Below are 371418 nucleotides of genomic sequence, written 5' to 3' on the forward strand. Positions count from 1 at the left end.
GGTTGGATTCGGTACCGCCGGTGGTGACCAGGGCGTCGGGTGCGGTGGCCGCGGGGTAGACGAGGCCGGCGAGAGCGCGGGCGGTGAGGACTTCGAGTTCGGAGGCGGCGGGGGCCTGGTCCCAGGAGTCCATCGAGGGGTTGAGGGCGCCGGCGGCGAGGTCGGCGGCGGTGGCCAGGGCCAATGGCGGGCAGTGCAGGTGGGCGGCGCAGTGCGGGTCGGCGGGGTCGGCGGCGCCGGCGGCGAGGGTGTGGACGAGGGTGCGCAGGGCGGTGTGCGGGCCGGCTCCCTGCTCGGGGAGGAGGGGCAGGCAGGCGTCGCGTACGGCGCGGGCGACGGCGTCGGGGCCGCCGGGCGGGAGCGGGCCGGAACGGTCTTGGGCGCCGGTGGTGAGGGCGTCGAGGACGATGTCAAGGAGCGGACGGAGCGCGCGGGGGCCGTCGGTGCCGCCTGCGAGGGCGGTGCCGGCAGGGGCGACTGGCATCAAGAGGCTCTTCTTCAACGGGAGTTGGATGCACAAGGCACCGGGTCTTAGGCCGCCCTAAGTTACTGGCCCGGTACGGCGGGTATCCACCCGTTGCGCCGGGATCACCCGTTCGTGGGATGGATGTCCCGCAGGTGTTCGGTTGCCTGCGGTCTTGCGTCCCGTCGAAGAGCAGGTGCCGGGAAGGTGACGTGGACGCGGCGCGGGTGCCGTCCGGCGGTCTCCCTCCGCCTGACGGCACCCGCGTGCGCTGCGTCCGGCGCGCTACCGCACGGCGGCCGTCCGGACCCGCAACGCCCGGCGCAGATCGTCCAGTTGGTCGTCGAGGGAGCGTCGTAGGGCCGGCGTCGGGTCGCCTTCGGCCAGGCAGTTCTCGCCGCGGCGGAGGGTGTCCTCCTCGACGAGGACGGCGGGGAAGGCGTACCGGCCGGCGGCCTTGGCGAGGGCGGGTCCGCGGCGGGCGGCGAGGGCGGGGACCTCGGCGAAGTAGCGGGCGGCGTAGGGGCGGAGCAGGTCCTGTTGCTCGGGGGCCCAGAAGCCGGTGGCGGTGGCGGTGAAGAGGTAGTTGGAGAGTTCGGACTGCGCGTCGGTGGTGAACAGGGCGTCCCACGCGGCCTGTTTGGCGGCCGGGTCGGGGAGCGCGGCGCGGCAGCGGGCGGCGCCCTCTTGGCCGGTGGCGCTCGGGTCGCGGGCGAGTTCGGCGTCGATGGCGTCGCTCAGTGCGGCGAGGGGTGCGGCGCCGAGTGTGGCGAGCCGGGCGAGGATGCGCCAGCGCAGTTCGTGGTCGAGGGCCGGGCCGCCGGGGACGCTGCCGTCGTCGAGCCAGTCCTGGATGGCCTCGGGGCCGGTGGCGCTGTCGATGACGGCGCGGACGGCGGTCAGTCTGAGTCCGGCTTCGGGGCCGTTGCCGGGGCCCTCGGTGCGGCGCAGGATGTCGCGGCTGAGGGCGGTGAGGGTGGTCAGGGCGGTGTGGCGGGCCTCCGGGGGGAGGTAGCGGTCGGCGATCTGGGTGCGGGCGAAGGCCAGGACGCCCTGGACGATGGCGAGGTCGGTCTCCTGCGGGAGGTGGTCGCGGGCCGCGTCCAGGTAGGCGGTGGGCGGGAGTTCGCCGTCGCGGACCAGGTCGCGGGCGGCGTTCCAGACGACCGCGCGGGTCAGCGGGTCGGGCAGCCCGGACAGTGCGCGGGCGGCGGTCTCCCAGGAGGCGGCGTCGAAGCGGACCTTGGCGTAGGTCAGGTCGCCGTCGTTGAGGACGACGAGGGCGGGGGCGGCCTTGGGGAAGGTGTGCCGGGCGGGGTGGCCGTCCGCCGGGACGTCCACGTCGAAGCGGTCGCGCAGCGTCAGCCGGTCGGGGTGGTCCGGGTCGGGGGCGTAGGCGCCGACGGTGATGCGGTGCGGGCGGCTGCCGGTATGGGCGATGTCGAGGTGCCAGGTGCCGTGGTCCTCGGCGACGGTCGGGGTGAGGGTGTCGACGCCGGTGGTGCGCAGCCAGCGTTCGGCCCAGGCGTGGACGTCGCGGTCGGTGGCGCGGGCCAGGGAGTCGATGAAGTCGGCGAGGGTGGCGTTGCCGAAGCGGTGTCGGGCGAAGTGGTCGTTGATGCCGGCGAGGAAGTCCTTCTCCCCCATCCAGGCGACGAGTTGGCGCAGGGCGGAGGCGCCCTTGGCGTAGGAGATGCCGTCGAAGTTGAGGAGTGCGGAGGCGGTGTCGGGGACGTCCTCGGGGGCGGGGGCGACGGGGTGGGTGGAGGGGCGCTGGTCGGCGTCGTAGCCCCAGCCCTTGCGGGCGATGGCGAAGTCGGTCCAGGTGTCGGTGAAGCGGGTGGCCTCGGACAGGACCTGGTAGCCCATGTATTCGGCGAAGGACTCGTTCAGCCAGATGTCGTCCCACCACTGGAGGGTGACGAGGTCGCCGAACCACATGTGGGCCATCTCGTGGGCGATGACCATGCCGCGGGTCTGCCGCTCGGTGTCGGTGACTGCGGAGCGGAAGACGAATTCGTCGCGGAAGGTGACCAGGCCGGGGTTCTCCATCGCGCCGGCGTTGAATTCGGGGACGAATGCCTGGTCGTAGGAGTCGAAGGGGTACGGCTCCTCGAAGATCTCGTGGTAGCGGTCGTAGCAGCGGCGGGTGAGGTCGAAGAGTTCCTCGGTGTCGGCGTCGAGGTGGGGGGCGAGGGAGCGGCGGCAGTGGAGGCCGAAGGGGAGGCCGGCGTGTTCGGTGCGGACGGAGTGCCAGGGGCCGGCGGCGACGGCGACGAGGTAGGTGCTGATGCGGGGGGTGGCGGCGGCCCGCCAGGTGCCGTCGGGGAGCTGTTCGGTGCGGCCGTTGGCGAGGACGCTCCAGCCTGGTGGGGCGGTGGCGGTCAGCTCGAAGACGGCCTTGAGGTCGGGCTGGTCGAACGCGCCGAAGACGCGCTGGATGTCGTCCATGAACAGCTGCGTGTAGACGTAGTGCTCGCCGTCGGCGGGGTCGGTGAAGCGGTGCATGCCCTCGCCGGTGCGGGAGTAGCGCATGGTGGCGTCGAGGCGCAGTTCGTGGGGGCCGGCGGTCAGGCCGGTGAGGGGGAGGCGGTTGTCGTCGAGGGTGGCGGGGTCCAGGGGGTGGCCGTCGAGGGTGACGGCGTGGAGCGCGGCGGGCCGGATCTCGACGAAGGTGTCGCCCGGTTCGCGGGCGGCGAAGTGGATGACGGTGCGGGAGGTGAACTCCTCGTCGCCGTGCGTGAGATCGAGGGCGATCTCGTACCGGTGGACGTCGAGCAACTGGGCACGGGCCTCGGCTTCGGGGCGCTGCAGTACGGGCATGCGTGGCAGCTTCCCATGTTGTGGTCCCGGTGGTGCGGGGTATTCCGTCGGGGCCGGCCGGGGGTGGTGCGACGCTGCTAGGGCCGGTCTAGTGGATCAGGGTCGGAGAGGTCCTGGTCCACCCTCGGGGGGTCCGCGGGGTCCGGTACCTGTGTCGACCACCCGCCGGGTACGCAGCGGTCCTGGCGGTCGCGGAAGCGGGCCGGGGCGAGGCCGACGCGGCGGGTGAAGAGGCGGCTGAAGTAGGCGGGGTCGTCGTAGCCGACGCGGCGGGCGACGGCGGCGACGGGGAGTTCGGTGGCGACGAGGAGTTCCTTGGCGCGGCCGAGGCGGATGCCGAGGAGGTAGTCCTTGGGGCTACAGCCCGCCCCGCGCCGTACCGCGGTACGGAGTTCGGCGGGGGTCATGCCGTGCCGGGCGGCGTGCTCGGCGACCGAGAGCGGGAGGAACGCGTCGCGGGCGAGGGCCGCCAGGACCGGTTCGCCGTCGGCGTCGGTGTCGGCGCGGGCGCGGCGTAGCGCGACGAGGAGTTCGTGGACGGCGGCGGCGGTCTCGACCTCCAGGAGCGGGTTGCCGCGGCGGGCGGCCCGGGCGATGCGGCCGATCGCGGCGCGGGCCGGCCCGGGGTCGGCGAGCGGGACGAGGGGCTGGTGGGGCTCGATGTAGCCGAGTTCGGTGTAGGTGTCGGCGGCGGGACCGGTGAAGTCGACGAAGCGTTCGTCCCAGCCGGTGTCGGGGTCGGCGCCGTAGTGGTGGGGGACGCCGGGCAGGAGCCAGAGCAGGGCGGGGGCGGTGACGGTGTGGCGGCGGCCGTCGGGGGTGGTGCACCAGCCGCGGCCGGCGCTGATGACGACGGCGACGTGGTGGTCGAGGGTGCGCGGGCCGACGGGCGGCAGGGTGCCGTGTTGGAGGCCGACGCCCAGGCAGACCAGGCCGAGCCGGTGGTGGACCGGGCTGGGGGTGAAGTAGCGCATCCAGGTGTGGTACATGCCGGCCGGCCTCCCGTCCTCGTGCGCCGCCGCTCCGCCGGGCCCGCGAAGCGTCGGACCGTCGAGCGGTCCGAGCCGGACGGTCCGGGTCGAACGGTCCGGGACGCACCGTCCGGGGCGAACCGTCCAAACAGCCTTGATCTTTGTCCATGGACCGGTGGGCCGCCAGAGGGCGAGGGTGTGGGCGATCGGGGAACGAGCGGGGGAACGACCAGTCGGGAGGCGTGACGTGCGGTTTGCCGTTGGGGAGCGGGACTTCGAGGTGGACGGGCGGCCGGTGCGGCTGCTGTCGGGGGCGCTGCATTACTTCCGGGTGCATGAGGCGCAGTGGGGGCACCGGCTGGCGATGCTGCGGGCGATGGGCCTGAACTGCGTGGAGACGTATGTGCCGTGGAACTGGCACGAGCCGCGTCCGGGTGAGCTGCGGGACGTCGGGGCGTTGGGGCGGTTCCTGGACGCGGTGGGGGCGGCGGGGCTGATGGCGATCGTGCGGCCGGGGCCGTACATCTGCGCGGAGTGGGAGAACGGGGGGCTGCCGTCGTGGTTGACGGGGGCGTTGGGGCGGCGGGTGCGGACCCGGGACGGGGCGTTCCTGCGGGCCGTGGACGGCTGGTGGGAGGCGCTGTTGCCGCAGGTGGTGGCGCGGCAGTGCGACCGGGGTGGGCCGGTGGTGCTGGTGCAGGTGGAGAACGAGTACGGGTCGTACGGGTCGGATGCGGAGTATCTGGGCCATCTGGCGCGGCGGTTGCGGGAGCTGGGGGTGACCGTGCCGCTGTGTACGTCGGACGGGGCGGAGGACCACATGCTGACCGGTGGGAGTGTGCCGGGGGTGTTGGCCACGGTGAATTTCGGGGCGGGGGCGCGGGCGGCGTTCGCGGCGCTGCGTCGGCACCGGGGGCGGGGGCCGTTGATGTGCATGGAGTTCTGGTGCGGGTGGTTCGCGCATTGGGGGCAGGCGGTGGAGCCGCGGGGGGCGGCGGATGCGGCGGCGGCGTTGCGGGAGGTGTTGGAGTGCGGTGCGTCGGTGAATGTGTACATGGCGCACGGCGGGACGAGCTTCGGTGGTTGGGCGGGGGCGAACCGGGCGGGTGCGTTGCAGGACGGGGCGTTGCTGCCGACGGTGACGTCGTACGACTACGGGGCGCCGGTGGACGAGCGGGGGCGGCCGACGGAGAAGTTCTGGCGGATGCGGGAGGTGTTGGCGGAGTTCGCGGAGGGGCCGTTGCCGGAGCTGCCGGAGCCGGAGCTGGTGTTGGCGGGGCCGGTGGGGGTGGTGTTGTCGGGGTGGCTGCCGTTGGACGCGGCGCTGGAGGCGTTGGGGGATCCGGAGGTGTGCGCGGGGGTGCCGCCGACGTTCGAGGAGGTGGGGGTGGACCGGGGGCTGGTCCGGTACCGGGTGGCGGTGCCGGGGCCGCGGCAGCCGTACGAGCTGCGGGTCGTGGGGCTGCGGGACCGGGCGGTGACGGTGGTGGACGGGGTGCGGGGGCCGGTGCTGGTGGAGGGGGCCGGGACGGGCCCGGCGGGCGCGGTGCTGGGGCCGGTGCCGGGGCCGGCGGAGGTGGAGTTGTGGGTGGAGTCGCTGGGCCGGGTCAACTACGGCCCGCGGTTGGGGGAGGCGAAGGGGATCACGGGTGGGGTGCTGCACGAGCGGCAGTACCTGCACGGGGTGCGGGCGCGGGGGTTGCGGCTGGATGCGCTGGAGGGGGAGGCGGGGGCCGCGGCGGTGGCCGGGCTGGCGTTCGGTGCGCCGGCGGCGGGGGCACGGGGGCTGCACCGGGGCACGGTGACGGTGCCGGTGGGTGGGGTGGGGGATGCGGTGCTGGAGTTGCCGGGGTGGACGCGCGGGTTCGTGTGGGTGGGGGGTTTTCCGGTGGGGCGGTACTGGTCGGCGGGTCCGCAGCGGGGGTTGTTCGTGCCGGGTCCGGTGTTGCGGGAGGGGGCGAACGAGGTGGTGGTGTTGGAGCTGGAGGGGCCGGAAGGCCCGGAAGGGGCGGCCAGATCGGAGGGGACGGCTGGGGCGGCCGGATCGGAGGGGATGGCTGGGACGGCCGGGGTGCCGCGGCTGGTGCCGTGAGGCGGGCGGGCCGGGCGCGGGGGGGGCGGCGCCCGGCCCGCCGGGTCCTCACACCTCCCTGACCTCGAAGGCGTCGAGGGTGAATTCGGCGGTGTCGTCGGTGCCGGTCTTGCGCAGGCCGACCCAGGCTTCGCCGCGGTCGGGTGCGGTGAACTCGTAGGTGAGGGTGGTGGGTTGGGTGGCGGCGGGCAGCGGTCGGCGGGTGAGTTCGCGGGGTGCGGGGTCGTCGACGGCGGTGATCCAGGCGTACTGGTCGGCCTTCTCGTTCTCGTAGCGGAAGGTGACGCGGTAGCGGCGGCCGGGGGTGAAGCGGGCGGTGTGCGGGACGGTGCGGTAGACCAGGCCGGTGTTCTCGCCGCGGGACTTGAGGGACTGGCTGCCGTCGATGACGTCGTCGATCGCCTTGCCGTTCCAGCCGCGCTGGGTGTAGGGCGCGTGGCGTTGGGCGACGTGGGTGCGGGGGTCGGTGGAGCCGCCGGCGTCGCCCTTGACGAAGGGGCCCCAGCCCTGCGGGACGTGCTCGAAGTCCTCGAAGAGGAGGGTGCCCGGCCGGGTGGTGCGGGGGGCGGGGGCGATGCGGACGTTGTCGAAGCGGATCCGGGCCTGGCCGGGGGCGGCGGTGAGGGTGAGGGTGGCGGGGCCGCCGCCGTCGGGGACGGTGAAGGGGGTGGACATGCGCTGGAAGCGGGTGCCGGTCTTGCGGTCGGCGGCGACGTAATTGCCGGCGGTGGAGGTCTCGGTCCAGTTGGTGGCGGTGACGCCGTCGGCGGTGCGGATCGTCAGGCCGGCGCGGCGCCGCTCCCCCGCGGTGGCGCCGACCTCGACCTGGACGGAGGCGGTGTAGTCGCCGGGGGCGAGGCGGGCCAGGCGCTGGGCGACGGTGGCGGCGCCGGGTCCGATGACGAGTTCGTAGTCGCCGCGGTCGCTCAGCTGGACGGTGGTGGGGCCGGTGGTCTGCCAGGCGGCGAGGTGGCCGGCGTGGAAGCCGGGGTCGGCCAGGGGGGTGCCCTCGCCCCAGTGCGGGTCGGGCTGGGCGGGGGCCTTGGTGCGGTAGACGACGTAGGCGGTGCCGGGGCGGGCGGTGAGGGTGATCCGACCGGCGGTGACGGGGGTCCGGGTTTCGTCGGTGCGGCCCTGGTCGGTGAGCCGGTAGACGTGGACCGCGGACGCGCCCGACCAGCCGCGCGGGAGCTGCCAACTGCTCTTTCCGCCACGGGGGTTGTAGTGGTAGAGCTTGGCGGGATCGGTGGCGCGGCGGGGTTCCCAGGGCAGCAGGTAGCTGCCGCCGTCGTAGACGAGGCGGCCGTCGCTGGTGATCTTCCGGACGCCGTCGGCGTCGGTGACGACGGTGCCGGTGGGGCCTTCGAAGGTGATCTCGTGGTCGGTCCAGGCGCGGATGGGGTACGCCTGGAGGTATTTGGCGGGCAGGGCGTCGTTCCAGACGATGCGGTGGAAGGCGGGCCAGTCGTTCTTGCCGGTCCAGCCCTCGAAGTTGCCCATGCGGGGTGCGCCGAGCAGGGTGGGCCACTTGTCGGCGAAGACGTCCTTCTGGTGGTTGCGGAGGAAGCGGATGAGCCGGGAGTTGAGGCCGCGGGAGGTGTCGGGGCCGTAGTCGGTCTCGTTGGCCCAGTGTGACCAGAGGGCGGAGCGTTCCAGGCCGTGGCCCCATTCGGTGGCGACCTGCCAGCCCTGGTCGCGCAGGTGGCGTTGGAGGCGGTCGGAGTTCCAACCGGACTCGCGGAAGACGTCGAGGTAGACGGTGTTCAGGGCGGGGTCGGTCTCCGAGCGGAGCTGGGCGAAGCGGGCGGCGATGTCGCCCGAGACCAGGTCGCGGCGGGCGTCGATGCGGTAGGACTGGTCGAGCCAGTCCCATTGCTTGTCGTCTCTGTTGACGAGCGTCTCGGAGAAGGCGTGCGCGACGGGGTACGACTCGGTGGCGTTGACGTGGACGGCGAAGTCGCTGTGCCACTTCTTTCCGGCGCGGAGCAGGGTGTTGAGGTCGGCCAGGCCGCCGGCGCGCTGGTTGTAGTTGCCGCCGTAGTCGGGGTGGGCGGAGTCGTGGCCTTCGGACTGGTAGCCCTTGAGGAGGGTGAACTGCCGCAGGCCGTCGGTGGCCAGGGCGATCCGCTTGACGTTGTCGAGGGTGGCGAGGAACGGGTTGGTGGCCTGGCTGGCGAAGTTGAAGGGGATGTGCGGGACGACCCGGAGGTGCTGTTCGTCGGCGCCAAGCGGGCTCACCATGATGTCGCGCAGCGCGATGGCGGCGTCCTGCCAGTCGGTGCGGCCGTCGCCGTTGCGGTCGCGGGTGAGGATGACGGTGGCGTACGGGAGGGGTTCGGTGGCGTCGGTGGGTTGGCCGGCGGCGCGGTGGGTCCACTGGCCGGGGGTGAGTTGGGCCTTGGTGTAGCCGTCGCCGTGCAGGGTTTGGCGCCAGAGGCGGCCGTTCTCCCAAGTGGTGGCGCCGGTGGGGGTGTCGTAGACGGTGTTGGTCTCGATGGCGGCGGCGAGCTGGTCGGTGGCGACGACGGCGTAGGCGCAGCCGGTGGGAGCGGCTTCGGCGGGGGTGCTCCCGGTGACCTCGATCAGGGTGTCGCCGCTGGTGGCCTTGTCGAGTTGGAGGCGGGCGGCGAGGAGGTGGGCGCCGGGTTGGTCGCTGCGGACGCTGAGCAGGGCGAGGTCGGGTATCTGGAGGGTGCCGACGCGCAGCGCGGGGGTGTCGTGGACGGCGGTGAGCCGCCAGGTGACCTGCCATTCCTTGACGGTGATCTCGGCGGTGAGGGTGGTGCCGCCGTCGAAGGTGAGGGTGTAGGTGGCGCGGTCGGCGCGGGCCTGGTGGGTGACGCGGGGGGTGTGCGGGGTGCCGTCGATGAGGACCTGGGTGACGGGGGTTTCCTGGCCGTACAGGACGGCGCCGGTGGTGCGGTCGGTGTAGCTGAGGATGCGGGGGAAGGCGGGGTCGGTGCGGACGTCCAGCGCGGCGGAGCGCAGGACCGTTTCTCCGGTGCGGGGTGCGGCGGCCGCGGTGCGGGTGCCGAGTGGGAGGGCGGTGGCGACGCCGGCGAGTGCGGTGGCGGCGACGAGCTGTCTGCGGCTGGGCCCTGGCTGTGCGGTCACGCGCGTCCTCCTCGATGGCGGTGCGGCCTGTCGGCGGACAGCGTGCGGGGCGGGCGGGGCGCAGGCCCATGGACTAAGCGGCGGGAGCTGTTGGACAGATGTGGGGCGGCGGGGTCGCGGGTCAGTCGCCGTCCGGGCCGGTCGCGGGGAGGACGGCGGTGACTTCCCAGCCGCCTTCGGGTGCGGGGCCGGCGGTGAGGGTGCCGCTCAGTGCCTCGGCGCGTTCGGTGAGGCCGGCCAGGCCGAAGCCTCCGCCGCGGGCCTGTTCGGAGAGCCGGGCGGGGACTCCGCCGTCGTTGGCGATGCGCAGTTCGGTGCCGCGGGGGACGGTGCGCGCGGTGATGCGGACGGCGGTGGCGTCGGCGGCGTGCTTGCGGACGTTGGTGAGGGCCTCGCGGACGATGCGGTGGACGGCGGCGGCCACTTCGGGGGGCAGCGCGTGGTCCAGGCCCGGTTCGAGGTCCAGGGTGACGGGCGGGCCGGTGTGGGCGAACGCCTCGGCCAGGGTGCGGACTTCGGCGAGTCCGGCGACCGGGGTGGTGCGGGCCTCGCCCTCGCGCAGCACCCGCACCAGGCGGCGCATGGCGCCGAGCGCCTCGCCGCCGGCGGTCTCGATCCGGGCGAAGGCGGCGCCGGCCCGGGGCCCGTCGAGGGCGGTGAAGCGGGCGGCGCGGGCCTGGACGACGATGCCGGTGACGTGGTGGGCGACGAGGTCGTGGAGTTCCCTGGCCAGTTCGAGGCGTTCGGCGTCCCGTACGGCGGCCAGGTCGCGCAGCCGCCCGGTGTCCTGCCAGCGCAGGATCAGCGAGTAGGCGGTGACGACGACGGTGAGGACGCCGTAGACGACGGTGAAGACGCCCATCCGGATGTCCCGCATGGGCGCCAGGACGCAGGACAGGCCGAGCAGCGGGCCGAGGACGGCGGCGGTGCGGCCGGGGGCCCGGCGCACCACGGCGGTGAGCAGGACGAGCAGGGCGATGCCCTCGCCCAGGCCCCAGACCCGTAGGGCGTACTGGCCGGCGATCAGGACGGCGGAGGCGGCGAGGGAGACGGTGACGGCGATCCGGGCTCGGGTGGTGAGCGGGATCCGGCGGTACGGGACGGCGCACAGGCAGACCACGACGGCCGCGGCGACGACGATGTCGTGCGGGCGGGTGGGCTGTTGGGTCAGGACGACCGACTCGACGCCGACGAGGAAGAGCAGGACCCCGGCCAGGGCGGTCTTGACGGCGGCGGCCTCGCGGGGGTGGGCGCGGGCCCATCCGGTCATCGGGCTCATCCGCCGGCGGCCAACCCGGTCTCCCAGGCCCAGGCGGCGATCTCGACGCGGTTGCGGGCGGCGAGTTTGGCCTGCACGTTGGCGAGGTGCGTTTTGACCGTGGAGAGCGAGACGAAGAGTTCGTCGGCGATCTCGGCGTTGGTGCGGCCGGTGGCCAGGGCGCGGACGACCTGTTCTTCGCGTTCGGTGAGCGGTTCGGAGGGCGTGCGGGCGGTGGTGGGGGCCAGGGCGCGCAGCAGCCGCAGGGTGATGGCGGGTGAGACCAGGGCGTCGCCGGCGGCCGCGGCGCGGACGCCCTCGACGAGCAGGGCGGGGCTGGCGTCCTTGAGGAGGAAACCGCAGGCGCCGCCGTGCAGCGCGGCGTGCACGTACTCGTCCAGGTCGAAGGTGGTGACGATGACGATCCTGGGGCGGTCGTGGTACTCGGGGTGGGTGGCGGCGCGTTCGGCGAGCCGGCGGGTGACCTCCAGGCCGTCCAGCTCGGGCATCCGGATGTCGAGCAGCAACACGTCGGGCTGGAGCCGCTCGACGGCCTCCAGGGCGGCGGCGCCGTCGGTGACGTCGTCGAGGACCTCGATGTCGGGCTGGCTCTCCAGGATCATCCGGAAGCCCGTCCGGACCATCTCCTGGTCGTCGGCGATGACCACGCTGATCGGCATGGCTCCATCGGACCCGGGGCGGACGGGGCCCGCAAGCGACGGTGGCGGATGGCGGTACCGGCCGGGGCCCGGGGCGGATGCCCCGGCCCCCGGCCGTCGGCGGTGCGCGCGGGTCAGCCGCCGAGCTCGGTGGCGGCCTTCTTGATGTCGGCCGCGAAGGTGCTCACCTCGCTGTAGACACCGGGCTTGCCGGGCCGGGCGCAGCCCTCGCCCCAGGAGACGATGCCGACCTGGATCCACTGGCCGGCGTCGTCCTTGCGGAACATCGGGCCGCCGGAGTCGCCCTGGCAGGTGTCGACACCGCCGGTGTCGAGCTTGCCGGCGCATATCTCGTCGCCGGGCGTGAGGGAGTCGCCGTACGCCTTCTGGCAGGTGGCGTCGTCGACGAACGGGACGCTGGCCTTGAGGAGGTAGCGCTGCTGGTCGCCGCCTTCCTTGTCGGCGCCCCAGCCGGCGATGGTGAAGTCGCCGTTGTTGTAGGTGTCCTTCTCGGCGATCTTCAGGGTGGGTTGGTCGAGGGGCTTGGCGAGCTTGATGAGGGCCCAGTCCTTGCCCTTGCCGTTGTAGCCGGGGGCCTGGAGGACCTGGGTGGAGTTGACCTTGACGGCCGCCGCGTCTTCGAGGTCGACGACGCCGGCGGTGGCGGTGATGGACGTGTTGGGGCCGCTGCCGTCGACGCAGTGCGCGGCGGTGAGCACGATGTCCTTGGCGTAGAGGGCGCCGCCGCAGCCCATCGACAGCCGGACCATGAAGGGGAATTCGCCCTGGTCGGCGCGGGTGCCGCCGACGACGTGGGTGTGCACGGAGCCGCTGGGGGTGGGGGCGGGGGCGGCGTGGGCGGCGGCCGGCTGGAGGCTGGCGGCGGCCAGCAGGATCGCGCCGGCGGCGGTGGTTCTCTTGAGGTGCTTCAGGGAGTTGCGCACGGGGCTTCCTTTCGTGGGGGGTCGAGCGTCATGACAGGCCCATGCCAACCCCAGCGCCGGGCATGGCCGCCGTAAAAACCGCGTGACCGACGGCAGCACACCGCAAAGCATCCGGGCATCTGGGCAATGAACCCGTAAAGCGCCCTGTGATTATGTGGAGTGCGGGATCAGAGTGACAAGGGTCAACATCCGGCCAACTCCCTTACCCCATACGCCCCGTACGCCCCGGTACCGCCGCCGGCCGCGCCGGTCGTACAGTGTCCGGATGACCACCGGCGGCAGCGCGATCGCACACGGCTTCCCCCACCTCGACACGGTCCGCGCGGCCCTCACCGCGCTCTTCCGGCGCCTCTCCCACGACACCGTGAGCACCTTCCCCACCAGCGTCCTTCCGGTGGACGTCGCCTTCGACGACTCCGAGGACCTCCACCTGGGCGCCCAGCGGATCGCCCGCGCCATGGTCCGTCAGCTGCACCTGCCGGACGCCCGGATCGTGATCACCTTCCGCGAGATGGAGCACGCCGCGACCGTCGAACTGACCGCGGGCCCGGAGTACTTCGTCGAGCTCAACGACCGCTTCCGACGCCACCGCAAGGACATCGGCGCCGCCCTCGCCCACGAGGTGACCCACGTCTGGCTGCACCGGCTGGACCTGTCCTTCCCCGGCACCCGTGACAACGAGATCCTCACCGACACCGCCGCCAGCTACCTCGGCGCCGGCTGGCTACTACTGGACGCCTACCGCGAACACGGCCCGTTCTCACAGAAGTTGGGCTACCTCACCCCCGAGGAGTTCGGCTACGTCCTGGCCAAGCGCGCCGACTTCTTCGGCGAGGACCCCGCACCGTGGTTCACCAGCCCGCAGGCGTACGACGCGTACACCGCCGGGCGGGCGCGGGCCCGCCAGGACGCCCACCGGCCGCCGCTGGCCGGCGCGCCCTGGGCCGCCCGACTCCGCTACGCCAAGGACCGCCGGGCGGCCCAGGGCGCGCGCCGCACCGCCCCACCCGGCACCGGCACCGGCTACGCCTTCGAATCCGCCCCCGGGAGCGGGGCGCCGCTGCGGGTGTCCTTCCCCTGCCCGACCTGCTGCCAGCGGATCCGCGTCCCGGTCCGCGGCCACCTCCAGGCCCGCTGCGGCCTGTGCAAGACCCTGCTGGACTGCGACACCTGAGGCACCGTCGACCAGTCGGCCGGTGGGATCAGATCCAACCCTCCAGCCCGGCCAGGAACCCCTCGAAGTCGTCCCGGTGGATGGTGTGGCCGGCGCCCGGCACCGTCCGGACCTCGAAGCCGCGGCGGGCCAGCTCCTTCGCCGCCTCCTTCGTGAAGAGGAACCCCTCCCCCGCGATCTGCACCAGCGACGGCACCGCCGGCTGCTCCGGCGTCCGGTCCTGGAGGTGACCGCCGGACAGGGCCAGCGCCGTCCCGGTGTCCCAGTCCGCGATCGTGGCCAGCTCGACCTCGACGTCGGCGTCGTCCCAGCGCGGGTTGAAGGCCCGCACCCGGGACGCGTTGGCGTTCTTGAACGTCACGAAGACCGCCGGGTCGACGGCCTGCCCCACCCCCGCCAGCGACCACGCCGGGTCGCTGTAGACCGCGCGCCGCGGCCGCAGCCGCTCGACGGCCAGGGACAGCGCCAGCCCGCCCAACGAGTGCCCGAGGATGACCTCGACGCCGACCGGCAGGGTGTCCACGAGGTCCTCGGCGAAGAGTTCGGGGCCGTAGTCGCCGCGCGGACTGCGGCCGTGGCCGCGCAGGTCGACACCGATGACGCGGTAGCCCCGCTCCGCGAGGGCCGGGCCGACCCGGCGCCAGGTGCGGTGGTCGGACATGATCCCGTGGATCAGCACCGCGATCCGGTCGCCGGCGCCCCACTCATGGGTGTGCAGCTGCATCCGTGCTCCTGTCCCGCTCGTCGCTCGTCTCCCGCCCGCGCCCGGGCGCCGAGTGTGCCGCGCCCCGCCCCCAGAGGTCGTCCGGCACGGCCGCACGCTGAAGTTACACGTGTAAGTTGTCAGGGGAGCGTAAGCGGTGCAATCCGCCGCCGGCCAGCACCCCTGTGCGAGGATGCCCACCAATATGACCGACGATCCCACCGGCCCCGGCGGCACCCCAACCCCGCCGACCAGCGCGGCCGTTGCCCGCCGCGCCGGAGTGTCGCGCGCGACCGTCTCGTACGTGCTCAACGGGCAGGCCGCCGGGCGCGTCGGAGTGCGCGCCCAGGCCCGGGTGCGGGCCGCCGCCGAGGAGTTGGGGTACGTCCCGCACGCGGCGGCGCGCAGTCTGCGGGCCGGGCGGGGCCGGATCGTGCTGCTGGCCGCGCCGGCGGACTCCGCGCTGACTTTCGGCCCGCTGTTCACCGGCTTCCTGGCCGGGTTCCAGACCGCGCTGCACCGCCTCGGCTACACCGGCGTGCTGCACGGCGCACCCGCCGACTCCCCCCTGGCCACCGCCCGCGCCTGGGCCGAACTACGCCCCGCCGCCGTACTGGCCCTGCACGGGCCGCCGCTGGACGCCCCCGCCGTCGCCCTGCTCAAGCGCTCCGGCACCGCGGCCGTACTCACCTCCGGCCCGCAGGCACCACCCGGCGCCCAAACCCTCCTGCTGGACCAGTCCGAGGCCGGTCGCCGGGCCGGTGCGCACCTGCTGGCCGCGGGCCGCCGCCGGATCGGGGTGGTGCGCCCCGCCGAGGAGGGGCTGGCCCTCTTCGCCGAGCGGCGGTTGGCCGGCGTGCGGGACGCGGCCGCCGCCCACCCCGACGCCGCGGTCCGCCCCCTGGACCTGGCGCTCACCGAGGAGTCCGCGGCCCGACTCGTCGCGCAGTGGCCGGCGCTCGGTCTCGACGCGGTGTTCGCCTACAACGACGAGTACGCGATGCTGCTGATCCGCGCCCTCCAGGACGCCGGCCACACCGTCGGCGCCGGCCCGGGGCAGATCGCGGTGGTCGGCGCGGACGACCTGCTGCTGGCCCGGCTGCTGCGTCCCCGGCTGACCAGCGTCCGCACCGAGGTCATCGCCCCGGACCGGATCGCCCACCTGGTCGACGCCCTGATCCGGGACCCGTCGGCCGCACCGACCACCCACCGGCTGGGGACCTTTCGCGTCGTGGCCCGCGACTCTGGCTGACGCTCCGTCACATCCGCCCGGACGAAGGCGCGGTGGCCCGACCGCCGCAACCGCCCGGCCCTCACGACCAGTCCGTCTCCGGAGTGGCCGCCGCCAGTACCGCGCGGGCGTCGGAGCGGATCGGCACGCCGTGCGGTACGCAGACCGTGTCGACGTCGTCCAGGGCGGCCAGCCGCCGGAAGGAGGCGAGGGCCCTCGCCCGGTCGACGTTGAACGGGCCGAGGAGAGCCCGGACGCCGGCGGGGTCGGTGGCGATGGCGTCGCCGGGGAAGAGCAGCCGGCTCTCCGGGAGGTGCAGGGCGATGGCGCCCGGGGTGTGGCCGGGAACGTGCAGCACCCGGACGGGCTCCAGCCAGCCGTCGAGGACGTCGCCGTCGTGGAGGGCGAGGTCGACCTCGGTGTGACGCAGCGGCGGGGGCCCGTCGGTGGTGATACCGGCCATCACGCGCTCGTGCAGGGCCCGTTCGGCGGGGGCACTGAGGTCGGGCCGGGGTTCGGGGCGGGTGCCGTCGATGTACGGGACGTCCGGCGCGCCGGCCAGGACCCGGGCGCCGGTGGCGGCCACGAGGTCGGCGGCGGAGCCCATGTGGTCCACGTGGCAGTGGGTGAGCACGATCTGCCGCAGCGCCTCGGGGCGGCCGCCGAGTTGGGCCACCGCGTCGAGGATCGCGGGGGCCGAGCCGGGGAGGCCGGTGTCGACCGCGGCGTAGCCGTCGTCGGGCAGCGCGACGAGGTACACGTGGCCGACGGGGAACGGGAGCTGCCAGACGTGCGGGGTGATCTGGAGGAGTGTGTCCATGAGCGGGACGCTAGCCGTGGGCGATCTTCGGAGCGGTGCGTCGCGCTGTGGGCGGATTCAGCGGACGGCGAAACGGGCGCATCCGGTACGGAACCCGTCGTGCCCCTGACACGTCCCATCCGCGACCGACCCGAGGAGGCACGTCATGCAGCACCCCACCTACCGCACCCGCCCGCGCACCCGTGTGACAGCCCTGGTCGCCTGCCTCGCCGCGGCCGGCGCCGTGGCGCTCTCCGGCTGCGGCAAGAACACCCAGACGGTGGGCGCCGCACCGCCGCCGCGGGCCAAGGACGCCTTCGACCAGCGGGCCGCGCAGATAGTGCGGGACTGGCCGAAGGTCGCCCCCGTCCCCGGCCGGCAGGAGGCGTTGCTGCCGTTGGCCGGCGCCGACCACCCCAGGAGCCAGGACGTCCGGGAGCTCACCGTGACCGTCGGCCACAGCGCCTGCGACGCCGGCTACGGCGCCCGCGTCCTGGAGTCCAAGGAGCTGGTCGTGGTGTCCGGGTGGGGCAAGAAGAAGAACCCCAAGGGGATGTGCACCGAGCAGTTGGCCACCGACAGGACGAAGGTGCGACTGGGCGGGCCGCTGGCGGGCCGGAAGGTGGTGGACGCGGCCACCGGCAAGCAGTTGGTGAAGGGCTGAGCGCGGTGCCGGTGGGCCGCGACCCGGGCGGCGGACGGCCGCGGGTTCCCCTTCGAGTGCGCCGCACGCCCTAGGCTCGCATCCATGAGCCCTTCCATCGCCACCACCACCCGTGTCGACCTGTCCGAGCTGCTGGAGTTCGTCCGTCCCCGACACCACGCGATCCTGCTCACCCGCCGTTCCGACGGCACCCCGCAGGGTTCGCCGCTGACTTGCGGGGTGGACGACTCCGGTCGGCTGGTGATGTCGACGTACCCGGAGCGGGCCAAGGTCCGCAACGTCCGCCGGGTTTCGTCGGTCAGCGTGCTCGTGCTGTCCGACGAGTGGACCGGCCCGTGGGTGCAGGTCGACGGCGAGGCCGAGGTGATCGACGCCCCGGACTCCATCGAGCCGCTGGTCGAGTACTACCGCAGCATCGCCGGTGAGCACCCGGACTGGGACGAGTACCGCGCCGCGATGCGCAAGCAGGGCAAGTCCCTGATCCGGGTGACGCCGCGGCGCTGGGGCCCGATCGCGACCGGCGGCTTCCCGGCCCGCCTGGTGGCGGGCGACGGCGCCTGACGGGCCGGAAGCCGCCCCGGGCCGGGCGTCAACGGGTGGTGTGGGCACCGCCGTTGACGCTCAGCACCTGGCCGGTGATGTGCCGGGCCGCCGGTGACGCCAGGAAGGCGACGGCTCCAGCGATGTCGTCCAGGGTGCCGGGGCGGCCGGTGGCGGTGGCCGCGATCAGGTGCTCCCGGCGCTCGTCGGGGAGCTTGTCGCGGAAGAACTCGGTGCCGGCGATATAGCCGGGCGAGACCACGTTGGCGGTGATCCCGCGGGGGCCGAGGGCCCGGGCCAGTTCGACGTTCCAGGAGGCGAGCCCGGCCTTGGCCGCCCCGTAGGAGCCGGAGCCCTGGTCGGCGGCGATGGACCCGATATGGACGACCGCGGCGCCGGCCGTCAGCCGGTCCTCCAGGGCGCGGGTGGTCAGCGCGGCGCTGAGCAGGTTGGCGTCGAGGTTGGCGCGGAAGTCCCGGGCGTAGGAGGCCAGGTCGGTGGCGCCGTCGGCGTCGAAGTCGGTTTGGCCACCGGCGTTGTTGACCAGGACGTCGAGGCGCGCGGGGAGTTCACCGGCGAGCCGGAGGAGCGCCGCGGGGTCGGCGTGGTCGCAGACCAGGCCGGTCACCCCGGCGAGGGCGTCCGCGGTCTCCTTGAGCGGTCCGGGGCGTCGGCCGGTGATGACGACGTGGTCGCCGTGGCCCGCGAAGTGCTCGGCGAGGGCGCGGCCGATGCCGGTACCGCCGCCGGTGATCAGGATGGTGCGTGCCATATGCTGAGCTCCGTCCGTAATTTTTAGGTCTAAATACACAGCGCGAGCGCCCTTCATTCAGGGCTAAATTTAGACCTGAACATAACACTTCCAGGAGGTCCGGTGACAAGTGGCGCCGAGGCACAGGACGACTACGGCCACCCGACGGCCCGCCCCTCCGCCTACCCCGTGGAGGAGATCGCCGCCGCCTGGCGGCGCGAGCGCCCGGGCACGCCGGTCTCCTCCATCGGGATCGTCACGCCCATCTGGCGACTGGCCAAACTGCTGGGCGACGACCGGCGCCGGGTGCTGAACCGCGCCGGGATGGACCCGGCCACCCTCGACCTGCTGAGCGTGCTGCGCCGCAGCGGCCCGCCGTACACCCTGAGCACCCGCGAGTTGAGCCGGCGCTCCATGATCACCGCCGGGGCGATCTCCCAGCGGGTGGCCCGCGCCGAACGCGACGGACTGGTCACCCGCCGCCCCGGCGAGGGCCGCCCGCGCACCGTCCTGGTCGAACTGACCCCGGCCGGCCACGACCTCGTCGAGTCCACCGTCGACCAAGTGCTGGGCCGGGAGGCCGAGTTGATCGACGCGCTCACCCCCGAACAGCAGGAGCAGCTGGCCGGACTGTTGCGGACCCTCCTCCAGGACGTCCAGCACCGCCTGGGCGACGACCGGATCACCCAGGTCGGCGAGGACTGACCTCCGTCCGGTCGCGCGGCGGCGGCGCCGCCGGAGTGGGCGTCAGCACCTCGTCGGGCAGCCCCAACCGGCTCCGGAAGGCGACCCGGCCGGCCTCGGTGACCGCAAGGATCCGACTGGCCGGGGCCCTGATGACCCAACGGTGCTCCAGTGCGTGCCGGTACAGGGCGGCCCCGACCGCGCCGGAGAGGTGCTGGCGGCGCGAGGTCCAGTCGAGGCAGGTGCGCACGTGCGCCCGATGGGCCGGCGAGTGACCGGCCTCCGGGATGCCCAGGTCGGCCAGCCACCCGACGCCGGCGGCGGTCAGCTCCAGCCCGTACTCCCGTACCAGCAGGCCGCGTTCGGTCATCGCCTCGGCGATGGCCACCCCCAGGGCCCCGGCGATGTGGTCGTAACAGGTGCGGGCGTGGTGCAGGGCCCGGCGGTGGTTGGCCTCGGCCAGCGAACGGATCCGCACCTGGCGGTAGGGGGCGAGTCCGGCGAGGTTCTCCAGGATCTCGGCGGTGTCCGGTCCGGCCAGTCTGATGTAGCGCCGTCGGCCCTGCCGCTCCTCGGCCAGCAGACCGCCGGCGACCAGGAGGTTGAGGTGCTCGGTCGCGGTGGACGGCGCCACCCCGGCGTACTCGGCCAGTTCGCCGGCGGTCCAGGTGCCGCCGTCGAGCAGGGCGATACAGATGGCGGCGCGGGTTCGGTCCGCGAGCAGCGCCGCGAGGGCGGCCAGATCGGGAGTCTCCGCAGTGCTTTCGTGATCGGCGTCCCATCGAATCATGTGCAGAGCGTAATCACATATAACACTTCGGTGAGCACCGAATCATCCGGCTTCTATCCTCAGGAGCATGAAATCCGCGCTGGAGAAGAACAGTTCGGTCGTGCCGGCGCTGCTGTCCACAGAGAACGATGACGGGACGTTCGTGCTGGTCACGCTGCAGATCCGGTGGGACCTCGGCCCAGTGGTGAGCGTCTGGCTGCCCGCCCGGGGGCGCACCGCGCAGAACCTCGCACTGCGTCCCGACGTTGTCTTCAACCTGCCGCCCCAGGGGACAGCGGCAGAGGAAGGGACGGGCGGCGGCCCCGAGGGGGAGGTGCCGTGGACGGAGCCCTCCGAGCTGGTCCGGCCGCCCCGACTGACGCACTGCCCGGTGCAGTTGGAGGCCCGTCGGGTCGGCGAGCGGACGATGACCGACGGCGCCTGGACCCAGATCGAGGCGCAGGTGCTGCGGGTGCACGCGGACCCGCGCTGGGTACTACCGCTGGGCGACGGCACCCTCGACGCGTCGGCCTGGCGCGCGCCGGTGCACGACTTCCGACCGCCGGCCGCTCCCCCGCCACCGGCCGTACCCGCGCCCGCCCGGGAACTCGCCCGGCAGTTGGGACGGCGCTTCCCCGCCCAGCGGGACTGCTAGGAGGGCCGGTCCGCGGGCCCGGAAAGACAGTGCGGCGCCTGCCCTCCGGTCGGGGGAGGGGACAGGCGCCGCTGTACGGGGGCCGGGCTCTCACCCGGTCCCCGTGCCTCCGTACGACGCTGTACGGGACATCAGGGGGCGGACGTTCACACCGTCAGGGCGCGGTCCGTCGGCTTGATCGGGGCCGGCAGGGCGCTGGCTCCGGTGAGGAAGCGGTCCACACCGCGGGCGGCGGACCGGCCCTCGGCGATGGCCCACACGATCAGCGACTGGCCGCGGCCGGCGTCCCCGGCGACGTAGACGCCGGGCACGTTGGTGGCGAAGTCCGCGTCGCGGGCGACGTTGCCGCGCGCGTCCAGCTCCAGCCCGAACTGCTCGACCAGGCCGTTCTGCTGGTCGGTGCCGGTGAACCCCATCGCGAGGGTGACCAGCTGGGCCGGGATCTTCCGCTCGGTGCCCGGCTTCTGCTCCAGCTTGCCGTCCTTGAACTCCACCTCGATCAGGTGCAGCCACTGGACGTTGCCGTCCTCGTCGCCCTCGAAGTGGGTGGTGGAGACGGAGTAGACCCGCTCGCCGCCCTCCTCGTGCGCGGAGGTGACCTTGTAGAGCATCGGGAAGGTCGGCCAGGGCTGGCCCGGGTTCCGCTCCTCGCCCGGCTTGGGCATGATCTCCAGCTGGGTCACCGAGAGGGCGCCCTGGCGGTGGGCGGTGCCGACGCAGTCCGCGCCGGTGTCGCCGCCGCCGATGACGACCACGTGCTTGCCCTCGGCGGTGATCGGGGCGACGGTCAGGTCGCCCTCCTGGACCTTGTTGGCGAGCGGCAGGTACTCCATCGCGAAGTGGACGCCGTTCAGCTCGCGGCCGGGCACCGGCAGATCGCGGGAGGTGGTGGCGCCGGCGGCGATGACCACGGCGTCGTAGCGCTTGCGCAGCTTCTTGGCGTCGATGTCCCGGCCGATCTCCACCTCCGTGCGGAACTTGGTGCCCTCCGCGCGCATCTGCTCGATGCGGCGGTTGATGTGCCGCTTCTCCATCTTGAACTCGGGGATGCCGTAGCGGAGCAGGCCGCCGATGCGGTCCGCGCGCTCGTACACCGCCACCGTGTGGCCGGCGCGGGTCAGCTGCTGGGCGGCGGCCAGACCGGCCGGGCCGGAGCCGATGACGGCGACCGTCTTGCCGGAGAGCCGCTCGGGCGCCTGCGGGGTGACGTCACCGTTGTCCCACGCCTGGTCGATGATCGAGACCTCGACGTTCTTGATGGAGACCGGCTGCTGGTTGATGCCCAGCACACAGGCCGCCTCGCAGGGCGCGGGGCACAGTCGACCGGTGAACTCCGGGAAGTTGTTGGTCGCGTGCAGGCGCTCGCTGGCCGCGGTCCAGTCCTCGCGGTAGGCGTAGTCGTTCCACTCGGGGATGAGGTTTCCGAGCGGACAGCCGTTGTGGCAGAACGGGATGCCGCAGTCCATGCAGCGCGACGCCTGCTTGGTGATGATCGGCAGCAGGGAGCCGGGCTGGTAGACCTCGTTCCAGTCCTTGACGCGCTCCGCGACGGGGCGGGTCTTGGCGTGCTCGCGCTCGTGGGTCAGGAAGCCCTTGGGGTCAGCCATTGGTCGCCGCCTCCATCATCTTCTCGTCGGTCTCGGACTCGGAGAGCCCGGCCTGCTCGGCGGCTTCCTTGGCGGCGAGCACTGCCTGGTACGTGGGCGGGATGACCTTGCTGAAGCGCGCGGCCGCGGCATCCCAATCAGCGAGGAGCTTCTCGGCCACGGTGGAGCCGGTCTCCTCCTGGTGGCGGCGCACCACGTCGTGCAGCCACTGCTTGTCGTTCGCGTCCAACGGGGCGACCGCGTCGGCCAGTTCCTTGTTGACGTTGGCCGGGTCCAGGTCGATGACGTAGGCGTAGCCGCCGGACATGCCGGCCGCGAAGTTACGGCCGGTCCGGCCCAGGACCACCGCGTTGCCGCCGGTCATGTACTCGCAGCCGTGGTCGCCGACGCCCTCGGAGACCACCGTGGCACCGGAGTTGCGGACGCAGAACCGCTCACCGACCCGGCCGCGCAGGAACAACTCGCCGCCGGTGGCGCCGTAGGCGAGGGTGTTGCCGGCGATGGTGGAGTACTCGGCGAGGTGGTCGGCGCCGCGGTCCGGGCGGACGATGATCCGGCCGCCGGACAGGCCCTTGCCGACGTAGTCGTTGGCGTCGCCCTCCAGGCGGAGGGTGATGCCGCGCGGCAGGAACGCGCCGAACGACTGGCCGGCCGAGCCGGTGAAGGTGAGGTCGATGGTGTCGTCGGGCAGACCCGCGCCGCCGAACTTCTTGGTGACCTCGTGGCCGAGCATGGTGCCGACGGTCCGGTTGATGTTGCGGATCGCGACCTGGGCGCGGACCGGCTGGGCGGCCTCGGCGGTGTCCGCGGCCAGCGCGTCGGCGGCAAGCCTGATCAGCTCGTTGTCCAGCGCCTTCGCCAGGCCGTGGTCCTGGACGGTGACCTGGTGACGGACCGCGCCCTCGGCCAGGTCGGGGACGTGCAGCAGCGGGGCGAGGTCCAGGCCCTGGGCCTTCCAGTGGTCCACCGCCCGGGCGACGTTGAGGACCTCGGCGTGACCGATGGCCTCGTCCAGGGTGCGGAAGCCCAGCTCGGCGAGGAGCTCGCGGACCTCCTCGGCGATGAACTCGAAGAAGTTGACGACGAACTCGGCCTTGCCGCTGAACCGCTCGCGCAGCACCGGGTTCTGGGTGGCGATGCCGACCGGGCAGGTGTCCAGGTGGCAGACGCGCATCATCACGCAGCCGGAGACCACCAGCGGGGCGGTGGCGAAGCCGAACTCCTCGGCGCCCAGCAGGGCGGCGATGACCACGTCACGGCCGGTCTTGAGCTGACCGTCGGTCTGCACCACAATCCGGTCCCGCAGGCCGTTGAGCAGCAGGGTCTGCTGGGTCTCGGCCAGACCCAGCTCCCAGGGGCCGCCCGCGTGCTTGAGGGAGGTGAGCGGGGAGGCGCCCGTACCGCCGTCGTGGCCGGAGATCAGGACCACGTCCGCGTGCGCCTTGGAGACGCCCGCGGCGACCGTGCCGACGCCGACCTCGGAGACCAGCTTCACGTGGATGCGGGCGGCCGGGTTGGCGTTCTTCAGGTCGTGGATGAGCTGGGCGAGGTCCTCGATGGAGTAGATGTCGTGGTGCGGCGGCGGCGAGATCAGGCCGACGCCCGGGGTGGAGTGCCGGGTCTTGGCGACCCACGGGTAGACCTTGTGGCCGGGCAGCTGGCCGCCCTCGCCGGGCTTGGCGCCCTGGGCCATCTTGATCTGGATGTCGTCGGCGTTGACCAGGTACTCGGAGGTCACACCGAAGCGGCCGGACGCCACCTGCTTGATGCTGGAGCGGCGCGCCGGGTCGTACAGGCGGTCCGGGTCCTCACCGCCCTCGCCGGTGTTGGACTTGGCCCCGAGCTGGTTCATGGCGATGGCGAGGGTCTCGTGGGCCTCGCGGGAGATCGAGCCGTAGGACATCGCGCCGGTGGAGAACCTCTTGACGATCTCGGAAACCGGCTCGACCTCGTCCAGGGAGATGGCCTGGCGGCCGGAGGCGAAGGAGAACAGACCGCGCAGCGTCATCAGCCGCTCCGCCTGCTCATTCACCCGTTCGGTGTACTGCTTGAAGATGTCGTAGCGGCGCGCACGGGTGGAGTGCTGGAGCCGAAAGACGGTGTCCGGGTCGAAGAGGTGCGGTTCGCCCTCGCGGCGCCACTGGTACTCGCCGCCGATCTCCAGGGCGCGGTGGGTGGCGGCGATGCCGGAGACCGGGTACGCCTTGGCGTGCCGGGCCGCGACCTCCTGGGCGATGACGTCCAGACCGGCGCCGCCGATCTTGGTGGTGGTGCCGTGGAAGTACTTCGCGACGAATTCCTCGTCCAGGCCGATCGCCTCGAAGACCTGCGCGCCGCGGTAGGAGGCGACGGTGGAGATGCCCATCTTGGACATCACCTTCAGGACGCCCTTGCCGAGCGCCTTGATCAGGTTCTTCAGGGCGGTGTCGGTCTCCATGCCGGGCAGGAAGGTGCCGGCCCGGACCAGGTCCTCGACGGACTCCATCGCCAGGTACGGGTTGACCGCGGCGGCGCCGAAGCCGATCAGCAGCGCGACGTGGTGCACCTCGCGGACGTCGCCGGCCTCGACCAGCAGCCCGACCTGGGTGCGGGTCTTGGTGGCGATGAGGTGGTGGTGGACCGCGGCGGTCAGCAGCAGCGACGGGATCGGCGCGTGCTCGGCGTCCGAGTGGCGGTCGGAGAGCACGACCAGCCGGGCACCGTCGGCGATGGCGGCGTCGGCCTCGGCGCAGATCTCCTCGATCCGGGCGGCCAGCGACGCGCCGCCGCCGGAGACCCGGTAGAGACCGGAGAGGGTCACGGCCTTCATGCCGGGCATGTCGCCGTCGGCGTTGATGTGGACGAGCTTGGCCAGTTCGTCGTTGTCGATGACCGGGAACGGCAGGGTCACGCTGCGGCAGGAGCTCGCGGTGGGCGTGAGGAGGTTGCCCTGGGGGCCGAGGGACGAGATCAGGGAGGTGACCAGCTCCTCCCGGATGGCGTCCAGCGGCGGGTTGGTGACCTGCGCGAACAGCTGGGTGAAGTAGTCGAAGAGCAGCCGGGGGCGCTCGGACAGCGCGGCGATCGGCGAGTCGGTGCCCATCGAGCCGATCGGCTCGGCGCCGGCCTTGGCCATCGGGGCGAGGATGACCCGGAGCTCTTCCTCGGTGTAGCCGAAGGTCTGCTGGCGGCGGGTGACCGAGGCGTGGGTGTGCACGATGTGCTCGCGCTCGGGGAGGTCGGCCAGGTCGATCAGGCCGGCGTCCAGCCACTCCTGGTAGGGGTGCTCGGCGGCGAGCTGCGCCTTGACCTCGTCGTCCTCGATGATGCGGTGCTCGGCGGTGTCGACGAGGAACATCCGGCCGGGCTGGAGGCGGCCCTTGCGGACGACCTTGGACGGGTCGATGTCCAGGACGCCGACCTCGGAGGAGAGCACGACCAGGCCGTCGTCGGTGACCCAGTAGCGGCCCGGGCGCAGACCGTTGCGGTCCAGGACCGCGCCGACCTGGACACCATCGGTGAAGGTGACGCAGGCCGGGCCGTCCCAGGGCTCCATCATCGTGGAGTGGTACTGGTAGAAGGCCCGCCGGGCCGGGTCCATGGCGGGGGCGTTCTCCCACGCCTCGGGGACCATCATCAGCACCGCGTGCGGCAGCGAGCGCCCGCCGAGGTGGAGCAGCTCCAGGACCTCGTCGAAGGAGGCGGAGTCGGAGGCGTCCGGGGTGCAGACCGGGAAGAGCCGCGCGAGGTCCTCGAACCCCTCGCCGCCGAGCAGCTGCGAGGCCAGCTGGGACTCGCGGGCGCGCATCCAGTTGCGGTTGCCCTTGACCGTGTTGATCTCGCCGTTGTGCGCGACGAAGCGGTACGGGTGCGCGAGCGGCCAGCTCGGGAAGGTGTTGGTGGAGAACCGCGAGTGGACCAGGGCGATGGCGGTGGCGAACCGGCGGTCGGACAGGTCCGGGAAGAAGGGCTCCAGCTGGCCGGTGGTCAGCATGCCCTTGTAGACGAGGGTGCGGGCGGACAGCGAGGGGAAGTAGACCCCGGCCTCCCGCTCGGCGCGCTTGCGGAGCGCGAACGCCTTGCGGTCCAGCGCCAGCCCGGTGTTCTTCTGGTCAGCGACGAACAGCTGGGAGAAGGCCGGCATGGTGGCGCGGGCGCCGTTGCCCAGGAGCTGCGGGGCGACCGGGACGACCCGCCAGCCGAGGACCGTGAGGCCCTCCTCGCCGGCGATCGTCTCGATCGTCGAGACGGCCTGGGCCGCTTCGTGGGCGTCGGACGGCAGGAAGGCGATGCCGACGGCGTAGGAGCCGGCCTCGGGGAGCTCGAAGGTGACGTTCTCGCGCAGGAACGCGTCCGGGACCTGGAGCAGGATGCCCGCACCGTCGCCCGAGTCGGGCTCGGAGCCGGTGGCACCGCGGTGCTCCAGGTTCGTCAGCACGGTCAGCGCCTGTTCGACCAGGGCGTGACTGGCCTCGCCGGTGAGCGTGGCCACGAAGCCGACGCCGCAGGCGTCGTGCTCGTTGCGCGGGTCGTACATGCCCTGCTGGGCGGGGCGGCCGTCCATAGGCGACCAAGCGGCGGCGGCGCTGCTGGTGGTCGCGGAGTGCGTGGACGCGAAGCGCATCGGCTCTCCCAACGTCGTCGTGGCATAGACATTGCCGAGGGACGACGTTGGCCCTCCGCGAAATTTCGTGCAGGTTACAGGATGGCTCGCTTCTCAAAAAGCGAAAGACGCCTTCCAACATGCGGACACCGCGCCGGCGGTGAGACGGAATTCCTGAGAATTACGGACGGAAACTGGCCGCCCTCTGCGGCGGCGTTCGGCGAGCGACATTGCCCGCGACGCCAGGGCCTTATGCCCGGTCGTCAACAAACCGAAACCGCTGAGTAACGCGGCCATGATGCGGTCGCCCGATTGGGACGTCAACCCATCACCGTCCCGAACAGCGCACCGAGGGCGTACGTCACACCCGCCGCGGCGCCGCCCAGAGCCAGCTGACGCAGTCCGCTGAACCACCACGAACGCGCCGTCACACGCGCCACCACCGCACCGCAACCGAAGAGTCCGAGCAGCGCCAACAGCACCGCCGGCCAGAGCACACTTCCCCCCAACAGGTAAGGAAGAAGAGGCAGAAGCGCGCCCAGCGCAAAGGATCCGAAGGAAGAAACCGCCGCAACCATCGGAGAAGGAAGGTCCGACGGATCAATGCCCAATTCCTCGCGGGCATGGATTTCCAGCGCCTGCTCGGGGTCGCGGGAGAGCTGTTCGGCGACCTGCCGGGCGAGCTCCGGCTCCACCCCGCGGGACTCGTAGAGGGCCGCCAGCTCCGCCTGCTCGTCCTGCGGGTGCTTGCGCAGTTGGGCCCGCTCGACGTCCAGCTCCGCGACCACCAGCTCACGCTGCGAAGCCACCGAGGTGTACTCCCCCGCGGCCATCGAGAACGCCCCGGCCGCCAGCCCCGCCAGACCGGTGATCACGATCGTCTGCTGCGACACCGCACCGCCGGCCACACCCGTCATCAGGGCGAGGTTGGACACCAGGCCGTCCATCGCGCCGAAGACGGCGGGGCGCAGCCAGCCACCGTTCACATCGCGGTGGGTGTGGTTGTCGCGGTGCGCCACGTGCGTCGGTGCGGCCGCGTCCATGATCTCCATGACCGACATATCTGGACCTGCTCCCTGCTCTGCGAGGCGTGGGCCGACGGCGGCACTTCCCCCTCCAACACCTCGAAGCTATGCGCGAATTACCCTCCTCCGCTAGCAAGGAAGGCCGAACTTACCTCGCTGACCTGCGGTTTTATCGAAACGACGCCCTTGTGATCCGGATCACAAGGGATTCTCGTGGCCTCCCGGCGCCGCCCGGGACGGTCGACCGGGTGACCCTGCCGCCCCGGACAGGACAGCCGGCCCGCCGCGGGGGACGGATACCGCGCCGGGACGGCCGCGCGCGGACCCCGCCGCCCACCCCGGCACCACCGGCCCCCGCGAAAGGACGCCCCGCAGATGACGGACGCCACCACCGCCACCACGACGCCCCCGGCCCCGGAACCGCCGGCCCTGGCACGGCCCCTGACCCCGCACGACAACGGCCCGGAACCCGGACCGGCCGCCCCACCGCCCGAGGTCGCCCCCCTGGAGGACCGGGCGACCGGTGCGCTCGTCGGGGCCGCGGTCGGCGACGCCCTCGGCGGTCCGGCCGAGGGCCTGACGCCGGAACAGATCGTGGCCCGGCACGGCGGCCGGATCGAGGGCATCGTCGGGCCGTTCCACACGGACTGGCGCACCGCCAGACCCCTCACGCCGTACCACAAGGGCGACGGCCACATCACCGACGACACCCTGATGACCCACGCACTGGTCCGCGTCTACGAGACGGTCCGCGACCACCTCGACGCCTACGACATCGCCGACCACCTCGTCCCGGACCTGATCGGCACCCCCCGCTGGATCCCCGAACTGGAGGCCGAGGCGCTGCCGTTGCAACGGATCTTCCTCGCCGAGAAGTGGATCGTGGCGCGGCTGCACTACGGTCACGCCGATCCGCGCGAGGCCGGCGTCGGAAACATCGTCAACTCCGGTGCGGCGATGTACATGACGCCGGTAGGCATCGTCAACGCCGGTGATCCGGACCGGGCTTACGCCGAGGCACTGGACATCTCCGCTGCCCACCAGTCGTCTTACGGGCGCGAGGCGGCCGGAGTGTTCGCCGCCGCGGTGGCCGCCGCGTTCCTGCCGGACGCCACCCCGACCTCGGTCGCCGGACATGCACTGCGACTGGCGAAGGACGGCACCCGGGCCGCGATCGAAGCGGTCTGCGACGTCGCCGCGCCGCACACCGACTACGAGTCCGCCCTCGTCCCGCTGCGGGCCGCGGTCGCCCCGTTCGACACCGTCGGCCCGGACCACCGCCAACCGTCACTGGGCGCCCGCCGGCCCTCCCGACTGCACGCCGTCGAGGAACTGCCCATCGCGCTGGGCATGCTGCTGGTCGCCGACGGTGACTACCGGGCCACCGTGCTCGGCGCGGTCAACTACGGGCGCGACTGCGCCGCCACCGCCACGATGGCCGGTGCGCTCGCCGGCGCCCTCACCGGCGCGGCGGCGGTGCCCGCCGCATGGCACACCGAGGTCGCCCGGGCGAGCCGGCTCGACCTGCACGCCCCGGCCGCCGCACTGGCCGCCGTGACCCGCGAGGTGTTCGCCCGCGATCAGGCCCGCCACCTGCGCCACGAGCAGGCGTTCGGCACCATCGCGACGCGGACCACGATGTCCGAGGCCAGCGGGCGGTGACGGCACGGCGGCGCACGTCCGGGGGCGCGGCGGGGGCGGCAGGAACGACGGAGCGCCGGGCGGTCCCGGTGTGAGCGGGTCCGCCCGGCGCTCCGGTCGGGTGGTGGGCCGGCGGTGGCGTCAGGACGTGGCGCCGCCCGGGCCTCCGGCGGCCTGGGCGGAGCCGGACGCGGAGGCGTCGGTACGCTCGGCGCCGTCCGCGTCCCCGCCGTCCTTCTTCCGGCCCTTCTTCCCGTCGGCCCCGTCCGACGCGCCATCGGCGTCCTCGGCCCCCTCGACGGTCTTGGAGCCCTTGGCGCTCTCCGTACCCGTGGCGCTCTCCGCGCCCTTGGTGTCGTCCTGGGAGCCCTCGGCGAGCTGCCACTCCGGCTCGACGATCTCCTCGCGGCCCGGAGCCTTCTTCGCGGAGACGATCATGTAGATGACGGCCAGGACGAAGACGACCAGCGAGGTCCAGTCGTTCAGCCGCAGGCCGAGGATGTGGTGCGCCTCGTCGACGCGCATGTACTCGATCCAGGCACGGCCCGCGCAGTAGGCGGCGACGTAGAGCGCGAAGACCCGGCCGTGGCCGAGGCGGAAGCGCTTGTCCGCCCAGATCACCAGCGCCGCGACGCCCAGGCACCACAGGGACTCGTAGAGGAAGGTCGGGTGGTAGGTGCCGCCGATGCGGCCGATGGCCGGGTCCGGGTCGATCTTCAGCGCCCACGGGAGGTCAGTCGGCTTGCCGTACAGCTCCTGGTTGAACCAGTTGCCCCAGCGGCCGATCGCCTGCCCGATCGCGAGACCCGGCGCCAGCGCGTCGGCGTAGGCCGGCATCGGGATGCCCCGGCGGCGACAGCCGATCCAGGCACCGAGCGCACCCAGCGCGACCGCGCCCCAGATGCCGAGGCCACCCTGCCAGACCTTGAAGGCGTCGAGCGGGTGGCCGTTCTTGCCGAAGTACGGCTCGTACGTCGTGATGACGTGGTAGAGGCGCCCGCCGACCAGGCCGAAGGGCACCGCCCACACGGCGATGTCGGCGACGGTGCCGGAGCGGCCACCGCGCTGCACCCAGCGCCGGTTGCCGAGCCAGACGCCGACGAATACGCCGATGATGATGCAGAACGCGTAGCCACGCAGCGGGATCGGGCCGAGATAGACGACACCGGTCGACGGGCTGGGAATGAATGCGAGGTCCATGGCAGGACCGACGCTACCGCGCCGGGCCGGGTTGACGACAACCCGCCCGGCAACGGCTGCGTAACGACCCCGCCGGCCCGGCGGCCCGTACCGCCGCCGGACGGATCAGCCCTGACTGGGCGACTGCTTGCCCTTGTTGGCGGCGAGGACCAGCTTCTTGAGCTCGGCGGGGGTGACCTGGCCGCCCTTGACCTGGGCGAGGTCCTTGCCGTTCAGCAGGACGGTCGGGGTACCGCGGAACCCGCCGCTGGCGAAGGCCGCGTTGGACTTGCGCACGAAACCGTCGTACCGCCCCTTCTGGACACACTTGGTGAACGCGTCCGACACCAGGCCGTTGACCTTCCCGGCCAACTGGATCAGATACTTCTTGTCGCTGAAGCGGTCCTGCTGCTCGGGCGGCTGGTGGGAGTAGAGGACGTCGTGGTACTCGCGGAACTTCCCGGCGTCCTGGGCGCACAGGGCGGCGTTGGCGGCGGTCAACGAGCCGGTGCCGCCGGCGTTGCCGTCGATGAGGGTGGCGAGGTGGTACTCGGTCTTGAGCTGGCCGGAGTCCTGGAGCTCGTGGATCACCGGGCGGAAGCCGGTCTCGAACTGCTGGCAGGCCGGGCAGCGGAAGTCCTCCCAGACGACGAGGGTGGAGCGGGCACCGGCCGCGCCCACCGGGACGGCGGGTTTGTCGCCGTCGCTGGCCTGCTTGGGGAGGGCGAAGGCGGTGTCGGTGGTGCTGCCGGATCCGCCGCCGGAGGACACCCACACGGCGACCCCGCCGGCTACTGCGAGCGCCGCCACCACCGCGCCGCCGACGACGGCCTGGCGGATCCGCCGGACGCGCGTCTTCTCCTTGGTGCGCTGTGCCTGCAGCCGCTCGCGGGCGCTGCTGATTCCGTCATGGCTCTGGCCGTCATGGTTCTTCTGGTTCACGCCCGGAGACAACGAGGCGGAGGGGTGCGGCCGCACCCCTCCGCTCCGAGGTTCGCTCCATCGGGCGAACAGCCCGGGTCAGTCCCGGGGCGCGCCGCCCCGGCGCACGCCTTCGCCCAGTTGGCCGGCGAGGGTGCGGACCGCGGCCAGTCCGGCGTCAAGGTCGTCGTCCGCCGCCAGCAGGCACTTGACGAACGCCGAGCCGACGATCACACCGTCGGCGAACCGGGCCACCTCGCTGGCCTGCGCGGGGTTGGAGACCCCGAGCCCGACGCAGACCGGCAGTTCGGTCGTGGCGCGGGTGCGGGCCACCAGGTCCTCGGCCTCCCGGCCGACGGACTCGCGGGTGCCGGTGACGCCCATGAGGGAGGCGGCGTAGACGAAGCCGCTGCCGGCGGCGGTGATCTTGGCTAGTCGCTCGTCCCGGCTGCTCGGCGCGACCACGAAGACGGTGGCCAGGCCGTGCTGCTCGGCGGCCTTCCGCCAGACCTCGGACTCCTCGACCGGGAGGTCCGGCAGGATGCAGCCGGCGCCGCCCGCCTCGGCGAGGTCGGCGGCGAACCGCTCGACGCCGTAGCGGTCGACCGGGTTCCAGTACGTCATGCAGAGCACCGGCGCCCCGGTGGCGGCGTGCACCTCGCGGACCGTGCGGAGCACGTCGACGATCTTGATGCCGGCGCGCAGTGCGATGTCGTCGGCGGTCTGGATCACCGGGCCGTCCAGGACCGGGTCGCTGTGCGGCAGCCCGACCTCGACGATGTCGCAGCCGCCGTCCAGCATCTCGGTCATCGCCCGGATGCCGCCCTCGACGGTGGGGAAGCCGGCCGGGAGGTAGCCGACCAGCGCGGCCCGGTCCTCCGCGCGGGCCTGTGCCAGGACGGACGTCAGTAGTTCGATGTTGCCCGCCATCACTTGTCCCCCTCGTCGGTCCGGCTGTCGTTGTCGTAGAGCCCGAAGTAGCGGGCGGCGGTGTCCATGTCCTTGTCGCCGCGCCCGGAGAGGTTCACCAGCAGCAGGCTGTCGGGGCCCAGCTCCCGGCCGACCTCCAGGGCACCGGCCAGCGCGTGGGCGCTCTCGATGGCCGGGATGATGCCCTCGGTCCGCGACAGCAGCCGCAGAGCCTGCATCGCCGCGTCGTCGGTCACCGCGCGGTACTCGGCGCGGCCGACGTCCTTGAGGTAGGCGTGCTCGGGGCCGATGCCCGGGTAGTCCAGACCGGCCGAGATCGAGTACGGCTCGGTGATCTGGCCGTCCTCGTCCTGGAGGACGTAGGAGCGGGAGCCGTGCAGGATGCCGGGGGTGCCCTCGGTGAGGGTGGCGGCGTGCTCGCCGGTCTCGATGCCGTGGCCGCCCGGCTCGCAACCGATCAGGCGGACGTCGGTATCGGGCAGGAAGGCGTGGAAGAGGCCGATGGCGTTGGAGCCGCCGCCGACGCAGGCGAGGGCGGCGTCCGGCAGCCGGCCGGCGCGCTGGAGGATCTGGCGACGGGCCTCGACCCCGATGACCCGGTGGAAGTCGCGGACCAGGGCCGGGAAGGGGTGCGGGCCGGCGACCGTGCCGAAGAGGTAGTGGGTGCGGTCGACGTTGGCGACCCAGTCGCGGAACGCCTCGTTGATGGCGTCCTTGAGGGTGCGGCTGCCGGACTTCACCGCGATGACCTCGGCGCCGAGCATCCGCATCCGGGCCACGTTGAGGGCCTGCCGCTGGGTGTCGATCTCGCCCATGTAGATGGTGCATTCGAGGCCGAAGAGGGCGCAGGCGGTGGCGGTGGCGACGCCGTGCTGGCCGGCGCCGGTCTCGGCGATGACCCGGGTCTTGCCCATACGCTTGGTGAGCAGCGCCTGGCCCAGCACATTGTTGATCTTGTGCGAGCCGGTGTGGTTGAGGTCCTCGCGCTTGAGGAACACCCGGGCCCCGCCGGCGTGTTCGGCGAACCGCGACACCTCGGTGAGGGCGCTGGGCCGCCCGGTGTAGTTGACCATCAGGTCGTCGAGCTCGGCGGCGAAGGCCGGGTCCGTCTTGGCCTTCTCGTACTCGGCGGCGACCTCGTCCACCGCGGCGACCAGCGCCTCGGGGATGAACTTGCCACCGAAGGCGCCGAAGTAGCCCTCGGCGCTGGGCACTTGACCTTCCAGATCGGGAAGGAAGAAACGGGAACTGTCGGAGGACATCTGAGCACTCCTCGACCGGGGCGTACCGCCCCGGAGGTCCGGTATGTCGGGATGACGTGACGACTGCTGCGCGCAGTGGTGCGCCGTCGCTACGGGGACGGACGCGTCAGCGCGCGGTCCCCGAACGCCATCGCATCCCGTTGATCTGACCCGGTTCGGAGCCGATGTGGTACCGGACCCGGCGCCCCCGGACCCGCCGGGCGGGGGCCCGGCAGCCGCGGTGCCACGAGGGCAGCGCGGAGCACTTGGCCTCGGGGCGGCGGGGAACGGCGGTCATGTCGGTGTGCCTACGTCCTTCGGTGGTCCGCGCTCAGTCCCGGCCGTGCCGGATCGCCGGGTGGGAACCCGCCGCGACCAGGTCCGCGACCGCGGTCTTGGGGTCCTTGCCGGTGACCAGCGACTCGCCCACCAGGACGGCGTCGGCACCGTCGTTGGCGTACGCGATCAGGTCGTGCGGGCCGCGCACACCGGACTCGGCGACCTTGACGATGTGGTCGGGGACCTCCGGGGCGACCCGGGTGAAGGTGCCCCGGTCGACCTCCAGGGTCTTGAGGTTGCGGGCGTTGATCCCGATGATCCGGGCGCCGGCGTCCACCGCGCGGGCGACCTCTTCCTCGTCGTGCGCCTCGACCAACGGCGTCAGCCCGATCGACTCGGCCCGCTCGATCAGCGAGACCAGTGCCTCCTGCTCCAGGGCGGCGACGATCAGCAGCGCGAGGTCGGCGCCGTAGGCCCGGGCCTCCCACAGCTGGTAGGCGGTGACGATGAAGTCCTTGCGCAGGACCGGGATGTCGACCTTGGCGCGGACCGCCTCCAGGTCGGCGAGCGAGCCGCCGAACCGGCGCTGCTCGGTGAGCACGGAGATCACCGCGGCGCCGCCCGCCTCGTAGTCGGCGGCCAGGCCCGCGGGGTCGGCGATCGCGGCCAGCGCACCCTTGGAGGGGCTGGAGCGCTTGACCTCGCAGATCACCTGGACGCCCTCGCCCCTCAGGGCGGCGACACCGTCCTTGGCGGGGCGCGCCTTGCGGGCCCGCTCCTTGAGCTCGTCGAGGCTGACGCGCGCCTGCCGCTCGGCGAGGTCGGCGCGGACTCCTTCGATGATCTCATCGAGCACGCTCACGCGAGCGGCCTCCTTCTTGAACGGTGGAGGTGGACAGTGACCCTGTGGGACAGAACACTGTCCCCGTCGGTTCTCCGATGGTATCCGCCAGCGGGGAAAGGTCCCGCATCCGGTTGACTCCGGTCCCACAACCTGGACATCTCCGGGATTCGCGGCGGTTTGCGCCGGGGCTGGTGCCGGGGCCCCGGCGTGGTGCGGATCACGGGCGCAGTCCGGCGCCGAAGGGGAGGTTGCGGACGACCGTGAAGGCCAGCAGCAGCCCGCCCAGCGCCCACCAGTGGGCCGGCCGGGGCCGTGGGCCCGCGGTGGGCAGGCCGCGGGCCGCCCGGGTCAGCCAGACCAGCCAGAACAGCGCGAACGCGGCGTAGCCGGCCACCGCGGGGGCGTTGGCGCCCAGCGCCGTGACGAGGTCGCCGTGCGCGACGGCGTGCGCGCTGCGCAGCCCGCCGCAGGCCGGACAGAGCAGACCGGTGAGGTGCAGCAGGGGGCAGACCGGGTAGTGGCCCGGTTCGCCCGGGTCGACGGCGCCGACCCAGGTGAAGGCGGCGGCCACCGCCGCCAGGGTGCCGACCGGCGCCGCGAGGCGGCGCAGCGGACGACCGGGCCGGGAACCGTCCGGCCGTAGCGGGACCACGGGATCGCTCACGGTGCCGATGGTGCTACCGGAAGCGGGAAGGCGCAGCTTCTCGGCCGCCGTACGGGGCGCGGGCCGTACGGGGCGGGAAGCAGCGCCTTCGGGTTCCTGCCGAGCGGGGCTCAGCCCTCCTGCGGCTGGGCCTGGGCCTGCGGGACGGGCTTGGCGGAGCGCTTGGGCTCCTGGCCGAGGCCGGCCGCGCGCATCACGCCACCCACGACGGCACCGGCGCCGATCAGCACCATGCCCGCCCAGAAGCCGGCCACGTTGGCCATCACCATGAAGACACCGGCCACACAGAAGCCGATGAACGCGATGATGACGCCGGTCCAGGCGGCGGGGGTGTGTCCGTGGCCACTGCTCGACATGGAGTACTCCTCGTTGCTCTGTCGCGCCGGGGTCCGGGCGCGGGAATGTCGTCGTCCATTGTCACCGATGCCGGGCGGAACCCTTTTACCGGGTGGGGTCCTCGCCCCGGTCCAGGGACTTCCAGATCTCCTCGGGACGGTCCAGGTCCGGCGCCGCCGGGGCGCGGCGCGGGCCGCGGGCGCCGCCGGGGGTGCGCTCGTACCGGCCCGACATCGCGGGCCAGGAGCGGCCGAACACCAGGGCCAGCACCCCGGCGAGGAGCAGCAGCAGACCGCCGGCGGCGGCCACCCAGGGCCAGACAGTGTGGGTGACGTGATGCACATCGGCGCCGGCCAGGCCGACCGCATCGGCGGCCTTCTCGCGCAGCGCCGAGGTGTCGGCGTTGCCGAGCGCGGCGGCGGCGGTGACACCCAGCCCGCTGAGGGCCAGCAGCGCGGCGACCACGATCCGGCCGACCCGGCGGACCGCGAAGACGGCGACCAGGGCGGCCAGGCCGACCACCGCCAGCGCACCGGGCACCCCGGTCACGTCGGCGCCGGTCACGGTGCGCGGCAGCTCGCCCTGGGCGAGCACCGCGGTGCCCTGGGCCCAGGTGCGGCCGGAGGCCAGCAGCGCCAGGCTCGCGCCGGCGGCGCCGAGCAACAGCGCCAGGGCGAGGGAGCGCTTGGCGCTGCGCGCGGGCCGGGCCGGGGTCGCGGCCGGCTCGGCGTCGGTACGGGGCTGGGGTACGGCACTCACGCGTACCACTATCGCCCACCGGCCCGGGTGAGCCGGCGGGCGGGGGTGCAACGGATCATTTCCCCAGGTGGTTGGCGGTGTGGACGGCGCGGAGGACGGCCGCGGCCTTGTTGCGGCACTCGGTGTCCTCGGCGACCGGGTCGGAGTCGGCGACGATTCCGGCGCCGGCCTGGACGTACGCGGTGCCGTCCCGCAGCAGGGCGGTGCGGATGGCGATGGCGGTGTCGGAGTCGCCGGCGAAGTCCAGGTAGCCCACGCAGCCGCCGTAGAGGCCGCGCCGGGTCGGCTCCAGCTCCTCGATGATCTGCAGGGCGCGCGGCTTGGGTGCGCCGGAGAGGGTGCCGGCGGGGAAGCAGGCGGTGAGCACGTCGAAGGCGGTGTGGTCGGCGGCGACCGTGCCGGTGACCGTGGAGACGATGTGCATGACGTGGCTGTAGCGCTCGACGGACATGAAGTCGACCACCTCGACGCTGCCCGGCTCGCAGACCCGGCCCAGGTCGTTGCGGCCCAGGTCCACCAGCATCAGGTGCTCGGCGCGCTCCTTGGGGTCGGCCATCAGCTCGTCGGCGAGCGCCTGGTCCTCCTGGACGGTCGCGCCGCGCGGGCGGGTGCCGGCGATCGGGTGCACCGTGGCCCGGCCGCCCTCGACCTTGACCAGCGCCTCGGGGCTGGAGCCGACCACGTCGAAGGTGCGGCCGTCCTCGCCCTCGAAGCGGAAGAGGTACATGTAGGGGCTGGGGTTGGTGGCCCGCAGCACCCGGTAGACGTCCAGGGCGCTGGCCGTGCAGGGGGTTTCGAACCGCTGTGAGGGCACCACCTGGAACGCCTCGCCGGCCCGGATGCGCTCCTTGACGTCCTCGACGGCGGCCATGAACGCCTCGCCGCCCCACTTGCCGGTGTACGGGGGCACGGCGGACGGCGGGAGCGCGGCGGCGCTCGCGGGCGCGGGGCGGGCCAGGTCGTCGGCCATGGCGTCCAGGCGGGCCACCGCGTCCGCGTACGCCTCGTCGACGCCGGTCTCCAGGTCGTTGTGGTTGATCGCGTTGGCGATCAGCAGGACCGTGCCGCTCCAGTGGTCCAGGACCGCGAGGTCGGAGGTGAGCAGCATGGTCAGCTCGGGCAGACCGAGGTCGTCGGTGGTGTGTGCGCCGACCTTCTCCAGGCGGCGCACGATGTCGTAGCCGAGGTAGCCGACCATGCCGCCGGTGAACGGGGGCAGCCCCTCGCCCCGGGGAGTGTGCAGGGTCTCGACGGTGGCGCGCAGCGCGGCGAGGGGGTCGCCGTCGGTGGGGACGCCGACCGGTGGGGTGCCGAGCCAGTGCGCCTGCCCGTCGCGGGTGGTGAGCGTCGCGGCGCTGCGGACGCCGATGAACGAGTACCGCGACCACGTACGGCCGTTCTCGGCGGATTCGAGGAGGAAGGTGCCGGGGCGCTCGGCGGTGAGCTTGCGGTAGAGGCCGACCGGGGTGTCGCCGTCCGCCAGGAGGCGCCGGGTGACGGGGATGACCCGTCGGTCCTTGGCGAGCGTGCGGAAGGTGTCGAGGTCCGGTGCAGCGGTGCCGGTGGTTCCCGTGGTCATGGCAGCGGAGCCTACTGGTCGGCGGCGGGGGCGCTGGCCAGTACGTCGGCGTCGAAGCAGGTGCGGGCTCCGGTGTGGCAGGCGGCGCCGACCTGGTCGACCTTGACCAGGACGGTGTCGGCGTCGCAGTCCAGGGCGACGGACTTGACGTACTGGAAGTGACCGGAGGTGTCGCCCTTGACCCAGTATTCCTGGCGGCTGCGGGACCAGTACGTGCAGCGGCCGGTGGTGAGGGTGCGGTGCAGCGCCTCGTCGTCCATCCAGCCGAGCATCAGCACCTCGCCGGTGTCGTACTGCTGGGCGACGGCCGGGAAGAGGCCGTCGGCGCCGCGCTTGAGGCGGGCGGCGATGGCGGGATCCAGGGTGGGTGTGGCGGGGGAAGCGGGGGGGGGAGTGGTGGGGGAAGCGGGGGCGGGAGTGGTGGGGGAAGCCGGGGCGGGGGTGGTGGAGCGGGGGTCGGTGACGTGGCTGCTGGTCATGGGGCCATTGTGCCGTGCGGCATCCTGCTGGGATGGATCAGCAGCCCCCGGACGCTGGCGCCGGCTCCACCGGAGCGACTGGCGCCGCGCCCTCTGCTGCGCCGCCGCCGGACCCGGACCGGACGGCGAAGGTCGCGGTGCTGGTGCTGGCGGCGGTGTTCGTGGCGGCGCTGGTGGCCGCCGTGGTGGTGGCGGTGGTCGTGCTGCGGTACTGACGGCGCAGCGCACTGATCGGGGTCCGCGCCGTGGCAGGGTACGCGGGGCGGTCGTAGGCTGGCCGTATGTCGACCCATGCGAAGCGTGAACGGCTCCTTCTGGCCGACTTGTTGGAGAGCGCGGGCCCCGAGGCGCCGACGCTGTGCGACGACTGGACGACGCGGGACCTGGCCGCGCACGTGGTGGTGCGCGAGCGGCGTGCCGACGCGTCCGCGGGGATCGTGGTCAAGCCGCTGGCGGCGCGGCTGTCGCGGGTGCAGGCGGAGTTCGCGGCGAAGCCCTACGAGGAGCTGATCGAGCTGATCCGGAGCGGACCGCCGAGGATGTCGCCGTTCGCACTCAAGCAGATCGACGAGGCGTCGAACACCGTCGAGTTCTACGTGCACGCCGAGGACGTACGGCGGGCCCAGCCGGACTGGGCGCGGCGCGAGCTGGACCCGGTCTTCGAGGACGCGCTGTGGGCGCGGCTGGAGCGGGCGGCCCGGGTGCTGGGCCGGAAGGCGCCGGTGGGGGTGGTGCTGCGGCGGCCGGACGGCCAGACCGCGGTGGCCCATCGGGGCACCCCGGTGGTGACGGTCACCGGTGAGCCGGGCGAGCTGACGATGTTCGCCTTCGGCCGGCTGGAGGCCGCGGACGTGCAGCTGGACGGGGACGAGGACGCCGTGGCGAAGCTGCGGGAGGCGCAGCTCGGGGTCTGACCGGGGCGTGCCGGGGGGTGTCCCCCGGCGTGCCGCTCCTCCTCAGGACGCGCCGCCCGCCAGGTGCTCCCGCAGGATGCGGTCCAGTTCGCGGGCGGCGCGCGGCGGTGAGACGTCGCCGCGGTGCGCGACGGAGACCACGCGGTGCATGCCGGGGGTGGCGAACGGGGTGATGCGCAGGCCGGAGCGTTCGGCGACCATGCTGGGGACGACGGCGATGCCGAGCCCGGCCCGGACGAAGCCGAGGACCGCGTCCATTTCGCCGCCCTCGACGGTGAAGGTCGGTTCGAAGCCGGCCGCGCGGCAGGCGGCGGTGGTGAACTCCCGCAGGTCGTAGCCGCGGCGGAACATCGCGAGGGGGCGGCCGCGGAGGTCCTCGACGCGGATCCGGGTGCGCCGGCCGGTCACCGGTGCCGGGCGGCCGGGGGCGGAGACCACCACCAGTTCCTCGCGCAGCAGCTCCGCGGTGGCCAGCGCCGGGGCCTGGCCGGGCAGCGGCGTGATGATCAGCGCCAGGTCGAGTTCGCCGTCGGCCAGGGCCCGGACGAGGTCCTGGGAGCCGTCCTCGGTGACGATCAGGTCGACGCCCGGGTAGGTGGCGTGGAAGGCGCTCAGCACGTCGGGGACGAGGCTGGCGCAGAGGCTGGGCGGGGCGCCGAGGCGGAGCCGGCCGCGGCGCAGCTGGGCGACCTCCTGGACCTCGCGACGGGCGGTCTCGGTGTCGGCGAGGATCCGGCGGGCCAGCGGCAGCAGGGTCTCGCCGGCGTCGGTGAGGGTGATGTGGCCGCGGGCGCGGTGGAAGAGTTCGGCGCCCAACTCCCGTTCCAGGGCGCGGATCTGCTGGGAGAGGGAGGGTTGGGCGACGTGTTCGCGTTCGGCGGCGCGGGTGAAGTGGCGGGTGTCGGCCACGGCCGTGAAGTAGCGGAGCTGTTGCAGCTGCATAAGGGGAATATAAGGCAGCGATAGGGCCAGCCTATGGAGATCAGCTGGACCATGTCTTGGACTGATGACGAACGCGTCCCTACCGTCGGGACGCATGGCACTGGCAACACGGACGGACCCACAGCCTCCGCACAAGAACCGCGCGCGACGGCGCCCCGTGGGGGGTGGCGGTCGGGCGACGGGTGGGCGCACGCTCTGGGACTCCACCGTCGGCAAGAAGGCAGTGATGGCCGTCAGCGGCCTGATCATGCTCGGCTATCTCGTCGTCCACATGTTCGGCAACCTGAAGATCTTCTTCGGGCCCGGCGCCTTCAACGGGTACGCGCACTGGCTGCGCACCCTCGGCGAGCCGTTCATGCACTACGAGTGGACGCTCTGGGTGGTCCGCGTGGTCCTGGTGGCCGCCGTGGTCGCGCACGCCACCGCCGCGTACCAGCTCAGCCGCCGCGACATCAAGGCCCGCCCGACCAAGTACGTGCACAAGAAGCCCCGGGCGAGCTACGCGACCCGCACCATGCGGTGGGGCGGGATCATCCTCGGCCTGTTCATCGTCTGGCACGTCCTGGACCTGACCACCGGCACCGTGCACACCGGCGGCTTCCAGCCGGGCCACCCCTACCAGAACGTCGTGGACACCTTCTCCACCTGGTACGGCAACGTCATCTACCTCGTGGCGATGCTCGCACTGGGCCTGCACGTCCGGCACGGCTTCTGGAGCGCCGCACAGACCCTCGGCGCCGGCAGCCGGAACCGCGACCGCCTCCTTTCGACCCTGGCCAACCTGCTCGCGCTGGTGCTGACCGTGGGCTTCATCGCCGTCCCCGTCGGCGTCATGACCGGATTGGTGCGCTGACCATGAACTACACCGATTTCGCGACCGGGGAACCGGTCGCCGACACCAAGTCCCCGGCCGGCCCGATCGCCGAGCGCTGGGACACCCGCCGCTTCGAGGCCAAGCTGGTCAACCCGGCCAACCGCCGCAAGCACACGGTCATCGTCGTCGGCACCGGCCTGGCCGGCGGCTCGGCCGGCGCCACCCTGGCCGAACAGGGCTACCACGTCGTCCAGTTCTGCTACCAGGACTCGCCGCGCCGGGCCCACTCCATCGCCGCGCAGGGCGGTATCAACGCCGCGAAGAACTACCGCAACGACGGTGACTCCGTCCACCGCCTCTTCTACGACACCGTCAAGGGCGGCGACTTCCGCGCCCGCGAGTCCAACGTCCACCGGCTCGCCCAGATCTCCGTCGAGATCATCGACCAGTGCGTCGCCCAGGGCGTCCCCTTCGCCCGCGAGTACGGCGGTCTCCTCGACACCCGTTCGTTCGGCGGCGTCCAGGTGTCCCGCACCTTCTACGCCCGCGGCCAGACGGGCCAGCAGCTCCTGCTCGGCGCCTACCAGGCGCTGTCCCGGCAGATCGCCGCCGGCAACGTCGAGATGCACCCGCGCACCGAAATGCTCGACCTGATCGTCGTCGACGGCCGGGCCCGCGGCATCGTCGCCCGTGACCTGATCACCGGGAAGATCTCCAGCTACTTCGCGGACGCGGTGGTCCTCGCCTCCGGCGGCTACGGCAACGTCTTCTACCTGTCGACGAACGCCATGAACTCCAACGCCACCGCGGTGTGGCGCGCCCACCGGCGCGGCGCCTACTTCGCCAACCCCTGCTTCACCCAGATCCACCCGACCTGCATCCCGCGCACCGGCGACCACCAGTCCAAGCTCACGCTGATGAGCGAGTCGCTGCGCAACGACGGCCGGATCTGGGTGCCGAAGGCGAAGGGCGACACCCGGCCGCCGAACGAGATCCCCGAGGACGAGCGCGACTACTACCTGGAGCGCATCTACCCGTCCTTCGGCAACCTCGTGCCGCGCGACATCGCCTCCCGGGCCGCGAAGAACGTCTGCGACGAGGGCCGCGGCGTCGGCCCCGGCGGCCAGGGCGTGTTCCTGGACTTCGCGGACGCCATCGCGCGGATGGGCCGCAAGGCCGTCGAGGCCAAGTACGGCAACCTCTTCGACATGTACCAGCGGATCACCGACGAGGATCCGTACCGGGTGCCGATGCGGATCTACCCCGCGGTGCACTACACCATGGGCGGCCTGTGGGTCGACTACGACCTCCAGACCACCGTCCCGGGCCTGTTCGCGATCGGCGAGGCCAACTTCTCCGACCACGGCGCCAACCGGCTGGGCGCCAGCGCGCTGATGCAGGGCCTGGCCGACGGCTACTTCGTCCTCCCCTCGACCATCAACGACTACCTGGCGCGCAACCCGGACCAGGACACCATCACCCCCGACCACCCGGTGGTCCAGGAGGCGCTGGCCGAGACCGAGGACCGGCTGAACCTGCTGCTCGCCGTCGACGGCGACCGCACCCCCGACTCCTTCCACCGCGAGATCGGTGAACTCATGTGGGAGTACTGCGGCATGGCCCGCACCGAGGAGGGCCTGCGCAAGGCCCTGGACCGGCTGCCGCAGATCCGCGAGGAGTTCTGGCGGCGCATCAAGGTGCCTGGCACCGGCGAGGAATTCAATCAGTCGCTGGAGAAGGCCAACCGCGTCGTCGACTACCTGGAGCTCGCCGAGCTGATGTGCCTCGACGCACTGCACCGCAGCGAGTCCTGCGGCGGCCACTTCCGCGCGGAGTCGCAGACCCCCGACGGCGAGGCCGCCCGCCGGGACGACGCGTTCTCCTACGCCGCCGCCTGGGAGTTCGCCGGCACCGGAGCGGCCCCCACCCTGCACAAGGAAGACCTGGTCTTCGAGTACGTCCACCCCACCCAGCGGAGCTACGCATGACTGCCGCCTCCCGGGGGGCGACCCCCGTACCCCCGATGTCCCTCACCCTGCGCGTCTGGCGCCAGAAGAACGCCGACGCACCGGGCACCATGTCCACCTACGAAGTGGACGGCATCTCCTCGGACATGTCGTTCCTGGAGATGCTCGACACCCTCAACGAGGAACTCATCCTCAAGGGCGAGGACCCGGTCGCCTTCGACCACGACTGCCGCGAGGGCATCTGCGGGGCCTGCTCGCTCGTCATCAACGGTGACGCGCACGGCCCGGAGCGGACCACCACGTGCCAGCTCCACATGCGGTCCTTCAAGGACGGCGACACCATCGACATCGAGCCGTGGCGGGCCGCGGCCTTCCCGGTCGTGAAGGACCTCGTCGTCGACCGCTCGGCCTTCGACCGGATCATCCAGGCCGGCGGCTACATCACCGCGCCGACCGGCGCCGCCCCCGAGGCGCATGCCACGCCGGTCCCGAAGCCGGACGCCGACTTCGCCTTCGAGCACGCCGAGTGCATCGGCTGCGGCGCCTGCGTCGCCGCCTGCCCCAACGGCGCGGCGATGCTCTTCACCTCCGCGAAGGTCAACCACCTCAACGTGCTGCCGCAGGGCGCCCCGGAGCGCGAGTCCCGGGTGCTCGACATGGTGGCGCAGATGGACGACGAGGGCTTCGGCGGCTGCACCCTCGCCGGTGAGTGCGCCACCGCCTGCCCCAAGGGCATCCCGCTGTTCAGCATCACGAAGATGAACCGGGAGTTCGTCCGGGCGGTGCGCAAGGGGCGCTGAGCCGGCGACCACCGGAACGCGACGAGGCCCCCTCCGCAGGACGCGGAGGGGGCCTCGTGCCGTACGGGCGCCGGGCCCGCCGGTCACCGCACCGGGTGGCCGGCGTCCCGCAGCGCGTCCTTGACCTGGCCGATGCGCAGGTCACCGAAGTGGAAGACGGAGGCGGCCAGGACGGCGTCGGCGCCGGCCGCCACCGCGGGGGCGAAGTCGGCGAGCTTGCCGGCGCCGCCGGAGGCGATGACCGGGACGCTGACGTGCTGGCGGACCGCCTCGATCATCGCCACGTCGTAGCCGTCCTTGGTGCCGTCGGCGTCCATGGAGTTCAGCAGGATCTCCCCGGCCCCCAGCTCCGCGGCGCGGTGCGCCCACTCCACGGCGTCGATCCCGGCCGACCGGCGACCACCGTGGGTGGTGACCTCGAAGGACCCCGACGCGGTGCGGCGGGCGTCGACGGAGAGCACCAGCACCTGGCTGCCGAAGCGCTCGGCGATCTCCCGGATCAGCTCCGGGCGGGCGATCGCCGCGGTGTTGACCCCGACCTTGTCGGCGCCGGCCCGCAGCAGCTTGTCGACGTCCTGTGCGGTGCGCACCCCGCCGCCGACGGTCAGCGGGATGAAGACCTGCTCGGCGGTGCGGCGGACCACGTCGTAGGTGGTCTCGCGGTTGCCGGAGGACGCGGTGATGTCGAGGAAGGTCAGCTCGTCGGCGCCCTCCTCGCCGTAGACCTTCGCCATCTCGACCGGGTCCCCGGCGTCGCGGAGGTTCTGGAAGTTGACGCCCTTGACGACGCGGCCGTTGTCGACGTCCAGGCAGGGAATGACGCGGACCGCCAGGGTCATGTCGTTCAGCCCTCTCGTTCGGTTTCCGGGGACAGGTCCCGGAACGCTTCTAGTTCTACTTCCACCAGGACGCGGGAGTCGACGAAGCCGGAGACCACGACCAGGGTCGTGGCGGGCGGCGCGGCTTCGAACAGCTCGCGGTGGGCACGGGCGGCGGCGTCCGCGTCGCGCAGGTGGGTCAGGTACATCCGGGTGCGCACCACGTCGGCGGCACCCAGCCCGAAGGGTTTGAGCGCCGTCAACGCGTTCCCGAAGGAGACCTTGGTCTGGACGTAGGGGTCGCCCTCGCCCTGGAGGACACCGCCGACCAGCGGCATGGTGCCGGAGACCAGGACCCGGTCGCCGGCGGCCACCGCACGCGCGAAGCCAATGGTCTCTTCCCAGGGACTGTCGGTCCGTACGCGCTCGATGCTCATCACGCCGCCTCCCTTGTGGCCGGTTGCGGCACCCGCGGCTACGACACCGCCGCCAGTGCCTCTTCGAGGGTGAACGCCTTCGCGTAGAGCGCCTTGCCGACGATGGAGCCCTCTACACCCTCCGGCACCAGCGCGGCGATCGCCCGCAGGTCGTCGAGGGAGGAGACGCCGCCGGAGGCGACGACCGGGCGGTCGGTGGCCGCGCAGACGTTCTTCAGCAGCTCCAGGTTGGGGCCCTGGAGCGTGCCGTCCTTGTTGATGTCGGTGACGACGTAGCGGGCGCAGCCCTCGGAGTCCAGGCGGGCCAGCGTCTCGTAGAGGTCGCCGCCGTCCCGGGTCCAGCCGCGGCCGCGCAGGGTGGTGCCGCGGACGTCCAGGCCGACCGCGATCTGCTCGCCGTGCTCGGCGATGATCTTGGCGACCCACTCCGGGTCCTCCAGCGCCGCGGTGCCGATGTTGACCCGGGTGCAGCCGGTGGCCAGGGCGGCCGCCAGCGAGTCGTCGTCGCGGATCCCGCCGGACAGTTCGACCTTGATGTCCATGGAGCGGGCGACCTCGGCGATCTGCGCGCGGTTGTCGCCGGTGCCGAAGGCGGCGTCCAGGTCGACCAGGTGCAGCCACTCGGCGCCGGCCCGCTGCCAGGCCAGGGCGGCCTGGAGCGGGTCGCCGTAGGAGGTCTCCGAGCCGGACTCGCCGTGCACCAGGCGGACGGCCTGGCCGTCGCGGACGTCGACGGCGGGCAGCAGTTCAAGCTTCTTCACAGCGTTCACCGGGTTCACAGGTTTTTGATCCAGTTGGTCAGGAGCTGGGCACCGGCGTCGCCGGACTTCTCGGGGTGGAACTGGGTGGCCCACAGCGCGCCGTTCTCGACCGCGGCCACGAACGGCTCGCCGTGCGTGGCCCAGGTGACCTTCGGGGCGGCGAGGTGTTCGTTGCCGACCTCCAGCTCCCAGTCGTGGACCGCGTAGGAGTGCACGAAGTAGTAGCGGGCGTCGGCCGGCAGCCCGGCGAAGAGCTGGGAGTCCTCGGCGGCGCGGACAGTGTTCCAGCCCATGTGCGGGACCACCTCGGCCTTGAGCGGCCCGACCGTGCCGGGCCACTCCTCCAGACCGGACGTCTCCACACCGTGCTCGATGCCGCGGCCGAAGAGGATCTGCATGCCGACGCAGATGCCCATCACCGGGCGGCCACCGGACAGCCGACGGCCGATGAGCCAGTCGCCGCGGGCCTCCTTCAGACCGCGCATGCACGCGGCGAACGCGCCGACGCCGGGCACCAGCAGCCCATCGGCGTTCATCGCGGTGTCGTAGTCACGGGTGATCTCCACGTCCGCGCCGACGTGCGCCAGGGCGCGCTCGGCGGACCGGACGTTGCCGAAGCCGTAGTCGAAGACGACGACCTTCTTGGCGGTCTTCCCCGGGGACTGCCGCGCGGCGCTCAATTCCATACCTCCAGTCGCATCACACCCGCCACCAGGCACATCGCCGAGGCGATGGCCATCAGGGTGATCACGGACTTGGGGATCTTCTGCTTCCAGAACGAGTAGACGCCGCCGAGCAGGAAGAGTCCCACCAGGATGAAGACGGTGGACAGACCGTTCATCAGAGGGCGCCCTTCGTGGAAGGCAGGATGCCGGCCGCCCGCGCGTCGCGCTCGCTGGCGTAGCGCAGGGCCCGGGCGAGCGCCTTGAACTGGCACTCCACGATGTGGTGGGCGTTGCGCCCGTACGGCACGTGGACGTGCAGGGCGATCTGGGCCTGGGCGACGAACGACTCCAGGATGTGCCGGGTCATCGTGGTGTCGTAGGTGCCGATCATCGGCGCCATGTTCTCCGGCTCGGTGTGCACCAGGTACGGGCGGCCGGAGAGGTCGACGGTCACCTGGGCCAGCGACTCGTCCAGCGGGACGGTGCAGTTGCCGAAGCGGTAGATGCCGACCTTGTCGCCGAGCGCCTGCTTGAAGGCGGCGCCCAGCGCGAGGGCGGTGTCCTCGATCGTGTGGTGGGTGTCGATGTGCAGATCGCCGTCGGTCTTGACCTTGAGGTCGAAGAGGCCGTGCCGGCCGAGCTGATCGAGCATGTGGTCGTAGAAGCCGACGCCGGTCGAGACGTCGACCTGGCCGGTACCGTCGAGGTCGATCTCGACCAGCACCGTGGTCTCCTTGGTGGTGCGCTCTATGCGCCCCACGCGGGCGGTCGCCCCGCTCATCGCTTGTTCTCCTTCAGGCTGCGTTCTTTGCGCACCGCGCGCACCGCGTCGAGGAACGCGTCGTTCTCGGCCGGGGTGCCGGCGGTGACCCGCAGCCAGCCCGGTACACCGTTGTCGCGGACCAGCACGCCGTGGTCGAGGATCGCCTGCCAGGTGGCGTGCGCGTCGTCGAAGAGGCCGAACTGGACGAAATTGGCGTCCGAGGCGACGACCTGGCAGCCGATCGCGCGCAGTTCGGTCACCAGACGGTCCCGCTCGTCCTTGAGCTGTGCCACGTACTTCAGGAGCGTATCGGTGTGCTCCAGAGCGGCGAGCGCGGTGGCCTGGGTGACGGACGAGAGGTGGTAGGGCAGCCGGACCAGCTGCACGGCGTCGACCACGGCCTGGTCGGCGGCGAGGTAGCCCAGCCGGAGCCCGGCGGCGCCGAACGCCTTGGACATGGTCCGGGACAGCACGAGGTTCGGCCGGCCCTCGATCAGCGGCAGCAGCGAGGGGTGGTGGCTGAACTCGCCGTACGCCTCGTCGACCACGACCAGGGCCCCGGCGGAGTCGGCCTTGGCGGCCTGCGCCGCCTCGTACAGCGCGAGGACGGTGTCGGCCTCGACGGCGGTGCCGGTGGGGTTGTTCGGCGAGCAGACGAAGACCACGTCGGGCCGGTGCTCGGCGATGGCCGCCCGTGCCGCCTCGACGTCAATGGTGAAGTCGTCGTTGCGCGGGCCGGAGATCCAGCCGGTGCCGGTGCCGCGCGAGATCAGCGCGTGCATGGAGTACGACGGCTCGAAGCCGAGGGCGGTGCGGCCGGGGCCGCCGAAGGTCTGGAGCAGCTGCTGGATGACCTCGTTGGAGCCGTTGGCGGCCCAGACCTGGTCGGCGGTGACCGCGTGGCCGGCGGTGCGGGTGAGGTAGGCGGCCAGCGCGGTGCGCAACTCGACCGCGTCCCGGTCGGGGTAGCGGTTGAGCTGGCGGGCGGCCTCGGTGACCCGCTCGGCGATCCGCCGCACCAGCGGTTCGGGGAGCGGGTAGGGGTTCTCGTTGGTGTTGAGGCGCACCGGGACGTCCAACTGCGGCGCGCCGTAGGGGGACTTGCCGCGCAGTTCGTCCCGGATCGGGAGATCGTCGATCTTGGTCATCTGCCTGCTCACTTGCTCTGCGGAACCGTCCAGTCGAACCTCGCCTTGACCGCCGCGCCGTGGGCCGGGAGGTCCTCGGCCTCGGCGAGGGTCACCACATGGTGGGCGACCTCGGCCAGCGCCTCCCGCGAGTAGTCCACGACGTGGATGCCGCGCAGGAACGACTGGACGGACAGGCCGGAGGAGTGGCAGGCGCAACCGCCGGTGGGCAGGACGTGGTTGGAGCCGGCGCAGTAGTCGCCGAGGGAGACCGGGGCGTAGGCACCGACGAAGATCGCGCCGGCGTTGCGCACCCGGGCGGCGACCGCGGTGGCGTCCGCGGTCTGGATCTCCAGGTGCTCGGCGCCGTAGGCGTCCACCACCGCGAGGCCCTCGTCGAGGCCCTCGACCAGGACGATCGCGGACTGCCGGCCGGACAGGGCCGGCACGATGCGGTCCTCGACGTGCTTGGTGGCCTCGATCTGGGGCGCCAGTTCCTTCTCGGTGCGGTCGGCCAACTCCTCGGAGTCGGTGACCAGGACCGCGGCCGCCATCGGGTCGTGCTCGGCCTGGCTGATCAGGTCGGCGGCGACGTGCACCGGGTCGGCGGTGCGGTCGGCGAGGATCGCGATCTCGGTGGGCCCGGCCTCGGAGTCGATGCCGATCCGGCCCTTGAGGAGGCGCTTGGCGGCGGCGACGTAGATGTTGCCGGGGCCGGTGACCAGGTTGGTCGGGGCGCACTCGTCGGTGCCGTACGCGAACATCGCGACGGCCTGGGCGCCGCCCGCGGCGTAGACCTCGTCGACGCCGAGCAGGGCGCAGGCGGCCAGGATCGTGGGGTGCGGCAGCCCTCCGAAGTCGGCCTGCGGCGGGGAGGCGACGGCCAGCGAGCCGACGCCGGCCTCCTGGGCGGGGACCACGTTCATGACGACGGAGGACGGGTAGACCGACCGGCCGCCGGGGACGTAGAGGCCGACCCGCTCGACCGGGACCCAGCGCTCGGTGACCGTGCCGCCGGGCACGACCTTGGTGGTGACGTCGGTGCGGCGCTGCTCGCGGTGGACGATCCGGGCGCGCCGGATGGACTCCTCCAGGGCGGCGCGGACCTTCGGGTCCAGCGCGTCGAGGGCCTCGGTGAGGGCCTCGACGGGGACCCGGACCCGCTCGATCTCGACACCGTCGAACCGCCGCGCGTACTCGATCAGCGCCGCGGTGCCGTGATGGCGTACGTCCTCGCAGATGGGCCGCACCTTCTCCAGGGCGGCTTCCACGTCGAACTCGGCACGGGGCAGCAGGTCACGCAGCGCGGCGCCCTCGGGGAGGGCGGCACCACGCAGATCGATTCGGGAGATCACGTCCCCAGTGTCTCAGACCCGCCGTCGGGCCCGAGCGGCCGTATCACTCAGTGATACGCAGTGACACACGGGCCGTGCGGACGTCGGGACGGTCCGCGAAGTTGACCGGAGTTGGCCCTGACCACGCGTGTTCAACCAGTCACCGGGCGGGCAAGGGGTCGGTGCGGGCACACGGGGACGACCGCGGGGCGGGCGGAAGAGCGCCCGCCGGGATGCATCCGAACAGGTATCGCGACCGGATACCGGCCCGCCGGGGGCACCGCCCAGGCCGGGCGACCACCGGACGACCGCACCGCACGGCGACCACGGGACGACGAGCAACGACCACCGGACACGGCCTGCCGGCCGGCACCGCGAGAGCAAGGGGGAGCCAACAGTGACCGGAGCCAGGGACGGCGACGCACCCGCCGACCTGCGACTGACGTCCGCGGAATGGAGCATGTGGCAGGCGTTCCGCAACGGCAGCGCCTGCAACCTGCACACCGGCGAGCCGTCCCGGGACGACCCGCACGGGCAGCATTTGTGGGGCCCGGAGCGCCGGGTCCGGGCCCGGGTGGTGGCTCTGTTGTTGCTCGACGGGCCGGCACCGCAGCCCGGCCGGGTGTCCGGGCTGAAACTGACCGGGGCGTACATCACGGACACTCTCGACCTTGCGGGCGGCACGATCAAGCCATTCGTGGAGCTCCGGGACTGCCGCTTCGAGGCCGAGGTGCTGCTGCCGGAGAGCCGGTTCACCACCCTGCGGATGGTCAACTGCACCCTGCCGCGGCTGGAGGCGGCCCGGCTGCACACCGAGGGCGATCTCCACCTGCCGCGCTGCGTGGTGCACTCCGGCATACGCCTGACCGACGCGCACATCGGCACCGATCTGATGCTCAATCAGGTGGTGGTGCACAAGGACCGGCAGGGCCGCTCGATCATGGCCGACGGACTGACCGTCGCCCAGGACCTCCAGGCCGAGATGCTGGAGTCCTACGGCGAGCTGTCGCTGCGCGGCGCCACCGTCGGGGTGTCGCTGAGCCTGCGCGGCAGCCACCTGAGCAATCCGTTCGGCCGCCGGGCACTGAACGCCCCCCAGCTGACCGTCGAACGGACCCTCTACCTCACCGCCGCCGGCCTGGCCAACTCCCCGTTCTCCAGCGGCGCCACACCCCCGTACGGGATCACCCACACCCCGGCCCGCGGCACCCGGATGCAGCGCTTCGAGTGCGAGGGCGGGGTGCGGCTGGACGACGGGCGGTTCGGGGACGCGGTGGACCTGGAGCACGCCCGGTTCATCATGGAGTCCGACCAGGAACTGTCGCTGCGCCGCATCCAGACGCCGGAGCTGCGGTTCCTGGGCGAGCGCCCGCAGCGCGGCCGGGTGATCCTCTCCGGCGCCCGGGTCGTCAACCTCGTCGACAAGTCGGCGAGCTGGCCGGGGCTGGGCGGGCTGATGATGGCCGGCTTCTCCTACGAGACGCTGATCCCGCGCGGCCACTTCCCGCTGGCGCTGCGGCTCCAGTGGGTGGCCGCGGCGACCCCGGAGTACGCGCCCGAGCCGTACGAGATGCTGGCCGCCTCGCTGCGCGCCATGGGCGAGGACGCGGACGCCCGGGAGGTGCTGCTGGCCAAGCAGCGGCGGCGGCGCGAGACGCTGCCGCTGGCGGCCAAGACGTGGGGCTTCCTCCAGGACTGGACGGTCGCGTACGGCTACCGCCCGGGGCGGGCCGCGGTGTGGATGGCGATCCTGTGGGCGATCGGCACGGCGTACTTCTCCTCCAACCCGCCACCGCCCCTCAAGCACGACGAGGCGCCGATGTGGAACCCGTACCTCTACTCGCTGGACCTGCTGCTGCCGGTGATAGACCTCTATCAAGGCAACGCCTGGAAACCAGGGGGTGCCGCCCAGTGGGTGGCGGCCGTGATGATCATGACGGGGTGGGTACTGGCGACGACGGTCGCGGCCGGCGCGTCCCGCTTGCTGCGGCGGGCTTAGGGACCGTCCGGTGAGTCAGGACGGACCCGCCCCTAGCCCACCGGACAGACCCTAGCCGGGTGCGGGTGGTGGTCCGCGCGGGCACAGGCTCTAGGCTTACCGACTGTGTCCTCCGTGCGTCTGCCGCTGTTCCCGCTCAACTCGGTGCTGTTCCCGGGTCTGGTGCTGCCGCTGAACGTCTTCGAGGCGCGCTACCGGGCGATGATGGCCGATCTGCTGGACCGGCCCGAGGACGACCGCCGCTTCGCGGTGGTCGCCATCCGGGACGGCCGGGAGGTCGCCCCCACCGCGCCGGGGTTGCCGGACGCCACCGCGCCGGCCGCCACCGGACCGGCCGCGGGCTTCGGCGACGATCCGTTCCGGGCCTTCCACACCGTCGGCTGCGTCGCGGACGCGGCCACCATCCGGGAGAAGTCGGGCGGCGGCTACGAGGTCCTGGCCACCGGCACCACCCGCTTCCGACTGCTGTCGGTGGACGCCTCCGGGCCGTACCTGACCGGGGAGCTGGAGCTCCTGGAAGAGGGCCACGGGGAGGGTGCGGGCGCCCTGGCGTCCGGTGTGGTGCGGGCCTTCCGCACCTACCAGAAGCGGCTGGCGTGGGCGAACGAGCGGACCCTCACCACCGGCCAGGACCTGCCCGCCGACCCGTCGGTGCTGTCGTACCTGGTCGCCGCGGCGGCGGTGCTGGACGTGCCCGCCAAGCAGGAGTTGCTGGCGGCGCCGGACACCGCGGACCGGCTGCGGCAGGAGCTGAAACTGCTTCGCCAGGAGTCGGCGGTGATCGGTAAGCTCCCGTCGCTGCCGGCCGTGGAGCTGACCCGGCAGCCGACCAGTCCCAACTGACGCACGGGCACCACGAGATTCCGGTCCCGGGGCCGGAAGGCTCCGCGTTCGAACGAGGCGAGGCACGGTGGCGAAGAAGCCGAAGCAGGGGAAGAAGGGCGCGGCGCAGTCCGGCGGTACGCCCGCGACGGTGGCGCTGACCGCGGCCGGCGTCCCGTTCACGGTGCACGCCTACGACCACGACCCGGCGGCCGCCTCGTACGGCGAGGAGGCCGCCGAGGCGCTCGGAGTCTCCCCCGACCAGGTGTTCAAGACGCTGCTGGCGGACGTGGACGGCACGCTCACGGTGGCCGTGGTGCCGGTCTCCGGCTCGCTGGACCTGAAGGCGCTGGCCGCCGCGGTGGGCGGCAAGCGGGCCGCGATGGCCGACCCGGCGGCGGCCGAGCGCAGCACCGGCTACGTGCTCGGCGGGATCTCACCGCTGGGGCAGCGCAAGCGGCTGCGGACGGTACTGGACGCCTCGGCGGAGGGCCGGTCGACGGTCTGCGTCTCGGCCGGCCGGCGCGGCCTGGAGGTCGAGCTCTCGCCCGCCGACCTGGCCGCGCTGACCGGCGCACGGTTCGCGCCGATCGCGCGGGGCTGAGCCCGGCCGGCGCCGCCGCGCGCCCCCCGCTGCCGCCGCCCGCACCGCTCCGGGACTTCCCGCGCCCGCCTGCCCTCGGTTACGACCGGGGGAGGAGGTACGCCCATGTCGAAGAGGACCCGTAAGCGGAAATGGCGCATCCGGAAGGGCCGGGCCAACCACGGTCGCCGGCCGTCCTGAGGAACGGCCGGCACAACGGTCAGTCGACCGGCGGCTGGTGGTGTCCGGACCAGTCCGGCACCACCGGCCCGTCCAGCTCCGGGTCGCGCGGCCCGAACAGCCCGGTCAGCGCGATCTGGGTGAGCATCCCAGCGATCGGCCAGGCCAACAGGGCGCCCTTGGCCTGGAGCCGCAGCGGGCCGTCGAAGGCGACGCCGGCGCCGACCTGCCTGGCGTGCGCGACCACGTCCGGGGTGGGTCCCAGCCACATACCGGTCAACCAGCCCAGCGCGGCGCCCAGCAGCCCGCCCAGGGCCAGCGACACCACCAGCGGAATGCCGCCGCGCCGCCGGACGAGGAAGACCACCGCCGCGGTGACCACGCCGAAGCCGAGCGCCAGCAGGACGAAGGTGCCGTCGGCGCCGATCGCCTCCTCGCCCTCGGTGTTCTTGAGGTAGACGTTGTGGGTGTCCGCGATCAGCGGAACGCGCGGCGCCAGCCAGGCCCACAGCACGCCCAGCAACACCCCGCTCACCGCGACCGCCAGGGCGATCAGCACGCCGTCCCGCAGTTCGCGGGCGAATTCGGGGCCGCCGGCGGGTTCGGCGGTGACACCGTGGCCCTCGACGGGGGCGGCCTGCGGCCGGTGCGGTTCTTCGGGCGGTTGGTTCTCGTGGGGCGTCTGCGCTGCGGTCACCTGGTCATCGTGCCAGGCCGGCGCCGCGGCACCGGCAGCAGGACACCCGAAGCGCCTCTTGGGATCGGCGGCCGCGCTCACCGAACCGCCGCCCGGCGGTACGCCCAGGTCGCCACGGCCAGCGAGAGCACCCCGACAGCCGCACAGATGCCCAGATCGGCGGCGACCGCCAGCCAGTCGGGATGCGGGGCGAACGTACGCGCCAGCGCCTCCACCCCGTAGGTCGAGGGCAGCAGATCGCGGGCCCAGCCGATCGGCTCGGGCATCCGATCGGCCGGCAGCACTCCCAGCAGCAGCGCCGCCGACATGCCCAACTGGCCGCCCAGGGTGGCCAGTTCCTGGCGCGGGGCGAGCAGCCCGAGGGCCGCACCGAGCCCGGACAGCGCCGCCCCGGAGAGCGGGACCACGGCCACCAGCACCCACAGGTGGGCCATCGGCAGATGGAAGAGCAGACAGCCGGTGATCGCGGTGACCACCGCGCCGGGCACCGTGAAGGAGGCGTACGCGGCGGCCGCGCCGAGCACCACGGCGGCCGGCGGCACCGGCAGCGTCGCGTAGTGGTCCAGGCCGCCGCCGGCCCGCAGCTGGCCGAAGTACTGGGCCAGCAGGTTCAGCGCGACGAAGGCGACGACCAGCACCGCGGAGCCGGAGACCACCGACTGCGCCGGGTCGCCGCCGCTGACCACCCCGCGCAGCAGGACCATGATCCCGACGGACTGGAAGGTGGCGACGAACAGCAGCGGAATCCGGGCGACTCGGGCCCGGGAGAGCTGGGCGCGGTAGACGGCGGCGAGCGCGGGCAGCAGCCGGGCCCGGGGCGCGAGCGGAGCGGCCCCACCGGCCCCACCGTCCTCCAGTCGCGCTCCGGAACCCGTCGCCACCTGCGCGGACACCGCACTCACGCCGTCACCCAGCTTTCCTCGACACGCCGTCGGTCCGTACTCCCGGCCATGTTTCTCTCCCGGCCGCCGGCCGCGGGCAGTCCCGCGCTCCGCTCGCTCACGCCTTCATCAGCCCTTCCGCGCGCCCGCCCAGGGAGACGTAGACGTCCTCCAGGCTCGGCGTGGCGAGCGTGAAGTCGTCCAGGGCCGCGAAGGCCGGCCCGGCGGTGACCGCGGTGACCGCCGAGCGGGCCCGGTCGGCGGGGAGCCGCAGGGTCCAGCGGCGGCCGGAGGTACGGGCGTCGGCGGCGAGCGCGGCGACCTCGGGGACGTCGAGCGGGGGCCGGTCCCGCCAGACCAGCTCCAGCCGGACCTCCTCCCCCACCAGTTCCTTCAGCCGGCCGGGCGTGTCACAGGCGATCACCCGCCCCTGGTCGATCACCGCGACCCGGTCGAGCACGCTCTCGGCCTCCAGCACGTTGTGGGTGACCAGGACGACGGTGGCGCCCCGCTCGGCGCGGCGGCGGTCCACCGCGGCCCAGACGGCGCGCCGGGCCACCGGGTCCATACCGGTGGTCGGCTCGTCCAGCACCAGCAGCGGGCGTTCGCCGATCAGCGCGGTGGCGAAGCAGGCCAGTCGCCGCTGGCCGCCGGAGAGCTTCTTCAGCGCCCGGCCGGCGATCGGGCCCAGGCCCAGCTCGTCGAGGACCGCATCGCGTTCGGCGCGGGCGGTCCGGGTGTCCAGGCCGCGCAGCCGGCCGGTGGTCTCCACGGCGAGGGAGACGGTCAGCTCGTCCAGCGCGGTCGACTCCTGGCCCAGGTAGCCCAGCAGCCGGGCGGCCCGCTCGGGGTGCCGCACCAGGTCGTGGCCGAGGACGACGATGCGGCCGGAGTCCGGCCGCAGCAGTCCGGTCAGCTGGCGGACCAGGGTGGACTTGCCGGCACCGTTCGGGCCGAGCAGCCCGAAGATCTCGCCGCGCCGGACGTCGAGACTGATGCCGTCGCTGGCGCGTACCGCCGGCGCCCGGTCCGTCCCGCGCCGCCCGCGCAGTGCGGGATAGGTCTTGACCAGGTCCTGCACCACGCACACCGGCGCGCCGCGCTCCACCTGTTTTGCGCCCGTCTTCACGAGCTATGAGGGTACGCGGCCCCGGGCGGCCGCTGGTCCGGGGGGCTCCGCAGGGCCCGGCGCGCACAGCCTGCGCACAGCCTCCTCGCCGGCGGTCAGTCGGCCGACGGGGTGTGTTCGGCGGCGGTACGGAGGTCGACCTCGCGCCAGAAGCCGGCCCGGATGGCGTACCGGTCGTGCTCGTCGATCTGGTCGTCCTTGTGGGCGAGCAGGCCGAAGCGGGCGGCGTAGCGGAGCAGTTCCCCGTCGATGCGGTGCGGGATGCGGGGGTACTCCGTCGAGATCTGCTGGAGGTGGGTGGAGTCGGGGAGCCGCTCGGTCCAGCGGCGGGCGAAAACCTGGCCGACCTCGAAGGGGTCGCCACTGACCGCCGTGATGTCCTCCTCACGGTCGGCCCAGCGCTGCTCGGCACTGGTGAGCAGCGCGAGGGTGGGCAGCGAGGCGGTCTCGGCGGGCTCGCCGAGCGGGCCGCCGCGCTCGATCCACCCCTTGTCGGAGGACCAGCGGAGGGTGGCGGCGGGCTGGCTGCCGTTGGGCGTGGAGCCCTGGGCGGCGAGCGGGCGGCCGAGGCCGGCGAGGTCCTTGGGGGTGGGGACGCCGCGGGAGCCGGCGGAGCCGGTCTCGCCGGACGGTTCGCCGCGGTCGCCGGCGGGGGCGGGGCGGGCGGTGCCGTTGGTGCCGGTGCGCCCGTCGGGGTCCGGTCCGGCCGCGGCGGCCGCGGCGGCGACCGCGGTCTCCGGGAGCGGGGCGGAGAGGATCGCCGCGATCTCGGGGCGGGGGGCCGGCGGCGGGGCGCAGGGGCCGCCCAGTTCCTTGGCGCGGACCGCGCGGGTGATCCAGGCCCGGTCCAGCACCCGCCGCTCGTCGGCCTCGGCGACCAGGTCCTCGGACTGGTTGTAGTCGCCGTCGGCGGCCTGGACGGCCCAGAGGTGGACGGCGACGCCGTGCTCCTTGGCGGACATCAGACCGGGCAGCAGGTCGCCGTCGCCGGTGACCAGCACGATGTCGGAGCAGGCGCGGTTGCGGGCGAGTTCGGTCAGCTCGGCGTGCATGGCGGCGTCCACGCCCTTCTGCGCCCAGCGCCCGTCGCTGCGGGTCAGCGCGCCCAGCCGGACGGTGACCCGGGGCATCACCCGCAGCCGGCGGTGCTCGGGCTGCGGAACGCGGTCGGGGGCGCCGTCGAACCAGTAGATGCGCAGCAGCGACCGTTCGGTGTCGGCCTCGGCGCGCTGGCGCAACCCTTGGATGAGGGCGGCGTGGTCGACGGTGATCCGGGAACGGGCGGGTTCTCCGGCGAGCAGGCTCGCGGCGGCACCGAGCAGATACCCAGCGTCCACCAGGACGACGCAGCGGTCCACGTTCCACCCTCTTCCCTGAGGTGCTGAAGTCCGGTCGCCCCCCGGCTCGGCCCGTGGCACGAGTGCTCTTCGGCTTCCTTCGAGTCTGCCCGACCGAACGGGGGTTAACTGCACGAACTCGATCTTCGGCGTGGCGGATTCGGCCCCTGCCGTCCACACGGCGGGTAACTGGCGTTATCACCCAGGGTAATTGCCCGAAATGCAGTGATGTGCCCGGCGTGTAAGGCTGATTCCGGCCGATCCAAAGATCCCCCTCAGGAGGCACGATCATGGCCAAGAACAAGAAGGACCGGAAGCAGCCCAAGACGAGCGAGACCGAGCGCGGCCAGCAGCAGTCCGAGAAGGCGACCCTCGACGCGATCTCGCACTCGCAGGCCCCGGGCACCCCGGCGGACGTCGCGCGCAAGCACCAGCGCCGCTTCGGCCACAACTAGACGTCCCGGCGAGGCCGCCCGTCAGTGCCCCCAACTGACCCGTGCCGCCGATGACTTGAGGGGCGCGCCCGCATCGTGCGGGCGCGCCCCTCGTGGTATCCGGGGCCGGGGCGGCGACGGCGCCCCGGCCGGCGGTCAGCCGGCCAGGCAGGACGGGCCGAGCAGCACCTTCAGATCGCCGAACAACGACGGGTCGGCGGTGACCCGGTGACGGTCCAGGCGGAGCACCGTGGTCTTCCGTACGCCCTGGAGCCTGATGCGGACCTCGGTGGAGCCGCGGTGGCTGCCGAGCACCTCACCGAGCTTCTCGACCATCGGCGGGGTGACCTTCACGGCCGGAATCGTGATCGTCACCGGGGCGTTGGCGCCGGCCTCCGAGAGGTCGGGGACCATCATCTCCATGGCGACCAGCCGCGGCACGTCCTCCCGCTTGTCGAGCCGGCCCTTGACGAACACCACGGTGTCCTCGACGAGTTGGGTGGACACCAGCTGGTACGTCGCCGGGAAGAACATGCAGTCGATGGAGCCGGCCAGGTCCTCGACGGTGGCGATCGCCCAGGCGTTGCCCTGCTTGGTCATCTTGCGCTGGAGGCCGGAGATGATGCCGCCGATGGTGACGATCGAGCCGTCCGCGTAGTCGCCGCCGGTCAGCTGGGCGATGGCGGCGTCCGCCTTGTCGCTCAGCACGTGCTCCAGCCCGAAGAGCGGGTGGTCGGAGACGTAGAGGCCGAGCATCTCGCGCTCCTGGGCGAGCAGGTAGGTCTTGTCCCACTCGTCCTCGGAGAACTCCACGTCCAGCCCGAAGCCGGGGCCGTCGTCGGAGGTGTCGTCGCCCATCCCGCCGAAGAGGTCGAACTGGCCCTCCGCCTCCTTGCGCTTGACCTGGACGACGTTGTCGATCATCGGCTCGTAGTGCGCGGTCAGGCCCTTGCGGGTGTGGCCCATCTCGTCGAAGGCGCCGGCCTTGATCAGCGATTCGGTGGTGCGCTTGTTGCAGACCACCGCGTCGACCTTGTCGAGGTAGTCGGGGAAGGAGGAGTACTTCCCCTTGGCCTTGCGGCAGCGGATGATCGAATCGACGACGTTCTGGCCGACGTTCCGCACCGCGGTGAGGCCGAAGAGGATGACGTCGTCGCCCTGGGCGGCGAAGTTGGCCTCGGACTCGTTGACGTTCGGCGGGAGCACCTTGATGCCCATCCGTCGGCACTCGTTCAGATAGACCGCGGACTTGTCCTTGTCGTCGCGCACCGACGTCAGCAGCGCGGACATGTACTCGGCCGGGTAGTTGGCCTTGAGGTAGGCGGTCCAGTAGGTGACCAGGCCGTACGCGGAGGAGTGCGCCTTGTTGAAGGCGTAGCCGGCGAACGGGACCAGGACGTCCCACAGGGCCTGGATCGCCGCGTCGCTGAAGCCCTTCTTCTTGGCGCCCTCCTGGAAGATGGTGAAGTTCTTCGCCAGCTCCTCGGGCTTCTTCTTGCCCATCACGCGGCGCAGGATGTCGGCCTCGCCGAGCGAGTACCCGGCGATGATCTGAGCGGCCTTCTGCACCTGCTCCTGGTACACGATGAGGCCGTGGGTCAGGCCGAGCGTCTCCTTCAGGGGCTCTTCGAGCTCCGGGTGGATCGGCGTGATCTCCTGCCGGCCGTTCTTGCGCTCGGCGTAGTTGATATGCGAGTTCATGCCCATCGGGCCCGGCCGGTACAGGGCCGAGACGGCGGAAATGTCCTCGAAGTTGTCGGGCTGCATCTGGCGCAGCAGCGACCGCATCGGTCCGCCGTCGAACTGGAACACACCGAGCGTGTCACCGCGGCAGAGCAGTTCGTACGTCTTGGGGTCGTCGAGCGGGACCGACAGGAGCTCCAACTTGACGCCCTTGTTGGACTCCACCATCTTCACGGCGTCGTCCATGATCGTCAGGTTCCTGAGGCCCAGGAAGTCCATCTTGATCAGGCCGAGGTTCTCGCACTGCGGGTAGTCCCACTGCGTGATGGTCACGCCGTCGGTGTGCCGCACCCAGATCGGGGCGTGGTCGACGATGGGCTCGCTGGACATGATGACGCCGGCGGCGTGCACGCCCATCTGCCGGACCAGGCCCTCGACGCCCTTGGCGGTGTCGATGACCTTCTTCACGTCCGGCTCGTTCTCGTACATCCCGCGGATCTCGCCGGCTTCGTTGTAGCGCGGGTGCGACGGGTTGGTGATGCCGTCGAGGTCGATGCCCTTACCGAGGACGTCCGCGGGCATCGCCTTGGTGAGGCGGTCACCCATCGCGTACGGGTAGCCGAGCACGCGGGCGGAGTCCTTGATCGCGTTCTTGGCCTTGATCTTTCCGTACGTGCCGATCATGGCGACCTTGTCGGCGCCGTACTTCTCGGTCACGTACCTGATCACTTCGACGCGCCTACGCTCGTCGAAGTCGATGTCGACGTCGGGCATCGAGACGCGCTCGGGGTTGAGGAACCGCTCGAAGATCAGCCCGTGCTCGATCGGGTCGAGGTCGGTGATGCCCATGGCGTACGCGACGATCGAACCGGCCGCGGAGCCACGGCCGGGGCCGACCGCGATGCCGTTGTTCTTCGCCCACATGATGAAGTCGGCGACCACGAGGAAGTAGCCGGGGAACCCCATCTGGATGATGACGTCCATCTCGTACTCGGCCTGCTTCTGCCGGTCCTCGGGCACGCCGCCGGGGAAGCGGCGGAGCATGCCGCGGCGCACTTCCTCCTTGAACCACGTGGTGTTGGTGTAGCCCTCTTCCGGGATGTCGAACTTCGGCATGAGGTCGCGCTTCTCGAACATGCCGGTGGTGTCGACCTGCTCGGCCACCAGAAGGGTGTTGCGGCAGCCCTCCTGCCAGGCGTCCGAGGAGTCGATGGCGTACATCTCGTCCGTGGACTTCAGGTAGTAGCCCGTCCCGTCGAACCGGAAGCGGTCCGGGTCCGAGAGGTTCTTGCCGGTCTGGATGCAGAGCAGGGCGTCGTGCGCGGTCGCCTCGTGGGCGTACGTGTAGTGCGAGTCGTTCGTCACCAGCGGCGGGATGCCGAGCTTCTTGCCGATCTCCAGGAGGCCGTCGCGGACCCGGCGCTCGATCTCGATGCCGTGGTCCATCAGCTCCAGGAAGTAGCGGTCCTTGCCGAAGATGTCCTGGTACTCGGAGGCGGCCTTGAGCGCCTCGTCGAACTGGCCGAGGCGCAGCCGTGTCTGCAACTCACCGGAGGGGCAGCCGGTGGAGGCGATGAGGCCCTCGCTCCACTGGGAGATCGTCTCCTTGTCCATCCGCGGCCACTTCTGCAGCCAGCCCTCGGCGTACGCGTCCGAGGAGAGCTTGAAGAGGTTGTGCAGGCCCGTCTTGTTCGCCGCCCAGATCGTCTTGTGGGTGTAACCACCCGAACCGGAGACGTCGTCGCGCTTCTGGTGCGGCTGACCCCACTGGATCTTGCGCTTGTTGCGCCGCGACTCCGGCGCGACGTACGCCTCGATGCCGATGATCGGGGTGACCCCGGCCTTCTGCGCGGAGTGGAAGAAGTCGTAGGCGCCGTGGAGGTTGCCGTGGTCGGACATGGCGATGTGCGTCATCCCCATGTCCTTGCACGCCTTGAACATGTCGGAGAGCCGGGCCGCACCGTCCAGCAGTGAGTACTGGGTGTGAACGTGCAGGTGCGTGAACGGGGGCCTGGACGAGGGGGCCACGGCGCTGAACCTCCGGGAGCGGCAGTTGTCAGGACGGTCGGGCGGGGCGGGCGGGAGATGCCCGTAAGGATGGGCGAAAGCGGTCGGGAGGGATGGGTGTGACGGTCTTGAAGTCTACGACCCGGGACTGACAGTCGAGGCCCCGTCGAGGGGTCCGCAGCGCCCCGACGAAGTGGCGGGGCGTCCGGGCACTCACGGGCCTCCCCACCCGTTGTCCGGCTGATCTCCGATCCGCTTTCCGGCACCCCAGGAGGCAGCCAGCGATGCCGATTCTCCACGCCCCGGCGCGCGACAGCGCGTGGCACGGCAAGGACACCGCCCGGCGCGAGGGGCAGCTCCTCGCCGCCCTCGACACCACCTCCGGCCCGGCCCTGCGTCGGATGGCCGGCTCCCCCGCCGCGTTCTTCCGGGGTGCGGCGGCCCTGTTCCACCACGACCTGGCGGCGGCCGGCGCGGGCGCGCCCGGCGCCCCGTATCTGGACGAGCGCACCGGCCGGGTGTGGATCCACGGCGATCTGCACGCCGGGAGCTTCGGTACGTACCTGGACGCCACGGGCCGGCTGGTGTTCGGCGTCACCGGTTCCGGTGAGGCGTACGTCGGCCCGTTCACCTGGGACCTGAAGCGGTGCGCGACCTCGGTGGCGCTGCTCGGCCACGCCCGAGGGCTGAGCGATGCCCGGCTCACCGAACTGGTGCGGGCCTTCGCCGCGGCCTACCGGGAGCACGTCCACGCCCTGGCCTCCGGCGCGGACGCGGCGCCGCCGGCCACCCTGGACACCGCCGACGGTCCGCTGCTCGCCGTGCTGCGCGCGGCCCGCGCCCGGACCCGAGCCGGGCTGCTGGCGCCCCTGACCGAGGTGTGCGACGGCGAGCGGCGCTTCGCCGGCGGGAGCGGCACCGTCGAGCTGGACGCGGCGGCCCGCTACACGGTCCTGGCGGCGTTCGACGGCTATCTGGAGACGCTGCCGGAGACCGGCCCGGCCCGCCCGGAGGCCTACCGGGTCAAGGACGTGGTGGGCCGACGCGGCACCGCCCCCGCCGACCCGACCTCGTACGACCTGCTGCTGGAGGGCGGCAGCGACGTCCTGGAGAGCGATGTGGTGCTCACCATGCGGCAGGTGCCCGCCCCGGCGCTCGCCCGCCACCGCCCGGTCCCGGAGGTCGCCGAGCACGTCCGGCACGAGGGGCACCGGGCGGTGCTGGCCCGGCGCGCCCTCCAGGCGCACGCCGATCCGTGGCTGGGCTGGGCGGCGCTGAACGGCGTGGGCCTCCTGGTCGGCGAGGTGTCGCCGTACGCGGTCGGGCTGGACTGGTCCGCCCTCGACGCCCCCGACGAGATCGCCGCGGCCGTCGCGGGGCTGGGCCGGGTCACCGCCGCGGCACACGCCGCGGGGGACGGCAAGGGCCGGCACCCGCTGGTGCCGTTCCGGCCCGAGCGGGCCGTCGACGCGGCGATCGCGGCCGACGAGGACGGTTTCGGGCCGCTGCTGGCGGACGTCGCGCTCTGTGCCGCGTCGCGCGCCCGCGCCGACCACCGGATCTTCGTGGAACTCCTCCGGGACGATCGGTTCCCGGGCCGGTAGGACGGTCCGCCTCGCTCTCTTAGTGCCGATTTAGCGGATCCCATGGCACACTCGCTGGCGATGGACATTTCGGCGGCACACCTGCGGGCACTGCGCGCGGCGCTCTTCGCGGCGCTGTGCGTGACGCTGTCCTCGGCGTCCCATGTGCTGCTCTCCCGTATGCCGCTGCCGCCGGTCACCGTCGTGGCGACCGGCGCCGCGGTGTTCGCGCTCGCCTACGCGCTGGCCGGCCGCGAGCGCGGCTACTGGCGGATCGCCGGGCTGCTGCTCCCCCTGGAGCTCGCCGCCGACGCGGCCTTCAGCCTCGGCCAGCACACCTGCTACGGCCCGGACGGGGGCCCGGCCGCGCCCCTGCACTCGCTGGGCACGATGCTGCTCTGCGGCGGCGGTCCGGTCGGTAGCCCGTTGGCCCAGCTGACCCGCGAGGGCGGCGCCCCGGCCCCGGTCTGGCTGCTGCTGCTCGCCGCGCACCTCGCCGTCGGCCTGCTCGCGGCCGGCTGGCTGCGCCGCGGCGAGGCCGCGCTGGTGCGGCTGCTGGGCGCGGTGGCCGGCTTCGCGTTCCGTCCGCTGCTGATCGCGGCCGCGGTCCTGGGCGGCACCGCCGCACCGCGCCGCCCGGTGCCCGCCCCCGTACGGACCGGGTCGGCCGCCCGCTCCGTCCCCCTGCTCGTGCACTCCGTGGTGCGCCGCGGGCCTCCGTGCGCGCTCGCCGCCTGACGGCCCTTCCCGGCCCGGCGGCCGGCGTGCGCCCGCCCGGCGCGCACGCCCCAGGCAGCACACAGCCCGTCCCCATGGACCACGGAACCCACGGAGCAGAACAGTCATGAGCAACCGCAACAGTCAGGCCAACAAGCAGGCGGCCCGCGATCGGCTGCGCGCCGAGCGCGAGCGGCAGGCCAAGAAGGACCGCACCCGGCGGCAGTTGATCGTCGCCGGCTCGGTGGTCGCGGTGCTGGCGGTGGCCGGCGGCATCGGCCTGGCGGTCGCCAACTCCGGCGGCGGCAGCAGCGCCGGCAGCGGCTCGGGCGCCGACGTCTGGGCGAAGGCCGCCAAGGCCAAGCCGGTCCCGCCCGCCAACACCAGCGGCCCCAACGGCACCACCGTCGTCGTCGGCAAGTCCGACGCGAAGAACTCCCTCGAACTCTTCGAGGACCCGCGCTGCCCCGGCTGCGCCGTCTTCGAGGAGACCGTCGGCGCGACGGTCGAGAAGGACATCAGCGACGGCAAGTACAAGGCGACGTACCACATCGGCACCTTCCTGGACGGCAACCTCCAGGGCACCGGCTCCAAGAACGCGCTGAGCGCGCTGGGCGCCGCGCTGAACGTCTCCCCGGACGCCTTCCTGAAGTACAAGTACGCGCTGTACTCCAAGGAGTTCCACCCGGACGAGACCGGCCCGGACAAGTTCGCCGACGACAGCTACCTAATCAAGGTGGCCGACACCATCCCGGCGCTGAAGGGCAACGCCGCCTTCCAGAAGGCCGTCAAGAACGGCACGTACGACGCCTGGGCGATGGCGATGTCCAAGGACTTCGACTCGCACAAGGACGTCCGCAGCACCCCGACCGTGAAGATGAACGGCACGGTCCTGGGCACCCAGACCGCGCAGGGCCCGGTCGCGCCGTCCACGGTCGCGGACTTCAACGCCCAGGTGGACAAGAACCTCAAGAAGTAACCCCCCGGGGACTGACGCCGGGGCCCACCCCCGGCAACGGCATCGGCCGACGTGCCTCCCGCACGTCGGCCGATGCCAAATCTTGACCCGGTTTCCCGTCGTGCTCATGGCAGACTCCCGGCCATGCAGGGGAGGGGAGTCCGCCCGGCGGCCCGGCCCGGGGCCTCGCCCGGAGAGCGGCCAGGGGTGCGGGGGTTACCTCCCCTGCCGTCAGGGCCGCGGGGGAAGGCGGCGCTGTTCACCGCGGTGTGCGTCGCCCTGTCCGCCACCTGCCACGTCCTGCTCTCCCACACCCCGCTGCCGCCCGCGACGCTCGCCGCGGTGTGCGCCGGGATCTTCGCCGCGGCCTACGGGCACGCCGGCCGGGAACACGGCTACGGACGGACCGTCGCGCTGCTGGTCCCCCTGGAACTGGCCGCCGACACCGTCTTCACCACCGGGCAGTACGCCTGCTACGGCCCGGGCGCCGGCCCGCTGCACGCGGTCGGGGCCGACCTGCTGTGCCGGGGCGCCGCGGGCGGCACCGGCCCGGCGGGACCGACCGCCCTCCGCCACGGCCTGCCCGCGGCACAGCCGGCCACCGCCTGGCTGCTGCTCGCCGCGCACCTCGCCGTCGGCCTGCTCGCGGCCGGCTGGCTGCACCGCGGCGAGGCCGCGCTCGGCGCCCTCCTGCGGGCGGCCGGCACGGGAGCCGCCCGGCCACTGCGGTTCGCGGCCGCGGTGGTCCGCGCCGCCGTCGCCTCCCACCACCACCGCCACCCGCAGCGCCCACCGGCGCCGCCGAGGCCGCTCCCCCGCCGCACGCACTACGTACGCCGTCGCGGCCCTCCGTTCCCGGCCGCCGTCTGACACCCGCACCGCCCTCAGCCAGCGCCGCACCGAAGGATCGGACACCCCCCATGAGCAACCGGAACACCCAGGAGAACAAGCAGGCCGCCCGTGAGCGGATCCGCGCCCAGCGCGAGACGGAGAAGAAGAAGGAGCGGCTGCGCCGTCAACTCATCGTGGCGGTCTCGGTCGTCGGTGTCCTGGCGGTCGCCGGCGGCATCGGCTTCGCCGTGCTGAAGGCGAACGAGCCGACCGGCTGGGAGGCCGCCAAGGAGGCCAAGTTGGTCACCCCGGCGCACACCCAGGGCAAGAACGGCACCGAGATCCTGATCGGCGACAAGAGCGCCAAGGACACCCTGGAGGTCTTCGAGGACGTCCGCTGCCCGGCGTGCGCGGCGTTCGAGCAGAGCACCGGCGAGGAACTGCTCAAGGACATCCACGACGGCCGATTCAAGGTCCGCTTCACCATGTACTCGTTCATCGACGACATGCAGGGCGGCGAGGGCTCCAAGAACGCCCTGAGCGCACTGGGCGCGGCGCTGAACATCAGCCCCGAGGCGTTCTTGAAGTACAAGTCGGCGCTGTACTCGACCACCTACCACCCCGACGAGCGCGAGGACCTCTACGCCAAGGACGCCGAGCTGCTGAAGGTGGCCGCCGACGTGCCGGAGCTGAAGGGCAACAAGGCGTTCGAGAAGCAGGTCAAGGGCGGCACCTACGACCGCTGGGCGATGGAGATGACCGCGCTGTTCGGCCGCAAGGGCGTGCGCGGCACCCCGACCTTCATGCACGGCGACAAGAAGCTGGCGATGGCGGAGATCCCGCAGCAGCAGATGACGCAAGAGCAGTACAACCAGCTCGCGCGGGCCAACTTCCGCAAGATGATCGACAAGGAGTTCGGCCCGGCGAAGGGCGGGGACACGGGCAAGGGCGGGGACGCCGGCAAGGGCGGCGGCGAGGGCATCGCCAAGGGCGAGAAGGACCCGACCAAGGGCAACTGACCGCCGCCGCACGCCCGTTGACGGGCCCGGGCGGGCGTTGCCGGATCTCCCGGAATCCGCCCGCCCCGGCCCGCCCGGCCGCGGTTCAGTCCCGCGCGGGCAGCTCCGCCAGGAACCCCAGCGCCACCTTCCAGGCCCGCTCCGCCGCCTCCCCGTCGTAGTCCGGCAGGTCGGGGTCGGTGAAGAGGTGGCCGGCGCCGGCGTAGCGGAACACCTCGACGTCCGCGCCGGCCCGACGCATCCGCAGGTACCAGGCGTTCAGCCAGTCGTGCGGCTCGAACGGGTCGGGGTCGGCGACGTGCAGCTGCACCGGCAGGTCATCGGCGCTGGCACCGTCGGCGATGTCGGAGGTGCCGTGCATCAGCAGCAGCCCGCGGGCCTTCTCGTCGCCGAGGGCGAGGTTCTGCGCAACCGCGCCGCCGAAGGAGAACCCGGCGTAGACCAGTCCGCGGTCGGAGTACGGGGCGACCGCCGCGACGGCGCGCCGGAGCAGTTCCTCCTTGCCGATCTCCTCCTTGATCACGATGCCGTCGGCGACCGAGTCCGCGGTCCGCTCGCCGAACAGGTCCGGGACGATCACCTCGTGTCCCGCGGCCCGCAGCCGGTCCGCGTCGGCATGCACCGCGGGCCGCAGCCCGCACACCGAATGGAACAGCACGATGGTGGAGGAACCGCTGGTCGCGGGCTCGACGGAGGCGGGCACAGACATCACTTCCCTGGGGTTGGATCGCTCTCCCCCCATCGTGCCAGCTACGGTCGTCGGGTCCGGCAGGAGCACACCGCATCGAGGAGGAGTCCCGTGTCCCTGGAGGCCGTGCTGCGCCCGATCGTCGTCATCGGGGGCTCGATCGTGGTCACGATCGTCGTGGTCTGGTTGATCGACCGGACCCTGCTGCGGATCGACACCCGGCACCCGGAGACCCCGCTGTGGGGGCTGCTGCGGCGCTGCCGCATACCGCTCCGACTGATGCTCGCCGCGGCCCTGTTGCTGGGGTCCTACGACCAGACCCGGATCCCGGTCGTGGTGCACCACGCACTGGGCATCGGCCAGACCCTGACGCTGGTGCTGATAGCCGCCACCGCCTGGCTGCTGGTGCGGGCCGCGGCGGCGATCGTGGAGTCGTCGTACACGCGCTACGCGGCGAGCGCCCGGGACGCGGCGCGGGTGCGACGGGTGCGGACCCAGGTGACGCTGATCCAGCGGGTGGTCACCGCGGTGGTGATCGTGGTCGCGGCGGCCTCGATGCTGCTGACGTTCCCGCAGATGCGGGCGGTGGGCACGTCCGTACTGGCCTCGGCCGGCCTGGTGGGCATCGTCGCCGGTATCGCCGCCCAGTCCACCCTGGGCAACCTCTTCGCCGGGCTCCAGATCGCGTTCGGCGACATGGTGCGCATCGGGGACACCGTGGTCGTCGACGGCCAGTGGGGCACGGTCGAGGAGATCACCCTGACGTTCCTGAGCGTGCGGACCTGGGACGAGCGCCGGATCACCATGCCGGTGTCGTACTTCACCAGCAAGCCGTTCGAGAACTGGTCGCGCGGCGGCGCCCAGATGACCGGCGCGGTCTTCTTCCACCTGGACCACTCCGCCCCGATGGAGAAGATGCGGCAGCACCTGCACGAGCTGCTCCAGGAGTCCCCGGAGTGGGACGGCCGGTCCTGGAGCCTGGTGGTCACCGACACCACCCCGTCCACCATCGTGGTCCGCGCCCTGGTCACCGCCCGGGACGCGGACGCCGTGTGGACGGTGCGCTGCCAGGTCCGCGAGCGGATGATCGAGTGGCTGCGGACCGAACACGCCTATGCGCTGCCGCGGATCGCCACCGCGCCCGCCCCGGTCACCGAGGAGACGCTGCGCGCGGACCCGCCCGGCCCGCCCGGCCCGGCGGACACCGCAGGCGGCACCGGGGAGCGCTGACCGACCGTCGGCCCGTACGCCCCGCCCCGGGCCACCGCTCCTACGGAGTGGCCCGCAGACTGCGCACGTCCAGGTGGCGCAGCACCCGGTCGACGATCTCCGGGTCGGCACCCGGCTCGCTGCGTGCCGCCAGCACCTCGTGCCGGGCGGCCGAGAGCATCTCGTTCTGGATCCGCTGGACCTTCTTCAGCCGGGAGATCCGCTTCTCGAACAGCTCGCGCCGCTCGTCGTCGACGATGTCCGGCGCGATCCGGGCCCCGATGTCGTACGCCCGGCGGGCCAGTTGGTCGGCGACCTCGTCGGACACCTCCTCGACCTCCAGGACCTCCTTGAGCCGCCGCTTGGACGCCTTGATCACCCGCAGCGCCAGCTCCCGCTCCAGCGCGTCCGCGGCGTCGGTGTCGGCCCGCACCCGCAGCTTGCGCACCAGCCAGGGCAGCGTCAGCCCTTGGATGATCAGGGTGGAGAGCACCACCGCGAAGGCGATGAAGAGGATCTCGTCGCGGGCCGGGAAGGGCCCCCCGTCCACTCCGAAGGGGATGGCCAGCGCCAGCGCCACCGAGGCCACCCCGCGCATCCCCGACCACCACATGATGACGGTCTCGCGCCAGCTCATCGGGATGTCCTCGTCGACGTCCCGGCGCTTGTGCATCCGCTTGGCGAGCCAGGCGGCGGGCAGCAACCACACCAGGCGCACCGCGACGACCACGCCGACCACGGCGGCGCCGGCGCCGAGCATCTCGCCCCAGCGGCCGGACGCGGCGCCGATGATGTTGTGCAGCTCCAGGCCGATCAGCCCGAAGGCGACGCCGGTGACGAGGGTGTCGACCACTTCCCAGAAGGTGTAGCCGGCCAGCCGGCCCAGCACGTCGTCCGCGTCGACCGCGTACTCGGCCAGGAACAGCCCGCAGGTCAGCACCGCGAGCACGCCCGATCCCTTGAACTCCTCGGCCAGGACGTAGGCCACGAACGGCACCAGCAGCGTCAGCCCGATCTGGAGCGTCGGGTCGCCCAGCCGCCCCATCAGCTGGTTCGCGACCCAGCCGAGCACCAGGCCGACCGCTATGGCGACGACGGCGGAGAGCACCAGCGAGCCCACCGCGCCGGGCACCGAGAAGGTGCCGCTGAGCACCGCGGCCAGCGCGACGTGGTAGAGCACGATCGCGGTGACGTCGTTGAACAACCCCTCGCCCTCCAGGATGGAGACCATGCGGCGGGGCAGTCCGAGCTTGCCGGCCACCGCGGTGGCGGCGACTGGGTCGGGCGGGGCGACCAGTGCGCCCAGTACCACCGCGGCAGCCAGCGGCATCCCGGGCACCACCGCCTGGGCGACCGCCGCGACCGCCGCCGTGGTGGCGAACACCAGCAGCACGGCGAGCAGGAAGATCGGCCGGAGGTTGGCGGTGAACTGCCGCCAGGAGGTGCGCTGGACCGCCGCGTAGAGCAACGGCGGCAGCACGATCGGCAGGATGTACTCCGGCGGTACCTGGACGTTGGGCACGAACGGCACCAGCGCCAACACCGCACCGGCGAGCGTCATCAGCACCGGCGAGGGCAGGCCCAGCCGGTCGCCGAGCGGAACCATCACCACCGCTCCGAGGAGCAGGACGAACAGCAGGGCCAACTGATCCACGGTGATTACGCTCCGGGACGGTCGATTTCGATCACTTTCCGCCCCAAGCCTGCCACGAAGTGATCAGATGCCCGCTTTTGCCGACTGAGTCGTTCGCAGGTGTTCGCAGCCGTTCGCGCCGACGACGTCAGTAGCTCTCTTCCCGGACGGTGTCCAGCGCGTGCTGGAGGTCCGCCGGGTACGTGCTCTCGAACTCGACCCAGCGCCCGTCCGAGGGGTGCTCGAAGCCCAGCCGCACCGCGTGCAGCCACTGCCGGGCGATGCCCAGCCGCTTGGCGAGGGTGGGGTCCGCTCCGTAGGTCAGATCGCCGACGCAGGGATGCCGGTGCGCGGACATGTGCACCCGGATCTGGTGCGTCCGCCCGGTCTCCAGCTTGATGTCCAGCAGGCTGGCGGCCCGGAACGCCTCGATCAGGTCGTAGTGGGTGACCGACGGCTTGCCGTCGGCGGTGACCGCCCACTTGTAGTCGTGGTTGGGATGCCGCCCGATGGGGGCGTCGATGGTGCCGCTCATCGGGTCCGGGTGGCCCTGCACCAGCGCGTGGTAGCGCTTGTCCGGCACCCGCTCCTTGAACTGCCGCTTCAGCGAGGTGTACGCCCGCTCCGACTTGGCGACCGCCATCAGCCCGGAGGTGCCCACGTCGAGGCGGTGCACGATGCCCTGCCGCTCGGCGGCCCCGGACGTGGAGATCCGATAGCCGGCCGCGGCCAGGCCACCGATGACCGTGGTGCCGCTCCAGCCGGGGCTGGGGTGCGCGGCGACCCCCACGGGCTTGCTGATCACCACGACGTCCTCGTCGTCGTGCACGATCTCCATGCCCTCGACGGGCTCGGCGACGATCTCCACCGGCGCGGCGGCCGCCGGCATCTCGACCTCAAGCCAGGCACCCCCGCGCACCCGCTCGGACTTCATCACCTCCGAGCCGTCGACCCGGACCTTGCCGGCCGAGGCGAGCTCGGCCGCCTTCGTCCGGGAGAAGCCGAACATGCGGGCCAGCGCAGCGTCCACGCGCTCGCCTTCCAGGCCGTCCGGTACGGGCAGGGTGCGGATCTCGGGAAGCGTGCTCACCCCACGAGTATGGCAGTCCCGCGGTACTGCCCCGCCCGGCGGTGGGCGCCGACCCCCGGGACCGCTACGAGACCCGGGTCCGGACCGTCAGTCCTTGTGGACCGTGCCGTCCGGGTCCAGCCCCCGGAAGGAGAGCAGCACGATCAGTACGCCACCGCAGACGATCGCGGAGTCGGCGAGGTTGAAGACCGCGAAGTGGGCGGGGGCGATGAAGTCCACCACCGCGCCCTGGAAGACGCCCGGCGAGCGGAAGATCCGGTCCGTGAGGTTGCCGAACGCACCACCCAGCAGCAGGCCCAACGCGATCGCCCAGGGCAGGCTGTAGAGCTTGCGGGCGATCCGGGCGATCACCACGATCACCACCGCGGCGATGATGGTCAGGAAGACCGTCAGCGCCTCACCGAACCCGAAGGCGGCCCCGCGGTTACGGATCACGCTGAACTGCAACAGCGTCCCGATCACCTCGACCGGCGCGTGGTGCTCCAGCTTGGCGACCACCGCGAGCTTGCTGCCCAGATCGAGCAGGTAGACGACCGCGGCCACCAGTAGCAGCGCGGCGATCCGCCGCTTGCCACGCGCGGTGGGCCGCTCGCCCTCCGCCGGCCGTCCCCCTTCGGATCCCGCCGCGGGTTCCGACCCGGAACCCGGCTCGGATTCCGGCGTACCGGTGATGCGTTCCGCCTCTGCCACGTGTGCGTCCCTCAGCCCGTCGATTCATCCGCCAGGCCCAGCCCGGCTGACCACGAGAGTACGGCACCCACCTACGGCAGCGGGCTGGACGGTACCGGCCCGCAACGTGCCGCCACGGGCGCCGATCGGGTCAGCGCCGCTCCTGCTTCTGCTTGCACTCCACACAGAGCGTCGCCCGCGGGAACGCCTGCATCCGCGCCTTGCCGATCGGCCTGCCGCAGTTCTCGCAGAGGCCGTACGTACCGGCGTCCAGCCGGCCGAGGGCGCGCTCGGTCTGGTGCAGCATCTCGCGGGCGTTGGAGGCCAGCGCCAGCTCGTGTTCGCGGGTGATGTTCTTGGTGCCGGTGTCGGCCTCGTCGTCGCCCGCGCCGTCCCCCGAGTCCCGCATCAGCCCGGCGATGGCGTCCTCGGCGGACACGATCTCGGCCCGCAGCCGGCCCACCTCCGCCATCAGGTCGGACCGCGCCTCGGTGACCTCCTCCGGCGTCCAGGGGTCCTCGCCGGGCCGTACCGCGAGTTCACCGGGGATCGCGGCCGTACGGGCCGAGGGAACCGCGGAGTCCGCATCGTGCGGGGCCGACGCGGCCGCCGTCTTCTTCGCCATCACCGACTGTGCTCCCGTCTTCTGCGCCTCCGACGCGGCCGCCCCGACCGCCTTCGTCGCCGGCGCCTTCCCGGTCGTCGTCCTACTGGCCGCCGCCTTCTTGGCAGCCGTCTTCCTCGGGGCCGCCTTCTTGGCCGCGGCCTTGGCGGGGGCCGCCTTCTTGGCAACCGTCTTCTTCGCGGCCGCCCGCTTCGGCGCGGCCTTCTTGGGAGCCGCCGGGTGCCCGGCCGTCTCCTCGTGGGTGGAGTGCTGCGCGACGTCCTGGTCAGCGGGCCCGGTGGACGTCGTGGTCTTCTCCGCGGCGGTCTTCTTCGCCACCATGGCCGCGACCCCTTCACATATGTGATCTTGTTCGCGAATCGTGACGGGAACGATAAATCGCTGCACGGCACGCGGCAACGGGACGCACCGCCCGGCCACCCCCGCCGCCGGGGCCGTACGTCCGGTCTGCCTCGGTTGTGCCCCGCTGTGAGCGCGGTAATCCGCCCGGAATGACCAGGTCTGGGGGTCACGCCATTCGGGTCACCCGCCGGGCGGCGGCCGGCGCCCCCGTTGCCCGGTCCCCTCGCCCCGGCGCCGGCGCCCGAAATCCGGTCGGCCGCCGTCGGCGCGGCCCTTTACACTGGGCGAAGCGAAAGGCATTGATGGGACGAGTAGCGTCATACGCAGCCTGCAGCGACCCGGGGACGGTGCGAGCCCGGGGGCGTGCATGACGTGAAGATCAGCCCGGAGCCGCCGGAAGAAAGCTCTAGACAGTGGGCTCCACCCACGGGCCGCGGGTCCACGGGGCGATTAGAACCGGCAGCGCGATCCCAATGAGGGGACGGTGCGGTCAGCGCCGTCAAGGAGGGTGGTACCGCGGGAGCCAGCGCTCTCGTCCCTCCGGTCGGAGTACGCACCCAGGTGTCCGCCGGAGGAACCGATGAGTCCCACACCCCAGTACCGCCCGGTACCAGCCCAGGTAGACCTGCCCGCCCTTGAGCACGCGGTGCTCGACTTCTGGCAGGAGCGGAAGGTCTTCGCCCGCACCCTCCAGCAGTCCGAGGGCCGCCCCGAGTGGGTCTTCTACGAGGGTCCCCCGACGGCCAACGGCATGCCCGGCGCCCACCACATCGAGGCCCGCGTCTTCAAGGACGTCTTCCCCCGGTTCCGCACGATGCAGGGCTACCACGTCGACCGCAAGGCCGGCTGGGACTGCCACGGCCTCCCGGTCGAGCTGGCCGTGGAGAAGGAGCTGGGCTTCAACGGCAAGAAGGACATCGAGGCGTACGGCATCGCCGAGTTCAACGCCAAGTGCCGCGAGTCGGTGACCCGGCACACCGACGCCTTCGCCGAGCTGACCACGCGGATGGGCTACTGGACCGACCTGGACGCCCCGTACCGCACCATGGACCCCGACTACATCGAGTCGGTGTGGTGGTCGCTGAAGGAGATCTTCACCAAGGGCCTGCTGGTCCAGGACCACCGCGTCGCCCCCTGGTGCCCGCGCTGCGGCACCGGCCTGTCGGACCACGAGCTGGCGCAGGGCTACGAGACGATCGTCGACCCCTCGGTCTTCGTCCGCCTCCCGCTGACCTCCGGCCCGCTGGCCGGCCGGGCCGCCCTCCTGGTCTGGACGACCACCCCCTGGACCCTGGTCTCGAACACCGCCGTCGCCGCCCACCCCGACGTCACCTACGTCGTCGCCACCGACGGCACCGAGCAGCTGATCGTCGCCGAGCCACTGCTGGAGAAGGCGCTGGGCGAAGGCTGGACGGCCACCGGCGAGTCCTTCACCGGCCGCGAGATGGAGCGCTGGGCCTACGAGCGCCCCTTCCAGCTCGTGGACCTCGACGGCGCCAACTTCGTCGTCAACGCCGAGTACGTCACCACCGACGACGGCACCGGCCTGGTCCACCAGGCCCCCGCGTTCGGTGAGGACGACCTCAAGACCTGCCGCGCGTACGGCCTCCCGGTGGTCAATCCGGTCCGCCCGGACGGCACCTTCGAGGAGCACCTGCCGCTCGTCGGCGGCCAGTTCTTCAAGAAGGCCGACGAGGCGCTGGTCGCCGACCTCGACGCCCGCGGCCTGCTCTTCCGCCACCTCGCCTACGAGCACAGCTACCCGCACTGCTGGCGCTGCCACACCGCGCTGCTCTACTACGCCCAGCCGTCCTGGTACATCCGCACCACCGCGGTCAAGGACGCCCTGCTGCGGGAGAACGAGAACACCAACTGGTTCCCGGAGTCGGTCAAGCACGGCCGGTTCGGCGACTGGCTGAGCAACAACATCGACTGGGCGCTGTCCCGCAACCGCTACTGGGGCACCCCGCTGCCCATCTGGCGCTGCGAGGAGGGCCACCTCACCTGCGTCGGCTCGCTCACCGAGCTGTCCGAGCTGACCGGCGCCGACCAGTCCGGCCTGGACCCGCACCGCCCGTTCATCGACGAGATCACCTTCGGCTGCACCCACGAGGGCTGCGCACTCACCGCCACCCGCGTCCCCGAGGTGATCGACGCCTGGTACGACTCGGGCTCGATGCCGTTCGCGCAGTGGGGCTACCCGTACCGCAACAAGGAGCTCTTCGAGAAGCGCTTCCCGGCGCAGTTCATCTCCGAGGCCATCGACCAGACCCGCGGCTGGTTCTACACCCTCATGGCCGTCGGCACCCTGGTCTTCGACAAGTCCGCGTACGAGAACGTGGTCTGCCTCGGCCACATCCTCGCCGAGGACGGCCGGAAGATGTCCAAGCACCTGGGCAATATCCTCCAGCCGATCCCGCTCATGGACCAGCACGGCGCCGACGCGGTCCGCTGGTTCATGGCCGCCGGCGGCTCGCCGTGGTCGGCCCGTCGGGTCGGTCACAGCACCATCCAGGAAGTCGTCCGCAAGACGCTGCTGACGTACTGGAACACCGTCGCCTTCCAGGCGCTGTACGCCCGCACCGCCAACTGGGCGCCGTCCGCGGCCGATCCGGCCCCCGCCGACCGCCCGCTGCTGGACCGCTGGCTGCTCGGCGAGGTCAACACCCTGGTCGAGGAGGTCACCGGCGCCCTGGAGGGCTTCGACACCCAGCGCGCCGGCAAGCTGCTCTCCGCTTTCGTCGACGACCTCTCCAACTGGTACGTCCGCCGCTCCCGCCGCCGCTTCTGGCAGGGCGACCCGGCCGCACTGCGCACCCTCCACGAGGTCATCGAGACGGTGACGCGCCTGATGGCCCCGCTCACCCCGTTCATCACCGAGCGGGTCTGGCAGGACCTGGTCGTCCCGGTCGCCCCGGACGCCCCGGACTCCGTCCACCTCTCCACCTGGCCGGTCGCCGACCGCGAACTGATCGACCCGGCGCTCTCCGCGCAGATGCAGTTGGTGCGCCGACTGGTCGAGCTGGGCCGCGCCACCCGCGCCGAGTCCGGAGTGAAGACCCGCCAGCCGCTGTCCCGCGCGCTGGTCGGCGCCCACGGCTTCGCGGACCTCTCCGAGGACCTGCGCACCCAGATCGCCGAGGAGTTGAACGTCAGCTCGCTGGCCTCGCTCTCCGAGGTGGGCGGCTCCCTGGTCGACACCACCGCCAAGGCCAACTTCCGCGCCCTGGGCAAACGGTTCGGCAAGGGCGTCCAGGCGGTCGCCAAGGCCGTCGCCGCCGCGGACGCCGCCGCCCTCTCGCTCGCACTGCGCAACGGCACGGCCAGCGTCGAGGTGGACGGCGAGACCGTCGCCCTCTCCCCCGAAGAGGTCATCATCACCGAAACCCCGCGCGAGGGCTGGTCGGTGGCCTCCGACGCGGGCGCGACGGTCGCCCTCGACCTGGAGATCACTCCGGAGCTGCGCCGCGCCGGACTGGCCCGCGACGCGATCCGGCTGATCCAGGAGGCCCGCAAGAACAGCGGCTTGGACGTCGCCGACCGGATCGCGCTGCGCTGGACGGCCACCGACGACGAGCTGCGGACGGCACTGACCGACCACGCCGCGCTGATCTCCGACGAGGTGCTGGCCACCGACTTCGCCGCCGGCGAGCCGGACGGTTCCTACGGCCCGGCCTTCACCGACGAGGCACTGTCCCTGACCTTCCACCTCCGCAAGGCGTAACGGAGCACGGAAGCACGGCAAGCATGACCGGGCCCCACGGCCCGCACCGCAGGCCCCGGCGCACTCCGCGCCGGGGCCTGCGCTCTTGTCCGCCCCCACGCACCACCAACCGCGCCCCCACAGGGACGACGGCACGGACGACACCACGAACAGGGCCGGGCCCCGAGGGAATTCCCTCGGGGCCCGGCCCTGATTGCCGACTCTGTACGCCGTACCGGCGTCAGCCGTCCGTCAGTTGTCGTCCTCGTCGATGAGGAAGCCACGCATCGGCGACGGCGTCTGCTGCATCGGCGACGGACCCTGCGGCCGCACCGGTGCCATCGGCTGGGTCATCGCCGGCGACATCTGCTGCTGACCGCCGTAGGACGGACCACCGCTGGACGGGCTGCTCATGGAGTGGTTGCCGCCCATCGACTGGCCGCCACCCATGGTGTGGTTACCGCCCATGGTGCCCGCACCGGCCGACGCCATCGACGGCGACGGCGGCAGCGAGGCGGCCGCCGGGGTCCGCGGCGGGGCCAGCGATTCGTCGGACTGGTTCTCCAGCTGACGCAGCTGGCTCTCCAGGTACGACTTCAGACGGGTGCGGTACTCGCGCTCGAAGCCCCGCAGGTCCTCGACCTTGCGCTCCAGCGTCGCGCGGGCCGACTCCAGCGAGCCCATCGCCACGCGGTGCTTCTCCTGCGCGTCCCGCTCCAGCGCGTCGGCCTTGGCGCGGGCGTCCCGCTCCAGGCCCTCGGCACGGCTGCGCGCCTCGCCGACGATCTTGTTGGCCTCGGAACGGGCCTCCGCGATCGCCTGGTCGGCGGTCTGCTGCGCCAGCGACAGCACGCGCGCCGCGCTGTCACCGCCGGGGCCGCCCTGCTGCTGGGCCGGCTGCGGCAGTTGCTGTGCGGGGCCGCCGAGCGGACCACCCATGGGGCCGCCCTGGCCCATCGGGCCGGGACCGTGCGAGCCGGGTCCGTGCGGACCAGGGCCGTGCGGGCCCTGCGGACCGTGGCCACCGGGACCGGGGGGCAGCTGCGGTGCACCACCGGGCAGTTGGGGCGGGCCACCCATCCCCTGCTGCTGCGGCGGAACCGGCTGCGGACCGGATATGGCGGCGGGCACCGGAGCCCCCGGCCGCTGCTGCTGCTCCTGCTGCTGGTCGGGCCCCTTGCGCAGCCCCTGCTGCTGGTTCTGCGCGGCGGCACGAGTGGCGGCGGCCAGCTTGGCGCGCAGGTCCTCGTTCTCCCGCAGCAGGCGGGTCAGTTCGCCCTCGACCTCGTCGAGGAAGGCATCGACCTCGTCCTCGTCATAGCCTTCTCGGAGACGGACGGTCGTGAACTGCTTGTTCCGCACGTCCTCGGGGGTCAACGGCATCTCTACTTCACCTCAACGTAGTCGTCGGCAATCGGCAAGACCGTATCGTTCACACCAACAACACCGACCTCACGACGGTGATCAGGATGTAGACGATGATCATCAATACGAAGAAGGACAGGTCGAGCGCCACGCCCCCGAGACGCAGCGGCGGGATGACCCGCCGCAGAAGCTTGAGCGGTGGATCGGTGACAGTGTAGGTGGCCTCAAGAATCACCACCATCGCCTTGCCGGGTTGCCATGAACGGGCGAACTGGAAGACATAGTCCATCACCAGCCGGAAGATCAGCACGATCAGGAAGCAGTACAGCGCGATATAGATCACCTGACCAGCGACACTCATCTCGCGCGTCCCTCTCCCCTTGTTCCTGTGCTGACCTTATGGCCTTGGTGTGCCCGGTGTTGCGTCTCAGCTCTGGTTGAAGAATCCGCCCTCTGCGATACGGGCCTTGTCCTCCGCCGTGACATCGACGTTAGCAGGCGACAACAGGAACACCTTCTGCGTCACCCGCTCAATGCTCCCGTGCAGTCCGAAGACCAGACCGGCCGCAAAGTCGACAAGTCGCTTCGCGTCCGTGTCGTCCATCTCCGTGAGATTCATGATCACCGGAGTGCCCTCACGGAAGTGTTCCCCGATGGTACGGGCTTCGTTGTAGGTCCGGGGGTGCAGTGTGGTGATGCGGTAAGGCTCCCGCTCGGACACAACTTTGGGCATGATCACCGGTGCGTTCTTCTCCAGGTTCGGACGTTCGGGTGTGATGGATGCCACGGGGGCGATACGCGCGGGTCGTCCGCTTTCCGCGGCGAGCGGGGCGGGTTCACGCGGAGCGGGAGGCGTCACGGCGCGGACCGGTTCCTCCCGTTCCGGGCGTGTCTCGGGCTGCACTTGATGCTGTTGCCGCCGCCCTCGATCAGGCTCCGGGTCAAGCTCGGGCTCGAACTCGTCGTCGGGGTCGAACCCCCGGCCGTCGTACCCATCGTCCTCCACGAGGCCGAGGTAGACCGCCATCTTGCGCATCGCGCCGGCCATTCTCTGCGTCCTCCGCTCTGTGGTGGATCGGCTCCGTCACCGGGGGCCTTGGATCCACTCGGCCTGTCCCACTTCCTGCGGGAATGACCATATTTTGTGCTGTGGTCCGACTTGCTTGGCGACGTTACCCGAGCCGTGGTCGGACTCCGAGTACCGAGGTGCCGATGCGTACATGTGTCGCCCCGGCCGCCACGGCGTCCTCAAGGTCCGCACTCATACCTGCCGACACCATGGTGGCAGCAGGATGGGTCGTGCGCAGGTCGGATGAGATTTCCACGAGCCGCTCGAAAGCGGCCCGTTGGCGTCCGGCGTACGGTCCGGCCAGCGGCGCAACCGTCATCACACCGTCCAGGCGCAGCCCTTGGGAACCGTTGATCACCTCGGCGAGTTCCGCGACACCCTCCGGCGCCACCCCGCCCCGATCTCCGACGATCCGTCCGTTTTGCCCTGACTCGACGTCAAACGCCACTTGGATCAGGCAACCCAGCTCGCGCCCGGAACGCACCGCTTCCTTGGACAGCGCGGTGGCGAGCCGGGGCCGGTCGACCGACTGGACGACCCCGGCGTAACCGGCCACGGACCGCACCTTGTTGGTCTGCAATTGACCGACGAAGTGCCAAGTCAGCGACAAATCGGCACATTCGGCCGCCTTGGGCGCCGCTTCCTGATCGCGGTTCTCCGCGACCTGACGGACCCCCAGCTCCGCGAGCAGCCGGACGTCGCTCGCGGGGTAGGTCTTGGTGACGACGATCAGCGTGACCTCGTCCCGTGCCCGGCCGGCCTTGGCACAGGCGGTGGAGATACGATCCTCCACCCGCGCCAGGTTGTCGGCCAGTTGCGTTCTGCGGTCGTCGGTCACGGCGCAGCCTCTCCGGGGGCGTCCCCGAGCCATACGTAGCCCGCGAGCCGCCCGGTCGTGCGGTCGCGGCGGTACGAGTAGTGGTCCGCCGACTCCCGGGTGCAGATGGGCGATTGCGTACGCAACTGCACGCCGGCCGCGGCGAGTTGGGCCCGCACCCCGGCGGTGACGTCCACCGACGGGGTGTCCCAGGAGGTGGTCGCCCACGCCTCCGGCACCACCGCCGCGACCTCGGCGCGCATCGCCTCGGGCACCTCGTAGCAGCGCCCGCAGACCGCGGGGCCAACGTGGGCGAGGATCCGGGACGACTCCGCGCCCAGCGCGGTCATGGCGGCGACGGCCGCCGGAACGACCCCGGCGACCAGGCCCGGGCGGCCGGCGTGCGCGACGCCCGCGATCCCGGCGACCGGGTCGGCCAGCAGGACCGGGACGCAGTCGGCGGTCAGCACCGCCAGCGCCAGTCCGCGACGGGCGGTCACCACCGCGTCCACGGACGGAATGTCGTCCTCTCCCCAGGGACCGTCGACCACGGCCACGTCCCGGCCGTGGACCTGGTTCATCCAGACCACCGCGGCCGGGTCGAGGCCCAGTTCCCGGGCCACCAGATCGCGGTTGGCGCGGACGGCCGCGGGGTCGTCGCCCACCGCGCCGCCCAGATTGAGCTGCTCATACGGAGCGGCGCTCACCCCGCCCCACCTGTCGGTGAAGGCGAAGTGCGCGCCGCTCTCGTGGTGCTGTTGCCCTATCACGTCGGTGCTTTACATCACTTCAGGAAGTCGGGAACGTCCAGTTCCTCGGCCGCGGAGTCCGAGTACGGACGGGCCGGGGGAACCGAAGGACCGCCGGTCGGCGAGGTGGACACCTCACCCAGCGACGAGGACTCGGACGACACCGGGGACTCGTCCCGGATCGGCGGGACCGCGCCGAGACCACCGAACGACGGTGCCGTGCGCGGCGGCTCGACCGGCGGCACCGTCGGACGGGTCGGCGCCGGTACGGGCTCCTCGCGCTTCGGGGCCGACATACCGGCCTGCTGCGCGTCGCGGCGGGCCGGCGGCTGACCACCGTCGAAGCCCGCGGCGATGACGGTGACCCGGACCTCGTCGCCCAGGGCGTCGTCGATGACCGCACCGAAGATGATGTTGGCCTCGGGGTGCGCGGCCTCGCTGACCAGCTGCGCGGCCTCGTTGATCTCGAAGAGACCGAGGTCGGAGCCGCCGGAGATGGAGAGCAGCACACCGCGGGCGCCGTCGATGGACGCCTCCAGGAGCGGCGAGGAGATCGCCATCTCCGCGGCGGCCACCGCACGGTCGTCGCCGCGCGCCGAGCCGATGCCCATGAGCGCCGAGCCGGCCTCGGACATCACGGACTTGACGTCGGCGAAGTCGAGGTTGATCAGGCCCGGGGTCGTGATCAGGTCGGTGATGCCCTGGACACCCGACAGCAGCACCTGGTCCGCGGACTTGAACGCGTCGAGCACGCTCACCTGGCGGTCCGAGATGGACAGCAGACGGTCATTGGGGATCACGATGAGGGTGTCGACCTCTTCGCGAAGGCTCGCGATGCCGTCCTCGGCCTGGTTGGCGCGGCGGCGGCCCTCGAAGGTGAACGGCCGGGTGACCACACCGATCGTCAGGGCCCCGAGCGTGCGGGCGATGTTGGCGACGACCGGAGCACCGCCGGTGCCGGTGCCGCCGCCCTCGCCCGCGGTCACGAAGACCATGTCGGCCCCCTTGAGGACCTCCTCGATCTCCTCGCGATGGTCCTCGGCCGCCTTGCGGCCCACGTCCGGGTTGGCGCCGGCGCCGAGTCCGCGCGTCATCTCGCGGCCGACGTCGAGCTTGACGTCGGCGTCGCTCATCAGCAACGCCTGCGCATCGGTGTTGATCGCGATGAACTCGACGCCCTTGAGCCCGACCTCGATCATCCGGTTGATGGCGTTCACGCCACCGCCGCCGATGCCGACGACCTTGATGACTGCGAGGTAGTTCTGCGGTGCTGCCACGTCGAAGGCCTCTCGCCTCGATTTACGTGTCGTCGCCGCACATTGCGTGTGGACGCCGACTGATGCCGAAGGGATGTTCCGCTCTGCCGACCCGAACCCTAACCCTGAAGTTTAGGGTTACTGTGCCTGTGTTCCTGGTTCCACGGTCCCTTTGGAACGAGACACTAAGTCGACAAGGCGCGCGCGTTCAACGAACACGCCGAACCTCCCGTTTTTCTTTTCACCCTATGTGATCACCCATAGTCGTAGCCATCCAGGGTGCTGGCCTGCGACGCGGTACGTCAACTCCCGGACACCGCGGGTGCGCTGGGAACCGAGATGTCGAAGTGTCGCGCGTCACGCGCCGCCTTCAACAGCCCGGCCAGCACCTTCGCCTTTTCGACACCCTGTTCGCGGCTGCCCCACATCACCGTGCGGCCACCTGCGAGTTCGAGGGTAATGGAGTCGTAGGAGCGCACCCGGACGGTGCGGACGTCCTTACGGACGGCGGCCGGGAGGTCCTCGGCGACGGTGACCGCGGCGCGCAGCAAACGTCCGGTTCCGAAACGGTGCAGACTCGGAGAGTCGGAAACGGTCATACGCAGAAGCAGAACGCCTTTGGGCGCGCGGCTCACCATGGCGAACCGGATGCCCTCGTTGTCCACTTCCTCGAACTTCCCGTTCGTTTGCAGCAGCAGTTCCGGCTTCCTTTCGGTCACTTCCAGGCCGAGGGTGTGCGGCCATGACCGAGTGACGTCAACGCTTTTGAGGCGCGGGAGTTTAGCGAGCAGCCGGCGTTGTACCGCATCGGTGTCCACGGAGGCGAGCGGTGTGTTCATGGGGGCGGCCGCCGCGGCGACCACCTCCGCCGGCGTGAGCACCTCGGTGCCGCTGGCTCGGACCCGCTCCAACCGGAGCCAGTCCGAGCCGTAGAGCACCCAGGCGCCGAACCCGCCGAGCAGCACCGCGAGAACCGCGATGATGATCACACCGCGGCGGCCGGGGCGGCGCAGCCGGAGAGCCGGCAACCGGAAGCGCCCGCCGCCGGACCGCGGCGAAGAGGGCGGGCCGGACGGTGACTTCTTCGCTCCGCGCCTGGCGGTGGTCGGTCCGGCCACGCTCTCCGCCTTCTCTCGTCCGCTACTTGCGGCGCTGCTCGATCGCGTCGTAGACCATGCCGACCAGCAACTCGTCGGCGTCCCGACGGCCGAACTCCGAGGCCGCGCGGGACATCTCGTACAGCCGGTGCGGATCGCCCAGGACCGGGAGCACGCTGTTCTGCACCCAGTCCGGGGTCAGCTGGGCGTCGTCGACCAGCAGGCCGCCGCCGGCGTTGACCAGCGGCTGGGCGTTGAGCCGCTGCTCGCCGTTGCCGATGGGCAGCGGGACGAAGGCGGCCGGGAGCCCGACGGCGGACAACTCGGCGACGGTCATCGCGCCCGCGCGGCAGAGCATCATGTCGGCCGCGGCGTACGCGAGATCCATCCGGTCCAAGTACGGTACCGGGACATAGGGGGGCATCCCCGGCATGTTGTCCACGTGCGGCAGTTCGTTCTTCGGTCCCACCGCGTGCAGCACCTGGATGCCGGAGCGCTGGAGCGCCGGAACGGCCGCCTGGACGACCTCGTTCAGCCGGCGGGCGCCCTGGGAACCGCCGGACACCAGCAGGGTCGGCAGGTTGGGGTCGAGACCGAACGCGGCGCGCGCCTCGGGGCGGACCGCGGCGCGGTCCAGGGTGGCGATGGACCGGCGCAGCGGAATGCCCACATAGCGGGCGCCGCGCAGCTTGCTGTCCGGGGTGCTGACGGCGACGTACGTGGCGTACCGCGAGCCGATCTTGTTGGCCAGGCCGGGGCGGGCGTTGGCCTCGTGGACGACGATCGGCACACCGAGCCGCTTGGCTGCGAGGTAGCCGGGCAGCGCCACGTAGCCACCGAAGCCGACGACGCAGTCCGCCTTGGTGCGCTCCAGGATCTGCTCGGCGGCCTTGATCGTGCCGCGCAGCCGCCCGGGGACGGTGATCAGTTCGGGGGTGGGCTTGCGGGGCAGCGGGACGGCCGGGATCAGGCCCAGCTCGTAGCCGCGCTCGGGGACCAGTCGGGTCTCCAGGCCGCGCTCCGTGCCGAGTGCCGTGATCCCCACGGTCGGGTCCTGCCTCCGCAGGGCGTCCGCGAGGGCGAGCGCGGGCTCGATGTGGCCGGCGGTCCCCCCACCGGCGAGTACGACATGCACCGAAATTCACCGCTCTCCGGACGGGCGCCTCTTAACGCGCCGTCTCATCGTCTTCCATCTCACCCCAGCCGGTTTCCTGCCGGACCCCGGCTTCCGCGCCAACCGAGCCGTCAACGCCGCCCGTGCAGCGGGCTCGTCACGCGCGAAGGCGATCAGCAGCCCGACGGCGAACATCGTCGGCAGCAGCGCGGAGCCTCCGTAGGAGAACAGCGGCAACGGGACACCGGCGATCGGCAACAGACCGAGCACCGCACCGATGTTGATCACGGCCTGGGCCATGATCCAGGTGATCACACCTCCCGCTGCGTACCGTACGAAGGGGTCCTCCGTGCGTCCGGCCACGCGGATACCCGCATAGCCTAGAGCCGCGAAGAGGGCGAGCACCGACAGCGTCCCCGCCAGTCCCAGTTCCTCCCCGGTGATGGCGAAAATGAAGTCGGTGTGCGGTTCCGGGAGTTCTCCCCATTTTTCCATACTCGCCCCGAGCCCGGAACCGAAGAGTCCGCCCGAGGCCAGCGCGTAGATGCCGTGCACGGCCTGCCAGCACTGATCGCCGGGGCCTGGATCGGTCGCGCCGATGCAGGCGAGCCGGGACATTCGGTGGGCACTGGTCTTGATCAACAGCGCGCTCAGCACCGTGGCCGCGCCGAGTACCCCCGCGAACAGCCGGGTCGGGGCGCCGGCCAGCCACAGCAGGCCGAAGAGGATCGCGGTGAGGATGATCGTGGTGCCCATGTCGCCGCCGAGCATGATCAGCCCGAGCAGGAGAAATGTCACCGGTGTCAGGGGAACCAGCAGCTGCTTCCACTGCGTCAATAGCTGCTTCTCCTCTTTGCGGGCGAGCAGGTCCGCGGCCCACAGGACGAGCGCGAGCTTGCCGAACTCGCTCGGTTGCACCTGGAAAGGGCCGCCCAGGCTGAGCCAGTTCTGGTTGCCGTTGACCGAAACCCCGATCCCCGGGATCTGCACCATGCCGAGCAGGAACACCGAACCGGCGAGCAACGGATACGCCAGCGCCCGGTGCCGCCGCACCGACAGGCGGGAGGCGAGCAGCAGCAGCCCGCCCCCGATGGCGGCCGCCAGCAACTGTTTGCGGAAGAAGTACGACGGCGCCAGACCGGACTGGAGTGCCTTGATCTGGGACGCCGAGTAGACCATCACCAGGCCCAGAACGATGATCAGCACCGGGGCGCCGAGGATGAGGTAGTAGGCCGTCAACGGGCGGTCCCAGGCCCGCTTGGCCCGGGTGTACAACCCGCGCGGGCCGGTCGGGGTCCGGCCGGCCCGCGGCGGGCGCACCTTCGCGGAGGGCCGACGCGCCGGGCTCGGCCGTGCCGGCTTCGCCGATCGGGCGGTCATCCTCGTCCCCTCCACAGGTACGCTCGCCGCCGGCGACGACGGCAGCGGGGAGAACCGGGCTAATGACCCGCGGCGGCCAGTTCGCCCACCGCGTCGGCGAATGCCTCGCCCCGCTTGTTGTAATTGACGAACATGTCCATCGAGGCGCAGGCCGGGGCCAGCAGGACGGTGTCGCCGGGCTCGGCCAACCGGGCCGCTTCTCGGACCGCCTCGGACATCGCCCCAGTGTCGGTCCGGTCGAGGTCGACAACCGGGACATCGGGGGCGTGTCGCCCGAGTGCTTCGCGGATCAACGCCCGGTCGGCGCCGATGAGGACCACTCCGCGCAGCCGTCCGGCTGCGGTGCGCACCAGCTCGTCGAAGGTGGCGCCCTTCGCCAGGCCGCCGGCGATCCACACGATGGGCTCGTACGCCGCCAACGACGCCTCGGCGGCGTGGGTGTTGGTGGCCTTGGAGTCGTCGACGTAGGAGACCCCGGCGACGTCCACGACGTGCTGGATGCGGTGCGCGTCCGGGTGGAAGGTGCGCAGTCCCTCGCGGACCGCGGCGGCCGGGACGCCGAAGGCGCGGGCCAGCGCCGCGGCGGCCAGCGCGTTGGCGATGTTGTGCGGGGCCGCCTTCCCGGAGGAGGGGGCGATGTCCGCGATCTCGGCGAGCTCCTGGGCCTGCCGCTGCCGGTTCTCCACGAAGGCACGGTCGACGAGGATGCCGTCGACGATGCCCAGCTGGGAGGGGCCGGGGGTGCCGAGGGTGAAGCCGATCGCCCGGCAGCCCTCCTCGACGTCGGCCTGTCGGACCAGGTCCTCGGTGGCCGGGTCGGCGACGTTGTAGACGCAGGCGACGGTGTTGCCCTCGTAGATCCGACCCTTGTCGGCGGCGTACGCCGCCATGGAGCCGTGCCAGTCCAGGTGGTCCGGGGCGAGGTTGAGGACGGTCGCGGAGTGCGCCCGCACCGACGGGGCCCAGTGCAGCTGGTAGCTGGAGAGCTCGACGGCCAGGACGTCGTACGACGCACCGTCCGCGCGGCCCTCGCCGAGCACCACGTCGACCAGCGGGACGCCGATGTTGCCGACCGCGGCGGTGCGCAGACCGGCCGCGGTCAGGATCGAGGCCAGCATCCGGACGGTGGTGGTCTTGCCGTTAGTGCCGGTGACCGCCAGCCAGGGCGCGGCATCTGGACCGCGCAGCCGCCAGGCCAGTTCGACGTCGCCCCAGACCGGGACGCCGGCCTTCTCGGCCGCCAGGAAGAGCGGGCTGGTCGGCTTCCACCCGGGGGTGGTGACGATCAGCTCGGTGCCCTCGGGGAGGGTGTCGCCGTCGCCCAGCCGGACCGTGGCACCGAGCTCTGCCAGCTCGGCCGCCTGGGCCCGTTCCCGTTCGCCGTCGCTGCTGTTGACGACGGTGACCCGGGCGCCGAGGCCGGCCAGGGCGCGGGCGGCGGGGACGCCGCTCACGCCGAGGCCGGCAACGGTGATGTGCCTGCCAGCGAAATCCTGGGGATCCCGCGGGTCGTACCCGGTCACTTCGCCGCCTGCCAGCCGCCGTAGAAGATGCCCAGACCGACGATCACGCACATGCCCTGGATGATCCAGAACCGGACCACCACAAGGACTTCCGACCACCCCTTGAGTTCGAAGTGGTGTTGGAGTGGAGCCATGCGGAAGACCCGCTTACCGGTCATCCGGAACGAGCCGACCTGGATGACCACGGACATGGTGATCAGGACGAACAGACCGCCCAGGACGGCCAGCAGCAGCTCCGTGCGGGAGCAGATCGCGAGGCCGGCGAGGGCGCCGCCCAGCGCCAGCGAGCCGGTGTCGCCCATGAAGATCTTGGCGGGCGAGGTGTTCCACCACAGGAAGCCGAAGCAGGCGCCCATCAGGGCGGAGGCGACCACGGCCAGGTCGAGCGGATCGCGCACCTCGTAGCAACCGGGTCCGGCGGTGATCTGGTTGGCGCAGGACTCCTGGTACTGCCAGATGCCGATGAAGGTGTACGCGCCGAAGACCATCACCGAGGCGCCGGTGGCCAGTCCGTCGAGGCCGTCGGTGAGGTTCACACCGTTGGACATCGCCAGGATCATGAACAGCGCCCAGATGACGAACAGCACCGGGCCGATCTGCCAGCCGAAGTCCTGGGTGAAGGAGAGCCGGTCGGAGGCCGGGGTCGCGCCCCGCAGGTCGGCGAACTGGAGCGAGAGCACCGCAAAGGCGATGCCGACGATCAGCTGGCCGGCCATCTTCGCCTTGGCCCGCAGGCCCAGCGACCGCTGCTTGACGATCTTGATGTAGTCGTCGAGGAAGCCGACCAGACCCATGCCCGCGAAGAGGAAGAGCACCAGGACGCCCGAGAAGGTCGGGTCGCTGGAGGTGATCACCTTCGTCAGGGCGTAGGCGATGATCGTGGCCAGGATGAAGGAGATGCCGCCCATGGTGGGCGTGCCCTTCTTGCTGCCGTGGGAGCGCGGGCCGTCATCGCGGATGAACTGCCCGTAGCCCTTCTTGGCCAGCAGTTTGATCAGCAGCGGGGTGCCGATCAGGGTCAGGAAGAGCCCGATCATCCCGGAGAAGAGGATCTGCTTCATGGAGTTCATCGGGACGCGGCCCCGCCCTCAACGCCGGAACCGCCCTCGCCGTCCAGCAATGCCGCGGCGACCCGCTCCAGGCCCACCGACCTGGACGCCTTCACCAGCACGACGTCTCCCCCTCGCAGCTCCCTGCGCAACAGGTCGATCGCCGCCCGCGCGTCGGACACGTGCACCGACTCCTCACCCCACGAACCCTCGTTCTTGGCGCCCATGTCGAGCCAGGCCGCTTCCCTGCCGCCGACCGCCACGAGCTTGCTGACGTTGAGCCGGACGACCAGCCGTCCGACCGCGTCGTGTTCGGCGAGTGACTCCTCGCCCAGCTCGGCCATCTCACCGAGCACCGCCCACGTCCGGCCCCCCTTCGCCCTGGCGGCGGTGCCCATGGCGACCAGCGCACGCAGCGCCGCTCGCATGGACTCGGGGTTCGCGTTGTAGGCGTCGTTGACGACCGTCACGCCGTCCGCGCGCTCGGTGACCTCCATCCGCCAGCGGGAGAGCGTGCCGGCTTCGGAGAGCGCGGCGGCGATCTCGTCTACGGGCATGCCCAACTCATGGGCGACGGCGGCCGCGGCGAGCGCGTTCGACACGTGGTGCTCACCGTACAGCCGCATCGTCACATCACTGCACCCGGAGGGTGTGTGAAGCGTGAAGGCGGGCTGTCCGAGGCCGTTGAGCCGGACATTCTCGGCACGGACGGCGGCGTCCGCGGCCTCACCGAAGAGGATGGTGCGGGCCTTGGTGCGGGACGCCATGGCGCGGACGAACGGGTCGTCGGCGTTGAGCACCGCCACCCCGCCGTCCGCGGCCGCGGGCAGCGACTCGACGAGCTCGCCCTTGGCCTCGGCGATCTGCTCGCGACCGCCGAACTCGCCGAGGTGCGCGGTGCCGACGTTGAGGACCACCCCGATCCGGGGCGGGGTCAGCCCGGCGAGGTAGCGGATGTGGCCGACGCCGCGGGCACCCATCTCCAGGACGAGGTGACGGGTGGTGGCGTCGGCGCGCAGCGCGGTGAGCGGCAGCCCGATCTCGTTGTTGAGGTTGCCTTCAGGCCACACCGTCGGCCCGTGCCGCTGGAGCAGCTGGGCGATCAGGTCCTTGGTGCTGGTCTTGCCGGCCGAGCCGGTCAGACCGACGACGGTGGTGCCCAGCCGGTCCACGACGGCCCGAGCGAGTGCGCCGAGAGCTGCGACGACGTCATCGACGATGATCGCCGGGACGCCGACCGGGCGGGCCGCGAGGACGGCCGTCGCGCCGGCTTCCACGGCGCCGACGGCGAAGTCGTGACCGTCGACGCGCTCACCGGCGAACGCAACGAACAGGCCACCCGGGCGGACCGCCCGGGAGTCCGAGACGACCGGCCCGGTGACCTCGCGGTCCGGGTCCGGTATGTCGTGCTGCTGCCCGCCGACGATGCTCGCGATCTCGGCGAGGGACAGGGAGATCACAGGTCACCCCCGGGGCCGTGCAGGAGGTGCCAACAAGAGGATTGTGCGCGCATGGCGGTGTGTCATCCCTGGTGGTTCGGCTGCTGTGACTGCTGCGGCTGCCGTGACTTCAGCGAATCCTCGATGGAAGCGCGCAGCACCTGACGGTCGTCGAAGGGGCGTACCACTCCGGCGATGTCCTGACCCTGTTCGTGGCCCTTGCCCGCGACGATCACGGTGTCGCCGGGCTCGGCGCGAGCGACCGCGGCGGCAATGGCGGCGGCCCGGTCCTCCTCTACGAGGACGGTGCCGCGCTCGTGGACGGGCACCTCGGCGGCGCCCGCAAGCATGGTGGCGAGGATCGCGAGCGGGTCCTCGGAGCGCGGATTGTCGGAGGTCAGCACGGCGGTGTCGGCGAGCCGGGCGACCGCGGCGCCCATCGGCATCCGCTTGTGCCGGTCGCGGTCGCCGCCGCAGCCGAGGACGGCGTGCACCTTGCCGGTGGTGACCTTGCGCAGGGCGCGCAGAACCGATTCGACGGCGTCCGTCTTGTGGGCGTAGTCGACGACCGCGAGGTAGGGCTGGCCGACGTCCACCCGCTCCAGGCGGCCGGGGACGCCGGGGATCGCGGCGACACCGTCGGCCGCGGTCTGCGGGTCGATGCCGGCGACGGCCAGCGCCGTGATGGCGGCCAGCGCGTTGGAGACGTTGAACGGGCCGGCGATCGGGGAGGCGGCGCGCAGCGTCACGCCCCCGGGGCCGTGCACGGTGAAAGTCGAGCCGAGCGCGCCGAGCTCGACATCGGCGGCGCGCCAGTCGGCGTCCGGGTGGCCCTCGGCGGAGAACGTGGTGACCGGGACCTCCGACTCGCCGGCAGCCAGTCGGCGGCCGTACTCGTCGTCGATGTTGACCACGCCGGCCTTGCTGCGCGCCGTGGTGAACAGCTGGGCCTTGGCCTGGAAGTAGTCCTCCATGCCGGAGTGGAACTCCATGTGCTCCGGGCTGAGGTTGTTGAAGACCGCGACGTCGAAGACGCAGCCGTCGACCCGGCCGAGCACCAGCGCGTGGCTGGAGACCTCCATGGCGACCGAGCGGACGCCGCGCTCGCGCATCACCGCGAACAGCGCCTGGAGGTCGGTGGCCTCGGGGGTGGTCCGCTCGGACTTCAGGCGCTCGTCGCCGATCCGGGACTCGACCGTGCCGATCAGGCCGGTCAGCCCGCCCACCGGTCGCCCGGCGCCACCCTCGGTCGGCTGCGCTTCGCGCAGGCCGCCCTCGCTCTCCTTGGCGGCCGCGGCCCGCAGCCCGCCCTCGATGAGGTACGCGGTGGTGGTCTTGCCGGAGGTACCGGTGATACCGATCTGCAGGAGGTCCTCGCCGGGTGCCCCGTAGATCGAGACGGCCAGGGCGCCCATCCGCCCGCGCGGGTCGTCGACGGCGAGGACCGGCAGGCCGGTCGCGGCGGCCCGCTCGGCGCCCGACGGGTCGGTCAGGATCGCGGCGGCGCCGAGGTCGGCTGCCTGGGCGACGAAGTCGGCACCGTGCAGACGGGCGCCGGGCAGCGCGGCGTAGACGTCGCCGGGGCGCACCGCACGGGAGTCGTGGGTGATGCCGGTGACCTGGACAGCATCCGCGTGGTCCGGGACCGGGAGGGTCAGCTGCCGGGCGAGGTCGGCCAGGGGGGTGGGGCGGACCTCCTCAGGGCGCGGCGCGCCCGGATATCTGCCGGGGCCGCCCTTCTCCGCGTGCTGGGGTTTCGGGGACTGATCAGCTTGTGACACGGCGGTGAGCGTACCGGGCAGAACGGGCTCGGGGCGAAGTGAGGGCTTCGCCGGGGTTCTGTCACCGGGCAGGTGCGGGCCGTCGGGAGTGATCGTCGTCACGGCGGTGTTGCCTCGATTTCATTCGCCTGGCTTGAACGTGACCGGCAGCCGCGGCGGCTGTGCGCCGGTCGGGGGGACCTGGAGGGTCTTCAGTGCGAACGCCATGACCTGCTGGAAGATCGGGCCGCAGACCTGGCCTCCGAAATAGCTGCCCTGCTTGGGGTTCTGTACGGCGCAGTAGACGGTGATGCGTGGCTTGTCGGCGGGTGCGAACCCGGCGAAGGAAGCGGTGTAGCCGTGGTAGCGGCCGGTCTTCGGGTCCACCCGGTTGGACGTGCCGGTCTTGCCGCCGACCCGGTACCCGTCGATCTTCGCCTTGGCTCCGGTGCCCTCCTGGTCGTCCACCACCGATTCCAGCATGGTGGCGAGGGTGCCGGCGGTCTTCTGGCTCACCACGCGGTCCCGGGCGGGCGCGGGGGCCGGAGCGTACCGGCCGTCCGGCCCGGTGGTGCCGCGGACGAGGGTCGGGGCGATCCGCTCGCCGCCGTTGGCGATGGTGGAGTAGACGGAGGCGGCCTGGACGGCGTTGAGGGACAGGCCCTGGCCGAACGGGATGGTGTATTGCTGGGAGGTGTTCCAATCCTGCGGCTTGGCGAGGATGCCGTCCGTCTCCCCGGGGAAGTTGAGCCCGGTCGGCTGGCCGATGCCGAATTTCCGCAGGTAGGAGTAGAGGACCTGGTTGGCCCGGGGCTGGGTGGTGCCCAGTTGGCCGGCGGCCAGGATGGTGCCGATGTTGCTGGACTTGGCGAGCACGCCGTTGAGCGTGAGGTGCCAGGTGTCGTGGTCGACGTCGTCCGAGAAGAGCCGGTCGCCGCGGTGCAGCCGGTTGGGCACGGTGACCCGGGTGTACGGGGTCGCGGCGCCCTCCTGTAGGACGGCCGCCATCGACATCAGCTTGCTGGTGGAGCCCGGCTCGAAGGCATCGGTGAGCGCGGGGTTGCCGAGCTCGTCCGGACCGGCCTTGGAGAGGTCGTTGGGGTCGAACCCGGGCGCGTTGGCGAGCGCCAGGATCTGGCCGGTGCGGGTGTCCTGGACGACGACGTAGCCGCGGTCGGCCTGGGACTTCTCCACCTGGTCGGAGATGGCCTGCTGGGCCGCCCACTGGATGTCGCGGTCGAGGGTCAGCTGGACGTCGGTGCCGGGTACGGCGGGGTGCTCCTGGGTGTCGGCGGTGGGCACCCGGCGGCCCCCGGACTGGGCGTAGACCAGCTTGCCGTCCTTGCCGGCCAGCTCCTTGTCAAGCTGGGCCTCCAGGCCGCCGGCGCCCTTGCCCGAGCCGTTGACGAAGCCGAGGACGCCGGCCGCGAGGTCGCCGCCCGGATAGACGCGCTTGCTGTGCTTGTCCGCGAAGACCCCTACCAGGACGTCGGGGCGGGGTGCGCTCTTGGGAGCGGCGGCCGCCTTGGCGTCCAGCGCTTTGCGGAGGTCCTTGATCTGCTTCCAGACCAGGGGGGTGCGCTGCCGGGCGAGCAGGACGTAGCGGGACGTCGGGTGGTCGAGCTTGGCGGCGAGGGTCGCCTCGGACTCGTTGAGGATCGGCGCGAGCAGTGCGGCGGCCTGCTGCGGGGCGTCCTTGATCTTGATCTTGTCGGGTGCCAGCAGGCTCGGGTCGGCGGTGATGTCGTACGCGTCCACGGTGGTGGCCAGGTCCACCCCGTTGCGGTCGGTGATGGCGCCGCGCTCGGCGGCCAGCTTGACCGGGACGTAGCGGTTCTCGTTGGCCTTGGCGGCGTACGCCGCGGCGTCCACGCCCTGGACCTGCACGAGCCGGATGACGAAGGCCAGCATCACCAGCGTCAGCGCCACGGCGACCAGTCGCAGCCGCGGGCGCGGGCTGACCGACCGCAGCGGGCCGCCCGCCGGCCGGAGACGCCCTGGCCCGCCGGGGCGGCGGGCGGCGGGCGGGCGAGGCGCACCGGACCGGCCGGCGGGTCGGCCGCCGGGCCGGGCGGGGCGCGGAACGCGACGGGGGTCCCTGGGCTGGGTCATACCGCGGTCTCCGGGGCGGGCACGGGGGTGGCGGGGGGCGGTGCGGCACCGGGCGCCCGGTGCACCGGGGCGGCGAGACCGCAACAGCGGAATGCGGGGGCGGGCGTCACGGGGTCACCTGCGCGCCGGCCGACGGGGACGGCCCGGCCGTGGGACCGGACGCGCGGGCGGCGGAGGCCGGCGGGACGGATGGGGAGGGCGAGTCGGGCGTGAGGACGGAGGCCGGGGCCACCGGGGTCGCCAGCGGGCCCGGGGAGGACGGGACACCAGGGGTGCTGGGGGCGAGCGGTCCGGCCTGGGCCGGTACGGCCGCCGGCGTCACCAGCGGGACCGCGACCGCCGGGGCGGTCTCCTGGACCGCCGGCCGCACACCCCCCGGGCCGAGCGACAGCGGCCCGGCGGAGGCGGAGGCGGACAGCGGGGTGCCCGTGGACGAGACCGGGCCCGGCGCGCCGCGGACCGTGCCGTCCGGCAGCAGGAACGCCGGGTTGCCGCCGGGCACCATGCCCAGCTTGCGGGCCCGGCGCGCCAGCGCGTCCGGTGCGGAGTAGCCGTCCACCTCTTGTTGCAGCGCCTGCTGCTCGTCCGACAGCTCACCGGTCTTCCGCTCCAGCCTGCTCAGCTCGAACGAGCCTTGGTTGAGCGCCGAGTTGAGCAGCAGCAGGGCGATCAGACCGGAGCCCAGGAGCACCACGACCAGCAGGACGAAGGGCGTCCGCGCGGCAGAGCCGCCGCGCGGCGCGGAGGGCAGCAGCGCGGTCAGGCGCTGCCTGCCGCGCGGTCGGCCCCCCCGCGCTGTCACGCGATGTCCTCGCGGATGCGCTCGGCGCCACGCAGCCGGGCGGGGGCCGCGCGCCGGTTCTCCGCGACCTCCTCCTCCGTGGGCAGTTCGGCGCCACGGGTCAGCAGCTTGAGCCGGGGCTGGTAGCGCTCGGGGACCACCGGGAGGCCGGGCGGCGCGGTGTTGCTGGCGCCGGCTGCGAAGACCTGCTTGACCAGCCGGTCCTCCAGCGAGTGGTACGCGAGCACGGCGATCCGGCCGCCCACCGCGAGCGCCTTCACGGCGGCCGGGATGGCACGCTCGACGCAGGCCAGCTCGCCGTTGACCTCGATGCGCAGTGCCTGGAAGGTGCGCTTGGCCGGATTGCCGCCGGTGCGCTTGGCGGCCTGTGGCAGCGCGTCGCGGATCAGCTCGACCAGCCGGGCGCTGTTGCTGAACGGCTCCTTCTCCCGCTCCCGGACCACCGCCGCGACGATCCGCTTGGCCTGCTTCTCCTCCCCGTAGGCGCGCAGGATCCGCACCAGTTCCCCGGGCGGGTAGGTGTTGAGGACCTCGGCGGCGCTGATGCCGGTCGTCTGGTCCATCCGCATGTCGAGCGGGGCGTCCTGGGCGTAGGCGAAGCCGCGGTCGGCCTCGTCGAGCTGCATGGAGGAGACCCCGAGGTCGAACAGGACGGCCTGGACGTGCGGCAGGCCGAGCCGGTCGAGGACTTCGGGGAGCTCGTCGTAGACCGCGTGCACCAGGGTGGCGCGCTCTCCGTAGGGGGCCAGCCGCTCCCCCGCGAGCCGGAGCGCTGACGGGTCACGGTCCAGGGCGACCAGCCGGGCCTCCGGGAACGTGGCGAGCAGCGCCTCGCTGTGCCCACCGAGGCCGAGGGTGCAGTCGACGACGACCGCGCCGGGCTCGGCGAGCGCGGGGGCGAGCATGTCCAGACACCGCTGGAGCATGACGGGTACGTGGCGAGTGTTGCTACTCATGCGCCTTCCGATGGTGGGCGGCAGGTGGGTCCCCGGCCGTTGGCTGGGGGATGCCGCACGTACCGCTTGGTCCCCGCCCGCTCTGAAGGGGAAGTGGCCCTCCGGCGACGGGGAAGTGACGTCGGAAGACCGGTGGAGCGGGAGGAGGCCGAACCGTACGTACGGTCACGCACGCGAGGGATCCGGGATCCAAGGAGAGCGTCACGCCTCCCACTTCGCGCCACTTTAGTCCACCCGCCGCCTCGGTCAATCAACTGGTTCCGCGCGTCCCCCGCACGGTGCGACCGGACGATTCCTGCGTGTTTGCCCCGTGACGTCCGAGCCGGTGGATCACCTCACAAGGTGTGATGTTGCCCCCTACGCCTGCCGCACAGAGGGGCTGAACAGGTCATCAACGATTACCGTGAAGCCATGCCCATACCTGCGTCGCAGCCGCTGCCCCCGCCCGCCAACAGCACCCCTGCCACCACCGACGGCACCGTCACCGACCGTCTGGTCGAGGCCAACCAGCGCTACGCCGCCGCCTTCGCGGACCCCGGGATGGACGCCCGGCCGGTTCTCAAGGTCGCCGTCGTGGCCTGTATGGACGCCCGGCTGGATCTGCATGCCGCGCTGGGCCTGGAGCTCGGCGACTGCCACACCATCCGCAATGCCGGCGGCGTGGTGACCGACGACATCATCCGCTCCCTGACGATCAGCCAGCGCGCGCTCGGCACCCGGTCGGTCGTCCTAATCCACCACACCGGTTGCGGTCTGCTCAGCCTGACCGAGGACTTCCGGCACGAGCTGGCGGCCGAGGTCGGCCAGCGGCCCACGTGGGCGGTCGAGGCGTTCAAGGACCTCGACGAGGACGTCCGCCAGTCCATGCAGCGGGTGCGCACCTCACCCTTCCTGCTGCACACCGACGACGTCCGCGGCTTCGTGTTCGACGTGACGACGGGCCTGCTGCGCGAGATCGATCCGCGGGACTGACCTGCGGCGGCGCACCTGGTCGACCCGCCGTGCACGGCGGCAGGTCCTGTCCGCCACCTCTCCCTTGCGCCCGGTTCGCCGGGCTTGTCCGGTTGGCCGGGACCGAACGGTGTGAGTTATCCACAGGCCATGACGTGAGGCCGCGCGGGCGGCAAGAATGCGTGGGTGACATCCCGCCCGGCCGTGACCGGGCGGGATACGCACACGGGGAGGGCCGAGTCCATCGAGGGGGCGTCGGCCACCCGGGGAGGGGCCTAGGAGGGCCGAGTGACGACGTATGACGAACGAGCGGGCCTTGCCGATCTGACCACCACCGCCGGGCGGGTGCACCGGTCAGTGGAGGGCGTGATCGAGGGCAAGCCGGAGGTCGTACGGCTCGCGCTGACCGTCCTGCTGGCCGAGGGGCACCTGCTCATCGAGGACGTGCCCGGCGTCGGCAAGACGATGCTCGCCAAGGCGCTGGCCCGGTCCATCGACTGCTCGGTGCGCCGCATCCAGTTCACCCCCGACCTGCTGCCGTCCGACATCACCGGCGTCAGCGTCTACGACCAGCAGCGCCAGGACTTCGAGTTCAAACCCGGCGCGATCTTCGCCCAGATCGTGATCGGCGACGAGATCAACCGCGCCTCCCCCAAGACCCAGTCCGCACTCCTGGAGTCCATGGAGGAGCGCCAGGTCACCATGGACGGGCAGACCTACCACCTGCCCAGCCCCTTCATGGTCGTCGCGACGCAGAACCCGGTCGAGATGGAGGGCACCTACCCGCTCCCGGAGGCACAGCGGGACCGCTTCATGGCCCGGGTGTCGATCGGCTATCCCAGCCCGGCGGCCGAGCTGCGGATGCTCGACATGCACGGCGGCGCCTCCCCGTTGGACGACCTGCGCCCGGTGGCGCACGCCCACGAGATCGTGAAGCTGACCGAGGCGGTGCGCGCCGTGCACGTCGCCGAGGCCGTGCGCCGGTACGCCGTCGACCTCGTGGCGGCCACCCGCAGCCACCCCGATCTGCGGCTCGGCGCCTCGCCCCGGGCGACCCTGCACCTGCTGCGCGCCGCCAAGGCCGCGGCGGCCATGTCCGGGCGGGAGTTCGCGCTGCCGGACGATGTGCAGTCGCTGGCGGTGGCGGTGCTCGCGCACCGTCTGCTGCCCACCGCCCAGGCCCAGTTGAACCGCCGCACCGCCGAGCAGGTGGTGCTGGAGATCGTGCGGCGCACCCCGGTCCCCGACCCGTCCGCCCCGCGGCGGCGGCAGCCCGACCGCGGCCAGCAGCCGCCCGGCACACGGGGGTTGTGATGTCCGGCGGGGGGAGCACCGGGACGCCGGAGCCGGGCGGGCTCCGCGCCGCCTTCGGGGGGCTGACGACGCGCGGCCGATCGTTCCTGGCGGCCGGGGTGGCCGCCGCGGCCTGTGCGTACCTCCTGGGGCAGGCGGATCTGCTGCGGGTCGGGCTGCTGCTGGCGGCGCTGCCGCTGGTGTGCGTCCTGGTGCTGCACCGCACCCGCTACCGCGTCGCGGGCAGCCGCACGCTCACGCCGGCCCGGGTGCCGGCGGCGGCCGAAGCCCGGGTCGGACTCCGGGTGGAGAACGTGGCCCGGCTGTCGACCGGCGTGCTGATGCTCCAGGACCGGGTCCCGTACGTGCTCGGGCCCCGGCCGCGCTTCGTCCTGGACCGGATCGAGCCCGGCGGGCACCGCGAGGTGTCCTACCGCGTCCGCTCCGACCTGCGCGGCCGCTATCCGCTGGGGCCGCTCCAGCTGCGCCTGTCCGACCCGTTCGGCATGTGCGAGCTGACGCGTTCCTTCAGCACGTTCGACACCCTGACCGTGGTGCCCCGGGTCGAGCCGCTGCCCCCGGTCCGACTGGCCGGCGAGGCCGCCGGGTACGGCGACGGGCGCCACCGCTCGCTCGCCCTGGCCGGTGAGGACGACATCATTCCGCGCGGCTACCGCCACGGCGACGACCTGCGCCGGGTCCACTGGCGCTCCACCGCGCGCCACGGCGAGCTGATGGTCCGCCGCGAGGAGCAGCCGCAGAAGGCGCGCTGCACGATCCTGCTCGACACCCGGGCCGTCGCCCACCACGGCTCCGGGCCGGACTCGGCCTTCGAATGGGCGGTGGCCGGCGCCGCCTCGGTCGCACTGCACCTGCTGGAGCGGGGCTTCTCGGTGCGGCTGCTGACCGACACCGGCAGCGCGGTGCCCGGCCCGGAGGGCGGCGGCTTCGCGGGCGGCGGCGACTCCGCCGACGCCGGGGGCCTGCTGCTGGACACCCTCGCCGTCGTGGAGCACTCCGCCGAACAGGGCCTCTCCGCGGCGTACGACGTGCTGCGCGGCGGCACGGAGGGGCTGCTGATCGCCTTCTTCGGCGAGCTGGACGAGGAGCAGGCCGCACTGGCCGGCCGGATCAGCCGGCGCAGCACCACCGCGGTCGCCTTCGTCCTGGACGGCGACGCCTGGTCCGGGGGACCCGGTGGGATCCGCTTCTCGCACGGCGGGACGCCGGCCGGCGAACGGTTGCGGATGCTGCGGGAGGCGGGCTGGACGGCGCTGCCGGTGGCGCCGGGTGCCGCGCTCGCCGACCTGTGGCGGGCCGCGGACCGGGCGGGGGCGGCACCGGCCGGGGCGGCACCGGGGTGGGGCGACCTGCACGGCGCTCCCGGACGAAGCGAGGCGGGCGCATGAGCGAGCGCAGTGAGCCGATCACCAGGTGGTGCGTGCCTCGCGCCTGCGGGGGCGAGCGAAGCGGGCGGGCGGCATGAGCGGGCGGGCACGACTGGCGCTGTGTGCGATGGTGGCGACGCTGTGCGCCGGGGGCGCGTTGCTGCCGCTGGTGGACCCGTTCACCTGGCTCTTCCAGGCGGCCCTGCTGCTGGCGCTGGTGACGGGGGTGGGCGCGCTGGGTCGGCGGGTCCCGCTGGCCCGGCCGCTGACCGTCGGCGCGCAGACGCTGGCGGCCGTCCTGCTGCTGACCGTGGTGTTCGCCCGCGGCCAGGCGATAGCCGGGCTGCTGCCGGGCCCGGACGCCGGCACCGCCTTGGTCGACCTGGTGCGGGACGGGGTCCGGGACGTCGGCCGGTACGCCATCCCGGCTCCGGTCACGCCCGGCATCCGGCTGCTACTGGTCGCCGGGGTGCTGCTGATCGGCCTGGTCGTGGACGCGTTGGCGGTCACCTACCGCAGCGCCGCTCCCGCCGGGCTACCGCTGCTCGCGCTGTATTCGGTGGCGGCGGGGCTGTCCCAAAGCAGCGCGGGCTGGCTGTGGTTCGTTGTGGCGGCCGCCGGCTATCTGCTGCTCCTGCTCGCCGAGGGCCGCGACCGACTCTCCCAGTGGGGGCGGGTGTTCGGCGGTCCGGTCGCCGGCCGGCCGGAAGCGGCCCGGGGCGGCGGGCTGCCGATCCGCCGGGGCCGCCGGATCGGCGCACTGGCACTGGGCATCGCGCTGCTGGTGCCCGCCGTGCTGCCGTCCCTGGGCGCCGGGCTGCTCGGCCCGACCACCGACGGCGCCGGCCCCGGCGGTGGGGGCGGCACCATCTCCGCGGTGAACCCCCTGGTCTCGCTCCAGGACAGCCTGAACCAACCAGAGGACCGCGAGGTCCTCAACTACCGCACGACCGCGGCCGACACCCGCGGGATGTATCTGCGGATCGTCGCCCTGGACCAGTTCGACGGCACGGCCTGGAAGCCGTCCGAGCGCACGGTCACCGACGTTCCCGCCGAACTGCCGCGGCCGCCCGGCCTCAGCTCCGACGTGTCCGTCACCCGGATCAACACCTCCCTGTCCACCGCTCAGTGGTACGCCCAGAACTGGCTGCCGCTCCCCTATCCAGTGGCCAAGGTGGACATCCCGGGCCGCTGGCGGTTCGAGCCCGAGGGCCGCACCCTGGTCGGCGACCGCGGGCAGAACACCCACGGCCTCCAGTACCAAGTCGAGAGCCTCCAGGTGCGGCCCACCGCCCATCAGCTGGCCGCGGCTCCGCCGCCGCCCGCCGCCCTACGGCGCGAGTACACCAAGGTCCCGGACTCCCTCCCCGCGATCGTGGGCACCACCGCCCGCCAGGTCACCCGCGGCGCCCGCACCGCGTACGACAAGGCGGTCAAGCTCCAGGACTGGTTCGCGCTCTACGGCGGCTTCAGCTACAACACCGAGGTCCGAGCGGGCAGCGGCACCGAGGCAATCGCCCGCTTCCTGGAGGACAAGGAGGGCTTCTGCGTCCACTTCTCGTTCTCCATGGCGGCGATGGCCCGCACCCTGGGCATCCCGGCCCGGGTCGCGGTCGGTTTCACCCAGGGCACCCAGCAGCCCGACGGCACGACGTCGGTGGGCCTGAAGGACGCGCACGCCTGGCCCGAGCTGTATTTCCAGGGCGTCGGCTGGACCCGCTTCGAGCCGACCCCGAGCCGCGGCAGCGTCCCGGACTACGCCTATCCGGACACCTCGCAGGCGACCGGCCCGGGCGGCCCGGACCATGCGCCGGCGCCGTCCGCGGTGCCCTCGACCGGGCCGTCCGCGGCCCCCTCCTGTGGCCCCGGCGAGCGGCGGGCGGGCTCCGGGCCGGACTGCGCGGCCGCGCCCACGGTGTCGGCTGCCGGCCCGCCGGACGGCGGCCTCTCGCCCGGGACGCTCACGCTCCTGGCCCTCGCCGCGCTATTGGTCGTGGCGCTGCCCGCGGTCCCGCTGCGGTGGCGGGCCCGGGCCCGCACCCGACGGTTGGCGGGCGGTCCGGGCGGTGCCGCCGCGGCGGACCCCCTCGCCGCCTGGCAGGAGCTGTTGGACACCGGCTGGGACTTCGGCATCCTCCCGGACGAATCGCTGACGCCGCGCACGGCGGTGGCCCGGATCATTCGCATCGGGGAACTGCAACCCGACGCCGCGGCGGCCGCCCAGCGGGTCGCCACGGCGGTCGAGCAGGTCCTGTATGCCCCGCAGCCGGTTCCGGCGGCCGGCCTCGCCGCGGACGTCCGGCAGGTGCACGCTGGCCTGCGGGACGGGGCGCCCCGCGCCCTGCGGCTACGGGCCCGGTTCGCCCCACACTCCGCGGCCCGCCTGCGCTGGTCCTGGACGGCCCGCTGGTCGGTCCTGCGGCAGCGCTGCCGGAACAGCCGCCCGGCCACCGCGGCCCGGCGCGCGGCGGCCGCACTGCGGACGGCGGGGTGGCGACGCGGCAAGCGGGTGTAGTCCAGCGCCGCGGATGGCCCGCCCCGGGCCCGGCACCGGGTCCCGTACGCCGTAGGGCACGGACGACCCGCCGTCCGTAGGCGCGGTCCCACACCCAGCGCGCGGAACCGCAGCACCCACCGAGACCGGCGGCGAAATGGCACGTCACAGGCGTGGGCCGGACGCCCTCATGCGGACGCGGGACGAGGGGCAGACGCGGGAAGAAAAGGGTGTGGCCCCCGATCCCTCGGGGGCCACACCACGGAAGTCACACCAACGGTCCGGTGCCCACCCGTGAGCCGCTACCAGGGGGCGGAGGCTGTCACAGGGCGCGGACGGGCGTCAGGAAATTGGCTGGATCCGAGCCGGAACGCGTGGCGGGATCCGGGGCGCAGGGACCGACGGTCAGTGCCCTTGCTGTTCGTCGCGGCGGCGCTGCCAGCGGTCTTCGATGCGGTTCATCATCGAACGGCGCGGCCTGACCTGGCGGCGCGCCTGCGGCGCGCCCGGGGCCGCACCCCGCTCACCGGGCTTGGGGGCCTTGCGCCAGCCGGTGACGGCCAGCACGGCGCAGCCGAGCATGACGAGGAAGCCGACGACACTGACCCACCAGATCTGCTGCGCGACCATTCCGGCCATGAGCAGGCCGATACCCACCAGGAAGCCCGCGACCGCTTGGTAGACCCGTCGCCGGGTGTACGTACGCAGCCCGCTTCCCTCAAGCGCTGTCGCGAACTTGGGATCTTCGGCGTACAGCGCTCGCTCCATTTGCTCGAGCATGCGCTGCTCGTGCTCCGAGAGCGGCACGGAGTCCTCCTACTCGTCGGTCGCGGGGGGCGACCGGGTGCGACCCTTTCAGGATAGGCAGGGAATCGCCCCCGTGAAACCCGCCCCTCTACGCCAATTCACCGTCCGCCCCGCCGCGGCGGGGCGGTGGTGATGCTGGCTGCATTCCCCACCCGCCAGTCCGTCATGCCGGAGCGTCGTACCCCGATCATACGGGGCGAAGCGGCTGTTCGGGTGGCCTGTGGTCGACCGCACGCGGTGCCCGCGGGCGTCGCCGGGGCCGCGTCGGCGGCGCTCCCGGCCGTCGTACCGGTCCCGCCACGTCCGCGGCCGCCCCCGGCACGCCGGTACGGAGGTGCGGCCGCTGCGGTCCCGGGCCGGGTCAGTCGCGCTCGGCCAGGACGTGGAGTTGGGTGGCGACGGAGTGGAACGCGGGCTGCTCGGCCGCGGCGGCCTCCAGCTTCAGCAGGGCGTCCATGGCTCCGGGCTCGGTGTCGACCAGGACGCCGGGGACCAGGTCGGCGAAGACCCGTACGCCGTGCACCGCGCCGACCTGGAGGCCGGTGGCGGTGACCAGGTCGGTGAGCTGTTCGGCGGTGAACCGGCGGGGCACCGGGTCGCCCTCGCCCCAGCGGCCCGCGGGGTCGGTGAGGGCCCGGCGGGCCTCGGTGAAGTGGCCCGCCAGGGCGCGGGCGAGGACCGCCCCGCCCAGGCCGGCGGCGAGCAGGCTGAGGGTGCCGGCGGGGCGCAGCGCGCCGACGGCGTTGCGCAGGCCCTCGGCGGGGTCGTCCACGTACTCCAGCACACCGTGGCAGAGCACCGCGTCGTAGGCATCGCGCTCGACGACCTGGAACAGGCCGTGGGCATCGCCCTGGACCCCGTGGATCCGGTCGGCGACCCCGGCCTCGGCGGCCCGACGCTCCAGGGCGAAGAGGGCGTTGGGGCTGGGGTCGACGACGGTGACGCGGTGGCCGAGGCGGGCCACCGGGACGGCGAAGTTGCCGCTGCCGCCACCGGTGTCGAGGACATCCAGGGCCTCACGCCCGGCGGCCTTGACCCGGCGCTCCAGGGCGTCCTTGAGGACGTCCCAGACCACGGCGGTACGAAGGGAGGCGCGCGGGCGCAGCGGGTCAGACACGGTGGGTGGCTCCTCGGCGGGGCATGAACATCCAGTCGCTCACCACCCTATTGCGTAATCCGCCGGGTGCCGCGTCCAGCCCGCGCGGCGCAGCAGGTCCGGGCGTCAGCCGGCCTTCTCCCAGCTGGCGCCGGGGGCCTCGGCCCGCTGCGGGGGCAGCACCGGCTGGAGCCGGAGCATCCGCTCGACGAGGCGGAGGAACATCCCGGCGTCCCGCAGGAGGTCGTCGGCGGCGCGCGGGCTGGCCGCGCCCGCTATGCCGGCCTCGGCCCTGGCCCGGCGGTCGGCGCCGGCCGCGAACAGGGCGCTCCACTCGGTGAGTTCGGGGGCGACCTCGGGCAGCACCTCCCAGGCGCTCCGGATAGTCTTCCGGCGGCGCGCGGTGGGCTCCGGTCGGCCGCGCACGGCGAGGACCGCGGCCGCGGCGCGCAGTGCGGCCAGGTGGGCGGTGGCGAACCGTTCGTTGGCGGATTCCAGGGTCTGGGCCTCATCGAGGCCGTGCTGAGCCTTGGTGAGCAGATCGAGGGCGGCGGGTGGCGCGGCCGCCCGGCGCAGGACGGGGTGGACATCGTTCGGGGGACCGTACGCAGCCGAGCTGCCCGCGACGGGACGAGCTGCCATGACGAACCTCCTGTCGTCGCCCGCTGGTTGAGGACCGGCGGGCCGATGCGGACCGTATGCACCCATCGTGCGGCACACCACTGACAATCGACCCTGACCTGCGGTTTCAACGGAAAACGGACATCGGATCGGCGGATCCGGAACGGGTTTTCGCGGATTTCGGAGAACCTCTTGCGGAGGGTGGGACGGATCCCTACTTTGTACTGACCAGTCAGTGCAAGGGAGGGGATCGTGGACAGCACCCCGCACGGGGCGGCGGTCACGGCCGCGGGATTCGGGGTCAAGGGCCCCCGCGGATGGGCGTTCCGGGACATCGACCTCACGGCGGAACCCGGCGCGCTGATCGCCGTACAGGGCCCGTCGGGGTCCGGCCGTACGTGTCTGCTGCTGGCGCTCACCGGCCGGATGAAGCCCGCGGCGGGCACCGCCGAGGTCGCCGGGCTGCCGCTGCCCCAGCGCATGGCCGCGGTCCGGTCCCGCACCGCGCTCGCCCACGTGCCGGGCGTCGCCGAGCTCGATCCGGCGCTGACCGTGGGCGAGCACCTGCGCGAACGCGCCCTGTTGCAGGGCCGGTTCGGCGCCTCGCTCCGTACACTGCTGCGCCCCCGGCGGGAACGCAGGGCGCAGGCCCGCGCCCTGGTGGACGACGCGCTGACCGCCGCCGGACTGGACGTGGCAGCGCTGCCCAAGGGGATCCGCACCTCCGTGCGCGACCTGGAGCGGCTGGAGGCACTGCGGCTGTCCGTGGCTCTGGCGCTGATCGGCGGGCCCCAGTTGCTGGCCGTGGACGACACCGACCTGAAGCTGTCCGACGAAGAACGCACCGCGGCCTGGGCGCTGCTGCGCGCGCTGGCGGAAGCCGGCACCACCGTGCTCGCGGTGTGCAGCGAGCCGCCGGCGGACCCCACGGGCGTGGTCCTGGTGCGCACCGGCCGCCCGGAGCCGGACGCTGCCGACGCCCCCGAGGACGGCGGGCACGACGAGGAAGGGGCGGCCGATGCGTTCGCCGAAGCTGGCCGCGCTTGAGCTGAAGCGGTTCGGGAGGGGGAAGCTGCCGCGCGCCGCGCTGGCCGCGCTCCTGCTGCTGCCGCTCCTGTACGGCGCGCTCTACCTGTGGTCCTTCTGGGACCCCTACGGCCGGCTGGACCGGATCCCGGTCGCGCTGGTCAACGACGACCAGGGCGCCGACGTCGGCGGGCAGCACCTCGCGGCCGGCGACGGCATCGTCGCAGGGCTACGCGACAGTCACACCTTCGACTGGCACCAGGTGGACGCCCAGGAGGCCGGACGGGGCGTCGAGGACGGCACGTACTACCTCTCGCTGTCCATTCCGCGGGACTTCAGCCGACGGATCGCCTCCAGCTCCGGGGCCCACCCGGAGACCGGCGCCCTGAAGGTGCGCACCAACGACGCCAACAACTACATCGTCGGGCAGATCTCCCGGACGGTCTTCTCCGAGGTGCGCGCGGCGGCCACGGCCAAGGCGTCGCGGACCTTCCTCGACAAGATCTTCGTCTCGTTCTCGACGCTGCACGGCAAGACCGAGGAAGCCGCCGACGGCGCCGACCGGCTCAAGGACGGCATCGGGCAGGCGAAGGACGGCGCCGGCAAACTGGCCGACGGCCTGGGCACCGCCAAGAACGGCAGCGCCCAACTGGTCGGCGGCCTGGGCGACCTCGACGCCGGCGCGGGTCGGCTCAACCAGGGCAGCGCCGACCTCGCCAAGGGGGCCGGCACCGCCGCCAACGGGGCACGCCAACTGGCGGACGGCTCCGGGCAGGTGGCCCAGGGCACCCAGCAGCTCGCCGACACCGTCAACGGCGTCGTCGACAAGGTGGGGCCGTTCGTCCGGGCGCACGGCAAGGAGATCGGCGAGGCCGCGCAGCTGGTCGCCGACGGCGCCCAGGCGGTGCGCGACCACCTGGACAAGCTTCCCGGCGCGGCCGACACGGGCGCACGGCTCTCCCGGGGCCTCGCCGACCACCTGGACACGTACTACCGGCTGCGCTGCGGCAGCGGCATCACCCTGGAGACCGACTGCGCCGAACTGAAGCGGATCACCGCGCAGGCGGCCACCGCGGCGGACACCGCCGAAGAGGTCAGCGGCTACGTCCACGACCAGAAGAACCTCGACCAGCTCGGCCGGGACCTGGACACCCTGCACTCCCTGGCCTCCGAACTGGCCGCGCACGGGCCGACCCTCGGGGCCGACATGGACGCCGCGGTCCAGAAGATCAACGACCTCAACGACGGCGCCCACAAGGTCTCCGCGGGCGCCCGCAAACTGGCCGCCGGCAACGCCCAGTTGGCCGCCGGCGCGGACCGCCTCAACGACGGGGCGCGGCAGCTGCACGACGGCACCGGCCGCGCCGCCTCCGGGATGACCGACCTGGACGCCGGCGTCGGGCGCCTCAAGGACGGCGCGCAGACCCTGGACGGCGGGATGTTCAAGCTCTCCGATGGCTCGGCACAGCTGGCCGGCGGGCTGCACGACGGGGCGCGGCAGATCCCCGACTACGGCAAGAAGGACCGCGACGCGCGCACCCTGGTCATGTCCGACCCGGTGCAGCTGGCGTCCGGCGCCGCCCACAAGGCACCCAACTACGGCACCGGGTTCGCCCCGTACTTCATCCCGCTGTCCCTGTGGGTCGGCGCGATGGTGGCGTACATGCTGATCCCACCGCTCAACCGGAGGGCGCTGGCGATGGGCGCGTCCTCCTGGCGGGTGGCGCTGTCCGGATGGCTTCCGGTGTTCGGCATCGGGGTGCTCCAGACCGCCGCGCTGATGTCCGTGCTGCACTTCGCGCTCGGCCTTCAGATGGCCCGGGCGGCCGGCACGATCGGCTTCCTGGTCCTGGTCACGGCCTGCTTCTCGGCGATCGTGCAGTGGCTGAACGCGAAGTTCGGACCGGCCGGCAGGATCCTCGTCCTGGCGCTGCTGATGCTTCAGCTGACGTCGGCCGGCGGCACCTATCCGGTGCAGACCAGCCCGGGCTTCTTCGATGCCATCCACCCCTACCTGCCGATGAGTTACATCGTCGAGGGACTGCGCCGGCTCATCACGGGCGGCGACCTGGCCCCCGTATGGCAGGGCAGTGCGGTACTGATGGCGTTCACCCTCGGGGCGCTCGCGCTGACCTCCCTGGCGGCGCGCGGCCGGCAGGTGGTGCGGATGAAGGACCTCCACCCGGAGCTGAGCCTGTGAGCGCGCACACAGCCTCGACCGGCACAATCGCCCCTATGGACAGCTCCCACACACGCCGCGACGCGACCCGGCGCAAGCTCTTCGAAGCCGCGGTCACGCTCATCGCCGAACAGGGCTTCTCCTCCACCACGGTGGACGAGATCGCCGAACGGGCGGGGGTCGCGAAGGGCACCGTGTACTACAACTTCGCGAGCAAGAACGTCCTCTTCGAGGAGCTGCTGCGGCACGGCATCGAGTTGCTGGCGTCCTCCCTCCAGACGGCCGCCGACGAAGTCACCCACCGGGGCGGCAGCCAGGTCGACGCCCTGGACGCGATGATCCGGGCCGGCCTGGACTTCATCGCCCACTACCCGGCCCTCACCCAGCTCTACGTCGCCGAGCTGTGGCGCACCAACCGGGCCTGGCAGTCCACGCTCATGGTGGTGCGGGAGCGGGCCATCACGGTGGTGGAGAACGTGCTGCGGGAGGCCGTGGCCGGCGGGGAGCTGAGCGAGGAGATCGACATCCCGCTGACCGCCTCGGCGCTGTTCGGGATGGTCCTGGTGGCCGCCCTGGACTGGCAGTCGTACCAGCCGGACCGGTCGATCGACGACGTGCACGCGGCACTGTCGCGGCTCCTCCAGGGGCGGGTCACCGGCCGTCCCGCCTGAGGGAGCGGCGGTCCGCCCCTCGTCCCCGGGGCCCGGCCCCCTACGGAAAAAGGCGCTGCCCTGGCACGGATCGTTCCCCCGATCGATCCGACCAGGGCAGCGCCGCCCCCGTCGTTCCCCCGTACTCCCCCGTCATTCCCCCGTTCCGTCCGGGGAGCCGCACCGCTCCGCCGCCCCGTGTCGGCGGTGCGGCGCTGCTTCCCGTCCGTGGCCCCCACTCTTCCGTCCGGGCGGATCCCGGCCCATCCGCGTACCTACTCATCTCGGCGTCTGAGTACGGATACTCAAAGCTGAGCACCCCGCCCCATCAGCCGGGCGGTGGGCCCCGCGGACCGCCTACGATCTGCGACGTGTCCGTACTTCCCTTGGTCTTCACCAGCGGCTGGGCGAGCGGGATCAACGCCTACGCCGTCGTCCTGCTCCTCGGCCTGCTCGGCGCGACCGGCGTCTCCGACGAGGTCCCCGCCGCGCTGGAACGCCCCGATGTGCTGATCGTCGCCGCACTGCTCTTCGTGGCCGAGGTGATCGCCGACAAGATCCCGTACGTGGACTCCGTCTGGGACGCCGTGCACACCGTGATCCGGCCGATCGCCGGCGGTGTGGTGGCGGCGCTGCTGGCCGGGCACGACGGGTCGCTGCCCCAGCTGGCGGCCGGTGCCGTGGGCGGCTCCACGGCGCTGCTGAGCCATCTGGTCAAGGCGGGCACCCGGATCGCGGTCAACACCTCGCCGGAGCCGGCCAGCAACATCGTGCTGAGCCTGGCGGAGGACCTGGGCGTCGCCGGGATCGTCGCGTTCGCGCTGTTCCACCCGTGGATCGCGGCGGGCATCGCGGCGGTGCTGCTGGCCGCCGGTATCGCGGTGGTGATCTTCCTGTGGTCGCGGATCCGCCGGTACCTGCTGCGCCGGCGGGAACGGCGCGCGGAGAAGCGGCTCGCGGCGGCCGCGGGCAGCGCGCCACCCACCGGCTGAGCCCGCCGGTGGTCGGGCCGGAGACCGGCCGTCGGCGGCGTTGTCAGTGCCGCCGGATACAGTCGCAGGCATGGCAGGGATTGCGGTGATCGGCGCCGGGATGGGCGCCATGGCGGCCGCCGCCAGGCTGGCCGTCGCGGGCCACCGGGTGGCGGTCTTCGAGCGCGGTGCGACGTACGGCGGCGCGCTGGGCCACTTCGAGCGGGACGGCTTCGCCTTCGACACGGGCCCCGGGCTGCTGCATCTGCCGGCGGTCTACCGCGACCTGTTCATCAAGACCGGCCGCGAGCCGCTGGAGCGCTGCGTCGAGCTGACCCAGGTCGACCCCGCGAGCCGACACGTCTTCGCCGACGGCACCACCGCGACGCTGCCGAACGCCTCGCGGGCCGGTGTCCTGACCGCCCTGGACGAGGCGCTGGGCACCGGCAGCGGCGAGCGCTGGAGCGCCCTGCTGGGCCGCGCCCGCGAGGCGTGGGACGCCACCCGCCGGCCGCTCCTGGAGGAGCCGCTGTGGGCGGACTGGCGGGTGCTGGGGCGCGACCCGTATCCGGCGGTGCGCCGGCGCGGCCTGTTCGGGCTGGGCAGGGGCAAGGGTCCGACCACCGCCACCCTCGCCGAGGTCGCCCGACGCGAACTGGCCGACCCCCGGCTGATCGCCCTGTTGGAGAGCCACGCCCTGGCGTACGGCTTCGACCCGCGCACCGCCCCGGCCAGCGCGGCCGTGCTGCCCTACATGGAGCAGACCTTCGGCAGCTGGTACGTGGGCGGCGGGATGCGGGCACTGGCCGACGCGCTGTACGAGCGCTGCCGGGCCCGCAGGGTGGAGTTCACCTTCGGGGCCGAGGTGACCGGGATCCTGGAGAAGGACGGCCGGGCCGCGGGCGTGGAGTTGGCCGACGGGCGGGTCGCCGACGCCGAGTTCGTGGTCGCGGGCCTCGACCCGGTCCGGTTGCCGGAGCTCTGCGCGGGCCGCGAGCCCTGGAACGACGGTGACGTCCGCCCCGCCCCGGGGCCGGGCGACCGGGCCCCGGCACGGCTGACGGTCTGTCTGGCGTTGCGCGGCGCCCGCCCGGCGGACGCGGTGCACCGCACGGTGGTGCATGCCGCGGACCGCACCGCGGAGCTGGCCGGCGTCTTCGGCGACGGGCACGACCTGCGGGCCCCGTGTGCCCGGCCGACGGTGACGGTGCTGCGCCCCGACGACCCCGCGACGCGGCCCGACGACAGCCACGAGGCGGTGACCCTCACCGCCACCGTCGCCCCGCACGGTCCGGTCGACTGGCTGGACCCCGAGGCCCTGGAGCAGGACGCGGACCGGCTGGTCGAAAGCGCCGAGGCGGCGGTGCCGGGCCTGCGGGGGCGGGTGCTGTGGCGGGAGGTCGTGCCACCGACCGACGGCGGGCCGGTGCCGGGTCCGGCGCTGGCGGGCCAGGACGGACGATTCCTGCGGCCCGGCAACCGCACCCGGATACCAGGGCTCTACACCGTCGGCGGCTGGTCCCACCCCGGCGGCGGGCTGGCGCACGCCGGCATGTCCGGGGCGATCGTCGCCGGCCTGATCGTGAACGGCGACGACTGGCACGGCTCGGAGTGAGACCGGAGTGAGGGCCGGCTGAGGCCGGCCGGCCCCGCGGCACGGGGACCGGGACCGGTCTCAACTCAGGCCGGGACGGCGGCAGTTCAGCAGCCCCACCGCCGAGTCACCTCACCCTCCGGTAGCCCGCCGCTCAGTAGTGGTACCGCTGCTCGTCGTACCCCGACTGCTGCGGGGGCGGGTAGGTCGGCTGCTGCTGCGGCGGGTAGGTCGGCTGCTCCGCCGGGTGCCCAGTCTCGCGCTGCTGTGGCACCCAGACCCCGTCGGGCGGGGTCTCGGGGTAGTACTCCTGCCCGTAGTGCTGCGCCGGCTGCCCGCCGAGGCCGTCGTAGTACTGCTCGGCCTGGTACGGCGCCCGGCCGAACGGGTCGGGCTCCTCGTAGGGCTCGTAGTGCGCGGCGTACTGCTGGGTGCCGATGTACGGATCGGAATAGGGCACCTGCTCGCCGTGGTAGGCGCCGTCGGCATAGGCGGGGTAGGGGTCGGCGTAGCCGTCCTGACCGGTGGTTGGGGCGTAGCCGTCCTGACCGGCGGTCGGGGCGTAGCCGTCCTGGCCGGCGGTCGGGGCGTAACCCCCGCCGTAGCCATGGCCGTTGCCGTCGCCTTCCGCGGCGGCGTTCCCGAAGAGGTCGTACGCGCCGGGGGCAGTCAACGGGTCGGGGCGGGCGTCGGGGCTGTAGACACCGTAGGCCCCGGTCTCGTCCGGCAGCGGCTGGGGCGCGTAGACGGTGGGGGCGTCCGGGTGGGCGTACCCGAAGAATTCCGGGGCGGCGGGCGGTTCACCGGGGCCGGCCGCGTCCGGCAGCACCTGGTACGGGTCCGGGCTCCCGGCACCGTCCCCGCCGTGGCCGCCCGGCGCGGTCTCCGAAACGGCGTCGGCGGTGGCCGGAGCCGTCTCCTCCGCCAGCCCGGAGACCTGGAGGTTCGGCCCGGCGGCGGGGGCGCGGGACGAGCGGGCGCGGCGCCGGCGGTTCGGCTTGGGCCGCCCGCCGATCGTCCAGCCCTCCGCGAAGCCGCGGCGGACGGAGAGCGTGACAAACGTCTGCCCGGCCGCGAAGGCGATGGCACCCAGCGCGATCACGATGACCGACGGGATGAGCACGCCGGCCACCACGCCGAGGAAGCCGCACAGTGCCAGCAACCGCCAGCGCAGCGGCGCCTTGTGCTGGAACAGGACCTCGCCGAGCAGCCACAGAGCGACCAGGGCAAACGCGATGTAGAGGATCGTCCAGCCCATATGCGCCCCTCTTTCGCCGGATGCCGGCCACCGTGGTCAGGGCCGCTGGTGCAGCCCCAGATTCTCGTAGATTTCCAAGGTCGCCGTGGAGTGGTTCAGGGTGATGAAGTGCAACCCGGGCACGTCCTCGGCCATCAAGCGCGCACACAGGTCCGTCGCGTACTCGATGCCAATGGAGCGTACCGCCGCTGGGTCGTCCTTGACCGCGAGGATGCGCTCCGCGAGCTCAGGCGGGAACGCAGCATTGCTGAGCTGCGCAAACCGCTCGATCTGGCGCACGTTGGTCACCGGCATGATCTCCGGAATGATCGGCGTCGAGCAACCCGCGGCGTGGACCCGGTCCCGCAGCCGGAAGTAGTCCTCCGGGTAGAAGAACATCTGCGTGATCGCGAAGTCGGCGCCCGCGCGGCACTTGTCGACAAAGTGCTGGATGTCGGTGTCCCAGTCCGTCGAGCGCGGATGCATCTCGGGGAAGGCGGCCACGCCGACGCAGAAGTCGCCGGACTCCTTGATCAGCTGGACCAGGTCGGCGGCGTAACCGATGCCGTCGGGGTGCCGGACCCACTCGCCCATGGGGTCGCCCGGCGGGTCGCCGCGCAGCGCGAGCATGTTGCGGATCCCGGCGCCGGCGTACTGGCCGATGATGTTGCGGAGCTCGGCGGTGGAGTGGTTGACCGCGGTCAGGTGGGCGACCGGGGTGAGGGTGGTGTCGGTGGCGATGCGCTCGGTGGCTCGGACCGTGCCGTCGCGGGAGGTACCGCCGGCACCGTAGGTCACCGACACGAAGGTCGGGGCGACGGCTTCGATGCGGCGAATGGCGTTCCACAACGTCCGCTCGCCCTTCTCGGTCTTCGGGGCGGCGAACTCGAATGAATAGGATCGCTTGCCGGAAGCAAGCAGGTCGCGCACGGTTCGTGCGCGATCAGTCCTGGTGGAAGCTGTACCTAGGGCCATACGGGCAGGTTAACCACACCCCGGACGGACACCAACCGGCATCGACGTATTGCCTGGTTGGTGCCGCTCCTGTCCACTACGTGGACATCTCGCAGCCGTCTCGCAGCCGCCGCGCAGCCATCCGGCGGTCTCCCGGCGGGCGCCGGTCGCCCCCGTCAGGCGGACCAGGTCCGGATCCGTTTGGCCAGCTCCGCGGCCGCCGCACCCGGATCGTCGGCCTCGGTGAGCGCGCGGACCACCACCACCCGGCGGGCGCCGGCCGCCAGCACCTCGTCGAGGTTGCCGGCGTCGATCCCGCCGATCGCGAACCAGGGGCGCTCGGGGCTCCGCGCGGCGGCGTACCGGACGAGGTCCAGGCCGGGCGCGTGCCGGCCGGGCTTGGTCGGCGTCGGCCAGCAGGGGCCGGTGCAGAAGTAGTCCACCCCGGGCTCGGTGAGCACGGCGTCCACCTCGGCCTCGGCGTGGGTGGAACGGCCTATCAGCGTCTCCGGGCCGAGGAGGGCGCGGGCGGCCGGGACCGGCAGGTCCCCCTGGCCGAGGTGGAGCACCTCGGCGCCCGCGGCATGGGCGACGTCCGCGCGGTCGTTGACCGCGAGCAGCTTGCCGTGCCGCCGGCAGGCGTCCGCGAAGACCTCCAGGTGGCGCAGCTCCTCGCCGGCTTCCAAGCCCTTGTCGCGCAGCTGGACGATGTCCACGCCCGAGGCCAGCACCGCGTCCAGGAACTGCGGGAGGTCGCCCTGGCGGGTGCGCGCGTCGGTGCACAGGTAGAGCCGGGCGTCGGACAGGGCCTGTCGAACGGTGGTCATCGGGCGGCTTCCCCCTCGTCGGCGGCGTACGGACCGGACGGGGCCGGTCCGTACGCCGCGTGGATGCGGTTGCGGATGCGTGGTGCGGTTGCTGCGGGACGCGGGTGCGTCAGACGGCCAGCGCCTGGGCCCGGCGCTTGACCTCCGTGCCGCGATTCTCGCGCAGCGCCTGCGCCGGGGTGCCGGGCAGGGTGTCGTCAGCGGTGAAAAGCCACTCCAGCATCTCCTCGTCGGCGAAGCCGTCGTCCCGCAGGAGCGTCAGCGTGCCGACGAGTCCCTTGACGACCTTGCCGTCCTTGATGAAATCGGCGGGCACCTGGAGCACGCGGTTCTCGCCGCGGCGCACCGCGATCAGCTGACCCTCCTTCACCAGCTGCCGCACGCGGGTCACCTCGATGTCGAGTTCTTCGGCGATGTCGGGGAGGGTGAGCCAGGCGGGGACGAGTCCATCGATGTTTGCGTCAATCTCGGTCACAGGACAAGCCTGCCACCTCCCACTGACAGCCGGTACCCGGGCATCGCCGTCGGGCGGCGCGTGCACACCGCCGGGTGAGCCGTGCGGCCGCGGACTGCGCTACCGGACCGCCGACTTGAGCGGAACGGTCGCGTCCGCCGCCCGTTCCCGGTCGAGCAGCGCGCCCCGCTCGATGAGCCGGCGCCCCTGGGCCAGGTCCCGCGGACGCCCCACGGCCAGCAGCGCGACCAGCCGTCCCGCCCCGCCGTCGCCGGCGCCGTCACCGCGGAGCCAGAGCACCGACCAGGCGGCGCCGGCCGGATCGCCGCGCCAGACCAGTTCGTCGGCGTCCACGTGGTGACCGGCGTACTGCACGAACCGCCCGAACTGCTCGGACCAGAAGTACGGCACCGGGTCGTAGACCGTGCCCTCCGTCACACCGTGGACGATGTTCTCGGCCACCGTGCGGGGCCCCTGGAGGGCGTTGTCCCAGTGGTGGACCAGCAGCCGGGTGCCGTAACGGGCCGACGGGAAGGAGGCGCAGTCGCCGACCGCGTAGACGTCGGGGACGGAGGTGCGCAGCCGCTCGTCGGCCAGGACCGAGCCGTCCGCGGGCGAGAGGGCCACGCCGGAGCCGGCCAGCCAGGCGGTGGCGGGCCGGGCGCCGACGCCGACCACGACGGCGTCGGCGGGCAGGGTGGTGCCGTCGGCGAGGGTCACCGCGCCGGGGGCGACGGAGTCCACCCGCACGCCGGTGCGCAGGTCGGCTCCGGCGTCCGCGTACCAGCCGGTCATGTACGCCGCGACCTCGGCGGGCAGGGCGCCGGCCAGCGGGTGGGCGGCGGCCTCGACGACGGTGACCTCGCAGCCCGCCTCACGGGCGGCGGTGGCGAACTCCGCGCCGATCCAGCCGGCCCCCACCACCACGATCCGGTGCTGGGCGGCGAGCACCGGCCGCAGCCGCTCGGCGTCGTCCAGGGTGCGCAGCAGGTGGACGTCGGCCAGCCCCTCGCTGCCGGGGAGCCGGATCGGTTCGGCGCCGGTGGCGACGACGGCGTAGTCGTAGGGGATCGGGCCCTGGTCGGTCTCGACGACGTGCGCGTCCGGGCGCAGTGCGGTGACCGGGCTGCCGAGGTGGAGGTCGATGCCGAGGCCGGCGAAGTCGATGTCGAACGCGGAGCCGTCGGCCTTGCCGAGCAGCACCGCCTTGGACAGCGGGGGGCGGTCGTAGGGCTGGTGGGGCTCGTCGCCGAGGAGCGTGATCGCGCCGCGCCAGCCTTGTTCGCGCAGGGCCACGGCGGTCTGCACACCCGCCATCCCCGCGCCGGCGATCACCACGCGCGGCGTGCGGTCAGGGGCCTGGGGAGACTTGCTCTGCTCGCTCACCCGCTCACTTTAGGACGGCGGACGACGCGGCCCGCAGCAGCGCGCAAGGAGATCTCTGACACAGCGTCATGCACCGTGGCGGCGGGGCCCGGACCCCGGGCGCTCCCTTACGGCGCGTCGCGGCCCGTATTAGGGTGGCGGCTGCACGCACTCGCGGGAGCCCGGACGGACCGGGCTGAGAGGGAGGCTGGCCGGCCTCCGACCGTACGAACCTGATCCGGGTCATGCCGGCGAAGGGAGGGGCTGGACGCCCATGCATCCATCTGCCACACCATCGGACCCGCCGCGGCCGGACGGCCGGCACCCCGATGTGCTGGTCATCGGCGGCGGCATCATCGGGCTGGTCACCGCCTGGCGGGCGGCCGGCCGCGGGCTGCGGGTCGCGGTCGCGGACCCCGCGCCCGGCGGCGGCGCGGGGTCCGTCGCGGCCGGCATGCTGGCCGCCGTCACCGAACTGCACTACGGCGAGGAGACCCTGCTGGGGCTCAACCTGGCCTCGGCGCGCCGGTATCCGCGCTTCACGGAGGAGCTGGAGGAGGCGAGCGGGCAGCGGATCGGCTACCGGCGGTGCGGCACCCTGGCCGTCGCGCTGGACGCCGACGACCGTGCCCACCTACGGGAGCTGCACGCCCTCCAGGTCCGCTCGGGCCTGGACTCGCAGTGGCTGACCGGGCGCGAGTGCCGCCGACTGGAGCCGATGCTCGCCCCCGGGGTGCGCGGCGGCCTCCGGGTGGACGGCGACCACCAGGTCGATCCGCGGCGGCTGACGAGCGCCCTGCTGGCCGCCTGCGAGCGGGCCGGGGTGGTCTTCCACCGGGCGTCGGCGGAGCGCCTGACGACCGCCGGCGGGCGCGCCGCGGGCGCCGAACTCGCGGACGGGACGCGGCTGGCGGCCGGCCAGGTCGTACTGGCCGCGGGCAGCCACAGCGGCCGACTGGCCGGCGTCCCGGAGTCGGTGCGGCCGCCGGTACGCCCGGTCAAGGGACAGGTGCTGCGACTGCGGCTGCCGAACCCGCCCCCGGGCGGCCAGGCGTTCCTCTCCCGCACCGTGCGGGCCGTGGTCCGGGGCAATCCCGTCTACCTGGTGCCCCGGGAGAGCGGCGAACTGGTCCTCGGCGCCACCAGCGACGAGCTGGGCTGGGACACCACGGTCACCGCGGGCGGCGTCTACGAGCTGCTGCGGGACGCCCACGAGCTGGTCCCGGGCATCACCGAGCTACCGCTGACCGAGAGCCGTGCCGGGCTGCGTCCCGGCTCCCCCGACAACGCGCCGCTGCTCGGGCCCACCGAGCTGCCCGGGCTCCACCTGGCCACCGGCCACTTCCGCAACGGTGTCCTGTTGACGCCGGTCACCGGTGACGTGATGGCCGAGGTGCTGGCCACCGGAACCGTCCCGGAAGAGGCCCGCCCCTTCTCCCCCGCGCGTTTCTCCCCCCTCACCCAGGGGGCAGCGCGCCTCCGCGCCCTTGAGGAGCAGCCCGTATGAGTGCCCCTGGTATCCCCGGCACCCCCAGCAGCCCCGTTACTCCCGATGCCCTTGACGCCCCCGACGGCCCCACGGTGTCCGTCTCCGTCAACGGGGCGGCCCGCCGGATCCCGGGCGGGCTGACCCTCGACCGGCTGGTCGCCACGCTGTCCCGGGCGTCGGCCGGGGTGGCCGCCGCCGTCAACGAGACCGTGGTGCCGCGCACCCAGTGGTCCACCACCGCGCTCGGCGACGGCGATCGCGTCGAAGTGCTCACCGCCGTACAGGGAGGCTGAATCATGGCCGTGCCCGACACCGCGGTGGAGCGGGGGACCTCCCCCGCGGCACCCACCGCCGACGCCGACCCGCTCACCATCGCCGGCACCGCGTTCCGGTCCCGGCTCATCATGGGCACCGGCGGCGCGCCCAGCCTCGGCGTCCTGGAGCGCGCGCTGCTGGCCTCCGGTACCCAGCTGACGACCGTCGCCATGCGGCGGCTGGACCCGACCGTGCAGGGCTCGGTGCTGTCCGTGCTGCAACGGAACGGGATCCGGGTGCTGCCGAACACCGCCGGCTGCTTCACCGCGGGCGAGGCGGTGCTCACCGCCCGACTCGCCCGGGAGGCGCTCGGCACGGACTGGATCAAGTTGGAGGTCGTCGCCGACGAACGGACCCTGCTGCCCGACCCGGTGGAGCTGTTGGACGCCGCCGAGACCCTCGTGGACGACGGCTTCACCGTCCTCCCGTACACCAACGACGACCCCGTCCTCGCCCGGAAGCTGGAGGACGTGGGCTGCGCGGCGATCATGCCGCTCGGCTCGCCGATCGGCTCCGGCCTCGGGATCCGCAATCCGCACAACTTCCAGCTGATCACCGAGCGCGCGGGCGTCCCGGTCATCCTGGACGCGGGCGCGGGCACCGCCTCGGACGCCGCGCTCGCCATGGAGCTGGGCTGCGCGGCGGTGATGCTGGCGTCGGCGGTGACCCGGGCGCAGGAGCCGGAGCTGATGGCGGCGGCGATGCGGCACGCGGTGGAGGCGGGCCGGCTGGCCCACCGCGCGGGCCGGATCCCCCGCCGCCACTTCGCCCTGGCGTCCTCGCCCACCGACGGCGTCGCGGAGCTGGACCCGGAACGGCCGGCCTTCTAGGGCCGGTCCAGTCGTTCACGATCGGCGGAAGTGGGGGCGGGCGGCGGGCTCAGGCCGGCCCGGCGGCCGCGCCCACCCGGTCCGCCGCCGCCCCGACCCCGTCCGCGAGTTCGGGCGGGGCGGTGAACTCTGACGGCGCGGCGGTGATCACCTCGTCCAGCAGGTCCCGGGAGGCCATCAGGGCCTCGATGGAACCGGTGAGCCGGGCGCGCTCCTGGTGAAGCTCGCCGACCAGCTGCGGGCACGTGGGCACCAGCCGACCGTCGTCGTCGCGCAGACAGGGCAGCACCTGCGCGATGGTGGCGGTGTTCAGCCCGGAGGTCAGCAGGGTGCGGATCCGGCGGACCTGGGCGACGTCGGCCTCCTGGTAGACGCGGTAGCCGGCGGACGTCCGCCGGGGGCTGAGCAGCCCCTGCTCCTCGTAGTAGCGCAGCAGCCGCTCAGTGGTGCCGGTCCGCCGGGCCAGCGCGCCGATCTGGAGCGTCGTCATCGGGTCCCCCCTCGGGTGCGGTGTGGCGTCGCGGCCGCGGGCGCCACCCCTTCGTGCGACCACGGCCCGGGCCGGATTATTCCGCGCCGGGCCCCGGACCGCCGTCCGCCCCGTTGTCACGGTTCCGCTGCGTTCCCCGGCAGGTGCGGCCGGGGCGTCCGGGGTGTCCGTGCGGGCTCGTAGACTCGTCTGCCGTGGATACGACGTTGCAGGACCCTCTCGTGGGCCAGCTGCTCGACGGTCGCTATCGCGTCGAGGGGCGCATCGCCGCCGGGGGCATGGCCACCGTCTACCAGGCCGTGGACACCCGGCTGGACCGCGTGCTCGCCCTGAAGGTGATGCACCCGAGCCTGGCCGTGGACGGGGCGTTCGTCGACCGCTTCATCCGCGAGGCCAAGTCCGTCGCCCGGCTCTCGCACCCGAACGTGGTCGGCGTCTTCGACCAGGGCACCGACGGCACCTACGTCTATCTGGCGATGGAGTACGTCGCCGGCTGCACCCTGCGCGATGTGCTGCGCGAGCGCGGCGCCCTCCAGCCGCGGGCCGCGCTGGACATCCTGGAGCCGATCCTGGCCGCGCTGGGGGCCGCGCACCGCGCCGGCCTGGTGCACCGCGACATGAAGCCGGAGAACGTCCTGATCGGCGACGACGGCCGGGTCAAGGTCGCCGACTTCGGCCTGGTGCGCGCGGTGGACACGCACACCACCGCCTCCACCGGCTCGGTCCTGGGCACCGTCTCGTACCTCGCCCCCGAGCAGATGGAGCACGGCACCGCGGACGCCCGGGTCGACGTCTACGCCTGCGGCGTGGTGCTCTACGAGATGCTCACCGGCGGCAAGCCGCACACCGGCGGCTCCGCGGCGCAGATCCTCTACAGCCATCTGCACGACGACGTCACCCCGCCCTCCGAGCTGGTACCGGGCCTGGCACCCGAGCTGGACGAGCTGGTCGCGGCGGCCACCGCCCGCGCCCCCGAGCAGCGCCCGCAGGACGCGGTGGCGCTGCTCGCCCGGGCCCGCTCGGCCCGCGCTCAGCTGACCGACGCACAACTCGACCTCGTCCCGCCGCAGGCCAAGGAGCCGACCGCGGACGACGAGCGGACCGACGTGATACCGCGCCCGGCGGGCGTACAGCTCGCGCTGCCCGTCGAGGGCCAGGCGGAGCTGAACCACACCAGCCGACTGGAGATGCCGCCGGCGGACGCCGCAGCGGCGGACGGCCGGACCACCCGGCTGCGGCCGCCGCCCACACCGCCCGCGGCACCGGCCGACGGATGGGTCCGGCGACGGCGGACCGCCACGATCGTGGCGGCCGTGCTCCTGGTCCTGGGCCTCGGCACCGGCGTCTGGTACATCAACGTCGGCCAGTTCACCCGCGTCCCGGCGGTGCTGGACATGACGCAGGCCGAGGCGCAGCAGACGCTGCACGACGCGGGGCTGCGGATCAAGGTGGAGCGCGGCTTCAGCGCCAACGTCCAACGCGGCCACGTGATGGCGACGGATCCGGAAACCGGCCTGCGGATCCGCGGCAACGGCACGGTCACCCTGGTCGTCTCGCGCGGCCCGGAGAGGGTCACCATCCCCGACCTGGCCGGCACTCCGCTCGCGGACGCCCGGCGCAAGCTGCGCGACCTGGGCCTGGTGCCGGGCACCGAGACCCGGGCGTTCAGCGACGAGGTCGCCAAGGGGTCGGTGATCCGTACGGACCCGGCGGCGGGCAGCACCCGGCGGCCGGACACCGCGGTGGCGCTCACCGTCAGCCGGGGCGCGCCGGCGGACGTACCGAACGTGGTCGGTTCGGCGCGCGAGGACGCCGCGGCGGCCCTGCGGCAGGCCGGCTTCCGGGTCCAGTTCGCCGACCAGCCGGTCTTCGCACCGCAGGACAAGGACGCGGTGGCCCGCCAGTCGCCCGGCGCGGGTACCACGCTGGGCAAGGGCGACACGGTCACCCTGACGCTCTCCAAGGGCCCGGAGATGGTCACCGTCCCGGACGTCGGCGGCAAGAACACCACGGACGCCACCAAGGCGCTGACCGACCTCGGCTTCAAGGTCACGGTGGACAAGCCGTTCCTGTTCCCGCAGGACAGCGTCGCGTCCCAGTCGGTCGCGGCCGGTGAACAGGCGCCCAAGGGCAGCAAGATCACCATCCGGCTGAAGGGCGCGCTGTAGCTCCGCCCAGGTGCCCCGCCGGCGGCCGCGGGGCACCTGGCACCCTGGGAGGGTGAGTACTCCCCTGTCCCCCGAGGGCGCCGCGCAGCGCGCCCGCGCACGCAATCCGGTCGGCGGCCATGTGCCGGTGGCCGGCGGCCTGGCCAAGGTCGGCCTGCCGTACGCCCGGCAGATCGGCTGCGAGGCCGTCCAGGTCTTCGTCGCCAATCCGCGCGGCTGGGCGACCCTTCCCGGCAATCCCGAGCAGGACGCGGCGTTTCGCGCGGCGTGCGCCGAGGAGGGCATCCCCGCCTACGTGCACGCGCCGTACCTGATCAACTTCGGGTCGCACACCGCGGCGACGGTCGAGAAGTCCGTGGTGTCGCTGCGCCATTCGCTGCGTCGCGGCCGGGACATCGGCGCGCTCGGGGTGGTCGTGCACACGGGCTCGGCGACCGGCGGGCGTCCGCGGGAGGCAGCACTGGCACAGGTCAGGGCGGAGATGCGGCCGCTGCTGGACGAGCTGACGCGGGACGACGACCCCTGGCTGCTGCTGGAGCCCACGGCCGGCCAGGGCGCCTCACTGTGCTCGCTGGCGGAGGATCTGGGGCCGTACTTCGACGCGCTGGACCACCATCCGAAGCTCGGGGTGTGCCTGGACACCTGCCACGCGTTCGCGGCTGGGCACGACATGGCGGCGCCGGGCGGCACGAAGGCGCTGCTGGACGAGCTGGTGGAGGTCACCGGCGAGGGCCGGCTGAAGCTGATCCACGCCAATGACTCCAAGGACGTGGTCGGCGCGCACAAGGACCGGCACGCGAACATCGGCGCCGGCCACATCGGCGCGGAACCGTTCGCCGAGCTGTTCGCCCACCCCGCGACCAGCGGCGTCCCGCTGGTGATCGAGACCCCGGGCGGCGAAGAGGGCCATGCCGCGGACGTGGCGCGGCTGAAGGAGCTGCGGGGGTCCTGAGCCGATACCGGACCGGCGGACGGCCCCGGGCCTGTCCTAGAGTTCCGGGCCCTCGCCCGGCTCCTCCTGGTAGGAGTAGCGCTGCTCCTGCCAGGGGTCGCCGAGGTTGTGGTAGCCGCGCTCCTCCCAGAAGCCGCGGCGGTCGGCGGTCATGTACTCGATGCCGCGGACCCACTTGGGGCCCTTCCAGGCATAGAGGTGCGGCACGATGAGCCGGACCGGGAAGCCGTGTTCGGCGGTGAGCAGTTCGCCGGAGCGGTGGGTGGCGAAGAGGCAGTTCTCCGCGCCGAAGTCGGTGAGCCGGAGGTTCGAGCTGAATCCGTACTCGGCCCACACCATCACGTGGGTGGCCTCCGGCGCGGGCGGCGCCAGCTCCAGGATGGTCCGGGTGAGCACACCGCCCCATTCGGCGCCGAGCATGCTGAACTTGGTGACGCAGTGCATGTCGGCGACGACGGTGGTGTACGGCAGGGCCGTGAACTCCTCGTGCGTCCAGCAGTGCTTGGCGCCGTCAGCGGTGGCGCCGAAGACCCGGAACTCCCAGCGCTCGGGGCGGAACTTCGGGACCGGGCCGTAGTGCGTCACTGGCCAGCCCCGCTGGAGCCGCTGTCCCGGAGGCAGCACAGGCTCCTCTTCGCGACTCTCCGGCTGACCCATGCCCCCATGGTGTCAGACCCCGAAGGGTGCCGATGACCAGGGCGGGACGGAATCGGGCAACTCGTACTAAGTGTGAACTTACTGGACGGCCTGCTTGGCGCGGTGCGAGGATGCGCGGCACTTGCCCAGAACTCGCGTGAAAGGGGCCCGCAGCCATGCAGGGCGACCCCGAGGTCATCGAATTCCTCAACGAGCAGCTGACCGCCGAGCTGACCGCGATCAACCAGTACTTCCTGCACGCCAAGATGCAGGAGAACTTCGGCTGGCCGAAGCTCGCGAAGTACACCCGCGCCGAGTCCTTCGACGAGATGAAGCACGCGGAGGTGCTGACCGACCGCATCCTCTTCCTCGAAGGGCTGCCGAACTACCAGCGGCTGTTCCACGTCCGCATCGGCCAGACCGTCACCGAGATGTTCCAGGCCGACCGGCAGGTCGAGGTGGAGGCCATCGACCGACTCAAGCGCGGCGTCGAGGTCATGCGCGCCAAGGGGGACATCACCTCGGCCAACATCTTCGAGGACATCCTCGCCGACGAGGAGCACCACATCGACTACCTCGATACCCAGCTGGAACTGGTCGAGAAGCTCGGGGAAGCGCTCTACATCGCCCAGCTGATCGAGCAGCCGAGCTGACGGCCCCGTACGGTGCGCACCGGCGGGGCGCCCCAGGGGGCTACGCGGCCGCCCGGAGGTCCGCGGGCCCCGGTGCGGCCACCTCCGCGGCCAGCGGCCCGGATGCCGCGCCCCGTGCGTCGGGCGCCTGGCTCCATGACTCGGACTCCGACCGCAACGCGTCGGGTACACCACTGTCGATCAGCTCGCGACGGGGGCAGGCGCCGCGACCCAGCAGCGCCTGGATGCGGCGGACGCAGCCGCCACAGTCGGTGCCGGCCTTACAGGCGGAGGCGACCTGGCGGGGCGTGCAGGCACCCCGGTCCGCATGCTCGCGTACCTGCTGCTCGGTGATGCCGAAGCAGGAGCAGACGTACACGCGGGTTCACCTCCGTAAGGGCGCCTCGTCCGATCCCGGTGATCATCAGTGAGGTAACCCTTACCTTACCCGCGACTGCCGGCGGGGAACAACGCACGACAACACAGTGGGGCGCGGATCACAGGATCCGCGCCCCACTCGTCTCGCACTGTTGTTACTGGTCGCGGTACATCTCCGCCACCAGGAAGGCCAGGTCCAGCGACTGGCTGCGGTTCAGCCGCGGGTCGCAGGCCGTCTCGTAGCGCTGGTGCAGGTCGTCGACGAAGATCTCGTCGCCGCCGCCCACGCACTCGGTGACGTCGTCACCGGTCAGCTCGACGTGGATGCCGCCCGGGTGCGTCCCGAGGCTCTTGTGGACCTCGAAGAAGCCCTTGACCTCGTCCAGCACGTCGTCGAAGCGACGGGTCTTGTGACCCGAGGCCGCCTCGAAGGTGTTGCCGTGCATCGGGTCGCAGATCCACACGACCTGGGCACCGGAGGCGGTGACCTTCTCCACCAGGTCGGGCAGCTTCTCGCGGATCTTGTCCGCGCCCATCCGGGTGATGAAGGTCAGCCGGCCCGGCTCCCGGTTCGGGTCGAGCCGGTCGATGAGGGTGAGCGCGTCCTCCGGGGTCGTCGTCGGGCCGAGCTTGACGCCGATCGGATTGCGGATCCGGGAGGCGAACTCGATGTGCGCGCCGTCCAGTTGGCGGGTGCGCTCACCGATCCAGACCATGTGGCCCGAGACGTCGTAGAGGTTCCCGGTGCGGGAGTCCACGCGGGTCAGCGCCGACTCGTAGTCCAGGATCAGCGCCTCGTGCGAGGAGTAGAACTCCACGGTCCGGAACTCCTCCGGGTCCACCCCGCAGGCGTTCATGAAGTTCATCGCCCGGTCGATCTCGCGCGCCAGCGCCTCGTACCGCTGGCCGGAGGGCGAGGACTTCACGAAGTCCTGGTTCCAGGCGTGCACCTGGCGCAGGTCGGCGTAGCCGCCGGTGGTGAAGGCGCGCACCAGGTTGAGCGTCGCCGCGGAGGCGTTGTACATCCGCTTGAGCCGCTGCGGGTCCGGGATGCGGGCCTCGGAGGTGAACTCGAAGCCGTTGACGGAGTCGCCGCGGTAGGTCGGCAGGGTCACGCCGTCGCGGGTCTCGGTCGGCTTGGAGCGCGGCTTGCTGTACTGGCCGGCGATCCGGCCGACCTTGACCACCGGGACGGACCCGGCGTAGGTCAGCACGGCGCCCATCTGGAGGAGCGTCTTGAGCTTGTTGCGGATGTGCTCGGCGGAGACGGCGTCGAAGGCCTCCGCGCAGTCGCCGCCCTGAAGCAGGAACGCCTCACCTCGGGCGACCGCGCCCAGGCGCTCGCGCAGCTGGTCGCACTCGCCCGCGAAGACGAGCGGCGGATAGGACTCGAGCTCCGCGATCACATCGCGCAGAGCCTCTTGGTCCGGCCAGTCAGGCTGCTGCGCCGCGGGCAGGTCTCGCCAGGTGTTGCCACCGGCGTGGGTTTCAGCGTTCACGGTCACGCCCCCCACATTACGGGGTCCCGGAGGGGTGTCCGTCCGGCATCCGGACTGTGAGACGCCCCCGCGGCCGGGGTCCGGTAGGGTGCCCGACATGCACACGCGACCGATCATGAGCATGAACTGGTGGTGGACCGCCCAGCCGGCGGCCCACTGATTCGCGTACGCATCCACAGACCGCGAAGGCCGCCCGAGGGGCGGCCTTCGGTGTTTCCGCGGCCGTTCCCTCCACACCGGAAGACTCCCGGAAGGAACCGCCATGCACCCCGAGCCCCAGACCCGGCCCACCGCCGCCGCACTGGTCCAGCGGCTGCTCGACCCCGCCTGCCCGCCGTTCGCCCTGCTCCGCCGCCGGGCCCCCGGCCGGGACGGCAGCGCCGTCGAGGTGCTGATCGGCGCGGTGACCGAGGTCGAGCGGCTGGCCGACATCCCGCTCGGCAAGGGGGTGCCGGCCGCGCCGGTGTCCGACGCGCTGGCCCTGATCCCGTTCCGGCAGATCCGCGAACGCGGCTTCCGGGCGCACGACGACGGCACCCCGTTGGCCGTACTGCGCCCCACCGAACGCCACGAGCTGCCGCTGGACGCGCTGCTGGCGGCGCTGCCGGCGCACGACGTCCGGGTGGAGGGCGGGGCGTTCGACGTCGCCGACGCGGCCTACGCGGAGATCGTCGAACGGGTGGTCCGGGAGGAGATCGGCACCGGCGAGGGCGCCAACTTCGTCATCCGCCGGACCTTCGAGGGCGAGATCCCCGGCTTCTCGGCGGCCGACGCGCTGGCGCTGTTCCGGCGACTGCTGGCCGGTGAGCGCGGGGCGTACTGGACGTTCGTGGTGCACCGGCCGGGGGTGCGCACGCTGGTCGGCGCGAGCCCGGAGGTGCACGTCCGGATGACAGGTGGACCCAGCGAGCGCGAAGCGCTCTCGTCCCGGGGCGGTGGCGGGCGACGGGCGGGAACCGTCGTGATGAACCCCATCAGCGGGACCTACCGCTACCCCGCGGAGGGGCCCAGCGCGCAGAGCCTGCTGGCGTTCCTCGGCGACCGCAAGGAGGTCGAGGAACTGTCGATGGTGGTGGACGAGGAACTGAAGATGATGTGCACCGTCGGCGACCAGGGCGGGGTGGTGGTCGGGCCCCGGCTCAAGGAGATGGCGCACCTCGCGCACACCGAGTACGAGCTGCGCGGCCGCTCCACCCTGGACGTGCGGGAGGTCCTCAAGGAGACGATGTTCGCGGCGACGGTCACCGGGTCGCCGGTGCAGAACGCCTGCCGGGTCATCGAACGGCACGAGCCGGTCGGCCCGGACGGGCGCGGGCGCGGCTACTACGCGGGCGCGCTGGCGCTGATCGGCCGGGACGCGAACGGGGCGCAGACGCTGGACTCCCCGATCCTGATCCGCACCGCGGACATCGACGGCGGGGGCGCCGCCCGCTCGGGCGAAGCCGAGAGTGCGGGAGGGCGGCTGCGGGTGCCGGTCGGGGCCACCCTGGTGCGCGCCTCCGACCCGGCCAGCGAGGTCGCCGAGACGCATGCCAAGGCGGCCGGGGTGCTCACCGCGCTGGGGGTCCGGCCGGCGCCCGCGCGGGCCGCGACCGGGCCGGCGCCGCGGCTGGCCGACGACCCGCGGGTGCGGGCCGCACTGGACGCCCGCCGCGCCGACCTGGCCCCGTTCTGGCTGCGGATGCAGACCACCGCACCGGTCGCCGGACTGCACGGCCACGCCCTGGTCATCGACGCCGAGGACACCTTCACCGCGATGCTGGCGCACCTGCTGCGCACCTCGGGGCTGACGGTGACGGTCCGCCGCTACGACGAGCCGGGGCTTCGCGCGAGCGCCCTGGCGCACCAGGGACCGGTGGTGCTGGGCCCCGGGCCGGGCAACCCGTCCGACCCCGCCGACGCCAAAATGCGCTTCCTGCGCGGGCTCACCGCCGAACTGGTGGCGGGCCACCGCCACGGCCTGCTGGGGGTCTGTCTCGGCCACGAACTCCTCGCCGCGGAGCTGGGGTTGGAGATCGTCCGCAAGGACGTGCCGTTCCAGGGTGCCCAGGAGCGGATCGACTTCTTCGGCCGGACCGAGACGGTGGGCTTCTACAACACCTTCACGGCCCGTTGCGACGACCGGACCGCCGCCGAACTCGCCATGCACCGCGTCGAGTTGAGCCGGAACGAGACCACCGGCGAGGTGCACGCGCTGCGCGGCCCGGGCTTCGCCGGGGTGCAGTTCCACCCCGAGTCGGTGCTGACCCTGGACGGTGCGGCGGTCACCGCGCAGCTGCTGGCAGCTGTCCTCGTGTGACCAGCATGTGCCCATTGGTGCGGCCGGCCAGGTGGTCCTCCACATTGACCACGGTGGTCTCGATGATCTGGCCGACCGCCTCCTGGGTGAAGTACGCCTGGTGCGAGGTGACCAGCACGTTCGCGAAGGTCATCAGCCGGGCCAGGGTGTCGTCGCTGATGACGTCCAGGGACTTGTCGTAGAAGAACAGCCCGGCCTCCTCCTCGTAGACGTCCAGGCCGACGCCGGTGAGCCGGCCGGCCTTGAGCGTCTCGACCAGGGCCGCGGTGTCGATCAGCCCGCCGCGGCTGGAGTTCACCAGGATCGCGTCGTCCTTCATGGCGGCCAGCGCGGCGGCGTCGACCAGGTGCCGGGTGTCGTCGGTCAGCGGGACGTGCAGGGTGACCAGGTCCGCCTCGGCGAACAGCCGCTCCCGGGGGACGTAGCGCATGCCCAGCGCCACGCACTCCGGGTTCTCGGCGAGGTCCCAGCCGAGCAGTTCCATCCCGAAGCCGTGGGCGATCCGGGTGAAGGCGGTGCCGATCTTGCCGGTGCCGAGCACCCCGGCCGTCCGGCCGTGCAGGTCCCGGCCCATCAGGCCGTCCAGCCGGAAGTCGAAGTTCCGGGTGCGGTTGGCGGCCGGGACCAGCCGCCGGTTCACCGCCAGCGCCAGCAGCCAGGCGAACTCCGCGACCGCGTGCGGCGAGTACGCGGAGACCCGGCCGATGGTCAGGCCGAGATCGGCCGCGGCCTCCAGGTCGATGTTGTTGAAGCCGGTGGAGCGCTGGGCGACCATCTTGGTGCCGCCGGCGGCGAGGGTCTGCAGCACCTCGGCGCTCAGGTCGTCGTTGACGCTGGTGGAGACGACCTCGTAGCCGTGCGCGATGGGGGCGGTGTCGCGGTTGAGGAAGACGTCCAGAGCGCGGACCTGGTGGCGGCCGCCGAACGCCTTCTCCAGGATCGGCCGCTCGTCCGCCTGCACGCCGAAGGCGACGATCTCCACGTTCCCTCCCGGTTCTCCCCCGCCGGTGGTCCTCGCGCGGCGGTGCCGCACAGCAGCGATGGGCCGGATATGTCGCGTCATGGCGAATATACGACCCATCGCACGGCGGTGCCGCCCGGAGAGCGGGCGGCCCGGTTCAGCCGAAGAAGACGCCGACCTCGGCGTAGAGCGCCGGATCGACGGTCTTCAGCTTGGCGGTCGCCTCGGAGAGCGGCACCCGGACGATGTCGGTGCCGCGCAGCGCGACCATCGTGCCGTAGTCGGCGTCCCGCACCGCATCGATGGCGTGCAGTCCGAAGCGGGTGGCCAGCCAGCGGTCGAAGGCGCTGGGGGTGCCGCCGCGCTGGGTGTGGCCGAGGACGGTGGTCCGGGCCTCCTTGCCGGTGCGCGCCTCGATCTCCTTGGCCAGCCACTCGCCCACGCCGGAGAGCCGGACGTGCCCGAAGGAGTCGGTGCTGCCGTCCTTCAGCACCATCTCGCCGTCCTTGGGCATGGCGCCCTCGGCGACCACCACGATCGGCGCGTAGCTGGCCTTGAAGCGGGACTCGATCCAGCGGCAGACCTCGCCGACGTCGAAGCGCTGCTCCGGGATGAGGATGACGTTGGCGCCGCCGGCCAGGCCGGAGTGGAGCGCGATCCAGCCGGCGTGCCGGCCCATCACCTCGACGACCAGCACCCGCATATGGGATTCGGCGGTCGTGTGCAACCGGTCGATGGCCTCGGTGGCGACCCCGACCGCGGTGTCGAAACCGAAGGTGTAGTCCGTGGCCGACAGGTCGTTGTCGATGGTCTTGGGCACGCCGACGCAGGGGATGCCGTACTCCGTGAAGAGCCGGGAGGCGACGCCGAGGGTGTCCTCGCCGCCGATCGCGATCAGCGCCTCGATCTCGTGCTTGGCGAGCGTCTCCTTGATCCGGCGGACCCCGTCCTCCTCCTTGAAGGGGTTGGTCCGCGACGAGCCGAGGATGGTGCCGCCGCGGGGCAGGATGCCGCGCACCGCGGGGATGTCCAGCCGTACGCTGCGCCCCTCCAGCGGTCCGCGCCAGCCGTCCCGGAAACCGACGAAGTCGTATCCGTGCTCCTGGGTGCCCTTGCGGACGATGCCCCTGATCACCGCGTTCAGACCCGGGCAGTCGCCGCCGCCGGTCAGTACTCCGACCCGCATCGCTTCACCTTCATCCCGTCCGTGGCCGCGTACGGCCGTCCGTGAGCGTAACGCCGGTCACGCTAATGGTGACCTGGGTCACTCCGGGATGGTGTGCGCGCCGATCCCCGCCAATTGCACGGGAGTTGACCCGAGGTCTTCACCCGTACGAGCGGACGGAGGGGTCCCGGCGGGGAGGGCGAACGGCTCAGACGCCGTCGAGGCCGCGCTCGATCGCGTACCGCACCAGCTCGACGCGGTTGTGCAACTGGAGCTTGCCGAGGGTGTTCTGGACGTGGTTCTGCACCGTGCGGTGCGAGATGACCAGCCGCTCGGCGATCTGCTTGTACGAGAGTCCCTTGGCGACCAGGCGCAGCACCTCGGTCTCCCGCTCCGTCAACCGGGGGGCGCCGGGTTCGTCGGCGGTCGCCGGGGCTGGTTCCGCCGCCAGCCGGCGGTACTCGCCGAGCACCAGACCGGCCAGGCCCGGGGTGAACACCGGGTCGCCGGCGGCGGTGCGACGGACCGCGTCGAGCAACTCCTCGGTACTGGCGGACTTCAGCAGATAGCCGGTGGCCCCGGACTTCACCGCCTCCAGGACGTCGGCGTGCTCACCGCTGGCGGAGAGCATCAGCACCCGCAGCGACGGATTGCCGCCGACCAGCTCCTTGCACACCTGGACGCCGGGCAGCCCCGGCAGATTGAGGTCCAGCACCAGCACGTCGGGCGCCGTCGCCTGGGCCCGGCGCACCGCCTGGAGCCCGTCCCCGGCCGTCGCCACCACGTCGCACCCGGCCTCCGCCAGATCCCGGGCGACCGCGTCCCGCCACATCGGGTGGTCGTCGACCACCATGACCCGCAGGCCCGTCTCCTCCGTCACGCGCGCGCTCTCCCCCGTCGTCCGCCCTCGGGCGCGATGCCCTTGGGAACCTTCAGCTCCACTTCCGTGCCCTGGCCGGGGACCGAGATCCACGCGGCGCTGCCGCCCAACTCCCGCAGCCGGCCGCGGATCGACAGCGCCACCCCGAGGCGGCCCTCGCGCTCGGCCACGGCGAGCCGCCCCTCGGGAATGCCGGGGCCCTCGTCGCGCACCGTCACGATCACCGCGTCCGGTTCGTCCTCCACCAGGATCCACGCGCGGGCGTCGGCCCCCACGTGCACCCGGACATTGTCCAATGCCGCACTGACAGCGGCGGCCAGCTCCGCCGCCGCGGCGGCCGGCAGCTCGACCGGGGAGCACGGCCCGGACAGCGTCGCCCCGGCCCCGGCGTGCGGGGCGAGCAGCGCCATCAGATCGCAGGAGCCGGCGGCCGACGGCGGACCGGGAACCGCCGGGCGGTCCGCGGGGCCGCCGTCGGCCGCGGCGTCCGCCACCGCCCGCTGCCGGGGCACCAGTCCCCCGGCGACCAGGGTGCGCAGCGCCACCTCCTGCTCGCCCGCCATCCGGCCCAACTCGGCCGCCTCGCCGCCGATCGCGGTGCCGCGCCGCTGCACCATGGCGAGCACCTGGAGCACGCTGTCGTGGATGTCGCGGGCCAGCCGCTCCCGTTCGCGGGTGGCGGCGTCGATCTGGAGGGCGCGGGCCAGGGTGCGCTCACTGGCCCGGGCCACCTCGACCACGTAGCCGATGGCGACGCTTGCCACCCACACCAGCACCACGTTGTGGACAGTGTCCCGGGCCAGCTCCTGGCGCTCGACGAGATTGATCACCGCCACGATGGTGGAGGCCACCGCGGCCCACCGCCAGCCGCCCTTGATGGCGAAGCCCAACACGGCGCCCGCCGTCCAGATGGACGGCAGGGTCGCGGCGCCGTCCATGATGCGGGCGTGGGAGTCGATCACCGACGTGAGCAGGATGCCGCCGACCGCGACGCTGAGGTCACCGACCAGGAACTGCCGGGTGCAGCGCTCAGCGGACGTCGTACGGCGCCAGGTCAGCGCCGTCCAGAGGGTGAGCACGGCCATGTAGGCGGCGGCGCCCAGCGGGTGCGCGTAGTGCGGGTAGGAGACCGCGAACAGGCACAGCACGTAGACCAGGGTCAGGATCCGGTAGCCGGTGAGCGCCCGCCACAGCGGCAGCTCGACCGACATCCGCAGCACCGTGCGGCGCCCGCCGGGCGTCGCGTCCCGGTCGCCCTGGGCCCCGCTGCCCGTGCTCCGTGCGTCGTCTATGTCGGCATCCGTCATGCCGGCCCCCACCCCTCACCGGGGCCCCCGCCCCGGTCTCGGCTCGTCCGTCCGTCCCGTTCGGCGGTGGCCCGGCCGGCCTTCGCCGTCTTACGCCTCTGCTGCCTTCTTCTGCGCCTCCGCGGCCTTGGCCGCCTCGGCGATCTGCCGCTTGGCCGCGGTCGCGTAGATGTCGACGTACTCCTGGCCGGAGAGCTTCATGATCTCGTACATCACCTCGTCGGTGATCGAGCGCAGGATGTAGCGGTCGCCCTCCATGCCCTGGTAGCGGCTGAAGTCCAGCGGCTTGCCGATCCGGATGCCGGGCCGGACCATCTTCGGCAGGACCTTGCCGGGCGGCTGCACCTTCTCGGTGTCGATCATCGCCACCGGGATGACCGGCGCCCCGCTGGCCAGCGCCACCCGCGCCAGGCCGCCCGGCTTACCGCGGTAGAGCCGCCCGTCCGGGGACCGGGTGCCCTCCGGGTAGATGCCGAAGAGCTCGCCGCGCTCCAGCACCTCGATGCCGCTCTTGATCGCCGCCTCGCCGGCGCCACGGGCGCCCGAGCGGTCGACCGGGAGCTGCCCGACGCCCTTGAAGAACGCCGCGGTCAACTTGCCCTTCACGCCCGGGGAGGTGAAGTACTCGGCCTTCGCGATGAAGGTGACCTTGCGGTCGAGCACCGCGGGCAGGAAGAAGGAGTCCGAGAAGGACAGGTGGTTGCTCGCGAGGATCGCCGGACCCGCGGCGGGAACGTTCTCGATGCCTTCCACCCAGGGCCGGAACGCGAGCCTCAGCGGACCGCCGATGGAAAACTTCATTGCGCCGTAGATCAACCGACTGCCTCCTGTGTCTGACGCATTGACCTTAACCCCCGCGCGGCACGCCCGGGGCCGAGGCGAGGCACTAGACCGCGTGCGGGCCCGCCGAGGGCCGCGCGGGGGTCCCGTCCGCGACCGTCCGCGCCGGTCTGCGCCGGTCCGCGACCGTCCGCGCCGGTCCCCCGACCTGGCGCTCCGGACGGCCGTGGCCCTACCCCGCCGCGGTCACTCCGCGTACCCTGAGGTAACCCTCCAGCCCCCTCACCGATCGGAGTCCCCCGGTGCCGCTCCTCCCCGGAGCCGAGCCGTTCCGCCGTGACGGCGGAGACGTCGGCGTCCTCGTCTGCCACGGCTTCACCGGCTCCCCGCAGTCCATCCGCCCCTGGGCCGAATACCTCGCCGACCGGGGTCTGAGCGTCTCCGCGCCGCTGCTGCCCGGCCACGGCACCCGCTGGGAGGACATGCAGCTCACCACCTGGCAGGACTGGTACGCCGAGGTCGACCGGGAGCTGCGCGCGCTGGCCGAGCGCTGCACCAAGGTCTTCGTCTGCGGGCTGTCCATGGGCGGCGCACTGGCGCTGCGGCTGGCCGCCCGGCACGGCGACACGATCAGCGGGGTGGCCGTGGTCAACCCCGGCAACAAGGTCCACGACGCGGCGGCTCCGCTGCTGCCGGTGCTGCGGCACGTCGTCCGGTCGACCAAGGGGATCGCCAGCGACATCGCCAAGCCCGGTGCGGTGGAGGTCGGTTACGACCGGGTGCCGCTGCACGCCGCGCACTCGCTGCGGCAGTTCTTCCACCTGGTCGACGCCGAACTCCCGCGCGTCACGCAGCCGTTGCTGGTGCTGACCAGTCCGCAGGACCACGTCGTCCCGCCCGTCGACTCCGAGCGGATCCTGGGCCGGGTCTCGTCCACCGACGTCCGGCACGCGCTGCTGGAGCGCAGCTACCACGTCGCCACGCTCGACCACGACGCCGAGCAGATCTTCCAGGACAGCTACTCCTTCATCACCCGGCTCGCCCCGGAGGCCCGTCCGGACGCGGTCCAGGAGGGGACGGCGGCCAGTGGCGGAGCGTAGCCCCCGCGACCCCCGGGACCCGCTCGACGAAGAGGCCGCATGGGCCGAGATCGTCGCGGGCTACGGCGAGCGGCCGGAGTTCCCGGCCACGGACCAGCGACCGGACCGGGCCCCGGCTCCGGACGGAGCGGCGGCCGACGGCGCGAGGCCGGACGGCGCGAGGGCTGACGGCGCGGCGGCGGACAGTGCGGGGGCGGACGGCGACGCCCCGGACGCCCCCACCCCCCGCCCCGCCGACGGCGCACCCGGCGACGGCACCCCGTCGCGCCCCGGCAGCTTCGTGGTCTACGCCCCCGGCGTGGGACCGCGCGACTGGACCCCGGACGAGCCCTCCGACGACGACTTCGACGAGACCGACGAGGGCCACTTCACACCGCCCGAGCCACCGCCGCTGCCGGCCGCCGACACCACCACCAAGTTCGCCTGGATCGCGGCCCTCGGCGGCCCGCTGCTGCTGATCCTCACGGTCGTCCTCCAGCAGCCGGTCACCTGGTGGATCGCGGTGCTGGGCATCGGCGGTTTCCTGGGCGGCCTGGGCACCCTCTTCGCCCGCATGACGGGCGACCGGGACGACGACGGGGACGTGCCGGGCGGCGGGGCGGTGGTCTGAGCCGCGGACCGGCCGGGGGTCAGCCGCCGGCCGGCACCCGTAGTGCGCTCAGGACCGGCAGATGGTCCGAGGCCGCGCGCAGGTCCGCCGCGCGGACGCCCGGCAGCCCGTGCGGCACCCCGCACCCGAGGAACTCCACGCCGCCGGTGGCGAACACCGCATCGATCCGCTGCCGCGGCGCGTGCGGCGTGGAGGTGAACTCACCGCCCCACGGCTCGGCCGCCCAGCCGTCCCCGAGGACCGCCGCGACCCGCCGGAAGCTCCGCCCGTCGGGCCGGTCGTTGAAGTCACCGCCGACCACCGTGTGCGGCACGCCCAGCCCGGCGACCCGCTCCAGGAGCAGCCCGGCCTGGTCGTAGCGCTCCCGCGGGTCGAGGCTGAGGTGAGCGCTGACCACGCCGAGCCGGGCCCCGGCGAAGCGGACCACGGCGGTGGCCAGACCGCGCTGGTGCAGTCCGGGGGTGCGCGGCAGCAGGACGTCCTCGGTCCGCTCCACGTGGGCGCGGAGGTGAGCGAGGACCATCGGGCCCGCGGTGGTGGCACCACCGGTGACGTAGACCAGGCCGCTGGCCCGGGCAAGGCACTCGGCGGCCTTGCGCCAGCGGAAGAAGCGCGGCGCCTCCTGGACGAGGACGAGATCGGGGGCGCAGGCCCGGATGACCCGGGCCAGCGCCGCCTGATCGTCGCGCATCGAGCGGATGTTGTAGCTGAGCACCCGGACGACCGCGGAACCGTCCGCCTCGGTGGCGGAGGCCGGGAGTCCGGCGGCGAGGGGCGCCGCACCGGTACGGGTACCGGCGGGATTCACCGTGCCGGACGCGGGCCGTCCGGAGCGCTCGGCCGCCATCCGTGTCAGCCCTGGCGCGCCAGGTCGGCCGCGCCGACCAGTCCGGCCTCGCCACCGAGTTGTGCGGCGAGCACCTGGGCGTGCGGGCGCCACTGGCTGCCGACCAGCCAGCGTCGGAACGACTTGCGGATCGGGTCGAGGACCAGCTCGCCCTCGTCCGAGACCCCACCGCCGACGATGAACGCGGACGGGTCGAAGAGCGAGGCCAGGTCGGCGAGGCCGGCACCGGCCCAACGGGCCAGTTCGCGGAACGAGTCGATGGCGACCGGGTCGCCCTGGCGGGCGGCCGCGCTGATGTGCTTGCCCTGGATGCCCTCGGGGGTACCGTCGCCGAGCGCCAGCAGCGCCGCGGCGCTCTCCGGGGTGGCGAAGGCGCGCTGCCGGGCGTACCGCAGCAGAGCGCGGCCGGAGGCGTACTGCTCCCAACAGCCCTGGCTGCCGCAGCCACACAGCAGACCGTCGGGGACGACCCGGATGTGGCCGAACTCGGCGGCGACGCCGAAGCGGCCGCGGCGCAGCTTGTTGCCGATGATGATGCCGCCGCCCAGGCCGGTGCCGAGGGTGATGCAGATGACGTCGCTGTGGCCCTGCCCGGCACCGAAGCGGTACTCGCCCCAGGCCGCGGCGTTGGCGTCGTTCTCGACGACGACGGGGAGGCCCACGCGCTGCTCGACCTTGTCCTTGAGCGGCTCGTGGCGCCAGTCGATGTTCGGGGCGAAGAGGACCGTGGCCCGCTTCTCGTCCACGTAGCCGGCGGCGCCGATGCCGACGGCCTCGACATGATGGCCGGCACCGACCGTACGGACGGCGTCCGCGATGGCCTCGGTCAGCGCATCGGTGGCTCGCGGGGTCGGAACCTTGCACGTCTCAAGGATCGAACCGTCTTCGTCGACCACGCCGGCCGCGATCTTCGTGCCGCCGATGTCGACGCCGATGGTGAGTCCCATGTGTCCCTCAGTTTTCGCTCGAACCCCGCCGGGACCCACCGTACCGGAGGCAGGGAGAGCTCCCCCGCCGCTCACGGCCGCGGAGGTGGGGTGGCTCCCTCGCCGGGCGGGCGAGGGGAGGGATCAGTCGAGGTCGATCCGCTCGGGGCCGGCGGGACCGTCGTCACGCGGGTCGCCGGCCTCGCCTTCGGCGTGGTCGTCGGCGGTGGCGTCGCGGGTCCAGCGGCGCTCGCTGCTCTCGACCACCGAGCGGTAGGCGGCGAGGAGTTCGGAGCCGGCCGCGGCGAGGTGGTCGAAGACGTCGGGGTTGCGCTCGATGACCGGCTCGACGGCGGCCTTGGCCTGCCGCAGCAGCTGGCCCACCGCACTGCTGGCGGCCGTCCCGCCCAGCGCGCCGGGCAGCTGGATGGCCGCGAGCTTGTCGGTCACCGCGTCGGCCAGCCGACGCAGTTCCTCGGCGGCGCTGCCCTGCTGGGGGCCGTACTCGGCCCGGCGGCGGGCCTGCTCCGCTGCGAGGTCCTCGGCACAGGCCGCCTCCCAGGCGTCGGCATCGGGCTCGACGGGGCGATCGGCGGGGCGCTCGGTGGCATCACTCATGGCGGACTCCGTGGACTCCTGCGGGCGGTACGGACCGGACGGGGCCGTGCGGTGCCGGGTGGCACTGCGGGCGGACACCTGCACGGCGTGACGTCTTACGACGTTACCCGAACGGGGGTGCCCACTTCAGTCGCTCGGCGCGGTCCGCGGCCACAGCCCCGGATCCGGGGTGAACCGGATCTCCAGGGAGCCGTCGCGCAGCGCGGCACCGGAGACGGTGCAGCGGCGCAGCGCCGAGGGCAGCGTCCGGATCCGCCGGAAGCGGCCGACGGTCACCACGATCTCGTCGCCGCGGCGCACCAGGCCGAGGCCGTCCCGCTGGGCGCCGGGCAGCGGCACCCGCCAGACGAGGAGGCCCTCGGACGCCAGCCGGTCCTCGACGGTCCAGGGGTCGGCGGGGGCCGCGGCCCGTTCCGGCGGGGTCATGGTGGCGGCGGGGCCGTCGAGCAGCCCGCCCACCTCGTCGATGCCCTGGGGGTCGCGGCCCAGGTGCGGCACCTCGTGGACGGGAACGTCGGGGAACTCCGCGCGCAGTGCCTTGAGGGCGGTCTGCTGGTTGCCGGAGAGCCCGGCCAGGAAGGGGTCGGCGGAGCCGGTGGGCAGCAGCCGGTTGACCAGCACGCCGTCGGTGCGGCGGCCGTGCAGCGCGAGGCCGGCGCGGACGGAGCGCAGGGTGGCGGTGGCGATCGGTCCGGCGTCGGTGACCAGCCGTACGGAGGTGTCGGGGGCGTCCACCACCCGCTGGACGGCGGCGAGTTCGCGCTCCCAGCGCTCGGCGGCCTCGTACAGCTTCTGGGCCGGCATGGGGACGCCGGCGAGTTGGGCGAGCACCGGGCGCAGCGCGCGGGCCGCCTGGCGCTCGGCCGGCAGCAGGCGGCGGAGGTAGCGGCGGACCTGGGCGGGCAGGGCGAGCAGCCGGATCGTTTCGGCGGCCGGCGGCATGTCGACGACCAGCAGCTCCCAGGCGTCCGAGGCGTGCGCGGCGCGCAGCGCGTGCAGCAGCGCGAAGGACTCGGAGCCGGGGAGTTCGGTGAGTTCGTCCTCGTCGAGGGGGGCCGCACCGAGCAGGTCGAGGGCGGCGCCGGCGCGCTCCTGGAAGGCGAGGAACTCCTGGCGGAACCGGTCGGCGGGGTCGATCCGGTGGGCGTACAGGCCGGGGGCCTCGGCTATCGGGGACGGCTCGGCGACGCCGGGGCGGACGCCGAGCACCGCCTCCGGCGCGCTGCTCTGGGTGGTGAGCAGGAGGGTCCGCGCGCCCTGCCGGGCACCGGCCAGGGCGGTCGCGGCGGCGAGCGTGGTGCGGCCCGCGCCGCCGGGGCCGGTGACGAGGACGGTGCGCACGCTCAGTGCTTCTCGGCCTCGTCGGAGGCGGCCGTGGTACCGGACGCCGCGGGGCCGCTCTCGACCCGCTTCTTCAGCCCGGCCAGCGCCCGGTCGATGATGACCTTCTCGGCCTTGCGCTTGATCATCCCGAGCATCGGGATCTTGACGTCGACGGTGAGCTGGTAGGTGACCTCGGTGCGGGTGCCGCCTTCCAGCGCGGCGAGCCGGTAGGAGCCGTCCAGGACGCGCAGCATCTGCGACTTGACCAGCGACCAGCTGACCTCGTTCTCGCCGGTCCAGGTGTAGGCGAGGGTGTGGTCGTCCTTGATGGCGCCGGCGTCCAGCACCAGGCGCACCTTCTTCGCGCGGCCCCGGTCGTCGGTGTCGAGGATCTCGGCTTCCTTGACCTCTCCGGTCCACTCCGGGTAGCGGTCGAAGTCGGCGATCACTCCCATCACTTCGGCCGGTGCCGCCTCGATCGTGATGTTCGAGCTGGTGTGTTCGGCCATCGCCGTGACTCCTCCATGCCGATTCGTACCGGTCCGCCGACCCTTCCCCGAGCTCTCACTTCCGTTCGAGCGGGGGAGACCCCATTACGCGGTGTCTATGCTGCTGAAGGCTACCGCGCGGGGGAACCCGGACCGACACCAGCGGGCCCGCCGCGGCGGCCTCACCGCCCGGCGGTCGCCGGCCTCACCACTCCAGCACGTAGGGCCTGCCCGTGGCGTTGAAGTGCCCGACATTGACGCATTCCGTGCCACCGATCCGGGACCGGCGGGCGAGCGGCTGGTGGACGTGTCCGAAGAGGGCGTAGCGGGGCCGGGTGGTGCGGATGGCGTGCAGCAGGGCGGCGCTGCCCCGTTCGAAGCGGCGGGCGACGGTGTCGTAGCAGAGGTCGGGGACGTCCGGCGGGATGTGGGTGCACAGCACGTCCACCTCGCCGACCGCCTCGATCTTGGCGGCGTACTCCTCGTCGCTGATCTCGTACGGCGTCCTCATCGGGGTGGTCAGGCCGCCGCCGACGAAGCCGAAGGTCCGGCCGCCGATCTCGACCCGCTGGCCGTCCAGGACGGTGGTGCCGGTGCCGGCGTACTCCGGCCACAGCCGCGGTATGTCGACGTTGCCGTAGGTCGCGTACGTGGGGGTGGGGAACGCGGAGAAGAGATCGGCGTACTGGCGGCGGACCGCGGCCTCGATGACCGCCTCCCGGCTGGCGCCGCTGCGGTCCAGCTCGGCCCAGAGTCGGCGGCCCAGCTCGCGGGCCTCGTCGAAGCGGCGGGCGGTGCGCAGCTCGACCAGGGCGTCGGCGTTGGCGACCCCGAAGAGGTCGGGGAAGATGCCGCGCGAATGGTCCGCGTAATCGAGGAAGAGGACCAGGTCGCCGAGGCAGACCAGGGCGTCGGCCCCGTCCCCGGCCGCCGCCAGGTCCCGGCTGTTGCCATGGATGTCACTGACCACATGCACGCGCATGGCGTCACCCTAGTAGGGCCTGTTCCGTGGATCAGGGTCGCGCCGGGGACGGAGGGCGGACCCTTGGTTACTTTCGGGTCACCTCAGGGCTGGTTTAGTCTGCGCGTGCAGTCCCCATGACGTGTCCGCAGCATGTGACGCATCGAACATCTGGCCGTAACCCCCTATCCCAATAGCAATACCGATGGGTAACGTCCGGGCCGTCCAATCTCCCCCCGCATGATCATGGACCGCAGTCGGTGCGCACACAGCGTCGTGGTGCCGGCGCTTTCGAGGAGCAGCAGTCTTGCGCGAGTTCAGCCTTCCGGCCCTGTACGAGGTCCCCGCGGACGGCAATCTGACGGACCTGATCCGCCGCAATGCCGCGCAGTACCCGGATGTCGCGGTCCTGGGACGGAAGGTGAACGGCAGCTGGCAGGACGTCACCGCCGCGACCTTCCTCACCGAGGTCCGGGCAGCCGCCAAGGGCCTGATGGCCGCCGGGATCAAGCCCGGCGACCGGGTCGGCCTGATGTCGCGCACCCGTTACGAGTGGACGCTGCTGGACTTCGCCGTCTGGAGCGCGGGCGCGATCACCGTCCCCGTATACGAGACCAGCTCCGCCGAGCAGATCCAGTGGATCCTCGGCGACTCCGGCGCGGTGGCCATCCTGGTGGAGAGCCCAGCCCACGAGGCGACGGTGGAATCGGTCCGCGACCGGCTGCCGGACCTGGCGAACATCTGGCAGATCGAGCGGGACGCCATCGCCCGGCTGCGGGCGGCCGGTGACGACATCACCGATGCGGAGGTCGACGAGCGCAGCGCGCTGGCCGACGCGGACTCCCCCGCCACCCTCGTCTACACCTCCGGCACCACCGGCCGCCCCAAGGGCTGCGTGCTCAGCCACCGCAGCTTCTTCGCCGAGTGCGGCAACGTCGTCGAGCGGCTGCGCCCGCTCTTCCGCACCGGTGACTCGTCCGTCCTGCTCTTCCTGCCCGTCGCGCACGTCTTCGGCCGGCTGGTGGAGGTCGCCTCGGTCATGGCGCCCATCAAGCTGGGCCACGCCCCGGACATCAAGAACCTCACGGACGACCTGGCCTCGTTCCGGCCGACGATGATCCTGGGCGTCCCCCGGGTCTTCGAGAAGGTCTACAACTCCGCGCGGGCCAAGGCCCAGGCCGACGGCAAGGGCAAGATCTTCGACAAGGCGGCGGAGACCGCGATCGCCTACAGCCGGGCACTGGACACCCCCGGCGGCCCGTCCCTCGGACTGAAGCTGAAGTACAAGGTCTTCGACCGCCTGGTCTACGGCAAGCTGCGGGCGGTGCTCGGCGGCCGGGCCACCCACGCCATCTCCGGCGGCGCCCCGCTCGGCGAGCGGCTGGGCCACTTCTACCGCGGCATCGGCTTCACCGTCCTGGAGGGCTACGGCCTGACCGAGTCCTGTGCGGCCACCGCGTTCAACCCCTGGGACCGGCAGAAGATCGGCACGGTCGGGCAGCCGCTGCCCGGCTCGGTGGTCCGGATCGCCGACGACGGCGAGGTGCTGCTGCACGGCGAGCACCTCTTCACCGAGTACTGGAACAACCCGACGGCCACGGCGGAGGCGCTGTCCGACGGCTGGTTCCACACCGGCGACCTCGGCACCCTCGACGAGGACGGCTACCTCGCCATCACCGGCCGCAAGAAGGAGATACTCGTCACCGCGGGCGGCAAGAACGTCGCCCCCGCCGTCATCGAGGACCGGATCCGCGCCCACTCGCTGATCGCCGAGTGCATGGTGGTCGGCGACGCCCGCCCGTTCATCGGCGCGCTGATCACCCTCGACGAGGAGTTCCTGCCCCGCTGGGCCGAGGAGCACGGCCACCCGGTCGATGTCACGCCCACCCAACTCGCCGAGGACCCCGAGCTGTTGGCCGCCGTCCAGCGCGCGGTCGACGACGGCAACGCGGCGGTCTCCAAGGCCGAGTCGGTCCGCAAGTTCCGCATCCTGCCGACCCAGTTCACCGAGGAGTCGGGGCACGTGACGCCGTCGCTGAAGCTGAAGCGGAACGTGGTCGCGAAGGACTTCGCCGAGGAGATCGAGGCGCTCTACCGGGGCTGAAGATGCCCGCTCCGGGGCCACTTCGGTGGCTGAACGCGCAGTTGCCCGCGCCCTTGGAGGGCGCGGGCAACTGCGCGTTCAGCCACCGGCGAAAGGCGCCACAGGCACCCCGCCGCGCGCTACAGCAACTCCCGCAGCCGCTCCGCCAGCAGGTCCCAGCGCCACTTCTCCTCCACCCAGGCGCGACCGCGCGCGCCCATGGTGCGGCGCAGTTCGGGGTCCTTGAGGAGGGTGATGATGCGGTCCGCGGCGGCTGCCGGGGAACCGCCGGGGACCACCCAACCGGTCTCGCCGTCCAGGACCGCGTCGGGGGCGCCGCCCGAGTCGCCCGCCACCACCGGGAGCCCGGTGGCGGACGCCTCCAGGTAGACGATGCCCAGGCCCTCCACGTCCAGCCCGCCGCGACGGGTGCGGCAGGGCATCGCGAAGACGTCGCCCGCACCGTAGTGGGCGGGCAGCGCCTCCCAGGGGACGGCACCGGTGAAGCGGACCGCGTCGGCGACGCCCTTCTCCAGGGCCAGCGCGTGCAGGTGCTCCTCGTAGGGGCCGCCGCCGACGACCAGCAGCACCGCATCCGGCACCGCGGAGCGGATCGCCGGCATCGCCTCGATCAGGGTGTCCTGCCCCTTGCGCGGGACGAGCCGGGAGACGCAGACCACCACCGGCCGGTCGGCGAGCCCTAGCCGGGCCCGTACCTCGTCACCGCCCGACTGCGGGTGGAAGGTCTTCTCGTCGACGCCGGGCGGCAGTTGGACCATCCGGGCGGCGGCGTCCGGGGTGAGCGCGGCGGCGATCCGCGAGCGGGTGTACTCGCCGAGGTAGGTGAGGGTGTCGGTGCCCTCGCCGATCCGACGCAGCAGCTGCCGGGCGGCGGGCAGCTGCGCCCAGCCGGCCTCGTGGCCGTGGGTGGTCGCCACGATCCGGCGGGCGCCGGCCGCGCGGAGTGCCGGCGCCATCAGCCCGAGCGGCGCGGCGGCCCCGAACCACACCGAGGAACAGCCGTGTTCACGCAGCAGGGAGACCGCCCGCCGGGTCACCCCAGGCGTCGGCAGCAGCATCGTGGTGGCGTCCCGGACCACCGGGAACGGCTGCTCGGCGTCGAAGGCGGCGGTGGCCGCGCGGCCCTCCTCGTTCCGCTTCCAGGTGGAGGCGTAGACGACGACCCGGTCGGGGTCCAGCCGCAGCGCCATGCTGTGCAGGAACGCCTGGATTCCACCGGGCCGGGGCGGGAAGTCGTTGGTGACGATGAGGGTCTTGTGCACGGTGGTCTCTCGGCGGTCGGCGGTCTCTCGATGATCGGCGGTCACGCGGCGAACGGGGCGCGGGGCGGCCCGGCCGGTCCTGGGCCGACAGTACCGGGTGGGTGGCCCGCACCGGGCGGCGCGCCCCGCCACGCCCGCGCCCGGCCTGCCCGGTCGTGCCCTGGCCCGCCCGGCATCATGCAGGCACGACGACCGACGGGGTGACGATGACCAGCACCGACACCAGCGCGGGCGCGTCCGAGGACCCGCCGCGGTGCACCGCGGCGGCCCGGACCGCCCGGGCCACCTGGACCGCCCGGGCCGCCCGGATCTCCCGGTCGGCGGCGGCCTGGGCGGTCTGGGCCGCGACCCGGGCGCTGCTCCTGCTGTGCGTCCTCCGGGTGCTGGTGCTGCCCGGGCCGGACGTCACCACCGACGTCTCGGGGATCTACCAGGGCTGGGCCGAGGTCCTGAGGTCCGGCACCTTCCCCCTGGACGACGTCACCTGGCAGTACCCGCCGGCCGCCGCGCTGCCCGTCCTCGCCCCCGACCTGCTGCCGTTCCTCCCCTACGCCACCGCGTTCTTCGTCCTGGTGCTCGCCGTGGACGCGGCGGCGCTGGCGCTCTTCCTACGGGCCGGCCGCGCACCGGGGCACCGCCGGGCCGGGGCCTGGGCGTGGGTGGCCGGCGTCGCCCTGCTGGGCCCGACCGCCTACGCCCGTTACGACCTGATGGTGGCGGCGGTGGCCGCGGCGGCGCTGTTCGCGGCCGTCCGCCACCCGCGTACCGCGGGCGCACTGCTCGCCTTCGGCGCGCTGCTGAAGGTCTGGCCAGTACTGCTGCTGACCGGGGCGCCGCTCCGCGGCCGTCGGGCCCGCGCCCTGTGGTGGAGCGCCGCGGGCTGGGCCGCGGGACTGACACTGACCGCGGTCGTGGCGGCGCCGGGCGCGCTCTCCTTCGTCACCTTCCAGCGCGACCGCGGCACGGAGGTCGAATCGCTGGGCGCGTTGGTCCTCCACGTCGCCCGGCACACCGGCTGGCCCGGCGAGGTGCAACTCCACTACGGCTCACTGGAGTTCCTCGGCCCGGGCGTCCCCCTGGTCAGCGCCCTCGCGCTGGCGCTGTCCGGTGCCGCGTCGGCCTGGCTGCTCCACTGGCGGCTGCGCGCCGGCAGGTTCGGGGAGCTCGGCCCCGCGACGCGCTGCGACGCCGCCTTCACCGCCGTCCTGCTCTTCACCACCACCAGCCGGGTGATCAGCCCGCAGTACCTGCTGTGGCTGGTCGGACTGGCCGCGGTCTGCCTGACCGTACGGGCGAGCCGGCAGGGCCTGCCGGCCGTGCTGGTGCTGCTGGCCACCGGCGTGACCCTGCTGGAGTTCCCGGTCTACTTCGGGGACGTGGTGGCGAGCGACGCCCGGGGCATCACGCTGCTGGTGCTGCGCAACGGCCTACTGGTGGCCGCGTCCCTCCTCGCCTGCCGCCGGCTGCACCTCGCCACCGGCCGGGGCCGGGCCGCGGACCCGACCGGGGTGCCCGGCGCCCGCCCCTCACTCAGCCCAGTTCGCGACGCAGATACGCGCGCCACATCGCGGTGAACTCGGCCAGCCCGACGCCGAGTTGTTCGCGCATCGCGCGCTCCACCACTCCGCTGCGGCCGGTCGGCCGGGCACTGCCGCTGCCCACCGCCGGGGCGGCCGGGGCCGTGGGGGCGGCGGTCCGGGCCTCCATGGGGGCCGTCGCCGGACCGGCCGCCGCAGTACGGAGCCCGCGCCGCCCGGTGTCCCGGTAGAAGGCGATCAGCCGGGCCTCGCCCCACTTCTCCGCGATCAGCCGGCAGGCCAACCAACCGCCCTCGTACGCCTTGGCCAACCGCTCCGCACCGGCCCGGAAGCCGAAGTCGTCGTCACCCGGCAGCCGCGTGGGCTCCCTCCCCGCCGCGACCGCGCGGGAGAGTTCCGGCGCGGTGGTGGTGGGCCGGCGGTGCACCTCCCGATAGGCGACCCAGTCCGCGAACCCCTCGGAGAGCCACAGCGGGGTGGCGGGCGTGGTGAGCGCCCGGGTGGCGACGTGGGTCGTCTCATGGGTGAGGACGACCGTCCGGCCCAGGTCGTTGAGTTCCTCGTACGCGTCCGGGTTGACGATCACCCGGTCCGCGGGGGCCGCGCCCGCCGTGCCCGCCTCCCCGGTGGTGACCGCCGCGATCCCGGCGTACCCGGACGGATCGTCACTGCCCATCAGCTGCGCCATCCGCTCGACGCTGTCGGGCGCCTCCACCACCACCTTCCCCGCCCAGGTGCCCTTCCAGGCCGCGGAGACCGCGGGCACCGCCGCGTCCACCCGTTTCGCCAGGTCACGCAGGTGCGCCGGGTCCCCGTCCCCACCCAGGACCAGGCTGTACCGGCCGCGGACCAACCGGACCGGGCCCTGGTCCCACAGCTGGCGGGTGTCGCCCTTGCCGTCGGCCGCGCCGTCGGAGTCGGAGGTGACCAGCCAGCGCCCGCCGCGCTCGGTGAGGGTGAGGTACTGGAAGCTGGTGACCGGCGCGGTGTCGAAGCCCTTGAGGCGGTAGCGCAGCCGCACCTGCGCGGCCAGCCGCCGGCCGTCACCCATCGGGAGCGGGAAGGCACCGGTGGAGACCAGGTCGTAGCGCCAGTCGGCGAGCGGGACGGCGGCCAGGTGGTCGAAGACCGCGCGCTGCCGGCTGCGGAAGCCGGCGGCGCGGGGGTCGACGGAGGCCAGGAAGGCCGCGGAGTCGTGCCGCCGGACGGCGTCGGCCCGCGCGTCGAGCATCTGCTGGGCGCCCGGGTACTGGTCGGTGGGCCCGTCCGCCGGGGCGCAGCCGGTGAGCTGGACCAGCAGCGCCAGCAGCGGCACCGCGCAGCCGACCGCCCGCGCGGCCCGCCACGGCCGCCCGCGTCGCGCCCTCTGCTCCGCCATGCGGCCGATCGTAAGGGCCGCCCGGCCGGGGCAACACCGCAGGGGGTGCGGCTCAGGGCCGGGTGATCGCCGAGATCGGCATCATGCCGACCGGGTCGTAACGCACCCGGGCGCCGGGGTAGGGCGCGTGCACGACCTGCCCGTTGCCGACGTACATCCCGACGTGGCTGGCGTCCGAGCGGTAGATGACCAGGTCGCCGGGTCGGGCCTGGGACAGCGGGATCCGGGCTCCGGCGCCGCGCTGGGCCTGGGAGGTGCGCGGCAGCGAGACCCCGGCCTGGCTGTAGGCCCATTGGGTGAGTCCGGAGCAGTCGAACGACGCGGGGCCGGTGCTGCCCCAGGCGTAGGGGGCGCCGACCGCGGCACGCGCCGCGGCGACCGCCGCCGAGGCCCGGTCCGAGCCCGCAACGATCCCGGAGAGGTCGGGGATGATCTCGTCCCGCCCGTCGCTGCGGGAGACCCGGTCGTAGGCCGCCCGGGCCCGCGCGGGCAGGGCGTTGAGCAGCCGCTGCGCGGTGGCCAGCTTCCGTTGGACGTCCTTCTTGTGGAGGGCCACCTCGGTGCGGCCGGCCTCCAGCTCGGCCAGTTTCCGGGCCGCCTCGTGGCGCTGCTGCTCCAGTTGCCGGGTCGCGGCCTGGAGTCGGTGCAGTTCGTGGGCCTGGGTGCCGCTCAGCCGGTCCAGGGCGGCCGCCTTCTCCAGGTAGCTGTCGGGCCGTTCGGAGAGCAGCAGCCGGACGGTGGGGTCGAGCCCGCCAGAACGGTACTGGGCGGCGGCCACCGCGCCGAGCCGGGCCCGCATCCGGTTGACCCGCTCCTGGGTCCGGGCGGTGCGGTCCTGGAGCGCCGACACCTGGTCGCGCAGCTCCTTGGTGTAGGCGCTGGCGCTGTTGTACTTCTCGGTGGCCCGCTCGGCCTCCTCGTAGAGCTTGCCGACCCGGGCGGCGGCGCTCTCCCGGTCGGCCGACCCAGCAGGGGGCGCGGCGACGGCCGCTCCCGTGGAGCCGGTGCGCGCACCGGAAGGGTCGGCGCTGGCCGGTGAGGCCGACAGCGCGGCGGCCGCGGTCGCCAGGGCGGCGGACAGGACGGTGACCGAGGCGAGGGTGGTCTGGCCGCGCTGCGAGGTACGGCGATGGGACACCACGAGGGCCGCAACTCCTTCCGTGTGCAGCCCCTGCCGTCCGGGCGGGACGGTCGGTGATCCGGCAGCTGCGCGGGCAGACAGTAACCGTGTCGCGGTACCCCGACCAAAGCCCGCTTTCCGTACCCAAAAAGCCGCTCCGCCGGTGACTTCGCAGGTCACCGGCGGAGCGGCAGGTCAGCGGCGGAGGCCGCAATTCGCCCGATCGGGCGGCAGGTTGTGGCGGTTGTGAAGCTTTTCAGACCCGCACGCCGAACTGGAACGGCATGTTGTTGATCGACTCGTAGCGCACCGCGGCGCCCGGCTTCGGGGCGTGCAGCACGGTGCCGTTGCCGGCGTAGAGACCGATGTGGTGCAGGTCGCCGTAGAAGAGCACCAGGTCGCCGGGCTTGAGGGCGCTCTGCGAGTAGATCCGGCTGCCGGCGTTGGCCTGCTCCTGCGAGGTGCGCGGCAGCGACTGGCCGGCCTGCGCGTATGCCCAGGAGGTCAGACCCGAGCAGTCGAAGGAGGACGGGCCGGTGGCGCCCCAGACGTAGGGGGAGCCTATCTTCGACTGGGCGGCCGACAGGGCGGCCGCACCGCGCTGCGAGGCGGGCACGTCGTCGCCGAGGTTGACCCGGTCGTTGCTGCGGTTGGCTCGGTCGTCAGCGGCCTGCATGGCCGCCCGCTCCTTGGCGGTCAGCGTGTTGAGCAGCTCCTGCGCCTTGGCGAGCTTGCCCTTGATCTCGTCCTTCTTGTCACCGAGCGACTTGCGGGTCTCGGAGAGGTCCTGGATCTTGCTCGCGGCCTCCGCGCGCTCCTGGGCGAGCTGGCGCTGCTTGTCCGCGATGGTCTTGAGCTGCTCGGCCTGCTTGCCGCTCAACTGGTCGAGGGTGGCGGCCTTTTCGAGGTAGGTGTCCGGGTCGCCGGAGAGGAACAGCTGCACCGAGGGGTCGATGCTGCCGCTGCGGTACTGACCGGAGGCGATGGCGCCCAGGCCCTTGCGGAGCTGGTTCAGCTCGCCCTGGCCGCGGGCGACCTTGTCCTGGAGGTCGTCGACCTCTTTTTGGAGCTTGTCCTGCTGCTCCTTGACGCCGTTGTACTTCTCGGTGGCCTGCTCCGCGTCGTTGTAGAGCTTGTCGACCTCGGACTTGACGTCCTTCTTCGACTGGCTCGGATCGGCGTGCGCCGCCTGGGACGAGAGGACGACGGCCGCGGCGGCGGTCGCGGTGAGCACGGTCACGCGAGTACGGCTCGGCTGCTTGGGTCGACGGTGGGACGCCACGGGGGCGAGCTCCTTCTTCCTCCAGCCGCCTACCGGGAGTGGGGGAGCTAAGGCCCCGGCTCCGCGCGAACGCCACGGACTCGGCGGTACCTTCACTGACCATCCCGGTTGGATAATCACCTGTATGAAGGTTCGAGGCCCGACCTTAGTAACCCAGTTGTGATCGCTTCAAATCCTCCCGGGGAAAAACTGCCCCACGGAGCCCATCTTTTACCAACATCACACTGCCAGTAAGCGGCATCTGACGCTCCGATACGAAGCGCGGGCAAGTGCCGCCGGCGCCATTTCGGTCAACGTGTGAAATGTCAGGTTCGAGCAAGTCGCTTGAGCAGTAGGGCCGATGCGACCGGTCGAGCGCCCGCCTTGGCGACCCCGTCGGCCACCTCCCGGTCCGCGGAGACCACCACCACCGGACGGCCCGGCGGCTCCGCGCGGACCAGCTGACGGATCAACTCGTCGGCCGTCACGCCCGGCTTGCTGAACAGCACCCGCACCCCACGCGGCGGCGCCAACAGCACCGGCGCGGCCAGCTCCGCCCCGTCGAAGACACAGGTCATCTCCGCGCCGGTCTGGGCCGCCAGCACCGCCAGGCCACCCAGCAGCCGCAGCCGCTGCTTCTCCAACGGCATGGTCGGATAGCCGGTCTTGGTGACGTTGTAGCCGTCGACCACCATGTGCGCCTGGGGCAGCGCCAGAAGCTGGTCCAGCAGCGCCGGATCGGTCTCCGACAGCGCCCGGGTCGCAATGTCCTTGGGCGTCATCCGGCCCGGCGTGACCGCGTCGACGGCGTCCGCCGGGCGGCCCGCCGCGGGCGGCAGCGCCAGCTCGCGGCGGAGCCCCTGGGCCGCGTCCAGCACGGTGTCCAACAGCAGCCGCAGCCGCATGTCCTCGACGCTGCGGCCCTCGCGGGCGGAGCGGCGGCTGGTCTCCAGCGCCCCCTCGGCCTCCGCGATCCGGGCCTTGAGCCGGCGCAGTTCGCTGTCGGCCGCGGCCTTCTCGGTCGCCGCCCGCTCCCGGGCCTCGCTCAGCGCCGCCTCGACCTTGCGGACCGCCGCCTCCCCGCGCCGCACGTCACTGAGCGCGCTGCGCAGCTTGCGCTGGAACGACTCGTTCTCCTTGCGGGTCGCCTCCAAGTCCGCCCGGACCCGGTCCACCTCCGTACGGGCCTCGCCACGGGCCTGCGCCAGCTCCTCGCGCAGCCGGGCCAACTCCCGCTCGGCCTCCTCGCCGGCCCGCTCGGCGCGCACCCGCTGCGCCTCCTCGCCGGCCGCCGCGACCAGCTTGACCCAGCCCTCGGGACGCAGCACGTACGCCGCGGCAGCGACGTCCAGCGGATCGGCGGCGGCCGGCGGGGTCCCCTGCTCCAGGGCGTCGGCGAGCTCCGGCTGGGCCTCGCGGAGCTTGCCCGCGATCCGCTGCCGGAAGACCGCGTCGCCCTCCAGCGCCGCGGCCATCGCGTTCCCGGCGAACTTGGCCCGACGGGTCGGGGTGAAACGGGCGTACTGCCGCAATGGGGGCGGGAGTTCGGCGACCGTCAGTGCCCCGAACCACTCCGCGGTGAGCGCCACGACACGGCGCCGTACGCCCTCGGGCAGTGGCTGGTCGAGCACCTCGTCGGCCACCCCTCCGGGCGCGTCCGCACGCTCCGCCCCCGGCTCCCCTTCTGGACGTTCCACCACGGCTGCATCGCTCCGATCTCAGGCGCTCGCGCCCGGACGGTCCACCAGCTCGATCTGGTCGACCGCGTTGCACCAGCGGCAGCGCACGGACTCGATGGTCTCGCTGACGACCTCGCGCTCCTCCACCGTCGGCTCACCGGCCAGATCCAGGTGCATGTACTCCACGACCTTGGACCGGCGGGTCACGTCGAACCGGGTGAGGTTGCCGCAGAGCGTGCAACGCCACCGCGTTTCCGCCGTCGGCAGGGGAACAGCCATCGTGTCGTCCTCTTTCGTGCTCATCGGGCTCGTGCAGCGGTGCGGTTCGCGCGGTACGCCGTCGGACTGCGGAAATACGCAACGTACTGCCTGTAACCCTACGGCCTGACAGCGGGCCGGCGCGGGCCCGCCCGGCAGCCGGGACGCGGCGAGGCGCTCTGTCCCGTGTGCCCGCATTACGCCATGATCACTTCATGACGGCGCCGGCCCACCCCGCCCGCTCGCTCCGCGCGGTGTTCTCACGGATGACGAATGTGCTGATCGGGCTGTGCTGCGCACTCTTCGTGCTCGGCCCGGTCTCCGGCCTGAACCACACGTACGGCACCGGGCACGCGCTGCTCCACGCCCAGACCAGGTACTTCGAGCACTGGGGCGTGATTCCGCTCGATCTGTGGAGCGGCTCACCGAGGGCCCTGCTCACGCCGCTCACCGCGCTGTTCGTCCACGGAAGCTGGCTGCACCTGCTCGGCAACATCCTGTTCCTGTACGTCTTCGGCGGAATGACCGAAACGCGAATGGGCCGGCTCCCGTTCACCGCCTTCTACCTGGCCGTCGGCTATCTGGCGCTGCTGGGCTACGCGGCCGCGCACGCCGGTTCGAACCAGACCCTGGTCGGCGCCTCCGGATCGATCTCCGGCGTGCTGGGCGCCTTCCTCTTCCTCTTCCCGCGGGCCCGGGTCACCAGCCTCTACCCGTTCCTGTTCTTCCTGCCGCTGCGCTTCCCGGCCTGGATCGTGCTGCTGTTCTGGTTCTTCCTCCAGTGGCACGCGGCCCGGCACGACCCGGCCGGCCCCGGCGTCGCCTACCTCGCCCACGTCGTCGGCTTCGCACTGGGCTTCCTCTACGCGTGGGCCCGCTACGGGCGGGATACTGTGGGTGCCACCAGGGGCAATGGAGTATCGGCCGAGGGAGAGAGCCAGCCGTGATCACGTCGATCGTGCTCATCAAGACCAGCGTGGACCAGATCCCGGAGATCGCCGAGCAGATCGCCGCGCTGGAAGGCGTCAGCGAGGTCTACTCCGTCACCGGCGCCCACGACCTGATCGCGATGGTGCGCGTCGCCAACCACGACGACCTCGCCGACGTCATCCCCGGCCGGATCAGCAAGGTCCCGGGCGTCGCCTCCACCGAAACGCACATCGCGTTCCGCACGTACTCCCAGCACGACCTCGAAGCGGCGTTTTCTATCGGCCTCGACGCCTAGCGCTGCGCTGGGCTGGGTTCCCACGTTGTTGGCCGTCCCGCCGTGGGGGTTTCTCGCCGTTGCGCCTGCAGCGGACCACAACCCACCGCACGCAAAACGACGCCGCAGGCAAAACGACGCCGCACCCGGCAACGTACGAGACCCCGCGCCGCCAGGCGCAACGGCGAGAAAGCCAAAAACGTACGAGGCCCCGCGCCGTCAGGCGAAGCGCGCTGGCACGCAACGGCCGTCCTCTACCTGGTAGTTCCAGCGCGCGCCGTTCGCGACGAGTTCCTTGACCGCCCGGACGAACCGTTGAACGTGCTCATCGGGCGTGCCGGCGCCGAAGCTGACCCGGATCGCGTTCAGCGACCGCTCCCCCGGCGTCGCCTCCGGTGCCCCGCACTCGCCGGGCTCCTGCGGCTCGCTGCCCAGGAGGGTCCGTACCAGCGGGTGTGCGCAGAACAGGCCGTCGCGGACGCCGATCCCGTACTCCGCGGAGAGCGCGGCCGCGAAGTGCGAGCTGTTCCAGCCCTCGACGACGAACGAGAGGACGCCGACCCGCGGGGCGTCGTCGCCGAAGAGGGAGAGGATCCGGACCTCGGGGACCTCGGCCAGGCCCGCGCGGACCGCGGCGATCAGCTCCTGTTCGCGGGCGACGAGGCCGTCGAACCCTGCGTCGGTGAGTGCCCGGCAGGCGGAGGCGATGGCGTAGGCGCCGATGACGTTGGGCGAACCGGCCTCATGCCGGGCCGCGGTGGTGTGCCACTCGACGTCCACCCCGCCGTCGGTCCGCCGGGCGACCTTCCGGCTGGCTCCGCCGCCGGCGAGGTACGGCTCGGCCTCCTGGAGCCAGTCGGCGCGGCCGGCCAGCACGCCGGCGCCGAACGGCGCGTAGAGCTTGTGGCCCGAGAACGCGACCCAATCGACGTCGAGTTCCGCGAGGTCCACCGGGTGGTGCGGGGCGAGTTGGGCCGCGTCCAGCACGATCCGGGCGCCGTGGGCGTGCGCGGCGGCCGCCAGTTCCCGCACCGGCCACAGTTCACCGGTCACGTTCGAGGCACCGGTGACGCAGACCAGCGCCGGTCCGTACGGCTCACGGGTGGCCAGTGCCTTCTCCAGGCTGTCCACCGCCTGCTGAGGGGTGCGCGGCGCGTTCAGGTAGGTCACGGCCAGGTCCGCGCGGCGCTCCCAGGGCAGCAGCGAGGCGTGGTGCTCGGTCTCGAAGACGAAGACCCGGGTGCCCTGCGGCAGGGCCGCGGCCAGCAGGTTCAGCGAGTCGGTGGTGGAGCGGGTGAAGACCACCTGGTCGTCGGGGCGGCAGCCGAGGAAGTCGGCGACGGTCTCGCGGGCGTTCTCGAAGAGGTCGGTGGAGAGCTGGGAGAGGTAGCCGGCGCCGCGGTGGACGCTGCCGTAGTACGGGGCGTACGCGGCGACGTCGTCCCAGACCCGCTGGAGCGCCGGCGCGCTGGCGGCGTAGTCCAACGCGGCGTAGACGGCCTCGCCCCCGGTCACCAACGGGACCAGGACGTCCCGCCCCAGAACGGGAAGCGGGGCACAGACGGCACGGTCGGCGGCAGCGGAAACAGACATGGCGAACTCCCGGGAGGCATGAGCGAATGCGCTGCGGCGGGGGGGCGTCGCACGGTACGCGTAAGGCACGGAGGATCTGCCCGGCACGGCACCGCAGCGTGAAGGAAAGGAGAGAAAGGTGGCGCGGAAAAGGGGGCCGACGGCCCTAGCGCATTCGCTTCATCACGGAAGGACTCCCTCGAGGACCAGGATCCCTGGCGAGGGATCCGCGCTTGCCGCAGACCTCGCTGCCTGCGACCTGGTCATCACCCGGGGCACCCCGCCACGGAAGGAGGGTTGCCGGACAGCGGGCCGGGGCCTACGTCGCTGTCACTCGTGACCTGGGCTGAATCATGCCACACGATCTTCGACGCGCAAGCCCCGGTCCGTATTCCGGACCGGGACCTGCGTCACCTCCGCCGTCAGGCGTTGCTGACCATCGCCCAACGCTCCAGGGTCCGCTTGGCGGCGCCCGAGTCGATCGCCTCGGCGGCCTTGGCCAGGCCGTCCCGGATCCGCTCGGTGAGCGGGGCGTCGGACGGCTCCAGTGCGGCCAGCGCGGCCGCGGCGTTCAGCAGCACCGCCTCCCGCACCGGCCCGGTCTCACCGTCCAGCAGCCGGCGGGCCACCTCGGCGTTGTACGACGCGTCCGCGCCGCGCAGCGCCTCCACCGGGACCAGGCCGATCCCGACGTCCCGCGGGTCGAAGGGCTCCTCGCGGACCGTGCCGTTCCGCACGATCCACACCCGGGAGGTGGCGGTGGTGGTCAGCTCGTCCAGCCCGTCGTCGCCGCGGAAGACCAGCGCCGACGAACCGCGTTCGGCCAGCACGCCGGCCAGGATCGGCGCCATCTTGGCGTCCGCGACGCCGGTCGCCTGGGCCTTGACCCGGGCCGGGTTGGTCAGCGGCCCCAGCACGTTGAACGTCGTCCGGATGCCCAGCTGGCCGCGGGCGGCCGCCACGTGGCGCAGCGCGGGGTGGAACTTGGCCGCGAAGCAGAAGGTGATCCCGGCCTCCTCCGCGACCTCGACGACCCGCCGCGGCGACAAGTTCAGATTCACGCCCAGCTTCTCCAGGACGTCCGTGGCACCGCTGGTCGAGGACGCGGCCCGGCTGCCGTGCTTGACGACCTTGGCTCCGGTGCCGGCGACCACGATCGACGCCATGGTGGAGATGTTGACGGTGTTCGCCCCGTCGCCGCCGGTGCCGACGATGTCGACGCTGGGGCCGGGCACCTCGATCAGGCTGGCGTGCGCGTACATCGTCCGGACCAGGCCGGAGATCTCCGCGACCGTCTCGCCCTTGGCGCGCAGCGCGACCGCGAAACCGGCGATCTGCGCGTCGGTGGCCTCGCCGCGCATGATCCGGTCCATGACCCAGGCGGTGTCGTCGGCGGTGAGGTCGCGGCCGTCGAGGAGGGCGTTCAGTACGGCCGGCCAGGAGCGGTCCGCCACGCTGCCGCCGCCTGCCGGGGTCACAACGTTCATGGTCCACGCTCCTGGTTCGTCTCCTGCTTGTGCCGTCACCCTATCGACCTCCGGGAACGCCGGAGGGCCCCGTCCTCTTCGTGGACGGGGCCCTCTGGGTGGCGTACTACCAGCGGTGCGCGGTGTCGCGCCCGCGGGGATCAGTGGTGGCCGTGGCCGCTGGTGATCTCCTTGTACTCCTCGACGGTCGGCTTGGGGATGACGTTGTCCTCGCCGTAGTAGCCCTTGGAGAGCTTGGCGCGCAGCTTCTGCGTGCGCTTGAGCTTGCGCTGGACGCCGTTCTCGTCGACCTCGGGACCGAGCTCGAGCGGCTCGGGCTGCTCGTGCTGCGTCAGGACGTGCAGCTGCTCCTGGTTGAGCGGCTCGTGGACCTCGATGAACTCACCGTGCGGCAGTCGCTTGATGATGCCGGACTCGCGTCCGTGCAGCACCTTGTCCTTGTCGCGGCGCTGGAGACCCAGGCAGATCCGCTTGGTGGCGATGAAGGCCAGCACCGGCCCGACGAAGAACCCGATCCGGACGAACCAGGTGATCGAGTTGATCGACAGGTGGAAGTGCGTCGCCCACAGGTCGTTGCCGCCACCGATCAGCATCACGAAGTACGCGACGAGCCAGGCCACACCGAAGCCGGTGCGGGTGGGCACGTTGCGCGGGCGGTCCAGGATGTGGTGCTCGCGCTTGTCGCCGCGGACCCAGGACTCGATGAACGGGTAGACCGCGATGGCGACCAGGACCAGCGGGAAGACCAGGATCGGGATCAGCACACCGAAGTTGATGGTGTGGCCCCAGAAGTTCCACTCCCAACCCGGCATGACACGCACCAGGCCCTCGGCGAAGCCCATGTACCAGTCCGGCTGCGCACCGGTGGACACCTGGTCCGGCCGGTACGGGCCGATGGCCCATACGGGGTTGATGCTGGCGACCGCGGCGATCACCGAGATCACACCGAAGACCAGGAAGAAGAAGCCTCCGGCCTTGGCCATGTAGACCGGCAGCAGCGGCATGCCGACCACGTTGTTGTTGGTCTTGCCGGCACCCGGGAACTGCGTGTGCTTGTGGTAGAAGACCAGGATCAGGTGCGCCACCAGCAGGCCGAGCATGATGCCCGGCAGCAGCAGCACGTGGACCGTGAAGAACCTCGGGATGATGTCGTGCCCGGGGAACTCGCCGCCGAAGATGAACATCTGCAGGTACGAGCCGACCAGCGGCATCGCCAGGATGACGCCCTCGATGAAGCGGACACCGGTACCGGACAGCAGGTCGTCGGGGAGCGAGTAACCGGTGAAGCCGGTGAACATGCCCAGGACGAACAGCAGGAAGCCGAAGAGCCAGTTGACCTCACGCGGCTTGCGGAACGCACCGGTGAAGAACACCCGCATCATGTGGACCATCATCGCGGCCAGGAAGACCAGCGCCGCCCAGTGGTGGATCTGCCGGATCAGCAGACCGCCGCGCACGTCGAAGCTGATGTTCAGCGTCGACTCGAAGGCCTGGGTCATCCTGATCCCGTGCATCGGCACGTAGGACCCGTGGTAGGTGACCTCGGCCATGCTCGGGTGGAAGAACAGCGTCAGGTAGACACCGGTCAGGATGATGATGATGAAGCTGTAGAGCGCGACCTCACCCAGCATGAAGGACCAGTGGTCCGGGAAGATCTTGCGCATGTTGGACTTGGCGAGGCTGTAGATGCCCAGCCGGCCGTCGGCCCAGTCAGCGATCCGCTCGCCCCGTGGCGCTTGGCCACGGCGCGTAGTGGTCGCGGTTGTCTCGTTACTCATCCGCGCTCCCAGAAGCTCGGGCCGACGGGCTCCGCGAACTCGCTTGCGGCCTCAAGGAAGCCGTCCTTCACCGTGATGTGCAGCTGCGGCAGGGCGTGTCCGGCCGGACCGAAGATCACCCGACCACCGTCGGAAAGGTCGAAGGTCGACTGGTGACAGGGGCAGAGCACGTGGTGCGTCTGCTGCTCGTACAGGCTGATCGGGCAACCCACGTGGGTGCAGATCTTCGAGTACGCCACGATGCCGTCGTGGGACCAGGCGAGTTCCTGCTTGTCCTTGATGTTCTGCGGCTGGATCCGCACGAGCATCAGGGCGTCCTTGGCGATCTTGTTGGCGAAGTCCTCGTCGTTCTCCTCCAGGCCCTCGGGCTTGGCGAACGTGAGGGAGCCGACCGCGATGTCCTCGGGACGCAGCGGGAGGTTGGTCGACTGGTTGACCAGGCGGATGCCCTTCTTCCAGCCGGTGGTCCGCAGCTTCTTCTCGGGCAGCGGGCCGAGGTCACGCAGCAGGACGACGCCGGAGAGCGGCACCAGGGCCAGCGCACCGAACATCGTGTTGCGGATCAGCTTGCGCCGACCGAACTGCGACTCCTTGGCGCCCTGTGCGAAGTCCGCCAGGACCTTGGCCTTGACGTCGGGCGTGGCCTCGATCGGGTGCCGCTCGTCGGCGACCTCCTCGTCCGACATCAGCGTGCGGGCCCAGTGGACCGCGCCGGCGCCGATGCAGAAGAGCGCCACGCCCAGCGTCAGACCGAGCGCGAAGTTCAGCCCGCTGACGTGCCCCAGCGGGAAGATGTAGACGATCTTGTCGATCGGGATGGCCACGTACGACGCGATGAACGCGACGGTGGCGAGCATGGACACCAGGAAGAGGAAGGCGACGGTGCGCTCGGAGCGCCTGGCAGCCCGCTCGTCGATGTCCTGGACGCGGTGCTCGTGGGGCGGCAGCCCGGGGTCGGCGAAGGGGTTGTCCGCCTTCCCTACCGCGCCCTCGTGAGTCGTCTCCCGCTCACTGGGAAGGTTTTCTTCTGTCTCACTCATGACTTCTTGGCCTTCGTAGTCCGGGCTGCGACCCAGATGGCGACCGCGACACACGCACCCAGGCCGAAGATGTAGCCGAAGAGACCTTCGGTCACCGGGCCCAGACCACCGAGTTCCATACCGCCGGGGCTCGCGGTCTTGTCGCCGTTGACGGCGCCGAGGTACGCGACGATGTCCTTCTTGTTCTGCTGGCTCAGCGTGCCGTCACCGAAGGAGGGCATGTTCTGCGGGCCGGTCTGCATGGCCTCGTAGACGTGCTTGGGGTCCACGCCCTCGAGCGTCGGTGCGAACTTGCCGTTGGTGAGGGCGCCGCCCTTACCGGTGAAGTTGTGGCACTGAGCGCAGTTGGTGCGGAACAGCTCGCCACCCTTGCCGATGTCGGCGCCGTCCGCGCTGTACTGCGACTTGTCCGGCACGGACGGGCCCGGGCCCAGCGACGCGACGTAGGCCGCGAGCTGGTCGATCTGGGCGTTGTTGTAGATGTTCCGCTTCCGCGGCACCTGAGCGCCGGGCTGCTGGGCCGGCATGCGGCCGGTGCCCACCTGGAAGTCGACGGCGGCAGCGCCCACGCCGACCAGGCTCGGGCCGTCGGAGGTGCCCTGACCGCCGGTGCCGTGGCAGCTTGCGCAGCCCACGGCGAAGAGCTTCTTGCCCTCCTTGATGGCAAGAGACTGGGCGGTGTCATCGGCTTGAGCCTTGTCCGCCGGCGCGAACGCGGCGTACAGCCCCCCAGTGACCGCCAGCGCGAAGAGTAGGACGACGAGCGCCGCCAGCGGATGGCGCCGTCGTGCGGAGAGCTTTTTCACGGATTACCCCGGTGTCAGGATCTTCTGCGTCGATGCTTGGCTATGTCTGTCCGATATGCGGGTCCGGTCGGACCTCTTACCGGATGAGGTAGATCGTGGCGAAGAGGCCGATCCAGACGACATCGACGAAGTGCCAGTAGTAGGACACGACGATGGCCGCGGTGGCCTGTGTGTGGGTGAACCTCTTGGCCGCGTACGTCCTGCCCAGGACAAGCAGGAAGGCGATCAGACCGCCTGTCACGTGCAGTCCGTGGAAACCGGTGGTCAGGTAGAACACCGAGCCGTACGGGCCGGACGAGAGCGAGAGGCCCTCGTGCTTGACCAGCTCCGTGTACTCGAAGACCTGACCGCCGATGAAGATGGCACCCATGATGAAGGTGATCGAGAACCAGGTTCGCAGCTTCTTGACGTCGCCACGCTCGGCCGCGAAAACGCCGAGCTGACACGTCAGTGAGCTGAGCACCAGGATCGTGGTGTTGGTCGCGGAGAACGGAAGATTCAGCGCATCAGCGGAGTGCTTCCAATACGCCTCGCCCGTCACCGATCGAAGGGTGAAGTACATCGCGAAGAGGGCCGCGAAGAACATCAGCTCGGAACTCAGCCAGATGATGGTTCCGACGCTGGTGAGGTTCGGCCGATTGACCGACGGGTGCGCGTGCCCGGTTTCTACTGTCGTTGCTGTCGCCACGACCGACATTATGTCGGTCGCTTATCCCGCCCTCACTCCGGGGGGTGCCGTTCGGTGTGTCAAGGCCATATGCCCTGCTCGTTCGGGCCGGCTCGACGGTCGCCCGAAGGGAGGAAGTGCGCACCGCCACACGGCGCACCGGCCCTGGGAAAGCCGGTCCTGACGGGCCGTCGGCCGCATTTCGGGGCCGTACGGCCCCTCCTGCCGAGGGCCCGTCCGGGAGTAGCATCGCGCAACGGTTTGATCCGGAGCCGTATCCGCTACGCAGGTCCGCGACAATGGTGGAGGAACGATGCAGGCGACTGCCACGGTGCTGGTCTACAGCGACAACGCCAACACCCGCGAGCAGGTCCGGCTGGCGGCCGGGCGGCGCCCGGCCCCCGACGCCCCGCAGATCGAGATCCTGGAGTGCGCCACCGCCCCGGCGGTCCTGGAGGCCCTGGAGCAGGGCGGGATCGACGTCTGCGTACTGGACGGCGAGACGGCGCCGGCGGGCGGTATGGGCGTCTGCCGGCAGATCAAGGACGAGATCTTCCAGTGCCCGCCGGTGCTGCTGCTGATCGGCCGTCCACAGGACGCCTGGCTGGCCACGTGGAGCCGCGCGGACGCCGCGGTGACCCATCCCCTCGACCCGGTGGCGTTCGCCGACGCGCTGGCCGGGCTGCTGCGCCGCCGACGGCTCGCCCAGGACGTGGTGCCGGCCTGAGCAAGGCCCTCCAGGGATCCCTGAGCGGCCCCTGAGCGGTCCTCAGACCTGTGGGCGCAGCCGGGCGTCGGCGGCAGGATTCTGCTCCCGCTCGGCCGCGCCTGTGGTCGTGGAGGCCCTGTTCTTGAGCGCGCTGCCGGAGCGCCAGTCCTTCCAGGGCATGTTCCAGTCGCCGAAGCCGTTGTCGAACGGCGTCATGGTGTCGCCGCCGCTGTTGACGACCTTGACGATGTCGCCGACCCGGACGGTGTTGAAGAACCACTGGGCGTTGCCGGTGGACATGCCGGTGCAGCCGTGGCTGACGTTCGCGGCGCCCTGGGAGCCGACCGACCAGGGCGCGGCGTGCACGTATTCGCCGCTCCAGGTCACCCGGGTGGCCCAGTAGACCGGCAGGTCGTAGGCGTCCGAACTCCCGGCGGCGATGCCGACGGTGGAGCTGCGCATCCGGACGAAGCTCTCCTTGCCGAGCACGACCTTGACGCCGTTGCGGGTGGAGAAGCCGGGTTTGCCGGTGGTGACCGGGATGGAGTTGATGGCCTTGCCGTTGCGCAGCACGGTCATCTGGTGCGCGGCAGCGTCGGTGACGGCCTCGACCCGGTCGCCGGTGGTGAGCCGGACGGGCTTGGCGGGGCCGCCGTAGAGTCCGCCGGCGATCTTCAGGCCGTCGAGGTTGCTGTGGACGGCGATGCTGGCGTGGGCGGGCCAGTAGTCCTTGGGGCGGAAGTGCAGTTTCTTGCCGTCCACCCAGTGCCAGGCGCCCTCCACGCGGGGCGTGGAGTCGACCTTCAGGGCGCTTTCGACGACGGCCCGGGCCTTGGGGTCGGTGACCGGCTTGCTGAGCTCGGCGGTGATCGGCTGGCCGACGCCGTACTCGCCGGTCTCCGGGCCGAACTTGACGGTCAGCCGGTCGTCCACGTCCTTGGTGTTGACCACCAGGGTCTTGCGGCCCGGGGTGCCGTCCTCCTCCTCGGTGCTGACCTGCACCGTGTAGCGCGTACCGGCGGCCAGGGGCACGGTGGTGCGCCAGTGCCGGCCGTCGGCGCTCAGTTCGCCGCGGACGTAGCGGCCGGTCGCGTCGGTGGCGGTCACATCCGTGATCCGGGAATCGTCGCCCTTGAGGGAGACCTCAAGGGGCTTGTCCGGATCCGCCTTGTGTCTGCCGTCCGCCGGGATGTTCGCCGATATCTGGTCGGACGCGTCGTAGGGATTGACCGAGAGCGGTTCCGACGACGAGCCACCGCACGCGGTGGCGCTCACCGCGAGGGGCACGAGCAGGAGGCCGCAGCTCAGCACCGTCCGGGTTCGAGGTCTGTGACTCATGCCCCCAAACGTACGAAGAATCCCTTTCGGCGGCGCGCTGGAGGACTGCAAACGGGTCGGGCCCGGACACCTGTTGGGGTGTCCGGGCCCGACCCTGCGGCGTGTCTGCCGCGGTTCTCGCCTGGTGCGTACTACTGGGTGCGGTTCTCGCCGCGGTAGTACTCGAAGACCCAGCCGAAGAGACCCACGAGGATCACCGGCAGGGAGAAGTACAGCAGCCAGAAGCCGAAGACGACGCCCAGGAAGGCGAGCGCGCCACCGATGGCGAGGGAGAGCGGCTGCCAGCTGTGCGGGCTGAAGAAGCCCAGCTCACCGGCGTCGTCCGCAACCTCGGCGTCCTCGTTGTCCTGGGCACCCGCGTCGACCCGCCGGGCCGTGAAGGCCAGGTAGTAGCCGACCATGATGCACAGGCCGAAGGCCAGGAAGAGCGCCGTGGTACCGGCCGGCTCCTTCGACCACACGCCATAGACGATCGCCATGGCGAGGACGAAGACGCTGAGCCAGATGAACATCTTGCCCTGGATCTTCACTTGCCCGCCTCCTTGCCGCCGGCCAGCGCCTTGTCACCCTCGCGGCCGTTGTGCAGCGCGTCCAGCGCCGCGATCTCCGGGTGGTGCAGATCGAACGCCGGGGATTCGGAACGAATACGCGGCAGGGTGAGGAAGTTGTGCCGCGGCGGCGGGCAGGACGTCGCCCACTCCAGCGAACGGCCGTAGCCCCACGGGTCGTCCACCTCGACCTTCTCGCCGTACTTGGCGGTCTTCCAGACGTTGTAGAGGAACGGCAGGATCGACATGCCCAGCAGGAACGAGCTGATCGTCGAGATGGTGTTCAGCGTGGTGAAGCCGTCGGCGGCGAGGTAGTCCGCGTAGCGGCGGGGCATGCCCTCGGCGCCCAGCCAGTGCTGGACCAGGAACGTGCCGTGGAAACCGATGAACAGCGTCCAGAACGTGATCTTGCCGAGCCGCTCGTCGAGCATCTTGCCGGTGAACTTCGGCCACCAGAAGTGGAAGCCGGCGAACATCGCGAAGACGACCGTGCCGAAGACCACGTAGTGGAAGTGGGCCACGACGAAGTACGAGTCGGAGATGTGGAAGTCCATCGGCGGCGACGCCAGGATGACACCGGTCAGACCACCGAAGGTGAAGGTGATCAGGAAGCCGATGGCCCAGAGCATCGGCGTCTCGAAGGACAGTGAGCCCTTCCACATCGTGCCGATCCAGTTGAAGAACTTCACACCGGTAGGAACGGCGATGAGGAACGTCATGAAGGAGAAGAACGGCAGCAGCACACCGCCGGTCACATACATGTGGTGCGCCCACACCGTCACCGAAAGGCCGGCGATGGAAATCGTCGCGGCGATCAGACCGATGTAACCGAACATCGGCTTCCGGGAGAAGACCGGAATGACCTCGGAAATGATGCCGAAGAACGGTAGGGCGATGATGTACACCTCTGGATGGCCGAAGAACCAGAAGAGGTGTTGCCAGAGCAATGCGCCACCATTGGCCGCGTCAAAGACATGGGCACCGAATTTGCGGTCCGCCTCCAGGGCGAACAGCGCGGCGGCCAGCACCGGGAAGGCGAGCAGGACCAGCACACCGGTCAGCAGCACGTTCCAGGTGAAGATCGGCATCCGGAACATCGTCATGCCCGGGGCGCGCATGCAGATGATGGTGGTGATGAAGTTGACCGAACCGAGGATCGTGCCGAAGCCGGAGAAGGCCAGACCCATGATCCACATGTCCGCGCCGACGCCCGGCGAACGCACCGCGTCCGAGAGCGGCGAGTAGGCGAACCAGCCGAAGTCCGCGGCACCCTGCGGGGTGAGGAAGCCGGCGACCGCGATCAGCGAGCCGAAGAGGTAGAGCCAGTAGGCAAACATGTTCAGCCGCGGGAACGCCACGTCGGGCGCGCCGATCTGGAGCGGCATGATCCAGTTCGCGAAACCGGCGAACAACGGCGTCGCGAACATCAGCAGCATGATCGTGCCGTGCATCGTGAACGCCTGGTTGAACTGCTCGTTCGACATGATCTGCGTACCCGGGCGGGCCAGCTCGGCGCGCATGAGCAGCGCCATCACGCCGCCGATGCAGAAGAACGCGAACGACGTGGCCAGGTACATCGTGCCGATGGTCTTGTGGTCAGTGGTCGTGAGCCACTTGACGGCAGCGATACCGGGTTGCTTCTTGCGTACGGGTGGTGCTGCCGGAGCCGATTCGGCGGCGGCACCCTGAGGTTCGTTGAGGATGCTCACTGGTTCTTGGTCTCCGCATTCCTGGCGTGGTCAGTCTGCTTGATACCCGCCGGCAGGTACCCGGTCTGACCCTTCGCCGCCAGGTCCTTCAAGTGCTGCCGGTACTTGGCAGGCGAAACGACCTTGACGTTGAAGAGCATCCGGGAGTGGTCGACACCGCAGAGTTCGGCGCACTTGCCCATGAAGGTGCCCTCCTTGTTGGGAGTCACCTCGAAGACGTTGGTGTGGCCGGGGATGACGTCCTGCTTCATCAGGAACGGCACCACCCAGAAGGAGTGGATGACGTCACGCGAGGTCAGCACGAACTGGACCGTCTCGCCCTTAGGCAGCCAGAGCGTCGGCCCGGGGTTGCCGGTCTGCGGGTTACGCGTGGCCGGCGTGCCGAAGTCGTAGACACCGTCCGCGCCCTGCGGCGCGGACTTCTTCCACTTGTCCGGGATCGCCGCGAGCTCCGGAGAATTGATGTTCGTGGTCGCCGGATTGCCGTCGACGTTCTCCAAGTAGTTGAACGCCCAGCTCCACTGGAAGCCCACGACGTTGATGACGTGGTCCGGCTTCTTGGACGTCTTGAGGAGCGCGCTCTCATCACGCGCGGTGAAGTAGAAGAGCACCGCGATGATGATGAACGGGACGATGGTGTACAACGCCTCGATCGGCATGTTGTACCGCGTCTGGGCGGGGACCTCCACCTTGGTCCTGCTGCGGCGGTGGAAGATCACGCTCCAGATGATCAGGCCCCACACCAGCACGCCCGTTGCGAGGGCGGCGGCCCAGGAGCCCTGCCAAAGAGAGAGGATCCGCGGCGCCTCGTCGGTGACGGGCGTTGGCATGCCGAGGCGGGGGAAGTCCTTGTATGTGCAACCAGTAGCGGTCGCCAGGACCAGGCCCGCAGCAAGCACCTGCGGCAGCTTCCGCCGCATCGGGCGCCGCGACGAGCGGTCGGAGCCGTTGGGACTCACGTAGCGCCTTCCCGAGAGTCTCGCCCGAGCGGTCGGCTGCGGCCTTACTCGCTGGTCGGTCGCCGCCCTGCTTCGGGCAGGGGTTTGGATGTTTATGCGGACCAAACCCTACTGGACGCTATTTGGGGTCGCGCGGGGAGGGTGCCCAACGCGCCGCGAGGCACCCCTAAGGGGTGGCCGAGCCCTTCCCGGGCCGCCGCTGCGGACCCCGATCGCCGCCCGCCGCCGGGCATCTGACGGCCCGCCCGGCGCCCCGGCGGCCGGTGTTCTACCGTCTCGTACGTGCCCTACTTCGACGCCGCCTCCACCGCTCCGCTGCATCCCGTCGCCCGGGAGGCCCTGCTCGCCGCGCTCGACGAGGGGTGGGCCGATCCGGCCCGCCTGTACCGCGAGGGGCGGCGGGCCCGGCTACTGCTGGACGCCGCGCGGGAGGCCGCCGCCGATGCCGTGGGATGTCGCCCCGACGAGCTGACGTTCACCCCTTCGGGGACGCATGCGGTGCATTCGGGCATCTTCGGCGTGCTGGCGGCCCGTCGGCGCGTCGGACGGCGGCTGGTGCACTCCGCCGTCGAGCACTCCGCCGTGCTGCACGCCGCGGAGGTGCACGCGGCGGCCGGCGGCACGGTGACGGAGGTTCCGGTGGACCGGACGGGCCGGGTGGCACCGGCCGCGTTGGCCGGGGCGCTCGGCGGGGACGCGGCGCTGGTGTGCCTGCAGTCCGCCAACCACGAGGTGGGCACCGCCCAGCCGGTGGAGGAGGTGGCCGCACACTGTCAGGAGGCCGGCGTGCCCCTGCTGGTGGACGCCGCGCAGTCGGTGCCGTGGGGGCCGGTGCCCGGTGCCTGGTCGGTGCTGACGGCGAGCGCGCACAAGTGGGGCGGGCCGCCCGGGGTGGGGCTGCTGGTGGTCCGTAAGGGGACCCGGTTCGCGCCCCAGGGGCCGCTGGACGAACGGGAGTCGGGGCGCAGCCCGGGCTTCGGGAACCTCCCGGCGGTGGTGGCCGCGGCGGCGTCGTTGCGTGCGCTGCGGGCCGCCGCGGAGAGCGGGCCGGACGAGGCGGCGCGGCTGCGGGGGCTGGTGGACCGGATCCGGGCCCGGGTGCCGGAGCTGGTGCCGGACGTGGAGGTGGTCGGCGATCCGGCGCGGCGGCTGCCGCACCTCGTCACCTTCTCCTGTCTCTATGTCGACGGGGAGGCCCTGTTGCACGAGCTGGACCGGGCCGGCTTCTCCGTTTCCTCCGGTTCGTCGTGTACGTCCAGCACCCTGACGCCGAGCCATGTGCTGCGCGCGATGGGCGTGCTGTCGGAGGGGAACGTCCGGATCTCGCTGCCGTACGGCACGGAGGCGGCGGACGTGGAGCGGTTCCTGACGGTGCTGCCAGAGGCGGTGCGGTCGGTGCGGGAACGGTTCGGGGTGCCGGCGGAGGAGCCGGCGCACCCGGCGGCGGAGGTGCCGGCGGAGGCCGTGCCAGAGGCGACGCCACCCGGTGTGGTGGTGGACGCGCTCGGCCGGCGCTGCCCGGTTCCGGTCATCGAACTGGCGAAGGCGATCGGCCGGGTGCCGGTCGGCGGCACGGTGACGGTGCTCTCCGATGACGCGGCGGCCCGGCAGGACATCCCCGCGTGGTGTGCGATGCGGGAGCAGGAGTACGTCGGTGAGGAACCCGCGGAACGCGGCGCCGCGTACGTGGTGCGGCGCCGCGTCTGAGGTGGGGCCCGGCGGTCAGAGCAGGTACTGCCGGACCTCGGCGGCGGCGTCGTGACCGTACGCCTTGGTGAAGCGGTCCATGAAGGGGCTGCGGTGCAGCTCGTACTCCTGGGTGCCGACGGTCTCGATGACGAGGGTGGCCAGCATGCAGCCAACCTGGGCGGCGCGCTCCAGGCCGACGCCCCAGGCCAGGCCGGACAGGAAGCCGGCCCGGAAGGCGTCGCCGACGCCGGTCGGGTCGGCCTTGACCTTCTCCTCGGGGACGCCGACCTCGATGTCCGGCTCGCCCACCCGCTGGATGCGGACGCCGTTGGAGCCGAGGGTGGTGACGCGGGTGCCGACCTTGGCGAGGATCTCCTCGGCGGTCCAGCCGGTCTTGGACTCGATGAGCCCCGCCTCGTACTCGTTGTTGAAGAGGTAGGTGGCGCCCTCCATGAGGAGGCGGATGTTCTCGCCGTCCATCCGGGCGATCTGCTGGGAGAAGTCGGCGGCGAAGGGGATCCCGCGGGTCCGGCACTCCTCGGTGTGCCGGATCATCGCCTCGGGGTCGTCCGCGCCGATCAGGACCAGGTCCAGGCCGCCGACCCGCTCGGCCACGGTCTGGAGTTCGATCAGCCGGGCCTCGCTCATGGCGCCGGTGTAGAAGGAGCCGAGCTGATTGTGGTCGGCGTCGGTGGTGCAGACGAAGCGGGCGGTGTGCAGGACCTCGGAGATGTGCACCGAGTGGGTGTCGACGCCGTGCCGGTCGAGCCAGGCGCGGTACTCCTCGAAGTCGGCGCCCGCGGCACCGACCAGAATCGGCCGGATGCCGAGCTGACCCATGCCGAAGCAGATGTTGGGGGCGACCCCGCCGCGGCGGACGTCGAGCTGGTCGACCAGGAAGGAGAGGGAGATCGTATGCAGTTGGTCGGCGACCAACTGGTCGGCGAAGCGGCCGGGGAAGGTCATCAGGTGGTCTGTGGCGATGGAGCCGGAGACTGCGATACGCACGACGGGTCTGCTCCTGCGGAGGGCGTGGAGTTGCGGACGGAGGGCAACGCTACCCGGCGAGGGGCCCGGCATCTGCCCATTCCTGGACACTTGGAAAAGTGAGAAATCATCTCATGATAGGGCGTTTCACCGATGGTGCGGGGGCGCCCCTTTCGCCGCACGCCCCGGGCTGTGAGGGCCGTCACAGGCGGCGCGGGGCGGCGGGGTGTCCGGCGCGCAGGGAACCGCATGCGCCCCCGTTCCGTCCCATCGGCGTCCACCCTGCCGGGTGGCACGTCAGATGACCGGCGGAGTGAAGGAGCGAAGCGGTGAGCACCGAGGACACCCCGGAGACCCAGGACATCCCCCAGGCCCCCCGACCCGGACGGCGCGGGCGGCGCACTCCCCTGGTGATCGCATCGGTGGCCGGCGCGGTGCTGGCGGTCGGGGGCGGCGCCGCGTACTGGGCCTCGTCCGCGTCCGGCGGCACCGATCAGGCCGGTGCGGCCGACGGCGGGCCGCCGCCGCTGGCACTGGACTCCGCGTCGATCGCGGTCGGCGAGCCCAGTCCGCACCACGACCAGTACCGCGTGGTGGGCAAGCTCCCCGAGGGCCCGCGGTCCGCGCCCGTGTACCGGCCCACGGGCGGAATCGACCAGTCCGCCGTGGAACGACTGGCGAAGGCATTGGACGTGGCCGGATCCGTGCGGTCGGACGGCAACTGGTGGACGGTCGGCACGCCGGGCCCCGACGGCCGGGGCACCACGCTGCGGGTCGCCAAGACGGGCGCCGGTAACTGGGTGTTCAGCCGGTTCGGCGGTGGGGACGGGACCAAGTGCCCGCTGACCGACGGCCGGCCGGGCTGCCCCTCGTACCGCGGCGGCACGGACGGCGGGGGCGGGGACGCCGGCGGTGGGGACGCCGGCAGCGGGCCGGCGTCCGAGACGAAGGCCCGGCAGGCGGTCCGGCCGGTGCTGGCGGCGCTCGGCCAGCCGGACGCCCGGCTCGACGCGCACCAGACGTACGCCGCGGTGCGGGTGGTGACCGCCGACCCGGTGATCGGCGGGCTGCCGACGTACGGTTGGCAGAGTCGGCTCCAGGTCGGTTCGGACGGGCAACTGGTGGGCGGCAGCGGCGAGTTGGCGAACCCGGCGAAGGGTGCGACCTACCCCGTCCGGGACGCCCGGACGACACTGGGCGACCTGAACGGCAGCGGCGGCCGGACGATGCGGCCGCTGGCCCACTGCCCCTCGGTGCCGACCTTCCAGCACAAGGACGGCAAGGCCCCCCAGGGCGGCGGGATCGCGCCGTGCGAGCCGGACCCGACCGGCAAGCAGCCGACCTCCGAGGTGACCGGCGCGGTCTTCGGGCTCGCCGCGCGGTACTCGCACGGCGGGGAGGTACTGGTGCCGTCCTGGCTGTACACGGTGCGCACGCCGGGCGCCGGGGGCGCGACGGCCAGCACCTCCACGATCGCCGGGACCGCGGTGGACCCGAAGTTCCTGCGCGCCAGCGAGCCGGCGGGGCCGAAGCCGTCCACGCCCGGGACGAGGGCGATGGCGCTGTCCGGCTACGAGGTGGCGGACGGCGGCCGGACGCTGACCGTCCACTTCTGGGGCGGGGTGTGCAGCACCTACGAGGCCGGCGTCCAGGAGTCGGGCAGCACGGTGCGGATCACGGTCACCGGGAAGGACAAGAACCCCGGGCAGATGTGCGTGAAGATCGCCAAGGACTTCAGCAAGACGGTGACGCTGGAGAAGCCGCTGGACGGCCGGAAGGTGGTGGACGCCACATCCGGCAAGACGGTCTCACTGCGGTAACCGCGCGGCAGGACGCGTGAAAGGCGGCACCCCCGGCCGGGAGTGCCGCCTTTCACGCGCCGTGGCCCGTGGGCCGGGCCGGATTAGCTGAAGGAGTCGCCGCAGGCGCAGGAGCCCGTGGCGTTCGGGTTGTCGATCGTGAAGCCCTGCTTCTCGATCGTGTCGACGAAGTCGATGGAGGCGCCGCCCAGGTAGGGAGCACTCATCCGGTCGGTGACGACCTTGACGCCGTCGAACTCCTTGACGACGTCGCCGTCGAGCGAACGCTCGTCGAAGAAGAGCTGGTAGCGCAGGCCCGAGCAGCCGCCGGGCTGGACCGCGACGCGCAGCGCGAGGTCGTCCCGGCCCTCCTGCTCCAGCAGGCTCTTGACCTTCGACGCGGCCGCGTCGGACAGGATGATGCCGTCGGTGACGGTGGTCTCGTCCTGAACGCTCATCTACATCTCTCCCGGGTTGTACGGACCGCTTGCCATCGGTTGCGAACAGGTCTAACCGGTGGCGTCCCGGATTAATTCCGGCTGCGCGTGATCTGTCCTTCTCTTTCTTCATGCTCGCACACCGGCGGGCGGACACCCCAGGCCCGGCCGGCGCCCGGAGCAGCCCGGGGGCCGCGCGGCTGATGCGTCACATCGACACTATGGCCATCGTCAAACTGACGTGAACCAGCTATGATAGATAGCGTCAAATAGACGAAAAGGCGGTGCCGCAGCGCATCCCGCCGTCCCCGCAGAGACCGTCCGCAAGGACTTTCCGCAGAGAAGAGAGGGTGCGTGTCGTGACCACCGCCCAGCCCCTGGACGTCCAGCCGACCCCGCTGGCGCTGCTCCTCCTCGGCCGCGAGGCCGACCCGAAGAGCGAGCGCGGCGTGGACTGCCCCGGTGACCTGCCGGCGCCCTCCGACCCGGACCTGGTCGAGCGCGCCCGCGCCGCCAAGGCCAAGCTGGGCGACAAGGTCTTCGTCCTCGGGCACCACTACCAGCGCGACGAGGTCATCGAGTTCGCGGACGTCACCGGCGACTCCTTCAAGCTCGCGCGGGACGCCGCGGCCCGGCCGGACGCCGAGTACATCGTCTTCTGCGGTGTGCACTTCATGGCCGAGTCGGCCGACATCCTCACCGGTGACGACCAGCAGGTGGTCCTCCCGGACCTGGCCGCGGGCTGCTCGATGGCCGACATGGCCACCGCCGAGCAGGTCGCCGAGTGCTGGGACGTGCTGACCGAGGCGGGCGTCGCCGAGCAGGTCGTGCCCGTCTCGTACATGAACTCCTCGGCGGACATCAAGGCGTTCACCGGCAAGCACGGGGGCACGATCTGCACCTCCTCCAACGCCAAGCGGGCGCTGGAGTGGGCCTTCGGGCAGGGGGACCCCTCGACCACCAAGGTCCTCTTCCTGCCGGATCAGCACCTGGGCCGCAACACCGCCGTGCGGGACATGGGCATGACCCTGGACGACTGCGTGGTCTACAACCCGCACAAGCCGAACGGCGGGCTGACCGCCGAGGAGCTGCGGGCGGCGAAGATGATCCTGTGGCGCGGCCACTGCTCGGTGCACGGCCGCTTCTCGCTGGACTCGGTGAACGACGTCCGTGCGCGCATACCGGGCGTGAACGTCCTGGTCCACCCCGAGTGCAAGCACGAGGTGGTGGCGGCGGCGGACTACGTCGGGTCGACCGAGTACATCATCAAGGCCCTGGAGGCTGCGCCGGCCGGCTCGAAGTGGGCGATCGGCACGGAGTTGAACCTCGTCCGGCGCCTGGCCAACCGCTTCGCGGCCGAGGACAAGGAGATCGTCTTCCTCGACAAGACGGTCTGCTTCTGCTCGACCATGAACCGCATCGACCTGCCGCACCTGGTGTGGACGCTGGAGTCGCTGGCGGACGGCAAGGTCGTCAACCGCATCCAGGTCGACGAGGAGACCGAGCGCTTCGCCAAGCTGGCGCTGGAGCGGATGCTGGCGCTGCCGTAGGGGCGTGGGGGCGTGCGGCCGTAGGGCCCTGGTGCCGTGACGCAGCGGGCGGGTGGTCCTCCGGGGGACCACCCGCCCGCTGCCCGCTAGTCGGTGTACTCGACCGTCACCGGCGCGGAGTTGTTCTCCTGGTTGGGGTCGACCACGGGGTCGGAGGGCGCGGAGACCGTGCCCCGGGCGCCGTCGACCCGCTTGTCGATGCGGACCACCAGGGTCGTGCCGTACGGGCCCCAGGAGCAGCTCGCGCCCCCATCGGCGGGCTGGCAGAAGGTCATCTCGCTGGGGTGGTCCTCGGGATGCGCCGGGGCCATGCTGACGCCCTCGGGCAGGGTCACCCGGACCGGACCGTCGCCGAAGTTGCGCGGCCACGGCACGTCGGTCTCGACCACCTCGCCGGCCTTGCCCTTGATGGCGAACCCGACCGCCTGGACGTCGTGGATCTGGTCGGTGTCGAAGGCCAGCGCGCCGCCCGCCATCTCGGCCTTCCAGTGCGCGGACGTCTGGAATGCGTCGCCACTGCCGTCCACCGGGCGGAGGCCCAGGGGGGCGCCGGTGCCCCGCACGGCCGAGGGCGGCAGCGGATGCGCATCGGAGAAGCCCTCGTCGAACCGGTCGTGGGCCCGGTACACGGTGTAGCTGAGCTTGCCGTGCATCGCGGTCGCGTCGGCCACCGCGGTGAGCGGCCCGGCGGTCTCGTACGCCGTGCCGCCCCGGAGCGGCCCGGGGAAGGTGCACTCCGCCCGGGTGGGCGCGACCGCCTTGTCGTAGCGGCAGTTGCGGTACTGCGGGCGCAGCGTGGCCTCGGTCGCGACGACCTTCACGAGGACGTCGTCGTCGACGTCGGTGTCCCCCCGGTTACCGAACGCGGGGGTCAGCGGCACCTCGGAGCCGGGCTTCACGCCGGTCAGCGGCTTGTCCTGGCGCGCGGTCAGGCGGGGCGCGCCGACCACGATGTCGGTGGTGCGCCGCACGGTCGGGGCGTTGTCGCTGGTGACGGTGATGTTCATGGGCCCGGCGGGGCCCTTCGGCGCGTCCGGCAGCACGTCCACCGTGAACGGCGTGAAGCCCGCGCCGAGTTCCACGTCCCCTATGGAGCAGGTGAGTTGGCCGCCGGACCGGACGCAGCCGTACCCCTTGTTCACCCAGCCGACCTTCGCCCTGCCGTTGAACGCCGAGAGGTCAAAGGCGACCTTGACGCCCCTGACGGCCACCGGGTCCCCACCGGGCGTCTTCCCGGTCGCCTGGAGGAAGAACTGGTACTCGGTGGGGCTGTCCTCCTGTCCCGCTCCGGTGGGCCGTGGGAGGTAGTACGTGCGCATCGCGCGGGTGATCGTCAGCCCGGGCCCCGAGGACCGCTGCGTCACCTCCGACGCCGGCCGTACCGGCACGGGGGTGGCCGGCTTCCCCGCGTCCGCGGCGGGCGGCGCGCCACAGGCGGCCGCTCCCCACGCCAGCACGGCCAACAGGACGGTGGCCTTCGGGCCGGACCGGGGGCGCCACGCACTCGCTTGTAATCCCTTCATGCGAGTCCAGACCACGCAACGACCCGAACGGTTGCACGATGCACGGAGGGTGCGCCGACCCGTTACCCGGCCTCGTCGTGGTCGCCGTCCGTGGTCGAGCGGTTCACGGCACGCATGTCGCGAACATGACAGCATGCGCGTGCGGTCACCGTGAGAGACCCCGTGACCAGCAGAAACAAGACTCGGCCCCCCTTCCTCTATTCCGATGTGGCGCGGGAACCTCATGACCACGGGAACCAGGGAAACCATCGGGCCTAACAGGGCACCGGGGTCAAGGTCATGGAGGCACACGGACGTGAACACCACAGCGGACGACCGGTCGGCGCCCTCGGCGACGGACGGAAACGGCAGCGGTGACTGGTACGTCGACGACCGGTGCACCAACTGCGATGTGGCGCGGCCGCACACCGCCGGGGCCAACGCGTACCTGCTGCGGCGGCCGGGCGGGACCCAGATGATGATCGACACCCCGCGCTACAGCGAGGCCCTGGCAACCCGCTTCGCAGCGGAGGGGACGGTGACCGACGTGCTGCTCACCCACCGGGACCACGCCGCGCACGGCCGCCGCTACGCCGACCGCTTCGGCGCCCGGCTGTGGATCCACGAGGGCGACCTGGACGCGGCCCCGGACGCGGACCGGGTACTGCGGGGCACGGGTCCCGAGGAGGTCGCCGAGGGGGTGGTGGTCCACCCGCTGCCCGGCCACACCCGGGGAAGCGTGCTCTACGTCGCGGACGAGCGGTACTGCTTCAGCGGCGACAGCTTCTACTGGTCGCGGGCCACCGGGGACGTCGAGGCGGCGGAGAGCGTCACCTGGTACTCCATCACCGAGCTGGCCGCGTCGCTGGCCCGGACCGCCGACCGGCTGCGCTTCGAGTGGCTGCTCCCCGGACACGGCAACCGCACCCGGCTGCCGGCGGCCGAAATGGCCCGGCGGATGCGGGAGTTGACGGCCCGGACGCAGTCCCTCCGGCCGCGGCCGGTGGACTTCACCGCGATGCGGTGGTGAACGGGGCCGGGACCAAGACGGCCTCCAAGTGGTGAGTGGGACGGGGCGGTGAGCGGGGCCGGTGAGACGGGAGCCCCCGCGGCCGTCGGGTGCGGTCGCGGGGGCTCCGTGGGGTTACGCGGTGCGGGTGGGCGTCACACCCCGGCCGGCTCCGGGGCCCGGTCGGCGTCCGCGGGGGCCGCGGTGTCGCTGTCCTTCCCGGCCCGCTTGGCCGCCTTCTTCTTCGCCCGGCGCTCCTTGCGGAGCTCGATGATCGCGTAGAGCGTCGGGACGAGGAGGAGGGTGAGCAGGGTGGAGGTGATCAGGCCGCCGATCACGACCACGGCCAGCGGCTGGGAGATGAAGCCGCCGTCGCCAGTGATGGACAGCGCCATCGGCAGCAGCGCCATGATCGTGGCCAGGGCCGTCATCAGGATCGGGCGGAGGCGGTGCCGGCCGCCCTCGATGACCGCTTCGACGACGCCGTAGCCCTGCGCCCGGTACTGGTTGATCAGGTCGATCAGCACGATGGCGTTGGTGACCACGATGCCGATCAGCATCAGCATGCCGATCATGGCCGGGACGCCCATCGGGGTGCCGGTGGCGACCAGCAGGCCGATCGCGCCGGTCGCCGCGAACGGGATCGAGATCAGCAGGATCAGCGGCTGGACGATCGAGCGGAAGGTGCCCACCAGGAGCAGGAAGACGATCGCGATGGCCGCCAGCATGGCCAGGCCGAGATTGCCGAACGCGTCGGACTGGTCCTGGGAGACGCCGCCGACGGTGGCGGTGGCGCCGGCCGGCAGCTTCAGCGCGTTGATCTTGCTCTGGAGCTGGGTGGAGACCGCGCCGGTGTTGTCGCCGGTCGGCTTGCCGGTGACGGTCGCCGAGCGGGCGCCGTCGATCCGGGTCATCTGGACCGGGCCGGCCACGGTCTTGACGGTGGCGAGGTCACCGAGCCGGGCCATCCCGGACGGGGTCGGCAGCGGCAGGTCCTTCAACTGGGCCTCGGTGGTGGCCGGGTGGGCCGACTTGATCACCACGTCGCGCTCGGTGTCGTCGAGCACGGCCTTGCCGCTGGGGGTGCCGTTGACCGCCTGGGCGACGGCCGCGCCGAGCGTGGCCTGGGTGTAACCGGCCGCGGCGGCCTTCTCGTTGGGCGTCACGGAGATCCGCGGCACGCTCTGCGACAGGTCGCTCTGGACGTCGGTGACGTGGTCCAGGCCCGCGACGGCCTTACGCACCTGCTCGCTGGCCCGCGCCAGGACGTCGGCGTCGCCGGCCTTGACGACCACGCTGAGGTTCTGGTTGCCGAAGCCGCCGCCGCCCGAGGAGACGGAGGCGTCACCGGCGGCCGGGCCGAGCTTGGCCAGCTCGGCACGGAGGTCCTCGGTGACCTTGTCGGAGTCGGCGGAGCTCTTGAGCTTGACCTGGTAGCTGGCCTGGTTGGCGGCGGAACCGCCACCGAAGGCCGCCATCATCCCGGAGGAGCCGACGGTGACCTGGTAGTCCTGCACGTCCTTGTTGGCCGCCAGCACCTTCTCGACCCGCTTGGCCTGTGCGTCGGCCGCGCTCAGGCTGGTGCCCGGCTTCAGCTCCTGCTTGATGCTGAGAGTGTCCTGCTTGCCCTGGTCGAAGAAGGTGGTCTTCACCAGCGGGGCCATGCCGAAGGTACCGAGGAGGATCACCACGGCGATCAGCAGGCTGATCGCGCGACGGCGGGTGGCGAACCGCAGCACCGGGACGTAGAGCCGCTGCAACGCGCTGCGGGTCTCCTTCTCCTCGGCCTTACGGCGCAGTTCCTCGGGGTCGGCGCCCTCCGGGAGCTGCGGGGCGCGCAGGAACCAGTACGACAGGACCGGCACCACGGTCAGCGAGACCAGCAGCGAGGACAGCAGGGCGACGGTGACGGTGATGGAGAAGGAACCGAAGAGGGCGCCGACCATCCCGCCGACCACACCGATCGGGAGGAAGACCGCGACCGTGGTGAGGGTGGAGGAGGTGATCGCGCCGGAGACCTCCTTGACGGCCTTGAGGATGGCCTCGCGGCGCTCCTCGCCGTAGCCCAGGTGCCGCTTGATGTTCTCCAGGACGACGATCGAGTCGTCGACGACCCGGCCGATCGCGATGGTCAGACCGCCCAGGGTGAGCATGTTCAGGGACAGGTTGCCGGTCCACAGCACGATCAGGGTGATGACCACGGACAGCGGGATGGAGACCGCGGTGACCAGGGTCGAGCGCAGGCTCAGCAGGAAGACCAGGATCACGATCACGGCCATGGCCAGGCCGAGCAGTCCCTCGGTGGTCAGCGACTCGATGGACTTGGAGACCTGCGGGCCCTGGTCGGAGGCGACGGTGACGCTCGCGCCGGCGCCCAGGTCCTTGCGGATGCCGTCCAGCTTGCCCTTGACGGCGTCGGAGATGGCGACCGCGCTGCCGTCCTGGTTCATCGTCACGGTGACCGAGAGGCTGGGCTTGCCGTCGGTGCGGGTGATCGAGGTCGGGGTGGCCGACGCCTCCTTGACGGTGGCGACGTCACCGAGCCGGGTCGGCTTGCCGCCCTGGCCGCCCTGACCGCCGCCCATCGCGCCGGCCGCCGGGGTCACCATCAGGTCCTTGATCTGCTGGACCGAGGTGAATCCGGCGCCGACCTGCACGGTCCTGCTGAGGCCGTCCTCGGAGAAGGCACCGGCCGGCACCGACGTGCCGTTGGCCTGGAGCGCCTGGCCGAGCGCGGCGGAGTTCAGGCCCGCGGCGGCCATCTTCGCCTGGTCCGGGGTGACCGCGACGATCCGGTCCTGCACGCCGCCGACGTTGACCTGGCCGACGCCGTCGATGTTCTTCAGGTCCGGGACGACGGTGCGGTTCAGCTGGTCGGCGAGGGTCTGCTGGTCCTTCGTCGTGGAGGAGACGGCGAGGACGACGGTGGGCAGGTCGTCCGTACCGCCGGAGACCACCTGCGGGTCCACGTCCTTGGGCAGCTTGGCCCGGGCCCGGTTGACGGCCTGCTGGACATCGGCGACGAGGGTCTTGGAGTCGTTGCCGTAGTCGAACTGCGCCATGATGACGCCGGAGCCCTCGCTCGACGTCGAGGTGACGCTCTTGATGCCGTTGACCGCCTGGATGCCGTTCTCCAGCGGCTCGACCACCTGCTTCTCGACGACATCGGGCGAGGCGCCCTGGTACGGGGCGATCACGGAGACCATCGGCAGGTCGATGGACGGCAGGAGCTGCTGCTTGAGCTGCGGGATCGCGATGGCGCCGAAAACGATCGCCACGATCGACATCAGCGCTATCAGGCCCCGTTGTACGAGGCTGATTCGGGACAGCCAGGACATGGGTAGGGGTCTCTCTCTTCGGTTCAGGAAAGCGGGTACCGAGGGCGGGGAACGGCGGCGGGAGCCGTGTTCGGGCCCGGCGGGAGGGCCGACACCGGCCCACCTACACCCTCCGCCATGGTCAGGCCGGTTTTCCTCGCTCGCAGGTCGGTTTCCGGCCGCCGCCCGTACCGCGTTCGGAGTACGGGGGGCTCCACCCGTCCTGCACCCCTGGGCGTACGGGCCCGGCCCGCGCTCAGTGCGCCCGCGGGCGCACCAGTCCCGACTCGTAGGCGATGACCACCAGTTGGGCCCGGTCGCGGGCGCCGAGCTTGGCCATCGCGCGGTTGACGTGCGTCTTGACGGTGAGCGGGCTGACGTCCAGCTGCTCGGCGATCTCGTCGTTGGACAGTCCGCCGGCCACCAGCACCAGCACCTCGCGCTCCCGGCCGGTGAGCGTGGCCAGCCGCTCGGTGCCCGCGCCGCCGCGCCGGTCCCCGTCCGCGCCGTCGCCCTGTGCCAGGAACCTGGCGATCAGGCCCTTGGTCGCGGCGGGCGAGAGCAGCGCCTCCCCGCCGGCCGCGATCCGGATCGCGTGCAGCAACTCGTCCGGCTCGGCGCCCTTGCCCAGGAAGCCACTGGCGCCGGCCCGCAGCGACTGCACGACGTAGTCATCGACCTCGAAGGTGGTGAGGATGACCACCCGGACGCCGGCCAGATCCGGGTCCTGGCTGATCAGGCGGGTGGCGGCCAGGCCGTCGGTGCCGGGCATCCGGATGTCCATCAGGACGACGTCGGGGCGCTCCTGGCGGGCCAGCTCGTACGCCTGCGCCCCGTCGGACGCCTCGCCCACCACCCGCATGTCCGGCTCGGAGTCGACCAGGATGCGGAACGCGCTGCGCAGCAGCGTCTGGTCGTCGGCCAGCAGCACTGTGATGGTCATCCCCGTCGCCCTCGCGCTCATGTCGTTCCGCCGATACGCGCGCCGCCCAGCGGCAGGGTGACCCGCACCTGGAAGCCACCCACCGCGCGGGGGCCGGTGACGACCGTGCCGCGCAGTGCCTGGACGCGTTCGCGCATCCCGATCAGACCATGGCCGCCGCCGACCTCCGGCACGGCCCCCTCCCCCGGGACGTCCGGCCCGGCGCCGCGGCCGTCGTCCTGGACGGTCACGGTCAGTGCGCCCTCGGTACGGATGATCCGCACCACGGCGCGGGCGCCGTCGCCGGCGTGCTTGTGGACGTTGGTCAGCGCCTCCTGGACGACCCGGTAGGCGGTCAGGTCCACCGAGGCGGGCAGCGCGGGCTGCGGTGCGGGCGGCAGTTCCAGGGCGACCGACAGGCCGGCCCGGACGAATCCGTCGATCAGCTGGTCCAGGACGCCGAGGCCGGGCGCCGGCTCGGTGGGCGCCCTCGGGTCGTCGGACTGGCGCAGCAGCCCGACCGTGGCGCGCAGCTCCTCCAGCGCCGACCGGGACGCCTCCCGGACGTGCGCCAGGGCCTGTTTGGCCTGGTCGGGGCGGTTGTCCATGACGTGTGAGGCGACCCCGGCCTGCACGTTGACCAGGGCGATGTGGTGGGCGACGACGTCGTGCAGTTCGCGGGCGATGCGCAACCTCTCCTCGGCGACCCGGCGGCCGGCCTCCTCCTCACGGGTGCGCTCGGCGCGTTCGGCCCGCTCGCGGATGGCGTCCACGTAGGCCCGGCGGCTGCGGACCGCGTCGCCGGCGGCCGCCGCCATCCCGGTCCAGGCGAGGATCGCCACGTTCTCCTGGGCGTACCAGGCGCGGTTCCCGAAGAACATCGCGGCGGCGGTCAGCACCACGCAGGTGAGCGCGCCGATCCGCCAGGTGGTGGGCCGGTCGGTGCGGGAGGCCACGGTGAACAGGGCGATCACCGCCGCGCCGGCGACCGGGGCGCGCGGGGCGCTGGACTGGGCGACCAGTTCGACGATGGTCAGCGCGCCGGTCACGGCCAGCACCGTGCGGGGCAGCCGGCGGCGCAGCACCAGCGCGCCGCAGGCGAGGGCGGCCAGCACCACCGTGATGGCGGTGAGCTCGTGGGCGGCGAACCGGGGCAGGTGCGTGCCGTGCGTGCCGTGCGGCCCGGCCACCGCCCCGCACAGGATCGCCACGAACACCACCGCCGCGACGGCGGCGTCGAACGCGAGCTGGTGCGTCCGGTGCCACTGGCGGAGCCGGGCGACACGGGTCGCGTCCTGGGCTGCAACGGGGACTGTCACGGGAGGCAACGGTAGCGCCCCGGTCCCCTTAAGGGGCCGGGGCGCTGTCCGTAGTGCGCTGGGGTGCGGTGTACCGGCGGGCTCAGCCCGGGATCAGACCGTCGTCGCTGAGCATCTCCCGGACCTCTTCCAGACTGGCGTCCGGGGCGGGCAGGATCAGCTCGGAGGGTTCCAGGGCATCGTCCGGCAACGGGGTGCCGAGGCGGCGGACGGAGTCCAGCAGGGCACCGAAGGTGCGGCGGAACCCGGCCTCGTCACCGCTCTCCATCTCGTCGAGCAGTTCGTCGTCCAGCTTGTTGAGCTCGATGAAGTGGGCGTCATCCAGCTTCACCTGCCCCTCCCCCATGATCCGTACGATCACGACGGTCTCCCTTGTTCCGACTTCTTCCAATCGGGCGGGGTCCGGGCGGCGGTGGACCGCACCGTGCGGAGCGGTCCACCGCCGTCGGTCACTGCTTGTCGAGACGCGGGTGCTGCTGCTGCGGGGCCTGCTGAGCGGCACCGCCCTGGCCGCCCTCGATGGCCTGCTGCTGGGCGGACGGGCCGCCCGCCAGCTCGGCCTTCATCCGCTGCAGCTCCAGCTCGACGTCGCTGCCGCCGGAGAGCCGGTCCAGCTCGGCGGTGATGTCGTCCTTGGCCATGCCGGTCGGGTCGTCCAGCGCGCCGGAGGCCATCAGTTCGTCGATGGCACCGGCCCGGGCCTGGAGCTGCGCGGTGCGGTCCTCGGCCCGCTGGATCGCCAGACCGACGTCGCCCATCTCCTCGGAGATGCCGGAGAACGCCTCGCCGATCCGGGTCTGCGCCTGGGCGGCCGTGTACGTGGCCTTGATCGTCTCCTTCTTCGTGCGGAAGGCGTCGACCTTGGCCTGGAGCCGCTGCGCGGCCAGCGTGAGCTTCTCCTCCTCGCCCTGGAGCGTCTGGTGCTGCGTCTCCAGGTCGGTGACCTGCTGCTGCAACGCGCTGCGCCGGGTCAGCGCCTCGCGGGCCAGGTCCTCGCGGCCGAGCGCCAGCGCCTTGCGGCCCTGGTCCTCCAGCTTGCTGGACTGGCCCTGGAGCTGGTTGAGCTGCAGCTCCAGGCGCTTGCGGGAGGTCGCCACGTCGGCGACGCCGCGGCGTACCTTCTGCAGCAGTTCGAGCTGCTTCTGGTACGAGTAGTCGAGGGTCTCGCGCGGGTCTTCAGCCCGGTCAAGGGCCTTGTTGGCCTTCGCGCGGAAGATCATCCCCATCCGCTTCATGACACCATCGCTCATGGGCCTCGCGCGCCCCCTTCTGGCCGACTTGCATCGGGCTTAGGCTCCAGCACATCTACAGACCCCACAGTACGGGCCCTGGTTCCATTACCGCACTGTTCGGGCCCGGATGCGCTCCTCCTCCAGGACGATCAGACCGTCCGGCTTCTCCAGCCCAGGGAGTAGAGCAGCCCCGAAGTGCCGCCGGACCGCCCGGTCTGTCCGCTTGTGCCCCCGCGGTAAGGCCGGTGCCGTTGCCGGATCGTTCCCCGTCGACCCATGGCTCATTCCCGGCAAGCACGTACTCTTGGGTGTTGTGTTCCGAAGCCGTTCGAAGGATGAGCGGGCCGCGACCGCCAAGGTGACCGCGTCCCAGCCCCAGCAGCCCCGCGACCCGCAGGCCCCCAAAGGCCGCCCGACGCCCAAGCGCAGCGACTCCCAGTCGCAGCGCCGCACCCGTGCGCAGACACCGAGCAACCGCAAGGACGCCGCGAAGGCGCAGCGGGAGGCCCGCCGCGCCGACATGGCCCGCCAGCGCGAGGCCCTGGCCAACGGCGATGAGCGCTTCCTCCCAGTGCGCGACAAGGGACCGGTGCGTCGTTTCGCCCGGGACTACGTCGACTCCCGGTGGTGCGTGGCGGAGTTCTTCCTGCCGGTGGCCGTGTTGATCCTGGTGCTGACCATGATCCGGGTCCCGCAGATCCAGAACCTCGCACTGCTGCTGTGGCTGGTGATCATCGTGCTGATCGTGCTGGACTCGGTGGTGATCTGGGTCCGGCTGGGCAAGCGACTGCAGGAGCGCTTCCCCAAGGAGAACGTCAAGGGCGCCCGCGCCTACGCCGTGATGCGCACGCTCCAGATGCGCCGGCTGCGGCTGCCGAAGCCGCAGGTCAAGCGCGGCCAGCGGCCCTGAGCCCGGACGGCTTACGGGCGGGGGCCGGCGGCGCCGGCCCCCGCCGCGCCTCACTCCTCGTCGGCGTGCAGGCTCATCGGCCCGGGGTAGATCTCCGTGCTGTCCTCGAACAGCCGGACCTGGTCGACGCCGCCGTCGCGGAGGTCGCGCCACTGTTCCCCGATCCAGGACTCGGCGTCCCCCTGGGTCGTGAACTCCTCCGGTTCCACGGTGGGCACCGCCTCCGAACCGTCCGTCGTCTCGAACCGCCACGTCCACGCCATGTGCGCCTCCTGGAGTCCCACCGGGTCCGCCGGGTCCACCGATCCCACGCGCGTACGCCGGGGACCCGCCGTACGCCGTGCCTGTGGATCGTGCTTCCCCGCTTGATCGGAAGCCTAACGGCCGTGTCGAGGGGCGCCCCGGCCCGCTCCGGAAGCCCAACGGCGGTGCCGGGGAGACGCCCCCGTGCGCTTCGGAAGCCCAACGGCGGTGTCACCCGACGCCCCGCCGCGCTGGTGCAGGCCGGACGCGAGAGACTTACCCGGGTGGACCTGACTCTTCTCGGTACCGGGGCCCCGCAGGGCCTGCCGCGCCCCGACTGTCCGTGCGCCGCCTGTGCGACCGCGGTCGGCGACGCGGCGCGCGCGGCGACCGCCCTGCTCATCGACGGCGCGCTGTTGATCGACCTGACCCCGGGCCCGGCGTTCGCCGCCGCCCGCGCCGGCCGGTCACTGGCCGGGGTCCGCCAGGTCCTGCTCTCCCATCCGCACGACGGGCCGGCGCTGGAGGTGCCGGCGGGGCTGCCGCAGCCGGGCCGGGTCGCCGACGGGCGGGAACTCGCGCTGCTGGACGGGCACCGGGTGCGGGCCGTCGCGGTCGACGTCCCCGGCACCGGCTACGAGGTCACCGGCGGCGACGGCGAGCGGCTGCTCTACCTGCCGCCGGGCGCGGCACCCGCCGGGCTGGGCGAGGCCCACGGCGGCCCCGGCAACGGGTCCGCGGCGCCGGGCGGCCCCGGACCGTACGACCTGGTGCTGCTGGACGTGGTGGCGCGGCCGGACGCGCTGGCCCGGCTGCGGGCGAGCGGCGCGGTGGACGCGGCGACCGACGTGGTCGCGGTGCACCTGGACCACACCGTGCCGCCCGGGCCCGAACTCCACCGCCGGCTGGCGGCGCTGGGCGCCCGCACGACGCCGGACGGCACCTCCCTGGTGGTCGGCGAGTACCACGCGGTGCCCGATCTCCCGCGCCGGACGCTGGTGCTGGGCGGGGCGCGCAGCGGTAAGTCGGTGGAGGCCGAGCGACGGCTGCTGGCGTTCCCCGAGGTGGTGTACGTGGCCACCGGCGGCACCCGGGAGGGGGACGAGGACTGGGCGCAGCGGGTGGCGCTGCACCGCGAGCGGCGCCCGGCGGGCTGGCGGACCGTCGAGAGCTGTGACCTGGTGCCGCTGCTGGCGGAGCCCGCGACCGCGCCGCCGCTGCTCATCGACTGCCTGGCCCTGTGGCTGACGCACGCCATGGACGAGGCCGGGGCGTGGGACGACGCGACCTGGGAGGCGGGCGGCCGGCGGGCGCTGCGGGAGCGCTGCGACGCGCTGGTGACGGCTGTGCGGGAGACCCGGCGGCGGGTGGTGGCGGTGAGCAATGAGGTCGGTTCGGGGGTGGTCCCGGCGACCCCGGCGGGCCGCCGGTTCCGGGACGAACTCGGTCGGCTGAACGCCGCGTTCGGTACCGAGTGCGAGCAGCTACTGTGGGTGGTCGCGGGCCAGGCGCTTGCGCTGCGCGGCTGACGGCGGCCCGGCGCGGCCCGTGTCCGCTTGCCCGGGGGCACCGCGGCGGGTGCGCTGGGACGGTGACCGAACTCTCCCGTCATGACGGGCATCCCTTCCTCTTCCCGCTGCCTCGCGCCGGGTGCCCCGGTCCGGGCGGTCCCGGCGAGCTGAGCGCCACCGCCGAGGCGGCCGTCCGCGGCTATCTGGCACGCCGGCCGGACGCCACCGTGGTGGTGCTCGGCGAGGGCCTGGGGACCGGCTTCCGGCGGCTGGACAACGGGCTGCTGACCTGGCTGTCGGTGCTGCCGCCCGGGGACGCGGCGGCCCGCCGGCTGCTGCTGCCGGACGGCCCCCGGTGGCGCACCGTGGGCCGCCCGGGACCCGGCGCCGACTGGCCGGCGATGGTGGACGCACCGGAGCGCGGGGTGGTCGTGGCGGTGCCCGGGACGCCCGCGGGTCTGTCGGCGGGCGCGGTGCGGGAGCTGGTGGCGGTGTGTGCGGCGCGGTTCCCCGGCGGGGCGCTGGTCGTGGACGCGCTACCCCGGTGGGCGGCGGCGGTGGCCCGGTCGGCCCGTCGCCACCCGGCCGTCGCCGCGGTGCGCGCCCTCCCCCTGTCGGTGGGCCGCCCGCCAGCCGGCCGGTCCCGCCGGTGGCGGCGGTGGCCGTCGCGGACGGTGGTGTGCGAGGTGCGGTTCGCGGCCCGGGACGCCGTCTGACGAACCGTCGGCGGTGTCGGCCGGGGCCCGTGGCGCACCCGTCGCCGCGCCGTTGCCGGTAATCTGCGCCCAATGAGCGCCCTGAACCTCGATGACTTCGCCCAACTGATCGAGCGCCCCGACGGCGATGTGCGCCGTGCCGCCGAGGACCGGCGGGCCCGGACGGCCGTGCCGCCCGGCGCCCTGGGGCGGCTGGACGAACTGGGCGGGTGGCTGGCCGCCGTACAGCAGCGGGTGCCGGTGCGGCCCGTCGAGCGGCCGCGGGTGCTGCTGTTCGCCGGCGACCACGGCGTGGCGCAGCTGGGCGTCTCGGCCCGGCCGGCCGGTGGCACCAAGGACCTGGTGCGGGCCGTCCTGGACGGGGCGAGCCCGGCGGCGGTGCTGGCGCGCGATGCCGGGGTGCCGGTGCGGGTGGTGGACATGGCGGTGGACTGCGATCCGGCGGAGCTGCCGGACGAGGTCACCCGGCACCGCGTCCGCCGGGGTTCGGGGCGGATCGACATCGAGGACGCACTGACCGCCGAGGAGGCCGAGGCGGCGTTCCGGGCCGGTATGGCGGTCGCCGACGAGGAAGCGGACGCCGGTACCGACCTGGTCGTCCTGGGCGATCTGAGCGTGGGCGGCACCACCGCCGCGGGCACCTTGATCGCCGCGCTGTGCGGGACGGACGCCTCGGTCGTCACCGGGCGGGGCGGCCGGCCGATCGACGATCTGACCTGGATGCGCAAGTGCGCCGCGATCCGGGACGCGTTGCGCCGGGCCCGGCCGGTCCTGGGCGACCAGTTGGCGCTGCTGGCGACCGTCGGTGGCGCCGACCTGACCGCGACCACCGGCTTCCTGCTGCAGAGTGCGGTGCGCCGTACCCCGGTGATCCTGGACGGCGTGGTGTCCGCGGCCTGTGCCCTGGTGGCGCAGCGGGCGGCGTTCCGGGCGCCGGACTGGTGGGTGGCCGGGCAGGCGAGCGGGGAACCGGCCCAGGCCAAGGCGTTGGACCGGATCGCACTCAACCCTCTGCTCGATCACGGCGTCACAGCGGGCGAGGGGACCGGGGCCCTGCTGGCCCTGCCGTTGGTACGGGCGGCGGCCGCCCTGGCCGCGGAGCTTCCGGTGCACGACTGAAGTCACCGGACGCGCCCGCGCACCGCCCGTCCGTGACCGCACCACACCGGTCCGGCGACGGCTCCCCATAAGATCGCGTTTTGCACGTTTTTATCGGGAGACATCGCTTTGAGTCCGGAGGAAGAGCGCCCCCACGACCGATGGGCGCGGCGCGGCGCCGCGTTCGGGATCTGGTACCTGCGCGCCGTCACCTTCATCAACGTCCTCGGGGCGGTGTGGGTGTCGTTGGGCAACGACATCCGGCGCCACAACGCCGCGGACTTCTTCACGCCGTACCTGCTCACCGCGGGGTTCGCCTCGGGTGCCTTCTCGCTGTTCCTGGCGGTGACACTGCGGCGCCGGAAACGGGCGGCGTGGATCCTGAACCTGGTGCTGTCCGGGCTGTTCCTGGCCCTGGTGGCCGTGGTGATGGTGCTCGCCCCGGAGTACCGGACGCATCCGCAGAACTGGGTGTCGCTGACGCTGACGCTGCTGTTCACGGCGTCCCTTGTGGTCGGGCGGCGGGAGTTCTACGCCAAGGGCGACCGGGCCAACCCGAAGCTGGCGGTGCTGACCGCGGGCGGCGGGCTGCTGGTCACCTCCCTGCTGGCGGCGCTGCTGGTGACGGTCACCAACGACGCCCCCGGTGCAGGCACCGGCTCCACTGGAGCGGCTACCGCCGCGCAGTCCGCTGGCGCCTCGACCTTCGGTGAGCGCTGGCGGTACGGCCTGCTGCGGCTGGTGTCGCTGGCCGCCGACGACCGCGGGTTCCCCGGGATCGCCACCCCGAACTGGGTCAACGGCACGATCAACGTGCTCAGCGCGGCGCTGTTGGTGGCGGTGTTGTGGGCGGCGTTCCGGTCGGTGCGGAGCACTGATCCGATCACCGCGGAGGACGAGGAGCGGTTGCGGGGGCTGTTGGCGCGGCAGGGCGACCGGGATTCGTTGGGGTATTTCGCGTTGCGGCGGGACAAGAGTGCGGTGTTCTCGCCCAGTGGGAAGGCCGCGGTGACGTACCGGGTGGTGGGTGGGGTGTCGTTGGCCTCCGCCGATCCGTTGGGCGATCCGGAGGCGTGGCCGGGGGCGATCGAGCGGTGGTTGGCCGAGGCCCGGGAGCACGGCTGGGCGCCGGCGGTGATGGGCGCGAGCGAGGAGGGCGGCACGATCTACGCCCGGCACGGGCTGGACGCGTGGGAATTGGGCGACGAGGCGATCGTCGAATGCGCGGAGTTCACGTTGGCCGGCCGGGCCATGCGTACCGTGCGGCAGGCGTACCACCGCATCGAGCGGGCCGGCTACACGGTGCGCATCCGGCGGCACGAGGACATCCCCGCGCAGGAGATGGCGCGGCTGGTGCGGCTGGCGGACGACTGGCGCGACGGGGACACCGAGCGGGGCTTCTCGATGGCGCTGGGCCGGCTGGGCGACCCCGCGGACGGCCGGTGCGTGATGCTCGAATGCACCGATGCCGAGGGCGAGTTGCGGGCCGTGTTGAGCTTCGTGCCCTGGGGGGCGAAGGGGCTGTCGCTGGATCTGATGCGGCGGGACCGGGATTCGGACAACGGGCTCATGGAGTTCATGGTGCTGGAGCTGATCCAGCGGGCGGGCGAGGTGGGGATCACTCAGCTCTCGCTCAACTTCGCGATGTTCCGCTCCGTCTTCGAACGGGGGTCGCGGCTCGGCGCGGGCCCGGTGCTACGCCTGTGGCGCTCCTTGCTCGGCTTCTTCTCCCGGTGGTGGCAAATCGAATCGCTCTATCGCGCCAACGCGAAATACCGACCCGTCTGGGAACCCCGGTACATGCTCTTCGAGAAGAGCACCGATGTGCTGCGGATCGGCATCGCCGCGGCCCGCGCCGAAGGCTTCCTCGAAGCGCCAGGTCTGCCGAAGTGGCTGAACCGCAAGCATTTGGAGCACGGGAGATGAGCGAGCCCGGGGGGAGACGGGGGACGGTGCCCGCCCTGCGGCGCGCCGCGCGTACCGAGTGGGGCCCGCTCCTGCGGACCGTGTGGCCGACGTTGGTGGGACGCCGACTCCGGGCGATACCGCTGACCCTGTCAGCGGTCTGCCTGACGCTGACCTTCCACTTCGTGCAGAACCAGTCCTGGGGCTACCGGCCCGTCCAGGACATCGGCTCGGTCCAGGCGTACGAGCACTTGTGGTTGGCGCTGCTGCGGACCCCGCTGTCGCTGTTCGTGCCGGCGCTGGACCTGCCGGTGTGGGGCGCGCTGGTGCAGATCCTGGTGGTGTTCGGGGTCGCCGAGATCTGCCTCGGCCGGTGGCAGACGCTGCTGGTCGCCTACACGGCCACGCTCGCCGGGACGATGTACGCCCGGATCGGCCTGTGGATCGGCCCGGACAGCCCGATCGGGCTGCCGGACTCCGACAAGTTCGTGGTCGACACCGGCCCGTCGGCGGCGGTGGTCGGCCTGGCGGTGGTCGTCTGCTGGCGCTACCGGGCTCGTTTCACCTGCGTCGGGGTGGTCGTCGCGATGCTCGTCGAGGTGGCGTTCATCAAGAACAACCTGGCGGGCAAGGAGCATGTCGCGGCGCTGCTGGTGGTGCTGGCGCTGTGCGTGGTGTGGGACTGGTGGCGGCCGCGGAAGCCGTGGGACGTCCAGTACGCCCGGGGCCGGGACCGGCCCTGGTGAGCGGTCCGGGCGGGCGCGTCCGCCGCGTGGCCGCCCCGGGTACCCTGCCGCGGTGACCGACACCGCACCCCCCTCCCCCGTCTCCGCCGCCTCCCCCCTCGACGGCCTCCGGTTCGCGTTCGGCACGTTGACCGTGCTGCCGGTGCGGGTGACCCGCTGGGACCGGGCCGCGGCCCGCGGCGGGATGCTGTGCGCGCCGGTGGCCGGGCTGGTGGTCGGGCTGTGCGCGGCGGCGCTCGGCGGGGCGCTGTTGCTGCTGGGCGGCGGGCCGCTGCTGGCCGCGATCGGCAGCGCCGTGGTGCCCGCGGTGCTCACCCGCGGTCTGCACCTGGACGGGCTCGCGGACACCGCCGACGGCCTGGGCAGCGGTAAGCCGGCCGAGGAGGCGCTGCGCATCATGAAGCGGTCCGACATCGGGCCGTTCGGCGTCATCACCCTGCTGTTCGCGCTGCTCGCCCAGGTGGCCGCGCTGTCCGGGCTGTACGCGGCGGGCTGGGCGGTCGGGGCGGTCGGGGCGGTGGTGGCGGCGGTCACCGCGCGCGGTGCGCTGACCCTGGCCTCCCGGGCGGGGGTGCCGGCGGCCCGCCCGGAGGGGCTCGGCGCGGCGGTCGCCGGGACCGTTCCGGTGCCGGCGGCGGTGGGGTGCGCGGCGCTGGTGGCGGCCGGCTGTGCGGCGTTCGGCTCCGGGGCCGGCGGCCCGTACGGGGCGCTGCACGCGGGGCTGGCCGCGCTGCTGGGGCTGGCGGCCGGGGAACTGCTGCTGCGGCACTGCCGGCGGCGGTTCGGCGGGGTGACCGGTGATGTCTTCGGCGCCCTCGCGGAGAGCGCCGGGCTCACCGCGCTGGTGCTGCTCACCCTCGGCTGAACATCCGACGGAACCGACAACTCGGCGATACGGCAGGATAGTTGACGCATCCGCCCGGTGTCGGCCGATGCCCTGTCAGGTCCCGGTGCCGTAATCGGCCGGGCCAGGAGGCGCAGCCGAGCGTAGGCTCGGCCGCAGCAGCGCGTACGCGCGAAACGGATTCCCCGGACGGAACAGGATTTTCATCACCGTGACTGCACTGACCCTCAGTACTTCTTCCGCCGCAACGGTGCGCGCGGATGCCGTCGTCGTGGGCGTGGCCAAGGGCGCCAAGGGCGTCGTGGTGGCCCCCGGCGCCGAGGACGTGGACAAGGCGTTCGGCGGCAAGCTCGCCGCCGTGCTGGAGACCCTCGGCGCGAGTGGTGCCGAGGGCGAGGTGACCAAGCTGCCCGCAGCCGACGGCATCAAGGCGCCGGTCGTGCTGGCGGTCGGCCTGGGCGACGCCCCGGCCAAGGACGACTCCTACGACCACGAGGCACTGCGCCGCGCGGCGGGCACCGCCGCCCGGGCGCTGGGCGGCGCCAAGAAGGCGGCCTTCGCGCTGCCGGTCGAGCACGCCGGCGCGGCCGCCGCGGTGGGCGAGGGCGCGCTGCTGGGCGCGTACACCTTCACCGCGTTCCGCAGCAACGGCGCGAACGGCAAGGGCGCCAAGGCCCGGAAGAACGACGCCAAGTCGGCGCCGCTGGGCGAGGCCGCGGTCCTCGGCGGCAAGCCGCGGGACAAGGAGTTCAAGGCCGCCGCGGAGCGCGCCCAGGTGCTGGCCGCGGAGATCAACCGCGCCCGCGACCTGATCAACACGCCCTCCAACGCCCTGGACCCCAAGCAGTTCGCGGCCGAAGCGCAGGCCGCCGCCAAGGAGTTCGGCCTCACCGTCGAGGTGCTGGACGAGAAGGCGCTCAAGAAGGGCGGCTACGGCGGCCTGATGGGCGTCGGCCAGGGCTCGGAGGCGCCGCCGCGGCTGGTGCGGATCGCGCACACGCACGCCGACGCGAACCGGACGCTGGCGCTGGTCGGCAAGGGCATCACCTACGACTCGGGCGGCATCTCCCTCAAGCCGGCCGGCCACAACGAGACCATGAAGTGCGACATGAGCGGTGCCGCCGCGGTGTTCGCCACGGTGGTCGCCGCCGCCCGGCTGGACCTCCCGGTGAACGTCACCGGCTGGCTGGCGCTCGCCGAGAACATGCCGTCCGGCTCCGCCACCCGCCCCGGTGACGTGCTGACCATGTACAGCGGCAAGACCGTCGAGGTGCTCAACACCGACGCCGAGGGCCGGCTCGTCCTGGCCGACGCGCTGACCCGGGCCTCGGAGGAGGCGCCGGACGCGATCGTGGACGTGGCGACGCTGACCGGGGCGATGGTGCTGGCGCTGGGCCACCGCCACTTCGGGATCATGGCGAACGACGACGCCTTCCGTACCTCGATCCACGAGATCGCCGAGGAGGTCGGCGAGCAGTCCTGGCCGATGCCGCTCCCTGCCGAGCTGCGCAAGGGCATGGACTCCCCGGTCGCCGACCTCGCCAACATGGGTGACCGGATGGGCGGCGGCCTGGTCGCCGGGCTCTTCCTGAAGGAGTTCATCGGCGAGGGCATCACCTGGGCGCACCTGGACATCGCCGGTCCGGCCTTCCACGAGGGGGCGCCCTGGGGCTACACCCCCAAGGGCGGCACCGGCTCCTCGGTCCGCACCCTGCTGCGGCTGGCCGAGCGCACGGCCGAGGGCGACCTGGGCTGATCCGGCCGCCTGAGTCCACTGTGCCGGCGACGGCCCCGGGTCTCGCCCGGGGCCGTCGGTACGCTTGCCGCGTCGTGTTCGCCCTCAACGAAATCCGCACGTGAGTACGCAGGAGTAACCGCGATGGGGCGGCCGATCGACCGCCCAGAGCCCGGCCCCGCGTCCCGCCTCCGTTGAACAAGTGCGAAGATGGGTTCTCGGCAGGACAGGGCCCCCCTTACCCAGGGCCGAGTTAAAGCGGCCGAACAACAGCCGCGGTCCGGTCATCGACGACCGGCTCCGGCGCACCCATGCATGGAGGACGTGACGTGGCGAACGACGCCAGCACCGTTTTCGACCTAGTGATCCTCGGAGGCGGTAGCGGCGGTTACGCAGCTGCCCTGCGCGGGGCGCAGCTGGGCCTGGACGTCGCCCTGATCGAGAAGGGCAAGGTCGGCGGTACCTGCCTGCACAACGGCTGCATCCCCACGAAGGCTCTGCTGCACGCCGGTGAGATCGCTGACCAGGCTCGCGAAAGCGAGCAGTTCGGTGTCAAGGCCACTTTCGAGGGCATCGACATCGACGCGGTCCACAAGTACAAGGACGAGGTCATCTCGGGCCTGTACAAGGGCCTGCAGGGTCTGATCGCCTCCCGCAAGGTGACCTACATCGAGGGCGAGGGCCGGCTGTCCTCGCCGACCTCCGTCGCGGTCAACGGTCAGCAGGTCCAGGGCCGCCACGTCCTGCTCGCGACCGGCTCCGTGCCGAAGTCGCTCCCGGGCCTGGAGATCGACGGCAACCGCATCATCTCCTCCGACCACGCGCTGAAGCTCGACCGCGTCCCGAAGTCCGCGATCATCCTGGGCGGCGGCGTGATCGGCGTCGAGTTCGCCTCGGCGTGGAAGTCCTTCGGCACCGACGTCACCGTCATCGAGGGCCTCAAGCACCTCGTCCCGGTCGAGGACGAGAACAGCTCCAAGCTGCTGGAGCGGGCCTTCCGCAAGCGGGGCATCAAGTTCAACCTCGGCACCTTCTTCGACAAGGCCGAGTACACCGCCGACGGCGTCAAGGTCACCCTCGCCGACGGCAAGACCTTCGAGGCCGAGGTGCTGCTGGTCGCCATCGGCCGCGGCCCGGTCTCGGCCGGTCTGGGCTACGACGAGCAGGGCGTCGCGATGGACCGCGGCTACGTCCTGGTCGACGAGTACATGCAGACCAACGTGCCGACCATCTCGGCCGTCGGTGACCTCGTCCCGACCCTCCAGCTCGCGCACGTCGGCTTCGCCGAGGGCATGCTGGTGGCGGAGCGACTGGCCGGCCAGAAGGTCGTCCCGATCGACTACGACGGCGTCCCGCGCGTCACGTACTGCCACCCCGAGGTCGCTTCGGTGGGCATCACCGAGGCCAAGGCCAAGGAGTTGTACGGCGCCGACAAGGTCGTGGCTCTGAAGTACAACCTTGCAGGCAACGGCAAGAGCAAGATCCTCAAGACCTCGGGCGAGATCAAGCTCGTCCAGGTCAAGGACGGTGCCGTGGTCGGCGTCCACATGGTCGGTGACCGTATGGGCGAGCAGGTCGGCGAGGCCCAGCTGGTCTACAACTGGGAGGCCCTGCCGGCCGAGGTTGCGCAGCTCATCCACGCGCACCCGACGCAGAACGAGGCGCTCGGCGAGGCCCACCTGGCCCTGGCCGGCAAGCCCCTCCACTCCCACGACTGACCCCCAGTCCCGGGCGCGACCACATCCGTACTTGCGATAGGAGCAACTGAAACCATGGCGGTTTCCGTAACCCTGCCGGCGCTCGGCGAGAGCGTCACCGAGGGCACCGTCACCCGCTGGCTGAAGGCCGAGGGCGAGCGCGTCGAGGCCGACGAGCCGCTGCTCGAGGTCTCCACCGACAAGGTTGACACCGAGATCCCGGCTCCGGCTTCCGGCGTGCTGGCCTCCATCAAGGTGGCCGAGGACGAGACCGTAGAGGTCGGCGCCGAGCTGGCCATCATCGACGACGGCACCGGCGCACCGGCCGCCGCGCCGGCGCCGGCCGCCGCCGAGGCTCCGGCCCCGGCCGCGCAGCCCGAGCCGGCCCCGGCCCCCGTGGCCGAGGCCCCCGCCCCCGTCGCCGCCCCCGCGGGCGCTGCCGAGGGCACCGACGTGGTCCTCCCGGCGCTCGGCGAGAGCGTCACCGAGGGCACCGTCACCCGCTGGCTGAAGGAGGTCGGCGAGGAGGTCTCGGAGGACGAGCCGCTGCTCGAGGTCTCCACCGACAAGGTCGACACCGAGATCCCGGCCCCGACTTCCGGCACCCTGCTGGAGATCCTCGTGGCCGAGGACGAGACCGCCGAGGTCGGCGCCAAGCTCGCGGTGATCGGCGTCAAGGGTGCGGCTCCGGCCGCTGCCCCGGCTCCGGCCGCCCCGGCCGCTGCTCCGGCGCCCGCTCCGGCCCCCGCGCCCGCCCCGGCGCCGGCCGCTGCTCCGGCTCCGGCCCCCGCGCCGGCCCCGGCCCCGGCCCCCGCCCCGGCTCCGGCTCCGGCTCCGGCCGCTGCCCCCGTCACCCCCGCCCCGGCGGTCGGTGAGGCGGACGGCGCCTACGTCACCCCGCTGGTCCGCAAGCTCGCGGCGGAGAACGGTGTGAACCTCGCCACGGTCAAGGGCACCGGTGTCGGTGGCCGGATCCGCAAGCAGGACGTCATCACCGCTGCCGAGGCCCTCAAGGCCGCCGTGCCGGCTCCGGCCGCGCCGGCCGCCACCCCGGCCAAGGCCGGCGCCCCGGTCATCGAGGCGTCGCCGCTGCGCGGTCAGACCGTCAAGATGCCGCGGATGCGCAAGGTCATCGGCGACAACATGATGAAGGCCCTGCACGGCCAGGCGCAGCTGACCTCCGTGGTCGAGGTGGACATCACCGCGATCATGCGGATGCGCAACAAGGCCAAGGACGGCTTCGCGCAGCGCGAGGGCGTCAAGCTCTCCCCGATGCCGTTCTTCGTCAAGGCCGCTGTCCAGGCGCTGAAGGCCCACCCGGTCGTCAACGCCCGGATCAACGAGGACGAGGGCACCATCACCTACTTCGACACCGAGAACGTCGGTATCGCGGTGGATGCGGAGAAGGGCCTGATGACCCCGGTCATCAAGGGCGCGGGTGACCTGAACATCGCTGGCATCGCCCGTAAGACGGCGGAGCTGGCGGGCAAGGTCCGCGGCAACAAGATCACCCCGGACGAGCTGTCCGGCGCGACCTTCACCATCAGCAACACCGGTTCGCGCGGCGCCCTGTTCGACACCGTGATCGTGCCCCCGAACCAGGTCGGCATCCTGGGCATCGGTGCCACCGTCAAGCGCCCGGTGGTCATCAACCACCCGGACCTCGGCGAGACCATCGCGGTGCGCGACATGACCTACCTCGCGCTCTCCTACGACCACCGTCTGGTGGACGGCGCCGACGCGGCCCGTTACCTGACCACGGTCAAGCAGATCCTGGAGGCCGCGGAGTTCGAGACCGAGATCGGTCTCTGATCAGGCGGTCACTCCCTCCGAGTGACCGAGGATCGCAACGAGACCGAAGTCGGTCTCTGACTCCGACTCCCGTCAGGGAAGCGGTAGTTGTGCACAGGGGTCGGCCCCGGCTCGTTCCGACGAGCCGGGGCCGGCCCTTTTGCGTGCCCACGTCCGGCGATAATGGCCCCGCACCACGCCTCGCGGCCCCACCCGCTCTGAAGGAGCACCTCATGACCCCGCCCGTCGTCCACTCGCTGCGCGAACAGATCCGCGAGCACATCCTGGAGGGGATCGTCAGCGGCCGCTGGCAGCCGGGCGAGCGGATCGTGGAGCGGCGGATCGCGGTGGAGCTGGAGGTCAGCCAGACGCCGGTACGGGAGGCGCTGCGGGAGCTGGAGTCGCTCCAGCTGATCGAGTCGGCGCCGAACAAGGGCGTCCGGGTGCGGAACCTCACCGCCGACGACCTCAAGGAGAGCTACCCGGTCCGGGCCGGGCTGGAGCAGGTGGCCGCGGAGCTGGCGGCGGAGCGGCTGGCGGAGGACACCGCGGCGCTGGAGCGCGAGGTGGCGGCGCTGCGGGCGGCGGACGCGGCGGGCGACGGCGAGGCGCAGGTGCGGCACACGGTGGCCTTCCACCGGGAGGTCGTCCGGGCGGCCGGGAACGCCGTGCTGCTGCACACCTGGGAGTCGCTGGGCGTGGAGGTCTGGACGACGCTGTCGATCCGCTGGTTCAGCCCGGAGCCGCGGTCGCACGCCCAGGACCATCAGGAGCTGGTGGATGCGTTCCGGCGGCGCGATCCGCGGATCGGCGCGCTGTTGAAGGCGCACGTGCTGAGCTGCGCGCCGCGGGTCTAGCGGGCGTACCGGACGGTGGTCGGGCGGCCTCGCGGAGTGTTCCGCGGGGCCGCTTCGCCATGTCGGGGCGGCAGCCATGCGGAGGAACTGATTCCGGGGCGTGCCGAGGACACTCCGGGGCGTAACGGAGGGGGACTCCGGAGCTGGCACGCGGTGCCCCAGATTGCGGCACCCCGTGCCGACCTGCGGTTTTTCCTCCGTTCGGCGTTGATCGATCATCGATCAGAGAGTTATCGTCGATGACTGGGGCGCGACACCCCTGCCTGCCGAATGCCTGCCGAACTCGCATTCCCACCCGTCCGGAAAGGGGCCACCCATGCCCGACCCCGTGCGCCTGCCGTACAGCCAGCTCGACCAACTCCCGGACCGCGACCCCGAGGAGACGGCCGAGTGGCGCGAGTCGCTGGACGCCGTCACCAAGGCAGCGGGCCCGCATCGCGCCGCATACCTGATGCGCCGCGCCCTGGAGCACACCGCCCACACCGAAGGCACCGACCTGCCCTCGCTGCTGGAGACGGACTACGTCAACACCATCCCGACCTCCGCCGAGCCCGCGTTCCCGGGTGACGAAGCGCTGGAGGCCCGGATCACCGCCTGGAACCGCTGGAACGCCGCCGCCATGGTCACCCGCGGCTCCAAGCTCGGCCTGGGCGGCCACATCGCCACCTTCGCCTCGGCGGCCTGGCTCTACGAGACCGGCTTCCAGCACTTCTTCCGCGGCAAGGAAGGGCTGGGGGCACCCCCAGCGGTAGCTGGGGGAGGCAGCGGCGACCAGCTCTACATACAGGGCCATGCCTCCCCTGGCATCTACGCCCGCGCCTTCCTCGAAGGCCGGCTCACCGAGGAGCAGCTCGACCACTTCCGCCAGGAGGCCGGCGGCGAGGGCCTGCCCTCGTACCCGCACCCGCGGCGCCTCCCCTGGCTGTGGGAGTTCCCCACCGTCTCCATGGGTCTCGGCCCGCTCTCCGCGATCTACCAGGCGCGCTTCAACCGCTACCTGGAGCACCGCGACATCAAGGACACCAGCAACTCGCACGTCTGGGCCTTCCTCGGTGACGGCGAGATGGACGAGCCGGAGTCGACCGCCGCACTGGCCCTGGCCGGCCGCGAGGGCCTGGACAACCTGACCTTCGTCATCAACTGCAACCTGCAGCGCCTGGACGGCCCGGTCCGCCCGAACTTCAAGATCGTGCAGGAGCTGGAGGCGCAGTTCCGCGCCGCCGGCTGGAACGTCGTCAAGGCCCTCTGGGGCCAGGCGTGGGACGAGATCTTCGCGCTCGACGCCGACGGCGCGGTGATCCAGCGCCTCCGTGAGACGCCGGACGCGCAGTTCCAGACCTACGCCACCCGGGACGCCGCCTACCTGCGCGAGCACTTCTTCGGCGCCAGCGACGCCCTCAAGGCGATCGGCGCGCAGCTCTCCGACGCCAAGCTGCTGGAGCTGTTCCAGACCTCCCGCGCCGGCCACGAGCCGCGCAAGGTCTACGCCGCGTACCAGGCCGCCGTCGAGCACAAGGGCGCGCCGACGGTCATCCTGGCGCAGACCGTCAAGGGCTACACCCTCGGCACGGGCTTCGAGTCCCGCAACGCCAACCACCAGATGAAGAAGCTGACGATGGCGGAGTTCCGCACCATGCGGGACCTGCTCGAACTCCCCATCCCGGACAGCGCGCTGGAAGGCGACCTGGTGCCGTACTGGCGCCCGGCCGAGGACTCCCCGGAGATGCAGTACCTGCGCACCCGGCGCGCCGCCCTCGACGGCCCGGCTCCGGCCCGTCAGGTCGTGGCCAGGCCGCTGCCGATGCCCGCCGACAAGACCTTCGACGCGTTGAAGAAGGGCTCCGGCAGCCAGGAGATCGCCACCACCATGGCGTTCGTCCGGCTGGTCAAGGACCTGATGCGGGACAAGGAGACCGGCAAGCGCTGGGTCCCGATCGTCCCGGACGAGGCCCGCACCTTCGGCATGGAGTCGCTCTTCCCGACGGCCGGCCTCTACTCCCCCAAGGGCGCGACCTACGACCCGGTCGACCGGGACCAGCTGCTCTGGTACAAGGAGGCCAAGAACGGCCAGATCCTCAACGAGGGCATCACCGAGGCCGGTTCGCTGGCCGACTTCACCGCCGCCGCGACGTCGTACGCGACGCACGGCGAGCCGATGATCCCCTTCTACATCTTCTACTCGATGTTCGGCTGGCAGCGCACCGCCGACCAGTTCTGGGCGCTCGCCGACCAGCTGGGCCGCGGCTTCGTGATCGGCGCCACCGCCGGCCGGACGACGATGACCGGTGAGGGCCTCCAGCACGCCGACGGCCACTCGCACCTGATCGCCTCGACCAACCCCGCGGCGCTCTCGTACGACCCGGCGTTCGCCTACGAGGTGGCGGTGATTGTCAAGGACGGTCTGCGCCGGATGTACGGCCCGGACGCCGAGGACGTCTTCTACTACCTGACGGTCTACAACGAGACCAAGGTGCAGCCGGCGATGCCGGAGGGCGTCGAGGAGGGCATCCTCAAGGGCCTCTACCGCTTCAAGGCAGCCACCACCATCGAGGGCGCCGAGGTCCCGCGGCTCCAGCTGCTGGCCTCCGGCACCGCGATCCACTGGATCCTGGAGGCGCAGGCGCTGCTGGCCGCCGACTGGGGTGTGGCGGCGGACGTATGGTCCGCGCCGTCCTGGACGGAGCTCCGCCGCGACGCCCTGGAGTGCGACGCGGCCCGGCTGGAGGGCGAGGACCGGGTTCCTTACGTCACCCGTGCGCTGGCCGGTGCGCCCGGCCCGGTCGTCGCGGTGAGCGACTGGATGCGGGCGGTTCCGGACCAGATCGCCCCCTGGGTCGAGCAGGACTGGACCTCCATCGGGACGGACGGCTTCGGCCTGTCCGACACCCGGGACGCGGCCCGCCGCCACTTCGGCGTCGACCCGCAGTCGGTGGTCGTCCAGGCACTGGCGGCCCTCGCCCGGCGCGGGGACGTCAAGCCGGAGACCGTCAAGGAGGCCCGGGAGCGCTACGGGCTGTGACACCGGGCCCCCTACGGTGCGTGCGCCGCGGGGCCCCTGGGACGCGGGCGGCCTCGGCCGACACCGGGCGCCGCCCGCCCACAAACTCCCGTGCGAAGATCACCCACCGCGCCCGGGGTCTTCGCACGGGATCCTTCCGTTCCGCGTCCGCGGGGCGTTGTCAGTGCCGCCCCGCATGATGGATCCATGCGTGCCGCACGGCTGATCAAGATGGTGTTGCTGCTCCAGTCCCGGCCGTCGATGACGGCCGGTGAGCTGGCGCGGGAGCTGGAGGTCTCGGAGCGCACGGTCGCCCGGGACGTGCTATCGCTCTCGGAGGCCGGGGTGCCGGTCTACGCCGACCGCGGCCGGTCCGGGGGCTACCGCCTGATAGGCGGGTACCGCACCCGGCTGACCGGGCTCGGTCGCAGCGAGGCGGAGGCGCTCTTCCTGTCCGGAGTGCCCTCCGCGCTGCGCGAGATGGGCCTGGCCGACGTCGCGTCCGCGGCCCGGCTGAAGGTCTCCGCCGCGCTGCTGCCGGAGCTGCGGGACGCCGCGTCGGGCGCCGCCCAACGGTTCCACCTGGACGCACCGCGCTGGTACCACGACCCCCAGGCGCCCGAGCTGCTGCCGGTGCTCGCCGACGCGGTGTGGGACGACCGCCGGCTGACGGTCCGTTATCTCCGCCGGGACCGCGAGGTGGTCCGTGAGCTGGAGCCGTACGGTCTCGTGCTGAAGGCGGGTGTTTGGTACCTGGCGGCGCGGGTGGCACCGGAGCGGCCCGAAGCGCCGCCCGCCGCGGCGGTGGCAGGTCCGGCGGGACCGGCCGGCGACGACGGTGAGCGGACCGGCTTCCGGGTCTACCGCGTCGACCGCTTCACCGCGGCGGAGTCGACCCTCCCGCCCGCGGGCCCACGGCGCGTCCCGGCCGGCGGGGACGCGGCGGGCACCGGGCGCTTCGTCCGCGATCCGGAGTTCGACCTGCCCGCGTTCTGGGCCGAGCGGGCCGCGCAGTTCCGGCGGTCGCTGCTGCGCGAGGAGGTGGTGGTCCGGCTCTCCCCGCCCGGGGTCCGGCAGCTGCCCCACGTCACCGAGCCGGCCGCGGCCCGGGAGGCCATCGAGCGGGCGACGGCCGAGGGCGCGCCGGACGAGCGGGGGTGGCTGACGGTCACCCTGGCCGTGGAGTCCGAGGAGGTCGCCTACGCCCAACTGCTGGGCCTCGGCCCGGAGTGCGAGGTGCGCTCGCCCCCCGGGCTGCGGGAGCGGTTCGCGGCGGCCGCCCGCCGCGCCGCCGCGCTCTACTCCCCGGCGGAGGAGGGGGCCGCCGGCTCGCGGTAGTCCTCGGGACCGGCGTCCTTGCCGCCGCTCACCACGTCAGCGAAGTAGCCGAAGCAGTCGGGCCGGGTGCCGTCCGCGTCGGTGAAGTCGTACTCCTTCGCCAGCTGGCCGCTGGAGAGCGACCGGCCGGTCCAGCGCGCCTTGTCCGGGTCGGTGGCCAGCGCCCGCACCGCGCGGCCGATGAGGGCCGGGGATTCGGCGATGGCGAAGTGCGGTTCCTGGGCGATCGCGTCGCGCCAGGTCTCCTCGGTGACGCCGAAGTGGTCCAGCATCTCCTCGGACCGCAGGAAGCCCGGGGTGAGCGAGACCGCCGTGCCGCCGTACTCCGCCAGTTCGCTGGCGAGTCCGAAGGCGATCCGGTGCGGGACGTTCTTGGTGACGTCGAAGCAGAGGCTGTCGCGGTAGGTGCGGTTGAACTCCGCGGTGCCGTCGGTGACCTCGACGACCAGCCCGCCGGGCCGCCGGATCAGCAACGGCAGCGCGAAGTGGTGGGTGATGATGTGGGTGTCGACGCCGAGCCGGAACATCCGCAGCCCGCCGGCCAGGTCCAGGTCCCACACCTTGGTGTCGAACTGGATCAGGCGGTCGCCGCCCCAGACGCTGTTCACCAGGACGTCCAGCCGTCCCTGCTCCCGGTCGATGCGCGCGATCAGCTCCTTGACCTGCTCCGGCACCAGATGGTCGGTGGGCACCGCAACCCCGGTGCCGCCCGCCGCGGTCACCCGCTCCGCCGTCTCCTCGATGGTCTCCGAGGGCCGCCCGACCTCGCTGACCGCGTCCCGGGTCGTGCGACCGGTGACGTAGACCACCGCGCCGGCCCGGCCCAGTTCCACCGCCATCGCCCGGCCCGCGCCCCGGGTGGCCCCGGCGACCAGCGCCACCCGGCCGGTCAGATCACCCCCGGGCAGCCGTCCGCCGGGCGCTCCGGCCGCCGTCCGCCCGTTCGTCGCCTGCCCCGTCGCGTTCTCCTGCGCCGTCACGTGTCGCTCCTCGCTGTCGTCTTCCGTGCGGTCGTACACGGCGACCCTGACAGCCAATCCCGACACCTACTGTCGGGATTCAACGGCCGTTCCCGGCTTCCCCCGCGAGCCCGTCCGCGGACCCTCCGACGGGGCCTGCGGGGCCGTCGGAAGGTCCGCGGCTACGGCCGCAGCGCCCGCAGGCCGCGGCCGTCCCGCAGCCGGCCCGCGACCTGCGCCGGGACGTCCGGCGTGGCCGGTACCGCCAGCGTCGCCGCCTCGGCGCCGGCCCGTACCCGACCGGTCACGTCGATCCCGGCCACCTCGCTGCTGCCCGCCGCGAGCAGGTACCACTTCCCGGACTTCGCCTGCCAGTGGACGTCGCCGAGCACATGCCGGCCGAACGGGCTGCACACCGCGGTGCCGACGGCCCGGCCGACGATCCGCCCCGGGTCGACCGGTCCGGCGGCGGGGGGCTGGAACTGCACCACGGCCCGGCCGGGTCCGCGCCAGGTGTCGGCCCGGTTGCACACCCAGGTCGCGGTGCCGCCGCCCTCCGGGAGGTCCTGCTGGGCGTAGGCCCAGTTGTTGACGGACCGTACGCCGGTGCCGCGCAGCGACCGCAGGGTGCACGCGGTGCGCGCCCAACTGTGCAGGGCGGGTGCGCCGGTCGCCTCGCCCGGGCCGCCCGGACCGCCCGCGGTGGGCGGCGGCAGGTACGTCAGGTGCGCCGACGCCAGGTCACCGAGGTCGGTGACCAGGAAGGAGCGCCGGTCGTCGATCCGCGGCGAGGAGTGGAATTCGGTCACCGGCCACTGCCCGCAGGTGGCGCCGTCCGCGGGCGGGATCGGGATGCGGTCGGTGACGCCGTCCGGGGCCAGGTGCAGCCCGTGCGGCGGGGCGTCCGGGGCGAGCAGGTCCCGTACGGCGACGTCGGAGACCCAGGGGGCGATCAGATACCGCAGCCAGCCGTTGCCGCGGCCGATCACCAGCCCGCCGGCGGTGGTGAGGTCGGCGTTGTCGACCCGGGCGAAGTGCAGGGTGGGCGTGGCCCCTTCGGGTTCGGCGTAGCGCACCAGACGCTCGCCGTCGTAGAAGACCACCACCATGACGTTGTCGATCAGGCCCGCGTACAGCAGCCGGGGCGGGGCGGCGGGCGGGCGGGTGGAGGTGTCCGCCGCGGCGACGATCCGGGTGCCGGCGGGCGGGGCGGCCCAGACCCGCAGCGCCCGCGCCAGCAGCTGCCGGTCGCCGGCCTGGCGGCCGCGCGGCGGCCAGGCGGTGAAGTCCACCCGGGAGGTCTCCGCCCACTGTTCGTGGGGCGTCCGCAGCAGCCGGCCGGGGTCGAGGGCCTGCTGGGCGGCGGGGACGGGCCCGGCCGAGCCGTCCGGGGATCCGCCGATGGGCAGTGCCACCACGACCGCCCCGACCACCAGCACCGCCGCCAGCACCGCCGTGGCCCGCACCCGTTGCCGGCGGCGCAGCAGGTCCGTCGGCCGGGCCTGGACCGTGCAGGGGTCGAACTCGCCGGAGTTCAGCAGCGCCGCGGCCCCGGCCCCGGTCCGCCGGTCCAGCTGGCCAGCCGCCCGTTGTGCCGCGTCCGGGTCGGCGACCCCGGCCCGCACCAGGACGGCGCGCGCCGCGTCCGCGTCCAGCCCCTCCAGGTGCCACAGCCCTAGGGCGGCCCGCACGGTGGCCGGGACCGCCGACAGGGCCTGGTCCAGGGCGAGTTCGTCGGCACCGCCGGCGCGCGGGAAGAGTCGCAGCCCCCAGACGAACGGCACCGTCGGCAGCAGTACCGCGGGGCGCTGCCGCTCCTCGTAGGCCAGCGCCAGTTCCACCGTGCGCTGGCGGACCAGGTCGTAGCCGGCGCCGGTGTCCGAGCCGCGCTGGGCGGGCAGCGCACCGGCCGGTCGGCGCGGCCCGCGCCACGGCAGCGCCCGCTGCACCAGGCCGTGCGCGGTGAGGACCTTGCGGTGGCGGCCCATCGACGGGGGCAGGACGAGATAGGCGAGGCGGACCAGCCGCGGGTAGTGCTCGACGAGGGCCGCCTCGGCGCGTTCGACCTCGGCCCGGGTTCGTTCGTCCATGGGCATGGCGGGATGCGCCCTTCACGGAGTGGGAGTGCGGTGGGGGATGCGGGGTTGGGTGCGGTGGGGGATGCAGGGTGGGGTGCGGTGAGGGGATGGGGGTACGGGGTGGGGGGATGCTGTTGGCTCTGCGCTGCCGTCGTTGCATGCCGCACAACGAGGGAATCCCGACGCGGTCACCCGCCGGGCCACCACCCCTGACGCCCCGGCGCACCGGCCCGGGGAGCGCCCCGCCGCATCCGGGGTACTCCGCGTGCGGGCCGCGGCGGCAGGACGGATGCTGGAGCCGTGATGGACGAGACGGAGTTCTGGGAGCTGGTCGACGGCTCCCGCACGGCCGCCGCGGGGGACCCCGAGGAACAGGCCGATGCGCTGGTCGAGCGGCTGCTCGGGCTCGACCCGGAGCGCATCATCGACTTCGCCCGCCACTTCGAGGCCCGCTACAACCGGGCGTACACCTGGGACCTGTGGGCCGCCGCCGCACTGATGCTGGACGGCGCGAGCGACGACGCCTTCGACTACTTCCGCTGTTGGCTGATCGGCCAGGGCCGGCACGTCTTCGAGGGCGCGCTGCACGACCCGGACCAGCTGGCCCGTCTGCTGCGCGACTTCGACGAGGAGACCGACGGCGACGCCGAGGAGCTGGGCTACGCGGCCGACGAGGCGTACGAGCAGCTGACCGGCACCGTCATGCCCGACCTGGGCCTGCGCCCGGCACCGCCGGAACCGCTCGGCACCTACCTCGACCTCGACGACGACGCGACCCTGGCCGAACGCTTCCCACAGCTGTGGGACCGCTTCCGCCGCTAGGGCCTGTCCGACCCTGATCCGCCGGCCCGGTCCTTGAGGCCCGGTCCTTACAGGACCGTCCGGTCGTGAACTCCCCCGTGCCGGGCGACGGCAGGACCTGAGGGTCGTCCGCGCGGCCGGGTCGCCGTTCTGCCGACCGGCTCACCCGGGCCGTTCCCCGGTGGTGCCCCGGATTGCGGGCAGGATGGCCCCATGCGGATCGCGATCACCGGCTCGACCGGACTCATCGGCACGGCGCTCGTGCGGAACCTTCGCACGGACGGTCATGACGTCGTCCGGCTCGTCCGCCGGCAGCCGGCGGCGGCCGACGAGGTGACCTGGGACCCCAAGGGGCGGCGGCTGGACCCGGCGGCCCTGGCCGGCTGCGAGGCGGTGGTGCACCTCGCCGGGGCGGGCGTCGCCGACCACCGCTGGACCGCCGCGTACAAGCAGGAGCTCCGCGACAGCCGGGTGCTGGGCACCCGGACGCTGGCCACCGCGCTGGCCGCGATGGACGTCCCCCCGCGGGTCTTCGTCTCGGGCAGCGCGATCGGCTACTACGGCAACACCGGGGACCGGCGCACCGACGAGGACGCGCCGGCCGGTGCGGGCTTCCTGCCGGAGCTGTGCGTGGCGTGGGAGGACGCCGCGACGCCCGCCCAGGACGCCGGAATCCGGACCGTCTTCGCCCGGACCGGTCTGGTCGTGGCGCGTTCCGGGGGCGCCTGGGGACGGCTCTTCCCGCTCTTCCGGCTGGGTCTGGGCGGCCGGCTCGGCGACGGCAGCCAGTACTGGAGCTTCATCTCGCTGCGGGACCACATCGCGGCGCTCCGCCACCTGCTGGCCACCGAGGAGGTGTCCGGGCCGGTCAACCTCACCGCGCCGGAGCCGGTCACCAACCGCGAGGCGACGGCGGTGATGGGTCACGTCCTGCGCCGCCCCACGCTGTGCACCGTGCCGGCGCCGGTGCTGCGGATCGTCCTCGGGGAGTTCGCGGGGGACGTGCTGGGCAGTCAGCGGATCGTGCCGCGGCGGCTGCTGGATTCCGGTTTCGGCTTCGCGCATCCGCGGATCGGCGACGCGGTGCGCGCCGCACTGGCGTCGTAGGGCGCCGCGGGCCGGAGCGGGGCGCGGGGACGCTCCGACGCGCCCCCAGGGCGCCCCTGTCGGCCGGGCCGCGGCGCTCCCTACGGTCCTCGGACACATCACTGGGCATCCCCGACGGCCGCACCGGGCATGAGAACCGTGCGCTGCCGCTGGGACCGACCTCGGGAGGGGCATGTGCTGCGCTCCGCTTCGGCCGTCGACGTCGTCATCGTGGGGGCCGGGCCGGCCGGCCTCGCCGCCGCCCGCCATCTGACCGGGGCAGGGCTCGCGGTCACCGTCCTGGAAGCCGCGTCACGGGTCGGCGGCCGGGCCGTCACGGACGAGGTGGACGGCTTCCGCCTGGACCGCTGCGGCCGCCCGCTGGCGGTCTCCCCGGCCGCACTGCGCCGCACGCCCGGCCTGGGCGAGTTGGCGCTGCGTCCGTTCGCGGCCGGGGTGAGCCTCCACAACGGCCAGCGGGCCCAACGCGTCAGTCCGCTGCGGTGCACGAGGGGCGCACTCTCCGCGGCGCGCGCCCTCACACGCGCCGACCGTCGTACGGAGCGGACCGCCGACCGTCCGGTCAGTGACGCCCTGGCCGGCCGCCCGGCGTTCCCGCCGCGCACCCACGACACCTTCCTGCGGCCGCTGTTGGGCGCGCTGCTCTGCGATCCGCGGCTGCACGGCTCCAGTCGGGGCGCCGCGCAGGTGCTGCGGGCCTTCGCGGAGGGGCGGCTGGCGCTCCCGGCAGGCGGCGCCTCGGCCGTCCCGGAGCTGCTGGCGGCCGGTCTGCCGCCGGGCACGGTCCGGACGTCCGTGAAGGTCACGGCCGTCGACACCAACGGGGTCGGCACCCGTGAACACGGCCGGATACCGTGCCGCGCGGTGCTGGTGGCGACCGGTGCGCGGGACGCCGTCGAACTGCTGCCGGGGCTGCGCCGGCCCGCCTTCCACCCGGTCACCGTGTTGCACCACACCGCCGACACCCCCGCCGGCACCCGCGGCGGCCCCGGCCGGGACACCGCCCTGATCCTGCCGACCGAGGGCCCCATCGGCTTCAGCTACCTCGCCGGCGCGATCGACCCGTCCCGCACCCCGCCCGGCCGCCCGCTGGTCACCACCGTCGCCCTCGGCCCCGCCGCCGCGCTACCACTGGACGTCCTCGACAAGACCGTCCGGCCGCAGCTGGACCGGATCTACGGGGTGCGGACCGACGACTGGCAACTGCTGACCGGCCATCACGACCCGTACGCGGTGCCCGCGATGGCCACCCCACACGATCCGCAGCGCACCGTACGGGTGTTGGCCGGGCTCTACGTGTGCGGCGACCACCGCGACACCAGCACGCTCCAGGGGGCGCTGCGCTCCGGCCATCGGGCCGCCCGCGCGCTGCTCCAGGACTTCGGCCTGCCGGCCCGCCCGGAACCGGACGCCGTCCGGGCCGCGGCGTGACCGGGCCCCGACGACCGACCGCCCGTCACCCCAGCGCCGCCACCCGCTCCCGATAGCCGCGCACCGCCGCCGCGTCCCGGTACGGCTCCAGGCGCCGCTCGAAGTCCCGGACGTACTCGTGGGCCCGGGCGGAGCGCATCTCGGACGCCTGGAGGGCCGCCTCGGCGCCGAGCGTGCACGCCTGCTCCAGTTCGCCCAGGCCCAGCCGTGCGGTCGCCAGCACCACCCGGCAGAACAATCGGCTGCGGGCGAATCCGGCGGCGCGCAGCTGGAGCGAGCGCTCGGCGTGCTGGGAGGCCGCGCGGTACTGCTGGAGATCGCGGTGGCAGTGCGCGAGTTCGTCGGCGAGCTGTGCCTCGTCGAAGAAGCGCGCCCAGTAGGGAGTGTCGTCCCCGGGGCGGGCGCTCTCCAGGGCCCGTTCGGCGCGGGCCAGCGCGGCCGTGCAGGCCCGGACCTCGCTCAGGACGCCGTGGCCGCGCGCCTCGGCGGCGTGCAGCAGCGCCTGCACGGTGGGCGGCAGGCTGCTGCCGACGCCCTGTTGGGCGACCCGGGCCAGCTGGACGGCCTCCCTGCCGTGCCCCAGATAGACCGCCTGCCGGCTCATCGTCACCAGGACGTAGGCGCCGTACCCCCGGTCCCCGGCTGCCTGGGTGAGCCGCAGCGCCTGCACGAAGTACCGCTGCGCCAGCCCGTGCGCGGCGATGTCGTACGAGGTCCAGCCGGCCAGCCGGGTCAGGTCGGCGGCGGCCGCGAACAGCCGGCGGCCGATCACCTCCCCGTAGGTGCCGCGGAGCATCGGCTCGGCCTCGTGCTCCAGGTAGCGCACCAGGGCCTGGCGGGCGTGGCCGCCGCCGTAGGCGTGGTCCAGGGCGCGGAACAGCTCGCCGACGGAGCGCAGCGCCGCGATGTCACCGGAGGTGACCCGGCCGCCCTGGGTGCGGTCGACGCGCTCGGTCTGACGCTGCCGGGGCACCGACGTCCGGCCGCCCTGGGACGGGACCCGCTCGCCGGCGTCGCCGGGCAGCTCGCCGTGTGCGACGCGTTCGTCGGGGCGGCCGATCAGCCAGTCCCGGCTGGGCACGACCAGTCCGGCCGGAGTGAAGGCGATCTTGCGGAGCTCGGCGTGGCTACCGGAGTCCTTGCGCCACAGCCCGCTGACGATGTCCACCGCCTCGGCGGGGGTCGAGGCGAATTCGAGCCCGGCGTACACGGGCGCGCAGGCGTCCAGGCCGAGGTCCTGGGCGGACAGCCGGCGCCCCAGCCGGCGGGTGAAGACCTCCGCGATCAGTGCGGGGGTGGTGCCTCTGGGCTGCTGGCCGCGCAGCCAGCGCGTCACGGACGTCTTGTCGTAGCGCAGGTCGAGGCCGTGCTCGATGCCGAGTTGATCAACCCGTCTGGCCAGCCCTGCGTTGGAGAAGCCCGCCTCGGCGATGAGCGCGGCGAGCTGGCGGTTGGGCGTGTGGTGCGGGGGTCGTTCCGTCATCAGCTTTACCGGTCTCCTGCCTTCCGGGCCGGGCCGCCGGCTCGCTGACCCTGTCCGGCATGCTCTTCGCCCTTGTGGAACGGCGTGAATGTAACGGCCTTCAGCGCCTTTCTCCCGGCTTGCGCCCCGCGTTCATCCGATCGTGTGAGCACGTCACAGGCGCGTCGGGGGCCGTGCGGCGCACCGGCCCCCTGCGGGGGACGCACCCGGCGGCCGTACAGTGGCTTGGGCGCGATGTGGCATCAGAAGTGCTTCGCGAGAGGCATCAAACGTCGCAAGGAACTGCGACAAAGGTTCGAAGAGGAGCTGCCGTGACTGCGATCTCTCGGGGGGAGACCCCCGAACCCGAGGGGCTGCGCTTTGTGCACCTGGGCTTCGGGGCGGACGCCGTCGAGTACGAGTCGGCGTGGCAGGAACAGCGTCGCGTCCACGCAGCCCGGTTCGCCGACGAGGTCCCGGACACGTGCCTGCTCCTGGAGCACCAGGCGGTCTACACGGCGGGGCGCCGCACCTCCGACGACGAACGCCCGTTGGACGGCACCCCGGTCGTCGACGTGGACCGCGGCGGGAAGATCACCTGGCACGGCCCCGGCCAGCTGGTCGGCTACCCCATCCAGAAGCTGCCGCGCCCGGTCGACGTGGTCGCACACGTCCGCCGGCTGGAGGAGGCCCTGATCCGGGTCTGCGCCGCGTTCGGCATCGAGGGCACCCGGGTCGAGGGCCGCAGCGGCGTGTGGGTCCTGGGCGACCCGTTGGAGCGCCGGCCGGCCCTGGGCGGCCTCCAGCTCGACTTCGACCCGCGGACCGCGGACGAGCTCTTCGACCCGCGGCTGAACGGCCCCGAGTACGCACCGTCCAACGCCGGCCAGCGCGGTGAGGACCGCAAGCTCGCCGCGATCGGCATCCGCGTCGCCAAGGGCGTCACCATGCACGGCTTCGCACTCAACGTGAACCCGGACACCACCTCGTTCGACAAGATCGTGCCGTGCGGCATCCGGGACGCCGGGGTCGCCTCGCTCTCCGGCGAGCTGGGCCGCGAGGTCACCATCGCCGAGGTCCTGCCGGTGGTCGAGAAGCACCTGCGGGACGTCCTGGAGCACGCCGAGCTCCTCCCCCGGGCGGTCTGAGGACCGCGCCACGGCGCACCAACCGCCCCGCGCGTCCCACCGCGCGGGAATGCCGCCCTCCCGTCCGAGGTTGGCCAGCACGACCCGCACGTGGAAATACGTGCGAATTGACGGGCGTACCCTGGTGTACGCCGAAGAATCGAAGTTGTTAGGGAGCCGACGTGTCCGCAGTCGCACCCGACGGACGCAAGATGCTGCGCCTGGAGGTCCGCAACAGCCAGACCCCGATCGAGCGCAAGCCCGAGTGGATCAAGACCCGGGCGAAAATGGGGCCCGAGTACAACCACCTCCAGGGCTTGGTCAAGAGCGAGGGTCTGCACACGGTCTGCCAGGAGGCAGGCTGCCCCAACATCTTTGAATGCTGGGAGGACCGCGAGGCGACCTTCCTCATCGGTGGCGACCAGTGCACCCGCCGTTGCGACTTCTGCCAGATCGACACCGGCAAGCCGCAGGCGCTGGACCGCGACGAGCCGCGCCGGGTCGCCGAGTCGGTGCAGACCATGGGGCTGAAGTACGCCACGATCACCGGCGTCGCCCGCGACGACCTGGAGGACGGCGGCGCCTGGCTCTACGCCGAGACCGTCCGCCAGATCCACGCCGCGATGCCCGACACCGGCGTGGAACTGCTGATCCCCGACTTCAACGCGGTCCCCGAGCAGCTCGCCGAGGTCTTCTCCTCCCGCCCGGAGGTGCTGGCCCACAACGTCGAGACGGTGCCGCGGATCTTCAAGCGGATCCGCCCCGGCTTCCGCTACGAGCGGTCGCTGGAGGTCATCACCAAGTCCCGCGAGGCCGGCCTGGTCACCAAGTCCAACCTCATCCTGGGCATGGGCGAGACCCGCGAGGAGATCAGCCAGGCACTCCAGGACCTCCACGACGCGGGCTGCGAACTGATCACGATCACCCAGTACCTGCGCCCCTCCGTGCGGCACCACCCCATCGAGCGCTGGGTCAAGCCCGCCGAGTTCGTGGAGCTCAAGGAGGAGGCCGACGAGATCGGCTACGCCGGCGTCATGTCCGGCCCGCTGGTCCGCTCCTCCTACCGCGCCGGCCGCCTCTACCAGCAGGCCGTCGAGCGACGCGAGGTCGAGGCGGCCAGTCAGGCGGTTTGACGCGCCCGGCGCGCCATCTTGTGAATCGTGGCACATGCTGAGAGACGCGGCCCCGCACTCCCCCAGGCTGGAGGGCGTGGGGGCCGCGTCAACGTTTCATAGGTGTTTGACCGGCAGGTCATCCGTTGGTAACACCCTTCAGTGACGATGGATGTACGCACCGCTCGATTACCTCCCGCACGTACCCCCCCTGCTCGTTCCGTTCGTTCGAGGGAGACCGCCACCATGGAGGCCGCGCCGCTCCGCGCCACCCCCCGCCCCATCCCCTCCGTCACCGGTGCCCTACGGGCCATCGAGGCCGTGTTGCTGCGCAGCGGCCAGCGCACCGCCCGCCACAACGCCTGGACGTCGGTCCTGGAGGACCGCCGCCGCGCCAAGGACCGGTACGACGCCGAGTACGTCCTGGAGGCCGCGGCGACCCGACGTCCGCACGCCACGTAAACTTCGCTGTATGGCGAGGAAGGCAAACGCAACCGGCGCTGGCGGCGCTGAGAACCCCGGGCGGCTGAAGCAGATCGCCCTGACCTACAAGATGACCCGTCGGGTCGATTCCAAGGTCGGTCTTGTCGTCGCTGGCACAGGAATCGTCGTCTTCGGCGTACTCCTCGCCATCGGCTTCCTGATCGGCCACCCCGTCTACGCGGGCGTCCTGGGCTTCGTCCTGGCGTTCCTCGCGATGGCGATCATCTTCGGCCGGCGTGCCGAGCGGGCGGCGTTCGGACAGATGGAGGGCCAGCCCGGTGCGGCGGCCGCCGTCCTGGAGAACGTCGGCCGCGGCTGGACGGTGACCCCCGCGGTCGCCATGAACCGCAGCCAGGACGTGGTGCACCGCGCCGTCGGCAAGGCCGGCATCGTCCTGGTCGGTGAGGGCAACCCGAACCGTCTGCGCGGTCTGCTGGGCGCCGAGAAGAAGCGCATGGCGCGCACCGTCGCGGACGCCCCGGTGCACGACATCATCGTCGGCGACGGCGAGGACCAGGTTCCGCTCAAGAAGCTGCGGACCCACCTGCTGAAGCTCCCGCGCGTCCTCCCCGGCCCCCAGGTGACGGCCGTCAACGACCGCCTGCGTGCGCTCGGCGACCTGATGAGCAACATGCCGGTACCGAAGGGCCCGATGCCCAAGGGGATGCGGATGCCCAAGGGCGGCGGCAAGGCGCGCTGACCCCTCCACGGCCGGCCGGCGGCAACTGCCCGGCTCGGTACCTCCAACAACGTGTGACGCCCCGAGGCTGAGCCTCGGGGCGTCACACGTTGTTCGGGCGTCACGTGTTGTCGTTGTCGCGGGCGGTCGTTCTGGTCCGGGCAACCGACTCGGAGCGGACCGGTCCGGGCAACCGACTCTGAACGGACGGGCCACGGCGGCGGGGTCACGCCGCGCTGGTCACGACGCACTGGTCACGACGGACTGGTCACGACGGACGGATCAGATCCGCACCTGGACCGAGCGGCTGAGCCGGTCGTGCAGCCCCCGGCCGTCGCGGTCCCAGATCGCCGCGGGGATGACCAGCACCAGCAGCAGCGTCCGCAGTACCACCCGCGGCAGGGTGATCCGGCCGCCGCCCTCGGCGACCACCCGCAGCCCCACCAGCCGCTTGCCGGGGGTGCAGCCGACGGTCCCGACGGTCAGCACGCTCAGCACCGCGAACACCGCCAGCGCCCAGTTGCTCGCCGACTGTGCCTTACCGCCGCTGAGCAGCCCGTAGGCGATGAGCAGGCACAGCGCCCAGTCGATGAAGAGCGCACCGAAGCGGCGACCGACCCGCGCGATCGAGCCCGGGCCTTCCTCGGGCAGCCCGAGCTGCTGACCGCGGTAGCCGAAGTCGACGCCCATGTCCTCGGCTGTCGCCCGGGGCCCGGAGATCCACGATCCGATTGCTTGCCTGTTGTCCACCCGTCCACGGTACTGCGACCGCATACGTTCCTCGGGTGTGGGTTCCCCGACCCACGGTTTCCGGCCGCTTCCCGCCGCTTCCCCGGGGCTGGCGGAGGCCACTCCCGCGCCCGTCCCCGCAGGCGCACACTGGGGGTGGACCCGACAGCGTGCCGGTTAACCTCGGCGAAACAAATGGGTCATGCTTGGGAAATCCCGCCTGCCTATGGTCGGGCGAGCGCGCCACCGCACTTGGTCGCGCTCCGAGTCGCAACCCCGCGTCCGCCGAGCGGTGACCGGGCTAGGAGGAGTTGGATGTTCCAGAACGCCGACGACGCGAAGAAGTTCATCGCGGATGAGGACGTGAAGTTCGTCGACGTCCGTTTCTGCGACCTGCCGGGCGTGATGCAGCACTTCACGATCCCCGCTACGGCGTTCGACCCGGACGAGGAGTTGGCGTTCGACGGTTCGTCGATCCGCGGCTTCCAGGCGATCCACGAGTCCGACATGGCCCTGCGCCCGGACCTGTCGACGGCCCGCCTCGACCCGTTCCGCCAGGAGAAGCACCTCAACATCAACTTCTTCATCCACGACCCGATCACGGGCGAGCAGTACAGCCGCGACCCGCGCAACATCGCCAAGAAGGCCGAGGCGTACCTCGCCTCCACCGGCATCGCGGACACCGCGTACTTCGGTCCCGAGGCGGAGTTCTACGTCTTCGACTCGGTCCGCTTCGAGACCTCCGCGAACCAGGGCTTCTACCACATCGATTCCGAGGCCGGCGCCTGGAACACCGGTGCCCTGGAGGACAACCGCGGCTACAAGGTCCGTTACAAGGGCGGCTACTTCCCGGCCCCGCCGGTCGACCACTTCGCCGACCTGCGCGCCGAGATCTCCCTGGAGCTGGAGAAGTCCGGCCTCCAGGTCGAGCGCCAGCACCACGAGGTCGGCACCGCCGGCCAGGCTGAGATCAACTACAAGTTCAACACGCTGCTCGCCGCGGCCGACGACCTGATGCTGTTCAAGTACATCGTCAAGAACGTCGCCTGGCGCAACGGCAAGACCGCCACCTTCATGCCCAAGCCGATCTTCGGCGACAACGGCTCCGGCATGCACGTCCACCAGTCGCTGTGGCAGGGCGGCCTGCCGCTCTTCTACGACGAGCAGGGCTACGCGGGCCTCTCGGACATCGCCCGCTACTACATCGGCGGCATCCTCAAGCACGCCCCGTCGCTGCTGGCGTTCACCAACCCCACCGTGAACTCCTACCACCGCCTGGTCCCCGGCTTCGAGGCCCCGGTCAACATGGTCTACTCGCAGCGCAACCGCTCCGCCGCCATGCGCATCCCGATCACGGGCTCCAACCCGAAGGCCAAGCGCGTCGAGTTCCGGGCCCCGGACCCGTCGTCCAACCCCTACCTCGCCTTCTCGGCCCTCCTCCTCGCCGGCCTCGACGGCGTCAAGAACAAGATCGAGCCCGCCGAGCCGATCGACAAGGACCTCTACGAGCTCGCCCCGGAGGAGCACGCCGGCGTCCCCCAGGTCCCGACCTCCCTCCCCGCGGTCCTCAACGCCCTCGAAGACGACAACGAGTACCTCCAGCAGGGCGGCGTCTTCACCTCCGACCTGATCGAGACCTGGATCGACTACAAGCGCACCAACGAGATCGCCCCGATCCAGCTCCGCCCGCACCCGCACGAGTTCGAGCTGTACTTCGACATCTAGGATCGCCGCAGGTCAGAGCAGTTTTCTGCTCGCCTGGGCCGTCTGTGGGCCGTCGGCCGTGTTCTTCCGCTCCCGGAAGGCACGGCCGACGGCCTTTTCGCGGCGCTCTTAAGCGGCGGCGGGCGTCGCTCCGGCGCCGCCATCCTCTTCCGCGCTGCCCCCTCCGAAGACCACGTCGATGGCCCGCCGGGCCCGGTCCTGGCTGTTCGGCATGAGGTGCGTGTAGGTGCGGAGCGTGAACCCCGGATCGGAGTGGCCGAGGTACTCGGCGATGGCCTTGATGCTCTCCCCCGAGGCCAACAGCACCGACGCGTAGAAGTGCCGCAGTGCGTGCATGCCGTGCTCCCGGGACTGCACGTACCGCTCCCCCGGTGTGCGCTCAGGGATGACCCCTGCGGAGACCAACGCAGGCTTCCACAGGTACATGTTGAAGTAGTTGCGGTTCAGAGCCTTCCGCTCACGTGAGTAGAAGATCAGGGTTGCGGTCACGGGCGGGCCATCCGGCGTCAGCCATGGAAGGGTGACTTCGATGGGCGGATAGCGGGTGATATGGGTGGACAACCGATGTGCCACAAGGTCACCCATGGGCACGTCGCGCAGCTTGCCGCCCTTGGGCGGGGCGAACACCAGGTGCGGGCCGATCAACTTCACCTGTCGTACGACGTGGATCACGCCCCCGAGGAAGTCGATCTCCTCCACTGCAAGCCCGAAGTTCTCCCCTTGTCGGAGTCCGCATCCACTGCCCGTATCCACGGTGGTGGCATATCGATCGGGAAGCCCCGCCCTGACCGCGCAAACTCGGTCGAACGTCCACGGCTTCAACTTCCGCGCGTCCAGCTTGGGCGCCTTCACCGATCCAGCACGGCAGGGGTTCCGCACAATGATGCCGTCATCCACAGCGGCGGCGAACACGGCGGAGACATTCGCGAAAATGACGCGCTGGTACGACGACGCGATCCCGGAGTCTTTGAGCGTCCGAGCCCACGTTCGGATGTGTCCCGGCTGGAAGGCACTGAGGGAACGCGAACCGATGTGCGGGAAGGCGTGCAGCCGAAAGCGAAGTTCCATCGCCACGATCGTGGACGCGTCCGTCGTCTGCGACGCGAGCCACTGGGTCGCGAACTGTTGGAACGTCACCTTGCCAGCCGTCGGGTCAACGTATTGCCCGCGTGTCATGTCGGCCGCGATCTGCGTCAGCCATGCCTCAGCAAGACGCTTCTGCTTGTCTGGGAACGACTTACTGCGCTCGGTCCCGTCCGGCGCCACGTAGCGGGCGCGGTAGCGCATACCCGTGCCGTAGCGGTCGGTCTTGATCCTGCGGGTCTTGCCATCGGAGTCGGTCTCGGACTTGAACCAGCGGTCTTGGATGTGGCCTGCCATGGGGTGGCTTGGTCCCTTCGCTGAGACGAAGATGGGAGGGCCACGATGTGGCCCTCCCACGGGGGTTGCGAACTGTGCAGGGGCTGCCGCTACGCGGCGGCGTCAGCGGCTTTGCGCTTCATCACCCAGGCACGAACGTCGGCGGGGTCGTAACGCACGTGCTTGCCGACGCGGAATCCGGGCGGGCCAACGCGCTTCTTGCGCCACTGGTAGACGGTTTCCAAGGGGACCTCGAACATCTCGGCAATGTCCTCGGGAACGAGGTAGCGGTCAGGCAGCCCTGACCGCAGGATTGCGCGCGGGTCAGACCGCTCAGACTTGGGAATCGCTGTAGTCACTGCGCGCTCCTCTCGTCGTTCGGGCCGGACAGTCGGACACTCGGGGTTTTGGGCTGTCCGGGTCGTTCGGGCAGGTCAGGGGTGGTGACCGGACAGTCGGACACGCGGGACACGTCCCCGTGTTGGGTGTCCGGGTAGTAGCGGCCGGAGGTGTCCTTGGTGAGCTGCCCGGCCTCGGCCATGCGGGAGCAGTAGCGGCGCACGGTGTCTGCGTCGACCTCGGGCATTGCGGCGGCGACGTCCTTGGGACGGACGCCGGGGTTCTCCCGGACGTGGCGGAGGATCGCGGCTCGGGTGTCGCCGATGGTGTGGTCGGAGACCGGTCCGTCGAGCATCTGCCATGCGCCGGCGGCTTTGTGGAATTGCAGGGCGTATTCGGCTTCGTCCACGTCGCGGCCGGTGACGTGCAGTACGCCGTCGGCCTGCCCGCGGCCCCGCTTCAGTACGAGGGTGGCGTCGGCGGCGCCCGCGATGCCGTTGGTGCCGGAGACCTCGGTGAGGAAGTCGTCGGAGCCGGCTTTGCGGACGTGGTGGACCAGGACGACGGCGATGCCGTAGTGGTCCGCGATCCGCTTGGCGTAGCCAACGGCAGCGTAATCGGCGTCGTAGGCGGAGACGCCCTGTGGGGCCTGGCCGCGCATCTTGGCAAAGACGTCGATGACGACGAGCCGTGCCTCGGTGTTGCGGTCCAGCCAGGCGGCAATGGCGTCGCTTCCACCCTGGGGGAAGGGCGGGCATTCGGTGACCAAGGTCAGTCCGGCGGGGGCGGGTTGGCCGCCGAGCATCTTGCCCATCCGGGTCTGGAGACGGCGGGGGGTGTCCTCAAGGGCGAGGTAGAGCACGGGACCGCCCTGGACCGGGATGGAGTCGAAGGCGTGGCCGCCGCCGGCGACCGAAAGGGCCAGTCCGAGGGACAGCCAGGACTTGCCCACCTTGGGTGGTCCTGCGAGCAGGTTGACGCCTTCGGCGAGGATGCCGGGCACGGCCCACTTCGGTTCGGGGAACTCCGCGGCCATGAGCTGGTCCGCGGTCCACGCGGTGCGGGGGCGCTCGCGCTTGGGCGGCGCGGCCGGCGTGCTCGGCTGATCGGTCGGAACCGAGTACAGGTGAAGGGGCGGGATCGGGTTCGGGGTGCTCATGCCGCCACCTGCCGGGGGCGTTTGGCTCCGGCCCGCAGGCCGGAGCCAATGGTGCGGCGGGCTTCGCGGTCGCCCTGGCCGACCTGTGCCGCGGCGGCAGCCAGGGTCTCGGTCACCTCGGCTTCGTCCAGCTCTCCGCCGGCGACGAGTTGCCCCAGGGCCACGGAGGCAACGTAGAGGGCGTTGTTGTGCTGGTCGGGCCCGGAGTTGGCCACGCGGGCTTCCTCGGCGTCCACGGCAGCGCGCAGCCAGCGTCCGCGGCGATCGTGGGGAATGGTGACGGCTACGGGCCTTTGGGGCGGCAGCGGTGCGGGGCGCAGCAGTTGAGCCAGCCAGGCCGGGAGCGGGGCGGCGACGCCGTCGTGGATGACGGTGTAGGGGCGTCCGGCGACGGTGCTGCCGGGACCGACGACGTATCCGCCGGCGGCGCGGGTGTCGATCTTCCAGCCAAGGCCACGCCCGTGAGCCCCGGCAGTGTTGCGCAGCTCGATGTCCTGCGGGGCGGCGAAGTACAGGTGGATTCCGCCACGGCCGGTGCGGACGGTGAAAGTCTCGTGGGGGAAGGACTGGCCGTGTCGTTCGCACAGGACGGCAAGCACGTCCTCGCCACACGTGACGCCGGTCTCGCTCCACTCGGCGGGCGGGGTGTCACCGTCGTCTTTGGGCGTGTCCAGGTCGATCACGACCAGGTGCGAAGGGCCGGCGGCGATGCCGAGGTTGTAGGCTCCGGCTGCCCAGCAGCGGGCGATGCGTTGCGGGTCGGTGGTGGCTCGGGTCTCCCAGGAACGGATGGCGGGCCGCTTGTCGCCGGGGATCAGGGGGAAGACCGACCAGCCGCGGGTCGCGGCAGCCAGGGCTGCGCGGTGTGGCAGAGAGGTGGAGGCATGCGTCATGCTGGTCTCTCCTGTTCTGTTGAAGGGATAGGACCGGTGCTTGGCACCGGCCGGGGCGGTCGCGGTCTTGTGGTGAGAGGCGACCGCCCCGGGCGTATCTACTCGTCGATCTGGCCGCTGTAGCCGAGGGAGGCGACCGCGCTGTGGGCGCGGTTGAGGGCTTCGGCGAGCATGGCCGCGCAGTGCGCGGCCTCGGTCAGCGCCTGCCGGGCGTCGAAGACGTGGTCCTCGACCGTGCCGTGGTCGGCAGTGAGGTCACCGTCGAGATGGAGGCGGGTGAGGCAGGCGCCGGTCTGGTCGAAGGCTTGCGGCAGCATCTGTGCCATCTGCTTGAACGCGGCGACGCTGGAGTACGCCTGCCCGGGGTAGTGGAGGCTGCCCGTGCGGGAGCGCGGGGTGGGCAGGGTGGCGTGGTTGAACTTGCGGACCGCTTCAGCGGCGGTGTCCGCGTTGCCTTCCGGCCGGCGGGCGGCGGCCATGTCAGTACTCCTTGCCTGTGTAGTGAGCGATGTAGCCGGGGCAGGTGTTCTCGGGGCAGTCGCAGCCCTGGCACTCGTTGCAGATGTCGCCGTCGCACCGGTCACACAGCTCGTGACCGGGGCATCCGTAGTCGGCGCACTCGTCGCAGTACTCGTCGGACATGCGGGTTTCTCCTGTCAGTTGTGGAAGTGGTTGCGCTTGATGACGGCCTTGCGGATGTGGACCGTGGTGGTGCCCTGGTGGCGTCCGCCGGCGCTGAAGACCTGCACGGCGACCCAGCCGCCGAAGATGACGGCGGCCAGGACGACGAGCTGGTGGATGAGCGCGGCCAGTGCGGCGAGGAACGTGGTCAGCAGGAGAAGCCCGCCGCAGACGGCGGCGAAGCCGATGCCGCCGAGGGCGATGTTCACCGCGGCCCGGGAGACGGCCGGCTTGGGCGCGACCGGTTCGGGCTGGGTGGGGACGATGGCGTAGCCGGTCACGACCCGTCCGTCGGGCAGGACCACGCTGGCCACAGCGGGGACGTTGTCGGGCTGGACGGGCGCCAGCGGCGCGGGAGCGAGCGGGGTGGGCTGGTGGACCTCGACGGCCGTCGGCTGGTGCGTTGTGGTCGGGTCACGGGGCGGGGTGGGCTGGTTCATGGAGCGTCTCCTAGACGTGGCGGATGGCGTCGATGACGGCGTGGGTGAGCTGGTTGATGGGGCCCGACGCGCCGGTGGAGGCGAGGAAGAAGCCGAACATGATGGCGATGAAGGCCGAGCCCCAGCCGAGGGTCTTGGAGCGCAGCAGGAAGAACAGGACCAGGCCGAACAGGGCGACCAGGGAGACGGTGATGGCCACAGCGGACCTCCTTGGGTTGGTGGGGTGGGTTCAGCGGGTGCCGTCGCGGTGGAGGCGGGCGGCGACGTTGAACAGGTGGCGGCCGACGCGGATGCGTTTGCGGTCGCCGTGGCAGCGGCGGCAGGTCTTGCCCGGACGGACCCGTCCGCGGCGGTCCTTCTTGAGCTGGTAGCCGAAGCCGCGGCAGCGGCGGCAGTTGCCGAACGGCGAGACAGCACACAGCCCGATGTAACAGATAGTGACTATCGTCAGGCAGGCGATAGCGAGGGTGGGGAGGGTCATGAGCGGGCCTCCAGGGCGGTTTTCGAGGGTTTCCGCAGGTGGGCCGCTATCCGCTAGCGACCTGATCAGATGGGGTACGGGGTGCTAGCGGGGCCGCTAACGTTAGCGAGGGTTACTGCTAGCGATAGCGGCCCCGCGGGCTCATCCGGCGTCCCGGTTTCCGTCACGCTCCGCAACGGCGGTGACGATGTGGGCGCGTTCGATGCCGCGCCGGTTGACGACCTTGCCGTTGATCCGGCGCCCGATCTGGACCGTCTCGATCCCGTACGGCTTCAGCGCCGCGGTGAGCTGTTCGGCGGCCCACTCGCCGTAGACCTCCGGCCGCAGCTCAGCGAGCCGGGCCACCACGGTTTCGTTCCAGACCTTGGCTTCTTCGACCGGGACCACGCCGAGCAGATCCCGCAGCAGGTCATAGGCGGCCGAGGCGTCCGCCTCGGGCTCCTCGCCCAGCGCGTAGCCGGACAACAGGCCAGCGTCCTCGCGGGCCTTGCGGGCTCGCAGTGCGATGACCTCGGCGCCGACGCCATCGACGTAGACGGAGCCGACGATCCGGGCGTCGGAGCCTTCGCCGACGAAGTAGTGGATGCCCTTGTCGGCCCAGGAGAACATCGTGGCCCGCACCCCGCGCTTGTAGGCGGAGGTGCCCAGGACCATGTCGTTCTCCAACTGGCCCATGACCTTCAGGCACCAGCGGGCCGAGGCGTTGGCGGAGATGCCGGTGGGCAGGGCCTTGGCGTCGGGGCGCTGGGTGGCCAGCAGCAGCACGATCCCGGTGGCCGGGCCGCGCTTGACCAGGTCGGTGGCGATCTCCTCGAACTCGTCCTTGTACTTGGGGTGCTCGAAGAGGACTTGGCACTCGTCCACCCCGATCACGATCGGGTGCAGGCCGAGTTCCTTCTTGCTGGCCAGCTCGGAAGTCACCTTCGACTCCGGGCAGATGTCCCGCGGCAGGGAGCGGATCATCTTCGTGCGGCGCCGCAGCTCGTTGCGCAGCTCGCGGAAGTCGCGGATGGCGTACTCGATCGCTTCATCGTCGTCGCCTGCGGCGTGGCGGTGGGAGACGGCGTTGCCGACCGGGTCGAGGTCGCCGGTGCCCTTCATGTCGTAGGTGTGCAGCTCGGCCCGTGGGTCGAGTGCGGCGATGAGCAGCAGCAGGCGCAGCAGGAAGGTCTTGCCCATGCGGGGGATGGCGCCGATGATGCCCGCGATGTACATCAGCGTGACCTCGATCCAGCGTCCTCGCTGGTCGGTGCCGAACGGTACGGGCTTGAACAGGTCCACCGTCCCGGACTTGGCCAGCGGCCAGGCGGGCTTCTTGGCCTTGGACATGTCCTGGTCGCCGACCCACAGCACCAGGCGGCCGGTGTGCTCGTCGGGGACGGCCTCGGGCCACACGCAGCCCAGCGGCCGGCGAAGCCCCGAGGCCAGCTTGTCGCGCCGCTCGATCACATCGGTGACCGTCACCCCGTAGGGCAGGTCGCCCTCCGCGCGCCAGCCGGGGCCGTCGCGGGTGATGGGGGCGGTGAAGGCGAAGCCGTCCCGGCCCTTGGACTGCGCCTGGTTGATCGCCGGAATCCCCAGAGCACCCAACGCCCGCAGGACGATGTCGGAGGTGAGCTTGGGGGCCTTGGAGATCTCCACCGCGCGGTTGATGACCGGGGCGTCGGCGGCGCGGCCGGCGTAGCCGAGGGCCATCACCAGGGCACCGACCGAGAGGCTCTGGAGCCAGCCAGGCGCCAGAACGTAGATGGCCAGCGCCGCACCGATGCCCACGAACAGCGCCAACGTGGCGACCAGGGTGCGCAGGCGGACGCGGCCGTCGCGCTGGCGGGAGAGCTTGAGGTAGGTGGCAGCGTCCTCCTTGGCCACCATGGCCAGGCGGACCGGCTCGCCCTCGCGATCGGCCACCCACCGCATCGTCCCGCCCATGAACTTCGCAGCTCCGCGGGGCGACTGAAGAGCCAGCCGTGCAGCGTAGACCGGCGAGCGAAGGGCGTGGTATCCGACGGTGTGGCCGTAGTGGCCCGCGACCCAGGTGGCGGCGGTCTTCAGCTCGTTGGTGGACTTCAGCCATTCCGGGACGATCGGGCGGCGCTTGGCGCCCTTCAGTCGTCCGAGGTAGCCGGGGCCCTTGATGTTGGGGCCGTCCGCCAGCACCCGGGCGGCAGGGTCCCGTTCCTCGGGGTGCTCGGTGGTGGGCTCCGGGGCGGTCGGGGCGCCGGTGGTCTCGCGGGCGGTGCGGGCCTTGTTCAGGTCCACCACCTCGGCGCCCTGCTGGTGGGTGGCGTCGGCGGCCATGTCGGCTTCCAGCCGGTTGAACAGGTCGCGTTCGTCGTCGTGGTTCACTGCTGGTTCCTTCCGAATGCGGGAGGTGGAAGGGGCCCGGACGGCGCTTTGGCCGGCAGACGTCCGGGCCCCGGCTTTGTGCGGGCAGTGCTGGTCAGCGGTTGAGGACGTAGTCCAGGGCGGCGCGGGCCTCGGCGGGGGTGATCGCCTGGTCCCGGACCTGGCGGTAGTTGCCGTACATGGCGGTGGTCTTGGCGATGACCTGGCCGGGGGTGATGGGGCGCTTGCCGTCCCACTCCCAGTGGGCGATCTGGCTGGCGGCGTGGGTGGCCATGCGCATACGGGAGTCGGCCAGGCGCTTGGCCCGGCGGCGGGCGTTGTGCTTCTCGGTCGAGGTCTCGGTGCGGGGCACGGTCAGTCCTCCAACTCGTCGTAGTCGTATTCGCCAAGGCGAGCGGCGTCGGCCATGGCCTGGTGGTCCTCTGCGGCGTCCAGCAGCCACGAGCGGGTCGGCTCCACAGCGGTCTCCGCGGCCCAGCTCAGGGCCGCGGCTTCCTCGCTGTGCATGCGGATGGCGTCGGTGCGCTTCACAGGCGCTCCTACGGCTTGTCGGGCCCGGGGCGCAGCGGCCCCGGGCAGATGTGTGGCTAGAGGTCGAACAGGGAGGTGTCCTGGGCTGGTTCGCGGCTTTGGGTCTTGCGCGCCGCGCGGGCGGCGGCGGTGTGGCAGTCCGGACACCAGGCCCGCAGATCCCGAGCCCCGAGCCGGGCCGCGGCCAGGGACGGGGTGGTCGGATCGGTGGGGGCCGCGATGAGGTGAATCGGGCTGCGGTGCTTGCTCGCGTGCCGGCCGTGCCCACGTACGCACCGGCCCTCGCCCTTGAGGTGTGGGGTGCCGCACTGGCCGGTGCACTGGCACCGCCAGCCGGCCGTCACCATCACCGGCCGCCACAGGTTGGCGAAGGCGATCGGCTCGCTCATGCCGCCCGTCCTCGGCGCTCGGCCTGGACCGCGTCGCGCAGCCGCACGGCGTAGTCCTGGGCGCAGCCGATGGTTTCGCGGACCTTGCGGGCAGAGAGCTTGTCGACGCCGCCGAGGAGGTCGGCGAGCTTGCGGACCTTGTCCAGATCGGCCGCCGCGAGCGGCTTCTCGGGGGTCTTGGGAGCGGTGCGTGAAGGTGCCTGCTTCCCTTTACGCCCAAGGGTTGTACGGCCTTCAGCGGCTTTCCCCGGAGCGGTGCGAACGCCGCCGCCGGCGTCCCCTCGCGGCCCGGTTTCTGGACCGCCCTCGGATGCGCCGCCGGTCGGTCCGTCGTCACCGGGAGCGGTGGGGAACAGTTCGGCGAGAAGCATCTCGACGGCCGTTGCTTCCGGGGTCACTCCGGCTTCTGCGAGGACGGTCTCGACGGACTTCACCGCCGCCACGCGGTCCGCGAGGACGTCGGCGGTGGCGGCGAGCGGGGCGCCGGTGACGTCGAACCAGGCTTCGGCCCATGCCTTCTCGCGGTCGAGGGAGTCGTAGGGGTGGGCGGTGAGGATGGCGGTGTAGCGCTTCCACACCTTGTGGAAGCGGATGCGGCGCTTGCGGTCGTGCCAGGTGCGAGCCCGTGCTTCGCGGCGCTCGGCCCGGGTCCGGCCCGCCTTACCTCCATGGCGGCCAAAGCCCCGCAGTTCCCAGTAGAAGACACCGCCCAGGCTGGCCGCGGCCAGGACGAAGGCGAGCCAGTTGTGCGGTGTCGTGGGGGCGTGGGAGAAGTTGATGGCGCCGGCGATGGAGGCCGTGCCCCACATGGCGGCGCGGAACCGGCCGGTGGGACGACCCTCGCGCTTGGCCCGTTCACCGGCGACGGTGGCCACCCACGCCCCGGCCTCCAGCATCACCGACAGCGCGACCGCGATGGCGCCGGGCAGGCCGGGGACCGCGGCCAGGGCGGAGATCTGGAAGTAGACGGCCGGGGCGATGGAGCAGGCCATCACCACCAGCGCCGCGATCGTGTCGCCCTCGGTCTTGGCCTTGGCGACCAGCGCGGCGCGCGTCTGTTTGCGGGCGACCTTGCGCTTCTCGGCGTCCTGCCGAGCCTCGGTCTTGGCGCGGCGGGCGCGTTCTTCGCGCTCGGTGCGTTCCTTGCGGCGGTCCTCGGCCTGCTGCTGCCGGTCGAGGCGGTCCTGTTCCCGCTCGCTGGCGCGGTCGGCGCGACGCTCTGCGTAGAAGCTCACCGGACACCCCCCGTCGGGGTGGCGGTGCCGGGGCGGCCGGCGCGGCGGCCGTTGAGGGTAGGCAGTGCGGGGTCGGCGTCGGTGGCGATGAACCAGCCGGCGCCCGTCTGCTTGGCCGCGTACATGGCTTCGTCGGCCCGCCGCATCAGCCGCTCCAGCGGCGGCACGGGCACCTGACCGACCATGATGGCGCCGATCGAAGCCCCGACCGACACCCGCCGGCCGTCGAAGGTGAACGGTTCGCACAGCGATTCGTGCAGTCCAGCCAGTTCGAAGGGCAGATCAGCGGGGTGCTGGATCGGCAGGGCGAGAGCGAACTCGTCTCCGCCCAGCCGGGCCGCACAGCCACCCAGGACGGTCGCGGTCGTGGCGAGCGAGCGGGCCACGGTGGTCAGGGCCGCGTCGCCGGCCGCGTGGCCGTGATGGTCGTTGAGGGCTTTGAAGCCGTCAAGGTCGATGACCAGCACCGCCGTGCCGGGCGCGAGCAGACGCGGCGCCTGTGCCTCGAAGACGGCGCGGGTCGGCAGGTCGGTCAGCGGGTCCCGGCGGGCCGCTGCGATCCGGCGGCGCCACACGATGTTGTGGACGGCCCAGCCGATGGCCAGGGGGGCGGCGGACAGCGCCGCGATCGTGGTGCTCATGCCGCCACCTCCGCACCAGCGGAACGGCGTGCGCGACGAGTGCGGCGCAGCGGGGCGACGGCGGCCAGGGCGTCGGCGTAGAGGGTGTCCCAGGCGGCGCCTTCGTCGCCGGCCTCGGCCTGCTCCCTCAGGTCCGCGAGCACGTCACGGGCCGCGTCCAAGCGGGCCTGGTGCTCATCGGGCGTCTCGGGCTCCAGCGGGCCGCGGAAGAGGTCGCGGTCGACGCCGAGGGGGAACTCGTCGAAGCCGAAGGCCAGTTCCTCGAACTCGGCCCGGCCGACGAACTCGTGGTGATCGATGTACGAGCGCATTGAAGGCTCTTCTCCTGTGTCGAAGGGACGTGAGCCGGGGCGATCGCGGTCTTGTGGTGAGAGGCGACCGCCCCGGGCAAGTGCGTGGTGTGGTCAGCGAGTGAGGACGCGTCCGCTGACGCTGTGGGCGTCCTTGCGGACACCGGGACCGCCGGTGACGCGCACATAGCCCGAGACGCTGCGGGCGCTGACGGTCCCGGTGGCGTCCTCCGTGGCATGCAAGGTCACGGCGCCGGAGGTGGTGTTCAGTCGGGCGTCGTGGCCGTAGTAGACGTCGATGTCGATGCGGCCGGAGACGGAGCGGGCGTTGACCCGCTCGGTAACGCGGTCGGCGAGGATGGCGCCGGAGGTGGTGTCCGCGGTCAGGCGGCGGACGCGGTCGGCGTCCAGGGCGCCGGAGACGGAGCGGAACTCCAACTCCTCAAGGGCGCCAGAGATGAAAGTGTCGGCGGAGGTGGAGACCACGGCGAGGGACGAGCCAGGCGGCAGGGTCACCATGGCCTCGATCGGGCTGACTCGCTCCATCGTGCTGCTGCCGCCGGTGACGATCCGGCCGTTGACGATGGTCACGCCCGTGACCGAGCCGTAGACGGTGCCCATGCTCTGGAAGATCTGGTTGCCGCGGATGGTCTGGGTCATCACGTTGCCCGGAAGTTCCGGGACCCGCACGGTGATGGCCTGGCCGACCTGGCCGAGGTGGGCCCGGTTGATGGCCTCGACGACCTTGCCGGTCGTGTCGTCCGTCCGCAGCAGCACGCTGGCGTGCTTGGCGGTGGCATCGACCTGGACGTGGACGCTGCCCATCGGCAGGTCCAGACCGAGGACGACGGGGCCTGCGGTCTGCGAGGTGAAGGTGCGCTCAGTCATGTTCGGTTCTCTCCTGGTGAGTTGAGGCGATCAGACGGTGGCGATCAGGACGGACGCGATCAGAAGCCACAGGTGGTGGAAGCTCTGGTCCAGCGCGTAGGCACCGGTGCCCAGGTGGCCGGCGGGCTTGCCGTCGGCGGTGACCGGGTGCGCGGGGTGATTCGCGGTGCCGAGGTTGTAGAACTCGGTCTTGTCGGTGACCTTGGCCAGCCATGCGAGGGTGCTGCGGCGGTCAGCCCACCAGTGCGTCACCGCGTCAACTCCCAGCCCCAGAACCAGGCCCAGCACGGACAGGTGCAGGCCCAGGAGTGCGGCGACGGGGAGGAGTAAGGCGACCTTGGTGGCGGTCAGGGTGGCCACGTGGCGGGCGTCGGCCAGGCGGCCGGCCCAGCCGGGGCGGCCCTTGGTGGCCGACTGGTGCGAGGTCTGAACCCAGTGATCACCCACGCTGTGAGCGACGTACAGGGTGGCGAAGACAGCTGCGAACGTGGCAGCAGCGGACATCAAAGCTCCTTGAAGCACGGGAAAAGAGCCGGGGCCGCGGTCCGAGTGGTGGTGAGATGCGGCCCCGGCACGGGACGGGAGATTCGGGAGGGCTACTTGCTGCCGCGCCAGGCCCCGCCGGCGGCGTTGCCGTGCGAGCGGGCGTGCCCGGACTGCTCACGGGCCGCAGCCCGGTTCTCCGGGCTGTTGTGGGCGCGGTAGTCCTCGCGGGCCTGAGCCTGAAGCTCCTGAACCTCGCTGCTCTGTGCTTCGCTGCGGGAGCGGAATATGCTCACCTTCGATCCTTTCTCGGATCACAGGGCACGCCCGATAGCTGCCAGGCGGAGGGCGTGCCCTGCTTCGTGTCATGGCCTTGGAACCCACTGGCGTGGCTCCCTGCAACCCCGTCCGTACGGCACAAAGCACGCCGGACGGACGGAGGAGGCAACCAGCCGCCGCGCAAAGGGCGGCGGGGGCAGGTAGAGCACAGCTTCACCGGTGCGCCGTTGCCACGGGCACCGGTCCCGAGCCGGATTCGGGTGCGTCATCGTCGCTGCTCTGACGCCAGCAGGGCGGCGCATACCAGGTGGCAATCAAGGGGTTGACCTCCAGAAATGAAGGGTTGATCCCCAGGGCTGTTCTCCAGAGCTGATACGCGGGGCAGGACAGGTTCGCCCGCCACGAAGTGACCGCCGGCGGCCATCACCCGGGCCGTTACGGGGACGGGGAGCACTCCCCATCGCTTGGTTGCACTCTGTGGAGTTGTGAAAGAACGACCGCTCCCCTCAGAGCCGCTTTCGCGGCACCTCCGGCGCGGATGCGAGACATGTAATACCTGTCTCGCATCACCTGTCAAGCGGCCCTGGTTGGGCCTGTTCTCTCTTGGTATGCCTACAGATTGACGGCGGATCGGCAGACGCCCCACCGCCCCCATGGACGACTTGGGGCCGTCTCGCTAGGGTCGAAGACGTCCCAAGACGTCCCTTGGGGGAGGGCGCATGGCAAATGAACGTCTCCGCGCGGCTCTCATCGAGCGCGGACTCACCGTGGAAGAAGCCGCAGAACGGCTGGGGGTAGCCCCCAAGACCGTGGAGCGCTGGATCACTCCAGGGCGCAAGCCCTACCGCCGGTTCCAGCACGCACTCGCCTCGCTGGTCAGGTACGAGGTCTCGTACCTGTGGCCCGACGAGCGCACCGCCTCGGAAGTCGTGGCCACCGGCAGCGCGGAGTTGGTGAAGCTCTATCCGCACCGGAATGTGGTACCGAACGACCTTTGGCCTGCCCTCTATTCGAAGGCCAGCCAGCACTTCGACGTACTGGTCTACTCAGGCTTCTGGCTCACCGAGGACCCGGCGTTCCTGCGCATCGTGAAAGAGAAGGCGTCGGCCGGCGTCCCGATACGGTTCATGCTCGGTGACCCGGACAGCCCGGCCGTCGCCGTCCGCGGCGATGACGAAGGCATCGGCCCCGCCATGGCCGCGAAGATTCGCAATGCGCTGTCCAACTACGGACGCGCAGGCATATTCGGCTTACCCAAAGTTGAGTTCCGACTTCACGACACCACGCTCTACAACTCGCTCTACCGAGCGGACAACGACCTTCTCGTTAACGGTCACGTCTACGGCGTCGGCGCCTACTTGGCCCCGGTCCTGCACCTTCAACGCGTCCCCGGTGGCGAGCTGGTCGATACGTACACCGAGAGCATCGAGCGCGTCTGGCAAAGCGCCCGCCCGATCTCAGCACCAACCGATTGCGCAGGTATCAACGCATGAGCCGCACCGACTACTACCGCGACCCCGACGCCCCTCAGGCCAACTCCGTTGTGCCATCGGTCACTGCGGTGGTCCGAAACACCGACGGTCACCTACTGCTCATCCACAAGACCGACAACAACCTCTGGGCACTTCCCGGCGGGGGCCACGACATCGGCGAGGCCATCTCTCAGACAGTCATACGGGAGGTGGAGGAGGAGACGGGCATCACCGTGGCCGTGGAAGACATCATCGGCCTCTACACCGATCCGCAGCACGTCATGGCGTACGACGACGGCGAGGTCCGCCAGCAGTTCTCGATCTGCTTCCACGCCCGGCCAGTCGGCGGCACGCTGCGCACCAGCTCTGAATCGAAAGAGGTCCGCTGGGTTTCCCCAACGGACCTCGACAAGCTGGAAATTCATCCGTCGATGCGACTCCGGATCGAGCACGGCCTGGACGACTCCCGCACCGCGCCCTACATCGGCTGACCGACTGCCCCCGCTTCGTGGAGCCGCCCCTCCACACGCTGCACCGCCGCATGGATCTCGGGGGCCGCTCGCTGGATGAAACGACCCACGATGGTGTCCGGCCCGTACCGGTTAACGATCTCCGCCACCCGGGCCGCGGAGGACGTGCACCCACCGTCGGGGGTCGTCGTCATGTCACAGAACAGGAGCGCATCGACCAGCTCCGGCCGCTCCAACTCGAACTCCGTCTCCAGCTCCTCACGGAGCCCCCGCTCCTCAGCCTCCAGCAGTGCGCAGGAGTGATGCGCAACGAGCCGGACGACTCGTTCGTCGACGGCTTCCTGGTCCCGCAGGAAACGGGCGCCATCCAGTGGGTGGAAGCCTGTGGAGGCGATCCGAGGCGAGTAACCGATGTCGTGCAAAACCGCCGCGGCCTCCATGAGCACGGCATCGTCACCCAGGATCGGCTGGAGGGATCGGGCACGCTCGGCCACACCGAGAGAGTGCGACCAGCGACGCGGCAGCGGCTCGGACAGCAGCGATTCGGCAAGGCCATAGGCCCGATCTGTGAAGTTCATGATTACCAAGGCTACGGGGCCGCCTGCTCGGCCGGGAGGGCGCGAACCCGCCGCCGGCGACTCTCCCCCATCTCGATAAGCCCCTGTCCCTCCAACTGTGCGATGGCGGAACGCACAGCCGTGCGGGATACACCGAACCGCTCGCACAGTTCACTCTCGGAGGGGAAGACGTCACCCACCTTGGCCTCGTCGGCTCGGAGCAGGTCCGTGACCTTCTCGACGAGCGGTCGGCGATCGCCGGTCCCGGTCACGTACCAGCCAGCGCCCTGGACGGATTCGATGACGCCCTCAGCCTTGAGCGACTTGAGCGCCCGACCGATCGTCGTACGTCCCACACCATAGGTGCGCATCAGCTCGGCCTCGGAGGGGAGCGCCTCCGTGATCTTCCCCTTATCGATCTCCCGACGCAGAGACTCCGAGATCTGCAAGTACGTACCTCGCGGACTGGCCTGCGGCACAGGGCCTCCCTTCGTTCACCTCGGCGCGTTCCTTGCGATCGCGGGCGCCAAGTCAAGCTTCGCACGCCCTCGAACTCCGCTGAGTAGTCAGCCTTCCGTACGAGTTCAAGGCGGCTCGCTCCGCTCACCGCGCACAGGCCCGGCCCCCGTCCGGGCCTGTGCTCCTGTCTCCGCCCCGCTCCAGCCCGGCCAGCGCCCGTCCGCGCACTCAACGATCAGCCGCTTGCGGCCAGAGAATGGGTACGCCCCGGCCGGGGCGGTCGGCTCCACGGCTTTAGACAGCCACTTTGGGGCAAGCCTCTAAGATCATGGCCCCAACGTCGTCCTTTACCGGGCAGGTCCACTACCTGCCCGACGCTCCGCAAGCTTACGGGGCTATGTTCACTCGCCCCAAAGCCGCTCCGCCGACCTGTGCATCATTCGCCTGCCACTATGCGCATCGAAAATCAACCGTCAGCAAGCGGGATGTTTCTCCGCATTGCGAGATCCCGCTTCGCTTTCATCGCAAGATGATCCCGCACCAATAAATGGCGAAACTCGAATGATCCAAGCCTGGGTACCAATATGGATGACCTCCGAAGGGACTCAAGGGTCTTGAAGTACCTTCGCGGCAGCAGGTCATTCCGAATCATAATTGCTATGCATAGATACCTTCGAATTAGGTCCGCTCCGCCGTTCCGCAGAGCCGCAAGTAGCCCGATGGGAACCGCGAAAAAAATGGTATTAATCCCTGGCTGAAAAAGGAGTGCATTCTTGAGCGCAGGGTACAACGCATACATTGACAGGCTTGCAGAGGCATAAAACCCGCCCCCAACAAGCAAGCCGACAATGATAGCCGACCTGCGCACGCTTGCCAATTCTTCACCGGGATGAAACGGCATGCGCGATTTCTCTGCACGTTTTGATGATCGAATCATACGCATCGGCGGAACCATCATCGAGATCGGAAAGCCAAGTACGACGAGGGGGCCAATTACTGGGTTACTCGCGAATGGCTGCAAGAGGAATGCTACCGCTCCTTGGGCAAGGAATAGCGTGGCGGTTTGCCTCAAAAATGTAGTGACGCTCCTTCTCGCCTCTGTAGTGCGAGCAACGGGTGCCAGTCGGATCTCCGTTTTAGCCATCTTGCCTGCTAGAAAGCCGAAGGAGAGTGGAGTGATCCAGGTCAAAGCAAAATATACGGTCTGAATGTTGGAGTCGACAGCCAGGGCCGTCATGACCAATCTAACCAAAATTGTCGGGATGACGACTGCGAGAAAGCAGCTCCAAAAAGCAGCTCGCGCTAGGTTGCGTTCAAGTTCTACAGGAAAGTATTCGACTGGTGCTCGATCCGGGAAAAAGGAAACGAGCTTTCTGGACCTGAGCGCCTGAGCAATACGCGCCAGCCACGCTGTATCTATGGACTCATTGTGGGCAAGGCCTGCACGCTGCTCGCAGTGCTCAACGTACTCTTGGAGCAAGGATGCTTCCATGTTGCGCGATTCGAGTAAGCGAATCTTGTCGGCTTCGCGATAAGTGATCAGCGCTAACCGCAAGAACAGTGGGTTCTGCAGCAGGGAGCGGAGTCGGCGACTGGCACGAATCGCCTCCTGGAGCTGAGCAAAGTCCGCCCCCAAGGAATCAAGCGAGTACGCCAATGACTTAGTTTCAATTGGTCGTACGTCAATCGAACCTCGCAGTTGCAGTAACTTTTTCGTGTCTTCGTACTCCCTTTTCCTGCAGGTGATGACCACCTCAAGATTTGGGTACTGCGACAGGAATTTATTGAGCGCAATGATACATTCGCGGCGGCGGCGGATATCGAGCTCGTCAAGCCCATCAATAAAAAGCGATAATTCGCCATCCGTGAACCAATGGTTTAAGTGCTGCTCATGCACGCCGTATTGGCGACTCAGTAATTCGATTACCCAATCCCGTGTCTCCTGCCGCGAGCCAGGCCACGCCGATAAATGGAGATAGAAGGGGATTGGTTCGTGTGTTTTTTCCTGCGCTTTCGCTATGGAGTGTCGCATGATCCGACGCAGGATGTATGTTTTCCCGGCCCCCGGCTCCCCAATTATTAATAGGCGACCTAGGGATGAATCAAATGCCTGGGCAGCGTCGGCTCCTGAAATTTCGCGCCCATTGAGTGCGTCAGGGAGTGTTGCGACTTCCCTGCGGGGGTGGGCCACATATCTGACGCCGTGCCTTACCGGTACGGGGAACTCAAGGCCGTCGTCGCCAGACCACAGCTCTTCCTCGGAAAGAAGCCTCGGCAGCAGTTTGTTCAGGAGGCGTTGTCGTACCTTATCGGTTCGACTTTCACGCCACATGCTCGGAATATTGGTGGCTAGATTGCGGATCTTGATATCGCGTCCGGCGGCGAAGTGTCCAGAAATTTCAATATCGCCGAAGACGGTTTTCGGCGCACCCGATTTACGCTCAACGCGCAGGCGGCTCCATAGCCTGAACCCCGATCCACCGGCTTGATTCCGGAGTGATCGTTTCGGTGGGTTCGGGTCCTTGAGGTTGGTTGATCCGGTGGAGGGTGTGGGGTGTCCGCTGGTCTGCCCAGCTTTTCCACATGTCCACAGGTGTCGGGCCCTCGCGGGCGGGTCGGATGGGGCGTCAGGCCGCTTGGGGTGGGGCGTGCACGGCGGCGAAGAGATTGTCGAACGCCTCCTTCCAGGGCCAGTGTTCGGGCAGGTGCAGCGTCAGCTTGCGGGCTGAACGCGCCAGCCGGGCCGGGGCGTTGATCAGGTGGTCGCGCAGGGTGGTGGTGGTCGCCTTGGCGTGGAAGGTGCCGGCCAGGGTGCCCGCGGCGCGGGTCAGGTTGAAGGCGCAGGCGGCCAGCGCCAGCCAGGCGGCGTTCGCCTGGAAGTCGCCGGAGGGTGCGTGCGCGAACGGCCCGCCCTTGACATCGGCGATCACCTGCTCGACGACAGCGTGCCGCCGGTGATCGGCTTCGGCCTCCACAAGCGGCAGCGGGGAGTCGGTAAACGCGGCGTGGTAGCGGTAGAGCGTGAACAGCTCACCCTGGCCCTGCGGGGCCGCGTCCGGGTTGAGGCGCTTGACACGGCGGACGATGAGACGGGCGGTGACCTGCTGCTTCTTCGGTTTCGAGGTGAACGCGGTGTAGGTGACCTCAGCGATCTCGGCGTCCGAGATCCAGCACTGCTCCTCCTGGTCCCACACCGCCTTCGGGTACTTGATCGGCCTCCAGGCGTCCTCGTCGATCGTCGCGATCGCCTTCTTGACGGAGGCGTTCATCCGCACCGTGATGGAGAACTTCGCGCCCAGGGACCGGCAGGCGGCGATCACCTCGGCGGCGTAGAACGCGGAATCCGCCCGCAGTACCACCAGACCACCGGCGCCGCAGGCCCTCGCAGCGCGGATCGCCTCAGCGGCGAACGAAGCCGCACCACGCACCGAGTTGGTCGCGCCCTTGCGCAGCCTGCTGGCCGCGATCACCGGGGCGGCCATCGGCGTGGAGACTACTGCCAGCAGCGCGTTGAGCCCCTTGACCTTGTTGTAGCCGTAACCGGTGCCCTGCTTCGCGTAGCCGTAGGTGCGCTTGATGGTGTCGTCCAGGTCGACGTAGGCCACCGTGTCGATGCCGAGCAGCAGCGGGGTGTGCGCGGCCAGTTCGGGCAGGAACCGCCGTGCCACCGCGTGCAGTTGCTTCACATGCCCGTGAGTGAAGGACCGCAGGAAGCTGCCCAGCGTCGAGGGCGCACGCACCCCGCCGAAGAGCTTCCCCATCGCACCGTGCCGCAACCGGTCCATGTCATCGATGCTGTCCGCCCCGGCCACCATCCCGGCGATCAGCGTCATCAGCTTCGCCGCGGCGAACGCACCGGTGCCGTCCCGGTTCTTCGGCAGCCGGATCAACTGCCCGGCCAGCCGAGGCAACCCGCACCGCTCCGCCAGGCGCACCACCGGGGCCAGCCCACCGTACGCGACCAGATTCGGATCATCGAACCGTGCGGAAACCCTCGCCGTGCTGTGAGAAGATCGCATCCCGGAAGTGCCTTGTCGATCGTGCGTGGTGGAAGCCTCAAGAACTCCCATCATCGCAGGTCACAAGGCACTTCCTCGTTCCCGGCCCCCGCCCGCCTCGATCACCGACCGGTGGATCGGGGCTGAACATAGTGCCACCCGTTAGCGATCAAATCGGATATCGCGACCTGCGACGTACTTTCCCTTAAGGGTCACATTGCCATGGACTGTGCCAGCACCTTCGATCGAGTTCTTCTCGTGTGCGCCGAGAAGTCGTGTCAACTCTTCGACGTCTCCGGGATTTTGTCGCAGCGCTTCCAGGATCACAGAGGATAGTTCTCGTTCGTTCAATTCCGTGACTGATTGGCTATGGCTCCGCGATGCGATGAAAGATCGAAGGCGTTCAAGCCAGGCCCGCCCTGCCGCATCGGTAGCTGCTGCCGCCTGAGTAGACATGCTTGTTACGTAAGCAGCTGCTGCCGCGTCAGCGAGTTGCACGAGATCCAACCTAACCCCCCGGGCGTTAGTTCTTAGCCGTGTCACTCTGCCACAACTGAGCAATCGCGGGAGGGGTTTTGGGCAACTTCCCCTCATCGGGGAGGTGACTCCGTCAGCTCCACATGCAAGCATCGTGAAGGCCATCATGGTGCTGGCCGCCACCCGCTTAGAGCGAGCCTGATAGACGGTCGGCCATGATGGCCAGGCCATCGCTGGGCTGTCTGGCTACCCGGCGCGGCTGGTTGATGGCGACCGCAAGCGTCGCTCCAGGGGCGTCTGCATGCTCGACCACCACGCACTTCCATCATGAGGCAGCTCCCCGTCGAATACGTGTCGAAGTTGCTCTGGCGTGGAGGGGTCACCGCGAGAAAACCTCAGGTCAACAAGGTGCACACGAGGAACAACGCAAGTCTCTTCTAAGGACGCTGACGGTTCGCCGCAGACGCTCGGTCGACGCCCCGCCCTGCTGTCAGTGGGATGACGTAGCCTCCCGGCACCGGCATCTCAACACACGATCGCCACCTGGGGGCCCCATGCGTGCCTGGCTTCTCGCCTGCAATCCGGATGTATTCGACTTGGACTCGTTCCGCCGGGACGGTCAGGAGCTCCGGTCCTGGAGCGTCGTGCGACACAGAAGGGAGATGGCCGAAGGGGATCGCTTCGTCATGTGGCTGACGGGGCCCCAAGGCGGTCTCATCGGGCGAGGACGCTTGACGGGTTCTCCCACGCAGCAGCCGTCGTCACCAGACAAGTACTGGCGCACAGATCCGGGCACTCGTTGGTACGCCCCTCTCACCATCGATGAGTGGCTTGAGCGACCGGTCCCGCGTAGCCAGTTCACCTCAGACGCACGGTTCGCTGGAACCACGACGCTACGCACGCTCTTTGCGGGGAACCCGCACCGACTCAACGACGCCCAGTGGCAGGCATTCGATGATGCCTTCATGTTGCCCCAGGCTGGGGACGAACCCAAGTGGACGTTGCAGCCGGGCGATACCGTCCTGCGCAAGGAGCTTCACGACCGGTATGGCGGTAGCCGGCAAGGTGGTATCAGCAAGTGCGCGAAGTCTTCGAACGTTCTCATCTTCACTGACCCACGCACCGGTCATCAGCATGGGTACTTCGACGAGTGGGCGGAAGACGGCACCTTCCACTACACGGGAGATGGCCAGAAGGGCGATCAAGACTTCACGAGCACCGGGAACGCAGCAATTCGTGATCACCTACGGAATGGCCTTGCTCTACGACTCTTTGAAGGCTCTCGCGGGACCATCCGCTACGTCGGCGAGTTCGTAGTCGATCCTGTGACCCCGTACTCATATGACCGCGCCCCCGGGACTGGAGGCGGCGGAATGCGACAAGTCATTCGCTTCCACCTCGTGCCGGTGGGTGCCAGCTCTCAGCCGGCTACCGTCCCGGTCGGCAGCGACTACCGAAAGGCGGACGAGTCAGTCGAGCCGGCAGCCGCACAACCGGGCATCCCTGACTCGGACCTCACTGGAAGGAACCTTAGGGCCCATCGCCGGCTCCAGAACGACCTGGCAGCTGCCGCTACTGCAAGGGGCTTGACCGTTCTCTCGCCCAGTGCCGCTGATCCCGACTTTGACCTTGCGTGGCGTGGCCTCAATGAAGATCTCGCCGTATGCGAGGTCAAGTCTCTGACGCGGGTCAATGAGACGCGTCAACTGCGCGCTGGCATAGGTCAGCTACTCGACTACCACGACCGGCTTCGCGACCGGGCGGCCCGAGTGCGGGCCATTCTGTGGGTGGAGCACGAACCTACCGAGTCTCGATGGCTCCAACTGTGCGAGCGTGTCGGGATCGAACTGGCCTGGCCTGGTCGGGAGGATGACGTCCTGGGGTAGGCACTTGGCCGCGGCCGTCTTTCATGAGCCCACAGGACGTGTCCCACCTGTCCGACTGTCCGGTTGAGGCTCGCACCTGCGGAAATGGGCCGGACACCTTCAAAGGGACGGTGTCCGAGTGTCCGAGTGAATGCTGGAACATTGGGGGCGCCCCATGTTGCAGCCCTCGCCGTGGTGGACCTCCGCGCCGCAGTCGCCCGCGGCGTCGCCGGGCCTACAACCATCGGTACTAAGAAGGGCGTCCTTCTTGCTCTTCACCCATCGCAGGGGCCGTCTGTGGGCCGTGAAGGGGTAGCCCACAGCGACCATTAACGACCAACGACGACCGCTCCCCCGCAGGTCAGAGAGCCGTGGCGACGCGGGCTCGCAGGTGGCGGACCCGGCACATCAGTTCTTCGACATTTAAGAGGCGGCGCCCGGCGACCTGGGCGTAAGTCTGGAATACCAGCTGTGACCTGCGGAAACTCTTCTCGTGAGTTCTCGTGGGTCACAGCTGTTTTCCGCCCCCTTGTGCACCGTGTGTGCACCGCCTGGCCGATTCCCTGATGCGATGTCAGGTCGACCAGTGAGGGCCGCTACCCGGATCCGGGTAGCGGCCCTCACTGGTTTGGCGGCGCTTCGACCCCTTGCAGATCAGCTAACCAGGCCGGCGGATGTCCTCGCGAATCGTCGCCTTCTTGGTCTCCAAGTAATCGGCCGGGTCGGTGACCTGCGGCGATGGCTGCTGTAGGTCGCTGACCTGGCCTTTCGCTGATTGCTGGCGACGGGGTGCGACGGTCCTGATCGGGTGTCTTGCGGACTGTGTGCGGACTGGAGGGTGTGCCTGCTGGGGGCACGTCTGCGAACGGCGAGGCATGCGGGGGGGGCGGCTATTCGGCCACGCCCGCGCAGCAGCTGTCGCCGGTCAGGCCGGCGTTCGGGTCGGCGCTCTTGCCGAGCGTGTCGGCGTCGGCCTTGACGACGTATACCTCCCATGGTTCCTTGCCGGGGCCGTGGACCCAGACCTTGTCCTGGAGGGCGTAGCAGCAGGAGGTGTCGTTCTCCTCGAAGGTGGCCAGGCCGGCGTCCTTGAGGCGGCGGGTCGCGGCGGTGACCTGCTCTGCGGAGTCGACTTCCACGCCAAGGTGGTCGAGGCGGGTCTCCTGCCCGGGTTCGCCCTGGATCAGGACGAGCTTCAGGGGTGGCTCGGTGATGGCGAAGTTGGCGTAGCCCTCGCGGAGCTTGGCTGGTTCGGTGCCGAAGAGCTTCGCGTAGAAGGTGATCGACGCCTCCAGGTCGCTGACGCGCAGGGCGAGCTGGGCACGGGACACGGCATGCCTCCGAACGGATTGCATTGAAGTCTTTCGATGCAAGGTTGCGCGTTGAATCGAAGAACGTCAACATAGACGCATGTCGAATCAAGAGCTTGAGGCGCTCGGCCAGGACGGCGCGGTCGACGTCTGCTGTCCGGGGCTGCTGGCGGCCCCCCTCGACGAGGGGCAGGCCGTGGAGCTGGCGAAGGTGTTCAAGGCGCTGGGCGACCCGGTCCGGCTGCGGCTGCTGTCGATGATCGCCTCCAGGGCCGGCGGTGAGGTCTGTGTCTGCGACCTCACCCCCGCCTTCGACCTCTCCCAGCCGACGATCTCCCACCACCTCAAGCTGCTGCGGCAGGCCGGCCTGATCGACTGCGAGCGGCGCGGCACGTGGGTCTACTACTGGCTGCTGCCGGAGATGACCGACCGCCTCGCCGGCATCCTCACCCGCCCCGCGGGCGGGCCGTTGCCCGTTCGCACTGAGGCCGCAGGGGGCTGCTCGTGAGCGCCGCCGCACCCGAGCCGGGGGTGGCCGGCCGCCTGTCGTTCCTCGACCGCTACCTCGCAGTGTGGATCCTGGCCGCAATGGCGGTCGGGCTGGGCCTGGGCCGCTCGGTCCCGGGCCTCGGGGACGCGCTGGCCAAGTTCACCGTCACCGGTGTCTCGCTGCCGATCGCGCTCGGCCTGCTGGTGATGATGTATCCGGTCCTGGCCAAGGTCCGCTACGACCGCCTCGACACCGTCACCCGCGACCGCCGCCTGCTTCTGCCGTCTCTGCTGCTGAACTGGATCGTCGGCCCGGCCGTGATGTTCGCGCTGGCCTGGCTGTTCCTGCCGGACCTGCCCGAGTACCGCACCGGATTGATCATCGTGGGCCTGGCCCGCTGCATCGCCATGGTCGTCATCTGGAACGACCTGGCCTGCGGCGACCGCGAAGCCGCCGCCGTCCTGGTAGCCCTGAACTCGGTCTTCCAGGTGATCGCCTTCTCGGCCCTCGGCTGGTTCTACCTCTCCGTCCTTCCCGGCTGGCTCGGCCTGGAACAGGCCGGACTCAACGTCCCCGTGTGGGAGATCGCCCGCAGCGTCCTGATCTTCCTCGGCATCCCCCTGGCCGCCGGCTACCTCACCCGCCGCCTCGGCGAACGCGCCAAGGGCCGCACATGGTACGAGTCCACACTCCTGCCGAAGATCGGCCCGTTCGCCCTCTACGGGCTGCTGTTCACGATCGTCGTCCTTTTCGCCCTGCAAGGCGACGCCATCACCTCCCGCCCCCTGGACGTCGCCCGCATCGCCCTGCCGCTGCTGGTCTACTTCGCCGTCATGTGGGCCGGCTCCATGGCCCTCGGGCGAGCGGCCGACCTGGACTACCCACGAGCCACAACGCTCGCGTTCACCGCCGCGGGCAACAACTTCGAGCTGGCCATCGCCGTCGCCATCGCCACCTTCGGCGCCCCCTCCGGACAAGCCCTCGCCGGCGTCGTCGGCCCCCTCATCGAGGTACCGGTCCTCATCGGCCTCGTCTACGTCGCCCTGTGGGTACGCCGCTTCTACACCTCCCCCCTCGCCACGCCGCAGGAGGAGAGCACCCGTGTCTGACATCGCCGTTCTGCCGTCCGTACTGTTCGTCTGCGTCCACAACGCCGGCCGCTCCCAGATGGCCGCGGCCTTCCTCACCCAGCTCGCGGGCGACCGCGTCGAGGTGCGCTCGGCCGGCTCCGCCCCCGCCGACACTGTCAACCCTGCCGTCGTGCAAGCGATGTCCGAGGTCGGCATCGACATCTCCGCCGAAGTGCCCAAAGTGCTTACCACCGAAGCCGTCCGGGCATCCGACGTCGTGATCACGATGGGCTGCGGGGACACCTGCCCCGTCTTCCCGGGCAAGCGATACCTCGACTGGCAACTCCCTGACCCCGCCGGACAGGGCGCCGACGCCATCCGCCCCATCCGCGACGAGATCGAACAGCGCATCCGCCAACTGATTGCCGAGATCCCCTGACCGTCCAGGGCTGTCACCCCTAAGCTCGACGCTCGAACGACGCGCACAGGGGGACGGTTGTCGTACTGCGAACGCCATGAACTGCACCACTGCGCTGACTGCGCGCCTGATGGCGGTGTGCGGCGTACCGGCTATCGCTCTGGCGAAGGCGAGTCGAAATGGGCGGGCTGGCCAAAGGGCGCGATCATCATTCACCACGAGGGCAAAGCGCACCTACCCGGGTGTGCCCATCTGAGCGACAGTGTCATCCAGGCACCGAAGTTCGGCTGGGTGACCGCTCCCGCTCCAGGCGCCTGGCAGCACCTGTCGGCTTCCGAACCTCTCCGGCCGACCGAGGGCAATACCGGCCTCGCCGGGATCAGCCGTTGCGAAACGTGCGACGCCACGCAGTAGGCCAGTGCCATCCGTGGCTGCAACCGAGGACTGAAGAAACTCGCCCCGGAGAAATCAGTCGGCCGATCCTGGCAGTGCTCAGCCCAGATAGGTCTTCTGCCACTCGATCGACGACATGTTGAGCGCTGCCTCGGCGAGGGCCTGCGCCGAGGCGGTCTTGAGATTGGCGACGCTGGTGTCGATCCAGTTCTGGACGTTGGTGCAGCCCTGTTCGCGGTATTCGACGGCCTGGACGAGGCATTCGAGCTTGTCGGCGTCGTGGGCGACGACGACTTCGAGGGAGTCGCCGTTCTCGTACTCCTCGACGACGCGCTTCACGCCCGCTGCAACGGCGGGGTGGGCGGCGGAGACCTGGTCGGCGGTGACCTTCTCGTTGGAGGCGGCTTCGACGTAGCGGCGGCCGATGTGGGGGATGTCGCCGACGCGGGTCTCCTGGGTGTCGTGGAAGAGACACATCAGGGCGACCTTGGCGGGGTCGGCGCCTTCCATCATTGCCAGGACGGCGCCGATGATGCCGACGCGGAAGCTGTGTTCGGCGATGCTCTCGGGGTCCTTGACGCCGGCGATCCACCAGCCGGTGCGTTTGGCCCGCTTGAGCATGCCCATCTCCAGGAGGTACCCCGCCGTGCCCCGTGCGTTGGTCGTCTCGTCCGCCATGGTGCCCTCCGGTGTCAGTGCTGCAGATCGCGTAGAACGTAGTGCGCGGCGCCCAGTTCGCGCCGGGATCGTGGGGAGATCACGCCAACGTCGAGTATCCGCGCCACCCGGCCGGCAAGGGAGTGGGCGAGTGCTGGTGATGCCTGCGGGAGCCATGGGTGCCCGGTGAACAGTGCCCACAGGGAATGGGCGTACAGGTCGACGTAGCCGGGCGACTCGACGAAGCCGCGGGCGAGGCCGCGTAGGAGGGTGACCGGGTCCCAGCCGGTCAGGGCACGGTCGGCCATGAAGTGATCGTTGGCCTGTGGTTCGCGCAGGGCGCCCATCCAGTACGCCCAGTAGTTGAGGTTGGCGGCCTCGGCCGCGTCGTCGTCGGCCATGGCCCGGTCGATGAAGTCCAGGAGCGGGACCGGGTCGCCGCGGCGGGCAAGGGCCGCCGCAGTGGAACGAGCCTCGGCCCACCGCGGGGAACCACCCTGGATGGAGGTGATCCCTCAGCGAGCGTGAAGGGCGTGCGCAGCCCAGGAGTTGGCTTCGGGGCTGCGGTCGTAGGAGGTGAGGTAGAGCGCCTGGCGGCGGAGCAACGCGCGGCTATCCCCGCCGTCGGCCGTGTCGACGGCTTCCCGGAGGTTCGCGAAGAAGCTGGTGCGGTCCTGGGCTCCCATCAAGGGCGCTGGGGCCACGGGGCCACGGCGGGAGGGGCTCCGGCCACGTAATGCTGGTGGCGGGGTGCCGTTCACTGCCCAGGCGATCATGTGGGCGGTGTCGCGGGTGTGGACCCACTCGGCGAGGGGGTGCAGGGCGGGGTCCTTGGGCGGGGCGAGGGCGGCACCGATGATCCGGTCGGCGTCCATGGCGGCGTCCAGCAGACCCAGGGCGGTGTGGTCGGCGCCGAGGGCCAGCAGCCGGCGCTTGAGGTCGAGGAAGGCGCCGGCCTTCATGTTGGCCAGCGGGCGGCGACCGGACTCGCGACCCTGCACCGTGCCGAGGTCGACGCCGAGGGCTTCGGCCGGCGCCGACGCGGCCTGGTGGATCGCTCACCACTCCTCCGACCGCGCGTTCCAACAGCATGCGCTCAACCTGCTCGAAGAGGCTGTCGCGGCGGGCGAAGCCACCCGCAGACAAATGGCGTTCTTGACCGACCGCTGCCGCGTCATGGCCGACCGCCCTCAGCTCTATGGCACCCAGTTCAGCTACCACCAGACCAACCTCCAGCCCTTCGAGGTCGAGGACCCCGACCACCTCGACGCCCGCCGCGCCGAGATGGACCTCGAACCATTCGCTGCCTTCGAGCAGTTGGTCCGCTCCCTCACACCACGGCCTGTCCCCATGGAAGATCCCACGGAAGGATCGGAACAGTGACGACAACCACCGAGGTCACCACCGCCGAGACGGCCACCACCCGGCTTCTGTGGCTGGACCTCACGCGGAAGTGCCAACTCATGTGCGCGCACTGCTACAACGCGTCGGGCCCGAACGGCACTCACGGAACCATGACCCGCGAGGACTGGATCAGTGTCCTGGACCAGGCTGCCGTTCACGGCGTCCGCGACGTCCAGTTCATCGGCGGAGAGCCCACGCTGCACCCGGACTTCGCGGCCCTGGTGGACCATGCCCTGGCCATCGGCCTGAACGTCGAGGTCTACAGCAACCTGGTGCACATCCCGGACGACTGCTGGAAGGCGTTACAGCGCAAGGGAGTCACCCTCGCCACCTCCTACTACTCGGACGACGCCGCGCAGCACAACGCTCTGACCGGCCGCCGGACCCATGCAGTGGTGAGTCTGAGAAGCTGTTGTCTTTTCGCGCTTGAGGACGGCGTTTTCGCTGGTCGGGCATAGCAGTGGCGGTCCGGTGGGAGTGGTGGCGTGTCGTGTCATTGCTCCTTGGGAGGTTGTGGATGCCGTCGGTCGTCGGACTGCTGGAACAGCAAGAGGCCGCCGCTCGCCGTCGAGTCGACGGGCTGCGTGAGGAGGCCGACCGCATCCAGGCCGAACTCGCCGCGGCCGAAGTGGAATGGCAGGAGTGGGTGATCGCTCGCAGGCGGGTCGATACGGTGCTGGCTCCGGATGGCGGCAGCATCGCCGGCATGGAGGTCACCCCGGATCCACAGAATGCGGACGCGCCGCCGACGCCCCGGGATGCGGCGAAGGCAAAGTCGCAGGTGCCGGTGTGGCACCAAGGGCTGGCCTGGTCGGCGCTGTCCGTGGACTACCAGCGCATCCTGCAGACTCTCACGGACCGGCACCGGCTCGGCCAAGGGCCGCTGACCTGCCAGGAGATGACCCAAGCGTTCGGCATGGACGTGGTGCCGGCGCGGGTGGAGGCACTACGGTCGAAGGCGAAACGCCTGGTCGCGCGCGGCTGGCTGGCCGAGCCGGCGCCGGGCCGCTTCACCCTCGCGCAGGGCGTGGCCTCGCCAGGCGACGGGTCATGAGCAGGATCATCGACCAGTAGACCATCGCCTCGGCGCTGGTGGTGCGCCGCTCGAAGTCGCGCACCAGGCGGCGGGTGCGCATCAGGTGGGCGAAGAGGCGCTCGACGATCCACCGCTTGGGCAACACCACGAAGCCACGCATGTCATCGCTGCGCTTGACGATCGCCAGCACCAGGGCCAGCGCGGCCAGGCAGTACTCGACGAGGCTGCCGGTGTAGCCGCCGTCAGCCCAGACCAGGGCCAGCCGGTGGTGCGCGGCGGTCACCTGCTCAAGCAGCACCTGGGCGGCGGCGCGGTCGCCGGTGTCCGCGGCGGTGACCATCACGCCGAGCACAAGCCCGAGCGTGTCGACCACGACGTGCCGCTTGCGCCCGTTGATCAGCTTCCCGCCGTCAAAGCCGCGACTGTCCGAGCCGACGACAGCGTCCGCCTTGACCGACTGCGAGTCGATCACCCCGGCGGTCGGCTCGGCATCCCGGCCCAATGTCTCGCGCAGGCGATCCCGCAGCCGGTCGTGGAACTCCGTGACCAGCACGTGGTCGCGCCAGCGACGGAAGAACGCATACACACGGTCCCACGGCGGGAAGTCGGCCGGCATCGCGCGCCACTTGATGCCGTTGTCCACGAGATAGCGAACCGCGTCCAGCATCGTCCTATGACAGTACGCCTCTGGCCGACCGCCCCGGCCACGCATCCAGCCCGGCACCGGCAGCAGTGGCCGGATGGCCGCCCACTCCGCGTCCGTCATGTCCGTCGGATACCGGCGCCGCCGCTCGGATCGGTCAGCCGCGTTGCCGTACACGTGCGCGAGGCAATCACACGACAGAGCAGCCGAGTTGGACTGCCCGGCCAACGACACGGAAGACTGCGGCACCGGGGCCTCCTGATGCTCTATGGATTCGACACCCACGAGCTGTTCAGGAGGCCCTACCTTCATGCTCTCGCCACGGCAGGATCACCCAACCGGGAACCCGAGTTCGACCAGCACTGCTCAAGATCGAAAAGACAACAGCTACTGAGGTCTAGCTGCCGCTGTCAGCCGTGGCGGACTCGGCGGGACAGGCCCAGCAGATATCCATGCTGTACACCCGTTGTGCACCGCTCTCCCTGGCAGAGGGCCATCTGCAGAGGTCAGACCGCTTCTTGAGCTGTACTTCGACATCTAAGAAGTCCCAGTTCAGCGCATTCGTATGGGCCGCCGCTCGGAATGAGTGGCGGCCCGTGCTGCTGTGTGGGGTGCGTTGTCTCGCGGAGGGCTCGGGGACGGTCACGTGGTGGGATTCACGTGGGTGGATTCTCTGAGGGGACCGAGCCTCCCGGGGCGGGCGGGGGTGCGGACGGGGCGGGCTTGTGCACGTGCAGGTTGCCGCTCTGGACGGCGAAGACGTTGCCGGAGTCGTGGGCGGTGTTGGTCTGGGCGCGGACGGATGCCGGGCGGGCGTCCGGTAGGGCGGCGCCGACCTCGGTGGCCAGGTGGGCGAGGGAGTCGCGGCAGGAAGGGTCCCTGCGCAGCAGGGCCGTCAGTTCCAGGACCCAGTAGCCGAACAGCGCCTGCCGGACGTCGTCTGGGAGCGCGGCCTCGCGTACGAGGGCGGCGTTGCCGTCGAGTTGGGCCTCGATCGCGGGCCGGCGATTTCGGTCGGCCCGATGGAAGAGCCTGAGGACGGCGTCCCTTGTGCCCTGCCACAGGTCTGTGGCCATTGCCGTGACCACTGCCGCGGCTCCCGCTTCGGCCAGTGTGGTCAGCTCGTCGTTCACAAGCGCTCCTTCACGGCTTTCCGGTGATGTGGATGTGCTGCGTACCGTGCTGTGTCGCGTAGACGACGCCGTTTCCCGATGCGTTGTTCACCATCTTCGATCGGCCGTGAGCCTGTTCGCTGTCTGCGCGGTCCTGGGTGGGTGCCGGCGGAACGGCCGTGCTGCCGGGCAGGTGGAGCCAGGCGTGCGCGGTGTATTCCTTCTCGGTGAACGTGACGTTGCGGAAGGTGTCCGGATCGACTCCGGGATAGCCGTGTCGCACCGTCTCGTCGTAGAAGTGCGGTGAGACGAGGAGCGCGGCGGTCACGGTTTCCGGGGCCTGTGCCAGGGCGGTCCGCACCGGTGTCGCGTCGAGCAGCCGGGCCAGGACCTCCAGGGGGTGGCCGGTGACCTCGCCTGACGGACCGAGGCGGACGTCACCGGCGTGCAGCGCGATCCGTACCCGGATCCGTGTCAGCGGTCCCGCCGTGCGGTTGTGAGCGCGGAGCCGGACCGAGAGCTCGTGCACCAGGGGATGGATCAGTGCGCTCTTCCGTGCACCGGGCGGCAGGGTGACCCGCATGCCGTCGCCGAGGTCGTCGCGCAGGCACGCCTCCCAGTCGATCCCGCTCTGTTCGAACGACGACCTGAGTGCCGTCGACAGTACGTCGCGGATCTGCCAGAACGCGACGTTTCCGCGACCGGCCGAGTGCTCGATGTCCACGGCCAACAAGGCCCGGTACTCCACCTCTTGGTCCATGCGCTCCTCCTGGGGCAGGTAGCCGTCGGAGCCAAGTGTCCGGCTGCGTCCGACACGGCGATACCCCTCCCTTCCTCATGCCACTCTGGCCCGGATGGAGGGTGGACATCCCGTCGCAATACGGGATGTCCGCATGGGGGTGTCCGGTGCGGGTGCCTGATAGGGGTTGTTCGATGGGGATGTCGGTCCGGAGGGGCGGGGCGCGGTGTCCGCGGGGACGGCGTCGTCGGTGCGCTGGAGGCGCACAATGGCGCCGGTGGTACATCTTCGGCGTTGGTGGGGGCGAAGCATCCATGGTCAACAGGGAGACCGGCCGAGGGACCGGCGGTCGGAGGCCGCGTGACGAGTGGGCCTGGCCGTCGTCCAGCCTGCTCGGTGGCCTCGCCCAGGGAGAGCGGGAGCGGCTGCTCGCCCTCGGCGCTCAAGTGCGGTACGAGGCCGACCGCGTGCTCATGCGGGAGTCGGAACAGGCTGGTTTCGTCGTGATCCTGCTCGACGGTGTGGTCAAGGCGACCGGACGCACCCACGACGGCCGGGATGCCCTGCTGGCTGTCCGGATGGGCGGGGATCTGGTCGGTGAACTCGCCGTGATGGACGGCGGGTTGCGCTCCGCGACGGTCACCACCTGCGGGTCCGTTGCCGCCCGGGTCGTCACCCGTGGCGACTTCCTCGACTGTCTGCGACGCCATCCTGGGGTCGCCCACGCGGTCAACGCCTCCATCGTCACCAAACTGCGCGCCGCCAACAGCCATCGCATCGACTTCACGGGGTGCGACGCCTCCACCAGGTTGGCCCGGGTGCTCCATCAGATCGCGATGGCCTACGGGGAGCGGGCCGGCCAGGGGGCCGTGATCCGTTGGCCGATCACGCAACCGGAACTGGCCACCCTGTCCGGCGCGGCAGAGCCCACCGTGCACAAGGCGCTGCGCAGACTTCGCGAGACCGGCGTGGTCTCCACCGGCTACCGGTCCATCAGAGTCGACGACCTCGCCCTCTTGAGCAGCCTCGCCTTCGACCAAGACTGAGGGGGGAGGGGGAGCGAGGTGAGGGGGGAGGGGTGACGGCCGTCGGTCGGTCGCGGCCCGGCCCGGCGGTGCGGGCGCACGGCGGTGGAGCAATTGAGCAGAAACCATCGTGTGACGGTTTTGCCGCCGGGGACGGCCCTTAGCGTGGCGCTGGGAGGCCGACGGCCGGTAGCGGGTAGGCGGATGGAACTCGCGCGGCGCCGCCTTCCCTCTCGGAAAAGGTGTCGGTAGTGGCGCACTCGCCATGGCGAGCCGTCAGGGGCGGTCGCACTCCTCGCGACCGGGAGGGGCGGAGTGGTGATCGAAGAGCCCGACAAGTCCGGTGAGCGCAGTGGGTCCGGTGAAGAAGCTGGTGAGGCCGGTGGGGCCGGTGCGTTCGGTGCGGCGAGCGACACGGTGGGCGGTCCGGGTGCAGACACTCCGGGCGTAGACGGTCCGGGTACAGACGGTCCGGGTACAGACGGTCCGGGTACAGACGGTCCGGGTACAGACGGTCCGGATGCAGACAGTCCAGACGGGAACGCGCGCCAAGACCCGCCCGAAGCCCGGCCCGGGAGCACGCCCGCGCGGGAGGAGCAGCCGCCCGGCTCGACCCAGACCAACACCGCGCAGGATCACGCGAGCGTCTTCACCGTCATGAACGGGGAGCTGCACATCCACCACGACGGCCCCACGACGCCAGACCCACAGTGACCGGCCCCAATGGCCGCCCGGGGCACTGAGCGCCCCGGGCAGCCATCGGGTGAACCGGGCGGTGACCGTCAGCAGTTGTCGTAGATCAGGGCGCGGACCAGGCGGCAGGTGGTGTCGGACGGGCGGTGGACTCCGATGGCGAGGGCGGTGGTGCGGATCGTGGTGTTGGTGGCGTGCTCGGGGCGGTAGACGCCGGTGTCGAGGAGGGCTATGGCCAGGCGCATGGCCTTGAGGCGGCGGTTGTGGGATTCGTACCGCTCGCGGGGCCAGCCGGCCGGGAGCGGTTTCTTGGGCAGCGGGTGGGCCGGGAGGGGTTTCGTCATGAGTGTGGCAGCAGCCATCCGGCGGACCTCCTGGAGCTTCGATGAACCCTCACTTACTGGTTCCCATTTTACCGCCGGGCACTGACAAAAGCCCCTGGCCAGGGGGGATTTACCGGTGGGGGGGAGGAAGTCGGAGGGATGGTTCAGGGGGTGGGTTCCGAGGTGGTTCGGGGGGTGGGGGCGGTCCGGGTGCGGAGGAGCTTCTTGTCGGGTTTGCCTACGGGGGTGAGGGGGATGGCGTCGAGGACGTGGACGGCGGTGGGGGCGTAGAGGGTGCCCTTGTGGGTGGTGATGAACGTGCGGAGGGCGGTCAGGGAGACCGCGTCGGCGGGTTGGCCGGGGGCAGGGACGACAGCCACGTGCACCTCCTCGGTCTCGTCGGGGGTGCGGACGCCGTAGACGGCGGCGTGGGCGACGGCGGGGTGGGTGTGGAGGAGGTCTTCGAGTTCGGCGGGGTGGACATGGCCGCCGACGACGATGATCACGTCCTTGAGGCGGTCGACGAGGTAGAGGCGGCCGTCGGCGTCCAGGTAGCCGACGTCGCCGGTGCGCACCCAGCCGTCGTGGAGGACCTGGGCGGTGAGGTCGGGTCGCTTCCAATAGCCGCGCATCACGCCGGCGGAGTGGACGTGGATCTCGCCGCTCTCCCCCGGGGGCAGGTCGCGGCCCTCGGTGTCGCGGATGGCAACGGTGACACCGGGCATCGGGCGGCCGACGGTCATCGGTCCGTCGGTGCGGATGTCGGCGTGGTCCGCGGGACCGGCCTCGGTGATCGACATCGCCTCGGACTGGCCGTACCAGCCGTAGAGGACCGGGCCGAAGACCTCGGCCGCCTGGCGCATCCGGGGCGCGGAGGCGGGGCAGCCCCCGTAGGAGATGCGGGTGAGGGAGCTGAGGTCGGTGGTGGGGAGGGTGGGGTCGTCCAGGAGGCGGTAGAGGAGCGGCGGCAGCAGCCAGAGGTGGGTGATGCGTGCGCGGGCGATGGTGGCCAGGACGGCGGTGGGGTCGAAGTCCTGGTGGAGGACGACGCTGCCGCCGGCCACCAGGGTGGCGTCGGCCATGATGCCGGCCAGGTGGGCCAGCGAGGTGCAGGCCAGGAGGCGGGGCGGGTCGCCGGCGGCCTCCCAGGAAGTGCGGGTGAGCATCGCGGCGATCGGGCCGTGTGCCATCCGTACGCCCTTGGGGACACCGGTCGTTCCACCGGTGTGACGGATGCACCAGTCGTCCTCGGGGCGGGCCGCGCCGGTGACGGTCGGGGTGGTGGGGAGGGCGGCGCAGTCGGCCAGCAGGTCGGGGCCGAGAGGGGCGGCGTCGGCGGCGAGCGGGCCGAAGGTCATGACCTGGGGGCGGGGGCCGGTGAGTCCGTCCAGTAAGGCGCGGGTGGTGTCGTGCAGTTCGGGGTCGACCAGGAGGACTGCGGTCTCCGCGCTCTCGGCCACTACGGCCAGGGTTTCGGCGGCCATCCCGTCGTAGAGGAGGACCACCCGCGCGCCCAGGAGGTTGACGGCGTAGCGGGCGGCGAGCGCTTCGGGGCGGTTGCGGCTGAGGAGGGAGACGGTCCGGCCGCGGCCGACGCCGTGGGCGCGGAGGACGGCGGCCATGCGGTGGACGGTGGCGTGCAGGGCGCCGGCGGTGACCTCGCGGCCGTCGGCCGCGGTGACGGCGGGGCGGTCGGGGTCGCGGGCGAGGGCGGTGAGGGTGAGGTCGACGTAGCTGGTGAAGGGCGGGGTGTCGGGGGATACGGGAGAGGCGGGGGTGGTGGACGGGCGGGTGGTCATGGTGGGCTCCTTCGGGAGGGCGGTGTGGGACATCTCGGTCGGTTGTGACGTTAGGCGGGGCTGGTCATGCGTTCCATGACCAAATGCGCCATGTGGTCATGCAGTTGGGGTTATGAAGGGGCGCCCAGGGGGAGCGGGTGGCGCAGTGACGGTGGGAATCCGCATGACCCGTGGGGAGGCGCCGGTGCCGGGTTCCCGGGGCCGGCCGCGGGACTCCCGCGCGAGGGCGAGGCCATCACGGATAAACAGGGTGAAGTGGCGCATCCCGTGACGTTCCGACTCTCTGGCAAGCAGGGGCGGCGCAGCCAGGTGCCGCACCAGATCGCCGCCCACACATGGCACGTCGGCGACACCGCGGCCACCCTGGGCATCGACGCCGCCGAACCGATGCGCCGGGTCCGACGCTTGGGGTTCGAGGGGTTGCCGCGGGAGCACGGCCGAGCGCCGCACAAAGGAATGCTAGGCGTTTTGTGCTGAATCGTCGCAGAATCAGAGGATGTCCGACTGGGTAACCTGCGGTTCACATACGGGCAACGGATGGGAAACGGCCTGTTGCGAGAGTGCTCCAGTACGCCCGCACGCGTACCCGCACCGACCCGTATAAGAGGACCCCCGTGACCATCAAGGCCGAGTACATCTGGATCGACGGCACCCAGCCGACCGCCAAGCTCCGCTCCAAGACCAAGATCCTGACGAACGCGAGCTCGCTGCCGCGCTGGGGCTTCGACGGGTCCAGCACCAACCAGGCCGAAGGTCACTCCTCGGACCTCGTGCTCGAGCCGGTGTTCAGCTGCCCGGACCCGATCCGCGGCGGCGACCACCTGCTGGTGCTGTGCGAGGTGCTCAACACCGACCTCACGCCGCACTCCTCCAACACCCGGGCCCTGCTGCGCCCGGTGGCGGAGCGCTTCGCCGGGCAGGAGCCGATCTTCGGCATCGAGCAGGAGTACACCTTCCTCAAGGGCGACCGCCCGCTGGGCTTCCCCGAGGGCGGCGGCTTCCCCGCTCCGCAGGGTGGCTACTACTGCGGGGTCGGCGCCGGCGAGATCTTCGGCCGGGAGATCGTCGAGCAGCACCTCGACCGCTGCCTGGCGGCTGGCCTCGGCCTGTCCGGCATCAACGCCGAGGTGATGCCCGGCCAGTGGGAGTTCCAGGTGGGCGCGCTGGCGCCGCTGGTGGTCTCCGACCACATGTGGGTGGCGCGTTGGCTGCTGCACCGCACGGCGGAGGAGTACGACGTCACCGCCTCCCTGGACGCCAAGCCGGCCCAGGGCGACTGGAACGGCGCGGGCGCGCACACCAACTTCTCCACCCGCGCGATGCGCGAGGGCTACGACCCGATCATCACCGCCTGTGAGGCGCTGGGCGAGGGCGACAAGCCCCTGGAGCACGTCCGCCAGTACGGCACCGGCATCGAGGAGCGGCTGACCGGCGCCCACGAGACCGCGCCCTGGCACCAGTACTCCTACGGGGCCTCCGACCGCGGCGCCTCGGTGCGCATCCCCTGGCAGGTCGAGGTCGAGAAGAAGGGCTACATCGAGGACCGGCGGCCGAACGCCAACGTGGACCCGTACGTGGTGACGCGGCTGATCGTGGAAACCTGCTGCACGGAGCTGGAGCGGCGCGCGCAGGTGTGACCCACCAACCCGCCGGAGCGCGGGGCGGAAAGGGGCCGGACCGGCGGGTCCGGCCCCTTTCCGCAGGTCCGGACAGCGCCGGCGGGCGGCCACGGACCGCACGACCGGGGCCGGTTGTCAGTGCCGGATGGCACGCTGGACCCATGCTTGAGATCACCGTCACGACCGAGTCCGGACCGGCCATCGCCCGCCCCTCCGCGGACGAACTGGCCGCGCTGCTGCGGCGGATCGGCGCCGACGGTGACCACTTCGCCGTCGTCGAGCGGATCCCCGGCGCGGACCACGTCTTCCTCCAGACCTGGCGGGAGGGCGACGGACCGTTCGCCGTGGAGTACCGCGACGGCGGACCGGACCGGCACTTCCGGGCCGAATGCGCCGACGCCGACACGGTCACCGACGTCTTCCTCGCCTGGGCGCGCGGCCCGGAGTCCTGGCGGACCGCGCTCGACTGGCACCCGGCGGACCTGTACGCCACGCCCGGGCTGGATCCAAAGACCCGCGCGGCGGCCGAGCGGCGGGCCCGCACGGACATCCGGTCCGGCTTCTGGACGTCCGAGGAGGTCGCGCAGGGGGTGTGCGACGCCTTCGACCCCGACGAGACCCCGGTCACGTCGGAGGAGGCGCGGCGGATCGTGGCGGGCCTGTGGGAGGAGCGGCTCGCCGAGCAGGCGCAGTGGCCCCGGGAGACGGACCCGGACCGGGTGGCGCGGGCGTTCGGCGCGCTGACCGCGCAGGGACTCACGGCCCGGATGAACTTCACCTGTTGTAGCGGCTGCGGACTGGCCGAGATAGCCGCCGAACGAGCCGCCGGCGACCAGGGCTTCGCCTTCTTCCACCACCAGGACACCACGGCCGCGGCGGACGGGCACGGCCTCTCGGTGCGCTACGGCGCGTACGCGGACTCCGGGGCGGAGGGCGCCGAGGTCGGGCGGACGGTGGCGGCCGCGCTGACCGCCGCCGGCCTGGCGGTGGAGTGGAACGGCGACCCGGCGAAGGTCATCGAGGTCACCCCGCTCCAGTGGCTCAAGCGGCTGCCGGCCGGGGTATGAGGCGACGACGAGGAGGGGGCACGGGGATGCGCGGAACCACAGGGGGACACCGGGTGCGGAGCGGTCCGCGGCGCGGATTGCCGCCCTGGGTGGCGCCGTTGTACGTGGGGGCGTTGCACCTCGGGGCGTGTGCCACCGCCCGGCTGCCGGGGCCGCGCCGCACCGAGCTGCTCCGGGCGCACTCCACCAATGTGGCCAATCTGCGCGCCGGCCGGTGGAGCACGCTGGCCACCAGCGCGGCCTTCGTGGAGGAGCCGCTGCCGGCGGCGTACGGTGCCGCGCTGCTGGCGACGCTCGGGACGGCCGAGGCGCGGTGGGGCGCCGGGCGCGCGGCGGCGGTCTTCGCGGCCGGGCACCTCGGCGCCAGCCTGCTGGTCTACGCCGGTCTGCGGGCGCGCCCGGGGGCCCGGCGGGCCGCCACCACACCGCAGATATCCGAGGCGCCCGGCGGGACCGGCGGCACCGCGCACGCCATCGACGTCGGAGCGAGCTACGGCTTCTACGCCACCCTCGGCGCGCTGGCCGCGTCGCTGCCGCACCGGGGCGCGCGGGCGGCGGCGACCGGCGGGCTGCTGGCGCTGGGCGCGGTGCCGGTGGTCCGCCGCGGCCGGACGTTCACCGACGCCGGGCATCTGACGGCGCTGGTGCTCGGGGTGGCCATGGGGGCCGCCGGGATACCCGTCCGAGGGCGAATTCCGGCCACCGGACGGCGCGCCGCCGGACCGGTCCGGTCCACAACTCCGGTACGGGCACCGGCAGTCGGGGCCGGCCCGTCACCGGCGCAGCGGACCGCGGGGCCGGCGCGCGGCGGGATCGCGTCACCACGGGGGACGGTGTGAAAGACAGATCTATGGCTGTCTGGTTCAATAGGGCCATGGCCAGCCTTACTGATACCGCGACGGGTCGCAGCGACCTTGAGCCGTTCTGGCCGTCCCGGCAGGCGCACGCTTTCGACCGTCTGTGTTGCCGCGCGCACTGAGCGCGGGCCCGCACCTCCCCTCTCCGACGCCGCTGACCGGTGTCCCCAGCCCTGCCCGCGCGCATGACGTCCCCCGACGGTCCCCTGCGCGAAAGAGCTGACGTTCGATGACCAATCTCCGTACCGTTCCTGCCGGTTCCGCCACGGCCGCCGTGCCGCAACCGCCCCATCGTCACCGGCTGCGCGCCGTCGCACCCGACGAAGCCCTCCTCCCACCCGCCACCGCCCCCGTTGGCGGCGCTCCGCGCCACAGTGCCCAGCAGGTCGCCGAGTTGCTGCACTCCGGTGCGACCTGGCTCCCGGCGCCGCAGCACAGCCTGCCCGCCCTGCCCGGTCAGCCGCCGATGGTCGGCTACCTCGTCCTGGTGCCGGCCGAGCAGGCCCCCGCTGCGCCGCAGCCGCCCGCCGGGCCCGCCGCGGAGGCACGGACCGGCGACCGGACCGTCCGGATCGACCCCGAGCAGCGGACCGTGCACGTCCAGGGTCGGCAGCTGGACCTGACGTACCTCGAATTCGAGCTGCTGGCCCATCTGGTCGCGCATCCGCACCGGGTGCACACCCGCGACCAGTTGGTGACCACGGTGTGGGGCTACGGACACGTGGGCGACGGCCGCACGGTCGACGTCCATGTCGCCCGGCTGCGGCGGAAGCTGGGCGTCGAGTACCGCGGATCGATCGTCACCGTCCGCCGGGTCGGCTACAAGTACGTGCCGAGCGCCTGACCGGACCGGTCGGGCACCTGGCCGGTCAGGTCCGGCACCTGACCAGTCAGGTCCGGCACCTGGCCGGCGTCGAGCGCCGCTCGCCCGCCGCCGAGCACCATCCGCTCGGCGGCGGCCGCCAGGGTGCGACGGTCCAGGCCGCGGCCGGCCGTCGGCAGCGCCGGATGGACGGTGAACCGTGCGGTCAGCCCGCGGGCGGTGACCACCCGGCGCAGTGACGCGGCGAAGGTGTCGGCGCCACAGAAGGCGGCCACCGTGGTGGGGCGGCCCTGCTGCGCGTAGTCGACGGTGACCGGGCGGACGGGGGCGCCCGCGTCCAGTGCGGCCTGGAAGGTGGCCCGGCGGAAGCCGCCCTGGTCGGCGGTGCACCAGGTGGTGGCCTGGGGGAAGACCGCCACCGAGCGGCCGGCGAGCAGGAGCGCGGACAGCTCCCGTACGGTGCGCGGGAGTTGGCGGGGGCTGGTGCGGTCGATGAAGTGCGTACCGGCGCGGCGGGCCAGGCCGCCGACGAGCGGCCAGTGGCCGACCTCGCGCTTGGCGAGCAGGACGGCGGGTTCGACGGCGAGCAGGGCGACGATGTCCAGCCACGAGACGTGGTTGAGGACGATCAGGGTGCCCGGGACGCGGTCCGCGGCAGGGGCGCGCTCGCCCGGCCCGGGCACCGACAGCCGGCCCGCCGTGCCCGCCCCGCGGACTTCCAGTCCGACCGCCAGCGCCGCCAGCAACGCCCGGGCGTGCGCCCTGAGTCGTACCGGGTCCGCCAGGTGCGGGCCGGCAGTCAGGGCGCGGCCCACCGCGCCGGTGAACGCGGCGGCGCGGCGGGCCGTTCCGGGGAGCGGGACGGGCCGGGCGGTGTGCGCGGCGCAGTGCGGGGTGCAGACCGCGCGGACGTCGAAGGGGCCGTTCACCGCTCCCCCAGGAAGAAGCGGCGGTAGCGGTCGCCGAGCCGCTCGATGTCCAGGACGGTGAAGAAGTCGGCGACGCCGAAGTCCGGGTCGTGGGCGGGCGCGCCGCAAATCCAGGCGCCGATGCGGAGGTAGCCGCGCAGCAGCGGGGGCAGTTGGGCGAGGGCGGGCCGCTCGGGCAGCGGGGCGGTGGGGTGCCAGGGGCGGCGCGGGGCGACCAGGAACGCGGGCGGACCGGTGTAGCGGGTGCGGGCCAGCGCCCAGGCGTGGGCGGCGGCGGTGCCCCCGTCGGCGAGCGGTACGGAGGCGCAACCGGCGAGGTAGCGGTGGCCGGAGAGCAGGGTGTAGCGGGCCAGGGCCGCCCACATCTGGTTGATGACGGCGCCGTTGCGGTGGTCGGGGTGGACGCAGGAGCGGCCGGCCTCGATGAGGGCGGGGCGCACCGCGTCGAGGGCGGTGAGGTCGAACTCGCCGTCGGAGTAGAGGCGTTGACTGCGTCCAGGGGGCAGCAGCCGGTAGGTGCCGACGACGGCGCCGGTGGCGGTGTGGACGACGACGAGGTGGTCGGCGAGGTCGTCGACCGGGTCGATGTCGTGGCCGGGGAGCGGGCTGTCGAGGGTGGCGCCCAACTCGTCGCCGAAGACCTGGTGGCGCAGCCGCTGGGCGGCCCGGACCAGGGCGGGGGTGTCGGCGATCAGTGCGGTGTAGTCGGGGGCGGCGGCCGGGGCCGCGGGCTGTGCGGCGGCGGCCGCTCCGGTGGAGCCGGTGCTCGCACCGGGGGCGGGGGTGTCCGGGGTGCCCGCTTTGCGGGTCGTGGTGGGTGCCGTGCTCATCAGAGCCTCCGTAGGTGGTGCTGGGTACACCCCCTCAGGGGTGCGCAACCCAATGACCTGGCGTTCTCCTACGCGGCAGACTGTCCCCGCGCCCGAGGTCCGGTCGCGTGAAGCCCAGGGAGCGTACGGATGAGGGTCCGCAGAACACTGGTCGCCGCGGCGAGGGGGCTGGCGCTGGCGGTGGCGGTGGAGGCGGGGTCGGTCGTCCTGTTGGTGCTGATCCTGCTGTCGATGGCGTTCATGGTCATCGGCGTGGGGATCCTGACCACGCCGCTGGTGCTGTCGTGGGCCCGCGGCTACGCCGATCTGCGGCGGGTGTGGGCGTACGAGCAGACCGGGGTGCGGATCCCAGCCGGGTACCGCTCGTTCCCTCCGGGGCTGCGGCGCGGGCCGGTGGGTCAGTGGCGGCGCTGTGCGGTGCTGCTCCGGGACCCGGCGACCTGGCGCGAACTGCTGTGGCTGCTGGTCGATCTGACGGCGGGTCTGGCGATTGCCCTGGTGCCGTCGTCGCTGCTGGCCTACGGCATCGGGTTCGTGCTGCTGCCGGTGGCGCAAGGGCTGACCGGGCTGGGCAGCGAACTTCTCGGGTTCGGGTCGCTGACCACCGACCACCCGGTGCTGCTGGCGCTCGCGCCGGTGCTCGGCGCGGGGCTGTTGGCACTGGCGTGGCGCGCCAACCCGGCGCTGCTGCGGGCGCACTTCCAGTTGGCGGCGGCGTTCCTGACCCCGCCGAAGGCGGAGCTGGCGGCCCGGGTGGCGCGGCTGACCGAGACCCGGCACGACGCGGTGGACGTCTCCGCGGCCGAGCTGCGCCGGATCGAGCGCGATCTGCACGACGGGGCGCAGGCCCGGCTGGTGGCGATGGGGATGAGCCTGGGCACGATCGAGGCGCTGATCGAGAAGGATCCGGCGCGCGCCAAGGAGATGGTGGGCCGGGCCCGGGCGTCGTCCGCGGAGGCCCTCACCGAACTCCGTGACCTGGTGCGCGGGATCCACCCGCCGGTACTGGCCGAACGCGGCCTGGGGGACGCGGTGCGGGCGCTGGCCCTACGGACGGAGATCCCGGTGGAGGTGACGGTGGAGCTGCCGCGACGGCTGGCGGCACCGGTGGAGTCGGCGGCGTACTTCGCGGTCAGCGAGCTGCTGACGAACGCCGCCAAGCACTCCGGGGCGGACCGGGTCGAGGTGGACGTCCGGCACGTCGACGGGCGGCTGCTGGTCACGGTGTGCGACAACGGGCGGGGCGGCGCCGGGGTGCGTCCCGCGGCGGCCGGTGGTGGCACGGAAGGGTCCGGGCTGCGGGGGGTGGAGCGCCGGCTCGGTACATTCGACGGCGTCCTCGCTGTCAGCTCTCCCGCGGGCGGCCCGACGCTGGTGACGATGGAGATCCCGTGCGCGTAGTGATCGCCGAAGACCTCTTCCTGCTGAGGGACGGGCTGGTCCGGATGTTGGAGGCGTTCGACTTCGAGATCGTGGCGGCGGTGGCTTCGGGGCCCGAGCTGAGCCGGGCGCTGGCCGAACTGGAACCGGATGTGGCGGTGGTGGACGTCCGGCTGCCGCCGTCGTTCACCGACGAGGGGTTGCAGTGCGCGCTGCACGCCCGCAAGGCCCGACCGGGGCTGCCGGTGCTGGTGCTGTCGCAGCACGTGGAGCAGTTGTACGCCCGGGAGTTGCTGGCGGACGGCAGCGGCGGGGTGGGCTATCTGCTCAAGGACCGGGTCTTCGACGCGGAGCAGTTCGTCGACGCGGTGCGCCGGGTGGCGTCCGGGGGGACCGCGATGGATCCGCAGGTCATCTCGCAGCTGCTGTCCCGGCGCGCCCGGGACCGGCCGATGGCGAAGCTGACACCGCGCGAGGTGGAGGTGATGGAGTTGGTGGCGCAGGGTCGGTCCAACGCGGCGATCGCGGCCCGGCTGGTGATCACGGAGCGGGCGGTCGCCAAGCACACCTCCAACATCTTCGGGAAGCTGGCACTGCCGCCGTCGGACGACGACAATCGCCGGGTGCTGGCGGTCCTGGCCTATCTGGACCGCGGCTGACCGGCCCCGTAGAGGGGCACAGAGGGGCTGCCCTCCGCTTGCGGTCGCCGCGACGACATGACCCCGTTGATGCCGGTGCCCGTGCCGGCGCTGGCGCTGGCCCTGACGCTGGCCCTGGCGTCAACTCCACTCCCCCGCAGGGGACTTCACGAGGAGTCCGCACACAAGGAGCGTGCCCCGGCGACGTCCCGCTCACGGACCCGCTACGCGCCGCCGAGCGGACACCGCCTACGGTCGCCGCCAGTGCGGCGAGTTTCGGCCAATTGGCGCGGCGAACCGAGGGGCACGCCTCCCCTTCACCGGCCGCCGTGCGTTGCCAACTCCCGCGACGGGCACCGCGGACCGCCGGGTTCCGCCGCTGGAAGGTGTACGGAGCGCCGCGTACGCTGACCGGCACTGCACGCGAGCAAGGGGAGCAGACATGGGCACCGCAGCCGACAAGGAATGGCTCTACGGCCTCGACATCTCCGACGTCACCTGGCAGCGCCCGCCCGGTGACCCCGACGCGGAGGCGGTGGAGATCGCCTTCCTGGAGCGCGGCGCGGTGGCGATGCGCAACTCCACCGACCCCGACGTCGTCCTGCGCTACACCGAGGCGGAGTGGCGGGCGTTCGTCCTGGGCGCCCGGGACGGGGAGTTCGACCTGGACCGTCACGAGCCGGCCTGACCCCGCCATCGGGCCCGCGCGGGGTGCGGTCACCCGTCCGGGTCGGCCGGCCACCCGGTGACCATCACAGGATTCACTCGTTCCACGGAATGTGGAGCAGCAGCAGGCGGCAACCCCGCGCCCGGACCGCACCTCCCCCGTCGGGCACGCCGACGGGGGTGAGCACATCGATGTCGAGCAGGCCGAGGCGGCCCTGGTCGAGCACTACCCCCGGCTGGCCCGGCTGGCCTATCTGGTGCTGCCACCGGGGCCCAGCCGCGGCCGGCGGGTGCTGGCCGCCCACGCCGTGGTGCAGCGGGCCCTGCCCCGGCGGGCCGGCCCCGGGGCCGTATTGCCCGCGCAGCGCGGCGGGGATCCGGCCGTCGACCCCGGTTACGCCCTGATCCGGCTGCGGGTACTACGGGCGGCACTGACTGCCGGGCGGCGCCGGTGGCAGCCGCCGGCACCACTCCCCCAGGTCTGGGGCCTGCGGCTGTTCCCGCGCTCCGGCGGCGCCGACGAACTCGCTCTGGACCAGGCCCTGTCGACGCTCTCCGGGCCGGCCCGGGCGGCGTTCGTACTGCGCGACCTGGAGCGACTCTCGCTCCAGGAGACCCGGCGGGTGCTGGAGGCCGCGGGGGTCGCCGACACCCAGGAGGCACTGGCCGAGGCGGACCGGGCGGCGCTGCCGGCCGGGAGCCGGGATCGGGCGCTGCTGGAGTCGGTGGAGTTCGACCCGTGCGCCCTTCAGGCCCGCCCGACGGACCTGATCCGGCGCCGTCAGCACGGCCGGGCGGCGCTGGCGGCCGGCGCCGCGGTGCTGGTGTGCGGGGCGCTGCTGGGCCTGCCGGGCGAGGGGTGGGGCCCGGACGGCGCCGCGGCCCCGCCGTACGCCCGTAATGCCGCGGCCGAGGCGGCCCTGGACCCGGGCCGGCTGACGGTGTCCTCGGCGACCGCCTGGAAGACCGCGGCCCGGCCGGACTTCTCGGCCTGGCCGGCCCGCGGCGACCGGACCGGCGACAAGGCGCTGCTCCGGCGGGCGTTGGCGGTGTGGGCCCGGCCCGGCGCCCGGGTGCCGGTCACCGCGACGCCCGGCACGCCCACCGGCCCCGCGGCCGGGCCGCCCCAACTCCTCTTCGCGGGCGTGGTGGACCACGCCGTGGTGGCGCTCTTCCACGACGGGCTACGGGTGGTGCGGTACGCCGAGCCCACCGACGGCCAGGGGCGGGCCGACGGCACGGGGGCGACCTTGGACTTCGCGCGGACGGACGGCGCGATGGCGGATGCGGCGAGCATCCTGGTGGTGGGCCGCACCGAGGGCAACGTCCGCTATCTGGCTGCCCCTTGGGTGACGTCGGTGCGGCTGGTGGACCTGCTGAAGCCGGACGCGACGGGCCAGCCGGTCGCCGTCGGCGCCGGTGGCCTGACCGCGCCCGTTCCGGCGCCGCGCGCCGAGGAGAACTGCACCGGCTGGCCCGCCCTCCGGGTCGGCGGCCATCTGGACGGGCAGCCCGGCGGGGTGCCGGGCGGGCGGTCCGACGGCGAGCTGCTGACCGACCTCGGGGAGTTGTCCCCCGCCCGGCTCACCTACGGGCCGCCGGATACGCCGGGCTCGGTGTCGGGGCCGGAGGGCCGGACGGCCTGGGCGCGGACCGCCTGCCAGTTGCCCGCGGTGCGTTCGCAGGGCGTGCGGGCGGTGAACACCTGGCGGTTCGCCCAGCAGGCGCTCCCCGGGGGCACGGGCGTCGCGGCCTGGTTGTGCACCCGGGCGGAGACCTGGCGCGGGGCGGGCAGTCGGACGATGGTGCAGTTCCAGGCGCCGCCGCCGAGCGGGCAGCCGTACGCGGCGGGTGCGGTGACCGCCCGCGCGGACGGCGGTACCGCCTGCGGCCCGCGGGCGCCCCGGGTGCTGTCGGGCGTGCTGTGGAAGAGCACCGGCGGCCGGTGGTGGCTACTGGCGGCGGGCAGCGAACAGGTCACGTCGATCAGCGCGAGCGGCGGGGTGCAGGGGCGGACGTCCGGCCGGCTGCTGACGGTCCCCGCGACGGCGGGCGCCCATGCCGACCTGAAGGGCGAACTGGCCGGCGGCAAGAAGATGCGCGCACTGCGCTGAGCCGGGGCGCCGGCGGCGGCATCGGGCGCACCGGTGCGGCCGGTGCGGCTGGTGCGGCCGGTGCGGCCGGCCAGTAGCTTCGCCCACCGGCGCCTCTCGTCTCCTCCTCTTGTCCCTTCCGCTCCCCCTTTCTCGTCCTCTCCCTCTGGTGTTTTCTCCCTCTCCCGTTTCCTCGTCTTTCGGCGTCCGGGGGGTATCGACATTCCTTACCCGCCAGTACATTGACGCCATGTCTAATACGGCCTCGTTGCGGCCCCAGCCGGTCGCGTCCGAGCACACCCCGCTGAAGGCCCGCAACGTGGCCTTCGACTGGGCGGACACCCCTCTGCACTGGATCCCCGGCGATCCGTCCAGCACCCACACGATCAACGTCCTGCACCTGCTGCTGCCGGCCGGCGAGCGCTGGTTCGTGCACGTCTACAAGCAGGCGCTGCCCTATATCCGCGACCCCGAACTGCGCGCGGACGTCATCGGGTTCATCGGCCAGGAGGCCATGCACTCGCAGGCGCACGACGACGTCCTGCCGCACCTCAAGGAGCAGGGCCTGGACCCGACCCCGTACACCGCGCAGGTCGACTGGCTCTTCGAGAAGCTGCTGGGCGACCGGACGCTGCCGCCGGGGCGGGCCCGGGAGTGGTGGCTGCGGGAGCGGGTGGCGATGATCGCCGCCATCGAGCACTACACGGCCTTCTTGGGCGACTGGGTGCTCAACGCCCAGGAGCTCGACGCCAAGGGGGCCGATCCGACCATGCTCGACCTGCTGCGCTGGCACGGCGCGGAGGAGGTCGAGCACCGCTCGGTGGCGTTCGACCTCTTCGTTCATCTGGACGGCGGCTACCGGCGACGGGTGCGTACTTGGGCAACGGCCTTCTCCGCGCTGGTGTTCCTGTGGCAGCGCGGCACCCGGTTCTTCATGGAGAACGACCCGACGCTCGTGGGCGGGAAGGCCGCCGTGAAGGACTTCGTACGGGGCGGACGGCAGGGTGTCCTGCCCACTACCGGGGCGATAGCGCGCTCCATCCCCCAGTACCTGAGCCGCGCCTACCACCCCTCGCAGCACGGCAGCACCGAGCAGGCCCTCGCCTACCTCGACCGTTCGCCCGCCGCGACCGCCGCCGCTGCCACCTCCGGAGGAGCCTGAGATGTCCGCGCCTGACCGTGTCCCCCAGCCCGCCGGCCTCGGTGGCCCGTCCCTCACGGGCCTGCCGCGGCTCCGTACCGTGCTGGCGGTCGCCGGGACCGCCCTGGTGGTCCGGCGGGCGCTGCGGCGACGGATCCGGCGGTCGCCGCTGTGGCCGCTGCCCGCGCTGGAACAGCCGATATCCGGAAGGGGCCGGGCGGCGGCCCGGGAAAGGGCCTGGGCGACCAGCCGTGAACGCGACCTGACACACCTGACACCGGGCTCGGAGCAGGGGCGCCCGGCCCCGCTGCACCTACGGGTGGCCGAGCGGACGGAGGTGGCCGAAGGGGTGGTGGCCGTCCGCCTGGAGGGTGAGCGGCTCCCCGACTGGGAACCAGGCGCGCACCTCGATCTCGTACTGCCCTCGGGCACCGTGCGGCAGTACTCGCTGTGCGGCGAACCGGCCGACGCCGTACGGGCGGACGGCGGGTCGTACACCCTCGCGGTCCGGCTGATCGAGGACGGTCGGGGCGGTTCGCGGGAGGTGCACGAGGGGCTCCGCGCGGGCCTGACCGTCGAGGTGCGCGGTCCCCGCAACCGCTTCCCCCTGGAGGACTGCCACGCCTACCTCTTCATCGCGGGCGGCATCGGCATCACCCCGATCCTCCCGATGGTGCGGCAGGCCGAGGCGGAGGGGGTGCCGTGGCGGCTGCTGTACGCGGGGCGCTCGCGCGCTTCGATGCCGTTCCTGGAGGAGGTCGAGAAACTGGCCGGGGCCGGGGCCGGGGCCGGGGCCGGGGGCGGCGTCCAGCCCGGCGGCAGCGGTGGTGCGCCGGGGGCCGGTGGCGGTGGCACCCAGGGGGCCGGTGGCGGACGGCTGACCGTGGTCGCGGAGGACAAGGACGGGCGGCCTGATCTGGCCGCGGCGCTCGCCGACGCGCCCCCGCACGCCGCCGTGTACTGCTGCGGTCCCGAGGCGCTGATGAACGCTGTGGCCGACCTGCTGCCCGACGGGCCGGAGGGGCTGACCCTGTACACCGAGCGGTTCGCAGCGGCGGGGGACGTGCTGGGGTCAGGGGAGGCGCCGACCGAGGACGTGGCCTTCGAGGACGTGGCGTTCGAGGTGGAACTGTGCCGGACCGGCCGTACGGTGACGGTCCCGGCCGGCATCAGTGTGCTGCGCGCCCTCCGCGAACAGGCGCTGCCGGACCTGCCGTACTCCTGCGAGGAGGGCTTCTGCGGCACCTGCCAGCAGCGGGTCCTGGCCGGCGAGGTGGAGCACCGCGACGAACTCCTGACGGACGCGGAACGCGTGGACTCGCTGCTGATCTGTGTGTCCCGGGCGAAGCGGGGGACGGGGCTGGTGCTGGACCTCTGAGTCCGGGGCGGCGGACGAGGGCGTGGCGTTGACGTTGACGTTGACGTTGACGTTGGCATTGGCATTGGCGTTGGCGTTGGCGTTGGCGTTGGCGTTGGCGTTGGCGTTGGCGTTGGCGTTCAACCCTTGAGGCCGGTGGAGTGTTCTCGCTTGGGGGCCGGTGCAGGTGTCCCCCCTGAGGGCCGGTGGGGTGTTCTCCCTGGGGGCCGGTGGGGGTGTTCTCCTTTGGGCGCTGGTGGGAGGTGGTCGCCCCTTGGGTTTTCCCTGCGGTCGACCCGGGCTTCTGGTTTTCCCCGCCGCCCACCCCCCTTCGGGGGGTGGGCGGGTGAGGAGGAGAGGCAGGAGAGGAGGCACGGGCCAAGGCAGGAGTGGAGGCACGGGCGAAGACAGGAGAGGAGGCAGGGGGAAGGCCGGCGGGTAGGCCGCCGGGGAGGTTCGGGCGGTGGTGCCGCCGTGCAGCCGGTCGTTAGGGTGGACGCATGACCACCGGGGCACGTCGCAGGATGGGGGTCGAGGAGCGGCGGGAGCAGTTGATCGCCGTTGCGCTCGACCTCTTCAGCCACCGCTCCCCGGAAGACGTCTCGATCGACGAGATCGCCGAGGCGGCCGGCATATCGCGGCCGCTGGTCTACCACTACTTCCCGGGCAAGCAGCAGCTCTACGAGGCGGCGCTGCGGCGGGCCGCGGACGAGTTGACGGCCCGGTTCGTCGAGCCGCACGAAGGCCCGCTCGGCGCCCGGCTGTTGCGCGTCATGCAGCGGTTCTTCGACTTCGTGGACGAGCACGGGCCCGGATTCTCGGCGTTGATGCGCGGCGGGCCGGCGATCGGCTCGACCCGTACCGGCGCGCTGATCGACGGCGTACGGCAGGCCGCGTTCACACAGATCGTCGCCCATCTGGACGTCCAGGACCCCTCGCCGCGGCTGGAGTTGGTGGTCCGTTCCTGGGTCTCGCTCGCCGAGACCACGGCGCTGCTGTGGCTGGACGGACGGCGGATACCGCGCGTCGAGCTGGAACGGCAGCTGGTGCACGACTTCGCGGCCCTGGCGGCGGTCAGCGCCGCGTACGACGAGCGGATGGCGCAGGTGGTGCGCCGGATGCTGGCGGACGAGCCCGCGGACGGGATGTTCGCGGATCTGGTGGGGCGGTTGTTGGAGCTCCCGCAGCCGGTGTGATGCCGGTGGGCGGCCGGGGCCGGGTTGAGCCGGACCCGCTTTCCCTTGGGGGAGCATCTCCTCGGGGGGGCGCTTCGGGAAGTGCTTCAGGAAGCGCTTCAGGAAGTGCTTCAGGGAGCGCTTCGGGGATCGCCACGGAGGACGCTTCGGGGAGTGGCTCCCGCGTCGATCATGGTCGGGGTGGATTGTCAGACCCCTGCTCTAACGTCGTTGGTATGACAGCGAATTCATCTGCGGCGCCGGTCGGTCCGCTGCTCGCGATCACGGAGGATCCGAGCGGCGGTTCGCTGGGGCTGGCGCTTCCGGAGGGTGAGCTCGTCCTCGACACCGTGCGCGGGACGGCCGCCGAGCCTCGTACGTGGCGGGACCCTCAGGTCGATCCGGACGAGTCCGCCGCCGTGCTGGCGGAGGCGCTGATCGACTTCGGGGAGCTGGGAAGTCCCCGGCTGGGGCTGGTGCCGGTGGCCCGCGGCGCGGATGTGCTCAGTGCCATCGGCTGGACCGGCCCGGTGAACTACCGCGGTGGCATAGGCCCGTTCAGCGCCGTCCTGCGCTGCGAGGAAGGCTGAGGAGAAGAGGGAGCAGAGGGATGACGGGAAGGGGATGACGGGAGGGGGGTGACGGGAAGGGGGGTGACGGGAAGGGGGGCAGGGCTGCGGCAGAATCCGGCCATGGACGAGATCACTTATCGGCTGGCCGAGGCGGGGGACGACCCGGCTGTTCTGGTCGGCATACATGACGCGGCGGCCCGCTGGATGGTGGAGCACGGCATCGACCAGTGGAAGCCCGGGGGCAAGGACGAGGAGCACTTCCGGCTGCGGATCAAGGAGGGGGAGGTCTGGCTGGCGGAGGTAGCCGGGCGGGTCGTCGGCGGCTTCGAGCTGTGGTGGGACGACGAACCGGCGTGGGGTCCGCAGCCGCCGGTGGCGGGATATGTGCACCGGCTGATGGTGGACCGCTCGTGCGCACCGGCCGGGACCGGGCGGGCGATGCTGGCCCGGTCCGAGCAGCGGATCGCGGAGTCGGGGCGGGCCTGGGCGCGCCTCGACTGCATGACGAGCAATCCGCGGCTGCGGACGTATTACGAGGGGACGGGCTATGCGGTTGTGGGAGAGCAGCCGTTCAAGGAGGGGAACGGGGGCAGCCGGTACGGCGTGACGTTGTTGGAGAAGCGGGTGGGGTAGGCGGGGGCCTTCCCACCCCACTCCCCCGCTCCCTTCCCCGACCCCCGGCCCCCGGGTCAGCCGCGGCGGAAGACGGCGACGGTGCGCGGCGGGACGGTGAAGGTGCCCGAGGCCGGGTCGTAGGTGGCGGTCGCGGTGGTGGGGTCGGCGCCGTGGGCCTGGAGGGGGTGGAGGGCGTAGGGCCGGCCGGTGAGTGCCGGGACGGTCTGGGCCTGTCGTTGTGGGGTGGCGTTGAAGACGATGACGAGGTCGGCCAGGCGCATGGTGAGGACGCCGGGGGTCTCGTCCGGGCCGGAGAGGGGGAAGGAGAGGGCGGACTGGACGGCGGCGGCGGTCGCCAGGCCGAAGGCCGGTTCGGTGGCGTGGATGCGCAGGAGGTCGCGGTAGGCGGCCGAGGCCGCGTTCTGGGTGGCGCAGTCCGGACGGAGGGCCGGGTCGGCCAACAGGGGCTTGGCGTAGGGCCACTTGTCCTTGTTGTCGGCGGCCGGGGGAAGTCCGCGGCCGAAGCCGTTGTCGGCCGTACCGCCCCGGGTGGCGTCGATGCAGGCCCAGTGCAGGGCGTTGAACCAGTCGCCGCTGTTGAAGGAGTTGCGGTCGAGGGACTTGGAGCGTAGGAGGTCGGAGCCGGCCTGGGAGAGCGCCGGGCCCTGTGAGAGGGCGGCGGTCGCCAGCGCGACGACCTGCATCCGGGCGCGGTCGGCGGCGGAGGTGCCTGGCGGCAGCTTGTAGGCCAGGGCGTCGTAGAGGGTTTCGTTGTCGTGCGCGTCGACGTAGGCCAGGGCGTCACCGGGGGCGGCGGCATAGCCGGCGGGGGCGCCGTTGTAGTCGATCTGGGCGCCCGTGACGCGTCGGCCCGTGGTGTCGGTGAAGGCGTAGTCGGCGAGGTTGCCGGTGAGGCCGACCTTGATGAGGTCCTGGTAGTGGAGGAGGCGGGTGCGCTGGGCGGCTGGATTTCCGTTGCCCGGTGCGGAGTTCGGGGCGGTGTACAGGCCGGAGGCGAAGCCCTGGATGCGGGGGTCGGCGTCGAAGGGGCTGCCGCCGCGGACCGCGTCACGGGCCCGGTCGCTGAAGGTGGCGATGCCGGTGCCGGCCATGTTGCGCTGGGTGGCCTGGACGAAGCGGGCGTCGTTGGCGGCCTCGCCGAAGTTCCAGCCCTCTCCGTAGAGGATCACCGATTTGCCGTCGACGCCGTCCCGGGCCGGGGTGAGGGCGTCGAGGGCCTTGCGGACGGCGAGGATGTTGGCCTTGGGGTGGTGGCCCATGAGGTCGAAGCGGAAGCCGTCGACCTTGTACTGCTTGGCCCAGGTGACCACGGAGTCGACGACGAGCCTGCCCATCATGGTGTGTTCGGGTGCGGTGCCCGCGCAGCAGGTGGAGGTGGCGACGGCGCCGTCGTCGAGCAGGCGGTGGTAGTAGCCGGGCACGATGCGGTCGAGGACGGAGTGCGGGTCGCCCTGCCCGGCGGCGGCGGTGTGGTTGTAGACGACGTCCATGACGGTGCGCAGGCCGATGCCGTTGAGGCCCTGCACCATGCGGCGGAATTCGACGGTCCGGGCGGTTCCCGCGGGGTCGGAGGCGTAGGAGCCTTCGGGGACGGTGTAGTGCAGCGGGTCGTAGCCCCAGTTGTAGCCGTCCCGGTCGGCCGTCCTGGCCACGCACTCCTGCTGGCGCTCGGAGTCGGCGGGCAGGGCGGACAGGTCGCAGTCAGGACGCTGCTGGTCGGCGCGGCGTTCGGGGACGGAGGAGAAGTCGAAGGCCGGCAGCAGGTGGACGTGGGAGGTGCCGGCCGCGGCCAGGGCCTTCAGGTGGCGCATCCCGGCGGAGTCGGTGTCGGTGAAGGCGAGGTACTGGCCGGGGTGGTGCGAGGAGCGGTCCTCGATGGAGAAGTCGCGGATGTGCAGCTCCTGGATGCGGGCCCGGCGCAGTGGCACCGGAGCGGGCTTGCGCAGCGTCGCCCAGCCCTTGGGGGCGAGCTTGGGGTCGGCGAGGTCGACGACGAGGCTGCGGGCCGAGTTGGCGGTCAGGGCGGTGGCGTACGGGTCGGTCACCGCGTTGGTGACGGTCCGGCCAGCGCTCGGTGCCCAGACGGTGACCAGATAGCGGTACGGCTTCCCGGTCCAGTCCCGGCCGCCCCGTGCGCTCCACACCCCGGTCGTGTCGTCCCGGCGCATCGGGACGTGGCGGCCGGCCAGTTCGAGGGTGACGGTGCGGGCGGTGGGCGCCCAGACGGCGAGGGTGGGGCGGCCGTCGTGGAACACCGGCCCCAGGGCGGCGTGTTGGGCGCGGGTGCCGTAGAGGTCGTCGAGGACGCCGGGGATCTGCACTCCGGTGGTGCGCGGCCCGCCGGCGGTGCGCTGGGTGGCGATCAGCCGCTCCCGTAGGGCGGTGGGGGCCAGGGCGCGGTCGCGGGGGTCGACGGTGAACGCCGGGTAGCCGGTCAGGTGCGGGTAGGCGGCCCGTTCGGCGGGGGTGAGGGTGCCGGGGGTGAGGCGGATGCGGCCCGCGGCGTGCCCTGTAGGGGCTCCGGGTTCACCGAACTCCAGTTGTGCGTCGGCGAGTTGGGCGCCCTTCCAGACCACGGTGGTGCGGTCGATCCACTGGGCCTCGGCCTTGGCCTGGTCGCCGGGTGGGGCGGCCTGGGCCCGGGGTTGCGGCGGGAGGGCCAGCGCGGCGGCGCCGGCCAACAGGGCTAGGGCGGCGGCGATCCGGCGGCGGACGCGGTGTGCGGTGGAGGGCATGGCCCCTGGTTGTAGTCGCGACGGAGGATTGCTGCAAGACCTTTCGCAAGAGATTGCAACGGTGTTACGTTCCCAGGCGAGTCGGTCCGGCCGGCCGGAGGTCCACCGTGCGGTGGTCCCACGCGCCCGGCCGGTCGGACCGACCGCCATGCGACAGCGGGTTGGTGCATAGTCGCCCGCACCGATGCGCAGTGCGCATCACCCGTACCGGCGCGGGGAATCCCCCCACCATGATCAACAACCCCGAGAACGCCACCGGCAGCACACCGCACCACGACGACACGACCCGCGACTACTACGACACCGGCGACGTCGACGCCTTCTACGACGCCGTCTGGGGCGGCGAGGACATCCACATCGGCCTCTACCCCCATCCGCACGAGGCGATCGCGGTCGCCTCGCACCGCACCGTCGAGCACGCCGCCGACAAGGCCGCGGACCTGCTCGGCCCGCACGCCACGGTGCTCGACCTCGGCTCCGGATACGGCGGTTCGGCCCGCGCGCTCGCCGCACGCTTCGGCTGCCGCGTGATGGCCCTCGACCTCAGTGAGGAGCACAACCGGCGCCACCGCGCGACCAACGCCCGACGCGGACTGAACGGCCTGATCGAGGTCGTCACCGGCTCCCTCAACGACCTGCCCTACGAGGCCGAGCGGTTCGACGTCGTCTGGTCCCTGGAGGTCCTGTGCCATGTGGCGGACCGGGAGGGCGCGCTGGGCGAGGCGGTACGCGTACTGAAACCGGGCGGGGCGCTGGTCTTCTCCGACATCATGGTGGGCGAGGAGTCACCCGCGGAGGCGGTGCGGCCCGCGTTCTCCCGCCTGGGCATCGAGACCCCGGCCACGCCGACCTCCTACCTGGAGCGACTGTCCGAACTCGGCCTCAAGGACATCGACTTCGAGGACCGCACCGGGGACATCGCCACCCACTACGCGCGCCTCGACGAGGAGGTCCGCCGACGCGCGGCCGAGCTCCGCGACGTCATCAGCCCGGCCTACCTCGACGAACTGCTGACCAACCTTCCCCTCTGGGCCGACATCACCCGCCGGGGCCTGCTGCGCTGGGGCGTCTTCCACGCGCGCCGCCCGGCGGCCTGAGGACGGTCAGCCGTCGGAGAGGTCCAGATCCGCTCGGACGATCTTGCCCACCGAGGGCCGGTCCAGGACGGTCCAGCGGGTGGCGAGCGCGGTGACGAGGATCAGCCCGCGGCCGGTCTCGGAGTCGGACGGCGGGGGTACGAGCGCGTCCGGACCCGGTGGACGCCGCTCCGTCCGCGTGTCGGCGACCTCGATCCGCAGGGTGCGCGACCGGCCCGAGCCGGGAAGTTTCGCCAGCAACAGCTCGAAGTCCCGGCCGGGTACCCGGCCATGGGTGGCCGCGTTCGCGGCGAGTTCGCCGACGATGGCGGCGGCGGTGTCCGAGACCTCGCCGCCGTACGGGAAGCCCCACACATCGAGTTGCTGAACGGCGAGATACCGCGCGAGACGCGCCCCGCGCCGAGTGGCACTGAAACGCTGCGTGAACATGTGTACGGGGGCTGCTACTTGGGCTGGCATGGGGGCAACGGTGCTGGTCAGAGGACCCGTACACCACGGACTGGGCCCGTACCCCGGGAACTGTACGAGTCCGGTACGTGGACGGGTCGGGTAACGGCCCGTAACCATGGGTGACTTGCGGGGCCAGTACCAGTGACCGGGAGCACCCGAAATGGAAGACAGCAACACCGACACCTACGACGGTGGCAAACCCGAACCGTCCGGCAGCCTGCGGACCTTCGGCGCCGTCTATCAGGGGTTCCGCGAGAACGCGGGATTCACGCAGGAGGCCCTGGCACCGGTGGTCCGGTACTCGGCGCACTACATCGGCTCCGTCGAGCAGGGCCGGCGCCTGCCGTCGAAGAAGTTCATCGACCGCTCGGAGGAGGCGCTCGGGGCGAACGGGGTGCTGCGGAAAGCGGCGAAACGGCTGTCGAGGCAGCCTGGACTCGCCCGGTGGTTCCGGGAGTGGGCGGAGCTGGAGAAGACGGCGATCAGCCTCTACACGTATGAATGCCGGTTGGTTCCCGGGCTGTTACAGACGGAGGCGTATGCGCGGACGCTGTTCGAGAACCGCCTCCCGCTGTTGTCCGAGGAGGAGGTCGAGATCCAGGTAGCAGCCCGTCTGGAGCGCCAGAGACTCCTGCGGGACCGGCCGAACACGGCGTTCAGCTTCGTCATCGACGAGCATGTCTTCCGGCGGCCCACCGGCGGTCCTGGCACCGTTCGGGGGCTGATCGATCACGTACTGGAGTGCATGACCCTGCGGAACGTGGATGTCCAAGTCATGCCATTGGAGCGTGGAATTCACCCTGGGATGGACGGACCGATGCGGCTCCTGGAGACCCCGGACAACCAGTGGTTCGGCTACTGCGAAGGGCAGGAGAGCAGCCAGTTCATTTCGGACCCGCAGACGATCAGCACGCTCCACATGCGCTATGCGAAACTGCTTTCGCAGGCTCTCACCCCCGAAGACACCCGGGGTCTGCTGACGAGGATGCGAGAAGCGCTATGACGACCACCCCCGAACTGGCCTGGTTCAAGAGCAGCTACAGCGGCAGCTCGGGCGACGACTGCGTAGAAGTCGCCCTCACCTGGCGCAAGTCCAGCTACAGCAGTGGCGATTCCGGCGACTGCATAGAAATCGCCGCCTGCCCCGCCACCGTTCACCTCCGGGACTCCAAGGACAAGGACGGGCCGCAGCTCGCGGTGCCGGCGGCGTCCTGGGCGGCGTTCGTCACGTACGCCGCCCACCAGGGCCGGTAGATCCGCGCACCACCAACTCCGGTTGGAAGACGAACTCGGTGCGCTGGACGGGATTTCCCTGGATCTCCTCGATCAGCGCGCCCACCGCCGCGGTCGCCATCGCCTGGACCGGTTGCCGCACCGTGGTCAGCGGCGGGGCGGTGAAGGCGATCAGCGGGGAGTCGTCGAAGCCGACGACGGAGAGCCGGCCGGGGACGTCGATCCCCCGCTGCCGGGCCGCGCGCACCACGCCCAGCGCCATCAGATCGCTGCCGCAGACGATGCCCGTACAGCCGTCGTCAAGTAGGGCGGCGGCCGCGGCGTGGCCGCCCTCGACGCTGAACAGGGTGTGCTGGACGCGCCGTTCGGCCTGCCCCCTCGACAGGCCGAACGACTCCTCCAGGGCCGCCACGAAACCCTCCGCCTTGCGCCGGGAGGGCACGTAGCGGACGGGTCCGACGGCCAGTCCGATGCGCTCGTGGCCCAGTTCGGCGAGGTGGCGCACGGCCATCCGGGCCGCGGCACGGTCGTCGGGCGAGACGCAGGGCGCGTCGACCCGCTCGTTGTAGCCGTTGATCAGGACGTAGGGCACGCGCCGTGAGGTGAGGCGGGTGTAGCGGGAGGGGTCGGCGGCGGTGTCGGCGTGCAGGCCGGACAGGAAGACGATGCCGGTGACGCCGCGTTCCTCCAGTTGCTCGACGAGTTCGTCCTCGGTGGCGCCGCCCGGCATCTGGGTGCACAGGACCGGTGTGTAGCCGTGGCCGGCCAGGGACTGCTCGATGATCTGGGCGAAGGCCGGGAAGATCGGGTTGGTCAGCTCCGGGATGACCAGGCCGACCAGTCCGGCGCTCCGCCGTCGCAGCCGGACCGGGCGTTCGTAGCCGAGGAGGTCGAGCGCGGCGAGCACCCGCTGACGGGTGCTCGCCGCCACGCCCGCCCGACCGTTGAGGACACGGCTGGCAGTCGCTTCGCTGACCTGCGCCTGGGCGGCGATGTCGGAGAGGCGCGGGGCGGGCCGCGATGCCGGACGGGTCACTCTGCCCACCAGATCGTGGTGTCGGCGGGAATTTCACGAAGTTCAGAAACTTCGCGATTTTCGGGAACAGCCTCGTCGTGCGGGGCGTTGGACAGATGACAGGCGGCGGAGAGGGACGGAGACGCCGAAGCGGAGGACGAAGGGGAAGGCGCAGGGGATGGAGATGGAGATGGAGATGGGGATGCGAACGGGGCGCGGGAGGAGAGGAGTTGGCGTACGGGCGGCAGCGCCAGTCGCACGGGTTCGGCCGTGGTGTTCACCGTGCAGAGCAGACCGCCGGGTCGCCGGAAGACCAGCACGTCGTCGGGGGCCGCCAGCCACTCCACCGTGTCCCCCGCCCCGAGGCCGGGGTGGGTGCGGCGCACCGCCAGGGCGCTGCGGTACAGCTCCAGCGTGGAGGTCGGGTCGCCGGTCTGGGCCGCCACGGTGAGCGCGGCCCAGTCGTCGGGCTGGGGCAGCCAGGTCTCGCCGGCGCCGAAGCCGTACGGGGGTGCGGTGCCGTCCCAGGGAAGCGGTACGCGGCAGCCGTCCCGGAGGCCCTCCTGACCGTTGGCACGGAAGAAGGACGGGTCCTGGCGGACCTCGTCGGGGAGGTCGGTGACCTCGGGCAGGCCGAGTTCCTCACCCTGGTAGAGGTAGGCCGAGCCGGGCAGGGCCAGCATCAGCAAGGTGGCGGCGCGGGCGCGGTCCAGGCCGCCGCCGAGGCGGGTGCGGTGGCGGACGACGTCGTGGTTGGACAGGACCCAGGTGGCCGGTGCGCCGACGGGGCCCAGGGCGGTGAGGGAGGCGTCGATGGTGGTCCGGAGTTCGGCGGCGTCCCACCCGGTGCTCAGGTAGTGGAAGTTGAAGCCCTGGTGCAGCTCGTCCGGGCGGACGTAGCGGGCGAGCCGTTCGACGGTGGGGGTCCAGGCTTCCGCGACGCCGATCCGGTCCCCGGGGTACTCGTCGAGGATCGTCCGCCAGGAGCGGTAGACGGCGTGCACGCCGTCCTGGTCGAAGAAGGGGAGGACCTGTGAGCCGATCAAGCGGGCCTGTTCGCCGTGGCCGATGTCGGGGAGGCCGGGGGCCTTGACCATGCCGTGGGCGACGTCGACGCGGAAGCCGTCGATGCCCAGGTCGAGCCAGAAACGGAGGATCGAGCGGAACTCGTCCTGGACGGCGGGGTGGTCCCAGTTGAAGTCGGGCTGTTCGGGGGCGAAGAGATGGAGGTACCACTCGCCGTCGGGCAGGCGGGTCCAGGCGGGGCCGCCGAAGACGGACTCCCAGTCGTTGGGCGGGAGTTCGCCGTTGTCGCCCCGGCCCTTGCGGAAGTGGAAGCGGTCGCGCAGGACCGAGCCGGGCCCCTCGGCCACCGCGCGACGGAACCACGCGTGCTGGTCGGAGCAGTGGTTGGGGACGATGTCGATGATGATGCGCAGACCCTGGCGGTGGGCCTCGCGGATCACCGCCTCGGCGTCCGCGAGGGTGCCGAAGAGCGGGTCGGTGGCGCGGTAGTCGGCGACGTCGTAGCCGGCGTCGGCCTGCGGGGAGGCATAGAAGGGGCTCAGCCAGACGGCGTCCACGCCCAGGTCGCGCAGGTGGCCGAGCCGGCTGCGGATGCCCGGCAGGTCGCCCATGCCGTCGCCGTTGCCGTCGGCGAAGCTGCGCGGGTAGATCTGGTAGATCACGGCGTCGCGCCACCAGTCGGTGGCCGGAGCGGCCGTCCCGACGGAGGTGTTCCTCCCCGGGTGGGAGTGCCCGGAAGGGGCGGTGTCGGGTGTGGGGCTGTGCTGTCGGGTCATGTCATCCCTTGGTGGTGCCGGCGGTCAGTCCGGAGACGAGGTGGCGCTGGGCGAAGGCGAAGACGAGCGCGGCCGGTACGGCGATGATCACGGCGGCGGCGGTCATCGAACCCCAGTCGCTGCTGTACTGGTTGACGAAGGTCTGTAGCCCGCCGGCGAGGGTGAGGTTCTCCTCGCCGGTCATGAAGGCGGAGGCGTAGGCGACCTCGGCCCAGGCCGTGACGAAGGTGTAGAAGCCGGTGACGGCGAGGCCGGGGCGGGCGAGCGGGAGGACCAACCGCCAGAAGGTGCCGAAGGGGTTGAGGCCGTCGACCCGACCCGCTTCGTCGATCTCCACCGGGATGGTGTCGAAGAAGCCCTTCATCATCCAGGCGCAGAACGGGACGGCGATGGTGAGGTAGGTGAGGACCAGACCGAGGGGCTGGTTGAGCAGACCGAGGGAGGCGAGCAGGTTGTAGAGCGGGACGATCAGCACCGCGACCGGGAACATCTGGGTGATCAGCAGCAGCCACATCAGCGGCCGCATGCCGGGGAAGCGGAAGCGGCTGACCGCGTAGCCAGTGGTGGCGGCGGTGAAGACCCCGATGAGGGTGGTCAGGCCGACGACGACCGCGGAGTTCCCGAACCAGGTCAGGAAGGAGGTACCGGTCAGGACGTGGGTGTAGTTGTCGAGGGTGAAGTGGGTGACGAGGCTGGTGGTGAAGGCGTCGTTCTTGGGTTTGAAGGAGGTCACCAGCAGCCACAGCGGCGGGAAGACCGCGATGACGGCGGCGAGCGAGAGGGTCAGGTGCAGTCCGACCGAGGCCAGCCAGTGCCGTTCGGAGCGTTTGCGCGCCATGGTCACCACACCTCTCCCTGCTTGCGCAGCGCCCGGCGGTAGCCGACCGCGACGAGTGCGAGGAGGACGAGGATGACCACGCCCCAGGTGGCGGAGGCGGAGAAGTTGCGGGGGCTGTCGACGAAGGAGAGCCGGTAGGCGTAGGTCACCAGGATCTCGGTGGCGTCGCCGGGTCCGCCCCTGGTGAGCAGGAAGATCACCGGGAACATGTTGAACGTCCAGATGGTGGAGAGCAGGAGCACGGTGCCGCTGACCGCGCGCAGACCGGGCACGGTGATGTGGCGGAAGCGCTGCCAGGCGCCGGCGCCGTCCATCTCGGCGGCCTCGTAGAGCTCGCCAGGGATGGACTGCAACCCGCCGAGCAGCGCGACGAGCATGAAGGGCACGCCCAGCCAGACGTTGACCGCGATGACCGAGAGCTTGGCCCAGGTCGGGTCGTTGAGCCAGGGCACGGCGTCGATGCCGCCGCCGGTCAGCAGCTTGTTGAGGATGCCGTTCTTCTCGTTGTAGAGCATCCGCCAGGTGAAGACGGAGATGAAGGCGGGGATGGCCCAGGGCAGGATCAGCGCCAGGCGGTAGAGGGTGCGGCCGCGCAGCGGGCGGTTGAGCAGGGTGGCCAGGGCGAGGCCGGTGAGGAAGGTGAGGGAGACGCACCCGACGGTCCACAGCACGGTCCAGCCCAGGCGGTCCCAGAAGACGCCGTCGGTCAGCACCGCCCGGTAGTTGTCCAGGCCCGTGAAGTGGTAGGTGGCGGGGATGTGGTTCATGCCGATCGAGCGCTCGACATTGGCCTCGTTGGCGTCGGTGAGCGAGAGGTAGACGCCGCGGACGAGGGGGATACCGATGATGACGCCGATGACGAGGACGACCGGGGCGGTCATCGTCCAGGCGTACCAGTGGGTGCCGAACGCCCGGCGGATCCGGGCGGTGAGCGTCACGTGTAGTCCTTGAGCAGCTTCCGGTAGGCGTCCCCGACGGTCTTGGCGGCCTGTTCGGGGGTGGCGGCGCCGGTGAGCACCTTGTTCATCTGGACCTTGAGCGGTTCGAAGAGCGAGTTGCCCTCGGCGATCCAGGGGCGCTGGACGGCGCCGTCGACGGCGGGCTTGAAGAAGGCGACCATCTCGTTCTGCTTGACCGACGGCACGTCGTAGACCGACTTGCGGGTGGGCAGCAGGCTGAGCTTCTCGGTGGTCTCCTGTTGGACCTTCGCGGAGCTCATGTACTTCACGAAGGCGTAGGCGGCCTGGAGGTTCTTGCTGCCGGCGTAGACCGAGAGGTCCCAGCCGCCCTGCGGGGAGCCCTGGGCGGCGGATCCGCCGGGGACGGGGGCGACGCCGAGGTTGCCCTTGTCCTGGAACGCCTTGCCGGCGCGGGCGCCCTCGATATCCCAGGGGCCGTCGATCGCCATCGCGGCGGTGCCGTCCTTGAGGGCCTTGAGCTGGTTCTCCTGGCCGTCGGTGGCGTCGGTGACGGCCGCCTTGGAGTCGACGAGCTGCTTGAGGGTGCGGAACGCGCGGACGCCGGCGGCGTTGTCGATGGTGACCTTCTTGTGGGCCGCGTCGACCATGTCGCCGCCCTCGCCGTAGAGGTAGGGCAGGAACCAGTAGGGGTCGTCGCCGCGCAGGTAGAGGGCGGTGGCGCTGGTCTTGGCCTTGATCTTCTGGGCGGCGGCGGTGAGTTCGGCGACGGTCTTGGGGACCGGGACGCCGGCGTCCTTGAGGAGCTTCTTGTTGTAGAAGAGCGCGAGGGTGTCGATGACCTGCGGCGCGGCGTAGGTCTTGCCGCCGAACCTGGTCGAGCCGACGGCCTGCGGGAGGTAGTCGCCGGTGTTGTCCAGGGCCGGGGTGCCGTCCAGCGGGGCGAGGTAGCCGAGGTTGGCGAAGTCGGCGACCCAGGCGACCTCGGTGCGCATCACGTCGGGGGCGCCCGCGCCGCCGCCCGCGGCGTTCTTGAACTTGGCGTTGGCGTCGCCGAACGGGACGTTTACATAGGAGACGTGGACCTTGGGGTGTTCCTTCTGGAAACCCTCCGCAAGCTTCCGGTAGGTGGCCTTCTCGGCGTCGTTGGAGGTGTCCCAGAAGGTAACGGTTCCGGACAGTTCACCGCCCGCCGCGCTGCCGCCGTCACCCCCGCTGCCGCATCCCGTCGCCGCCAGTGCCAGGCCCGCTACCAGCGCGGTGGCGAGAGCGCCACGTATGCCACGCCGCATGTGAACTCCTTAGGGAAAGCCTCAGTTGGCGGTCTGGAACGTAACAGCGCCGAAAACAAACCGAAAGATGTTGCGAGATTTTTCTGCAAGAAATCTGGAAGAGGTTGCGGTGTGATGGCCGGAACGGGACCCACCGAGCCCCTGGCGCACCGTCACCCGCCGCCCGTCCGAGCGTTGACTCCGTGGAAGCACCTTCGCCTCATGACCTGACAGGGACGGCAGATGACCCAGGAGCTCACTTCCCCCAGCCCCGCCCCCCAGGCCGCCGGACCGGACCGAGGTCGGGGATGGTGGCGCGACGCCGTCATCTACCAGGTCTACGTCCGCTCCTTCGCCGACAGCGACGGCGACGGCATCGGCGATCTGCGCGGAGTGCGCGACCGACTCCCCTACCTCAAGGAGCTGGGCGTGGACGCCGTCTGGCTCACCCCGTTCTACGCCTCGCCGCAGGCCGACGGCGGGTACGACGTCGCCGACTACCGCGCCGTCGACCCGCTCTTCGGCGACCTCCAGGACGCCGACGAACTGATCCGCGCCGCGCACGCGCTGGACCTGCGGGTGATCGTCGACGTCGTCCCCAACCACACCTCCGACCGACACCCGTGGTTCCAGGACCCGGACCTGGCCCGGCAGCGCTACGTCTTCCGCTCCGGCAAGGGCGACCACGGCGAACTCCCGCCCAACGACTGGGAGTCGGTCTTCGGCGGCCCGGCCTGGACCCGCACCGACCGCGGCGACTGGTACCTCCACCTCTTCGCGCCCGAACAGCCCGACCTGGACTGGGAACGGCCCGAGGTGCACGAGGAGTTCGCCGCCATCCTGCGCTTCTGGCTGGACCTGGGCGTGGACGGCTTCCGGATCGACGTGGCGCACGGCATGGTCAAGACACCCGGCCTGCCCGACATCGGGCACGGCGAACAGGCCAGGCTGATCGGCAGTCAGGTGCTGCCCTTCTTCGACCAGGACGGCGTACACGCCATCCACCGCGCCTGGCGCCGACTGCTGGACGGCTACGGCGAGAACTGCGGCAGGGAAGTCATCGGCGTCGCCGAGGCATGGGCCCCCAGCATCGAGCGGCTGGCCCTCTACGTCCGCCCGGACGAGCTCCACCAGGCGTTCAACTTCCAGTTCCTGAACACCGCGTGGGACGCCGAGGCGCTGCGCGGGGTCATCGACTCCTCGCTGGCCGCCACCGTCGCCGTCGGCGCGCCCACCACCTGGGTGCTCTCCAACCACGACGTCGTCCGGCACACCACCCGCCTCGGCGGCGGCCTGGCCCGGGCCCGCGCCGCCACCCTGTTGATGCTCGCGCTGCCCGGATCCGCGTACCTCTACCAGGGCGAGGAGCTGGGACTGCCGGAGGTCACCGACCTGCCCGCCGAGGTGCGCCAGGACCCGGCGTTCTTCCGCGGTCGGGTCGGCGGCGACGGGCAGGCGGCCGACGGGTGTTCCGGCGCCAGTGGCCAGGACGGCTTCCGGGACGGCTGCCGGGTGCCGCTCCCCTGGTCCGGCGAGCTGCCGCCGTACGGCTTCGGGCCGGGTGGCAGTTGGCTGCCGCAGCCCGCCGACTGGGACCGGCTGAGCGTCGCGGCGCAGACCGGTGACCCGGCCTCCACCCTGGAGCTGTACCGCAGCGCGCTGGAACTGCGCCGCCGTCTGCCGGGCCTGGGCGACGGGGAGATGGCGTGGCAGCCGGCCCCCGAAGGCGTCCTGGCGTTCCGTCGTCCCGGGGTGCTGTGCACCGTCAACACCCGCGCCCAGGACGCCGAGATCCCGCTGCCCGGGGAACTGCTGCTGGCCAGCGCGCCGGTGCCGGTCGGCGAGGCGTCGGCGGTGCTGCCCGGGGACAGCTGCACCTGGTGGGCAATCTGACAGCCGACCGGTACAGTCCATTTCCATGACCGCCCGGCTGGCCGATATCGCAGCGCAGGCGGGTGTCAGCGAGGCCACCGTCAGCCGGGTTCTCAACGGGAAGCCCGGTGTCTCCGCCACCACCCGCCAGTCCGTGCTTGCCGCCCTCGACGTGCTGGGGTACGAGCGGCCGGTGCGGCTGCGCCGGCGCAGCGCGGGCCTGGTCGGACTGATCACCCCGGAGTTGGAGAACCCGATCTTCCCGGCGTTCGCCCAGGTCATCGGGCAGGCGCTGACCCGCCAGGGCTACACCCCGGTGCTGGCCACCCAGACCCCGGGCGGCTCCACCGAGGACGAGCTCACCGAGATGCTGGTGGACCGCGGGGTGGCCGGCATCATCTTCGTCTCCGGACTCCACGCCGACACCTCCGCCGACATGGGGCGCTACGAGCAGCTGCGCGGCCAGGGGGTGCCGTTCGTCCTCATCAACGGCTTCTCCGACAAGGTGCAGGCGCCGTTCGTCTCCCCCGACGACCGGGCCGCGGTGGAGCTGGCGGTGACCCACCTCACCGCGCTGGGGCACCGGCGGATCGGGCTGGCGCTCGGACCCAAGCGGTTCGTGCCGGTGCAGCGGAAGATCGAGGGGTTCCTGCGCTGCGTCCAGGAGCAGCTGGGCATCGGTCCGGCGGCGGCGGAGCCGCTCGTCCAGCACTCCCTCTACACCCTGGAGGGCGGCCAGGCCGCGGCGGCCACGCTGATCGAGCAGGGCGTGACGGCCATCGTGTGCGCCAGCGACATGATGGCGCTGGGCGCGATCCGGGCGGCCCGGCAGCGCGGACTGGACGTGCCGCGGGAGGTGTCCGTGGTGGGCTTCGACGACTCCCCGCTGATCGCGTTCACCGATCCGCCGCTGACGACGATCCGGCAGCCGGTGCAGGCCATGGGGCAGGCGGCGGTGCGGGCGCTGCTGGAGGAGATCGGCGGTACCCCGGCGCCGCACAGTGAGTTCGTCTTCCATCCGGAGCTGGTGGTGCGGGGTTCGACGGCATCGGCGCCAAAGGCGGCGCCCAGGGCGGCGAAGGTGCCCCGGCCACTGCGCGCCTCGCGGTGAGGGACGCCCCCGGGGCCCGTAGGGGGTGTGGGGGCGGTCCGCCGGGGCAGCCCCCTAGGGGGGACCCCTCTCCTCCTCCGGATCGATCCAGGGGGCCGTTAACCCGACTGGCGGATGATCGGTCGCACGTCGCTTTCTGGCAGACTGTCTGCCTATGGGTGATGCGCATGTGAGGACTCTGGACGACCTGTCAGCCACCCCGCCAGCCAGTGGGGAGCGCGCGGTCCGTCCGGCGGACAAGGGGCGACTGGCCCGGTTGAGAACCCCGCGCTCCCCCCGTCTCTGGTTCGAGATCCTGCTGATCGCGGTCAGCTACTGGACGTACTCAATGATCCGCAACGCGGTGCCCGAGCAGAAGGCGCAGGCACTGCGGAACGCCGACTGGATCTGGCGGGCCGAGCACGCCCTGGGCATCGCCGTGGAGCACACCGTCAACCACGCCGTGAACTCGGTGACCTGGCTGATCGTCTCGATGAACTACTACTACGCGACGTTGCACTTCATCGTGACGATCTGCGTGCTGATCTGGCTCTACCGCTGGCATCCCGGGCGGTACGCGGCGGCCCGGCTGGCGCTCTTCGCCACCACCGGCGTCGCCCTGGTCGGCTACTACTTCTTCCCGCTGGCACCGCCCCGGCTGATGCCGGAAGGCGGCTTCGTGGACACCGTCATCCAGCACGGCACCTGGGGTTCGATGGCGTCCGGGAACCTCGCGTCGATGTCCAACCAGTACGCCGCGATGCCGTCGATGCACATCGGCTGGTCGCTGTGGTGCGGCCTCACCGTCGCGCTGCTGGCGAAGCCGATCTGGGCCAAGCTGCTGGGCCTGCTCTACCCGACCACGACGCTGACCGTGATCGTCTCCACCGCCAACCACTTCTGGCTGGACGCGCTGGGCGGGGTGCTGTGCCTGGCGTTCGGCTACGCGCTGGCCCGCGCGTGGTACGGGCGGCTGCCGCACCGGTTGGCGCGGTACGCGGGGGCGGTGGAGCTCGCACCCCTCAAGGCGTGACTCCCCTCAAGGCATGACCCCGCGCGGGGTGTGACCCCGCGCACGGTGCGGCGGGGGGGGGGGGGGGGGGCGCCCGCGGCCCGCCGCTCGTGGTCAGCGTTCCGCGCGGTGGGTGAGGTGCCCGCCGGTCATGGTCAGGCGGACCGGGGCGGTGGCCAGTTCGTCGGCCGGGGCCGTGACCGGGTCGACGGCCAGCGCGGTCAGGTCGGCGCGGAAGCCGGGCGCGATCCGGCCGGCCTCGGACTCCTCGCCGACCGCGCGGGCGGCGTGCGAGGTCAGGCCCTCCAGGGCCTGGAGTCCGGTCAGGGCCTGGTCGGGGGTGACCGGTGCGACCTCGCGGTGGCCCGCGGGGCGCCGCAGCCGGGCGGTGGCCAGGACCTGGCGGGGGTCGTGGTGGGCGATCGGCCAGTCCGAGCCGAGGACCAGGACGGCGCCGGCGTCCCGTAGGTCGCGGCAGCGCCAGGCCCGGCCGGCCCGCTCCGTGCCGACCCGCTGGGACCAGGCGTCGGTGTGGTCGGCGCGGGTGTAGTGGGTGTGGGTGGGCTGCATGGAGGCGGCGACGCCGAGCCGGGCGAACCGCGGCAGCTGGGAGTCCGGGACGGTCTCGATGTGCTCGATGCGGTGCCGGTAGCGGGCGCCGGGGCGGTCGACGCCGAGCAGTTCGACGGTGTCCAGGACGTGGCGGACCGCGGCGTCGCCGATGGCGTGGGTGGCGGTGCGCACCCCGGCCCGGTCGAGGTGGTGGACGGCGTGGGTGTAGGCGGCGGGGTCCGGCCAGAAGGCGTCGGTGCCCTGGCCGTGGCAGTCGGGGCGCTCCAGCCAGGCGGTGCCGCCCTCGACGGTGCCGTCCATGAAGAACTTCACGCCGCCGATCCGCCAGTGCCGGCCGGCCCGGCGTTGCAGGGCGATCAGGTGGTCCAGGCCGTCGGTGCCGATGCCGGGCATGCACCAGGGGGCGAGCCGCAGCCGGACCGGGAGGTGGCCGTCCTCCTCGATGGCGGTGAGGAGTTCGGGGGCGTCGGCGTCCTCCAGGTCCATGACGTGGGCGCCGGTGAGGCCGGCCGCGGCCATCTCGCTGAGCAGGCCGAGCAGCCGGGCGCGACGGTCGGCGGCCGAGGGGCGGGGCATGGCGGGCAGCACCAGGTTCATCGCGGCGTGCTCGACGAGGTGCCCGGTGGGGCGGCCGGCGTCGTCGCAGACCACGCTGGCGCGCTGGGCGAAGGCCCGCGGCCCGGTGATCCCGGCGGCGTCCAGCGCCCGGCCGCTGGCCAGCGCCGAGTGGCCGTCGTAGAGGCGGAGGAAGGCGGGGGCGCCGGCCAGGGCGTCCTCGATCAGTTCGCGGTGGACGGGCCGGTCGCCGAAGACGTTGTGGTCCAGTCCCCAGCCGGTGAGCCAGGTACCCGGGGGCAGCGCGCGGGCGGCGGTGGCCAGTGCCGCGCGCAGGGCGTCGAGGTCGCAGACGGCGGTCAGGTCGAGGCCGCCCGCCATCTCGACGCCCCAGACGGGGTGGCTGTGACCGTCGGTGAGGCCGGGGACGAGGGTGGCACCGGCCAGGTCGATGACCTCGGTGGTGGCGCCGCGCCAGTGCCGTACGTCCGCCGCGTCGCCGACCGCGGCGATCCGCCCGTCCTTGAGGGCGACGGCCTCGGCCCAGGGGCGGGCGGGGTCGAGGGTGCGTACCCGGGCGCCGGTGAGGACGGTGTCGGCGGCGGTGCGCGGGCCGCCGGTGGGGGTGGGCGGGGTGGACGGCACGGGAACTCCTCGGTGCGGGGAGGGGGTTGGGGCCGGGCCGGCCCCGGGGCGGGTCGGCGGCTCAGCCGCGGGTGGCGGCCTCCGCGGGCGGGGCGCCGGACGGGTCCGGTGCGGTCGGCTCGGCCGGCTCGGCCGGCTCGGCCGGCTCGTCGTCGGGGTCGGCGGCGAAGCCCGCGTAGACCGCGGGGCGGGTGCGGCGTATCCGGCGGGCGAGGAGGAGGCCGGCGACGAAGGCGGCCGGGACGGCCAGGACCAGGGCGGCGTTGGTGGTGAAGCCGGCGCCGGTCATGATGTCGATCTTGGCGATGACCAACCACAGCGCGCCGAGCATCAACACCGTGGCGGCGATCGGCGTGATCTGGGTGCGCAGGGCGCCCTCCTGGTGCCGGAAACGGCGGAAGTAGAGCGGTACGGCGATCGCGGTCAGCGCCTGGAGCACCAGCAGGCCCAGCATGCCGGGGGTGTTCATCCACAGCAGCAGTTGGGTGTACGGGTCGGCGCCGGCCAGCGCGAAGCCGAGGACGACCAGCACCGCGAGGACGCTCTGGAGGGCGCCGGCGGCGTACGGGGAGCGGTGGCGGGGGTGGACCCGGCCGAGGACGGGGGGCAGTACGCCCTCTTGGGCCATGGCCAGGCCGTAGCGGTTGATCGCGTTGTGGAAGGCCAGTTGTGAGGCGAGGATGCTGGTAATGATGAACAGGTGCATCAGGTCGGCGGCCCAGGTGCCGACGTAGCGGGTGGTGGCGGCGAAGAAGAGGCCCGCGGGGTCCGTCAGGGCGGCCCGGACGATCCGGTCGGCGCCGTACGCCTGGATGACGATCCAGAGGGTGAAGGCGTAGAAGAGGCCGAGGAAGGCGACCGCGATGTAGGTGGCGCGGGGGATGGTGCGCCGGGGGTTGCGGGCCTCGTGGCGGTAGATGGCGGTGGACTCGAAGCCGGTGAAGGCGGCGAAGGCGAAGGCGAGGACCGCGCCGGTGCCGGGGACCAGGACGTGCTGCGGGGTGAAGGAGTCCAGCGCCAGGCCGTGCGCGCCGCCGTGCAGCAGGACGCCGCCGGCGAGCAGGACGAGGATGCCGGTCTCGGCGACCAGCAGGACGCCCAGCACCTTGGCGCCGAAGTCGATGCTGCGGTAGCCGAGGAACCAGATGACGGCGACGCCGGCGACGGCGATCGGCGGCCAGGGGACGTGGATGCCCCAGAACGCCGTGAGGGCGTCCTGGGTGGCGGTAGCGAGCAGGCCGTAGACGCCGATCTGCATGCCGTTGTAGGCGAGCAGGGCCAGGGTGGCGGCGCCGAAGCCGGCCGGGCGGCCCAGGCCGCGGGTGATGAAGGCGTAGAAGCCGCCGCCGTTGCGGACGTGCCGGGCCATGGTGGTGAAGCCCACCGCGAACAGGGCCAGGGTGGCGCCGGCCAGGACGTAGCCGACCGGGGCGCCGAGGCCGCCGGCGCCGAGGGCAATCGGGGAGGTGCCGGCCATCACCGTGAGCGGTGCGGCGGCGGAGATGACGAAGAAGGCGATGTCGGCGACGCCGAGGGTGCCGCGGCGCAGCGTGGCGGCGGCGGTGTCGGGCGGGGGTGCGGTCTGCTGCGGTGCCCCGTTGCGGGACCCGGACTCTACGGCCATGGCTCGGTTGCCCTTCTGCGACCGGATGGGGAGGGGGCGGCCGTGCGCGTACGAGGGTGTGACGGCAGGGTGACCGCGGAGGGAGAGAAACCTAAAGCCTTTCGGTTTGTGGACCGTACCCCCCGCCGTACGATTTCGGGAAGACCCTCCGACGGGGTCTTTTGCCGGGAGGGGGCACCATGGGGCGGCCGCGGAAGGCCCTGCTGGACCGGGCGCGGATCGGTGCGACCGCACTCGAACTCGTCGACGAGAAGGGCGACTTCAGCGTCCCGGAGGTGGCCCGGCGGCTCGGCGTGCAGACCGCCTCGGTGTACCACCACGTGGACGGCCGGGCCGGGGTGATCGAGCTGCTGCGGGAGCGGGTCACCGACGCGATCGACCCCGGCACCCTGAGCGACGCCCGCTGGGACACCGCGCTCGCCGCCTGGGCGCGCTCCTACCGCGCCGCGTTCGCCGCCCATCCGCGGACCATTCCGATGCTGATGACCTCACCGGTCCGCGCGCCGAAGGTGCTCGCCCACTACGACCGGGCGGCCGGGCTGCTGCTCGACGCGGGCTTCGCCCCGGAGCGGGTGATGGCGGTGATCACCGGCTTGGACAACCTCGTGCTCGGCTCGGCGCTGGACATGTCGGCGCCGGAGCCCATGTGGGAGGTCTCCGGCGAGGCCGACGCGCCGCGGCTGGCGACGGCCCAGGACGCGACCGGTCCGGACCGCGCCGACGCCGCGTTCGAACTGACCCTGGCCGGGTACCTGGCGCACCTACGGGCGCTGCTGGCCGGCGCGACGGACCGCGACGCGCGGTAGCACCGCGACGCGCGGTGGCCGGCCCCGGACTCGGCCCGGGACGCGTAGAGCGAGCCCCGCATCAAGCCCCGCATCAAGCCGCGCATCACGACCCGCATCAGGCCCTGCATCAGGCCCCGTAGAACAGCTCCTCGACGACGGCGCGCGCCCGCCGGGTGATCCGCCGGTAGTCGTCGACCATGTCCCCGACGTGCCCCTCCTCGTAGCCGAGGTAACGGCCGACCGCGGCCAGCTCCCGACCGTCCGCCGGGAAGGTGTCCCCGGGGCGGCCGCGCACCAGCATCACCGCGTTGCGCACCCGCGCCGCCAGCACCCACGCCTCGTCCAGCGTCCGGGCGTCGTCGGTGCCGATCAGCCCGGCGGCGTGCGCGGCGGCCAGCGCGTCCCGGGTCCGGGTGGTGCGCAGCCCGGGCAGCTCCCAGCCGTGCCGCATCTGCATCAGCTGGACCGTCCACTCCACGTCGCTCAGGCCGCCGCGGCCCAACTTGGCGTGCGTGGTGGGATCCGCACCGCGGGGCAGCCGCTCGGACTCCATCCGGGCCTTGAGTCGACGGATCTCGCGGACCGCGTCCTCGCCCAGGCCCTCGGCCGGATACCGCAGCGGATCGATCAGCTCGACGAACCGCTCCCCCAGCTCCACGTCGCCGGCCACCGGCTCGGCACGCAGCAGCGCCTGCGCCTCCCACACCAGCGACCAGCGCCGGTAGTACGCCGCGTACGAGGCGAGGGAGCGCACCAGCGGACCCGACCGGCCCTCCGGGCGCAGGTCCGCGTCGATGAGCAACGGCGGGTCGGCGGAAGGGAGTTGGAGCAGCCGCCGCATCTCGTTGGCGATCGCGTGGGCGGCCTTGGCGGCCTCCTGTTCGTCGGCGCCCTCGCGGGGTTCGTGGACGAAGAGCACATCGGCGTCCGAGCCGTAGCTCAGCTCGTGGCCGCCGAAGCGGCCCATGCCGATCACCGCGAACCGGGTGGGCAGGGTGTCGCCCCAGCGTTCGCGGACCGCGGCCCGCAGGGCGCCGGCGAGGGTGGCCGCGTTGACGTCGGAGACCGTCGAGCCGACCGCGTCCACCGCGTGGCCGTGATCGGTGTCGGCCGGACTGGACTCGGTGCCGTACGCGCCGATGACGTCCGCCGCGGCGGTCCGGAACAGCTCCCGGCGGCGCACCCCACGGGCCACCGCGACCGCCGCCTCGGCCCCGTCCGCGCGGCCGACCGCGGCCAGCACCTCCTGCTCCAGGGCGGCCCGGCCGCGCGGCAGGAGCCCGTCGGCGGCACCCAGCAGGGCGACCGCCTCGGGGGCGCGCAGCAGCAGGTCGGGGGCGAGCCGGCCGGCCGACAGCACCCGGGCGAGATTCTCCGCGGCGGCGCCCTCGTCACGCAGCAACCGCAGGTACCAGGGGGTCTTGCCGAGCGCGTCGGAGACCTTGCGGAAGCCCAGCAGGCCGGCGTCCGGGTCGGCGGAGTCCGCGAACCAGCCGAGCAGCACCGGCAGCAGCGTCCGCTGGATCGCCGCCTTGCGGCTCACCCCGGACGCCAGCGCCTCCAGGTGCCGCAGCGCGGCGACCGGGTCGGCGTAGCCAAGGGCCTCCAGGCGGTGCCCGGCGGCCTTCGCGGACAGCCGGGCCTCGCCGGGCTCCAGGTGGGCGACGGCGTCCAGCAGTGGCCGGTAGAACAACTTCTCGTGCAGTCGGCGCACCTCGCGGGCGTGCCACTTCCACTCCCTGCGCAGCGATTCGACCGGCTCGGTGCGCAGCCCCAACGACCGTGCCAGGCGCCGGAGTTCGGACTCCTCCTCGGGCATCAGATGGGTGCGGCGCAGCCGGAACAGCTGGATCCGGTGCTCCAGGGTGCGCAGGAAGCGGTAGGCGGCGTCGAGCGCGGCGGTGTCCTGGCGGCCCACGTAGCCGCCGGCCGCGAGCGCCGCCAGGGCGTCCAGGGTGGTGGCGCTGCGCAGCGTGGCGTCCGTGCGACCGTGCACCAACTGGAGCAGCTGGACGGCGAATTCGACGTCCCGCAGCCCGCCGGGGCCGAGCTTGAGCTCCCGGTCGACCTGGGCGGCGGGGATGTTCTCCACCACCCGGCGGCGCATCTGGCGGACGTCGGCGACGAAGTTCTCCCGCTCGGCGACGCCCCACACCATCGGGGACAGCGCGTCGACGTACTCCTGCCCCAGCGCCAGGTCGCCGGCCATCGGGCGGGCCTTGAGCAGCGCCTGGAACTCCCAGGTCTTGGCCCACCGCTGGTAGTAGGCGAGGTGGCTGGACAGGGTGCGCACCAGTGGTCCGTTGCGGCCCTCGGGGCGCAGATTGGCGTCCACCGGCCAGATGGTGCCCTCGACGGTGCTGTCCGAGCACAGCCGCATCATCCGGGAGGCGAGCCGGGTCGCGGCCTGGAGCGCCTTGGCCTCCTCGGCGCCCTCCCGGGGCTCGGCGACGTAGATGACGTCCACGTCGGAGACGTAGTTCAGCTCCCGGCCGCCGCACTTTCCCATCCCGATGACCGCAAGCCGGCACTGCGCGGCGTCGCCGGGCTGCTCCTCGTAGGCGATCTCCAGGGCGGCGCGGACGGTGGCGGTGGCCAGGTCGGCGAGTTCCGCCGCGGCCTCCGCGACGTCGGTGGTACCGCACACGTCGCGGGCCGCGATGCCCAGCAGGCAGCGGCGGTACGCGGCGCGCAGCGCGTCCGCCCGCGGCCGGTCGGCGCCCCGCTCGCCCCAGACGCCCTCGGCGAGCGCCTGCTCGAACTCCGGGGTGGTGGGGTGCAGATCGACCGACTCGTAGGTGACCAGCGACCGCCAGTCCCCCGGGTGCCGGACCAGATGGTCACCGAGCGCCTCGGACGCGCCCAGTACGCCGAGCAGCCGGTCGCGCAGCGGCTTGGCGGCGGCGATGGTGGCCAGCAGCTCCTGCCGTTCCGCCGACTCCTGCGCCTCCACCAACCGGACCAGGCCGCGCAGCGCCAGATCGGGGTCGGGCGTGCCACCGAGCGCTTCGAGGAGCACCGAATCGTCGCGTACGGAGGCGAGTTCGGGAGCGTCGAGCAGCGTGCCGGCCGCCGAGGGGTCGGTGAAACCGTGCCTCAGCAGCCGGGTGAAGGTGCTGCTCCGCCGTCCCTGCGGGGCGGGTAGTGCCATCGGGCGGCCTCTCGGTGACGGGTCGGCTCGGACACAGGGGCTGGTCCGGGGTCAGCGCACCGGCGGCATCGTCCGCAGCTCGGAGGCGGTGGCCTCGGAGGGGTACTCCTCCCACTGCTGCTTCTCGTTGCGGAGGGATCGACGCATGGTGCTCCTCACCCGAAACGACTCTACCGGCGGGCCCTCTGACCTGCGGCGGAGCGGTCGTCATCGGTCGGTCGTCGGACGCCCACGGACGGACCGCGGACGGACCGGCACGGGGCCGCCCCTGCCTGCGGGGGCCGACCGCCAACGTTAGCGGCTCCGCCGGCGCCGTCGTAGGGCGCTGATCACTGTGTCAGCGGTTCGTGGCCGGGTCGGTGTCAGCAGTTGGTGGCCGGGTCGGCAGATGTTCGCCGGGGCCGGCGCCAGGAGTTCTCCCCGACCGCCTCCCTGCCCCGCCCGCCCAGAGGCACCGGCGAAAGGGCGGACGGCACGCGCGAAAGGATGCGGAAGGATGCGGAGAGCCCCGAAAGGGTTCGGAAGGGTTCGGTGAGATTCGGAAAGCACGGCGGCGGTACACCACACCTCTTTGCGTTTATCGGGCCGAGGCCGATCCTTATGGCCACGAAAGGCCAGTGAAGTAGGCACCGCGAAAAGCCAGTTCACCGGATTCCCCGTGATTCACCCGATCAGCCGCACTCCGGGCGAAACCCACCCCGGGAGCATGCATGGTGATTGAGTGAACGCTCTGCCAGATGAATCGCCCGAAGAAAGGAGTACTTCGACATGAATCACCCGAAGAAGACTGTTTCGCGAATATTCATGGTCAGCGCCGCCCTGGGCATCGCTCTCGCGGCAGGGTCGGCGACGGCCACCTCCGCCATCGCCGCGACGCCGCTCGCCTCCCACGTCACCGCGAAGGCCCCGGCTGCCCCGTCGCGCGCCGCCGACGGCCACGGCCGCCACCACGGTGGGGGCGAAGGCGACGAGGGAGACTGCAAGGGCCTCATCGTCCTCCTCTGTGCGTGACGGGTATCCCGCACGGGCCCGGGCGAGACTGAGGAGGAGGGCAATGTTCCCGCGCTGTTCCCCCTCGGGCTCACCCAGTGCCTGAAGTCGGCACCTCGGCGAGGAATTCGCGAACACGGAAATCCCGCTGTCCGGCGGGCCGGAATGCGATTCCCTCGCCCGAATCGCCGCCGTTTCCCCTTACGGCTTTCCGTCAAGGCATTCCGTCTGCACTTTCCGCCCGCGCATTCCGGCAAGAATGCGCGGCGCGGCGTTCAATCCTTCGACGACTCCGCAACAAGGAAGTGCAGACACCGTGCACGGTGCCGGATATCGCCGTGAATTTCCACCGGGAGACGGCCCGGGGAGGGCGGGACGGGCGTGGGAGCCCACGTCAACTACCGTGGACCCCCACGCCGTTCCCCGCTGGAGAAGCGCTCCGACCTGCGGTTACAGCACCGGCAGCATCTTCCGCAGCTCGAAGGCGGTGACCTCGGAGCGGTACTCCTCCCACTCCTGCTTCTTGTTGCGCAGGAAGAAGTCGAAGACGTGCTCACCAAGGGTCTCGGCGAGCAGTTCGCTGCGCTCCATCAGGGCGATGGCCTCGCCGAGGTTCTGCGGCAGTGGCTCGATGCCCATCGCCCGGCGCTCGGAGTCGGACAGCGCCCATACGTCGTCGTCGGCGCCGGCCGGGAGTTCGTAGCCCTCCTCGATGCCCTTGAGGCCGGCCGCGAGCAGGACCGCGTAGGCGAGGTAGGGGTTGGCGCCGGAGTCGACGGAGCGGACCTCGACGCGGGTGGAGCCCATCTTTCCGGGCTTGTACATCGGGACGCGGATCAGCGCGGAGCGGTTGTTGTGGCCCCAGCAGATGTACGAGGGGGCCTCGCCGCCGGCGCCCGCGGTGCGGTTGGCGCCGCCCCAGATGCGCTTGTAGGAGTTGACCCACTGGTTGGTGACGGCGGAGATCTCGCCGGCGTGCCGGAGCAGGCCGGCGATGAAGGAGCGTCCCACCTTGGAGAGCTGGTACTCGGCGCCCGACTCGTGGAAGGCGTTGCGGTCGCCCTCGAAGAGGGAGAGGTGGGTGTGCATGCCCGAACCCGGGTACTCCGAGAACGGCTTGGGCATGAAGGTGGCCTGGACGCCCTGCTCCAGCGCGACCTGCTTCATCACCAGCCGGAAGGTCATGATGTTGTCGGCGGTGGAGAGCGCGTCGGCGTAGCGCAGGTCGATCTCCTGCTGGCCGGGGGCGCCCTCGTGGTGGCTGAACTCCACCGAGATGCCCATCGACTCCAGCATGGTGATCGCCTGGCGGCGGAAGTCCATCCCCACGTTCTGCGGGGTGTGGTCGAAGTAGCCGGAGGAGTCGCCGGGGATCGGCCGGGAGCCGTCCACCGGCTTGTCCTTGAGCAGGAAGAACTCGATCTCGGGGTGGGTGTAGAAGGTGAAACCGAGGTCGGAGGTCTTGGCCAGGATCCGCTTGAGGACGAACCGCGGGTCGGCGTACGAGGGCGAGCCGTCCGGCATCAGGATGTCGCAGAACATCCGGGCGGTGCCCGGGGCCTCGGCGCGCCACGGCAGGATCTGGAACGTGCCAGGGTCGGGCTTGGCGATCATGTCGGACTCGTAGACGCGGGCGAAGCCCTCGATCGCGGAGCCGTCGAAGCCGATGCCCTCGTCGAATGCCTGCTCCAGCTCGGCCGGAGCCACCGCCACGGACTTCAGGAACCCGAGGACGTCGGTGAACCACAGCCGGACGAAGCGGATGTCACGCTCTTCCAACGTCCGGAGCACAAACTCCTGCTGCTTGTCCATGGTTCACCAATCCTTGCAGGTCATTCGGCCTGTCCACGCGCGGGGATCATCGCGTTCCGGCCCACCAGTATCACGTCAGCGGGTTACCGTCACATTACGCACCCTTGGCCTGAATCAGAACCGCCGACCCGTGACCCCCTCCTCGGTTCCTTCCCGCATCCTCCCCGCCGCGACCAGGGTCGGTGCCCGGCGGCGCGCAGCGCGAGGGCCTTGGCCCAGTCTTGGACGCTCCGTGAACCCCTGTTGACCCGGTACGGAGCGCTCCGTATGGCCGTGTTCGGCCGGTGGGCGCCGCCGCCGGGGGGGGCGCCCTCAGTGCAGGTCCAGCACCGCCCGCGCCACCGCCGCCGGCGCATCGGCCATGACCAGGTGGCCGGCCGGGGCGGCGACCGTGAAGCGGCCGCCGAGCGCGCCGGCGAGCACCCGCTGCCGTTCCAGCCACCGCAGCTCGCCCGCGGACTCGCTGCCGTCGTACGCCGCCAGGACGGCGACCGGGACGGCCGGCATCGGGCGGTGGCGGCGCAGTGCGACCAGGTCCGCGGCCTGGTAGGGGTAGCCGGCGTTCTCCAGGGCGCAGGCCCGCAGCACCCGGCTGGTGCGGTAGCCGGCGCGTGCCCAGCGGTGCTGCGGGTGGCGGCCCACCGTCCCGGCGCGGGTGATCAGGCGACGGGCGACGGGACCGAGGAGCTGCGGCAGCCCGGCCGCGGAGAGCGCGCCCGCCGCCCCCCGCGCCCAGGCGGCGCGGACCGCCCGCGGCAGCCGGGGCCGGGGGTCCTCCTCGACGCTGCCGTCGACGAGCACCAGACCGGCGCAGCGGGCGGGGTGCAGTCGGGCGAACGCCTCGGCGTGGAAACCGGCGAGGGAGTGGCCGACGACGGTGGCCGACGCCCGGTGGCCGAGGGCGTCCAGGAGGGCGGCGATCCGGTCCGCCTCGCCGGCGAGGTCGGGCGGCGCCGTGGCCGGCGCGCTCAGGCCCAGGCCGGGGCGGTCGAAGCGGACGACGGTGCGGTGCGGGACGAGCAGCGCGGCGACCGCGTCCCAGTCGAACCAGGCCATGCCGAGGCCGCCGCTGAGCACCACGACCGGGCCGCTGCCCTCGCTCAGCACGTGCAGCGGCAGCCCGCCGACGCGCACCATCCGGCCGGGGGTGGGGCGGGGGGTCACGGTTCTCCTCGCGGTGGGGTCGCATGATCCGGGGGTGGGTCCTGGGCTGCGACCGGGGTGCCGGCCCGGGCGCCGCGGCGGGCGTTTTGTGCCACGCAGCCGGCGAGCAGGGCGACGTAGAGCGCGACCAGCAGCACCTGGAGGCGCTGGCCGACGCCGAGCGCCCAGGTGTCCCGGCCCGCGGTGAGGACGGCGACCTCGGCCAGCGTCCAGAGGGTGGCCGCGAGTTCGGCCAGCACCAGCGGCGGGCCGAGGCGGGCGAGCGCGGGCCAGTGGCCGTACCGGCGGGCCGCAACGGTCAACAGGACCAGCGCGGCCAGCGCACCGAGCATGGCCAGCGTGCTGCTGACGGCGTGCGCGGTGTGGGTGGCCGGGACCAGTCCGGCGGTCTCCCGGGCGGCGCACACCGGGTCGCTGGTGGGTGCGCAGCTCAGCGGCAGTCGGGAGTCCAGCGCGGTGGCGGCGCCGAAGAGGGCCAGGGCGGAGAAGCCGGCCACCGTCCAGGGCCGGCGCTCCGTAGTGGCGAGCGCGGTCAGCGCGCCGGCCAGCACCAGCAGCCCGGCGACCAGGTCGGTGGCGCGGAACAGCCCGCCCAGCGGCTGGTCGGCGGCGGCCAGCTCGCTGACGTACGCCCGCACCGGGTCCAGCCCCGTGGCGAGCACCAGCTCCAGCACCCAGGCGGTGTAGGCGAGCGCGCCGAGCAGCAGCACGACCGCGGCGGCAGCCACTCCGGTGGAGCCGGTGCTTGCCCCGGAGGGGGCCGCAGTGCCGGGGGCGGGTCGGGTCGGGCGCACGGACATCCTGGTGTTCGGGTGGTCCCGACGGCGCGTCCGGAATGCCGGATACGCCGGGGGCGCGGGAAACCCAAGAATAGGCAGACGGTCCACCGGACGCGGCGAGCGCGGCGCGATGGGCCACCTCCGGGGTCGGTGCCCCGGGAGCAAGGGTGCGTCCTGGGTCCGTCCGGTGAATCAGGTGGATCGGGTGGATCAGGGTCGGACAGGCCCCGGCCGTGATCCACCGGACTGCCCCCAGGTCTCCGGTCGTCGAGAGGTCCGCGATGGGTGAACACCGCAAGGCCGCCGCGCAGCGCGGCCGCCCGTTGCACGGGCCCTGGCCGATATCCCCGGCCGCCGCGTCGGCCACGCCTCGCCCGACCGCCGGCTGAGTGCGCAGGAGCGCACCCGGCCGCCTCAGGGCCTCCGACGCCCCCGGCCCCACCTCCGTCCGTCCGACGTCCGAGGTGCCCCCATCGGGCCGGGGGATCCCCACACCTGCCGGAGTCCGCGGTCGCCCTCGCTCCCCCGTCCCCGACATCGCCAGAGGTGCTCAACCCATGGATTCCCTTCCCACACACTCCCGCCGTGGCGTACTCGGCGCGGGGATCGCGGTCGCCGGCGGCAGCCTGCTGGCCTCGTCCGCCGGCACCGCCGGTGCGACCTCCCGCTCGGACGCCCGGCGCGACGACAACCGTTCCAGCAGCGGCCGCTACGTCGACCCGTACGGCCCGGAGGTCGCCGAGGCCGAGGGCCAGCGCTACTCCTCCGGGCGGGTGCGCCGGCTGCACCTCGAGGCTCGGGAAGCCCGGATCGACCTCGGCAGCCGGACCGTCGACACCTGGGTGTACGGAGACCGGCTGCCGGGCGAGGTGATCCGGCTCACCGCGGGCGAAACCCTGTCGGTGAACTTCGTCAACAGCCTGCCGCAGTCGACCACGCTGCACTGGCACGGGCTGGCGCTGCGCAACGACATGGACGGCGTCCCCGACATCACCCAGCGCGCGATCAGACCCGGCGGCTCCTTCCACTACCACTTCAGGGTCACCCAACCCGGTACCTACTGGATGCATCCGCACGTCGGCGTCCAGCAGGACCACGGGCTCTACGCCCCGCTGATCGTCGACGACCCCAGGGAGCCGCTGGAGTACGACCACGAATGGGTCGTCGTCCTGGACGACTGGCTCGACGGGGTGGACGGCAGCAACCCCGACGCCGTGTTGAACGAGCTGAACCACGGCCGCGGCTCCATGCACGGGAGCAGCGGCTCCGACCACGACTCCGACCACGGACACGAGCACAACGACGGTCATGACCAGGGGCCGGGCCACGGCAGCCACGGCACGGATCACAGCAACAGCAACAGCAGTCACAGCAACGGCAGCCACAACAGCAACGGCCACAGCAAGAGCAACAGCAGTCACAGCGACAGCGCCAGCAAGGGCAACGTCAAGCACCGCGACCACAACAGCCACAGCAGTAACGGCAGTGGGACGGCGGACCCCAGCTGGGTGCCCCCGGTCTTCCCGGACGTGGACCTCAACAAGCTCGTCCCCAACCTGAGGGATTCGCCCCTCAACGACCTGCGCCTGGGCCTGGGCCTGGCGGACCAGAGCCTGAACAGCGCCGGCCTGGGCAACCTGCCCCTGCACGGCATGAACGCCGGTGCGGTCGCCGGCGCGGCGTCCATGGCCACGGCACGGGCGAGCCGCGGCGCACGCCGCGACGACGGCCCCGGGCACGGCCGCAAAGGGTCGTCCCGACTCCTGGGGAACAGCGCCCACAGCGCCGTGCTGGGCAGCATGCCGGGCAACGTGAACTACCCCTACCACCTCATCAACGGCCGCACGAAGAGGGACCCGGACACCTTCCGGGCCCGGCCCGGCGACCGGATCCGGATCCGCTTCATCAACGCCGGCGGTGACACCGCCTACCGGGTGGCGCTGGGCGGCCACCACATGACCGTGACGCACACCGACGGCTACCCGGTGGAGCACGCCCGCGCCGAGCAGCTGCTGATCGGCATGGCCGAGCGCTACGACGTCCTGGTCACCGCCGGGTCCGGGGTCTTCCCGCTGGTCGCCGTCGCCGACGGCAAGGGCCGGGGCAAGAGCGCGCTGGCCGTGCTGCGCACCGCGGGCGGCCGGGCGCCGGACTCCTCGGCCCACCCCAAGGAGCTGGAGGGCCGGCTGACGACCGCGGACCGGCTCCGGGCGGACGAGAGCGTGCGGGGCCGGAACCGGCAGCCGGACCGCGTCCTGAACTTGAAGCTCACCGGCGACATGGATCGCTTCGACTGGGCGTTCAACGGGCACCCGTACACCCCGTCACAGCGCTATCCGATCCGGGAGGGCGAGCGGGTGCGGATGGTGTTCCGCAACGACACCACGATGTGGCACCCGGTGCACCTGCACGGGCACGGCTTCACGCTGCCCGATGGCGGGCCGCGCAAGGACACCACGATCGTGCGGCCCAACCAGCGCCTCGCGGTCGACTTCGACGCCGACAACCCGGGGCTGTGGATGCTGCACTGCCACAACATCTACCACTCGGAGTCGGGGATGATGACGGTCCTCGGCTACCTGCGGAAATGAGGGCCGCTCCGGCCGGCCCGGTGTGCTCCGCCGGGCCGGCCGGAGGCGTCTCCGCCCCCTCACGGCCCCCTGTAACACCGTCACAGGGGGCCGCCGTGCGCCGTCACACACCCCCATTGCGTCAGAAAGACGATTAGACTGGCGGGGTGCCTCAACTTCGTCTCGCCCTCAATCAGATCGATTCCTGCGTCGGCGACCTCACCCGGAACGCCGAGACGATCGTGCACTGGACCCGGCACGCCGCCGGCCAGGGCGCGCACCTCGTCGCGTTCCCCGAGATGGCACTGACCGGCTACCCCGTCGAAGACCTCGCGCTGCGCCCGTCGTTCGTCGAGGCGAGCCGGGCGGCACTGACCGCACTGGCCGCCCGGCTCGCCGCGGAGGGGCTGGGCGACGTCCCGGTCGTCGTCGGCTACCTCGACCGCTGCGCGCAGGCGCTGCCCCGCTACGGCCGGCCGGCCGGCGCCCCGCAGAACGCGGCGGCGGTGCTGCACCGCGGCACGGTCGCGCTCACCTTCGCCAAGCACCACCTGCCCAACTACGGCGTCTTCGACGAGTTCCGCTACTTCGTCCCCGGCGACACCCTGCCGGTCGTCCGGGTCCACGGCATCGACGTGGCGCTGGCGATCTGCGAGGACCTGTGGCAGGAGGGCGGCCGGGTGCCCGCCGCGCGCAGCGCCGGCGCCGGGCTGCTGCTGTCCGTCAACGCCTCGCCGTACGAGCGGGACAAGGACGACACTCGGCTGGAGCTGGTCCGCAAGCGGGCTCAGGAGGCCGGCTGCACGACCGCCTACCTGGCGATGATGGGCGGGCAGGACGAGCTGGTCTTCGACGGCGACTCGATCGTCGTCGACGAGGACGGCGGGGTGATCGCGCGGGCCCCGCAGTTCGCCGAGGGGTGCGTGCTGGTCGATCTGGAGTTGCCCGCCGCCGCGCCGGAACCGCCGTCCGGGGTGCTGGACGACGGGCTGCGGGTGGACCACATCGTGCTCTCCGCCGACCCCCTGCCGCCGTACCCCCCGCAGACCCTCGGTGGGCAGGCCGAACGCCTCGGCGACCTGGAGGAGATCTACACCGCCCTGGTCGTCGGGCTGCGCGCCTACGTCGCCAAGAACGGTTTCCGCAGCGTGCTGCTCGGGCTGTCCGGCGGGATCGACTCCGCGCTGGTGGCCGCGCTGGCCTGCGACGCGGTCGGCGCCGAGCAGGTGCACGCGGTCGCGATGCCCTCGCGTTACTCCACCGAGCACTCCCTCGGCGACGCCGCCGAACTGGCCCGCCGCACCGGGCTGCACTTCCGCACGGTGCCGATCGGCCCGATGTTCGACGCCTACATGGCAACGCTGGGGCTGACCGGGCTCGCCGAGGAGAACCTCCAGGCGCGGCTGCGCGGCACGGCCCTGATGGCGCTCTCCAACCAGGAGGGTCACCTGGTCCTCGCGCCGGGCAACAAGTCCGAGCTGGCGTGCGGCTATTCGACGCTCTACGGCGACTCGGTCGGCGGCTACGGCCCGATCAAGGACGTCTACAAGACCGTCATCTACGAGCTGGCGCGCTGGCGTAACGAAGCCGCCGCCGAACGCGGCCAGACCCCGCCGATCCCCGAGCACTCGATCAGCAAGCCGCCCAGCGCCGAGCTCCGGCCCGGCCAGGTCGACACCGACTCACTGCCGGACTACGCGGTGCTGGACCGGATCCTGGAGCTGTACGTCGACCGCGACCGGGGCCGCGAGGAGATCGTGGCGCAGGGCTTCGACGCGGCGCTGGTGACCCGGGTGCTGCGGATGGTGGACCGCGCCGAGTACAAGCGCCGGCAGTACCCGCCGGGTACCAAGATCTCCGCCAAGGGCTTCGGGAAGGACCGGCGGCTGCCGATCACGAACCACTGGCGAGAGGGGTCCTAGGGCCGGTCCGGTGGGTCGGGGTCGGGGTCGGGGTCGGACAGGCCCTAACGGCCGGCGGGGTCCGCCACCGCGGGCCCGGCCGCCGGCGCCGGCTCGCCGTCCCCGCCGCGCGCCACGATGCGGCTGTCGTGGGCGCCGCGGTCCAACAGGCCGGCCACCAACGCCACCACCAGGCCGGCGGCGGCCAGGACGGCGCCGGCCAGGGTGGGCGAGGTCCAGCCCCAGCCCGCCGAGAGGACCAGCCCGCCGATCCAGGCGCCGCCCGCGTTCGCGAGGTTGAACGCGGACTGGTTGGAGGCGGCGGCCAGGGTGGGCGCTTGCTGCGCCTTGTTCATCACCAGCATCTGCAGCGGTGTGGTGGTCAGGAAGCCGGTGGCGCCGATGAGGACCACGCCGACCAGCGCCGCCCACTTCACCGGGGCGGCGAAGTGGAAGGCCACCAGGACCAGGGCGAGCGCGCCGAGGGATCCGTAGAGGGTGGGGCGCAGGGCGCGGTCGGTGAGCGGGCCGGCGGCCAGCGCGCCGAGCGTCATGCCGATGCCGAAGAGGGCGAGGACCAGCGGGACCGAGCCGGCGGCGAAGCCGGTGACCTCGGTCATCATCGAGGCCAGATAGCTGTAGACGGCGAAGATCCCGGCGAAGCCGAAGACGGTGGTGAGCAGGCCGAGCAGCACCTGGCGGTTGCCGAGGGCGCGCAGTTCGCGGCCCAGTCCGGTGTGCGCCTCGGCCGGCAGCGGCGGGATCAGCCGGGCCAGGGAGGCCATCGCGACCAGGCCGATGGCGGCCACGACGAGGAAGGTGGCGCGCCAGCCGAGGTGTTGGCCGAGCAGGGTGGCCGCGGGCACGCCGACGATGTTGGCGATGGTCAGGCCGAGGAACATGGTGGCCACCGCACGGGCCTGACGGCCCTCGCGCACCAGACGGGCGGCGACCACCGCACCGACGCCGAAGAACGCGCCGTGCGGGAGACCGGCCAGCAGCCGGCCGGCGATCAGCAGGCCGAAGGTGGGGGCGAGGGCGGAGGCGAGGTTGCCGACCGTGAAGACCGCCATCAGCGCGAGGAGCATCCGCTTGCGGGGGATGCGGGAGCCGAGGGCGGTCAGGAGGGGTGCGCCGATGACGACGCCGAGGGCGTAGGCGGAGACGAGGTAGCCGGCGGTGGGCACGGAGGTGCCCAGATCGTCCGCGACGTCGGGCAGCAGGCCCATCATCACGAATTCGGTGGTGCCTATTCCGAATGCGGCGACTGCGAGAGCAAGCAGGGCCAAGGGCATAGTGCGGTGGTCCTCCGGCGAGGTGGGGTGCTGGTGGTGTCAGGAACGGCCGACCACGTTGTCGGGCACGGGGAAAGGGCCGGTGTGCTCACACCGGCCCTCGAAGCTCTCATGTGCAGCCACGTACTGCATCCTCGTATTCCCGGATGCAGTACGTGGCGTTTACCACAGCGGTGGCCGGCAGGGCCACGGACACTACGCCCGCCGCCGCATGCGGGGCTGGCCAACCGCTGCAGTATCAGCCATGGGCCTCGGCGTAGTGGCGGCGCAGCAGGACGTTGCAGTCGCTCTCGGCACTCCGATCGCCCCGCCGGATCGCGTCGGCACGCTGCTGGTGAAGGGTGCAGCACCGGTGGCAGTCGGCGACGGGCTGGGGGACTTCCGGCCAGGTGGGCATCGAACCGTAGATCACTGGTGCTCGGCTCCGGGGTGGCGTGTGTGCTGCTGGATCGCTTCGCGCAACGTGTCGGCTTCGTGGCACAGCTGCCCGGGGGAACGGCGCTGAGCTGCCCTCGCGCCGGAAGCATTGGCTGTCACCTGCCCCTGTGGTGACCATTCCACGTCGGCGTTCCGCTCCGCCTCGATCGCGTCGGGGTGCGTCGTCCACTCCACTCCCCCACTGACCGGGGCAAGCCAGGCCATAGGTGCCGTGCCCGGCACTTTCATCACAGGGCCGAGCTCCGGCCGTTCGACGTCGGGGGCGAGAGCTCGAAAAATGCCGACACGGTCGTCGTGGGCGTGGTCGATGACCCTGTGGCCGAGCAAAGGGTGTTCCCAATGTCCCAGTCCCAAAGGGCGGCTGGCGCCGGAGGCGGGCGCAGTGATTCTTGCCTTCGTCATCATGAGCACCTTGAGTCGAGGGGAGGCGAACCACCCTTTCGTTGTCCGTTGGAGAACCAGGCAACGAAGGGCACGTCAACCGGCCGCCAGAGAAGTCCTGACGACTGGTATTCACCCAACCCCCTCATGCGGCGCTGGGTAAGAGAGCAGAGTGAGGAGACGGTTGAACAGGTTGAACACACTCAGGGGTGTGAGATGGCACGACGGGAAAGAACACCGAACACCGCGCTCGCAAGCCTGATGCAAGAGGGTCGGATCGAGAACGCACAGCTGGCGCGTGCCGTGAACCGCCTCGGTAAAGAGAGCGGAGTGCCCCTGCACTACGACAAGTCCTCGGTGTCCCACTGGCTCAAGGGATCCCTGCCGAAACCGGAGGCGCGACCGGCCCTCGTCGAGGCACTCTCCCAGCTCCTTCGCCGACCAGTAACGTCCGCCGACGCGGGCCTCGGCGACGCTGACGAGCCCAGCAGCTCTGCCGATGTGGTGTCTGGGCTGATCGACCTTGGAAAGGCAGACATGGATCCCTCACGCCGAGCAGTGCTCAGCGCAGGTCTCTACTCGGCTCTGCTGATCGTGCCTCACTTCGACGACCTGGCCGGTCGATACCATGCGACCGCAGCCGGACGCACGGCCCGGATCGGCATGAGCGACGTGGCCACGGTCCGTGCCATGACCGAGAAGATCGCCGACATTCTTGACGATCTCGGCGGCGGCCACGCGCGCCCCATGGCGGCGTCGTTCCTCGTCAATTCGGTGCAGACCTACCTACGTGCAGACGGCACCGAGGAAACGCAGAAGGCGATGCGCTCCGCCGCAGCCGATCTCATCTACCTCACAGGCTGGATGGCCATGTACGAGCGGCATCAACGGCTGGGACAGCGGTATTACGTGAAGGCCCTCGAACTCGCCGGCGAAGGGGAGGACCACCTCACGTACTGCCGCACTTTGCGGGGGATGGCACTTCAAGCCTCGCACCTCGGCTATGGGAACAAGGCTCTTGAGCTCGCCGACTCCGCTGCCGAGGCGGCACCCGCCGCCGGTCCACGCCTGGTTGCCTTCCTCCGGGGCCAGCAGGCCCACGGCGCGGCAATGGTCAACGATCGCAGGCAAGCGTTCCGGCGATTGGAGGGGGCGGAGAAGGCGCTGTCCAGGGCAGACGGTCGGAACGATGCGGTGGGCGGCTACGACCGTGCCGCCTACGAATTCCATGTCGCGCATGTGTTGTGGGAACTCGGCGACCGCTCCGGATCGGTCAAGGCGCTACGCCGGTCCAACCGGTACCGGCCGGTGCAGGAACGGCAAGGCCGCGTGCACGCCAACGGGCTCCTCGCCACGCGTCTTCTAGAGATGCGGCACGTTGAGGAATCGTGCGACGTGTGGAGCCGCTTCCTGGACGACTACGCCGGGATCTCCAGCGCCCGCGGCGACGAACACTTCACCACGCTGCGCAACGACCTGCGCCCGTACCACAAACTGGCCGTCGTTCGCGAGCTCACCGCACGTGTCCAGGACGTGGCACACCTCAAGGCCGCGTAGCAACACGGTCGGCGTGCGCGAGGAACCCGCAGCTGACGCATGCGAATGCGGCCTGGGCGATGCGGTTCTCCTTGGCCACGTGTCCGCAAGCGGGGCACGTACGGGTGAGGGTCCCCGGATGAAGCCTCGGGGAGTGTTGCGGGCGTTCACGCTTCGTGTGAACGCCCGCGTCGGCGGTGCCGCCGGGCGCCGTCCTGCCGACGCGGGCCGCTCGCCCGGCCGCCGCTGCGGCCGGGCTCAGACCTTCACGGTGGCCGCCACCGGCCGGTGGTCGCTGCCAGTCGCCGGCAGCACCCACGCCTTGACCGGGTCGATCCCCTTCATCAGGATCTGGTCGATCCGGGCCATCGGGAAACCGGCCGGGTAGCTGAAACCGAGGCCGTCGCCCGCCGCGCCCTGGGCAGAGCGCAGCTGCGAGGTCAGCGGGGCCAGCGAGCGGTCGTTCATGGTGCCGTTGAGGTCGCCGAGGAGCATGACCTGCCGCACCGGGTCGGCGGCGATCGCCTCGCCGAGCGCCCGGGCGCTGCCGTCGCGCTGGTTGGCGGTGAAGCCCTTGTCGACGTTGACCCGCACCGACGGCATGTGGGCGACGTAGAACGCGATCTGCCGGCCGTCGGAGGCGGTGAGGGTGGCGCGCAGCGCCCGGACCCAGCCGATCTTGATGTCCACCGGCCGGACGTCGGCCAGCGGGCGCTTGCTCCACAGCCCGACGGTGCCCTGCACGGTGTGGTACGGGTACGTGTCGGCCAGACCCTTGCGGTACGCGGGCAGCGCGTTGCCGGTCAGTTCCTCCAGGGCGACCACGTCGGCGCCGGACGCCACGATGTCGCGGGCGGTGCCCGCCGGATCGAGGTTGCCCGCGTCGACGTTGTGGGTGAGCACGGTCAAGTTGCCGCCGGTGCCGGACTTGTCGGTGAGCTGCCCGCCGAAGAGGCTGACCCAGGCGACGAGCGGCAGCAGCAGCGCCACCAGCGCGGTCGCCGAGCGACGCACCAGGGCGCAGACCAGCAGCAGCGGGACGCCCAGCCCCAGCCACGGCAGGAAGGTCTCCAGCAAACTCCCGAAGTTCCCCACGGTGTTGGGGATCCGGGCGTGCAGCACCATCGCCAGCCCGAGGAGGACCGCGAGCACCGCGAGGATGATGCCGCGCCGCCACATCCCTTCGCGGCGCCACCAGTTCCGCAGGCGTCCGGTCCGGGAACCGGCCCGCTCGGACCCCTGACCCTGCCCCGGCTCCGTCATGTACGCCTGCGCCATTCCGCTGTCCTCACTGCCTTGCCGCGCTGCTCCGGTGCGCCTCACCTGTGATCGTCGACCCTAGGCGATGGCTGTGAAACGCTCTCTTAGATCCGCGTTCCGCCGGACCCGTCTTTGCGTTCCCGCACAAGAGGACGGCATGCCCACGGCCCCGGGTTCCGCTCCCGCGATACGTGACAGCGGCTGTGACAGAACGGGCATGGTCCGGTCATACGGAGACCGGCACCGGTCAGCGCGCCGTCATTCCGGGCCGGCGCCGGGCTCCGCCGCCCGCGGCCGGACGCCCTCCAGCACCGTGTCGACGATGTCCTCGGCGAGCCCCTCGGGGAGCTGCTTCCACTCGTGGAGGAGGGCGCGGGCCAGCATCGGGCCGACGAAGAGGTCGGCGAGGGTCTCCAGGTCCTGGTCGGCGCGGATCTCGCCGGTGGCCACCCCGCGCCGGAGCACCCCGACCAGTGCCTCGTGCCGGGCCCGGACGACCGTCTCGTGGTACTCCGCCCACAGTTCGGGCTGCGTCTGGACATGGCTGACGACGGTGCGCAACACGGCCGAACTGCGCTTGGCCAGACCGCGGCGGCGCAGGAACTCCAGCAGCCGCACCAGGTCCTCGCGGACCGAGCCGCCGTCCAGCGGCGGGCCGGGCGCGTCCAGCGACCGCATCGCGTCGAGCAGCAGCGCGCTCTTGCCGGGCCAGCGGCGGTAGAGCGTGGCCTTGCCCACACCGGCCTCGCGGGCGATCCGCTCCATGGACAGCTCAGCTATCGGCACGCCGTCCTCGATCAGGTGGAGCACCGCCTCCACGATGGCGGAATCGGCCGCGGCGCTGCGCGGACGGCCCCGGCGCCGGGGGGCCGCCCCACCCGTGCGCGCCCCGCCCGTCCGCCCGCGGTCTTCCGCCACCCGGCTCATCGTGCTGCGCCCGCCTTCCGCCCGCCCCACGGCTCCGCCGCGTGCGGAGCCGGGCCCATTTTGCCCGGCAGGAACGCCACGACCACCACGGCCCCGACCATCGAGACGACCGCCGAGCCCAGCGCCGTGACGTGTATGGCGTGCAGGAAGGCGTCGTCGGCCTTGGCGGTCAGCGAGCGGGCGGCGAGCGGGCGGAGCCGGGCGGCGAGGCCGAGAGTGGCCTCGATGGACTCGCCGGCCGCGTTCCGCACCGGGCCGGGCACGCCGGGCAGCGCGTTGAGGGAGCCCTGGATGCCGTCGCGGTAGCTGGTGGAGAGCAGCGAGCCCAGGACGGCGACGCCGAGGGTGCCGCCGACCTGCCGGAAGATGTTGTTGAGCGCCGAGCCGGACCCGGCCTTCTCGCGCGGCAGCGACTGCATGATCGCGACGGTGACCGGCGGCATGATGTGCGCCATCCCGGTGCCCTGGAGGAAGAACAGCACCTCCAGCACCCAGATCGGGGTGTCGGTGCCCAGCAACAGCATCCCGGCCATCGTGACGGCCACCACCAGCATGCCGACGGTGCACACGGCGCGGGCCCCGAAGCGGTCCACCGCGAGCCGGGCCCGGGGCGCGAAGATCAGCTGGGCGGCGGCCAGCGGCAGGATCAGCAGCCCGGACTCCAGCGGGGTGTAGCCGCGCACGCTCTGGACGTAGAAGACGATGAAGAACGTGACGCCCATCAGCGCGAAGAAGACCAGCGCGATGGCGGCGACGGCGGCCGAGAAGGCGGGTTTGCGGAAGTAGCCGATGTCGATGGACGGGTGGTCGCTGCGCTTCTGGTGGACGACGAACCCGGCCAGCACCGCCAGGCCGCCGAGGACCGTGACGAGCACCTCGGGGTCGGTGAAGTCGGCGAGTTGGCCGCCCTTGATGATCCCGTAGACCAGCACGACCAGGCCGACCACGGAGAGCAGCACACCGACCGGGTCCAGCCTCCCGGGGGCGGGGTCCCTGGAGTCGGGCACCAGGATCACCATCGTGACCAGCGCGAACAGCACGATCGGGACGTTGATCAGGAAGACCGAACCCCACCAGTAGTGGTCCAGTAGCAGCCCGCCGGCGATCGGGCCGATGGCGATGGCCAACCCCACGCCGCCGGCCCAGATGCCGATCGCCCTGGGCTGCTCCTCGCGTTCGAAGATGTTCATCAGGATGGCGAGGGTGGCCGGCATGACGAAGGCGCCGCCCAGGCCCATCAGGGCGCGGAAGGCGATGAGTTGGGCGGGCGAGGCGGAGACCGCGGCGAGCACCGAGCCGCTACCGAAGACCGCCAGGCCGAAGAGGAGGACCTTCTTCCGGCCGAGCCGGTCGCCGAGCAGGCCGGAGGTGAACAGCAGCCCGGCGAAGACCAGCGTGTAGGCGTTGATCGCCCACTCCAGCTCGCTCTGGGTGGCGCCGAGGCCGATGGGGGCCGGGGTCGCGATGGTCTTCATCGCCACGTTGAGGATGGAGTTGTCCAGCACCACGATCAGCAGGCTGAGCATCAGGACGGAAAGGATCACCCAGCGCCGGCGGTGGATGTGCGCGGGGATGCACGGGGCGGCGGGGGCGCCCGGTGGGGTTGGTGGGGACGGTGAGGTGGCCATGGCGCCACCATACGCTCATTGCGATACGGAACCGTTCCGTATTGATGGAGTGCCGGGCCGTTTCCTTCCCCCACCCGTCTGCGCTTCTCACCCCGCCCCGACAGGGCTCCTCCTGCCACCCCGGCACGGCTCCTCCCCCTCCCGTGCGTCTCCCGCCGCCCGCCCCCTTTTGCTCCCCGGGCACGCCGTGCCAGCATGGAGGGGAGTCCGGGGACACCGTCAGGGTGCTTCGAGATGAAGAAACAGGAGCCGTCACCATGACGCAGCTTTCGCCTGCCCAGAAGCCGGCCGCGGGGGCCACCGAGGAGCCCACCGCCAAGCCCGCCAAGGAGAACACCAAGACCCTCTACGGGGGCACCGGTTCGCGCCGGGTCACGGTCCGCGACATCGCCGCCGCCAAGGGGCGCGGCGAGAAGTGGCCGATGCTCACTGCCTACGACGCGATGACCGCCTCGGTCTTCGACGAGTCCGGGATCCCGGTGCTGCTCGTCGGCGACTCGATGGGCAACTGCCACCTCGGCTACGAGTCCACCGTGCCGGTCACGATGGACGAGATCACGATCCTGTCCGCCGCGGTCGTACGCGGCACCAAGCGCGCCCTGGTCGTCGCCGACCTGCCGTTCGGCGCGTACCAGGAAGGCCCCGTCCAGGCGCTGCGCAACGCCACCCGGCTGGTCAAGGAGGCCGGGGTGGGCGCCGTCAAGCTGGAGGGCGGCGAGCGCTCCGCGCACCAGGTGGAGCTGCTGGTCTCGTCCGGCATCCCGGTGATGGCGCACGTCGGGCTGACCCCGCAGTCGGTCCACGCCTACGGTGGCTACCCGGTCCAGGGCCGCGGCGAGGAGGCCGCCCAGCAGCTGCTGCGGGACGCCAAGGCGGTGCAGGACGCCGGGGCGTTCGCGGTCGTCCTGGAGGCCGTACCGGCCGAGCTGGCCGCCGAGGTGACCCGCTCGCTGCACATCCCGACCGTCGGCATCGGCGCGGGCCTGGACTGCGACGCCCAGGTGCTGGTGTGGACCGACATGGCGGGCCTCAACGCCGGCCGGGTGCCGCGGTTCGTCAAGCAGTACCTCCAGCTGCGGGAACTGCTCGGCGGCGCGGCCAAGGCGTTCGCCGAGGACGTGGTCGGCGGCGCCTTCCCCGCCAAGGAGCACACCTTCCACTGAGACCCGGCCGACCGGCCGCCGACCACCGGTCCTCCCGGGCTGTCGGCGGCCTGTCGGTGCGTTGTCGGTGGCGGCTGGCACCTTTGCAGGCATGACGCGACAGACGATAACCACCAAGGGCGGCAACGCCGTGGAGGTGCGCGGTCTGGTCAAGCACTTCGGCGCCGTGAAGGCCGTCGACGGGGTGGACCTGGACGTGCAGGAGGGCACCGTGCTCGGTGTCCTCGGCCCCAACGGCGCGGGCAAGACCACCCTCGTCCGCTGCCTGTCCACCCTCCTGGTGCCGGACGCCGGACGCGCCGTGGTCGCCGGCTGCGACGTGGTGCGCCAGCCCCGCGCGCTGCGCCGCCGGATCGGCCTGACCGGCCAGTACGCCTCGGTCGACGAGAAGCTCTCCGGCTGGGAGAACCTCTACCTGATCGGGCGGCTGCTGGACCTCTCCCGCAAGGACGCCCGGACCCGCGCCGACGAGATGCTGGAACGGTTCTCGCTGACCGAGGCCGCCAAGCGGCCGGCCGGGAAGTACTCCGGCGGCATGCGGCGCCGGCTCGACCTGGCCGCCTCGATGATCGGCCAGCCGGCCGTCCTCTACCTGGACGAACCGACCACCGGACTGGACCCGCGCACCCGCAACGAAGTGTGGACGGAGGTCCAGCGGATGGTCCGCGAGGGGGCCACGGTCCTGCTGACCACCCAGTACATGGAGGAGGCCGAGCAGCTCGCCGACGAACTGGCGGTCATCGACCGCGGCCGGGTGATCGCCGAGGGCCGGGTCGAGGAGCTGAAGGCCAAGGTCGGCGGGCGGACCCTCCAGATCCGGCCGGCCGACCCGGGCGAGCTGGACCGGATGGTGGGCGCCCTCGCGCAGGCCGGACTGGACGGCATCGCCGGCGCCACCGCCGACCGTGACGAGGGTGTGGTCAACGTGCCCATCATCAGCGACGAGCAGCTGACCTCGGTGGTCGGGATGCTGGGCGCCCGGGGCTTCGCGCTGGCCGGGATCAGCACCCATCTGCCCAGCCTGGACGAGGTGTTCCTGGCGATCACCGGCCAGAAGACCGCCGGGACGGGCGGCCCGGCGACCGTTTCCGCCCCGCACGACGACACGCACGACGAGCAGTACGCGGAGGTGGGGGCATGAGTACCGCGACGATCACGGCACCGGTCGGGAAGGCCGGCACCGACGAGGGCCGGATCGGCATCCGGGCCAACCTGCGGCACATCGGCGCGCTGGTGCGGCGGAACCTCGTACAGATCAAGCACGACCCGGAGACGCTGTTCGACGCGGTGCTGATGCCGGTGATCTTCATCCTGCTGTTCGTCTACGTCTTCGGCGGCGCCATCGCCGGCAAGGGCAACCAGGCGGAGTACGTGCAGTACCTGGTCCCCGGCATGATGGCGATGATGGGCATGAATATCGCCATGGCGGTGGGCGTAGGCGTCAACGAGGACTTCCGCAAGGGCGTGATGGACCGTTTCCGGACGATGCCCATCGCCCGGTCCTCGGTCCTGATCGCCAAGATCGTGGTCGAGATCGGCCGGATGCTGCTCGCCACCGCGATCCTGCTCGGCATGGGCTTCCTGCTGGGCCTCGAAATACGCGGCTCCCTGCTGGAGTTCGCCGCCGCTGTGGTGCTGTCCACGGTCTTCGGCGCCGCCCTGATGTGGATCTTCATCCTGCTGGGGCTCAGCGTGAAGACCCCGCAGGCGGTGCAGGGCATGGCGATGCTGGTCCTGATGCCGCTCCAGTTCGGCTCGTCGATCTTCGCGCCGACCCAGCAGATGCCCGGCTGGCTGGAGGCGTTCACCAAGGTCAACCCGCTCTCCAACCTCGCCGACGCGGCCCGCGCACTGGTCAACGGCCACGGCCCGGTGGCCCATCCGACGCTGGTCACGCTGGGCTGGGCGGTGGCCATCACGGTGATCACCATGCCGCTCGCGGTGCGGAAGTTCCGCACCAAGACCTGACGCACCGTCCGCGGGGGCTTCCCCGCGGACGGCCCGGTGGCCCCCTCGCGTCAGAGGAGGGCGGTGGCCTCGTCCAGCGACAGGCCGCCGCCCTCGACGTGGGCGGCGTCGTAGTCGGGGTCGCCCAGCAGGGCCCGGGCGGCCGCTTCGGTGCGGGCCCGGTCCGTACGGACGGCCAGCGGCACCACGTGCGGGCTGGTCCGCAGCGCGTCGTAGGCGCCGACCAGCCGGGCCGCGTCCCGGGCCCCGGCCGCACCGCGGACCGCCAGCAGCACCCGGGCGCCGATCAGCAGCTGCACCACCGGCAGGTCCGGTGCGACCAACTGCGTCAGCGGGTCCTGGACGAGTTCCACGGCCTGCCGGATCCGCGGGAGGAGGTCGGCCCCGTGCTGCCCCTCGTCCACGTCCAGCGAGACCAACGAGGCGTCCAGCAGCCCCAGGAAGACGTCCGAGCCCTGCGTGGTGAGCCCCTCCCGCACCTCAAGGAGTTCCCGGCGGGCCTCGTGGGTGCGCCCGTCCATCGCCAGCAGCATGGCCAGCGTCATCCGGGTGAACCACACCGCGTCCCGGCCGCTGTTGCGGTCCTCCGCCTCGGCCAGCACCTCCCTGAGCATCCGCTCGCCGTCCTCCGGCCGACCGTCCTCGATCATCACGGCACCCAGCCGGGCCCGCAGCAGCAGCGTCTGGCTGTGCGCGCCCAACTCCTCGGCGTGCACCATCGCCGCCTGGTAGTCGCGCACCGCGGCGTCGTAGTCGCCGCTCTTCTCGGACGACTCGCCGCGCCCGGTCAGCGCCTCGGCCGCACCCCAGGCGTCGCCCAGCCGGAGGAAGGTCCGCAGCGCCTCGTCGGCGTCCCGGATCGCCTGGCCCAGCTCGCCGGGGCGGTCGTTGAGGATCTTGGAGCGCAGCTGGAGGAGGTAGGCCAGCTCCCAGTCGTAGCCGAAGCCGCGGCAGGCCGCGATGGCCTGGTCGACCATGGCGACCAGGTCCTGCCACCGGCCGGTCATCAACACCGCGAAGTACCACAGCACCCCGGGCACCTTGCAGGTCTGCGGCATGCCGCCCCGGTAGGCGGCGATGATCCCGGCCAGCTCCTCCTGCATCTTCGGGTCGCGCAGCGACTCCAGGTTGCTGTCGAGGCTGGAGAGCCCCACCAACCGGACCTCGCGGCGGGCCTCCACGAGCTGCTCGGGGGGCATCGGCGGGGGTGCGTCGATGGGCCGCTCGTAGAGGTCGGGGGCGGGTGCGACGGGCGGGGCGAAGGGGTCGGGGCCCAGTTCACCGGCGGCCGCCGCCCAGGTACAGGCATCGCCGCGGTGGTCGCGCAGCGACCAGAACCACTGGAGGGAGAGCACCAGGCACAGGGCCTCCTGCTCGTCGCCGACGGCGACGGCCCGGCGCAGCGCGGTGCGCAGGTTGTCGTGCTCCAGCTCCAGCCGGTCGATCGCGGCGCGCTGTCGGGGACCGCGCAGCAACGGGTCGCTGGTGCGGGCCAGTTCGCGGTACGCGACCAGGTGGCGGCGCTCGACGTCGGCCCGCTCCCCGGCCTCGTCCAGCCGCTCCCCGGCGTACTCGGCCACCGTCTCCAGCAGCCGGTAACGCATCTGCCCCCCGGCGCGCGCCCCGGCCCGGCCGGCGGGCCCGGCGCCGTCCCGGCCGCCGTCCGGGGCGGCCACCACCAGCGACTTGTCGATCAGCGAGCCGAGCAGCCCGGCGACCTCGTAGGCCGGGACGCCGTCGCCCGCGCAGACCTCCTCGGCGGCGGCCAGGTCGCAGCCGCCGGCGAAGACCGACAGCCGCCGCAGCACTGCCCGTTCGGGCGCGTCGGTGAGGTCCCAGGACCAGTCCACCACCGCGCGCAGGGTCTGCTGGCGGGGCAGGAGCGTACGGCTGCCGCTGGTCAGCAGCCGGAAGCGGTCGTCGAGCCGGTCCGCGAGCTGACGGGGCGTCATCATGCGTAGGCGGGCGGCGGCGAGCTCGATCGCCAACGGCAGGCCGTCCAGCCGGCGGCAGATCTCCGCGCAGGCCACGGCGGTCTCCTCGTCGGCGTCGACGCGGAAGCCCCGGCGGGCGGCGGCCCCGCGGTCGGCGAGCAGCCGCAGCGCGACCGGGTCGGGCAGCGGCTCCACCGGCCGCACCACCTCGCCCGGTACGGCCAGCGGCTCCCGGCTGGTGGCCAGTACGGTCACGCCCGGGCAGGCGATCAGCAGCCGTTCGGCGAGCTCCGCTGCGGCACCGATCACATGCTCGCAGTTGTCCAGCACCAGCAGCATCCGGCGGCCGGTGCAGTGCTCGGCGAGCCGGGCGTGCGGGTCCTGGGCGGTGGGGTCGGAGGCGGCCCGCAGCCCCTCGGCGGCGGTGCCGCGGACGACGGTCTCGCGGGCCCCGAGCGCGGTCAGCACCGCCTCCGGCACGGTCCGCGGATCGTCCACCGGCGCCAACTCGGCCAGCCAGACGCCGTGCGGCCAGGCGTCCGGCAGCGCGGCCGCGGCGGTCTCCGCACCCTCCTGGGAGAGCCGGGTCTTGCCGGCGCCGCCCGGGCCCAGCAGCGTCACCAACCGGTGCCCGGCCAGGTCGGCGCGGAGCGCGGCCAGGTCGTGCTCCCGGCCGACGAAGGAGGTGAGGCGGGCGCGGAGGTTGCCGGGCCGGGCGGCCGGCGGCACCGCGGGAGCGGCCGGGGCGGCGGCCGTCGTACGGACCGGGCCGGTCGGACCGGTCGGGCTGGTCCGGCCGGTCGCCACTGTCGGCACCGGGCTCCCCGGGGCCGCGGGGAGCGTCGCGAGGTCCGGCTGGAGCAGCGCCACGTGCAGGGCGCGCAGCTCCGGGCCGGGGTCGGCGCCCAGCCGGTCGGCGAGGCCGGTACGTATCTCCTCGTACGCGGCGAGCGCCTCGGCGGTCCGGCCCGCGTCGCGCAGGGCACGCAGCCGCAGCGCCTGGAGGGGCTCGTCCAGCGGATGGTCCTGACAGAGCGCGGTCAGGGCGGGCAGCGCCTGAGCGGCCCGACCCAGGGCCAGGTCGGCGGCGAGGCGGGTCCGCCGGGCGTCCAGCCGGCGGCTCTCGGCGCGGGCCGCCTCCACGGCCGCGTCGGGCAGGTCGGCGAGGGCCGGGCCGCGCCAGAGGGCCAGCGCCTCGTCGAGCAGGGTGGCGGCGCGGCCCGGGTCGGCGGCGTCCAGCGCCCGGCCGCCCTCCACCGTCAGCCGCTCGAAGCGGTGCAGGTCGACCGCGTCCAGCTCGGCGCACAGCAGGTAGCCGCCGTCGACGGAGGCGATCGCGGAGCGGCCCAGGGCCCGGCGCAGCCGGCCGACCAGCGCTTGGAGGGCACCGGACGCGTCGGCCGGCGGGTCCATGCCCCACACGTCGGCGATCAGGGCGTCGGCGGGCAGCGCCCGGCCGGGGCGCAGCGCGAACGCGGCGAGCAGGGCACGCAGCCGGGCGCCACCGAGGGCGACGTGGGTACCGTCGGCCAGGCCGACCTGAGTGGTGCCGAGGATTCCGTAGCGCACCGGGCCATTGTCGGTCACCGGCGGAACTCTCCGCGTACCAAGCGACGTTTCCCGGAGCAGGGAGCGGGGAGCGGGACGCACCCGGCACGATCCGCGCTCGGCAGGTGCGCCCGCCGCCGGGCGGAGGGCGTGCGCCGCCGACCGCGGCGCGGATACGGTCGGGGCGGCCCGCCCGTAGGACCTGTCCGACCCCGACCCACCGGACGGGCCCCGGCCCGTGCCCCGGATGCCCGCCCGCACCCTGGGAGCCCCGTACCGTTGACTCTCCCCCTCGTAAACGAGGGGGATTCTCACGGCTTGCGCCGTGATGCTTTCTGCTTCGTCGCCGACTGCCCGCCCGGAGTTCTCCGTTGAGGTCTTACACCAGCTCCACAGACAGACACCGAAAGTCCTTCGGCCAGAATGTTGCGTGCCGCGTTCACGTCCCGGTCGTGGGTCGTGCCGCAGTCGCACGTCCAGGTGCGGACGTTGAGCGGCATCTTCGATGCGAGGGTGCCGCAGACGGAGCACAGCCTGGAGGAGGGGAAGAAACGGTCGACCGCGATCACCTCGCGGCCGTACCAGGCGGCCTTGTACTCCAGCAGGCTCCGGAACTCCGACCACGCCGCATCGCTGATGGCGCGGGCCAGAGTGTGGTTCTTGACCATGTTGCGCACGGTCAGATCCTCGATCACGAGCGTTTGGTTCTCACGAACGAGTCGAGTGGTGAGCTTGTGGAGCCGGTCACGACGGGAGTCCGCGATCCGGGCGTGGATCTTCGCGACCCTTTGCCGGGCCTTGGCCCGGTTGTTCGACCCCTTGTCCTTCTTCGCGAGAGCGCGTTGGGCCTTCGCGAGCCGGGCACGGTGCTTACGCTCATGCTTCGGGTTGGTGATCTTCTCGCCGGTCGAGAGGGTCAGCAGACGGTCCAGACCGGCATCGATCCCGACGGTCGTGTCGGTGGCGGGGAGCGGCTTCACGCTGGGGTCGTCGCACAGGATCGAGACGAACCAGCGTCCGGCCGCGTCCTTGGAAACGGTCACCGTGGACGGCTTCGTGTCCTTGGGGAGCGGTCGGGACCACACGATCGCCAGCGGCTCCGTCATCTTCGCCAGGGTGAGCCGGCCGTCCCGGAAGCGAAACGCCGAGCTGGTGTACTCCGCACTGGCGCGGGCCTGCTTCTTGGACTTAAAGCGCGGAAATCTGGCGCGCTTGGCGAAGAAGTTGGTGAACGCGGCTTGCAGGTGCCGAAGGCACTGCTGGAGTGGAACCGAGGAGACCTCGTTGAGGAACGCCAGTTCCTCGGTTTTCTTCCACACGGTCAGCATCGCGGAGGTGGTGTTGTAGTTGACCCGCTCCTGACGCAGCGTCCATGCCTCTGTGCGGGCCTGGAGCGCCATGTTGTAGACCTTGCGCACGCATCCGAAGGTGCGCGACAGCTCCGCTGCCTGCGCATCCGTCGGAGAGAAGCGGTACTTAAACGCCCGCTTCACGCAAGTGGACATAGCTCACACGCTAACACGACAACTAGTGACCTACTGGGGGCTGTTGGTGGAGAACGACGAATCACCCGACGGCGATTCATCTCCCCTTGCCCTGCTCCGCAGGGACTTCGCTTCCTCCCCCACGCAAACGTGGGGGTATCCACGAAGGAGACAGGATGACCACCGCAATTCCGCGCGCCGACCGCCGCGTCAGTCCGGTCTTCCTCGCGCTCGTCGCCGTCCTGGCGGTCTCCGGCTGGGCCGTCTGGAGCGGCACGCTCGCGGCCAACACCGGCTTCGCGGTCTTCCTGTTCGTGACCGCCGGCTGGGTGGTGTCGCTGTGCCTGCACGAGTACGCGCACGCCCGCACCGCGCTGCACGGCGGCGACATCACGGTGGGCGCGAAGGGCTATCTCACCCTCAACCCGCTCGTCTACTCCCACGCGCTGCTGAGCATCGTGCTGCCGGTGCTCTTCGTGATCATGGGCGGGATCGGGCTGCCGGGCGGTGCGGTGTTCATCGAGCGCGGCCGGATCCGGGGCCGCTGGCGGCACAGCCTGATCTCGGCGGCCGGGCCGCTGACCAACATCGCGTTCGCCGCGGTGGTCAGCGCGCCGTTCTGGCTGCACGCCCTGGACGGGGTCCCGGACGTCTTCCGCTACGCGCTGGCGTTCCTGGCGCTGCTCCAGGTCACCGCGGCGATCCTGAACTTCCTGCCGGTGCCGGGGCTCGACGGCTACGGCGTGATCGAGCCGTGGCTATCGGACCGGGTGCGGCGGCAGGTCGCGCCGATCGCGCCGTTCGGGATGCTGGCGGTCTTCGGGCTGCTGTGGGTGCCGGAGATCAACCAGGTCTTCTTCGACCTGGTGCACACGGTCCTGCGGGGCCTGGGCGTCTCGACCTGGGACACCTACTGGGGCCAGGAGTTCTTCCGCTTCTGGCAGGGCGAGCCGCAGGTGCCGCAGATCGGCGGGGCGGCGTAGGGCCTGTCCGACCCGTGCGGCCTGTCCGGCCCATGCGACCAGTCCGAGCCGTGCGGCCCTGATCTGCCGGACGGGCCGTACGGCGGCCGGACCGGGCCGGCGGGTCAGCCGGAGGCCGCGGCCCGGCGGGCCCGCTCCAGCTTCGCCTTGCGCAGGTAGAACCACGACATGTTGCTGGAGACACCGGCCAGCAGGACCCACACGATGCCGACGAAGCTGCCCTCGACGAAGGAGACGACCGCCGCGGCGACGGCGAGCACGCACACGGCGAGGGCGAGGACGGCGAGGCGCCGGTCCGGTCCGGGCGGGGGCAGGGAGGGCATGGGGTCGGCTCCTGTCGGGTCGTGCGGTCCGTTCCAGTGTCCCCCATGGCCCGCGGCTCCCCCGCCGCCCCCTCCCCCGCCCCGGTGTGTCCGGCTCAGACGTCGGTGACCCGGAGCCCGGCGTGCGCCTTGTAACGGCGGTTGACCGAGATCAAGTTGGCGACCAGCGACTCGACCTGGTGGGCGTTGCGCAGCCGGCCGGCGAAGACACCGCGCATCCCGGGGATGCGGGCGGCCAGTGCCTGCACCAGGTCGGTGTCGGCGCGGCGCTCACCGAGCACCATCACATCGGTGTCGATCTCGGCGACCTCCGGGTCCTGGAGCAGGACGGCGGAGAGGTGGTGGAAGGCGGCGGTGACCCGGGAGTCCGGCAGCAGCGCGGCGGCCTGCTCTGCGGCGCTGCCCTCCTCCGGCTTGAGCGCGTAGGCGCCCTTCTTGTCGAAGCCGAGCGGGTTGACGCAGTCGATCACCAGCTTGCCGGCCAGCTCCTCGCGGAGCGCCTGGAGGGTCTTGGCGTGGCCCTCCCAGGGCACCGCGACGATCACCACGTCGCTGCGCCGCGCGCAGTCGGCGTTGGCGGCGCCCTCGACGCCGAGGCTGCTCAGCTGGGGGTCCTCCACGGCGGCCTGCGCGCGCTCGGCGGCCCGGGAGCCGATGATCACCTTGTGGCCGGCCTTGGCGAACCGGTAGGCCAGGCCGCGGCCCTGGTCACCGGTGCCGCCGAGGACGCCGATCACCAGGCCGGAGACGTCGGGCAGGTCCCAGGGGTCGCGGGCGGCCGGCTTGGCTCCGGTGTCGGCCGAGGTCGCGGGCGGGGTCGCAGCAGCGTCAGAAGTAGTCATGACAGCGATACTGTCACGCCCCGGTCCGATGCCGGCGGTACGGTCACGCCTTGACGCTCCCCTCGGTCAATCCGGTGCGCCAGTACCGCTGGAGCACCGTCATCAGGACCATCAACGGCAGCACGGACAGCAGCGCACCGCCCACCGTGTACTGGTAGAGCACCGGCTGCCGGTCGGCATAGCCGATCCAGGTCGTCAGCCCCAGTTGGACCGGGTAGAGGCCGGAGTCGGAGAGCATCACCAGCGGCAGGAAATAGTTGTTCCAGATGTGCACGAACTGGAACAGGAAGACGGTGACCAGCGCCGGTCCCATCAGCCGCAGCCCCAGCCCGGCGAAGATCCGCGCCTCCCCCGCGCCGTCGATCCGGGCCGCCTCCAGGAGCGCGTCCGGCACCGCCGCGGCCGCGTAGATCCGGCACAGGTAGACCCCGAACGGGCTGACCACACTGGGGATCAGCACCGCCCCGTAGGTGTCGGCCAGGCCCAGCGCGCTGAAGAGGAAGTACAGCGGCAGGGCCAGCGCGGTGCTCGGGATCAGCACCCCGGCCAGCACCAGCCCGAAGACCGTCTCGCGCCCCCGGAACGGGAATTTGGCCAGCGCGTAGCCCACCGCGGCGGACAGCAGGGTGGCGCAGACCGCGCCGACCCCGGCGTAGAGCAGGGAGTTGGCGAACCAGCGGGCGTAGATGCCGTGGTCGTAGGTGAGCACGTCGGTGAGGTACCGGAGGGGCCTCGGGTGATCGGAGAACCAGAAGCCGAAGGTGCCGAAGAGGTCGGCGCTGCTCTTGGTGGCCGAGACGACCAGCCAATAGACGGGCGCGAGGAAGTAGAGGGCGGCGACGGCCAACAGCGAACTGGTGATGATCCGGTGGCGGACGGGGGCCTGGGTTCTCATCTGCGATCCCTCTCTCGCCCGCCGGGGGCCTGAATCCTCATCCGCGGTCCTTCCCGCGCCCGCCGACCAGCCGTAGGAAGCCGAACGAGGCCGCGCACGCCACCAGCGCCAGCAGCACCGCCTCGGCCGCCGCCCGGTGCTGGTTGTTGCCGACGAACGCCTCGCTGTAGGCGTGCAGGTTGGGGGTGTAACCGGAGTCGATGGAGGAGGTGAGCGGGCGCAGCACCATCGGCTCGGCGAACAGTTGGAGGGTGCCGATGATGCTGAAGACGGTGGTGAGCACCAGCGCCGGGCGGAGCAGCGGGAGTTTGACGTACCGGGCCACCTGCCAGGCGCTCGCGCCGTCGATCCGCGCGGCCTCGTACAGCTCGCCGGGGACGGACTTCAGCTGGGCGATCAGCACCAGCATGGTGTAGCCGGTGAACTGCCAGGTGACGATGTTGGCGACGGACCACAGCACGCTGCCGCGGGAGAGGAAGTCGACGTTCCAGCCGACCGATTGGGCGATCCGCACCAGCGGGCTGAGGCCGGGGACGTAGAGGAAGCCCCAAAGGATCGAGGCGATCACCCCGGGCACCCCGTAGGGCAGGAAGAAGGCGCTGCGGAAGAAGGCGACCCAGCGGGCGGCGGCGCTCTCCAGGAGCAGCGCCAGCGCGGTGGCGAACACCGTCATCAGCGGGATCTGCACGACACCGAAGAGCAGCACCCGGCCGAAGCCGGTCAGGAACCGGTCGTCGGTGAGCGCCTGCGCGTAGTTGGCGAGGCCGGCGAAGGTCTCGTTCTCCGTCCCGAGGCCGAGCGGCCCGGTGCGGCGGGTGCGCCGGAGGCTGGTCCACACGGCGTAGCCGACCGGGGCGAGGTAGCAGAGGGCGAAAACGGCGAGGAAGGGCAGCACGAAACCGGCCGCGGCCCGGGAGTTGCGGGTGCCGGGGCGCCCGGTTCGGCGCGGGCGCCGATCAGCAGCCGCGGTCATGTGCCGCTCTCCGCCTTCAGGCCCTTGTCCCGCAGGTCGGCGACGGTCTGGCGCTGCACCTTCGTCAGCACCGACCGGAACGAACCGCCGTCGGCGAGCGCGTCGGTGAAGGCGTCCCCGAGCCGCTGGAAGAGGGTGTCCACGCCCGGCCCCCACTGCCAGCTGGTGTCCACGTGCGCCCCGGCGTCGGCGAAGACCCTGCTGTACGGCTGGCCGCCGAAGAAGTCCTTGTCGGTGTCGAGGGCGGTGGTGGCGTAGCCGGTCTTGGCGCTGGGGAAGCCGTAGCCGCCCTTGAGGAGCAGCGCGATCGACTCCGGCGCGGTGTTGAGCCAGACGGCGAAGTCCAGGGCGTCCTTGGGGTAGCTCGCCTGGGCGAAGACGGCGGTGGTGGAGCCGCCCCAGTTGGCGTACGCCCGGCCGCCGGGCTGCCACTGGGGCAGCGGGGCGGCCCGCCACTTCCCCTTGGTGCCGGGCGCGTTGCCAGCCAGGAGGGCGTCGCCCCAACTGGCGCCCACCCAGGCCGGGATGGCGCCGGTCTGGAGGTCCTTGTACCAGGCGTCCCGGCGGTCCGGGATGGTCATGACGAGCTTGCGCCGGACCAGCCCCTCCCAGTAGTCGGCGACCCGACGGGTGGGGGCGTCGTCGAGGTGCACGATCCAGGTGTCGCCGTGGGCGGCGTACCACTTGGCGCCGGCCTGCCAGGCCAGGCCGGCGAAGCGGTTGCCGTTGGTCGGGGCGAAGGTCTCGATCCAGGCGCCGTGCCGGCGGACCTCCTTGGCCGCGGTCTCGTACGCGTCCCACGTCTGCGGCACCTGGATGCCCCACCGGTCGAAGAGGTCCTGGCGGATGAACAACCCCATCGGCCCGCTGGCCTGCGGGATGGCGTAGATCCCGGAGCCGAAGACGGACTGCCGCCACTGCCAGGCGAAGAACGCGTCGCGGTGGCGGGCGGCGCCGAGCGGGGCGAGGTCGCGCAGCCCGCCGTCCAGGAGGAAGCTCGGGATCACCGGGAACTCGATCTGGCCCAGGTCGGGCGGGTTGCCGGCCTTGATGGCAGCGTGCATCTTGGCGTACTGCTCGCCGTTGACCGCCGACACCTTCTCGACCTTGACCTGGACCTCGGGGTGCCGGCGGTTCCACACGTCCACCGGCCGGTCGATGCCCGGCACCCAGGACCAGAAGGTGAGGGTGATCTTCTGGCCCTTCTTCCGTTCCCGGGGCGCACCGCCGTCGTCGGCGGCGCAGCCGGCGAGCGCGATGCCGGCGGCGGCCGCGGCCGCCCCGCCCAGGACCGTTCTCCGGCGGACGCCGCCGGGGGTGTCTGTGCTGGTCATGCCGGCTCCTTGAGGGGGATGCGGCGGACGGTGAGCGCCCCGTGGGCGGTGCGGTCGCCGGTCGCGTAGGGCAGTCCGACGTTGCCCCGATCGAGGCGGACGAGGCGGAAGCGGACGAGGTCGAGGTCGAGGCGGAAGCGGACGAGGTCGGGTCGTACGAGGTCGGAGTGGCCGGCCGGGAGCCCGGAGCTCGGGTATCCCTCGTCCCCGGCCCGGTACGGCGTGGAGCTCTCGTACGTCACGACTCACCCCTCAACTGGGCCAGGACGTAGGACGTCCCTTGTCCTGCGGACGATAAAAAGGGCCCAACTGGCCGTCAAGGCACGGCACATGACGCATTTTCGTGTCGGCAACGGCACCGCCGACACAGGGTGAAATCCCGGTTAACGGGATGAGCGCGACAAACCCGGCACCCGGGGGCGGGCCCATGTGTCCGACGCCGGGAACGGTCAGGGCACGGGGCGGCCGGGACCCGGGACGGCTGAAGCCCCGGCCGGCGGCTACGCGGTCAGCCGGCGCCGGATACCGTCGAAGTGCCGGTGCATCGCCGCCACCGCCCGCTCCCCGTCACCCGCCTCCAGCGCGTCGACGATCTCCTTGTGCTGACGGTAGGTCACCTCCGGGTCCGGCCGGACGTCGGCGAGGTCCTCGCGGACCCGGCGCAGCGCCGCCCAGAACGCGTCCAGCACCTCGCTCAGCAGGTGGTTGCCGAGCGAGCGGTACAGCGCGAGGTGGAAGGCCCGGTCGGTGGCGCTGAGCACCTCCCCGCCGCGCGCCTCCTCCGCCATCCGCTGCACCAGCGCCTTGAGGACGGCGAGGTCCTCGGCCGACAGGCCGCGCGCCACGGTGCCGATCAGCCCCGCCTCCAGGGCCTCCCGGACCTCCATCAGCTCGTACAGGCTGGGCTCCCCCTGGTGGTGGCGGACCGCGGCCCGGAAGGCGACGCCCTCGACGAACGGTTCGAGGGTGAGCGCGCCGACGTAGGTGCCGAAGCCGTGCCGGATCTCGACGATCCGCATGGCCTGGAGCGCCTTGAGCGCCTCCCGCACCGAGTTGCGGCTGACGTCGAGCATGGCGACCAGCTCGGCCTCGGTGGGCAGCGGATCGCCCGGCGTCAGTCGGCGGTCCAGGATCAGCTGCTTGATCCGCGCCTGGACGTCCTCGGACATCGTGCCTCGCGCCATCCCCATCGCCCTCTTCCCTCTCCCGCGCCTCATGTGCCGCGCGCCGCCGCCCATTTGGCCCGCGTCGGGGCGGAACTCCTTGACCGGGCACCTGCGCGCATGCCTATTGTGACCGCGAGATCGGACATCCCATGTCTGATGTGCCAGCTCAGAGCCGCCCTTGGAGCCCCCATGGCACTCACCGCCCCACTGCACGGCGTCATTCCCCCGGTCTGCACCCCGCTCGACCCGCACGGCGAGGTCGACACCGCCTCCCTCACCCGCCTGGTCTGTCATCTCCTCGACGCCGGCGTCCACGGCCTGTTCGCCCTGGGATCCACCAGTGAGGCGGTATACCTGACCAACCATCAACGGGCCACCGTCCTGGAGACCGTGGTCACCGCCGCCGCCGGCCGGGTCCCGGTCCTGGCCGGTGTCATCGACACCACCACCGCCCGCGTCCTGGAGCACGCCCGGACCGCCACCGCGCTCGGCGCCGACGGCCTGGTCGCCACCGCCCCCTTCTACACCCGCACCCACCCCCGCGAAATCGCCGCCCACTTCCGGCATCTGCGCACCGCCACCGGCCTGCCGCTGATCGCGTACGACATCCCGGTCTCCGTGCACCACAAGCTCTCCCCGGCCCTGGTCCGCGAGCTGGCCGAGGACGGCACCCTCGCCGGGCTCAAGGACTCAAGCGGCGACGACGGGGCACTGCGCCGCCTACTGGTCGCGCTCGGCGGCCGCACCGCCCGGCACACCGGCCCCGCACCCGACTTCGCCGTCCTCACCGGCTCCGAACTCACCGCCGACGCCGCCCTGTTGGCGGGCGCGGACGGCATCGTCCCGGGCCTGGGCAACGTGGACCCGGCGGGCTACGTCCGGCTCTACGACGCCGCCCGCGCCGGCGACTGGCCCCGGGCGGCCGCCGAACAGGAGCGCCTGGTCACCCTCTTCGACCTCACCGACACCGGCCCGGAGGCCGAGATGGGCCGCAGCTCCTCCGCCCTCGGCGGCTTCAAGGTCGCCCTCCACCTGCTCGGGGTGATCGCCCGCCGCGACACGGCGGTACCGCAGCTCCCGCTGAGCGAGGAATCGGTCGCGGAGGTAGGACGTCGGCTGACCGAGGCCGGCCTGCACCCCGCCCCCTGAGCCCACGGAACGGCCCCACCGCCGCCCTGGCCCGCCCCGGCCCCGTACGGGTGACACCACCCGCAGCCGGCCCCACGGAGCCGGCCCGTGCGGCACCATGCCGCGCCATGGATGCCGTACGCGTCGCCCTGCTGCGTGAGGTCCTCGCCGGGACCGAGTGGATCGAGGCCACCCGTCGCTTCGCCGGTTCGCTGCGGGCCGCCGTCGCCCCGCACGGCGGCGGTCTGCTGCTGGTCGGCAGCGCCGCCTACGAGCCCTGGCACCTGGCCGCCCACCTGGACGACGAGGCCGCCTGGTCGGGCCTGCCGGAGCTGTCGCCGACCCTGGTCCGCCACCGGGTCCCCACCGGGGCGCCGGCGCACCTCGCGGTGGGGCCGGGACGGCTGGCGGCGGCCGGACGCGGCGCGACGCTGCTGGTGGTGACGCCGGAGCGGCCGGACGCCGGGCTGCTGGAGCGGATCCACGACGCCCGCCGCAACGGCGCCACGGTGCTCGCCCTGGACTCCGGCGACCGCGATCTCCACGCCCTGGCCCACGACGCGCTGGCCACCGCCCCGCCACCACCACAGGGCGCCGCGGCGCCCCCGGACCTCCGGGACGCCCCGGCCCTCGACCTGGACACCGTCCAGCACCTGGTCAGTGCCGCGGCCGGCGAGAACGGTCGACCCGCGCCGCGCCGGCACCGCCGCTTCCGGGACCGCCTCGCCCGCCTCGCCGAGGGCCTGGCGACCCCGCCGCCCCCGCGCTGGTGACCCCGCCCCGGCGGGCGCCTACGCGTCGCCCTCGTCCCCCTTGGCGCCCGCACCGCCCTTGCCCATGTCGTGCCACTTGGGGTCGGTCTCCCACTCCAGATTCCGCTCGCGGGCGGTGCTCATGGCGTGCGCCGCCTCCTCGCGGGTGGCGTACGGGCCGAACCGGTCGGCGGCGCGGCACTGGGGGCCCTCCTCGACCGCCTGGTGCTTAAGGCAGTAGAACCACTCGCCCGGCTTGCCGACCGTCCGCCGTTTGAACAGTGCCATTGCCGCCTCCAGTGCTTGGCTCCCGTTGCCACCATCCTGCCCGACGGCCCGCGGATACACTCGCTGGCATGTCTGGCCAGTCGCTTCTTGCCCCCGGGGAGATCTCCCCCACCCGCCCCGTTCCCGCCTCGATCCCGCGCCCCGAGTACGTCGGCAAGGCCGGGCCGACCCCGTACACCGGGCCCGAGGTGCAGGACGCCGAAACCATCGAGCGGATGCGGATCGCCGGCCGGATCGCCGCCCAGGCGATGGCGGAAGCCGCCAAGCTGATCGCGCCCGGCGTGACCACCGACGAACTGGACCGGGTCGCCCACGAGTTCATGTGCGACCACGGCGCCTACCCCTCCACGCTCGGCTACCGCGGCTTCCCCAAGTCCCTGTGCTCCTCGCTCAACGAGGTCATCTGCCACGGCATCCCCGACTCGACCGTCCTCAAGGACGGCGACATCGTGAACCTCGACGTGACCGCGTACATCAACGGCGTGCACGGCGACAACAACGCCACCTACCTGTGCGGCGAGGTGGACGAGGAGTCGCGGCTGCTGGTGGAGCGCACCCAGGAGGCACTCAACCGCGCGATCAAGGCCGTCAAGCCGGGCCGCCAGATCAACATCATCGGCCGGGTCATCGAGTCCTACGCCAAGCGCTTCGGCTACGGCGTGGTCCGTGACTTCACCGGCCACGGCATCAACTCGTCCTTCCACTCCGGCCTGATCGTCCCGCACTACGACAGCCCGCACCACACCACCGACATCAAGCCCGGCATGACCTTCACGATCGAGCCGATGCTGACGCTGGGCACGCACGAGTACGACATGTGGGAGGACGGCTGGACCGTGGTCACCAAGGACCGCAAGCGGACCGCGCAGTTCGAGCACACCCTGGTGGTCACGGAGACCGGCACGGAGATCCTTACGCTGCCCTGATCCGGACCGGAGTAGCGTTTTTACCGACAGGTTGTCGGGAACAGGTTGACCAGGGCCCACCCTGCGTAGTTAGGTAACCCTAACCGCGACGGCTGCGCGCAGTCGTCGCGGCCTGTTCCCGCCACGCCATCCCTGTCCGCGCTCTGCCGGCCTCCGGAGGTCCGCCTTGGAAGCATCCAGCCCGACCCCGCCCGCATTCTCGACGGCCATCCGCACGGCCTCCCACGAGCAGCACACCGAGGCCGAGAACTCCGCGTTCATGAGCCACCTGTTGGGCGGCAAGCTCGGCGTCACCGCGTACCGGCGCTACACCGAACAACTGTGGTTCGTCTACCGCGCCCTGGAGGACGTCCCCCAGGGCCTCCCCGCGGACCCGGTCGCGGGCCCCTTCATACGCCCGGAGCTGGCCCGCACCACCGAGTTGGCACGCGACCTCGCCCACCTCGGCGGCCCCGACTGGCGCACCGGCCTGGAGCCGCTGCCGGCCACCGCCGCGTACGCCGACCGGATCGCCGCCTGCGCCCGCGACTGGCCGGCCGGGTACGTCGCCCACCACTACACCCGCTACCTCGGCGACCTCTCCGGCGGCCAGATCATCCGCGGCACCGCCGAGAAGACCTGGGGCTTCGCGCGCAAGGGCGACGGCGTCCGCTTCTACGTCTTCGAGGCCATCGGCAACCCCGCCGCCTTCAAGCGCACCTACCGCGAACTCCTGGACGGGCTGCCGCTCGACGACCTGGAGAAGCAGCGCGTCATCGACGAGTGCAAGCGCGCCTTCGCCCTGAACAGCGCCGTTTTCCGGGAGTTGGGCAACGAGTTCCCGCTGACCGCCTGACCAGCTGGCCGTCTGATCCGGCCGTCCGGCCACCGACGGAGCGCCACCCACCCCGCCGTACGGCCGCGCACACACGTCCGAGTCGCCCCCGGCACCGTCCAGGGGGCGCGCCCGCGGAGCCGGCCGGCACCGGGGCGGCGCGAAAGCCGACAAGGTGGGGCGCCCACGAACCCCCGAGGGCCCGGCGGAAAACAAACGCCCCCCGACCGCCACGCCCGCCGTCGGCCACCGGGTATGGTTGCCGCCGAATCGTGCCACCCCGGCGGCCTCCCGTCCGCCCCGGTCGCCCCGAAGGAGCCCGAGCCCCATGACACGCAGGTCGCCGTTCCGGGTGCCCGCAGCGCTGACGTCGGCAGCAGCCGCGCTGGTGGTACTGAGCGGATGCATGACGGTGCACGGCGAGCGCGAGGTGCTGCCCGCGGTGTCGCAGGACGACGCCGCCAAGGCGCTCAAGCACTTCACCAACGGCTTCAACAAGGCCAACCGCACGCTGGACCCGACGGTCAACACCTCGTACGAATCCGGTGCGCTGCTCGCCATCGACCAGGCGGGGATAAAGGCCGCTCACGGCATCCGCCCCGACGGCAACCCGAACTTCACCCCGCTGGCGTTCACCGACGCCCACTTCACCGTGCCCCAGCAGAAGGGCTGGCCGAAGTTCTTCGTCGCGGACGCGCTCAGCAACCGCCAGGGCCAGAGCGGCGAGAACACCCGCTGGTTCCTGGTGTTCAGCCGGGACAGCATCACCGCGAAGTGGCGGGCGACGTACCTCGCGACGTTCCCCGGCAACAACGCCCCGGAGTTGAAGGTCACCGGCGGCTACGCGGAAGCGGTGCCGGTGGACGGTTCGTCGGGGCTCGCGGTCGACCCGGGCAAGCTGAGCCAGGCGTATGCGGACTACCTCAACACCGGTAAGGGCGACACGTTCGCACCCGGCAAGGACACCAACCAGCTGCGGGCCTGGCGCGCCAGTCAGGCCAACCCGACGGGGGCCCGGATCCAGTGGCAGGACCAGGCGTCGGAGCTGCCTCCGGTGGCGCTGCGGACGACGGACGGCGGGGCCCTGGTGTTCTTCTCGACCGTCTACCACCAGCAGAAGACGGTCTCCACGGGTTTGAAGATCACCGTGGGGGCGGAGCTGCGCGGGATCATGGAGGGGCCGGCGAAGAACACCACGCGGATGGCGTTCACGACGGTGTCGGGTCAGACGGTGCTGGTCCCGGCGAAGAGCGCCGGCGGCAAGGTCGCGGTGCTCAATCGGATCGAAGCGAAGACGTCGGCGAAGGCGTTGTAGCCGGCGAAGGCGTGCCGGCCGGCGGATGCCCGATGGTCAGCGGAAGGCGTGCGGGTCGGCCAGCGCGCCGGCTGCCGGCGCGGGCCGGTGGGGACGGGCGGACCCGGTAGGGACGAGCGGACGGGGCGGGGCCACCGGCGGATCGGCGGCCCCGGCGTCGAGGGAACGGAACCGGCGCCGGCCGGTCAACGGCCGATCGGCCAGGCCGCCGTCTCGTGGTCGGGTTCGCGGCCGATGAACTCCGCACAGGCGTCGGTGAGGGTCTCCAGCAGCGTCAGCGGGTCGGGCAGCGGGAGCTCGGGGCCGCGCAGCCAGGTCACCGCGGGCTGGTCACCCAGGAGAGCGGACGGCGGCAGGAGGACGTAGCTGCCGCGGCAGTGCCAGCGGAGGCCGGGGTGCTCGTCGAGGGTCTCGGGATGGCAGTCCAGCTCGCACGGCCACCACTCGTCCTCGTCGTCGGGGGTGCCGCGGGTGGCGGTGAAGAAGAGCATCCGGCCGTCGCCGATGCCGGCGCCGCTGAGGCTGACCGGGCCGACGTCGATGCCGGCCGCGTCCAGTCGGCCGAGGGCGCTGCGGCCGGCCTCGACGGGGACGTCGAGGACGTCGTGGGCCATGCCGGTGGCGGTGATGAAGTTGGCCTGCGGGAGGGTGCGGACCCAGGCGGCGACCTTGTCGCGGTCGGTGGTGGCGACGGTCTGCCAGCCGAAGGAGATGGGGTGACGGCCGGGGGTGGGACAGCCGATGCGTTCGCAGGAACAGCCGTAGCCGGCCGGATGGGCGGCGGGGGCGACCGGGAAACCCGCGTCGACCGCCGCCATCAGCAGGTCCTCGCGGCCGCCAGCGGCGGCCGATCCCGTGTCCGTATCGCCGCCCGATCCGCTCCTCGGCCGGCGCAGCCACTGGGAGAACCTGCTCTTGCGTTCCATCAATCCCCTCACTTCGAGCGGTGGTCTGGGGTCAATGCTGCCACCATCCTGGGCCCCAGGTGACCGGTGTGCGGATCCGGGGTGAACGCGGCACGGGCGAACAGGGGCATTTCACGCCATTGCCGGCCGAGTGCCCCGGCGGGTCAGTCGCGCCGGCCCAGACCGCGGAGCACCTGGTCGACGAGGGTGTCGACGAAGGCGTGGGTGAGTTCCCCGGTGCGCATCAGCCAGCGCTGTGAGAAGGGACTCAGCAGCATCTCGGCGCCGATCCGGAGGTCGACGTCCGGGGCCAGTTCGCCGGCTTCCTGGGCAGCCCGGAGCCGGTCGACGTAGACGCGGATACCGGGTTCCATGAGGCGGCCGACGAAGGTGCGGGAGAGCTCCTCGTCGTTGGCGCCGGCCGCCGCGAGGGCCCGGTAGGGGGCCTGCCAGGCGGCGTCGTTGAACTCGTCGGCGGTGGCGTGGAGGACGGTCTTGAGGTCGGCGGCGAGGTCACCGGTGTCGGGGAGCCCCTCCTGGTCGTACTCGTCGACGATCGAGCCGAAGGCGTCGAGGAGGACGGCGGCCTTGGAGGGCCACCAGCGGTAGATGGTCTGCTTGCCGACGCCGGCGCGGGCGGCGATGCCTTCGATGGTGAGCTTGTCGTAGCCGACCTCGCCGACGAGGGCGAGGGCGGCATCGAAGATCGCCTGGCGGGAGCGTTCGCTGCGGCGGGAGGCGTCGGGGGCTGGTTTGTTGGCCATGGCCGGAAGTGTATCGAGCAGGAGGCGAGACGTATCGTCTTGACAAGACGGAACGTCTCGCTTGATGATGAGCGGCATATGAGCGAGACGAACCGTCTCGATCTGAGTGCGGGGGCCTGTCGTACCGGGGCCCGCGCCGTTCACCCCTCCTACAGGTCCTACCGGAAGGAACTCACCTCATGAGCAAGGGAAATGCCGGCGGCATGCTGGGCGTCGGGGGCACCCGCAGCAAGCTCTCGCGAGGTGCGCTGCGCGGCGGCGCGGGCGGGCGCACCCAGGACACACCGGGGCCGCACGATCCACAGGAACGGCGGCGCGAGCTCCTGCGGAAGATGCAGGAGCGGACCCGGAGCGCCTGACGCGGCGCGGGACCGGGGCGACGGCCGGCCGACGTCGAGCGGCCGGCCGGCCTCAGTGCGGCCAGGCGTCGCCCCAGGCCGCGTCGCGCGCCTCGCGGTAGGCGGCACCGTGCCGCTTAGTCACGGTGTCCCGCCGCAGGGCGTCGTCCGCGGTGCACAGGTCCAACAGCACCTGGCCCTTGCGGATCTGCGGCTTGCGGACGATCCGGGCGGCGACCGGCTCGGCCGGAAGGCGGGTGGCGGCGACGTAGCTGAACTTCTCGTCCTCGTAGGCCAGGGAGCCGCCCTTGACCTGGCGGTGCAGGGAAGAGCGGCTGACCCGGACGGAGAAGTGGCACCAGTCGTCGCCCGGGACGATCGGACACGCGGCGCTGTGCGGGCACGGCGCGACGATCCGCAGTCCGGCGGCGACCAGTTGCTCGCGGGCCTCGCGGATCCGCAGATAGCCCTCGGGGGTGCCCGGTTCGATCAGGACGACGGCCCGGGCGGCGGCCGCCGCGGCCACCACCGCACGGCGGTCCTCGGGACGCAGCTCGCCCAGGACGTAGGAGACGGTGACCAGGTCGGTGTCGTCGGGGACGGTGAGGCCGCCGCCGAGGGCCTGCCGCCGCCAGGTGACGTCCGGCAGGATCCCGGTGGCCAGTTCGCGGCCGAGGTCGAGCGCGGGCTGCGCCCAGTCCAGGACCGTGCTGCGCGGGCCGTCCCAGGTGGCGGCGGTGGCCCAGGTGGCCGCGCCGGTGCCGCCGCCGACGTCGATGTGGGTGGCCGGCGACCAGTCGGGGACGCGGGCGGCGAAGGCTGCCAGGGCGGCCCGCACCGCCTCGAAGGTGGCCGGCATCCGGTAGGCGGCGTACGCGGCGACGTCGCCGCGGTCGCGGAGCACCGGGGCGTCGGTGGGGGTGCGGCCCCGGTAGTTGGCGATCAGTCGCTCGACGGCCTGCGCGGCCTGCTTGGGCGGCAGGCCGTCGAGCAGGCCCGCCAGGGCGGTGCGCAGTTCGTCGTGCATTCGAGAAAGTTTACGGGGGTCCCGGGCGGCACCGGGCCGGGCCGGGCTCAGGCGGCGAGCACCGCGCGGGCGAGCTGGGTGGCGGCCGCCGCCCGCGGGGCGCTGCCGCCCGTCCGGCGCCGCGGGTGGACGGTGTTGGCGAGCAGCACCAGGAAGGTGTCGGTGGCGCGGTCCAGGACCAGGCTGGTGCCGGTGAACCCGGTGTGGCCGGCCGCGCCCCGGCCGGCCAGCTCACCCATGAAGTACGGCTGGTCGACGGCGAAGCCGAGGCCGGGCGGGTCGAGCAGGGCGGCGACCGCGGCCGGGCCGAGGATCCGGGCGGTGCCGTACGCGCCGCCGTTGAGCAGCGTCCGGCACAGCACGGCCAGGTCCTGGGCGGTGGAGAACAGGCCCGCGTGGCCGGCCACGCCCCCCAGCGCCCAGGCGTTCTCGTCGTGCACCTCGCCGCGCAACAGGCCCCGGTCCACCTTGGCCCACGGCCGCCGCTGGTCCTCGGTGGCGGCCACGCCCTGCGGGGCCAGCGGCCCGTAGCAGGTGCTGGTCAGGCCCAGCGGGCCGGTGATGCCGTCGCGAACCAGGGCGTCCAGGGGGCGGCCGGTGAGCTGTTCCAGGAGCAGTTGGAGGGCGATGAGGTTGAGGTCGGAGTAGCGGTGCGCACCGTACGGGCCGCCGGAGGGGGCGGCCGCCTCCGCCCACAGCAGCGCCAGCTGGTCGGCGCGGTCGCCACGCTCGTAGAAGGGCAGTTCGGGGGCGAGGCCGGAGGTGTGCCGGAGCAGGTCGCGGACGGTGATCCCGGGGGCGAACGCCGGCAGGTGGGCGGCGACCGGTGCGTCGAGGGCGAGCCGGCCGCGCTCGGTCTGCTGGACCGCGGCGATGGCGGTGAAGAGCTTGCTGAGCGAGGCGAGGTCGAAGACGGTGCCGACCCGCATCGGCTCCCACAGGTCACGGGGCAGGTCCAGGCCCCGGTCGCGTTCGGGGTCGTACGCGCGGTAGCGGACCGCCCAGCCGGCGGCCGCCTCGGCGGCGACCACCGGGCCCCGGCCGGCCAGTACCACCGCGCCGGGGCACCACGGTGCACGGCCCTCGGGCAGTGCGCGCACGCCGCTGACCAGCCGTTCCATCCAGGCGGGGTGCAGTCCCGCCTCGGCCGGTGTGCCGGGCTTCAGTCTCGGGGCGTTCGGTGCGTTCAGAGCCCACTCCTCTCGCCGGCGGTGCGTTCCCCCTTACGCTGCCACGGACGACACATTCCCAGGAAGCTCACGAGCGCGAGAACGGCGCACGACAGTTGGACGACGGCCATCGGTACGGCCGTCCGCTCGCCCGCGATGCCCACCAGTGGCGAGGCCACCGCGCCGAGCAGGAACGTCGAGGTGCCCAGCAGCGCGGAGGCCGAACCGGCCGCGTGCGGGGTGCGCAGCAGCGCCAGGGTGTTGGTGCTCGGCATGACCAGGCCCATCGCGGACATCAGCACGAACAGCCCGGCGGCCACCGGAACCAGCCCGGCCTTGCCGAAGACCCCGGACGACAGCAGCAACAGGGCGGCGCCGGCCAGCGCGACCAGCACCAGGCCGACGCCCAGCACCTTGTCCAGGCCGACCCGGCCGACCAGCAGCTTGCCGTTGATCTGGCCGACCGCGACCAGCCCGATGGAATTGAGGCCGAAGAGCAGGCTGAAGGTCTGCGGGGAGGCGCCGTAGATCTCCTGGATGACGAACGGCGAGGCGGAGATGTACGCGAAGAGCGCGGCGAAGGCGAACGCGCCGACCAGGAGGTAGCCGGAGAACGCCCGGTCGGCGAGGAGGTCGCGCATGGTGCGTAGGGCCGGACCGATGCCACCGGGCTGCCGGCGCTCCGGGGGCAGCGTCTCGCCCAGTCGCCGCCAGACGAGGAGGGTGAGCAGCACACCGATCACGGTGAGCACCACGAAGACCCCGCGCCAGTCGGTGAACCGGAGGATCTGGCCGCCGATGAGCGGGGCGACCACCGGTGCCACCCCGGAGATCAACATCAGCGTGGCGAAGAACCGGGCCATCGCCACCCCGTCGTACAGGTCGCGCACCACCGCCCGCGCGATGACGATGCCGGCCGCGCCGGCGAGCCCCTGGAGCAGGCGGAAGGCGATGAGGACCTCGGCGTTGGTGGCGACCGCGCACAGGGCGGTGGCCAGCACGTAGAGGACCATGCCGATGAGCAGCGGGCGGCGGCGGCCCCACTTGTCGCTCATCGGGCCGACGATCATCTGCCCCAGGGCCATGCCCGCCAGGCAGGTGGTGAGGGTCAGTTGGACGGTGGCGGCCGGGCTGTTCAGGGCGGCGGTGACCTGCGGCAGGGCCGGCAGGTACATGTCCATGGAGAGCGGCGGGACCGCGGTGAGGCCGCCGAGCACGAGGGTGACGAGCAGGCTGGTGCGGCGGGACGCGACCGGTGCGGCGGGCGCGTCCCGCCCGGATATGGCGGGCTGCCCGGGGGCGTCGTCCCGGGTCTCGGCGGCGGGGGCGCCGGACTCTGTCATGAGCGTCTCCATGAGTCGGTGATGGCGGCACCATGGTGGCACGCGGCGAACACCCGCCGGAGCGCGCGGACGCAGTCCTTTGGACCTACGTCCGACCTAGGTCCGGCCCCGATCCGACCTGGGTCCGACCTGGGTCCGGCGTTGCGGCCGGCCCCGTTGCCGGCCGCCAACTGCCGCCCGGCCCGCGGCTCCTGGCGGCACCGCCCGGGTGGCACCCGGTTCGCGCCCGGTTCCCGCCCGGTCCGCCGTTACCCTGCCGGCATGGCATATGACGCAGAGCGGGCAGCGGCGGCGCAGGCGACACCGGTGGCACGGGCCGGGCAGGTGGGCAGTACCGCGACCGCGGCCCGGCCGACCCTCCCCGCGCCCGCCTCGCGGGGCCGGACCCCGCGCACGGCGCCGACGCCCCAGGAGGCCCGGGAGGGCGGTGCGGCGGGCCGGAAGGTGGCCCTGGTCACCGGCGCGGGTTCGGGCATCGGGCGGGCGGTCGCCCTGGCGCTGGTCGCCGACCACTGGACGGTGATCCTGGCCGGCCGGCGCGCCGACGCCCTGGAGGAGACCGCCCGGCAGGTGGGGTACGCGGGCATCGAGGGCCCCGCGGTGCTGCCCGTCCCCACCGACGTCACCCGCCCCGACGAGGTCGACGCCCTCTTCACCACGATCCGCGACCGGTTCGGCCGGCTGGACCTGCTCTTCAACAACGCGGGCGCCTTCGGCCCGCCGGTCCCGCTGGCGGAGCTCTCCTACGAGGACTGGCGGGCGGTGGTCGACGTCAACCTCAACGGCGCCTTCCTGTGCGCCCAGGCCGCGTTCCGGACCATGCGCGACCAGGACCCGCAGGGCGGCCGGATCATCAACAACGGCTCCATCTCCGCCCACGTACCGAGGCCGCACTCGATCGCGTACACGGCCACCAAGCACGCGATGACCGGCCTCACCAAGTCACTGTCCCTGGACGGCCGTCCGTACCGGATCGCCTGCGGCCAGATCGACATCGGCAACGCGGCCACCGAGATGACCGGCCGAATGCAGACCGGGATCCTCCAGGCCAACGGCCGCACCGAGGTCGAACCGGTCATGGACGCGGCCGACGTCGCCCGTACGGTCGTGCACATGGCGGCGCTCCCGTTGGAGGCCAACGTGCAGTTCGCGACCGTGATGGCGACCGGCATGCCGTACATCGGGCGGGGCTGACGCGCCGCCCGGCCACCGGGGAATAGCCGGGCGGCGGTGGGTGGTTCCCTGGCCATGACACTCGACACCACCGCCGGGGACCCCGCCCGCACGCCGGAGATCCTGCGCTACACCGCGTTCTCCACCGATCCCGCGGGCGGCAACCCGGCCGGCGTCGTCCTGGACGCCACCGGTCTGGACGACGCCGCGCAGCTCGCCATCGCCGCCGAACTGGGCTACTCCGAGACCGCGTTCCTCACCGCGCCGCCCGAGGGGCTGGGCGCGCCCGGCCGGGCGTTCACCATCCGGTACTTCAGCCCGCTCGCCGAGGTCGCCTTCTGCGGCCACGCCACGGTCGCCACCGCGGTCGCGTTCGCCGAGCGGCACGGCCCCGGCGACCTGCTCTTCGCCACCCAGGCGGGCCCGGTCCCGGTGACCGTCGCCCAGCACGACGGGGCCCTGCGGGCCACCCTGACCAGCGTCGAACCGCACATCAAGCCGGTCGACCCGGCCGACCTCGACGAGGCGCTGGCCGCCCTGGACTGGCCGGCCGCCGACCTCGACCCGGCCCTGCCGCCCCGGATCGCCTACGCCGGCAACCGCCACCTGGTCCTCGGCGCCGCCACCCGCACGCGACTGGCCAAGCTCGACTACGACTTCGACCGGCTGGCCGCCCTGATGCACCGCCTGGACCTGACGACCCTTCAGTTGGTCTGGCGGGAGAGCGACACGGTCTTCCACGTCCGCGACCCGTTCCCGGTCGGCGGCGTGGTGGAGGACCCGGCGACCGGCGCCGCGGCCGCCGCCTTCGGCGCGTACACCCGCGCCCTGGGACTGGTCACCGCACCGACGACGCTCACCCTCCACCAGGGGCACGACCTGGGCCGCCCGGGCCTGCTGACCGTCGACCTGCGGTCCGGCGACCCGCGCTCGCACGTCAGCGGGACCGCCACCCAGATCACGTCGACGGACGCCTGAGACCGCGGGCGGGACCACGGCCCCGCCCCTCCCTCCCCCGGCCGCCGGCCCCTCACACCAGCTCCACACCGCGGCCCGACCGCCCGACCGCCCCACCACCCACGCGGCACTCCTGCCGCCCACCACCCCCGGTGGCACCGTTGCGACTCCGATCCGCCACCCAGCATCGCCCTCCCTGCCGCGGTCCCGCTGCCCTCGACGCTTCCTGGGGCGTGGGGCGTGGGCGGTGAGCCGTGGGGCGCAGGCGTGGACCTCGGGCGGTGGGCCGCGGGGCGTGGGCCGTGGGCCGCATACGGGTGCCTAGCGCACCGGGACGCCCGGGCCCCGGCTCACCCGGCGCCCGGGGCGCCCCCTCCCGGCGCCGCGCACACCGCGCCCCGCGGCTCGCAGGACACCGAGATCGCCCCCCGTCCGGCACCCCCCGACGGCTGGACGGTCGCGCCGCCCTCCCGGTGCCCCGCCCCGAAGGTGTCGTCCCGCCACCCGAGCAGCGCCGACGCCACCACCGCGATCAACACCAGCATCATGAAGATCAACAACGGCCGGGCCCGCACCAGCAGTTGACGCACCCGCCCGGACCGCCGTCCGGGCCCGCGGTTCGCCGCACGACCCCCCGGACCGACACCCGGACCCCGCCCGGTCGCCGGACGGCGGTGCCACCCCAGCGCCCGCCCGATCCGTCTCTTCCAATACACCAGCCGGTAGTAGTGCTTCAGCACCTCGGCGCCCCCTCGTGTGACTGCCCGGGAAGCCACGAGGGTACTGCCCGGCGGCGCCCGTGACGCCCGCTCGCAGCAAGCAACGGGCCCGCCGCACGCCCTCGAAGGACGCCCGACGGGCCCGACCATCAACGACGCTCAGCCCCAATAGTCGCCGCCGTTCCCCTCGTTCGGGTCGACCCACCAGCCGTTCTGGCAGATCCGGCCCTCCGGATCCCGGTCGCCCTCGGCGTACTCGCCGAACCCGGTGGTCTCACCGTGCGGACCGCGCCCCCAACTGGTGTAGTAGTAACGGCACCCCTGCCCCTGGGCCGAGGCGGCCGGCGCCGCCACCATTCCCGCGCTCAGCACGCACAGCCCCACCAGCGCGATCCGCGTCAGCTTCCCCATCAGCCCATCCTTCTCCGCGCCCAACGGCGCACGGATATTCCTGACTTCTCCCGATTATTCGAAAGCGGCGCAACAGTAGCCCGCGCCGTACTCGCCCCTGTATTCCCCGAACTGGCGAGTTTGGGAAGGGAATCAGCGCAGCGAAAAGCGCATCCAGAGCGACATCCTGACCGCCCGCCGGTGTCACCTCGTACGCCCCGCCTGCCCCAGGGCCTCCCCCGCGCCACGCCGACCTCAAACGCTCCGTCGCACACGGAAAAAGCCCCACTCCGACCCCCTGAGCAGGCGGGGGCGGAGTGGGGCCGGGGCGGCACCCGCGCGACGCGGACGCCGGGCGGGGACCGCCGTCAGCCCAGACCGGGCAGGCCCTTGAGCGGGGACTGGGCCGCGGCCGGCGCCCCCTGCGCGGGCAGCGCGCCGGTCACCGCCTTCCCGGACAGCGTGTCCGTCAGCGCCTTGGCCGACACGGCGTCGGCCAGGCCCTTCCCGGGCAGTGCGTCGGTCGGCATCCCACCGAGCAGTCCGCCGTCGGCGGTGACCGCCTGCGCCGTGTCGCCCAACAGCTCCCCGGCCGCACCAGCGGTCGCACCGGCCGCCTGCGCCGCCGGCGGCGTCACCTTCGCCGCGGCCCCGCCGACCGCCTGGGTCTCCGCGGGCACCACCTTGTTGACGACCTTCCCCTGGGCCCCACCGGCGACCTGCGTCGCCGTCTGTGCGGCTCCACCCACCGTGTCCCCCACGCTGCCGGGGTCCACGTTGGTCAGCCCGCCCAGGTCGGGGGTCTTCGGTACGTCGGCGGCGTGGGCGCCGGCAGCCGACCCCAGCGTCATCGCGGCCGCGGCCATGCCCACTGCCGTCAGAACTCGTCGCATCAAGGCTCCTCGATGAATGGAGATGTGCTTGTGTGATGAGAACGATGAGCTGCGCACCCGGACACGCCCGATCAGCACCGGCACGGCGCGGAGGGCAGGCAGGGGGCGGACGGGTCGGCCCGTACGCCGGGGAGCGGGCCACAGAGGGGGTGCACCCGTAGGCCCGTACATCGGCCGCCGGCCTTTCCTCGCGCCTTCCGGTGCCACCAACCCCGCCGCCGCGCACCACTTCCGCAGCCCTTTTCCGATCGCCGTCACTGTGACCCATCAGGGCCGGTCAGGACCGGTCAGGCTGGTAGATGGATACCCAGGGGACTTGGTGCCAGGGGCTGTTGGAATTGCCGGGATCCAGCAGGCGCTGCGCGGCTTGTACGGTGTCGTCCTGGGAGCCGGTCCATTCGGCGCCGGCATTCTGCATCCACAGCGCGCGGCCCGCAATGAAGTCGTCGGCGAACGCGTTCCAGGATTGGTAAGTCTGTGCTGCGGGAGCCACCGCATTGCCCAGGAGTCGCCAGGCGCCCGGTTCGTCGACGTAGCCGGCGCCGAAGCCCAGCTTGACGACGGTGACGTAGCGGCCGAAGTCCCAGGCCACCGGGGGGCGCCCAAGGACGGGTGCCATCTGTGTGCGATGGCCCTGGGTGGCCAGCTGGTGCAATGTCGCGTGAAGGGATTCCGGCGAGGTGACGCCCCAGCTCTGCTGCAAGCTCACCTTGCAGTTCGTGGGGTTGATCCTCTTGAGGGGATAGAGCATCAGGTGACTGTGCCCCCACATCCGCTCTGCCAGGATCGCGTCCAGGGAGACCATCCACCGCTGGTGGACCGTCAACGGTGCGGGGAAGCGCCGCTTGGCCGAAGGCCCGAATGCCATCTTCAGCAGCGACGAGGCCAGTATCCAACCATTCATGGTCGTCGATCTTCGCAGCCGGTCGAGCGCCTGGCCAAACGCTGTGGAAACGACACCCCCAGCGGGCGGCTGAACGTGCTGTCCGGATCCGCTATCGACGACGACCCGGCGGCCCCCACGAAGTAGCCTCTCATCCCCCGAACCGGCGCACGGCTCTCAACTAAGTGCGGGGAGAAAAGTGTTGGCGTTACCCGCCTGCCAGCGACGGCGTCGTGACTTTTTCCGTTGCTTCCCCCCTGTGGTAGACAGGGCCAGCGTGCCTGCCGTCCGACGGCGAGCACGCGCTTTCTGTTTGCGTTGATTGACACTCGGGGGACATTCGTGGCGACTCCGCCGCAACCACAGCCTGCGCCGTTCCAAGCTCCTCAGCCGCAGCCCGGCCAGCCGTACCAGCCGCCGCACCCGCAGCCCGGCCAGCCCGCCGCCTGGGGCCAGGCACAACCCCAACACCCCGCTGCCTGGGGCCAGGCTCAGCCCCAACACCCCGCTGCCTGGGACCAGGCTCAGCCCCAACACCCTGCTGCCTGGGACCAGGCACAACCCCAGCAACCTGCTGCCTGGGACCAGCATCAGCACCCCGCGCCCGCCTGGAACCAGGGCCACCCGGCACCGTTTCCGCAGGCTCCGCAACCGCACCATGCCGGCTGTCGACTGTGCGGTGCCGTGCCGGCCATGAACGTCACCGTGCGTGGGCATCAGGGCATTCTGATCGTCATGCGGTTCCTGCGCATGACGGGCCCTTTCTGCCGGAATTGCGGCGTCGCCCTGTGCCGCGAAATGACAGGCAGCACGCTCTGGCAGGGATGGTGGAGCCCGTTCTCCCTCTTCCTCTTCACCCCCTTCACCCTCATCTGGAACCTCGTTGTCCGGATCAAGCTGAACAAACTCCAGGCACCGATCCCGGGACAGCCCGGGCCCCAGCTGGATCCCGGGACACCGTTGTATCGACGGCCTGCTGTCCTTGGGGCGTTGATCCCAGTGCTCTGGTTCCTGTTCGTGACGTACCGGAGCATGTCGGGGGCCTGAGGGAGTTGCCCGAGGAGCCGGTGAAGTCGGGTCGACCAGGTCCGGCGGGCGGAGGGCGGGCGCTACGCGGCGCCGACGGTGATTCACCGGTTGTCCGCTTTGAGCGAGCGGGTGGCCAGTACGTCGAACTCGCGGTCCGGCAGTGACCTGTTGAGCTGCAGGAGCTTGTCGGCGAGCCAGCCGACGGCGTAGCGGGTGTCCGGGCGGTCGGACTCGACGGCCTGCCGGATGGCGTCCGCGACGACGCCGGGATCGGAGCCTTCGCTGAGCCCGGTCTCGCCGCGCCGTGCCATCGCCTCGGCCATCTGCCGGTAGGCGCCGTTGCCGGAGATCTCTTTCAGTTGTGCGGCCGTCCGGTCTTCGAACTCGGTCTTGATGATGCCGGGCTGGATGATCACAACGTCGATGCCGAACGGCTCGACCTCCATGCGGAGGGTGTCGGAAAAGGCTTCGAGTGCGTGCTTGGACGCGTAGTACCAGGCACCGAGCGGCAGCGCGATCTCGCCGCCGATCGACGAGACGTTGACGATCGTGCCGGAGCCCTGGTCGCGCATGTGCGGCAGGACGAGTTGGGCCAGCCTGGCCGGCGCGAAGAGGTTGACCTCCAGCTGGTCGCGCGCCCGGTCCAGCGGCACGTCCTCGATCGCGCCGTGCAAGACGGTTCCGGCGTTGTTGACCAGGACATCGATGCGCTGTTGCTCGTCCAGGACGGTGGCGACGACCCGGCCGAGATCCTCCTCGTTGCGTGCCTCCATCTCCAGGACGTGGCCACCGGCGCCGCGGAGGTCGTCCATCTTGTGTACGCGCCGCGCGGCGCCGTACACCGTGTGGCCGGCGCGCAAGAGCGTCAGCGCGGTGGCTCGGCCGATCCCCGAGGACGCCCCGGTGACCAGGCATACCTTCGCTGCCATCCGCCTACACCTGCCAGGCGACGGGCAGCTCGTGCACGCCGTAGATGAGCGTGTCGGTGCGCATGGCCACGTCCTCGGCCGGGAGCGCCAGGCGCAGCGTCGGGAACCTGGTGAGCAGCGCGGGAAGTACCACCTGCAGCTCCACGCGGGCGAGTTGCTGGCCGAGGCACTGATGGACGCCGTGGCCGAAGGCCACATGTCCGCTGGCCGGGCGGAGCAGGTCGAGGGTGTCGGGATCGGCGAAGCGTGCGGGGTCGCGGTTGGCCGCGGGGACCGAGACGGTGACCGACTCGCCGGCTTTGATCCGCTGGCCCTGCAGCTCGACGTCCGCCAGCGCCGTACGCACGGTGCCCGGGATGATGCTCAGGTAGCGGAGCAGCTCCTCGACCGCCTGGGCGGCGATGCCGGGCTCCGCGCGCAGGGCGGCGAACTGGTCGGGGTGGGCCAGCAGGGCGAAGGTACCCAGCGCGATCATGTTGGCAGTCGTGTCCAGGCCGGCGCCGAGCAGTACGAAGCCGATATTGACCAGCTCCTCGTCGCTGAGATCGGTGGCGGTCAGGCCGCTGAGCAGGTCTTCGGTCGGCTCGGCACGTTTGGCCGCCAGCAGCTCGCGGAGGAACTCCTGCACCGCCGCGTAGGCCGCCGCCCTCCGCTCCGGCGAGGCGTCCAGGCGGAACAGGTCCAGTGCGTGCCCCTGGAAGCGCGCCCGGTCCGCGTAGGGCACACCGAGCAGTTCGCAGATCACCTGCGCCGGGACCGGTTGCGCCAAGACGTCCATCAGGTCCACCGGGCCGCCGTGCCGCTCCATCGCATCGAGGTGTCCGGCCGTGATGACCTCGATCTGTTCCGTGAGCCGGCGCATGCGGCGGACGGTGAACTGGCCGGTGAGCAGGCGACGGTAGCGGGTGTGCTCCGGGGCGTCCATGGCCGTGAAGATTCCCGGTGGTGCGGGCTGGTTGCCACCGGATGCGCCGGGAAACGGCAGATGCCTCAGCTCGGCCCTGGCGCTGAACCGCGGATCGGCCAGCACCTCGCGCACGAGGGCGTGGCTGGTCACCAGCCACCCCACATGCCCGTCCGGGTAGCTCAGCCGAGTCAGTGGACGCTGCGCGCGCAGCTCGGCCAGTCCCTCGGGCGGGTCGAACGGCCGGTCGGCCGGCCGCTGGGTCGGTAGTACTGCGATCATGTCGGGCTGTTCCTTCCACTCGCTTCGTTTGCGATGTGCGAAAAGCTAGGACTTCATTTCGCATGGATGCCAGTCGAATCCCGTGTTGAAGCAGGTGGGAGCGGTAACTTCGATGCAATGACATTGCGGCTGAATGCACTGGCTCGTGCCAGCAGTACGAGACGGCGAAACGGGAGGGCAGGATGCCGGGAGATCGTCTGACCTACGAGGAGCGACAGCGTGTCGCGGCCGGGCTGGCCGCAGGGCTCGGCTGCGCCGAGATCGCGCGCCGGCTGGGGCGGCCCGGGTCGACCATCAGCCGCGAGGTCGCGCGTAACGGTGGGGCCCGCGGCTATCGGGCGAACCAGGCGCAGCAGGCCACCAAGTGGCGGGCCCGTCGCCGCAAGCCACACCCCGCCACACCGCCCGCCGCGGGCACCGGCGGGCGTGACCCGCAGGCACAGCGCGAGTTCGAGGACAGCTTCGCCGAGATGATGATCCAGACCGGGGTCCCGGCGATGATGGCCAAGGTCCTGACGTGCCTGTTCACCAGTGACACCGGCAGCATCGGCGCCGCCGAGCTCGTCGCCCGGCTACAGGTCAGCCCGGCATCCATCTCCAAGGCAGTCGGCTGGCTTGAGCAGCGGGGTCTGGTCAGGCGCGAACGAGAAGGCCGGCGACAGCGGTACGTGATCGACGACCACCCCGGGTACCACGCCTGGCAGGCCAGTACCCAGTCGATGGCCAGGTGGGCGGACCTCACCCAGCAGGGAGCCGAACTGTTCGGCGACACCACGCCGGCCGGACCCCGGCTGCGCACGACAAGTCAGTTCTTCCAGCACCTCACCCACGACATGGCCCAGGCGGCCGAGCACTGGCGGCAGACGCTCTCAGCACGACCGTCGGGTCCAACGCCCGCCCGCCGCCCGGAAGCTCTTCGAGACGGGCCCGCTGCCACCCTCGCAGGGACATACCGCGATGCCGACAGGTCGGATCAAGGCGCGACGTGAGGCGTGACGGGAAGCGTGACGGGAAGCGTGCTGTGACACGTGATGTGATCAAGTCACGCGGACGTTCATCAGCCCTGGCCCGCCCCGCGCCAACCCGCACATTCAGCGGTGCGGCGCTCGCGAGACCTGGCCGACAGACCGCGAGCACCTTTCCCAGCCGCTCATCCGCCACAACGGCCCGCCCGCCGTGTCCCCCTGCGCATGACGCGTGGTTCCCAGCTTCCTTCCTCTGCTGCTCAACCACGCATGATGCGACGCCCGTAGGGAGAACTACCCTTGCGGCTTATGGATTGGCTTGATCGGGTGGCGAAGCTGAGGCGGTGGACGAACAACGGCGTCCGGGCGCCGCACAAGCCGTTGTTGCTGCTGTACGCGCTCGGTAGCTATCAGCGGGACTCCGGCGGCGAACTGCGCTACAGCGCGGTCGAGGAGGAACTCAAGCGGTTGCTGACCGAGTACGGGCCAACGCACCCGACGACGCCCGCATACCCCTTCCATCACCTGGTCAGTGACGGCGTGTGGGAGGTCAGGACCGACCAGGGGCCGGGGAGCCCCGGAAGTGGAGTCGGGCTCCTGCGTTCCAGCGGAGCCACCGGGCGGCTCGCGCCCGGCTTACGAGCCGCGCTCGCCAAGGAGTCGTCACTGCTGAGCCGGCTCACCAGAGTGCTGCTGGACACTCACTTCCCGCCGTCCCTGCACAGGGATCTGTGCGAAGCCGTGGGTCTCGACCTGGAGCTCGCCGAAACCGAGTCCGTGCACGGTGCGGACGCCGCGGCCCGACGGCAACGTGATCGACGGCTGCGTGAACTCATACTCACCGCCTACGAGTTCCAGTGTGCGTTCTGCGGATACGACGGGGCGCTCGGCGCAAGCACGGTCGGGCTGGAGGCCGCACACGTACGCTGGTGGTCCCACGACGGGCCGGACGAGGTCGACAACGGCCTGTGCCTGTGCTCGCTGCACCACAAGCTCTTCGACAAGGGGGTCCTGGGCCTCGGGGAGAACCACCGCATCCGGGTCTCCCAACGTTTCGTCGGCCGCAGCGAGGCCAGCCGACAGCACGTGCTCGCCCTCGCCGACCGACCGGTCATCGGCCCGCAACCGGACGCCCCCAAGATCGCGACACCACACCGCGAGTGGCACGATCGACAGGTCTTCCACGGCCCGGCCCGGACACCCGTGGGCAGTCCCGCGCACGCCACGTGACAACGGGCCCTGTTGGACGAGGCATTCGCACCGTGCCCAGTTCCGCACGCACCGGCCACCGACGCCTCGGTCCTGCGTGATCGGATCGATGTGGCGGGTGGCGGGTGACGGTTTTCAGGAGACGGCCTCGTCGACGATGCCTCCCGGCGGAGGCAGAGGGTCGCCGAGCAGATCGCGGTCGTACAACTCGATGACGAGCCGACCAGTGGCGCGGACAACGGTGGGCAGCCTGACCGGCGGGGCACGAGCTGGCCGGCCCGGCGGCCAGCCTGGACGACGTGCTGAAGGTGGCCGCCTACCTCGCCACCCGATAGGAAACGGCCCCCTTCACCATCGTGGAGGGGGCCGTTCTGGCCTTTGTGAGCGTGTGGCGGGATAGATCAACCGTGCGACTTGGCGAACTCGACAAGGCCGACGAACGCCTCTCGGGTCAGCGCGAGCTGCGGACCGTGCGGGTCCTTGCTGTCACGGACGGGGACCACGCCAGTGGCCGTCGCGTACGCCGGGGCCCACTCGACACAGGAGCCGCCGTTGTTGCTGTAGGAGGATTTGACCCAGTGCAGGGTCCCGGGCTCAGTCATCACGGCGTACCTCTTCGTAACTGGTGGATCATCTCTACAGACGCTGTCTGCGACAGAGAAACGGCCTGTAGCTGATGGTAGGCCCTCACCAGAGGCAGTACGGAAGCCAGCGCCCGGTCCAATTGCCCCTGAGTTTGCGACTCCACGTAAGAGACCACTGACCGGTCTGGCAGCGTCAGCAGGTTCACCAACCGGTCGAGGGTACGGTGCTCACCGAGGGCATAGGGAGCGATCTGGAGCATGGTGTTCGGTTGCTCTGCGAACTCCACCAGTCGCTCTAACTGCTCGTCCATCACAGATGCGCCGCCGATGGGGCGAAGGACGCAACTCTCGTCCAACACCGCAATAACCAAGGGTGGTTCACGTCGTGCTAGTGCGGCCTGACGTCTCATGAGGAACGAGACTCGTTCCTCAGCTTGTTCGCGTGTAATAACTCCCCGCTTGACGCCGCTATCGGCTAGCGCCTGTGCATACGCCGGCGTCTGGAGCGGACCTGGGACCAAGCCAGACTCAAACAGCCGGATCTCTGCTGCGCGAGCCTCGTAGCCCACGTACTCAGGGAAGCCCTCCAGCAGACTGCCGTTCCGGATCTCCCCCCACGCGCGTTCGAACGACTCGGCGGTTCCGGTAAGCCCAAAAGCTTTGTCAACGCTCAGCGAAAAACGACGAGTTGGCGGCTTGCGGCCCGTTTCGACTGCCGAAATATGCCTTCCCGAGTAGCCCACCCGATCAGCTAACTCGTCTTGCTTCCATCCGCGCGTCTCCCGTGCGCTGCGCAAACGTGCGCCGTAGGCCGCTTGGGGCGAGGCGTCCGGGGTTAGCTCCTTGCGGTTTACCAATGTGCCCTCCGTTTCTAGAACGTTGAAGACATCGCGACTCTAGGACACGCTGAGTGCTCCTGGTAGTGGAAGCGCTACGGAGAGGCAAGGAGGGCCCATGACCAGTCCTGCCCGCACGCCCTACCAGGCGTGCGCCGACGCGGGCACGCAGTTCGACGACGCCCTGAAGGCGATCGGCATCAAGACGGACCCGAGCACTGTGAAGGTGACGGAGTGGGAGGACGGGATTCGCCTCCACCGCGTCGCCCCGCCGCAGCTCACCCCGAGCCAGACCGCTCGCCTGACCCGTTGCCTGAAGGCGGCGCGCCAGTGAGCGGCCGGCCGGACGACGTGAGCCAGAAGAACGGCAAGAGGAACGAGCAGTCGGAGGGCCCGAACGGGGGTAAGAAATCGGACGGCCGGGGGCGACCGTGCAGCGCCTACTAGCCCGTCTGCTCACTGACCAGCCGGGAACCGCACAGGAGACGACGGTGACCGACGACGACTCGAACCCCGTCCCTTGCCCCTTCGGTTGGCACGACATGACCCAGGAATCGGCCACGGTGTGGACCTGCGAACAGCACGGAGCAACCTTGGTCGTCCGCGGTCCCGGCCCGCCCGCCAAGGTAGCTCCGCGAATCGTGCGGCCCCCCGAATTGGTCCCGCAGCAAACCACCTTCCACGGTCGCCATCGGCGGCCCTGAAGATCCCCGGCGGACTGATCGCCGCCGGGCACGCTCCCCACAGTTGAGCCCACACTCCCGCCCGTGGGCTCCCGGTCTCCTACCGCCGGAGACACCGGGGAGCACGGAGTCCACCTGACCGGTTCGGTCGGGCAGGCCACGTCAGGTGGGCTCCCACGCCGCCCAGGCCCATCCCAGCCCGGCCTGGGCGGCCACCAACCCCCGCCCCGGCACCGCGTGGGCGACGTCACTGCCGGGGCGGGCCCCACCACCACAGGGAAGACGCCATGCGCTTCGTTGAACAAGAAGTCGTGCTGGATACCACCCGAGGCCACATCGGCCGCATCACCACCATCAACGGGGACTGCCTCGTGATCACCAACCCAGGCCACGCCCCGTGGGACGCCCTCACCTCCTGGTGCATGCCCGCAACGCCCGCCGAACGCCAGGAACTGGAGCACCAGGAGCAGGGGGCCGCAGCATGACGGACCAGTTCCTCCACCCCGATGGCCGCCGCATCGGCCTCCTGGACTCTTCCGTAACGCCGACGGCCGCCCCCTGCTCCTGCGAAAGCGCGACCGGGAGCACCAGCCGTGGTCGCTGCCCGGTGGCTGCGCCGTCGGAGGCGAGCCACCGACCCACGCCCTCCGCCGCAAGGTGTTCGAGGAAACCGGCCTGGAAGCCCACCCCGGCCTTGTCCTGGCCCTGTACTACATGCCGGCCAGCCCCGATTCCGTGGAGGGGTACAACCTGGTCGTGGACTGCGGCGAACTCCCCAACAACACCCACTTCCGCCTGAAGGAAGACGAGTTCAGCGCCCACGCGTTCATCCCGGCGGGCCAGCTCGCCGACCACGCCCAGCCCCACACGGCCGCGCGCACCCTGTCCGCCCTGCGGACGCTGAAGGCCAGCGGCGGCATCGAGCTGCTGGAGGCCATTCCCCTACTCGGCTAACGCCGAGACCCACCAGCCCCGTCCGGGTGAAGCGAGCAGCATCCGAACGGGCCCGGCCATGGCCGGGAACCGCTCCACACATCCTTCAGGTGCGGAAGGATCGGAGCGCGGGGTCGCCTGCGAGAACTGGGGAGTCGGGTCAGGCGGCCCCACCACGAACACCGCTCCCTTGCCGGATGCCCAATCACGAGGTCTCTCTTTCAGTGAGACTCCGGCAGGGGAGCGGTCCACGTCCCCCTGCGACGAGTGCGGGGCACCTGTCGTTTCTGTACTGACGTGAGTCCGCCCCTTGACGGCCTCCCCCGGTAGGGCAATCGTCGTGCAACAAGCCGCAACCCGCTCGAACGGGAGAAGACCATGTCACTACTGTTCTTCGGCAAAGACCCCGACTCGGACGACGATCACTGCCCCTCCGCTTGGGTGGACGAGACAACCGCGGACCTTGTCCTCCAAGGCTGGAGGAGCGATGACTCCACCCGGGCGGAGTGCTTGAACTTCGGGTCCATCCCGGACACTGAGGCTGTGATCCGTATCCCGGCACGCATGGTGCCGCAGCTCCGGAAGGCATGCGATGCCGCAGAACGCGCAGCAGGCGAATCCGACATTCGCTGAGATCATCAAGGACACCGAACGCTCCGCCGTGCACCTTGAAGCGCGTGACACGTACTTCGACAACGAGCGATTCGCAGCCTGGCGACAAGGCGAACGCGTCAATTGGGACGACCGCACGTCGTGGTGGCGTCCCTTCCACAGCCACATCGCCGCCGCCGTCGCCCGGGGAGTCGTGATCCGCCGACTCCGGGTCGTGAGCGAACCTGTGTCGGAGTACATCCGCTGGGAGCACTACGTCACCCGCGCCAACGTGGAGGCCGGCGAACTGGTCCGCTGGCTCCCCCGCCGCCGCGCCACAAACCTGGCCGTACCCGCCAACGACTACTGGCTGTTTGACGACCGGCTAGCCCGTGTCCACCACTTCGCCGGAGACGGCTCACTCGTGGAGGACGAATTCAGCTCAGCACCGGCCACCGTCAAGTTCCTGAACGAAGTCTTCGAAGCCTTGTGGGAGCACGGCATCCCGCATGAGGAGTACCAGGTCTAGCCCCCTACGCACCGAGTCAGTCAGAACGTGTCGTCCTCTTCCTCCAGCGCTCAGGCCGCACGCGAATCCGTCGCGGAGCGGCTGAAGGAACTACGCCTGGACGCAGAGCTGACGACCCAAGAACTGGCTGACCGGTGTGGCTGGCACAAGGCGAAAACCTCGCGCATCGAGAACGCCAAGACCATGCCATCCCAGGCCGACATCACCGTCTGGTGTCGGGCCTGCAACGCCGCCGACCACGCCCAGGACCTCATCGCGGCGTCACGCTCGGCTGACTCGATGTACGTCGAATGGCGACGCCGGCAACGCACCGGCCTACGACGCGTCCAAGAAGCCAGCGTTCCCCTGTACCAGCGCACCAGCCTGTTCCGCATCTACTGCTCCCGGCTCATGCCCGGACTCCTGCAAACAGAGGGCTACGCCAGAGCCCTACTCGCCACCATCGCGGACTTCCGGAGCCTCCCCGACGACTCAGCACGCGCCGCAGCAGCCCGCGTTGACCGCTCGAACATCATCCGCGACGGACACCACCGCGTCGTCCTCGTCGTGGAAGAGGACGCCCTCTACCACCGCATCGCCGACGACGCCGAAATGGCTGCCCAACTCGGCTACCTGCTCACCGCCATGTCGTACCCGGCCGTCTCCCTGGGGATCATCACAAGGTCGGCCCGCCGGGACATGTGGGGCACGGAAACGTTCACGGTGTTCGACGACAACCGCGTTCATGTCGAACTCCTGGCGGCCAAGGTCACGGTGACAACGCCCAGCGAAGTGACGCTGTACCTCCGAGCCTTCGAACGCCTACGCGGAATGGCCGTTTACGGAGCCGAAGCAAGAACGCTGATCACTGGCGCCCTTGACTCCCTCGGGTAACTCACCTGCAACAGACTGCAACAAAGTGGCCGGGCTCACAGCACCATCCTTAGCGTGGTCGGCACCCAAACGACGCGAGGAACCCGCGGAGATGGCATGACGACCCCGAGCCGGTACAGCGCCGAACCCATCGAACTGACCCTGGAGCCCTGGCTCCTGGAGGGAACGCCCGCCCCCGGCTGCGCCGCCTGCACCACCCGAGCGACGAACCGAGACCAGGCGGCAAAGGCTGGCGACTGGAAATCCGCCTGCAACGCCGCCCGGGGAATCCGGAACCACCACAACGGACACCGGGAGACGCCGTGACCCGCCCCGACCCGGCCGACCGCGACGACAGGTCAGCCACGGACGTCAGCCCCCTGTGGGGCCGCTCCGGCACCACAGCGATTCCCCAGGGCCAGCCGGTACCTGCATGCTCCTACCCGTGCGCAACCTGCCGCACAAACGGCCGTCAATAGGTGCTCTGCCGACACGGGCACCCAATGACAGAGGAAACACCCGGCCTGTGGGTCTGCCACACCTGCACCCAGATGACCGGCACATGAGACCCCCGCCCCGGCGGCGGAAACCTGGACAGTCGAGCAGCCGGGGCGGGTGACCCAACCGCAGGCACGCCTGCGGACCTTCGGGCCGTGCCTTCGACGGTACGGCGGCACGGCCCCTCACGAAAGAGGAGGTAGACGGATGAGCGCTCTCGCAGTCGAGACGTACGACACGCGCATCCCCGACGCCGACGGCTGGCGCGGAGTCCCGTTCCGGCACCCGGCGGACCTCGTGGTCGTCGCGGAAGCGGACGGCGGGAAGCACGACGGCGGACCCATGCCCCCGGAGGCACCGCGCGACCCCGCACCCCAGCCCAGCGACGGAGACAAGAAGTGAGCCGCTGAAGGCCGAAAACGCATGAACGACTGGCCCCGTTCGCACGCTGCCCTGACAGCGCGTGAACGGGGCCTTGTCGTACCCTCCCCGCCCTCCGCCACTTCCTCGGCGGGCGGGGGGCCGTTTCGGAGCCCATCACCGCCACAGGATCGCCACCCGGCACCTGGAAGCACGCGGAAACAGCCACAAACAGTGAACGGGCGATCACCGGCCGGCGGAGCGTAAAAGGCCCTCTGATCTGGAAATTCGCCAGACCAGAGGGCAAGTAGCTAGCGGGCGGACGAGTCGGCCTGTACGCCGGGTTCTGTCTCCGGGCGACCTTGCGGTCGGCCGGGAGGCGGCCATCCATCTAGGGCTGCCGTTGCCGACAGCCTCGTGCGGTCTACCCGCGGACTCGGGCGGGCAGCCCTCGAACGTCCGCGCAGGGCCATCAGCCGATGGCCCCTCTTGACCTTGCTCCGGGTGGGGTTTACCTAGCTGCCCAGGTCACCCTGGGCACTGGTGGTCTCTTACACCACCGTTTCACCCTTACCTGGGCCGTGCGGCCCGGGCGGTTTGCTTTCTGTGGCACTGTCCCGCGGGTCACCCCGGGTGGCCGTTAGCCACCACCCTGCCCTGTGGAGCCCGGACGTTCCTCGGGGGGATCTGGGATCCCCACGCGGCCGCCCGGCCGGCTCGTCCGCCGTGTCGACCATGCTACCTGGCGGATTCCGGCGGCTTGACCTTGCCGTTGCGGCAACGTTTCTACTGGGTCCATGCGTATCGGGGAACTCGCCGGGCTGGCCGGCGTCAGCACGCGGACCATACGGCACTACCACCACCTGGGGCTGCTGCCGGAGCCGGTCCGGCGGGCCAATGGCTACCGGGAGTACGGGCTGCGGGACGCGGTCGCGTTGGCGCGGGTGCGGCGGCTGACGGAGCTGGGGCTCGGGTTGGAGGAGGTCCGGGACGTGCTGGCCGACGACGCCGGCCGGGAACTGCGGGAGGTGCTGACGGAGCTGGACGCGGATCTGGCGCGGCAGGAGGAGGAGCTGCGGGCCCGGCGGACGCGGTTGGCGGAGGTGCTGCGGCGTTCCGAGGAGCCGGCCGGGCTGCCGGAGGAGGGGCCGGTGTCGGAGCAACTGGCCGAACTGTTCGCGGAGATGGCGCGTGCGTCGGCGACGCTGGCGGAGCCGGAACCGGCGATGGCGGTACGGGAGCGGGAGATGTTGGCCCTGCTGGACGCGTCCGGTGACGGTCGGGCTCAGGGGGCGATGGCGGCGGCGCTGCGGGAGATGTTCGCGGCGCCGGGCTCGATGGAGCGGGCGTACGCGATGTACGGGCTGATGGACGGGTTGGCGGGGGCGGCGGTGGACGATCCGCGGGTGGCGGAGGCGGCGCGGGCGATCGTGGACTGCGTGCCGGCGGAGGCCGTGGCGGCGATCGCTGCGGGGGCCGGGCCCGCGGCGGCGCCGGGAGCGGAGTTCTGGACGGAGCTCATGGTGGCCGAGCTGGCGCCGGCCCAGGCGGCGGCGCTGCGGCTGGTGGCGGAGGGGGCACGGTGAGCGGGTTCGGGGCGCGGGTGCGGCGGCTGGCCGCGTACGAGGGGCGGTGGCTGGCGAGCCTGGTGTGGTGGGTGGCGCGGCGCCGGGTGGGGGTGTCGGAGGGGGCGCGGGCGTTGCCGTACGCGGGGGCGCAGGCGGCCTTTGCGTACGGGCTGACGTTCGTGTGCGTGGTGGAGACCGTCGCGGTGAGTCTGCTGCTCCGGGACCAGCCGGCGCTGCATGCGGTGGCACTGGTCGCCGACGTCTACACGGTGCTGGTGGTGCTGGGGCTCCAGTCCGCGGCGGTGGTCCGGCCGCATGTGCTGGGCGCGGACGGCCTGCTGCTGCGGGACGGTGCCCGGTCGGAGTTGCGGATACCGGTGGAGCTGATCGCGTCGGTCCGCTACGACCTGCGGTCCGGGCCGGGGAACGGCCGAAGCGACGGTCACAAGGACGGCAAGGTGCTGGAGCTGGCCGTGGCGGGGCAGACCTCGGTGACGCTGGAGCTGGTCGAACCGGTGGTCGCGGTGCGGCTGCTGGGGCGGCGGGAGATGGTGCGGACGGTGCGGTTCCACGTGGATGATGCGCGGGGCGCGGTGGCGGCCGTACGGGCAGTGGTGGGGCGCGGGGAGCCGGTCACACCGGGGTGAAGCGGACTGGTTCGCGGCCCGGTTCGGCGCCGGCCAGGCGGACCCGGATGCGGTGGCCGAGGGGCAGCGCGGGGCCGCCGGGGGCGGCCTGGACGGGGCCGATGACGGCCGGTTCGCAGAGGTGGACGGTGCCCTGGGTGGGGTCGTCCTCGTGGCGGTCGACGACCAGGGCTTCGAAGGTCTCGCCGACCCGGTCGCGCAGCAGGGCCGCCTCGACGAGGTCGACGCAGGCCCGCTCGACGCGGTTGGCGCGCTGGGTGCCGGTCTCCATCTGGTGCGGGAGGGCGGGCAGGGCGGCGCGGACCCAGCCGGGTGGGGTGCGGCCGACCGCGGCGGCCAGGCACAGCTCGGAGGTGTAGCGGTCGACGAGCCGGCGCAGCGGCGCGGTGGCGTGGGCGTACGGGGCGGCGACCGCGGCGTGCACGGCGGCGGTGGACGGTGGGGCGGTGCCGTCGAAGACCGTGTAGCCGGCGCCGCGGAGCAGGGCGGTGCACTCCTGGAGGAAGGCTGCGTGGCCGGCGTTGTGCGGGTCCAGGGTGCGGAGCAGCGCCGCGTACGAGGTGTGGTGGGGCCAGTCGACGCCGAGGGCCTGGGCGGTGAGGCGGAGCCAGCCGACCGAACCGGCCTGGGGGTGGGGGTCCCCGGTGCTCGGATGGGGTTGCGGGCTCGGGGGCGGCAGGGTGCGCAGGATGCCGGTGCCGGAGGCGAGCATCAGCTCGGCCGCGGCCATGCCGGTGAGCAGGGAGATCTGGGCGTTCCAGGCGGCGGCCGGGAGCGGGGCGCGGTAGGCGAGGGTGTAGCGGCCGTCGCGTTCGACGATCTCCTGCTCGGGAACGTTGAGGGAGATCGCGCCGCGGGCCGTCGCCAGCTCCTCGCGGTGCAGCCCGATCTCGCGGAGCAGGGCGAGCGGTTCCTCGGCGGTGCCGTCGTCCAGGACGCGTTGGACGCCGGTGTAGTCGAGGCGGGCGCGGGAGCGGACCAGGGCGCGGCGGACGGTGGTGCCGGTCAGCGCGCCGTCGGCGTCGAGGGTGAACTGCCACAGGACGGCCGGGCGGTCCCGGTCGGGCAGCAGGCTGGCCGCGCCCTCGCTGAGCACGGTGGGGTGCAGCGGGATCCGCTCGTCGGGGAAGTACAGGGTGGCCACCCGGTGGTGCGCCTCGGCGTCCAGGGCGCCGCCGGGGGTGACGAAGGCGGCGACGTCGGCGATGGCGTAGTGGACGCGGTAGCCGCCGCCGGGCCGCCGGGAGAGGAACATCGCCTGGTCCAGGTCCTGGGCGCCGGGCGGGTCGAGGGTGAAGAGGGGCAGGTCGGTGGCGTCGTCCAGGGTGTGCTCGGTGGCCACCTCGCCGTCGCCCGCGGGGATGCGCGGGGCGCGGGCGGCGCTCTCCGCCTCGGCCTGCGCGGTGGGCGGGAAGTGGTCGGGGATCTCCAGCCGCACGCGCAGCTCGTGCAGGGCGGCCCGGAGGGGGGCCTCCGCTGCGTCGGTCACATGCATCTGGCGACGGGGCATGAAATCGAGCGTATGGCCGCCGGGCGCTCCCGGCGCGGCGTACGGGAGCCGGGCGGGCACCGCCCCGGGGCGGCCGGGCTTCTAAGCTTTCGACGGGGCCGCACCCCCTGCTCGTACCGCCGTGAAGGAGAAACACCGTGCTCGTGTTGTTGCCGCCGTCCGAGGGGAAGGCCGCGGGAGGGAACGGGAAGCCGCTGGATCTGGGGGCGCTGTCGCTGCCGGGGCTGACCGAGGCGCGGGCCGAGGTCCTGGAGGAGTTGGTCGGGCTGTGCGCGGCCGATGCGGCGAAGGCCCAGGAGGTGCTGGGGCTGAGCGAGGGCCTGAAGGGCGAGGTGGCCAAGAACGCGGGGCTGCGCACCGCGGCCACCCGGCCGGCCGGGGAGATCTATACCGGGGTGCTGTACGACGCCCTCGGGTTGGCCTCCCTGGACGCGGCGGCGCGGAAGCGGGCCGAGCGGTCGCTGCTGGTGTTCTCGGGGCTGTGGGGCGCCGTGCGGATCGGCGACCGGATCCCGTCGTACCGCTGCTCGATGGGGGTGAAGCTGCCGGGGCTGGGCGCCCTGGGGGCGTACTGGCGGGGGCCGATGGCGGAGGTGCTGCCGGCGGCCGCGTCGGAAGGGCGACGGGCCGGCGGCCTCGTGCTGGACCTGCGGTCGGCGGCGTACGCCACGGCGTGGAAGCCCAAGGGGGAACTGGCCGGGCGGACCGCGACGGTGCGGGTGCTCCAGTCGAAGATCGTGAACGGGGTCGAGAAGCGGTCGGTGGTCAGCCACTTCAACAAGGCGACCAAGGGGCGGCTGGTCCGGGACCTGCTGGTGGCGGGGCACGAACCGGCGGACCCGGCGGAGCTGGTGGCGGCGCTGCGCGAGTTGGGGTACGCGGTGGAGGCGCAGGCTCCGGCGAAGGGCGGCAAGCCGTGGGGGCTGGATGTGATCGTCACGGAGCTGTGAGGGACGTGGGGGAGCCGGCGGCCGCCATGGGGTCGGCGGCCGCCCCACTTCCCCCTCCGTTGCAACATGCGCAACGGCCGTTGCGGAGAATAGGAAGCCGGGCGCAGTATGGGCGGCGTGACTGACGCCGCCGCCGCTCCCCTGTCCCCCGCCCCCACCCTCCTCGGCCTCGCCCCCGTCATTCCGGTCGTGGTCCTCCAGGACGCCGCGGATGCCGTACCGCTCGCCCGCGCGCTGGTCGCCGGCGGGCTGTCGGCGATCGAGGTGACCCTGCGTACGCCCGCCGCGCTGGACGCGATCCGGGCCGTCGCCGAGGAGGTCCCGGAGGCCGTGGTCGGCGCCGGGACCCTGCTGAACCCGGAGCAGGTCGCGGCGGCCGGGGCGGCCGGGGCGCGGTTCCTGGTGAGCCCCGGCTGGTCGCCGCGACTGCTGGGCGCGCTGCGGGACTCCGGGCTCCCGTTCCTGCCGGGCGTCTCGACGGCCTCGGAGGTGGTGAGCCTGCTGGACGAGGGCATCACCGAGATGAAGTTCTTCCCGGCCGAGGCGGCGGGCGGTACCGCCTATCTGACGTCGCTGGCCGCTCCGCTGCCGCAGGCCCGCTTCTGCCCGACCGGCGGGATCGGCCTGGCGTCGGCCCCCTCGTATCTGGCACTGCCCAACGTCGGCTGTGTCGGCGGCACTTGGATGCTGCCGGGCGACGCGCTGGCCGCCAAGGACTGGGCGCGGGTCGAGCTGCTGGCTCGGGAGGCGGCGGCGCTGAGCCGCTGACCTCCCGCGCGGACCGCGCCCGGGCGGGAGCGCCCGGCCTCCGGCACGGCACCCCCGCTCCGAGCCGCGCCGCCACGCCCCCGGACGGGCCCCGCCCCGCGCGGCTGCGCAACGGCCCGGCACACCGTGGTGGTGTGCCGGGCCGGGCGCAGCGCGCGGTACCGCGGAGCCGCTAGCGCAGGTGCGACGTGTCGTTCAGCAGCCGCAGGGAGGCGTTGCCGTCGGAGTAGTACGCGACCGCGGAGAGCGAGGCCGCGGAGAGTTCCATCCGGAACAGGGACTCCGGTGGGGCACCGAGGGCCAGGCGGACCAGGGTCTTGATCGGGGTGACGTGGGTGACCAGGAGGACGGTCTTGCCGGCGTAACGGGCGATCAGCTTGTCGCGGGTGACCGCGATCCGGCGGGCGACCGTCGCGAAGGACTCGCCACCGCCGGTGGGCGCCGCCTTGGCCGAGCCGAGCCAGGCATCCAGGTCGTCGGGGTAGCGCTCGCGGACCTCGGCGAAGGTCAGCCCCTCCCAAGCGCCGAAGTCGGTCTCGCGGAGCCCGTCCTCGATGCGGACGTCGACGCCGAGCCGGGCGGCGACCGCTCCGGCGGTCTCCTGACAGCGGCGCAGCGGCGAGCTGACCACGGCCTGGATGGTGCCGCGGGCGGCCAGCGCGGCGGCGGCCGACTCGGCCTGACGGCGGCCCGCCGCGGAGAGTTCGGGGTCCGTGCCGCCGCTGCCGGAGAAGCGCTTCTCGGGCGTCAGGGCGGTCTCGCCGTGCCGGAGCAGGACGAAGGTCGCCGGGGCGCCCAGGTCGGGCGAGCCCCAGCCGACCGGTGGGGCGGCGGGCGCGGCGTCCGCGACCTCCGCCGCTTCGGCGGCCGCGTCGGCGGCCCGGGCCGCGGCGCTGCGGGCGGGGGCCGCGTCGGCCGGGCCGGCGAGCGCCGCCCGGGAGTCGCGCGGCTCCCACTGCTTGCCGTTCTTGCCCGCGTCCATCGCCTCGTTGGCGAGCCGGTCGGCGTGCTTGTTCCGGGCGCGGGGGATCCACTCGTAGGTGACCCGGCCGCGCGGGAGGATCGATGCGGCCTCGGCGGCGAGCGGCTTCATGTCCGGGTGCTTGATCTTCCAGCGGCCGGACATCTGCTCGACGACCAGCTTGGAGTCCATCCGGACGTGGACGGTGGCCTCCGGGTCCAGGGCCCGCGCGGCGCGCAGCCCGGCCAGCAGCCCCTTGTACTCGGCAACGTTGTTGGTCGCCGTCCCGATGAACTCGGCGGCCTCGGCCAGTGCCTCACCGGTCGCCGGGTCGAGGACCACCGCGCCGTAGCCGGCCGGCCCCGGGTTGCCCCGGGACCCGCCGTCCGCCTCGACGATCAGCTCACGCGCCACGGCCTACAGCCCCGAGTCGGGCGTGCGGACCAGGATGCGGCTGCAGTTCTCGCACCGGACGACGGCGTCGGCGGCGGCCGAGCGCACCTCGTTCATCTCGGTGATGTCCAGCTCCAGCCGGCAGCCCTCGCAGCGGCGCTGGTAGAGCCGGGCGGCGCCGACGCCGCCCTGCTTGGTGCGGATCCGGTCGTAGAGCGTGACCAGTGCCTCGGGGATGTCGGCGACGGTGAGTTCGCGCTCCTTGGAGATCGTGGCGACCTCGGCGTCGATCTCGGCGTGCGCGGCGTCCCGGCGGGCGGTGGCGTCATCGACCTTGGCCTGGATGGCGCCGAGCCGGTCGGTCAGCTCGCGGACCCGCTCCTGGGTGGCCTCGCGGCGCTCCATGACCTCCAGGACGACGTCCTCCAGGTCGGCCTGGCGCTTGGCCAGCGAGGCGAGTTCGCGCTGGAGGCTCTCCAGGTCCTTGGGGGAGCTCACGGCGCCGGAGTCGAGACGCTTCTGGTCGCGGGCGGCGCGCTGGCGGACCTGGTCGACGTCCTGCTCCGCCTTGGTCTGCTCGCGGCTGGTGTCGCTCTCCTCGGTCTGTGCGGCGACGAGCAGGTCGCGCTGCTGGGTGAGGTCGGACTCCAGGGCCGTCAGCTCGGCCAGTTCGGGGAGGTTCTTGCGCCGGTGCGCGAGCTGGGTGAGCCGGACGTCGAGGTTCTGGACGTCCAGGAGGCGGATCTGGTCGGCGGGCGCGGCGTTCAGCGGGGGGCTCCTGTGGTGTGCGAATTTTCCGGGGGACGGGTGAGCTGGGTGGACGCCGCGTGGGCGGTCCAGGGGTCGGTGACCGTGTGGGAGACGTGCGTGCGCAGTCCCCAGCCGTGCCGGTCGGAGACCGCGTCGAGTTGGGCCGCGGCCTGCTCGCACCACGGCCATTCGGTGGCCCAGTGGGCTGCGTCCAGCAGCGCCAGCGGGCCGTTCCGTCCGGTGGTCTGGGTGGCCTCGGAGGCCGGGTGGTGGCGCAGGTCGGCGGTGAGGAACGCGTCCACGCCGGCCGCCCGTACGTCGTCGAAGAGACTGTCGCCGGAGCCGCCGGAGACCGCCAGGGTGCGGATCTCGCGGTCCGGGTCGCCGGCCGCCCGGATGCCCTGCGCGGTGGCGGGCAGGTGGGCGGCGGCGTACGCGGTCAGCTCGGCCAGCGTCATCGGGTGCGGGAGTTCGCAGATCCGGCCCAGGCCGCGGCGGCCGTCCGGATCGCTCGGGTCCGGCACCAGGGGGCGGAGGATCCGCAGGTCCAGTGCGCCGGCCAGGGCGTCGGAGACGCCGGGGTCGGCGGTGTCGGCGTTGGTGTGCGCGACGTGCAGGGCGATGTCGTGCTTGATGAGGGTGTGCACCACCTTGCCCTTGAAGGTGGAGGCCGCGACGGTGGTCGTGCCGCGCAGGTAGAGCGGGTGGTGGGTGACCAGGAGGTCGGCGCCGAGCCGCACGGCCTCGTCGGCGATCTCCTGGACCGGGTCGACGGCGAACAGCACCCGGCGGACCTCGGCGTCGGGGTCTCCGCAGACCGTGCCGACGGCGTCCCATCCTTCGGCCCGCTCGGGGGGCCAGAGGACGTCGAGCGCGGCGAGGACTTCAGACAGTGCGGGCACGGGGGGAAGATTACCTCTCCCCCGCGCCCGCGCGCCGGGCCGCGGTCCGCACGGGGACCGCGGGCCCGTAGGGGCAGCAGGGTTCCGGCCATCGGCCCCCGGTGCCGCGGCGGCTGCGTGACGTGGGCCGCTACTTCGCGAGGAAGCCGCGCAGGTCGTCCAGGACGCTGTTGGCCGCGGTGACGCCGAGGCCGAGGTACCAGGTCTCGTCCTTCACGTTCTTGGCATGGCCGTCCTTGACCGCCTTGAGGTTCTTCCACAGCGGGTTCTGCTCGGCGGTGTCGCGCTTGGTGGAGTGGGGGTCGCCGTAGACGCCGGTGAAGATCCAGTCGGCGTCGGCCTGGTTGATGTTCTCCGGGCTGACCTCGGTGGCGAGGTCGTCGACCTGCTGGTTCTTAGGGCGGGGCAGGCCGACGTCCTTCAGGATGGTGCCGATGAAGGAGCGCTGGGCGTAGAGGCGGGTGAACTGCGGCATGTAGCGCAGCATCGTCACGGTGGGCTTCTTCGGGCCGATGTCCGCGCCGAGCTTCTTCGCCTTGGCCTCGTAGGCGGCCAGTTCGCTCTTGGCCTGCGCGGTCTTGTCCAGGGCGGCGGCGTTGAGCAGGTAGTTCTGCTTCCAGGTGAAGCCGGGGCGGATCGAGAAGACGGTCGGCGCGATCTTGCTGAGCTGCTGGTACTGCTTCTCGGCGCGCAGCTTGCTGCCCAGGATGAGGTCGGGCTTGAGGGCGTTGATGGCCTCCAGGTTGAGGCCGTTGATGGTGCCGACGCTCTTGGGGTGGCCGGCGTTCTTGGCGAGGTAGTCCGGGAGGGCGGCGTCGCCCTCGGTGGGCGCGTAGCCGACCGGCTTGATGCCGAGCGAGACGACGTTGTCGAGCTCGCCGACGTCGAGGACGACCACGCGCTTGGGCGCGGAGGGGAGGGTGGCGGTGCCCATGGCGTGCCGGACGGTGCGCGGGAACTGGCCCGGCTTGGCGTCGGTGCCCATCTTCGCGGTCTCGTCGGCGGCCTTGCCGAAGTCCTTGCCGCCCTGGGCCACGGACTTCGAGCCGGTGCCGCGGTCGTTGCCGCCGTCCGCGCCGGACGAACCGCAGCCGGCGAGCGCGAGGGCGCCGGCGGTGGCGAGGGCTAGGGCGGCGCCGCGGCGGCGAAGGGGCATCAGGTCACTCCAGGTCGTATGCGGGCGCCGCCGGGCATGCGGGGAGCCGCCCGGCCACCCGACGGCAACTTAGGTCCACCTAACTTTAAGCATCCTTGAATCTCGAAGCACACCCACCCCTCCCAGTACCGGCGAACCGGACAACAGCCACCCTTATGCGTGAAGACCGGCAACTGCCGTTGATCGGCCGGAAGTGCGAAAACTAACGTCCCTCCACTGGAGGTGGCCCGATGACGATCTGTGCCAGTGAGGACGCCGCAGCGCTCGACAGTCCGCCCCGCGCGGCGCTGACCCTCGCCGCCGACGGCTCGTACGCAGCCCGGCTCACCCGTCATGACGATGCCGCCGGAAGCTGGTACCCGGAGCGCTGGACGATCAGCGGCCCGGAGCCGTACGCGGTCCCCCTGCCGGGCAGTCAGCCCGAGGAGCCGGACAGCGCCCTGCTGCCGCTCGCGGACGGCCGGGTGGTGATCGTCCGCCGGGTCGCCGACCGGTTCACCGTCTCCCTGCTCTCCCCGACCGGTCCGGGGACCCAGGAGGTCCTGGTCGGCGCGGTGGCGGCACAGGCACTGACGCTGCTGCCGCCCGCCCCCGGTGGGCTGCTCGGCTACGCGCTGGTGCCGGGTGCCGGGAGCACCGCGGTGTGGCGGGTGCACGGTGGGACGACCGGGCCCGAGCGGGTCGCCGTGGTGCCGGGCGGCTGTACCGGTGGGGCCTGGCTGGACCATGACGGACGACTGCTGGCGGTGGACCGGGAACTGGACGGTCGCACCAAGACCGTGGTGGTCGACCTGGCACGCGGCGGGGAGATCAGCCCGCTGCTCCAGATCACCGAGGAGAGCAACGACCGGCTGGTGCTCGCCGATCCGGAGAGCGGACTGCTACTGGTCCGGTCGGACGCCCCCGGCCGCGACCGGCTGGGCTGGGGCGTACTGGGCAGCAGCTTGCCGATGCGCTTCCCGGAGTGCCTGCGGGCGCCCGATATGGCGGTGACGCCGTTCGCGGTCCAATCGGGGCGGACCCTGCCGCCGGAGAACTGCGCGGTGGCGTTCCGGCTCGACTGCCTGGCCGGGACCCGGCTGGGCGTGTGGCGGCCCTCGGAGCGGCGGCTGCGGCAGTTCCCGGCCCCGGAGGGCTGGTTGGCGGGCAGCGGCCGGTGGGCGCCGAACGGCGAACTGCTGCTGCCGTACGCGACGGAGGCGGTGCCGTGCGGGGTGGCGCGGATGGCCGTACCGCTGGAGCCGGTTGCCGCGGCCGGAGCGCGGGCGGCGACGCGGGGGAAGACCGGGACGGATACGGCGCCGGAAGCGGGGGCGGAGCCGGAAGCGGAGGCGGGCGTTCCGGCGGCGGCGAACGGACGGACGGGGGCGGGCGTCCCGGCGGGGGTCGGGGGTCCGGCGGAAGCCAAGGTTGCGGCGGACGCCGGGGGTCCGGTCGTGGCGGGGAGTGCCGCGGAGGTCGTCGTGGGGAGTGCCGCGGAGGTCGTCGTTCCGCCAAGTGGCATTGCGGGCGCGAAGCTTGCGGATGCCCTGATTCCGCCTGATCCGGGGGCCGTGGGCGGCGGGAGGATTGTCCTGGATGCGATGGAAAACGGCGCCGACTCCACAGCATCTCCACAACCGAAGCCCCTGGCCGCGGAACCGCTCGGTATTCCCCCGCATCCCCGGATGTGCAGGCCAGTTCCCCTGCAACAGGCACCTCTCGCGACCCAGGAGTCCCTGTGGAGCGCCGATTCCCGCCCCGTTACTATTCCGGCGGGGGCTGTGCAGCCGGTTGACCCGGCCCCCGACGGCACCGCACGGGTCGCGTCCCGGCGGGAGCCGGGGGAGGTCCCGATGCGTACAGCCGTAAGCGATCTGACGGAGTGACTCTTTTCATGTCCGAAGCCCGAACCGACACGACCCAGGCGCGCCCGCAGGAGGCAGCCGCCCAGGCCACAGGCTCCGGCAGGCACCGCGGTCCGGCCGCCGCCAGCACGGAGGAGACGCAGGACGCCGCGCACGGCCGACACCGCCGGGAACACCAGATCCCGACCGGCTGAGCAGACCGGACAGCGCAGGCCGTGGCCCCCCCCCCCCCCCCCCGGGGGGGGGGGGCCACGGCCGTTGTGCGCCCCGCGCCCCGCGGGGACGCAGTCAGTCGTGCTTGAGGCCCAGCACCTCGGCGGCCGCGAAGGTCTCGTGCGCCGGCCGCCCCGCGTAGTACGGGGTGAGCAGACCGTCCAGCTCCTCGTAGCTGAAGACGTCCTTTGCCGTGTCGAACTTCGCGGCGATCCGCGGGCGTTCGGCGACCGCGACCATGCCGCCGTGCACGACGAGCAGCTGGCCGTTGATCCCGGCGGCGGCCGGCGAGGCGAGATAGCCGACGAGCGGCGCGACGTGCTCGGGCGCCAACGGGTCGAGCCGCCCGCCCTCCGGGACCTCGAACCCCGCGAAGACGTCCTCGGTCATCCGGGTGCGGGCGCGCGGGCAGATGGCGTTGGCGGTCACGCCGTACTTGGCCAGCGCCAGCGCCGTGGACGTCGTCAGGCCGACGATGCCGCCCTTGGCCGCGGCGTAGTTGGGCTGGCCCGCCGAGCCGGCCAGGAACGCCTCGGAGGAGGTGTTGACGATCCGCCCGAAGACCGGGCCGCCGGCCTCCTTGGAGCGGGCCCGCCAGTGGGCGGCGGCGAAATGGGTGGTGTTGAAGTGGCCTTTGAGGTGGACCCGGATCACCGAGTCCCACTCGTCCTCGGTCATCGAGAACACCATCCGGTCGCGCAGGATTCCCGCGTTGTTGACCAGGATGTCCAGCTGACCGTAGGTGTCGATCGCCAACTGGACGAGGGCGCCCGCCTGTTGGTGGTCGGCGACGTCGCCGGTGTGGGCGACGGCCTGTCCGCCGGCCGCGCGGATCTCCTCGGCGGCCTCCTCGGCGGGGGCGGCCGAGGCCGTGCCGGACCCGTCCCTGCCCGGCTGGCCGAAGTCGTTGACGACGACCCGGGCGCCGAGCCGGGCGAGTTCCAGGGCCTCGGCCCGGCCCAGTCCGCGGCCGGCACCGGTGACGATCGCGGTCCGGCCCTCCAGTGGCTGTGCCATGCGTGTCCTCTCCTGTGAAGTCCCGTGCGATCCGGTGAAGTCCCGTGCGGTCCCGTGAAGTCCCGTGCGGTCTCGTGCGGTCCCGTGGGGTCCGTCCCGGTGGTCGCCGCTCAGATCTCTATGCAGGTGCGCAGCGCGGTGCCCGAACGCATCTGGTCCAGGGCGTCGTTGATGCCGTCCAGCCGGACCCGGTGGGTGATCAGCCCTTCGAGGTCGATCCGGCCGGCCCGCCATAGGGCGATGGCCCGCTCGTAGGAGCGCAGCACGTCCGCGCCCCCGTAGAGCGACGGCAGGATCCGCTTCTCGTCGAAGAACAGCTCGAACATGTTGACCTGGAAGGTGTCGTCCAGCGCGCCGGCGCCGACCACGCAGAGGGTGCCGCCACGCCGGGTCGTCTCGTAGGCGGTGCGGGCGGTGGCGGACTTGCCGACGACTTCGAAGACGTAGTCGAAGCCCTCTCCCCCGGTGATACGGGCCTTGGCGTCGGCGAGTTCCTCGGGGGCGACGGCCTCGGTGGCGCCGAACCGGAGGGCGGCCTCCCGGCGGGCCGCCACCGGGTCGACGGCGATGATCTGGGCGGCGCCGCAGGCCCGCGCCCCTTGGATGACGGAGATGCCCACGCCGCCGCAGCCGATCACCGCGACCGAGGACCCGGCCTCCACCTTCGCGGTGTTGAAGGCCGCGCCGAGCCCGGTGGTGACCCCGCAGCCGATCAGGGCCGCGATCTCGTAGGGGACGTCGTCCGGGATCGGGACCGCGCAGTTGGCGGCGACCACCACCTCCTCGGCGAAGGTGCCGGTCCCGGCGAAGCCGAAGACCTCACCGCTGGGGCGCTTGAAGTTGGGGGTGCCGGCGTTCATGAATCCGGCCAGGCAGAGGTGTGTCTGACCCCGCTTGCAGGACGGACAGCTGCCGCAGGCGGGCAGCCAGCACATCAGGACCCGGTCGCCCGGCCGGAGGCCGGTGACCCCGTCGCCGACATCGAGGATCTCCCCGGCCCCCTCGTGCCCGGGGACGAACGGTGCGGGCTGCGGCAACACCCCGTTCATCGCGGAGAGATCGGAGTGGCACAGTCCGGTCGCCCGGATCCGGATCTTGACCCGGCCCGGTCCGAACCCCACCGCCTCGACGTCGTCGAGCACCTCCAGCTTGTCCCGTCCCGTCTCGTGCTGTACGGCTGCGCGCATCCGAGCGGCTCCTCTCGTACGTACGACATTCCGACCCCGGCCCGGCCAGCCGTCGGGGCTGTCGCGGCCTGGCGGCCGCTCGTCCTCAATCGCCGGACGGGCCTGTTGTGCTGTGCTCGACCACCGTGTCCGCCAACACCGGTGCGTCGTCCCGCTCGGCCGCGGTGACCGACACCCGGATGCGGCCGCCCTCGCCCTCCTCCGACTGCTCCCGCCACAGGCGGATCCGCAGCGTCTCCCCCGGGAACACCACCCCCGCGAACCGCGTCGTGTACGACCGCACCCGCGAGACGTCCCCGTCCAGGGCTGCGTCCACCACCGCCTTGAGCGTCACCCCGTAGGAGCACAGGCCGTGCAGGATCGGCCGGTCGAACCCGGCGAGCTTGGCGAACTCCGGGTCGGCGTGCAGCGGGTTCCAGTCGCCGGAGAGGCGGTACAGCAGCGCCTGGTCCTCGCGGACGAGGCGTTCGGTGGTCAGATCGGGCGCCCGGTCGGGGAGTTCGCCGCGGACCGAGGGTCCCCGTTCCCCGCCGAAGCCGCCCTCGCCCCGGACGAAGATCTGGGTGTCGCAGGTCCACAACGGGCCGTCCTCGTCGGCCACTTCGGAGCGCAGCACGATGACGGCCGCCTTGCCCTTGTCGTAGACGGCCGGGACGGTGGAGGTCTGGGTGGCGCGGCCGCGCACGGGGAGGGCACGGTGCACGGTGACGGTCTGTCCGCCGTGGAGGACGGCGGCCAGGTCGACGTCGATACCGGGGGCGGAGAGCCCGCCGGCCAGCGCCATCCTGCCGCCCGCGACGGTGGCGAAGCTGGGGAGCACGTGCAGGGCGCTCTCCAGGGTGTACCGGAGTTCGTCCGGGTCGGTGGCGGCGTGCGGATTCTCCGGGGTGGCCGCACCGGCACCGATGCCGAGGTGGTAGAGCTGGACGTCCTTGTGGTCCCAGACGAGTTCGGTGGTCCGAGGCTCGGCGGAGGTGGCCTTGGCGGCGTCGATGGGCATGGGGGTGCTGCTCCTTCACCACGGTGTGAGACCCCGGCCCGACCGTCCGCACCGTCGGCCGCGCCGGGGTCGTATCGGATCGGCGGGCCCGCGCTCGTCGGCGCACTCCGCCGGCGCCCGGCGCACTGCACTTCTAGAACGCGTTCTAGCCGATGGCTGTCATGTATAGCCGATGCGGGCCACGCCCGGAAGACCCCTGACGGTATGTCAGATGAGGGAAGCCCGGGGCGGCCCGGGGCGGCCGACCGCGCCGGCCGGCGCCCCGGGGTCCGCACCTTCCGGCCCGCCGACACATGACATTTGTCAGAGGTCTTTACACACATTCGCACCTGCCGCACGTCGGCAACTCTCCGTAATCTCTGAGACAGCGGGTGAAGACGTCACCGCACACCGCACGGCACGGACCTCACGCGGCCGGTCGGCGACGACGACCGGCGCGGAGAGCCGCGCCGACACAACGGGGAGGCAGTAATGGCAAGGACCACGAGCAGGGTGCGGGCACCCGGCGCGACCGGGGCGGCCGGGCCGGCGGGCACCGCGGTGACGTTCACCGGCGTCACCCACAGTTACGGCGCGGTGCGGGCCGTGGACGGGCTGGAGCTGACGATCGCCCCGGGCGAAACCGTGGCGCTGCTCGGGCGCAACGGCGCGGGCAAGTCCACCACCCTCAACATGCTGCTGGGCCTGCTGCCACCCACCGACGGGGAGGTCAGGCTGTTCGGCGGCACCCCGGAGTCGGCCGTGCGGGCGGGCAGAGTGGGCGCGATGCTCCAGGACGGCAAGCCCATCCCGCGGGTCACCGTCCGCGAGTTGGTCGGCTTCGTCGCCGCCACCTACCCCCGCCCGATGGACGTCGACGAGGCCCTGGAACTGGCCGGCCTCGACGCGTTCGCCGGGCGCCGGATCGACCGGCTCTCCGGGGGCCAGGCACAGCGCGTCCGCTTCGCGGTGGCCCTGGCCGGCAACCCCGAACTCCTGGTGCTGGACGAGCCCACCGCGGCGCTGGACGTGGAGGCGCGGCGCGCCTTCTGGGCCTCGATGCGCAGCTACGCCCGCCGTGGCAACACCGTGCTCTTCTCCACCCACTATCTGGAGGAGGCCGACGAGCACGCCGACCGGATCGTGGTGCTCGACCGCGGCCGGGTGGCGGCCGACGGCAGCGGTGCGGAGATCAGGCGGCGGGCCGGCGGCGCATCGGTCTCCCTCGACCTCGCCGGCGCGAGCAGCGAGCCGCTGACCGGACTGCCCGGGGTGTGCGCGGTGGAGATCCACGGCGACCGCGCCCGGCTGCGCACCACGGACTCCGACGCCACGGTCCGCGCACTGGCCGACCTCGATCTGATCCGCGGCCTCCAGGTCGCCCCGGCCAGCCTGGAGGACGCCTTCCTGGCCCTGACCACCACGACGCCCCCGGCCACCGACGCCCGGCCCACGAAGGAGACGGTGTGATGCTCGACTACGTCCGCCTGGAAGTCCGCCGCACCCTGCGCGACAAGGGCTTCGTGCTCTTCGGGATCGGGATGCCGGTGCTGATGTACGTGCTGTTCACCCATGTCGGCGCCGGGGCCGGCGCGGCGGCCGACGCGTGGAAGGTCTCCTCCATGGTCGGCCTCGCGGCGTACGGCGCGTTGGGGGCGGCGCTCGGCCTCGGCAACGGCGTCGCCGAGGACAAGGGCCTGGGCTGGCTGCGGCAACTGCGGATCACCCCGCTGACCCCGGCGCAGGTGGTGGCGGGCCGCGGGCTGACCGGCGCGGTGACGGTGCTGCCGGCCATCGGCGCGGTGCTCCTGGTGGGCGGGCTGGTCAACGGCGTCCGGATGGCGGCCTGGCAGTGGGCCGCGCTGGTCGTGCTGCTGTGGCTGGGCACCATACCGTTCACCCTGCTCGGCCTCGGCAACGGCTACCGCCTCTCCTCGCAGGCCACCGGGCTGGTCAACACCGGCTGCCTGCTGCTGCTTTCCGTGGTCGGCGGGCTGTGGTTCCCGGTCCAGGCGTTCCCCGGCTGGCTGCGCGCGCTGTCCTCCTGGACACCCGCCAACCGCTTCGCCGACCTCGGCCTGAGCGTCGCGCACGGCGACGCACCGGGACTGACGACAGTGGCGGTACTGGCCGCCTGGCTGGCACTCTTCGGCGGTTACGCGGTGTACGCGTACCGCCGGGCGGCACAGACACTGTGACCAGCGGTACGACGGACTGCGTGACGGCCGGCAGGCGCCTTCCCGCCGGCACGCGCGGCGATGAGTTCGGCACGGGGCAAGGGACGACATGAAGCGGATCAGACAGCAGTGGGACCGGCGCCAAGCGCCCGACGGCGCGGTGGAACGGTCGGCGTGCGGAGCGGCGACGCAGCCGGCCGACGAGAAGGAGAAGGGCCCCGGCCGGTACGCCTTCCTGCCCTGGCTGCTGATGGGGCTGGGCGCGTTCTCCAACGTCATCCAGGGCAAGTCCGGCAACCCCTGGCTGGCCGGCGCCGGCCTCCTCGCCTTCAACTCCCTCTACGTGACCGTCGTCTTCGCCGCCTTCAACCCCCGGCTGCGCGACACCCGCCGCCCGGTCTACGCACTGGCCGCGCTGACCGCCGTCACCTTCGCCATCGCGCTCGGCTTCGGGGGCAACTGGTTCCTGTTCTTCCCGCTGCTGTCGCTGGCCTCCGGTACGGTGCGGGCGCTGCGCGGCAAACCGCTCGGGATCTGGCTCATCGCGCTCAGCGGGACGGCCGGGTTCCTGTCCGGCTGGTGGGACGAGAACGCCTGGGGCTCGTTCGGCATCGGCTACGGCACGTTCCTGTCCGGGATGGTCACGGCCACCGTCCTCAGCCTCTTCGACACCATCCACGAGCTGCGGGCCACCCGCCAGGAGTTGGCCCGCAGCGCCGTGGAGAAGGAGCGGCTGCGATTCTCCCGCGATCTGCACGACCTGCTGGGCCACACCCTGTCGGTGGTGGTGGTGAAGGCCGAGGCGGTCCGCCGGCTGGCGCCCCGCAACCTCGACGCGGCGATGGCGCAGGCCGCCGACATCGAGGCGGTGGGCCGGCAGGCGCTGACCGAGATACGCGAGGCGGTCACCGGCTACCGCGAGGGCAGCCTGGCGACCGAACTGGACCGGGCCCGTTCGGCGCTGGACGGCGCCGGGATCGAGGCAGTGGTGCGGCGCGCCGGACCGCCACTGCCCACACAGGCCGAGGCGCTGCTGGGCTGGGTGGTCCGCGAGGGCGTCACCAACACCGTCCGGCACAGCGGCGCCACCCGCTGCGAGATCGAGGTGCACGCGGACGACGACCGGGTGCGGCTGACGATCACGGACGACGGCCACGGTCCCGTAAGCTCCGGTGCGTCCGACGCGGGCGGGTCCACCGCCTCGTCCGGCGCCGTCCCCGGATCGGTGGGCGGTACGGGCCTGATAGGGCTGACCGAGCGACTGGCCGCGGCGGGCGGCACGCTGCGCAGCGGCCCCGAAGGCCGGCGTGGTTTCCGCGTCACCGCCGAACTTCCGGTGGGCGCGGGCGATCTGGCGGATACGGAGGAGTGGGCCGGGTGATCAGGCTCCTGCTGGCCGAAGACCAGCGGATGATGTTGGGCGCCCTGGCGCTGCTGCTCAACCTTGAGGACGACATGGAGGTGGTGGCCCAGGTCCCGGCCGGTGACCAGATCGTCGACGCCGCGCTGGAGACCCGCCCGGACGTCGCGCTCCTGGACATCGAACTCCCCGGACGCAGCGGCCTGGACGCCGCCGCCGATCTGCGCGACCAACTGCCGTCGTGCAAGGTGCTGATCGTGACGACGTTCGGGCGGCCCGGTTATCTGCGCCGCGCCATGGAGGCCGGGGCGTCCGGTTTCCTGGTGAAGGACGGCCCGGTGGAGGACCTGGCGGCGGCGATCCGCCGGGTGCTGGCCGGTGAGCGGGTGATCGACCCGGGCCTGGCCGCCGCGGCCCTGAGCGCCGGCCCCAACCCGCTGACCCAACGCGAACAGGACGTCCTCACCGCCGCCGTGGACGGCGCGACGGTCTCCGACATCGCCGCCAAGCTGCACCTCTCGCAGGCCACGGTCCGCAACTACCTCTCGGCCGCCATCGGCAAGACCGGCACCCGTAACCGCATGGAGGCGGTCCGAGCGGCCCGCCGCAACGGCTGGCTGTAGCGGCCGGCAGACCCACGGCCGGACCACGGGCCTGCCGGCCGGGCCGTGGTCAGCCGTGGGCGACGTCCGTCCGCCGGCGCGGCAGCGCCAGCAGCATCAGCACGATGCTGACGGCCAGCGCCATCGCGCCGACCGCGAAGGCCGTGCCGTAGCCGCTGGCCAGGGCCGCCCGGCCGTGCCCCGCGGCGACCTGCGAGGCCGCGACGGTGGAGAGCACCGACAGGCCCAGCGCGCCGCCCATCTGCCGCGAGGTGTTGATCAGGCCGGAGACCAGGCCCTGGTCGGCCGGGTCGGCGCCGGAGGTGGCGATGGCGGCGACCGGCGTCGCGGTCAGTCCGGCGCCCAGCGCCATCAGGATGCCGGGGCCGAGGATCGTTCCGAGGTACGTCCCGTCCACCGTCATCGTGCTCTGCCACACCATCCCGGCCAGCGAGATCACCGCACCGCCGATCGCCAGCGTCTTGGCTCCGAGGCGGTTCATCAGCCGGGGCGCGAGCTTCGAACCCAGCACGATGCACAGCGAGTGCGGGAGGAAGGAGAGTCCGGCCCACAGGGGCGGGTAGGAGAGGACGTTCTGCATGTAGAGCGACAGGAAGTACCACATGGAGAACATCGCGGCGCCGGACAGCACCATCGCCGCGTTCGCCGAGGAGACCGACCGCAGCCGGAACAGCCCCAGCGGCATCAGCGGCGCCTTGGTGCGCGCCTCCACGGCGACGAAGACCGCGACCACCACCAGCCCGGCGACCAGCGGAAGCAGCGCGGCCGCCGATCCCCAGCCGTGCGTCTCGGTCTGCACGATGCCGTACGCCACCAGGCCGAGCCCGCCGGTCACCAGCAGCGCACCGGGCACGTCCAGCCGCCGCGCGGCGCCCTGCCGACTCTCGGCGAGCCACAGCACGGAACCGGTCAGCACCGCCGCCCCCACCGGCACGTTGATCAGCAACACCCAACGCCATGACAGGTATTCGGTGAGCACCCCGCCGACCAGGCCGCCCACCGCGCCGCCGCCCGCACCGACCGCCGTCCAGGTCGCGATGGCCCGCGTACGGGCCGGGCCGGCCGGGAACGACGTGGTCAGGATGGTGAGCGTGGCCGGGGAGAGCACCGCGGCCCCCACGCCCTGGATGGTGCGCGCGGCGATCAGTTGCCAGGGCTGCTGGGCGAGCCCGCCGGCCGCGCTCGCGACGGTGAACAGCGCCAGCCCGACGACGAAGATCCGCTTACGGCCGAAGATGTCGGCGGCCCGGCCGCCGAGCAGCATGAAGCCGGCGAAGGTGATCACGTAAGCGTTGACGATCCACTGCAGGCCCAGCTCGGACAGGCCCAGTCCGGAGCGCATGGCGGGCAGTGCCACGTTCACGACGGAGACGTCCAGCACGACCAGGAACTGTCCGGCGCAGACCAGCAGCATCACCAGCCAGGCCGGCGCGGCCGTCCGGCGCGCGGACGCGGACAGCGTGGAGGATGTGGCTATCGGGGGCATGCGCACCATGCTCGCACCGGACGCTCACCTACCGCATCGGGATATCGGTGCATCTGGCAACCACTCGGGTCCTAGGCCGGAGGACGTAGGGCGGGGCGGGGGCCTTAGGGGGTGGGGGCGAAGGTCCCCTAGGGGTCACGCGGGCCCCCGGGGAACCAACTACCCACACTGCACCGGGAGTTAACGTGGACAGCAGGGCCACTCTCCACCGTCTGGCCCTCGCCCCCGCCGCCCGGCCCTAGCCACCCACGGCCCGGCCCTCACCCCCGCGCACCCGTCGCCGTCGCCCCGCGCACCCTCTCCCCTCCCCCCGCCATCGCCCTCACTTCCGTAGCAGTGTGACCACCGCCGCACCGCCCAGGCCGATGTTGTGGGCGAGGCCGACGCGGGCGCCGGGGACCTGGCGGTCGCCGGCCGTGCCGCGGAGCTGCCAGACCAGCTCGGCCGCCTGGGCCAGGCCGGTGGCGCCCAGTGGGTGGCCCTTGGAGATCAGGCCGCCCGACGGGTTGACCACCCAGCGGCCGCCGTAGGTCGTGGCGCCGTCGGCGACCAGCTTCCCCGACTCGCCCACCGCGCACATCCCCAGCGCCTCGTACGTCAGCAGTTCGTTGATCGAGAAGCAGTCGTGCAGTTCGATCACGTCGACGTCCTCGATGCCTAGACCGCTGGCCTCGTAGACCTTCCGGGCCGCGGCCCGGCTCATCGGCGCGCCGACCACGTCGATGCAGGAGCCGGCGGCGAAGCTCTCCTCGGTGTCCGTGGTCATGGCCTGCCCAGCGATCTCCACCGCGCGGTCCGCCAGGCCGTGCTCGCGGACGAAGCGCTCGGAGGCGACCACCGCCGCCGCCGCGCCGTCGGAGGTCGGCGAGCACTGGAGCTTGGTGAGCGGACGGTGCACGGTGCGGGCGGCGAGGATCTCCTCGACGGTGTACACGTCCTGGAACTGGGCGTACGGATTGTGTGCGGAGTGCCGGTGGTTCTTGGCGCCGACCATGGCGAGTTGCTCGGCGGTCGTGCCGTGGCGCTCCATGTGCTCGCGGGCCGCGTTGCCGAAGATCTGGGCGGTGGGCGGGGTCATCTCGAAGCCGTGTGCCGCGGCCATCACCCCGTAGTGGCGGGCGACCGGCGAAGACGCGAAGTCACCGCCGTCCGCGCCGGCCCCCAGCGCGCCGCGCTTCATCTTCTCGAAGCCCAGCGCCAGTACGCAGTCGTTGAGGCCCGAGGCGACGAACTGACGGGCCATCATCAGCGCGGTGGAACCGGTGGCGCAGTTGTTGTTGACGTTGTAGACGGGGACGCCGGTCAGGCCCAGTTCGTACACGGCGCGCTGGCCGGCCGTGGATGCCTGGTAGCAGTAGCCGGCCGGTACCTGCTCGACGGCGTCGTAGTCGATGCCGGCGTCGGCGAGCGCCGCGCCGCCCGCCTCCTTCGCCATGTCCCAGTACTGCCAATCGCGGGTCTCCGGCTTCTCGAACCGGGTCATCCCGACGCCGATGATGTACGCCGTGCCGGCCATGCGAATCCTCCTGGGACCAGGTGACGGGCAGATGCGGAGCGGGGGGAGCGGGTGCGGAGCGGGTAGGGAAAGAGCTGACGGGGGCGGATAGGGAACGGGAACGGGCGGAGGGGGAACGGGCCGGGGTGTCGGCCCGCGGGGTCAGATGAGGGGGCGGGGTTCCGGGTCGCGGGGCAGGCCGAGGAGCCGTTCGGCGACGACGTTCAGCTGCACCTGGGTCGTACCGCCGGCGATGGTCAGGCAGCGCGACATCAGGAAGCCGTGCAGGGCCCGTTCGCCGGGGCCCTCGCGGACCGCGCCGGCCGGGCCGAGCAGTTCCAGGGCCAGGTCGGCGACCTTCTGCTGGTGTGCGGTCTGCACCAGCTTGCGGATGCTGGCGCCGGCACCCGGCTCCCGGCCCGACACCTGCTGGAGCGTGGTGCGCAGCCCGATGCAGCCGAGCGCGTGCGCCTCGGCCAGCAGCGCCCCGACGCGGGCGCGGACGGCGCCGTCCAGTTCGGCGGAGCGGCCCAGCAGCACCTCCAGGCCGGTGTCGAAGGCCATCTGGTCGGCCATGTGGACGCGTTCGTTGCCGAGGGTGGTGCGGGCGACCCGCCAGCCGTCGTCGACCGCGCCGACCACCGCGTCCGCCGGCAGCAGCACGTCGTCGAAGTAGACCTCGTTGAAGAGGGCGTCGCCGGTGATCTCCTTCAGGGGGCGGACGTCGATCCCCGGAGTCGACATATCGATGACGAAGAAGGTCAGGCCGCGGTGCTTGGGCGCGTCCGGGTCGGTGCGGGCGAGCAGGATGCCGTGGCCGGCCGCCTGGGCGGCCGACGTCCACACCTTCTGGCCGTTGACCCGCCAGCCGCCGTCCGCGGTGCGCTCCGCGCGAGTGCGCAGTGAGGCCAGGTCGGAACCGGCCTCCGGCTCGGAGAACAGCTGGCACCACAGGAGGTCACCGCGCAGCGTCGGCGGCAGGTACCGCTCCTGCTGCGCGGCGGTGCCGTGGGCGAGGAGCGCGGGCACCACCCAGGTGGCGATGCCCAGTTCGCCGACCCGGACACCGGCGGCGGCCATTTCCTGCTGGATGGCGAGCTGTTCGACCGGGCCGGCGCCCCGTCCGTACGGGGCGGGCAGATGGGGCGCGGCGTATCCGGTGGGGGCCAGTGCGCGGCGGGCGCCGGCGGGGTCCAGGCCGCACGCCCGGTCGACGGCGGCGCGGGCCCGGTCCCGGAACTCCGCGGCCTCGGCGGGGAGTTCCAGCCGGAGCTCGCGGCGGGCGCCGGCCGCGGCGTGCCGGGCGGCGCGCAGCCGGTGGGTGTCGCCGCCGCCGAGCAGTTGACGGGCGGTGACCGCGCGGCGCAGATGGAGGTGGGCGTCGTGCTCCCAGGTGAAGCCGATACCGCCGAGGACCTGGATGCAGTCCTTGGCGCAGCCGACGGCGGCGTCCAGGGCGGTCGCGGTGGCCAGGGCGGCGACCAGACCGCGCACCTCGGGCGGTGCGTCGCCGGCCCGGGCCGCGTCCCAGACCAGGGCGCGGGCCTGCTCGCAGCGGACGAGCATCTCGGCGCAGAGGTGCTTGACGCCCTGGAACTGGCCGATCGGGCGGCCGAACTGCTCGCGTACCGCGGCGTGCTCGGCGGCAGTGTGCAGCGCCCAGGCGGCGGTTCCGCAGCCTTCCGCGGCGAACAGCACCCCGGCGAGGTCGCGGACCAGGGCGCCGTCGACCGCCAGCCGCCGGTCGGCGGGGACCGTCGCGCCGTCCGCGCGGACCTCGGCGGTCGGCCGGGTCGGGTCGGCGCTGTCCTGGACGCGGACGGCGAGTGCGGCGGCGTCCACCGCCAGCCACACCGTCCCCGTGGCGGCCTCCGCGGCGAGCACGAACAGATCGGCGTCGCCGCCGGCGAGGACGGGCGGGGCGGCGCCGTCGAGGAGGTAGCCGTCGGCACCCTCCACCGCGGTGAACGAGCCGCTGCCGAGGGCGACCGCGGCGATCCGCTCGCCGGTGACCAGCGCCCGCACGAGGTGCCGGGGTGCGCCACCGCGGTGCAGCAGCGTGGCGGCGAGGACGGTGGGCAGGTACGGGCCGGGGAGCGCGGCCCGGCCGAACTCCTCCAGGACGACGGCGAGATCGAGCAAGTCGCCGCCGCCCCCGCCGTCGGCCTCCGGGAGGTGGAGGCCGAGCAGTCCCTGTTTGGCGAGCCCGTCCCAGTGGGCGGGGCGGCCGGTCCGCGCCGGTGCGGCGTCGAGCAGCTTGCGCACGTCTTCGGGCGGTACGGCCCGCGCCGCCCAGCCACGCGCCGCCTCCGCGAGGTCACGATGGTCCTGCGTGATTCCGATGCCCATGCCCGGCAGAGTAGAACACGTTCCAATCTGACGGAAGGTCAGATGAACGTCGGTTGCCCGGCGACCAGCGACCAGCGACCAGCGACCAGCGACCAGCGACCAGCGACCAGCGACCAGCGACCAGCGACCAGCGACCAGCGACCAGCGACCAGCGACCAGCGACCAGCGACCAGCGACCAGCGACCAGCGACCAGCGACCAGCGGAAAACGGTCCTGCCCTGGGCCGGAAACGGTTCGGTGAATTTCGTGCGGGCCGTTCACTATTCCGGCGCGGATCCGCGCGGCGGTTTATCGACCAGCCTTTCCCCGTGTGGTTTCGGGAAGCTTCCGGCATCCGTTCCCGGGTGCTTCGCCACCCGTTCCCGACACCACCACGCGGGACGTTTGAACGAGTGCGCGTTCCCCCCTCCCACTCCTCCTCCCACTCCCCCTCTCGCTGCTCCTCTCCTTCCCTTCTCGTTCCACGGGTGCGGAATGCGGCGAATTCACGGATGCCGGGAAGCGCCGTCCGGTAACCGGAGCATGTCGCGGGCGGGAAGGCCGAGTTCTCCGGCTCTCGGGGTTACCGGGGTTCTCCGGTGCCGTCCCACGGGAACGGCGCCCCGGCCGCCCCGCCGGCGCGCAGTACGGCCGGGAACCCGCCCGGAAGCCGGCCCGGAATCCGGAGATACGAACCCCCGTTCCGTTATCGCGCGGCCCGTACGGCACCATCCATAGGCACGACCCGCACAGCTCACCCAGCTCACCCAGCCCACACCACCCGCAGGATCCACCAGGAGGAAGCCCATGACCGCCCCCACGGCCCCGACCGCACCCCGGCCGGAGATCCTCGCCGCGTTCGAGGAGGCGAAGGGTTTCATGCCGGTGGACGAGGGGCTCGCCCTGTATGCGGTGGCCGGTGAGGCGGCCGCACTGGGGCTGCCGCTGGTGGAGATCGGCACCTACTGCGGCCGCTCCACGCTGCTGCTCGCCGAGGCGGCGCGCGCCGCCGGGGTGATGGCCGTCACCGTGGACCACCACCGGGGCAGCGAGGAGCAGCAGCCCGGCTGGGAGTACCACGATCCGGAGGTCGTCGATCCGGTCGTCGGCCGGATGGACACCCTGACCACCTTCCGCCGCACCCTGCACGCGGCGGGCCTGGAGGACCGGGTGATCGCGCTGGTCGGCCGTTCGCCGCAGATCGCGGCCCTGTGGCAGGCGCCGGCCGGTCTGGTCTTCATCGACGGCGGGCACACCGACGAGCACGCCACCGCCGACTACGAGGGCTGGGCCCCGCACGTCGCGGACGGCGGGCTGCTGGTGATCCACGACGTCTTCCCGGACCCGGCGGACGGCGGCCAGGCCCCGTACCGCATCTACTGCCGGGCCCTGGCGTCCGGCGCGTTCACCGAGGTCGCGGTGCACGGTTCGCTGCGCGTCCTGCGGCGGACCGGGGCCGGAATCTGAGCAGGCTACGATCGCGCAGGTGTCGAACGGCAGTACTTTCCCTCCGCCCCGCCGCTCGCGCGGCATCCTGCTGATCGCGTTGGCCGTGGTGATGGCCGTCGGGGTCGGCGGCTGGCTGGTGTGGCGGTCGCCGGGCGGCGGCCCCTCCCCCGCCGGCGCCACCGCCTCCGGTTCGCCGTCCGCACACGGGGGCGAGGCCGGCAGCGACGCCCCCACGGCCGGTGCGGGCAGCCCGGCCCCCACGGACGGGCCGCACCGCCTCCAGGGCAAGACCGTATTGCTCGACCCCGGCCACAACCCGGGCAACCGCGACCACACGGCGCAGATCGCCCGGCTCGTGGACATCGGCAACGACCGCAAGGAGTGCGACACCACCGGCACCGCCACCAACGGCGGCTACGCCGAGGCGGCGTTCACGCTGGACGTCGTCCGGCGGGCCCGGGCGCTGCTCCAGGAGGAGGGCGCCAAGGTCGTGCTCACCCAGGACGGCGACCGTGCGTACGGGCCGTGCGTGGACGGGCGGGCCGCGGCGGGGAACCGCGCGCACGCCGACGCCGCGGTCTCGGTCCACGCCGACGGGTCGGCCGCCGGCAACCGCGGCTTCCACGTCATCCTGCCGGCGCCGGTCACCGCGGGCACGGCCGACACCTCCCGGATCGTCGGGCCGTCGCGGAAACTGGGCGAGGGACTGGCGGACCGTTTCGCGGCGGCGACCGGAAGCGCCCGTTCCAATTACGTCGGCCACGGGACCGGGCTGGACATCCGCTCCGATCTCGGCGGACTGAACCTCTCCACGGTGCCGAAGGTGTTCATCGAGTGCGGCAATATGCGCGACCCGAAGGACGCCGCGCAATTGACCGACGCGGAGTGGCGGGAAAAGGCGGCCCGCGGGATCACGGAGGGCATTACGGACTTCTTGACGCGCTGAACGAACTTCCGGACGCGCCGAACGGACTTCCGACCGCGGGCCGCATCGATACCCGCGGGCGGCCCACAGGATTCGACGATAGGTTCCCTTTACGATGGGGGGCCATCGCCGTGCCTCGCACCGCGCGCCAGCGACAGCGTCGACGCCCTCACCGAGTCGACCAGGAACACGAAACCGACAAAGGACCTTTACGTGAACATCCGCTCCCTCAGTCGAGGCGACGGCGTGGTGATCGGAGCAGCGGTGCTGCTGTTGATCGCCTCGTTCCTCAGCCTCTACTCGTACGGCGACGTAAACGCCTGGCAATCGCTGCACCTACTGATGAGCGTCTACCTGGCCGGCGTCATCGCGGCCGCGCTGATCGTCACGGCGCGGGCCCTGCCGCAGCCGCGCAAGGTCGCCGGGCTGGAGATCGGGCAGTTCGGCGTGGCGCTGTCCGTGTTCGCCGCCTGGACCTCGTTCTGGGCGATCATCGACAGCCGTGGCGCGGGCATCGGACTGGTCATCGGCCTGATCGCCGCGCTGGCCCAGGCGGGCGCCGCGGTGGCCACCCCGCTCGTCCCGGCACTGAAGGTCGCCCTGGTCGGCGCACCGCGCCCGCAGGTCGCCAGCCCGTACGGCGCCGCCGGCGGCACCCAGGGCTACGGCTACCCCGGCGCCCAGCAGCCGGGCGGCTACGGCTACCCGGGCGGCCAGCAGCAGCCCGGCGGCCCGCAGCAGCCCGGCCAGGGCTACGGCGGCCAGCAGGCTCCCGCCGGGGAGTCCGACGCCACCGTCGCCGGTGCGGCGGGGGCCACCGCGGCGGCCGGTAGCCCGGCGGACTTCTCCCCGTTCTGGTTCGCGGTGCCGGTGGCCCGCCCGCTGTACGGCGAGGAGGGCTCGCCGTCGCCGATCGCCGAACTGGCGCCCGGCACCTGGTACCTCGCGGTGGAGCAGCGCGGCGCCGCGCTGATCGCGCAGACCCAGGACGGCCGGCGCGGCATCCTCCAGGACACCACCGGCATCCAGCGCGGCTGACGCCGCCGGCACCCCGCGGTCCTGTCGCGGCCTTCGGGCCGGTCCGGCCCCTCGCCCTCGCGGGCGGGGGGCCGTTGCCATGTCCGCGGCGGCGCCGTACAGTGCGCGGACCAGCGAACTGACGCACCGTCAGGACGCGGTAGGCAACCGGTCATCGGAAGAGGGGCGGACCCATGCGGCTCGGGCTGGCACTCGGCTACTGGGGCCGCGGCCCCGACCCCCGGCACCTCGAACTCGCCCGCGAGGCCGAGCGCCTGGGCTACGACTCGGTGTGGACCGCGGAAGCCTGGGGCTCCGACGCGTTCACCGCGCTCACCTGGATCGCCGCGCACACCTCCCGGATCAAACTGGGCACCGGCATCGCCCAGATGGCCGCCCGCACCCCCACCGCCACCGCGATGCACGCGCTCACCCTCGACCATCTCTCGGGCGGGCGGGTGATGCTGGGCCTGGGGCTGTCCGGGCCGCAGGTCGTCGAGGGCTGGTACGGCCGGCCGTTCCCCAAGAGCCCGCTGACCGCCACCCGGGAATACGTGACCGTCATCCGCCAAGTGCTGGCCCGCGAGGGCCCGGTGACGGTCGACGGCCGCTTCCACCCCCACCCCTACCAGGGCCCGGACGGCACCGGCCTGGGCAAACCGCTGAAGCCCATCACCCATCCGCTGCGGGCCGACCTGCCCGTCCTGCTGGGCGCGGAAGGGCCCCGCAACATCGCCCAGACCACCCGCATCGCGGACGGCTGGCTGCCGCTGTACTGGTCACCCACCCGCCCCGAGGTCTACCGGGAGTCGCTGGCCGACGCCCCGGACGGCTTCCTGATCGCTCCCATGGTGCGCGCCATGGTCTGCGACGACGTCGCCGAGGGGCTGCTGCCGGTCAAGGCGATGCTCGGCTTCTACATCGGCGGGATGGGACACGCGGCCAAGAACTTCCACGCCGATCTGATGGCGCGGATGGGCTTCGCGGAGGAGGCCCGGCGGGTACAGCGACTCTTCGCCGAAGGCCGCAGGGAAGAAGCGGTACTGGCCGTTCCGGACGCCTTCGCCGATGAGATCTCGCTGATCGGCCCCCGCGAACGGATCGCGGAACGGCTGGCGTCGTGGCACGCGGGACCGATCACCGACCTACTGGTGACCGCCCCCGATCCCCGGACACTGCGGGTACTGGCCGAGCTGGTCGCCTAGGGCGTGGGCTTCCCACCGGGCCGCTGCGCGGGGCCTCGCCGTACGTGGTTGGCGTTCTCGCCGTTGCGCCTGCGGCGGGCGGGGCCGCTGCGCGGGCTGGTCGGCCGCGGTGCCGG

341 protein-coding genes, 1 other RNA gene, 2 pseudogenes and 2 riboswitches (1 of these 346 only partly in view) are annotated in these 371418 nt (G+C 72.0%); of the genes and pseudogenes, 142 read left to right on the forward strand and 202 right to left on the reverse strand.

Annotated elements, in window-relative coordinates; genetic code table 11:
• From ACO0M4_RS37695 to ACO0M4_RS37705, 3 genes are all read right to left on the reverse strand, one after another.
• Positions 1–484, reverse strand: the beginning of a protein-coding gene (locus tag ACO0M4_RS37695) for a pyridoxal phosphate-dependent decarboxylase family protein (RefSeq protein WP_430375647.1). 929 nt of this gene lie to the left of the window's left edge; the window shows 484 of its 1413 coding nt (coding positions 1–484); its start codon is at positions 482–484; the stop codon falls past the left edge of the window.
• Positions 485–748: 264 nt separating this feature from the next.
• Complete coding sequence (gene pepN / locus ACO0M4_RS37700) at positions 749–3286, reverse strand: aminopeptidase N (protein WP_430375648.1); 2538 nt, start codon at positions 3284–3286, stop codon at positions 749–751.
• A 77-nt stretch (positions 3287–3363) separates the two neighbouring features.
• A complete protein-coding gene (locus ACO0M4_RS37705; RefSeq protein ID WP_430375649.1) occupies positions 3364–4275 on the reverse strand; it encodes a helix-turn-helix domain-containing protein in 912 nt (303 codons plus the stop codon).
• 229 nt (positions 4276–4504) lie between these two features.
• Here ACO0M4_RS37705 and ACO0M4_RS37710 point away from each other — a divergent pair, with 229 nt between their 5' ends.
• Positions 4505–6349 (forward strand): beta-galactosidase, encoded by a 1845-nt coding sequence (locus ACO0M4_RS37710; RefSeq protein WP_430375650.1) that lies wholly within the window; start codon positions 4505–4507, stop codon positions 6347–6349.
• 48 nt (positions 6350–6397) lie between these two features.
• Here the strand turns inward: ACO0M4_RS37710 and ACO0M4_RS37715 are convergent, their stop codons facing one another.
• The 4 genes from ACO0M4_RS37715 to ACO0M4_RS37730 form a co-directional block, all read right to left on the reverse strand.
• Positions 6398–9463, reverse strand: coding sequence for an endo-alpha-N-acetylgalactosaminidase family protein (locus ACO0M4_RS37715; RefSeq protein WP_430375651.1), 3066 nt, complete (start codon positions 9461–9463; stop codon positions 6398–6400).
• Positions 9464–9584: 121 nt separating this feature from the next.
• On the reverse strand, positions 9585–10733 hold the full coding sequence (locus tag ACO0M4_RS37720) for a sensor histidine kinase (RefSeq protein ID WP_430375652.1): 1149 nt from the start codon (positions 10731–10733) through the stop codon (positions 9585–9587).
• A gap of 5 nt (positions 10734–10738) precedes the next feature.
• Complete coding sequence (locus ACO0M4_RS37725; RefSeq protein ID WP_430375653.1) at positions 10739–11401, reverse strand: response regulator; 663 nt, start codon at positions 11399–11401, stop codon at positions 10739–10741.
• Between the two features lie 113 nt (positions 11402–11514).
• Positions 11515–12324 carry a S1 family peptidase gene (locus tag ACO0M4_RS37730; RefSeq protein ID WP_430375654.1) on the reverse strand — a complete coding sequence of 270 codons (810 nt, stop codon included), beginning with the start codon at positions 12322–12324 and terminating at the stop codon, positions 11515–11517.
• Positions 12325–12589: 265 nt separating this feature from the next.
• On the opposite strand from ACO0M4_RS37730, the gene ACO0M4_RS37735 reads away from it, so the two are divergent.
• Entirely contained in the window at positions 12590–13498 is a 909-nt protein-coding gene (locus ACO0M4_RS37735; protein WP_430375655.1) for a hypothetical protein, read from the forward strand.
• 28 nt (positions 13499–13526) lie between these two features.
• Here ACO0M4_RS37735 and ACO0M4_RS37740 read toward each other — a convergent pair whose 3' ends face one another.
• Positions 13527–14222: an alpha/beta fold hydrolase gene (locus ACO0M4_RS37740; protein WP_430375656.1), complete on the reverse strand. Its 696-nt coding sequence runs from the start codon at positions 14220–14222 to the stop codon at positions 13527–13529.
• 184 nt (positions 14223–14406) lie between these two features.
• Between ACO0M4_RS37740 and ACO0M4_RS37745 the strand changes: the two genes are divergently transcribed.
• Positions 14407–15453 (forward strand): LacI family DNA-binding transcriptional regulator, encoded by a 1047-nt coding sequence (locus ACO0M4_RS37745; protein WP_430375657.1) that lies wholly within the window; start codon positions 14407–14409, stop codon positions 15451–15453.
• A gap of 61 nt (positions 15454–15514) precedes the next feature.
• On the opposite strand, the gene ACO0M4_RS37750 is transcribed toward ACO0M4_RS37745, so the two are convergent.
• Positions 15515–16252, reverse strand: a complete 738-nt coding sequence (locus tag ACO0M4_RS37750) for an MBL fold metallo-hydrolase (RefSeq protein WP_430375658.1) — start codon at positions 16250–16252, stop codon at positions 15515–15517.
• 145 nt (positions 16253–16397) lie between these two features.
• Between ACO0M4_RS37750 and ACO0M4_RS37755 the strand changes: the two genes are divergently transcribed.
• Together ACO0M4_RS37755 and ACO0M4_RS37760 are read left to right on the forward strand one after the other, a co-directional pair.
• Positions 16398–16895, forward strand: a complete 498-nt coding sequence (locus ACO0M4_RS37755) for a hypothetical protein (protein ID WP_430375659.1) — start codon at positions 16398–16400, stop codon at positions 16893–16895.
• Between the two features lie 84 nt (positions 16896–16979).
• Complete coding sequence (locus tag ACO0M4_RS37760) at positions 16980–17456, forward strand: PPOX class F420-dependent oxidoreductase (protein ID WP_430375660.1); 477 nt, start codon at positions 16980–16982, stop codon at positions 17454–17456.
• Positions 17457–17484: 28 nt separating this feature from the next.
• Here the strand turns inward: ACO0M4_RS37760 and ACO0M4_RS37765 are convergent, their stop codons facing one another.
• Positions 17485–18207 carry an SDR family NAD(P)-dependent oxidoreductase gene (locus ACO0M4_RS37765; RefSeq protein ID WP_430375661.1) on the reverse strand — a complete coding sequence of 241 codons (723 nt, stop codon included), beginning with the start codon at positions 18205–18207 and terminating at the stop codon, positions 17485–17487.
• A gap of 102 nt (positions 18208–18309) precedes the next feature.
• On the opposite strand from ACO0M4_RS37765, the gene ACO0M4_RS37770 reads away from it, so the two are divergent.
• Positions 18310–18891, forward strand: coding sequence for a MarR family winged helix-turn-helix transcriptional regulator (locus ACO0M4_RS37770; RefSeq protein WP_430375662.1), 582 nt, complete (start codon positions 18310–18312; stop codon positions 18889–18891).
• Here the strand turns inward: ACO0M4_RS37770 and ACO0M4_RS37775 are convergent.
• Positions 18869–19660: an ArsR/SmtB family transcription factor gene (locus tag ACO0M4_RS37775; RefSeq protein WP_430375663.1), complete on the reverse strand. Its 792-nt coding sequence runs from the start codon at positions 19658–19660 to the stop codon at positions 18869–18871. The two genes, ACO0M4_RS37770 and ACO0M4_RS37775, sit on opposite strands and share 23 nt — an antisense overlap.
• A 67-nt stretch (positions 19661–19727) precedes the next feature.
• Here ACO0M4_RS37775 and ACO0M4_RS37780 point away from each other — a divergent pair, with 67 nt between their 5' ends.
• Positions 19728–20294, forward strand: a complete 567-nt coding sequence (locus tag ACO0M4_RS37780; RefSeq protein ID WP_430375664.1) for a hypothetical protein — start codon at positions 19728–19730, stop codon at positions 20292–20294.
• A gap of 146 nt (positions 20295–20440) precedes the next feature.
• Here ACO0M4_RS37780 and ACO0M4_RS37785 read toward each other — a convergent pair whose 3' ends face one another.
• From ACO0M4_RS37785 to ACO0M4_RS37795, 3 genes are all read right to left on the reverse strand, one after another.
• Positions 20441–21901 carry a glutamate synthase subunit beta gene (locus ACO0M4_RS37785; protein ID WP_430375665.1) on the reverse strand — a complete coding sequence of 487 codons (1461 nt, stop codon included), beginning with the start codon at positions 21899–21901 and terminating at the stop codon, positions 20441–20443.
• Positions 21894–26504, reverse strand: a complete 4611-nt coding sequence (gene gltB / locus ACO0M4_RS37790; RefSeq protein ID WP_430375666.1) for a glutamate synthase large subunit — start codon at positions 26502–26504, stop codon at positions 21894–21896. The genes ACO0M4_RS37785 and gltB overlap by 8 nt, the downstream gene beginning before the upstream one ends.
• Before the next feature lie 299 nt (positions 26505–26803).
• Positions 26804–27535: a VIT1/CCC1 transporter family protein gene (locus ACO0M4_RS37795; RefSeq protein WP_430376047.1), complete on the reverse strand. Its 732-nt coding sequence runs from the start codon at positions 27533–27535 to the stop codon at positions 26804–26806.
• 348 nt (positions 27536–27883) lie between these two features.
• On the opposite strand from ACO0M4_RS37795, the gene ACO0M4_RS37800 reads away from it, so the two are divergent.
• Positions 27884–29170 carry an ADP-ribosylglycohydrolase family protein gene (locus ACO0M4_RS37800; protein ID WP_430375667.1) on the forward strand — a complete coding sequence of 429 codons (1287 nt, stop codon included), beginning with the start codon at positions 27884–27886 and terminating at the stop codon, positions 29168–29170.
• A 120-nt stretch (positions 29171–29290) separates the two neighbouring features.
• On the opposite strand, the gene lgt is transcribed toward ACO0M4_RS37800, so the two are convergent.
• From lgt to hisI, 11 genes are all read right to left on the reverse strand, one after another.
• Positions 29291–30349: a prolipoprotein diacylglyceryl transferase gene (gene lgt, locus ACO0M4_RS37805; RefSeq protein ID WP_430375668.1), complete on the reverse strand. Its 1059-nt coding sequence runs from the start codon at positions 30347–30349 to the stop codon at positions 29291–29293.
• A 105-nt stretch (positions 30350–30454) separates the two neighbouring features.
• Positions 30455–31270, reverse strand: coding sequence for a DsbA family protein (locus tag ACO0M4_RS37810; RefSeq protein WP_430375669.1), 816 nt, complete (start codon positions 31268–31270; stop codon positions 30455–30457).
• A gap of 78 nt (positions 31271–31348) precedes the next feature.
• Positions 31349–32179 carry a tryptophan synthase subunit alpha gene (trpA, locus tag ACO0M4_RS37815; RefSeq protein ID WP_430375670.1) on the reverse strand — a complete coding sequence of 277 codons (831 nt, stop codon included), beginning with the start codon at positions 32177–32179 and terminating at the stop codon, positions 31349–31351.
• On the reverse strand, positions 32179–33441 hold the full coding sequence (gene trpB, locus ACO0M4_RS37820; RefSeq protein ID WP_430375671.1) for a tryptophan synthase subunit beta: 1263 nt from the start codon (positions 33439–33441) through the stop codon (positions 32179–32181). The genes trpA and trpB overlap by 1 nt, the downstream gene beginning before the upstream one ends.
• Positions 33442–33547: 106 nt before the next feature.
• Positions 33548–33718 (reverse strand): tryptophan biosynthesis modulator TrpM, encoded by a 171-nt coding sequence (gene trpM / locus ACO0M4_RS37825; RefSeq protein ID WP_430375672.1) that lies wholly within the window; start codon positions 33716–33718, stop codon positions 33548–33550.
• Between the two features lie 33 nt (positions 33719–33751).
• Positions 33752–34561: an indole-3-glycerol phosphate synthase TrpC gene (trpC, locus tag ACO0M4_RS37830; RefSeq protein WP_430375673.1), complete on the reverse strand. Its 810-nt coding sequence runs from the start codon at positions 34559–34561 to the stop codon at positions 33752–33754.
• A gap of 199 nt (positions 34562–34760) precedes the next feature.
• On the reverse strand, positions 34761–35207 hold the full coding sequence (locus ACO0M4_RS37835; RefSeq protein WP_430375674.1) for a DUF2752 domain-containing protein: 447 nt from the start codon (positions 35205–35207) through the stop codon (positions 34761–34763).
• A gap of 110 nt (positions 35208–35317) precedes the next feature.
• Positions 35318–35563 (reverse strand): HGxxPAAW family protein, encoded by a 246-nt coding sequence (locus tag ACO0M4_RS37840; protein ID WP_430375675.1) that lies wholly within the window; start codon positions 35561–35563, stop codon positions 35318–35320.
• A gap of 85 nt (positions 35564–35648) precedes the next feature.
• On the reverse strand, positions 35649–36302 hold the full coding sequence (locus ACO0M4_RS37845) for a TIGR02234 family membrane protein (RefSeq protein ID WP_430375676.1): 654 nt from the start codon (positions 36300–36302) through the stop codon (positions 35649–35651).
• A gap of 55 nt (positions 36303–36357) precedes the next feature.
• Complete coding sequence (locus ACO0M4_RS37850; RefSeq protein ID WP_430375677.1) at positions 36358–37881, reverse strand: anthranilate synthase component I; 1524 nt, start codon at positions 37879–37881, stop codon at positions 36358–36360.
• Between the two features lie 11 nt (positions 37882–37892).
• Positions 37893–38360 (reverse strand): phosphoribosyl-AMP cyclohydrolase, encoded by a 468-nt coding sequence (gene hisI / locus ACO0M4_RS37855; RefSeq protein WP_430375678.1) that lies wholly within the window; start codon positions 38358–38360, stop codon positions 37893–37895.
• Positions 38361–38392: 32 nt separating this feature from the next.
• On the opposite strand from hisI, the gene ACO0M4_RS37860 reads away from it, so the two are divergent.
• Together ACO0M4_RS37860 and ACO0M4_RS37865 are read left to right on the forward strand one after the other, a co-directional pair.
• Entirely contained in the window at positions 38393–38575 is a 183-nt protein-coding gene (locus tag ACO0M4_RS37860; protein ID WP_430375679.1) for a hypothetical protein, read from the forward strand.
• Positions 38576–38641: 66 nt separating this feature from the next.
• On the forward strand, positions 38642–39274 hold the full coding sequence (locus ACO0M4_RS37865) for a TIGR03085 family metal-binding protein (protein WP_430375680.1): 633 nt from the start codon (positions 38642–38644) through the stop codon (positions 39272–39274).
• Positions 39275–39316: 42 nt separating this feature from the next.
• On the opposite strand, the gene ACO0M4_RS37870 is transcribed toward ACO0M4_RS37865, so the two are convergent.
• Positions 39317–40216, reverse strand: coding sequence for a LysR family transcriptional regulator (locus ACO0M4_RS37870; protein WP_430375681.1), 900 nt, complete (start codon positions 40214–40216; stop codon positions 39317–39319).
• A 94-nt stretch (positions 40217–40310) separates the two neighbouring features.
• On the opposite strand from ACO0M4_RS37870, the gene ACO0M4_RS37875 reads away from it, so the two are divergent.
• The 3 genes from ACO0M4_RS37875 to ACO0M4_RS37885 are packed head-to-tail and all read left to right on the forward strand — an operon-like array spanning position 40311 to position 43797.
• Positions 40311–41069, forward strand: a complete 759-nt coding sequence (locus ACO0M4_RS37875; protein ID WP_430375682.1) for a succinate dehydrogenase — start codon at positions 40311–40313, stop codon at positions 41067–41069.
• 2 nt (positions 41070–41071) lie between these two features.
• The gene (locus ACO0M4_RS37880; protein ID WP_430375683.1) at positions 41072–43018 is read left to right on the forward strand and encodes a fumarate reductase/succinate dehydrogenase flavoprotein subunit; all 1947 of its coding nucleotides are present in this window, start codon (positions 41072–41074) and stop codon (positions 43016–43018) included.
• 35 nt (positions 43019–43053) lie between these two features.
• Complete coding sequence (locus tag ACO0M4_RS37885) at positions 43054–43797, forward strand: succinate dehydrogenase/fumarate reductase iron-sulfur subunit (RefSeq protein ID WP_430376048.1); 744 nt, start codon at positions 43054–43056, stop codon at positions 43795–43797.
• A gap of 83 nt (positions 43798–43880) precedes the next feature.
• Here ACO0M4_RS37885 and hisF read toward each other — a convergent pair whose 3' ends face one another.
• From hisF to hisD, 8 genes are read right to left on the reverse strand one after another with little or no spacing between them, the layout of a single operon-like run.
• Positions 43881–44636: an imidazole glycerol phosphate synthase subunit HisF gene (gene hisF / locus ACO0M4_RS37890; protein ID WP_430375684.1), complete on the reverse strand. Its 756-nt coding sequence runs from the start codon at positions 44634–44636 to the stop codon at positions 43881–43883.
• 5 nt (positions 44637–44641) lie between these two features.
• Positions 44642–45052 carry a Rid family hydrolase gene (locus tag ACO0M4_RS37895; protein ID WP_390013175.1) on the reverse strand — a complete coding sequence of 137 codons (411 nt, stop codon included), beginning with the start codon at positions 45050–45052 and terminating at the stop codon, positions 44642–44644.
• A gap of 38 nt (positions 45053–45090) precedes the next feature.
• Positions 45091–45813, reverse strand: coding sequence for a bifunctional 1-(5-phosphoribosyl)-5-((5-phosphoribosylamino)methylideneamino)imidazole-4-carboxamide isomerase/phosphoribosylanthranilate isomerase PriA (priA, locus tag ACO0M4_RS37900; RefSeq protein ID WP_430375685.1), 723 nt, complete (start codon positions 45811–45813; stop codon positions 45091–45093).
• A 14-nt stretch (positions 45814–45827) separates the two neighbouring features.
• Positions 45828–46499 carry an imidazole glycerol phosphate synthase subunit HisH gene (gene hisH, locus ACO0M4_RS37905; protein ID WP_430375686.1) on the reverse strand — a complete coding sequence of 224 codons (672 nt, stop codon included), beginning with the start codon at positions 46497–46499 and terminating at the stop codon, positions 45828–45830.
• The gene (locus ACO0M4_RS37910; RefSeq protein WP_018536734.1) at positions 46490–46654 is read right to left on the reverse strand and encodes a hypothetical protein; all 165 of its coding nucleotides are present in this window, start codon (positions 46652–46654) and stop codon (positions 46490–46492) included. The genes hisH and ACO0M4_RS37910 overlap by 10 nt, the downstream gene beginning before the upstream one ends.
• Positions 46654–47259 (reverse strand): imidazoleglycerol-phosphate dehydratase HisB, encoded by a 606-nt coding sequence (gene hisB, locus ACO0M4_RS37915; RefSeq protein WP_430375687.1) that lies wholly within the window; start codon positions 47257–47259, stop codon positions 46654–46656. The genes ACO0M4_RS37910 and hisB overlap by 1 nt, the downstream gene beginning before the upstream one ends.
• Complete coding sequence (locus ACO0M4_RS37920; protein ID WP_430375688.1) at positions 47256–48389, reverse strand: histidinol-phosphate transaminase; 1134 nt, start codon at positions 48387–48389, stop codon at positions 47256–47258. Before ACO0M4_RS37920 ends, hisB begins: the two co-directional genes overlap by 4 nt.
• A gap of 8 nt (positions 48390–48397) precedes the next feature.
• Positions 48398–49723, reverse strand: a complete 1326-nt coding sequence (gene hisD / locus ACO0M4_RS37925; RefSeq protein ID WP_430375689.1) for a histidinol dehydrogenase — start codon at positions 49721–49723, stop codon at positions 48398–48400.
• 376 nt (positions 49724–50099) lie between these two features.
• On the opposite strand from hisD, the gene ACO0M4_RS37930 reads away from it, so the two are divergent.
• The 3 genes from ACO0M4_RS37930 (at position 50100) to ybaK (ending at position 53127) form a co-directional block, all read left to right on the forward strand.
• Entirely contained in the window at positions 50100–51701 is a 1602-nt protein-coding gene (locus tag ACO0M4_RS37930) for an oxidoreductase (protein WP_430375690.1), read from the forward strand.
• Between the two features lie 105 nt (positions 51702–51806).
• Entirely contained in the window at positions 51807–52544 is a 738-nt protein-coding gene (locus tag ACO0M4_RS37935) for an LON peptidase substrate-binding domain-containing protein (RefSeq protein ID WP_430375691.1), read from the forward strand.
• Between the two features lie 67 nt (positions 52545–52611).
• A complete protein-coding gene (gene ybaK / locus ACO0M4_RS37940) occupies positions 52612–53127 on the forward strand; it encodes a Cys-tRNA(Pro) deacylase (RefSeq protein WP_430375692.1) in 516 nt (171 codons plus the stop codon).
• A gap of 199 nt (positions 53128–53326) precedes the next feature.
• Here ybaK and ACO0M4_RS37945 read toward each other — a convergent pair whose 3' ends face one another.
• The 4 genes from ACO0M4_RS37945 to ACO0M4_RS37960 all read right to left on the reverse strand — a co-directional run bounded on the left by ACO0M4_RS37945 (position 53327) and on the right by ACO0M4_RS37960 (position 57351).
• Complete coding sequence (locus ACO0M4_RS37945; protein ID WP_430375693.1) at positions 53327–53983, reverse strand: ABC transporter permease; 657 nt, start codon at positions 53981–53983, stop codon at positions 53327–53329.
• A 77-nt stretch (positions 53984–54060) separates the two neighbouring features.
• Positions 54061–54885 (reverse strand): ABC transporter permease, encoded by an 825-nt coding sequence (locus ACO0M4_RS37950; RefSeq protein WP_430375694.1) that lies wholly within the window; start codon positions 54883–54885, stop codon positions 54061–54063.
• A 97-nt stretch (positions 54886–54982) separates the two neighbouring features.
• Positions 54983–55972, reverse strand: coding sequence for an ABC transporter ATP-binding protein (locus ACO0M4_RS37955; RefSeq protein ID WP_430376050.1), 990 nt, complete (start codon positions 55970–55972; stop codon positions 54983–54985).
• Between the two features lie 116 nt (positions 55973–56088).
• Positions 56089–57351, reverse strand: coding sequence for an NYN domain-containing protein (locus ACO0M4_RS37960; protein WP_430375695.1), 1263 nt, complete (start codon positions 57349–57351; stop codon positions 56089–56091).
• A gap of 269 nt (positions 57352–57620) precedes the next feature.
• Here ACO0M4_RS37960 and ACO0M4_RS37965 point away from each other — a divergent pair, with 269 nt between their 5' ends.
• On the forward strand, positions 57621–57785 hold the full coding sequence (locus ACO0M4_RS37965) for a hypothetical protein (RefSeq protein WP_430375696.1): 165 nt from the start codon (positions 57621–57623) through the stop codon (positions 57783–57785).
• Positions 57786–57920: 135 nt separating this feature from the next.
• On the opposite strand, the gene dnaE is transcribed toward ACO0M4_RS37965, so the two are convergent.
• The gene (dnaE, locus tag ACO0M4_RS37970) at positions 57921–61475 is read right to left on the reverse strand and encodes a DNA polymerase III subunit alpha (RefSeq protein WP_430375697.1); all 3555 of its coding nucleotides are present in this window, start codon (positions 61473–61475) and stop codon (positions 57921–57923) included.
• A 263-nt stretch (positions 61476–61738) separates the two neighbouring features.
• Between dnaE and ACO0M4_RS37975 the strand changes: the two genes are divergently transcribed.
• The 5 genes from ACO0M4_RS37975 (at position 61739) to ACO0M4_RS37995 (ending at position 66562) form a co-directional block, all read left to right on the forward strand.
• On the forward strand, positions 61739–63058 hold the full coding sequence (locus ACO0M4_RS37975) for a DUF2252 family protein (RefSeq protein ID WP_430375698.1): 1320 nt from the start codon (positions 61739–61741) through the stop codon (positions 63056–63058).
• A 60-nt stretch (positions 63059–63118) separates the two neighbouring features.
• Entirely contained in the window at positions 63119–63775 is a 657-nt protein-coding gene (locus tag ACO0M4_RS37980) for a hypothetical protein (RefSeq protein WP_430375699.1), read from the forward strand.
• Positions 63776–63881: 106 nt separating this feature from the next.
• Entirely contained in the window at positions 63882–64733 is an 852-nt protein-coding gene (locus ACO0M4_RS37985; RefSeq protein WP_430375700.1) for a thioredoxin domain-containing protein, read from the forward strand.
• 186 nt (positions 64734–64919) lie between these two features.
• A complete protein-coding gene (locus ACO0M4_RS37990) occupies positions 64920–65582 on the forward strand; it encodes a hypothetical protein (RefSeq protein WP_430375701.1) in 663 nt (220 codons plus the stop codon).
• A 50-nt stretch (positions 65583–65632) separates the two neighbouring features.
• Complete coding sequence (locus ACO0M4_RS37995) at positions 65633–66562, forward strand: thioredoxin domain-containing protein (protein ID WP_430375702.1); 930 nt, start codon at positions 65633–65635, stop codon at positions 66560–66562.
• Positions 66563–66647: 85 nt separating this feature from the next.
• Here ACO0M4_RS37995 and ACO0M4_RS38000 read toward each other — a convergent pair whose 3' ends face one another.
• Positions 66648–67271: a dienelactone hydrolase family protein gene (locus ACO0M4_RS38000; protein ID WP_430375703.1), complete on the reverse strand. Its 624-nt coding sequence runs from the start codon at positions 67269–67271 to the stop codon at positions 66648–66650.
• Positions 67272–67367: 96 nt separating this feature from the next.
• Between ACO0M4_RS38000 and ACO0M4_RS38005 the strand changes: the two genes are divergently transcribed.
• Positions 67368–68480 (forward strand): mechanosensitive ion channel family protein, encoded by a 1113-nt coding sequence (locus ACO0M4_RS38005; protein WP_430376052.1) that lies wholly within the window; start codon positions 67368–67370, stop codon positions 68478–68480.
• 40 nt (positions 68481–68520) lie between these two features.
• On the opposite strand, the gene ACO0M4_RS38010 is transcribed toward ACO0M4_RS38005, so the two are convergent.
• The 4 genes from ACO0M4_RS38010 to ACO0M4_RS38025 all read right to left on the reverse strand — a co-directional run bounded on the left by ACO0M4_RS38010 (position 68521) and on the right by ACO0M4_RS38025 (position 72797).
• On the reverse strand, positions 68521–70113 hold the full coding sequence (locus ACO0M4_RS38010) for a Na+/H+ antiporter (protein ID WP_430375704.1): 1593 nt from the start codon (positions 70111–70113) through the stop codon (positions 68521–68523).
• A gap of 127 nt (positions 70114–70240) precedes the next feature.
• Positions 70241–71182, reverse strand: coding sequence for an RluA family pseudouridine synthase (locus ACO0M4_RS38015; protein ID WP_430375705.1), 942 nt, complete (start codon positions 71180–71182; stop codon positions 70241–70243).
• A gap of 87 nt (positions 71183–71269) precedes the next feature.
• A complete protein-coding gene (gene lspA, locus ACO0M4_RS38020; protein ID WP_430375706.1) occupies positions 71270–71872 on the reverse strand; it encodes a signal peptidase II in 603 nt (200 codons plus the stop codon).
• Between the two features lie 130 nt (positions 71873–72002).
• Positions 72003–72797, reverse strand: coding sequence for a TraR/DksA family transcriptional regulator (locus tag ACO0M4_RS38025; RefSeq protein ID WP_430375707.1), 795 nt, complete (start codon positions 72795–72797; stop codon positions 72003–72005).
• 601 nt (positions 72798–73398) lie between these two features.
• Between ACO0M4_RS38025 and ileS the strand changes: the two genes are divergently transcribed.
• Positions 73399–76542, forward strand: coding sequence for an isoleucine--tRNA ligase (ileS, locus tag ACO0M4_RS38030; protein WP_430375708.1), 3144 nt, complete (start codon positions 73399–73401; stop codon positions 76540–76542).
• Positions 76543–76773: 231 nt separating this feature from the next.
• Here the strand turns inward: ileS and ACO0M4_RS38035 are convergent, their stop codons facing one another.
• The 16 genes from ACO0M4_RS38035 to rsmH all read right to left on the reverse strand — a co-directional run bounded on the left by ACO0M4_RS38035 (position 76774) and on the right by rsmH (position 95009).
• The gene (locus ACO0M4_RS38035) at positions 76774–77904 is read right to left on the reverse strand and encodes a DivIVA domain-containing protein (RefSeq protein WP_430375709.1); all 1131 of its coding nucleotides are present in this window, start codon (positions 77902–77904) and stop codon (positions 76774–76776) included.
• 49 nt (positions 77905–77953) lie between these two features.
• Positions 77954–78247, reverse strand: coding sequence for a YggT family protein (locus ACO0M4_RS38040; RefSeq protein WP_189298284.1), 294 nt, complete (start codon positions 78245–78247; stop codon positions 77954–77956).
• 66 nt (positions 78248–78313) lie between these two features.
• Entirely contained in the window at positions 78314–78934 is a 621-nt protein-coding gene (locus ACO0M4_RS38045; RefSeq protein WP_016575127.1) for a cell division protein SepF, read from the reverse strand.
• 124 nt (positions 78935–79058) lie between these two features.
• Positions 79059–79793 carry a YggS family pyridoxal phosphate-dependent enzyme gene (locus ACO0M4_RS38050; RefSeq protein ID WP_430375710.1) on the reverse strand — a complete coding sequence of 245 codons (735 nt, stop codon included), beginning with the start codon at positions 79791–79793 and terminating at the stop codon, positions 79059–79061.
• Positions 79790–80542, reverse strand: coding sequence for a peptidoglycan editing factor PgeF (pgeF, locus tag ACO0M4_RS38055; RefSeq protein ID WP_430375711.1), 753 nt, complete (start codon positions 80540–80542; stop codon positions 79790–79792). Before pgeF ends, ACO0M4_RS38050 begins: the two co-directional genes overlap by 4 nt.
• Positions 80543–80556: 14 nt before the next feature.
• A complete protein-coding gene (gene ftsZ, locus ACO0M4_RS38060) occupies positions 80557–81798 on the reverse strand; it encodes a cell division protein FtsZ (protein WP_430375712.1) in 1242 nt (413 codons plus the stop codon).
• Positions 81799–82079: 281 nt separating this feature from the next.
• Positions 82080–82895 (reverse strand): cell division protein FtsQ/DivIB, encoded by an 816-nt coding sequence (locus tag ACO0M4_RS38065; RefSeq protein WP_430375713.1) that lies wholly within the window; start codon positions 82893–82895, stop codon positions 82080–82082.
• A gap of 22 nt (positions 82896–82917) precedes the next feature.
• The gene (gene murG / locus ACO0M4_RS38070; protein ID WP_430375714.1) at positions 82918–84009 is read right to left on the reverse strand and encodes an undecaprenyldiphospho-muramoylpentapeptide beta-N-acetylglucosaminyltransferase; all 1092 of its coding nucleotides are present in this window, start codon (positions 84007–84009) and stop codon (positions 82918–82920) included.
• Between the two features lie 6 nt (positions 84010–84015).
• Entirely contained in the window at positions 84016–85368 is a 1353-nt protein-coding gene (gene ftsW, locus ACO0M4_RS38075) for a putative lipid II flippase FtsW (RefSeq protein WP_430375715.1), read from the reverse strand.
• Between the two features lie 59 nt (positions 85369–85427).
• Positions 85428–86891, reverse strand: a complete 1464-nt coding sequence (murD, locus tag ACO0M4_RS38080; RefSeq protein WP_430375716.1) for a UDP-N-acetylmuramoyl-L-alanine--D-glutamate ligase — start codon at positions 86889–86891, stop codon at positions 85428–85430.
• Complete coding sequence (gene mraY / locus ACO0M4_RS38085) at positions 86888–87952, reverse strand: phospho-N-acetylmuramoyl-pentapeptide-transferase (RefSeq protein ID WP_430375717.1); 1065 nt, start codon at positions 87950–87952, stop codon at positions 86888–86890. Before mraY ends, murD begins: the two co-directional genes overlap by 4 nt.
• Before the next feature lie 5 nt (positions 87953–87957).
• Positions 87958–89400 carry a UDP-N-acetylmuramoyl-tripeptide--D-alanyl-D-alanine ligase gene (locus tag ACO0M4_RS38090; RefSeq protein WP_430375718.1) on the reverse strand — a complete coding sequence of 481 codons (1443 nt, stop codon included), beginning with the start codon at positions 89398–89400 and terminating at the stop codon, positions 87958–87960.
• A gap of 62 nt (positions 89401–89462) precedes the next feature.
• Positions 89463–91262, reverse strand: a complete 1800-nt coding sequence (locus ACO0M4_RS38095) for a Mur ligase family protein (RefSeq protein WP_430375719.1) — start codon at positions 91260–91262, stop codon at positions 89463–89465.
• Positions 91263–91280: 18 nt separating this feature from the next.
• Complete coding sequence (locus ACO0M4_RS38100; RefSeq protein ID WP_430375720.1) at positions 91281–93251, reverse strand: peptidoglycan D,D-transpeptidase FtsI family protein; 1971 nt, start codon at positions 93249–93251, stop codon at positions 91281–91283.
• 106 nt (positions 93252–93357) lie between these two features.
• Positions 93358–94053, reverse strand: coding sequence for a septum formation initiator family protein (locus ACO0M4_RS38105; protein ID WP_430375721.1), 696 nt, complete (start codon positions 94051–94053; stop codon positions 93358–93360).
• The gene (gene rsmH / locus ACO0M4_RS38110; protein ID WP_430375722.1) at positions 94050–95009 is read right to left on the reverse strand and encodes a 16S rRNA (cytosine(1402)-N(4))-methyltransferase RsmH; all 960 of its coding nucleotides are present in this window, start codon (positions 95007–95009) and stop codon (positions 94050–94052) included. The genes ACO0M4_RS38105 and rsmH overlap by 4 nt, the downstream gene beginning before the upstream one ends.
• A 411-nt stretch (positions 95010–95420) precedes the next feature.
• Here rsmH and ACO0M4_RS38115 point away from each other — a divergent pair, with 411 nt between their 5' ends.
• The 4 genes from ACO0M4_RS38115 (at position 95421) to ACO0M4_RS38130 (ending at position 101156) form a co-directional block, all read left to right on the forward strand.
• Entirely contained in the window at positions 95421–95981 is a 561-nt protein-coding gene (locus ACO0M4_RS38115) for a beta-class carbonic anhydrase (RefSeq protein ID WP_430375723.1), read from the forward strand.
• Positions 95982–96248: 267 nt separating this feature from the next.
• Positions 96249–97274: an AAA family ATPase gene (locus ACO0M4_RS38120; RefSeq protein WP_430375724.1), complete on the forward strand. Its 1026-nt coding sequence runs from the start codon at positions 96249–96251 to the stop codon at positions 97272–97274.
• The gene (locus ACO0M4_RS38125) at positions 97274–98662 is read left to right on the forward strand and encodes a DUF58 domain-containing protein (protein ID WP_430375725.1); all 1389 of its coding nucleotides are present in this window, start codon (positions 97274–97276) and stop codon (positions 98660–98662) included. The genes ACO0M4_RS38120 and ACO0M4_RS38125 overlap by 1 nt, the downstream gene beginning before the upstream one ends.
• A gap of 73 nt (positions 98663–98735) precedes the next feature.
• Positions 98736–101156 carry a transglutaminaseTgpA domain-containing protein gene (locus ACO0M4_RS38130; RefSeq protein WP_430375726.1) on the forward strand — a complete coding sequence of 807 codons (2421 nt, stop codon included), beginning with the start codon at positions 98736–98738 and terminating at the stop codon, positions 101154–101156.
• Positions 101157–101540: 384 nt separating this feature from the next.
• On the opposite strand, the gene ACO0M4_RS38135 is transcribed toward ACO0M4_RS38130, so the two are convergent.
• The 3 genes from ACO0M4_RS38135 to ACO0M4_RS38145 form a co-directional block, all read right to left on the reverse strand.
• Positions 101541–101942: a DUF3040 domain-containing protein gene (locus ACO0M4_RS38135; RefSeq protein ID WP_430375727.1), complete on the reverse strand. Its 402-nt coding sequence runs from the start codon at positions 101940–101942 to the stop codon at positions 101541–101543.
• A gap of 361 nt (positions 101943–102303) precedes the next feature.
• Positions 102304–103059 carry a methyltransferase gene (locus tag ACO0M4_RS38140; RefSeq protein WP_430375728.1) on the reverse strand — a complete coding sequence of 252 codons (756 nt, stop codon included), beginning with the start codon at positions 103057–103059 and terminating at the stop codon, positions 102304–102306.
• Positions 103060–103164: 105 nt separating this feature from the next.
• On the reverse strand, positions 103165–103680 hold the full coding sequence (locus ACO0M4_RS38145; protein WP_430375729.1) for an SAV_6107 family HEPN domain-containing protein: 516 nt from the start codon (positions 103678–103680) through the stop codon (positions 103165–103167).
• A 231-nt stretch (positions 103681–103911) separates the two neighbouring features.
• Between ACO0M4_RS38145 and ACO0M4_RS38150 the strand changes: the two genes are divergently transcribed.
• The 5 genes from ACO0M4_RS38150 to ACO0M4_RS38170 all read left to right on the forward strand — a co-directional run bounded on the left by ACO0M4_RS38150 (position 103912) and on the right by ACO0M4_RS38170 (position 110100).
• Positions 103912–104706: an ATP-binding cassette domain-containing protein gene (locus tag ACO0M4_RS38150; protein ID WP_430375730.1), complete on the forward strand. Its 795-nt coding sequence runs from the start codon at positions 103912–103914 to the stop codon at positions 104704–104706.
• Positions 104678–106885 (forward strand): YhgE/Pip family protein, encoded by a 2208-nt coding sequence (locus tag ACO0M4_RS38155; RefSeq protein ID WP_430375731.1) that lies wholly within the window; start codon positions 104678–104680, stop codon positions 106883–106885. The genes ACO0M4_RS38150 and ACO0M4_RS38155 overlap by 29 nt, the downstream gene beginning before the upstream one ends.
• A gap of 35 nt (positions 106886–106920) precedes the next feature.
• Positions 106921–107535: a TetR/AcrR family transcriptional regulator gene (locus ACO0M4_RS38160; protein ID WP_430375732.1), complete on the forward strand. Its 615-nt coding sequence runs from the start codon at positions 106921–106923 to the stop codon at positions 107533–107535.
• Between the two features lie 350 nt (positions 107536–107885).
• On the forward strand, positions 107886–108506 hold the full coding sequence (locus tag ACO0M4_RS38165; RefSeq protein ID WP_430375733.1) for a DUF4126 domain-containing protein: 621 nt from the start codon (positions 107886–107888) through the stop codon (positions 108504–108506).
• Positions 108507–108576: 70 nt separating this feature from the next.
• On the forward strand, positions 108577–110100 hold the full coding sequence (locus tag ACO0M4_RS38170; protein ID WP_430375734.1) for a phytoene desaturase family protein: 1524 nt from the start codon (positions 108577–108579) through the stop codon (positions 110098–110100).
• A 133-nt stretch (positions 110101–110233) separates the two neighbouring features.
• On the opposite strand, the gene ACO0M4_RS38175 is transcribed toward ACO0M4_RS38170, so the two are convergent.
• The 5 genes from ACO0M4_RS38175 to ACO0M4_RS38195 all read right to left on the reverse strand — a co-directional run bounded on the left by ACO0M4_RS38175 (position 110234) and on the right by ACO0M4_RS38195 (position 114937).
• Positions 110234–111337 (reverse strand): hypothetical protein, encoded by a 1104-nt coding sequence (locus tag ACO0M4_RS38175; RefSeq protein ID WP_430375735.1) that lies wholly within the window; start codon positions 111335–111337, stop codon positions 110234–110236.
• 36 nt (positions 111338–111373) lie between these two features.
• A complete protein-coding gene (metF, locus tag ACO0M4_RS38180; protein WP_430375736.1) occupies positions 111374–112291 on the reverse strand; it encodes a methylenetetrahydrofolate reductase [NAD(P)H] in 918 nt (305 codons plus the stop codon).
• A 155-nt stretch (positions 112292–112446) separates the two neighbouring features.
• Positions 112447–113097, reverse strand: coding sequence for a thiamine phosphate synthase (thiE, locus tag ACO0M4_RS38185; protein WP_430375737.1), 651 nt, complete (start codon positions 113095–113097; stop codon positions 112447–112449).
• 109 nt (positions 113098–113206) lie between these two features.
• Positions 113207–113572 (reverse strand): Rv2175c family DNA-binding protein, encoded by a 366-nt coding sequence (locus ACO0M4_RS38190; protein WP_430375738.1) that lies wholly within the window; start codon positions 113570–113572, stop codon positions 113207–113209.
• A 99-nt stretch (positions 113573–113671) separates the two neighbouring features.
• Positions 113672–114937, reverse strand: a complete 1266-nt coding sequence (locus tag ACO0M4_RS38195; protein WP_430375739.1) for an NAD(P)/FAD-dependent oxidoreductase — start codon at positions 114935–114937, stop codon at positions 113672–113674.
• A 143-nt stretch (positions 114938–115080) separates the two neighbouring features.
• A riboswitch (TPP riboswitch) is annotated at positions 115081–115193 on the forward strand.
• On the opposite strand from ACO0M4_RS38195, the gene thiO reads away from it, so the two are divergent.
• From thiO to ACO0M4_RS38210, 3 genes are all read left to right on the forward strand, one after another.
• Complete coding sequence (thiO, locus tag ACO0M4_RS38200; RefSeq protein WP_430375740.1) at positions 115191–116423, forward strand: glycine oxidase ThiO; 1233 nt, start codon at positions 115191–115193, stop codon at positions 116421–116423. It overlaps the preceding riboswitch by 3 nt.
• Before the next feature lie 74 nt (positions 116424–116497).
• Positions 116498–116698: a sulfur carrier protein ThiS gene (thiS, locus tag ACO0M4_RS38205; RefSeq protein ID WP_390026710.1), complete on the forward strand. Its 201-nt coding sequence runs from the start codon at positions 116498–116500 to the stop codon at positions 116696–116698.
• A 3-nt stretch (positions 116699–116701) separates the two neighbouring features.
• Complete coding sequence (locus ACO0M4_RS38210; protein ID WP_430375741.1) at positions 116702–117550, forward strand: thiazole synthase; 849 nt, start codon at positions 116702–116704, stop codon at positions 117548–117550.
• A 49-nt stretch (positions 117551–117599) separates the two neighbouring features.
• Here ACO0M4_RS38210 and ACO0M4_RS38215 read toward each other — a convergent pair whose 3' ends face one another.
• Positions 117600–118040 carry a MerR family transcriptional regulator gene (locus tag ACO0M4_RS38215; RefSeq protein ID WP_430375742.1) on the reverse strand — a complete coding sequence of 147 codons (441 nt, stop codon included), beginning with the start codon at positions 118038–118040 and terminating at the stop codon, positions 117600–117602.
• Positions 118041–118234: 194 nt separating this feature from the next.
• Here ACO0M4_RS38215 and pknB point away from each other — a divergent pair, with 194 nt between their 5' ends.
• Positions 118235–120208: a Stk1 family PASTA domain-containing Ser/Thr kinase gene (gene pknB / locus ACO0M4_RS38220; protein ID WP_430375743.1), complete on the forward strand. Its 1974-nt coding sequence runs from the start codon at positions 118235–118237 to the stop codon at positions 120206–120208.
• 52 nt (positions 120209–120260) lie between these two features.
• A complete protein-coding gene (locus tag ACO0M4_RS38225) occupies positions 120261–121160 on the forward strand; it encodes a deoxyribonuclease IV (protein WP_430375744.1) in 900 nt (299 codons plus the stop codon).
• Between the two features lie 36 nt (positions 121161–121196).
• Here the strand turns inward: ACO0M4_RS38225 and ACO0M4_RS38230 are convergent, their stop codons facing one another.
• The gene (locus ACO0M4_RS38230; protein WP_390026672.1) at positions 121197–121817 is read right to left on the reverse strand and encodes a sulfite oxidase-like oxidoreductase; all 621 of its coding nucleotides are present in this window, start codon (positions 121815–121817) and stop codon (positions 121197–121199) included.
• Positions 121818–121972: 155 nt separating this feature from the next.
• On the opposite strand from ACO0M4_RS38230, the gene bfr reads away from it, so the two are divergent.
• Positions 121973–122449, forward strand: coding sequence for a bacterioferritin (gene bfr, locus ACO0M4_RS38235; RefSeq protein WP_430375745.1), 477 nt, complete (start codon positions 121973–121975; stop codon positions 122447–122449).
• Positions 122450–122489: 40 nt separating this feature from the next.
• On the opposite strand, the gene ACO0M4_RS38240 is transcribed toward bfr, so the two are convergent.
• On the reverse strand, positions 122490–122807 hold the full coding sequence (locus ACO0M4_RS38240; RefSeq protein ID WP_430375746.1) for a (2Fe-2S)-binding protein: 318 nt from the start codon (positions 122805–122807) through the stop codon (positions 122490–122492).
• 154 nt (positions 122808–122961) lie between these two features.
• Positions 122962–124311, reverse strand: coding sequence for a class II 3-deoxy-7-phosphoheptulonate synthase (locus tag ACO0M4_RS38245; RefSeq protein WP_430375747.1), 1350 nt, complete (start codon positions 124309–124311; stop codon positions 122962–122964).
• A 256-nt stretch (positions 124312–124567) separates the two neighbouring features.
• On the opposite strand from ACO0M4_RS38245, the gene ACO0M4_RS38250 reads away from it, so the two are divergent.
• Positions 124568–126604, forward strand: a complete 2037-nt coding sequence (locus ACO0M4_RS38250; protein WP_430375748.1) for an anthranilate synthase family protein — start codon at positions 124568–124570, stop codon at positions 126602–126604.
• On the opposite strand, the gene ACO0M4_RS38255 is transcribed toward ACO0M4_RS38250, so the two are convergent.
• The 5 genes from ACO0M4_RS38255 to ACO0M4_RS38275 form a co-directional block, all read right to left on the reverse strand.
• On the reverse strand, positions 126570–127586 hold the full coding sequence (locus ACO0M4_RS38255; RefSeq protein WP_430375749.1) for a 2-hydroxyacid dehydrogenase: 1017 nt from the start codon (positions 127584–127586) through the stop codon (positions 126570–126572). The genes ACO0M4_RS38250 and ACO0M4_RS38255 overlap by 35 nt on opposite strands.
• A gap of 136 nt (positions 127587–127722) precedes the next feature.
• Entirely contained in the window at positions 127723–128751 is a 1029-nt protein-coding gene (locus ACO0M4_RS38260) for a 6-phosphofructokinase (RefSeq protein ID WP_430375750.1), read from the reverse strand.
• Positions 128752–128938: 187 nt separating this feature from the next.
• Positions 128939–129583: a response regulator gene (locus ACO0M4_RS38265; protein ID WP_430376053.1), complete on the reverse strand. Its 645-nt coding sequence runs from the start codon at positions 129581–129583 to the stop codon at positions 128939–128941.
• 23 nt (positions 129584–129606) lie between these two features.
• Positions 129607–130821 carry a MacS family sensor histidine kinase gene (macS, locus tag ACO0M4_RS38270; RefSeq protein ID WP_430376055.1) on the reverse strand — a complete coding sequence of 405 codons (1215 nt, stop codon included), beginning with the start codon at positions 130819–130821 and terminating at the stop codon, positions 129607–129609.
• A gap of 186 nt (positions 130822–131007) precedes the next feature.
• The gene (locus tag ACO0M4_RS38275) at positions 131008–131718 is read right to left on the reverse strand and encodes a lysophospholipid acyltransferase family protein (RefSeq protein ID WP_430376056.1); all 711 of its coding nucleotides are present in this window, start codon (positions 131716–131718) and stop codon (positions 131008–131010) included.
• 281 nt (positions 131719–131999) lie between these two features.
• Between ACO0M4_RS38275 and ACO0M4_RS38280 the strand changes: the two genes are divergently transcribed.
• Both ACO0M4_RS38280 and ACO0M4_RS38285 read left to right on the forward strand, forming a co-directional pair.
• A complete protein-coding gene (locus ACO0M4_RS38280) occupies positions 132000–132797 on the forward strand; it encodes an alpha/beta hydrolase (protein ID WP_430375751.1) in 798 nt (265 codons plus the stop codon).
• The gene (locus ACO0M4_RS38285; RefSeq protein ID WP_430375752.1) at positions 132784–133407 is read left to right on the forward strand and encodes a hypothetical protein; all 624 of its coding nucleotides are present in this window, start codon (positions 132784–132786) and stop codon (positions 133405–133407) included. The genes ACO0M4_RS38280 and ACO0M4_RS38285 overlap by 14 nt, the downstream gene beginning before the upstream one ends.
• 19 nt (positions 133408–133426) lie before the next feature.
• Here the strand turns inward: ACO0M4_RS38285 and ACO0M4_RS38290 are convergent, their stop codons facing one another.
• From ACO0M4_RS38290 to ACO0M4_RS38315, 6 genes are all read right to left on the reverse strand, one after another.
• Complete coding sequence (locus ACO0M4_RS38290; RefSeq protein ID WP_430375753.1) at positions 133427–134254, reverse strand: endonuclease/exonuclease/phosphatase family protein; 828 nt, start codon at positions 134252–134254, stop codon at positions 133427–133429.
• 5 nt (positions 134255–134259) lie between these two features.
• Complete coding sequence (locus ACO0M4_RS38295; protein WP_390026697.1) at positions 134260–135201, reverse strand: ROK family glucokinase; 942 nt, start codon at positions 135199–135201, stop codon at positions 134260–134262.
• A 123-nt stretch (positions 135202–135324) separates the two neighbouring features.
• Positions 135325–135798 (reverse strand): DUF5304 domain-containing protein, encoded by a 474-nt coding sequence (locus tag ACO0M4_RS38300; protein ID WP_430375754.1) that lies wholly within the window; start codon positions 135796–135798, stop codon positions 135325–135327.
• Positions 135799–135924: 126 nt separating this feature from the next.
• On the reverse strand, positions 135925–137139 hold the full coding sequence (locus ACO0M4_RS38305) for an ArsA family ATPase (RefSeq protein ID WP_430375755.1): 1215 nt from the start codon (positions 137137–137139) through the stop codon (positions 135925–135927).
• 2 nt (positions 137140–137141) lie between these two features.
• Positions 137142–137630: an SRPBCC family protein gene (locus ACO0M4_RS38310; RefSeq protein ID WP_430375756.1), complete on the reverse strand. Its 489-nt coding sequence runs from the start codon at positions 137628–137630 to the stop codon at positions 137142–137144.
• Between the two features lie 184 nt (positions 137631–137814).
• On the reverse strand, positions 137815–138591 hold the full coding sequence (locus ACO0M4_RS38315; RefSeq protein ID WP_430375757.1) for a metallophosphoesterase family protein: 777 nt from the start codon (positions 138589–138591) through the stop codon (positions 137815–137817).
• A gap of 286 nt (positions 138592–138877) precedes the next feature.
• Between ACO0M4_RS38315 and ACO0M4_RS38320 the strand changes: the two genes are divergently transcribed.
• Positions 138878–140674 carry an AMP-dependent synthetase/ligase gene (locus ACO0M4_RS38320; RefSeq protein WP_430375758.1) on the forward strand — a complete coding sequence of 599 codons (1797 nt, stop codon included), beginning with the start codon at positions 138878–138880 and terminating at the stop codon, positions 140672–140674.
• A 119-nt stretch (positions 140675–140793) separates the two neighbouring features.
• Here ACO0M4_RS38320 and ACO0M4_RS38325 read toward each other — a convergent pair whose 3' ends face one another.
• Positions 140794–141936, reverse strand: a complete 1143-nt coding sequence (locus tag ACO0M4_RS38325; RefSeq protein WP_430376058.1) for a glycosyltransferase family 4 protein — start codon at positions 141934–141936, stop codon at positions 140794–140796.
• Between the two features lie 206 nt (positions 141937–142142).
• Between ACO0M4_RS38325 and ACO0M4_RS38330 the strand changes: the two genes are divergently transcribed.
• Positions 142143–143510: a glycosyltransferase 87 family protein gene (locus tag ACO0M4_RS38330; RefSeq protein WP_430375759.1), complete on the forward strand. Its 1368-nt coding sequence runs from the start codon at positions 142143–142145 to the stop codon at positions 143508–143510.
• On the opposite strand, the gene ACO0M4_RS38335 is transcribed toward ACO0M4_RS38330, so the two are convergent.
• The 5 genes from ACO0M4_RS38335 to ACO0M4_RS38355 all read right to left on the reverse strand — a co-directional run bounded on the left by ACO0M4_RS38335 (position 143467) and on the right by ACO0M4_RS38355 (position 149191).
• On the reverse strand, positions 143467–144852 hold the full coding sequence (locus tag ACO0M4_RS38335) for a hypothetical protein (RefSeq protein ID WP_430375760.1): 1386 nt from the start codon (positions 144850–144852) through the stop codon (positions 143467–143469). The genes ACO0M4_RS38330 and ACO0M4_RS38335 overlap by 44 nt on opposite strands.
• Positions 144853–144904: 52 nt before the next feature.
• On the reverse strand, positions 144905–145993 hold the full coding sequence (locus ACO0M4_RS38340) for an NlpC/P60 family protein (RefSeq protein WP_430375761.1): 1089 nt from the start codon (positions 145991–145993) through the stop codon (positions 144905–144907).
• A 235-nt stretch (positions 145994–146228) separates the two neighbouring features.
• Positions 146229–147254 (reverse strand): NlpC/P60 family protein, encoded by a 1026-nt coding sequence (locus ACO0M4_RS38345; RefSeq protein WP_430375762.1) that lies wholly within the window; start codon positions 147252–147254, stop codon positions 146229–146231.
• Positions 147255–147559: 305 nt separating this feature from the next.
• Positions 147560–148933, reverse strand: coding sequence for an NYN domain-containing protein (locus ACO0M4_RS38350; RefSeq protein WP_430375763.1), 1374 nt, complete (start codon positions 148931–148933; stop codon positions 147560–147562).
• An 18-nt stretch (positions 148934–148951) separates the two neighbouring features.
• On the reverse strand, positions 148952–149191 hold the full coding sequence (locus ACO0M4_RS38355) for a hypothetical protein (protein ID WP_390027852.1): 240 nt from the start codon (positions 149189–149191) through the stop codon (positions 148952–148954).
• Between the two features lie 194 nt (positions 149192–149385).
• Here ACO0M4_RS38355 and ACO0M4_RS38360 point away from each other — a divergent pair, with 194 nt between their 5' ends.
• Entirely contained in the window at positions 149386–150117 is a 732-nt protein-coding gene (locus ACO0M4_RS38360) for a rhomboid family intramembrane serine protease (RefSeq protein WP_430375764.1), read from the forward strand.
• Positions 150114–150395 (forward strand): Lrp/AsnC family transcriptional regulator, encoded by a 282-nt coding sequence (locus ACO0M4_RS38365; protein ID WP_067352498.1) that lies wholly within the window; start codon positions 150114–150116, stop codon positions 150393–150395. Before ACO0M4_RS38360 ends, ACO0M4_RS38365 begins: the two co-directional genes overlap by 4 nt.
• A 198-nt stretch (positions 150396–150593) precedes the next feature.
• Here ACO0M4_RS38365 and ACO0M4_RS38370 read toward each other — a convergent pair whose 3' ends face one another.
• The 6 genes from ACO0M4_RS38370 to ctaE all read right to left on the reverse strand — a co-directional run bounded on the left by ACO0M4_RS38370 (position 150594) and on the right by ctaE (position 157754).
• Complete coding sequence (locus tag ACO0M4_RS38370; protein ID WP_430375765.1) at positions 150594–151967, reverse strand: aminotransferase class V-fold PLP-dependent enzyme; 1374 nt, start codon at positions 151965–151967, stop codon at positions 150594–150596.
• 203 nt (positions 151968–152170) lie between these two features.
• A riboswitch (SAM riboswitch) is annotated at positions 152171–152288 on the reverse strand.
• A gap of 80 nt (positions 152289–152368) precedes the next feature.
• Positions 152369–153433, reverse strand: a complete 1065-nt coding sequence (gene trpD, locus ACO0M4_RS38375; protein ID WP_430375766.1) for an anthranilate phosphoribosyltransferase — start codon at positions 153431–153433, stop codon at positions 152369–152371.
• Between the two features lie 140 nt (positions 153434–153573).
• Positions 153574–155211 carry a cytochrome bc1 complex cytochrome b subunit gene (gene qcrB, locus ACO0M4_RS38380; RefSeq protein WP_430375767.1) on the reverse strand — a complete coding sequence of 546 codons (1638 nt, stop codon included), beginning with the start codon at positions 155209–155211 and terminating at the stop codon, positions 153574–153576.
• Positions 155208–156251 (reverse strand): cytochrome bc1 complex Rieske iron-sulfur subunit, encoded by a 1044-nt coding sequence (qcrA, locus tag ACO0M4_RS38385; protein ID WP_430375768.1) that lies wholly within the window; start codon positions 156249–156251, stop codon positions 155208–155210. Before qcrA ends, qcrB begins: the two co-directional genes overlap by 4 nt.
• The gene (qcrC, locus tag ACO0M4_RS38390; protein ID WP_430375769.1) at positions 156248–157057 is read right to left on the reverse strand and encodes a cytochrome bc1 complex diheme cytochrome c subunit; all 810 of its coding nucleotides are present in this window, start codon (positions 157055–157057) and stop codon (positions 156248–156250) included. Before qcrC ends, qcrA begins: the two co-directional genes overlap by 4 nt.
• 76 nt (positions 157058–157133) lie before the next feature.
• Positions 157134–157754, reverse strand: coding sequence for an aa3-type cytochrome oxidase subunit III (gene ctaE / locus ACO0M4_RS38395; protein ID WP_390021686.1), 621 nt, complete (start codon positions 157752–157754; stop codon positions 157134–157136).
• A 283-nt stretch (positions 157755–158037) separates the two neighbouring features.
• Between ctaE and ACO0M4_RS38400 the strand changes: the two genes are divergently transcribed.
• Entirely contained in the window at positions 158038–158451 is a 414-nt protein-coding gene (locus ACO0M4_RS38400) for a hypothetical protein (RefSeq protein ID WP_430375770.1), read from the forward strand.
• Between the two features lie 42 nt (positions 158452–158493).
• On the opposite strand, the gene ACO0M4_RS38405 is transcribed toward ACO0M4_RS38400, so the two are convergent.
• The 4 genes from ACO0M4_RS38405 to ctaC form a co-directional block, all read right to left on the reverse strand.
• Positions 158494–159771, reverse strand: coding sequence for an Ig-like domain-containing protein (locus ACO0M4_RS38405; RefSeq protein ID WP_430375771.1), 1278 nt, complete (start codon positions 159769–159771; stop codon positions 158494–158496).
• A gap of 131 nt (positions 159772–159902) precedes the next feature.
• A complete protein-coding gene (locus tag ACO0M4_RS38410; RefSeq protein WP_390021682.1) occupies positions 159903–160301 on the reverse strand; it encodes a cytochrome c oxidase subunit 4 in 399 nt (132 codons plus the stop codon).
• Positions 160298–162028 (reverse strand): aa3-type cytochrome oxidase subunit I, encoded by a 1731-nt coding sequence (ctaD, locus tag ACO0M4_RS38415; protein ID WP_430375772.1) that lies wholly within the window; start codon positions 162026–162028, stop codon positions 160298–160300. The genes ACO0M4_RS38410 and ctaD overlap by 4 nt, the downstream gene beginning before the upstream one ends.
• Positions 162025–162987, reverse strand: a complete 963-nt coding sequence (gene ctaC, locus ACO0M4_RS38420; RefSeq protein ID WP_430375773.1) for an aa3-type cytochrome oxidase subunit II — start codon at positions 162985–162987, stop codon at positions 162025–162027. The genes ctaD and ctaC overlap by 4 nt, the downstream gene beginning before the upstream one ends.
• 282 nt (positions 162988–163269) lie before the next feature.
• Between ctaC and ACO0M4_RS38425 the strand changes: the two genes are divergently transcribed.
• Positions 163270–164694 (forward strand): cysteine desulfurase/sulfurtransferase TusA family protein, encoded by a 1425-nt coding sequence (locus ACO0M4_RS38425; protein WP_430375774.1) that lies wholly within the window; start codon positions 163270–163272, stop codon positions 164692–164694.
• Between the two features lie 15 nt (positions 164695–164709).
• Here ACO0M4_RS38425 and ACO0M4_RS38430 read toward each other — a convergent pair whose 3' ends face one another.
• Positions 164710–165684, reverse strand: coding sequence for a carbohydrate kinase family protein (locus ACO0M4_RS38430; protein ID WP_430375775.1), 975 nt, complete (start codon positions 165682–165684; stop codon positions 164710–164712).
• Positions 165685–165992: 308 nt separating this feature from the next.
• Between ACO0M4_RS38430 and ACO0M4_RS38435 the strand changes: the two genes are divergently transcribed.
• On the forward strand, positions 165993–167483 hold the full coding sequence (locus tag ACO0M4_RS38435) for a hypothetical protein (protein WP_430375776.1): 1491 nt from the start codon (positions 165993–165995) through the stop codon (positions 167481–167483).
• 83 nt (positions 167484–167566) lie between these two features.
• Here the strand turns inward: ACO0M4_RS38435 and erpA are convergent, their stop codons facing one another.
• Positions 167567–167920: an iron-sulfur cluster insertion protein ErpA gene (gene erpA, locus ACO0M4_RS38440; protein WP_018539634.1), complete on the reverse strand. Its 354-nt coding sequence runs from the start codon at positions 167918–167920 to the stop codon at positions 167567–167569.
• Between the two features lie 329 nt (positions 167921–168249).
• Between erpA and nadA the strand changes: the two genes are divergently transcribed.
• Positions 168250–169449 (forward strand): quinolinate synthase NadA, encoded by a 1200-nt coding sequence (gene nadA / locus ACO0M4_RS38445; RefSeq protein WP_430375777.1) that lies wholly within the window; start codon positions 168250–168252, stop codon positions 169447–169449.
• Positions 169450–169535: 86 nt separating this feature from the next.
• Here the strand turns inward: nadA and ACO0M4_RS38450 are convergent, their stop codons facing one another.
• Entirely contained in the window at positions 169536–170972 is a 1437-nt protein-coding gene (locus tag ACO0M4_RS38450) for a hypothetical protein (protein ID WP_430375778.1), read from the reverse strand.
• Between the two features lie 295 nt (positions 170973–171267).
• Between ACO0M4_RS38450 and ACO0M4_RS38455 the strand changes: the two genes are divergently transcribed.
• Entirely contained in the window at positions 171268–171981 is a 714-nt protein-coding gene (locus tag ACO0M4_RS38455; RefSeq protein ID WP_430375779.1) for an MBL fold metallo-hydrolase, read from the forward strand.
• A 134-nt stretch (positions 171982–172115) separates the two neighbouring features.
• Here the strand turns inward: ACO0M4_RS38455 and ACO0M4_RS38460 are convergent, their stop codons facing one another.
• The 5 genes from ACO0M4_RS38460 to ACO0M4_RS38480 form a co-directional block, all read right to left on the reverse strand.
• The gene (locus tag ACO0M4_RS38460) at positions 172116–175298 is read right to left on the reverse strand and encodes an efflux RND transporter permease subunit (protein ID WP_430375780.1); all 3183 of its coding nucleotides are present in this window, start codon (positions 175296–175298) and stop codon (positions 172116–172118) included.
• A 235-nt stretch (positions 175299–175533) separates the two neighbouring features.
• On the reverse strand, positions 175534–176220 hold the full coding sequence (locus tag ACO0M4_RS38465; RefSeq protein WP_430375781.1) for a response regulator: 687 nt from the start codon (positions 176218–176220) through the stop codon (positions 175534–175536).
• Between the two features lie 17 nt (positions 176221–176237).
• A complete protein-coding gene (locus ACO0M4_RS38470) occupies positions 176238–177518 on the reverse strand; it encodes a sensor histidine kinase (protein ID WP_430375782.1) in 1281 nt (426 codons plus the stop codon).
• A gap of 82 nt (positions 177519–177600) precedes the next feature.
• A complete protein-coding gene (gene pspAA / locus ACO0M4_RS38475; RefSeq protein WP_430375783.1) occupies positions 177601–177879 on the reverse strand; it encodes a PspA-associated protein PspAA in 279 nt (92 codons plus the stop codon).
• A gap of 88 nt (positions 177880–177967) precedes the next feature.
• Positions 177968–178753, reverse strand: coding sequence for a PspA/IM30 family protein (locus ACO0M4_RS38480; protein WP_430376060.1), 786 nt, complete (start codon positions 178751–178753; stop codon positions 177968–177970).
• 310 nt (positions 178754–179063) lie between these two features.
• On the opposite strand from ACO0M4_RS38480, the gene ACO0M4_RS38485 reads away from it, so the two are divergent.
• Entirely contained in the window at positions 179064–179660 is a 597-nt protein-coding gene (locus tag ACO0M4_RS38485) for a DUF3043 domain-containing protein (RefSeq protein WP_430375784.1), read from the forward strand.
• A gap of 50 nt (positions 179661–179710) precedes the next feature.
• Here ACO0M4_RS38485 and ACO0M4_RS38490 read toward each other — a convergent pair whose 3' ends face one another.
• The gene (locus ACO0M4_RS38490) at positions 179711–179923 is read right to left on the reverse strand and encodes a hypothetical protein (RefSeq protein ID WP_430375785.1); all 213 of its coding nucleotides are present in this window, start codon (positions 179921–179923) and stop codon (positions 179711–179713) included.
• Positions 179924–180187: 264 nt separating this feature from the next.
• On the opposite strand from ACO0M4_RS38490, the gene ACO0M4_RS38495 reads away from it, so the two are divergent.
• The 12 genes from ACO0M4_RS38495 (at position 180188) to ACO0M4_RS38550 (ending at position 197139) form a co-directional block, all read left to right on the forward strand.
• Positions 180188–181432 carry a bifunctional adenosylcobinamide kinase/adenosylcobinamide-phosphate guanylyltransferase gene (locus ACO0M4_RS38495; RefSeq protein ID WP_430375786.1) on the forward strand — a complete coding sequence of 415 codons (1245 nt, stop codon included), beginning with the start codon at positions 180188–180190 and terminating at the stop codon, positions 181430–181432.
• A 62-nt stretch (positions 181433–181494) separates the two neighbouring features.
• Positions 181495–182130, forward strand: coding sequence for a class I SAM-dependent methyltransferase (locus ACO0M4_RS38500; protein WP_430375787.1), 636 nt, complete (start codon positions 181495–181497; stop codon positions 182128–182130).
• A gap of 72 nt (positions 182131–182202) precedes the next feature.
• Positions 182203–183249, forward strand: coding sequence for a nicotinate-nucleotide--dimethylbenzimidazole phosphoribosyltransferase (gene cobT / locus ACO0M4_RS38505; protein ID WP_430375788.1), 1047 nt, complete (start codon positions 182203–182205; stop codon positions 183247–183249).
• A gap of 108 nt (positions 183250–183357) precedes the next feature.
• Positions 183358–185154, forward strand: coding sequence for a phosphatidylglycerol lysyltransferase domain-containing protein (locus tag ACO0M4_RS38510; RefSeq protein ID WP_430375789.1), 1797 nt, complete (start codon positions 183358–183360; stop codon positions 185152–185154).
• The gene (locus tag ACO0M4_RS38515) at positions 185151–185879 is read left to right on the forward strand and encodes a hypothetical protein (protein ID WP_430375790.1); all 729 of its coding nucleotides are present in this window, start codon (positions 185151–185153) and stop codon (positions 185877–185879) included. Before ACO0M4_RS38510 ends, ACO0M4_RS38515 begins: the two co-directional genes overlap by 4 nt.
• A gap of 52 nt (positions 185880–185931) precedes the next feature.
• Positions 185932–186744, forward strand: coding sequence for an adenosylcobinamide-GDP ribazoletransferase (locus ACO0M4_RS38520; protein WP_430375791.1), 813 nt, complete (start codon positions 185932–185934; stop codon positions 186742–186744).
• A 190-nt stretch (positions 186745–186934) separates the two neighbouring features.
• Positions 186935–188479, forward strand: a complete 1545-nt coding sequence (locus tag ACO0M4_RS38525) for a leucyl aminopeptidase (RefSeq protein WP_430375792.1) — start codon at positions 186935–186937, stop codon at positions 188477–188479.
• 308 nt (positions 188480–188787) lie between these two features.
• On the forward strand, positions 188788–190176 hold the full coding sequence (lpdA, locus tag ACO0M4_RS38530; protein WP_430375793.1) for a dihydrolipoyl dehydrogenase: 1389 nt from the start codon (positions 188788–188790) through the stop codon (positions 190174–190176).
• Positions 190177–190230: 54 nt separating this feature from the next.
• Positions 190231–191967, forward strand: a complete 1737-nt coding sequence (gene sucB / locus ACO0M4_RS38535) for a 2-oxoglutarate dehydrogenase, E2 component, dihydrolipoamide succinyltransferase (protein ID WP_430375794.1) — start codon at positions 190231–190233, stop codon at positions 191965–191967.
• A 212-nt stretch (positions 191968–192179) separates the two neighbouring features.
• Positions 192180–192803 carry a GntR family transcriptional regulator gene (locus ACO0M4_RS38540; RefSeq protein WP_430375795.1) on the forward strand — a complete coding sequence of 208 codons (624 nt, stop codon included), beginning with the start codon at positions 192180–192182 and terminating at the stop codon, positions 192801–192803.
• Between the two features lie 316 nt (positions 192804–193119).
• Complete coding sequence (gene aceE, locus ACO0M4_RS38545) at positions 193120–195822, forward strand: pyruvate dehydrogenase (acetyl-transferring), homodimeric type (protein WP_430375796.1); 2703 nt, start codon at positions 193120–193122, stop codon at positions 195820–195822.
• A gap of 186 nt (positions 195823–196008) precedes the next feature.
• Positions 196009–197139, forward strand: a complete 1131-nt coding sequence (locus tag ACO0M4_RS38550; protein WP_430375797.1) for a helix-turn-helix transcriptional regulator — start codon at positions 196009–196011, stop codon at positions 197137–197139.
• On the opposite strand, the gene ACO0M4_RS38555 is transcribed toward ACO0M4_RS38550, so the two are convergent.
• Together ACO0M4_RS38555 and ACO0M4_RS38560 are read right to left on the reverse strand one after the other, a co-directional pair.
• Positions 197100–198047 carry an SDR family oxidoreductase gene (locus ACO0M4_RS38555; protein WP_430376062.1) on the reverse strand — a complete coding sequence of 316 codons (948 nt, stop codon included), beginning with the start codon at positions 198045–198047 and terminating at the stop codon, positions 197100–197102. The two genes, ACO0M4_RS38550 and ACO0M4_RS38555, sit on opposite strands and share 40 nt — an antisense overlap.
• A gap of 233 nt (positions 198048–198280) precedes the next feature.
• On the reverse strand, positions 198281–200188 hold the full coding sequence (locus tag ACO0M4_RS38560) for a hypothetical protein (RefSeq protein WP_430375798.1): 1908 nt from the start codon (positions 200186–200188) through the stop codon (positions 198281–198283).
• A 291-nt stretch (positions 200189–200479) separates the two neighbouring features.
• On the opposite strand from ACO0M4_RS38560, the gene ACO0M4_RS38565 reads away from it, so the two are divergent.
• The 3 genes from ACO0M4_RS38565 (at position 200480) to ACO0M4_RS38575 (ending at position 203515) form a co-directional block, all read left to right on the forward strand.
• A complete protein-coding gene (locus ACO0M4_RS38565) occupies positions 200480–200998 on the forward strand; it encodes a DUF4240 domain-containing protein (RefSeq protein ID WP_430375799.1) in 519 nt (172 codons plus the stop codon).
• A gap of 192 nt (positions 200999–201190) precedes the next feature.
• Positions 201191–202084, forward strand: a complete 894-nt coding sequence (locus ACO0M4_RS38570; protein ID WP_430375800.1) for a TIGR01777 family oxidoreductase — start codon at positions 201191–201193, stop codon at positions 202082–202084.
• 174 nt (positions 202085–202258) lie between these two features.
• Entirely contained in the window at positions 202259–203515 is a 1257-nt protein-coding gene (locus ACO0M4_RS38575; RefSeq protein ID WP_430375801.1) for an NAD(P)/FAD-dependent oxidoreductase, read from the forward strand.
• 25 nt (positions 203516–203540) lie between these two features.
• Here the strand turns inward: ACO0M4_RS38575 and ACO0M4_RS38580 are convergent, their stop codons facing one another.
• Positions 203541–204998 carry a regulator gene (locus tag ACO0M4_RS38580; RefSeq protein ID WP_430375802.1) on the reverse strand — a complete coding sequence of 486 codons (1458 nt, stop codon included), beginning with the start codon at positions 204996–204998 and terminating at the stop codon, positions 203541–203543.
• A 311-nt stretch (positions 204999–205309) separates the two neighbouring features.
• Between ACO0M4_RS38580 and lipB the strand changes: the two genes are divergently transcribed.
• From lipB to ACO0M4_RS38600, 4 genes are all read left to right on the forward strand, one after another.
• Positions 205310–206125 (forward strand): lipoyl(octanoyl) transferase LipB, encoded by an 816-nt coding sequence (gene lipB / locus ACO0M4_RS38585; protein WP_430375803.1) that lies wholly within the window; start codon positions 205310–205312, stop codon positions 206123–206125.
• Between the two features lie 161 nt (positions 206126–206286).
• Positions 206287–207237 carry a lipoyl synthase gene (lipA, locus tag ACO0M4_RS38590; protein WP_390021631.1) on the forward strand — a complete coding sequence of 317 codons (951 nt, stop codon included), beginning with the start codon at positions 206287–206289 and terminating at the stop codon, positions 207235–207237.
• A 225-nt stretch (positions 207238–207462) separates the two neighbouring features.
• A complete protein-coding gene (locus ACO0M4_RS38595; protein WP_430375804.1) occupies positions 207463–207678 on the forward strand; it encodes a hypothetical protein in 216 nt (71 codons plus the stop codon).
• Positions 207679–207688: 10 nt separating this feature from the next.
• Entirely contained in the window at positions 207689–208399 is a 711-nt protein-coding gene (locus ACO0M4_RS38600) for a DUF4191 domain-containing protein (RefSeq protein ID WP_430375805.1), read from the forward strand.
• 261 nt (positions 208400–208660) lie between these two features.
• Here the strand turns inward: ACO0M4_RS38600 and ACO0M4_RS38605 are convergent, their stop codons facing one another.
• Positions 208661–209128: an RDD family protein gene (locus ACO0M4_RS38605; protein ID WP_430375806.1), complete on the reverse strand. Its 468-nt coding sequence runs from the start codon at positions 209126–209128 to the stop codon at positions 208661–208663.
• Between the two features lie 294 nt (positions 209129–209422).
• Between ACO0M4_RS38605 and glnA (ACO0M4_RS38610) the strand changes: the two genes are divergently transcribed.
• Complete coding sequence (gene glnA, locus ACO0M4_RS38610) at positions 209423–210832, forward strand: type I glutamate--ammonia ligase (RefSeq protein ID WP_430375807.1); 1410 nt, start codon at positions 209423–209425, stop codon at positions 210830–210832.
• Between the two features lie 108 nt (positions 210833–210940).
• Here glnA (ACO0M4_RS38610) and ACO0M4_RS38615 read toward each other — a convergent pair whose 3' ends face one another.
• From ACO0M4_RS38615 to ACO0M4_RS38705, 19 genes are all read right to left on the reverse strand, one after another.
• Entirely contained in the window at positions 210941–212212 is a 1272-nt protein-coding gene (locus ACO0M4_RS38615) for a tyrosine-type recombinase/integrase (RefSeq protein ID WP_430375808.1), read from the reverse strand.
• Positions 212213–212301: 89 nt separating this feature from the next.
• On the reverse strand, positions 212302–212550 hold the full coding sequence (locus ACO0M4_RS38620) for a helix-turn-helix domain-containing protein (RefSeq protein ID WP_430375809.1): 249 nt from the start codon (positions 212548–212550) through the stop codon (positions 212302–212304).
• Positions 212547–213689, reverse strand: coding sequence for an AAA family ATPase (locus tag ACO0M4_RS38625; RefSeq protein ID WP_430375810.1), 1143 nt, complete (start codon positions 213687–213689; stop codon positions 212547–212549). The genes ACO0M4_RS38620 and ACO0M4_RS38625 overlap by 4 nt, the downstream gene beginning before the upstream one ends.
• Positions 213686–214582: a bifunctional DNA primase/polymerase gene (locus ACO0M4_RS38630; RefSeq protein WP_430375811.1), complete on the reverse strand. Its 897-nt coding sequence runs from the start codon at positions 214580–214582 to the stop codon at positions 213686–213688. Before ACO0M4_RS38630 ends, ACO0M4_RS38625 begins: the two co-directional genes overlap by 4 nt.
• A gap of 98 nt (positions 214583–214680) precedes the next feature.
• Positions 214681–215061 carry a hypothetical protein gene (locus ACO0M4_RS38635; RefSeq protein WP_430375812.1) on the reverse strand — a complete coding sequence of 127 codons (381 nt, stop codon included), beginning with the start codon at positions 215059–215061 and terminating at the stop codon, positions 214681–214683.
• Between the two features lies 1 nt (position 215062).
• Positions 215063–215224 (reverse strand): hypothetical protein, encoded by a 162-nt coding sequence (locus ACO0M4_RS38640; RefSeq protein ID WP_430375813.1) that lies wholly within the window; start codon positions 215222–215224, stop codon positions 215063–215065.
• 14 nt (positions 215225–215238) lie between these two features.
• Positions 215239–215703, reverse strand: a complete 465-nt coding sequence (locus tag ACO0M4_RS38645) for a hypothetical protein (RefSeq protein ID WP_430375814.1) — start codon at positions 215701–215703, stop codon at positions 215239–215241.
• Between the two features lie 10 nt (positions 215704–215713).
• Positions 215714–215902, reverse strand: coding sequence for a hypothetical protein (locus tag ACO0M4_RS38650; RefSeq protein ID WP_430375815.1), 189 nt, complete (start codon positions 215900–215902; stop codon positions 215714–215716).
• A 30-nt stretch (positions 215903–215932) separates the two neighbouring features.
• On the reverse strand, positions 215933–216184 hold the full coding sequence (locus ACO0M4_RS38655) for a hypothetical protein (RefSeq protein WP_430375816.1): 252 nt from the start codon (positions 216182–216184) through the stop codon (positions 215933–215935).
• A gap of 141 nt (positions 216185–216325) precedes the next feature.
• Positions 216326–218530, reverse strand: coding sequence for a cell division protein FtsK (locus tag ACO0M4_RS38660; RefSeq protein WP_430375817.1), 2205 nt, complete (start codon positions 218528–218530; stop codon positions 216326–216328).
• Between the two features lie 94 nt (positions 218531–218624).
• Positions 218625–218882, reverse strand: coding sequence for a hypothetical protein (locus ACO0M4_RS38665; protein ID WP_430375818.1), 258 nt, complete (start codon positions 218880–218882; stop codon positions 218625–218627).
• A gap of 2 nt (positions 218883–218884) precedes the next feature.
• Positions 218885–219061, reverse strand: coding sequence for a hypothetical protein (locus ACO0M4_RS38670; protein WP_430375819.1), 177 nt, complete (start codon positions 219059–219061; stop codon positions 218885–218887).
• Positions 219062–219117: 56 nt separating this feature from the next.
• Positions 219118–219450, reverse strand: coding sequence for a hypothetical protein (locus ACO0M4_RS38675; RefSeq protein WP_430375820.1), 333 nt, complete (start codon positions 219448–219450; stop codon positions 219118–219120).
• Positions 219447–220685 carry a DUF2637 domain-containing protein gene (locus tag ACO0M4_RS38680; RefSeq protein WP_430375821.1) on the reverse strand — a complete coding sequence of 413 codons (1239 nt, stop codon included), beginning with the start codon at positions 220683–220685 and terminating at the stop codon, positions 219447–219449. Before ACO0M4_RS38680 ends, ACO0M4_RS38675 begins: the two co-directional genes overlap by 4 nt.
• Complete coding sequence (locus ACO0M4_RS38685) at positions 220682–221326, reverse strand: GGDEF domain-containing protein (protein WP_430375822.1); 645 nt, start codon at positions 221324–221326, stop codon at positions 220682–220684. The genes ACO0M4_RS38680 and ACO0M4_RS38685 overlap by 4 nt, the downstream gene beginning before the upstream one ends.
• Complete coding sequence (locus ACO0M4_RS38690; RefSeq protein ID WP_430375823.1) at positions 221323–221637, reverse strand: hypothetical protein; 315 nt, start codon at positions 221635–221637, stop codon at positions 221323–221325. Before ACO0M4_RS38690 ends, ACO0M4_RS38685 begins: the two co-directional genes overlap by 4 nt.
• A gap of 93 nt (positions 221638–221730) precedes the next feature.
• The gene (locus ACO0M4_RS38695) at positions 221731–222504 is read right to left on the reverse strand and encodes a DUF4097 family beta strand repeat-containing protein (RefSeq protein ID WP_430375824.1); all 774 of its coding nucleotides are present in this window, start codon (positions 222502–222504) and stop codon (positions 221731–221733) included.
• Positions 222505–222534: 30 nt separating this feature from the next.
• Complete coding sequence (locus tag ACO0M4_RS38700; RefSeq protein ID WP_430375825.1) at positions 222535–223008, reverse strand: transcriptional regulator; 474 nt, start codon at positions 223006–223008, stop codon at positions 222535–222537.
• Positions 223009–223100: 92 nt separating this feature from the next.
• Complete coding sequence (locus ACO0M4_RS38705; RefSeq protein WP_430375826.1) at positions 223101–223283, reverse strand: hypothetical protein; 183 nt, start codon at positions 223281–223283, stop codon at positions 223101–223103.
• 702 nt (positions 223284–223985) lie between these two features.
• Here ACO0M4_RS38705 and ACO0M4_RS38710 point away from each other — a divergent pair.
• Both ACO0M4_RS38710 and ACO0M4_RS38715 read left to right on the forward strand, forming a co-directional pair.
• A complete protein-coding gene (locus ACO0M4_RS38710; protein ID WP_430375827.1) occupies positions 223986–224759 on the forward strand; it encodes a helix-turn-helix transcriptional regulator in 774 nt (257 codons plus the stop codon).
• Positions 224756–225229, forward strand: coding sequence for an NUDIX hydrolase (locus tag ACO0M4_RS38715; RefSeq protein ID WP_430375828.1), 474 nt, complete (start codon positions 224756–224758; stop codon positions 225227–225229). Before ACO0M4_RS38710 ends, ACO0M4_RS38715 begins: the two co-directional genes overlap by 4 nt.
• Here ACO0M4_RS38715 and ACO0M4_RS38720 read toward each other — a convergent pair.
• The 4 genes from ACO0M4_RS38720 to ACO0M4_RS38735 form a co-directional block, all read right to left on the reverse strand.
• Positions 225217–225786, reverse strand: a complete 570-nt coding sequence (locus ACO0M4_RS38720; RefSeq protein ID WP_430375829.1) for an HD domain-containing protein — start codon at positions 225784–225786, stop codon at positions 225217–225219. The genes ACO0M4_RS38715 and ACO0M4_RS38720 overlap by 13 nt on opposite strands.
• An 11-nt stretch (positions 225787–225797) precedes the next feature.
• Positions 225798–226244: a GntR family transcriptional regulator gene (locus ACO0M4_RS38725; protein ID WP_430375830.1), complete on the reverse strand. Its 447-nt coding sequence runs from the start codon at positions 226242–226244 to the stop codon at positions 225798–225800.
• Positions 226245–226690: 446 nt separating this feature from the next.
• The gene (locus ACO0M4_RS38730; RefSeq protein WP_430375831.1) at positions 226691–228556 is read right to left on the reverse strand and encodes an NACHT domain-containing protein; all 1866 of its coding nucleotides are present in this window, start codon (positions 228554–228556) and stop codon (positions 226691–226693) included.
• A gap of 295 nt (positions 228557–228851) precedes the next feature.
• Entirely contained in the window at positions 228852–230243 is a 1392-nt protein-coding gene (locus ACO0M4_RS38735; RefSeq protein WP_430371067.1) for an IS1380 family transposase, read from the reverse strand.
• Between the two features lie 1010 nt (positions 230244–231253).
• On the opposite strand from ACO0M4_RS38735, the pseudogene ACO0M4_RS38740 reads away from it, so the two are divergent.
• Positions 231254–231541: pseudogene (locus tag ACO0M4_RS38740) on the forward strand (EVE domain-containing protein); the annotation flags it as partial.
• 51 nt (positions 231542–231592) lie between these two features.
• Here ACO0M4_RS38740 and ACO0M4_RS38745 read toward each other — a convergent pair.
• Positions 231593–231904, reverse strand: coding sequence for a hypothetical protein (locus ACO0M4_RS38745; protein WP_430376076.1), 312 nt, complete (start codon positions 231902–231904; stop codon positions 231593–231595).
• Between the two features lie 1550 nt (positions 231905–233454).
• The gene (locus ACO0M4_RS38750) at positions 233455–233895 is read right to left on the reverse strand and encodes an ArsI/CadI family heavy metal resistance metalloenzyme (RefSeq protein WP_430375832.1); all 441 of its coding nucleotides are present in this window, start codon (positions 233893–233895) and stop codon (positions 233455–233457) included.
• A 79-nt stretch (positions 233896–233974) separates the two neighbouring features.
• Between ACO0M4_RS38750 and ACO0M4_RS38755 the strand changes: the two genes are divergently transcribed.
• The 3 genes from ACO0M4_RS38755 to ACO0M4_RS38765 are packed head-to-tail and all read left to right on the forward strand — an operon-like array spanning position 233975 to position 235873.
• Positions 233975–234382, forward strand: a complete 408-nt coding sequence (locus tag ACO0M4_RS38755; RefSeq protein ID WP_430375833.1) for an ArsR/SmtB family transcription factor — start codon at positions 233975–233977, stop codon at positions 234380–234382.
• Complete coding sequence (gene arsB, locus ACO0M4_RS38760; RefSeq protein ID WP_430375834.1) at positions 234379–235473, forward strand: ACR3 family arsenite efflux transporter; 1095 nt, start codon at positions 234379–234381, stop codon at positions 235471–235473. Before ACO0M4_RS38755 ends, arsB begins: the two co-directional genes overlap by 4 nt.
• Positions 235466–235873, forward strand: coding sequence for an arsenate reductase ArsC (locus ACO0M4_RS38765; protein ID WP_430375835.1), 408 nt, complete (start codon positions 235466–235468; stop codon positions 235871–235873). The genes arsB and ACO0M4_RS38765 overlap by 8 nt, the downstream gene beginning before the upstream one ends.
• 471 nt (positions 235874–236344) lie before the next feature.
• Here ACO0M4_RS38765 and ACO0M4_RS38770 read toward each other — a convergent pair whose 3' ends face one another.
• The 3 genes from ACO0M4_RS38770 to ACO0M4_RS38780 form a co-directional block, all read right to left on the reverse strand.
• On the reverse strand, positions 236345–236923 hold the full coding sequence (locus ACO0M4_RS38770; RefSeq protein ID WP_430375836.1) for an HD domain-containing protein: 579 nt from the start codon (positions 236921–236923) through the stop codon (positions 236345–236347).
• 14 nt (positions 236924–236937) lie between these two features.
• A complete protein-coding gene (locus ACO0M4_RS38775) occupies positions 236938–237303 on the reverse strand; it encodes a hypothetical protein (RefSeq protein ID WP_430375837.1) in 366 nt (121 codons plus the stop codon).
• Between the two features lie 114 nt (positions 237304–237417).
• Entirely contained in the window at positions 237418–237903 is a 486-nt protein-coding gene (locus ACO0M4_RS38780) for a hypothetical protein (protein WP_430375838.1), read from the reverse strand.
• A 1-nt stretch (position 237904) separates the two neighbouring features.
• Here ACO0M4_RS38780 and ACO0M4_RS38785 point away from each other — a divergent pair, with 1 nt between their 5' ends.
• The 3 genes from ACO0M4_RS38785 to ACO0M4_RS38795 are packed head-to-tail and all read left to right on the forward strand — an operon-like array spanning position 237905 to position 239360.
• Positions 237905–238285 (forward strand): DUF6624 domain-containing protein, encoded by a 381-nt coding sequence (locus ACO0M4_RS38785; protein ID WP_430375839.1) that lies wholly within the window; start codon positions 237905–237907, stop codon positions 238283–238285.
• Positions 238282–238764, forward strand: coding sequence for a radical SAM protein (locus ACO0M4_RS38790; protein ID WP_430375840.1), 483 nt, complete (start codon positions 238282–238284; stop codon positions 238762–238764). Before ACO0M4_RS38785 ends, ACO0M4_RS38790 begins: the two co-directional genes overlap by 4 nt.
• Positions 238765–238823: 59 nt before the next feature.
• Positions 238824–239360, forward strand: a complete 537-nt coding sequence (locus ACO0M4_RS38795) for a hypothetical protein (RefSeq protein WP_430369027.1) — start codon at positions 238824–238826, stop codon at positions 239358–239360.
• Here ACO0M4_RS38795 and ACO0M4_RS38800 read toward each other — a convergent pair.
• The 3 genes from ACO0M4_RS38800 to ACO0M4_RS38810 form a co-directional block, all read right to left on the reverse strand.
• Positions 239317–240108 (reverse strand): IS5 family transposase, encoded by a 792-nt coding sequence (locus ACO0M4_RS38800; protein ID WP_430369028.1) that lies wholly within the window; start codon positions 240106–240108, stop codon positions 239317–239319. The two genes, ACO0M4_RS38795 and ACO0M4_RS38800, sit on opposite strands and share 44 nt — an antisense overlap.
• Positions 240109–240641: 533 nt before the next feature.
• Positions 240642–241118, reverse strand: coding sequence for a hypothetical protein (locus tag ACO0M4_RS38805; RefSeq protein ID WP_430375841.1), 477 nt, complete (start codon positions 241116–241118; stop codon positions 240642–240644).
• 10 nt (positions 241119–241128) lie between these two features.
• Complete coding sequence (locus ACO0M4_RS38810; RefSeq protein ID WP_430375842.1) at positions 241129–241857, reverse strand: hypothetical protein; 729 nt, start codon at positions 241855–241857, stop codon at positions 241129–241131.
• Positions 241858–242150: 293 nt separating this feature from the next.
• Between ACO0M4_RS38810 and ACO0M4_RS38815 the strand changes: the two genes are divergently transcribed.
• A complete protein-coding gene (locus ACO0M4_RS38815) occupies positions 242151–242882 on the forward strand; it encodes a Crp/Fnr family transcriptional regulator (RefSeq protein WP_430375843.1) in 732 nt (243 codons plus the stop codon).
• A gap of 761 nt (positions 242883–243643) precedes the next feature.
• On the opposite strand, the gene ACO0M4_RS38820 is transcribed toward ACO0M4_RS38815, so the two are convergent.
• Together ACO0M4_RS38820 and ACO0M4_RS38825 are read right to left on the reverse strand one after the other, a co-directional pair.
• On the reverse strand, positions 243644–243916 hold the full coding sequence (locus ACO0M4_RS38820; RefSeq protein ID WP_390021613.1) for a hypothetical protein: 273 nt from the start codon (positions 243914–243916) through the stop codon (positions 243644–243646).
• A gap of 125 nt (positions 243917–244041) precedes the next feature.
• On the reverse strand, positions 244042–245676 hold the full coding sequence (locus tag ACO0M4_RS38825) for an AMP-binding protein (protein WP_430375844.1): 1635 nt from the start codon (positions 245674–245676) through the stop codon (positions 244042–244044).
• A gap of 614 nt (positions 245677–246290) precedes the next feature.
• Between ACO0M4_RS38825 and glnII the strand changes: the two genes are divergently transcribed.
• From glnII to ACO0M4_RS38845, 4 genes are all read left to right on the forward strand, one after another.
• Positions 246291–247313: a glutamine synthetase gene (gene glnII, locus ACO0M4_RS38830; RefSeq protein WP_430375845.1), complete on the forward strand. Its 1023-nt coding sequence runs from the start codon at positions 246291–246293 to the stop codon at positions 247311–247313.
• 143 nt (positions 247314–247456) lie between these two features.
• Positions 247457–248362, forward strand: coding sequence for a DUF6891 domain-containing protein (locus ACO0M4_RS38835; RefSeq protein ID WP_430375846.1), 906 nt, complete (start codon positions 247457–247459; stop codon positions 248360–248362).
• 26 nt (positions 248363–248388) lie between these two features.
• Positions 248389–249201: a rhomboid-like protein gene (locus tag ACO0M4_RS38840; protein WP_430375847.1), complete on the forward strand. Its 813-nt coding sequence runs from the start codon at positions 248389–248391 to the stop codon at positions 249199–249201.
• Between the two features lie 247 nt (positions 249202–249448).
• Positions 249449–250063, forward strand: coding sequence for a winged helix-turn-helix domain-containing protein (locus ACO0M4_RS38845; RefSeq protein WP_430375848.1), 615 nt, complete (start codon positions 249449–249451; stop codon positions 250061–250063).
• On the opposite strand, the gene ACO0M4_RS38850 is transcribed toward ACO0M4_RS38845, so the two are convergent.
• Positions 250039–250971 carry a lysophospholipid acyltransferase family protein gene (locus ACO0M4_RS38850; protein WP_430375849.1) on the reverse strand — a complete coding sequence of 311 codons (933 nt, stop codon included), beginning with the start codon at positions 250969–250971 and terminating at the stop codon, positions 250039–250041. The two genes, ACO0M4_RS38845 and ACO0M4_RS38850, sit on opposite strands and share 25 nt — an antisense overlap.
• Entirely contained in the window at positions 250968–251801 is an 834-nt protein-coding gene (locus ACO0M4_RS38855; protein WP_430375850.1) for a GNAT family N-acetyltransferase, read from the reverse strand. Before ACO0M4_RS38855 ends, ACO0M4_RS38850 begins: the two co-directional genes overlap by 4 nt.
• 129 nt (positions 251802–251930) lie before the next feature.
• Here ACO0M4_RS38855 and ACO0M4_RS38860 point away from each other — a divergent pair, with 129 nt between their 5' ends.
• The 9 genes from ACO0M4_RS38860 (at position 251931) to ACO0M4_RS38900 (ending at position 261456) form a co-directional block, all read left to right on the forward strand.
• The gene (locus tag ACO0M4_RS38860; protein ID WP_430375851.1) at positions 251931–253202 is read left to right on the forward strand and encodes a sensor histidine kinase; all 1272 of its coding nucleotides are present in this window, start codon (positions 251931–251933) and stop codon (positions 253200–253202) included.
• The gene (locus ACO0M4_RS38865; RefSeq protein ID WP_390021594.1) at positions 253193–253840 is read left to right on the forward strand and encodes a response regulator transcription factor; all 648 of its coding nucleotides are present in this window, start codon (positions 253193–253195) and stop codon (positions 253838–253840) included. The genes ACO0M4_RS38860 and ACO0M4_RS38865 overlap by 10 nt, the downstream gene beginning before the upstream one ends.
• 421 nt (positions 253841–254261) lie before the next feature.
• Positions 254262–254507 carry a DUF397 domain-containing protein gene (locus tag ACO0M4_RS38870; RefSeq protein ID WP_430375852.1) on the forward strand — a complete coding sequence of 82 codons (246 nt, stop codon included), beginning with the start codon at positions 254262–254264 and terminating at the stop codon, positions 254505–254507.
• A 91-nt stretch (positions 254508–254598) separates the two neighbouring features.
• Positions 254599–256599, forward strand: coding sequence for an RNA polymerase sigma factor (locus tag ACO0M4_RS38875; RefSeq protein ID WP_430375853.1), 2001 nt, complete (start codon positions 254599–254601; stop codon positions 256597–256599).
• Positions 256600–256828: 229 nt separating this feature from the next.
• Positions 256829–257740, forward strand: a complete 912-nt coding sequence (locus ACO0M4_RS38880) for a metal-dependent hydrolase (RefSeq protein WP_430375854.1) — start codon at positions 256829–256831, stop codon at positions 257738–257740.
• A gap of 1 nt (position 257741) precedes the next feature.
• Positions 257742–259097 carry a PDR/VanB family oxidoreductase gene (locus tag ACO0M4_RS38885; protein WP_430375855.1) on the forward strand — a complete coding sequence of 452 codons (1356 nt, stop codon included), beginning with the start codon at positions 257742–257744 and terminating at the stop codon, positions 259095–259097.
• A 479-nt stretch (positions 259098–259576) separates the two neighbouring features.
• On the forward strand, positions 259577–260272 hold the full coding sequence (locus tag ACO0M4_RS38890; protein WP_430375856.1) for a TetR/AcrR family transcriptional regulator: 696 nt from the start codon (positions 259577–259579) through the stop codon (positions 260270–260272).
• 215 nt (positions 260273–260487) lie between these two features.
• The gene (locus ACO0M4_RS38895; protein ID WP_430375857.1) at positions 260488–260841 is read left to right on the forward strand and encodes a hypothetical protein; all 354 of its coding nucleotides are present in this window, start codon (positions 260488–260490) and stop codon (positions 260839–260841) included.
• Between the two features lie 102 nt (positions 260842–260943).
• Positions 260944–261456: an N-acetyltransferase family protein gene (locus ACO0M4_RS38900; protein ID WP_430375858.1), complete on the forward strand. Its 513-nt coding sequence runs from the start codon at positions 260944–260946 to the stop codon at positions 261454–261456.
• Positions 261457–261512: 56 nt separating this feature from the next.
• On the opposite strand, the gene pulA is transcribed toward ACO0M4_RS38900, so the two are convergent.
• Positions 261513–264140: a pullulanase-type alpha-1,6-glucosidase gene (pulA, locus tag ACO0M4_RS38905; RefSeq protein ID WP_430376064.1), complete on the reverse strand. Its 2628-nt coding sequence runs from the start codon at positions 264138–264140 to the stop codon at positions 261513–261515.
• A gap of 284 nt (positions 264141–264424) precedes the next feature.
• Between pulA and ACO0M4_RS38910 the strand changes: the two genes are divergently transcribed.
• Positions 264425–265291: an SAM-dependent methyltransferase gene (locus ACO0M4_RS38910; protein ID WP_430375859.1), complete on the forward strand. Its 867-nt coding sequence runs from the start codon at positions 264425–264427 to the stop codon at positions 265289–265291.
• A 6-nt stretch (positions 265292–265297) separates the two neighbouring features.
• Here the strand turns inward: ACO0M4_RS38910 and ACO0M4_RS38915 are convergent, their stop codons facing one another.
• Complete coding sequence (locus tag ACO0M4_RS38915; protein WP_430375860.1) at positions 265298–265750, reverse strand: ATP-binding protein; 453 nt, start codon at positions 265748–265750, stop codon at positions 265298–265300.
• Between the two features lie 151 nt (positions 265751–265901).
• On the opposite strand from ACO0M4_RS38915, the gene ACO0M4_RS38920 reads away from it, so the two are divergent.
• Together ACO0M4_RS38920 and ACO0M4_RS38925 are read left to right on the forward strand one after the other, a co-directional pair.
• On the forward strand, positions 265902–266744 hold the full coding sequence (locus ACO0M4_RS38920) for a helix-turn-helix domain-containing protein (protein ID WP_430375861.1): 843 nt from the start codon (positions 265902–265904) through the stop codon (positions 266742–266744).
• A complete protein-coding gene (locus ACO0M4_RS38925; protein ID WP_430375863.1) occupies positions 266741–266995 on the forward strand; it encodes a DUF397 domain-containing protein in 255 nt (84 codons plus the stop codon). The genes ACO0M4_RS38920 and ACO0M4_RS38925 overlap by 4 nt, the downstream gene beginning before the upstream one ends.
• Here ACO0M4_RS38925 and ACO0M4_RS38930 read toward each other — a convergent pair.
• The 5 genes from ACO0M4_RS38930 to ACO0M4_RS38950 are packed head-to-tail and all read right to left on the reverse strand — an operon-like array spanning position 266967 to position 272838.
• Complete coding sequence (locus ACO0M4_RS38930) at positions 266967–268019, reverse strand: LacI family DNA-binding transcriptional regulator (protein WP_430375865.1); 1053 nt, start codon at positions 268017–268019, stop codon at positions 266967–266969. The genes ACO0M4_RS38925 and ACO0M4_RS38930 overlap by 29 nt on opposite strands.
• Positions 268007–269791 carry a glycoside hydrolase family 13 protein gene (locus ACO0M4_RS38935; RefSeq protein ID WP_430375867.1) on the reverse strand — a complete coding sequence of 595 codons (1785 nt, stop codon included), beginning with the start codon at positions 269789–269791 and terminating at the stop codon, positions 268007–268009. The genes ACO0M4_RS38930 and ACO0M4_RS38935 overlap by 13 nt, the downstream gene beginning before the upstream one ends.
• A gap of 1 nt (position 269792) precedes the next feature.
• Positions 269793–270629, reverse strand: a complete 837-nt coding sequence (locus ACO0M4_RS38940) for a sugar ABC transporter permease (RefSeq protein ID WP_430375869.1) — start codon at positions 270627–270629, stop codon at positions 269793–269795.
• Between the two features lie 2 nt (positions 270630–270631).
• Complete coding sequence (locus ACO0M4_RS38945) at positions 270632–271567, reverse strand: carbohydrate ABC transporter permease (RefSeq protein ID WP_430375871.1); 936 nt, start codon at positions 271565–271567, stop codon at positions 270632–270634.
• The gene (locus ACO0M4_RS38950) at positions 271564–272838 is read right to left on the reverse strand and encodes an extracellular solute-binding protein (protein WP_430375873.1); all 1275 of its coding nucleotides are present in this window, start codon (positions 272836–272838) and stop codon (positions 271564–271566) included. The genes ACO0M4_RS38945 and ACO0M4_RS38950 overlap by 4 nt, the downstream gene beginning before the upstream one ends.
• Positions 272839–273060: 222 nt before the next feature.
• On the opposite strand from ACO0M4_RS38950, the gene ACO0M4_RS38955 reads away from it, so the two are divergent.
• From ACO0M4_RS38955 to ACO0M4_RS38965, 3 genes are all read left to right on the forward strand, one after another.
• A complete protein-coding gene (locus ACO0M4_RS38955) occupies positions 273061–274710 on the forward strand; it encodes a glycoside hydrolase family 13 protein (RefSeq protein ID WP_430375875.1) in 1650 nt (549 codons plus the stop codon).
• 25 nt (positions 274711–274735) lie between these two features.
• Entirely contained in the window at positions 274736–275800 is a 1065-nt protein-coding gene (locus ACO0M4_RS38960) for a LacI family DNA-binding transcriptional regulator (protein ID WP_430375877.1), read from the forward strand.
• 154 nt (positions 275801–275954) lie between these two features.
• Positions 275955–276812, forward strand: a complete 858-nt coding sequence (locus ACO0M4_RS38965; protein ID WP_430375879.1) for a phosphatase PAP2 family protein — start codon at positions 275955–275957, stop codon at positions 276810–276812.
• Between the two features lie 93 nt (positions 276813–276905).
• Here the strand turns inward: ACO0M4_RS38965 and ACO0M4_RS38970 are convergent, their stop codons facing one another.
• Positions 276906–278564, reverse strand: a complete 1659-nt coding sequence (locus tag ACO0M4_RS38970; RefSeq protein ID WP_430375881.1) for an amidohydrolase — start codon at positions 278562–278564, stop codon at positions 276906–276908.
• Between the two features lie 61 nt (positions 278565–278625).
• The gene (locus tag ACO0M4_RS38975) at positions 278626–280188 is read right to left on the reverse strand and encodes an APC family permease (RefSeq protein WP_430375883.1); all 1563 of its coding nucleotides are present in this window, start codon (positions 280186–280188) and stop codon (positions 278626–278628) included.
• Between the two features lie 179 nt (positions 280189–280367).
• On the opposite strand from ACO0M4_RS38975, the gene ACO0M4_RS38980 reads away from it, so the two are divergent.
• Positions 280368–280994, forward strand: coding sequence for a TetR/AcrR family transcriptional regulator (locus ACO0M4_RS38980; RefSeq protein WP_430375884.1), 627 nt, complete (start codon positions 280368–280370; stop codon positions 280992–280994).
• Between the two features lie 109 nt (positions 280995–281103).
• Here the strand turns inward: ACO0M4_RS38980 and ACO0M4_RS38985 are convergent, their stop codons facing one another.
• Both ACO0M4_RS38985 and ACO0M4_RS38990 read right to left on the reverse strand, forming a co-directional pair.
• Entirely contained in the window at positions 281104–284127 is a 3024-nt protein-coding gene (locus tag ACO0M4_RS38985) for a bifunctional [glutamine synthetase] adenylyltransferase/[glutamine synthetase]-adenylyl-L-tyrosine phosphorylase (protein WP_430375886.1), read from the reverse strand.
• A 51-nt stretch (positions 284128–284178) separates the two neighbouring features.
• Positions 284179–284274, reverse strand: coding sequence for a glutamine synthetase (locus tag ACO0M4_RS38990; RefSeq protein WP_430375888.1), 96 nt, complete (start codon positions 284272–284274; stop codon positions 284179–284181).
• 621 nt (positions 284275–284895) lie between these two features.
• Between ACO0M4_RS38990 and ACO0M4_RS38995 the strand changes: the two genes are divergently transcribed.
• Positions 284896–285138 carry a hypothetical protein gene (locus ACO0M4_RS38995; protein WP_430375890.1) on the forward strand — a complete coding sequence of 81 codons (243 nt, stop codon included), beginning with the start codon at positions 284896–284898 and terminating at the stop codon, positions 285136–285138.
• 429 nt (positions 285139–285567) lie between these two features.
• On the opposite strand, the gene glnA (ACO0M4_RS39000) is transcribed toward ACO0M4_RS38995, so the two are convergent.
• The 3 genes from glnA (ACO0M4_RS39000) to ACO0M4_RS39010 form a co-directional block, all read right to left on the reverse strand.
• Positions 285568–286929 (reverse strand): type I glutamate--ammonia ligase, encoded by a 1362-nt coding sequence (glnA, locus tag ACO0M4_RS39000; RefSeq protein ID WP_430375891.1) that lies wholly within the window; start codon positions 286927–286929, stop codon positions 285568–285570.
• A 312-nt stretch (positions 286930–287241) separates the two neighbouring features.
• A complete protein-coding gene (locus ACO0M4_RS39005; RefSeq protein WP_430376065.1) occupies positions 287242–288066 on the reverse strand; it encodes an alpha/beta fold hydrolase in 825 nt (274 codons plus the stop codon).
• 23 nt (positions 288067–288089) lie between these two features.
• Positions 288090–288821: a DUF998 domain-containing protein gene (locus tag ACO0M4_RS39010; RefSeq protein ID WP_430376067.1), complete on the reverse strand. Its 732-nt coding sequence runs from the start codon at positions 288819–288821 to the stop codon at positions 288090–288092.
• 608 nt (positions 288822–289429) lie between these two features.
• Here ACO0M4_RS39010 and ACO0M4_RS39015 point away from each other — a divergent pair.
• Both ACO0M4_RS39015 and ACO0M4_RS39020 read left to right on the forward strand, forming a co-directional pair.
• Entirely contained in the window at positions 289430–291463 is a 2034-nt protein-coding gene (locus ACO0M4_RS39015; RefSeq protein ID WP_430375893.1) for a multicopper oxidase family protein, read from the forward strand.
• 146 nt (positions 291464–291609) lie between these two features.
• A complete protein-coding gene (locus ACO0M4_RS39020; RefSeq protein WP_430375894.1) occupies positions 291610–293364 on the forward strand; it encodes an NAD+ synthase in 1755 nt (584 codons plus the stop codon).
• A gap of 44 nt (positions 293365–293408) precedes the next feature.
• Here ACO0M4_RS39020 and ACO0M4_RS39025 read toward each other — a convergent pair whose 3' ends face one another.
• The 3 genes from ACO0M4_RS39025 to ACO0M4_RS39035 all read right to left on the reverse strand — a co-directional run bounded on the left by ACO0M4_RS39025 (position 293409) and on the right by ACO0M4_RS39035 (position 295478).
• Entirely contained in the window at positions 293409–294638 is a 1230-nt protein-coding gene (locus ACO0M4_RS39025; protein ID WP_430375895.1) for an MFS transporter, read from the reverse strand.
• Positions 294639–294876: 238 nt separating this feature from the next.
• Complete coding sequence (locus ACO0M4_RS39030; protein ID WP_430375897.1) at positions 294877–295035, reverse strand: hypothetical protein; 159 nt, start codon at positions 295033–295035, stop codon at positions 294877–294879.
• 11 nt (positions 295036–295046) lie between these two features.
• Positions 295047–295478: a hypothetical protein gene (locus tag ACO0M4_RS39035; protein WP_430375899.1), complete on the reverse strand. Its 432-nt coding sequence runs from the start codon at positions 295476–295478 to the stop codon at positions 295047–295049.
• A gap of 195 nt (positions 295479–295673) precedes the next feature.
• Here ACO0M4_RS39035 and ACO0M4_RS39040 point away from each other — a divergent pair, with 195 nt between their 5' ends.
• Entirely contained in the window at positions 295674–297014 is a 1341-nt protein-coding gene (locus tag ACO0M4_RS39040) for a hypothetical protein (protein WP_430375900.1), read from the forward strand.
• A gap of 237 nt (positions 297015–297251) precedes the next feature.
• Here ACO0M4_RS39040 and ACO0M4_RS39045 read toward each other — a convergent pair whose 3' ends face one another.
• From ACO0M4_RS39045 to ACO0M4_RS39055, 3 genes are all read right to left on the reverse strand, one after another.
• Positions 297252–298172 (reverse strand): endonuclease/exonuclease/phosphatase family protein, encoded by a 921-nt coding sequence (locus ACO0M4_RS39045; RefSeq protein WP_430376068.1) that lies wholly within the window; start codon positions 298170–298172, stop codon positions 297252–297254.
• 339 nt (positions 298173–298511) lie between these two features.
• Positions 298512–299180 (reverse strand): TetR/AcrR family transcriptional regulator, encoded by a 669-nt coding sequence (locus ACO0M4_RS39050; protein ID WP_430375902.1) that lies wholly within the window; start codon positions 299178–299180, stop codon positions 298512–298514.
• The gene (locus ACO0M4_RS39055) at positions 299177–300808 is read right to left on the reverse strand and encodes an MFS transporter (protein WP_430375904.1); all 1632 of its coding nucleotides are present in this window, start codon (positions 300806–300808) and stop codon (positions 299177–299179) included. Before ACO0M4_RS39055 ends, ACO0M4_RS39050 begins: the two co-directional genes overlap by 4 nt.
• A 257-nt stretch (positions 300809–301065) precedes the next feature.
• Here ACO0M4_RS39055 and panB point away from each other — a divergent pair, with 257 nt between their 5' ends.
• From panB to ACO0M4_RS39070, 3 genes are all read left to right on the forward strand, one after another.
• Positions 301066–301971 (forward strand): 3-methyl-2-oxobutanoate hydroxymethyltransferase, encoded by a 906-nt coding sequence (gene panB, locus ACO0M4_RS39060; protein ID WP_430375905.1) that lies wholly within the window; start codon positions 301066–301068, stop codon positions 301969–301971.
• 91 nt (positions 301972–302062) lie between these two features.
• On the forward strand, positions 302063–303112 hold the full coding sequence (locus tag ACO0M4_RS39065) for an ATP-binding cassette domain-containing protein (RefSeq protein WP_430375907.1): 1050 nt from the start codon (positions 302063–302065) through the stop codon (positions 303110–303112).
• Positions 303109–303939 (forward strand): ABC transporter permease, encoded by an 831-nt coding sequence (locus ACO0M4_RS39070; RefSeq protein ID WP_430375909.1) that lies wholly within the window; start codon positions 303109–303111, stop codon positions 303937–303939. The genes ACO0M4_RS39065 and ACO0M4_RS39070 overlap by 4 nt, the downstream gene beginning before the upstream one ends.
• Before the next feature lie 50 nt (positions 303940–303989).
• Here ACO0M4_RS39070 and ACO0M4_RS39075 read toward each other — a convergent pair whose 3' ends face one another.
• Both ACO0M4_RS39075 and ACO0M4_RS39080 read right to left on the reverse strand, forming a co-directional pair.
• Complete coding sequence (locus ACO0M4_RS39075) at positions 303990–307460, reverse strand: AfsR/SARP family transcriptional regulator (RefSeq protein ID WP_430375911.1); 3471 nt, start codon at positions 307458–307460, stop codon at positions 303990–303992.
• Between the two features lie 272 nt (positions 307461–307732).
• Positions 307733–308926 carry an RNA-guided endonuclease InsQ/TnpB family protein gene (locus ACO0M4_RS39080; protein ID WP_430375912.1) on the reverse strand — a complete coding sequence of 398 codons (1194 nt, stop codon included), beginning with the start codon at positions 308924–308926 and terminating at the stop codon, positions 307733–307735.
• A gap of 155 nt (positions 308927–309081) precedes the next feature.
• Here ACO0M4_RS39080 and ACO0M4_RS39085 point away from each other — a divergent pair, with 155 nt between their 5' ends.
• The gene (locus ACO0M4_RS39085) at positions 309082–309888 is read left to right on the forward strand and encodes a site-2 protease family protein (RefSeq protein ID WP_430375914.1); all 807 of its coding nucleotides are present in this window, start codon (positions 309082–309084) and stop codon (positions 309886–309888) included.
• A 104-nt stretch (positions 309889–309992) separates the two neighbouring features.
• Here the strand turns inward: ACO0M4_RS39085 and ACO0M4_RS39090 are convergent, their stop codons facing one another.
• The 7 genes from ACO0M4_RS39090 to ACO0M4_RS39120 form a co-directional block, all read right to left on the reverse strand.
• Positions 309993–310211 carry a hypothetical protein gene (locus ACO0M4_RS39090; protein ID WP_390027545.1) on the reverse strand — a complete coding sequence of 73 codons (219 nt, stop codon included), beginning with the start codon at positions 310209–310211 and terminating at the stop codon, positions 309993–309995.
• Positions 310212–310306: 95 nt separating this feature from the next.
• Positions 310307–311053 (reverse strand): NADPH-dependent F420 reductase, encoded by a 747-nt coding sequence (gene npdG, locus ACO0M4_RS39095; protein ID WP_430375916.1) that lies wholly within the window; start codon positions 311051–311053, stop codon positions 310307–310309.
• A gap of 43 nt (positions 311054–311096) precedes the next feature.
• Positions 311097–311948 (reverse strand): carbohydrate ABC transporter permease, encoded by an 852-nt coding sequence (locus ACO0M4_RS39100; RefSeq protein ID WP_430375918.1) that lies wholly within the window; start codon positions 311946–311948, stop codon positions 311097–311099.
• A 37-nt stretch (positions 311949–311985) separates the two neighbouring features.
• Positions 311986–312921, reverse strand: coding sequence for a carbohydrate ABC transporter permease (locus tag ACO0M4_RS39105; RefSeq protein WP_430375920.1), 936 nt, complete (start codon positions 312919–312921; stop codon positions 311986–311988).
• Positions 312918–314255 (reverse strand): ABC transporter substrate-binding protein, encoded by a 1338-nt coding sequence (locus ACO0M4_RS39110; RefSeq protein WP_430375921.1) that lies wholly within the window; start codon positions 314253–314255, stop codon positions 312918–312920. The genes ACO0M4_RS39105 and ACO0M4_RS39110 overlap by 4 nt, the downstream gene beginning before the upstream one ends.
• On the reverse strand, positions 314252–314497 hold the full coding sequence (locus tag ACO0M4_RS39115; protein ID WP_430375922.1) for a hypothetical protein: 246 nt from the start codon (positions 314495–314497) through the stop codon (positions 314252–314254). Before ACO0M4_RS39115 ends, ACO0M4_RS39110 begins: the two co-directional genes overlap by 4 nt.
• Positions 314498–314755: 258 nt before the next feature.
• The gene (locus ACO0M4_RS39120; protein WP_430376070.1) at positions 314756–315439 is read right to left on the reverse strand and encodes a FadR/GntR family transcriptional regulator; all 684 of its coding nucleotides are present in this window, start codon (positions 315437–315439) and stop codon (positions 314756–314758) included.
• A gap of 171 nt (positions 315440–315610) precedes the next feature.
• Between ACO0M4_RS39120 and ACO0M4_RS39125 the strand changes: the two genes are divergently transcribed.
• Positions 315611–316570: a dihydrodipicolinate synthase family protein gene (locus tag ACO0M4_RS39125; protein ID WP_430375924.1), complete on the forward strand. Its 960-nt coding sequence runs from the start codon at positions 315611–315613 to the stop codon at positions 316568–316570.
• 107 nt (positions 316571–316677) lie between these two features.
• Complete coding sequence (locus ACO0M4_RS39130; protein WP_430375925.1) at positions 316678–317322, forward strand: hypothetical protein; 645 nt, start codon at positions 316678–316680, stop codon at positions 317320–317322.
• An 18-nt stretch (positions 317323–317340) separates the two neighbouring features.
• On the opposite strand, the gene ACO0M4_RS39135 is transcribed toward ACO0M4_RS39130, so the two are convergent.
• Complete coding sequence (locus ACO0M4_RS39135; RefSeq protein ID WP_430375927.1) at positions 317341–317589, reverse strand: hypothetical protein; 249 nt, start codon at positions 317587–317589, stop codon at positions 317341–317343.
• Between the two features lie 68 nt (positions 317590–317657).
• On the opposite strand from ACO0M4_RS39135, the gene map reads away from it, so the two are divergent.
• From map to ACO0M4_RS39150, 3 genes are all read left to right on the forward strand, one after another.
• Positions 317658–318515 (forward strand): type I methionyl aminopeptidase, encoded by an 858-nt coding sequence (map, locus tag ACO0M4_RS39140; RefSeq protein ID WP_430375929.1) that lies wholly within the window; start codon positions 317658–317660, stop codon positions 318513–318515.
• A gap of 166 nt (positions 318516–318681) precedes the next feature.
• The gene (locus ACO0M4_RS39145) at positions 318682–319350 is read left to right on the forward strand and encodes a heme oxygenase (biliverdin-producing) (protein WP_430375931.1); all 669 of its coding nucleotides are present in this window, start codon (positions 318682–318684) and stop codon (positions 319348–319350) included.
• 307 nt (positions 319351–319657) lie between these two features.
• Positions 319658–320644 (forward strand): hypothetical protein, encoded by a 987-nt coding sequence (locus ACO0M4_RS39150; protein WP_430375933.1) that lies wholly within the window; start codon positions 319658–319660, stop codon positions 320642–320644.
• Between the two features lie 185 nt (positions 320645–320829).
• On the opposite strand, the gene ACO0M4_RS39155 is transcribed toward ACO0M4_RS39150, so the two are convergent.
• Both ACO0M4_RS39155 and ACO0M4_RS39160 read right to left on the reverse strand, forming a co-directional pair.
• The gene (locus ACO0M4_RS39155) at positions 320830–321570 is read right to left on the reverse strand and encodes a bifunctional DNA primase/polymerase (protein ID WP_430375934.1); all 741 of its coding nucleotides are present in this window, start codon (positions 321568–321570) and stop codon (positions 320830–320832) included.
• A gap of 143 nt (positions 321571–321713) precedes the next feature.
• On the reverse strand, positions 321714–322313 hold the full coding sequence (locus ACO0M4_RS39160; RefSeq protein WP_430375936.1) for a TetR/AcrR family transcriptional regulator: 600 nt from the start codon (positions 322311–322313) through the stop codon (positions 321714–321716).
• Between the two features lie 179 nt (positions 322314–322492).
• Here ACO0M4_RS39160 and ACO0M4_RS39165 point away from each other — a divergent pair, with 179 nt between their 5' ends.
• A complete protein-coding gene (locus ACO0M4_RS39165) occupies positions 322493–322672 on the forward strand; it encodes a DUF6243 family protein (protein ID WP_430375938.1) in 180 nt (59 codons plus the stop codon).
• A gap of 52 nt (positions 322673–322724) precedes the next feature.
• Here ACO0M4_RS39165 and ACO0M4_RS39170 read toward each other — a convergent pair whose 3' ends face one another.
• The 3 genes from ACO0M4_RS39170 to ACO0M4_RS39180 all read right to left on the reverse strand — a co-directional run bounded on the left by ACO0M4_RS39170 (position 322725) and on the right by ACO0M4_RS39180 (position 326190).
• Positions 322725–323678 carry a small ribosomal subunit Rsm22 family protein gene (locus ACO0M4_RS39170; RefSeq protein ID WP_430375939.1) on the reverse strand — a complete coding sequence of 318 codons (954 nt, stop codon included), beginning with the start codon at positions 323676–323678 and terminating at the stop codon, positions 322725–322727.
• A 47-nt stretch (positions 323679–323725) separates the two neighbouring features.
• Positions 323726–324799: a serine hydrolase domain-containing protein gene (locus tag ACO0M4_RS39175; RefSeq protein WP_430375941.1), complete on the reverse strand. Its 1074-nt coding sequence runs from the start codon at positions 324797–324799 to the stop codon at positions 323726–323728.
• 65 nt (positions 324800–324864) lie between these two features.
• A complete protein-coding gene (locus tag ACO0M4_RS39180; RefSeq protein WP_430375943.1) occupies positions 324865–326190 on the reverse strand; it encodes a multidrug effflux MFS transporter in 1326 nt (441 codons plus the stop codon).
• A gap of 261 nt (positions 326191–326451) precedes the next feature.
• Between ACO0M4_RS39180 and ACO0M4_RS39185 the strand changes: the two genes are divergently transcribed.
• Both ACO0M4_RS39185 and ACO0M4_RS39190 read left to right on the forward strand, forming a co-directional pair.
• Positions 326452–327384, forward strand: coding sequence for an SDR family oxidoreductase (locus ACO0M4_RS39185; RefSeq protein WP_430375944.1), 933 nt, complete (start codon positions 326452–326454; stop codon positions 327382–327384).
• A gap of 54 nt (positions 327385–327438) precedes the next feature.
• Entirely contained in the window at positions 327439–328341 is a 903-nt protein-coding gene (locus tag ACO0M4_RS39190) for a PhzF family phenazine biosynthesis protein (protein WP_430375945.1), read from the forward strand.
• 329 nt (positions 328342–328670) lie between these two features.
• Here the strand turns inward: ACO0M4_RS39190 and ACO0M4_RS39195 are convergent, their stop codons facing one another.
• The 4 genes from ACO0M4_RS39195 to ACO0M4_RS39210 form a co-directional block, all read right to left on the reverse strand.
• Entirely contained in the window at positions 328671–328910 is a 240-nt protein-coding gene (locus tag ACO0M4_RS39195) for a hypothetical protein (RefSeq protein ID WP_430375947.1), read from the reverse strand.
• 288 nt (positions 328911–329198) lie between these two features.
• Positions 329199–329450, reverse strand: a complete 252-nt coding sequence (locus tag ACO0M4_RS39200; RefSeq protein WP_430375949.1) for a hypothetical protein — start codon at positions 329448–329450, stop codon at positions 329199–329201.
• A gap of 347 nt (positions 329451–329797) precedes the next feature.
• Positions 329798–330322, reverse strand: a complete 525-nt coding sequence (locus ACO0M4_RS39205; protein WP_430375951.1) for a hypothetical protein — start codon at positions 330320–330322, stop codon at positions 329798–329800.
• 277 nt (positions 330323–330599) lie between these two features.
• On the reverse strand, positions 330600–331226 hold the full coding sequence (locus ACO0M4_RS39210) for a DUF1266 domain-containing protein (protein WP_430375953.1): 627 nt from the start codon (positions 331224–331226) through the stop codon (positions 330600–330602).
• Between the two features lie 672 nt (positions 331227–331898).
• On the opposite strand from ACO0M4_RS39210, the gene ACO0M4_RS39215 reads away from it, so the two are divergent.
• Positions 331899–332252 (forward strand): hypothetical protein, encoded by a 354-nt coding sequence (locus ACO0M4_RS39215; protein WP_430375954.1) that lies wholly within the window; start codon positions 331899–331901, stop codon positions 332250–332252.
• An 83-nt stretch (positions 332253–332335) separates the two neighbouring features.
• Here ACO0M4_RS39215 and ACO0M4_RS39220 read toward each other — a convergent pair whose 3' ends face one another.
• The gene (locus ACO0M4_RS39220) at positions 332336–333163 is read right to left on the reverse strand and encodes an oxidoreductase (RefSeq protein WP_430375956.1); all 828 of its coding nucleotides are present in this window, start codon (positions 333161–333163) and stop codon (positions 332336–332338) included.
• A gap of 4 nt (positions 333164–333167) precedes the next feature.
• Complete coding sequence (locus ACO0M4_RS39225) at positions 333168–334349, reverse strand: cytochrome P450 (RefSeq protein ID WP_430375957.1); 1182 nt, start codon at positions 334347–334349, stop codon at positions 333168–333170.
• 182 nt (positions 334350–334531) lie between these two features.
• Between ACO0M4_RS39225 and ACO0M4_RS39230 the strand changes: the two genes are divergently transcribed.
• Positions 334532–335338 carry a helix-turn-helix domain-containing protein gene (locus tag ACO0M4_RS39230; protein ID WP_430375958.1) on the forward strand — a complete coding sequence of 269 codons (807 nt, stop codon included), beginning with the start codon at positions 334532–334534 and terminating at the stop codon, positions 335336–335338.
• Positions 335339–335623: 285 nt separating this feature from the next.
• Positions 335624–336544: a phosphorothioated DNA-binding restriction endonuclease gene (locus ACO0M4_RS39235; RefSeq protein WP_430375960.1), complete on the forward strand. Its 921-nt coding sequence runs from the start codon at positions 335624–335626 to the stop codon at positions 336542–336544.
• Positions 336545–336924: 380 nt separating this feature from the next.
• On the opposite strand, the gene ACO0M4_RS39240 is transcribed toward ACO0M4_RS39235, so the two are convergent.
• Together ACO0M4_RS39240 and ACO0M4_RS39245 are read right to left on the reverse strand one after the other, a co-directional pair.
• Positions 336925–337125, reverse strand: a complete 201-nt coding sequence (locus ACO0M4_RS39240; protein ID WP_430375962.1) for a DUF397 domain-containing protein — start codon at positions 337123–337125, stop codon at positions 336925–336927.
• Positions 337125–337964, reverse strand: a complete 840-nt coding sequence (locus ACO0M4_RS39245) for a helix-turn-helix domain-containing protein (protein ID WP_430375964.1) — start codon at positions 337962–337964, stop codon at positions 337125–337127. The genes ACO0M4_RS39240 and ACO0M4_RS39245 overlap by 1 nt, the downstream gene beginning before the upstream one ends.
• 97 nt (positions 337965–338061) lie before the next feature.
• Between ACO0M4_RS39245 and ACO0M4_RS39250 the strand changes: the two genes are divergently transcribed.
• From ACO0M4_RS39250 to ACO0M4_RS39280, 7 genes and pseudogenes are all read left to right on the forward strand, one after another.
• On the forward strand, positions 338062–338277 hold the full coding sequence (locus ACO0M4_RS39250; RefSeq protein ID WP_430375966.1) for a hypothetical protein: 216 nt from the start codon (positions 338062–338064) through the stop codon (positions 338275–338277).
• Positions 338278–338913: 636 nt separating this feature from the next.
• On the forward strand, positions 338914–339111 hold the full coding sequence (locus ACO0M4_RS39255) for a hypothetical protein (protein WP_430375967.1): 198 nt from the start codon (positions 338914–338916) through the stop codon (positions 339109–339111).
• Positions 339112–339172: 61 nt separating this feature from the next.
• Positions 339173–339580, forward strand: a pseudogene (locus tag ACO0M4_RS39260) (NUDIX domain-containing protein); the annotation flags it as partial.
• Positions 339581–340151: 571 nt separating this feature from the next.
• On the forward strand, positions 340152–340679 hold the full coding sequence (locus ACO0M4_RS39265; RefSeq protein WP_430375969.1) for a DUF6879 family protein: 528 nt from the start codon (positions 340152–340154) through the stop codon (positions 340677–340679).
• A gap of 27 nt (positions 340680–340706) precedes the next feature.
• On the forward strand, positions 340707–341552 hold the full coding sequence (locus ACO0M4_RS39270) for a helix-turn-helix domain-containing protein (protein WP_430375971.1): 846 nt from the start codon (positions 340707–340709) through the stop codon (positions 341550–341552).
• 96 nt (positions 341553–341648) lie between these two features.
• Positions 341649–341858: a hypothetical protein gene (locus ACO0M4_RS39275; protein ID WP_430375973.1), complete on the forward strand. Its 210-nt coding sequence runs from the start codon at positions 341649–341651 to the stop codon at positions 341856–341858.
• A gap of 378 nt (positions 341859–342236) precedes the next feature.
• Positions 342237–342431, forward strand: coding sequence for a hypothetical protein (locus ACO0M4_RS39280; RefSeq protein ID WP_430375975.1), 195 nt, complete (start codon positions 342237–342239; stop codon positions 342429–342431).
• A 277-nt stretch (positions 342432–342708) separates the two neighbouring features.
• Here the strand turns inward: ACO0M4_RS39280 and rnpB are convergent.
• Positions 342709–343109, reverse strand: an RNA gene (gene rnpB, locus ACO0M4_RS39285) — RNase P RNA component class A.
• A 77-nt stretch (positions 343110–343186) separates the two neighbouring features.
• Between rnpB and ACO0M4_RS39290 the strand changes: the two genes are divergently transcribed.
• Positions 343187–343975: a MerR family transcriptional regulator gene (locus tag ACO0M4_RS39290; RefSeq protein WP_430375977.1), complete on the forward strand. Its 789-nt coding sequence runs from the start codon at positions 343187–343189 to the stop codon at positions 343973–343975.
• Positions 343972–344604 (forward strand): hypothetical protein, encoded by a 633-nt coding sequence (locus ACO0M4_RS39295; RefSeq protein WP_430375979.1) that lies wholly within the window; start codon positions 343972–343974, stop codon positions 344602–344604. The genes ACO0M4_RS39290 and ACO0M4_RS39295 overlap by 4 nt, the downstream gene beginning before the upstream one ends.
• On the opposite strand, the gene ACO0M4_RS39300 is transcribed toward ACO0M4_RS39295, so the two are convergent.
• Positions 344591–346114, reverse strand: a complete 1524-nt coding sequence (locus ACO0M4_RS39300) for an RNB domain-containing ribonuclease (RefSeq protein ID WP_430375980.1) — start codon at positions 346112–346114, stop codon at positions 344591–344593. The two genes, ACO0M4_RS39295 and ACO0M4_RS39300, sit on opposite strands and share 14 nt — an antisense overlap.
• A gap of 137 nt (positions 346115–346251) precedes the next feature.
• Between ACO0M4_RS39300 and yaaA the strand changes: the two genes are divergently transcribed.
• Positions 346252–347064, forward strand: a complete 813-nt coding sequence (yaaA, locus tag ACO0M4_RS39305) for a peroxide stress protein YaaA (RefSeq protein WP_430375982.1) — start codon at positions 346252–346254, stop codon at positions 347062–347064.
• 108 nt (positions 347065–347172) lie between these two features.
• The gene (gene eda, locus ACO0M4_RS39310) at positions 347173–347832 is read left to right on the forward strand and encodes a bifunctional 4-hydroxy-2-oxoglutarate aldolase/2-dehydro-3-deoxy-phosphogluconate aldolase (RefSeq protein WP_430375984.1); all 660 of its coding nucleotides are present in this window, start codon (positions 347173–347175) and stop codon (positions 347830–347832) included.
• A gap of 172 nt (positions 347833–348004) precedes the next feature.
• Here eda and ACO0M4_RS39315 read toward each other — a convergent pair whose 3' ends face one another.
• The 4 genes from ACO0M4_RS39315 to ACO0M4_RS39330 form a co-directional block, all read right to left on the reverse strand.
• Positions 348005–349207, reverse strand: coding sequence for a bifunctional RNase H/acid phosphatase (locus ACO0M4_RS39315; RefSeq protein ID WP_430375985.1), 1203 nt, complete (start codon positions 349205–349207; stop codon positions 348005–348007).
• 3 nt (positions 349208–349210) lie between these two features.
• Entirely contained in the window at positions 349211–349954 is a 744-nt protein-coding gene (locus tag ACO0M4_RS39320; protein WP_430376072.1) for a zinc ribbon domain-containing protein, read from the reverse strand.
• Complete coding sequence (locus ACO0M4_RS39325) at positions 349951–350838, reverse strand: Nif3-like dinuclear metal center hexameric protein (protein ID WP_430375987.1); 888 nt, start codon at positions 350836–350838, stop codon at positions 349951–349953. The genes ACO0M4_RS39320 and ACO0M4_RS39325 overlap by 4 nt, the downstream gene beginning before the upstream one ends.
• Before the next feature lie 130 nt (positions 350839–350968).
• On the reverse strand, positions 350969–351994 hold the full coding sequence (locus ACO0M4_RS39330) for an ABC transporter substrate-binding protein (RefSeq protein ID WP_430375989.1): 1026 nt from the start codon (positions 351992–351994) through the stop codon (positions 350969–350971).
• 230 nt (positions 351995–352224) lie between these two features.
• Between ACO0M4_RS39330 and ACO0M4_RS39335 the strand changes: the two genes are divergently transcribed.
• The gene (locus ACO0M4_RS39335; protein WP_430375991.1) at positions 352225–353862 is read left to right on the forward strand and encodes a hypothetical protein; all 1638 of its coding nucleotides are present in this window, start codon (positions 352225–352227) and stop codon (positions 353860–353862) included.
• Positions 353863–353870: 8 nt separating this feature from the next.
• Complete coding sequence (locus ACO0M4_RS39340; RefSeq protein WP_430375992.1) at positions 353871–354035, forward strand: hypothetical protein; 165 nt, start codon at positions 353871–353873, stop codon at positions 354033–354035.
• A gap of 94 nt (positions 354036–354129) precedes the next feature.
• Here the strand turns inward: ACO0M4_RS39340 and ACO0M4_RS39345 are convergent, their stop codons facing one another.
• From ACO0M4_RS39345 to ACO0M4_RS39355, 3 genes are all read right to left on the reverse strand, one after another.
• The gene (locus tag ACO0M4_RS39345) at positions 354130–355071 is read right to left on the reverse strand and encodes a 3-oxoacyl-ACP reductase (RefSeq protein WP_430375994.1); all 942 of its coding nucleotides are present in this window, start codon (positions 355069–355071) and stop codon (positions 354130–354132) included.
• A 110-nt stretch (positions 355072–355181) separates the two neighbouring features.
• Positions 355182–356258, reverse strand: coding sequence for a Zn-dependent alcohol dehydrogenase (locus ACO0M4_RS39350; protein WP_430375995.1), 1077 nt, complete (start codon positions 356256–356258; stop codon positions 355182–355184).
• Positions 356259–356343: 85 nt separating this feature from the next.
• Complete coding sequence (locus ACO0M4_RS39355) at positions 356344–357258, reverse strand: MaoC/PaaZ C-terminal domain-containing protein (protein ID WP_430375997.1); 915 nt, start codon at positions 357256–357258, stop codon at positions 356344–356346.
• Between the two features lie 540 nt (positions 357259–357798).
• On the opposite strand from ACO0M4_RS39355, the gene ACO0M4_RS39360 reads away from it, so the two are divergent.
• The 4 genes from ACO0M4_RS39360 (at position 357799) to ACO0M4_RS39375 (ending at position 361397) form a co-directional block, all read left to right on the forward strand.
• On the forward strand, positions 357799–358707 hold the full coding sequence (locus ACO0M4_RS39360) for an ABC transporter ATP-binding protein (protein WP_430376073.1): 909 nt from the start codon (positions 357799–357801) through the stop codon (positions 358705–358707).
• On the forward strand, positions 358707–359435 hold the full coding sequence (locus ACO0M4_RS39365) for an ABC transporter permease (protein WP_430375998.1): 729 nt from the start codon (positions 358707–358709) through the stop codon (positions 359433–359435). Before ACO0M4_RS39360 ends, ACO0M4_RS39365 begins: the two co-directional genes overlap by 1 nt.
• 88 nt (positions 359436–359523) lie before the next feature.
• Positions 359524–360795 carry a histidine kinase gene (locus ACO0M4_RS39370; RefSeq protein ID WP_430376000.1) on the forward strand — a complete coding sequence of 424 codons (1272 nt, stop codon included), beginning with the start codon at positions 359524–359526 and terminating at the stop codon, positions 360793–360795.
• On the forward strand, positions 360792–361397 hold the full coding sequence (locus ACO0M4_RS39375) for a response regulator (RefSeq protein ID WP_430376002.1): 606 nt from the start codon (positions 360792–360794) through the stop codon (positions 361395–361397). Before ACO0M4_RS39370 ends, ACO0M4_RS39375 begins: the two co-directional genes overlap by 4 nt.
• Before the next feature lie 49 nt (positions 361398–361446).
• Here the strand turns inward: ACO0M4_RS39375 and ACO0M4_RS39380 are convergent, their stop codons facing one another.
• The 3 genes from ACO0M4_RS39380 to ACO0M4_RS39390 all read right to left on the reverse strand — a co-directional run bounded on the left by ACO0M4_RS39380 (position 361447) and on the right by ACO0M4_RS39390 (position 366727).
• Entirely contained in the window at positions 361447–362892 is a 1446-nt protein-coding gene (locus ACO0M4_RS39380; RefSeq protein WP_430376004.1) for an MFS transporter, read from the reverse strand.
• 313 nt (positions 362893–363205) lie between these two features.
• The gene (locus ACO0M4_RS39385; RefSeq protein WP_430376006.1) at positions 363206–364399 is read right to left on the reverse strand and encodes a lipid-transfer protein; all 1194 of its coding nucleotides are present in this window, start codon (positions 364397–364399) and stop codon (positions 363206–363208) included.
• A gap of 141 nt (positions 364400–364540) precedes the next feature.
• Positions 364541–366727, reverse strand: a complete 2187-nt coding sequence (locus ACO0M4_RS39390) for an acyl-CoA dehydrogenase (protein ID WP_430376008.1) — start codon at positions 366725–366727, stop codon at positions 364541–364543.
• A gap of 786 nt (positions 366728–367513) precedes the next feature.
• On the opposite strand from ACO0M4_RS39390, the gene ACO0M4_RS39395 reads away from it, so the two are divergent.
• The 4 genes from ACO0M4_RS39395 (at position 367514) to ACO0M4_RS39410 (ending at position 371302) form a co-directional block, all read left to right on the forward strand.
• The gene (locus ACO0M4_RS39395; protein ID WP_430376010.1) at positions 367514–368173 is read left to right on the forward strand and encodes a class I SAM-dependent methyltransferase; all 660 of its coding nucleotides are present in this window, start codon (positions 367514–367516) and stop codon (positions 368171–368173) included.
• Positions 368174–368192: 19 nt separating this feature from the next.
• Entirely contained in the window at positions 368193–369101 is a 909-nt protein-coding gene (locus ACO0M4_RS39400) for an N-acetylmuramoyl-L-alanine amidase (RefSeq protein WP_430376012.1), read from the forward strand.
• 192 nt (positions 369102–369293) lie between these two features.
• Positions 369294–370118: a DUF5336 domain-containing protein gene (locus ACO0M4_RS39405; protein WP_430376014.1), complete on the forward strand. Its 825-nt coding sequence runs from the start codon at positions 369294–369296 to the stop codon at positions 370116–370118.
• A 173-nt stretch (positions 370119–370291) separates the two neighbouring features.
• Positions 370292–371302: an LLM class F420-dependent oxidoreductase gene (locus ACO0M4_RS39410; RefSeq protein WP_430376016.1), complete on the forward strand. Its 1011-nt coding sequence runs from the start codon at positions 370292–370294 to the stop codon at positions 371300–371302.
• Positions 371303–371418 lie beyond the last annotated feature (116 nt).

The sequence above is a fragment of the Streptomyces sp. RGM 3693 genome, from assembly GCF_050471125.1.
In the GTDB taxonomy this organism is placed as follows: Bacteria; Actinomycetota; Actinomycetes; order Streptomycetales; family Streptomycetaceae; genus Streptomyces.

Excerpts from the sequence above, each read along its gene's own strand:
- pepN (WP_430375648.1), bottom strand. The coding sequence starts at position 3,286 with ATGCCCGTACTGCAGCGCCCCGAAGCCGAGGCCCGTGCCCAGTTGCTC.
- ACO0M4_RS37705 (WP_430375649.1), bottom strand. The coding sequence starts at position 4,275 with ATGTACCACACCTGGATGCGCTACTTCACCCCCAGCCCGGTCCACCAC.
- ACO0M4_RS37720 (WP_430375652.1), bottom strand. The coding sequence starts at position 10,733 with ATGACCGGATGGGCCCGCGCCCACCCCCGCGAGGCCGCCGCCGTCAAG.
- ACO0M4_RS37725 (WP_430375653.1), bottom strand. The coding sequence starts at position 11,401 with ATGCCGATCAGCGTGGTCATCGCCGACGACCAGGAGATGGTCCGGACG.
- ACO0M4_RS37735 (WP_430375655.1), top strand. The coding sequence starts at position 12,590 with ATGACCACCGGCGGCAGCGCGATCGCACACGGCTTCCCCCACCTCGAC.
- ACO0M4_RS37740 (WP_430375656.1), bottom strand. The coding sequence starts at position 14,222 with ATGCAGCTGCACACCCATGAGTGGGGCGCCGGCGACCGGATCGCGGTG.
- ACO0M4_RS37745 (WP_430375657.1), top strand. The coding sequence starts at position 14,407 with ATGACCGACGATCCCACCGGCCCCGGCGGCACCCCAACCCCGCCGACC.
- ACO0M4_RS37750 (WP_430375658.1), bottom strand. The coding sequence starts at position 16,252 with ATGGACACACTCCTCCAGATCACCCCGCACGTCTGGCAGCTCCCGTTC.
- ACO0M4_RS37755 (WP_430375659.1), top strand. The coding sequence starts at position 16,398 with ATGCAGCACCCCACCTACCGCACCCGCCCGCGCACCCGTGTGACAGCC.
- ACO0M4_RS37760 (WP_430375660.1), top strand. The coding sequence starts at position 16,980 with ATGAGCCCTTCCATCGCCACCACCACCCGTGTCGACCTGTCCGAGCTG.
- ACO0M4_RS37765 (WP_430375661.1), bottom strand. The coding sequence starts at position 18,207 with ATGGCACGCACCATCCTGATCACCGGCGGCGGTACCGGCATCGGCCGC.
- ACO0M4_RS37775 (WP_430375663.1), bottom strand. The coding sequence starts at position 19,660 with ATGATTCGATGGGACGCCGATCACGAAAGCACTGCGGAGACTCCCGAT.
- ACO0M4_RS37780 (WP_430375664.1), top strand. The coding sequence starts at position 19,728 with ATGAAATCCGCGCTGGAGAAGAACAGTTCGGTCGTGCCGGCGCTGCTG.
- ACO0M4_RS37785 (WP_430375665.1), bottom strand. The coding sequence starts at position 21,901 with ATGGCTGACCCCAAGGGCTTCCTGACCCACGAGCGCGAGCACGCCAAG.
- gltB (WP_430375666.1), bottom strand. The coding sequence starts at position 26,504 with ATGCGCTTCGCGTCCACGCACTCCGCGACCACCAGCAGCGCCGCCGCC.
- ACO0M4_RS37795 (WP_430376047.1), bottom strand. The coding sequence starts at position 27,535 with ATGGAGATCATGGACGCGGCCGCACCGACGCACGTGGCGCACCGCGAC.
- ACO0M4_RS37800 (WP_430375667.1), top strand. The coding sequence starts at position 27,884 with ATGACGGACGCCACCACCGCCACCACGACGCCCCCGGCCCCGGAACCG.
- lgt (WP_430375668.1), bottom strand. The coding sequence starts at position 30,349 with ATGGACCTCGCATTCATTCCCAGCCCGTCGACCGGTGTCGTCTATCTC.
- trpA (WP_430375670.1), bottom strand. The coding sequence starts at position 32,179 with ATGGCGGGCAACATCGAACTACTGACGTCCGTCCTGGCACAGGCCCGC.
- trpB (WP_430375671.1), bottom strand. The coding sequence starts at position 33,441 with ATGTCCTCCGACAGTTCCCGTTTCTTCCTTCCCGATCTGGAAGGTCAA.
- trpM (WP_430375672.1), bottom strand. The coding sequence starts at position 33,718 with ATGACCGCCGTTCCCCGCCGCCCCGAGGCCAAGTGCTCCGCGCTGCCC.
- ACO0M4_RS37840 (WP_430375675.1), bottom strand. The coding sequence starts at position 35,563 with ATGTCGAGCAGTGGCCACGGACACACCCCCGCCGCCTGGACCGGCGTC.
- ACO0M4_RS37850 (WP_430375677.1), bottom strand. The coding sequence starts at position 37,881 with ATGACCACGGGAACCACCGGCACCGCTGCACCGGACCTCGACACCTTC.
- hisI (WP_430375678.1), bottom strand. The coding sequence starts at position 38,360 with ATGACCAGCAGCCACGTCACCGACCCCCGCTCCACCACCCCCGCCCCG.
- ACO0M4_RS37860 (WP_430375679.1), top strand. The coding sequence starts at position 38,393 with ATGGATCAGCAGCCCCCGGACGCTGGCGCCGGCTCCACCGGAGCGACT.
- ACO0M4_RS37865 (WP_430375680.1), top strand. The coding sequence starts at position 38,642 with ATGTCGACCCATGCGAAGCGTGAACGGCTCCTTCTGGCCGACTTGTTG.
- ACO0M4_RS37870 (WP_430375681.1), bottom strand. The coding sequence starts at position 40,216 with ATGCAGCTGCAACAGCTCCGCTACTTCACGGCCGTGGCCGACACCCGC.
- ACO0M4_RS37875 (WP_430375682.1), top strand. The coding sequence starts at position 40,311 with ATGGCACTGGCAACACGGACGGACCCACAGCCTCCGCACAAGAACCGC.
- ACO0M4_RS37880 (WP_430375683.1), top strand. The coding sequence starts at position 41,072 with ATGAACTACACCGATTTCGCGACCGGGGAACCGGTCGCCGACACCAAG.
- ACO0M4_RS37885 (WP_430376048.1), top strand. The coding sequence starts at position 43,054 with ATGTCCCTCACCCTGCGCGTCTGGCGCCAGAAGAACGCCGACGCACCG.
- hisF (WP_430375684.1), bottom strand. The coding sequence starts at position 44,636 with ATGACCCTGGCGGTCCGCGTCATTCCCTGCCTGGACGTCGACAACGGC.
- ACO0M4_RS37895 (WP_390013175.1), bottom strand. The coding sequence starts at position 45,052 with ATGAGCATCGAGCGCGTACGGACCGACAGTCCCTGGGAAGAGACCATT.
- hisH (WP_430375686.1), bottom strand. The coding sequence starts at position 46,499 with ATGGAATTGAGCGCCGCGCGGCAGTCCCCGGGGAAGACCGCCAAGAAG.
- ACO0M4_RS37910 (WP_018536734.1), bottom strand. The coding sequence starts at position 46,654 with ATGAACGGTCTGTCCACCGTCTTCATCCTGGTGGGACTCTTCCTGCTC.
- hisB (WP_430375687.1), bottom strand. The coding sequence starts at position 47,259 with ATGAGCGGGGCGACCGCCCGCGTGGGGCGCATAGAGCGCACCACCAAG.
- ACO0M4_RS37920 (WP_430375688.1), bottom strand. The coding sequence starts at position 48,389 with ATGACCAAGATCGACGATCTCCCGATCCGGGACGAACTGCGCGGCAAG.
- ACO0M4_RS37965 (WP_430375696.1), top strand. The coding sequence starts at position 57,621 with ATGGCCAAGAACAAGAAGGACCGGAAGCAGCCCAAGACGAGCGAGACC.
- ACO0M4_RS37975 (WP_430375698.1), top strand. The coding sequence starts at position 61,739 with ATGCCGATTCTCCACGCCCCGGCGCGCGACAGCGCGTGGCACGGCAAG.
- ACO0M4_RS37980 (WP_430375699.1), top strand. The coding sequence starts at position 63,119 with ATGGACATTTCGGCGGCACACCTGCGGGCACTGCGCGCGGCGCTCTTC.
- ACO0M4_RS37985 (WP_430375700.1), top strand. The coding sequence starts at position 63,882 with ATGAGCAACCGCAACAGTCAGGCCAACAAGCAGGCGGCCCGCGATCGG.
- ACO0M4_RS37995 (WP_430375702.1), top strand. The coding sequence starts at position 65,633 with ATGAGCAACCGGAACACCCAGGAGAACAAGCAGGCCGCCCGTGAGCGG.
- ACO0M4_RS38000 (WP_430375703.1), bottom strand. The coding sequence starts at position 67,271 with ATGTCTGTGCCCGCCTCCGTCGAGCCCGCGACCAGCGGTTCCTCCACC.
- ACO0M4_RS38025 (WP_430375707.1), bottom strand. The coding sequence starts at position 72,797 with ATGGTGGCGAAGAAGACCGCCGCGGAGAAGACCACGACGTCCACCGGG.
- ileS (WP_430375708.1), top strand. The coding sequence starts at position 73,399 with ATGAGTCCCACACCCCAGTACCGCCCGGTACCAGCCCAGGTAGACCTG.
- ACO0M4_RS38035 (WP_430375709.1), bottom strand. The coding sequence starts at position 77,904 with ATGCCGTTGACCCCCGAGGACGTGCGGAACAAGCAGTTCACGACCGTC.
- ACO0M4_RS38040 (WP_189298284.1), bottom strand. The coding sequence starts at position 78,247 with ATGAGTGTCGCTGGTCAGGTGATCTATATCGCGCTGTACTGCTTCCTG.
- ACO0M4_RS38045 (WP_016575127.1), bottom strand. The coding sequence starts at position 78,934 with ATGGCCGGCGCGATGCGCAAGATGGCGGTCTACCTCGGCCTCGTGGAG.
- ftsW (WP_430375715.1), bottom strand. The coding sequence starts at position 85,368 with ATGACCGCCCGATCGGCGAAGCCGGCACGGCCGAGCCCGGCGCGTCGG.
- mraY (WP_430375717.1), bottom strand. The coding sequence starts at position 87,952 with ATGAAGCAGATCCTCTTCTCCGGGATGATCGGGCTCTTCCTGACCCTG.
- ACO0M4_RS38100 (WP_430375720.1), bottom strand. The coding sequence starts at position 93,251 with ATGACCCAGCCCAGGGACCCCCGTCGCGTTCCGCGCCCCGCCCGGCCC.
- rsmH (WP_430375722.1), bottom strand. The coding sequence starts at position 95,009 with ATGAGTAGCAACACTCGCCACGTACCCGTCATGCTCCAGCGGTGTCTG.
- ACO0M4_RS38115 (WP_430375723.1), top strand. The coding sequence starts at position 95,421 with ATGCCCATACCTGCGTCGCAGCCGCTGCCCCCGCCCGCCAACAGCACC.
- ACO0M4_RS38125 (WP_430375725.1), top strand. The coding sequence starts at position 97,274 with ATGTCCGGCGGGGGGAGCACCGGGACGCCGGAGCCGGGCGGGCTCCGC.
- ACO0M4_RS38130 (WP_430375726.1), top strand. The coding sequence starts at position 98,736 with ATGAGCGGGCGGGCACGACTGGCGCTGTGTGCGATGGTGGCGACGCTG.
- ACO0M4_RS38145 (WP_430375729.1), bottom strand. The coding sequence starts at position 103,680 with ATGGCAGCTCGTCCCGTCGCGGGCAGCTCGGCTGCGTACGGTCCCCCG.
- ACO0M4_RS38155 (WP_430375731.1), top strand. The coding sequence starts at position 104,678 with ATGCGTTCGCCGAAGCTGGCCGCGCTTGAGCTGAAGCGGTTCGGGAGG.
- ACO0M4_RS38160 (WP_430375732.1), top strand. The coding sequence starts at position 106,921 with ATGGACAGCTCCCACACACGCCGCGACGCGACCCGGCGCAAGCTCTTC.
- ACO0M4_RS38170 (WP_430375734.1), top strand. The coding sequence starts at position 108,577 with ATGGCAGGGATTGCGGTGATCGGCGCCGGGATGGGCGCCATGGCGGCC.
- ACO0M4_RS38175 (WP_430375735.1), bottom strand. The coding sequence starts at position 111,337 with ATGGGCTGGACGATCCTCTACATCGCGTTTGCCCTGGTCGCTCTGTGG.
- metF (WP_430375736.1), bottom strand. The coding sequence starts at position 112,291 with ATGGCCCTAGGTACAGCTTCCACCAGGACTGATCGCGCACGAACCGTG.
- thiE (WP_430375737.1), bottom strand. The coding sequence starts at position 113,097 with ATGACCACCGTTCGACAGGCCCTGTCCGACGCCCGGCTCTACCTGTGC.
- thiO (WP_430375740.1), top strand. The coding sequence starts at position 115,191 with ATGCATCCATCTGCCACACCATCGGACCCGCCGCGGCCGGACGGCCGG.
- ACO0M4_RS38210 (WP_430375741.1), top strand. The coding sequence starts at position 116,702 with ATGGCCGTGCCCGACACCGCGGTGGAGCGGGGGACCTCCCCCGCGGCA.
- ACO0M4_RS38215 (WP_430375742.1), bottom strand. The coding sequence starts at position 118,040 with ATGACGACGCTCCAGATCGGCGCGCTGGCCCGGCGGACCGGCACCACT.
- ACO0M4_RS38230 (WP_390026672.1), bottom strand. The coding sequence starts at position 121,817 with ATGGGTCAGCCGGAGAGTCGCGAAGAGGAGCCTGTGCTGCCTCCGGGA.
- bfr (WP_430375745.1), top strand. The coding sequence starts at position 121,973 with ATGCAGGGCGACCCCGAGGTCATCGAATTCCTCAACGAGCAGCTGACC.
- ACO0M4_RS38250 (WP_430375748.1), top strand. The coding sequence starts at position 124,568 with ATGCACCCCGAGCCCCAGACCCGGCCCACCGCCGCCGCACTGGTCCAG.
- ACO0M4_RS38260 (WP_430375750.1), bottom strand. The coding sequence starts at position 128,751 with ATGCGGGTCGGAGTACTGACCGGCGGCGGCGACTGCCCGGGTCTGAAC.
- ACO0M4_RS38265 (WP_430376053.1), bottom strand. The coding sequence starts at position 129,583 with ATGGTGGTCGACGACCACCCGATGTGGCGGGACGCGGTCGCCCGGGAT.
- macS (WP_430376055.1), bottom strand. The coding sequence starts at position 130,821 with ATGTCGGTCGAGCTGCCGCTGTGGCGGGCGCTCACCGGCTACCGGATC.
- ACO0M4_RS38275 (WP_430376056.1), bottom strand. The coding sequence starts at position 131,718 with ATGAAGTTTTCCATCGGCGGTCCGCTGAGGCTCGCGTTCCGGCCCTGG.
- ACO0M4_RS38290 (WP_430375753.1), bottom strand. The coding sequence starts at position 134,254 with ATGGCGGCCGAGCGCTCCGGACGGCCCGCGTCCGGCACGGTGAATCCC.
- ACO0M4_RS38295 (WP_390026697.1), bottom strand. The coding sequence starts at position 135,201 with ATGGGACTCACCATCGGCGTCGACATCGGCGGCACGAAGATCGCGGCC.
- ACO0M4_RS38300 (WP_430375754.1), bottom strand. The coding sequence starts at position 135,798 with ATGAGTGATGCCACCGAGCGCCCCGCCGATCGCCCCGTCGAGCCCGAT.
- ACO0M4_RS38310 (WP_430375756.1), bottom strand. The coding sequence starts at position 137,630 with ATGGCCGAACACACCAGCTCGAACATCACGATCGAGGCGGCACCGGCC.
- ACO0M4_RS38315 (WP_430375757.1), bottom strand. The coding sequence starts at position 138,591 with ATGCGCGTGCATGTGGTCAGTGACATCCATGGCAACAGCCGGGACCTG.
- ACO0M4_RS38330 (WP_430375759.1), top strand. The coding sequence starts at position 142,143 with ATGACCAGCACCGACACCAGCGCGGGCGCGTCCGAGGACCCGCCGCGG.
- ACO0M4_RS38335 (WP_430375760.1), bottom strand. The coding sequence starts at position 144,852 with ATGGCGGAGCAGAGGGCGCGACGCGGGCGGCCGTGGCGGGCCGCGCGG.
- ACO0M4_RS38355 (WP_390027852.1), bottom strand. The coding sequence starts at position 149,191 with ATGGCTGTTCCCCTGCCGACGGCGGAAACGCGGTGGCGTTGCACGCTC.
- ACO0M4_RS38360 (WP_430375764.1), top strand. The coding sequence starts at position 149,386 with ATGACGGCGCCGGCCCACCCCGCCCGCTCGCTCCGCGCGGTGTTCTCA.
- ACO0M4_RS38370 (WP_430375765.1), bottom strand. The coding sequence starts at position 151,967 with ATGTCTGTTTCCGCTGCCGCCGACCGTGCCGTCTGTGCCCCGCTTCCC.
- trpD (WP_430375766.1), bottom strand. The coding sequence starts at position 153,433 with ATGAACGTTGTGACCCCGGCAGGCGGCGGCAGCGTGGCGGACCGCTCC.
- qcrB (WP_430375767.1), bottom strand. The coding sequence starts at position 155,211 with ATGAGTAACGAGACAACCGCGACCACTACGCGCCGTGGCCAAGCGCCA.
- qcrA (WP_430375768.1), bottom strand. The coding sequence starts at position 156,251 with ATGAGTGAGACAGAAGAAAACCTTCCCAGTGAGCGGGAGACGACTCAC.
- ctaE (WP_390021686.1), bottom strand. The coding sequence starts at position 157,754 with ATGTCGGTCGTGGCGACAGCAACGACAGTAGAAACCGGGCACGCGCAC.
- ACO0M4_RS38400 (WP_430375770.1), top strand. The coding sequence starts at position 158,038 with ATGCAGGCGACTGCCACGGTGCTGGTCTACAGCGACAACGCCAACACC.
- ACO0M4_RS38405 (WP_430375771.1), bottom strand. The coding sequence starts at position 159,771 with ATGAGTCACAGACCTCGAACCCGGACGGTGCTGAGCTGCGGCCTCCTG.
- erpA (WP_018539634.1), bottom strand. The coding sequence starts at position 167,920 with ATGAGCGTTCAGGACGAGACCACCGTCACCGACGGCATCATCCTGTCC.
- ACO0M4_RS38450 (WP_430375778.1), bottom strand. The coding sequence starts at position 170,972 with ATGAAGGGATTACAAGCGAGTGCGTGGCGCCCCCGGTCCGGCCCGAAG.
- ACO0M4_RS38460 (WP_430375780.1), bottom strand. The coding sequence starts at position 175,298 with ATGTCCTGGCTGTCCCGAATCAGCCTCGTACAACGGGGCCTGATAGCG.
- ACO0M4_RS38465 (WP_430375781.1), bottom strand. The coding sequence starts at position 176,220 with ATGACCATCACAGTGCTGCTGGCCGACGACCAGACGCTGCTGCGCAGC.
- ACO0M4_RS38480 (WP_430376060.1), bottom strand. The coding sequence starts at position 178,753 with ATGAAGCGGATGGGGATGATCTTCCGCGCGAAGGCCAACAAGGCCCTT.
- ACO0M4_RS38490 (WP_430375785.1), bottom strand. The coding sequence starts at position 179,923 with ATGGCGTGGACGTGGCGGTTCGAGACGACGGACGGTTCGGAGGCGGTG.
- cobT (WP_430375788.1), top strand. The coding sequence starts at position 182,203 with ATGAGCGCCCTGAACCTCGATGACTTCGCCCAACTGATCGAGCGCCCC.
- ACO0M4_RS38515 (WP_430375790.1), top strand. The coding sequence starts at position 185,151 with ATGAGCGAGCCCGGGGGGAGACGGGGGACGGTGCCCGCCCTGCGGCGC.
- sucB (WP_430375794.1), top strand. The coding sequence starts at position 190,231 with ATGGCGGTTTCCGTAACCCTGCCGGCGCTCGGCGAGAGCGTCACCGAG.
- ACO0M4_RS38540 (WP_430375795.1), top strand. The coding sequence starts at position 192,180 with ATGACCCCGCCCGTCGTCCACTCGCTGCGCGAACAGATCCGCGAGCAC.
- aceE (WP_430375796.1), top strand. The coding sequence starts at position 193,120 with ATGCCCGACCCCGTGCGCCTGCCGTACAGCCAGCTCGACCAACTCCCG.
- ACO0M4_RS38550 (WP_430375797.1), top strand. The coding sequence starts at position 196,009 with ATGCGTGCCGCACGGCTGATCAAGATGGTGTTGCTGCTCCAGTCCCGG.
- ACO0M4_RS38560 (WP_430375798.1), bottom strand. The coding sequence starts at position 200,188 with ATGGACGAACGAACCCGGGCCGAGGTCGAACGCGCCGAGGCGGCCCTC.
- ACO0M4_RS38565 (WP_430375799.1), top strand. The coding sequence starts at position 200,480 with ATGGACGAGACGGAGTTCTGGGAGCTGGTCGACGGCTCCCGCACGGCC.
- ACO0M4_RS38570 (WP_430375800.1), top strand. The coding sequence starts at position 201,191 with ATGCGGATCGCGATCACCGGCTCGACCGGACTCATCGGCACGGCGCTC.
- ACO0M4_RS38580 (WP_430375802.1), bottom strand. The coding sequence starts at position 204,998 with ATGACGGAACGACCCCCGCACCACACGCCCAACCGCCAGCTCGCCGCG.
- ACO0M4_RS38595 (WP_430375804.1), top strand. The coding sequence starts at position 207,463 with ATGGAGGCCGCGCCGCTCCGCGCCACCCCCCGCCCCATCCCCTCCGTC.
- ACO0M4_RS38600 (WP_430375805.1), top strand. The coding sequence starts at position 207,689 with ATGGCGAGGAAGGCAAACGCAACCGGCGCTGGCGGCGCTGAGAACCCC.
- glnA (WP_430375807.1), top strand. The coding sequence starts at position 209,423 with ATGTTCCAGAACGCCGACGACGCGAAGAAGTTCATCGCGGATGAGGAC.
- ACO0M4_RS38615 (WP_430375808.1), bottom strand. The coding sequence starts at position 212,212 with ATGGCAGGCCACATCCAAGACCGCTGGTTCAAGTCCGAGACCGACTCC.
- ACO0M4_RS38625 (WP_430375810.1), bottom strand. The coding sequence starts at position 213,689 with ATGAGCACCCCGAACCCGATCCCGCCCCTTCACCTGTACTCGGTTCCG.
- ACO0M4_RS38630 (WP_430375811.1), bottom strand. The coding sequence starts at position 214,582 with ATGACGCATGCCTCCACCTCTCTGCCACACCGCGCAGCCCTGGCTGCC.
- ACO0M4_RS38635 (WP_430375812.1), bottom strand. The coding sequence starts at position 215,061 with ATGGCCGCCGCCCGCCGGCCGGAAGGCAACGCGGACACCGCCGCTGAA.
- ACO0M4_RS38640 (WP_430375813.1), bottom strand. The coding sequence starts at position 215,224 with ATGTCCGACGAGTACTGCGACGAGTGCGCCGACTACGGATGCCCCGGT.
- ACO0M4_RS38645 (WP_430375814.1), bottom strand. The coding sequence starts at position 215,703 with ATGAACCAGCCCACCCCGCCCCGTGACCCGACCACAACGCACCAGCCG.
- ACO0M4_RS38655 (WP_430375816.1), bottom strand. The coding sequence starts at position 216,184 with ATGACCCTCCCCACCCTCGCTATCGCCTGCCTGACGATAGTCACTATC.
- ACO0M4_RS38675 (WP_430375820.1), bottom strand. The coding sequence starts at position 219,450 with ATGAGCGAGCCGATCGCCTTCGCCAACCTGTGGCGGCCGGTGATGGTG.
- ACO0M4_RS38685 (WP_430375822.1), bottom strand. The coding sequence starts at position 221,326 with ATGAGCACCACGATCGCGGCGCTGTCCGCCGCCCCCCTGGCCATCGGC.
- ACO0M4_RS38690 (WP_430375823.1), bottom strand. The coding sequence starts at position 221,637 with ATGCGCTCGTACATCGATCACCACGAGTTCGTCGGCCGGGCCGAGTTC.
- ACO0M4_RS38695 (WP_430375824.1), bottom strand. The coding sequence starts at position 222,504 with ATGACTGAGCGCACCTTCACCTCGCAGACCGCAGGCCCCGTCGTCCTC.
- ACO0M4_RS38700 (WP_430375825.1), bottom strand. The coding sequence starts at position 223,008 with ATGTCCGCTGCTGCCACGTTCGCAGCTGTCTTCGCCACCCTGTACGTC.
- ACO0M4_RS38710 (WP_430375827.1), top strand. The coding sequence starts at position 223,986 with ATGGCAAATGAACGTCTCCGCGCGGCTCTCATCGAGCGCGGACTCACC.
- ACO0M4_RS38715 (WP_430375828.1), top strand. The coding sequence starts at position 224,756 with ATGAGCCGCACCGACTACTACCGCGACCCCGACGCCCCTCAGGCCAAC.
- ACO0M4_RS38720 (WP_430375829.1), bottom strand. The coding sequence starts at position 225,786 with ATGAACTTCACAGATCGGGCCTATGGCCTTGCCGAATCGCTGCTGTCC.
- ACO0M4_RS38730 (WP_430375831.1), bottom strand. The coding sequence starts at position 228,556 with ATGTGGCGTGAAAGTCGAACCGATAAGGTACGACAACGCCTCCTGAAC.
- ACO0M4_RS38735 (WP_430371067.1), bottom strand. The coding sequence starts at position 230,243 with ATGCGATCTTCTCACAGCACGGCGAGGGTTTCCGCACGGTTCGATGAT.
- ACO0M4_RS38755 (WP_430375833.1), top strand. The coding sequence starts at position 233,975 with ATGTCGAATCAAGAGCTTGAGGCGCTCGGCCAGGACGGCGCGGTCGAC.
- ACO0M4_RS38770 (WP_430375836.1), bottom strand. The coding sequence starts at position 236,923 with ATGGCGGACGAGACGACCAACGCACGGGGCACGGCGGGGTACCTCCTG.
- ACO0M4_RS38775 (WP_430375837.1), bottom strand. The coding sequence starts at position 237,303 with ATGGCCGACGACGACGCGGCCGAGGCCGCCAACCTCAACTACTGGGCG.
- ACO0M4_RS38795 (WP_430369027.1), top strand. The coding sequence starts at position 238,824 with ATGCCGTCGGTCGTCGGACTGCTGGAACAGCAAGAGGCCGCCGCTCGC.
- ACO0M4_RS38800 (WP_430369028.1), bottom strand. The coding sequence starts at position 240,108 with ATGACGGACGCGGAGTGGGCGGCCATCCGGCCACTGCTGCCGGTGCCG.
- ACO0M4_RS38810 (WP_430375842.1), bottom strand. The coding sequence starts at position 241,857 with ATGGACCAAGAGGTGGAGTACCGGGCCTTGTTGGCCGTGGACATCGAG.
- ACO0M4_RS38815 (WP_430375843.1), top strand. The coding sequence starts at position 242,151 with ATGGTCAACAGGGAGACCGGCCGAGGGACCGGCGGTCGGAGGCCGCGT.
- ACO0M4_RS38820 (WP_390021613.1), bottom strand. The coding sequence starts at position 243,916 with ATGGCTGCTGCCACACTCATGACGAAACCCCTCCCGGCCCACCCGCTG.
- ACO0M4_RS38825 (WP_430375844.1), bottom strand. The coding sequence starts at position 245,676 with ATGACCACCCGCCCGTCCACCACCCCCGCCTCTCCCGTATCCCCCGAC.
- ACO0M4_RS38835 (WP_430375846.1), top strand. The coding sequence starts at position 247,457 with ATGCTTGAGATCACCGTCACGACCGAGTCCGGACCGGCCATCGCCCGC.
- ACO0M4_RS38840 (WP_430375847.1), top strand. The coding sequence starts at position 248,389 with ATGCGCGGAACCACAGGGGGACACCGGGTGCGGAGCGGTCCGCGGCGC.
- ACO0M4_RS38845 (WP_430375848.1), top strand. The coding sequence starts at position 249,449 with ATGACCAATCTCCGTACCGTTCCTGCCGGTTCCGCCACGGCCGCCGTG.
- ACO0M4_RS38855 (WP_430375850.1), bottom strand. The coding sequence starts at position 251,801 with ATGAGCACGGCACCCACCACGACCCGCAAAGCGGGCACCCCGGACACC.
- ACO0M4_RS38860 (WP_430375851.1), top strand. The coding sequence starts at position 251,931 with ATGAGGGTCCGCAGAACACTGGTCGCCGCGGCGAGGGGGCTGGCGCTG.
- ACO0M4_RS38870 (WP_430375852.1), top strand. The coding sequence starts at position 254,262 with ATGGGCACCGCAGCCGACAAGGAATGGCTCTACGGCCTCGACATCTCC.
- ACO0M4_RS38880 (WP_430375854.1), top strand. The coding sequence starts at position 256,829 with ATGTCTAATACGGCCTCGTTGCGGCCCCAGCCGGTCGCGTCCGAGCAC.
- ACO0M4_RS38885 (WP_430375855.1), top strand. The coding sequence starts at position 257,742 with ATGTCCGCGCCTGACCGTGTCCCCCAGCCCGCCGGCCTCGGTGGCCCG.
- ACO0M4_RS38890 (WP_430375856.1), top strand. The coding sequence starts at position 259,577 with ATGACCACCGGGGCACGTCGCAGGATGGGGGTCGAGGAGCGGCGGGAG.
- ACO0M4_RS38895 (WP_430375857.1), top strand. The coding sequence starts at position 260,488 with ATGACAGCGAATTCATCTGCGGCGCCGGTCGGTCCGCTGCTCGCGATC.
- ACO0M4_RS38900 (WP_430375858.1), top strand. The coding sequence starts at position 260,944 with ATGGACGAGATCACTTATCGGCTGGCCGAGGCGGGGGACGACCCGGCT.
- ACO0M4_RS38910 (WP_430375859.1), top strand. The coding sequence starts at position 264,425 with ATGATCAACAACCCCGAGAACGCCACCGGCAGCACACCGCACCACGAC.
- ACO0M4_RS38915 (WP_430375860.1), bottom strand. The coding sequence starts at position 265,750 with ATGCCAGCCCAAGTAGCAGCCCCCGTACACATGTTCACGCAGCGTTTC.
- ACO0M4_RS38920 (WP_430375861.1), top strand. The coding sequence starts at position 265,902 with ATGGAAGACAGCAACACCGACACCTACGACGGTGGCAAACCCGAACCG.
- ACO0M4_RS38925 (WP_430375863.1), top strand. The coding sequence starts at position 266,741 with ATGACGACCACCCCCGAACTGGCCTGGTTCAAGAGCAGCTACAGCGGC.
- ACO0M4_RS38935 (WP_430375867.1), bottom strand. The coding sequence starts at position 269,791 with ATGACCCGACAGCACAGCCCCACACCCGACACCGCCCCTTCCGGGCAC.
- ACO0M4_RS38940 (WP_430375869.1), bottom strand. The coding sequence starts at position 270,629 with ATGGCGCGCAAACGCTCCGAACGGCACTGGCTGGCCTCGGTCGGACTG.
- ACO0M4_RS38950 (WP_430375873.1), bottom strand. The coding sequence starts at position 272,838 with ATGCGGCGTGGCATACGTGGCGCTCTCGCCACCGCGCTGGTAGCGGGC.
- ACO0M4_RS38955 (WP_430375875.1), top strand. The coding sequence starts at position 273,061 with ATGACCCAGGAGCTCACTTCCCCCAGCCCCGCCCCCCAGGCCGCCGGA.
- ACO0M4_RS38960 (WP_430375877.1), top strand. The coding sequence starts at position 274,736 with ATGACCGCCCGGCTGGCCGATATCGCAGCGCAGGCGGGTGTCAGCGAG.
- ACO0M4_RS38965 (WP_430375879.1), top strand. The coding sequence starts at position 275,955 with ATGGGTGATGCGCATGTGAGGACTCTGGACGACCTGTCAGCCACCCCG.
- ACO0M4_RS38975 (WP_430375883.1), bottom strand. The coding sequence starts at position 280,188 with ATGGCCGTAGAGTCCGGGTCCCGCAACGGGGCACCGCAGCAGACCGCA.
- ACO0M4_RS38980 (WP_430375884.1), top strand. The coding sequence starts at position 280,368 with ATGGGGCGGCCGCGGAAGGCCCTGCTGGACCGGGCGCGGATCGGTGCG.
- ACO0M4_RS38985 (WP_430375886.1), bottom strand. The coding sequence starts at position 284,127 with ATGGCACTACCCGCCCCGCAGGGACGGCGGAGCAGCACCTTCACCCGG.
- ACO0M4_RS38990 (WP_430375888.1), bottom strand. The coding sequence starts at position 284,274 with ATGCGTCGATCCCTCCGCAACGAGAAGCAGCAGTGGGAGGAGTACCCC.
- ACO0M4_RS38995 (WP_430375890.1), top strand. The coding sequence starts at position 284,896 with ATGAATCACCCGAAGAAGACTGTTTCGCGAATATTCATGGTCAGCGCC.
- glnA (WP_430375891.1), bottom strand. The coding sequence starts at position 286,929 with ATGGACAAGCAGCAGGAGTTTGTGCTCCGGACGTTGGAAGAGCGTGAC.
- ACO0M4_RS39005 (WP_430376065.1), bottom strand. The coding sequence starts at position 288,066 with ATGGTGCGCGTCGGCGGGCTGCCGCTGCACGTGCTGAGCGAGGGCAGC.
- ACO0M4_RS39015 (WP_430375893.1), top strand. The coding sequence starts at position 289,430 with ATGGATTCCCTTCCCACACACTCCCGCCGTGGCGTACTCGGCGCGGGG.
- ACO0M4_RS39025 (WP_430375895.1), bottom strand. The coding sequence starts at position 294,638 with ATGCCCTTGGCCCTGCTTGCTCTCGCAGTCGCCGCATTCGGAATAGGC.
- ACO0M4_RS39030 (WP_430375897.1), bottom strand. The coding sequence starts at position 295,035 with ATGCCCACCTGGCCGGAAGTCCCCCAGCCCGTCGCCGACTGCCACCGG.
- ACO0M4_RS39035 (WP_430375899.1), bottom strand. The coding sequence starts at position 295,478 with ATGACGAAGGCAAGAATCACTGCGCCCGCCTCCGGCGCCAGCCGCCCT.
- ACO0M4_RS39040 (WP_430375900.1), top strand. The coding sequence starts at position 295,674 with ATGGCACGACGGGAAAGAACACCGAACACCGCGCTCGCAAGCCTGATG.
- ACO0M4_RS39045 (WP_430376068.1), bottom strand. The coding sequence starts at position 298,172 with ATGTGGCGGCGCGGCATCATCCTCGCGGTGCTCGCGGTCCTCCTCGGG.
- ACO0M4_RS39050 (WP_430375902.1), bottom strand. The coding sequence starts at position 299,180 with ATGAGCCGGGTGGCGGAAGACCGCGGGCGGACGGGCGGGGCGCGCACG.
- ACO0M4_RS39055 (WP_430375904.1), bottom strand. The coding sequence starts at position 300,808 with ATGGCCACCTCACCGTCCCCACCAACCCCACCGGGCGCCCCCGCCGCC.
- panB (WP_430375905.1), top strand. The coding sequence starts at position 301,066 with ATGACGCAGCTTTCGCCTGCCCAGAAGCCGGCCGCGGGGGCCACCGAG.
- ACO0M4_RS39065 (WP_430375907.1), top strand. The coding sequence starts at position 302,063 with ATGACGCGACAGACGATAACCACCAAGGGCGGCAACGCCGTGGAGGTG.
- ACO0M4_RS39070 (WP_430375909.1), top strand. The coding sequence starts at position 303,109 with ATGAGTACCGCGACGATCACGGCACCGGTCGGGAAGGCCGGCACCGAC.
- ACO0M4_RS39080 (WP_430375912.1), bottom strand. The coding sequence starts at position 308,926 with ATGTCCACTTGCGTGAAGCGGGCGTTTAAGTACCGCTTCTCTCCGACG.
- ACO0M4_RS39085 (WP_430375914.1), top strand. The coding sequence starts at position 309,082 with ATGACCACCGCAATTCCGCGCGCCGACCGCCGCGTCAGTCCGGTCTTC.
- ACO0M4_RS39090 (WP_390027545.1), bottom strand. The coding sequence starts at position 310,211 with ATGCCCTCCCTGCCCCCGCCCGGACCGGACCGGCGCCTCGCCGTCCTC.
- npdG (WP_430375916.1), bottom strand. The coding sequence starts at position 311,053 with ATGACTACTTCTGACGCTGCTGCGACCCCGCCCGCGACCTCGGCCGAC.
- ACO0M4_RS39100 (WP_430375918.1), bottom strand. The coding sequence starts at position 311,948 with ATGAGAACCCAGGCCCCCGTCCGCCACCGGATCATCACCAGTTCGCTG.
- ACO0M4_RS39105 (WP_430375920.1), bottom strand. The coding sequence starts at position 312,921 with ATGACCGCGGCTGCTGATCGGCGCCCGCGCCGAACCGGGCGCCCCGGC.
- ACO0M4_RS39110 (WP_430375921.1), bottom strand. The coding sequence starts at position 314,255 with ATGACCAGCACAGACACCCCCGGCGGCGTCCGCCGGAGAACGGTCCTG.
- ACO0M4_RS39120 (WP_430376070.1), bottom strand. The coding sequence starts at position 315,439 with ATGGCGCGAGGCACGATGTCCGAGGACGTCCAGGCGCGGATCAAGCAG.
- ACO0M4_RS39125 (WP_430375924.1), top strand. The coding sequence starts at position 315,611 with ATGGCACTCACCGCCCCACTGCACGGCGTCATTCCCCCGGTCTGCACC.
- ACO0M4_RS39130 (WP_430375925.1), top strand. The coding sequence starts at position 316,678 with ATGGATGCCGTACGCGTCGCCCTGCTGCGTGAGGTCCTCGCCGGGACC.
- ACO0M4_RS39135 (WP_430375927.1), bottom strand. The coding sequence starts at position 317,589 with ATGGCACTGTTCAAACGGCGGACGGTCGGCAAGCCGGGCGAGTGGTTC.
- map (WP_430375929.1), top strand. The coding sequence starts at position 317,658 with ATGTCTGGCCAGTCGCTTCTTGCCCCCGGGGAGATCTCCCCCACCCGC.
- ACO0M4_RS39150 (WP_430375933.1), top strand. The coding sequence starts at position 319,658 with ATGACACGCAGGTCGCCGTTCCGGGTGCCCGCAGCGCTGACGTCGGCA.
- ACO0M4_RS39155 (WP_430375934.1), bottom strand. The coding sequence starts at position 321,570 with ATGGAACGCAAGAGCAGGTTCTCCCAGTGGCTGCGCCGGCCGAGGAGC.
- ACO0M4_RS39160 (WP_430375936.1), bottom strand. The coding sequence starts at position 322,313 with ATGGCCAACAAACCAGCCCCCGACGCCTCCCGCCGCAGCGAACGCTCC.
- ACO0M4_RS39165 (WP_430375938.1), top strand. The coding sequence starts at position 322,493 with ATGAGCAAGGGAAATGCCGGCGGCATGCTGGGCGTCGGGGGCACCCGC.
- ACO0M4_RS39170 (WP_430375939.1), bottom strand. The coding sequence starts at position 323,678 with ATGCACGACGAACTGCGCACCGCCCTGGCGGGCCTGCTCGACGGCCTG.
- ACO0M4_RS39175 (WP_430375941.1), bottom strand. The coding sequence starts at position 324,799 with ATGGAACGGCTGGTCAGCGGCGTGCGCGCACTGCCCGAGGGCCGTGCA.
- ACO0M4_RS39180 (WP_430375943.1), bottom strand. The coding sequence starts at position 326,190 with ATGACAGAGTCCGGCGCCCCCGCCGCCGAGACCCGGGACGACGCCCCC.
- ACO0M4_RS39185 (WP_430375944.1), top strand. The coding sequence starts at position 326,452 with ATGGCATATGACGCAGAGCGGGCAGCGGCGGCGCAGGCGACACCGGTG.
- ACO0M4_RS39190 (WP_430375945.1), top strand. The coding sequence starts at position 327,439 with ATGACACTCGACACCACCGCCGGGGACCCCGCCCGCACGCCGGAGATC.
- ACO0M4_RS39200 (WP_430375949.1), bottom strand. The coding sequence starts at position 329,450 with ATGGGGAAGCTGACGCGGATCGCGCTGGTGGGGCTGTGCGTGCTGAGC.
- ACO0M4_RS39205 (WP_430375951.1), bottom strand. The coding sequence starts at position 330,322 with ATGCGACGAGTTCTGACGGCAGTGGGCATGGCCGCGGCCGCGATGACG.
- ACO0M4_RS39210 (WP_430375953.1), bottom strand. The coding sequence starts at position 331,226 with ATGAATGGTTGGATACTGGCCTCGTCGCTGCTGAAGATGGCATTCGGG.
- ACO0M4_RS39215 (WP_430375954.1), top strand. The coding sequence starts at position 331,899 with ATGAACGTCACCGTGCGTGGGCATCAGGGCATTCTGATCGTCATGCGG.
- ACO0M4_RS39220 (WP_430375956.1), bottom strand. The coding sequence starts at position 333,163 with ATGGCAGCGAAGGTATGCCTGGTCACCGGGGCGTCCTCGGGGATCGGC.
- ACO0M4_RS39225 (WP_430375957.1), bottom strand. The coding sequence starts at position 334,349 with ATGATCGCAGTACTACCGACCCAGCGGCCGGCCGACCGGCCGTTCGAC.
- ACO0M4_RS39230 (WP_430375958.1), top strand. The coding sequence starts at position 334,532 with ATGCCGGGAGATCGTCTGACCTACGAGGAGCGACAGCGTGTCGCGGCC.
- ACO0M4_RS39235 (WP_430375960.1), top strand. The coding sequence starts at position 335,624 with ATGGATTGGCTTGATCGGGTGGCGAAGCTGAGGCGGTGGACGAACAAC.
- ACO0M4_RS39240 (WP_430375962.1), bottom strand. The coding sequence starts at position 337,125 with ATGACTGAGCCCGGGACCCTGCACTGGGTCAAATCCTCCTACAGCAAC.
- ACO0M4_RS39250 (WP_430375966.1), top strand. The coding sequence starts at position 338,062 with ATGACCAGTCCTGCCCGCACGCCCTACCAGGCGTGCGCCGACGCGGGC.
- ACO0M4_RS39255 (WP_430375967.1), top strand. The coding sequence starts at position 338,914 with ATGCGCTTCGTTGAACAAGAAGTCGTGCTGGATACCACCCGAGGCCAC.
- ACO0M4_RS39265 (WP_430375969.1), top strand. The coding sequence starts at position 340,152 with ATGCCGCAGAACGCGCAGCAGGCGAATCCGACATTCGCTGAGATCATC.
- ACO0M4_RS39275 (WP_430375973.1), top strand. The coding sequence starts at position 341,649 with ATGACGACCCCGAGCCGGTACAGCGCCGAACCCATCGAACTGACCCTG.
- ACO0M4_RS39280 (WP_430375975.1), top strand. The coding sequence starts at position 342,237 with ATGAGCGCTCTCGCAGTCGAGACGTACGACACGCGCATCCCCGACGCC.
- ACO0M4_RS39290 (WP_430375977.1), top strand. The coding sequence starts at position 343,187 with ATGCGTATCGGGGAACTCGCCGGGCTGGCCGGCGTCAGCACGCGGACC.
- ACO0M4_RS39300 (WP_430375980.1), bottom strand. The coding sequence starts at position 346,114 with ATGCCCCGTCGCCAGATGCATGTGACCGACGCAGCGGAGGCCCCCCTC.
- eda (WP_430375984.1), top strand. The coding sequence starts at position 347,173 with ATGGGCGGCGTGACTGACGCCGCCGCCGCTCCCCTGTCCCCCGCCCCC.
- ACO0M4_RS39330 (WP_430375989.1), bottom strand. The coding sequence starts at position 351,994 with ATGCCCCTTCGCCGCCGCGGCGCCGCCCTAGCCCTCGCCACCGCCGGC.
- ACO0M4_RS39335 (WP_430375991.1), top strand. The coding sequence starts at position 352,225 with ATGACGATCTGTGCCAGTGAGGACGCCGCAGCGCTCGACAGTCCGCCC.
- ACO0M4_RS39340 (WP_430375992.1), top strand. The coding sequence starts at position 353,871 with ATGTCCGAAGCCCGAACCGACACGACCCAGGCGCGCCCGCAGGAGGCA.
- ACO0M4_RS39345 (WP_430375994.1), bottom strand. The coding sequence starts at position 355,071 with ATGGCACAGCCACTGGAGGGCCGGACCGCGATCGTCACCGGTGCCGGC.
- ACO0M4_RS39350 (WP_430375995.1), bottom strand. The coding sequence starts at position 356,258 with ATGCGCGCAGCCGTACAGCACGAGACGGGACGGGACAAGCTGGAGGTG.
- ACO0M4_RS39355 (WP_430375997.1), bottom strand. The coding sequence starts at position 357,258 with ATGCCCATCGACGCCGCCAAGGCCACCTCCGCCGAGCCTCGGACCACC.
- ACO0M4_RS39365 (WP_430375998.1), top strand. The coding sequence starts at position 358,707 with ATGCTCGACTACGTCCGCCTGGAAGTCCGCCGCACCCTGCGCGACAAG.
- ACO0M4_RS39370 (WP_430376000.1), top strand. The coding sequence starts at position 359,524 with ATGAAGCGGATCAGACAGCAGTGGGACCGGCGCCAAGCGCCCGACGGC.
- ACO0M4_RS39380 (WP_430376004.1), bottom strand. The coding sequence starts at position 362,892 with ATGGTGCGCATGCCCCCGATAGCCACATCCTCCACGCTGTCCGCGTCC.
- ACO0M4_RS39385 (WP_430376006.1), bottom strand. The coding sequence starts at position 364,399 with ATGGCCGGCACGGCGTACATCATCGGCGTCGGGATGACCCGGTTCGAG.
- ACO0M4_RS39390 (WP_430376008.1), bottom strand. The coding sequence starts at position 366,727 with ATGGGCATCGGAATCACGCAGGACCATCGTGACCTCGCGGAGGCGGCG.
- ACO0M4_RS39395 (WP_430376010.1), top strand. The coding sequence starts at position 367,514 with ATGACCGCCCCCACGGCCCCGACCGCACCCCGGCCGGAGATCCTCGCC.
- ACO0M4_RS39410 (WP_430376016.1), top strand. The coding sequence starts at position 370,292 with ATGCGGCTCGGGCTGGCACTCGGCTACTGGGGCCGCGGCCCCGACCCC.